Here is a 461,373-nt window from a genome sequence, read left to right as displayed (position 1 = left end):
GCGAGTACTTGAGAATGCCAGAGATTAGAAGGTTGTTGCCAAATGATATTCAATTTACCAAGTTCCTTTGGGAGCGTCCGGCACAAGATGTCGAAATTGTTGATTTGTATGCCTTGAAATCCAATAGGGAAGGTACGCCCAGAATTAGCGGGGATGTAGTCTCCGATGCACAGGATACCTTTGACCAATTCAATAAACCTGCTGTTAGTATGACGATGAACACTCGTGGTGCAAAAGAGTGGGAGGAATTGACGGGAGATGCATACAACAACCAAACAGGTATCGCCATTGTTTTGGATAACAAAGTGTACACTGCACCAGGTGTTTCTTCAGGACCGATTTCTGGAGGACGTTCCGAGATTACAGGTACATTTACTGTAAACGAAACAAAAGATATCGCTAACGTATTGCGTGCTGGTAAACTTCCTGCTTCCGCAGATATTATCCAGTCCGAAGTCGTAGGACCATCCTTGGGACAAGAAGCTATCGACAGTGGGTTTATGTCCTTCGTCATCGCTATGATCTTTGTGCTGGTATGGATGATTTTCTACTATGGTAGAGCAGGAGTATTTGCAGATATCGCATTGGTTTTCAACATTCTTTTGATTTTTGGAGTATTGACCAGCCTTGGAGCTGTTTTGACATTGCCAGGTATCGCAGGTATCGTTTTGACCATTGGTATGTCGGTGGATGCCAACGTACTTATATTTGAAAGGATAAAAGAAGAGTTGGCCCGTGGAAAAGGAAAAGCCCAAGCCATTGCCGATGGTTTTGGAAATGCCTTGTCTTCTATTTTGGATGCCAACATTACTACTGGATTAACGGCAATTATCCTTTTCATCTTTGGGTCTGGACCTATTAAAGGTTTTGCCACTACATTGATGATAGGTATTGTTACCTCCCTGTTCACGGCCATATTTGTGACTAGATTGATGATTGAGGCCTATACCAGTAAGAAGGGTAGACGATTGGATTTCAGTACGGGGATTACCAAGAACCTTTTCACCAAGATGAACATCGATTTTTTGTCCAAGCGTAAGATTGCTTACATTGTTTCTGGAATCTTAGTAGCGGTAAGTGTGTTCTCATTGCTTACCAAAGGGCTAAATCAAGGTGTTGATTTTATAGGAGGACGTTCATACCAAATCCGTTTTGAGAAAGCGGTGAACCCTTCAGAGATTGCTTCTGAACTAAATACGGAATTTGGTAGCGGCACCATGGTGAAGACCTTTGGTGATGCTAATCAAATTAAAGTGACCACGCCATACAAAGTGGATGAAGAAGGTGTGGAAGTGGACACGGAAATTCAGAACAAACTTTACACCACATTACAAAAATACTTACCGGATGGAACTTCTTTTGAAGATTTCACCATTGGTGCGTCCGAAAAATCGATAGGTATCCTACAATCTGTAAAAGTAGGACCCACGATTGCCGATGACATCAAGAAAAATGCCTTTTTGGCCATTATCGGTTCCTTGGCGGTAGTTTTCCTATACATTCTATTGCGATTTAGAAAATGGCAATTCTCATTGGGTGCCGTGGTTGCGGTATTCCACGATGTAATGATCGTGTTGGGTATTTTCTCGCTAACGGGAAGCATCATGCCGTTTAATATGGAAATCGACCAAGCCTTTATTGCTGCCATTCTTACCGTAATCGGGTACTCACTGAACGATACGGTGGTAGTATTCGACCGTATCCGTGAGATTACAGCCCTAAAGGGATTCAATGATGGAGTAAATATTAATGATGCATTGAACAGCACTTTGAGTAGAACGTTGAACACCTCGCTTACCACGTTGATCGTGTTGTTGGCCATCTTCATTTTTGGAGGGGAAAGCCTAAGAGGGTTTATGTTTGCAATGATCGTAGGTGTAATTGTAGGTACATACTCTTCCGTATTTATCGCAACACCTGTAATGTTCGACTCATTAAAGAAGAAAATTGCTGCTGCTACAGGAGCATAGTTTTTCGTTTTTTTTTACATTACACTTTATAATAAAGGCCCTCAACTTGAGGGCCTTTGTTTTTAGGTTTTGTTTGCGGATAATGTTCCCAGCCACGATAATAATTGACTAAAAAGAGTGAAGTTTTGGATGACCCTGAGCTGACCATTAAAACCCCATTTATCCCTTTCTTTAGGATGATTGAGCATATAGGCCAAGGTTTTGGATAAGTTTTCAATGTCGGTTGGATCTGGGTTTATCTTTCCCGTTTTGTTATCAACCACCTGATATTTGAGTCCGGCCGCATTGGATACCAAAACGGGTTTTCTTTTCCACATGGCCTCTGTCGCCGTAAGTCCAAATCCCTCTTGGATGGAATTTTGCACAATAATACTGGAGGAACGCTGAAGCGCATTTACTATCAGTGCATTTTCTTTTGGATTGTCCAATGGTAGCAACAAAATGGCGATATCGTTCTGCATGTTTTTGTCCACCGTTTTATAGGTCTCCGTCAATTCTTTGAGGACCTCTTTACCTTCTGGATCGTCGGAAACAAACGAAGGGTCAGGGCCGCCCAACACCAACAATGTCATTTCAATACGTTTGTACTCCAGACTTTTGGGGTCGCCATTTTTTCGATTGTCCACCTTCATTTTGATAAAGGCTTCCATTAGTTCCTTAAAACCTTTTAGGCGATCCCATCTTGAGATCTCGGTAACTATTGGACGATAAATCAGATCTAGGTTTTTTCCTGCGTCCAACACATCAAAAGAACCATCAGGCATTACCCTTCTCACTAAATGTTTATATCGATGATAAAGAATGGCCTTATGATCGTCCAGTATGCCAGATTGATATAAAATTCCGATGCACTTGTGCAATTGCAGTTCCCGGTTCTTATGACTCAAAGGATCAATAGCAGGTGGAATAATAGAGGTTCTGTTCTTCAAGGGGTTTGGAACGTAGGATGGAAGACTAAAAACAAAATGATCATAATCGTTAGTGTAGGGTTCCAAAAATTTCCAAACTGCATCGGTAACGTCGGTATCATCTTCCAGACCAATATGGCATCTCCAAATGATAGAAACGTTTTTTTTCTTTTTGATCATTGCTGCCAATGGCATGGGCTGGGGATCATGTACCACAACAATATCTCCATCATTGATAAGCTCCAATGCCTTGGATAGATTATTTTGGTTGACTTCCTCATAAATTTTCCGGTCTTCTTCCGTAAAAATGCCATTGCCACTTCCGTGAATGGCGTTGTGTATACGTTTGGTCAAGTCAAAAAAGGCATCCTTTTTTGCTTCTATGACGAGCCATTCAATGGAAACGCCAAGCTCCCGTAAAATTCTCATTTGACTCGGGAGCATTTCGGCGACTCCGCCACCAATGGCAGTGGAATTTATCATCCAGATGGTTCGGCCTTTAAGTGATTCAATAGGTTCTTTGGACTGTTCCGTGAAATCCAGAACAGAGGAGTAGAGGGAGCCGTACGCCTTGTAATCCACAAGTTTGGCACCTGGCTTTACAGTAATCTTTTGCATGTAAGGGAGGGTTAAATGTTGAATTCCCTATAAGATAGCAAAAAAACAGCTGATTTGTTTAAGTGTTTGCTTGTGAGTTAATTAAATGTTTGATGCAACACCTTTTGAACCCTTTTCCGATGGATGAAGCTCGAAAATATATTCAGGATTCAACTGTGGCTCTTTGCGATGTGAGACAAAAACAATAGTGGAATCACTTTCCTTGGCTATTTTGTTTACCAACGCTACAAATAAATTTGCGCTGGAATCATCCAAACCTGCTGTGGGTTCATCCAAAATAAGTAAGGGGGGGTGTTTTACCATCGCGCGTGCCATCATCACCAAGCGTTTGTTGCCAACAGAGAGGTCTCGAAAGTGATCATTCTTTCTATCTTTTAAGTTTAAAAGGTTTAACCATTGGATGGCTAATTGTTTTTCACTGTCGGTCGGTTGCACATATAGCCCTATTGAATCATGGAGCCCCGAGATAATCATATTTTCCAAGGTGTGGTAACCACGAAATTTATTGGTAATTGCTGGCGTGTAGTATCCAATTTTTTGTTTCAGGTCCCAGACACTTTCACCACTTCCTTTTTTTTGTCCAAAAATGGTCAAATCTTCACCGTATCCTTTGTGGCTATCACCGGTAATCATCGATAGAAGTGTAGACTTGCCACTGCCGTTAGGACCAATGAGTTGCCAAAACTCCCCTTTTTTGATAGTCCAATCGATTTCGTCAAGTACTTTGCGTCCATCAAAACTTACCGATACCTTTTTGAAGCTGACCAGTTCCTTTAAGTCAATACTGATAGGGGATAACGGTGGAGGTATTGTTCCATTAAAATTGGTGGATTCAGTTTTATTTTCTTCCCAAAAAGCATCCGTAGACTCATATGGGTGCAGATTATCGCCGTCCAACTTAAAAAAATGGGCCGTATCAGGCAAAATATCATCCAACCTACTTACCAACTGAACCACGATTTTGTTTGAAGCGATATCCTGAAGTTGTTCCTTGAGTTGGGATTGAGTGGCCACGTCCAAATTATCATAAGGATTTACGAGGATGATAAAATCAGGGTCCTGCTGCAATAAAAAGTTGAGCAAGGCTTTTTTCTGTTCACCACTGCTCATGGTTTTTAATGCCTGTTCGCTGTCCTTTGTCAGTATTTTGATATCATGTCGCTCCTCCTCGTCCATATACCTGTTGATTTCGGAACGGGAAAAGAGAAGACCGTCCAGTTGCTGAAACTCGGTCAAACCGGGAACAGCGTGATTGCGGAGCAAATTTTGAACCAATTGGTCAATGTTCGAATTGTTTTGGGTAAGGATGACGTAGCTTTTGGATAGCTTCATGGAGAATAACGTAAGGACTTAAAATTACGATTATCCTCGCTTTACCCGAAAAATATGGACCGGATTATTCTTGTACGTAGTGGTTTTGTCCAAAAACATACCGTTTTTTTGAGCCACTTTTTGGGAAGGTAAATTATCCACATGAATAATGGAAATCAATGAATCCGAGAAACTGTTTTCGAAAGCAAACTGCTTACATTTTTGTGCAGCTTCAAACGCATAGCCTTGTAACCAAAATTTAGGTAGAATGGAGTATCCGATCTCCAGTTCCTCGATATTATCTACCATATGGACAAGTAGGCCACAGATTCCGACCAGCTCACCTGTTTCTTTTGAAATTAGGGCGTTCATGCCGCCCAAGTCATTTTCGTAGCGTTCAAAAACTCTGTCAAATTGAGATGTACAGGCTTCAATAGGGTCGGCAGGAAGACCTTCCCAATATTGGGTGGATTTTGGATTGTGATAAAAGGGCAACCATTCCTCAAAGTCCGATTCTTTCAGCTTACGAAAAATCAGCCTTTCTGAAGTTTGGTTTTCTAAAAGGTATTTCGACATTTAATTGCGGGAAAAGGAAATACTGTCGCCCACTTTCAGTCCCAATTGGTCGGAAAGTCCCGCATTGATTTCCAATACGTACTTTGCCGGAGCTCTGGAAGGTAGGCTACTTTCATCAAGGGGTTTTGCATTTTTTTGAAAGCTAACCACTTTCATTCCGGAGTTGATATAAATAATATCCAGAGGGATTTCGGTATTCTTCATGTAAAAATTTTGCTCAGCCTCTTCAGGTTGAATGAACAACATTCCCCGGTCTTGCTGCATGGATTTTCGGTACATGAGCCCTGTTAGGGTTTCGTACTCCGTTTCTGCAATCTCGATGTCAAAATTCGCTTTTATCGAGTCTGTTTTCGATGATAGTATGTCAAGCTCACCTTCTTTGGTGAAGGAGATATTTTCCGTTTTGATGGATTGTTTAGGCTCCGATTTACACGACACCAAAGTAATGGCAAAGGTCAAAAGCGCTATTTTTCCTGTTCGTAACATGTTGTTATAGTTCTACTGGTTCTGGTTTAACCATAAAATACACCCCGATTAAAATCATGGGGATACTGAGCCATTGCCCTGTGGAGAGCATGCCAAGTGTATCCTCGAACCCACCTTGACTCTTTTTGTAGAACTCTACGAAGAAACGTACCACGAACAACAGCACCATGAACAATCCAAAAAGGAAGCCAGGTTTGTTCTTCCAATCGGTTTTCCAATACAGAAGGTATAGGGCTATAAATACAAATACATAGCAGAAGCCCTCATACAATTGTGCTGGATGACGGAAAGGAATGGATTGTAGCACTTCGGAGAATTCCGGATTGTGCTGAATGGCTTTATAGGCGGCATTGGGGGTTTGTTCCTTGGTCAGGGCCATTGCTTGGTACGCCGGCATATCATCCGAATCACGGATAAATCTTGTTGCTAAAAAATAGGACTTGTCGACTACTTTTCCATTGATTTCGGAATTGAAAAAATTACCGAACCTAACAAATGCAGCGCCTATGGCGGAAGGAATCACCAATCGGTCCAATAGCCAAAGCATTTTAATATCTTTCCATTTTCTGCAATACAATGCAATCCCAATAATCGCTGCAATGGTGGCGCCATGGCTTGCCAAACCTGTAAACCCAGTAAACTCATACCCGTTGATGATGCCAAAAAGATTGCTGTTGGCACTTTCCCTAATGGGTAACAGAATCTCGGCTAAATGGTCTTTATAATAGTCCCAATCATAGAAGAAAACATGGCCCAACCGTGCACCGAGCATGATCGAGACTACTGTGTAAATAAAAAGGGAATCCAATTTTTCCATGGATTTCTTTTCGTTCAGGAAGATTTTCTTCATGATGAACCAGCCCAGAACAAAGGCGGCAATCCACAACAAATTATAATACTTTATCTGTATGAAACCCAATTTAAACAGGGTTCCTTCGGGGTTCCAATCAAATCCGAGAAAATACATTTATCTAAATTTTGGACTAATATAACTACTTTGAATGGTTGCACGGGTTAATTAAAGTGCAATTTTTCAGGGTACAGGGTCGTAACCACTTCCACCCCAAGGATTGCAACTGACAATACGCTTGATGGACAGCCACCCACCTTTGAACAATCCGTGTTTTTTTAGGGCCTCCAAGGTATATTGAGAGCATGTAGGTGAATAGCGGCAGGTTGCGGGAAGCATGGGGGATATAAAGAGTTGGTAAAACCGTACCAACAGTACAAATGGCGCTATCAAAATTTTCTTCATGTAAACCTCAAGTGATGGATAGGGACAAGGTAGCAAAAAGCCCCGACAAAATCGGGGCTTGGATTATACTTCTTCAGCAGATTGAACGGGTTCAAGATGTTCCCGTTCCTCATCCGTGTACATTCGTGATTTGATGACAAAACGGAGTCCCAACGGAATTTCCAGACTAAAACTGGCACCACGCCCTGTGGTTACATCAACTGTAAGCTGTGTGTGTTTCCAATATTCGAACTGGTCCTTGCTCATAAAAAAATCACATCCATGTATGGTGCCCAATTTTATATCGTTCCCATTGAGCATCAACTCGCCTTTGGGGAAGCACATGGGGGAGGAGCCATCACAGCAGCCCCCGCTTTGGTGGAACATAAGTTCGCCGTGGCGCTCCCTTAACTGGTCAATGATTTTTATGGCATTGTCAGATACCAATACGCGTTTTATCAAATTTCCCATCTTAGAAAAATCCCAATTTGTTCTTGTCGTAGGAAATCAGCATGTTTTTGGTCTGCGTGTAATGACTGAGCATCATTTTATGGTTTTCTCTACCGATTCCCGACTTTTTATACCCGCCGAATGGTGCATGTGCAGGGTAGTTGTGGTAGCAATTCACCCAAACCCTACCAGCTTCTATCTGTCGCGATATTTTATAGGCTTGGTGCATATCGCGAGTCCAGACCCCTGCGCCCAATCCGTATAGCGTGTCGTTTGCGATTTCCAAGGCTTCGGCTTCATCTTTAAATGTGGTTACGCAGACCACAGGCCCAAAAATCTCCTCTTGGAACACGCGCATTTTGTTGTTTCCTTTCAAAATGGTGGGTTGAATGTAATATCCACCTTCAAGCCCTTCGTTGTAAGCAGCCTCGCCACCGGCCAACACTTCACATCCTTCTTCTTTACCAATTTGGATGTAGTTCATGATTTTCTCGAACTGATCGTTGGAGGCCTGTGCGCCCATCATGGTTTCCGGGTCTAACGGATGTCCCAGTTTGATGGCTTTGGTGCGCTCCACAACTCGCTCTATGAATTTGTCGTAGATGCTTTCCTGTACCAATATTCTGGATGGACAGGTACATACTTCCCCTTGGTTCAATGCGAACATAACGGCACCTTCCAAACATTTATCGAAGAATTCATCGTCGGCGTCCATAATGCTTTCGAAGAAAACGTTAGGCGATTTACCGCCCAATTCCAAAGTAACGGGTATGATGTTTTTTGATGCATATTGCATGATCAATTGACCCGTTGTGGTCTCTCCTGTAAAGGCGATTTTTTTGATTCGAGAACTCGATGCCAAAGGTTTTCCAGCTTCAATACCAAATCCGTTGATGATGTTTAGTACACCGGCCGGAAGGATGTCCTCTATCAGCTCCATCAGTATTAATATGCCTACTGGTGTTTGTTCCGCTGGTTTTAGAACGACACAGTTTCCTGCGGCCAAGGCGGGAGCCAATTTCCAGGCGGCCATCAAAATAGGGAAGTTCCAAGGTATGATCTGTCCTACCACGCCAAGGGGTTCCATAATGTTCATGGATACGGTATTGCTGTCCAATTCACTTACCGAACCTTCTTCTGCACGGATTACACCCGCAAAGTACCTAAAGTGGTCTACTGCCAATGGCATGTCCGCGGCACGTGTCTCACGTAACGCTTTACCGTTGTCCCATGTTTCTGCGCGTGCCAACACTTCTAAATTTTTCTCCATGACATCCGCAATCTTTAAAAGAAGGTTACTGCGGTATGTTGCGGAGGAATTGTTCCATTCTGGTGCCGCTGCCCAGGCGGCATCAATGGCTTTGTCCACATCCTCTGCTGTGGATCGCGCAATTTTGGTAAATGCATTGCCATCTACTGGGGAAACGTTGTCAAAATATTCTCCTTTTGTCGGCGGGGTCCATTTGCCACCGATGTAATTTTCATATTGATCTTTAAACTTTGGTTTTTCTAAAACACTGCGTTCAGTAGTTTGTACATTGCTCATAATACTTGTTGTTAAAGTTAATTTTATGTTCGTTCACACTTTGCTCAAGTGACTGATTCTAAAAGTATTGATTTTGAACTCTGTACATCTGACGTATTCTATTAATGTCATGACCAATCCTCTTTGTTTTTATGTTTTTAACAAAAAATCATATCATATTTTTTATATTTAATAACTATTTACATAATATGTTAAGGAGTGAGTATTGAATATGCGATTGCCGGATAAATTCTATAAAGAAAGAAAACTGGAGCATTTGGTCGAAAACCAAACTTCCTACACCTTGAACAATGCATCAATGCATGTATTCGAGACGCATCTTCAAGCGGAAAAAGTACTCCTTCAATTTGACCAGCCTGTACTTGCCTCCATGTTGATTGGGAAGAAGGTGATGCATCTTAGAGACAAAAAATCTTTCAATTTTCTACCTGGTGAATCTTTGATACTTCCTTCCAATGAAGTCATGTGTATCGATTTTCCCGAAGCGAACGAAGAGAATCCGACACGTTGTTTGGCCATGGCCATTTCCGATGAAAAAATCAATAAGGTCATCAATTTGATGAACGAATCCATGCCCAAGCACGATGGTTCGGAATGGGCCTTGATGGATTACAATTACCATTTTACTAATGATGCCAGTATTTATGGTATTATCCAACGCTTGCTGTACCTGTTCACGGAAAATCACCCTTCCAAGGATTTTTTTGTGGATAATATGGTCCAAGAGTTGATAATTAGAATCTTGCAGGGGAATACCCGAGAAAAATATGCGCAAAATGCCTCTAAAATAAGTTCCAACAACCGATTGGCCTATGTAATCGAATACATCTCTCAGCACCTGCACGAGCCTTTAACGGTAGGGGAGTTAAGTAAAAAAGCATACATGAGCGAGTCTCACTTCCATAAAACTTTTAAAGACGAACTGGGCGTTACGCCGATTGATTACATCAACAGCGAACGTATTAAAATGGCTATCAATCTCTTAAAGAATCCTGATAGGAAAATAAAGGAAGTTTATATGGAATGTGGGTTTGAGAACCGTTCTTATTTCAATCGACTTTTTAAGCGAAAAATCCATGTTTCGCCAGGTGAATACCAATCAAAATTTGTGAAACACTAGTTTACGCTAAAGGTTGTACCGTCCTTGCCATCTTTAATCTGGATGCCGAGTTCTACCAATTGATCTCTAATCTTATCTGAAGTGGCAAAGTCTTTTTTGGCACGCGCCTCATTCCTAATGTCAATTAACAAGTCCATCACTCCGTTGAGTGTATTGGAATCATCTTTGCCCATGGATTGATTTTCAATACCAAGTACATCGTAAACAAAGGCTTTGAACGAACTTGCCAGAAAATCTTTGTCCTCTTCGGAAATACTTTCCTTGGCTTCCTTGATTAAGTTGATGTGCTTTACGGCCTCGAACAACTGCGCGATTAAAATCGGGGTGTTGAAGTCGTCGTTCATGGCATCGTAGCATTTCTGCTTCCAAGCGGCCACATCAAAATCCGACTTTTCACCGGTTTTTAATTTATCGATGCTATCCAGGGCATCCATCAAACGGCCATATCCTTTTTCGGATGCTTGCAAAGCTTCGTCACTAAGGTCCAAAATACTGGTGTAGTGTGCCTGCATCATAAAAAAGCGAACTACAGCTGGTGAGTAGGGCTTACTCAAAATATTATTGTTCCCACTAAAAATCTCTGAAGGATAAATATTGTTGTCCGTGGATTTGGACATTTTTTTACCGTTCAGGGTCAACATATTGGCATGCATCCAATAATTAACTGGAGATTTTCCGGTGCTGGCCTCTGCCTGTGCAATCTCGCACTCATGATGGGGGAATTTAAGGTCCATTCCTCCGCCGTGAATATCAAAGGTTTCGCCCAAATATTTGGTGCTCATGGCTGTACACTCCAAGTGCCATCCTGGGAAACCATCGCCCCAAGGGGATGGCCAACGCATAATGTGTTGGGGTTCCGCTTTTTTCCAAAGGGCAAAATCCTGAGGGTTTCTTTTTTCGTCCTGGGCGGTAAGTTCACGGGTGTTGGTGATCATGTCCTCCAACTTTCTTCCGCTCAATTTACCGTAGTCATGGTCTTCATTGAATTTGATCACGTCAAAATAAACAGAACCGTTGGCCTCGTATGCCAATCCTTTTTCAAGGATTTCTTTGATAATCTCTATCTGTTCAATGATGTGACCTGTGGCCGTAGGTTCAATGCTCGGGGGCAATAGGTTGAACTGTTGTAGGGTATTGTGGAAATCAACGGTGTAGCGTTGCACGACTTCCATTGGTTCAATCTGCTCCAGTTTTGCCTTTTTTGCAATTTTATCCTCGCCTTCGTCCGCATCGTTTTCCAAGTGGCCCGCGTCCGTAATATTGCGAACATAGCGCACCTTGTACCCCAAGTGTTTGAAGTACCGAAAAATCATATCAAACGACATAAACGTACGGCAGTTGCCCAAATGCACATTGCTGTAAACTGTTGGACCACAAACATACATGCCCACATGGCCTTCGTTTATGGGTTCGAATATGTCTTTCTTTCCAGTAAGTGAATTATGGATTCTTAAGGTTTGGTCTTTATAAAGTTGCATTTAACAGGTTGGTGTTTAAAATTCGGTGTCCAAGTTAATGTAATCCAAAAACTCTCTTCTGGTGGCCTCTTCTTTAAACTTTCCACCGTATTCGGCGGTCACCGTGCTACTGTCAATATCTCGAATTCCCCTAGAGTTTACACAAAGGTGCTTGGCATCGATAACACAAGCTACATCTTCAGTACCCAAAACTTTTTGAAGTTCTTTTACAATTTGGATGTTCATTCGTTCCTGAACCTGAGGGCGTTTGGCATAATAATCCACTACGCGGTTCATTTTGGAAAGCCCAACTACTGTTCCGTTGGAAATATAGGCGATGTGCGCTCGGCCCACAATGGGCAACAAATGGTGCTCGCAAGTAGAGTAAACCACAATGTTTTTCTCCACCAAAATCTCACCGTACTTGTATTTATTGTCAAAAGTTGAAGATTTCGGTTTTCTGTCCGGATGAAGTCCACCAAAAATTTCCTGAACGTACATTTTGGCCACTCGTTTGGGTGTTCCCTTCAAACTGTCATCATCCAAATCAAGACCAAGGGTAAGCATGATCTCTCTTACGCTTTTCTGTATTCTTTCGATTTTTTCTTCGTCGCTCAATACAAAAGCATCATCCCTTAGCGGGGTGTCCGATGAGGAACCTACGTGGTCGTTTCCTCTTTCTTCATATTGTTCTTCCAATGCCTGCTCTAGTTTCATAGCTATTGCTTAAAGACAGCAAAGATATACATTAATGAGGGATTTAACATCTGCTTGCCGAGGTTTGACAACATAAATTATTGTTAACCCTAACGCCACGGTACTTTTATAATGCCCAAACGTACAGTCTTTTATGTTTAAACCCTTTTTTAAGACCTTATTTCTGCTACTGATTTGTCAGGCTGCGAATGCCCAAGTTGCACAAGATTGTGTAGATGCGGTTCCTATTTGTAGTAACACCCCTATTAATGGGGGCACCAATGGTTTTGGTACAGATGATTTTAATGGAGCGGTTTCCAGTGGATGTTTGGAGCAGACCACGACCGGAGCGATTGAATCCAATTCTGCTTGGTATCGATTTAGAACGGCCGAAGCGGGGCAGTTAGGTTTTAATATTGGGCACAGCAGTGATGAGGATTGGGATTTTGCCCTATATCGTGCAACGGATTGCAGCAATCTGGGCGACCCTGTCCGCTGTAATTTTTTTGATAATAGCGAAAACACCAGTTTTATCGGGGTAGGGGAAGATCCTACGGGCGATTTGGATTCTGTTCATTATGAAGATTGGCTCCAAGTTGAAGCTGGCGAGGACTATTACCTCTTTATCAATAACTTCAGTAATGTCAATTCTGGTTTTTCCATTCAGTTTACAGGAAATATTTGGGTGGACCACCCCAATAGTGCATTGGATTGCACCATCATAAACAATTTGCTTGGGCCACCAATCGCTGCTTGTGAAGGTGATAATATTGTGTTGGACGCTACTACTGTGGGAGCCACTAATTACGAGTGGTATAATGATTCTGGAAGCGGATACCAACTGATAGCAGGTGCAAATGCGGCCACTTATGATGTTCAAAGCACAGGACAGTACCGAGTGGTAGTCACTACATCTACCGAAAATATAGTGAGCGATGTTCAGGTGGGATTCAATGAAGTGCCTGTTACAGGTGCGTTAACTGATGAAACCTTTTGCCAAGAAGCTAACATGGCATTTAACTTGAATGATAAAAATTCCGAGGCATTGAATGGCACGGACCCTGATGATTTTGTGGTCAGTTACCATAGTTCGCAAGCAGATGCTGATGCTGGAAATCATCCTTTGGAAAAACAATACATTCCAACTGGAGGTCTCGAAACCATATTTGTTAGGACTACTTCTTTGTCAAACCCAGAATGTTATGATGCTTCCCAAAGCTTTACTTTGAATGCCATTGAAACTCCGATCCTAAGTTTTTCGGACCAAGCTGTAATCTGTGAGTCGGTTGGAAGTCTGGAAATAGGGGAAACAAATTCTAATCCAAATTATACCTATCAATGGAGTACAGGTGAACAAACACCGTCCATATCAGTTTCCGAAAGCGGTCAATATACGTTAACGGTGACCAATCAATCCAACGGAACTCTTTGTGAAACCAGCCGAACCGTGTTCGTGGAAGTTTCTACAATGCCACAAATTTCCAGTGTGGACATCGAGGATTTGAGCGTAAACAATACGGTAACCATCAATACGGAGAACAATGGTATGTACGAATACAGCATAGATGGCGGGGATTTTCAAGTGAGCAATGTGTTCGAGGGCGTGCCTCCCGGTGTTCATACTGTGCGTATGCAAGACCCGTATGGATGCGGCATTGTTGAAGAGGATATTGTTGTGGTTGGGTATTTGGCGATTTTTTCGCCCAATGGAGATGTAATGAACGAGACGTGGCAAATCGAGGGACTCTCTACCTTAAATTCACCCATTGTTACGATTTATGACCGATATGGTAAGCTCATCAAGCAAATGAACGAGTTTGACCCCGGATGGGATGGCAGCTTTCAGGGTAAACCGCTACCATCCACGGATTATTGGTTCAAATTATCCTATGTGGATGACAATGGCAACCGAACTTTCGCCAAGCATATCCAAAGTCATTTCTCCTTGAGACGTTAGCACAGATGTTGTTAGTCGATTAAGAGCAAATTTCTTCGATAAAAAATACTAAAGGTAGGGTTAATGGAGTTATAAGGGTTGTAAGTAGAATAACCATTAGCCCCAAAATTCTATGAGAGCCCTATTTAGCGCTATCTGTTGCTTCTTTCTATTTCAGGCGGTTAGCGCGCAAAACTCACCAGATTGTAGGACAGCCATTCCTGTTTGTGCCGATGAACCCATTTTGGGAACCACTGACGGTAGCGGTGATATCGATGATTTTGACCCGGAGGTAATTACCCAGACAGGCTGTTTGGAGAAGGGGAGTGTGAGCTCTGCCAATATTGAGAACAATACGGCCTGGTACGTTTTTAGGGCGGGTACGGACGGTCAAATCGGTTTTGATATCGAGGCGCTTCCTGTAACGCCCGGTAGCCCGATTACCTCGGAATGGGATTTTGCTTTGTATGGCCCTTTTGATGAAACCATGAACGATAACTTCTGCACCATAGTGGGAGATGGCAGCGCACAGCCCATTCGGTGTAACTATGAATACAACGATACCGGTTTTACAGGAATAGGGGTGAACCCTGTTGATGGGCGAGAGGGTGCTCCCTTTGTAAAGTCAAGTCAGAATACCTACGATGAATGGTTGAATGTGAGACAGGGGGAGGTTTATTACCTGTACATCAATAACTACAATACCAATTTTGATGAAGAGCCAGAGTCTTTTATGTTGACTTTTACAGGTTCTTCCGTGGATGAAGATCAGGACAATGCCTTGGATTGTACTTTGCGAGATGAATTTTTAGGGTTTGATATTGTGGCCTGTGAGGGCGACCCGGATATTACTTTGTCCGCTTTAAATTCTCCGGTAGGACCAAGTATTTCAAATATTATTTGGAAGTTGGATGCTGATGATGACGGTACTTATGAAACCATATTGGCTACAGGTGCCAGTGAAACAGAATTTACGGTTTCCAGTCCAAATTCCGGTCGCTATCGGGTTACAATCGAGTCCACGTTTGGTACCACGATTACCGATGATATCCTAATCACATTTTATGGCACTCCGGAGCTGGAAGAAGTTCGGGTCATTGATGATTTGGTGAACAGTGACCAGACCGACCCGTACAATGTGGAAATTGTTCCGGTGGGGGATGGGAACTATGAATATGCCATAAATGGTGGTGAATTTCAGGATGATCCTATTTTTGAAGATGTTCCTCCGGGCACCAATACCGTTATCATTAACGATAAAAATGGTTGTGGTACCACCCAACCTATCGAGTTTTTGGTGGTTGGTTACCCAAAATTCTTCACCCCTAACAGCGATGGTGCCCACGACAACTGGACCGTTTACGGGGTGGAGCGATTGCAAAACCCTGTGGTGTATATTTTTGACCGCTATGGTAAACTCCTAAAACAAGTGAATGTGAACGTTGGATGGGATGGTACTTTTAACGGTAGGGATATGCCTTCATCCGACTATTGGTTCCGTTTGGAATATGGGCGCGATGAAGATGGTCTTATTGTGGCCAAGTCGGTTCGCAGACATTTTTCATTGGTTCGCTGATATAAAAAAGGCCGGAATTTCTTCCAGCCTTGTACTTTCTATTTTTAGATTTTTAAAATTTTAGTGTGTAGCCTAAAGATATATTGATGTTTATTCTGTTGATAAGCGCTGCGTTGTCGACTCCGCCATCAAACAAATAGGAGTTCACATCTTGTTCGGTCCTGCTGTAGGCCAAATCCAATCGGCTAGCTCCAAAATTGTAACCTATACCGGCAGAAAAACCGTTCAAATCTCCCACAAAATCTGTATCCTCATATGGACTTTGGTCATATCGGTAACCACCCCTAAGGCTAACTTGGTCTATACGGTACTCACCACCTACACGGAAGGAGTTCACGGCACCAAGCGTGTCTGAAATAAAATCATTCTCAGCAGCAAAACTAGGGTCGGAAGTAGGTCTGAGTTGTGCTTTGGACATGTCCTGATAAGAGTAATCAAAGCTGATGAGTCCATCTTGTCCAAATACCAAAGCGACACTACCTGTATATTTTTCAGGGGTTTTTATCCTGTATTCATCGTAAAGGTTTACGATGGTAAAGTTGATGAAATCAATATCCGATACAGCTAAGTTTGAGTTGATTCGCTGTGAGGTATCGTCCGTTAGGGTGTACCATGTTGGCGATTGATAACTGGCTCCAACGCGAACCGTTTGATTTACCTTAGCGATGGCTCCTAGACTAAACGAGAATCCGTAACCTTCGGTATGCAAAAGATTGTCAAAAGAAATGCTCTGAATCGGAGATTCGGCATCATAACCTTCTTCATCCAAATAGGAAACCCTGTCATAGAGTACGTTATGAAAGTTTAAAGATGCACCCAAGTATAGGTCTTCTTTGTATTGGCTTGCAAAGTTCAATGTGAATTTACTATTGTAGCCAGAAGTGTTCCGAACATATCTTTGGTTTACAGTGCCGTATTGCGCATTGGAAAAGTAAGAGGTGTTCTGGTCATCATCTTCAACAGGTTCAATAATACCCGCTTGGAATCCAAGAAATGCCTGTTGGGCGGAGTACCCTAGATTGGCACCGATATCCAAATAAGCATCTTCAATATACTCACCTTGTTGGGTACGTAATGGACCTAGAGGTTCGCCATCGGCAAAATTCAGAAAATAGTTGTCGATTCCTACGGGGCTGGAACCTGTAACGACCAATTGGTTATCAAAATTTTGGACCATATCATAATTGACGGCCAATGCAATTTTTTTCCAAGGGCTATCGGTAGATGAGTTCCATACAAAAACGCCACCGATTTGGTTAAATTCCAATGAATTGTCCGTAGTGTTTCTTGTGGTATTGCCATAAAGGGCATCGTTGTTCCTATGGTAGTTTGATCCTGTAATCGATATCTCGCTAAAATTGAATACTGCGGAACCAGCAGGATTTACGTTCAAGGCCGATAAGTCACCGCCCAAAGCTCCAAATGCACCGCCCATTGCTTGAAACCTTGCGGTTCCCTGTAGGTTTTCTGTGCTGTAGCGCATAACATCATCTATGGTTTGGGCACTTGCAAAAGTGCATGCCAATACCATTATGAAAGTTGAGATTCTTTTCATTTATTCTGATTTAGATTAATCAATATAACTTTGTGAAATTAAGGTCTACCGCCACCTCGACCACCTCTGCTGCCACCTGATGAACGTGACACGCCAGAAGATCTTGAGCCACCACCGGAAGAACGGCTTACACCGGAACTTCTGGAGCTGCTTCCGGAGCTACGATAACTGCCACTAGATCTGCTGCTTCTGGAAGAACCACTACTGCGATAGCTTCTGGAACTAGATCCGGTAGAGGAACGGTTGTAACTTCTGCTCGGTGCCGTGCTTCTGGATTGATAGCTTCTAGAGCTTCGGTTGTAGGTTCCGCTACTTCTAGTAGAAGGGGAAGTGCCATAGGAACGGTATGTTCTGGAACTTCCATTGTAACTAGGGGAAGTACGGGTACTTCTACTTGTTCTATAATTTTGGTTTCTGGAAACTGCATCAGCACTTACGGACCTTCTTACGTTGGACCTATTGCTATAGCCATTGGAACTTCTTCTGTTGGCCAAGCCATTACTTCTGGAAACGTTTCCATTGGAACGTCCACTGTTATTTCTAAATCTTGTCGAGTATCCGTTTGACCTAGATGTAATTGCAGTGCCAGGTATACGGGAAGTATATCCTCTTCGTCCTGACATGTAGGCGTAGTTTCTTCCATAATAGCCACGGTTGTAATATGGACGGCCCCAGTAGTTGCCGTAGTATCCACCCCAGCCGTAATATCCGCCCCAACCAAAGTTGCCGGCCCAGCCCCAACCGTTGTATGGGTGTCCCCAGCCGTAGTATCCGCCCCAGCCCCAACGGTTATACCTCCAAGGATTGTTCCATCCCCAGCCCCAGCCGTAGTATGGAGAGTTCCATCCCCAGCCGGCATTCCATAACCATGGGTCGTTCCAGCCGTAATAGCCGCCCCAGCCCCAACTGTTATCATAAACGTTGATGGAAATGCTGGTAGGATTGTCTCCCCATCCAGGGTTTCCGTTGTAGTTGTTGTTGTATGCGAAATAATCGGTTTGTTCGCCGTAAGGAATTGAGTCGTTTTGTGCTTGACTGGAATAGCTATCTATATCTGTAAAAACTTCGCTATCCAATACTTCGCCAATTTCGTTAGCGCGGTCACCGAAGTATTCACCGTACATATTGCTTTCCTGCTCTTCGATTCTCATACCTTGGGCATTTCTCTTTTCAACACCAACAACGCGGTCGTTGGAGGAATAGATGCCGTCATCATAATAAGAAGCTTGTTGATAGGAACCACAGGAAGACGCAAAGATGGCACTGACCATCAATATGGCGGGGGTTCTAAGATTATTGTGGAGTAAAGACTTTAACATGGCGCAATTTTTATTGTTGAACATACTAAAAATAATTAGTTTTACCCAATCATTTTATTAATAAAGTCGCAAGTTTTGTGCCAAACTACAATTGATGGGTAAAAATTTAACGAGCAGAGCAGAGGATTATTCCAAATGGTATAACGAACTGGTGGTAAAGTCGGATTTGGCTGAGAACTCGGGTGTTAGGGGCTGTATGGTGATAAAGCCGTACGGTTATGCCATATGGGAAAAGATGCAGGCGCAATTGGACAAAATGTTCAAGGAAACGGGTCATGAGAATGCCTATTTTCCATTGTTCATTCCAAAATCATATTTGAGCAAGGAGGCCAGTCATGTTGAAGGGTTTGCCAAGGAGTGCGCTGTGGTTACCCATTACCGTTTGAAAAATGCCGAGGATGGGAGTGGCATAGTGGTGGATGAGAATGCCAAATTGGAAGAAGAGCTCATTGTTCGTCCCACTTCGGAAACCATAATCTGGGATACATATAGAAGATGGATTCAATCCTATCGTGATTTGCCGTTAAAAGTAAACCAATGGGCCAATGTGGTGCGTTGGGAAATGCGGACCCGTCTTTTTCTTAGAACTGCCGAATTTTTATGGCAGGAAGGGCATACCGCACACGCAACCCGAGAGGAGGCAATTGAGGAGGCAGAGCTTATGATGAACGTATATGCCGAATTTGCTGAAAAATATATGGGTGTTCCCGTAATCAAAGGGACCAAAACAGAAAGCGAACGTTTTGCCGGTGCCGAAGAAACGTATTGTATCGAAGCCTTGATGCAGGACGGTAAGGCGCTACAGGCAGGAACATCCCACTTTTTAGGTCAGAATTTTGCAAAAGCGTTCGATGTAAAATTTGCCAACAAAGAAGGCACACAAGATTATGTATGGGCAACATCTTGGGGCGTTTCCACCAGATTGATGGGAGCCTTGGTAATGACCCATAGTGATGATAACGGATTGGTGCTTCCACCTCAACTTGCGCCTATTCAAGTGGTAATCGTACCTATTTATAAAGGATTGGACCAGTTGGATGCCATTTCAGAAAAAGTGGAGCCTTTGGTAAAGGAACTACGCGATAAGGGCATTACCGTAAAATATGATACCCGAGATACCCATAAACCAGGCTTTAAATTCAATGAGTATGAGTTGAAGGGGGTTCCCGTGCGTTTGGCAGTGGGCCAGCGCGATTTGGCTAATGGCACTTTTGAAGTGGCCCGAAGGGATACCCTGTCCAAAGAAATCGTGAAAGCCGATGAGGTAGTGGAAAAAGTGGTTTTGTTAATGGATGAAATCCAAGAGAACATATTTAACAAAGCGTTGGATTATAGAAAGGGGCACATTACGGAAGTGGATTCCTATGATGATTTCAAAAAGGTTATCGAGGAAAAAGGAGGTTTTGTTTCAGCGCATTGGGACGGTTCGGCCGAAACCGAGGATAGGATAAAAGAAGAGACCAAAGCCACTATTCGCTGCATTCCATTGGATGCAAAAGAGGAACAAGGTAAGTGTATGGTAACAGGAAAACCGTCCAATAAAAGGGTGTTGTTTGCAAAGGCATACTAAAGAGGTGGCAAAAAATAAAAAATACTGTTGCAAGACTTAAAAATAGTTGTATTTTTGCATCCGCAATTATGCAACCATATGGCCCGTTCGTCTAGGGGTTAGGACGCCAGGTTTTCATCCTGGTAACAGGGGTTCGATTCCCCTACGGGCTACAAAGAAAAGTTTTAAGCTTTAAAAGCTTTTATTTTTTAACTTTGAAGCTTGAAATTTTTTAGACTGAAATAATGGCCCGTTCGTCTAGGGGTTAGGACGCCAGGTTTTCATCCTGGTAACAGGGGTTCGATTCCCCTACGGGCTACAAAGAAAGGATTTAGAAAGAATTAATTGTAAGCAATGGCAAACCATAAGTCAGCATTAAAGAGAATTAGAAGAAACGAAGCAGTACGTTTGCGTAACAGGTATCAGCACAAAACTGTGCGTAATGCCATCAAAAAATTGCGTAACGAGGAAGACAAAAAGGCTGCTGAAGCTTTGTTGCCTACTGTAGTTGGCATGATCGATAAATTGGCAAAGAAAAACATCATTCACAACAATAAGGCCGCAAACCTTAAAAGTAAATTGATGACTCAGGTTGCAGCAATGTAATCGTGTCCAATCACAATATGTAGAACGCCTCCTTTTAGGGGGCGTTTTTATTTGTGTAAAGTTCTACCTAAAGGCCTTTCTTTTATGTACCATGACCCCAATCATAAAGGTGCCATACATAAACAGGATAAAAATCCAAAGAACACTGCGTAGATTATAGTTGACCCAAATTTTAGGAGCTTCATAACCTATAATTATCAGAAAAGGGAAAATTGAATGGAAAACGGCAAGCCCCAAACTGGTCCAGAACATCAAATTATGTTTTTTGGGGTATGGGTTGAACTCAATTTTCTTCTCTTTGTAGTACAGCCAAATACTGAATAGTAATACCATGGAAGCAACTAGATCTGCATAGTATAGATTTGAATAGAAAGGGTCTTGGAAGAATAAGCTAATGGCATAACTTAATAAACTTATCCCAGTGCCTATTTTTACCCATTTCTTGTGCACTTCTTTATGCAATACCTGCCAATAAACGTAATAAAAAAATAAAAATGTTATCACCGAATAGATGTTGTAAATGATAACATTGTACCAATTGTACTTGTTGTTGCTCACCACTTGGAATTCCTCATGGAACTTTATAAAATATCCCAGCAACTCTGTTAAAAATGTATACATGAGATACATGGGGTAATATTTTAACGGAGTATCAAAATAAGTGCGGTAACAGGCCACGGATACCAACCAAACAATAAGATAGAAAGGGATAATGTAATGTTCCGTGATAAAGGTTAGAATCGCATCCATAATTCTATGGTAACCGTCTAATGGACAGTGCTCTGGTTTCAGTTTGGTTGGACGGTAAAAATAACAAAAAAAGCCTCCTAAAAAGGGAGGCTTATACTTTTGAAGAATTTGCTATCGAAATGCCTTTCGTTTGCCTACTAGTAACCCAATAATTATGAGACTGTACATTAATAGGATTGATGTAAGCAACAATGGTCTAAAATAAACCTGGATACCAATGCCAATATTGAGGTTCAATAGATAAATTATTGAAATCAATGGAAAAATTGAGTAAAAAACCAAAAGCCCACTTCCTATCCAAAAAAGTAAATTGTGTTTTAGCGAATATGGAACTTTCTCCATGTACTTTTCTCTAAAATATATAGCGAGTATGTATAATAATATAAAGGAGCCAATAATATGACCATAGGTGGTCTGATTGTGTAGCGGATTATATATTATTGCATTGACGATGTAAGCGAACAAACAAAAAAAGCTCAAATAACGTATTTGCTTCTTAATGGCGTGTTGTTTTATGACTTTTCTGAAAACCTCAAAAAAGAAGAGAAAAAAAACAATCTGATAGATATTGTATATGATTACATTGTGCCATGAATATCTGCCATCAGAAAAAAATACGAAGTTATTGTTGTATTTTATGATAACCCCCAAAAGCTCTGTAAAAAAAGTGTATATGATCAACATGGGGAAATATTTCAAAGGCGTATCAAAGTAACTGCGATATTTGATTACAGCTACTATCCATGTTAATAGGTATAATGGAACATAAAAATGTTCTGTCAGGTATTTGATGAGCTCTTGAAGCATTTATGCTAAAAGTCTGTGTAGGGAGGTGGCCCCGAGCCCCCATGATTAAGATTTAAGCTCGTGTCTCCACCTTGGAACAGACTGGGAGCAAAACTGGCCTGCGAAGTATTGGGTTCGCTTTCTTCTCCGGTTTCCTTGGTGCCAACAACTGCTCTTATTGGTTTAGCCTTTCCATCTGACCCTATATAAAAACCTTTCTCTTTTCCATCGATCATGGTAGTGGGTACAATAAAAATAGAATTTTGTCTGGGGTGTACTATTTTTTTGCCATCAGGAAAATCTGGCTTATCGGGATAGTTGGCGAAATAGAGTCGTAACGAGGCTACTTTAACACCGGCTTCCTCTGCTTCTTGCTCAACATACTGCATATATTGTTTTATATCGGCATAGGTAAAAGATGTGAACCGCGCTGGGATAAATTTTTCATCAGCGTTCCGTTCGGCCTCAAATGTTCGTATAATGTCTATCCTGTTCTTGGTGTAATTGTCATACAATGATTTGGATTCTTCCAAAGAAATGATGCCCTCGGGTGGAGCAATTTTTTCTTGTCCAGGTTCGGTCGGTTCTTCTTTTTTGGGTGCTTCTTGACAGGCTCCCAGTAGTAATAAAATTGCCCCAAAAGAAGCGATCAGAATGGTTTTGTTGTTTTTCATAGTTAAGTATTTAGTTCAGTTTTGAGGAAACCGGAATAAAGATATGCCTTTTCTGTAAATTGACTCAATAAAAAACCCTTCAAAACTTGAAGGGTCTATTGTTATATTGTAAGAAGTACGGTGTGCTTTTACTCGTTCATGGTGAGTAAAAACTCCTCGTTGTTCTTCGTCTGCTTTATGCGTTGCTCCATAAACTCCATAGCTTCAACAGGGTTCATGTCGGCAAGATACTTTCGCATGATCCACATACGTTGAATGGTGTTTTCGTCCAACAACAAATCGTCTCTTCGTGTAGAGGAAGAAATAAGGTCGATGGCAGGGAAAATCCTTCTGTTGGAAATTCTTCTGTCCAACTGAAGTTCCATGTTGCCGGTACCCTTGAATTCCTCAAAAATAACCTCGTCCATTTTGGAGCCAGTTTCCGTTAAGGCTGTTGCGATAATGGATAAAGAACCTCCATTTTCAATGTTACGTGCCGCACCAAAGAAACGTTTTGGCTTGTGCAGCGCGTTGGCATCCACACCACCACTCAATACCTTGCCGGAAGCGGGTTGTACGGTGTTGTAGGCACGGGCCAAACGGGTAATGGAATCCAATAGGATCACAACATCGTGACCGCATTCCACCAATCTTTTTGCTTTTTCCAATACAATATTGGCAACCCTTACGTGTTCTGTGGCTTCCTTGTCAAAAGTGGAAGCAACAACTTCTCCGCGTACGTTACGCTGCATGTCCGTAACCTCTTCAGGGCGTTCATCGATCAATAGGATGATTTGGTACACCTCAGGGTGGTTGGCCGCAATGGCATTGGCAATATCTTTCAACAACATGGTTTTACCCGTTTTGGGCTGGGAAACGATCATTCCCCTTTGTCCTTTTCCGATAGGAGAGAACAAATCCATGATCCTTGTTGAAATTGTACTTTGCTTTTCCGCCAATTTGAACTTTTCCTTTGGAAACAATGGAGTAAGGTGCTCAAAAGCTACCCTGTCGCGAACCACTTGTGGGTCCAGTCCATTGATTTTGTTCACTTTGATCAATGGGAAATATTTTTCACCTTCTTTTGGGGGTCTAATGTTCCCTAAGATTGTATCACCGGATTTTAGTCCGAATAAACGTATCTGGGATTGCGACACATAAATATCATCTGGGGAAGAAAGATAGTTGTAATCGGATGATCTAAGGAATCCGTAACCATCTTGCATAATGTCCAGGACACCTTCACTCTCGATAATACTGTCGAACTCGAACTCTGGTTCTTTGTACCTGTTTTTCAGGTCCTTGTCAAAGTTGCTGTTCTTTTTGTCGTGATGTGGTTTGTTGTTCTGGTTGTTTCTTCTATTGTTGTTCTGATTCTTTAGAGGACTATTATTGTTGCTATTACTATTGCTCTGTGGCTTATTGTCCTTTTTGGGTTGGGGACTTTGTCCCTTTGAATCGTCTTTTTTGTTTCTGGGCTCCCTTTTTGGAGGGGCTTTATCACCACTTTCATTAGTAGTGCTCTTCTCCTCGGCCTTTTTTGGACGAGGTGTTCTGGCCCTTTGTGGTTTGGATTCAGGTTTTTCTTCGGTAGTCGCTGCTACAGTTTCCTTAACTGCTTTGGGATTGGACGCTTGTAAGTCCAATATTTGGTAGACCAGGTCCAATTTTTTCAATGATTTGAATTTGGGAACATTAAGATCCTTTGCAATTTCTTGCAGCTCAGGAAGCTTTTTAGCTTTTAGATCGGAAATCTCGAACATTAAGTAATGGAATAAGTTAAACTTGTGTGATTCTAAAATTTGAAGTAAAGTTATTTATGAATGCTACTGGAGAAAGAATTCCTAGGTAGGTGCTTGATAATAACGAGACAATATTACAAATAATTTTTCAAGAATAAGGCCTTAATTCTCAAAAAGACGCCTATTTTTGCCATTCCAAAGCAATTTGTACAATGATTCAACGGATACAAACGTTATTTTTGCTCATAGTAGGCCTTATTTCAGGCGTGCTACCGTTCTTTTTGAACTTGTGGGTGGAAATAGGTGGAAAAGAGGTGTTTGCCCAAGACGAAGTGTTGGTGAGCCTAGTTTTTTACACTGTGACCGTTTTGGCAGTTGTATCTATTGTAATGTACAAGAAAAGACAAAATCAATTTGTGGTGAACAGATTGAATATGATATTGAACCTTTTTTTACTAGGATTTTTCGTTTATCGATCGCTAAGCTTATCCGGAGAAACTGTGGTTTCTGAGAAGGGTATTGGGATGCTGATTCCTGTATTTTCTATCGTTTTTCTGGTCCTGGCCAACAGGGCTATCAAAAAGGATGAAGATCTTGTAAAATCTGTTGATCGCTTACGTTGAACCTAACATCTTAGTAGTATTAGTGCGAAAAAACCCTGGCTTTGGCCAGGGTTTTTATGTATTTGGCTATCGCTTGCCCAATTCCACAACTTCTAAATCCGATATTTTTTCTCCATCGATAACAAAACGCAACATAGTGCGTACCTGATGAAAACCATGCTTTCCACATGCCCCTGGATTCATGTGCAACAGCCCCGATTTTTTGTCGTGCATTACCTTTAATATATGGGAATGTCCACAAATAAATAGTTTGGGCGGATTGTTTCTGATTTCATCCCGTACCCGAATATTATAACGGTTCGGATAACCGCCAATGTGCGTAATCCAAACATCGACCCCTTCGCACATAAATCGGTTATTTTCTGGAAATTCTTTTTGGATCACATGGTCATCAATATTTCCGTGCACGCCTCTAACCGGTTTTAGGGCTTCCAGCTCATCGGTAACAGATAGGCTTCCAATGTCGCCTGCATGCCAAACTTCATCAGCTTGCGCTGCATATTTTAAGATAGTTGGGTCCATATGGCCATGCGTGTCGGAAAGCAACAGGATTTTCTTCATTTCGCTAAAAATATGCTAAAAACCAACGGTCGGATTTATGTTGGAAAGGATTCAATTATCTTTACAGGCTTAAAAGTAATCCATTCCATTGAGATATTTCGTCCAATTTTCTTATTTCGGCAAGGCATATCATGGTTGGCAGAACCAGCCCAATGCCATTACCGTGCAAGAGGTTTTGGAAAAAGCACTGTCCACATTGTTGCGTGAAAAGGTTGAGGTGGTAGGTGCTGGAAGAACCGATGCAGGAGTGCATGCCAAGCAGATGTTCTGCCATATGGATGTTGATTCAATATCGGATATTGATGAATTGGTGTACAGGTTGAATGCCTTTTTACCGGATGATATTGCCGTACAGGCCATATTTCCTGTTATCGATACAGCCCATGCCCGTTTTGATGCTATTGAACGCACTTACGAATATTGGCTCGTCAAGGAAAAGAGTCCCTTTCTTTTTGATTATGCCCACTTGGTAAAGCATCCTTTGAACTTGCCATCGATGAACAGGGCGGCGCAATTGATGTTGAATTATACTGATTTTGAATGTTTTTCCAAATCCAATACCGATGTAAAAACGTTCAAATGTGATGTCCGCGAGGCAGTTTGGACAGTAGATAAAGAAAAATGGGTCTTTACCATTACCGCCGACCGTTTTTTACGGAACATGGTCCGAGCCGTGGTAGGTACATTGCTGGATGTGGGGCAGGGTAAAATATCCCCTGAGGATATTCATAAGATTATAGCAAGTAAAGATAGGGGAGAGGCAGGTGTCTCCGTCCCGGCAAAAGGATTATATTTGACCAAGGTTTCATATCCAAAAGAAATTTTTGATGAGCAAAAAGGATGATGTAGGAAAAGCGTTTGATTTTCGATTGTTCAAGCGTGTTTTTTCACGGACCAGGCCCTATCGAGGCATTTTTTGGCTGGTGGCCATAGTGGCCATTTTATCGGCGGCATTTGCTATCGGAATTCCCTTGTTGGTCAAGGAAATCATCAACAAGTCTCTGGAAAGCAAGGATTCTGAGCAATTGCTGAACAATGTTATGCTCATGCTTGCTTTTTTGCTCGGCCAGGTAATTACGCAATTATTGTTCAATTATTATGCGAACCTATTGGGAGAGTCGGTCATCAGGGATATCCGCATCAATCTTTTTGAAAAGATGACCAGCTTTAAAATGACCTACTTCGACAATTCTTCCATTGGGGTTTTGGTGACCAGGGCCGTAGCGGATATGCAACGCATTGGCGAAATATTTAGCCAAGGGTTCTTTATGATAGTGGCCGATGCTCTTAAAATGCTGTCCGCAGCCATTATTATGGTGGTCATTAACTGGAAGTTGGCCTTGATCGTATTTGCTATTCTACCTGTTATTTTGATTGCCACGCGACTCTTCCAACAAGCCATGAAGGTGGCCTTTGTGGAAGTTAGGGCACAGGTATCCAATCTTAATTCATTTGTACAGGAGCGAATAGCTGGAATGAAAATCGTTCAACTCTTCAACCGTGAGGAGATTGAAAAGGAGAAGTTCCGCGTTATCAACGAAAAGCATCAAAATGCTTGGTTGAAAACGGTCTGGTACAACTCCATATTCTTCCCTATCGCTGAAATATCCAACTCCATTGGTATTGGGTTGGTGGTGTATTTTGGTGTGATTCAGAATATAGAAAATGTGGGGATGGACAACAAGGGGGCCATTTTGGCATTCTTTTTCTTGATGGATCTGCTGTTTAGGCCACTACGTCAAATCGCCGATAAGTTCAACACCCTGCAAATGGGAATGGTAGCTGCCAACCGTGTATTCAAGATTTTGGATACCGATAGCCATATTGATGATAATGGAAAAGTTGAGAAAAAGGACGTTAAGGGCGACATAGAATTCAAGGATGTACATTTTGGCTATGTGCCGGATGAAGAAGTACTCCATGGAATTTCGTTTGATGTAAAGGCAGGTGAAACCGTAGCCATTGTCGGTGCCACAGGTGCAGGAAAATCTACAATCATTAATCTGCTCAATCGATTCTACGAGATCAACTCCGGTGAAATTTTGGTCGACAATGTACGTTTGGAGGATTATACGCTGCGTTCGCTCCGTTCACATATCGCTATTGTGCTGCAAGATGTATTCTTGTTTGCAGATACCATTGCGAATAACATTTCACTTCGTGATAAAGATATCACCACGGAACAGATTGAGGCGGCCGCCAAGCAAATTGGCGTACACGAATTTATTTCGAGCCTTCCAGGTGGGTACCAATACAACGTAAAAGAGCGTGGGACCATGTTGTCCAGCGGTCAGCGTCAATTGATTGCCTTTTTGAGGGCCTATGTGAGCAATCCGAGTATTCTTATTTTGGACGAGGCCACATCATCCGTGGATACCTATTCCGAAATACTGATACAAGAAGCCACCGACAAGATTACCGAAGGCAGGACTTCCATTATTATAGCCCACCGTTTGGCAACCATTAAAAAAGCGGATAAAATTATTGTAATGGATGCCGGTAAAATCATTGAGGTCGGAACCCACAAGGAACTGTTGGAAAAAGGCGGCTACTACAACGACCTTTATCAGGCACAGTTTTTGGCAGAGGAAGTGGCTTAACTCTAATTTTGAGGTGGAGGCACAAAATCTTCAATGTTTAACATACCGGTTAACAACATGATAAGCGGTATCAATGTGGCAATCATCATATAAAGAATTACAAAACCCATATTGAAAAATATTAACCTTCCAACCAGTGCCAACCCTTTTGAACTTGATACGCGAATAACTACGAAGCAGGCATATAAAAGCATCATCAATGAGCCAATTAATGAAAATATCATAAAGTTTTCTGGAGCAAATAAGAGAATCAAAACTGATGGGATAAAGATTACGACGCTATAATGTGATAACGTGTACATGAAAATAATGGTGCGCTCTGCAAAATTATATTTCTTTTCATCAAAACACAGCCACCCAGAAATGGCCATCAATGGAATGAAAAGAATAAATACCAAAGATTGATAGTCCATTATGAAACCCATCAATTTTTGTTGAAATTTTATTTGTTCTTCTGTGTCATAGAAATCGAAATCAAGCAAATCGATGGATTTGGACATAAGGAAAATTTGAACTCCTGAAAGCGTTAAGGCTATCCCTAAATAACTGATGGGATTCAAGTATTTTCTACGAAGTCCTTGCAAATAACCCTCGATGACCACCTCCGGTTTTGAGAACAAATGAACAAACGTATTTACGAACGTATTGTCCAAGTTGAAGTATCGCTCTAGAACATCGGTCCAGAGATTCTTAATTGTAATTCTGTTGCGAATTACCTTTCCGCCACAAGCTGGACAATAAAGAAAATCCGTTCGTAGTCTTGTGTCGCAATTCTTGCACGTCATTGCTCCAAGTCCTTTTTAATTCGTTTTGCCAATTCCTCCTTGTTTTTAAAAGGAATAAAATCGCCATTTTTTATGTAGGATATGGAACCTGTTTCCTCACTGACGACAAGACAGAGTGCATCTGTTTTTTCGGTAATGCCCACGGCGGCTCTGTGGCGTAGGCCAAAACGAAGGGGGATATTACGGTCGTTGGAAACGGGCAAAATCACTCTGGTAGCGGTAATGAAGTTTTCTTGGATTACAATGGCGCCATCGTGCAGGGGACTGTTTTTGAAAAAGATACTTTCTAAAATAGGTTGTGTTATTTTTATGTCCATCGTATCTCCGGTAGATTTTACAAAATCCAAGGAGTTGTTCCTTTCTATAACAATGAGTGCACCGGTTTTGGATGAGGCCATGCGTTCGCAGGCATTTATGATGGCATCAACATCTGTGGTGGTAGAGACCGCTTCTTGTTTTAAAAACTTAAAGCGTCTTAAAAAAATTCTTTTGGAGGCAAAATTAGTGGAACCGACCATCAACAGAAACTTTCGAATCTCTTGTTGGAATACAATGATCAGCGCGATCAGTCCAATATTCATGAAACCACCTACCATGCTGCTGATCATTTTCATTTGGAGCAGTTCGGTAAGTTTCCACAGGGCCCAAACGATTACTATCCCGATAAAAATGTTGATGGCCACCGTGCCTTTGACCAATTTATAAATGTAATAGAGGAGCGCGGCGACGAGGACTATGTCGATGATATCCGTAATCTTGAACTCGATAAAATTTAAAAAATCCAACCGCTGCTTTTTTGTAAAATTAGCAAAAATAGGAGAACATCAAATTAGAGGGCGTTCTCTTTTAAGGCCGTTACAAGTTTAACACATTCCACGGCTTCTTTTACATCGTGGGCCCTAATAATATTGGCACCTTTTAAAAGTGCCACGGTATGCAGCGCCGTGGTTCCGTTTAGCGCTTCTTGCGGTGATGATTCCAGCACTTTATAGATCATGGATTTTCTACTCAGACCTATCAAAATGGGCAGACCAAAGGTCTGGAACATGTCCAAATGGTTCAGTAGTGTGTAGTTTTGCCTCGTTGTTTTGGCAAAGCCAAAGCCTGGGTCAATGATGATGTCGTTTATTTTTTTTGATGTAGTTTCTTTTATTTTTTCGGAAAAATAATACCTGAGGTCGTTGATCAGGTTTTCGTAGGTTGCTTCCTTTTGCATGGATTGCGGAGTGCCCTTCATGTGCATCATAATGTACGGAACTTGATGGTTGGCGACTGTATCGAACATTGCTTCATCCAGATTTCCAGCTGATATATCGTTGATCATGGCCGCACCGTGTTCTATACTTTCAGCTGCTACCTTGCTCCGAAAGGTGTCCACCGAAATCAAAATATCGGGAAATTTATTTAGGATAAGATCGATAACAGGAATCATCCGTTTCAGCTCCTCGTCTTCCGGAACATGTTCGGCACCGGGTCTGGAACTGTAGGCGCCCATATCTATAAAAGTTGCACCATGGTTGAGCATATATTCCACTTGATTAAGGATGGATGCTTCGTCTTTGTACTTGCCACCATCAAAAAAGGAATCTGGAGTAAGGTTGAGAATGCCCATGACTTTGGGCGTTTTTAGGTCTACAAGCTCACCTTTACAGTTTATGGTCATAAAAAATATCTGCTTTGTCGGGTTTCATTATCTTTGGCAAAGTGCTCATGGGCACAGATAAGTTGGACGAAATTTACGCAAATTAGCAACAATACATGCAGCAGACTTCCCAACAATACGATGCGGTGATACAAACCTGTCGCGAATTGTTTTCAAAAAAGGCCAAGGATTATGGTACCGCTTGGCGAATCCTTAGGTTGCCCTCATTGACAGACCAGATTTTTATTAAGGCACAACGTATTCGTGGTCTTCAACAGAACGATGTGCGCAAGGTGGACGAAGACGAGCGTTCCGAGTTTATCGGAATCATTAACTATTCCATTATGGCACTCATTCAGATTAAAAAGGGAGTGGTAGAGCAGCCAGATTTGACCGCCGAGGAGGCCATAGCACTTTATGATGAGCAAGTTGCCATTACCAAGAAGCTCATGGAAGATAAAAACCATGATTATGGGGAGGCTTGGCGCGATATGCGAGTAAGCTCCCTTACCGATTTGATCTTGCAAAAGTTGCTGCGTGTAAAACAGATTGAGAACAATCAAGGAGCCACCTTGGTCAGCGAAGGCGTGGATGCCAACTATCAGGATATGGTTAATTATGCAGTTTTTGCATTGATTCATTTAAACGAAGAAGAATGAAATATTTGGTCTGGATATCAAGAATTATAGTAGGAGTGCTGTTCATTATCAGCGGGCTGATAAAGTTGAACGACCCCATGGGGTTTTCCTTCAAACTGGAAGAGTATTTCAGTCCAGGGGTATTGGACCTTCCTTTTTTGACGCCTTTGGCATTGGCCATTTCTATTTTTGTGGTTATTGTTGAGGTGATTTTGGGCATTTTACTATTGATTGGATTTAAACCCAAATTCACGGTTTGGAGCCTACTGCTCATGATCGTGTTCTTCACTTTCTTGACGTTTTATTCCGCATATTTCAATAAAGTGACCGATTGCGGATGTTTTGGAGACGCCATCAAACTAACCCCGTGGGAATCCTTTACTAAAGACGTGATTCTATTGGTATTTATTTTGATTCTGTTTTTTGGCAGAAAATATATTACACCATTGTTCAGTCCCAAAGTCAATTGGATAGTTGGGGGAGTGTCGTTGCTGGCTTGTGCCCTGTTTGCAAATCATGTATTGGCCCATTTGCCATCGGTGGATTTTAGGCCCTATAAAATTGGTGCAAACATTCAAGAAGGAATGTCCGTTCCCGAAGATGCTCCCCAACCGATTTACGAATATGCATGGCGTTTTAAGGTAGATGGAGAAGAAAAAATTTATGTGACCGAAGGTGACTATCCCACGGTAGATGGAGAGTTCATTGACGTGGAAACTACTCAGATACAAGCAGGGTATGAACCGCCAATACACGATTTCACCATTGAGCAGGAAGGGCAGAACTACGCATCTGAACTGCTAGAAGAGGATAAATTGGTAATGGTGATTGCCTATGATATGGCAAAAAGCAACCTTGAGGCCTTTGAGGAAGTTGCCGAGGTAACGGCAAAGGCAAAACAAAATGGTTACAAAGTTATAGGTATGTCAGCTTCGAGCAGCGATATGGCCGAGAAGATTATTGCAACCTACGGATTGGATTTTGAATTCTATTTTACAGATGAAACAACTTTGAAGACTATTGTACGTTCCAATCCAGCTATTTTAGTGCTCAGTAAGGGGACTATTCAGCAAAAGGTCCATTACAACGATTTTGAGGAACTGGAGTTTTAATGTTTGTTGTTTTTCAGTTTAAATGTTTTGATGTAAGATGGGTAGGATAGATAGGTTCGAAGATTTGGAAGTCTGGAAAATTTCCAGGGAACTGTGTCAACTAGTAGAGCACCTTTTTCAAACAACTGAGTTGGGGAACAATTATGCGTTGCGTAACCAAATGGAGCGAAGTTCAGGTTCAATTATGGATAATATAGCAGAAGGCTTTGGAAGAGGTGGGAATAAAGAGTTCCATAATTTTTTGAGTTTTTCAAAAGGTTCGTGTACAGAGTTGAAATCTCAATTTTATCGTTCTTTCGACAAGAAGCTAATCTCTGATGAGGATTACATGAAAGCTCTGGAGATGACAGAACACTGTAACAACAAAATTGGGGCGTTTATGTATTACCTTCGAAACACTAAAATAAGAGGACAAAAATTCAACAATAGGGAAAAAGAATAATTTTTACACCAAACACCAAACACCAAACACCAAACACCAAACAGTATAACATAATAACAGAGAACATGAGAACAAAGATTGTGGCAGGAAACTGGAAAATGAACAAGAACCTTCAGGAAACGGAGGAATTGTTGGCCGAGCTTTCCGCCAAACTACCAGATACCGATGCCGATGTGATAGTTGCGCCTACATTTGTAAACCTTCAAGCCGCAAAACAAGCATTGCAAGATTCCAAAATACAAGTGGCCGCTCAAAATATGCACTTTGCAGAAAGTGGGGCCTATACAGGGGAGATTTCCGCTGATATGTTACTTAGTTTAGATGTAGATGTTGTCATTTTGGGTCACTCAGAAAGACGTGCCTACTTTGGTGAAGACGATGAGTTATTGGCCAAAAAGGTGAAAACTGCCATCGAGAAGGGTCTAAAAGTAATTTTCTGCTTTGGTGAGGAATTGGAGGATAGAAAATCCGACAATCACTTTGCCGTAGTGGAAAGCCAGTTGAAAAACGCCCTGTTTGACCTTGATGCCAGCGCTTGGAGCAAGATAGTACTTGCCTACGAGCCTGTGTGGGCCATTGGTACAGGAGAAACCGCCAGTCCGGAACAAGCACAGGAAATGCACGCGTTCATCAGAAAAACCATTGCGGAAGGATTTAACTCTTCCATTGCCGAAGATGTGTCCATTTTATACGGTGGAAGTGTAAAACCTGCCAACGCTGCCGAAATATTTTCAAAACCAGATGTAGATGGTGGTTTGATCGGAGGAGCTTCATTGAAAGCTGAAGATTTCTCGGATATCATCAAGGCCATTTAAAAGCAAATCCATTGGTCTATCTCGAATACGACTTTAAAATAAGCCCGCTCCAACCCGCAACCGATATTTTGATTGCGGAGTTGGGGGAATTGGGGTTTGAGAGTTTTGTGGAAAATGAAACAGGACTATTGGCTTACATTCTCAAATCAGAATGGAAAGAAGATACCTTGGAAGAACTATTTGTGTTCCAAAATCCAAATTTTGAAATAAGTTGGTCCCATAAGGAAATCGAACAGCAGAATTGGAATGCAGAGTGGGAAAAGAATTTTCATCCCATAATAGTAGGAGATAGGTGTATGGTTCGAGCTCCATTTCATGAGGCTGCCAATGTGGAATACGATATCATTATAGAACCGAAAATGAGTTTTGGTACGGGGCACCACGAAACCACACATATGATGTTGCAACATATTCTGGACAACGATTTCGATGGAAAATCAGTCCTGGATATGGGATGCGGAACAGGTGTGCTGGCCATTTTGGCCAAAAAGCGTGGCGCGGGAGATACCGAGGCTATAGATATTGATGAATGGTGCTTTTTAAATACCCAAGAAAATGTAGAGCGAAACAGTTGTTCCGATATCAAAGCCTTTCAAGGAGACAGTAGTTTGCTAGAGGGCAAAAAATATGATGTGATATTGGCCAATATCAACCGAAATATTCTACTGGAAGATATATCGGTCTACGCTATCTGCCTCAAAAAGAACGGTTCCTTATTTTTAAGTGGCTTCTATTTAGAGGATTTGGATGCAATTTCCTCAAAATGTGGCGCATATGGTTTGGAATTTGAAAAAAATCTGGAGAAGAACAATTGGGTTGCGGCAAAATATGTAAATTAGATAGACATAAACTCCGTTAACAAAATGAGTACTAGAGAAAAAGAGTTGGAAGATGTCCTCTTGGAAGAAGAGACAACAAGTGAGCACGAAATAGTTCTTTTTAACGACGATGTGAATACCTTTGACCACGTTATTACCACCTTGATCAATGTATGTGAGCACACTCCCGAACAGGCGGAACAATGCTCACTGATTGTGCATTACAAAGGGAAATGCACAGTAAAAACAGGTGAATATTCTTTTCTTGAACCCAAATGCAGTAAATTGCTTCAGGCCGGGTTGAGTGCGGAAATCGTTTAGTTTGGCATATCCCACACATTTTATTAGAGAAAACCAAAACCTAACAGCAAAGTTTATGAATTTTTTATCCTGACCTAATTCTACTGATTCCCCATTTCTTTACATTTAGCCTAACGACCAAAACCAACCATAAACCGCCCATTTTTAAAAATGAGTGAATTCTTTAAGGCTGAATTGAAAGACCGTTTTTTGGAATATGCTCTCGAGCGGAGCGACTACTTTCAAATATATACCCTGTACGACGAATTTTTGAGGCCCAATTACAGTTTGGAATATGTCCAGCAACTGGTACGGGAAATCCTAGCTTATGACTCCACTCTTTTAGATGTTATGGGAGGTAACGGATTGGATATGTTTATGTTGGCATCCACTTCGAGCACAGAGGACTTTTTAGAGGAAGGCGGATTTATGAATCTTTATGTAAAAGAGGAAGAAAAGTGGGATACCTTTCTTGGACAACTGTCGGGAATGCCAAAACTGACAAAGGAGGAGAAAAAGCAAATCAAAAAAGCTACACCCGACTTAAAACGTGAAAAACTGATGCTTATGGGATTGATTTTGGCGGTTGCAGTCAGTTTTTTGTTCACCCTCATCAGTATTTTTAATGAAACACTTTTAAAACCTGAGTATGTTCCCGCAGATGAATTTGAACGTAGAATGGAGCAATTGCGTGAACAGTATATATTGGAGAACCAAAAACTTCAAGTCGATTTAAGAGAGGCGCAACACGTGCTGGATTCTTTACAGGAATAGCCCTTAATAACAGTTGTTGGTTTGCAAGTCAGTTTTTTTTGATGTAACGTATTGTTGCTAATTAGGATTGGTCTTCAATGATTTAACGTGTTTCATTTGTCTGGTATTTGAATTTCGTTCAAAAATTTTAGCTAACTGTCAATTTGATTGCTCTAGATTTTCAAAAACAATAATTTTTATGGTGAATATTGGATAGCAGGTAAGAATTTTCAATTTGTTGCTAATTTTTTGTTAAATTTATTTAAGCTAATTCAACAAACCATTGACATTTTTTCTTAGATTTTATTCTTTTCGCAAGAAGGGAAGTCTAGTTGCCATCTTTCTGATGGTACAATTGACGTTCTCTCAAAATTCATCCATTACCATTTCGGGTGATTCTAAAACTTCTTCTCAGTTCTTTCGGGAATTGGAAGACAAATCCGGTTATTCTTTTTTCTACCTCGAGGATTGGATTGAAAATATAGAGGTGACAGAAAACTTTATGGATGCTTCGATTACCGAAATCCTTAATGCTATTTTATCCGATACATCATTGAACTTTTACGTTCTGGAGGAGGAGAATCGAGTATTTCTATTACAGAATACAGTAGTTTATGATGGACTTCCACCTAGTTTTTATAAGCAAAATGATTCAATTGCGGAAAAACTAGGGGCGATTGCCCAAGGAAACCTTCCCCCTCCTATATTCTACAATGATGAAGTGTCGCAAACCTCACAAGACCTTCCAGTGGTCCGAATTGGACGAACGGATGAGCAAAATTTAAGGTCTACATATAGATTATCGGGCCGAGTGATAAATGCTCAAACAGGAGCGCCCATACCTGATTTGGCCTTAAGAGTAAGGGGGGGCAATGGTGTTGAAGTGACTAACGAGCAAGGAGAGTATGAACTTGTTTTGCCTGCAGGTTATAATGTGATAGTCGCCAGTGCTATGGGAATTATGGATTCGGAACGAGAGGTGATCATGTACAACGATGGAACCTTGAACCTTCAATTGCAGGAAAGTCTAGAGCAATTGCAAGAGGTAGTAGTGGAGGCAGATGCCGGGAGCAATGTAGAGGACGCTATATCCGGTAGTGAGGAGATAAGCTCAGAAGAGTCAAAGGATATTCCACTGATTTTGGGAGAACGCAATATTTTGGAGGTGGCCAAAGCACTTCCTGGAATTTCATCGGCAGGTGAAGGTGCAACCGGATTGAATGTGAGAGGGGGGAAAACGGACCAAAACTTGGTTTTGCTGGATGATGCCGTAATCTATAATCCTACTCATTTCTTCGGCATATTTCAAGCATTGAATCCGTTTACCACAGAAAAGGTAAATATTTATAAAGGCGCACCACCGGTAGAGTTTGGAGGGCGACTTTCATCGGTATTGGATATCGAGACCAAGAATGGGGATACAGAAAAGATATCAGGGGAGGGATCCATTGGACCGGTAACAGGTAATTTGGCTTTGGAAATCCCACTAAAAAAAGAAATATCTTCATTAATGATTGGTGGAAGGGGAGCCTATGCTGATTGGATACTTCAATCGTTGGACGAGGAATCCTTGAACAATAGTGAGGCATCATTCTTTGATGGAATTGTAAAGTACCACCATAAATTCAATGAAAATAGTGAGATACGAGGAACCGCATACTACAGTAAGGATAATTTCAGTATAACTTCAGATTCGCTATACAATTACAGTAACCGATTAGGTTCGATTCGCTGGGCGCACAAGCTTAGCGAAAAAACCACGGGAGTCCTTACGGCAAGCAATAGCAATTACAATTTTGGTATTGATTATGATGACGAGGGCAATAGCAATTTCGAATTGGACTATAGTATCAATGAATCGGAACTCCGATATAGGTTGAATACCCGTTTGAGCGATGCGCATACATTCGATTACGGGCTTTCTGCAAAATATTACGCAGTGGAACCCGGAAATGTTGAGCCTAAGGATTCCGATTCCAACGTAGAGCCCATTTCCATCGATCAAGAGCAGGCCTTGGAAGGGGCGCTCTTTATTGGTGATGAGTTTAAGGTGTCCGACAGGTTGCTGTTCAATGTGGGGGCGAGGTACGCTTTTTATGTGGCCATGGGAGAGGCAACACAAAACACCTATCAGGAGGATGCTCCTCGGAGCGAGACCACTGTTCAAGATACCATTGCTTATGGCAGTGGTGAATTCATAAAAACCTATGGAGGGCCGGAGGCAAGGGTGTCGGCCAGATATTTATTTGCCCCGGACTTCTCTATAAAAGCCAGCTTTAACAACTCCTATCAATTTATTCACACACTCTCTAACAATACCACCGTTTCACCCATCGATACTTGGAAACTATCGGACTTGAACATTAAACCTCAAAAGGGATATCAGGCCACCTTTGGGCTTTTTAAAAATTTTAACGGAAACATGTACGAATTGAGTTTGGAGGGATATTATAAAAGGATGGATGATGTTCTCGATTTTAAAACCGGAGCCGACCTATTGCTCAATGAAAATGTGGAGACCGAAGTGCTTCAAGGGGAAGGTAAGGCATACGGTGTTGAATTTCTTTTAAAGAAAAACAGGGGCGACTTAAACGGATGGGTCAGTTACACCTACTCCAGATCTAAATATAGATTTGATGGGGATACTAGTGAGGAACGCATTAATAATGGGGAGTTTTTTCCGTCAAATTTTGATAAGCCCCATGACCTGAGCGTTATTGCCAATTACAAGTTTACAAGACGTTATAGCGTGTCCATGAACTTTGCATACCAAACTGGTAGGCCCATTACATATCCCGTGGGAACTTTTAGGTTCAACAATGCGGATTATGTCACTTTTAGCGATCGCAACAAATTTAGGATACCCGATTATTACCGTTTAGATCTGGGAATCAATATAGAGGGTAATCACAAAAAGAACAAGTTGGCCCATAGTTTTATCACCATCCAAGTGTACAACGTACTTGGAAGAAACAATCCATACTCTGTGTTTTTTGTAACAGAAGAGGGCGAAGTAAAAGCATTGCAAAGCTCCATTTTCGGAGTCCCGATCCCTTCTATAACCTATAATTTCAAGTTTTGATGAGGTCTTATAAGTTTAGATATCGAATTGTTTTGTGCCTACTGCCATTTATGGTTTTATGTGCATGTTTGGATGAGCTCGAGATTGAGACACTAGGAGAAGAGGGACAAACCCCTTCCTTGGTCGTGGAAGCTGGGTTAACTGACGAGGTGATCACGCAAAAAGTGTATTTGAGTCGTAGCAGTCTTCATTTGGACCTTGAGACGGACACAATTTATAATCCCTACATCCCCTTGGGAAGCCGGCCGTTGGATTCGGTGGATATGGAGGGTGGCGCAACAGTAAGGGTTATTGGGGATAATGGTGCTGAATTCAGCTTTACCGAAGACGATGAGGGTATTTACCTTTCCAACCAACAATTTGCCTTGGAAATGGGGGTTTCCTATATCTTGGAAATAGAGACCAGCAGTGGTGTGGAATATGAATCGGACCCATTGATCGTACCGGGAAAGTCTCAATTAACCAATGTGTATGCAGAAAGAGCCATAAGTGACAACGGAGAGGAAGGGATTGCCATTTATGCAGATAGCGAACCACAGCAAGGCAATACACAGTTTTATAAATATGTTTACGAAGAAACCTATAAAATAGTGGCACCGTATTGGCAAAAAGATGATTTTAGGTTAACAAATTATGACCCCTGCGCTTTACCAGTGCCAACTTATACGTTGGAAATTGTGCCCAGGGAGATACAAAATAAGGTGTGCTACAATACAATTTCCTCAACGACAATAGACCAATTAAGTACAGCAGGTCTGCCAGAGAGCAATATTTCAGGAAAATTGGTCCGTTTTATAGGAAAGGATAATTTTGTCATTTCCCATAGATATAGCATTTTGGTGCAACAACAGGTACAATCAGCTGATGCGTATTCTTTCTATGAAACCCTGAATTCGTTTTCCCAGTCGGATAATGTATTTTCCCAAATACAGCCAGGGGCTATCTATGCCAATGTACATAGAAAGGATGGAACCAGTGAGAATGTTTTGGGCTATGTGGAGGCCCTGGGAGTTTCGGATTGGCGGCTATTTTTTAATTTTGATGATTTTTTTCCAGAAGAAGATCTGCCGCAATATGCTTTTGGATTCAACTGTGGATTGTATACATCTCCAGAATCTCATGGATCTTATTGTAGCCCTGACGCAGGGTCAGATGGATGCCCACAGTCTGTTATAGAGCAAGTGAATTTGGGGTTGATCTGCTATTATGAAGATTATTACGAAGGGTTGGTGCCCAATGCGTCCTGTCCTGGTCCGTATATCTTTGTGCCAAGAATATGTGGGGACTGTACACTTTTGGGAAGTAATGTAGAACCAGATTTTTGGGTGGAAGAATGAGTTTTAGGAAATACACATATGGCTGGGTGATTGCTTTATCGATAGTTGGCTGTGTGGAGCCTTTTGAGGCAACTTCGGAAATACTTTCCGATACCAGCATGGTGGGAGCCTTGGTGGTGGAAGCCAATATCACAGATGTGGAAACGGCTCAGAGAATTTTCCTAAGTCGAATGCAGCGAGTGGAAAGTGATAGCACTGTTAATGTGGAAGAAGAAAGGTTGTTCAATACCAATGCTCCTTTTGTAATAGAACGTGGACTTCAACCTGATTTTGAAAGAGGAGCGGAGGTTGAAATTCGTGTGAACAATGGAACGGTTTACCGATTTGAAGAAACTGAGGAAGGTACTTATGAATCCGTTACGTCATTTAGAGCCGTTCCAAATGCTTCCTATCAATTGTTTGTCTCCACTTCCAATGGTGAAGAATATTCCTCGGCCCCCATGCAGCTGCCGGAAACCTCTACCATAGATAATGTTTATGCGGAGCGTATGGTTAGTGATGCTGGTCTTGACGGTGTTGGTATTTTTGTGGACACCTCTTTTGAATCTGACGGAAGTAAGTTGTTTCGTTATGCTTACGAAGAAACCTACAATATTATAGCTCCCTATTGGACACCTTACGAATTTGAGATCATAAGGGAAAACCAAGAGATTATAGAATTTAGCAATGGAGATATTGAGGTTTTGTATCCTGATGTTCAATTGGTGCCCAGAGAAAGAGAGGAGCAGGTTTGTTACCGAACCGATTTTTCTAATGGAGAAGTTTTGTTAAATGGCAACAGACTCAACGGAAATAGGGCAGAACGTACCATGGTTCGGTTCATAGGAATCGATAATCCAATTATATCCCATCGTTACAGTATTTTGGTAAAACAAAGAGGAGTTTCGAGAGAAGCTTTTGATTTTTACGAAAAACTGGTTGCATTTTCCCAAAGTGAGTCGCTTTTTAGCCAAGTACAGCCAGGTAGCTTGGAGGGTAATATGTCCAGTGTTGACGGTAGTGTTCCTGTAATCGGATTTTTTGATGTGAGCACCGAGGTTAGCGAACGCCTATATTTCAATTTCGAGGATTTGTTCCCGGGAGAACCCCTTCCTCCATATTTTGGGACCGTCAATTGTGAAAATCCAATCGCTCCGATTCTTGGTAATCCAGAAAGAGATGGCCCCTCTCTACCTCCTCCGGCAGATTGTGCCAGACCTCTAATTGGTAGTATTAAACTTGGATTGGTGGAATATTACCAAGATAACGCTACTCTACCGGATGAATGTGAAGGTCCTTATTTTGTTGTTCCTACAATCTGTGGAGATTGTAATGTAGTTGGCTCAAATGTAAAACCCGATTTCTGGATAGATTAAAAAACAAAACTTATGAAAAAACATTGGATAGCTTTTCTGATTCTAGTAGCTGTGACCCTACAAGGGCGGGCCCAATATGTAATAAGTAGCGAGGAAGAATTACAAGACCTGAAAAGCTTGCCTCAGGAAAAGGTCTATGTGCACCACACTGGGCCAATTGTATTCACGGGCGAATATCTGTATTACGCCTTTTATTGTTTCAATGCACAGAATAACCGTGCCAGTAATGTGAGCTTTGTTGGATATGTGGCCTTGGTCAATCACCTAGGGGAGTATGTGTTGGAACAAAAAATTCGATTGCAAAAGGGTAGGTCTCAAGGAGACTTTTTTATCAATACCGATGTGCCTTCAGGAAATTACAAACTGCTGGGGTATACCCAATGGATGAAAAACAACGGCATGGAGCAGGTGTTCAAGGATGATTTGGTCATTATCAATCCTTATCAGATAAATCAATCCCAACTCCTATCGGATAATTGGGAAGAAGAAAAAATGGTAACCGAAACAGTAGGTCAACCTGTAGATTCCAGCGTTATACAAATAAAATTGGCCAAAATCGATATCGGGACCAGAGAAAGGGTAACCGTCAGTTTAAAAAACTACAAGTCACAGTTGGGGTATGGGAATTACACGTTAAAAATTCAAAAGAAGGACGAAATGCAAGTGAAGCCACCCGAAAACGCCATTACATATGCCAATACTTATTTTGGGGTCAAGGGAGAATTAGATAAAGCCGTAGGCGATAGTATTTTGTTGCCCGAACAACGGGGCGAACTTTTGTTCGGTAAAGTAACCGATGCAGAAGGTCAACCTTCCGTAGGTACAAAAATGGTGGTTTCCGTTCCAGGGGAAGAGTTTTTGCTCAAATTTGCCATAACTGACGGTGGCGGGAGTTTTTATACCTATTTGCGGAAAGATTATAAGCAGGGCAGGGCCATAATGCAAGTAGCCGAAAATAAGCAAGATGTAAACGTTATTTTAGGTGAAGTACCAAAACTTGACGCTTCCGGGTTGGATTTTAAAAATTTTTTATTACAGCCCGGATATTCCGGGTTCATTAAAAAACGAAGCATTCATAATCAGTTGGAGAATCAATTCTTTTTTGTAAAGCCCGATTCCGTATTATTGGGAACTCCTATCGATCCTTTCGACGGTGGGATGTCACAGACTATAAATTTGGACGATTTTACGCGTTTTCCCACTTTTCAGGAAACACTTGTTGAAGTACTCAATTATGCGGGGTACAGAAATAATCCTGATGGCAGCGATTATATTCGGATAGCCCAAGATTTTGAAACATACAATGAACGGGCCAATGATTTTCCTGCCATTCTGTTGATTGATGGTGTCTATATTCCGGACCATGAAAAGGTGAAGAATTTTGATGCAAAGCAAATTGAATCCATCAGTCTGGTACGCGATCAATTTAGAATGGCAGGAAAGGATTATCAAGGAATGATGTCCGTAAAAACCAAAGATGGAAACTATTTTGAAGATTATGCACCCGAACATGGTATAAATGTTTCTATAAAAAAAGCCTCTCCTCAAAAGAACTATTTTAAACAGCGATACAATGCGGAAGACTTAAAAGGAAAGCGGGTTCCGGATTACCGTAGAATCCTATTATGGGAACCACATATTGAGATTGCCGACGAAGATTTACAATTTGAGTTCTATACTTCGGACTTAACGGGCGAGTTTGAAGTTGTCTTGGATGGATTTACTACCTATGGGAAACCAATTTCTGTTTACAGGACGATTTTGATAGAAGATGGTAGTCAATAAATGTATTTTTAAAGAGCAACTCAAAACAGTATAACATGAAACCATTTCTTTACACCATTATTTTAACAATCCTGACCGTATTTTCCGGTCCTATGCTTGTTGCACAGGAAAAGTTTGATGCAGAAATTGTATCCGACCTACAAAAAACAAAGCAATTTGCTTTTGGTGTCAGTGAAGAGCGGCATTTTAGGGGGGTGTTAAATTTGTATGATAAACTCTTGGCAAGCGGTGTAGAAATCACTGATTATGAAATTGTTGCAAAGGGAAAGTTCGTGAAGAACTTGGTGAAAGGTTCTGAGTTGGAAGACTTGTATGAAGAGTATAAGGGAAAAGTTCGAGTGAGTGTATGCAGTGTGGCCATGAAAAAATTGGGGGTTTCTGAAGACCAGTTAATTTCGGGCATGGAACCTGTTGCCACATGGACTGTGCGGGTACTTCAATTACAAGCGAAGGGCTATAATGTCCTAACGTACTAATTGTTGTAGTGAAAAATATGGATAACAAAAAAAAACGCCAAGCTTTGCTCTGGCGTTTTTTTTTTGTTCGTGACCTCAACGGGACAGAGTTCAAACTTTTTGAAGGAGGATATCGAAACTATTATCGCTAAATCATTTAATATTAGAAATACAAAGGAGGTCACTGAATTTAACGATATCCTACATTTTTAAGGAAGGCTACAAAACAGTATTGTAATAATTGTAGTGGATTTCATTTTAAGAAAAATTTTGAATAATCTGAACCCGGATAGTGTCAATTTAAAAAAATATTCATAAGTTTAATACTACAAATAGAAAGGCATTTTATTGCATTAACCTAAAACTATAATTATGAACAAAAGTGAAGATTTAAAAAACTTCAAAGTCGAAGAACTAGAGCAAAGATTAGAGATGGCAAAGTGGAAAAACGAGAGTAATTATGCTTGTACAAGTGGTGATTGTAGAGGCTATATTGGAGCTAGTTACACTTTCTAAACCTATCAAACTTTTGTCATCCGGATTCATGATAAATGAATCCGGATTTCTTTTGCCCTAATATCCTATATAATTTCTTTATTAATTCGTTGCAATTCAGCTAAATAATTCAAATAGATGTATATTGTTCTAAACGAATTAGTCTTAATATTTACCAAAAGATGCCTGATTTATGAAAAAGATATACTTTATTGTCTTTTTTCTTGGGAGTATTCATCTACATTCTCAAATAGTTTTGGATTCGATGACCAGGGAGCCAATACAGTTTGCCCACATCACTGATGAAAAAGGTCAGGGAACAACCACAAACGAAGTTGGAAAATTTTCAATTGATTATTTTGTCGAATCCAATAATATAGAATTCTCTCATTTAGCTTATCGAAAAAAAAATATCAAAAAAAATAACTTAAGTAAAAAGGATACAATTTGGTTGAGTCCTTATATTATCAGTTTGGAGGAGGTCTTTGTTAGGGGAGAAACCGCAAAGGATATTATAATAAAAGCTATTAAAAGCATCCCACAGAATATAATATCGAATCCATTTAATCTTTATGGCTTTTATCGTGAAAGTGTACAGGAAGATGGAAAAGGCGCTATGTTAACCGAAGTTTCTTTTATGACTTATAATGAAGGAGACAATAATCCCCAAGGCTATCAAGCAGAAATCATTCAGGGTCGTCGAACAGAAAACCACACAAAGCTAAATTTAGATGCCGTTGGGGGCATAGCCACGATTGTTCGGAACGCCGATATGGTACGTTCAAAAAGCAGAATGTTCGATATTGACAATCTTTCAGACTATACTTTCAAATATGTTGGAGAAATCGAATCTAGGGAAAACCCTATTCTCATTATCGGGTTCTCACCATCAAACGACAATATCTATAACAACAATATGGGTAAAATTTATATTGAAAGAGAAACCATGGCAATTGTTCAGATAGAAACGCAAAAAGATCCAGAAAAAATTAAAGCGATTGTGGCATCATCCCTTGAGGGGAAAAAATCAAAAAAGCCTGTATTTATATTAATAGAGGCAAAAGCAACGATAAAATATCGTAAAGTCCATGATAAATATTTCCTTTCTTTTGTTGAAGTGGACAACGTTAGGAACGGCATTTTAGGCCAAGAAAGCTACAGGTACAGTTCAAACGCCAAATATATATTGACGCGTGTAGAACACATATCACCAAAAAAGTTGTCTACTAACTACGATGTTGAAGAAGGATTTAACAAACAAGTTATTGCAATACCAAAGTTGGAAGGCTGGAATGAGAACAATACAATGTTCTTCAGTGAAGAGGAAAGAAAGATATTAAAGGACATAAGGGATTTACGTAATTGATTTTTAAGAAAATTATATAAACAGTGATTGGTTGATAAGTACAAAATATTTTTTTGATTACAGAGATGACAATCTTTTCAAAGAAGCGATTGAAAATGTACAGATATACTTGAATGGGCTTGGCTATCCCAAGGAAGTAATCGATAATATTTGCTACCAAAAGTTTATCCGGAACAACCCTGATTACTATTTATATTACCCATATCTTTTCAATTCAGCTTTCGATTTTTCTGATAAAGAGGTGTTGGATATGTTGTCAATCGCTGGATTTCTTTACTATCGGTCCATTATTTTGATGGACGATATTTTTGACAACAAAAAAGAAACATCGAATTTCAACGTCTTTCTAACAATTAATATCTGCCAAGAGGAAACTGTCAAGATATTATCGACTTTCTTTGAAACTGATTCTGAATTTTGGGAGATATGGGGCAAAAGAAAATTTGAATATGTTAAGGCTTATAAATTGGACAAGCAAAGCCACAATATATCTTCGTTTGCGGAATATGAGGTTTTATGCGATTACAAGTCTTCTTTTGGAAAAATAGCGATAGACGCTCTATTTGTACTTACAGGGAAACATTATCGAAATGAATACCAAAACGTTCTTAAATCGCACAAGGATTTTTATGTTGCTTTTCAAATATTGGATGATGTTTCAGATTATGAGGAAGACTATATTAATCAGCAGTTCAATATTTCAAAAAACCACTTAGAAAAGAGAGTCGATGACATTGAATCATATAGTTTAGGTGATCAAAAAAAGCTTCTTTATCTGGAAGGTGTGGCCGAAGAACTATACTTAAAGGCTTATGAACATATTATAAAGGCCTTTGAATTTGTGAGAGATTATAAAGCGCCCAGATGGAAGGATGAATTGCAGCGGATGCAAAATACAATTACAATAAACAACCTGAATATAAATGGATATATAAGATTTAATAAATACTTGAAATCACAACATATTGATAGATCGAGTAATGGTTCGGGCAAAATAGAAAATTCCGAAGTCTTACATTATTTATTTGAAATTCAAGAAGAAGATGGTAGTTGGACAGATTATTTTAATGATGCAGGGAACAGTAATGTTTGGACTACTTCCTTTGTATGCTATTTTTTATCTCACTGGTACAAGTCCCATTTTGATTTGAGTAAATCAAAGGAGTTTTTACTTTCCAATCGCTATGAAGAAAAGAATTTATGGGGATATAATTCAAACTGGATACCAGACGCAGACTCTACGTCCTTCACAATACTTGCCTTACATAGTCTGGGAACTGATTTCTGTGAAGACGAACTTGAAGAATGGTTCAGTTTTCAAAATGAAGATGGAGGTTTTTGTACCTATAGAAATGAAAAAGAGCTATTGGCTTCACTAAACACCAAGGAAGTTAATAACGTTGAAGGTTGGTTAAATTCACATTTCTGTGTTAGCGCTGTTGCATATTTAGTTTTTTGTCAGCTAGGCATTAATAATGATAAAAAACGAAAATTGGAGTCATTTCTAATTGATAAAATCGAAGATTTAGATGAAGTACCATACTGGTGGACAAGCAGGGATTATGCAATTTCTTTCTTGGTGTTAGCATGTTGTATCAATATGAATAAAAAAATATTCAACCTTTGTTGCAATGAATTAAATAAAAAATCCAATCCTGTCAAGGATGGGGCTCATAATATATTTTATGTTGCCTTGTGCCTTTTGAGCAGAATCAAGTCCAAGCATATTTTTAATTATGATAATCTGCCTGATAAACTTTTGTCGGAAATTTTGTTAAATGCCCAATTAGAAAATGGCTCATGGAGGGGAAACTATTCTATGAGAATACCCTCACCGGATATATTAGATCCTGAAAAACAAATCTATGGATGGAAAAAGGATAATAAAGGAACAAACATTGTCTTGCAAGACTTTAATGGGGTGTTCACTTCTGTTGTCTCTTTTGTTGCATTGGAAAACTATAAGTCGAGCCTAAATGGACGTTAAAAGCAAAATACCTGTTTTATCACCAAACATTGAAATCCTTCCTTTTGATAAGAACGAGTTTATCATAAAACAAACTGAATATGGACATCGCATAAATGTCAATAAGGATACTTTGGATATAATTAAATTAGTGGACGGTAAACGGAATCTTCAAAAGATAAATGAACTTTATGGTATACACAAAGGTGTGTCTGCCAATCTGCTTGACAATTTATTATTTGGTACCTTGGCCACTTACGGGATTATAGAATCAGCAAATGTTGAAATTAAGAAAATAGGAAAGCCCTCTTATTTAAAGCTAAGTTTCACATTGCTAAAGAATAAGACCATATTGCCAATAGTGAGGCTTATGTCCCCATTGTTCTCAGATAAATTATTTTACTTTTTACTGGCTATTTTTTCTTTGGTCGTTTTTGGAACATTAATCGCTCATTTTAACTCCATCAAAATAGGTCTTGAAAATCTCAACTTTGGTCAATGGGCATTATATATTTTATTTGCAGGTACAGTGTTGTTTTTCCATGAAATGGGACATGCTGCCGCCTGTCATCGATTTGGTGCTAAATTTGGGGATATTGGATTCGGTTTTTACCTACTTTCACCAGTGATGTTTGCCGATGTTTCAGATATATGGAAATTAAAACCGAATAAAAGAATCATCGTGAATCTATCTGGAATCTATATCGAATTACTGATTGCCTCCATATTGGTTTTATTTTTTTTTATAACTCGGACAAACAATTATTTAGTATACAGCTCGGCCATATCATTGTCATTGCTGGCTAATTTGAACCCTTTCCTTCGTTATGATGGATATTGGGTATTATCGGATATGATTGGGGTTCCAAACCTAAGAATGGCATCAAATAAAATTTTAAAAAAGGTTTTTCAAAATGAAACATCTATTCGTCACTTGAGAGGCAAAGATTTTTTTTTGGTATTTTATGCACTGACGAGTCAAATATTTATATTAATTGTACTAGGCGGAATATTGCTTTATGATTCGAATGGTATAATAAAATTCCCGGAAAATGTTTTTACTTATTTATCAGAGGTATTTTCAGGACGCTCAAGACCAAAATTCTCGGATTTGTATAGGTTTATATTACCCATCATTTTTTATGTTACTGTATTCAGTTTTCTATTTTCATATATAAAGGAGCGACAAAAAAAATGAAAACCTATAGTAAACATATAATTTTTTTTGCTTTACTCTTCACAATCTCTTTCGGATTTGGTCAAGAGACTCGACTTATGTTAAATGGCACGGTCAAAAGCCTTAACACTGAGGTTGAAGGCGTACACATTCTAAACCTTACTAGCAAGAGAGGGACCATAACCGATTCGTATGGACGTTTTTCTATAGGTGTCATATCAAAGGATACACTATTATTTTCATCTGTTCAACTAAAGCATAAATATCTGGTTGTAACAGAGGATATTTTATCCTCCAACCATTTGAGGATAGATTTAGAGGAGCTTATCAACGAATTGGAAGAAGTGGTTGTAAGACCATATAATCTGACTGGAATCTTGGACAAGGACATTTCAGCATTAAGGTTATCAAAAAATGTTGATGCTTCTTCTTTGGGGCTTCCCAATGCCGATGTGAGGGTCCTTTCCCAATATGAACGAAAACTGTTTGAAGCTGATAATGGAAAGTTTGTTAATTTGTATGGACACTACTTTGGATTGGGAATTAGCATCAATCTGCATAAAATTCTAAATAGAGCATCGGGGAGAACCAAAAAGCTAAAAAAATTGGTAGAACAAAATGAACAAACTATTAAATTAGAGGAGTTTGAGTATTTGTTCAACGATTCCCTTCGATTGCAGGAATTAAAAATCCCCTTTTCAAAAAAAGAACAATTTTTCGTTTATTGTCTCGCTGATTCCAATTTTGTTGATCTCATAGAAGCCGAAGACCACTTGGGAATATTAGAGCTTATTAAGAAGAAAAGCAAAATATTTATATCAGAAAACCGACGCCAACCTTTTTGATTCGGATGCTTTCGCACACTTCGAATCTTTAGCCTGATTCTAGTGTAGCCTTCCCTAAAAATGTAGCCTTCCCTAAAACGGTTTATCGGGACATTGTAGCCTTCCCTAAAAATAGGACAGCTTAAAATTAGAATTTTCTAACTTTAAATTTTAACTGTCACATGAAAAAAAGCAAGTTTACCGAGAGCCAGATCATCAAGGCACTGAAAGAGAACGAACAAGGTCGGAGCGTCGGGGAGATATCCCGGGAGTTGGGGATCGACAAGAGCACTTTCTACTATTGGCGCAAGAAGTACGGGGGCATGGAAGTTGCCCATATGAAGCGCTTGAAGGAGCTTGAGGAGGAGAACCGCAGGCTCATGCAGATGTACGCCGATGCCAGTTTGGACATCCGTATGCTCAAGGACGTACTGTCAAAAAAGTTCTAGGGCCTTCCGACAAGAAGCAGCGCGCCAAATATCTCCAGGAGACGTATTCGGTATGCATATCGCGTTCCTGCGGGGTGCTGGACCTTGCGCGGTCAATGTGGTACTACCATAGCAGAAGGGACGACACCGAGGTGATCGACGCCCTTTCCAAGCTGGCCGAAGAGCTGCCGACAAGGGGATTCGAGGTATATTACAAGCGTTTGCGTCGCGAAGGCCACAACTGGAACAGAAAACGGGTGCTGAGGGTCTACAGGTCCATGAACCTAAAACTCAGGAGGAAGCACAAGAAGAGGCTTCCCGCAAGGACCAAGAACCCATTGGAGGCCCCGATGGAGCTCAACGAGGTCTGGAGCATGGACTTTATGGCCGATGTACTGTCAGATGGGAGGAAGATAAGGGTGTTCAATGTGATGGACGACTGCAACCGGGAGGCCCTGGCCATGGACGTGGGGCTTAACTATCCAGCTATAAGGGTGGTGGAGACCTTATCACAATTGGGGGAAGAAATAGGCCTGCCAAAGACCATACGCTGCGACAACGGCCCTGAGTTCATATCCAAGGCACTATCGCAATGGTGCAAGAGCAGACGGGTGGAGCTGCAGTTCATCCAGCCCGGCAAGCCCATGCAGAACGGATATATGGAACGACTGAACAGGTTTTACAGGGAGGATGTGCTCGATGCCTATTGGTTCAACGACCTGCACCAAGTAAGGACACTGACCCAAAAATGGATGGAGGATTACAATACAAGGCATCCCCATTCATCCATCGGGGATATGCCGCCCAGGGAATACAAGAACCGTTTCGGGGAAGAATTCTTCCCCGAAACAGACAACATTAATGATAATTTTATGAATTTAGCGATGTCCTAAAAGGGGTAAGGCTACATTTGCACTATACACCACGCAAGATAATTGGATTTTAATAGCTTATTGCCAAATGAGAAATGCCTTTCGGGCGTTTAGGCTCGACCGCATTCAAAACCTAGTAGTAACCGATAAAAAATTCAATCCACATAAAATAACCTTGGAAGAATATTTTGAGGAATGCAGAAAAAATTGTCTTTCAACCCCTGACACACCTTTGACATAAGGTCAATCTAACTTTGCATCGAACAATAAAATTTAAAACTATGCAAACGGTAAAAATTGAGCCTTTTAACGTTATTGGAATTAAGGCAAGGACAACAAATGAAAACGGTCAATCAGCAAAAGACATTGGAGAATTATGGGCAAAATTTTTAACTGAAAAAATCGCTGAAAAAATCCCCAATAAAGTTGAGAATTCAATTTTCTCGATTTACACAAATTATCAGGGAGACTTCACACAACCATACGAAACTATTTTAGGTTGCAAGGTAAGTTCATTGCGAAAAATACCCGAAGGAATGGTTGGACAAGAATTTGAAGGCGGAAATTACTTGAAATTTGTTTCTAAAGGTAGTTTGAATGAAGGAATTGTTTATAAAACTTGGGAAGGAATTTGGAAATCAGGGATAAACAGAACTTACTCGGCAGATTTTGAGGTTTACGGAGAGAAATCGCAAAACCGAGAAAATGCGGAAGTGGATATATTTGTCGCGGTTAAAGAATAAATAATGGAACTAAAAACCAATCCGAAAGTAATTGAGAAATTTGAGAATTATCCTGATTTTGTTAGGGATAAGATGCAATATTTGCGGGAATTGGTAATTGAAACGGCAGAAGAAATGCAGGATATAGCCGTTTTGGAAGAAACCTTAAAATGGGGAGAACCCAGTTTTGTAACTAAAAACGGCAGTACTTTGCGAATGGATTGGAAAGAAAGAACACCTGACCAATATGCTATGTACTTTCAATGTACAAGTAGATTAGTCGACACTTTCAGATTGGTCTTCGGCCACAAATTTCAATTTGAGGGAAAACGGGCAATCGTTTTCAAACTCAACCAAAAAATCCCTGAAACAGAATTAAAGGGATGCATAAAAGCATCTTTAAGGTACCATAATGTAAAAGACCAAATAACATTGGGTATTTAAAATGAAAATAATAAAGTCAGTAGTCAACAATGCCGGATTACATTTGGCCGTAGGATAAGGGACATTTTGCAAAGACCGCCGCTACGGCTTACCTACTCGACATATCCGGATGCTCTATGTGATCTGGCAACAAGTTTTATTCGCAACACATTAAAAATCAACATATACGGCCACTATTTGGCCTTATCGACGACCGATGCCGCGGTTCACAAAACCTAGAACACGTCTGATAACTGCACCATCGTTAAAGTGTAGCCTTACCCTTTTTGAAGGCTCCCCCGTTTTCGGACAGCATAAAAATCAACTATTTTTATATCTTGACGTTGTGGTAATTTTTGGATTCGTACTTTTAGTATTTTACAACGGTATTTTCTTTAACAAGACCTTTTTTCTTTTTACTAAATTAAATCTAATTTTTCCATGAAAACATTTTTTGTCCATTTTGTCTTTCTTTTATCAGGTCTTTTTTCCTTCTCACAGGTTGCTGTAGAAATCCTTGAAGAGGAAACAGCTAACCATATGGTGTTCAAGGCAAGGAATACTTTGGATGAACCTGTGGAAATTACCTTTGAACTCAGTGAGGTCACTGGATTGGAACATGATGGGCAACCCATTGTAAAGCTCGTGGAGCCGCAAAAGATCTTATTGGTGGCCGAACTCAAAAAAATCGGGGGACCTATAGGCTATGTCTACGGTTACAACCAGGTCCTTATGCCGGACAGGCTCTACGACCCAGAGGATTACAAAAAGTTTGAAAAGGGGATCGTGGTCTTCAGCAGGGATGGTTGTACGAGATGTGCCTATGCGACGGATTACCTGGTGCAGAACAAAGTGGACTTTACCTTGCTCAATTTCACCCAACATCCCGAATACGGTGCCTATATGTGGGACAAGCTCAGGGAACAAGGGGTCATCGGCAACCAAGTGGGCACCCCCGTAATTATGGTGAACGGCCGGTTGAGCCATTCCCATGAGAACCTGAAACAGTTCGTCAGGACCTTGAAACAAACCCAACAGGGGGACAAATAGACCAGTTGGGATTCCATATTTTTTTCCTTTGGGCCTAAAACTCGATTTGGTGGATGTTCAGGGAACTTTCGTCGCTTCCTATGGGATTGTGGTAAAGGGTATTGAGGACGTTCCAGAAATTGCCATCCACTGCAGGGCCATAGCCAAATCCCTCAAAATGTGCTCCAAGTCCAAGGGCATGCCCTGTCTCGTGCACGACCAAGTCCAGATCGATTTCACTTTCACAGGCCGAAGAGCCAATATGAACATACAGAACTGTATTAATACGGCCCGTTGCATCATAGAAGGGATCTTCGACCACACGGTATTTGATCAGGTAGGCATCCCGATCTTCATGGCTCCCACCGATCCATGCATTTGCACCTATGGCCATTCCATTTGAATCAAACAGGGTCTTATTGTACAGTATGGTACAAATGGCATTCCCGTTGATATCTTTGATCAACTCATCTTCATCTGCCTTCATACCGATCACGGCTCCATTGTCGTCGAAAATAAAGGGTGTGTCCTCCAAGATGTTGCCCACAGCATTACCGGCCTCGTCATAGGCTAGTCCCACCATCTGATTGTCATGGCCTACGATGTTTCCCTCATTGTCATACTCAAAATATATGTTTTCAGAAGAGTATTCCGAGTCCTCTCCCTCATACGGGTAACTGAACGTCCCAACACCCGAAGAAACATGTCCACAATCAGTGGATGGATTGGGCCCGGAAGCGGTCCCATCACTAAAGATCAGTCCCTTAGAAACATTTTCATTGGGAGTGTTGCCTATGCTTGTCCTATCGAACAAGGTCATTCCCAATTTATCCTCGATGGCGTCCAAGGCTTCAGTTGCAAAAGCCACAGTACCGATTTTTACGGGTATCAGACCCTCATTTTCTATATCCCATCTTTTCAGTTTTCCATTGGTCAACTCGGAAAGTCCACACCCTGTTTGGTTGACATCGTCCTGATAAAACCAAGGAAAACCGGATGTATCAAGGTTTGTAGTGTTCAAATTTTCCAAAATACCGGATTCTCCCACGATCTCCGAGTCAAATCCGTTGTCATCATTATTACCGTTTTCGCCTTCTCCACCATTATCGCAAGAATGTAAGCAGAACGTCAATACTGATAGAGTCAAAATAGAAAGGTTGTTTTTCATTGGTTTGGTCTTATTTATGTTCAATAAATTTAAGTAAATCTTCTAATTCTCTGAGCAGGGACTACGAGCAATAGTAGAAGCAATCTCATTTTTGAAGACCACTTAAATACTTTATGTGCAATTTGACAAATTGATAAAAATTCTGTATAATAAATGCTGCCGTTACGGCCAATCTTAGAAAATTTGGAAGTTCAGCACACCTTTGATTGAAGATGTACATGTCAGTTTTGGTCTTATCTCTTTTATTTCAATAGCTCTCATGGACATCTTTGTTTGGCAATAAACTTTTTCCAATAATCCAAATTGTCTCAATTGGTGCTATGGACTTACTACATTGGACCGGATATTGGGATATGAGCCTGTTGACCATAAATAAAAAAGCATAGTCACATCAAAATATTTAAGTTCTACCGCAATGTGTACGATAAGCTTTCATCATATTCTAATTTGCCCACCATCTACAATAATGGTTTGCCCTGTTATCATAGCAGAGTCTTCTGAAACAAGGAATGAAACCGTTGCGGACATATCTTCAGGTTGAAGGTTTTTTGGAATGGCTTGCAGTTGTAGAAAACTTTCAAACGCTTCATCACCCGCCAATTTTCTATTCATTTTTGTATCTGTAAGTCCTGGGGCAATAACATTGACTGTAATACCATTTGCTCCAACCTCACTTGCCAGTCCACGGCTTAAACCAATAATACCACCTTTACTTGCTAGATAGGCAGACCCATGGGTTACGTTCATAAAAAAAGTTGTACTTGCTACATTTACAATGCGGCCGTAGTTGTTTTCAATCATTTGCGGGACAAAGGCCTTACTCATGAGAAACGTGCCATCTAAGTTTATATCCAGTATCTTTTTCCATAATTTGAAATCCAACTCTGAGAACAGCGCATGAGGATAAATTCCCGCATTATTTATTAATGCCGTAACAATACCCATTTCCTCTTTAACCTGTATCGCAAAATCTTTGGTTGCTTCTTCAGAAGTCACATCAACTATTGAAGAAAAGAATTTTTTTCCTTCAGCCTCGACTAATTTTCTTGTTTCATTAGGTTCAACTATGTCCGCCACTGCTATGTCAAATCCATCTTTTGCCAATCTGACTGCATGAGCCTGTCCCAATCCATTTGCTGCGCCTGTGATTACCGCAGTTCCTTTTGTTTTCATATTTTCTTTTTATTATATTTATTCTAAATTATATGCTCCTCTCAATATTGCTGTATTTGGTGGTCAGTTTGCGGAAATGGCTACATATTTTTTGAGTTCCGTGGGATTTTCTGCTTGTCTAACCAAAAAGTCCGCTACATCAGCCCTGTTTATGGAACCTATATCGAAACCTTGGTACAATTGGGTTTCAATTCGATATTTTTCCGTTATCGGACCATCCAGTAATGCACCTGGTCGCACAATTATCCAATTTAGGTTTGAATTGGTAATCATTCCTTCCATTTTTGTTTTATCTGCATAAACATCTTTAAGTGCGGTTTCTATGAATTCTTTGACAGCTTTTGAGGTGTAATCTATACTGTCCCCAGCACCAAAACCTGTAACAAAAATGAAAGGGGCATCAAGCTTGTTTTCGGTTTGAATTTCAATCAGTAACTTGGCAGAATCCGAAAACAAGGTCGTTGCCGCCATACTTGTCCCCGTTCCCAAGGTTACAAGCACCGCATCTGCATTTTCGACTGACCTTAACAGGTCAGTTTTGTTGGTAGCACTGCCCTTTACGGATGTCAACGCATCGTTGCCTACTTCAATTTTTGAACGGGAAAGGGCGGTTACCGTGTGTTTTCGTGCCAATGCTCTTTTAACTGTTTCTAGGCCAATACCAGCGGATGCCCCTATTATGGATATGTTCATTTTTTATTTTTTCTCTGTTAATATCATTTTTAAGATGAATAGACCGTTTTTAAAAAAGTTTTCAGGGTAGTTGGATTTCTGCCCAACAGATTTTTCAAATCGGTACTTGTAACATCCAAATCCCCTTGTTCTTGTGCTACGGAAAACCCGGATAGTACGCCGATGCTTTCCGTTGGAACACCTGCATGCGTAAGAGCTTGTGTAAATTCGTTTATACTTGGCGAAATGTATTGAATGGTTTTACCCGTGATTTCGGAAATTGATTTTGCCATGTCTCCATAGCTATATGCTTCTATATTGGTAAAGTCATAGACTTTATTTTCGTGTCCTTCTGAGATAAGGATATTAGCTGTGGCTTCAGCATATTCAGTACGCAAACCTGCACTTATCTTTCTCTTCCCAGCAGGCAGATAAATGGTTCCGGTTTCCAATACTCTATCACCAATAAAGGATGGAATGTAGTCCATGTACAGGTTGTTTTTAAGAATGGTATGGTTAAGGCCACTTTCTTTTAGCCATTTTTCCGTTAATAAATGCGATTGGGCTAGGAACCCCAATGGAGAAGTTTCAGTTTCGTTTCTGCGCTGAAAACTGGTATAGACCACGTGTTTTACACCTGATTCTTTTGAAGCTTTCACTACATTTTCGTGCTGTGACAATCGTGCAGTTAGGTCTTCTCCCGAAATAAATAGTAATTTTTCCGTGCCTTTGAATGCTGCTACCAGTGAATCATAATCATTATAATCTCCCACCTTTATATTGATATTTACATTTTTTAAGGTTTTTGCCTTTTCTTCACTTCGTGCCAATGCCGAAATCTCGTTGGCTTCAATTCCTTTTTGCAATAGAAAATCAATGACCAAACCACCAAGGAGACCTGTTGCACCTGTTATTAGAATTTTACTCATTCACCTTCTAATTAATGAGGTATTGTTTGTATTACAATAGTATGTAAATTTACTAACCAATAGTAATTACTATACTATTGGTTAGCACTATCTTCATGGTTAGTATAGATTTGAATTATGGAAAAGCGGAATATTGTTAAGTGTCATGCGAGCGGCATTCGAGCTGTAAAGGATGCTATGGATGTTTTGAGTGGAAACTGGAAACTTCCTATTTTGACTTCTCTTTACGAAGGCACAAAACGATTTAAACAAATTTCCCGAGAGGTAGAAGGCATTAGTGATAAGATGCTTTCAAAAGAATTGAAAGAACTGGAAATGAATCAGCTTGTAAAACGAACCGTTCTTGATACTTTTCCCCCTAAGGTGGAATATGAACTTACTGAACATGCGGCAACTTTAGAAAAGTTACTTGATGCCATGCGGGACTGGGGATTGTTACATAGACAAAAAATAGTTGGGAAATAGTATTTGAAATCCATATCCATTCATTAAAAAAGATAGTATGGTTCACTTACTTGCATATTTAAAAATCAATAACATGAAAGTTAAATTAACCAGTGGTTTGAACTCAATTAATCAAAAATGTTACTAAAATTTATTATTTCGCATAGCGAAAGCATATTGAAACGGTTAAAAGTTACCTATTCGGTTACCTTTTTTTGAAAAATAACGTAACATATTGGTTTGTAGTTACATATTGAGAATTTTTTAATCTGTCATTACTATTATAGTGCATAGAAAGGAAATCAACTCTGCCTAGCACTAGGATGATACTTTCTTTATTTAATCAGGAATTGGAAAATAATAAGGAAGAGAAATCAGGACCTCATATACAATGTTGGGTTTTAGGCTGGGATTTGTGGATTTGGTACAGTGGGATACCCCGTGGTTTGCAAAGTTCAGATTGGTTATAAAACAAATAACAAAAGTGGATATGAAGTTATTTTTTATGTCGGTCCATCATTTTTTTTTTGTGATGTTCACCCGTTCTACCTTTATCGCTTTGTTGCAATCGAATATAACAGGTCACTGGAATGGAAATGGACTATGACATGGTTTCTGGGATCTATAGTGAAGGGTGCTAAATGGTCAAACTATTAGCGTATGTTAATTTGTAAAATGCAAAAGGGAATCCCTTATTGTCATTTACATCAAGTTGCTGTACGGGTTTTCTCCAATGAAAGCCCCACCTTCTTGTCAGGAAGAAGTTTGATCTGGGGTGAAAAGAGGTTTAAGTTTACAGTTTTTCATAAAATATATATGAAATTAACCTAGGACTATGGATGGGAACGGGGTTAAAATATGGATGGCCGGATCATTTTTTGCAGTATGGGCAATGATTATTGAGACCATATAAATAAAAAAAACCTGAATAGATAAATTGCTTGAGATTTTTTTTGCATATGGGGAAGCAAAAGTACCGCTGAGCCTATAAGGTTGCAAATAGCTAGGTCATTTGTAAAATAATCTGGAAAACCAAGGTGGTAAAAAGTTATTTTTTATGTTGGGTGAAAGCAAAAAGTCAAATGCACTGAAAGTCATAAACAACAAGAATAATCCCGGCGATAACCAATAAATCAGTGTATATATACGTAGGCCATGTTGTTTTTGTTTAAATGTGAATACAGAATAGGGACACAAGGGGAATAACGGACAACAAACTACAACGATTGTGCCGCCGGGCTTTACTTGTGCCCCTCTTCAAATCTGTTTGATATTATATGATGGTCAATCCTCCGTCAACAACCAGTTCAGATCCAACCATATATGAAGATTCATCGCTTGCCAAGAACAAGGCTGCATTGGCTATTTCCTCGGCTTCACCAAACCGTTTTGCAGGTATTCCTTGTACGGCCTGCTGATATGCATCTACATTATCGACCAAAGCCTGGTTCATCGGCGTCCTAAAAATACCCGGATGTATCGAGTTGACACGTATATTGTGTCCGATCAATTCCGCCGCTGCCTGCATGGTAAGTGCTCTGACACCTCCTTTGGAAGTTGCATATCCTGGGTCTCCACCGGGAAGAGCAACCGTAGCGCCGACTGTGGATGACATGTTAATGATGGAGCCACCCTTTCGTTCAATCATTGCAGGTGCAACAGCCTTGATTCCTAGATATTGGCTATTCAGGTTGACGTCCAATATTTTTTTGAATGTATCATAATCGCTTTCCAAAAAAGAGGAATAACCAGCTATGCCCGCATTATTTATCAGAATATCAATTCCCCCAAATTCGGTGGTGGCTTTTTTTACAACTTTTTGCCAATCATCCGGAGACGTTACATTGAGTGTCGCATATATGGCTGTACCACCATCCTGTATGATTTGTTCCGCAACCTGCTTTAGATTTTCTTCGTTGATATCGGTAAGCATTATTTTTGCACCTTCCTTGGCAAATAATTTGGCATCAGTGGCACCAAAACCACTGGCTGCCCCTGTGATTATGGCAACTTTGTTTTTTAATCGTTTCATTTTATTTGTATTTTAGTGGTTCACATTGGCTCAATCACAAATTCCATCTGTGGAACATGATTGTCCATCTATTATATCCATCTTCTTTTCGATGTTGTTCTCGCTCCATTCCTCAAAGGTCTTGTTCAATGCCTCCAGGAAGGTATCAGCTTCTTTGGCACCGGAAACGGCTAATTTTTTGTTGAAAACGAAATAAGGGACTCCGCTGACACCTGCTAAACGGGCCTGATACAAATCCGTTTGCACTTCGTCCGCATAGTGATTGTTTTCCAGGACTATTCTTATTTCCTTTCCGTCCAGGCCAATGTTCTCTCCCAGTTCAATGAGCGTTTCGATATTGTCGATGTTTTCGCCCTCCATAAAATAGGCGTTAAACAGCTGTTCCTTTGCCTCATTTTGTTTACCCAGTGCTTTTGCATAGTGGGCAAATCGATGCGCTTTGATGGTATTGGCCGGGATTGCCCGGTCGAGATTGTAGTCAAGACCTGTTCCTTTGGCCATTTGACTGACATAGTTGTTCATGGCCCTGGCCTCCTGCAAGCTGATTCCCTTTTCATCGGCTAGAAACCGATCGAGCTTTACGCTGGCATCGGTTTGTAATCCCGGCATCAATTGAAAACTCTTCCATTCTACCTGGATTTTGTCTTTTTGGGGGAACCGTTCCAGTGCTGCTTCGAATTTTCGTTTTCCGATATAACAAAAGGGGCACATTATATCACTCCATATCTCTACTTTCATCATCGTATAAATTTTTTAAGGATCAGTAAGGGGCCATTTTGGGGCCCACGGTAGATTGTTGGTATGGGGCATTATGCGCCCATTTGTTCTTTGCTGAATTATTTTAGGAAATCCATCAGTAATTTCAATAATTCCTCTGGTTTTTCCTCCGCTGGGAAATGTCCGGAGCCTGCAATGATAGCGGATTCCACGTTTTCCGCTAAATTGCGCCATTCGTGCTCCACCAAAGGACCACTACCTAGTTCACCCGCAAAAGTGAGTACAGGCATGGTTAATTTTGAGGATATCATTTCACGGACCTGAGGGATGGTTTGGTCAATACCTCTATAATATTCAAAACTGGCCTTCAAGGTGCCTGGTTTTCTTCGCAATATTTCGATGTAGAAATCACGTGCATATTTTGGTATGGCATCGGGTGTTCCGCTTTTGGACTCAAACTGATACCCAAAATATACATCTTCCTTGCCCTCTACCAGTCTTTCATTGACCTCCAATGCACGGTTGAAATTGAAATGCCAAAGAAAATCACTGGTTCTTCTATCATCGGTTATCAATGGTGGGGAAGGTGAGGCACCCGGAATGATGGCTTCACCAACTACAAGCTTCAGTATTCTTTCGGGATGCAATGAAGCCATGGCATATCCAACCATTACAGCTAGGTCATGCCCGACGAAGTGAAATTTTTCATGCCCAAGGATATCCATCAATCTAAACATGTCATTGGCCAACGATTTAATATCGTATCCTGCATCAGGTCTTCCAGAAAGTCCAAAACCCCTTGGGTCGATTGCAATTATGGTAAAGTGTTCGCTCAATGGCAGCATTAAATCGCGCCAAGCATACCAGTTCTGAGGCCAGCCAGCATGTAGCAATAATGGCTCACCCTTTCCTCCAACAACGGCATGAATGTTTATTTCACCCGTATCCACCATCATACTCTTGAAAACTTGTTGAAAGCCTTCCGGTAATCGGGGAACATTGCTAACCGAGCCATACTCAATTGTGCTCGTTACCTTTTCTGATTGTTCAATATGTCCCATAGTTTTTTATTTAATTATTGCTCAAAATTACGGAAATGGTTACTTTTGTGCAAGTACTGACATATAAGTAGGGTACTAACATAAAAGTAAAAATTAAGTATAGTAATGAATTACAGTCAAAAAAAAATTGATATATCCGATGAAAAATGCCCGGTTAAGGCATCATTATCCATTTTGGGAGGTAAATGGCCCTTGATTATCTTATATCAGATTAACAATCGGATCATACGATATGGAGAGCTAAAAAGATCTATACCAGGTATTTCAGAAAAAATGCTCATACAAACCTTAAATCAACTTGTAGAGCATAAATTGGTACATAAAAAGGCCTATCCGGAAATTCCGCCTCGTGTCGAATATAGTTTGACGAATATAGGTTATAATTCTTTGCCCATTATAGATAAATTAGAAGAGTTTGGTAGGGCCCATCTTTTATGAAGGTACACCGTCAAGGACGATGATAAGGATGGTACATTTGGAAAACATATGTAATGGCTTGGTGTTTTCTAATTAAGCAAGAGCATCGGTGTATCGGTGTTGATGCGAAACCAGGTAGGCATTTCCAGAATTTTGGATTCTTGTTTTGTTTTGAACAGACCTTATCTTTAATATTTTAGCACCCTGTTCTGCCAAACAGGGTGCTGCTCAACTCAAAACATATACAAAATGAAAAAAATGTGTATGTAGCATTATTTTTTTTGATATTCAGCATTGATGTCCAAGTGTACTTCTTCACTTAGCATGGCTTCGGGATATTTTGTGCCTATATTGAAATCAGACCGTTTAATGGTTCCTGACAATTTGATGCCCGCTGTAGTTTTTTGGTTCTGAGGGTTTTCAACTGTGCCCCGATACCACATATCCATGTCAACATTTTTGGTGATATCCTTTACGGTCAATTCGCCAGAGAGTTTAAATTTACCCTCTCCTACACGTTTAACATTCTTACTCTTAAAGGTTATTAGAGGATATCGTTCTACTTCAAAGAAATCGGGACCCTTTAAATGGTCATCCCGGTAGCTGTTGTTCGTGTTGATCGAAGCTACCTGTATGACCGCTTCCACATGGGCATCACTAAAATCCGTTTCGGAACTTTCTATGGTAGCCTCAAAATCATCGAAGGTCCCGGAAATATCCGATATGCCCAAATGCGTAATGCTGAAACCCAATTCAGAATGTGGTCGATCTAGTATCCAAAGTTCCTGCACTGTAAAGGCAGTTAGTGATAAAGCAGCTAAAATTGCAATGAATAATCCGTGTTTTTTCATCATGGTTGTTGTATTAAGGGTTCTACTTTTCAGTTATGGTCTATCTTTTGGATCGTATGGTGTAATAGGTTTTTGTCTTTTTTGGTTCCTCGGCTTGTTTGACTAGGAAATCGGCCACATCCGTCCTGTTAATTTCACCTACTTCAATGCCTTTGTACAGTTGGTCCTCGATAATATATTCTTGGGTCAGTGGGCCGTCCAAAAGTAAACCGGGACGCACAATGATCCAGTTCATCTCGGTTCCTTCGATGATTTCCTCCATTTTAGACTTATCGGCATATACATCCTTCAGGACGGTTTCCATCATTTGTCTTACTGGTTCTGGCACAAAATGGATACTTTCTCCAGCACCAAATCCGGTTACGAGAACAAAAGGGATGTCAAGAGCTTTTTCAGCTTGGATATCGACCAATAATTTTGCAAAGTCCGAAAATAGTGTGGTGGCTTTGGTGCTGGTACCCGTTCCCAAGGTCACGATGACCGCGTCGGCACCTTCCAGGGCGTCAAGCAAATCGGTTCTGTTGGTGGCGCTGCCCGAAATGGATTGGAAATTGGAATGATCAATCGTTATTTCCGATCGGGAAAGGGCGGTTATTTTGTGGTTTCGGTCTAATGCTCTATATACGGTCTCTAAACCGATTCCTGCAGATGCTCCAATTACGGTAATTTTCATTTTTATTTTTTTAGTGATAAATAGTTTCGAGATAAGCTTTTAATGTTGTTGGTTTTCTGCCTAAGAGATTTTCCAAATCGGTGCTGGCAACATCCAGTTCACCTTGTGCCTGAGCCATGGAAAATTGGGTCATCAATCCAATCTCCTCCATCGGAACTCCTGAATTAACCAAAGTTTGAGTGAATTCATCGGCGGTTGGCGCCCGGTATTGCACGTCTTTTCCCGTGATTTCAGAAATGAACGTCGCTATCTCCCTGTAGTCATATGCTTCAACATTGGTAAAATCATAGGCTTTGTTTATGTGTGCAGAAGGGTTGGCCAGTATGCTGGCGGTAGCTTCAGCATACTCTGAACGTAAAGCGGGACTTATTTTACCATTGGCAGCGGGTAGGTATATGTAGCCTGTCTCCAAAAACTTATCCCCTAAAAAAAATGGAATGTAATCCATGTACAGGTTGTTTTTTAAAATGGTATATCTAAGGCCGCTTTCCTTTATCATTTTTTCTGTCTGTAAATGGGAATGTGCCAAAAGCCCCAATGGGGAGGTGTCGGTTTCGTTCCTGCGTTGAAAACTTGTATACACGATATGTTGGATGCCTGCTTTTTTAGCCGCCCTAACGACATTCTCATGTTGTTTGAGGCGGGTGGATATCTCTGTGCCGGAAATAAAGAGAAGGGTTTCCGTTCCCTCAAATGCAGCTACCAATGATTCGTAACCCGAATAATCCCCCAGTTTTATATTAACGCCCTTGTTTCTTAGGTCTTCGGATTTTTCCAAATTCCTGACAAGGGCAGAGATTTGACGGGACTTGATTCCTTTTTGTAAAAGGGAATTTATGGCCGTAGCTCCATAGTGCCCTGTGGCCCCTGTGATTAGTATCATTTTGTTTGAATAACTTTAAATATGGATTATATTTGTTTCTCAAAGTAACTAATAATAGTTCAAATAAGTTACAGTTAAATGGTTGAAGTCGGAAAAATAGTGGTAACAAAAAGGTAACTCTAAATGAAAGCCAATATGGAGTTTTATGATTGCCCGGTAACGGCAACCCTTGAGGTCATTGGCGGAAAATGGAAGCCGATTATTTTATATGTGCTCATGTCCGGAACCAAGCGATTTGGGGCCTTGGCGGTACGTATCCCGAACATTTCAAGAAAAGTACTTACCGAACAGTTAAGGGAATTGGAATCGGATGGACTATTGATCCGAAGAAAATACAAGGAGATTCCCCCTAGGGTCGAATATACTTTGACCCCGGAAGGTAAGAGTCTTTGGGATGTATTCAATGAAATGGCCATCTGGGGGAACAACAATAGGAGAATAGTAAAAAAGTAACTCGCTATGTGTAAAAGGCAGCCCTTTGTATTCAAACAATAGCAGCGTTTTTACTTTGAAAACAACAATGTTCTCTCTAAGTTGCTGTCATTTTTTCTTTATTGGACTTGGTAACATTTTTCCGCTATGGGAGCAACAGGGTGATTTTACTTTTTTGAAAATGATGTCCAGATAATATTTGAAGAATTGAATTGGGCACAACCCCTGATCCAAAATTACATTTGGTTTCCATTGCCTGTTTTCTATTGGTTTTGTTTGGATGTTCTAGGTGTTTTGCCCATATGTTTCCAGCGTTTGTGGGTCCATAGATAGTATTCAGGTGCTTCTTTAATGGATTCCTCAGTCATTTTCAGGAAGGATTCAGTGAGTTCAAACCTTTTCATTTCTTTTGCATGTTCAGTGATCAACTTGAAAGAACCATGATAGTGGCCACGTTTTATTTTATTGACTTTTAAGTAAACAGCGGCCAGATCCAGTTTTCTGCACAATGTTTCAGCTCCTGTGTGCGCCGGAACGGTTATCCCCATAAAGGATGTCCATAACAAGGCCTTTTTCACCATAGGTGATTGATCGCTCAAAATCCCATATGTCCCAAGTATACCCGCACGTTTGTTTTGGTCCACAAGGGCCCAGGTTTCTTTGGTAGTGATCAAGGTGGTATCAAATTTTTGACGGATATTACGTACCAGTTGATCAAAATATTTATTTCCCAATTTCTGGTAGATGGCATATCCCTTGGAACCAATGTGTGTATCCAAAGCGATGACCCATTCCCAGCTGGCATAATGTGGAAACATGAGCATGACACTTCTGTTTCTGGCTTCGAGCCGGTGTAGTAGACCCAAATTATCAAAGGTAAACCGTCTTTGAAGCTCTTCGTTGGAAATTCCCATAGTCTTTATCATCTCCAAAAACATATCGCACATATGACGATAAAACCTTTTTTCAATATGCAGACGTCGTTCTTGGGGCTTTTCAGGGAAAACAAGTGCCAAGTTGTAGCGAACAACCTTTTTGCGATATCCTATTACATAGTACACAAGTAGGAAGAGGCCATCTGAAATAAAGTAGATGATTTTAAAGGGTAATCTGGAAATGAGCCAGAGCCATGGATAAACAAGGATATATACTGTCAGTTGCATCAATGATGATTATTGGCACAAATATAATTGATGCCTTTATTTAAATTGCCAAGTAATTGATATTTGGGTTGGCAAGACTTTTAATACTATAGTGACTCTTTTTAAATGGACATAATCATATCAAGTATGAGGAATAATACTTGTACATGGTTCGATTCATCAGTACTTCATGATAGTATGAAAGTGGCCTTGCCAAGTGGTTTTCGGATACCATAGAAAAACATATCAGGCATCTATTACAAGATTGTGAAGTGGGATTTTTTAAAATGGATCAATTGATTAAATCAAATATTTAATAAATATTTTTTGGCTAAGTTCAGTCCACTTTTGGTTGAAGATTTACAGCCGTAAAAAGAATTAATCCTTGTCAATAGTAATTTTGATTTTTTCTTGGGTGTTGGACAACCAAGTCTTCAAGGTGTTTTTTTTGGCGTTCATTTTATCTCGATACTTCTTTTGTTTTTCGTCCCTCTGATCCCCAAGCACGTCCAATTTGCTTCGGGCATTTTGCTTGGCATCGCCAACGGCGTTTTTGACATTCTCCTTGGCTTCTTCTATTTCCTTATGCTTCGCATCAAGGTCGGCTTCGATGGCCTTGGATATTTCTTCATCTTTATCTACAAGAGAGATTTCTGCCAACGCCCCAATACTCGAATTCAACGGAGTTTCCTATTGCTCAAAAATGTGGGCGACCACCATGACCTTTCCATTGGACAAATCAGTGGATACTTTTTCGAGCAGTTCATTGGTACTCATTGAATTGATTGTATCGGTGTTCAGACCTGCCAATGAACCCAATGTTCCACCAAACCCACTGTAGGTATTTTCCTTGAGGTTGACTTTTCCATTTTCTTCCTTTTTGATAATTATATAATCCGTAAGGTTTATGTCTCCTTTTTCCGTTTAGTTCCTGTAGCGTTTCCAATGCTTAAAACACATCACTTTCGTTGGTTGTCGAAAATTGAATGATTTTTTCTATTTCTTTGTTTTTTCTATGGTTTTTAACTTCTGACCGATTTGATTTCACAGTATTGTTTTCCAGTTGATTATAAATTATCGATATGGCCTTGAACCTAATCCATTAGAATGGTTCAGGGTTGGAAGAAGTGGGCTGGATTTTTAAAATCCAGCCCGTTCCAATGTCTAACATAAAAATACACAGAAAATCAGAACATTCTGTCCTTGTTCCAGTTGCCCACCATTTCAACAAGGTTGTACCCTGTTACAGGTTTTCCTCTAAAAGTTCCGGTAATATTGCATAAGCCTTCGTATTTAGGTAAAATGTCAGAAGGCACTTCCTGTTCTTTTTTGATTGCCCTTACGATCAGTTCAGCCTCCAGTTCGGGTATCTTGATGACCCAATTGGTCGGATAGCGTTGCCCCATTGGGCTTATCCAGAACTCGCTTGCAGATTCGGCAAGAGGTTCGACATTTGCAACAATATGGGAACAATCCGGTTCTGCCATGGTCACCCAACTGGATAGTTTTCCATAAAGATAGATATCCCATAAACCCAATACATCTCCGTTATCGAGTGTAAGGTTCATCCATGTCCAGTACATGTCCTGTTCCTGAAAGGTTCCTTTCATTGGCTTTTCTTTGTTTCCAAAGAAATCATGGCGCCAGAACCATTGCCTGTCATACCATGTTTTGCCAAAAACCTTATGGGTCTCGCCGTTGAAGTTTAAAGTGCCACTGCCCAATCCTTTGGTTACGGAGTATTGTCCTGTGGGAATATTGCCCACAAAATCGAAGACCCCGGTCCCGCCATTGTAGATGACCTCCCCGGGAAACTGCATATCAAGTTCCACCGAGCCCCAGTCGAAATTGGCAGAGGCCTTAATGGCGTGCAAATCCCCACTTATTTTGCTATTCGGCATCTCAATGAACATGCAATCGGTTTCGTATTTTACCTCTTCCTCTGAATGAATAATCTCATCGCTTTTAAATGTCCCATTATCTATATCAAATACATTGAAAATGCTGAGGAATTTTCGAGGTACTCCAGCGGGTGCCGGTACTTCAAGTTGGTGGATGAGAATGTTGAATTTTCTGCCTTCTTCTGTTTCAACATCGGCAATGGCAAAGAAGGAATTGGTGCCCATGTCGGGTTTAAAGGCCAAATCACGTTCTGCGTCTATCAAATGGGGGATACTTAATTTTTTTGAACCTGTTTTCATTTTTACTACTTTTAAAGATTATACCTTAAAAGTAAAAAGCATTTGGGCCACATTTTTTGACATAAGTCAAAAACGGATATTGGCCCTTATCCTGCTCAGTGTTTCTTGGCTGATATTCAAAAGGTTGGCGATATCCTGAAGGCTGACCCTTTGAAGGATATGGGGAAACCTTTCAACTATTATCCTATATTTGTCCGTGGCAGTGTTTTCCGTAAGCCTTATTTTTTCTTCGAGAAAGATGCAATATTCTTCGGCTATTTTTCTTCTGTAAGTTTCCATTTCCGTGTATTTGTTATATAGGGCTACCAAATCTGGATGGTAGACATATTCTATGGTTGAGTCTTCCAGGAACTGGGCACTGTCGATGGAAGGTAGTTCTAAAAATACACTTGAGGTGGATCCAAAAATTAAATTTTCAAAAATGAACATGGTGTTTTTCTCCTTCCCATTTTTATGGTAAAATGTCCTTAAGCATCCTTTTGTTATCAGATAAACACTGTTCGGGAATTGATTTTCACGGTATAAAAAATCCCCCTTTCTTTTATGGAGCACCTTTATCTTGGACAAAAGTTCTTTCTCGATTATAGGGGACATAGCCTTGTACTCCTTAAACTTGTTGATAAAACCGATCATTCGTGGTTACATTTTTTTAGACAAACTGACTTAAATTATTTTCATACAACTGAAAGTTAGGGATTTTCTGAATGTTTAATGGCGTTCTTAAATCATTGAGGAAGGTTTGAGCAGGGAATACACAAAAATGGGAGATTAAAAAGTTGGTTTTTAAGCAAACATTTAAACTTAAATCAGTTCGTGAAATTAAATTTAGAAGAGGCACCGTTCCGCCATTTTTTTTGGAAATCGTTATAGATAACCTTAATGCGAGGGGTGAGTCCGTTGATCAAGTTGGTCTTAATGAAGGCGATGCTGTACGGAGTGACCACTGCCATAGAATTAGATTGTGTTTAAACCACTATTTGGCAAGAATGTTTTTTCTATGCTGAATGCCCCGATCCAACATGGAATTAATGACACTGTCCAGGGTTTTACAATAAAGGGGCAACGAATATTCCACATTTATTGGGCGGGTTTCATTAACTTTTCGTTCTACCAGGTCGTTCATTCTATGCTCTTTCACTTCTTTGGATAGGATTCTAGACATTATCTTTGCCACTTTCGACAATTTTGAACCTTACTGGCCCCTCACGCATAATAGAAATCAATATAAGTTTCCACTTTCCCCCGACCACATCCAAAGTATCCCGTATGGCCATTCCTGCTTTTTTACGATCTTTAATTTTTTCTTCTTTCCTATCCATGTCAGACCTACTATTCTATTGTAGTATACTACTAAAATTAGTCAAATGTTCTTTTTCTTTAATTGTTAAAAAAATAGTACACTTTTAGTTGACGTAGTTACAAGAACAAATTAATTGAAATGAACATTCAAGTGACCTTGGCATGATTTTTTTTAGGTTTTATCGCCATTGGAATGGGGGAATGACTTGAGAGTTTTGAAAAACAGACCATATTAAACCATTTCGGCTGGAATGTTTCTTGAACCCTTATTCCAAGGTTTATTGCATGGTGGTAAGTTGTCATCTTAAAATTAGATGATTCTTCCATGCTTAACAATGTAGAGTGGAAATAGGGATTTAAAGATTGATATAGAGGAAAAATATGTTCGATACGGTGCATTTTCAAAATTTCGGTTAGTCGTTTTTTTTATGCGGAATGAATCAAGCGGATTCTTTATTAATGAAGTAAGGGCCTTGTGAATTTGTGGTCATATTGGAAAATGGAGATTCAAAACATCAGCAATAATTAATTTTGTACTTGACATTAATACAATAATTTTACGGTATGATAGGCAAGAAGGAAATTCTCAGGTGTTCAGTGGAAAGCTTTACAAAATACGGGAGCAAGCATTTTACGATGGATGAAATTGCCCAAACACTTGGAATCTCCAAAAAGACCATTTATAAATACTTCAAGGGCAAAGAGGATCTTGTGATGGCGAGTGTCAAGGTTTTGACCGATGAGTTCGCTTTTGAAGTGGAGCAGATCATCAAAGAGAATCAAGACCCCATTACCAGTATAGTGCTGATCTATGAAAATGGATTTGAACGGTTGAAAAAATTCAGACCCTCTTTTATTTTTGGAATCAAAAAATATTACCCAAGCGCCTACGAGGTTTTTCAGGGTTTTAGATCCCATATCATAAAAACGGTTATTTACGATTTACTTGAAAAGGCAAAGAAAAATGGGTTCATTCTTCATGAGGTCAAATTGGATTTATTTTGCGATTTGTACTTTAATAAATTCGAGGAGATATTGTTCAAGGACAATTATTTCATTGAACGGTATCTCGATACGGACGTCTTCAAACATTTAATCATTTATAATTTAAGGGGCATTACCGTATCCGGTTATGACAACAAATTATTGGGATAATCCAAAGATTATCAATTTTCTTCCTTTTTTAAAAGTAGCGGAGGCCATCTGCGCAAGGTCGACCAACTGTAGGGTACAAACAAAATAGAAATGATGCGATGCACAAGCTACTTGGAGTCTGGTAAGGCGTCTTTTAGTTTCAATGTATTAAATTACTGATAAACAGTGTTTAACAAATTAAAAAAACATTAAGAAAAAATTAACCATAATTAGTTCGGAATGTTGCGAACTAAACGATAATTTTGCGCCGTAAACGAACAAGATGGATTCTACAGAAAAAAGAAAACGTGAGCTGGTTGAGAAGCTGGGTATTTTATTGGAGAAAAAAGAGCATATGGCCCCTGTCGCCGCAAGAATTTTTTCATACATCATTCTAACGGGCAAACAGGGCACCACCTTTGAGGACTTGGTGGAAAACCTTTGTGCGAGCAAAAGCACGATATCAACACACCTTAACCATCTCCAGGATTTAAGGAAATTGGAATACTTCACCAAAACCGGTGATAGGAAAAAATACTTTATCATCAATACCGATTTCAATACCATGGTCCAAAGGATTACCGATATGGTAGAGGATTGGAAAAGGGAAAAGCAAATTCATCTGGAAATTATGGATTATAAAAAGGATGTCAATGTGACATTGGAAGAGCAAAACAGATTTGAACTTGACTTTCATATCGATTATATCAAATTCTTGGATGGAGCGACAAGTTCGATAAACAAGCTGAAAGAAACATTAAAAACAAATAAAACCAATATTCAATAGAAAAATGAGACGAACAATCATAAATCTTTCATTCCTAGCAGGAATCACAGTAATATTATTGGCTAGCTGTAAACAAAATCAACAGGGGCCCCAGCAGCAAGGTCCATTGCCCTTTGAGGTGGCCACTGTGCCGAATAAAAATGTAACTGCGTATACCACTTACCCAACAACCATCGAGGGGATTATAAACAGTGAGGTGCGAGCCAAAGTTTCCGGGTATATCCAAGAGGTGTTGGTGGATGAGGGCCAAAAAGTGAGAAAGGGCCAGCCCTTGTTCAAGTTAGAAACGCAATCCCTGAGCCAGGATGCCGAAGCGGCGAAGTCTCGCATTCGGGTGGCACAGGTCGAGGTTGATAAATTAAAACCTTTGGTTGAAAAGAAAATCATCAGCGAGGTCCAATTGGAAACGGCCCAAGCTAATTTGGCACAGGCCAAAAGCAATTATAACAGCATCGTTGCCAATATAGGATATGCCACCGTGGCAAGTCCAATAGATGGATATGTGGGGGCCATTCCTTTTAGGGAAGGATCCTTGGTCAGTGCCACCAATGCAGTTCCGTTGACCACGGTTACGAGCATCGACAAGGTCTTTGCTTACTTTTCAATGAATGAAAGGGATTATCTGAACTTTCTTCAGCGCGCTGAAGGCAAGACCTTACAGGAAAAAATCAAGAATTTTCCAAGGGTGGCCCTGGTCATGGCCAATGGGCAGACCTATGAGCAACAAGGCACTATCGAAACCGTAACAGGACAGATAAACGCCAATACGGGCACGGTCAGTTTTAGGGCTGTATTCGATAACCCGAACACCTTGTTGACCAATGGGAACAGCGGTACCATAATGATTCCAAAAACATATGAAAACGCAGTTGTGGTTCCACAAGCGGCGACCTATGAACAGCAGGGGCAAACCTATGTATATACCGTTGGAGAGGACAATACTGCAAAATCCACTTTGCTTGGAATTGCCGATGAAAACCGGACATTCTATATTGTCGATTCAGGTTTGAAAGCTGGGGATTTGATTGTAGTGAGCGGAATCGACAAGTTGAGGAACGGTACGCCTATCCAGCCCCAAAAAGTTGCATTTGACAGTATTGCAAAGCCAATAAAACCCCTTTTTCAATAAAATAAGAAAATAGATCATGTTAAAAACATTTATAGAAAGACCGATACTTTCTACCGTAATTTCCATCATTATCGTCATATTGGGGGTTTTGGGATATACAACATTGCCTGTTGAACAATATCCCGATATTGCACCTCCGACCATTCAGGTCAATGCCACCTATCCAGGTGCGAGTGCCGAAACGGTAATGGAAAGTGTCATTATCCCAATAGAAGAGCAAATCAATGGGGTGGAAGGTATGACCTATATAACTTCCACGGCTTCCAATGACGGTTCTGCCAATATTACGGTGTATTTCGATCAAGAAATGGATCCTGACATTGCTTCTGTAAACGTACAGAACCGGGTGGCACGCGCAAATGCGCTCCTGCCCCAAGCAGTGGTACAAACAGGGGTGATAACCCAAAAACAACAGACCTCCGCCCTGATGTTCATGGCGGTCTATACGGAAAACGAGGAAGAGTATGATGCGACCTATGTTCAAAATTACTTAAAAATCAATGTGATCCCCGCTATCCAACGTATCAATGGAGTGGGTAACGTTCAGGTATTTGGAACCGGTGATTACGCCATGCGGATATGGCTCAAGCCTGAAAAGTTGGCGGCCTACGGTTTGGTGCCCGCGGATGTAACGGCGGCTTTGCGGGAACAGAGCCTTGAGGCTTCTGCAGGTTCCCTTGGGCAAAATGATGGACAGTCTTTTACCTATAACATTAAGTATAGTGGACGTTTCAAAACCGAGGAACAATATTCCAATATTGTAATTAAAGCGCTTGATAATGGTGAGTACTTACGCCTAAATGATGTGGCATCCATTGAATTGGACGCACAGGGCTATGATGTGTTTGGTTTTACCGATGGACATCCCAGTGTGAATATGGGTATATTCCAAACGGCAGGTTCCAATGCGCAAGAAATCATAGAGAACATCAAGTCGGAGATGGACCGCCTTTCCCAAGATTTCCCTGAAGGTGTGGATTATTTGATCAACTATGATACCAATGAGTTTTTAACGGCATCGATGAACAAGGTAAGAAGTACACTGATCGAGGCCTTTTTATTGGTGTTCCTCGTAGTGTTTATTTTTCTGCAGGACTTTCGGTCTACCTTGATTCCTGCTATTGCGGTGCCTGTGGCCATCGTGGGTACGTTCTTCTTTTTGAATTTATTTGGTTATTCGGTCAACTTATTGACTTTGTTCGCATTGGTATTGGCCATTGGTATCGTTGTGGATGATGCCATTGTTGTAGTGGAAGCAGTACACGCTAAAATTGATGAAGGAGCCAACGATGCCAAAAAGGCAACATTGGATGCCATGCATGAAATTTCAGGCGCCATTATCTCCATAACCTTGGTCATGGCAGCCGTATTCGTCCCTGTAACCTTTATTCAGGGACCTTCAGGGGTATTTTATGAACAATTTGGTATAACCTTGATCGTTGCTATTTTGATTTCTGCCGTAAATGCCCTTACCTTGAGTCCGGCTTTATGTGCACTGTTCTTAAAAGGCCATGATGATGAGGAGGACCATGAAGGGCAAAAGAAGTCATTTTTACAGCGTTTTTATGACCGTTTTAACAAAGGGTTCAACGCTACGGTAACCCGCTATGGAAACTCCCTACGATTCTTATACCGGAACAAATGGACCACGGTCTTAATACTCTTGTTGTCCGGAGTGGGCATATGGTGGGCGGCAAACAGCACTCCCACCGGTTTTGTACCTGAAGAGGATCGGGGAATCATATTCATGAATGTGGAATTGCCCGCGGGTTCATCGTTGGACCGAACCAGTTTGGTAACTCAGGAAATATACCAAAAGGCCAAACAGATTCCCGGGGTAGATGCCGTAACCTCTATTAGTGGTAGAAGCCTTATAAGTGGATCTGGAAGTAACTATGGCTTAGGCTTTATCAAGCTCAATGACTGGAGCGAACGAGAAAGTGAGACCGAATCATCACAGGCCATTATCGGGCAATTATTTGGAATAGCAGCCACCATTCCGGAGGCCAATATCATTTTCTTTGCGCCACCAAGTATTCCAGGGTTTGGGCTGTCAGGAGGGTTTGAGGTCAATTTGTTGGATAAATCAGGAGGGAACTTTGATGAACTGGATAAGACCACCAAGGAATTTATCGGTAATTTGATGAAACACCCTGAAATACAGTATGGACAAACGTCCTTTAATACCAATTATCCCCAATATGACCTGAAAATCGATGTTCCGTTGGCCAAACGATATGGTGTGTCGGTCAGTAGTATTTTTTCCAATCTACAAGGGTATATAGGTAGTATATATGCTGCTGACTTTGCTAGGTTCGGTAAGCAATATCGTGTGTATGTCCAAGCCAAACCCGAAGATCGGGCCAATGTGGAATCCCTTAATGAAATATATATCAGGACAGGTAGTGGGGAAATGGCCCCGATTACCCAGTTTATCGATTTGGAGCGTATCTATGGGCCACAATCGGTAACCCGATTTAATCTCTATACCTCGGCAAAGGTCAACGGAGCTTCCAACCCTGGATATAGTACCGGTGACGCCATTGCGGTTGTGGAGGAAGAATTGAAAACATTGCCCAGTAATTATGAATTGGCGTATTCAGGGCTTTCCCGTGAAGAGGTCAATGCTGGGAATCAAACGACGATGATATTCCTTCTGGTAATCATTTTCGTGTATTTCCTTCTGGCTGCACAATATGAAAGCTACTTTTTGCCATTGGCTGTGATATTTTCGTTGCCCTTGGGTGTTTTTGGAGCGTTCTTTTCAACGAAAATGTTTGGCTTGGAAAACAACATCTACTTCCAGATAGCTTTGATCATGTTGGTGGGGCTCTTGGCCAAGAATGCCATCCTTATCGTGGAATTTGCCTTGCAAAGAAGACGACGGGGAGAAAACCTGGTAGATGCCGCCATTCATGGTGCCCAGACACGTCTGCGACCCATATTGATGACCTCATTTGCCTTTATTTTAGGATTGATGCCATTGGTGTTGGCCAAAGGTGTGGGGGCCGAAGGAAACAATTCAATTGGTACCGGGGCTGCCGGCGGAATGCTTATAGGAACCATATTGGGAATATTTGTCATTCCAAGTTTGTTCGTTCTTTTCCAATGGCTGCATGAAAAAGCATCCAAAAAAACCATTGTTGAAACCAGAGAAGCATAATTATGAAATTCACCACTAAAAGTATAATCAGCAAGTTCATGGTTTTGGCCGTAATGGCCGCAACCTTACAGAGTTGTTTCGTTGCAAAAAACTATGACCGTCCAGAATTAAAGGAAATAGATCGGTTATATCGCACGGACAATTTGTCTCAGGACAGTATATCCATGGCGGATATATCATGGAGGGACCTGTTCAGTGATGTTCAGTTGAAATCATACATAGAGCAGGGTCTTGAAAACAATATCGATATTAGGATTGCGCTACAAAATGTCGTGGCCGCCGAGGCCTACCTAAAGCAAGGAAAAGCGGGATATTACCCCACACTTTCCGGAACTGCGAGCTTTACCAGGACCAAAAACTCGAGGAATAGCCAGTTCGGTAGCTTTTTTACTAGCGCCCTCGAACAATATGAGCTTTCCGGAGCTCTTTCCTGGGAAGCTGATATTTGGGGCAAGATTCGAAGCAACAAAAGGGCAGCCAGTGCATCATATTTACAGAGTGTTTCGGCGCATCAGGCCATTACAACAGACTTGGTTGCCGGTATAGCCAGTACCTATTATCAATTGTTGGCCTTGGACAAACAGTTGGAGGTTTCCAAGCAAACCTTGGAATCCCGAAGGAACAGTTTGGAGACCACCATTGCCCTTAGGGAAGCAGGACAGCTGACCGAGGTTGCTGTAAAACAGACGGAAGCGCAAGTTCATACCACGGAGATAATTGTCATCGACCTGGAGAACAACATAAAATTGTTGGAGAACGCCTTCAGTATCCTTTTGGGCGAAGCTCCTCAAAAAATTCAACGTGGTAGTCTTGACGATCAAACCATTGACACGGAACTGAGTACGGGAGTGCCCTATTTGCTGCTTACAAACCGCCCGGATGTGGTCCAGGCAGAGTATGGTCTGATCAATGCCTTTGAATTGACCAATGTGGCCAAAAGTAGCCTATATCCATCTTTTAGCCTGTCAGCTGCAGGAGGCTTTCAAAGTTTAGAGCTTGACAACTGGTTGGATGCCAGTTCGCTGTTTTCCAATTTAGCGGCTTCGCTTACCCAGCCTATTTTCAACGGGCGACGTCTTCGTACCCAAATGGAGGTGGCCAAAGCACGTCAAGAGCAAGCGCTATTGGGTTATAGACAGACTTTGCTCACTGCTGGACGGGAAGTCAGTGATGCCCTGTATACTTATGATGCGGAAACGCAGAAAATGGAAGCACGTTCCAAAGAGCTTGAGGCCTATGCGATGGCCGAAGATTATTCAGAGGAGTTATTGGACAATGGCCTGGCCAACTACCTTGAGGTGTTGACCGCCCGTCAAAATGCGTTGAACTCCGAACTTAATTATGTGAATTCCCAATATAACCAATTGACCGCCATCGTAGAGTTGTATCGGGCACTTGGTGGGGGCTGGAAATAAAACACATATCTATGATGGGAACCATATTAGTAGCAACGAATTTTTCGAAGACATCGGATAACGCGGTATTATATGCTGCTCACTTGGCAAAATTGTTTAAAGCTAAGCTTGTGCTCTTTAATGTGTTCAAGCTGCCTGTGCACGCTTCGAACACTTGGTTATCCGCTGAATCCATGGATGCAATGGTAGCGGTCAACAGGAATCGGTTAAAGGAACAGGCCTTGGGGTTATCCGAGGAATTTGGCATAACTGTGGACTATGAATGTAGAATTATGGATTTGGAACGGGAGATAGATTCTTTGATGGAGATCCATAAGGCAAGGTTCCTTGTGATGGGCATGTCGGCCAAATCCATGGAACAGAATTTAATGGGAAACCCGACCACCACATTAATAAGCATGAAAAAGTTTCCTGTACTTGCAGTTCCTGTAAATGCCAAGTTCATGGGGATAGACAAGATTCTTTTTGCATGTGACCTAATGCAGGGAATACCCCTGAGGATATTGGTTCGATTAAAGCAAATTGCACTTGGATTAAAGTCCGAGGTTACCGTTTTTTATGTGGAACAGAAACTCGACGAACTAAAAGAAGACAATGATGTTTTCGAGCATATAGATAGAGGTCTGGAAAATGTTGTCCATTTCTATAAAAAAGTGAACTCCGATAAAGTGATTTGGGAAATTGAAAAAGAGATTATCGATTCAAATTCGAATCTTCTCGTCATGATTCCAAAAAAATACGGGTTCTGGGAATCTCTTATTCATAGAAGTAAAACCAGGGAAATGGCTTCTGGGCTAAATATTCCCATGCTTTCAATTCCAATAGATTAATCACTGCTTGGTGTTTTAAAGATAAATGTTCATGGGGAGGTTCGGATGGCCTCCCCATGTTTCAATGATTGATTGTAATAACAGGGTATTTGGGATTGATGATCGTTAGCCCCTTATCATTCATGGACAATTTCTAAGAATTTAAAAGCGCCAAAAAACAGGGCAGTGCAATGGTCTATAATTTTTTTCTTGAACGTCCGGGGTCCTGCGAAGACATCCAGTAACCGTTTCAGATGAGGTATCGCGAAAGATGAAGATGTGACCGGAAACCGGTCGGCAATACATCAAAACTCATAAAAATAACGATGATGTGTCGAAAATGGAAATGCCCGATATCATATAAGGTTTGAAACGGTCCAATTTCACACAGTTAATTAAACAAATAAAACAAATGAATATTTTGTTTAATTAAGAATTTCACTACCTTTGTTAGGTCGTTTACCGATAATAAAAAAAATCCTTTTGCCAGTTTCGTTTTAATTTTTTGAAGAGGAACCTATTGTTTGTGCCCTTTGCAAAGGAGTAATGATGATTGAAAGCGGGCGTTCTTATCATAAAGTTCGTTAGTGACCAATAGAGAATACTTGAAAATTGGAATAATTATAGAACAAAATTTTTAACAACTATGAAATATTTATATACCGCGACCGTGACCACTATGGGAGGTCGAAATGGACATGTGCAAAGTGATAACAATGTCCTCGATTTTGAAGTTAGAATGCCCACTGGCCTCGGTGGGGCCAATAATGAGTATACCAACCCAGAACAGCTTTTTGCTGCTGGGTATTCCGCATGCTTTGGTAGTGCCCTGGATCTGGCCATATCCAAATCAAAGGTAAAAACCGGGACCACCAGCGTGACATCGAAGGTGAGTTTGGGTCAGACCGAGGAGGGAGGTTATAAATTGGCTGTGGAAATGCTTGTGAACATCCCAGATGTCAGTTTGGAAAAGGCACAGGAATTGGCCGATTTCGCACACCAAATCTGTCCTTACTCCAATGCGACCAGAGGCAATATCGAGGTTGTTATCAAAGCATCAAACAACTAGGATTGTGCACCTTGGGCATATGTATAATCGCCCAAGGAATTTTTTCATGTTTTGATTTGTTGATTTGTTGATTTGTTGCCAGGGGTACGCGATCGTGTGCCCCTGAATTTGAATAAAATACCATCGGGATGATGAAAGATATTTTTGTGTTGGATCTGCTGGATTATCGACCTGTGGAACCAAGTATTCTTTTCGATATAAAAATGGGATTGACCCATGGAACCATTCTGGTCGAAAGGGAATTTAGGTCATTCTTGGCCGGAACGGATTGGGAAGTCTATAGGGACAAGCCTGTTGCGATTCAATGTACTGAAGATGCCGTTGTACCTCAATGGGCCTATATGTCCGTCACGGAAAAATTACAGGGCATAGCCTCTGATATTGCTTTTGCTGAACCAGAGACCATGGATGTGCAACTTTGGAGTGCGTGCATTACATCCGCTGACTTTTCCCGTTTCAAAGGTCAGAAGGTCGTGGTCCGACAAGATCAGTTGATCCCACCGGAATTGTACGTTGTCGCCACATGCAAATTGAAGCCGTTGGTGACCACCTTGATGTACGGAGAGGTCGGATTGCCCAAGGTCATCTTTAAAAGCAAGGAAAAATGAAAGTATTGATATTCAATGGTGCCGTTGAGCGAACCGAAAATTCGACTGCCAAACAGCTCTCGTGTTATTTGGAAACGGTTCTGGTCAAATTGGGAGTTGAAACCTGTGTATTTGATATTTCCGATTATGATATACCGGTATTCGAAGTACCTATGACACCTGTGCCCCAGTCGGTAATCCGAATGAACCAAATTTTCAGGGAGGCAGATGTTCATATATGGCTAAGTCCCCTCTATCATGGAGGTATGACCGGTGCTATGAAAAACTGTTTGGATTGGATGGAATACAGCTCAAAGGAATCTGTTCCCTATTTAAGTGGCAAAGTGGTAGGTTTGGTGTGCTGGGCCCATGGTGTCCAAGCCATCCAAGGTATAACAGCTATGGATGCCGTAGCCAGGGCATTGCGGGCTTGGACAGCGCCCCTCAGTATTCCCATACAGCGTACGGAACTCTATGATGATAGGGGGAATATTTGTCAAAAATATAGAGAACGTTTTGATCTTTTGATCCAATTATTGTTGGGGGGACCCAAAGGTACAGAACATAAGGAATTACAAGATGAAAAATAGAAGTATAGCCGCAATCGGAAAAGCGGAGAAAAAAATGGACAACTATGCATTTAGTGCATCCAATATTTCTTTCCAATCGGTAGGAAAGGAGATCGACCCCATCATTTCCATTGATGACTTCCGCATGAGACAACCCGTTTTTCAGCCACATCCACACGCAGGTTTCGCTGCAATAACCTATTTGTTTGAGGATAGTGAGGGGGATTTTGTTAGCCGCGACAGTTTAGGAGGGAATTTGGAAGCGAAACCCGGCGGAGTGATATGGAATGTTGCCGGGAGGGGACTGCTTCACGATGAGCATCCCAAGGTAGCTGGTCAAATGGCACATGGACTGCAGATATTTGTAAATCTTTCCGCACCAAATAAGCTTTGTGACCCTGAGGTTTTGTTCGTAGACGGTCCCGATATACCACTATTCACCGAAAATGGAACAGAGGTACGTGTGGTGTCCGGTAGTGCGGGGAATGTTGAGGCCAAGATCGATCCCCCTGAGAATATTACCCTGCTGGATATTAAGTTGGAGTCCGATAGCACTTTTGTCAAAACTTTGCCCGTCGGTGAAAATATACTTCTCTATGTAATAAAGGGCTCTATATCCGTGGGCAATGAGGAAACATTGCTGACCAAGTCTCAAACAGCGGTCATGGACTTTGATGGGGATTCGGTCAGGCTGACGGCCAACGAGGATGCCCAGGTAGTTCTACTGGCAGGTAAGCCTCATAGAGAAGAACTGGTTTTCCGTGGTCCGTTCATAATGAATACGGAACAGCAAATAAATGAGGCTATCGATCGTTACCATGCCGGGGACATGGGGGACATCTAGAAGATGTCAATTCAAGTTGGTTTCTGAATTTATTGGGCAACGCTGGTAGTGAACGAGGGTTGTACTCCATATATGGGCAGTATCCAAATTTTCATGGATAATATTAACTTCCTCCTGGGAATTTTGAAAATAAAGGGTGTTGCATGAAGTACGGGAATCTGCCATTGCGCTGACAAAAGTAAAAAAACCGACCATACCCATAAAGGTGGGGTCTGGGGGAAATCCATGCCACCAATATATGCAGATTTCAAGGTAGTGACCCTAGGTGATGTCCATATCCTTTCAATAATAATCATGCAGTATGTCAGATTCACTGGCATGGACCTCATATTTTCAAATCGCGCCTGGGAACCGAAAGTTTTTTATGTAGATCGATGATTTGGTCGGGTAAATAATAAACTTTCCACCGTACCATCGCACCCTTTAATCCAAAGAAATATCTTTTTCTTTTTGGCCAATGTTAGAGGAAAAGGCCTTTTCCTTAAGAAGCTTTTTGATGTTCTCTTGTTTGATAGGTTCCCACTTTTTTTTGGCGTATGGTGTATGAAAGGTATGATGGTTTTGTAAAAGTTCAATATTCTGCTCTGCCCATTCCTGTGAAGTATAGGATACTACGCCCCGTTTGATGAGTTCTTGTCTTAGGTGCTCAGCAATGAGATGATAACCGATTTGACCAAAATGGGAGCAGTCTGCATCGCAAATGATTTTTTCTGAAAAATTCATGGGTACGTGTCCTATTTTTGTCGCTGAGATCAAAGACTCGATTTTTTTTATCCGGTCTTCCGGACATTTCTTCTGTTCCAAAAAATCACGGGCCATGGACATGCCCATGTCCTCATGGTTTTGAGCATCCTTAATATAGCCTATATCATGCAACCATGCTGCCAACAATAAGGTTTCCGAGTCGCTTTGTGAAAGGCCATGGGACTCGGTCAATTCCTCGACCGACTTGACCACTCGAAGGGTATGATCGATATTGTGATATAAAAAGTTAGTGTCCAGAATTTCAAGAAGCAGATGTCTAACATAGTTCTCGACCTCAATCAGTAACTTGGAGTTTGTATTCATTTTATTATAGTGTATAAAGTTCCTTGCTTCAAGTTGTCTTCTTATGTTATATTCCATCATTAAAGGAATTCAGTAGGCCTTTGGTTTCAATATATCCAATATGGCGCGATTCAATAAATTTAAATTGACCTGACCCCTAGGGGAACATTACATTATAGATTATTAACTTGTTTCAGGTATAAATATTGTACGCTAAGAGCGTGTAAAATGGCTCTAAAAAATGGCGAAGTCTATTCGGTTTCCTTTCATTTTTTTAAGTGTCTGTTAATCAGTTTATTTCATGGTTTTTATATGTTATATGCAAGGAAAAGCGATTGTCATAAAGTTGTGTTAATCTAGGTTTTACCTAAATATTCTCATGGTTTTAACGATTTCTATAATATTGATACTATAACCTTAGTAAAATATTTGTGAATCATTCCAACGTGTTGAACCAGCAATTATAAGATAAGAACACCAAGGACTGGAATTGGAACTTTTTGTGATGTCAAAAGTAGTCCTGAAACGCATCAATGCAATCGAAGATTGCAGGTTAATTTTGAAGTAAAGATATCTCCAAACGCCAATTTTAGGGAGGGGTGGTGTTCATGCAGTATTTCTTGTAAATGGTAAATGCATGTTGATTGTTATGTACATAAATTTTTTGATCCTTGAAGGCTTTTGGCTGGATCATAAAATAAGTTTGTGTATGCATTTCCAATAGAATTATCTTTGAATCCTTATTTTTAACAATTGCCTTCAAGAGGTATAAAAATCAAATTTTCACTTTCCATGTCATATAGGACAAAACTTACTAATACTCTGATAATCTGTTGTTTTTGTATCTTCTTGGGCCATGGCCAAATGATAAGTAGGTCGGAATTGAATGATTCCATCCAAAACTTTTCCTATTTTACGATACACAAGGATAATTATTTTATTTCCGGGTTTCCTTTGACCAATGATATCAATAGTAATACTGCGGATGCCAAATACCAGATCAGTTTTAAGCAGATGATTACCCGGGATAGACTTCCTTGGGAAACCTATCTGTTCATTACCTATACGCAAAAGGCCTTTTGGAACATTTATAAGGATTCCTATCCCTTTCGTGACATCAACTTCAACCCAAGCTTGGTGCTGGGGAAAACGGTTTTTGACAAAAACCAGAAATTGGAGGGTATTGCCACAATCGCCTTTGAGCATGAGTCCAATGGACGGGACAGTATTTATTCAAGAAGCTGGAACCGCATCACTGCAAGCTATATTACCAACCTGACCAAAAGAACTGTGGCTGAATTTAAGGCCTGGGTGCCTTTTGGTTACCAAAACGGTAATCCCGAACTATTGGAATATACGGGTTTAGCGGAGATAAATCTTGAACATGAACTGAAAAAGAACCGATTATACCTCAATGTTTTGCTCAGAAAGGGACTGAATTTTAAGGCTAAGGGGGCATTCCGGCCGAGACTCTATTTTGCACCCTTTGGAAAAAATACATCGAATCAATATATCATGGTGGAGTGGTATTGGGGGCACGGGGAAAGCTTATTGGAGTATGAGGAATTCAGGAGTATGATTCGTTTTGGGTATGTGATCAAAAGCAATGAGTTTAACTTTTTTAGAATGAAAAATTAGTCATTTTAAAAGGGCCGGTCAGTTCTTTTAAAGGTGCACAAAAATTATATTTTGATCTGTCTTCGATCCTTTCCGCAAATTGATTTGGATTATTAGGTCTTTCTGACGATATTTTGAGATACGTTGATGGAAATAGGAGGGGACAGTTGTGCACAGTTGCGATGACCATGAAAAAAATGGTGGGGTTTGGCTTGGATTTAATCAAGGTACTGACGTCACTGGAATTGATTTAATCAAGATAAAGCTGTGCTTAAGCCCTGAACTTTTTCTTCCGGATTCAATATAACTTTAATTGATGTATGATACATAAACACGGGATAGATAAAAAGATAAAAAGTCAAAAAATTTCCAGCCTGTTTCCAGGTTGCGGTATATCTTCAGAAGATACAGGTTTAGGGACCATAGGGAAGATTGACCATGCAAGGATCCCTTCCGGGATAACCATAAAAATGCACCCACACATCAACGATGATATCCTGTCTTATTTTAGGACCGGGGTGTCAAAGCACATGGATTCTGAAAATATCTCGGCTGAGATATCACGTAAAAGATTGATGCTGATGCAGGCAGGAAGTATTTTTTACCATGAGGAAAGGATTTTGGAGCCTTTGGAGGGCCTCCAGATTTTTATAAGACCACAGCATAAGGATGATAGCCCGAAGGTCACTTTTTATGACCTTGAAGAAACTGACAGTATGGACCACTGGCGTTTATTGGCTTCACCCACGCCACAAACCCCATTGCGCTTTACCAGTGAAACTTGGATCTATGACCTTAGGGTGAAGGAACAAACCCAGTTGGGACTACCGGCTTTGCCAAAGAAGGGCTTAACGGCGGTACTCTATGTTTTTCAAGGAGAAGTGCTATTGAACGAAACCATCGGACTCATTAAAGAAGAAAGTGTGGTCATGCAGGATGAACCTGTTCAGTTGGAGGCAGAACCGGATACGGAACTGGTGTTGTTCTTTACCGATTCCGATTCCGATTGTTACAAGAACGGAATGTTCAGTGGCAATCAATTTAAGTTGTGAGGTGATGAGATATATTTGATTGAAAAAACAGGCGGTTCTTTTTCGTTTTGAATTTATTCTTGTCCATCAATGTACTGGAATCTTAAGTTTGGACAAGCAAATGAGCTTCAAAAATAGCCTGGGCCTTTGAAGGATCTTGTGTACCGTTCCCAGGCTCGATATGGCTTAATTGATCAAACACGGAAGCAAAGTCTAGGGGCGTTTCCATTTATGGTCAATTAAGGCTTGTATTCCATGACAGCTTTTTCCTTAATTTATATTTTGGCAGTGGGGGGAATGGTTGATTTTTTGGCAAATGGATAACATTTGGCGCTGTCAGATTTTCCTGGAAACCATAGGTGCAGACCCTCATTAGTGCTGGCTTTTACCATTGCGTTATTGAAGTTTCCTTTAATTCATACTTCTAGGGTGATCGAGTATATTATATATCCCGGAACGGAAAGACGGTATCGGAATACAATCATAAATATGGGAGAAAAATCAAGGTTGTAAGAATCATCAAATTTGATTCAACCGGACCATTGGCAAAGAAAACTTCTTGCGCTTCCGACTATCTAAGAGGTAGCGGAATGAACTTGTAAGGGATGTATTTAACTTACCGGGGAAACTATATGTTACTCAATCGTAACTTTTGAATCTCGTTGTCAAGGTAAGTTGTTGACCCGGGCGCCTCATGCTTTTTTTGTGTGGGGTTTGTTCAGCCCTTTAAGGTATCCGACTCCTGAATCAAATAGGCGCAGCGCCTGTCACCTGTTAAAATATGTTTTGTTCTTTTAATCTGGGCCCCTGGTCCCAGGACCGTTTGAAAAATATCGAGTTCCGACGAGCAAAACTTTTGACATAGACTGGCTGCGTCACATATCGGACAATGGTTTTCAATGAGCATGAAATCACCGTCATCCGTTTTTTTGAAGGAGGCCATATATCCTTCCCTTTCCCTTAGTTCAGCCAATTTTCTTACCTTCTCCTCCAGCGTATCGGTTTCTTCGATGGTCTTGCGGTAATGGTTGAGGTTATCCTCAGCGGTCGATGCGATGATCTGGGACAAGGCGTCTTCTCCGTACTCCTTTTTTATTTTATTGATAAGTCGCAAGGTCAACTCGGAATGCCTATTGGGAAATTTGTCATGCCCTTTTTTAGTAAGAGACCAAAATTGTTGAGGACGTCCCCTCCCCATGGCTCTGCTTTCAGACTTTACATACCCCTCATTGGATAATTTCAAAAGCTGGAACCTGGCCCCCTCTGTTGTTATTCCAAGCATCTTGGCCAGATCCTTTAGAGTCTTCTCTCCTTCATTTTTAAGGATGCACATAGCCTTTTCGTTTTCTTCGATCATTTTATCCATAATAAACAAAGTAAATATTTGTTTTAATTTGTAAATATACTATCTTTGGACTGTTTTTTAAAGATATTTATTCAAAACTACATATTATGAGTCACAAGTTACCAGAATTACCGTATAGCTATGATGCCCTTGCACCGTATATCGATGCTGCAACTATGGAGATACACCATACCAAGCATCACCAAGGATATGTAAATAAATTGAACGCTGCACTTGAAGAGGCCAAGTTGGAAGATGCCGATCTTGAAAATCTGTTCGGTAAAATTTCCAAACTCTCTTCTGGAATCAGAAACAATGGAGGGGGACACTACAACCACAGTCTGTTCTGGACTATTTTGACCCCTAACGGATCTGACCTGCCCGAGGGGAAACTTTCGTCTGCCATCGAGAAGACTTTTGGTTCCTTGGAAGAGTTCAAAACGGCCTTTTCCAATGCGGCAGCGACACGTTTCGGTTCTGGATGGGCTTGGTTGATCGTCGATGAAGAAGGGAACCTTAAAGTCACTTCCACGCCAAACCAGGACAATCCATTGATGGATACCACCTTGGATAACGGAACACCCATTCTGGGATTGGATGTCTGGGAGCATGCCTACTATCTGAATTATCAAAATAAAAGGCCGGAGTATATCGATGCTTTTTGGAATGTAGTTAATTGGAAAGAGGTCGAAAAGCGATATTCTGCAATTGTGTAACTAGCACTCTGAGTCCTTTAACCATGCCTGGTTTTATTGATTGTCCGGGCATGGTTATAAATTTTCGTTCATACATTTTGCCTTTGTTTCGGGAGTCTTTTTGAAGGCCCGACAGGGTATGCTATGCTAATTTTAAACCTGTTGATGATGAGAAAAAAACCAATATCATATGTTTTGGCCACTGTACTACTGGTGGCCATTGGTTCATGTGGGAACAAAGAGACCGCACAAGGTGGGCAGGTTCCCGAATACCCTGCTGTTGAAGTGCAACAGGCCAAGACCGTTTTGGAAAAGAAATATCCCGCTACCATAGCGGGAAGGGAGGATATAGAGGTTCGGCCCAAGATAGAGGGTTATTTGGAAAAAATCTATGTGGATGAAGGGGCCACGGTAAAAAAAGGGGACCTTTTGTTCAAGATCAGCGCCCCACAGTACCAACAGACGGTAATCGCAGCGGAATCCGCGGTCAAGAACGCCCAGATCCATGTGGACAAGACCCGCCCTCTTGTCGCGGACACTATCGTAAACCCATATGAATTGGAGATGGCAATCCTCGATCTCCAGGCAAAGAAGGCAGATCTGGTCCAGGCAAGGACCAACTTGGGATACACCCTGATCAAGAGTCCCGTGGATGGGGTTGTTGGAGAAATCATCTTTCGTACAGGGAGCTTGGTTAGTCCCCAGGTACAACAGCCGCTGACCGTAGTTTCCGACATCAATGAGGTGCACGTTTACTTTTCACTGGATGAAAGAGAATTCTTGGACTTGTACAATGCCTATGAAGGCGAGACTCTGGACGAAAAATTAAAGCATTTCCCAAAAGTCCAACTCGTTCTTTCCAATGGAGAGCGGGCGAAGGCGGAAGGGACCATTACTTCGATAGCCGGGCTACTCGATCGAAATACGGGGGCCGCCAGGATAAGGGCAACTTTTCCGAACAGTGATTATATGATCCGTAGTGGGGGTAGTGGTAGCTTGATCATGGAGCAGACCTATCAAAACGCGCTATTGGTCCCTCAGAAATCCACCTTTGAACTCCAGGACAAACGCATGGTATACAAGGTGGTCGATAACCGTGTTGTGAGTACGGAAATACAGGTGATGTCCTTGGCCACCAATGAGAGTTTTGTGGTTACACAAGGACTGGTTCCGGGGGATATCGTGGTATATGAAGGTGCCGGGACACTGCGGGAGGATATGGAAATACATCCCAAAATCATACAGTAAACAAATTTAAAATACGGATATCAAGAAGGTTACATTGATAACCCTGGATATCTATTGTCCATAAAATTCAAGGTTATGTTAAAAAACTTTATCGATAGACCCGTACTTTCCACGGTGATATCCGTCATTATTGTGATTCTGGGGATTCTAGGTCTTTATACGCTTCCGATCTCCCAGTATCCGGACATTGCCCCTCCAACGGTCGAGGTCACGACCTCCTATCAGGGAGCCAATGCCGATGTGGTGCGAAAAAGTGTCTTAATCCCATTGGAAGAGCAGATCAATGGGGTGGAGAACATGCAGTACATGACGTCCACCGCAGGGAACGATGGAAGTGCGGCGATTACGATATATTTTAAGTTGGGGACTGACCCCGACCTGGCCGTTATGAACGTCCAGAACCGTGTAAACAAGGCCAGTAACCTATTGCCCGAAGAGGTTATCCGGTCTGGGGTCTCGACGGGCAAGGTGCAGAGTAGTCTGGTCTATATTTTCAGTATCTACAGTACCAAGGACAGCTATGACCAAAATTTTCTGCAAAACTATGTGAGCTTGAACATATTGCCCAAGCTCAAACGGGTCAACGGTATCGGAGACGCCTTTATTTATGGAGCAAGGGACTATGCGATGCGGATATGGCTCAAACCGGATGCCATGGCCTCGTACGGATTGGTACCGGCCGATGTCATTGGCAAACTGAGACAACAAAATATTGAAGCAGCCCCTGGAAAGTTCGGTGTCAACGGAGATCAGGCATTTCAGTATACCATAAAATACAAAGGTCGATTACAGACTGCCGAAGAATTCGGGGAAATTGTGATCAAGGCGGGTAAGGACGGGGAAATGCTTCGTTTGGACGATGTGGCAAAGGTGGAACTGGGTGCGTTGGACTACAATAGCAGTACCAAGACCTTGGGGTACCCCAGCACGTCCATTGCCATCAGTCAATCGGCGGGGTCAAATGCCTATGAACTTATCAATGAATGTCAACGCATTGTTGAAGAGAGTGCCAAAGACTTTCCATCGGGTATCGATTATGTTCCATTTTTGAACGCCAACGAGTTTCTTAATGCTTCGATAGATAAGGTGATCCACACCTTGATCGAGGCCTTTATTTTGGTGTTTATTGTGGTGTTTATCTTTTTGCAGGATTTTCGCTCAACGTTGATTCCTGCCATATCGGTCCCGGTGGCGATCATTGGTACTTTCTTCTTTTTACAGCTGTTCGGGTTCACCATCAATCTATTGACCTTATTTGCACTGGTATTGGCTATCGGTATCGTTGTGGATGATGCCATTGTCGTAGTGGAAGCGGTCCATGCCAAGTTCGATCAGGGATCAAAAACGGCCAAAAAGGCCACCCTCCATGCGATGAGTGAAATCAGTAAGGCCATTGTTTCCATCACGTTGGTCATGGCGGCCGTTTTTGTGCCGGTTTCCTTTATTGGGGGGTCCACAGGGGTGTTCTATAAACAGTTTGGACTTACATTGGCCATTGCGATTGTTATCTCGGCAATCAATGCACTTACCTTGAGCCCAGCACTTTGTGCGCTGTTCCTAAAGGTCCATGACCATGATGTGGAAGATGCTCCCAAAGGATTTTTGAAGCGATTCTATGCCAAGTTCAATGTAGCCTTTCAGGCCGTAACCTTCAAATATATTAAAGGGGTACAGTTCCTCTTGAGAAGAAAATGGTTGGCCATTGGTCTGATAGTCGGTTTTTCCGCCTTGGCTTGGGGACTGATCAAAAACACGCCCACGGGTTTTGTGCCCTCGGAAGATAGTAGGGCCATTTTTGGGAACATCATACTACCACCATCCTCATCTTTGGAGCGTACCACGGAATTGGCCGATAAGGTAGACAGTATCATCCAGACCGTACCGGAGGTCGAAAGTTTGACCCGAATGGCAGGACGGGACATCATTAGCGGTACAGGTGGATCATACGGGGCCTTTTTTATTCGTTTGAAATCATGGGATGATCGTCAAGGGGAAGGACAGGACATCGAAAGTGTGGTAAATAAATTATTCTATAAAACTTCCGGTATCAAGGGGGCCAATATCATATTTTTTGCAGCTCCCACATTACAGGGTTTTGGAAGTACCAATGGTTTTGAGTTCAATTTACAGGACCGTACCGCCAATGACATGGACAAGTTCAACGGAGTTGTCGGAAACTATATGGGGGCCATCAACCAAAGGCCCGAGATTTTATATGCGACTACCTCTTTTAGTAACAGTTTTCCCCAATATGAACTCGAGGTGGATGTGGCCCAATGTGAGATGGCCGGCATTACACCAGACCAAGTGTTGGCCGTGATGCAGGGTTACTATGGAGGTATCTATGCCTCTGATTTCAATCGCTTCAACAAACAATACCGGGTCATGGTCCAATCCGAGCCAGGACCACGGGCCAAACCCGAGGACCTGCACTCCATTTTGGTAAGGACCGGAAATGGGGAAATGGTGCCAATAACACAGTTTGTGAGTCTAAAAAAGATCTTTGGCCCCGAGTTCATCAAAAGGTTCAATCTTTTTACCTCTGCCAACGTTACAGGGGTACCCGCTCCGGGATACAGTTCAGGGGATGCGGTAAAGGCCATACAAGAAGTGGCCGAGGAAAACCTGACCAAGCAGTATGGTTATGAATTTGCCGGACTGAGCCGGGAAGAGGTCAATAGCGGGAACCAAACGGTGTACATATTCATCCTGTGTCTGGTGTTCGTCTATTTTCTGTTGGCGGCCCAGTACGAGAGCTATATTTTGCCGTTTTCCATTTTACTACCATTGCCCATTGGATTGGCAGGGGCTTACCTTTTTGCCAAACTATTTGGTATCGACAACAATATATTCCTGCAAATCAGTTTGATCATGCTTACGGGGCTCTTGGCCAAAAATTCGATATTGATCGTGGAATTTGCCCTGATGCACCGAAAGAGCGGTCTTAGTTTGGCATCATCGGTAGTCCGTGCTGCAAAGGCAAGGCTCCGACCTATTTTGATGACATCCTTTGCTTTTATTTTTGGTTTACTCCCTTTGATGTTCGCCAGTGGGGCAGGTGCAGTAAGTAACAGATCTATAGGAACGGCTGCCGTTGGGGGAATGCTTGTGGGGACCTTGTGCGGTGTTTTTGTAATCCCGGCACTGTTCGTAATGTTCCAGGCCCTACAGGAAAGATTGAGCTTGCGACTGCATAAAGAAGAAGATCACGATCATGAATAATTTGACCACTATGAAGACATATCGAAATCATATACTCCTATTGCTTATTTCTTTCTTGTTCATGACCTCTTGTGGGATCACCAAGAAATACAAAACGCCAGAAATGGAAACCCAGGGCCTGTACAGAACTGAGGCCGGATATAAGGATAGTTTGAAGGCATTATCGGCTCTTCCAATGGAAACCTTCTTTACGGATTCCCTGTTGAATGGCTACCTTGACGAGGCCATGGCCAAAAACCATGACATGAGGATAGCCTTTGAGCGGATACAGATTGCCGGGGCCATGTTCAAACAGAGCAAAAGGGCATTTCTACCCACATTACAGGGAAATGCATCCGTGGCCCGATCCAAACTTTCGTTCACGCAAGGTTATGGTTTGGTGGACAATGTGACGCAATATGATATTTCCCTGACCACTTCCTGGGAAGCGGACATCTGGGGGAAGCTGGGGAGTGCCAAACGTGCCCGATTGGCCGGCCTTTTGAAGGCAGAGGGAGCCAAACAGGCTGTACAATCTGCCCTGGTGGCCAATGTGGCAACAAAATATTTTCAATTGATCGCTTTGGACCAACAGTTGAAAGTGTTGAGGGAAACCGCTGAAAACCGAAAATCCTATGTGGTCACCATGAATAAATTGAAACAGGCCAACGTGGTGAACGGGGCGGCTGTTGTACAGAGCGAGGCGAACCAATTCCAAGCCGAACTGGTCATCCCCGATGTGGAAAGACAGATTCGGGAAACTGAAAATGGGCTTTCCGTGCTATTGGGAAGAAAACCGGGCAGCATTCCCCGTAGCTCTTATGATAGTATGGCCCAAGAGGTTTCCATGGAGCTGTCCATTGGCGTTCCTTCCCAACTCTTGCTCAATAGACCGGACGTGATCCAAAGTGAACTGGCCTTTCGTGAGGCATTTGAGAACACCAATGTGGCCCAAGCCAGTTTTTACCCTTCGTTTACTATAACAGGGGCCTCTGGTTTTTCCAGTTTTGAATTCGATGATCTTTTTAAGGAGAATGTTGGCCTGTTCGCCAATGTGGCAGGAGGCCTGTTGCAGCCTATTTTCAACCGGGGAACTTTGAAAGCAAACCTGAAAGTCGCCAAATCCGAACAACAGATAGCATATTATACTTTTGAACAAACTCTGCTAACGGCAGGTCAGGAGGTCTCCGACGCCCTTTTTGCCTACCAACAAGCGGATATCAAGTGTGAAAAAAGGATCGGTCAATTGGAAGCGCTGAACAAATCGGTTTCCTACACCAAACGATTATTGGAATACAGTTCACAGACCAACTATACAGATGTACTGACCTCTGAACAGAATTTGTTGTCAGCGGAAATGCAAGGAATCATGGATGTGCTTGAGCGAAAGGTAAGTGTTATCAATTTATATAGGGCCTTGGGCGGAGGATGGCAAACCATGGGGGAGGATGAATGATAAGGTACGGACATATCACAATATTACCATTGTCAATGAGGAGGCATCCTTTCTGATCAGCTCCGATGATTCCATTTTAAAAGCGTCCCTGAAAAAGGAAATACCGTTCTGCTGTGAATGTGGGGGAAGAGCACGTTGTTCGACCTGTCGTATTTTGGTGATCAGCGGCGAGGAACACTTATCCGAGGCAAACACTGCGGAAAAAAATGTGCAACGGTATTTTGGTCTTGCGGACAATGTTAGGTTGGCTTGTCAAACCTATGTGAAAGGGGGGAGTGTGAAAATCAAGCGTATCATGAACGATGAAAGCGACTATCCCCTTTACCTGAGGAACAAGATTATGGGCAACGAAAATATTGGCAAGGAAATGCGACTCTGCCTTTTGTTTATGGACATCAGGAACTTCACCCCTTTTGTGGAACACCATTTGGCCTTTGATGTAATCCATGTGGTCAGAAAATTGTTCTATCATTTCGAGGAGATCATCAAGGAACATGGCGGTAGGATAGTCGAAACGGCAGGGGACGGTCTTTATGCGGCCTTTGGTTTCGATCAAAATGCAAAGGAAAGTGCCAATAATGCAGTGGATGCCGTCAGTGAAATGTTCAAGGCCTTGGAACAATTGAACGAGACATATTTCAAAAAGTATTTTGACCAACAAATTGAGGTAGGGGTAGGGGCCCATCTCGGTAAAGTGGCGGCTGGGGACCTATTGCTCCATGGGAATCCACATCAGTTGGTAATGGGCTATCCTGTCAATGTAGCGGCGCGTATCCAAGATCTCACCAAAAAGCTCAATAATAACTTCATCATATCCGAGGAGGTTTTCATGCAACTTCGGTACAAACCGAACGCTGTGCATACTGTGGAACGATTAAAAGGGGTTGAAGAGCCGTTTACCCTGTATTTGTTGGGTGAGGAATTTTTGTACCAAAACAAGTAAAAGGTTGGTGACCAACAGCGGATAGTAAAAATAGAGTTAGCAGTTCCTTCATGGATGGATATCCGGGAGCTGTTGAATGGGTTTTTGCGTTCAATGGACCATAATTGGAAGATAAATGAATTAAATATGAAATGTTGAATTACAGTGATTTTAGTTCGAATTTAAGCAGGGTGCTTCTGGAGTGCAGCCTTTTTATGAGTTTTGGAACGACCCCTTACACTTTTAGCCAGGTCCAAGGAACCGAAGTGGAGAATAAGTATGGTTTTCAGGAAGATGTGGTAGCCTATTTACCTGTATACCTTTGGAAGGAATACGGTGTCGTTGAACTTGAGGATTTTTTGAGGAACAGCCAAGAGGTGATAAGTATGGATAGGGAAAGTACTGAGCGTTATATCGAATATAGTCTGGACAGGTATCTGGATGATGATCTTTTGGATACATGGAAAATCAAACAGGGAACCATCGCTTTTGGTTATTTAGTGGCTAAATTAAAAACTGCCCAAGAGCTGAGGGTAAGTACTGCGAATCCTATCGAGCTGGAACTTTTGGAAGATGTACTGCCCGGATATGACGAAATGAAATTGTTTGCCGTTGCGATACTCCATTAGGATAAAAGTTTAGAATTATGTGAAGGGACTCTGCCACCCATAGGCCGTAAAGAACCCCGTTCGGTAACAGACCATGTACAGTGTGACAAGCCGGTTTTAAAAGTGATGTCAACACCAGAGGCACTTTTTAAACAGTTCCTAAGTTGTCCATTTGCCTTTCTAGTTGTAAATTACAGATATTAAAACTTCAGCACATGAAAATGATACACCATACGGTCAAAACAACAGACGGGCATCAAATGGTGGATTTGTCTTCCATCGAAACAATCCATCGCCTGCCCTTTTCAATACGCATTTTATTGGAAAATGTCATTCGAAACTTTGATGGGTTTTCCGTCACGGAGGATCACTTTAACATATTGGCCCATTGGGCAGATTCGCCTTCGGACGATGATGTTCCATATAAACCGGGTAGGGTACTGATGCAGGATTTTACTGGGGTTCCAGCCATCGTGGATATTGCATCCCTGCGGTCCGAAATGGTTCGACGGGGTCAGGATGGTGCCTTGGTAAATCCTTCCATCCCCGTAGACCTTATTGTCGATCATTCGGTACAGGTCGATTATTATGGAAGCAAGAGTTCCTATCCCAAAAATGTTGCCAAGGAATACGAACGGAATGAGGAGCGCTATGAAATGCTTAAATGGGCACAGAGCGCTTTCGATAACTTTAGGGTGGTTCCACCGGGAATGGGCATCTGCCATCAGGTCAATTTGGAAAATCTTGCAGAGGGAATCAGTCTTAGGGACAATTGGCTTTTTCCGGATACCTTGGTGGGTACCGACTCCCACACCCCAATGGTGAACGGTATCGGCGTCTTGGGCTGGGGGGTTGGCGGTATCGAGGCAGAAGCGGCCATGCTAGGCCAGCCCATTTATTTTGCCGCGCCGGAGGTAATAGGATTGGAACTCAAAGGGAAACTTCCCGTGGGCACTACCGCAACAGATATGGTTTTGACCATCACAAATCTACTTCGAGAATACGGCGTTGTTGGTAAGTTTGTCGAAGTCTATGGTGAAGGTCTTGATCATCTAAGCGTCCCAGATCGTGCCACTATTGCCAATATGTCCCCGGAATTTGGATGTACCGTTACCTATTTTCCCATTGATGAGCGGACCATTGATTATATGAAGTTTACAGGAAGGCCGGACAGTTTGCTCGATAGGGTAAAATCCTATGCCCAGAAAAATATGCTCTGGCGTACCGGAAAGGAAGATATCAAATATACCGATACCATTGGACTGGATTTGGGATCTATCGTACCCACTATCTCTGGTCCAACACGGCCGCAGGATAAGATTCCTATTGATAGTATTAAAAAAAACCTTCCCCAACTGTTGGAAAAGGTCGGTACGTCCCACAGTAACCTTTCATGGTTGGAAAGGGGAAAAATGGGATTTTATCTAGAAAATGGGGCAGTTGCCATAGCTGCGATCACTAGTTGTACAAATACCTCTAACCCTAGCGTCATGGTGGGAGCCGGGCTCTTGGCGCGAAATGCAAGAAACAAGGGACTCAATGTCAAACCGTGGGTCAAAACCAGTTTGGCCCCAGGAAGTAAGGTGGTCACGGATTACCTTGTCCGTTCAGGTCTACAAAACGATCTGGAAGCACTTAATTTTTATACCGTAGGTTACGGTTGTACCAGCTGTATCGGAAATAGTGGGCCATTGGACCCTGATATTTCGGATGCCATTAATGAAAACAATCTGGGGGTTGCCGCCGTTTTGTCCTCCAACCGAAATTTTGAAGCTAGGATCCATCCTCAGGTCAAGTTGAATTTTTTAGCCTCACCCCTGTTGGTGATTGCCTATGCCATTACTGGTACTGTCAATGTGGACCTGACCAAGGAACCCCTTGGCACTGACCCCGATGGGGCTCCGGTGTACCTCAAGGATATTTGGCCTTCCAACCAAGAAATACAGAAGGTGATTTCCGAATCCATCAAAAAATCGGATTTTGAAAGCGCCTATGATGTCATATTTGACGGAGAGGAACAATGGAAGAATCTGGAGTTCGTGCCTTCTGAGAATTATCAATGGAACGAGGATAGTACCTACATAAAGGAAGCACCGTTCTTTGAAGGGCTTCCCACCGAGGTAGGTCAGCTTGAGGATATACAAGATGCCAGGGTCTTGCTAAAATTAGGGGATTCCATTACCACCGATCATATCTCACCCGCTGGTGCTTTTTCTGAAGCTTCGGAAGCAGGGCGCTATCTCAAGGCCAATGGTGTGGTGAAAAGCTCATTTAATTCCTATGGTTCGCGTCGTGGAAATCACGAAGTGATGATGCGAGGTACCTTTGCCAATGTCCGAATCAAAAATGAATTGGCCGAAAAGGAGGGGGGCTATACCCAATATATCCCTTCCGGTGAGCAAACAACGATATATGAGGCTGCAATGCGCTATAAATCCACAAGGACTGATTTGATCGTATTGGCCGGAAAGGAATATGGTAGTGGTTCATCCAGGGACTGGGCGGCCAAGGGAACTTTCTTGTTAGGGGTAAAGGCGGTCTTGGCGGAAAGTTATGAACGGATCCATCGCAGTAATTTAGTGGGTATGGGCGTTCTCCCCATGGAGTTTTTAAAGGGTGAAAGTGCAAAAAGCCTCGGTCTGGATGGAACGGAATCCTTTTCGATTTCAGGGATATCAAAAGAATTCTACCCTAAGAAGTTATTGGATATAACAGCCTTCAGGGCTGACGGAAGCTCAATTGTTTTTCAGGTAGTGACGCGGTTGGACTCACCAATTGAGGTAGATTATTACAAAAATGGGGGGATCCTACATTATTACCTCCGCGGTAAGCTTAAGGAATAGGGTCCATTAATTCGTATGGATATACTATTATAAGATTAAAAAATAACACATGTCATGACACTCCCTAAGTAATTGTTACTAATGGTATAAAAAAACATACAGGCTATTATGCTAAAGTTTACTGTATGGAAACTGCTAACAAGGTCTTTTCAAAATCCTGTTGGATATCCTTTTAATATTTTAAAAAAAACTTTTGCTCGGCCATGGAACTCAGGGGGTATGAACAAATGGAAAAAAAACGTATGAAAGCTGGGCGATTTTGGAATAGATCAATCTTTTTCGTTGTATTTATTTTATCGTCCCAACATGTTAATTCCCAAATGCAAAAAGAGTCTGATTCCTCGGAGCCGGGCTCATGGGAACTTTTCAAATATGATATGGGGAGTGTCTTTGGAGGAATCGGATATTCCTATTCCCGCCCGATTCATTGGAAAAGTGAGGAATGGACCACCTTTGGGGCGGTTGTTGGGGGTACGGCACTGCTGTATGTTTTTGATGAACAGGTTTCTGAATTTGCTATGAGGCAACGTGGGGGAGTTCCTGATTTTATTGACTATTACGGGGACAGGGTGGGAAGTCCGACCTATAATTACATGCTAACTGGAGGGGTGTATTTGACAGGTTTGCTGACCAAGGATGAAAAATTAAGACGCTTAGGGGTCTTATTATTGGCATCCGCCTCTTCAGCTGGCCTATTGCAACAAGTAAGTAAATCGATTATAGGGAGGGCACGTCCGGAATATGGTAATGGCAAGGATACCTTTGACCCCTTCAACCCCAATAGGAGCTTTCACTCCTTTCCATCCGGCCATACCATATTGGCCTTTTCCAATGCGTATGCAATTGCAAAACAATTTGAAAATCCGTGGGTAAAGACCGGGATATACCTTGTAGGTATGGTGCCCGGTGCTTCGAGACTGTGGGATGGGCAACATTGGCTTTCTGATATTGCCTTTGGAGTTGCAATAAGCATCTTTACGGTGGAATCTATCGATAGATATTTGGATAAAAGGTATCGGAAAAAATACAATGATAAAACAAAAATGGTAAACTGGAATGCCAGCCTTGGCCTCGGACAGATTATCATCAGGGGCAATTTTTGATGATGAATCATTTTGAATATATCGAAAACAATGATCGATCCATATATCAACTTACCCGAACAATTGATGATAGCAAATTGAACAAACTAACGTTGCTGTAACTTGCATATGTATGAAATATGATCTTCCATCTTTTAAATCACAACTTCAAAAGGATTATAGGGAATGAAGGATAAAGTGGTTTCAAAACAAAAGATTGGAATATGCACGTCGTTTAGTGGGTAGAAAAAACTCATCTGAAATTTTTCGAGGATAGGGGATGAAAACCTTTCGAATTTTATTTGCAAATAAATGGCAAAGGATGGAATAATACCATGTCGAGAGTTTATAAGACATGACACTTTAACGCCATTTTTTTTGAAATAAATGGACCGATGTCCAACTTTTACCAATTTTTATCAAAGTAACCATTTCTGTATAATATGAAAATCACAAGCAATATGGTTACCACCAGTATGGCAATGCTGGCATATAACTGTTGCTTTATATTTTTTATGAATTGTTCTTTTGGATTTAGCCCTAACCAAAAAGTAGTGGCACGTTAAATATTCACAATATTAGTAATAAATATTTGGTTAAATAACGGTAATTAGATTTTAATTAGGTAATTTTGAATAGGAAAATGGCTACTGGTTATAGGCTCTAATAGTTACTCGTGGATTTGTAATGTGCAGGAAGTTAAATCCTATTGAGCCTAGTAAAAAGTAGTTCCAATTGGAACCATATTTTGGCGCCTTGTAATTAATGCTTTGAACAGAAATTGTACTTGTTATGGATTCAAAAGTTTTAGTTCCGTACGACTTCTCATTGGAAGCCCGTCATGCATTGAAACTGGGAAGGGAGGTGGCTGCGGTATTGGGTTATAGGTTAAAAGTATTGCATTGTCTTGATTTTCCTCAATACCCTTATTTGGACTTCGACAGTGTGAGGCCTTTGGAAAAGACTTTGATCGATGCCGCAACAAAGACGCTTGTCGACGATCTTGACAGGATGTTTGGGTCTTTGCAGGACTTGGAAATTGATATTGTAAGCGGGTCCGCGTCCTCCAATATTCTTGATGCTACCTTCGATCATGATGTCAATTACACCTTTATGGGATACAAGGACCGGGAGATACCTGAACACCTTGGGTCTACGACAAGGGATATACTAAGGTTTGCCAATGGATCGGTGATGAGTTTAAAAAAAGAAGTTTCCCTGGATTCCATAAATCATATTTTATTGGTAACGGATTTCCAAAATACATCGGTAAGGGCCATGGAAAATTTGAAGCTCATCAAGAAAATAACGAAGGCCGAAATGACTTTACTCTATGTAAATACCCGTGAAAATTGGCTTTCCACTAAAGAGACCAAAAGGGCGATGAAACAGTTTTGCGAAATACATGATATTCAACAGGCAAAACTCGAAATTATAAACGATAGTAATGTAGTATCCGGTACACTGAACGGTTTATTGAACAATCCCTACGATCTGGTCGCTTTAAAATTAAATGCCCTCTCGGACGAAAAGAGATTCAATGACTTACACCTGATGGGGGAAATGTTGCTTGAAAACACGAACACTCCCATATTGACCTATGTCCATAACCATAGCTATTGATAAGGAATATAAACTATATCATCTATTTGTGTGAACGTTACAAATGACTTTTTAATATGAATGCAGCAACATATAGGATAAACGGCAAACCGGATGTTTTCGATTATGAGGAGGTACCCGACCCCTTAATGGGAGAGGATCACGTGCTTATCAATGTTGAAGCTATTTCCATAGAGGGTGGAGATTTGTCCAAACGTCGATCGCAACCTCCAACTGATCCAAGTCATATTTTGGGGTTTGCTGCGGCCGGTGAAATAATAAAAACAGGCATAAAAGCCAACAGATTCAAAATCGGGCAAAAGGTTGTGACCTTTGATTTCGAAGGTTCCCATGCCACATTGAGGGCTGCCCCGGAATCCACGACATTTATGATTCCGGACGGTTTGGATGTTCAGACGGCGATAGCCTCGTTTATAAGTGTGGGTACTGCTGCTTTGGCGATTCATCTAAGCCAGGTTGAAAAAGGGGATAGGGTTTTGGTAACGGGAGCGACTGGCGGTGTGGGCAATGCCGTACTTCAATTGCTCGCCAACAAGGGTATTGAGGTATATGTGGGCGGACGAAACCCCGACACCTTGGTAAAATTGTATGGGTATGGTGCCAAAGGAACAATTTTGATTGGAGCGCGACCTATCCATGAGCAAGTTAAGGATATGCTTGATAATCGGGGTGTGGATGCTTTTATTGATGTTGTTGGTGGAAATATCCTATTGGATGGTATGAAGGCAGTAAAAGCAGGGGGGAAGGTAGTGATGATTTCAGGCAATGCTAATACATCTGATTATATCGACCCTATGTATATCATCTCGCAAAGGCTGCATCTTATCGGCTGTCTTTTGGGAACCGTGATGCATGAGCCATGGGTCAGGGAAATCATTGAAAAGAGCTTACTTTCAGTAGCCGATGGAGCAGTAAGGGTTCCCGTGGATAAGGTGTTTCGACTATCGGAGGTCAAAAAGGCTCATGAAAGGGCTGAACAAAAAGGTAGATTGGGAAGGGTATTGATGGTTCCCTGATTCCTGATGTATAGACCTTGGGTCAGCTGCGGTATGACATTGGGCATAATCTTACTATACTTTCGCACATAAACCAGGGGACAAGTAAAACAATAACAAAAATCAGTTGAAAATTATAATAATATGGAAAGGAAAACATTTGGAAAATCCGAGTTAAGTACGGCCCCCATCATTTTTGGAGGTAACATATTTGGATGGACATTGGATGAAAAAGAATCCTTTAAAATGCTGGATGAACTTTTGGAAATGGGCTACGATACCATAGATACAGCGGATGTGTATTCCCGTTGGGCAGAGGGCAACCGGGGTGGCGAATCTGAAATCATACTCGGTAAGTGGATGAAGGATAGAGGGGTCAGGGAAAATGTTAGTATTCATACAAAAGTAGGTTCCGATATGGGCCAAGGAGGTAAGGATATTTCTAAGCCTTACATTTTAAAGGCCATTGAAGATTCACTAAAAAGGCTTCGAACGGACTACATTGACTTGTATTATACACATTGGGATGATGATAAAACCCCTGTAACAGAAACATTGGAGGCCTATCAGGAGCTAATGGAGCAGGGCAAGGTAAAGCATATTGGGGCTTCCAACCTTACCTCTGACCGACTCAAGGCCTCCCTGAAAGCTTCAAGGACACAAGGTTTGCCAAAATATGAAGTCTATCAGGGACAATATAATTTATTGGAAAGAGACTCCTTTGAAGGTGAAATGCAAGAAATTTGTATGGACAACGGTCTAGGCGTTACCACCTATTTTTCATTGGCGAGTGGGTTCCTAACGGGAAAGTACCGTAAGGAGAGCGATTTTATAGGTAAGGAAAGAAGAGTCTTTGTGGAGAATTATCTAAATGGGCGAGGATTGGCAATCTTGGAAGCCATGGATCCAATTGCGGATGCGCATAATATTTCATTGGCAGGTGTAGCTTTGGCTTGGATCATACAACGACCAGGTGTGACCGCACCGATTGCGAGCGCTACAAAGCCCCATCATTTAAAAGCGTTTAAAGAAGCGATTAGTACCACTTTGACAGAAGAAGAAATGTCAATCTTACATAAGGTGAGCAGTAAATAAAAAGATGGCTTAAACCTGAGAAAGGCGTTGATGTATTTCCCAAAAAAATATGGAGAAAAAATATTTTGTGTTACATATGTATCCTTTGAGGCCTGACTTTGCTCAAACAAGGACTACAGATGAGCAGTCCATTATGAAAAGGCACCTTGCTTATTGGTCAAGCCTAATGAACAAGGGAAAGGTTCTTGTTTTTGGCCCTGTACTTGACCCTAAATCTCCTTATGGGCTTGGTATAATTGAAGTTGACAATGAACAAGAATTGAAAGAATTTATTGAAAATGATCCAGCAAAAAAGTTTCATATGTTTAAGTATTTTCCGATGCAGGCAATAGTGCCGCAAAAGTGACATTCTTCACAAATGGATAATGGTACAAACGTGCAAAAAACATTAATTTGTGACCGTTTAAGTTGGTTTGGAGTTCCTGAATCCTATGAATTGGAAGGTATAAATCAGGTGCTGTAAATAATCAGGAAATCTTGCCCCGGACAACACGATAATATACTGTTGTCAAAAATTGACTGAAGGATCTTAACGATTCGTCGAATCTCTTTCCTTTGGTTTGATTATCATTCTAAAATATTGGTCCTTATAAATGTAATAAACGATCCAATCAAAAAAGGCCCTTACCCTGTTCTTGAAATTTACAAGACTCATAATATGGACAAAAATCCATATGAGCCACGCCAAGAAACCTTTTACAAAATAATTTTGGCCCGGTAGGTCCAAGACCGCCTTATTTCTCCCGATGATAGCCAATGACCCTTTATCTATATATCTGAAAGCCTTCCATTTGCCGTTCGTCCTTTTCAAATTTTCAGATAGGTTCTTTGCTTGTTGCAAAGCTGGTTGAGCCAATTGAGGATGTCCATTTGGATAGGTTTTGTCGCCTAAAACTAGTGCACAATCCCCGAGAGCGTAAATATTATCATAACCCACTACCAAATTATGGGTGTTGGTTTTTAACCGTTTACCTTTTCCAAAGCTCTCAACTTGGAACCCTTCAAATGTTTTTGCGGAGACCCCTGCGGCCCAAATAAGGTTTTTGGTCCTAATTTCAGTTCCATCGGATAACATTACCTTTTCATTGTCAAAGTCCTTTACAAAGGTGTTCAGTTTAATTTCGACCCCATACTTTTTTAGCTTTTTATAAGTATATTCCTGTGATTTCGTTGACATGGCTGTCAATACAGCATCCTGGCCATCGATTAAATAAATTCCGCCAATGTCATCCTGACTCAGTTCGGGATAGTCTTTCTTAAGGATAAAGGAACTCATCTCTGCCATGATACCCGAAAGTTCCACCCCTGTTGGCCCCGCACCTGCGATCACAAAGGATAGCAATCGCCTACGATCCTCCAAATTGGGTAGACGAGTGGCTCGGTCCAATCGTGCCAGTATGGTATTCCTGAGGGAAAGAGCATCACTTATGGTCTTCATTGGAAGACTGTATCGTTCAATATTCTTATTACCAAAAAAATTGCTTTCTGCTCCTGTTGCCATCACTAAGATATCATAGATTAGCTCTCCATTACTCAGGATGATTTTGTTCTCTTCAGGGACAACTCTTTCGAGACTGCCCAATCTAAAACGGACATTTTCCTTTTTCCTGAGTATTCTACGAAATGGATAGCTTATGGCAGAAGGCTCCATAAAGCCTGTGGAAACCTGATAAATCAATGGCGGAAAAAAATTATAATTGTTCACATCAACCAAAATAACTTCATATTTTTTTGAGTTTGCCAATCCTTTGACCAACTCAAGTCCGGCAAACCCACCGCCAACAATGATTACTCTTTGCCTATTTTTCATTGAAATAGCTTTTCATCTAAGTTAAGAATATTCCAAGCATTTCATTTAATGTTGTAACCTAACCTCTTCTTGGGTAACTCATAGATCAATTTTTTTGAAGATGGAATAGGAGACCATCAGTATTAGTGCTAAAAATATTTAGTTACAGCATGCAGGCAAAAATCCCCAATTTGATTACCTTTTTGAAAAAAATAAATTAACAAGTTGTTTTATAGTTAGGAGTTTAATTTTTAACAATATCATTACCCTATTTTATCCTAATTTTAAAATTGTTCATCGGCTTAGAATTGAATTAATGACATGAATCTCTGACTATGCTAAGATTTTTTGTTAATTAAGGATTGCCGGTATTTTAATTTGATTCAACTTTTGTTGTTTCTAAGTAGAAAACTTATTTCATGCGAAAGTATTTACTGGTAGTTGGAACCTTATCGATCCTATCTTCTTGCAATAATGACGAAGATATTTCGGTTGAGGACAGAAACGAGGCTCTTTTTGGCCAATGGGAATATGAGGCTATTGATTCTGATACAGCCGTTGACATCAATGGTGACGGCACTGTTAACATTGACCTATATAACACAAACGAAATCCGCCAGTGTTCAAAGGACAACCTGACCTTTTTTTCCGAAGGTATGACCGGAGAAAAAAATGATTTTTCCATTAATGAAAACGGTTTGTCCTGTGGAGAAGTTCCGGCATATAATAACGTCGAGGATGATAAATATGAATTGATCAACAATGAAATTCTACGCTTCGAGAACAGAAATGATATGCGGATCATTGAGTTTACCAAAAACCGACTCGTACTGGAACAGAATGATTTTTTGCATAATCAGGACGTTGTCATCACCTATACCTATAAACGGAGTTGATTCCCCATATTAAATAATAGGAAATTAGCCCAACCATATTTGTCAAACTCTAATTATCCTCCCTGTAACCCAATCGCTCCATTGGCCATCACTGTCCCTGACCCGTACCTCATAGTTCTGATCTAGGTATTTCAACCTACTTTCACGGGGTTCGGTCTCCATCTCAAAATATCTGTCGACACCACTTCCCTTGGCTTCGCTGTAGTTCAACAATTTAGTATCCCAACGATTGTCCTGTCTGTTGAAAATACGGATTTCGACCTGTTCCAGGCTTGCTCCATTATAGGCCTCCGAACAGTTAATGTTAAAGCAGGTATATATCCTGACCTGATAATCGCACCCGTTAAGACCTCCGCAATTGATGTTATGCTTTTCACCCTTGGCCGCAACGGTCGGCAATTTCAACATTTCGATGGATTCACTCTCGGTCTGTGACTGTCCCGTGGAGTTCTGCACCAAGAAATTGATCACAAAACTTTGATCCGTTTCCGGAAAGAACTGCATGGGTGCACTACCATAATCCAGAGGAACGACCTCCCCTTCATTATAGGTGATTCCCTTATACCTGACAGTGCCGGCACTGGCCCCGGTAAAGGTGAACACCAATGTGTAACCAACACTCTGGTCATGGCCAGACGTGGCATTGGTTATGGCGGTGATATCGAACGGGTCGTTGATGTACTTATCCTGGGCCGATTGACTGATATTGAGCGTGAAAGGTTCTTGGTACACTTCATAATTCGCGTTGACGTTGGCGGTCTTCTCCACATCGGAAGAGGAACGCACCGTAAAGGTCAGATTATGGTTTCCCTCACTGTTCCCGGTATATTTTCCGGAAAAGGAGCCTACCGGTACCGTAAAACTTTCCCCAGCTGAATAGGTATTGCCATTATACCGAAAAGAGCCGTTGTTTCCACTAACGGAGAAGTACATTTCATAGGTATCGCCACCAATGCCTATTTCGGAAATATTGAAATTCACATCGATTTCCTCCCCGGTGTATGCCTGTTGGGCAGTTCCGGAAGCTGTGAAATTATAGTCCTTGGCCGTAACGTCCACGGCAATGTTCACCGATTTTTCTAGCCCTGTATCGTTCTTCGCATAAAAGGTCATGCTTACCGTGCCATCGTCAGTACCCTCAATGCTCCAATTGAAGTTGCCCTTTGGCACTTCATAGAGGTTCCCAGGACTCACCACATTGCCATTACTGTCCTTGATGATGGCATTTCCGTTCATGCTGAAGCGCATGGTATAGTCGGATGATCCCACACTCTCGGAAATATTAAAGTTCAGCGAAGTAATTTCCTCCACGGTAATATCCGAGCTTTGAATGCCCCCAGTAAAGGTGAAATCGACTTGATCGAAAGTAATAGTAGTATTGGACGTACGGGTAACGTCAGAACCTGATTTGACACTCAGTACAATACTGTGCTGACCAGGCTCCAGGCCTGTATAGGTAATGTTGTTCGACCCGGGGCCCATTGGAAAATTCTCCCCTGGTCCATAGGAAACCCCATTGACCAACATGGATCCGTTCTGGCTCGACGAATAAAAGGCGGTATAGGTGTCGTTCGCCCCATTCGGAACTTCATCGATGTTCACAATGATACCAACAGGATTGTTTGAAAATTCGGTTGCCTTCGAAGGGGTCATGACAATACTGAAATCATTGTTGCCCACCACTACAGTGACCTGTTCTTCCAAAAGCTGGCCATTACTGTCGCGCAATAAAAAGGAGATTTCATAGGTCCCTGCCTGCTGCCCTATAAAATCATAGGAGAAACTTCCCGGTGTAACGGTAAAATATTGACTGGGCGTTATCGGGGAATTCCCGTTATAGAGTTGGCCATCCCCACCCGTAATGAAATAGTTGAGCTCATAGGAAACCCCGTCATAATCCCCTTTTTCGATAAGGCTCAGCGAAATGGCCCCTCGTTGGCCCACCAATACCTCACTGTTGTTGGCAGAGGCACTGAAATCGAGCTCCAATTGTTTTGCGTCCAGATCTATTTCGATTGGCCCGACCTCTTGCCCAAAATTGTCGGTCACAAGAAAACTGATCTGATGGCTCCCAAGGCTTTCTGGGGTATAGAAAAGGGAGAAGTTTCCAAGGTCGACAGGGTAGTCCGTATTGTTCTGGATATTGTTCCCGCCCGTCCCCGTAACCTTTCCATTGCCCTCGGTTATGTTGTAGGAAAGGAAATAATCGATATTGGAGGTATTTCCGCTGGATCTGATGTTGAAATTGAGCTGTGTCCTTTGGTTGACAAATACCTGGTTGCTCTCCGCATTGCCACTAAAAGTGAACGGAATATTGGCCACCTCGATCTCCACGCTATCCCTTTTCATCTGGCCGTTGCTGTCGCGAACATCAAAGTAGATCTTTCGTTGGCCGAGCACATTGTCCTTATAGGTGAAATTGTAATTGCCCGGGAGTATGGACCTAAAGGCACCGGCATCCATTACGCCCCCGTTTTGGTCCCTAACGGTTCCGCCACCCTCACTTCCCGGAGAAAAGGAATGTCCGATATCATAGGTGACGTCACTTTCCCCATCCTGTGTCTGGAGGTCGATATTGATGGCGATGTTGGTGTCGAGTTCCACTTGGGTGGAAGCGCCCGTGGCCCGAAAGGTAAAGTTAAGGTTTCCCACATCGAGGACAAGTTCCCTTGTGATGGTAGCACCATCGGGAGCCTTCGCCACCATGGTCAACTTGTGTTTGCCCAAGGTCTCAGGAAGGTATTCGAGGTCGCTGACCCCTTTGGGGAGCGCAAAGACATCCCCGGGATCATAGGCGGCATCACCAAAATAGACCTTGCCGGTCCCGTTTTCCAATTGGTAGGAAACCTCAAATTCCTGGTTTCCGTTGTTTGCGGGATCTTCGGTGTCCCTGTCCCTTAAAAGGGTCACACTTACGGGGTTTTTGCTGTTGATGATAAATTGGTCGGTCCCTTTGCCCAATAAAAAGCCAAAGCTTGCATATGTGGTATTATAGACCAGATCCAGTTCCTTTTCGATCTTGTTGGAGTCCCAGGCAAGGATTTTGACCTTATGTGCACCTGTATCGATGGGCATATAACGGAACGACACATCAAAATCCCCGATGGGAATGGTATCGTTCTGGTATATCGTATCATTCCCTATGGACAGGTAGTATCCCTTGCCGTTCTCGATACGGTACTTCATATAATAGGAGGTCGTGGTGACCACTTTTTCCGGTTCCAGGGAAAAATCCGTCTTGACCGCCTCAAAGACAAAGCCATCATTATTGTGGTCTTCCGTAAGGGTAAAATCAAAGGAATCCTGGACGATGCCGTCAAAATCCTTGCTGCATGACAGAACAAACAAAAAGCTCAACAGGATTATGGAAACAAGGCGTAGTGGAGTAATTTTTTTCATAGTGTCCGGTTATGTTCAGAATAAAAAGTAGCGCAGGCCGATCCCCACATAGGGATAAAAATTGCCGACATCAGAATTGATATGGTAGTACTCATTGGCCTTTATCAATAGCGAAAGGTCGTTCCCCAGGATCATCTCCCATTCGATACCTGCATATATTCCATAGATGAACCTGCTCTTGCCACCTATCACGGCCCCGGTATCCAGGGTATTGTTCCCGTTGTTGATCACTTCATATCCAATGACCCCGCCCCCGCCGACGTTCAGTGCATATCTCCTGAAATTGGGTTGTTCCCATACTTTTAGGAAATAGCCGGGTTGGACCGTGAAAATATTGTAGGGGATATCATAATCCCCCTTGTCCACTGCAATGGCGGCAAATATGCTCAACTGGGCATAGGTGTTCCTGTTCAGGTGGTAATTGTACGTTGCCATGATCCCGAAACCGTCCTCTGCATATCCACCGCTGAGACCCACGGAAGAGGCATAGTTCCCGCCCCGCTGTGCGGAAAGGGATATGGCCATAAACAAGAACGAAAAAAGCACCAATGATCTTCCCATAATCAAAATCGTTTAGGATTGTTTATAATGTCCCTGCCAATGGACATGGACAGGTTACGGTTTCCTCCCTCTTCATCGAGTTCCACCAAAAGTTCCTTTTTGTTGTCCAGGGAGAATTTCTTGAGGACGATGACAAAGTGGTTCTCGGATCCCCCTTTTACGATCTTGGGGACCTTGTACTCGAGCATAAGACCGTTATTTTTATTAATCGGGATTTTCTGTGCAGAAGCATTTCTGTACGAACTTTTGATGAAGAATTTGATAAAGTTGATATCGAGGTCGACCCCTTCCTTATTTTCCAGCCTGAACTGGATATAGAGCTCGTCGTTGTTATAGTAGACCCCTTTGAGCCACAGGAAGACATCGCCTTTCCGTGCAAAATAACGCGGGATCAGGGCCTTGTCGAACTGCATGTAATAACTCCTCAACCGATAGTACTCGTTGGGGTCATGGGCATAAAGGTCCGAGGTGGCCAATTGCAACACCGAGTCCTTCGGTATTTTCTCGATCTCTTGCATGGAGAACGGACCGGATTCCTCCGATTTTGGTAAAGATCCGTTATTGGATCCGGGTTCCAGACCTTGCATGGCCTTTGGTCCCTGATAGGAGACGGCCCTGTCATCAATATTGGTCACCGCCATTTCGGCTTCGATGGTCCAGGTCAATTTTTTGGGACTGGTATTCAATTGCAGGATAAAATCAAAGAGGTTCCCGGATCTGGTGATGACCGTTAGGTTGGTATAGTTTTCCTTTTCCAAGGCCAGATCATCATAATACACCTTTAGGATACGTGGGTTGAACCGGCTCCCGATTTCCTTTGGAAAGTCCACTGCAAAGCCGATATCGCTCCCTATGATGCTTTCGGCGATATCCTCCGGAAAGATCAAAATGGTCTTGAACTTTCTGGAAACCTCGATGGTATCACGGATGCCCTGAGCGGAAAGCCCATGGTTCATCAATAAAAAGAAAAGAAACAATAGTAGTTTTTTACCCATAGAGTGCCGTTTACGTTTTCAGGAATACCTTGTACCCGTTGATCAACAATATTTCGTCGCGGTCCTTCTTTTTTTTATTGGAGAAGAACTTGCCGAATGCCCGTATCGCATTTTCCGTCATGGGAAGGTCCATTCCATTGGATAGCTCCCTTGAGAGGTCCCCCACGGCACCCTCCTCCACATCGGCGTAGAATTCTGTGAGCAGTTTCCCCGCCCTTTCATTGTAGATACCGAGACCGCCGTCCTCTTGGTCATACGCCTTCAGTGTTATCGGAAAGTTCCCTATGTTGGAAATGTCCATCAACAATCTGGACCCTTGGATGTTCACGGTGGCATATATAAAAGTGTTCTTGGGAAAAATCCGATCGGCAACCCTAAGTTCCTCCCGTAGGATAAGAGTCACCCTGCTGCCGGGAACGACAAATTGATCCCGATATACCGAGGCCTTGACCCTTATATTGGCCAAAAGTGCTCCATGCTGTGTAACGCTTTCGTTCGGGGCGGAGAAATCCTGGCTTATGGCTTTACGTTCCTCTCTGGCCCTCAACAGCATCTTTCGGTATTCGATGCGCTTTTCGGTCTCCGAAAGTCCCTTTGTCCCTGGGTCGTCCGTGTTATCCGTGACGGTGTTCCCCAATGGTTCCGTTTCGGGTTTGGACATGGCCTTGCCATCGACCAATGAAAAATTCTCAAGATCGTTCAGTATCTTTTCAAGGGAGTCGTTCTCTTTCTCCCTGTCCACTAGGGTTGCAACCCCGTTTTTCTTTCTTGACCTTTCCAATGAATCCTTGACCGACTCCTTATAGTAGCTGTTGGGATCTTTTATTTCCAGCCCACTGGACTGGTTCGGAAGGGAATCGTTGTAGCCGTTGCCGATTTCCTGTTTTTGGGGCGAACCCCTCAATCCATCAAAACTGGTGGACAAAAAATAGACCAGGAGCAGGATGGCAACGGGAAGGGCGAGGGCGAACCCTTTATGGTTCCTGATCCAATCGTTCAATTTATGGGTGTTCAATGCCATAGTAAAATTTCTTTACCCGATAATCGAGATCTGATCGTACCGTACCGGGTTATGTTGTCAACAAATATCATTTGCGTAGGTCCTTGTTGTCCAATACATCGAAACGGACGATCTTTAGGCCGTTCAGATTATTGGGGGTTGATTTGGTCTCCATCAAATAGCCGGTCGTGACCAGGTTCCGATATTCGGTCTCGCCGTCCCTTTCAATTTTTTGCTTTCCGATGAACCTGAACCTGAACGGATAGGAAGAATAGTCAATGATGATACTGTCCTTCTCCAGTTCAATGGAATAGCCACTTTTGGCGATATCCTCGTAATAGTCCTGGTCCACCAAACGGTTATAGAGCCGTATGCCCGAACGATCGACCATATAAAGCGCCTTTCCCTCGATATTCCTTTTGATGAACCCCAGGTCCGGCTCCAGGCCAAAGAAAAGTTCATGAAAAATCCCCACATGTCCCTCGCACAGTATATCGATGGCCCTTTTGTAGTCCTTGACCCTGACAGTGGCCAATTTCTGGCCGCTGTCCAAAAGGTAAAAGCTGTTCTTTGCACTTTCATTGACCCTATAGACAACATAGGTACAGCACAAAAAACTAAAGAGCATGAAAGTTAAAGATAGGACAACCAAGCGGTTGGATCTTTTCTCTGCCCTTGTAATATCGTTGAAAACCCTATAACCTTCGTTGAATTCCATATTTCTTATTGAATCAAAGTTCTTACACCTTTTGTAGTCCCACCCGTTTTTATATCAATGGCCGTTTGTGCGGCCTTTTTGGCGTAGTGCTTTGTCTTTTCCTTCAATTGCCCGGCATTCACGTTCATCCCCTGTACGATAAAATTGGAAAGAGTGGGGGCCTTGAGGTAGACGAACAGATTCATCAGCATCAGAAGGGCACTGGTCAGGACCAGCCCCAGATTGGCCTCGGTACGCAACAATAGGGAGTCAATGAGCTTTTCCATGATCTTGAGCATAAAATTGTCGATCAGGTGCAACATGGGGATCCAAAGGCAGACGGACATGAATTTCTGCAACCAGGCCTTCCACATTCCCGATAGGGCAGGGATGAACGACAGCCCGATATTGAGCGGGCCGAAAACGATGAGTACGAACAGATAGATCACGGACATGGCCTTAATCCCGATGAAGACCACGGTGGAAACAATGGAGGCGAAGGTGGTGATCCCGGAGGTCATACCGCTCAAGATCAGGGATTCCAATGCCGACCAGTCCATATCGAACAGGCTCCATGAGGAACCGATGTCCTCCATGGCCCTTGTCTGGGCATGATATATCTTCAACTGTAGGATGTCCCATGAGACATCGTTGCCTTTCAACGAGTTTCCGATACCCTCATAGAATTGGAATATCGACCGTGCGAACACCTTGTACTTTAACAGGATGAACGCCAATGGGACCCATTTGAGATAGGCGAAAAAATCGGCCCGGGTCTGTTCGTTCATGAACACCTTCAATGCGATGATGCCTATCCCGATATAGGCGAATTCCTGTCCAATGTCCATTATGGGATCCACCGCGTCAAAGGCGTCCAGGATAAATTGGTCAAAGAGTTCGTTCACCTCTTCCCGGATACCTGCATCGGTCATATTTTGTGTCAAGGCCAGCAAGGTCATCGGTTCAGGTCTATCAATGTTCTTCGTATTTCCCTGCTGGCATCGAGCTGCTTCATTTTTTTGTTGTGGGCGATCAGACCGTCCAATACCCCGTTCAACTTATCGGTAATGTCGTTGATCTTATTGAGCCGTTCCTCGGGGTGCATGAGGGACCTTGTGTTCAGGATGGTCCTGCTCTGCTGGAAAAGGTCCTTTGTCCTCAACAGCGCATCAGTGGCAATGGCCAGGAATTCCTTGGTCTGCTCGGACTCCAAATTCTTAAGGTTCCCGATGGTTTCCTGAGATGTCCTATAGGCTTCCAAGATCTTATCCTTTAATTCTGTGATGTTGGACAGTTCCGTGGATTCCAGCACATAATCCGGAGCGATCTTCATGGCATCGAGTTCCTCTTTTAGGATTTCCCTTGACCTAGTGGTCTGATCGTTGTTTTTCTCCATCAGGTCGATCAACCGGTCCAATTTCCGGTTGGTGGCGGCCACTTGGTTGCCCAATGACCGGAGCTGTATATGGATCTGGGCCAGTTGGTTGTTCGCGATTCCGAGGGAGCCGTTGGTCGCCGCATCGGTGACGGGGATCTGGCCCAGGGCGACCAAGGGGACCAAATTGAATAGGTAGATGAGTTTTTTCATTTTTCCTGTGTTTTATGGGAAGGCACTAGGGAATAATCCTTGGCCGTCAGTTCCCAATTGTTATGGTTCTTTTTATGCAGTTGATTGATCTTGTGCGATTCCATCGGGTTGGTCTCATAAATGCATTTTTCCACCAATGAGGTTTCCACTCCGTAGACCTTCACCCTGTCCTTCCAACAAAAGGCCACCTCACGATATTTTCGTTCGAGCGGCAGATCTCTGTTCAGGGAAAGGATGGATTGTCTCTGTTTTTCACTGAGACCCATCATTTCCTGGATGTTCTCGAATACATTCTCAAAATCCCCCATGTCCAGGAAGACCTTGATATGGGAATTGACCACAATGGCATTCTTGATGACCTCGGAGGCGATAAAGTCATCCACTTTTTGGGAGATGAAGATGGGCTGGCCACCATACTTTCTGGCCATTCTGGACTGGCTGTTGAAATAACCCTCGAACTCCTTTCTGGAAAGGGCCTTCCATGCCTCATCGACCACCATCATCTTGTTGATGGCCAGTTTGTCCCTATCGAGGAGTTTTTTGTCAAAAATTTCCATGACCATCAGGGCGGTAATGGGGAACAACAGTTCATTGTCGATGAGTTTCCCCAATTTGAAATAGACCAACCTTTCCTCGCCCAGACGGGCAATCCTTTCATCTTCCCGGTTCAGCAACTTTTCCCTTGGTCCGCCCTTATAGTATTTCTCCAAAAGGAACAGAAAGACATCGGGGTCGAACACTTCCTTGGAAATCCTTTTTGCATTGATAAGGACCTTGAGATGTCCTTGGCAGTATTCATAAAAGGTATCGAACCGGAAATCGGTGTTCCCGGTCTCCCACATATGGGAATAATATCCGGGCAAAAGGTTTTCAAGAACGGTATTCTTGACCTCGTGGGATATTGTATCCCTAGAAACGCCACGGTCGTCACCCGTTATCAATTTCAATAGGGTGATCAGGTTGATGACCTTGGCCTCGCTCAATGCCCTGGATTCATCGTTCTTTTCAATGGTGTCATATTCGTCCAACTTGAAGGGGTTGAAGGTAAAGGGCTGCTTGTCGTCATGTTCGATGATGGTCCCGCCAAACACCCTTGTGATCCGTTCATAGGAATTGCCGTCCTCCATGATGATGGCCTCCGCCCCTTGACGGAGTTCCGAGGCAATGTAATGGTTGGCCACATAGGACTTGCCACCGCCGGATCCAGAGGCGATCAACATGCCGCGATTGAATATCCAATGGTTTCTCTCGGGTTCCCGGTAGACACTTACGGACAGGGGCCGTCCACTGATCCGGTCGATCAACCGCAGCCCATCGACCGTTTGGGAGCTGTCCCTATACCCGCCCTCGAAATATAACAAGGAGGCCGCCATATCGCTGGACATGGGCATGTACATATCCGATGGGAGGCCCACGGCATTACCGGGGACTCCGGCAAAGAGAAGGTTCTTTCGGTCAATGTTGTTTTCCTTGGCATTGATCTTGAGCTTTTTGAAGCCGTCCGCCACGGCACTGCATATTTTTCCATGGTTCACATCTGCGTTGTTGAACCCCAGGACGTTCAAATGGTAAAAGACGATCTCCTTATGGTTCTCTAGGATGTCGGTATTGAACTCCCGGATCTGGTCGGCATAGATCCCGTTGCTGTCGTCTTTTTTTCCATTGCCGAACTGGTCGAAACGCTTGGCCTTTTTTCGCAATCCCTTAAGGGCCCTTTCCTGCTCCGGGATATAGATGTACTGGTTGATGATGTGTTCATGGGGTATCTTGAACCCGATTGAAAACAGATTGCCAACAGGGAACCGGTTGTGCCGTGTTGTGAATTTTCCGTACAGTTCATAGGGCCCCAGATATTCCTTGGTGAACTGGTCCAGGTTCTCCACGGTAAAGAACCGGGCCTGTTTCTCCCCGATCTTGATGGAATTGTTGGAAAAGTCGATATCTGGCAGGTTTTTGTTGGATGCGGAAAGGCTGAAATATTTTGTGTATAGCCCTTCATCGTCAAATAACCCATCATATCCCATTATCTCCGACCGGATAAGGCCCGACCCGTTCAATAGGTTCGAGACACTTTCCACCTTCGTCTCAAAATCCAACAAGAGATCCCGGTCAAGGAATTCTTTGGAAATTGTCCTGTCCAAAAAGAAATCCCTTTTTTTTGAGAGAAAGGAATTGACCCTGGTGGGGCCATAGTTGAAGTATCCCGTCGGTACCAAGCTGATAAATAGGTAATGCTCGGCCCTTAGAAAAGGACGCTCCTCAAAATACCGCTCATTGCCGATCTCCATGAAATCACCGTTCAACCGTTGCGGGATGGGGCCGTATCGTTCCTCAAAGAAATAGTCCTGTCGGTGCAGGATCATGTTGGGCCCCAATATGTCGATGATATTGAAGAAGAGTCCGTTCAAGGTATTGTAATCCCTTTGGTCCAAAGTGAACACCTCTGGGAGCTCCAATTTTAAGGGAATGGTCAAACAGCCCTTTTCCTTTGAAATGAGGGATTTCCTTTCATGTCCATAAATGGGGAACACGTCCATCATATCGGCTATCCTTTCCATAGGGGCATATTTTTGTACGGTCGAGAGATCTTGATCTTGTCCGGTCTGGAGGCATCGGCCATCTTTTTGATGAACCCCCTGGCCCCGTAGGTCCTGGAATGGAACAAGAGGATGGCGAACATGGACAATAGGGTACAGGCCGTCACCAATAGGGCCATGAACGTAGGGATGACCATGGATAAAATGAACCCTAGGGAGAGTATGCCAAGGCCTATATAAATACAATGATTGATATACCTGGCCTTGAGGCCGAGGAACAGGACCTCCTTCTGGAGTCCTTTCCGTATAAGGATAAACTTGTCTTCCATGAGGGCCTTTTTTAAGAACGCATGCTGTCCCCCACGGACAATAGGATCCAGAAAATGGCAAGGCCAAGTATGACCTGTCCCACCTTTTTGGTCAGGTCGCTCTGTTGGTCCCTTAAGTAAAGGAATACCAATCCACCCAAAATGGTGGATGTCCCGGCAATGGTCTTGACGGCACTGATGACGATGTCAGCGATCCTGGAGAGGTCACGTTCCCCTTGTTGGAGTTCTTGGGTCAGTTCGTTCAATTGCCCAAAGGAATCATGTGGCAGGCAAAGGCCCAACCCGATAAGGAGCAAGAGTTTAAGTTTCCGGGTCGGGACCCTTTTTGTCCGTAACATCCCTGTTACGGATGATCTTGAATTTTTCATTTTCTGTGCGAGTTAAGGAATTGTTCAATGCTTCACTTGAAGAGCCTTTGTTTTTGAAAGCCTCCAGGAGTTTGGAGTTGTTCTCGACTTCATCCACCTGGCTGAGTATGGTTTCCAAATCGGCTTGTTCTTCTTGTGAATTATTTACAAATTTATTATTTAAATACAAATAATCATCATTTTCTTTGATTTTTTTGCTGTCCCTTTTCTTTTTTACCAACAGGACCCAGGCCACGTATACGTAATACATGGCCGTAATGCCCAATGTTATTTTCCAGAAAAGGTTCAAATACAGTTTATTATAGTTTTTCTATCAGTTTCTCCAATTTGGTCCCGTTCTTATGGACAAATTCTTCCAGGACCTTCCTCAAGATCTCGTTCCGGTTGATCTTTTTTCCCATTTTATAGCCCAATCCAAGGGCCAATCTTTCATAACCGTCGAGGCATTCCCCGCTCAGGGACATCTGGAACACATCTTTTTTGTCCCTATAAAACTCAGATTCAATGGTTTTATTGAATTCCTGCCAAATTCTTTCCTCGGATTTCGTCATTTTTTTACCCTTGCTGGGACGGTTCACGTTTTCCATGGGCCGCACCACGGTTCCATCCTTTGGGGTTTCAGAACCATCCGGATCTTTGTCCAACGGTACTTTTTTCTCAGGAGTTCCCGTTATGGCATTGTTGGTAAGATCGGCCGTTTCCCCAGTTTGATCGGTCTCCATTCCGGAGGATCTTTCCTTTTTTAACCTGTCCAACATGCCATCCGTTTTGTCCATGTCCATCGTTATGGCCTTTATCAGTTGCCCAGTATCTTTACTTTTTTTCATTTGTTCACTGCTTTATTTTTGGTCCTTGTCTTTTGTAGCCGTATTTGGCCCGTCCTAAAAAAATCCCTCATTGAGGGTTTCATGGCCATATCAATTACTGGATAATTTAAGGACTTCCTCAAAAAAGTTCCTGATATCCCGTGGTCCCGTCTCCATTTGTTCCGGGATGGGATGGAGGGTGCTCCTGTACTGTTCCCGGTATATGGTCTTCTCCTTGACCACATGCTGCATAAAGGGAAGGCCTGCCGTCAGGACATCGCCCTTTAAGTTCGCGAACTTGTTCTTTTGGACCTCCCGATATTTGTTGAAGAAAAGATGGACCGATCGCAGTACCCTGTCCTCATTGTCCAGAAAGTTTTTCTTCAATGTCCTGTAGAAATTAAAGGTACTGTCGATTTCCAGCTCATCATGGTCGAAGGGTATGAAGATATGTTCGACGAACATAAGGCCCTGTACCATTTCGAGGCTCAGGCTTCCCGGAAAGTCGATTATGATGTAGTCCACTTTTCCATAATGCTGCAGGATTTTGTCCTTAATGGTCCTTACCGTTACCCGGATTATGGGATATATGGGGAGGCTGTCCTCTTCGTTTTCGCCGATAAGGTCCAGTTCGCGCTGTCTTTTTTTGAAAATGGAGAACTGGGGGTCGTCCACATCTAAAAGGACGACCTTTTTTCCATAGGTATGGAACAGGTTGGTGGCCAGCATGATGTTAAGGGTCGTTTTGCCCACGCCGCCTTTTTCCCCGGCGACCGAAATGATCTTTGTTTTCATATTGATATGTATTTAAGTGAGTAAAGGAATATTTGTATATAGGGTCAATTACATAGGCATTTGTTCAATGGTTTGGATATTTGTTGATATGGATATCTGTATGTCCATACAGTTGGATGATCGCTCATTTGGTGAAATGTTTATTTGAATAAATGAATAAATGAATAAATGAATAAATGAATAAATGAATAAATGAATAAATGAATAAATGAATATTTCAATATAGATGTCCAATGACGGTCCGTGTCAGTTTTCCATCGTTGCTTAAATTTTTGATTTGAACCCCGAAAGGGCTTCCAGGATATTGGATTCCAAGGTCTTGAAACTTTCTTGGATACCTTCCTGATAGACGAGGTTTTCCCCGATATTGCGCTTCGGGATGAACTCATTGTCCGTGGCGATGATCCACATGGGATTGTAGCCCAAGGAATAATAGTACAGGATCAGTTTAAAGGTGGTAGGCGATATCGTACCGCGTTCCACATTGGTCAAGGTCGAATAATCGACGCCCAATCGTTCACAAACATTTTTTCTGGAATAATGGGAATTGCGCTTGTCCGTGGTATCGTCCGCTTCGACCAGATCGTCCCGGATCTCCCTGAGCCTTTTTCCGATATAATAAAAATCCTCCGCTTTCGCGTTTTTGAGTTCGTCGATGTCCTTCATGTCTATAAATTTTGAACGGGGTAGGAGGAATAAGGTTCTTCCTCGAAAAAGTCGGCCCCATCCCATAGGGTGGCCAGACTTTCCCCTTTGCTATTATCTTCCTTAAAAGTAGGTCTTTCCTGTGACCCGTCCATATCCTCGAACAGGTCGGGGCCGGACACTTGGTTGAAATCCTCCAAAAATTCCAGGGCGATTTCCCTGTTTGCGTCCAGGGAAGACCCAATTTCATCCGTTATCTTATCGGGATCGAAGATCGAGGACTTGGGATGTTCCCCCTTGATCTTGAAATATTCGTCCTTGACCAGATCATCAATGTCCCCTAGTACCTTGTGGAAGGCCTCGTCCAGGACCCGTTCCATTTCCCGGTCCAAAAACATCCTTCCGACAAGGTTTTCCATGAAGGCCCTTATCTGGGAGCCATTGGCTTCCTTATTGTCGACCAATTGCTCCAGTTCCTTTAAATGATCGTATATTTTTAGGTCACGGACCAAGGAGGTGAACTGCATCCGCTGCATGGGCCCATCACAGTTTTCTTTGGTGAAGGTTTCCAGATAAACATTATAGAATTCGATGTAATCGTTTTGGGCGAGATCAAGTCGGGCCACCTTGTCAAAAAAGCCGATATCCTCCATCAATTCCAGGCGTTCCCTTACTTTTTTGTCATGGTCCGGGGTTCTAAAGTCCCTTGTTACCGGAAGGGGGAATTTGTCCTGGTGTTTCTTTGCCTCCATGTTCGGTCTCAAAAGGCCAAAGCACAGTTTTTGCTTGATGGGATGTTCAAAGGTATCGGCCACGATACCGCCAAAATATCCGGTTGACATCCCGGTTATCTTGCTCTTGGGCATCAGTTCCATCATTTGGGTGCCCATACTGGTGGTCGTATCGTTCCGTGAGACCGTCCTGGACAGTTTTTCCTGGTGGATTTTCCCAAAAATGTCACTGATGCGCCGGGCCGTTTCCCCTTTGGCCGCACCGCTGAAGACGTTTGCACAGTTGTCAAAGATCACATCGGCCAGTTCCTTGCCGTAATCGGCGATGAGCTGGGAGACGCTTTGGATACCAAGGACAGTGGCCACCAAATGGGACCTCCCCGTATCGATGATCTTTCTAAGGCCCATGATGAAAATCGTGGGTACCTCGTCAAGGATCACGCCCATAGGTCTGCCCCCGGGCCTGTTGACCACCTGTAAAGCCTTGTTGATGATAAGACCGATGGGTGCTGCATAGATCTCCGATCGGTCCGGATTGTTCTGCACGCACACGATCTTGGGCCTGGAAGTGCTGTTGATGTCCAATTGGAAATCATTGCCGGTCATGACATAGAATATCTCCTTGGTGGCGAGCATGGACAATGATATCTGGGCACTCGCCGTTTGACCGGCCAATTGTTGTCCCGCTTCCCGCTCCAGGGCATCCTTGAAGGGGATCATCAGGTTGCGGACTTCCATGTCCCTCAGGATGATGTCCAAGAGCACCTGTATGTTGACCGTTGAAAGAATGATGACATGGGGGAGGGTACAGATGTTGGTCCCGGTCTCCTCCGCTTTCTTCTTCAGGTACCAGATGAGCCCCGAAACAAAACTGATGGCACTCCTTGAAAAGAAATCGTTCTGTTTGATCCATTCCTTATTGAGGTTCTTCATGATAATGGTGGCCGCATCCGAGGCATCGATCTGTGACTTCATCAAGTAGGGGCTAATGGGATTGTTCCGGTGGGTCCTTTCCGGATCATCGAAGGAAATGGTGTAAAACCCAGGCAGGGAACCCAACTGTTCCGGATCATCAGTGCCGAGTTGTTCCTTCTTCTTCAGCCAATGGTTATAGGCGATACGGGAGAGTGTATCGAACTTGAAGTCATAAATGAGCAAAGTGAACATCTTGCCGATAAGCTGCTCGATGATCTCCTCAAAAAGGGCAAACGATTTCCCACTTCCCGGTGTACCGATGATCAACAGGGCCCTGAAGAGGTTGACGAAGTTGACCCAGCCTTTTCTGATCTTTCCCTTGAAACGGTAATCATAGGGAATGTTCACCGAATAGGGGGTATCGATCTTTTGTTCCATCTGTTGGAACGTCTCGTTCCCGTCATTGAAAGGGTCTTCTTTGGAGAGGTCGGTAAAGGACAGCACCTGAAAGAGATGGACACTGCCCGATAGGGAAAACAGGAACCCCAGGAAATAGCACGGCACCGAAGACCAATACAAAACAATATTGGGAACCTTAAGGACATCACTGGCACCAAAGAATATAATTCCAAGGGTCAGATAGGACACTCCCTTGGTATAGGTCTTTCCCGCTACCTTTTTGGGGTGGTACAACATGACCGCCGCCACAATGGCCATGAGCAATAACAGTTTGCCCAAGTACTTTTGGTGCAACGGCCCGAACTTCATGAAAAATCCATAGATCCATCGGAGTATCGGGCCATCGATCCCATGGTAGGCCAATAGCGCATAATGATCGATATAGCCGATCGCCGCAAAAAGTGCCACGGAGAGGAACATGGCCGAATGTGCCAACCTTTTATCTTGCATGGAAGGGAAGAATATTGTCCATTAAGGAATCAACCAAAGGTCCTTTCCCTCCATCCCTCCAAAGCGATGTCGGATGCCTCCTGAAAGGAAATCCCCTTCTCCCGTACCAATTCGATGGTAGTGTCCATCAGGACCTTGGATTGGTCCCGGATGAACTGGGTATATCCATCCCCCATTTGGAGGCGGTTCTTGAGTTCCATATCATTCTCTTCGATAATTGCATCCAGCAGTTCATAGTAATATTGGTGGTCCTTCAACCCTTCCGATAGCTCTTCCATTATTTTCATTTGTTTAAATTTAAGTCAATACATTGATATTTGTTTATTCCCCCTTTCTATGGATATTGGTGTTTGATATGTCCCAAAAAATCCCTCCGTGAGGGTTTTATATTTTTAATTGTGCGATGTTCTCCTTTGATGTCTTTTTGTGCCTAAGGTGCGCCGCAATGGCCCGAAAGGGGACCATATAGGAATACCGGAGCCCAAAATCGGCCAAGACCCCAGTGGTGCGTATTTCCTCCACGATGCCCTCGTTGGGGGCACCCTCCGGTCCGCTGTTGGTCTTGAGGACGATCTTGTCCCCTGGGCGTATCCTATCCAGATCCATGGTCCCAAGTTGTTCGTACCTTTCCTTCTTGCTGCTTTTCAGGTCGTCGTTCCAATCCTTTCCCATCGATTTCATGATCTTGGCCCTTACAGGAAGGTACAGCCCGCCCAAGGTGGTCAAAAATGCCCGTAGTGCCTTGGCCATCTGTGGATCCAAGATGGTTGTGGATCTGGATTCCGAGATGGAAAATTCAAGGGCCAACTTGTCCGAAAAAAGGAGGGTCTTGAACCCTTGGCCCTTTGGGAACGCATTACCGACCGAGTCTTCGATCGTACGGGCATCATGGGCCATTTGACCACGACGGTCCATATGGTAGTGGATGTTCATCGATACCCTCTCCCGGTTGATCCTGTTCTCGATATAGACCCCCTTTGCCATTGCATTGATGAGCTTGGTAAAAACCTGGATGTCAAATCGGTGTCCCGTGGCATCGTTGTCGAAAATGGAAACGAGCTGGATTCCTTTTCTTGAAAGAATGGGGGTGATGAGCTCATAAAAGAAATCCAGTTTTTCGGTATAGACGTTCCCTCCAAAGGAAATATAAAGGTCACCCTTTTTTCCCTCAAGTTCATGGAAGGATAGCAGGTCCACCCCGCTTTCCCCAAAAACGATCCGTTGGGCCCCTTCCTTTGGGGGATTGGAACTGAACAGAAAATGGTCCTTTCCGTTGAGCACCAGGCGGAATTTTTTGGATTCCCCCGTATGCCTGTCCCTATAGGGCCTGTTGTACAGGATATAGTTCCTGGGGGTTCCCCCGATATCGAATTTTGGAAAGGCCACATTGGCGATCTTGCCTCCATTGTCGTTATGGTGGAAGGCATTGAAGATCCTGCCCCTAAAGGGATCGGATGCAAGGGTTTCCATCGCAATGCCCCTTTCCTTGGTAAGGTATATGGGATTGCGCATTGGTACTATGTTGTAATTTTCCTCCAAGGATCTCGTTCTGCCCCTTTTTTGGGGGACCTTTGCGTTTTGTGCAACATGTTCGTGGGCACTGTCAATGATTTCCAGGCCCTGTTCGACGGCCCTGTAAAAGTTCTTCTCTCTATTCCTGAGGAACGAAAAGAAAAGTCCCTTGTCCTCCGAGTCATTGCGGTTGAAATAGGAGATGGGGTCCCTTGAGGTCATCAGGACGATCCGGTCGCCCTCCTTGGCGAATTCCATTGATCCTGCACTTTTTTTGAGCAGTACGTGGCCCGTGCGCAATAGATGGCCCTCAAAGTCCACTTCCCCGTTGATCTTACCGATCAACCGCTTGTAATGTTCAGGGTCTTCTTTGTAACTTATAGTGTTCTTCATTGCCGATAGGATTGAAAAAAGCCGATATATCTGAATATGTCGGCTTTTGTTCATCAAATGGACCTTTTGGCCCCTATTTGCTCATGACATTATGCCGTTTCTTTTTTTTTTCGTCCCCGACCACAACGGCACCCTTGGTTTCCAGATCCTTTACATTGGCCTTTTCCGGGGATTTTGTAATGAACCTTTCTGCCCTGGGGCTATAGGTGACGCTATAGGTCTTCCTGCCCTTCTTGGTGGCGATGGAGATTTCCACGGCCTCTCCCTTGTTCATGGCATCGGCCTGTTGTTTGGTCAACTGCTGCCCATAGAAATAGGTGTTCTCCGAAAGGGCGGTCTTCGTCCTGATGTCATTGAGCTTTGGCTCGTAATAGGCCAGCTTCGGGAACATTTCCCCATCCTTGGTCACCCCATTGAAGACGATGGATCTACCGTCATTGACCATGGCCTCGAACTCTTCCTTGGAGAACTGGTGGTTATAGGCGGTGGCCTGGGCAAGGGTCACGGGCCGGTTCCTTTTGATCTGGACGTCCAATTTGGACCCGCTCTGGGAACTGTACATCAATTGGACGGCCTTGACACTTTCCTTGAGTTCCCCTTCGTTGACATAGGTGGAGCGATGGATATGCTCCTCTCCCTTGACAAGGGCATCCTGTACGTTCTCGGGAAGCTTGTCAAAACTGATATAGGCACCCTCCAATTTTTCCTTGGCCTCCCCATAGGCGAACCGTTGGGCGGGTGACCGCATTTTCTCCACATAGGGACTGGTCTCGTCAATGTTGAATTCCAGGCCTCCCTGGGTCTTGATCTTTAGGATGCTTTCCTCTTTGGAGAGGATTTCCCCTTTTTGCCAAATTTGGTTCACTTTTACGAAAACCCTTTCTACTTGTTTTTCCATTTTACTGAGTATTTAATTGTTAAGGAATATTGATTTTCGTACCTTTGCGGTACTTGTTGATATTCATTTATCGATGAGTTAAGGAATATTTCGGAAAGAGGGCGGGAGCGCTCTTTTTCCATTTTATAAAGCTATCCGGTAATCCTCCATCTGCACCTCCTTCCCCTTTAATGTGATACTTTGGCCTGATTCCCATTCCAAATGCCAATTGGCCATTTTGGGTTTGAGGATATCCAATGTTTTGCCCAGATAGTTCTTATGATAGGACCAGACAAAATATTTGATGGCACCGACCTCAAGGGGCACCCTTACCGAAATACCGTCCCCTTCCTTTCCGACCACAATACTGTGGCGGTTGATGCGGAATTGGTCCAATGCCTTGTTATACTTTAAAAAACTTTTTGCCAATCCCTGGTTGAAGGCCTTTATGGAATTATAAAAGCGCAGAAAGGATTTTTCGTCCCCTACCTGGAACTTGACCCTTAGGTCCCCTTCACCAAGTTTCAACATGAAATTGGTGTCATCGATGAAGGAAATGAAACTGAGGTCCCGTAGATACCCTTCTATCTTTTTGCTACCGGTGAACGAGAGGATGATCTTCTTTACCTTGGTCAATTTGCGGATCTCGAACAAGATCTTGGTGGTCTCATAATTGATCTCCCCAAGGGCCATATAGACGGCATTGTCGAGCTGGAACTTCCTGTGAAAGGCTATGGCCTCCCTGGGATCCTTGAACACGACCAACCATTCGATCATTTTGGGGATATTGGAATACCAAAGGGAATGTTTGGCATCGGATTCCCCATAGGGCCGGACCCCCTTGTCACTGTCCAGGAAATATCCGGTGGTCTCGTTCTGGATATTGTAGAGGGGGAACAATGGCTCCCCGGTAGGAGCCTCGAAGATACGGTCCTTGAAGACATCCGTTCCGGCAACATCGGAATAAACCCCCTCCGACCTTCCCTTGAACGGCACCGCATAGGAATGGAAGTGGTTAAATTCCGTAGTAACCCTTTCAAGGCCGACATCCTTGGACGAATCCAACATCAATTCCTTGGCCGCTGTCACCTGATGGTACCTTTGATCGACCTTGTCCCAAAGGGTTTCGCTCTTTTTCCCCTCTGTCCTGGAGACTTCTTCCAAGACAAGGTCCGAAGCGGACAGTTTGTTCTGGGGGCTCTCCACGTGGTAATATAGGAATCCCTTTTCGGTATGGATGACCACGCTGTAACGGCCGTTCCTTTTGAACAGGACATGGGAGGGTTCCCTTTTTACAGGTTCATATCCGAAATGCCCGAACAGGGCGGGGAGGTCTATCAAATGGTCTTTGTCCAACCAACGGTCCAACATATGATTAAATATTGTTTATTTGTAAATAATTAATAAGTTTGTAACTGACACCACAAATATATAAAACTTTTTCAAATGGCAATGGTTTTGAAAAAAAAAGGTCTGAAACGGATATTGGGACATCTGATGTCCCTCGGCAAGAAGGAGGTCCGGTACCTCATATTCCTTATCGTTGCCCTAACGGTGCTTCTATTGGGCAAGGCCTTTTCCATGATGGAGGAGGATATCGGGGAACAGATGGTGGCCATGGACCGTTATGATACCTCACTCAGGGCCAGCTCGGGGAATGCCCCAATGGACAGTATGGTCTCGGACAGGGAAAGGGAGCGGTTGCTCTTTGAAATAGAGGAAAGGATCGTAAAGTATCTTTTTCAGATCCCGGACTATACCTATATGTCCTCATTGGAAACCTATTTTAGATATAGCCCGGGACTGTTGGACGAAATTCCCTCATGTACGCCCTTGGAAAAAGGGGACTATAGGTTGAGCAGTGCCTTTGGGTATCGTGTACATCCCATTTCCGGAAAAAGGAAAAAACACATGGGATTGGATTTTGCGGCACCCAGGGACAAACAGGTATATGCCACTGCATCGGGCACGGTGGTTTCCATCGTCCGTTCCAAAACGGGATATGGGACCCACATCATCATCCGGCACCGTTTCGGCTTCAGGACCCTTTATGGGCATCTGACAAAGATCTTGGTGGGCAAAGGGCAATTTGTACAGCAGCACGAATTGATCGGGACGGTGGGCAGTTCAGGGGATTCCACTGGGTACCATCTGCATTATGAGGTCAGCAAGAACGGCGAAAAGATCGATCCCATACCCTCATTGGACCTGAAGCGTAAGATCATACTTGAACTCATCGAACAATAATTATGGAGCCATTACAGGAAAGCGGACGACCAGACCCATGGCAAAGGGCAAGAAAGCTCATGGCCAGATTATGGAACCTTAAGGAAAGATTGTTGAACAGGGACTTTAGGGACTTTGCCACGTTGGAATATGAAAGGGTCCGCCCGGAGGACATCCAGGACATCCAAAGGCTCAAGTACCTCAGGAACCTGGATATGGCCAAATCGGGGCATTCGGATGCTTCGTTGAACAGCCTGATTTCCTATCATCGGAAAAAAGAAGGGTTGGTGAAACTCGACCAAGGAGTGGTTGCCATGGGAACCATCAAGGTCAGGGAAAATGACGACCTCCTGGCCTCGATCCGGTTCGGGTACGATAGGCATCGGAAGGCCCCCGTTATGGCCCTGAGGGACCATGATAACATTCCCATGTGGAAACCATTGGGTTGGCCGGAACTTTTGGGAAGATTGTCCAGCCTCCATCCAAAGGCAACTGACGGACTTGAGTTCGGACATTCCTTTTTTGCAAGGGACATCCAAAGGACCGTTCCATCCGATTTCGAATCCCTCGGTAAAATGTATGACCTCATTATCGAAAAGTCCTTTAGGTCCAATAAGTACTTTGGGAAGGGGGTATTGCCATTGGATGCAGGGGTATTGGAGCATCCCTTGGAGCATCTGCACAGACCGATCCTGATCCCAGCATCGATAAAAGGCCATGAGATCCTAAGGTTGACGGAGGCCAATGCACATTATCTTGTCTTTCAACCTTTTCTCAAGACCTCTACGGATTTGCTGCACCTAACCCGTGAAGAGATCCAAGAAATGCTCCGGAACGAACGGGTCGATCGGATTGCCAAGCTCAGGTTCGGACTTGTCCTCGGCATCAAGGAGGGGCAGTTGTACATTGGCAAAACGAACGTCGAAAAGACCCAGGGGATGGACTGGACAACTTTCAGGGAGGCCATGGAATCCCCTGTCCATAGTGCCAAGGTCAAGTACTATCTGGCCAAAGAGATCGTAAAGGAAAAGGACTTTGTGATCGAAAAGGGTGCGATCCGATTGGAAAGCGGTGGACGGACCGCTTATCTAAAAAGACATTATATGGATGGCCAATGGTACTTTGCCGAAACTGGTCGAAATGATGAAGAACTACATTTCAGGCCTGTCAATGGGCCGGTCATCCAACACCTACGGACCCATTATTCGGATTCAGAAAATCTACAGATGGCACTGGATGCGATCAAAGAACAGAAACTGGACATAAGGAAAATCGAAAACACGCTAAATATATGAACCATGAAAACAAGAACAATCACCAGAACGGACCGGTATGACCATTGGCAAAGGGAGATCGTAAGGGATGGATCGGGGACCCATTATGTACTTGTGGAGGGGGTGCCCCATCATACCACGAAAACGGGGGAACCTTCTTTTCCGTTACGGGACTTTGTGTTCCAAGACCTAGGAAAACCACGCACATTTGATGGCAATGATTACCCCTATGGATTCGATCCAATGCTATATGGTCTGGAAAAGGAGCAGATCAAGAAACCCAAAGAACAGAACATGCTAAAACTATAGGTCATGAGATCCATCCTTGGCATTAACGGCCCGGACAGCAGAACAGTTGTTTCGGCCAGGATCCAATTGGACAGGGCCAAAGAACCTGAACGTGGTAACAATCTCCATTGACCTTGATGCGTCGGCATTAACATTTAAAAGAACATAACACTATGGCATTATAACCTTAAAGCAGGGGAACAATCCCTGCAGGGCCGGCCTTAATGGACGGTCCGGAAAATTCCTTAACTCACGATCTATGAAATACTCAAAAAAGAAATATCTGGACTTTATGGTCCGGACCATCGACGCATTGCGAAATTCGGACACCCTCGGGCATACCTTCATCAACAATCCAGGGTTCGGCAATATCTTCGACATCCTCAAAAATGAAAAATACCGGGAACGGTTTTTAGGTGCATTGAACCAGTATGTGGGCGATACGTATACAGATACCCTTGTGGACAGCCTGAAAAAGGGTTCCCTGAACTCGTTTTATACCCCAGTGCCCGTAATCCGGGCCATGATGGATTTTTTGGCCGGGATACCCGACTTTACCCCTAGGACCATTTTGGAGCCAAGTGCAGGGAACGGGCTTATCATCAGGGAACTGTTGCGCCGATATCCCAAGGCCAACGTCACGGCCTTTGAAAAGGAGATCCTGACCGCAAGGATCTTGGAACATAATTTCAAGCACAGTGACAATGTCCGGGTTTTCGGCATCCCATTTGAGGGTATCGGCCAGAGCGATGCTGCCAAAAGTTATGATCTGGTCATCAGCAACATTCCCTTTGGGGCCAATAAGGTCTTCGACCCCGATCTGGCGGGCCACCCGTTAAGGGACGGGCTTACCAGCAATGTCCATAGCTACTTTGTCCATAAAAGTCTGGAATTGGCCAAACCGGGGGGAATGGTGGTATTGATATGTACCAAGAATTTCCTCGATAAGGCAAAATATGGGCAGATCCGTGAAAATATCATTAAGGACAATGATTTTTTGGGCGGGGTCAGGTTACCGGACAATGCCTTTGAGCAGGAAAACACCTCGGTGATCGGCGATATCCTGGTCTTCCAAAAAAGCCGTGCCAAGAACCCATCCTTGGAACAGAAAGAAAGGAACCGACTTTTCATGGGAACGGCAAAGGTCAATCTTGAAGACAACGAAATCCAAATGAATGCCTATTTTGATGCCCATCCCGAAAATATCATGGGTACGATGGAACCGGGAGGACTTTATGACCATTCCGATTATACCGTAAAGAACCCCAACAATATTGCCACGATCGAACCCGCCATAAGGGAGGCCTTGATAACCTTTAGACCATCGAGCATAAAATCCAGAATCATAACGGAGAAAAAAACGGATAAGGCCGCTGTGCCTAGAAACCCTCAGCAGTCATATGAAGGCCCATTAAGACCGGGCAACCTGATCGTGGCGGAACAAAAAATTGCAAAGATCACCGATTCAGGACAGTATTACTACCTGAAGACCAACCCGGCCGAATTCGATAAACTGACCAAGATCATCTCCCTACGGGACACCTATTTGAAACTCTTGGAACCCAAGGTCGTAGATGGGCAGAAAATCTGGGAGGACCTGAACTATCAATACGACGTGTTCCTTTTTCAATATGGGAACCTGAACGACAAGGCCAATTACCATTTAGTGACCCTAGATGTCCAGGGACCTTTGGTATTGGCATTGGAAAGCCCTGAACAAGGGACTTTTGCCAAGGGCCAATTTCTTTTGACCCCTTGGGCCCCACAAGTGGAAGAAAGCCCCGAACTGTTGACCCTACAGGATGCCATTTATTTTTCCCTGAACCGGTACAATAGGATCGATATCGCTGCCATTGCCGGGCGTACTGATATGTCCAAGGAAACGGTGATCGGGGAATCCCTTTCCAAGGGCCTGTTGTTCATCGACCCGACCGAAGATGGGTGTAGGCTTGTCCCAAAATATCTGTTTGTGTCCGGTGTCATCCATAAAAAGATACAATGGTACCGGAACAACGACTTTGGGGAGTTCCGTTCCTTTGTGGACAGGGACATCCTCTCCCGGTCCATTTTGGAACTGGAAAAGGTCAACCCGCCGATCACCCCGTTCGAGGATCTCGATGTCAAGATCCATGAGCCCTGGTTTCCCATTGAGGTAACCCAATCCTTTATTTTTGACACCTATGGGACATTGGCACACATAAGTTACAATGAGACCACGTCAAAATACATGGTCAAGATCGAAAAATACGACTATGCGAGCGTCAAAAAGTTTTACGTCAGTTCCGAACACCGATACTACGGTTTCAAGGACATTCTGGAAGGAGCCCTGAATTCCACCATACCCTATATATCGAAGGGGTCCGGGGATTTTAAAAGGACCGACAAGACCAAGATGCAGGAGGTGAACATAAAGTTCGAGATCATGTACAGGGAATTCAACGAATATGTAATCGGGAACAGCGAACTCAAAAAGTCGTTGGAGTTCCAATTTTACTCCATCTATGATGCCAAGATCATGCCCAAGTACGATGGGAGCTATCTGGAGTTCCAGGGATTGAGGCATTTTGAACCTTACCTTAGCCAAAAGGACACCGTGGCCGGGATCATCATCAACCAAGGACTGTTGGTCAATAAGGAGGTCGGTTTCGGAAAGACCCTGGATATGGCACTTTCCACCGAAAAGCTCCGTGAACTCGGCCTGTCCAAAAGGACGGTGATCATCGGCCTGAGATCGACCGTGGTACAGTTGGAAAAGGAGTTCCGCAATGCCTTTCCCCAAATGAAACTGTTGGTGGCCAACGACAGGGAGGTCGGTGGAATCCAAAAGCGGAACGCCTTTTTTGCGAAGGTCGTCTCCCAACGTCCCGATGTGGTATTGATGAGCCACGATACCTTCAAGTTCATACCGCAGTCCCCCGAGATCATCAAGGAAATCATCCAAGAGGAACTGGACAATCTGGAAAAGGACCTGGGAGTGATCTATGAGAACAAGTACGATATCAACAAAAGGGTGCTGAAGGGGCTGGAGATCAGAAAGGAAAACCTGGAGGCACAGCTCCAGAACGTTTACCACCAGATCGAAAAAGGGAAGGACAGGATATTGACCTTCGACCAATTGGGATTTGAGCATATCATGGTCGACGAATCCCATAAGTTCAAGAACCTGATGTACACCACCAGGCATTCCAGGGTGGCAGGCCTGAACACCAGTACCGGATCTGAAAGGAGCAAAAACCTGTACACGGCGATCAGGACCCTCCAAAGGTCCAGGGGCAAGGACTTTCAAGCCACTTTTCTATCGGGCACGCCTATTTCCAATTCCATAACCGAGGTGTACGTTCTGTTCAAGTACCTCATTCCGGAAAGGCTCAAGGAAATGAACATAGCTTCCTTTGACCAGTGGGCCCAGGTTTTCGCCAATAAATCCTATGAGTTCGAGCCCACGGTCTCCGGAGATTACAAGGTCCGTGAGCGGTTCCGCTCCTTCAAGAAAATGAAATTGCTGTCCACCCTGTACAATGAAATATCCATCATCGTCAATGCACGGACCCACCATATCGATCGGCCCAAAGCGGTGATGGATGTACATACCATCAAACCCACCGAGGGCCAGTTGGCCTATTTTGAACAAATAAAGACCTTTCTTGGGACCGGTAACAGTGATTATCTGTATGGCAACAAGACCTATACCGAGGATCAAAAGGGGGCAATGTCCTTGATTGCGCTGCACCATATGCGCCATGCCTCCATCGATCCCAGATTGCTCAACCCCGATCTGGAGGATCCCGGGGAGGCAAAACTGCGGATCATCGCCCGTGAGGTCTATCGGACCTATACCGAGAGCAACAATTTTAAGGGGACCCAAGCGATTTTTTCCGATCTGGGCACCCCAAAGGACACCTTTAACGTTTATTCGGAGATCAAGCGGATCCTGACCGAGGAATACGATGTCCCGTCCGAAGAGGTGGTGTTCATCCACGATTTCAAGACCGATGGCAAAAGGCTCCAATGCTTTGATGACCTGAACTCCGGCAAGTACCGTATCATTATAGGCTCCACGGAAAAATTGGGAACCGGGACCAATATCCAACGTAGGATGGTCAGGATCCACCATGTCGATATTCCCCACCGACCCACGGACGTGGACCAGCGTAACGGAAGGGGGGCAAGGAAAGGGAATGAAATGGCCAAAAAATATTGGGAAAATAAGGTCATTATCTCCTTTTATATCGTCGAGAACTCCACCGATGCCCTGATGCTCAACAATGTCAATACCAAAAAGAACTTTATCGAACAGATTACCAACGGAACCATCCAGTTCAACAGACTGGATATGGGCCCAGTGGACGACAACGGTTCCATCGATTACAAGACCCTGTTGGCCGTGGCCAAGAACGACCCGCTCTTCCTGGAAAAGGAACAACTGGGCAAGAGGTTGGAAGAGCTGCAACTGGAACGGTCCATTTTCAAACGGAACAGGCTTGAAGCGGAGAACAACATCCGGTTCCATTCCAGGGAGAGGGAAAAGGTGTCCAAGAACATTGAAAAGCTCGAAAGGGACCTACCGTTATGGCAATTGATGGAAAGCAAGGAAACCTATTACGGTATTATCAGAAATGCGATGGGGCTTCCGTCCAACACCCAGGATACGGATATTGGACAGGCCATTATCGATTTTTTTGAAAAGCGCAAGGGCATGGTTTCGGAACATCAGGTCCTAAAGATGGATGGGGCAAGCCTCTGCATCAGGATAGAGGATATGGAGACCCATTCCCTATTTGTCCGCACGGACAATGCGACCTATGGACATGGGGCCAGACGGATCGTTGTGAACCCCAAGAGCGTGGCCGATTACATGTACAATGCCCTTTCCAAGATTCCCCGGTCGATCAAGGACCAAAAGGAACTGGCCCTTGACCATGGACACCACATTACCGCCAACCAAAAAATATTGGACCTTGATTTTGATAAATTGGACGACCTCAAGGAGATGGAAACGAGAATGGAACAGATCAACGATGAACTGGACAAAAAGTTCGATGTGGATATTACTGATAAGGAAAAAGAACCGGAAAAATCGGTGATGTCCCATTCGGAGTCCTTGGATGTAGGGACGGGCCGATCATTATGAACTGTTGCCAAGGCCATGGTTCCAATTTTATACCCTCGGGTACAATACCAAATGGTAAAAAAGCTTTCATGGAAAAATTATTGTAACAAATATTTGCTAAATTTGTTACAAAATAAACCAGTGGAGAGTATCGAATCCAAAATAAAAAAAAGTATTTCCAGGAAGAAACGGGGAGAGCTATTGTTCCCTGATGACTTTCGGGGACTGGGTTCATCCGAAGCGGTTCGTTTGGCCCTCCATAGATTGGAAAAGGAAGGTTATGTACAAAGGGTGGCCCAGGGAATCTATGTGCGTCCCAAAATAAGCAAATATGCAGGGGAGGTATTGCCAACGGCAGAGGAAATCGCAATGGCCATAGCCAAAAGGGACAAGATAAGGTTGGTGCCCACCGGGGCATATGCCCTAAGTGCGCTGGGGCTCAGTACACAAGTGCCCATGAAACTTGTCTTCCTTACCGATGGAGCCCCCAGGGAAATAAAACTGGGCAAACGAAGCATAAAACTGAAAAAGACCACCCCCAAGAATCTATCGGCCAAGGGCGGGATAAGCAGATTGGTGATACAGGCCCTCCGTGAAATTGGAAAGGACAGATTAACGGAAGAGGAGAAAGCAAAAATCATGGCCCTTTTGAAAAAAGAAGACCAAAAGGACCTGCTCCATGATATAGAACTGGCACCGGTATGGATACAGAAAATTATGGAAAAGAGCTTGGACAATGGATAAAACCACATTTTACAACATCCCCAAAGAGGATAAACTGGCCATCTGTCAAAATGTAGGGAACAGAACGGGAGTGCCCGATTTTGCAGTTGAAAAGGACTGGTGGGTCGTCCATACATTGAGGACGATCTTTGAAATGGGAATAGGTGAACATTTGGTGTTCAAGGGCGGGACATCCTTGAGCAAGGCATGGAAACTGATAGAACGGTTCAGCGAGGATATTGACCTCGCCGTTGACCGTAGTTTTTTTGGGTATTCCGGGGAACTATCAAAAAAACAGCTCACGAAACTCAGGAAAGAAACAAGTTCCTACATTTCAGGGGAATTCTACCCTGAACTGCAAAGACGGTTCACGGAGAACGGATTCAATGATGTCGGTTTCAATATCGTTCCCGCCGAATCAAGCGACCAAGATCCACGTATCATAGAAATCTACTATCCCCATATCACCAAATCCCCCGGATACATACAGCCAAGGGTCCAGGTCGAGATCGGTTGCCGTTCCCTAAGGGAACCTTTTAGCCCCAAACCGATAAGTTCCTTTGTGGATGAACAATATCCCGATGACGAATTCATAGAGCCTCCGGTGATGGTCCCATCCGTAACGCCCGAAAGGACTTTTTTGGAAAAACTGTTCCTTTTGCACGAGGAATTCCAACGTCCCAAGGAAAAGATAAGGGTGGATAGGCTTAGCCGCCACCTTTATGATATCTATCAATTGGCGAAAACGGAATTTGCGACCAATGCCATCCATGACAAAGGATTATATGAAACCATTGTCAGCCACAGATATGTGTTCACAAGACTTGGCGGAGTGGATTATAACCTGCACCAACCCCAGACTATACGGCCCATCCCACCTTCGGATCTTGAAGAAGCTTGGCAGGCCGATTATAGGACAATGCAGGAACAGATGATTTATGGGGATTCCCCGACGTACAAAGATCTGATACAAGGAATCCAAGTTTTTTTGGAAAAGTTGAATGCCTTGGATTGGAAAATGAAAATGGAATTTCCCCCTCCCAAAAAATAAGAACAGAATGGGCAGGATTACCATAATGAAGTATATTTTACGCTGTCATCCCTGTTCCTGCGGAAGTTGAAGACCCTTCCCTTCGGTCAGGGCGTTCAACCCCCTCGGAACCGCGCATAAGCAAGCGGGCGAAAAAACGCCCACTTGCATTTATCTTCCCGCCGCTCGGATCATTCTTTTCCCTACCCATAAAATGGGACTACGACCCCTATCGACCCATGGATGCTGTCATGGGACATGGCACCCTGACGGGTGCTTTTTTTGTGGAAAGGGAGGAAGAAGAAAATGGTGGATATTTCCTCGGATTACCCTGCCCTGCCCACCCCCTGATCGTATATTTACAATAGTTAATCAATTGTAAAACAGTTAAATACATCGTTTATGAACCAATTTTTTTCATCCCTTGAAAAAACGGGGATACGACAGTTGGGGCTGAGCATCACCTTTTCCGATGGAGAGGTATCGGTGTCCGTTCTGCCCAAGAGCCATGCCGATGACAAGGGACTGAAATCCCTAAGACCATTGAGCCTACGGGCAAGTGTCGAGGAAATGGACAACAAGTTCTTCGAGGCCGTCCAAAGACCATTGGAGCGCACAAAGACCATGTTCGACAGCGTGGAGGCCTATGAAGCATCACTAAAGGTTTCAGAGGGCAGGACGGCAAAGGCCAAGAAACAGAAAGAATCCGTGGGCAAGAAGGCCACCGCCTTGCAGAGCCTGATCAAGGATAAGGACTTCAACCCGATGAAAGACCATGAGAGGGCGATCAAAGCCGCCAAGGAGATCTTGGCACTAGACCCCGATAACAAAGAGGCCAAAAAGGTCTTGGAGCAGATGTCCCAATATGAATCACCAAACCTTTTCCAAGATGCAGATCGCTAACATAACACGAAAGTACCTTTTCCTGAACGGTAACAGGGAAAAGATCGAACTGGAGGACATTGACCCCGAAATGGGGCATGAACGGATCATGGAGCATTATTCCGCACTATATCCCGAACTGACCAATGCCAATGTCGTGGACAAGGGCATCAATGATGGGTTACATGAGATACACTTCCAATCATTGGCAGGAACCAAAGGTTGATGATATGAACGTGGATGAATTTTTAAACAAGGGAAAATGTACAACACCATCAAAGACCATCACCTCACGGGAACTCACGGAGTTCCACAACGACCTTTTCAGGGCGTTCCAACAGGAAAGCCACACCATAGGGACAAGGCGGATGAAGGCATTGTTAAGAAGGACAGACTGTTTCCTAACGTGAACGTATGGCCCATTGCCCTGAACGATTTATCGGAAAAGTATTCAGGTGACGGACTTCGCCAATTGGCAAGGTTGATGGTGGAGGTTACCCGAAAGTTCACGGGGAGCATCGATTCTTGGAGGTTCGATAACGGGGACAGCTTGCAAGGCCTTATCCTTAGATGTGCGAACAGGCTCAGGGACAGGGCAAGGGTCGATCTGATCGATGTGTACCACAATTGTGACGGGGAATTGGAACTAGACCTGAAACGGTACATTGGGAACAAGGGCAATATCTACTGTATCAACCTAATGCCGTTGTACGGGATGAAGCGCAAGAACAGAAACTTGTTCGAGATACTCCTATCCTTCATCAAGGGACTTCCCTTTGATTCGATCTTCGATACGTGTGAGGACAGGATCGACTGGATATGGACTTTTTTGATCGAGGAAATGGCATATTGTAGGGAAGCCCACAATGAGGATTATGGAGAGCGTTTGAAAGGTTCAGTTGATTTTCTGAGTCGCTACGAAAGGAAATACAACGACTTTCAAATTATGGACTGGAAATCCCGATTGGAAAGCTACCGACCCCAAAAGGATGTATATAGGAAGCTAAAAGAACTCCTTTTGACTTCGGAAAAGTTGGATTTTCAGGTGGTACAACGGATATCCGTCCGTGATGGATATGAGAGCATGGTCGATTTTTACCATACGTTCTTGATAACCGATGATGGCGAGAGCGAGTTTACCCGATCGTACATCAACATGCTCAATGATTGCTCCAATGAGTACGATCTGCTCTCCACGTATTCCCATGCAACCGTGAGCAACAATGGGATGGAGACCTTTGAGGAAGGATTGGAGGAAAAACTAAAGGAAGTGGAAAACTTTATTTGTGAACTGAACGAACTGATGGAACGGATTTGATATGGAAAAGATCATGGAATTGGACATGGACGATCATTTGGCGCCAAAATTTGCATTGATAGGCTATGCCAGTACACCGAGTTATTATAATACGGAGCACTATTTTGCCTACCATAGGATAGTCGGGGAATGTCTTACAGCGGGGATGCCCCTGACCAAGGACACTGCAAGGAACCTGTTCAGGTGCTTGGAAGGGGAATTGATAAAATTCTCCTTTAAGGGACTGTTGCCCAAGAACCTTATCCACTTCGGTTTTAAGGGCGATTTGCATTTGGTGTGGATCATCCACCCTAAACGGCACACCCTGTATTTCGATGAAAGGATGGGCATCCCGATAGGGCAGTACCCCCTCCCCAAACTGGTATTTTCGTTGAAGGGGAACACTCTGAATGTATTCGCCCTAAAACGGAGCGATGTCCTTGACGGGGATGCTTTACTGTACCATGCCCCCTTGCCCAATGTCAATGCACGGGGCAGGGTCTGCATGGGCAATGTTTCCATGGACTATGACGGATTCGAGCATTATGAGGACATCATGGGGTTTATGGAAAAACAGTTCTTTTCCTCGGTGTTCACGGAAACCCACCATAACGACCTGATCAAGGGAAACCTTGTGGAAATGATGAAACGTCTCCATGGAAAGCAGCGTTTCGACGATAACCTACTTATTACGAACAACATGACCATAAAACAATTCTATGAAAGATAGGATACATATCGCCCCCAATTATTTCTTCAATCCCACACACCCGATCACAATATCGTTGATAGGGGTAGGTGGAAATGGCTCCCTTATGCTCGCAAGGTTGGCGAGGTTGGATCATGCCCTTCGCCAAACGGGACATCCCGGACTGCACGTCAGGGCATTTGACGGGGATGTTGTCGAACCCATGAACATCGGTAGGCAATTGTTCACCCCCCATGACCTTGGACAAAACAAGGTGGTCAATGCCTTGACCAAGATCAACCGTGCCTTTGGGCTGCAATGGGAAGGAATACCGATGAATGCCATGGCCTTTGGCGATGACATCAGATCGAACATCATCGTGACCTGTGTGGACAATGCCAAATATAGGAAGGCACTTTCTTTGGCCTTGCAGCATCCACATAGGGGTTCTGAACATAGGACAATGTTCTACTGGCTCGACATCGGCAACAGTAGGGACACGGGGCAGTTCGTTCTCGGAAGCCTGTTCGAGGAAGATAGAAAATTGGACGATGGTTCTTTGGAGTGCATAAGCAGACTGAAGAAGATAACCGACCTTTTCCCGAATTTGGAAGACCATGATACTGAATCCCAACAGGGAAGGGGATGTGCCTATGCCGATCGGTTGATGGAACAGTCCCTTTATATCAACGATGTCTTGGTGGCTCACGCATCGGACTGCCTGTTCAGGTTGTTGTCGCATAGACAATTATCCGTCCACGGGGGATTTGTGAACCTCAAAAGCGGAATGGTCAACCCCATAAAAGTCTAGGGAACTATGGAGGACAATAAAAAAGTGTTCATAAAGGCATCCAATTATTGGGCGATCCATGATGTCGCCCTGTTGGGAAACTGGAGCAGGGTACAGGGAACAAAACTACAGGCACTTTACCATCTTGTACAGCGCAGGGGCAAGGTCTTGGAGGGCCCTCATGACATTAAATATAAAGGGATAAAGGTACTGGAATATGGGGATGGGTGTTACATCGGCTTTATCCGTATCGCTTACAAAGCAGGAACTTTTTTTCCTTGCAAACTCCATGTGGTAAGCCTACAGGAACTGGTGAAAAAATGAACGAAAAAAGAATAGGTATCGAAGTTGTCCTATCGGTCATTTATAGGGTTTTGCGAGTCGTTTTTTCACATAACAGAAATCGAACTTAAAATCAAAGATTATGACATTTTCGGAACTATACAATGAACTTCCCTTGGTGGGTTTTCTATGGGTGGTTCTTTATACTTATTTGGGAATCCTGCGAATCAAGAGATTGTTGAGGTTGCCATTCTTATTGGTAATCATCCTTATCGGGCTTATCCCAGGTATCTGGTTTGTTCTTCCCATATTTGCCATTTTTGAACTAACCATGCAGATCATGAGAATACTTATTAGGTCGGGTTGGGTTTGATCCAAGAATTGGACAAAGTTTCTCGTATGTTCCTTAAAATCCCAAGCCCAGTATGTACTTGACCTCAGAGGGTAAATTCACTCAATTGATAATTTGTCACATTTTTATGAATGTCCTTTAGAATACTTAAAATCATCTATGATTCATTTGATGATCAATAAATATGGTTGTCTTGTATGGTAAGAAATTAACACGAAACTTGAAAGCTACCCTAAACCGAAAATCACAAAACTTAGGCATAGCCGACCAGATTGGCAGTATATGCCCAACAAAGTTTAGAATATAAATAAGTTGGGAACAATGCCTGCGGCACGTGTTTGCGGCACCCCGTGCCACCTGCAAACACTAAATGTTCCCAACGCCACGCGGTACGACCGCACATTCGCCAAAACACCGGAACAAGACCGATCACTTATTTTCACTAAATTGCCTTTGCCACTGTTACCCAACTTCGGATACAGCGAATATGCGTCCAATGGCTACCATAGCTTTTGCGAGCTTGCTCGCAACGCAACTCGCCATATCCGCGTGGTGTTAGCTGCAAGTAAATACGCCGAAAACTGAAGTAAAAAACATCTTGAAAAGCAAAGACATCGACATAAACCAATTTGAAAAAATTGAAGACTTATATGCTTTTGTAGACCAAAATGCTTTTGAATTAGAAAGAAATTGGTACATAACTGACCTTTGGGTAGCGTATCGAAATAAATCATCTGATGAAGGAGAAAAACAAAAAGCCCAATGGGAAATTGACTTTTCCCTGTTTGATGTCAAAGGAGATAAGTTATTCTCACAAGTATATTCAAGTACTGAGACCAGTGAACGGGTCAAGAGCTACCCCAACTTGAATGAACTACAATCTGAAGTCATCCACTACTTAACAATAAGATCTGAGGAATCTTCAAATCCCATACTGAAAGCAAAGTACAATCACTTATTGTGGAAATGCCCCAATTCAATTAAACACAATAAGTATGCAGAAAGAGCCATTGAAAACTATATTGAATCAATAGAATCATATTTAGATCAATTTGAAGAAGGTCATCGAAAAGAAACACCCTACCAAGTAGGTCGATTATATGAAACATTACTTGCGGTAGCGAATAGCACTAAAACCGAGCTATCTCCGATTAAAATTCTTACTAAAAAGCTACTTTTTAAATCCGATTTTGAATTCTACACTAAACATGGAATTTTAAATGATATGCTTGACTATCCGAAGCTTTTCAAGTCCGATGACTTCAAGCAAACGCTATCCATTTTTGAAAATGAACTAAAAAATGACAGAAAGAAAACTGATGATTTTTCGTTGGTAAACTACCATATCCCAACGGCTCTAAAAATTGCAATTAAAACAAAATCTGATGTAAGGAAATGGCACAATGAATGTGGACTAGCATACTTGAGGATTGCTGAAGGAGAAACTGAAGAAGATAGATTTTGGCTAAAACTAGATAATTATGCGAGCGCCATTAAAGCCTTCACCTCAGCAGGAAATCTTGAAAAGGTAAAAGACGCGGAAACCCTATACTCTGAGTTAAAACCTAAAGTTAAGTTACCTACTACAAGAATTGACTTTGATGAAGAAACTCAAAAACAACTGCAAGAATTTCAAGACTATATCAAAAAATTAGCTGAAGACATAACTAAACAAGATCCAGAAGACATATACAGAACTATTTCAAATGGTTTCTTTTTTCCAAAATACAGCGATGTAATCAAGGCATCTGAGAATAATAAGAATGCCTTTCTGAATTTTGTGACAACTATCCAATTTGACAAAAACAAAAACATATCAAGTAAGGGAACGGATGCAGAGAAAGACAAGAAACTTTTTGACACTTATAGCTATCAAATGAAAATGAGTGTTCTCCCTTATTTACACTACATTTTGGTTCCAGGTATTAAATCAGGGAAATTAACTTTTGAGAATTTCATCGAGTTCATAGCAACTCAATCATGGATCGGGAAACCGCATCTAAAATATGATTTGGGAGGCGAAGGAAAGGCAGTCAATTGGATTGGATTATTAAGTCCATCAATAATTGAATTTTTCATTCAAATCCAAGGATGGGTAAGTACTAAGTACTATAGACCAAGTTTTGTTCTTGCTGTTGACAGTCTGACTATTAAGTTTGAAGGACTTCTTAGGGATTTTTGTGAAAGGATGAAAATTCCAACGAGTCATATTAGAAAGAAAGGCATGCAAGAAGTGTATATCCATAATGTGTTGGATAATGATATCATCAAAAAATTCTTCAATGACGATGACCTTTTGCTCTTCAATTATTTGTTTTCATCTGAGAGCGGATTAAATCTGCGAAACAATGTAGCTCATTGCTTTTTAGACTATGAAGAGTATAATCCAGATCAAATGTTCCTACTGATTGCCGCATTACTCAGATTAGCAAAATATGATTATAAAATAAAAACCAGCAGCTAACAACACCTATACGCAATGCCCTTAGGGACACTGCTCATAGTCAAACCGTTGGCAGAAATGTAAAACTAAAAATGAGACTAGATAACAAGGAACTTTTTGACTTCTTCAAATCATTGGAGATTGAAGTGCTCTATCACGCGAACACGACACAAACATCCATTACTTACCTAAATCAAAATGGACTATTATCACGTGGAGCCGTAGAAAGCCTTGGACTAAACCAAACAGCTCAAAGCTCTGATGATATTGATAAGGTTCTAGACGTTTGGAATGATGTATTTTTAGATACAACGGATTTACATACTTATTTCAGCAGGCAGAATTATTATGGTCCTATTTTATTTGAATTTGATGTAAGCTTAATTGAGAATACCGAATATGAGATTTGGATAACAAAAAATAATCCTATCTATTGGAAAAAAGAAACTCCAATGGAAGACAGATATTTTCAGAGCGTTGCAGAACTGCGTGATAATTGGAAATATTACTCTAGGCAAAAAATGATGGTAACAATACGAAAGAATTCTAGTCCTATATTGTTCGAATCAGTCAGACGAGTGTTAGTAGACGATCCTCGTGTCACGCTTACAAATGAGAATATTCATTTGTTTAATGAGACTGTAAAACTCATTAAAGAAAATGTGCCAGACGGTCACATCCTTAAAGGGAAATTTAAAACTAGAGAATGCGGATATTGTTGGTGTAGGGACAATTATCTTAATCAAGTAGGTGTCCCTGATTTAAAAAGACTATTTTTAAGCTAAATGATAGTAAGATGGAAGAATTAATTAAATGCGAAAACTGTCAAACAACCGTTGTAATCGTTGAAGACAATCTGTTTTATTCCGATGAAAAGTCAGAAGTCCAACTTTCATGTCCTGTCTGTAATGATAAATTAGAGACTAGATCTACCGATGGATGGTTTTTTGTCCAAACTGAAATAGAATTCAAAAAGGAAAAAGAAATTGAAAGCAAAAAAGAAAGACTCCCATATCCAATGATGTAAAACACTTCTGCTAACAATAGGTATAGAACATAGAGCAGACAGTGATTTACTCAAGTTTTAGCTTTTAATCAAGTTCGTTTCTGGCGGACAGTTTTAATTGCCATGAAATGCCCAACGTTTCATACCCGAGACCGCTATATGCAATTATCGAACTCCATTATGACAGATAAAGAAAAAACAAACAAAATAGATGCTTTGGAAGAAATCCAAACAAGGATAGGTGGAGCATTTGGAACGGCAGATTTAATTTTTGCCGGGCATCCTTTAGACGAAGGAAGAGCTAAAGAACTCCGAACATTGGCATTCGCTAATAACATTACCCTTAACGAAATTCAAAACATTAGCTTGGGCTATCTATATAGGAAAAATTGTTCCCATGTTCACACAAAAGAACAACTGAAGAAAGTAACGAAATTCTTTGGAAAGAAGCTAAAATGAGATGAACAAGTCAACAGAAAACACTAATGGAGTAACGGGCATAGTTTCAGAAGCAAGAATTTTAAATCCAGAAATTGGCAACTATGAAGAACATTTTATCAACGAGAGGTTTAGGTATATTGTAAGGCTTTCGAATGGAAGATTGGAAATGTCTCGTGAGATTGTTCAAGATTATGAAATTCAGCCAAATAGCATTTCAAAAGAAAGAATTCAGAGAGTAGCTGATTCCTTTAGCAATAGTTAATACTCCCCTAACTAATGACAATATCTCATGGATAGGGAATAGCTTGATAAAATATTGAAAGAAATGCAGGATTTTCTGAACGCAGATCAGGACTACTCTAAGCTTTAGAGTAAAGCTATAGCTGAAGGTTTGACAAATGATGAACTTGAAGTCTTTGTAAGAGCATTTGACGAAATGAAATGGCGAATAAAGAGAATCGAAGAAATGACTAACAGGTTAAAAGGCATGTAACCAATGCTATGAGCGGCCCCGATTCTCTGTTTATGACCAGTACTTAATATAGAAGGAGGTCACATTTTTGGCATTACCATGAAGCACAGGTATGTAAATCAAATCAGAAAATAAAGCATATGGATGAGGTTGTTTACGATTTATTGAATTTTGAGAGTCAGATAGAGAATAAGAGGTTTCATGATACTATAAAAGAAATTGTCCAACAGGAAACCAATATTTCAAAGGTAAAACTCTCAACAGATCAATTGAACTCGCTGATTGCTATCCTATTTTCTTATGGGCTCCATTATGATGAATTGGTAGAGGAAAAACGTTACCGTTTTTTAAATGCCCTCATAGAGGAAAAGCTCCCGTTGTTTCAGGTGTCCCAAACATTTGCAGGACACTTGTTGAACAACTTGGACCAAGGAGCCAAAGAAGAGTTTCAGCTTCTCCTCCAAATGGAACACAACATTGAAGAAATTCTTTCCAATGAAAGGTTATTGGATTTTGTGGAAATGGAACTGTTGGACCCGACCACCTCTTTCCGAAAATGGGAATATGGACGTTACGTCATGGCTTATGTGGGCCAAACGGTTTTTGGTCATATCAAGTGGGATAATGTCTTGGACAAAAAAAGTTGCCTTCAAAAATTAGGAGAGCAATTGGACATTCAGGATGGAAAGATGGATTCTCAAGAAAAACTGTTCCTGCAAATGATGGCCAAGGGAATGTTAGAGCCTCAAAAGATCAATATAGCAGAATTTCTGCTCGTTGGGTCATACGTTCAGGAAAATATGATGAGGCTTTCGGCTAGGACAACGGATATGTCCAAGATACTGGGAAGTTTCATCCAAAAAGAAGTATCAAGACAAAAAGGCAAGGAAGGGCCAAGTCTATGATCGATTCGGATGTGTTGCTCAGACATCTTCAAAAATTGGGAGATGAGGAGAACCCCTTGATAGGGAGCAATAAATACACCCAATCCCAGATCAGGATGGCCGAAAGAATTGTCCAAGACCTACGAGATGACTTGGAAAAGGCTTCAATAAAACCCAAACTCTCCCGTAGAAGGGCATTCATTGTCATATTGGAAGAAATCTACTATGATGTACCTGAATATCCAAGTGAACTTACCCTTGGGAATATTCATAAAAGAGCTTCACTACGGTTTGAGTATATGAACCGCAATATCAAAGTATTTAGGACACCGACAGAGGTACATCCCAAAGATCCATGCACTTATTATGAAGACAATGCCCATGGAAAGGCAAGGTATAGGGTTGCTTTGGAACATTTGGTAAATGGATTTGATAGGTATTTTAAAGAACCCAATGCCGAATTTACGCTCAAGACCAAATTCAATGATATAAAACTTTGTTGACAGTATTTATTTAAGGGTTTATAGGGTTGAGGAATTGAGTCCTTATTGAATCAAAATAAATAGGAGTGAAAAGGTATATGGCTAAATTTAAAGTTCCAATTCAAATAATTCTTTAAGGTCGCTATGGGTATAAGTGCTTGATATGGTCTTTTTTCCAATATTATCTCCAATATTGATATCATTGTCCAGAATTTGTTGGGCCAGAGCTAAAAATTCCTCGGAATCCAATTGGTACATGGCCCCCCTTGCTCCATCAAACAAACAGTTTACGGCACCGAAGGATTGTCCCATTTGGAGGGCATCTTCAATTTGCCCTTGGGTTTGATTTTGCAATGGGCCATTGGATGAAATTATTTTGATGATACCGGCAGAACACCAATCTCCCGCACCTGCGGTATCAACAATATCATGGATGGTCTTTGGTTCCAAATCGACCCAAGCATCTGAGTTCAACCTGAAACTAAGGCCTTGAGATCCTTTGGTCTCTATTTCCAAAAGAGCATTGGAGTTGGGATAGAGTTTGCGGTAGTTGGATAACCGTTGATTGGAAAATTTTATAATATCGGCAATTTCGACACTTTCCCTAAAGTGCTTAGGATCGCCATAACCTGAAGGTTCAAAGAACACAAAGGCTCCTCGGTCTTTTGCTATTTTGGCCAATTCAATGGAACCTCTATTGGCTCTGTCAAAATAATAAACATCGGACTTTGGGATCAAATTTTCAATGACACTCACTTTATCCGATCGGAAAGGGCGATAGCTGGGAAGTCGTTTACCAGTGGTTGGATTTCTAAATTCGAATCGGTGTATGGGTTCTCCATGGGAGTTTTTGAGAATGCGATGTATAATTACCGGAGTGCTGGCCTTTTCATCCTTAAAAATCAAGCGGGTATTGACGTTCCAGTGGGTTATGTCCTCAAGAAGTAGATCCGTGAATTTGTTATCTGCCAACCTAGATATTGGATAAGTTTGGAAATCTAGGTACGAAAGAATGGTAAGGACGTTCCCGAACGACCCGCCAGCTTGGAGTTTTGGTGGGGTTTCGGTACTACCGTTGACAATAATATCCAATGCGAGAAAACCTGTTCCTATGATACTGTTCAAAGCGTCTAATTAGAGTTTTTTGGTGATTGTTGATGGTATGGACTTCCAGTGAGCCAAGTTACAAAAAGTTCGCTTTCTTGCTTCAAGTTTTTTATTTCGGATTCATCCAGAATTTGATATCCCCCGGAATTTATATTCAAAATCCCAACAAATTCCGGATTTTCATAGGCAACCAACAAAGTCCCGATGGAAATCAATTTACTTGAAAAAGTGGACAGGGCAAATTTGCAACCGTTCAGCACTTTCAGGGATTCTCGATAATTGGCTACGGCATCGCTCAATTGAATATAGGTTTGAAAAGGGTCTCGTTCGGTCGTGTACATTATGTTCTGGGGTTCGATATCCAAAGAATCAAATAATAAATTATGGTACTCAATTAAAAGAGCATCGGAACGGCGTGGATCCTTGGAAGGAAAGGGCAACACGGGACAGATTTCATGCAATCGGGTCTTATCCTCCATGATCTTGTCCGCACCTTTTTTGATATGAGCACTTTTATCCTCTCCCAAAATGGGGAACCAAATCAAGGGTTGTTCCTTTTCAGCTTCAAGTTCGATTTGCCCTCCAAAACCATACAGATAGGTGAGGTCTTCTTCGAGATCGGTTTCCTGAATTTGAGAATCGATTTTGACATTTTCAGCTACGGTCAAAAATAGGTTTTGTTGGTTTTGCTGGTTCTGGTCAATAAGTTTTAGAATCTTACCTGTTAAGGAGAAGTAAATCCCCCGGGGCAAGGAGCTGATGTCCACGATTATATCCGTAAAACTCTCTATTTCAGAATGGCTCTTTATCAAATCGGCAGCATTCCTATCCCCAACAATGCGTCCCCTTTTACCAGACTTATTCTTCATTTTTATTTTTTTGACCTGAATAGGTCTACTTTCCATGATCTTTTCAAACTCTTCCATATTTTCTGTCACCAAAGGATTGTAATCCAAGGAGGAAGAGGTTTTTCCTTCGTCGAATTCAATCAGGATGCATTCCAAATTGATGTCTGGCCGGGCATTCAGCAATCTGGATAGTGCAAAGTTCATTCGAACATCAAAACCCTTGCCAAGTACAAATAATAGCTTACGCCCTTCTTCAGCAAAGTGTTCCTTCCAAAAAGAATCAACGGCATTATCCTTGATCAATATATTGGGGCTCCATCTTAATTGGTTCATTTTTTAATCCATTTTATTAGTTGGTCTGGAGTTTGGTGCCTCCACCCTCCATAGGATAAGGGCAACCCAAAATAAACACACAACCAACGGTTCATATAATAAACCGTATGACTTTGGCCCTTTTGTCCTTGAAGGACGGAGTGCCTTTCCAAAAGATTATAGGCCACGCAAGTGGAGACAACATTGACCAAAGGTTGGTAAATCGAATTATTGATCCACTGTTCTTCAGTATACAGTTTGTTCTCGCCATTACTTTTTATTGCAAAGCCATTGACCCCTGGGGCATAAGGAGCATTTGGTTTGAATGTCTGTGCCCGGGAATATTCTCCCAAACCTGTCAAAAACCGGCGTATATTTTGTCCAAAGGGAATCTCAATCCTCAATTTTTTCCAATTATGATTGGCAACCTTTAGGATGATATCATGTTGTTTCCTGTCGGATAAGATAATTTCATTCCCCTTGATTTTATTGGAAATCATGGCCTCGAACATTTCGGAACTGAAGGATAGGAACTGTTCAATATTGAATGACGACAACCTGACCAAATCCTCAAAACCAAAATAATAAGGAATATCATGACTATTTGAAAGAAAAAGTTTCGCGGCCTTATTGACCTCACTGCCGGTTTTTTTATCTAACTCCTCGACAGGCATTGGAAAATCAAAGCTCAATTGGTTTTTGCCCAAATTCCGGTGAATCAATATTTCAATCTCTTTCAACCTTATGGCCCTGTTTAAAAGAGTTTCATTTTCAAGCTCATCTATAGCACCAATCCAATCATCAAACCTATTGGTGGCTTTTGATATTTCTTGGATTTTGTCAGAGATTTGAAGTGCTGCCTGTGCTAAATTATCGTTCGCATTAGTTTCTGAGAGATTTTCACTTAAATACTCCTGAAAGGAAGTGACCTCCTCAGAGGACAGTGCAGCCCGTTTATCGGAAATGTTTCGAAGGACTTTCTTCAGCTTGCTAGGATTCTTATTCCAAAAATTCTCCAAGTTCAACTCTTCAAAATCCCTTCCTTCGAACGATTTGAGTTGCTCATCGGGAGAGAGAGCTTCAAGTCGCTCCGAAATCCAAACATTGGCTCCGCTCCTTTTCTCAAGAATATATTGCTTAAAGAGTGATCTTTGTGGGTCAGATAACTTATGGGCATCATCGAACATAAATAGTATTCTTGAACACAAAGACTTTCCTTGGTAATATAGGTTTTGGGGAGTAAGTACCAACAGTGAAATCAGCTCGTCATGGCCCTCAACCACAACATCGACCTCCGGAATGAAACTGTCGATGGTTTTGTAGATGTTCCTTTCGATATTTGATGCCCATGCAAACAATTGTTTTCCATTGCAAGGAACCTCTAGGGATTTAAAGAAATTATCACTATTATCATATCTTAACTCGATATCTTCAAGGCCTTCGGGGAATTTACGGTTTTTCAATCTACATGCAGCTCGCAAAGTTGAAAGAATGACTCTGGAATTAAGCAGGGAGAAAAAAAGGCGTTTTTTCTGTGCTTCGGAAATATTAAGTTCCTCAAGAACTTGATAATTTCTGGTGCAGGGTAGGGAAACTCCCAAAAGTTTTACTTCGGATTTGTTGATTACGTCAATCCCTTTTAGGGTATTGAAAAGATCTCGATAATCGGAAGCGGACTTGCTGTTCCATAAAGTAGTGAGGGAACCTGGTTCAAATGCACGCAACAAAGATGTTTTACCTCCTCCGGGAGAACTGTGGATCAAAAGTACATTTCCCCAGAGGACACCTAATTTATGCTTTTGTACCAAAGCTTCCAATGCCAGCGGACTGAAAAGGCGAAGGAAACCTATTTCCTTGTCAATTTTCTCGGAATTTCTTAGTTTGAATGGATTACGGTAGGCATCGCTCATCTTAACTGTGTCTTGTAATTCTTGGGAATAAACCAACAAAATCATTGTCCTTTGAACTCCACCAAATCAAAGGAAGTGAATTATTTGGCGTATTGTGGGCCAGTACTATAGGTAAAGCACATTCATTATATCCTAAATAGTGTTTTCCATGTTTTGCTTTTTTCCAGTGGTCGTCGACAATTGAATCATTTACGTATTTTTCGGATAATTCAATAAAAGCTTTTTGATTTTGAAGGATATCTTCCTTAAGAGAAGAATTTATCTTTTGAAGAGCATGGATTGTAAAGTTTAAGTTTTTGTACTTTTCCTGTTTTGAAATCAAAGATTCAATATTTGATATTTTGTCAATGGCTTCTTCGGTGGCAATATAAAAGACCAAATGAATACTAATTTGTTTACTCGCATCCACAAGTTGGAAAAGGGGTTCCTTTGTATCAAAAAATCTGTCAATTGTTTTGAATATTTTTCCTTTTAAAGCACTGCCTTCAGTCCGGAAATAACTGGTCCCACTTGCCGTGAAGTCATCCACCAAAAATATTGTATCAAATTTTTTAGTTTCTCCAGAATCGGACAATTCCTTTAGCATATCATCTACTTTGGCCCTGCCCACCTCGTATGTTGGAATAACCTGCTCATTGTTCAAATGGCTGCTTCGACGAAGTTGGTCGATGCGGGCACCATCACTAAGTCCAATATATAATGCCCTTCTAGAAACGCTTTGGTAGGTAGGACTATTGATAATTGAAGAAATCTGATATTTTCCAGTATTAAGTATGGTAGAAGTTTTCTCAATGAGAATAGGTTGTATTACTGTATTAAAGGTGGTATTCACCAAATGAAGAATCTGGTTGTTGGAAAAGAAAATCAATTGATTTTTGATAAACTCATAAGCAATTTTCCGCTCCTTACTACCATCAAAATTATTGAGCCATTTGACCAAGCTTTCCATAAATAAGGTCCCAATCGAGAATTGTTGATACTCATTGTATTTGAAATTGGAGAGCGCCTGTAGCAGGGGTCTTTCATTACCTACCTCTTCAGTGGACCACTCCATTATTTCAGCCAGTAATGTTTCCGCAAGCGCTCTTCTCATTTAGATATTTTAAAACGTATTCCATTTTCTGAAAAGATTAAGCAATCAAGATATTCCATGGTTGCTGAAGAGTTCCTGTTGGAAAGTGAGGCAATGTTCCAACAGGCATCCAATTTTGAGGATACTTCATCCACACTTAACCCAAACTCATTATCCAATAGCATGAAATCATTTCCGGACCATTGGCCCTTATCGCCAATGTACAAAATTTGTTGCGGTAGGTTTCTTTCCTTCAACTTTTCTTTGGCCGAGGGAACCATATCTACTTTGGATATCGAATTTGGGATAATATCCATGGAATGACTGGATTCAAGAATCTGTATTTCGTTCAGGCCACTGGTCTTTATGGTCTGGATGACTAGATTTCGGATAAAGCCCCATCTTTTGTTACCCTCTATTTCTATAGTCAATTGATTGGGTCGTTTGGTAACCTTGATGCCATACAGGGTTTCAATTTCTGATAATAGGGGGATGATCGGTTGGAGGGATGGATGAAGTTCTTGGCCTTTATCCGGTAAGGAATCATCGGAAAGAGTGCCAAATTCGGAACCGTTGTAATACCCTACCAATACCTGTTCCCAATATTTTTTGGGGATGATTTTCTGCAAGTCATTTCTGACCGATTTGCCCCTACCGGTAACGACCCCGAACATAAAGCCTTTTTCTAAGATTGAAAGAAGTTTTTCTGTCATTTCGTTCGATGGGCCTGTAAATCTTTCCTTGGAAGAGCAAATGGTACCATCATAGTCAAAAAGTACCATTCCGAAGGAGGTCCGCAAAAGATTGCCCATGAACTTTGAATAGGACTTTCTCCAAACTTCCAACTCTTTTTTATCGATGGATTGAAGGTCATCCATGTTCAGTTTTCTTTTTATGGAGAGCTCAGCCCGTTTGGTAAGGGTGGTTTTTTTTGAAGGTTTTATAAGATTTGAATAAGGCAAATGGTATAATTTTCTCCCATACCCGGGCACCCCGGGTCTGCCTGGATCAATGCCCACTTTTTGTCCCAAATATTTTATGAGTTCAAAGGATTGAATCAAAATGTCCAGGGCACTATCAGGATTCTCAGATGCTGATTCCAAAATTAGCTTAGGGATACTATTGGGAAGAGTTTTCAATGTTTTATGACAAAGACCTGTTTCTGTTCTGTTGGCAAGGGCGATAATCGCTGAATTGGGATTTTTATCAAACCAATGGTGTCTCCCATGACCGAAATTCCTGTAGTCTGCAATCAAGGTTGTGGTCAAACCAGCCTCGGTACACTTGGATTCGATGTCTACAGCAACCGCTTTGTTCCAGCTCCCATGCAATATCACTAGAGTACAATCATTGGAAATTTCATTCAAGAATTTAGAAATTCTAACATTCAAATCTTTCGAGGTGTTCTGAACCTTATAGCCTGGAATCCCTAAGGTTTTGTTCAGGATGGAAAAAAATGCAATCAAGGAGTTAGTCGCGAGAAATCCATCTTTACCGGAAGGAATAGTAAAATCAAATGTTTCGGCAATACCGTGTTTTTGGGTGAGTAAGGACAAGGGATTGTTCTCCTTCATAGTTATTGCCCCGATAGCTTTTGGTTCATATTCAAGGGCCCTTTTAAAGGAGAACTTAATGTCATAATTTTTACCGCTGGCCGTGATAAAGAGAATGGAGGAATTTCGGATGGTCTTTTCGGAAAAGAACAATTCCAAGGGGGTAACCGCTCTTGCAAATTTCCCATGGTCATTGAAAAGGGAAACGGCATAATGGCATGCGCTCAATGATCCGCCCGAGCCTACAATATAAATTGGGGACGGAAGTTTTTCCAGATAGATTTTGAGATGATTTAAATCTAGTTTGTTGGTCCAATCGACCGTTTTCTTAAGTAAACTTAATTCATCTCCAAAAGGTTTTCCCATAAAAAAATAATTCAATCATGATTACTTGTTTCTGAAAACAGAATATTAAAAATATGTAAAAAATACAAGTCCCCACTCTTCTTACTTGTCAAAACCTACAAACTTGGTAATTCATAAAAACAACAATCCTAATTTCAATTTCATAGCGTCTTCTTTCAAAAGGCTAAGCCTCTTTTTAACAGCCTATTATGTGAGTTCATGAAACATGCTAATCCAAAGATGTACGGTTTCTAATATATAAGCCCTTCTATTTTACCGTACAAAATACCATGTACGGCAAAGCCCTTGCAAGCAACCCATAGACTTTAGGTTTGCCATATAGTTAATCGGAGGTCACGAAGCAAGTTGTGTTTTTGTAAACAAAAACTGCGCACTTCGTTTACAAGTGACCTTTTGAACAATACCAAATTCATGGAAAATGGCAAGACCTAAAATGGACATATCAAAACAAAGAACGATTGTCATCGCCTTTAGAGTTACACAAAGCGAATACTTGATCATTACCAACAATGCGAAGACAATTGGATTGTCCACAGCCGAATATATCCGAAGAAAATGTACAGGAAAATCCCTGCCAAAGAAAAAGGTAGATCCGTTGGACCGCAAACTTTTTGTCGAGCTGAGCAGGATGGGAAACAACCTGAACCAACTCGCCAGGACCTCGAACTCAGGTATCCGTGACCCTTTCAGCATTCATATACAATTGGAGGAGGTGAAAATGCTATTGAAACAGCTCAAATCAAATATCTCGAACAATGATAGGTAAGATAACAATAGGGAAAGATTTCTATGGTGTTCTGGTCTACAATGAAAAAAAGGTAAACGAAGGAGTAGGATATGTCATCGATTCCAATATAGAGAATTCCACAGCGGTAAACATGACACAGGAATTCAATTTGATCAGGCAATTGCGTCCGGGACTTGGGAATGCGGTATTCCATGTTTCCTTGAACCTGCCGTACTCTGACCAATTGGACGATAAAGAATTTGCTTCATTGGGATGCGACTATCTGATGAAAATGGGTTTCGATAACAACCAGTTCATCATGTACCGCCATACCGACACGGAACACGAACATATCCATATAGTGGCCAACAGGGTAAGGTATTCGGGCAGGATAACAAATGATAGTAACATTAAAAGAAGAAGCCGGAAAGTGCTCAATGATCTGGAAAGGAATTATGGACTGACCCAAATTTCAATAAAAGCCTGTGCAAAAAAATCACTTGACCATAAGGAAATAGAGAAAACCCTGAGAACAGGCGGTTTACCTATCAAACTTATCTTACAGGAGCGGATTGGTTTGGCAATCTCAAGGGCAACGGATACAACTGAATTTGTCAAATTACTGCAAGAGCTAAGTATATCGCCAAGATTCAACATTAGCAAAACCACAGGAAGGGTCTCGGGCATATCGTTCAACTATCAAGGCATAGTATATAAAGGCAGTACCCTTGGTAAAAATTTTTCATGGAACAGTATCGTAAAACAAATCGATTATGAGCAAACAAGAGACCGTTCAGTTATACTCTCAACTAATGGAAAGGAACGAGGAACTGATAAAATTGGCGAAGGAAACCATAATGGAACAGTCAAGGTTGAACCAAGAAATAATAGGACTGCAAAAGGCACTGAAAATTCTGCTCAACAATCAAAAAGTTATGTGGGAGAAATTAAGGGAAATGGAGTAGTCGAGCCTCTATTGGATGAAGCGGAGTGGAATCCTTTCAAACTGGAACTCAAAGATGATATTAATAAGAAGAAGTCCAAAAGAAAGAAGAAAAGGAAAGGGCTGGGCCTCTAGAACTTGAACTTATGGAAAATAACAATAAGCAAAAACCTTCAGGAATGACCCCCTCCGAGATCCAGGTATTGGAGATGATACGCAGTAAAAGGTTCCTGTCCATCAAAGTGATCATCAAGAACGGGGAGGTCGATGCCATTGAAGGTCTGGAACGATTGGACACAGGGGAGCGTATCATCGATATGTTGAAACAACATGATTTTCAGAACCTGGAAATCAAACAAAGCAATGGTAAGATTGTTTGTGTAAACAGGATATTCAGAAAAAAAGTCTCCCCTCTGGCAAAAACAAAAAGAAGTTAACCAACCATTAATATTCAATGGATAAAATTGTCATCCGATACTGGATTTAAATAGTTTAAAAAGGTAAATTAAAGCCTGCTTATACAAATACGGTAGTGACCATACAAGATAAAGGAGCTACCGCTATTTAATGGAAATGTCCAACACAATCATTGAACAAAGGCAGAAAAACAGAACATTCAACAGCACATGGCTCAAGACATTTAAAGGGTTTGAGGATTATTCGGAGAAAGAAGCGGAAAAAATCTTGGAGCAACTCAGGGAACTCGCCAACATAGTTTGCCGCCATGTCCAAAAAGGGAACATATGAACTTAGAGGTATTCAGTCAATTTGCCAAAAGGGAAAAGGGAAGGATTATAGGGAAAAATAATACGGCCGTTATCTACACCCGTGTTTCCAGTAAAGAGCAATTTGACAAAAATGCCAGTCTCAGCACACAACTTAAATATTGCCAGGAGTATGCACTTCGAAAGGAATTGGAAGTTCTGGAATATTTCGGGGGAACCTATGAATCTGCAAAGAGCGATGAACGTAGGGAATTTCAAAGGATGTTGAAATATGTCAAAAGGAGAAAGAACATTGGCTATATCATTGTCTATTCCTACGATAGGTTTTCACGTACGGGCGCGAACGGTGCCTATATCAGCGAGCAGTTAAAAAAGCAGGGAGTGGCCGTTATTTCGGCCACCCAGGAAATCGATGTAACCACGAGTGCTGGGACCTTTCAAGAAAACCTATACCATATGTTCTCCCACTTTGACAATCAGGTCCGTAGGGACAAATCCATTACGGGAATGCGGGAGAAGCTGCGAAGGGGGCATTGGACGGGAGCCTACCCATTTGGATATACCAATACAAATCCTGGGAAAGGAAAGGTCCCGAATTTCGTAATTACCGAAGAAGGAAAATTGTTGAAGCAAGCTTTTTTATGGAAGGCCAATGCCAATATGTCCCATGTCGAGATTGCAAAACGGCTCAAAGAAAAGGGCCTGGACATACATGCAAAAAAATTGACCGATCTTTTTAGAAATCCATTCTATTGTGGACTTATTGTCAATAGCCTAATTCCTGGAGAAGTGATTCAGGGAAAACACGAGGCCCTGATATCGAAAGAAATCTTTTTAAAGATCCATAATTTACTTCACGAGGGAGATACACCCAAGAAATATTCGTACGACGATGAAAATCTGCCATTAAAACAGTTTGTCAGATCTTCGGTTTGTGGGACACCTTATACTGGGTTTATTGTGAAGAAAAAGGGGCTATATTATTACAAGAACAGACGTAAGGGAAGCAGGGAAAGCAGAAGTGCAAAAAAGCTCCATGAAGAGTTTATCAATGTTTTGAACAGGTATACCATAGCCGATAAAAAGTATATCGAACCTTTGACCGATATCATACACGATACCTTGTTGGCCAACAATCAAGAAGCACTTAACGACCAAAAACGATTGACCAAAGAACTTGCTCAAATCGGAGAGCAGATAAATACATTGGAAAGAAGATTCGTTTTGCTGAACGAAATCACAAAGTCCCAATATGATCTTTTTATGCCTGAACTAAAAGCTAAACAAAGGGAATTGGAGATGAAATTGGAGAATGGCGGGATAAATAGTTCAAACCTCAAAAAATCAGTAATAATGGCACTCGATTACGCTTGTAACTTACCGTATTTATGGAAGTTAGGGGATTTGGAAACAAAAAGGGCCATACAATATATGGTGTTCCCCGACGGGATTGAGTATGACTTCAAAAACAAAGCAGTTCAAACTTTTCGGGTCAATGAAATTTTTGGCGTAATCAGTTCGTTTTCAGGTAATTTGAAGGTAATAAAAAACGGGAATTTCCACTCGATTTGTGAAAAATCCCGTTTAGTGACCGCGGCAGGATTCAAACCTGTTACCGCATGCCCCATATTTAAAGGATTTTTAGACCTTACAATAACTGTTGACCGAATTACTGTCTTTTAATTTAGCTGTAATTCTCGATGATTCAACTTTCGATTTAAAGATAACAATTTCAAATGTTTTAAATCACTTTAAACAAGAACTATCAATTTTTGAGTTCCAAATCCTTACCCGCAACTTTTGCACCTGGTTCCTGTTTCAATTTTATAGTGTTCGGGAAGATAAGCGTGAAGTAAAATTGGAATAGGGTGCAATGACCTATTTACTATATCTTCAGACATTATTCGAACAACTCCTTAACTATAGCTATTCAGGTTTTCTTTGCCCTGCAAAGAAAAAATGAGTAGCAAGAGGATAGCGTGCTGGCGCAGCGCTATTGATTTATTTTCCTTCGGAAAGGCCTATATAATAAGGGGTTTGGCAAAATATCAGTTCTTCATGTTTAGTTCATTTTTAGCTTAAAAATTGAATTTTGGCCCTTTGAACCAAAGTGTCTTCAATTCTTGATATATCATTGTATTGACTATAGCGGTAATTGGTTTTTTCACTAAAAAAGGGGATTCATCCCAGTAAAATCAAGGTATTTTTCACAAAAAAATGACCAATAAGAACACGTGTTGGTCAAAATTTGCCTCGCTCAGTAGTATTAGTTTTTGTAAGATTTGGGGCTTGCAGCACTCCACTTCGTTACGTTCGCTTATGGTTGAATTTCAAGTTTCATTCTCTTTGCTGTATAAAATCAATTTTTAATTGGAACATTTCTGCCATTTTTGTGGCTCTGAACTTAGCTTCTTCCGCTTTGTTTCCTGAGAAGTTTTCGTCAACAGTTTCAAAGAACAAATGTTTCCATCTATCAAAGTGTTTGGCATTCACAGGAAGCTTTGCATGGGGAGCAAAAGGACTACCTTGATAGGTGTGTTCTTTCAAAAGTACCGTTTGCCAAAAACGATACATCTTTTCCAAATGAGCAGGCCAATTAGCTTTTATGACCCTATTGAATATATCGGCCAATAATGGATCCTTTCTAACCTTTTCATAGAATTGGTCGACCAACTGTTTTATCTCTTCCAGGCTTAAGATTTCTTTTTTTTGCACAATTTTTTTAAGTTTTTGCTATTATATAATGTGGGCAATAATGACCAACGAACTGAAAATAACACTTAATATCAAAAGATTGAATGTATACAACGGTTTTAATTGAGCCAATACTGCTCCGTTAAAGGCCATGCAAATAATGGTGATGAAAAAGAGAAGTGCCATTTTCAAGATCATATCTAGGGCTCCCATCAACAAAAACATGGCTGCTGCAGAACCAAGGCAACTTTGTGCGATAATGGCAATGGTAGAATAACCAAGTTGCTTATTTTTAAATTCACGGAATGCCAGCTTGTATATCTTATTCCATCCTTTTGCTTTATGTTCAGACCTCGAATGTCTCATTGAAATTGTTGTTGAATTTTCCATGATTCTAGTTTATATAGCTTTCTATTTACTTTTTAAAGGGCATTAAATAACCCAATGGTCATCCTGCTTTATTAAAATCAGTTGGTTAACACTTTGGTTTCCAATATTTCCGACTTCGGGAAAAGGATATTGTTTTCCAAATGAATATGTCGATGGAGGTCATCTTCAAATTCCTGAAGTAGCGAAAAGGTTACTCTATAGGTATTGCAGGCATCGGAGGGTGGTGTGTAGTCATTGCTCAATTGGGCGATTTTTCTAAATCGCTCTCCTTCATTGTCATGTTCGTCCAACATCATTTTTATAGGATTCTTTACGGTTCCAAAATGGGGAGGCTCAACCGTTGAATCGTTTAAAGTTTCACTTGACATTTTACGAATCCAAGGGAATAGGACCAATTCTTCCTTTTTCATGTGCATTGACAATTCTCCCGCAGAAGCATTAAAATGTTCCAAAATATCAAGTAATTCAGGATGCCGCTCTCCATGAACCCTGCAAAGTTTGTTCAGGTACTGTTTTAGAATCGGAATTTGTTGCTCTACATATCGATGGTGCTTCTTTTCGATATAATCAATTAATAGATCTAATGGCCACGATTTGAAATTGGGTTGGTCACACTGGTCTTGATTTTGCACCGAATCAAGTTCTTGGGTCAGGGTTTCCAAATCCAGACCCTTTTTATCGGCAACTTCCTGAAGCGTGCGATTGCCTTTACAACAAAAATCAATTTTATGATTTTTAAAGACTTGGGCAGTACGATAGTCTTGTGCTACCATTTGTCCGATTGTTTTCTCGATGATATGATTCATAATATTTCGATTTTTAATATTGATCCATTAAAAAAGGATAAAATTGTCCTTTATTAATATAAATTTTTTTTAACGTTTTAAAAAGGTCATTCCAATCTCTAGTCCAGTAGCGAGCTCAAAAAGACTGGTACTTTTAAGCATACGGCTTAGGTCAGTTCTAATGTCTACGAATTTGTCGTGTAAAGGACAGGGTTTTTGTGCATCACATTCTTTTAGTCCAAGCCCGCAGCCCTTATAGATTTTATCCCCATCGATTGCCTTGACGATCATGTTCAATTTTACATTGTCCATTTCCTCTCTATCAATTTCAAAACCGCCAGTGGGTCCTTTTACCGAATTCACAATATTGTTCCTGGTTAGTTGCTGCAGGATTTTGGCCGTAAAGGCAATGGGGGAATCAATTTCCTCAGCGATTTCGGTAACACTTACACGTCTTCCATCCAAGGATTGCAGCGCAATATAAACAGCAGCACGTATACCATATTCGCAAGCTTTAGAAAACATCATTAGTACCTAATCTTAATACAAAGATAATCTTTTTATTGAAATAGGATAAAATTGTCTTTTATTATTTTTATTGGGGAGAAACCTACCAATCTAAGATAAATTCTCACCTCAATTTCATGCGGAATCATTATGTAATGGCCAAGATTTCCTCCAATTTTGAACCAGCATAAAGGATAGCCCCACGATAATTAAAAGACTGAAAACAGCCAATGCTATTGTTTGCCCTTTAATTAGGCTCCAATGCTGCCAAGCAGCCAAACCCTTGTAGAATATTAGAATTTCTGTTAAGATAAATCCTAACATATACCACAGATATGATTTTTGGGAAATTCGAAACAACTTTAAATAATCCATAAGAAAGAATAGGCCTATGCTAATAACTCCCAAAAAGGTCAAGTGCAAATAACCAATGGTCAAATCAAGAATGGTGGCCGCCATATTGGAGAAATAGGGGAGTACGGTCAATAGCTGTAGAACTATTTTTATTGACACCAATATGATCACCGACATCAATAGCGAGGATTGCATTTTTGACATGGATAATTCAGAGAGTCGATGCTTTATTATTCGCCATAAACAAGCAAATGCATATAGTTGTGCAATTGCTCCGATGCCAGCAAGAGTGTAATACCAAATAGATGGATTTGTCCATAAAGTTGATAAGAAAAAGGTGAAGGTAATGCCCACGTTGAGGCTCAAGAAAAGGCGGACGAAGGTTTTTTTGGAAATTTTCAACCCATATTGTTCCCAAACAAAAAGGAATAACCCTAGCAGGGCAAGGATCATCCACCCATTGTACTGAAAATGCAGGTAAAAATAAATGGCCAGTCGATACCAGATGGAGTTAGGCCCTATGCTGTTCATAATAGCTCCCAAGGCCCAAGGCCCCAAACTGGAAATCACCATATAGATTAGAGCGGCTTTTACACATTTCAGCCCCTTGCTATGATTGTATTTTGGGTCGATGTTTTTCCAAAAATGATGAACGTATACATAAGATACAATCAAGAACAGCGTAGAAAAAACAATGGAAAATAGGGCATACCCTTGAAATGGGAAGCTAAACAGCATACCGACCAATGTGGCTTGGGTGCACCAAAAAATACGTTTGTAGGTTCGGTTGGATTTCTTTTTTTCCAAAAAGCAAAAATGTAACAAAGTGGTCAAAGCAACATATACCCAACCCAATAGGGCTATGTGCGAATGCCCATGGACAACAAACTTATAATTGAAATTGAAGCCAAGAATAGGGTAGAAGCGCAGCAATAAACCAAGAATGGCTGCCACGAGAAAATATACCATGGCAATTTGAAGTTGCGATCGATATGATTTATCCTTCACTTTAAATAATTTAAAAAAATGTCTTAATCAAGATTAAAAATCTTTTTTGCCAGCCTTGTAACGTAACCCTAATATAGGCAGTATGGTCCACAATAAAAGAATGGCCAATGAAATTAGAAAACCTAGATTGGTACCAAAGAACTTTTTGAAAATGGCTCCTGTGTAACCCAATAGTGCAGAAATATCCAATTTTAGCAATATCAATATTCTGGAAAGATCAATTGGGTTGAGTATAGTGGCCACCAAGGAGAATTTGTCCAAAGGATATTCTTCAAAAACAATGAGCGACATCAAGAAAAGCCCATCGTAGATAACGGCCAAAAAGAGCCAGAGTAAAACAGCATAGCCAAAGCCTTTTATCTTGTTTTCGTTAGATATGGCGATTACAAAGGACAATCCCACAAAAATAAAGGTCAAAAATGCCCCGGTGACCAGTAATAGGGAAAAATCAAAAATGGCATTGCTCTGCATAAGCCCGTACAATACAAATGGAATCCCCAACCCCAAAACCAAGCTTAGGGTCAGTGAACCGGCCACGCCAAAATACTGTCCCATAAAAATGGAACTACGCTTTATGGGCTGTGCCAACAAGAGTTCAGTAAATTCCCGGGAATTGTAATAGTACATTACTCCGAATATGGTTCCGATTAAGGGAATCAGTACAATGATTACGTTCATTAGGGTAATCACAGCCTTGGATACATCGTTGTTCAAGAACAACAATACAAAACCCAGGGCGAGGTAGAACAAAAAGTAAACATAGCTCCAACGGCTTCGTATAAGATCATAAAAACTGTACTTCAATATTTTAAGCATGGCTACCTGTTGTTATGGCCGCAATGGCGTGTTCAAAATTGGCTTGTTCGGTCTGTTCCAATAGTTTTTCAATGCTTCCTTTAAAATAAATTTCTCCTTCCAGTAGGTATACGATCTCATCCGCCACTTCTTCCACAAACTGCATTATGTGCGAAGTGATCAAAACGGTTTTTCCATTGGTTTTTTCTTTTTGGATCAATTCCTTTAAACTAATCAATGCCTTGGGATCCAAACCTGTGGTAGGTTCATCCAAAATAATCAATGGACTATCAAACATAAAGGTCAATACAATGTTCACTTTTTGTTTGGTACCACCAGATAGAGTGGATAGTTTTTTGTTCAAAAACGGTTCTAGGCCAAAGAGGTCGATGAGTTCTTCTTCTTCACTTGAGCTATTTCTCAGATCTTTGATCATGCCAATCAATTCCTTGACCTTAATATTGGGCGGAAAATTGGCAATTTGGGGTAGGTAATCGATTTTTTTGCGATACTTCCAGTTTTTTTTGATGGATTCGTTCAGTACTGATATTTTGCCTTTATCGGGAATTACCATGCCTAAAATACTCTTGATCAAAGTGGTTTTACCAGAACCGTTCGGGCCAAGGACGGCATAAATGTTACCCTTTTCAATGGTGAGGTCGACCCCTTTCAAAACTTGGTTTTTACCAAACTGCTTATGAAGATTGTTTATTTCAATGGTCATGATCGTACTTTCATTAAAGGTTGGGCATCTTTTAAATTATCGGGCGTAAAAACTGGGGACACCCTTTCGGAAAAATCAATAATATCCATGAACAGACTCCGCAATAGCACAATGGTCTCCGGGGTACGGTTGACAACATAAGAAAATAGTTTTACTGGACGATATGGGACATCCCCGATGCCGTCCTTATCCAGATCATAGCCCGTATAACTACTCCAAAAATTACCCTCAAAGACATTATCGTTGAGTTTACTGTTGTAGGAGATATCAAAGGAATTGTACAAGAAATTATTGCCTTTGAAGCTATTGGTATAGCAAGCCCCGATGACACGTATGGCCCAACCATTACCAATAAAATCGTTGTCGGTGTACTTGATTCGGTTGGATCCTTCTATGTTGATACCGATGGTGTTCTCCTCAAAAATGTTTCCTTTGATCTCTGCATCGTTGATTTCCTTTAGAAGCATCCCATAGGCAGCTGTACCCCAATTCTTCCGAAAAGTATTATTCTTCATGGTAATGAACTTGGAGAACATTACGGCCACCCCCGCGCCATTGTTTTCAAAAGTGTTGTTCGTGTAAATATCGTTGTTCGAAAACATAAAATGGAGGCCATATCGGAGGTTGTCCATACTTACATTCTCACTAATGGTAACCCGGTCTGAAAACTCCAAATAGATACCGTCACGAGTGCCCTGTACATGGTTTTTTAATACTTCTATGTCCGAAGAATACCAAAGTTGTATTCCATTACCCGAATTATATTCGTCCACGGCCTCTCCAATAATTCTATTGTGGTACACTTTGCCATGGGAGGATTTCTCCAAATAGATGCCAAAGAACAATTGCTCCAACACCATGTTCTTAATCTGAAAATTTTTGCTCTGTATCACGCGTATCGCCGCATTGTCCTTGGTATAACTTACCCCTACATTGACGATGAAAAGTCCATCTAAAGTGACATGGTCCGATGTAACCCTAAAAATCTCCCCTTTTTTTTCACCATCCACGATAGGATAACCAATTCCTCTTATAACTAAGGGTTTATCCACCAATATTTCAAATTCTCGATACCTGCCCTTTTGAACCAAAAGGGTATCGTACGCATGGGCTCGTGCAATTGTTTCTTTAATAGAACTGTTTTCACAGGTATTGCAGACCTTCCATATACTTGCCCGCATAGGTACCCCCATTAAGAACAAGAGGAACCATAAAATGTATTTGCTATTTGGATGGAATAGAAACATAAGTGTTTGAAATTCAAAGGGTCTTTACTTCCCTAATTTGCGTTTAAATCATGAACTGACTTTCCTGTGATTAGGGTCACTGCAATACGATATACCACAGGCATTTCCACTTCTTGCAACCTTCCGGAAAAATGACTTAAAAAATGAGGACGCTCCGCATTTTTATGGTCTATGGTTCGCTGCACGCCTTCTGCAAATTGTTTTAGATATTGCTTGGCAGAATCTCCCGTAAGCTCTTCGAATCTTCCATGTACTTGTACCGACTCCCAATGACGAAAAGACTCGATTCTATCGACTTGAAATGTGACTTTGTCGTGTTTTCTTAGGGAATTGATCCGATGTCCATTGGAGGCAAAACATAGAATACTCCTTTCCTCCTTAAGAAAATAGTAGGTCGATGGAACCACATACGGTTCGTTTTCGGCGATATAGGCCAAGCGACCGACATAATTGTCAATCAAGAGATGTTCGCATTTTAAGGGCTCCAAATCTATCATTGTACTCGTGTTAAAATTTAAACCTTTTTTTAATTTCCGACCATGTGTAAACCTTCCCGCCATTTTCATTCAAAACATGTTGGGCAGCTTGCTCTTCGGAGAAGGCACTAAGGAAAGCTCCCATAGGGCTTGGAATGTTTTCACTGATCAAATAGGTGGCCTTGGTACCATCAATAAGAGTGCCGGGCTGGTCAAAATCGTTGACCATGAACATTGCCATGGTAGATTTGTCTTCATCCTCTAATTGGTTCATCATACATTCAATGGCATCAAAATTAAAGACCTTACCTTTCTTGGTAACCAATTGTGCGGCATGTTGCTTGTCAACAATCGTCATACTGCAGTAATGGCAACCCACATGACCGTAATCAATGGGTTTTGGACTAACGGAGCAACCTATGTTACCCGCTAGGATTACAAGAAAAAGGATAATAGATGGTTTCATAATAAAGGGATTATTGTTTTATAGCGTTTTTCCAACCCAAAATGCCCGCTGTCAGGGTAAGCATCATGCCTAAGAACATTAACCAGGCTCCAATGGAAGGCAAGGAAGTCACATCAAAATTCAACATTTTTACATGTCCTAATAATGGTGGTTTATATGTCATAGGAGTTCCATCGAGGTTGGTCAATTTCATTATGGCGTTGGGATCTAAGTTGGTACCATAATCCACCAACCATTCGTTGAAATCGTACATGCCCAAAACACCCATTATGGACATCAATGCAAACCAACCGATAAACCATTTATAACTTACTTTGTCAAAGTATCCCAAAATACCTATTGATACGCCTATGGCCACCATGATTCCTATAATTAGGGGAAAGGTGCCGAACTCCCACATGTCCTCAGGTTTGGGCAATGTTTGCATTCCAATATAATGGTTCAAGCCATCAATATTTTGAATATCAAATTCATTGGCACCCTGTAGCCCACTTATATGAATATGTAAACCCAAGGGATCTGGATATTGCGGTGCGCCCAACATAATATTCCAAAGTGGGAAAACATATAATCCCAACAAGAAGAGCGGGCCAATGATCATAAGTAAACTAGCCTTTTTCATTTTTTTCTATTTAGAGGTTACAAATTGAGTGCGGTTTTTTGGTCGATGGTTGTATTTCAATTTGTAAAAAAAAGCAGGCAGGTCTTAGACACAGCCCGCTTTGTTCATTGGTGAATCAATCCGAACTACTCACCAAGTGACCATTTCAATTCTATATTTGAATTGGCGGGGGAAACCCTTACATATCCTTGCATTTCTTGGTGCAAAGCAGAACAAAAATCGGTACAATAGAATGGCCATACCCCAACTTGCTTAGGCTCCCAAACAGAGGTTTTGGTTTGTCCGGGCATAATAAGAAGCTCTGAAGTGTTCTGACCAATTATGGCAAAACCGTGCGGCACATCGAAATCCTGTTCGTGATTGGTAATGTGAAAGAATACCTTGTCACCAACTTTGATTCCCTCAATGTTGTCTGGGGTAAAGTGACTCCTGATAGTGGACATATAAATATGAACCTCGTTCCCGTCCCTAACTACTTTGGCATCTGTTGGAGTTTTTACGGCATAAGGATGTTCGTTTTCATCCAATCTGTATATTTTCTGAGACTTAGGAGCCAAAATATCAGCGGGTATTCCAGCTGCATAATGAGGTTCACCATGCGTAGGGAAATCATATATCAGTTCCATTTTATCTCCTGAGATATCATAAATCTGAGCAGAGTGTTCCATTTCAGGACCAGTGGGCAAATATCGGTCCTTGGTAATCTTGTTCATGGCCACTACATATTTGCCAAATGGTTTTCTGGAGTTGCCTCCGGGAATCATTAAGTGCCCTACGGAGTAATAGGTTGGTTTTCTGTCGATGACCTCCCATGTACCCAACTTCCATTTTACCACTTCAGATGAGATGAAAAAGGTGGTATATGCATTACCATTTCCATCAAATTCGGTATGCAATGGGCCGAGTCCACCACTTTTTACTTGTCCGGCCAATACATCCTCAAACTTAAGGATTGGAATTCCATAGGCTTCTCCATCAAATTTTTCACCCTCAATGGCAGCGATCATTTTATCAAAAGAGTGTACGGTCAAGTCGGCGGAAAGTTTACCATTTCCAATGATGTATTGACCAGTAGGGTCTACATCACATCCATGAGGTGATTTTGGTGTAGGTAAAAAGTATACAGCTCCTGGAACTTTTAATGGATCTACTGTTAATACTTCCTTATTCATAGTGGTTGTAGCCGTATGTGTGCCTTCATCATACACATTGTGTGCATAATTGGCAGGCATTTTTGTGCCACCTCCATTGTTAACATATTCTTCAATTTTCTTCCAATTGACAGCGGCAATAAAGTCCTTGTCGTTTTGCGAAGCATTGACTTCTTGGAGCGTGTAGGCCTCCTCTGTATTGTAGGTAGTAAAAAAGAACCAGCCATGGGATTTACCTCTACCGGGATGTGATAAATCATAGTTGAATCCAGGCATCAACAATTGGAATTTTAAATCCATGTGACCATGCTCTGGATCCACGCTAATGAAGGACAAGGATCCCTTAAAGTTGCTCTTGTATTCATTTATGGGCATGTCCCTTTGGGGAATTGGAACAGAGAAACGTGTGCCGGCAACGACATATTCCGTGTTTTCCGTAATAAAGGAAGAACTGTGGTTACCTGCACTGTTGGGTACCTCTATAATTTCTTCAGTTTCAAAAGTGCTTAAATTAATACGTGCAATTCTTGGTGTATTGTTTCCGTTGATGAATATCCAACGACCATCCAACTCCCCATTGGTTTGGGATATGTCTGGGTGGTGGGCATCGTCCCAGGGCACAAATCCATGGGATGTATTGAGCATAGGTTTGGTTTCTTCTGAATAACCATAACCCGAAGTTGGGAATTGGGAGAATACAGGAATCTCTTTGAACATTCTACCTGATGGCAATCCATATACGGTTAGGTTTCCACTGTATCCCCCGGACAAAAAAGCGTAAAACTCATCTTGTTCCCCTGGAGCGACATATACTTTTTCGGCGGCACTGGAAGACAGGGCCCCGTTTGAGCTTTGATTCTGCTGACCGCAGGAAACCAGCATTAAGAAGGCCCCAAAGGTCGTTAGTAAATGGTTGTTAATTTTCATTGTGTTAGGATTTATCTGTTTTTTTTGTTGTGTTTATTGGCTAGGGGGTAGGATTACTTTATCCACGATGTGGACGATACCATTTCCTGCCGATATGCTGCCGATAATTTTGGCACCCCCGACATAGACATCATCATCCTTGACTTCAACAAAGACATCTTGGTTGTTGGCCTGCCCCAATTTTTTAAAATTCTTCAAAAAGTCCTTTGAGTAGTTACCAGGAGTTACATGATACTTGAGAATATTGGACAAAGCATCTTTGTTTTCTGCTTTTAAAAGGTCGTTCAGGGTTTCCTCGGGAAGCGCATCAAAAGCCGTATTTGTTGGTGCGAAAACCATTAGAGGTCCTGCGTTGACCAAAACATTTTCCAATTGTGCAGCTTGTACAGCGGCAACCAGTGTAGTGTGGTCTTCGGATTTCAAAGCTATCTGTAAAACGTTGGGTGTGGACCCATCATCTTCGATAAAGGCTTGGCCTTTGGTGTATTCTGAGGTAATAGTGGATTCCTTTTGACCTAAGTCCTTCGTTTCGTTTTGAGGCCCATTTTTACAGCTACTAAATATTGTCAGTAGTGAAAACAGCCTTATTATACTAAGTTTAATGGTTGATTTCATAGGGTTTATTTTAAGGTTCTAAAGTATTCAACAATAGCCCGGGCCTGTTCTTCGGTAAGTCCTTGGTTGGACATGGGTGATCCATTGAATTCCTGAAGCAAGTCTTTGGCCAAAGGGTCTTGTTGCACCATTTCCTGAGGATTTAGAATCATGTTCATTACCCACTCAGGAGTTCTTCTGTCAAGTACACCGTTTGGGGCAGGTCCAATAAATTTTTTACCAACCCTGTGACAGGCCAAACACATTTGTTCATAAACCTCTTTACCCTTTGCCGCCATGGCTTGATCAATTTCGGCAGGAATTTCAATGGATTTTATTGGACCGATTCCTTTTGTGGTCAAATCAATACGTTCAGATGCTTTTACTTCATTGGCAGCATTGGTTGCAACGGGCCGTTCGGTTTCAGCTTTTTTTCGTTGTACACTAAAACCATCCTCTCTTTTTTCTTTGTCTTTTCCTCCACAGCTTAACATGATAAGGGAAATGAGCAGTATTGTTCCTTTTAGTATTGTTTTCATAGGATTAAACTTTAGAATTTCGAACCAAAAGTATATAGGCTATGTAACCTATAACATGATATATGTCATAAAAAGGATAAAAATATCTTTTAATCTTTGTTATACATTTTATGTCATGCTTTCCAATTCTTCCAAATATGCCATCAAAGGGGTACTTTATTTAGCATTGAACTCCAATGCTGACCATAAGGTCTTGGTGAGAGATATTTATGATACCATTCATGTGCCAGAGGCTTACTTGGCCAAGCTATTACAAGAACTCTCAAGGCATGGTATTATCTCTTCAACTAGAGGACCAAAAGGAGGATTTTATTTGAGTGATGAAGATAGAAAGCACACGTTATTGGAAATTGTAAAGGTTATAGATGGAGAGAATAGACTGAATTCATGCGTTATGGGTATCCGCAATTGTGATATGGACAATCCTTGTGTTCTACATAAACTTATAGGAGGGAATAAGTCTAAGTTCATTAATGTACTTGAAAGCACAACGATATTGGATTTAGTTGATGGCAAAAAAGGGGTCGAAGAATTTTTTCCAATGTAAGTTCTAATCTAGGAATTTATTTACCCGCCTTCTTTGTATGGATCAATTAAATACGAAGAAGTTAATTCTTGAGTTCAAGCTTTTTTTGCAAGGCTATCATATCTTCAGATAGCTTTTTATCTAACACACGAGCATAAATTTGAGTTGTGGCCAATTTGGTATGGCCCAGCATTTTTGAAACAGTTTCTATTGGTACTCCATTTGATAAAGTAACTGTTGTCGCGAATGTGTGGCGAGCCATATGAAAGGTTAAATTCTTATTTATACCTACTGCATCTGCAATCTCCTTTAAATATAAATTGGTTTTTTCATTGGTGATTTTTGGTAGTAGTGTTTTAGAGCAAATAGTGACAGGATGATTTTTATATTTATCCAATATTCTCTTAGCAGGTACCAACAAGGGTACTCGAACAGAAGTTTTGGTCTTGAGTCTTTTTGTTGCGATCCAAATATTATCATCGGGGCCAACTATTAGATTGTTATTTGTCAATTCCATAATGTCAGAATAACTGATACCAGTATAACGGCTGAAGACGAAAAGGTCCCTAACCCAATCTAATCGATCAATTAAAAACTTGTAGGTTTCTAAATTGCTTAGTTCGTTCGCGCTTAAGAATTCTCTTTGTTTTTGCTCAAATTTAGGTTTCCAACGTAAAAATGGATCTCTTTCAATCCATTCCAATTGATAAGCGAGATTTATGATTTTTCTAAGCCTTTGCAGATGCTTCATAACGGTGTTATGGCTCATTGCCCTTGGATGACCCTTCGGATAATAATTAACCAAAAACATTTCAAGATCTGAAATGAACTTGTAATTAAGCTGACGTAGATAAATATCAGTTGTTTTTAGATTGTTTTTCAGAAACCGGTTAATGTAATTCTCAGTGATTCCAAAATTTCTAATAGTACCAGGAGCTAAGGTGTTTTCGATTTTTCTATTGTGGTATTTCAGTAAATCCAATAGAGTTTTGGAGTTGATATTTTCTCCGTTGTAAAGTGATTTGACCAATTGGGGAGTTATTAGGTCGCCCTTATATTTTAAATCTTGGTAAATATTCAATAATCTGGCTTGAACAAGATCTAAGTACCGATTGATATCTTGAGACTCTTTTGTTTTTCCTTTGACTTTTTTATTAAGGTTGTCCCATAGATCAATATTGATCTTTCTCTTAATACCAATATTGGCTCTTTTTCCATTAACGGTTATTCTTACAAAGATTTCCGCTTTATTATTAATAGCTCGTGATTTGTTAATCCAGAATAGGATTGAAAAGGTGTGTGATGTTTTCATAGTTGTCATCTTAGGTTTAAATGTTAAGATGAAAGTCAAATCAACTATGTGTCAGTGCTTTAGGGGAGTATTCGGTCAACACTGTTGACGATTGGATTTTGTTGACCGATTTGTTACCGATTGATATGAAATCAAAACAAATTAAATGTACCCCTAAAAACGCTGAAAACCTTACAGTTATAAGTTCTGTAAGGTTTTCCATTATTTTGGTATTGCTACCTAGTGACCGCGGCAGGATTCAAACCTGCAACCTTCTGAGCCGTAATCAGATGCGCTATTCAGTTGCGCCACGCGGCCTTATTTAAGGGCTGCAAATATATTTCTTTTTAACTTTACCACAAAACCCTAGCATACAAAAAATGGATTTTGCACCCTACATTCGAGATATTGAGGATTTCCCCAAGCCAGGAGTCGTTTTTAAGGATATTACCCCACTATTGAAAAACCCGTTTGCATTCCAAAAAGCAGGGGATGCCTTGTTGGGTCTTACACGCAATATGAAAATTGATAAAGTGGTCGGAGTGGATAGCCGGGGGTTTATTTTTGCACCAATGTTAGCTGAAAAACTGGGAGCAGGTTTTGTAACCGTTCGTAAGTCCGGAAAGCTTCCCTACAAAACGATTTCGGAGTCCTACGATTTGGAATATGGCACAGGAACACTCGAAATGCATTCGGATGCTATTGAAAAAGGAGAAAAGGTATTGGTGCACGATGATGTTTTGGCAACAGGAGGAACAGCAGAAGCAGTCTGTAAACTAGTAGAAAGACTTGGTGGGGAAGTGGTGCAGTGTAATTTTTTGATTGAACTTACTTTTTTGAAAGGCGCCGACAAAATTAAAAACTATCCCAAGGCCGCTTTGCTGCAATATTAGTCCAATGCATTTTTGGTAACGTAATAGCGCCATCCAATTATGGCCAGTTGTAGTTTGGAAGCCTTGGCCAGATCCAGACCTTTTTTGGTGTAGGAGGGGAGTATTGCCTTGTTGATTTTTGCCAATATCTTGTAAAACATATCGCTAGATTGCTTCTTACAAATATAGGGAAAGCTGTTCACAAGCTATCAGGTTCAATAGCAATGTGGCAACCCTTAACGGTTTTAGATAAATATAAGCGTTAAGAGTTGCACTAGAAGTGTGATGAAAAACTTTACAATTGCTATCATTTTTTGATTGATTTTAGGTTTGAAAAAACAGTTATTTTATTGTTGTTTCTTCGAATATATAATGATAGATATCATGATTCCAAGTGATTAGGCAATAAATAATGTAATTGAATACGAGATTGTATCCTTAAAAACGACTTGCTTCTTCAACTGAAATATCTTTCCTTGAAAAAAGTTTTAAATTGTAAGGTTAAAATGATTTTTATATTTGAAAATGTTAGATTTACAGGGGCTTTTTTGTCTTCTTTTTGAAAACCTAGGGGACTTTCGTTTATAAATGAGCCTATTTTAAGGTTTTCGTTTGTCATAATAAAAAAAGAACCGCCTTACTAAGACGGTTCTACTGACAATTCAAAATATGATCCTAATGTAATTATTTGCTTTTTTTGGTAGTTATCTCAACAACTCCATCTTTGGCCTTCTTGCCATATTTTTCAACCGCTTTATCACCTTTTAATACGTTCATACGCTCAATGTCTTCGGGGTCAATTTTTTTGATATCCTCTGATTTGGCCTTTTTGCCATCCACATAATATAGTGGCTCCCCTTTACCGTCATTGTCTATAAAAAAGAAGCTGGAGTCATCGTCCCCACTTATTACTTCAATGTCCTCATCGTCATCAGAATCCCTGATGACCATAACATGGTTCCCTTTTCCGTTTTTTTCGACTTTACGGATTTTAATATGCTTATTATCCGAGTCGGAGTCTTCATCAATCACGTGTACCGACGAACCGCTGCCAATACGAATCTCCTTAACCTCTTCATCACTCAATTGTTCACCGTCTACGATTACTATTTTTTTATCGCTCGCTTTCCTAATTACGATTTGGGTGCTGTCATCGGTCTTGATAGTGCCTGTGCCCTTAATTTTATGGATTCTTACGTTTTTCTTTCTTGCATTCCAAAAAGAAACTGCGTTGCTCTCATCATCAAACAATACCGTTATGGGGTCGATAGCGTCATCGGAATTGCTACTATAATTGCCGCTAAACGTTTTCCCCTTGGAGTTTTTACCGCTCATTTGTAGGGAAATATCAATAATTTCCTTGTTATCGTTTCTAACGGTCGTGTAGCTAAAATCGATACCGTCTTTGGCTAGATCCTTTTTGATTTTTTCCAGTTCGGTATCAGTTGTGCTTTTGTCGATTGTCAACTCCACCGTTTTATCTTTTGGGGCCGTTTCGTTGCCGATAACACTATCTATGCTGTCCAGGTCTTTATAGAGGAACTTTTCCTCAATATTGAAGCTTACCAACAGCAAGCCTAATAATGGAGCGACCATTAAAGTTTTAAGAACATTCACTTTTTTTGATTGATTTTGATTTAACATAACTATTCGTTTTTTGATTAATGAATTATAAAATGAATTGGCTAAAGTATATTCCTGAATTTCTACCGCTTGTTTTAGCATCAGATACTGGTAGGATTTTTTGTCGCCTGCGTTTGCAATGGCAAAGTGATCGGCCAAATACTCTAGGTTTTGTTTTACGGCACTCTTGTAAAACCACAACACAGGATTGAACCAGAAAAATATTTTTAAAACCTCCAATAATAATATGTCGAGGGTATGAAACTGACGGGCATGCACTTTTTCGTGTTCAAGGACTGAGTGCAGCTCATTGGGTTCAAAAAGACTTGGATTATAAAAAATGTAATTAAAAAAGGAGAAGGGGGAGATTTTCTTTTCCGTTTCCATGTGCAAAAACGGTCTTTCTCTTCTTCGATATGCATTTTGGGCCAGTTTTTTTAGTGAAGCCAGCTTCAAAATAAATCTTACCATTAAGAATATACAGACTCCTATATATAAGGTAAGAAGAATATTTTCTGGAGAGTACCAAACACTTTCAGAAGCTGTTTGAGCCACTTGGGATAACTGCTCTCCGGTTTCAGTGAACATAGGTCGGTCAACCACAATGTTTCTCTTGATTTTTATCAGAGGAAACAAAAAGGTCAATACCAAACCCGATAAAAGAAACAATCTATTCTCTTTGAAAAGGGTTTCACGTTTTAAGAAAATATGATAAACCGCCAAAAAACCTCCAGAGATAAGGATGGACTGTAAAAGGTACATGAATATCGGTTCCATTATTTCTTCTTTTCTATTAAGTCAATAATTTCTTTGAGTTCCGAAATGGAAATTTTCTCTTCCTGTGCAAAGTGGGAGACCAAACTTTTAAAAGAGTCGTTGTAATAATCAGCAATGGCAGCATTTACATATTTTTTTCTATACTCTTCCTTGCTTACGATAGGAAAATATCTATGGGTATTACCGAACGCCTCGTAGTCAACAAATCCTTTTTCCTGTAAATTCCGAACAATGGTAGATAGCGTATTGTAATGCGGTTTTTCACCTTGAATCTCCTCTAGAATTTCCTTAACAAAAGCCTTTTTGAGTTCCCAGAGGATTTTCATGATTTCCTCTTCCTTATTCGTCAATTTTTGCATGATTCTGTACTTATATGGTTCAAACCTAATACTAATAATTTAGTTAAACAACTATTTTTATAGTTTATTAACTATTTTTGTAGTTTTTATTTTTTAGATAACCTTCTTGGTTGCGGGTTTCTTCCCTTATCTTTGACCGAAAAATTACTTTTTGGGAAATTTACTTTTTATTGTTTTGGGGTTGGTACTGTTGATTGCAGGCGGAAATTGGTTGTTAAAATCGGCAGTGGCATTATCCCTTAGAATGAATATTCCCAAGATTGTCGTCGGCATGACGGTGGTCTCCTTTGCCACCTCAGCCCCGGAATTGATAGTTAGTGTAAAAGCGGCCCTTGATGGTTTTCCCGACTTGGCACTAGGTAATGTGGTCGGTTCCAATATAGCTAATTTAGGTTTGGTTCTGGCCATTACCGTTATATTGGGAAGTATAGATGTACGAAAGAGCTTCTATACTACAGATTGGCCCGTTATGATGTTTGCTTCTTTGCTCTTTGGTGGTTTTATATATTTTGATGGAGAGCTTCAGCAATACGAAGGGATTATTTTGGTGTCCTTTCTATTTGTGTTCTTGGTGTACCTTTTAAGATTTCAGAAAACAGCTGTTGTGGATGAAATGCCAGAGGATGATGTGCCTTTGCCTCTGTATAAGATCGTTCTGTATTTGGGAATAGGGGGAACGGCGCTTTGGGGAGGTTCGGAATTATTGATAGATGGCTCCGTAGGATTGGCATCCTCCTTTGGGGTAAGCGATCGTATAATTGGAATCACAATAGTCTCGGTAGGCACAAGCATTCCGGAATTGGCAGCATCGGTAATCGCGGTACTAAAAAAGGAAAAAGCAATATCTCTTGGGAACTTGATTGGTTCCAATATTTTTAACCTGTTGGCCGTACTGGGTATAACATCAATTATTACTCCTATTACGGTAATGGACCAAGGTTTATTGTCCAGTGATATTTTTTGGATGTTGGGAATATCCTTTCTTGTTCTTCCTTTGGTTTTCTTTCCCAAGGGATTGCGTTTGGGCTGGAGAGACGGATTGATTCTCTTGGCTTTTTATGTCACCTTTGTTTATTTTACCATAAAATAAAAACCGCCCCAAAAAGCGGGACGGTTTTCATCTATAATCAACAACTAATTTATATACGTGTTTATTATACTTTTGCGGATTTAACCGTTTTTACGATAACGGCCGCAACTTTGTAAGGATCGGCATTGGAAGCAGGTCTTCTATCTTCCAACCATCCTTTCCAACCTCTTTCAACGGTCATAATAGGGATTCTGATGGAAGCGCCCCTATCGGAAACACCGTAACTGAAATCGCTAATGGAAGCAGTTTCGTGCTTACCGGTCAATCGCTCATCATTGTACTCACCATAAACGGCAATGTGCTCTTTGGTCACCGGACGGAAAGCTTCGCATACTTTTTCATAAACTTCTTTAGAACCACAAGTTCTCAACAGGTTGTTGGAGAAGTTGGCGTGCATACCGGAACCGTTCCAATCACCTTTGATAGGTTTTGGGTGGTACTCAATATAGTAACCGTAGCTCTCGGTCAATCTTTGTAGCATATAGCGTGCAACCCAAATTTCATCACCGGCTTTTTTGGCGCCTTTGGCGAACAATTGGAATTCCCACTGTCCAGCGGCAACTTCTTGGTTGATACCTTCAAACTGAAGACCAGCGTCCAAACAAAGGTCGGCGTGCTCCTCAACAAGGTCCCTGCCCCAAGTGTTTCTTCCACCAACGGAACAGTAGTATAAACCTTGTGGTCCTGGATAACCTCCAACAGGAAAGCCCAATGGCAACTGAGTTGCAGTGTCCATAATAAAGTATTCCTGCTCAAATCCAAACCAGAAGTCATCATCCTCATCATCGATAGTAGCTCTGGAGTTGCTCGCGTGTGGAGTTCCATCAGGGTTCAACACCTCGGTCATTACCAAATAACCATTTCTTCTTGCTGGATCAGGGTAAATCGCAACAGGCTTCAACAGGCAGTCAGAGGAACCACCTTCGGCTTGTTTGGTAGAAGAACCATCGAAGGACCACGTAGGGCAGTCTTCCAATTTACCGCTAAAATCTTCCTCAATTCTAGTCTTGCTTCTAATGTTGGCTGTTGGCTCATAACCATCCAACCATAGATACTCTAATTTAGATTTGCTCATAATTCTGGTAGTTAATCGTTCTCAATTTTATGATTAACAAAAATAGTTTTTTCATTTAATTATCAATGTTTTAAGGGGGTAAAATCACAAACTTCCCTTTATTATTTATATTACCCCTGTTTTTGAAAGGGATCAATGAAAAAAAAGTAATTTTTGAAGTTTAAATTATTAAATTCTTAATTGTAGATTTGAAAATTAAAAATTATTGAATATGCCGAAAACAAGATTTCAAGCTTTGGTCGAAAGCCGCAATAGGGAACATATCAATATTGATGAAACGGGCAAAAGATCGGACCTATTTGCGAAAAATGTTTTCAATGAAGATAAGATGCTTCAATTTCTTACCGGTGAAGCATTCGAAAAAGTAAAATCAGCTATTTTCCAAGGCACAAAAATAGATAGAAAGATTGCGGACCAAGTAGCCGAGGGCATGAAGGCCTGGGCACTTTCCATGGGAGCTACGCACTATACGCATTGGTTTCAGCCCTTGACAGGTGCAACGGCAGAGAAGCACGATGCATTTTTTGATATTCTGCCCAACGGCAAGGCAATGGAAAAGTTTGGAGGAGCACAATTGGTACAGCAGGAACCAGATGCTTCCAGTTTTCCGAGCGGTGGAATCCGAAATACTTTCGAGGCGCGCGGATATACCGCATGGGATCCAACCTCACCGGCATTTGTCTATAAGACAACACTTTGTATACCCACCATATTTGTGGCCTATACAGGCGAGGCTTTGGATAACAAAGCTCCTTTGCTACGAGCTTTGCAAGCAGTTGACCAAGCTGCGACAGGAGTGGCGCAATATTTTGATAAAAATGTAAGAAAAGTCCATGCCACATTAGGATGGGAGCAGGAATATTTTTTGATAGACAAAGCACTGGCCAATTCCCGATTGGACCTCTCCGTAACCGGCCGTACCCTGGTGGGAAGTTTTTCCGCTAAGGGTCAACAGCTGGATGACCACTATTTTGGGGTGATACCGGCCAGGGTGCTTGGTTTTATGAGCGAATTGGAAAAAGAATGTACCAAACTTGGCATTCCGGTAAAAACACGTCATAATGAGGTGGCACCTAACCAGTTCGAACTGGCCCCGGTTTTTGAAGAGGCCAACCTGTCCGTAGACCATAACCTTTTACTTATGGATGTGATGGAAGAGATTGCCGATAAATACAATTTCTCGGTGCTGTTCCATGAAAAACCATTTGCTGGGATCAATGGCTCTGGCAAACACAATAACTGGTCCTTGGCAACCGATACGGGAGTGAACCTGTTGAGTCCCGGTTCAACACCCATGAAAAATCTGCAGTTCTTGACGTTTTTTGTGAATACCATCAAAGCGGTGGACACGTATGAAGAATTGTTGAGGGCATCCATTGCCTCTGCAAGTAACGATCATAGGTTGGGTGCCAATGAAGCACCGCCGCCGATTATATCCATATTTATCGGAAAACAGCTGAGCGATGTGCTGGACGAATTGGAAGGTGTTTCCAAAGGAAAGCTATCGCCCCAGGAAAAAACAGAGCTTAAGCTTAACGTGGTGGGTAAGATTCCTGAAATTTTATTGGACAACACCGATAGAAACAGAACATCACCGTTCGCCTTTACGGGCAACAAGTTTGAAATGCGGGGCGTGGGCTCCAAGTTGAACTGTGCCAAGCCCATGACCATGCTCAACACGATCATGGCCAAACAGCTGACCGACTTTAAAAAGGAGGTTGATGTATTGATAGACAAAAAAAACCTGAAAAAGGACGAAGCCGTTTTCAATGTGCTTCGTGAATATATCAAAACCTCCAAGCGTATTCGTTTTGAAGGTGATGGTTACGGAACAGAATGGCAGGAAGAGGCAAGAAGACGAAAACTGAGCTTCAATAAAAATACACCAGAGGCACTTCAGGTAATCACATCAAAGGAGAGTCTTGACCTTTTCAAGCAGATGGATGTGATGAGCGAGGTAGAACTCAAGGCCCACAAAGAAGTGGAGTTGGGGGCATATATTTTCCATATCCAGATTGAAGGCCGTGTGTTGGGGGAAATGGTCTATAATCATATCATTCCAGCAGCGGTGAAGTATCAAAATATGCTGTTGGAAAACATCAGTGGTCTCAAAGAAGTATATGGGGCTGCACATAAGAAAACCGCAGAAGTCCAATTGAATATTTTAGAGCAAATCGGAGAGCACATTGTGGAAATCAAAAGATTGACCGATGAAATGGCCGATGCCCGTAAAAGGGCCAACGGAATGTCCGTGGTGGATAAAAAGGCCCAGGCATACTGTAACAATGTAAGGCCATATTTTGAGAAGATACGGGAGCATTCGGATGCCTTGGAGAAATTGATTGCCGATGAATTCTGGCCGTTTACCAAGTATCGCGAAATGCTGTTTTCCAAATAGAACAAACAGTAAAAATTGAAAACACGGAAAGCATGTCAATAATTTGATGGCTTTCTGTTATTTTTGCCCAAACCTTTCATATGTCATCGGATACCAGTAAAAGATATGCGCAAAGGGGTGTTTCAGCCTCCAAAGAAGATGTGCACAACGCCATCAAGAATATTGATAAGGGACTTTTTCCCAAGGCGTTCTGTAAAATTGTACCCGATTATTTAACAGGTAGCGACGACCATTGTTTGGTGATGCACGCCGATGGTGCAGGTACCAAATCGTCTTTGGCGTATATGTATTGGAAAGAAACAGGTGATGTTTCGGTATGGAAGGGAATCGCCCAAGATGCACTTATTATGAACGTGGATGACTTGATTTGCGTGGGCGCCACCGATAATATTATGCTGTCCTCCACAATTGGACGGAACAAAAACTTGATTCCAGGTGAAGTAATTTCGGCCATTATCAATGGGACCGAGGAATTGATTTCCGATTTGGACAAACATGGCATTACCATCCGTTCCACGGGAGGTGAGACTGCAGATGTTGGCGATTTGGTGCGTACTATAATAGTTGATTCTACCGTAACGGCCAGAATGGAACGAAAAAATGTCATTGATAACGCCAATATCAAGGCTGGAGATGTAATTGTTGGGTTGGCCTCCTTTGGAAAGGCGAGCTACGAAACCGAATATAACGGCGGAATGGGCAGTAATGGACTGACTTCTGCACGGCATGATGTGTTTTCTAAATATTTGGCGGAAAAATACCCAGAAAGTTTTGATGCATCTGTTCCTGATGAATTGGTGTATTCGGGCAATACAAAACTAACTGATGAGGTGCCCGGTTCGCCCCTTGATGCAGGGAAATTGGTTTTGTCGCCTACGCGAACATACGCACCCATCATCAAAAAAATATTGGAGCAATATTCTTCCGATGAAATCCATGGGATGGTGCATTGCAGTGGCGGAGCCCAGACCAAGATTCTTCATTTTGTGGACAATCTGCACATAGTCAAAAATAACCTGTTCCCGATTCCACCTCTGTTCAAATTGATTCAAGAACAATCTGGAACCGACTGGAAAGAGATGTATCAAGTCTTTAACTGTGGTCATCGAATGGAACTGTATGTAGATGAGCAGGTTGCGGAAAATATCATTGCCATTTCTCAAAGTTTTGATGTAGATGCGCAGATTATTGGACGGGTAGAACCATCCGAAACCAAAAAATTGACCATCCAAAGCGAGTACGGTAAGTTTTACTACTAGCATACGATTTCTCTGGAAATAGCGTTTTAATATATAAACCTTAATGCTATGGAAAGAAAAGAGTTTCTCCGAAGTTTGGGAGCTGGCGCCGCATTTGCCCTCACATTTCCCTGTTTACAAGGGTGTTCCAAGGATGAAATTGATGGTAACCTGGTCGAGGAACCTACAGGAATCGACTTTACCATTGACCTTACTTCAGCTGAAGCATCGAATCTTTCCGAAAACGGAGGTTTTATTTTAAAGAACTTAGTGGTCGTTGCCAGAAACCTACAAGGGGAATATGTGGCGGCAAGCCAAGTTTGTAGTCATCAATCTTATGATCAGGTGCGTTTTGTGGACCAGAGCGGAGGTATTTTTTATTGCGACGTGCATGGTTCAAGGTTTGGTCAGGATGGAACCCCGTTAAATCAGGTGGATGGAACCCCGGCCAGAGCACTGACAGTTTACAATACGGAACTCGATGGCTCCATTTTGCGGGTTTATGAATAGGTTTTTTGAATCCCAAATCGAATGAAAAAATTAATCTACATTCTACTATTCACTTGCTGTGGTGTGCTTCAGGCTCAACAGTGGCAAGAAAGTTTTGATGATGCACTTACCAAAGCGTCTGCGGAGGACAAACCGATTGTTCTGGTTTTCTCAGGGTCGGATTGGTGCGCTCCTTGCATCCGTCTAAAGAAACATATTTTTGATAGTGATGAGTTCAAGGCTTACGCTTTGGAGCATTATGTAATGTACGATGCAGATTTTCCCAGGAAAAAGCAAAATCAACTTCCAGAGGCCAAAATGAACCAGAATAAGGCCTTGGCCGAAAAATACAATACCAAAGGATACTTTCCATTGGTGGTGGTTATGGATAAGGACCAACATGTATTGGGTACCACAGGTTTCGTGGCCCGGACCAGTCCCGAAAAATATATTAATACCCTCAATAAATTCTTAAAATGAAAACCCTCGTAGCCTTAGCTTGCAGTCTATCTTACCTGCTGTCGTTCGGGCAGTTGGGGCAAACAGATGTCACCGTGAAAAAGACCCTAAAATTAATGGGTACTCGGTTCGAGATAACCGTGGTGGCACCAAACGAGGAAATTGGTTACATCAACATAGATGAAGCCGTATCCGAAATTGAGCGGATAGAACGGATTATTTCATCGTGGGACGACAACTCCGAAACTTCCCTCATCAACAAAAATGCAGGTATAAAACCCATTAAAGTAAGTCAAGAGCTTTTTGGATTGATTGAGCGGGCCATCAAAATATCTGAAATTACAGACGGTGCTTTTGATATCACTTATGCTTCCATGGACAATATCTGGAAGTTTGATGGTACCATGGATAAGATTCCAAGTGAGGCGGAAATCAGAAATTCTGTGTCAAAAGTGGGATTTAAAAAAATCAAATTGGAAGCGGAAAACCAGACTGTGTATCTCCCTGAAAAAGGAATGAGAATCGGATTTGGGGCCATTGGTAAGGGGTATGCTGCCGACAAAGCGAAAGATTTGCTTGTGTCCAAGGATGTGAAAGGAGGCATCATAAACGCTTCTGGCGACCTAACTACATGGGGAACCAAGGTAACCGGGGAAAAATGGTTGGTAGGAATTGCCAACCCATTGAGCAAGGGCAAAGTTTTCAGTTGGTTGCCTGTAGTGGAGTCCTCGGTCGCCACTTCGGGGAATTACGAAAAATACATCACGCTCAACGGTGAAAAATACTCCCATATTATCGACCCAAGAACGGGATATCCTACGCGGGGAATCAACAGTGTTTCCATTTTTGCCAAACAAGCCGAGCTGTGCGATGCTTTGGCAACGGCAGTTTTTACAATGGGACGCGATGTTGGTTTGCACATGATTAATCAGATTGATGGGGTAGAGGCCGTTGTGGTAGATTCTGAGAACAAAGTTCATCGAAGTTCAGGGATTATGTTCGATACGAATTAGTACATTTATGGTATGGGAAAACTTATTGCTCTATTGTTCCTTTTAATCTTAGCGAGCTCTTGCGTTGTAGTGCGAGAGTATGATAAAGTCTATGTGAACGCTGAAGAAATGCAGTTGAGTGCCAGGCCTTGCGAACGGTTCGAGACCAATTTCCATATTTATAGAGAGGCGTCCTCCGGTGCCAATGGCGGCAAAACAGGGGGCGGATGCGGATGTAATTAGATGCTAGCTTAATCAACCTAAAACCTCATGACGCAGTTGTCCAGATCAGTAAAATCCGTTTTCGTAATCCTTTTCTTTTTGATAACATTCATCGGCTGGTCGCAACAAGCGGACACTTCGTACAAGAGAAGGGTTTTGGAGACAAGTGAAATCGACTTATTGTTCAGTTATTATAATCAGGATGGGCAAAATGCAGCAGTAACTGGTGGGGAAGGTACCGAAGAGTTAACGGATGCCACTTCGAGCATAGTTCTTAGAATGCCCATGAACGAAGACGATATTTTAACGGTGGATGTTGGTCTGTCCGCCTATACCTCTGCCTCTTCCAGTAACGTGAATCCTTTGGACGGTGGACTCAATGTTACTCCTTTTGACGCTTCTTCGGGAGAATCACGAAAGGATATGTTGGTCTATATCAACCCATCATACCAACATAGTTCAGATGACCGAAACACCATTTGGAGTGCCAACGCCTATTTTTCATCGGAATACGATTATTCTTCGATAGGGTTTGGTGGCAGCTTCACTAAATTGTTCAACGAAAAAAATACAGAAATTACCCTGAGCGGTCGCGTGTTTTTGGATAAATGGAATTCACAGTATCCCATAGAACTACGCGAAGGTTTTTTTGATGACCGTATCTCGGGGAACGGGACTTACAGCCCTATTTTTACGGAATTTGATGATGAGAACAGGAACTCCTATTCACTTTCCCTGAGCTTTTCTCAGATATTGAGCCAAAAATTGCAGGGAGCCCTTTTTATGGATGTGGTTTCCCAGAACGGATTGTTGAGCACGCCATTTCAACGGGTCTACTTCTCGGATTTCGAGGATTTTTATATTGATGAGTTCCAATTGGCGGACAATGTGGAGCAATTGCCAGATAGTCGTTTTAAACTACCTGTTGGTGGTCGTTTGAATTATTATTTGAACGATTTGGTCATCCTGCGTTCCTATTACCGTTTTTATTGGGATGATTGGGGCATCAGTTCGCACACGGCCAGTCTGGAAGCTCCATTTAAACTTACGGATAAGTTCACTTTGTTTCCCACATATCGCTACTATACCCAAACAGCGGCGGATTATTTTTATCCCAAGGAGCAAGCATTGTCTACCTATGACTTTTATACTTCGGACTATGATCTGTCAAATTACGATGCCCACCAATATGGGATAGGGGTACAGTACAAGGATATTTTTACAAGTGCTAGTGTACTCAACTTTGGATTAAAGACCATTAACCTAAGATTTAGCCAGTACGACAGGAGCGATGGGCTCAGCGCCTTTATAGTGACCCTTGGAACTACCTTTGTTGGGAATTAACAGGCAAATACCCCTCATTTTCGAGATCTGTAATATTGTGAATCAATTTTGAGCATCCATTTTTAAGGAAGTATAAGTCATTACTCAAGGAAATAATTTCTTCGTACAAATGATCGGTAATCAATATGATTTTATTGGTTTTGTTAGTCTGGATAATGTTTTTGATCTTGGAAATGTAGATTGGTGACAGGTTGGAGAACGGTTCATCAAGGAGAATTATGCTTTTTTTGCTGTTTAATATCAAATAGGTTTCCAATAACCTGAGTTCGCCTCCGGAAAGTTTGGACGTATAATGGTTTTTAAAGATTTTGAAGTGTTCAAAACATTCAATAAAATTCTCCCAATCCACATTGAACAATCTTAGACTTCTGTACACTGTCATATTTTTTGTAAGAAGTCTGTGTTGAGGTAGAAAAGCGATTTGATTTTTTTGGAACAAAGGTGCTTTAATGAATTTTCCATCAATTCGGATAGATTTGTATTTTGGTTCCAAACTTCCGAACAAAATGTTCAGCAAGGAGGTTTTTCCAGAACCATTTCTCCCCAAAATACCCGTGACTTTACCACTTTACGCCTTCAAATACACACCTCTCAAAATGGTTTTGTTGTCAAAGGAAAGTTCTATGTTGTCGATTTCAAGAATCAATGGAAAAAGATGATGTAAATGATTATGGATATTAGTAAGTCAAACACAAAAGCGAGTGACAACAAGCAAAACTTTGAAATTCCAAAGTTTTGATATAAAACCAAATCTTTGGAATATCCTGGATTTGAAAACCTAAGGATAAACAATCCAATGAAAACCAATTTTAAAGCGATTATTGAAGAAAATGGTGCTTTAAAAAACATGAGTAGAACCGTAATCAAGGTGGATGCCAAGAGAATGGTTTTGTAGAACATAAAAACCAGTAGGTACGTTTTAAAACGGAATAATGGAGCCATGGTATTTACTAAATGTACAAATTAATCGTAAATTCGCATTCCACTAGGAGGATTGATTTATGCTAGACAAACTCAATATTGTAAAACAACGTTTTGATGAGGTATCGGACCTGATCATACAGCCCGATATTATTGCGGACCAAAAAAGGTACGTAAAACTCAACAAGGAGTACAAAGACCTTAAGTTGCTCAGCGACAAACGAGACGAATACATAACCCTTACCAACAATATAGAAGAGGCAGAGGAGATTATTTCGGATGGTAGTGATGCCGAAATGGTTGAAATGGCCAAAATGCAGTTGGACGAGGCTAAAAGTGCCTTACCCAAATTGGAAGAGGAAATTAAATTTCTTTTGATTCCTAAAGATCCTGAGGATGCCAAAAATGTGGTCATGGAAATCCGTGCAGGTACAGGAGGTGACGAGGCCAGTATTTTTGCGGGCGACCTGTTCCGTATGTACACAAAATATTGTGAATCCAAAGGTTGGAAGACCAACGTGATCGATTTGAGCGAAGGAACCAGTGGAGGATACAAGGAAATCCATTTTGAAGTAAATGGCGAGGACGTTTACGGAACGCTAAAGTTCGAGGCAGGGGTGCACCGTGTACAACGTGTACCACAGACCGAGACCCAAGGTAGGGTGCACACCAGTGCTGCTACCGTAATGGTGATCCCTGAAGCCGAGGAGTTCGATGTGCAGATTGATCCCAAGGATGTCCGAATCGATTATTTCTGTTCATCCGGACCTGGAGGACAGTCGGTGAACACCACATATTCTGCGGTACGCTTAACGCACGAACCTACTGGAATCGTAGCGCAGTGTCAGGATGAGAAGTCACAACACAAGAACAAGGACAAGGCGTTCAAGGTGCTTCGTGCCCGATTGTACGATATGGAATTGGCCAAAAAACAGGCCGAGGACGCTGCTAAACGTAACTCCCAAGTAAGTAGTGGTGACCGTTCGGCGAAAATCCGTACCTATAATTATCCGCAAGGAAGGGTGACCGATCACCGAATTGGTCTTACACTTTACGATTTGCAGAATATTATAAACGGAGATGTGCAAAAAATCATCGATGAGTTGATGTTGGTGGAAAATACCGAGAAACTCAAAGAAGCTTCAGAAATATTTTAATCTTTTGAAACCAAGTTCCAGCCGGGTCGAGAAACCATCAAAATGAAGATAGAAGATTTAATTGCCCAGATACGTCAAAAAAAATCGTTCCTATGCGTTGGTCTCGACACTGATTTGGATAAAATCCCTGATCACCTTCTAAAAGAAGAAGACCCCATTTTTGCCTTCAATAAGGCTATTATAGACGCTACACATCCTTTTTGTGTGTCCTATAAACCCAATATCGCTTTTTATGAAGCCTATGGCCTGCAAGGATGGAAGTCTTTGGAGCGAACCATGGAGTATCTAAATGCGAATCACCCAGAAATGTTCACCATAGCAGATGCCAAACGCGGGGATATTGGAAATACATCTACCCGATATGCAAAGGCTTTTTTTGAGACCATGGATTTTGATTCCATTACCATCGCACCCTACATGGGCAAAGATTCGGTGGAGCCTTTTCTGGAATTTAAAGACAGGCATACTATTTTATTGGCATTGACTTCTAATCAAGGTGCTTTTGATTTTCAGACCAAAAATTTGGATGGGCAGGAATTGTACAAAGAAGTATTGTCGGTTTCCAAAACGTACAAAGGTTCACAAAGATTAATGTATGTGGTCGGTGCCACAAAGGCCTCTTATTTGGAGGATATTCGAAAGATTGTACCGGAGAGCTTTTTATTGGTGCCCGGTGTGGGGGCACAAGGAGGTAGTTTGCAAGAAGTATGCAAGTATGGAATCACCAAAAATGTAGGTTTATTGGTGAATTCTTCCAGGGGAATTATTTACGCATCAACAGGCAATGACTTTGCCGAAGTCGCTGCGAAAAAGGCATACAAAATCCAGCAAGAAATGCAAATTGAACTGAGTAAAATCAAATAGGCCATATCAATGCCGATTATAGGCTTTCTAAAATCTTTTTGATACTCTGGGCCTTTCTTTTGAAAAACTCGTCCAATTGATTCTCTTTTGCGGCAACACTTGCTGCTTTTTCCATAAAATTTTGGTGCATCACCTCCAATATGGAAGCTGCTTGGCTTAAACCTGTAATCGGTGTTACAGCCCCTACTTTACAATTTTGATTATTCATAGCTCTCAAGACTTGTTAATAACAAAGATACGTTCAAATCGTACTGGTGGACTACGCTAGAAAGGGTATACGTCTATAAATCAGGTAATTTATCTAAAATTTAACGTATGCCGCTATTTTTCGTGATTTCGCTAACAATAGTTTTGGATTATATTAACGTATCCTTGTGATGACTGCAATTTGGTTTAAAATGTAGTGACACGATGATTTTATCGGTTTAACTCTTGACTCAAAAGCAGGGGCCAAAATAGTGGTCGATGGTCATGGGTTTGAAAAATGCAAAAGGGTAGTTTCGGATTTTTACGCTCAAGCAATTATTAGGGGTAGCTGGAAAAGAAAAAAACCGGTGAGGAACACCGGTTTTTAAACTAACTAACTCAAAAAAATGCTAACTCAGATAACTTGTACAAAATTCAAGTTTAACCTCTAGATCAAGGTTAATTTAACTTTAGGAATTTGTTATAATTATACTTAATTATTGAGTTTATAACGTCTTCTTTTTTGAGTTATTGCGTTTTTATCAAAAAATTATGATTAATCCTGAAGAGCGAATACCTTTTTTAACAATTCTGTTGTTCTTGACGAAACTTTTGTCCTAATTTCTTTTTCTTCTACGGCTATCATGGTATAAACACCTTCTAGGGCTTCGTTGGTGGTATAGTCGGTCAAGTCCGGGTTTACATCATTGGTCAAGGGCAAGCTGTTGTATTTGGTGATGATGTTGCTCCAAATTTTGTCCGCACCTACTTTTTGAAAAGAATTTTTGATAATCGGATTGAACTTGTTGTACAACTGGGTCTTCGTGGCACGCTGTAAATATTGTGTTGCGGCGTTATCGTTCCCCAAAAGTATTTGTCTGGCATCGTTAAAAGTAATTCCCTTTACCGCATCCACAAAAATAGGGGTGGCTTCGCCAACGGCATCTTCCGCAGCCCGATTGATAATCCTGAGTCCCTCGTCCGCCAGACTGGATAAACCGATATCCCGCAAAGTTTTGTCCACCTTCTGAAGCTCTTCGGGCAGTAGAATTTTAACAAGTTCGTTCCTGTAGAATCCATTTTCACTGGTCAGCTTGTTTACTTGTTTTTCTATGCCCATGTTCAGGGCCTCGCGCAGTCCTTGGGCTATTTGATCATTTCCGATTCCTGTACCTTGGGGTAATTGGTTGACCACTTGTTGCAGTTCGGCACAGCCCACCAGTTGGAAAACCAAAACGCATAGCAATAATCTTTTCATGGTTAAATTTTTAAGTTCATATGAAAATAGCTCGAATCACCTTAAAACTGATTGATTTTATCAATTTTTAGCTGAAATCACCTCGATCCAAAAATTATTTCGTTCTTTTCTTTGATGGATTAAGCGGATAATGTGATTGGTTTTTCGTTGACAACGATTTCTAGGGGTTCGCCACTGTCAATCTCAAAATCAGCACTATTTTGGCTCACCGTCACTTTTATAATTCTTTCCCTAAAATTGATTTTGAAGGAATACATTTCCCATTGCTCTGGGATTTTAGGCGCAAAGCAAAGCTTGCCGTCTCTTATCCTCATACCGCCAAAACCTTCTACAATGCTCATCCAAGTTCCCGCCATGGAGGTAATGTGCAATCCTTCTTCCACTTCCTTGTTGTAATCGTCCAAATCCAGTCTGGATGTGCGCAAATAAAAAGTATAGGCCTGCTCCATCCGGTCCAGTTTTGCAGCTTGAACAGAGTGCACGCAAGGTGACAGGGAAGATTCATGAACGGTAAACGGCTCATAAAAGTCAAAATGTTTTTCCAGTTCCTCTGTGGTAAAATGGTCCTCGAAGAAATAAAAACCTTGCAGCGTGTCCGCCTGTTTGATGTACGGTGAACGCAGGATTCTATCCCAGCTCCAATGCTGATTGATGGGGCGTTCTTTTTTGTCCAAGTCGGCCACCCTGACCAAATCTTTGTCCAAGAACCCGTCCTGTTGTAGGTAAACGCCATGTTCTTCGGACAAGGGGAGGTACATATGTGCCGCTACTTTTTTCCAAAGTCCGGTTTCGTCATTGGTCAATTGCGTTTTTTCCAGTATCCGCTTATAATCGGTAGTATATTGTTGCCGCACATGCTCCAATTGTTCAAGGGCATATTCCAAGCACCATTTGGCCAAGTAATTGGTATACCAATTGTTGTTGACATTGTTTTCGTACTCGTTGGGGCCTGTTACGCCGAGCATAACGTATTTGTTGCGATTTTCGGACCAGTTGATGCGCTGTTGCCAAAAACGTGCTATACCGATCAGAACCTCCAATCCCATTTCTGGAATATAGCTGTAATCTTCAGTATATCGGGTGTAGTTAAAAATGGCGTAGGCAATTGCACCGTTTCTATGGATTTCCTCAAAAGTGATTTCCCACTCGTTATGGCACTCTTCACCATTCATGGTGACCATCGGATAAAGTGCGGCACCGTTTTTAAAACCAAGCTTTTCGGCATTTTCAATGGCTTTTTCCAAATGATTGTACCGGTATTTGAGTAATTTCCGAGCTACTTCTTGATTTTTCGTGGCCATATAAAATGGAAGACAGTACGCTTCGGTATCCCAATAAGTGCTGCCGCCATATTTTTCGCCCGTAAAGCCTTTAGGGCCAATATTCAATCGGGAATCCGTTCCCGTGTAGGTCTGATTCAATTGAAAAATATTGAAGCGAATACCTTGCTGGGCTTTTATGTCGCCTTCAATCGTAATGTCGCTCATGTCCCAAATCTGGGCCCAAGCTTTTTTCTGTTCTTCTAAAAGTCCATCAAACCCGAGAGAGGAAACTTCGTTGAGTACAGTATCAGCTGCCTCAATCAACTTATCGGCTGGATGGTTTCTGTCTACTGTGTAACCTCCATATTTAACTAGTGTAACTTCTTGCCCCTTTTTGACATCGACCACATAAGAATGGCCAACGGAAAGTTCATCTTTTTTTGATGTTGGTTTTATTTCTGATTTGTTTCCATCCAAAAAAAGTTCCGAATGCATGAAAGTACATACCTTAAAATTGGTCTTCATGGTATGCGATTCAATAAAGGCTCTATTTTTTTCGGATGTTATTTTTGTCGTGTTCCAGAATTTATCGTCCCAGTTGCTGTCCTTATTTTTTATGCCACTATCCAGATATGGGAGAAAAATCACCTCGGCATCAACATTCAATAACCTTATTTGATATTGGATAGCGCCAGTTTCATCGGTATCTAAGCAAAGAAAACGGGTAGCTTCAATAGCAACTTCTACGTCATTTGGCATAATGGCGACAAAACTTCTTTTATACCAACCTTCCTTCATATGCAGTTCGCGACGGAAATCAACCACTTTTTTACAAGTGTTCAAATCCAGCTGCTCTCCATCGACCCATAAATCGATTCCAATCCAATTGGGAGCGTTCAAAACCTTGGCAAAGTATTCAGGATATCCATTTTTCCACCATCCCACCCGGGTTTTGTCGGGATAGTACACTCCTCCGATATAGCTGCCTTGAAAAGTGGCCCCAGAGTAATGTTCTTCAAAATTGGCGCGTTGCCCCATGGCACCATTGCCTATACTGAAAAGGCTTTCGGAAGATTTTATCCGATCTTTATCGAAACCTTCCTCAATAATACTCCATGGGTTCGGTTGTATATAATCTTGATGCATTTTAGGCTATTGATTGAATTGTTTGTTTATTACTCGTTGATTATAAGATACTTAATCTTTGATTATGAAAAAATCACGGTCTTGTTATTATAGACCATCGTTTTACGCGCTACGTGAAGTTGAACCGCCCGCGAAAGTACAATACGCTCCAAATCCCTCCCCTTGGCTATAAAATCCTTAACCGAATGGGTATGCGAAACGGTAGTAACATCTTGTTCAATGATAGGCCCTGCATCCAAGTCTTCTGTTACGTAGTGGCTGGTGGCACCAATGATTTTCACGCCTCTTTCAAAAGCAGCATGGTAGGGTTTAGCACCTGCAAAGGCAGGTAAGAACGAATGGTGGATATTGATAATTTTCTGTGGGAATACATCTATCACCTTTGGTGATACGATCTGCATATACCTCGCCAAAACAATAAAATCCACCCCATATTGCTCCAAAAGTTCCAACTGTTTGTCCTCGGCCTCGTCCTTGGTCGCTTTGGTCACGGGAATATGAAAATAAGGGATGTTGAACTGCTCCGCAACATATTTCAAATCCGTGTGATTGCTCAATATAAATGGTATGTCTACCAATAGTTCCCCAGAATTGTAACGGCTCAGCAAATCGTAGAGGCAGTGATTGTATTTGGAAACGAAAATGGCCATTTTGGGTTTGTAATCGTCGGTGTATGCATCCCATTCCATGTTGAACTCATTGGCCAACTCTTTTTCAAAATCCGTTTTGAAGGAGGATAGGTCAATCTCCTGTTCAAACTCGCTTTTAAGGCGCATAAAAAACACACCGGCCTGTTTGTCCACGTGTTGGTCCAGATATACCACGTTTCCCTTTTGCTGGTGGACAAAAGTGGTAACGGAACGAATGATTCCTGATTGGTCAGGGCAGTTGATAAGAATGGTCAGTTTCATGGGACACATTTGAGCGGATAAAATTATGGTATTCAAAAAAGGAAGCCCAAACTTATATTATTTTTTATACAATCTTAATCAAAACCAATTTTCAATTGCATTTTCTGTAAATTGCAGTGCAAAATCAGACCTTTTATTGCAGATGGAACAAATAAAACCCTACAACCCTAAAAATAAAATCAGAATTGTTACCGCGGCCTCGCTTTTTGATGGTCATGATGCGGCCATCAATATTATGAGAAGAATAATCCAAGCCACTGGGGTAGAGGTGATTCATTTGGGGCACGATAGGAGTGTTGCCGAAGTGGTGGATTGTGCCATTCAGGAGGATGCCAATGCCATTGCCATGACATCTTACCAAGGCGGGCACAACGAATACTTTAGGTATATGTTCGATTTGTTGAAGGAAAGGGGGGCAGGTCACATCAAAATATTTGGCGGCGGCGGCGGTGTTATCCTTCCAGAAGAGATAAAAGAGCTGATGGATTACGGTATAGAACGTATTTATTCCCCTGATGATGGCAGGGAAATGGGTCTCCAGGGGATGATCAATGATTTGGTGGAACGATGTGATACAGTCGTTCCCGATTTACATCTTCCCAAAGGGAAAACTTTGGAGAACCAGTTGGAAGAGAAGCATCCGAACACTTTGGCACGTTTGATTTCTTTGGCAGAGAACCGTCATGAGGAATTTGAGAAGTATCAAACCACTATTGAAAAATCAGAAAACAGCGTTCCCGTTTTGGGAATCACAGGAACGGGGGGTGCAGGTAAATCCAGTTTGGTGGATGAATTGGTACGTCGATTTTTGATGGATTTTCCCGATAAACACATCGGAATTGTTTCCGTAGACCCATCCAAGCGTAAAACAGGCGGTGCTCTTTTGGGCGATAGAATCCGTATGAATGCCATCAACAGCGATAGGGTGTATATGCGCTCCTTGGCTACGCGACAGTCCAATTTGGCACTGTCCAAACATGTTTCGGAAGCCGTTCAAGTGCTGAAAGCGGCCAATTACGACCTGATTGTTCTGGAAACCTCTGGAATCGGACAATCCGATACCGAAATACTGGAGCACAGCGATGTATCGCTTTATGTGATGACCCCAGAATTTGGTGCGGCTACACAGTTGGAAAAAATCGATATGTTGGATTTTGCGGATATCGTAGCCATCAATAAGTTTGATAAGCGAGGCGCTTTAGACGCCCTTCGCGATGTAAAGAAACAATATGCCCGTAACCACGGATTATGGCATACCAATGAAGACGAGCTTCCCATTTTCGGTACCATTGCTTCGCAGTTCAATGACCCTGGGATGAACAGTCTCTATAAAAAGGTGATGGATACCTTGATGGAGAAAGCAGGTTCCACTCTGAATTCCACTATTGAGATTACCCAGGAAATGGCGGAGAAAATTTATGTGATTCCGCCAGCAAGAACCCGATATCTTTCGGAAATAGCCGAAAACAATAGGAGTTATGATACCAAGGCGAAGGAAGAATCCAAAGTGGCCCAAAAGCTGTACGGTATCTTTTTGACTTTGGCATCGACCTTGGAAATAGAGCAAGAACAGGCCGAGGAATTGTTTTTGGGTAAATCGGGCTTGGACGAGGAGGAAATCGGGAAGCACATCAAAAATGAAGAATCGAGAGCATTGGCGCAACTGCTCATCAAGGAATTTGATCGGGTCAAAATGCATTTGAATCCCCTCAACTGGGAGGCTATTTTAAAATGGAATGAAAAAGTTGCCCGTTACAAATCGGAAATCTATTCCTTTAAAGTAAGGGACAATGAAGTCAATATAAAAACACATACCGAATCCTTGTCGCACAGTCAGATTCCAAAAGTTTCTTTGCCCAAATACAAGGCATGGGGCGATATTTTGCAATGGATCTTGCAAGAGAACGTACCAGGGGAATTTCCTTATACGGCAGGACTTTACCCTTTTAAAAGGGAAGGGGAGGACCCGACCCGAATGTTCGCGGGCGAAGGTGGCCCTGAGCGTACCAATCGAAGGTTTCATTATGTGAGTATGGATATGCCTGCCAAGCGATTGTCCACCGCTTTTGATTCGGTCACCTTGTATGGGAACAATCCCGACCACCGACCAGATATCTATGGGAAAATCGGAAATGCAGGGGTGTCCATCTGCTGTTTGGATGATGCTAAAAAATTATATTCTGGGTTTGACCTGAGCAGCCCAATGACTTCGGTGAGTATGACCATTAATGGTCCAGCACCAATGCTCTTGGCCTTTTTTATGAACGCAGCAATTGACCAAAACTGTGAGAAATACATCAAAGAGGATGGGCTGGAGAAAGAGGTCAAGAACAAAATTGAAAGCATTTTTAAAAGGAAAGGAATAGCGCAACCCACCTATTATGGCGAACTTCCCGAAGGGAACAATGGCCTTGGTTTAATGCTTTTGGGCGTAACTGGGGACCAAGTACTTCCCGAAAATATATACCAAGAAATAAAAGCTAAGACCTTGAACCAAGTTCGCGGTACGGTACAGGCTGATATTTTAAAAGAGGACCAAGCACAGAATACCTGTATTTTCTCCACAGAGTTTGCATTACGATTGATGGGCGATGTGCAAGAATATTTTATTGAGCAACAGGTACGTAATTTTTACTCGGTTTCCATATCGGGCTATCATATTGCCGAGGCGGGAGCTAATCCCATCACACAGTTGGCCTTTACGCTTTCCAATGGTTTTACCTACGTGGAATATTACTTGAGCCGCGGAATGGACATCAATAAGTTCGGTCCTAACCTATCGTTCTTCTTTTCCAATGGAGTCGACCCGGAATATGCTGTCATCGGTCGCGTAGCAAGGCGCATTTGGTCCAAGGCGCTTAAAGAAAAGTATGGCGCCAATTCAAGGGCACAAATGCTCAAATATCACATCCAAACCTCGGGAAGAAGTTTGCACGCGCAGGAAATTGATTTCAACGATATCCGCACCACGCTTCAGGCCTTGTATGCAATTTATGATAACTGTAACTCGCTGCATACCAATGCGTATGATGAAGCAATTACTACCCCAACCGAAGAATCCGTCCGTAGGGCCATGGCGATACAATTGATTATCAACAAAGAATTGGGCTTGGCTAAAAATGAAAACCCTATACAGGGGTCGTTCATTATTGAAGAGTTAACGGATTTGGTAGAGGAAGCTGTGTTAATGGAATTTGACAGAATTACGGAACGGGGTGGTGTGCTGGGAGCTATGGAAACCATGTACCAACGTTCCAAAATCCAAGAGGAAAGCCTCCATTATGAAACTTTGAAGCACTCTGGCGAATATCCAATCATTGGGGTGAATACATTTTTGAGCTCCAAAGGTTCACCGACCATTTTACCTGCTGAGGTCATCCGCGCTACGGAAAAGGAAAAGGAAAATCAGATAAAGACCTTGCAAAACCTTCACAAAAGGGAAGAGGACGAAGCCACCAAACAGTTGAATGAATTGCAGGAGGTTGCCATCAACAATGAAAATATTTTTGAAAAATTGATGGAAGCCGCCAAATATTGTTCATTGGGCCAAATTACCGAGGCGTTGTTCCAAGTAGGGGGGCAGTACCGAAGAAATATGTAGGAATCAGTCGTTCTTGTTGATCAAGGACTTTCTCCACTTTTTAAAGGAAACTCGAAAGATTCGAATCTCTTTTCTAAGCAAGTTCAGGTATTCCTTCTCTTTGACACCATCGCGTTCAAGCCCATTGCAATAGGCCAAAATATTGCGGGTCATGATATTCACGTAAGAAAGGCTTCTCATGCGCACGGATGGACAATTGCTCAATGCGGCCTGTTCCAATTCCTTGGTAATCAGGTCGGCATCTACCAAAAGGGATTTAGAAATATCGTCTCGAAAAGAATCGATTTTGCGAAGTGACAAAATCTCTCGGTTTTGGGTAAAATAAGCAGCTACCGCCTCGCTCATGTCGCGAAGGGCCAAAGATCTACGGTATACACCAAGGGAGTTAAGAGAATTCCTCTCCATGTTTTTCTAGCAATTTTGAATTATAAAATTACGCACGAATCAAATTTTTTTACTTTTGTTACGAAAGCTATAATTCGATTTTACTTTCGAAAACAAAAAAATAGCAGTAAATTTCTTTCTATATGAAGATAGATGACTTGAATTGGCAAATATTGAATCATTTGCAGCAAAATGCACGGGAATCTTTTGCGAATATTGGAAGAAAGATTGGCCTGACCCCACCTGCGGTTGCGGAACGCGTAAAGAAAATGGAGGACCTTGGCATCATTGAAAGTTACCGTGCCAACATTTCCTATGTAGAGGCGGGATACCAGCTGAAGGCGATAATCATGTTGCGTGCATTCATGGGTAAGTTGAAGCCTTTTCTGGATAAGGTAAAAACATTTCAGGAGGTGGAAAATTGCTATCGTATCACCGGTAATGAGAACATCATTATGGAAGTGGTGCTCCGAGATCAATCCCATTTGGAAAAGTTCATTGATGAACTCATAGTTTACGGTGAATGTAGAACACACATTGTATTGTCCAACGTAGTAGCCAATTCTCCCATTAAAAAAAGTAAAGTCGGTAAATAGTTTCTTGTTAAATTGATGTTTTAGAAACAGACTTTGGCTAGATTTTTGTTAAAATAGAGTTATGAAAAAAACATATTTGCTATCACTTTTGACCAGTTTTTGTGCACTATCCGTCTTCTCACAACAATTGGTCTTAAAAAAAGGGGAGATTGTTGAAAATCTTTCAATCAACGATTCCACAGAAAATACCTACTCCATTTACATACCCAAGACCTTTTCCATGGAGAAAAAATGGCCGTTGATGGTGGTGTTGGATACGGAGGGAAATGAGACCAAGGCACTTTCCATGTTTGTGGTTGCAGCAGAAAATGAGGGGTATGTTCTGGCTGCTCCAAAACTGTTGGACAGTGTTTCTTTGACAAAGAATATGGTAGTGGTAAGTCAATCTATTCAGAAGGTTACAAGCATGTTGCCCATACACGGTGATAGGATTTATGCGGCAGGTAATGAGTCCGGAGGGCAGTTTGCCAGTTTGGTTCCGGTTTTGATCACAGGTGTTAATGGGGCAATGTCCATTGGAGCTTCTTTGGCCAATCGTGAACTGATAAATACCAAAAACCCTTTCCATTTTGTAGGGATTGTTAATAAAGAGAATTTTAATTACCCATTTATGTTGACGGATGCCAAGTTGTTGGACAGGTATAAGTTCCGCAACCAAGTATTGTTGTATGATGGTAACGGTGAATGGCCCGGGGTTTCGTATTTGGAAAAAGGAATGCAGCTTTTTACATTGGATGCCATGGGAAGAAAATGGATTCCAAACGACCCTACCTATGTAGAAAAGGCCTATCAAGAAGATTTGGACAAATTAGAGCAGTTGAAAAGCATTGGTGATTTATTGTGGGCGGAACAATACATGACCGAAATGGTGTCCATGTACGGGGCATTAAAAAATATGGATTCCCTCAGGTCGGTGCAGAAGGATATCAGGAAGGACAGGGGCTTTAAAGCGATGAAAAGAGCAGAAAACGCTGCCTTTTTAAAGGAATCTTTGCTCAAGGAGGATTACCAATATTATATGGAGGAAGATGTGTACACCCATAACTTCAACAATCTGGGATGGTGGAACCATCAAATGGGGGAGATTAGCAAATTTATTTCAGGTTCCAAACCCTATGAAAGACAGATGGGCCATAGGCTTAAGGGTTTTGTAAATGCCTTGGCGGAAGATAACATTCGGATAATAGCTTCCGAAGAAGTGGTGGATGAAGATGCTCTGACATTTTTGTACATGCTAAAAACCATTCTGGAGCCCGAGAATCATGAATATTACCTCAAGACCATTTCCCTCAGTTCCAAAAATGATGATTTTGGAACATCGCTCTTCTATTTGGAAGAACTTTTGAAAAAGGGTTTCAAGGATAAGGAAAAGCTCTACAATCTGGAACATACAGCCTTGTTCCGTATTACCCCGGAGTTCAACGAAATGGTATCCAAGTATCTGGACGATGCACGTTATGACATCAAACTCGATGAAAATAGACGGTAGACAAAGGCCTCAGTTCTTCCAAGTTTAAGCTGTATTTTTGTAAAAACAGCTTCAGGATGAAATATGCAATTGTATTATCGGTCGTTTTTTTGATGGCCTGCGGCCAAGGTAAAAAATACCATGACGAAGGGAAATCCGTTACCCCAAAATCGGATTTGGTCGCGGATATTTTAGACTATCAAAAGAAACAGAACGAGAGTTTCAGAGACCCTGATTCATCCCCTTTGCCCGATAAATACCGTAAGGATTTCGAGGGGCTCGATTTTTTTGAGCCCGATACCAACTATATAGTAAAGGCGCATTTTGTGCGTACTCCAGATGCAGAACCTTTTTTAATGCCGACCACGACCGATAGACAGACCCAAGAAGTTGTTTATGGAATTGCCCATTTTAACTTAAATGGTGAAGAGCATCAATTGGAAGTCTACCAAAGTTTGGGCCTAATGGATGATGAGGAATACGAAGAATATCTGTTTTTGCCTTTTCTGGACAATACAAATGGTGAAGAAACGTATGGAGGAGGAAGATATATTGATTTGACAATTCCCGAAGGTGATACTTTAATCATCGATTTTAACAAGGCATACAACCCCTATTGTGTGTATAACAAAAAGTACTCCTGCCCTCTAGTGCCAAGGCAAAATTATTTGAGAACTAAGGTGAGAGCAGGAGTGAAAAATTTTAACAAGGACTAAAAAAGCCTTAATCCTATTGGAGTAAGGCTTTTTTTCGTGTCATATCAATTATATTGTTAGAAGGAGTAAATCGCAGCGAACAATACAGAAGCTAAGCTTCCTGTTGGTGCTAAGTCGTTATCAATAAAAGCATCTTCAGAAGCGCTGTCCAATCTAATTTCTGGCTTAAGAATTAAGTTGCCTATAGTGGCGCTTCCAGTTAAAGTGACAGCAAATACATCCAAATCTCCTGTTAGTGAATCTGTTTGGTCAATAGCACCCACATTTGTTTCTGTAAAGTATTCACCTCTAAGTCCTAAACTAAAAGTTTCGGAGACAGCATATTGTGGGTAAAGTGCAACACCGGCAAAATCCACATCTGCATCACTATTATCATAATAAGCAGCGTTGATTCCCAAGAAGAATTCCTCGGAAAGGTCAAAACCACCGGTGTAATCAACTTCGAAACCACCTTGGCTGTACAAGAAATTCAAGAACTGGCCAGAGTAGCCCAATTGAGCACCTACGGCATAATCACCTGTTGGATTAAATTCGGTCAAATCAGTAGGGTTCATCACAGCGACCATGGCAGACCACTCGTTACCCAAATCAAAATCAGCCTTTAAACCTGTATGGCTAAAAGGACCGTAGGAGAATAAGTAAGATGTACTATAGTTAAAGTTAGCTACTGGTGAAATTACTTCGTACCCTAAAAAGGTGTTGAAATTACCAAAAGTAAGGGTAACGGCATCACTTACATTCCAGTACACATATAATTGGTTTACAATATCACCGGTTGCGGAATACATTGGAGAAGCAAAGATGGCATCTGTACCCCGTGGTCCAAAAACCAAATCGGCAACAAACCCTACTTTTTCACCTTCGTAAGCGGCTATAAGGTTGGCCATACCCAAAGAGAATCCTGGAAGTTGAGCAAATGAAGACCCTGGAGCAATGGCTTCCTCATCATTTGGAGCAGTGATATTCGCTCTATAATAAGCATCTACAGAACCGCTGAAACTAAACTTTGGAGTTGTTTCTTCTTCCTGTGCGGAGGCTGAAAATGTTACCATTGAAATAATGGCGATAGCCAAAATTTTTCCGAAATTTGTATTTATAATCGTTTTCATATCATAATCGTTTAGTTGTCCTTTATTGAAGGACAGTTAGTTGTAATAATTGTGAGTTTGATTGAAAAGGTTATCAGACGGAGCGTTTGGCAGAACGCTCCGTTCCTTTTTTTACAATCTTGTTGTGAGTTTGAAAGACTTTCTTATTTGTCTTGAGAAATATGTTCAGGATATGCTTCTACACCATGTTCGTGTAGATCAAGACCTTCAACTTCCTCTTTTTCAGAAACTCTAAGTCCAATAGTTTTCTTCAAGATGAAAAGTACTATGAAGGATGCAAGGGCTGCCCAAAGAATGTAGGACAACGATCCGTAGGTCTGTACCCATAGTAGTTTGGCTCCACCGCCGTACAACAATCCGCCGTCTAGTGCAAATAGGCCGATAAGTACAGTTCCAATGAAACCACATACTCCGTGAACGGAGATAGCTCCTACTGGGTCATCAATCTTAAGTTTTTTATCGATAAATTCAATGGAGACTACCACTATAATACCACATATCAAACCAATGGCAAGGGCTCCCCAAGCGCTAACGGCCCCACATCCGGCAGTAATACCTACCAAACCGGCCAAAGCGCCGTTTAGGGTCATGGAAATATCGGCTTTACCATATCTGGCCCATGTAAAGAATAGGGCTCCAATAGCTCCAATGGCAGCAGCAAGGTTTGTGTTTATGATAACGCTTGTGGCGGCAATAGTATCGTCGCCTCCCCAAGCTAATTGGGAACCTCCGTTGAATCCGAACCATCCCAACCAAAGAATAAATACACCAAGTGCTCCAAAGGCCATGTTGTGACCAGGGATCGCCTGTGCTTTTCCATCTACATACTTCCCGATTCTAGGTCCTACCAAAATTGCGGCAACCAATGCAGCTGCACCACCAACGGCGTGTACCACGGAAGAACCGGCAAAATCAACAAAGCCAGCCGTGTTCAACCAAGCATCGTCATCAAATGGCCAGTACCAGCTACCTGAAATTGGATAGATAATAGTGGTTAGGATAGCGGAGAAAATCAAATAGGTCGAAAATTTGGTCCTACCTGCAATTGCTCCCGATACAATAGTAGCTGCTGTGGCACAGAATACTGTTTGGAAGAACAGGTTGTACCAATCATCAGCACTAAAAAAGAAATATCCTTGGTCGGAGGGACTGGACCTAAAGAATCCTCCACCTACAAGGTCGCTACCATACATGATACCGTAACCTAATGCCCAGAACATGACCGAACCAACGGCCAAGTCCATTACGTTTTTCATGATAATGTTACCAGTGTTCTTGCTACGGGTAAAACCTATTTCCAACAGGGTGAAACCTGCCTGCATAAAAAACACCAATATAGCCGCAAGGGTGATCCAAAGAGCCCCCATGTCGCCAGTAATGGCTTCAACGGCTTTGTCTATCGCTTCTTGTTCTTGTACAATCATAATCTAAGTTTTTAAAGTGTTTTGGCTATTAATGTTAGTTGATTCCTGCGCTTCCGCTTTCCTTGGTCCTAATTCTGTAAGCCTCGATAACATCGGAGACGAAAATTTTTCCATCGCCTACGTTGCCAGTGCTCGCAGTGTCCAATAAAACGTTTACGGTTCTTTCCAGGAAGTCATCGCTAACCACGATAACCAAATACCTTCGTTGAATATCGCTAGTGCTGTACGATATGCCACGATAGACATGTCCTTGTTTTTCATTTCCAACTCCCGTTACATCCCAGTAACTAAAGAAGTTGACCTCAATTTGATGGAGGGCTTTTTTCACCTCATCAAATTTGGATTTTCTAATAATTGCCTCGACTTTTTTCATAATTAAGTAGTTAATTGATGTCTCAAATATATAGGATAAAAGTAAAGACCATATAAAAGTATGGGGGGTGTTGGTTATTTTTATGGGTATAAAAAAAATACCCCCAAAATTTTAGGGGTATTTAATTTTATGTTAATGTTTGTTGGGTATTTATTGATTTTAAGTTAACATTTAATGTGTTTGAGCTCAATTTTCACAAGATTGAGCGCCTAAAAAGCGATAATTGTTCGTTTTTTAACAAATTTTAACTTGAAAAATGCAATTTATAACTATTAAATGTGTTTGGCGATCCATAATCCCAGAACAACGGCCAAAACGCCGATGCCAATACTGGAAATCATGTAGATAGAAAAATTAAGAAGGTCGCCGTCCTTTAATAAAGAGTGTTTTTCAAAAGCGAAAGCGGAGAAGGTAGTAAAGCCACCGCAGAATCCAGTGGCAAGAAATAAGGTATTGTTGTAGTTCGGTATATTGCCTTTAGCTGACAACCCTAGAAAAAGACCTATCAATAAACACCCAATGATATTTACCAAGAATGTTCCTAGAAAAAAATTATGGAAAAGAGGGTTAAGCGGTTTTGAAATCAGATAGCGTAAAACACTTCCTAATCCCCCGCCCAAAAAGACAAGTAAGGCTTGTTTCATGCCCTAAAGGTACAAACTAAACCGCTTCTTTGTACTCGGTTTCAACAGTCTCTCGGGGGAAGAGTTTGGTGGTTGAGATGTCGGAAATCCGTTGAATTGGTTTTGTAAACCTTTTTTTGGTTCCATTCACGCTGAAAATCAATAAAATTGCATTAACAGCAAGCAAAACAAACAGGATGCTAAAAAATACAGTCATTATAGGTTAGGTGCTTAATTAATGGTAAGACAAAAGTACGACTTTTCTTATCGGAAGGAAATCTAATGCTTGTTATTGTTGTGAAATCCACAATTTTTGTGGCAACTGCAAATAAATTGTTAATTTTTAAGGAAGTACTTAATTAGAAAGAGGATGATTATGAAAGATATAAAGGAAACGAGTATCCAAATAACACCTCTGTAATTTTTTTTGTGCAGTTTTTTGTCCTTTCGGTACGATAAAGCGATAATCACGACAAAGACAATAAAGAATAGGGCTGCAAAAATTACCTGTCCTGTGCTGAACATATTTTATATTTTTATGCAAAGCTAAATCAAAATTAAGTAATGGAAAGTAAAATTAAGGCAGTGGAGCTCTTCCACAATTCGTTTGGTCTGGGAGTGTCGCAAAAACCCAAAGCGGATTTAGGAGCAGAAAAGAACAAACTCAGGTTTAATTTGATGGACGAGGAAAACCGTGAATATTTGGAAGCCGCCAACAACAATGATTTGGTTGAGGTGGCCGACGCGCTTGCGGATATGCTCTATATATTATGCGGAACCATATTGGAGCACGGCATGCAATATAAGATTGAAGAAGTGTTCGAGGAGATTCAGCGGAGTAATATGAGCAAGCTCGGTGCCGATGGAAAGCCTATTTATCGTGAAGATGGGAAGGTGCTAAAAGGGCCAAATTACTTTAAACCGGACATTCAAACTATTATAGATAAATAAAAAAGGCGCCGATCGGCGCCTTTTTGGTTTGGTCTAGATGACTTCGTGTCGCCATCCAAATTTATCTTCTGCTCGGTTGTACTGAATATCTGTCATTCTTTTTTTCAATAAAGAAGCATAGCTTTCTTCCAACTCTGGCAAATCATAATCCTTTCCATGATATCCAAAACCTGAAATCGGAGAAACTACAGCTGCTGTTCCTGCCCCGAACATTTCTTTTAATGAGCCGTTTTCCGCAGCTTCCACCAATTCATGAACGGATATTTTGCGAACTTCGGTTTTAATACCTTCATCCTTGGCAATGTCCAAAATACTCTTTCTTGTAATTCCGTCTAAAATACGATCGCTGGTAGGAGCGGTCATTAATGTATCGTTGATTCGGACAAAAACATTCATGGCTCCTGCCTCCTCAATAAATTCGTGGGTATTGTCGTCCGTCCAGATTACTTGTTGGTAACCCTTGTCAGCGGCCAACTTTGTTGGGTAAAATTGCCCGGCGTAGTTACCACCTGCTTTGGCGTAACCTACACCTCCGTTGGCTGCACGGGAATAGGTTTCTTCTATCAAAACTTTCACCTTTCCAGAAAAATAGGATCCAGATGGAGCACAGGCAATTATAAATTTATACTCGTTTGCTGGGGAAGCATGGAATCCGTTTCCTGATGCAAAAACGAATGGTCTAATATAAAGGGAGCTCCCCGGGTTTTGGGGAATCCAATCACTTTCCACTTGGATAAGGGCATTGAGCCCTTCCATAAAATAAGCTTCGGGGATTTGCGGAATGGCAAGTCGCTCTGCAGATTTGTTCAACCGTTTGCAGTTTTCTTCGGGCCTAAAAAGCCACACTTTGCCATTCTCGTCCTTGTAGGCTTTCATTCCTTCAAAAATGGATTGTCCATAGTGGAAAATCTTTGCAGAGGGATCCAGGGTAATAGGCTGATAAGGGACCACTTTAGGAGCGGACCACTCACCATTCTTATAATCACAGACCAACATATGGTCGGAATAAACACTTCCAAAGGAAAGATTGTCAAAATCCACATCATGGATTTTTGAGCTTTTGGCTCTTTCTATAGCTATTTTATTCGCTAATGTTTCCATATCACTTACATTTACAGGGATAAAATTAGCTATTTATTGTTAGTTTTGGACGTTTATCAAATCTAAATATTGGACTTGACCCACAATTATTTAAATGTTATCAAAAATGAGGATTTTTAACACTTTTGCTACTATTATTTTACTGGGTATGGTACTGGTTTCGTGTAAGCAAGAAACCATACAGGGTGATTACTTTGGAGAGGAATTCAAAATTTCCGGGGAGGCTTCCAAAACATCGGCTCCATTTGATGGAATTTCTGGAAAAGATTCCTTACAGACCCAAATAGTTGGTGAGATCAAGGAAGTTTGCCAAGCTAAAGGATGCTGGATGAAGGTGGCACTGGAGTCCAATGATGAGGTTTTTGTCCGCTTTAAGGATTACGGTTTCTTTATCCCAAAGGATGCCGCAGGAAAAAAAGTGGTGATGAACGGTGCAGTTTTTTTTGAAGAAATGTCCGTTGAAGACCAAAGGCATTACGCTGAGGATGAAGGTGCTTCTGAAGATGAACTGGCCCAAATTACCACCCCCAAGAAAACGCTTAGGTTTGAAGCTGATGGTGTATTGATTGCCAGCGAACCTTGAAACGAAAAATAATCACCACGGGCGATGGTTCCAAGACCATCCAAATAGAAGATTGGGACGAACAGTACCACTCCAAACATGGTGCGGTTCAAGAAGCCTATCATGTTTTTATTGAGCATGGTCTAAGGTTATTTCAGAATCGAAAAGTCAATCTGCTGGAAATAGGCTTCGGAACAGGACTGAATGCCCTCATTACCCTTCACGAAGCAGTGGGACAAAACCTGCAAATCGATTATGTTGGTGTGGAAGCGTTTCCCGTATCCATGGAAGAAGTGAATCAGTTGGACTATTGCGAGCAATTAGGTTTTGAAGGATTGGAGCAGTCATTTCAAAAAATGCATAGTTGTCCATGGGGAGAAGTCATTTCGATTACAACCGATTTTTCTCTTTTGAAACAAAAAAAAGATTTTAAGCAAATCGACCTGCAAGATTTGTTCAACCTTATCTATTTTGATGCATTTGGTGCCCGGGTACAGCCAGAACTCTGGACAGAGGAAATCTTTTTAAAAATGTACCAAGCACTTGCAATCGATGGCGTTTTGGTCACGTATGCTGCCAAAGGTAGTGTGCGAAGGGCTATGCAGGCCGTAGGCTTTACCGTGGAGCGATTGCCCGGACCGCCTGGCAAAAGAGAAATGCTCAGAGCCATAAAAACCTCATAACTGCCAATAAGCTGTTAAGTTTTATCCTTTTAGTGTCAGAAATAGATCTAAAGTTTAAACAAATATGTTAAACCTAAATTAAGGTCTCATAAACAGTCAATTAAACCTATAACTTTGTACAAAAGGATGATATATGAAGGTGTTGATAACAGGAGCTACTGGACTGGTGGGGCAAGCCATAGTAAAGGTGTTGCACCGAAAGGGTATTCCAGTAAATTATTTGACTACAAGCAAAGATAAGATAGATTCTTCCGAAGATTTCCAAGGATTTTATTGGAATCCGAACAAAGGAGAGATTGATTTGGAATGTTTTCGCGATGTACAGGCCATCATTAATTTGGCTGGTGCAAGTATTGCCAAACGTTGGACCCCACAACATAAAAAGAGAGTGCTTTCCAGTAGAATAAATAGTCTTCAAACGTTGAGAAAGGGTTTGGAAAGGTCTGGCAATAAGGAGTTGGAATGCCTCGTTTCTGCATCCGCGATAGGTATTTACCCGGACTCTCTTTGTGAGTATTTTGATGAGGATACCAAAAAGGTAGACGATGGTTTTCTGGGAGATGTCGTCACAAAATGGGAAGCAGAGGCCGATACTTTTATGGCGCTTGGAATCGATGTCACCAAAATAAGAATAGGCCTTGTTCTTTCTTCAGAAGGGGGCGCATTGCCAAAAATGGCCATTCCCGTAAAAAACTTTGTTGGAGCACCGATAGGTACTGGAGATCAATGGCAATCTTGGGTTCATATCGAAGATTTGGCACAAATGTTTGTGTTTGCCGTTGAGAACAATCTTACCGGTGTTTACAATGCTGTGGCGCCAAATCCGGTAACAAACACTAAGCTGACCAAGGAATTGGCAAGAATTTTAGATCGTCCCCTGTGGTTGCCAAATGTGCCCGCTTTCATTCTAAAAGTATTGTTGGGCGACATGTCCACTTTATTATTGGCCAGCCAAAGGGTAAGTGGAAAAAAAATTGAAGAGGAAGGTTTTGCTTTTCAATATGCCAATATCTGTCAGGCACTTAAAAATTTATATGCTTCACAAGAGGAAGGAATTCCTGCATCCGTTGAAGCTTAGTACGTTTAAATTTCAACATATTTAAATATAGAAAGACCGCTTAGGCGGCTTTTTTTATGTTTTGCGGTGACATTTTGACATTTTTATACAATTGGCAGTACTTTTGCCACTTCAAATCAGAATAAAACAATACAACATGAGCAATAAAAGTAAGGTTGAGGAAATGGAAGATGAGCCTAAAAAAGGGCAAACCGAAGAGAGTACTGAGCTGAACGAAGAGCATATAGAGGCAGAAAACGCGGAACAAAACGAGGAGGAGCTTTCGGAAGAGGAAAAATTGCGCGAAGATTTGGCCAAAGAAAAAGAGAAATTCTTGAGGCTTTTTGCGGAATTTGAAAATTACAAGCGAAGAACCTCCAAGGAGCGTATGGATTTGTTCAAGACTGCCGGACAAGAAGTCATAGTGGCCATGCTCCCCATTTTGGACGATTTTGACCGTGCCTTAAAAGAACTTTCCAAATCTGAGGACAAAGAGATGTTCAAAGGTGTGGAACTCATCAGTAATAAATTTAGGGAAACCCTTAAGAACAAAGGTCTTGAGCAGGTTGAGGTAGAACCAGGGGATATATTTGATGCAGAAGTGCACGATGCCATCACCCAGATACCTGCACCTGACAAGAAAATGAAAGGGAAGATCATAGATGTAGTGGAAAAAGGGTTTAAACTGGGAGACCGAATCATTAGACATCCTAAAGTTGTTGTTGGAAACTAAAGTTGTATGAAGGAAGATTATTACGAAATATTAGGAGTCTCCAAAGGAGCCTCGGCCGCAGAAATTAAGAAAGCCTACCGGAAAAAGGCCATTGAGTACCACCCGGATAAAAATCCAGGAGATACCAAGGCGGAGGAAATGTTCAAGAAATCTGCCGAGGCATATGAGGTGTTGGGCAACCCTGACAAAAGGGCAAAGTATGACCAATTTGGCCATGCCGCCTTCGATGGTAGTGGAGGATTTGGTGGCGGAGGTATGAATATGGACGATATCTTCAGTCAGTTCGGTGATATTTTTGGAGGAGCTTTTGGCGGCGGATTCAGCGGATTCGGTGGATTCGGCGGTGGACAGCGTAGAGCCAAGGGCAGTAACTTGCGTATTCGCGTAAAGTTGACCTTGGAAGAACTTGCCAATGGCGTCGAGAAAAAGGTGAAGGTACGTAGAAAGCTCCAAGCGGATGGCGTAACCTATAAAACCTGTCCAACCTGTAATGGTACGGGACAGATTACAAAAATTACCAACACCATCCTGGGTAGAATGCAAACAGCGACTACCTGTACCACTTGTGGTGGAGCCGGTCAGTCAATAGATAAAAAGCCTTCCGATGCCGATGCACAGGGACTCAAGGTGGTGGAAGAAACCGTATCCATCAAAATTCCACCAGGTGTTGAGGATGGTATGCAGCTAAAAGTTACCGGAAAAGGAAACGATGCCCCGGGGAACGGTATCGCAGGAGATTTGCTGGTGGCCATAGAAACCGTGGAACATGATACTCTAAAGCGCGAAGGAGACAATTTACATTACGACTTATATATAAGCATTCCAGAAGCGGTTCTGGGTAGCTCCAAGGAAATTGACGCCATAGGAGGAAAAGTCCGTATAAAATTGGAGCCAGGTCTGCAATCCGGAAAAATTTTAAGACTTCGAGGAAAGGGTATCAACAGTCTAAACGGTTATGGTGCCGGAGATTTGCTGGTTCATGTGAATGTATGGACGCCAAAGAGCATAAACAAAGAGCAAAAGGAGTTTTTCGAGCGTATGCAGGATGATGAAAACTTTGCCCCAAAACCTGAAAAATCGGACAAATCCTTTTTTGAGAAAGTGAAAGATATGTTCTCTTAAAAGAAAAAAAATCTTCTGTTTAAATAAAAAACGTATATTTGGAACTGATGTTGGGTAACCGATATCTAATTTTCTTTTTCATAGCAATTTTTTTCCCATCCTTGATTTTGTTAAGGGTGGGTTTTTGTTTTTATGGGAAAACAAGTAGCTAGCAATTACATATCTTTGAAAAAATAGATTACATGGATCATATCCTTGTTGCCAAAAATGTGACCAAAACATATGGTAATCACACTGCGTTGAGCAACATTTCACTTCAAATCCCGAAGAATTGCATTTACGGACTTTTGGGGCCCAATGGGGCGGGTAAAACCTCTTTTATCAGAATAATCAATCAAATTACGCATCAGGACTCAGGTGAGATTTTGCTTAATGGGGAGCCCTTGGCCCCAAAACATATTGCATCCATAGGATACTTGCCCGAGGAGAGAGGACTGTACAAAAGCATGAAGGTGGGTGAGCAGGCATTGTATCTGGCACAGTTAAAGGGGTTGTCCAAAAGTGAAGCAAAAACAAGGCTCAAATACTGGTTCGACCGGTTGGATATTGGTGATTGGTGGGACAAGAAGATTCAAGAGCTTTCAAAAGGGATGGCCCAGAAAATCCAGTTTATCGTTACCGTACTCCATGAACCCAAGTTGTTGATTTTTGATGAACCCTTCAGTGGTTTTGACCCCATAAATGCCAACATCATCAAAGATGAGATTCTTCAATTAAAGGAAAACGGAACCTCTATAATTTTTTCCACGCACCGGATGGAATCCGTGGAAGAGCTTTGTGAGTACATTGCCCTGATTCATAAGTCCGAAAAAATCTTGGATGGGAAATTGTCGGACATCAAAAAAGCATATAAAAACAACATTTTCAACGTCGGCGTTCAGATGCAAAAGGACCCTAGGGACTTTTTGAAATCCTTGGAGGAAAAGTTCAATATCCTTTCTTCAGAAATAGACCCCATTGAAAACCAATTGAATTTTAAAGTACAGTTGGCATCAAGGCACACAGGCGATATTTTAACGGAACTATCCAAAGTAGCGAACATCAACAGATTTGAAGAGACCATTCCATCTGCTAACGACATATTCATTCAAACCGTAAACAACAAGGACAATGGCAAGTAAACTTGGATTGATCATAAAAAGAGAATATTTGGCCAAGGTGCGCAACCGTTCCTTTATTGTTATGACTGTTTTGAGCCCACTTTTAATGGTGGGGATGATTGTGCTGATTGCTTTTTTGGCCAAAGTAAATGATGACGAAACCAGAGTAGTCAGTGTTTTGAACAAAAGTTCTTTTTTCCAGAGCGAATTCTATCCTTCCAAAAATATTTCCTACGTGCATATGGATAATTTGACCTTGGAGCAGGCAAAGGATTCAACCAACGCATTGGAATATTACGGACTGCTATACATTCCCGAAGGGAAAACGGTGGAAGAAGTATCCCGTTCAGCCTACCTTTTTACTAAGGACAATCCCAATACATCCGTAACCAAGGAGCTTGAGGATGTTTTTCAAAATCAGTTAAGACAAGACCGGTTACAAAAACTAGGAGTCACGTCCGAACAGTTTTCTACTGTGGAGAAACCTTTCGAAATCAATCTTTCCACGTTTGATGGCGAAAAAAGTATGCGGGGAATCAACGAGATCAAAGCTTTTATCGGGGGCGGATTCGGCTATGCGATCATGATGTTCATTATTATTTATGGTGGGTTTGTGATGCGCAGCGTTATCGAGGAAAAAACGAGCAGAATCATTGAAGTGATAATTTCTTCAGTGAAACCGTTCCAACTGATGCTCGGTAAGATTATCGGAAATTCCTTGGCAGGAATCACCCAGTTTTCCATTTGGATCATCTCAGCTTCGGCATTGTTGTTTATGGCTGTGCTGATTTTTGGCATTGACCTTAGCGCGCTTTCAAACGATGGCGTTATGACCCCGGGAGCGGCGGGAATGTCTCAATTTGGCGGAATGGACAGCGATATGATGATGTACGCGAAGGAAATTTATGATATTCCTTGGGCCTTGCTAATCGTATCGTTCTTTATCTATTTTGTACTTGGTTACCTTATTTATAGTTCCATTTACGCAGCCATTGGAGCGGCCGTGGATAATGAAACGGATACACAACAATTTATCTTTCCTATTATATTACCTTTAATGTTGGCTATTTATGTGGGATTCTTTTCTGTGTTCAGTAATCCGCACGGTCCCATAGCAGTTGGGTTTTCGTTGTTTCCTTTAACATCGCCCATTGTTATGCTGATGCGTTTGCCGGGAGGAATAGGTGAAGGAGGAGTACCTTTGTGGCAGTTTTTGTTGTCCGTTTTTCTATTGATCGTTACCTTTTTGGGTATCGTATCCCTAGCGGCAAAAATCTACAGAACAGGTATCTTAATGTATGGAAAAAAGCCGACCTATAAAGAGTTGATAAAATGGTTGAGATATTAAAATAGTATGCAAGACGGCGCAGAAGAAATAAAAGAAATCATTACGAAGGATCTCTGGGGGTCCATTAAGGATTTTTTGGATCTTGGGGTTCATATAGGTCAAGGTGAAAAGTCCATAGACCTTACCATTGGGCTTTTGTTGTTGTTAACGGTTACCATTGTGGTAACAAAGTTCTTATTAAAGTGGTTGCGCTTGATATTTACGCGCAAAATGGAGCAAGAGGACAAGCATAAGTTTACCAGTGTCTTTAAGTTCATCAACTATGTGATTTACCTTATTGCCGTTTTGGTGACCCTAAGTGCGGCAGGGGTGGACATTACCTTGGTAATTACGGCATCCGCAGCACTATTTGTTGGTTTGGGTCTTGCCTTACAGGAATTGTTCAAGGATATTCTTGGAGGTATTTTTATTATAGTTGATAAGTCCCTACAGGTTGGTGATGTAGTAGAGGTCGATGGTAAAGTGGGCAAGGTGTTCGAGATTAAGCTCCGTACCACAAGGGCAATAACCCGGGACGATAAAGTGTTGATTCTTCCCAACCATAAGTTTATCAGCGATATCGTTTACAACTATACCCAAAACCATAGAACCACCCGAGAGAAAGTAACTGTTGGTGTTGCCTATGGTAGTGATGTTGACCTGGTGACCAAAATCTTGGAAGAGGTGGCCAATACACAAAAGCAAGTACTAAAAAACCCAAAACCCTTTGTTCTGTTCGAGGATTTTGGGGATTCCGCACTGGTTTTCTCCATTTATTTTTTTACGAATGATACCTTTAGGGACCCGCGCATAAAAAGTGAGATGCGCTATAAAATAAATACCAAATTCAAGGAAAACAACGTTAGTATACCATTCCCGCAACGAGATATACATATTATTCAGCCCAAACAATAGAAGACATAAAAAAATCAAGTCACCATACTACAATTTGGAAGTGGTTCGCTTTCGTTGTAATACTCTGTAGCCAAGGTCTATTGGCGCAAAGCACGGATATTTTAAGACTGGAATACCTCAATATACCAGAAAATGAAAGCGGAGTAAAGACCCAACGGTACAAAGCCCTCCTCAATGTTCCCATAAAACTCAACGAAAAGGATGAATATTTGGCCATAGGTGGTGAATATAACCGTTTTGATATGGGATATACCGCAGATCTTCCTTTTGATAAAAAGGAGATGATCAGGTTCCATATCATTGATTTCAATCTGGGGTTGATAAAAAAATGGAACGAAGATTGGAACTTGGTGACAATTTTGACCCCGCGGATTGCATCCAATTTATTGGATGGGATAATCAAAGAGGATTTTTTTATGAATGCCTCCGCGGCCTTTTGGAAAGAGAAACCGAAGGCGGATAAGCCTTTTAGGATTGTTTTGGGATTAACCTATAATAGCACGGCAGGAGTTCCTGTGCCATTGCCCCTTATACACTATTACAGAAGGTTTCATCCAGATTGGTCGTTTGTACTGGGAGTGCCAAAATCCAACCTAAAATATCATCTGGATAAAAGGCACAGTTTTGAGTTGGCATCGTTCTTGGATGGTTATTTTATGAACCTGCAAAACGATATTGTTTTGGATAATGGATCGGTAGCATCACGGATATCGTTTAATACGTTGGTCGGGAGTTTGGGATATCAGTATAATGTTACGGAAAGTATTTCCTTTTTTGCAATAGCAGGGACTACCCTGATACAAGAAGGAAAATTACGGAACAAAGAAAGAGGAGAAGTATTTTTGTTCAATAAAGACCCAAATTTTTATATTAGGACAGGCTTCAAGATCGGAATATTTTAAAAAAGCAGCATATGTCAAAAATTTTGGTAATAGAAGATGAATCGGCAATTAGAAGAGTATTGGTTAAAATACTGGCCGAAGAGAACGATAGCTACAATGTGGTCGAAGCAGAGGATGGCCTAGCAGGGATAGATGTTATCAAAAAAGAAGATTTTGACCTTGTGCTCTGTGATATCAAAATGCCAAAAATGGATGGGGTAGAAGTTCTTGAAGCTGCAAAAAAAATAAAGCCAGAGATACCTTTTATCATGATATCGGGCCATGGTGACCTGGATACGGCAGTGAATACCATGAGGTTGGGGGCCTATGATTACATCTCCAAACCGCCAGATTTGAACCGATTGCTTACCACCGTAAGGAATGCTTTGGACAGAAAGGAATTGGCAGTTGAGAACAAGGTGCTCAAGAAAAAGATTTCCAAGAATTACGAAATGATCGGAGAGAGCAAGGAAATCGAAGCGATAAAAGAAATGATCGAAAAGGTGGCGCCTACCGATGCACGTGTTTTGATTACAGGTTCCAACGGAACAGGTAAGGAGCTGGTGGCACATTGGATCCACGAAAAAAGCCCACGTTCATCATCCCCTTTTGTAGAAGTAAACTGCGCAGCAATTCCTTCTGAATTGATAGAGAGTGAATTGTTCGGTCACGTGAAAGGGGCATTTACTTCAGCCGTTAAAGATCGTGCAGGCAAATTTGAGGCCGCCAATAAAGGAACCATCTTTTTGGACGAGATCGGGGATATGAGCCTTTCCGCGCAGGCCAAGGTGCTAAGGGCATTGCAGGAGAACAAGATTTCGCGTGTGGGTTCCGATAAGGATATTAAAGTAGATGTTCGTGTATTGGCCGCGACCAACAAAGATCTAAAGAAGGAAATAGAAGAGGGAAAGTTCCGAGAAGACCTATACCACCGTTTAGCGGTAATTTTGATAAAGGTCCCGGCCTTGAACGAAAGGCGTAATGACATTCCTTTGCTCATAGAACATTTTTCTACAAAAATTGCGGCCGAACAGGGCACCGGACAAAAGAGTTTTTCCAAAAAAGCAGTGGAATTGCTCAAAAGTTATGATTGGACCGGTAACGTTCGTGAACTTCGTAACGTAGTGGAGCGATTGATCATATTGGGCGGAAAGGAAGTGTCGGAAGAAGATGTAAAGCTGTTCGCCAGTAAATAATCAATTACAGTTTCCAAGGCTATCCAATGCCTCTTTTGCCAAAGTTTTTACCCTTTGGTGGTATTCCTTTTTGTGTTGGGATAAATTGGTGTTCAACAACGTCAGCCGTGCTTCTTCATAAATGTTGGTAACGAACCTACGTGCATCTTTACAATCCACATCAGAAACTACTTTGTCCAAGGAAGATTGAAAACTCAATAAGCACTGGTGAACTTGTTTTTTTATGGATGCACCTTGGGTGAGCATCATACCATGGTTAAAATCAAGTACATCTGTAGTGTTCATGACCAATACATTGCTTCCGTAATCGCTGGATGTTTCCTGTTCGAACTCTTTAAGGACATTGATGCCAATAATAGTGCGTTCCAAGGCTTTGTGCAAAACCAATTTCGATTTGGCCAGGACATTAGCTTTAGTAGCTGTTTTTAAATAATCTTGCGTCAATTCCAGACTTTCTATAGCTCCCCCGCAACCGCAGTCCAAAAAATTGTCCTTGGTTTTTTCAATGCCGTTCAGGGCTTTGTAAGCATGATATTTGGCCATGTTTAAATCGTCGGCCATCACCGCATCCTCAATCTTGTTTTTAATGTATTCTATGTTGGAACTTGCATATTCACAAGCATTTGCAGGGATGGTAAAGGAGGCCATAAGCCATAGAATAAGCAAGCCGATGACAAGGACTACAAGTAGGATAATCTTATTGTTTTTCATAACGCTTTAGGATTTGGGACTTTGCGTATTGATTTCCATAAAGTTACATTTTCATGGTTTTGAAGGGCAAATAGATCGATTAAATAACCATCTTAAGGTATAAGAGGTAAAAGTATCGATGAATTACATCTTTAAGATATGCATGGGTTGAATGAGTAGTCAAAATGAATTATATTCAATCCTATGAAAGAAATCAATACAGAGGATTATAGAGTGACCGGCACAGAAAAGTTGTCCGAAATAGATACCTACGAGGACTTTAACGAATCCGAGAAGAAGCTTAAAAAGGAGTTGAAAAATATCAGAAAAGACCTTGGGGATTTTCAAGATACACTCTATGCCCATGGAAAATATGGGGTCCTCGTCTGCTTGCAGGGAATGGATACTGCGGGCAAGGATAGCTTGATTAGGGAAGTGTTCAAAGATTTTAATGTTAGGGGAGTGGTAGTGCATAGCTTCAAAGTGCCATCAACTAAAGAGAAAAAGCACGATTATCTTTGGCGACACTACATTGCTTTGCCCGAAAGAGGAAAATTCTCCGTATTTAACCGAACACACTATGAGAATGTTTTGGTCACCAAGGTGCATCCTGAATATATTTTGGGCGAGAACATTCCAAAGATTGATTCGGTAGAGGATATTGATGATGAGTTTTGGGAAAAACGTTACAATCAAATCAATAATTTTGAAAAGCATATCTCTGAGAATGGCACCATTATATTTAAATTTTTCCTTCACTTATCCAAAGAAGAACAACGACAGCGTCTTTTACGAAGAATCGAATTAAAACAAAAGAATTGGAAATTTTCACCAGGTGACCTTGAGGAACGAAAACTTTGGGATAAATATCAGGCTTGCTATGAGGAAGCCCTGAACAAAACTTCAAAGGAACATGCGCCATGGTTCGTAATTCCTGCGGACAATAAAAATGCAGCTCGTTTAATTGTGGCCTCCATAATGATGGAAGCGTTAAAAAAGTACAAAGATATAGAGGAACCTGAGCTGGACGATGAAATAAAGGCTAATTTAGAAACCTTTAAACAAGAACTGGAAAAAGAAACTACATGAGAACTGTTCTGATTTTGGCCTTTTTGTTGGTCAGCACACCCTTTTTTTCTCAAACTGAAGACGAAAAGCAATTAAAAGCAATTTATGATGAAGCATTGACCAATGGTAAGGCCTACGATTGGCTCAACTATTTGTCCAATCAAATTGGTGGGCGGCTTTCCGGGTCCGTGCAGGCGCAGCAGGCGGTCGACTATACAAAGGCTCAATTGGACTCTCTGGGGCTGGACAAGGTTTGGTTACAGCCGGTAATGGTTCCTAAATGGGTCAGGGGAGTTCCTGAGTTTGCATATATCGAAAACAAGCCAGGATTAACCACCAATGTGCCCATTTGCGCACTTGGAGGTTCTGTGGCAACACCCTCCGGGGGATTAAAAGCTAGTGTAATCGAGGTAAAAGGAATTGAAGACCTTGAGAAACTTGGAAGAGACAAAATCGCAGGAAAAATAGTTTTCTACAATCGCCCAATGGATCCTACCATGATCAACACTTTTTCTGCCTATTCAGGATGTGTGGACCAACGTTATTCAGGTGCGGCTGAGGCTGGAAAATATGGTGCCCTTGGTGTAATTGTTCGCTCCATGAATCTTCGTTTGGACGATTATCCGCACACCGGCTCCATGGGATATGGTGATACTCCGGTAGATAAGCGTATACCGGCGGCGGCAATCAGTACCAATGGTGCAGACTTGTTGAGTGCGACCATTAAGTTGAATCCGAATGCCAAGTTTTACTTTAAACAAAACTGTAAGCAGCTTGAAGATGTACAGTCGTACAATGTTATCGGAGAAATTACAGGCAGTGAATATCCCAAAGAGATTATGGTTGTAGGAGGTCACTTAGATTCATGGGATTTGGGTGACGGTTCGCACGATGATGGTGCAGGCTGTGTTCAAAGCATGGATGTTCTAAGACTGTTAAAAGAAACAGGCTATAAACCAAAACGTACTTTGCGCGTGGTGCTGTTCATGAACGAGGAAAATGGTATGCGAGGCGGAAATAAGTATGCCGAGGTGGCTCGAAATAAAGGGGAAGATCACATCTTTGCTTTAGAAAGTGATTCAGGAGGGTTTACTCCGAGAGGTTTTTCCATAGATGCTTCCGAAGAAAACCTAAAGCAAATCCAAGGATGGCGAGACTTGTTCGAGCCGTATTTGATTCATATGTTTTATGAAGGCGGCAGTGGTGCCGACATAGGGCCATTAAAGGAGGAAGGAATGGTATTGGCCGGACTTAGACCTGATAGCCAACGCTATTTTGATCATCACCATGCGGAAAATGATACTTTTGAGCACGTGAACAAGCGCGAATTGGAACTTGGTGCCGCTACCATGGCCAGCCTTGTTTATCTTATCGATAAATACGGAACGGTTCCTGTGAAAAAAATCAAAGGATAAAAGATAAAACTAAAATTAAGCTGTTCAATCACTATGTTTGAACGGTTTTCTTTTTGGTAAGAATTACGCTTTGTTGGCTTTTCTCATTCGTTTTGGTCCGTACCAAAGCCAAAAACCAGTGACGGTAAAAATAAATAGGGAAACGCCCATTACAGTTGTATAAACCAATTTAACATACCCATCGGTGCCTAGATAATCGTCCACAATAGAGCCATCGTGAACGTTTTCCAAAAAATCAGACCGTCTTTTTCCGATGGAGAGTACATTGCCATTAGCACCATCCAACTGGATTTCATAAAAGGAGTCGACAAAAATAAATTTTACAGAGCCCTTTTCCTTTCTAATATCAATACGATCAACTTCTAAAGTTCTGTCCCTAAACTCATTTTGAATTGTAGTGATGGCTATGGTATGAAGACTATCAACGGGCAGCCATTTTTTTAGGTCGGCAGTTGTACCTTTTTGTGTCTTGGGGAGAATATATCCGTTGGAGTTCTTTTTCCATCCCAAGATGAGTCCGGATATGGATATAAAAAAGAAAAAAATGAATAATAATGCTCCTGTGGTTCGGTGTACTTTTCTAAATATGCGTAATACTTTGGCTTGCTTCTTCCTTTTGCCCATTCGTCCTATTAAAAATCCTAAAGATCATTAAAATTTATGGAAGGATAATACGTGTCACAGCCCGATTTTGGTGAACAAGTCCGTATTTAACATAAATTTTTGAATGTAATGATGCTAAGCTGGAAGAACCTTTTAAAAATACTAACTGACGGCAAATGGTATGCTGAATACACCTATGGCTAATTTGGCCTATACATCAAGAAAGAGCAGTACAAGCTACTTTCCTGTAATTTTTCAAAATTTCCACACTTTTCCTTTTTCAAGCAGTTTTTTTGCTTCTGACCAATTGGGAAGCGCCTCGGCATCAATGGTAATGGTGCGTATTTCCTTGGCAATCTCTCCACTGTTTTTCATGGCTTCAAGGTGTGCGCCGCTATGGGCAAACTCCCTCAATTCTTCTTCTGTGTTCCAGAGCGTCATGGTGTAGTGTGTGGTCCAAACTCCTTTTTTCTTGAAATCCTTATAGTTTGTAGCCCTTAATTGTTTAAGGATTTTTAGGGAGGTTGCTGAGAGGGCAAAGAATTTGAACGGTCCCCTTAGTTCAATGGACGTAATGGTCGCTTTCATCAATAGATGTGTTACTTGATTAGTGTTAAGGGGTCGCTGCAACAGTTGTAAAGATACGTTTTGTTTGAAAAATAGCGGGGCACTAATTATGGGCAATCGTTATAGCGTCAGAATAAAAACTCGGAAATAAATATTGGATAGATTGATTTATATCAATTTTTCGAGTTTCATTTCACCGATTACTATTATTGAGGCGAACATGGTCCATAGAATCACGGGAATAGTTAAAAGTGCGGAAACCTTGTTTATAGGAAAAAGTTTGTATACAACCAAAATGGCAAATATGATAACGACTAAATTTCCGATTAGTCCGAACCAGAGCGCAGAAACATGGGTTATTTTTGCCAATCCCAGCGTGTAGTATGCGTAAGTAGCGCACAATAAAGCAAGGCCGTACAGCCACCATTGGTGGTTTGTTGATGTCTGAATCAGGTAATATCTGCCAATTCCCAGAAGGGTGAACAGTACAAACCAGACAATGGGAATAACAAATCCGGGCGGTGCATACCATAATTTTGGTGCTTCCCCGTTTTCAAAATTGAGTCCAAGGAAGGGAGCTGGAATGTTCACCACAATGAGTATTCCATAAAATGATAAAATGCTGAAAAATAAAGACCACACCATCGTTTTGTTTTAAGGAAAGTTCAATTAAAAAAGTAGTTCAAAAAACAGATTTCAAGTATTCAAGTAGTTGATGGTCAACCTTGAAAGCAAGATGTTAAGGGAAGAAAGGATAAAACTCCAAAAACCATTTTAAACCGTTCGATGTATGCAAATGCTTATCAATAATCCGAATAGCACAATATCATAAACCGTATAGGGTTTTTGATTTGTTGTAAGAACTTTTCGTCCGTTAGCTGGCTCATATACAGCTCTTAAAAAATTATTATTGGTCTTTAGAGCTGACCATGAATTTACGTAATTTTTCGAAGCAAAAACACGTTAAGCTTTAGCTTTAATAATTTTATTGGTTGTAGTTGTTATCTATTTCCCGATACAATATGTACTTTTCCTTATTTTATGGGGGTCCCAGAGTTTGAGGTGTAATAGGGGTGTAAATAAGTTAAGAAAATCAAACCTTGTTGATATCTTTTAAGTTGATTAAAACCGTTTGTCAATAGTTGTAATTGATTTGTTATTCTATCATATGGTACAGTTATCGTTTATTCGAACATTTATGAATATAGGAATTTTCTATAAAAAAATAATTTGGTCTGGTTGCTATGGAGCGTAAGGAAGTCAGCTATGTTTATGGTATAAATAAATTCACCTGATTTTTGGTGCAACTACAGGATTGAACTAAGTCTAATTCCTATTGGGAGGTTTATCGGGCTTGCCTAAACTTGTCTATGTGCCCCTGAATATCCTCCTTTATGAAGGCCCAAATTTTTCCTTTTAGACAAATGGGATCAAAGTCATCGTCTGCCCTTTCAAAGTTGGTGAAATTATCCAGCAATAATTCACGATTATGGCCATAGGGATATCTCTTCTCATGTAATTTGAGCATATCATCAATACGGTAACTTGACAGCAATTCGTGAATATCCCAAAAGTCTTTTTTCCTACCCTCATTTTGAATCACCTCCAGCTTCATCGCTATGATTTCTTCGATGGATGCCAAACGAATACCATCTACTACCTTTGTTGGATTAATAAATTCATCGGTATGGAACACATCCAATTTTATGGCATTGTTTCTATCCTGGCCAATAAGATATGACTTGCCCATACCGGGGAAAAGGTCTCGAATATAATCAACATAAGGAAACTGGTTTTCCAAATAGGCATCAATACTATTAAAATCAAGAGTTCCATAAGGGGTATCGGTAAAAAGGTCGATATCAACGGACTCCCTGTGGCCGATTTGAAGACTCAATGAAGTACCTCCCACCAAACGTAAGTCATCAAACTCATCAGCTTTCATAAATAGGAAAAGGGATTCTTTCAAAAGCGGATTGACGGTATGGTAATGAAGCACTTAAGTGTTTTTAATATTTTTCAATTCTATTCAAAGATCTGATTACGGAAGTAACTTTATCGACCCCATAAAAACGAATAAGTTCTTTTTGCTCAGCCTTGTTCCCTCGTTCAAAAACACGGCGAATGACCGCCTTATAATGTCTGTCCCAATTAAGGTTATCGATATCCGTATCCCAAAATAGGGATTTACGTAGGATGGAGAAATCAGGAGTTTGAGAAGGTTTTCCCTTCTTCTCTCTTTGGATATCATAAAAGGTCTGCAACATTGCCAGACTGCCCTCTTCGAGTCCCAATTCCTCTTCTATCTTTAGTGCCATTGCAATTGGAAGGTCCCTTCTTCCCTTGACAATGGCGTTAATGGTTTGCGGATGTTCATTTATGGACAAGGCGAATGGACGTTGCTTTAACGATTTTTTCTTCAATTCCCTTTCTAGAATCAATCCTGGGTGTATTCCTTTATATTTTTCCGCATAACTTATCATACCACAAATATAAACAATTTTGTTTACATTTCAGGGTAAATCCATTTCAAGACCTTTCCAACATCAAAGGTAAATTGTCTTCAGTTTGATAAAGCCGAGTTTTGATGAGTAGGATGGTCGGGATCATTAAAATCGGAAAGTTTGAGCCATGTAATATTTGGCCGTAGTGATTTGAATGTTAGGTTTGTGTGTTGAGTCTAGGAGTGCTCAATATTATCCGACCAGAGTGGTATACAATGTCGGGCGTTTCCACAATGTCATCATGCTCAATGGTAGACCAGGATTTCAGGACTACCAGTTGATAATCCAGTTGGTATTCATTAAAAATGTTTTGTATATGTTCTGAAATTGTATGCCTTTTCTAATAGTTGGCTTATTTGTGCCTTTATTAGGCAAACGGTATCTTACACAATTAGAATGATAAATTGAATGGTACCATCATTGCCAGATAAACCTTTATTCGGTTATTCTAATTTTCAAATCCATTTGTCCGTGTAAAATTCTCGTAATTTCTATGGGGAAATCATTTCGTTTCCTGTGAAAAATTATATGTCTACTAGTTTTAAGTCCGAATAAGTCATTTGTGATTCCGTCATAATTTTTCCCTAATTCGGGATTATCTGCAATATCCTGACAACTGTCCAATAGTAAATTATAATATCTATCAGCTTGTTGTTCCGACCATTTTTCAATTGTGTATTCCCAAATTCCAGTCAAATCCTCAACCGCTTTATTGGTCAGTTCATATTTAGACATTCTTTTTGCGTCTAGCTTTTAATTCCTGAAGATGCTTGTTTGGGTCAAAATCGTGCGCAATTCCGCTGTCAATTCCTTCTTGAATAGCGTTTCTCAACGCAATAACTTTACTTTCCTCGTTTTCCAAAAGTCGAAGTCCAGCTCTAATTACCTCACTTACGTTTTTATAACGTCCAGCAGAAACTTGGTTACTGACAAACTGGTCAAAGTAATTTCCAAGTGATATTGATGTGTTCTTGCTCATAATTTCTATTTCTACTTCAAAAATACCAATTTTTGGTATTTTTTGCAAATTACACCTTGAGACTTGCATCTTATAATAATCAGGACTCGTTTTCCACAGGAAGCTCAATAAAAAGCCAGATTAATTAATTTTCGAAATAGTGCGAAAACGATGGATTGTAATCTACTCTCCATTTGAAATACCTATTTTGAAACTAACCGATTAGAGACTTAAATTCTGTTATGTCACCATCAAATTTTAAGGGGTTATAATAAAAGAAGCCCTAGTTTGTTTTCCGGGGCATCGGAAAACAGGGCAGTGCCTGGGAACTTCCAATCAGGACACAATGACTTCACTCGCTCAACTTCCCGTTCGCTCACTTGCCACTGGGTCAGATGGAATTCCCAGGGCCCTTGTAGAACCTCTCAAGGCCAGGCCCTGTTTTGCCAGCAAATAGGGTATCCATTTCCTTGAAAACCCTAGGGTTTTACTACGTCATATACCCTCCCGATTTCCTGTCAAAAGCCTTGACAGAACCCCCTTCTTTCATTGTGCCGTGCACGAAGGAAACCAAACGAACGCCCCTTAAAATTTGAATAAAATAAACTGAGGGGGCAATCATTAACCTTTTAAACCTTTTTAACATGGGAAATTTACGGAACAAAGTACAGTTGATCGGCAACGTGGGGCAGGACCCTGTGATTACCGATTTTGAGAACGGAAAGCGCATGGCCCGGGTGAACCTGGCCACCAACGAACACTACAGGAACGGTAAAGGGGAGCAGGTGACCAATACTGAATGGCACACCCTGATCGCATGGGGAAAGCTTGTCGACATCATCGAGGGATTTGTATCCAAGGGCAAGAAAATTGCTGTCGAGGGAAAACTAACCCATAGGTCCTACGAGGACAAGGAAGGGAACAAACGCTATGTTTCCGAGGTAGTGGTGAACGAGATCTTATTGTTGGGAGGAACCACCAATGAGGAGTAGAAACCATCGGGCGCTCCATGGTTCGGGGCGCTTTTTCTTTCAACTTCTAAGGTCTAAAACATGGAACACAAAGTCAATGAAATACAGATAAGTTACCGGGAAAAGCTGGGGACCCTGAAATCGCTCTCGATCACAAATTCCAAAGAAGTGGCAGAACTCCTGTTCGCGAACTGGGACCGTGATACGATCGCACTGCACGAGACCTTTAAGATCGTGTTGTTGAACCGCTCCAACAAGGTCAAGGGTATCTATCCGCTTTCCCATGGGGGCATCACGGGCACCTTGGTGGACATGCGCATCCTTTTTGCCATTGTACTCAAGACGCTTTCCGTGGGTATCATCCTGGCCCATTATGTCAAATTTTACATAAGGCCCATAACCACCCATCGGGACAGTTGAAGGCCAGTGAAATGGACAAACAATTGACCCAAAAGATCCAACTGGCGGCGCAATTGTTCGATGTCAAGGTGCTCGATCATATCATTTTGGCACCGGAAGGTAGTTATTACAGTTTTGCCGATAATGAATTGATGTGATATCCAACAATCCAAGCAAAGGGGAATTATGATAAATGGAACCGATCAAGCCCAATCATTATGATTGGGTTTTTTGTGCAACAAAACTTAATTTTATAATGAACCAATGATGGTACGGGGCAATGATCCGATTTGACTTTCCCAAAGTCCGTACAATTTATCGAAACATATAATAAGCCCGTCTTTTTTCAGTGGCATGGCGATGCGTTTTTGTCCCTATGGGACGAAAAGGAAGAGCAAGAGGGTAACAGGCTAGCGCCATGTTATACATCTGTTTTTTTATCAAAACACTGATATATAGTTGATTATATAATTTTTGAAAATGATTTGAGGGGAGATATTTGAAATTTTTCACGGAAAAATACCGCCAGCCCAATAAAATCAACAAATTTTTCACGGAAAAACGGAAAAACGGAAAAACGATACGAAAAAGAGAAATTCAGGAATATGGCCATAAAGAAATTAGTGGCCTTGAAGTTCAGAAGGTTTTCCAAGAAGTTTGGCAGGTCCCAGGTCCATGACCTTATTGGCCATGCTGGATTTTTTTGAACGTCATGGTATCTCCCCGGATCAGGAAATGGGGGAGACCGTCGCCAGTCTCAAATATCTTATCAAACGTAGGTTCAATGCCATTGTGGCCATTATGCGTAACATCGAAAAGGAACAGACCTTGCCCACCTTTGAAATGATGTAGGTACTTTTTAACCAAGAACTTGAATCCGATGATGAGGAATGGGAGGGGGACTTCGATTTTTTCGAGCAGCAATTGACTGAGAAGAAAACACCCTCCCATCCAGAACTATTGGATACCGAGGTTACCGTTCCGAAGATCAGGTACAAACATCTGGAGGAGCAAATGAAGGAATTGAAAAGTGACTTTGGGTATGCTCAGGACCATGCGGTAGAGAGCAGAAACCGAATTGGCAAGAAACATTTGGTCATGGACCTGAACCCTGAAGCGATTGAAAAATATAAAAGAAAGCTTAATAATTTAAGGGATGATATTGTTTAAGCTTACTTCCTTTTAATTTTCATCATAGGGTCAGATTGGAGTTTTTCATTAAGGTCCTTGAACCCATGGAACAGTTTTCTTTCATCCCAGACATTATCGTGTTGTTGCAATAAAGTTTGGGTCGTTTTATCCCCCGCAGCATCATTGTCCAAGAGTAGCTTACATTGATTGCAACCATCAATGATTTCTCCCAATTGATTGGCAAAAGCCAGGGAGTTCAACACCAATATGTTAGAATCCTTTAACCATGACGGAGCTATGGTTATTAGTGATAGAAAATCGAACATTCCCTCGACAATGGCCAAGTTTTCCTTTCCCTCGTTGAAATGGCTTATGGCCTTAGGGGAAGAGCACAGTTTTTGGAAGCGGTTCCTGAGCTCCCATCCTCCCTTGGTGTTCTTGAGGCCGATAGCAAAATAATTCTGGTTTCCCATTTCAAAATGGACCTCCTTTGTATGGGAACGTGCAATGGCCATTGGGATGCACCTGACCTCCAGATATTGCAATAGGGCCAAATGGGATATGTCCATTACCTCTCCCACGATTATTCCTTTTTTGGTACTGGCCGGAGCTTTGGTCGGGGCAGGGGCCGGTGATATGGAGTACATACCTCCATCCAATAATTCCAATACCTCGGGTACGGAAGAACCGGTGATCCTCATCATGAGGTCTATCAGGTTTCCACCAATGCCCTCACCATGGTCATACCACCTGTTTAGGACTTTGGAGACCTTGAAAGATGCTTGGGTCTCCTTTCTCAAAGGACTGAGGAACCATGCTTCATTTTTGGATTCCCTGGTTGGGAAATGTCCCATATCCGCCAGTGCAGACATGATGCAAAGATTGCGTGCCGTTTCACAGTTCATTCTTTTTTCTTTCATGGTTTTGTTGTTGGGTGATTTTTGATGATTTGATGACAAATCTTTGGGGAGTCCTATTAACACTGATAGTTCCCAAGTCATCGTTTTATCATCGGCTCATCGTTTTATTTTTTTTCTTCATGGGCCCTGTCATCATTTTTTATTTTGATGACAAAATGATGATAAGGTGATGATAGCCTAAACCCTTATAAACATTGGGATTTTCTCAATCTGTCATCAAATCATCAAAATTTTGGACTAAAAATTCCTTTTTAATGGTAAAGTACCTCCCTTTGGCATCTTCGGCATTGATCTCACCGTTGTTCCAGATGGTTATTTTTTGGTACTTGTTGGAGTTCGGCTGGTTGTCCAGTTTCCAATCTTTCTTCAACAGCCGCCTCAGCTGGGTCAGGTCGGTCTTCACCCTTGTCCGGTTGAGCAGGTGTAGGGCATCGATGGGACAGAGGTCTACTGAATCCACATCAAATTTTTCCATTGCACTGACCAATAGACTAGCCAGTTCCTTTTCTACACGATTACGGTTATTGTAAACCAGTTTTTTCAATGCTGGAGTATATACTTCCTTTGGGGAGAACCACATCCGTGATCGTTGCAGGGAATGGAGTTTTCTTTTTGTCAAGTGATGTAAAAAGATAGGGATTTCTTTTGTTAATTGTTCTAAATACTCTGTATCTTCTTTTTTTAATGGGGGTATTTTTCGTACCCAGAACCTGGTCTCATGGGCATCGATCTTTATAAAGTTATCCTCGTTGTTGCTACAAAGGATGAACTTGCCAAAAAATTCCACTTCTCTTTTGTCCTTGCCCTTGGCTTCCAATTTGTTTCGGTTGGTGGTACTCAGGTACTTGATGCGCTCGGTGAGTTCCTCTTTGTTGAACAACACCTCGTCAATACAAATCAATAGTTTGTTGGCCCAATCCGAGTTGAACTGACTTCCGAAACTGTCATTGGTCAGATAGGTCAGGTTATTCCCGAAAATTTCCTTAAGCCATTTGAGAAAGGTACTTTTTCCGGTGTTCCTTTCCTTGGAAACCAGGCACAGAATGGGAAGTATCTGTACCGGTTTTTGGTACAACAACTGCAGATAGTCCAGTCCCAGTTCCAATTGTTGTCCAAAAATATGGTTCAAAAAGGACAAGGTATGCGGAAAGTCCCCTGCTTTGGGCTCGTGCTCCAAAGGTGAGTAGGTATTGTAAAATCCATGATGTTCTTTTTTGAAATCAATATGGCTGGGAATACAGGCAAACCCATCGTATTTTGGGACATTGCTTAAATAATCCTTTCCATGGTCCTGTTTGATGATATGTTCGTTCCATGGCATCAGTAGCTCATTGAAATGTCCTGATATGGTGGGTATTCTGACCAACTTGTAAAAAGTGGTCCCGACCCTGATGTAGGGAATACTTTTCATATGTAATGATTTTTTGGCTATATGGAGAAATAGCATGAGGTGTTAATATGAAAACAGGGCTATCCCTTTCTCAGGATATATTCAACCGCTTGGTCGTTTGTCTCGTAAGTGGATTTTCTATCATTTCTCAACAACCATTTGTTGAGACGATCGATATCAAAATAAATCAATTTTCCGTTAGGCTTGCTATGGGGTATTTTACCTGCAGCGGTCAGTTTGTATAGATAGCTTCTGGATATCCCGGTATAGTCACAGGCCTCGTCAAAAGTGAGTACCTTTTTTGCTCCCAACAAAAGACGTTCGATGTTGTTGAGTTTCTCGTTTAATTCAATGTTGTTCATTTTATCGGATTTAAAGGTTCAAAATGAACAAAGCGCTTTGTTTCCTATGGTAGAATTCTGTAGATAAAAGTAGGTAGAAAAGCCAGTTTAAGCTATGGATGAAACAGTAATAATATTCACAAAATGCAGATATACAATAAGTTGTATTGAATTGTTGTCGTTTAATTTTAAATGATTTCAATGACCAACAAAAATAATCATGGGTTGTACCGAAAAATGTGAGTTATCAACAACGTGATTTTATGGTCACATATATTTTTTAGGGTATACGAGTTTTGGTTTAAGGACATAAAGACAGAATTTGGGAATTTAAGTTAGGGTAATTCCATGGTTTCCAGATTCAACTTTGGCAGCATATCCGCTGCTTGTTTCATCTTTTCATCAATTATCTTGGCATAGATTTGTGTGGTTCGGACTTCCCTGTGGCCCAATCGCTTGGATACCGTATATATGTCCGCACCGTTTTCTAAGAGTAGGACTGCATTTGTGTGTCTGGCGGAGTGGAAAGTAATATGTTTTGTAATTCCGGCGTGCATGCACCATTTTAATAACTGAATGTTCATATGGGCACTGTAGCTGAGCCCTTTGAATACACTGTCCTCGGGTTTCTGGCGCTCCCCCAATAAGTCCCTTGCCTGATTCGATATATAAAGGTATTCAACTCCATCAGTCTTTTTTTGTTTGAAAACAATTCGATACAGTTGTTTTCCCAAATGATTGTTTCCCTCGTCCCGCACCTCTTTCCATTTGAGCTTGTTGATATCCGACCATCTGATGCCGGTAAGGGCGGAGAATAGGAATGCGCGTTTAAGCTTTGGAAACCTGCATTCTGTTCTTGCCAGGTTCTGAAGCTCTTGGGAAGTGAGGTATTCCCTGGTAGATTCGGCCATGGTAAATCCTTTGACCTTTTTTACCAAATTCTCTTTTAGGAATCCCTCATCGAATGCTGCCCTGAGACAAGCCTTGAACTTATTGAAATAGGTATGCTTGGTATTCTGGGATAATTTTTTCTCACTTTTGGTGACCGCTACAGTGTCCAGGTACTTTCTAAAGCCTTTTATGAAATCCACATCGACATCATTGAATGTGATGTGTTCAGGACAGTACTTTTCCAAATGCTTTTGAGCGGCATCCCAGTTGTCATAATTGCCCTTGGACTCATAGCGTTCCTCTTTTTTAAGTTCATAATAGGAAAGAAATGTTGTTTTACCCTTGAAGTTGTTCTGTATTTTGAATTTTCCTTGATAGACTTCAGCTTTTCGGATCGCCAGGATTTTCTTGGCCAATTCTAGTTGTTCCTTATTGGTCCTTTTATCTTGAGCCGTTTGGGGGTCATTTATTAAATAAAGATCTAGATATTCAAATTCTCGAAAATGTTTAATTTTATTCTTGGAGGTGCTTTTATGACCTTTATAATATTCAATATAAAGGCTCTTTTTTCCACTTTTGAGTTTTTTCTTTCTGAGGTGTATTTTCATTTGAGGTGTAAATTTTTACACCTCGGGTTTGAAAATCGGTTTCGAGGTGTAAATGAGGTGTAAAAATTACTTAAAAAAGGGGTAAGTAAGGAAGATGTTGGCAAAAAAGTTATAATGTAAAGTGTTGATGACTAATAGTATAGCATCAAATCGAATCAAATTAAATCAAAAAAAATTGGCGCCTATTTGCCGATACAGAAATTGGAAAAAATATTGCCCAATAAGTCGTCCGTTGTAACACTTCCTGTAATTTCACCCAAATGATAGAGTGCTTGACGGATATCGATGGCCATTAAATCGCTCGATAACTCCATATCCAGACCTTCTTTTACTTTTTGGATTTCTTCCAAGGCTTTGAGCAAGGCATCATAATGCCGGCTATTGGTCACAATGGTGGTGTCGCCGCTCAATGCTCCTGAATCAACTAGGGAGAGAAGCCTGGTTTCCAATTCGGAAATACCCTCCTTAAGTTTAGCAGAAAGGAAAAGTACATCGGGTATCTCAGATGCTATCTTTTCTTTTTGATTTGGATTTAAGAGATCCATTTTGTTACAGATGGGCAACAACCGTTTGTTGGGATAGCGTTGCTGTATTTGCTTCAACTCGGTTTTGTCAAACTCCATTCCATCAAAAAGATAAATAATGAGCCGAGCCTTTTCAATTTTTTCAAAGGTACGCTCAATGCCTATTTTCTCGACCACATCCACCGTTTCACGGATTCCAGCGGTATCAATAAACCTAAAACCGATGCCTTTTATGCAGATATGGTCTTCGACCGTATCCCGGGTAGTACCTGCAATCTCGCTGACAATGGCACGTTCTTCGTTGAGCAGCACATTGAGCAAAGTGGATTTTCCCACATTGGGCTGACCCACAATGGCCACGGGGATTCCGTTTTTGATGACGTTGCCAAGGGCAAAGGAATCAATCAATTTTTTAAGCACCGTACTGATGCGGGTAAGCAGTTCATTGAACTGGGTTCTATCGGCAAACTCCACATCTTCTTGGGAGAAGTCAAGTTCCAGTTCAATCAATGATGCAAAATTCAACAACTCTTGTCGCAATTCCTGAATTTCGTTGCTGAATCCGCCACGCATTTGCTGCATGGCAATATCGTGGGCAGCTTCACTGTCGCTGGCAATAAGGTCGGCCACAGCTTCGGCCTGGCTTAAATCCATCTTACCGTTCAGGAACGCCCTTAAGGTAAACTCCCCGGCCGATGCGGCACGGCAGCCATTCCTTAACAACAATTGAATGATTTGTTGCTGAATAAAAGGGGAACCATGGCAGGAAATCTCCACTACATTTTCACCTGTGTAGGAATGTGGACCTTTAAAAATGGAAACCAAGGCCTCATCCAATATTTTATCATCATCAACAATATTGCCTAAGTGAATGGTGTGGCTTTTTTGTTGGGCCAATGCTTTGCCTTTGATGGACTTGAACAATTTGTCCACCAGGATGATTGCTTCCGGCCCAGAAACCCGAATTACTGCAATGGCCCCGGTTCCCGAGGGAGTGGCCAAGGCTACGATGTTATCTGTATGCGACATGGGCACAAAAGTACGAATTCATAGCTGTCTGTAACATTTTTACGTTTTTGACTACTAATATTATGAATCATCAAAATCAATCAAAAATGGAAGTTATTAATCAAAAAGCAGTTAGAACGGACAACACTTTGTTGGCTGTAACGCATCTTACCCAACTATTATCTTACGTAACGGGCTTTGGTAGCTTGATAGTTCCCTTAATCATTTGGTTGTCTTCTAAAGATAAGGTCGAGGGGATGAACGAACATGGTAAGGCCATCATCAATTTTCAGATTAGCCTTATCCTTTATATCATAATCAGCATTCCTGCCATTCTACTTTTGGGATTGGGAATTTTGGGGTTAATCGCTACCGGTATTTTAGGTTTTATCCTGCCTATCGTTAATGCAGTGAAGGCGTCGAATGGCGAATCACCTTCATATTTTATGACGATTAGGTTTATATCGTAAAATAAAAAAGAGAGTGTCTAAAAAATAAGACGATGTCATATTGAGCTTGTCGAAATATTTTTACCTTATGGATAATCAATATCGGTTTCGACAGGCTCAACTTGACAAATCAAGTTATGAAGACTTTTTAGACACCAATCTTCTCAATTATGGTTGTGTAGTTAAATTAGTTTAATTGTTCAACATCACGGGCATTACCAACATGGTCACATGTTCGCCTTCATCCAAGCCATCGATTGGGGTAAGGATGCCTGCTCTGTTCGGTAAGCTCATTTCCAAGGAAACTTCGTCCGAAGACAAATTATTCAACATTTCCAGAAGGAATCTAGAGTTGAATCCAATCTGCATATCGTCCCCTTGATAGGAACAGGACAATCTTTCTTCCGCTTTGTTGCTGTAATCCACATCTTCTGCAGAAATATTGAGTTCAGCTCCTGCAATCTTCAAACGGATTTGATGCGTGGTCTTGTTGGAGAAAATGGAAACCCTTCTCACCGAGCTAAGGAATTGATTTCTAGCAATCGTCAATTTGTTCGGGTTTTCCTTTGGAATTACCGCTTCGTAGTTTGGATATTTTCCATCTATCAAACGGCAAACTAGTTCTGTATTGTCAAAATAGAACTTGGCATTGCTATCGTTGTATTCGATGGTCACTTCGGATTCGGAACCTGCCAAAATACCTTTCAATAATGTCAAAGGCTTTTTCGGCATAATGAATTCCGCTACTTGAGAAGCTGTTACATCTTGTCGTTGGTATTTCACCAATTTGTGGGCATCGGTGGCCACAAAGGTTAAATTCTCTGGAGAGAATTGGAAGAACACACCGCTCATTACGGGGCGAAGATCATCATTTCCTGCAGCGAATATGGTCTTGTTGATAGCCGTTGCCAAAATATCTCCCAATAGGGTAGTGGAGCTCGGGTTGGAGACTTCCACCGCTTTCGGGAATTCTGCTCCATCGGCATAGGCCAAGGCATATTTACCGTGGTTGGAACTGATTTCTACCGTGTTGTTGTCCTCAACAACAAAGGTCAACGGTTGTTCAGGGAATGTTTTTAGGGTATCCAAAAGCAAACGAGCAGGAACTGCTATGGTTCCTTCGGAATCGGAATCCACTTCCAAAACCGTACTCATGGTAGTTTCCAAATCGGATGCGGAAACCGTTAACTTACTTTCTTTAAGATCGAACAAAAAATTGTCAAGAATGGGCAAGGTGTTGCTATTGTTGATAACTCCTCCCAAAACCTGAAGCTGCTTCAATAAATATGTACTGGATACGATAAATTTCATCAACGAAATACTTTAGTATAGTTGCTTTTTGTGCAATTAATTCGTGTTTTACGGCCTGTAAAATCAATAAAAACAAATATATCCCAAATGGATTTAGCAGAGAAACAAATTTATCAACACTTAAGCGGTAAACTTGCGTTTTCTGTAATAGCCAAAGAAGAGGCCGAACAGTAGGGTCAAAACTACTGGGAGTCCAATGTTTACAAGCTGCCACTTGGTTTTTTGTGCTGCTATTTTTTTAACATCCAAAAGAGGGATGGATACTTTCTTGTTTCGAATGTTAATAAGCCCCGTGTTGTCCAAAAGGTAATTTGTGCTGTTCACCAAGAATTCCTTGTTTCCGTAGAAGCTATTCGTCCATTTATCGTACCCCAATTCCAGCGGTCTGCCGTTGCGCAATTGGTTTTTGATGACGTCCCCATCCGAGATTACGATCATTTTGTTTTCGGGTCCTTCCTCCAAGGTATTTTGAAGCTTTAACGGTTTAACCCTGTTCTTGTACATCGAGGTAAAACTACCCTCAATCAAGACGGCCAATGGAAGATTGCCATTGTTGTAAGTTTCCTGATCAGGTTGTTGGTTGATCATGTCGAGACTGACCACTCTCGGAATTCCGTCCGTTTTAGAAAGCGGTGAACTCTGTAATAAGATGGTCTTCTCATAATCGTTTTCCAAGACGTCCATGGGACTGGTAAACTGTAATCGTACCGCCTCAATATTGGTGTTGATGGGATGATTGTTCTGCGAAAAAACCATGGGGTAATAAAACCAAGGCAGGGGATTGTATTGTGAATCGTTCCCTTCACCCGAGGCCAGTACTATTTGGGTAAAATATAGGTCATTGACCAAAACAGGATTGATGCGGATCCCATATTTGAAGAACAAATCTTTCAGGTTCAAATCTCGGGGAACGGCAATCGCCTCTCCGCCACCTGCATAAATGCTGTCCATTTCCATGTTGACCTGGTCTATCATCCAAATGGACTTGCCTCCTTGAACCATATATTGGTCCATCACATATTTTTCTTGATCGGTAAATGCTTCGGTAGGTTTGGCAATCAGCGCAAGGTCAAAGTTTTTTAGCTGATTTAATACATTTTGCGGATTGCTGGCCACTGAATCCAAGGTTATGGCGCCAATGTTGTAGTAGTCGCGAATGGTAGTGAGGTAATCCGCAATATAAATATCATCCAGTTCGCCATTTCCTTTGATTACGGCGATACTCTTTTTTTCTTCAATGCTCAATTTGGTGAAGGCATCAGCAAAGGCGTATTCCAATTGTTGTACCGAATTATTGATGCGATCTTCTGCTGAAGAACCCAATTTATTCTTGAGCAATGGCACTTTTACCGTCTGGTCGTTGTAGTTGACCATGGCCCATGGAAATACCAGCTCGTTGGAAACCTTTCCGTTTTCCTCTACGGTAACATTAGCGGGCTGCAGACCCAAGCTCTGCAATTGGGCAACGGTTTCCTGCGGATTTTCGCTATCCTCCAAAGGGTCCACCAAATTGTATTTGATGTTGCTATTTTTAGACCCGAAGGATTCCAAGAGTTGTATAGTCTCTGTTTTTAGTTTGGCAAACTCTGCTGGAATGTTGCCATCCAACAATACGTCCACAATTACGGGTGTCTCAAATTTTTGTGCTACCGCTACGGCGGGTTCCGAAAGGGTATATCTTTTATCTTCGGTAAGGTCGAAACGGGTGTACACAAAACGGGCCAATAGGTTGATGACCACAACCAACACAATTACTTTTACTATGGATACAAAAAACTTTCCCATTATCGCGGTAATTGTTTTAAACGTTGAAAAGTGAGGTACAGAAACAATAGGGTCAATGAGATAAAATAGATTAAATCCCTAGTGTCTATCACGCCCCTGGCAATACTATCAAAATGTGCCTTTGCTCCGAGTGATTGTATGGTCTGTTGTGTTTCTCCGTTGGAAAACAGTGAAGATGCAGCATCAAACCCGTTAAAAATCAGAAAACAGACCAAAATCCCAACCAAAAATGCAATGATTTGATTATCCGAAAGCGTAGAGGCAAATATCCCGATGGATGTATAACAGGCCATTAAAAACAATAATCCAAAGTAAGAGCCGAATACCACACCGAGGTCGTAATTGCCTTCCACCATGCCCAATCCTGAGATGGCAAAAACATATACGATTGTTGGAATTACTGCAATGACGCATAATAGAAATGCGCCCCAGAATTTACCGAGCACCAATTTCCAAATGGAGATGGGTTTGATGAGCAACAATTCGAGCGTTCCCATTTTCCGTTCTTCGGAAAAGCTTTTCATGGTGATGGCGGGTACCAAAAAGATGAAAATCCAAGGAGCCAGTAAAAAGAAGTTGCTCAAATCGGCAAAGCCGTAATCGAAAATGTTGTATTCTCCTTTGAAGACCCAAAGAAAAAGCCCGTTAAGCAGTAAAAATGAACCCACAATTAAATAACCGATGGGCGATGTAAAAAAGGACCGTACCTCTCTCTTAAAAATTGCGAACATTAAGATGGGTTTGTTGATTGAACTTTATGAACACTCCAAGCTTCAGGCTTGTCGGAAAACAATTTTTTGGTATTGCCCCAAACCTCTTTGAAGAAATCGGAATTCCTGTATTGGTTCAGGTGCGATTCCGTGTCCCAAAAACTATAGGTGAAAAAGATGTTGGAATTAGCGATGTCCTGATACAATTCTACCATGTTGCAGCCTTCAAAAGCCAAAATACCGTTTTTACTTTCTTCAAAGATTCGCTCAAAACTAGCAATATTTTCGGGTTTAAAAGTCAGTTTTACGATGCGTATCAACATTTACAGGAAATTTATGGTTACCGTGTCCCTATAATTGAGTCCAAGAAGGGAAGAGGCTCCTCCAACGGAATTCAGGTCACTTTTATAAATGGCAAGTTCAATATAACCAGCAGAATTGAAAAGGGCCAAGGCATCCCCAGGACCTTTGCGCTGGTTGCGTTCCAAATTATAGTTGATGATGCCGTTGTAGCTCTGGTGCACTTGCCGTATTTTGGTGGTCCTTGCAATAATTTCAAAATCACGACCGCTACGATAGGCCTCAAAAAGACTTTTCTGGATATTGGTGACCACATTCCCGTAGTTATCAATATAAATAACATTGCCCGTGATGGATTTGCCTTCGTTGGTAATCCGTGGTTCAAAATCACGTAACTCTTTCAAGTTTTCGAAAGGTCGGCCTATAACCTCCAGTTTCCCACCTCTCGCAATATGGCAGGCTACCTGAACAAAAATATGGAGCACGGGAAAAGCGCCAGCTTCCGCATTGGGCAGATTGATTTCCACCACTTTTTCGGGTTGAACCTCGGAAGTTATCAAGGAAATAACCCCGCTGTTGGCACTAACAAAATATTGCCCGTCCACTTGAACAACAATATGTTCATTCTCTGGTGAAATTTCCGAATCCACTCCAACAATATGAACCGTTCCCTTTGGGAACGAACGATAGGCATTCCTAAGGATATAGGCACATTCCTGAATGTTGAAAGGACTAATGGCGTGCGAAATATCAACAATGCTAATATCAGGGAGGTTGCTCAGTATTGCCCCTTTAACAGCACCCACAAAGTGGTCCTTGTATCCAAAATCGGTAGTTAGGGTTATGATTGGCATACAATACTGTTGATATGTTTTTCCGCGTTCAAATTGATTTTTAGTTAAGTTTGTTTGTAAAATTAGTCAAAAAAGAAAGAATTAAATTCTTCAAAAACAACTGTAACACCTCACAATTTTTGAACGAACTAATAATTGAACTTACGGATATTAGCCCCCAGGAATTTTTTGGACAACAAAATTCCAATATCGAGTTGCTTAAAAAGTATTTTCCAAAGCTAAAAATTGTAGCTCGGGGCAACAAAATCAAGGTATTTGGTGATGAAGAACTATTGGAAGAGTTCGACAAGCGCTTTGACGAGCTTACCAGCCAATTTGCTAAGTACAACAAACTCGATGAAAATATGATCGAGCGAGTACTTACTAGCAGCAGTAAGGAGGAGTATACATCTTCCAAAAGCAGTGGTGATGTTTTGGTACACGGAGTAAGTGGCAGGTTGATCAAAGCACAGACCGCCAACCAGCGAAGATTGGTGGATGCCTGTAAAAAGGACGACATGGTTTTTGCCATTGGTCCTGCGGGTACCGGTAAAACCTATACAGGTGTTGCCTTGGCCGTAAAAGCTTTGAAAGAAAAACAAGTGAGGCGTATTATTCTTACACGACCTGCTGTGGAAGCAGGGGAGAACCTTGGTTTTCTTCCAGGTGACCTCAAGGAAAAATTAGATCCGTATATGCAGCCTTTGTATGATGCACTTCGAGACATGATTCCGTCTGAAAAATTGGAAAAGTATATCGAGGACGGTACCATTCAGATTGCACCAATGGCCTTTATGCGCGGTCGTACTTTGGATAACGCCTTTGTAATCTTGGACGAGGCGCAGAATACCACCCACGCCCAAATGAAAATGTTCCTCACACGTATGGGTAAAAATGCCAAGTTCCTTTTAACGGGAGACCCGGGCCAGATTGATTTACCGAGACGTGTGATATCCGGTCTAAAGGAAGCTTTGCTGATTTTGAAAGATGTTGAGGGAATCAGTATCATTTATCTGGATGATAAGGATGTGATACGACACAAATTGGTGAAAAAGGTGATTGATGCCTATAAAAATATAGAGCACCAAAATCAATATTAAAAAATTATGGGGATGAATACGCTGATGTCCACGGATTTTAACTTTCCTGGGCAAAAATCTATTTACAAAGGTAAAGTAAGGGAAGTTTATACGTTGGACAACGATATTTTGGTGATGGTGGCCACAGACCGCCTATCTGCATTTGATGTGGTGATGCCCAAGGGAATCCCGTACAAAGGGCAGATTCTAAATCAAATAGCCACCAAAATGATGAAGGATACCGAGGATATTGTTCCCAATTGGCTCATGGCCACTCCAGATCCCAATGTAGCTATCGGAAAAGCTTGTAAACCTTTTAAAGTGGAAATGGTGATCAGGGGCTATATGTCCGGCCATGCCGCTCGCGAGTATAAAGCTGGTAAAAGATTGCTTTGCGGTGTACCTATGCCCGAAGGGATGAAAGAGAACGATAAGTTTCCGGAACCTATCATCACGCCGGCTACCAAAGCGGAAAAGGGAGACCACGACGAGGATATTTCCAAAGAAGATATTTTAAAACGAGGTATTGTATCCAAAGAAGATTACGAGGTCTTGGAAAAATATACCCGTGCTCTTTTTCAAAGAGGAACCGAAATCGCGGCCAAACGAGGATTGATTTTAGTGGATACTAAATATGAATTCGGTAAGACCAAAGATGGTGAAATTGTGTTGATTGATGAGATACACACTCCGGATTCATCTCGTTATTTTTATGCAGAGGGTTACGAGGAACGTCAAGATAAAGGAGAAGCTCAAAAACAATTGTCCAAAGAATTTGTTAGACAATGGTTGATTTCCAGTGGATTCCAAGGACTGAAGGGGCAATCGGTTCCCGAAATGTCGGATGAATATATTGAATCGGTTTCCAATCGGTATATCGAACTATATGAAAATATTACGGGAGAGAAATTCGTGAAAAGTGATATTTCCAATCTCCAAAAGCGTATAGAAAATAATGTTATTACGTATTTGTCACAATAACCGATTCAACCTTGTTATGTACCCGAGAAATGAAAGGGAATTCTGTGAATTCCCTTTTTTTATTGCTTGAATGCAGACAAATCTTAAAACTAATTTGATATATTGACATGGTACAATGGAAACAACTAAACAAACCAACCTATGTCAGAAAAACAAAAAAAAGCCACGGCCTATTGGAAGGAGAACCTAAGATATTTGGTCATATTATTGGTCATTTGGTTCTTGGTCTCCTATGGGGCGGGAATTCTTTTCAAGGATGCTTTGAACAATATTAAACTGGGCGGATTCAAACTAGGATTCTGGTTTGCCCAGCAAGGTTCCATATATGTTTTTGTCATTCTCATATTTGTCTATGTCCGCCTTATGAACAAGTTGGACAAAAAATATGGTTACAACGAAGAATAATCAACACAAAAACCTAAAAAATGAGTGATGTACAAATTTGGACCTATGTGTTGGTGGCACTATCCTTTGGTCTGTATATAGGAATTGCAATTTGGTCTCGGGCCGGTTCCACAAAAGAATTCTACGTGGCCGGTGGAGGAGTGTCCCCTTTGGCCAACGGAATGGCAACCGCAGCCGATTGGATGTCGGCGGCCTCCTTTATCTCCATGGCAGGAATCATATCCTTTGCAGGGTATGACGGAGCCGTGTATTTAATGGGGTGGACTGGAGGTTACGTGCTTTTGGCCCTTTTATTGGCACCATACCTAAGAAAGTTCGGAAAGTTTACCGTGCCCGATTTTATTGGGGAACGTTACTATTCCAAAACGGCACGTGTTGTTGCTGTTATCTGTGCGCTCATTGTTTCTTTTACCTATGTTGCAGGGCAAATGCGAGGAGTTGGAATCGTATTTTCTAGATACCTCGAGGTTGATATCAACACAGGCGTTGTTATCGGAATGGTCATTGTATTGTTCTATGCTGTTCTTGGAGGAATGAAGGGAATTACCTATACGCAGGTAGCGCAATATTGTGTTTTGATATTCGCTTTTATGGTGCCCGCTATTTTTATTTCCATCCAAATGACTGGGAATCCAATCCCACAACTTGGCTTTGGCGGTACCTTGTCCGATGGTTCCGGAACTTATCTTTTGGATAAGTTGGACGGTCTTTCCACCGAACTTGGCTTTGCGGAATATACCGATGGCTCCAAAAGCATGATCGATGTTTTCGCCATTACCCTCGCCTTGATGGTGGGTACTGCCGGGTTGCCCCACGTAATCGTTAGATTTTTTACCGTTAAACGCGTGCGGGACGCTAGAAAGTCGGCAGGACTGGCCTTATTGTTTATCGCAATTCTATATACCACGGCACCAGCAGTGGCCGTTTTTGCCAGAACCAACCTCATAGAAACGGTTAGCGGGAAAGAGTACGATCAAATGCCAGAATGGTTCAGTAGATGGGAAAAAACAGGGTTGATAGCGCACGAGGATAAAAACGGTGACGGAAAAATACAGTACGTGGCATCTCCAGAGGTAAACGAACTTACGGTAGATCGCGATATTATGGTATTGGCCAACCCAGAAATCGCCAATCTTCCTGCTTGGGTAATCGGTTTAATAGCTGCTGGCGGACTTGCGGCTGCTTTGTCAACGGCAGCAGGATTGCTGTTGGTTATTTCTTCTTCCGTATCCCACGATTTGATAAAAAATGTCCTTAAACCCGATCTTTCCGAAAAAGCGGAATTATGGACGGCACGTCTTTCTGCTGCTGTCGCTGTGGTAGTGGCAGGATATTTCGGAATCAATCCACCCGGCTTTGTGGCTGCTGTGGTCGCCCTTGCGTTCGGTCTTGCGGCCGCATCGTTTTTCCCTGCCATTATCCTAGGTATTTTCTATAAAAAGATGAACCGTGAAGGAGCTATTTCCGGAATGATAGTAGGGCTTTGCCTCATGCTTTTCTATATGTTGAAATTTAAGTTTGGCATTTTTGATGGAGGAAAGGACGCGGTTGCCGGACTTCAGGAAAGCTGGTGGTTCGGGGTATCTCCCGAAGGGTTCGGAACCATAGCCATGCTTGTTAATTTTATAGTTGCCATCGCGGTGAACAAATTCACTCCGCAACCACCGGAAGAAGTACAGGAAATCGTTGAAAATATTCGTATTCCCAACGGAGCGGGAAAGGCAAGTGAACATTGAAATAACTGTGATATTGGCCTGTTTTTCCTTAATTTTAAGGCAGCATAAAATTTAATAAACATAATGAGTAACTACCACATCAAACACTTGGAGGAATATTTTCAGGTGTATCGAAAATCCGTAAGAAACCCCGAAGGATTTTGGGAAGAAGTAGCCGAAGAACATTTTCAATGGCGAAAAAAATGGGATACCGTTTTGGAATGGGACTTTACCAAGCCTGAAATTACTTGGTTCAAAGGTGCCAAATTGAACATAACCGAAAACTGTATCGACCGCCACCTTCGTATTCGTGGGGATAAAACGGCAATACTTTTTGAACCCAACGACCCTAATGAAGAAGCAGAGCATATTACATACCATCAATTACATGAGCGTGTCTGTAAATATGCCAATGTATTAAAAGAGCAAGGGGTAGAGAAAGGGGATAGGGTAGTGATCTATTTGCCGATGATTCCTGATTTGGCTATCTCTCTTTTGGCCTGTGCTCGTATTGGGGCCATTCATTCTGTAGTTTTTGCAGGGTTTTCATCAACCGCATTGGCTACTAGGATTAATGATTGTGGCGCTAAAATGGTACTTACTTCAGATGGTTCTTACCGAGGAAAAAAGGTTATTGATCTAAAAGCAATCGTGGACGAAGCTTTGGAAAGTTGTCCTGATGTGAAAACTGTGTTGGTTTCTAAACGAACCGGAGGGGAAGTAAACATGAAAGACGGTAGGGATGTTTGGGTTCAACCCCTATTGGATAAAGCATATTCCGATTGCGACCCGGAAATAATGGATGCCGAGGATCCCTTGTTTATTCTATACACTTCAGGCTCTACTGGTCGGCCCAAGGGAATGGTCCACACTACCGGGGGCTACATGGTATATACAGCGTATACCTTTAAAAATGTATTCCAGTACCGTGAAGAGGACATATATTGGTGTACCGCCGATATTGGCTGGATTACTGGGCATTCCTATATCGTTTACGGACCATTGGCCAATGGAGCAACCACGATAATGTTCGAAGGTGTTCCGTCTTACCCGGACTTTGGACGCTTTTGGGATGTAGTACAAAAACACAAAGTAACGCAGTTCTACACGGCACCTACGGCAATACGGGCATTGGCCAAGGAGAATCTGGATTTTGTGACCAATCACGATCTTTCCACCCTTAAAGTTCTGGGTACTGTGGGAGAGCCGATCAATGAAGAAGCATGGCATTGGTACAATGATCACGTAGGTGATAAAAAATGCCCCATTGTGGATACCTGGTGGCAAACAGAAACGGGCGGAATCCTTATTTCACCAATACCTTTCTCCACACCAACGAAGCCAACATATGCAACTTTGCCCATGCCAGGTATTCAACCGGCACTTATGGACGAAAATGGACAGGAAATCAAGGGGAACCAAGTGGATGGACGATTGTGCATCAAATACCCATGGCCATCCATAGCAAGAACCATTTGGGGAAACCATCAACGCTATAAGGATACTTATTTCTCTGCCTTTGAAGGTAAATATTTCACAGGTGATGGAGCACTTCGGGATGAGGTGGGCTACTATCGAATCACCGGTAGGGTTGATGATGTTATCATCGTGTCCGGTCATAATTTAGGTACGGCACCGATTGAAGATGCGATCAATGAACATCCAGCGGTGGCCGAATCCGCCATTGTTGGTTTCCCACACGATATCAAAGGAAATGCGTTGTACGGTTATATCATTCTGAAGGAAACAGGGGAAGATCGTAATCGTGATAACCTCAAAAAGGAAATCAACCAATTGATTACCGAACATATTGGACCCATTGCCAAGCTGGATAAAATCCAGTTTGTGGAAGGATTGCCAAAAACACGAAGCGGTAAGATCATGAGACGTATCCTAAGAAAGATAGCCTCAAAGGACACCAGCAATCTGGGAGACACTTCAACCTTGCTGAACCCGGAGATAGTGGAATCCATCATAAAGGAGAGTCTTTAAAAAGGCTTGTTCAATAAAATGAAGAGGGACCTCTTTATCTTAGGAGGTCCTTTATTTTTTGAGGTTTTAGTTTTTCAATGGTTCTCAAAAAAGCTATAGCTGTAATAAAGGCGTCGCCTAAAGCTGTATGTCTATCTTTTCTGGAGATACTGAATTTTTTGGCAAGGTCGTCCAAGGAGTATCTTTCCTTTTTTTGGACCACAGAAGAAATCAAAAGGGTTCTAATGTATAGGGATTCAGTGTCCAATGTCTTGTTTTTGAGTTTGGGCAATCCGTTCCTTTTGAGTGCGGCATTGATCATATTGACATCGAACATCACATGGTGTCCCACCAGTATATGACTTTTGGCATATACCAAAAATTGCTTCAGGGCTTCAAGTTCGGAAATAGTGTTCTTCTTACTTTTCTTGAGGATTCCATGGATTTCGGCGCTTTCTGAATCATAGTGCTCCTGTTGTATATAGACTTCAAAGCTCTCTTTTGTCACAATAGTGTTATTCAGCAGTTTCAAGGCACCAATACACAGCATCCGGTCTCTTGTTAAACTAAAACCAGTGGTCTCCGTATCCAACACTACAAAAATATTTTCATGGATATTCTCTGGAAGCTTTTCTTTGAAATGCTCCTCATAGGCCCACCAGAAATCCGGTAGTTCCAGCGCTTTCTTTTTGGAGAACGGCCACATTAGCGTAAAAGGTTTTTTACTTGGAACCTAACCTCTATCAAGGATTGAATTTCCTTGACAGTCTTGAAGGTTCTCTTCAGTTTGATTTTTTCTTCCTTGTTCAATTTATCCAAAGCAATATATCGGCCCGAATCGTTGTGCAAAAGCCCCTGTCTCGTTCTAAATTTCAACAATGCTTTACTGGCATAGGAGCAGGCTAGATAAAGCTCTTTATTATTGGGTTCCAATTCTGCGAGTTTTTCATAACGTTCGGCTGTATTGTTGATAGATTTGATGGAGTGGGATAAAATCAATACCCGTGCAGCATCTATAATGGGCATTAGGGCGCGAAGTTTTAAATCGAAAAAATCCTTGTGCTCGCCATCTTGCTCTACAAGAAAATCTCGGAAAAATCCTGACGGCGAAGGGTTTTGCAGCGCACCGCTTGCCAAATGGGTGAAGAATAATGGATATCCCTGTACACTGTCAAAAATACTTTGTGAGAGTTCATCGGCCAATGCCTTTTCTCCAAAAGTAACATTGTAATCAAAAAATATGGATGATAAAAGTATTTCATCTGGCCCAGGGTTATGTATCCAATGTCTTGTTACATCCTTCCACTCACTAAGGCTATGGCACCACGAACGGTTGGAAGCCATCATATCCGCTGGACAATATTCAAAACCAATGGTATTTAGCATTTTGGAAATCCGTTCGCCCAATTTTAGGAAATAGGCCCGGGTCACTTCTAAATTCTCCTTTGGTACATCTTCAAAAATGATGGCGTTGTCTTGGTCGGTGTTCAATAATTGTTCGCCACGACCCTGGCTGCCCATGCTCAACCAAGTGAACTTTACCGGGGGTTCTTTTTCCATTTTCGATAATGCGATTTTTACCACCTGCTTCGTGGAGGCATCATTGAGTTCGGAAATAATTTTGGAAATCAGTCCCAACGGAATGTTCTGTTCCAAATAACCTTGAAGCAGATTCATGATTCCATGTCGAATGCCCCGTAATCTTTTTGCTTTGGAAGCCCTTTTTATGGCGCGTAAAAGTACTGCGGGGTTGTTCCCGACAGCTACCATTATATCATGTTTGGATAATATTCCTGCCACTTTTGTGTCGGTCGTGCCGTCCTCGGTGAGCACTAAATGACTGATATCGCTCTTCATCATGGCCATTTGCGATTGCGCCAAAGTAAGTCCTTTGGGGTAGGTGATGATGGGGGATGACATTATAGATTGGGCGGATGCAGTAATGGGATATAATCCTGTTGCCACTTTTTTCCGGATATCCTTGTCCGTTATGATTCCCACGGGAAGGTCTTCCCGAACCACCAGCATACAACCTACATTGTGCTTGGTCATTTTGTTGGCAATCGTCTTTACTTGTGTGCCCTCCTTGCAAGTGATGAGCTTGGTGGAATATTTAATGGGCTGCAAATCCAGTATTTTGTCGCTGGAATATTGATTTGAATCGATGTTGTCCCCATAGAGCTTGCCACGATGTTTAATGGAATAGGGGTTTCCCGTATTGGAAGCAAAGCTTTCTATCAAAAAATTCCCGATACGTTTGTTTTCCAGCGCAAGAGGTTTAAAATCTTTTATGGGAATGGCGTAGAGGATGGTTTCTTCATAGGCCTTAGCTTCCAATTTATAGCTTTCGTTGGCCAATAGCGGTCGTAACCCGAATACATCTCCTTCATCACAAATATCCAATATCTGGCTCGAACCTGATTTGGAAAGTGCCACGGCACCTTTGTTCACCACATAAAAATTGTCGTGCGGGCTTTCACCTTGGGAGAAAACCACCGTGTTGGTCTCTTTGTGGATTATGGTGACCTCAATGGACAACTGCTCCAGCTGTTTGGGTTCCATGGCATTGAAGGGGGGATAGTTTTTTAGAAAATCGGCAATACGCTCGGATATGGTGTTTTTCATACTACTAATTTAAGCCTTGGTTTCATTTTCTAGAAATTATTGCTCCATAACCTTTTAATGGATGATTGTCTCATGTATACTGTATTTCTCAAAGTAATTACCGACTTTTTACCTTGCCCATAAACACCTATCTTTGCCCATCGGAAAAACAAGAATCCAATTTTCTAATAATCTATTAATCATATACAATGCAAGACGGAATCTACGCAAAGTTCAATACTTCCAAAGGTGAAATATTGGTGAAGCTTACGCATGATAAAACACCTGGAACGGTTGGCAACTTTGTTGCACTGGCAGAAGGGAATATGGAGAACAGTGCTAAGCCACAAGGAAAACCGTATTATGATGGACTAAAGTTCCACAGGGTAATTGCCGATTTTATGGTGCAGGGCGGATGTCCTTCCGGAACTGGAACCGGAGACCCAGGATACAAGTTCGATGATGAATTCCATCCAGATTTGGTGCATGATGGACCTGGAGTGCTATCCATGGCCAACGCAGGGCCCGGTACCAATGGGAGCCAATTTTTTATCACTCACGTAGCCACCCCATGGTTGGACAACAAGCATACAGTGTTCGGTCGTGTTGAAGAAGGCCAGGATGTTGTGGATGCCATTTCTCAAGGAGATTCGATTGAAACCTTGGAAATTGTAAGGGTAGGCGAAGAGGCCCAAAAATGGAACGCTATTGAGGCTTTCCGTACATTTGAAGGTGCAAGGGAAAAGCGTATTGCAGAGCAAAAGGCTGCCGCTGAGGCTGAAATGGAAAAGTTGGCCGCCGGTTTTGATAAGACCGATAGTGGGCTTCGTTATAAGATTATTCAAAAAGGTAGCGGTGCCAAAGCAGAAAAAGGTAAAACCGTATCCGTGCATTATGAAGGTGCTTTGACGAATGGTCAAGTATTCGATTCATCCTATAAAAGAAAGCAACCTATAGATTTTTCATTGGGCATTGGACAAGTAATTCCCGGTTGGGATGAAGGTATCAGTTTGCTAAAAGTTGGGGACAAGGCACGTTTTGTGATTCCTTCTCATTTGGCATATGGAAGTACAGGAGCTGGCGGAGTTATTCCACCTAACGCAACATTGATTTTTGATGTTGAATTGATGAATGTGAAATAAGAAATTTCACATCAAAATATAGAAAGCCTTCAGTAATGGAGGCTTTTTTTATTTGGCCCGGTTTACGCTCAAAAACAATAAACAGGCGTTAAGTGCAAGTAGTGCAACAAGAATGCTTAAAAAAGTTGTCATGGTTGTAACGTGTTTATTAGGTAACAGTTCAACGGTAAAAAACCCTACCTATTGCCCTAATCTACTTTTTTGTTACTTTTTTGAACCATTGACGCTCCATACCAATAGCAGGGCATTGACAATCAATAAAAACGAAAGTACTCCGAAAAAGGTATTCATTTATTGTTAGGTTTATATGGTTATGGGGAACAGTGTTTGTTTATTTCTTAGATAGTAAACTTTGGAATGGTTGCGTAGAATTTGAAAAAAAAGCAAAAAAAAAGCCTGGGCAGAAGCCCAGGCTTGTCTAGAAAAAAAGTTTATTATAACCTAATCCGCAACTTGTACGTTAACGGCGTTCAATCCTTTTTTACCTTGTTGTAGTTCGAATTCTACAACGTCACCTTCTCTGATTTCATCGATTAAACCTGAAATGTGTACGAAGTGATCTGTGTTTGAACCATCTTCAGTGATAAATCCGTAACCTTTAGAATCATTGAAGAATTTTACTGTTCCTTTACTCATAATATAAATTGAAAAAATTAAATTGGCTCCAAAGGTACGTTTAATTTATTGGCAATCAGTTTTTTTCTTCAAATAAAATAAATTAAGCTGTTGGATCAGGCGTCAAACGTAGGTATGGTTTTACTTCTTCTACCCCTTTTGTAAAAATATTTTTCGCTTCTTCTGTAGGTATGGCAGGGCTAACTACCACTTTTTCACCGTTTTTCCAGTTGGCTGGAGTAGCTACTTTATGGTTTGCTGTTAGCTGTAATGAATCCACAACTCTGAGCAATTCGTAAAAATTACGTCCGGTAGAGGCGGGATAGGTGAGCGTAAGTTTGATTTTTTTATCTGGATCGATAATGAATACCGAACGAACGGTCAATGTATTGTCTGCGTTAGGGTGGATCATATCATAAAGATCGGACACCTTTCGCTCTACGTCTGCAACTATCGGAAAATTCACCTCAGTGTTTTGGGTTTCATTGATATCTTTGATCCATTCCAAGTGTGAAGCGGCCCCATCGACACTCAAAGCCATCATTTTTACATTTCTTTTGTCAAACTCATCCTTGAATTTGGCCGCGGTGCCCAATTCAGTTGTGCAAACGGGCGTGAAATCAGCAGGGTGGGAGAACAAAATTCCCCAGCTATCCCCAAGATATTCATAAAAATTCAATGTTCCTTCCGAAGTAACCGCAGTAAAATCTGGAGCGGTATCTCCCAATCTTAAAGTTGCCATATATTTTTATTTTTAGGTTTATAAATTAGTACTCTACAAAATTACTAGATTATTTGGTTGTCTGGTTGTAAATCAGTTAAAAGTGTATTAAAATACGGCTTTTTTGATGAAGTGTATTATTGTCGAAAAGTTATTATTTTTAGTATATGGAAAATGAAACCTTGGAACAACTGCGCTATCCGATCGGGAAATTTGAAACTCCCGAAACCATTACAAGTGATGATCTCGAAAAATGGATCACTGATTTGGAAACACTCCCTCAAAGGTTAAGTGATTTGGTTGCCCCGCTTTCGGAGCAACAACTCGAAACCCCTTATCGTCCCGGAGGTTGGACGGTACGGCAGTTGGTCCATCATATTTCTGACAGTCACCATAACAGCTATATACGTTTTAAGTGGGCGTTGACAGAGGATACTCCGACCATAAAGGCCTACAATGAAAAGGCTTGGGCGGAGTTGTTCGACACCCGGACAGCTCCAATACTCATGTCGTTGTACCATTTGAGTGCCATACATGCCAAGTTGGTGTATTTGTTGAAGGGACTTTCAGAAGAGGATTTGCAACGGAGTTTTATCCATCCCGATGGAAACCAAAAAACCAATTTAAAGGAGAACATTGGGCGTTATGCATGGCATGGCAATCACCATTACTCGCATATCTTAAATTTGGTTGAACGCAAAGGGTGGTAGGCTAAAGTTCTTTGGTCAAAATATACATGGGCTTCTCTTCTGGTTTTACACGGGGAAGTGTTACTTCGCTCTCCCTTTTAATGATAAAGCCATTTTTTTGATAAAACTGTACTGGTTTGCCTTTTTGCATGGCATCCAGCCAAATGACTTTTTTGTTCAGTGCCCTGGCCGTTTCTTCAATAAACTGAATCAATTGTTTACCAATGCCTTTGCCTGAATGCTCTTTTAAAAGATAGATTTTTTCGGCTTTTAATGCCTCGGTATCCAATATTTCATCAATGCCACGGTCTTTCAGCAATTTAAGGACGCCAACCGTTTCATCTCCCAAGTTGACCAGAAAATTCAAAGCATTGGGGTCTTGTAGTTCACGTTCTACAACCTCAGACGTAAAACCATTTGAAATGTATGGTGTTGGGTCTTCATTCTCCCATAAATGGAGGTAATTCTCGCGATAGGATTTAATGCCAATGGTCAAGTAGATTGTAAGGTTGTCGTGGTTGACAGGGACCAATGTTACGGTATTGTCCAAAACAGCACAGTTCATTTATAGTTAGGTGTTTTTCCATTTGATATTACATCCCAAACTCGGTTTTTGGTCTTGGTCAACCTCTTTTCCTTCCAGAATAGCGTCTATTGCTTTTTTAAGATCGAATCCTGTTAGGGGAACATCGTTTTCAGGTCTGGAGCCATCAAGTTGCCCTCTATAAACCAAGGTTAGTTGGGAATCAAAAAGATAAATATCCGGTGTACAAGCTGCATCGTAGGCTTTGGCGACCTCTTGGGTTTCATCATACAAATATGGAAATGTATACCCCTCTTCTTTTGCTTTTTGTTTCATAAGATCTGGGGAGTCCTGGGGGTAGTTTTCCACATCGTTACTCGATATAGCGACAAACGCAATACCTTTTTCTTGATATTTCTTGGCCAATTCAATAATCATTGGGTTTACATGGATCACAAAAGGGCAGTGGTTGCAAATGAACATGACCACCGTGCCTTTTTCACCTTTTGCACTGTTCAACGATACGGATGTGCCGGAAATGGTATCGAAAAGTTTAAAATTCGGAGCCTTGGTGCCCAAGGGAAGCATGTTGCTGGGTGTCCTAGCCATGGTTCTTAGTTTTTTGTTGTGGTAACGCTATGGTAAAAATAAAAAAACGACCTGCAAAATACAGGTCGTTTTAAATTATTGAAGGAATTGTTTTTTAAATATCGTCAAAACTCACATCGGTAAAATTGCTACCGGTAGCAGTTCCATTCTCACTGAAAGTTTCTTCTTCATCCTCCTTTTTAAAATCTTTTTGGTGGCGTTCGGAGATGACTTCGCTTCCTTTTTCGTCAATGATGTAGTCCATCATCTCTTCCATAATCTCACGGAAAGCGCTAAAATCCTCTTTGTACAAATAAATTTTGTGCTTTTTGTAGTGGAAAGAACCATCATCGTGAGTAAACTTTTTACTCTCTGTTATGGTAAGGTAATAGTCTCCGGCCTTGGTGCTTCTGACGTCGAAAAAGTAGGTTCTTCTTCCTGCTCTTAAGACTTTCGAATAAATCTCTTCCTGATCCATTGTATCTTTCTGGCCCATATGGTATAGTGTATTTAGTACTATGTTGAATTACGTTACCAAAAATGTAAAAAAAAAGCTAATTCAGCAACTTTTTTATGATTCTTTGCCCGAAAGCTGATTAATGTAAAGGTCTTTATAATACCCATCAGTATTATTCAGTTCTTCATGTGTGCCTTCTTGGATGATGCTTCCGTTGTCCAAGACTATAATCTTATCCGCGTTTTTGGCAGATGATACCCTATGGCTCACAATCAATGTGGTCTTGCTTTTTGAAACTTTTTTCAAATTATTGAGAATTTCTTCCTCTGTTTCGGTATCCACTGCAGAAAGGGAATCGTCGAACAAATAGATTTTTGGGTCTTTGAGCAACGCCCTGGCTATGGAAACACGTTGTTTTTGACCACCGCTCAAGGTAATGCCACGTTCGCCTAAAATGGTGTTGTATTTTTTGGCAAAGCCTTCGATGTTTTTATGGACGACCGCTTTTTTTGCGACCTCTACAATTTCATCATGTGTGGCGTTCTCATTACCAAAACGGATATTGTTCTCAATAGTGTCCGAGAATAGGAAAGCATCTTGCGGTACGGCTCCGATTGAACTTCGTAAACTGTCCAGATTTAGGTTTTGAACGGGTATTCCATCAATCAATACTTCGCCTGAAGAGGTGTCGTACAAACGTGCCACCAAATCCAATATGGTCGATTTTCCGGAGCCTGTTTTCCCTAAAATAGCTACGGTCTGTCCTGCTTTTATCGAAAACGAAACATTTTTTAGGGCAGTGATATTGGTATCCTCGTAGGTGAAAGTCACATTCTTGAATTCGATATCGCCTTTGATCGGGGTAGGCTCCTTTACCATGTTTTGGATGGAGGGTTCCTCTTTCAGAAATTCGTTGATTCTTTTTTGTGAAGCTTCCGCCCGTTGTACAATGGATGTAAGCCATCCTACAATGGCCACGGGCCATGTGAGCATATTCACATATAATATAAATTCTGCAATGATTCCAATGGTTTCAATTTCCCCATTGATGTATTGGCGCCCTCCAATATATATAACGAACAGGTTGCTCACCCCGATCAGTAGTATCATCAAAGGAAAGAACCATGCATTTACTTTGGCCAAGGCCATACTGGTATCTTTTCCCTCTTGGGCCAAATCGCGTAACTCATTATTGATACGTGGCTCAATACTATACGCTTTGATCACCGATATTCCTGAAAAAGATTCTTGGGTAAACGTGGAAAGGGTGGATAGAAATTCCTGCACCTTGGTGCTCCTATTGTGGATTATCTTACTGATTTGATATATCAAAACCGATAAGATGGGTAACGGGAGCAGTGTATAGGCCGCAAGAGTGGGAGCTTTTATAAACATGAGCGGAATCAAGCAGGCAAAAAGCGTCAAGGTCTGTATACCGTACATAATGGCAGGTCCACCGTACAAACGCACTTGGTTGATGTCCTCACTGATTCGGTTCATTAGATCCCCGATTCTGTTTTTTTTGTAAAAATTGAGGCTAAGGAGCTGGTAATGGTCAAACACCTCATTTTTAAGGTCGTATTCAATATATCTGGAAACATTGATGATGGTCTGGCGCATCAAAAAAGTAAATAGCCCTGAAAGAATGGCCGCTCCAACGATAATCAGAATGTATTGAAGCAAAAGTCCCTTGGCATCCGATAACGTAATCACATCCGACATGAAATCCTCCACCGCTTGGATGGATTTGTTCACGTAAGAGGGCATTACAAGGGAAAAAATCCGTGCAATTATGGTAATCAATATACCCAATAGCAGTTTAAGCCAATATTTCTTAAAATATTTATTTAAGTGCTTCAGTTCTTTCATAAGAGGGAGAAAGGTGGTTTTTTAGCTTCGATATAAGCAGACAATCCCGCAAATATATACCATACCTCACAAAGTAAATGTTATAAAACTGATAAGAAAGTAACTTTGGTAGGTAAGAATCAAATATAAGATTACTTTTGCGGTGTGAAAGCCAAATAATGACTTTAAAAGTTCTTTAAACATGTTAACCAGAAGGCACATTAGGGTAAAAGTGATGCAATGTATTTATGCATTGGTGCAATCCAAGGACGATTCGCTTCAAAAGCAGGAAAAGTTCCTAAGAGTGAGTATAGAAAATATGTACGTTCTATATCTTTTGATTTTAAGCCTTTTGGCAGAACTGCACCGTTTGGCCGAAAAACATGTAAGCCACGCTTCCAAAAAATATGTGGCCACCGAAGAGGATAAATATCCCAATCCAGAAAAATTTGTAAAAAACCGATTGCTTTTGCAACTGGTCAACAACGAGGCGTTGAAGAATGAACTCTCCAAGCGCAAACTGGACAATTGGTACCTGAACGATGAATATGTGAAAATCATCTACAAAGAAATTATGGCCAGCGAAATATATAAGCAATATATGCTGAACGGAGCCGATGATTATACTGATGACCGTGATGTGGTGCTACAATTGTTCAAAGAGATTATAGCTCCCAACGAAAAAATATACGATTACTTTGAGGACGATAAGCTTACTTGGGTAGATGATTTCCCCATTGTAAATACTTTTTTGGTAAAACGGCTTAAAAAGGCCAAGCCAGATTCTGGAGATCGTTTCTTTTTGCCTGCATTGCTCAAGGATCAGCAGGATATGGACTTTGCCAACGACCTTTTGACCAAGACACTTCTTAACGATGGTAAATGGGAGAAGGAGATTGAGGGAAAAACCCCGAATTGGGACAACGACCGTATTGCGGAGATCGACTCCATTATCCTTAAAATGGCAATATGCGAGTTACTTAACTTTCCGTCCATTCCAGAAAAAGTGACCCTGAACGAGTATTTGGAGATTGCCAAAGAGTATTCTACACCCAAGAGTAGCATATTTATAAATGGGGTGTTGGATAAGTTGGCAAAAGAGTACAAATCGGATGGAAGGCTGCAAAAAATAGGTAGGGGTCTACAATAAACAATAATTCCTTAATTTTGGGAAAACAAATTTTAATCATGAAAAGAATAACAACAATTTTTAGTTTGATAGCAGTGGTTGCCCTAACCAGTGTATCATGCAAGGACAAAGCATCGCAAAAGATAGTTGCTGACAATGTTGAAAGTGCTGTAAGCAGAGATGAGGCCGATAAAAAAGTTCCTGTAATGACCTTTGAGAAAACCGAGCACGATTTCGGTACCATCCAAAGAGGAACACCTCAAGAAACCGTATTTACCTTTACCAACACAGGTAATGCTCCATTGATCATTACAGATGCTAAAAGTAGCTGTGGTTGTACAGTGCCAAACCCTCCAAAAGAGCCTATCGCTCCAGGTGAAAAAGGAGAATTGTTGGTGAAATTCAACGGTTCTGGTCAAAACCAGGTGACCAAAACCATTACGGTAACAGCAAACACCGCCAAAGGTTCTGAAATCGTAAGAATCAAAGCATTTGTACAAGCACCAGAAGCCACACCAGCTGGTCCTGTAAAATAAATTAAAAGACCTAAATGGAAAACTTACAACAGTTTTTACCACTGATATTGATTTTTGCAGTGGCATATTTTTTTATGATTCGCCCGCAGATCAAACGTCAGAAGGATGAGAAAAAATTCGCTTCCGAATTAAAAAAAGGAGACAAGATTATTACCAAGAGTGGTTTACACGGTAAGATTGTGGAATTGAACGACAAGGATTTTTCCTGTGTCATCGAGACCATGGCTGGCCGTTTAAAGTTTGATCGCTCTGCCATTTCCATGGAAATGAGCAAAAAATTAAATACTCCCGACGAAAAGAAGTAAGCGAAAACAGTATATTACATCAAGAACGTCCCTTAGGAATTACATTTCGAGGGACGTTTTTTTTGTATCTTATTCCAAATTTTGAAAAAATATGGGAACCAGAAGACAGTTTGTAAAGCAAAGTAGTTTGGGAGCTGCGGCCATGGGAGCATCAATGGTATTGCCAACAGAGTTGCTGGCATCAATTAGAAAAACCATCAGTCCAAATGATAAAATTCAGGTTGGCCTTATTGGTTGTAAAGGAATGGGCTTTTCCGATTTGAGTTCTATGTTACAGAACAGCGAGGTCGAAGTTGTAGCCCTTTGCGATGTGGACGAAAATGTGCTTCGAGAAAAAACGGCCGAGCTGGAAAAAGGAGGAATCAAAAAGCCTAAATGGTATTCCGATTACCGAAAACTGTTAGAAGATAAGGATATTCATATCGCCATTATTGGAACGCCGGACCACTGGCATTGCCTACAACTTACCGATGCCATTGATGCTGGTAAGGATGTATATTGTGAAAAGCCCATAGCCAATTTCGTGGCCGAGAGCGATGCCATGTTGGCCAAGGTAAATGCAAGTGATAGAATGGTGCAGATAGGCCAATGGCAACGCAGCGAGCCCCATTTTGTAGATGCAATTAATTATGTGCATTCCGGTAAGCTGGGACAGATAAGGCTAGTAAAAACATGGGCGTACCAAGGGTGGATGTCATCCGTTCCCGTGGAGCCCAATGGCCCTGTACCTGCTGGCGTAGATTATGATATGTGGTTGGGACCAGCGGAGAACAGGCCCTTCAATCCAAACAGGTTCCACTTTAATTTCAGATGGTTTTGGGACTATGCAGGAGGATTAATGACGGATTGGGGCGTTCATTTGATTGATTACGCTCTTTTCGGAATGAAGGCGTCTACGCCCAAATCTGTGATGGCCATGGGCGGTAAGTTTGCCTACCCCAACGATGCGGCCGAAACACCTGATACGTTGCAGACTGTTTACGATTTTGGAGACTTTTCCCTTTTGTGGGAACATGCCACTGGAATTGACGGCGGCAATTACGGACGAAACCACGGGGTTGCCTTTATTGGCAACAATGGGACTTTGGTACTCGATCGTGGTGGTTGGGAGGTAATCCCGGAACACGATCGGCCACATTGGAGTCAAGATTTAGGACCTAAAATTGAAGCGGTTCCACTGCAAAAAGGCGTTGGCCAAGGTTTGGGATTGCATACACAAAACTTTTTGGAAGCAGTAAAGTCGAGGGATAAATCAATCTTGAAGGCCCCGATTAAAATCGGTTATGATGCCGCGGTGGTGAGCCATATGGGGAATATTGCCTACAAAACAGGCGAACGCTTATTCTGGGATGCGGAAAACCATAAGTTTAACCATTCGGAAGCCGATGCTCTAATATCCAAGCAGTACCATAATGGATGGAAGTTCCCGAAGATAGGGTAGTTTTTGATTAAAATTAGGGGTGAGGTTGGGAATTGTATTTAATCTACCGTTAGGTGAGGGGGCTATTTCTGTAATATCCATTCGACAGCTTCTATTTTTGGACGATAAGATATTATATCTGGGCTTATTTGGTTTCCATATAGTTTTTTGTTTCTGTCGGCCATAATAGATGTTGTAAGCACAAGTTTTGCGCCGTCACTTAAATCATAAACTACATTGCCAGTAGATAATCCGGCAGTAGTTTCTCCGAATGATTTAACAGTTGGAAGACCTTTGAATGCAATAACAATTGCTTCTCCAGAACTTGCCGTTCTTTTTCCTGTAATTATTGCGATTTTGGAGGCTTCTTTTTTTAGAACGTATGATTTTCAAGTTTCAATTTAATCTTGCTTCCGTTGTAAACTGCATTTTCTTTAAAGCCCCATTCCGAATTGTTGTTTTCCCAATCAAAAAAATAACCTGAAATTCCCTCTCCAATCAAAGGGGCAAGTCCCAAATACATTGGCCACATGTTTCCACCGGAATTCTCGGAAAGGTCAATTACCCATCCTTTAGTTTCAGATCTATCCAAGGCTTTTATTTTTTTTTGAATATTGGATGCATATTCTAGGGCGGCATCGCCACTTTGGTTAAAAGCGGGGACTTTTAAATAGGCTACATTTTTGTTAAAGAGTTTTGCTTCAATTTCGGGTATAGTTTGAATAGTTGCTATACTTTTTAGTTTAGGTTGTTTTCTTATGAAAAAGCTGTGGTTGTCATTGAGCTCTACTATAAGCTCATCAATTATCGGATAAATTTCTTCAATAGTTTCTTTTCCCTCTGCTTTTTTAAGTGTAGAGCTTTTTAGGCTCTTCCAATCAATATTTTTTGTGTTTATTGAGTTATCCTTCATAATGTCCATTACATTGCTCAAATAAACTTCTGGTTCACTTTTGCACGAAGCTAAAAGAATGATTAAAGATATTATGAGGACTTTTTTAGTATACAGCATAATTGCCATTTAATTATTGTTTCACCAATTTTCAATCTAGGATATCGATAACCAGTTCGGTGGCGGTAAGTGAATTTAGTGTTCTTAGGATCAAATATCCGTTAGAGATTGACCAATGCCCTGTTTCAGTTGCCCCACTCGACTTACCGTTCAGCGTCTGTGGCAACTGTTATTTTTCCATGCTGCCACCCTTTGGGTAGGTGTAGGTTCATTCCAGTTTTATTTTCAACATCGATTAAATCATTCCTAAGGGAAATACTCCGTAATCCGATAACATTTCTATTGTTATTTGTTGTTTCCAAAGCTGCATCATTCGGAATGACTCCAAGAAATCCATAGGATGTTGATTCATGATTATTTAAAGCTGCAGTTCGCCAATCTTCTATTTGGGCTAATTCATACGGTGATATTTCACCCTGTTTCAGTGCATTTAATAATTTTGGCCTTAAATAAGCGTAGATGGTGTCTTTCGAATTGTAATTTACGGATATTGAATTATGATGACTTAAAATCACGGAGCCCCATAAATTATTCCCTATAAGTCGTTCACCTGGATAACCATAATTTTTTAAAATTTGCTCCAGTTGTTCTAACTGCTGCTCGCTATGAGGGGCAAATTTTTTTTCAGAATATCTCCGTTTGGCTTTTTGTCCAATTCTGAACAATGCCCCAAGTGCTTTTTTCTGGTCCTTTTTGAACATTTCATGAACTTGTTCCTTTAGTGGCAAGTTTAGCCCTGTTATATAGGTTTTATGGAGTGAATCATATTCGGATAAAAGCTTTGACCATTCCGAAGATTCTTTTAATGACTGTAAATTGTCATTTTTTTTGATGCTCTTCAGTGTCCAACCAGCTTTGATTCCCAGTCTCGTGAACTGTAATCCTGATTGATGATCATTTTGATATGCACTGAGTTCAGTTGCAACTTTGATGTCTCTAAGAAACGAGAAATCAAACTGTTTAAATAGAGAATCAAATGTATCAATTGCAGAAGTGTATTTTCCTTCAGCAATTAGCTGTTCACATTCAAGTACTTTGGAATGGTAGTTCAGGTAGTTTTCTTGGGCTTTACTTTTGACAGAAAACAAAAGACAGCCAATAAAAATAAGGGTCAGTGAAAATTTAGTCATAAAACAAAAGAATGCATTTTGACTGTAAATAGCTGTGAATGAATAGTTAAATATCGTTTCACGAATGTTTTGGATTACAATAGGGAGGTCAGGGGTTGCCAATCAATGGACTTTATTTAAAATCATACAAAACAGCAAAAGTATCCTCTGTCAAGGCAATTCGCTTTACTTCTTCAGCCTGTTGGTCAAATACCTCCATAAAAGATTCCACGGTAAGTTTGGAAGGATATTCCAAAATGTTGGCGACCACAAACCATGCTTCATCAAGATCCATGTTGTCCAGCTTGGCAGTCAATTCTTCCGGGGTGGTTTCTGAATGCATAATATAGTAATCATCAAAACCATTTTTCGGAGCATAATAGTCAATTTGTAGATAAGCCCTTGGATGCACTAAAATTTGTTGTTCTGGTTGAAGTTCCTTTTTAATTTCTACCAAAAGCTTTTCGGTAGGGTCAAAATCGTTAGGAAGGCCGAGCAGACCCAAGGTTGCCATCAAAAAACTGGGCAAAGCCAGAATAATGGCAATACTGTAGACCAGCCATTTTTTTATAAAAGGGACTTTTTCCCTTAGAAAGGCCAGTCCGTACATGGCGAAAATAATGAACACCCAGAAGGTGGCTGGTCCGTACCTAGAGGTCAACGGAAGAATGTAAAGTAGTGCCAACGAAAAATTCATGGCAATAAAAAGCGCTAACAAAACGCCCCGTTTTAAGTCTTTTTTTAGCAAGGCATAAATTCCCAATAGACCCAATATCAAAAGCAAGGTCGAAATAATGTTGATAAAAGGTATGGGAAAGGTGATTGCCAAAAAGTAGAACATAACTTCATAAAAGCTGCTCCAAACCCACAATGGGAACTCGGCAATACTGCTTGGAGGAAAACCATAGGCATGAGTGTCGCCCATAGCATCCTTTACAGTAGGGTCCAGCGCCATTAAGGTGTAGAGAACGGTGAGCACACCTCCCAAAATCCAAAGACTGCTTGTTAAAACTAGGTTGAGCTTTTTGTTTTCCTTGGATGCGGTCCAAAACAGATAAGGTACGGCCCCCGCCAAAAATGCGGTGCAGATTAGGGAAGAAAATGTTCCAAATCCACCGATTAAACCGACCAACAAATATTGCCACTTTTTTAAAGGGCCTTCCTGCATCCTAAGCAATGAAAGCGTAATAAAAACAATATACATCAGTTCTACAGCATAGGGCTTTGCCGAGGTGCCGTAAAACCAAGAACCCAGAGCGGTACAAATTAGGGCCATTGTTATTACCAAGTATAAGCCTTTAAGGTATCGGGCGGTTATTTTGTAAAGCAGGAACAGTGCAGTGATGGAGCATATTACCTGGTACAAACGCAATAACAGCTCGCTGGACTGGCCCACGAGCAATAATAATCCCTTTTGCACTAGATAATAACCCGGTGCCACTACTTGATTGTACTCGGGCTGTGTTGTTAAGAGTTCGCTCATCGACATGTTTTCCAGATTGACAACATTGAACAATTCGTCCATCCAATACGATATACCTCCCAAGTACTGCACAACTCGAATCAATATGCCAATAATAAATACAACAATCAGTGAGATTCTGGTCCATTTTCCTAGAGCGGAAAAAGAGACATGCTCTGGTTTTAGAGTTTCCATAAATTGAGGTTAGTGTGTAACTGACTAAAAATCAGAATAAAAAATGAAAAAAGCAATAGATGTCCAGAAATTTGGAGAAGGAACTGCTCGGGTTTTAATCTTTTGTGTGCCGGGTAATTGAAGATTTTAATGAAAAGAAAAACCTGTTTCTGTAATGAAGAAATGTTTGCTCTTAACGATACCCATCATTCAGCCCCAAACCATCTTGAATCATGGGAAGTATTTTTTCCAGCCTACGCAATTTGGTTTTCTCTTGTTTGGCCTCGGCAATGTACTCGCAGAACTCTTTTTGTTTGTAGGGCGTAAATTTTTCAAAGGAGGATTTTAAAACGGAATCACTGTCAAGTTTGGATTGGAGCAATTCAGGAACCTCTACCTCTTTGGTTTTCTCGGCTTTTATTTCCAATCCTTTTTTCTGGTTGTCCAGTGCCTCCTTCATATAGCCAAGTACTATTTTCTCGTCCACTTCATCCAAGCTCTGGAACTTCCAATGTCGCATCCCCTTGGTCTTGCCATCCTGTGCATTCTCCAAAACCTTTTTTGGATCCTTTAAAAATACACCGTTAAAGAACCAGACCCCAAAGTGGTTTTTGAACTTGCAAATACCAAAGACATTCTTGTTGTTCAGCGTGTATACCGGAATACTCCATTTAAAATGCTCCTCGGCCTCGGTTTTCAGGGCAATTTCCCTCAAAAAGTTAATCCCTTCCCTAAACGGATGTGCCTTGGTATAATATGCTTCCAGTTTTTCGCCCCTATCCATAGTTATCTGATTTGACTTGCAGTAAGTTCGCAAATTTTTACGATAACCATCACTGCTTTTTGCATGCTTTCCAAAGGAACGTACTCGTATTTTCCATGAAAATTGTGTCCTCCTGCAAAAATATTGGGGCAGGGTAGTCCCATAAAACTGAGCTGAGAACCATCTGTTCCACCACGAATCGGTTTGATAATTGGTTCTATTTGGAGAGATTTCATCGCCTCTTCCGCGATCTCCACAATATGATACATTGGTTCTACCTTTTCCCGCATGTTTTTGTACTGGTCCTCAATGGTAAGATTCACATAATCCCCATATTTTTTGTTGAGCTTTTCCTTGATGTCGTTCAAAAGGTCTTTTCTTGCCTGAAAATGCACTGCATCGTGATCACGGATGATAAGTTCTATTTCTGCCTTTTCAATTTCCCCTTTGATTTTGTGTACATGGAAGAAGCCTTCCCGCCCAGTAGTGTGCTCAGGAACCTCACTTGGAGGCAAATGGGTTAAATAGTCGTTGGCAATCCCAATGGCGTTTACCATTTTATTCTTTGCATATCCGGGATGCACACTTTTTCCCGTTATGGTAATTTTGGCCTTTGCGGCATTGAAGTTTTCATATTCCAGTTCGCCCACCTGACTGCCATCCATGGTGTAGGCCCATACGGCGCCGAATTTTTCCAAATCAAATTTGTGTGCACCGCGTCCAATTTCTTCATCGGGAGTGAATGCAATCCTAATTTTGCCATGTTTGATCTCGGGATGTTGAATCAGGTATTCCATTGCCGTGATAATTTCAGCAATACCTGCTTTGTCATCAGCGCCCAAGAGAGTAGTACCATCGGTGGTAATCAAGGTTTGTCCTTCGTAAGCCTTTAAATCTTCAAAATAATCGGGAGATAGGACAATGTTGTTCAACTTGTTCAGTACAATATCCTTTCCATCATAATTTTCAATGATCTGAGGTTTTACATTTCTGCCCGAGAAATCCGGGGAGGTATCAAAATGTGAGACAAAACCAATAGTCGGCACCCTTTTTTCAATATTGCTGGGCAGGGTTGCCATAATGTAGGCGTTCTCGTCAATGGAGACCTCTTGCATACCGATTTGGTGCAGTTCCATCACCAATTTTTTGGCAAGGTCCCATTGTTTTTCAGTACTTGGAGTAGTTTGCGAATACGGGTCACTTTGGGTATCAGTGGTCACGTAATCTAAAAATCGGGACAATAATTTTTCCATGGTCGGGTGTCGAGTTTCATCAAAAATAATGCTTATTCAAATGTAATTTTGCAAATCAAGGGCATTAATAAGTATCTTTCACGAACCATTAAAATCAACTTCACTTGAAACCGCTAGTATATTTTCTTTTTTTGATATCTGGATTTTACGGAACGGCCCAGATGGATTGTATTTTAGGTGTTGGCGGTAGGGATAACGAGACCATTACCAAAGTTTTTGAGCTGACGGAAGAGCAGCGGGAGAACTTAAAAAATTGGAGCGCCGAACTAAAAATCAGGAACGATATTTTTAAGGAACGGGCAGAGTACCTAATGAAACAAAACGAGGACAGCTCGCCCGAAGTTCTGATTGAAGTGTCCAGAAAGTACCAATCCTTTATTGATAGCATGGCAAAAAACGTCCACATGATGGATAAAAGACTGTTGGAGAGTTTTACCCAAACACAATATGATAGGTATTTGAAGCTATGCAACCAAATGACCCTGCGCCCCATCTACGTAAATAGGTCTGTTGACGAAAATTGACCGAAATGTTAAGAACTGTTTTAAGAGTTTTTATTTTTGTCCAAAATCCATTCTGAATGTACAAAATCCTTATTCGTCCGGTACTTTTTTTATTTGACCCAGAAGCCGTGCACCACTTTACTTTTAGGGCTATAAAATTTTTTTCAAGATTGGGTTTGGGCGGTATTTTTCGAAAGATTTTTGTTGTTGATAACCCGAGATTGGAACGGGAAGTATTTGGTGTGAGATTTAAGAATCCAGTTGGTTTGGCCGCTGGTTTTGATAAGGATGCCAAATTGTACAACGAGTTTTCGGATTTTGGGTTTGGATTTGTGGAAATTGGAACTGTAACCCCGAAACCACAGCCGGGGAACCCTAAAAAAAGATTATTCAGATTAAAGGATGATAAGGCCATTATCAATAGGATGGGGTTCAACAACAAAGGGGTCTTTGAGGCTGTTGAGCAGTTGAAGAAAAGGCACCGTGTAATTGTTGGAGGTAATATTGGAAAGAACAAAGTAACAGCTAACGAGGACGCATTGAAAGATTATCTCATCTGTTTTGAAGCTTTGTTTGATCATGTGGACTATTTTGTGGTAAATGTGAGTTCGCCCAATACGCCAGGCCTAAGAGAGTTACAGGATAGGGAACCGTTGACCAAGTTGCTGAAAAAGCTAAAAAGTCAGAATAAAAAACTGGCCAAGAGCACGTCCAAGATAGAAAAACCGATATTATTGAAGATTGCCCCTGATTTAACTGACGACCAACTGTTGGACATCATCGAAATTGTTGCCGATACAAAAATTGATGGTGTAATTGCCACAAACACTACTATTGCGCGAAACGATTTAAAATCACACCTTACCTTATCTGAAGAAACTGGAGGATTAAGCGGTAAACCCTTAACTGATAGGAGTACAGAGGTAATCCGATTTTTGGCCGATAACAGTAGAAAAGCATTTCCGATTATTGGGGTGGGAGGTATTCATTCAGAAGCCGATGCATTGGAAAAATTGGAGGCAGGCGCGGATTTGGTACAGCTTTATACTGGTTTTATTTACGAGGGCCCTGCACTTATCAAAAAAATCAACAAAGCCATTTTGGAGAAAATGGATTAAGAAAATATGTACGGTTTGCTAATATTTCTGGAAACCATCAATACCCCTATATTGATTGGCTTTTTAGTCTCATCTTTGGTACTCGCCATTTCGCCGGGACCTGATAATATTTTTGTACTTACCCAAAGTATCAGCAACGGCACAAAATCTGGTTTGGCCACTGTTTTGGGATTGGTTTCGGGCTGTTTGGTGCATACCACACTGTTGGCTTTTGGGGTGTCTGAAATCATTAAACAAAGCGATACCTTGTTTTTTGTCATCAAATTGTTTGGTGCCATATATTTATTGTATTTGGCCTATCAAGTTTATCGTAGCGATGATTCAATTCTTCTGGACGACAAAAACAAAACTGTCAAATCACCCCGAAAACTTTTTTGGACTGGGTTCACCATGAATGTGCTCAACCCCAAGGTCACTATCTTTTTTTTGGCATTTTTTCCTGGTTTTTTGTTCAGTGACAGTCTCAGTACCGTTGTTCAATTTTATATTTTGGGATTGCTTTTTATGCTTTCTGCCCTTATTGTTTTCGGTACAATTGCAGTTTTGGCGGGTAAAATCACCAAGTATCTTTCGCGTCATCAAAAAACAGGATTCTATTTAAAATGGGTTCAGATAGTTGTTTTTGTGGGGATTGCCGTTTATCTATTTTTATCGGATAAATAAGTGCTATTTTTACGAAAGCCTATGTCAAAAGTTAAACTCATAGAATGTCCACGGGACGCCATGCAGGGTATCAAAACCTTTATCCCAACGGATGAAAAGGTAAAGTATATACAATCCTTGCTGGGATGCGGTTTTGATACGATTGACTTTGGAAGTTTTGTATCCCCCAAGGCTATACCGCAGATGCAGGATACAGCAGAGGTTTTGGCAAAGTTGGATTTATCGCGCACCAAAAGCAAGCTTTTGGCCATTGTGGCCAATGTTCGTGGGGCGCAGGACGCATGCGAACATAAAGCCATAGACTATTTAGGTTTTCCTTTTTCCATTTCCGAGAACTTTCAGATGCGGAACACACATAAGACGATAGATCAATCGGTGGAAACGTTAAAGGGAATCTTGGAACTGGCAGATGCAAACAATAAAGAGGTGGTCACCTATATTTCCATGGGGTTTGGGAATCCCTACGGAGATCCTTGGAACGTGGAGATTGTAGGGGAGTGGACCGAAAAGCTGGCCGAAATGGGAACCAGAATACTATCGTTGTCGGATACCATTGGCAGTTCTACACCCGAGGTCATAGATTATTTGTTTTCCAACTTGATTCCCAAATATCCAGATATTGAATTCGGGGCCCATTTGCACACTACGCCCACAAAATGGCACGAAAAGGTGGATGCGGCTTACAAAGCTGGTTGTCGCCGTTTTGATGGTGCCGTTCAAGGATTTGGCGGCTGTCCCATGGCCAAGGACGAATTGACGGGCAATATGCCCACGGAAAAAATGCTCTCCTATTTTACAGCCGAGAAAGCTGATTCGGGTGTCAATTGGATGGTTTTTGAAGCTGCCTATAATAAGGCAACGGAATTGTTCTCCGTGTATCATTAAATCTTTTCAGAACACATAAAATCAACCTTCATTTATTTAGATTGAGTCTAAATTGATATATTTGATGCTTCCAACGATTCATCATTATGAAGTACAACGGTCTATTGCCCAATTTACCCAAAGAATTGCGTGTTTTTATTGCAACTTTCGTGATTGTTCTCTCCGTGGGATACTTCACTGGATTGCTTTTTATCCAAGAAACCGAGTCGACAACCCCAGTTGGGATTGAAGAAAATTACTTGGGCAACGAGGATGATGAGGATGCCGAAGTGATGAAGTTTAAAAAAGGAGAGCGTGAAATGTTGACGGTGGTTCACACACACGTGCTATCCATGTCCCTTATATTTTTTCTATTGGGTGGATTGGTTTGGCTTACAAAGGCTCCGAGAAAACTAAAGCTATTTTTGACCCTTGAACCATTTCTTTCTATTATTCTGACCTTCGGTGGTATCTATGTGATGTGGTCCGGAGTCAGCTGGTTTAGGTACATCGTTGTTTTTTCTGGAATGTTGATGACCTTTACCTATACGGGCTCGGCAATTTTGGTCCTTTGGCAATGTCTGTTTCCGAACAAATTCAAAATATCGAGTATTAGTTCTCAATGAATTGATAGTCGATTTCATCGTGACTTAATAACTCTACCCCTTGCTTTTCAAAGCACAATAAGCTTAATAGTTCGTTGACCTCTTCCTTGTTTACCAAGATGATGAAGTGCTTTTTGCCCACGGAGATTGGAATTTTACGTTGATGGCCCCAATTTTTCAAGTGTTTTTCCCAATAGGGAATATCTAGCTGTTCAATGTATTCTCGTAAAGCGTCTAGCTCCCATTCATACAACTCAAAACAGAGGTTGTTGTATAGTAATTGAAATAATTTGGTGTGGTCACAGAAAGTCAACACCCCATTTTTCGACCGGCTCATCACATTCAAAAATCTGCACATAAAAAAAGATTTGAACCCTAAAGGTAATAATTATATAGAATGATTCTAAATAATCGAACAAATTTCTAGGAGCCGAAAAAATGTAATACGGGCACAGCGAGGTAATCCAATAAATTAGTGGTATATTTGCACGCAATTAATCCGTAATTGCAATGGAAGCTCACCAGAACAAAATTGTTGGAGAAGGACTTACGTACGACGACGTTCTTCTTGTGCCGGCATACTCCGAAGTACTTCCCAGAGAAGTAAATATTCAATCAAAATTTACAAAGAACATCACCATAAATGTCCCCATTGTTTCCGCAGCGATGGATACAGTGACCGAATCCCGTATGGCCATAGCCATGGCAAGGGAGGGCGGTATTGGTGTGCTTCATAAAAATATGACCATAGAGCAACAAGCACTTAAGGTCAGAAAAGTAAAGCGGGCAGAGAGTGGAATGATCATGGATCCTGTTACTCTACCATTGGAATCCTTGGTGCGCGATGCCAAAGCAAGTATGAGAGAGCATAGTATCGGTGGAATTCCCATTGTGGACAGCAACAAAAAGCTGATCGGTATTGTGACCAATCGTGATCTTCGTTTTGAGAAAAATGACGATAGGCCCATTGCGGATGTAATGACGTCCGAAAATTTGGTGACTGTCGCCGAGGGTACTTCACTTCAACAGGCAGAAGTGATCCTGCAAGAGAACAAAATTGAAAAACTTCCGGTAATAAATGACAATGACGAGCTTATAGGCCTCATTACCTTTAGGGATATTACGAAACTTACCCAAAAACCCATAGCCAATAAGGACCAGTACGGACGATTGCGCGTAGCTGCGGCAATTGGCGTCACAGGAGATGCGGTAGATCGTGCAGCAGCCTTGGTCAAGGCTGGCGTAGACGCCGTAATCATAGATACGGCTCACGGGCACACCAAAGGTGTGGTAAGTATTTTAAAGGCGGTAAAGAAATCGTTCCCGGAACTGGAAGTGGTCGTCGGAAACATAGCGACTGCTGAAGCCGCAAAATACTTGGTAGAGGCCGGTGCCGATGCCGTAAAGGTTGGAATCGGGCCAGGTTCCATTTGCACCACGCGTGTTGTGGCGGGGGTTGGATTTCCCCAGTTTTCCGCTGTTTTGGAAGTTGCCGCCGCATTAAAGGGGACTGGTATTCCTGTTATCGCGGATGGAGGAATCCGATATACCGGTGATATCCCAAAAGCATTGGCGGCCGGGGCGGACACCGTAATGTTGGGGTCCTTGCTTGCGGGCACCAAAGAATCTCCGGGAGAAACCATAATCTACGAAGGAAGAAAGTTTAAATCTTACCGCGGAATGGGCTCTGTAGAAGCCATGAAGCAAGGTAGTAAAGACAGATACTTTCAGGACGTTGAGGACGATATCAAAAAGTTGGTTCCAGAAGGTATAGTTGGCCGTGTGCCTTACAAAGGGGAATTAATGGAAAGCATGCACCAGTTTATTGGTGGGCTGCGGGCAGGTATGGGCTATTGCGGTGCCAAGGATATCGAAACCCTTAAAAACAACGCTCGATTTGTAAAGATTACATCAAGCGGAATTCACGAGAGTCACCCACATAATGTTACGATTACAAAAGAAAGTCCGAACTATAGCAGATAAGAAATAAGGTCAAAGCGGCTGGGGAATTTTATTTCCCAGCGTAGCTTTGCCAATCTTTGTCCTTATAAATGTTGTCGCCAAAGTATTTGGCAATCTGCATAAAAGGTTCCACCTGTTGATAACCGGGAACGGGAGATAACATATTTAGAGATTCATCCAAGAAAACAACCGTAGGATAGCTCATTTTTCCCTGTAATAGTGCAGCTGCAAGCTCATGGTAGCCTCTTCTTCCCGAGGGAACATACTTGAAGGTCTTACCTTGATATACGATAGGGTCTTTACCTTCAGCATCCATTTTTACCATATAGAAGTTGTCCTGCATATATTTGGATACTTCGGGGTTTTGAAAAGTGTTTTGGTCCATTTTTTTGCACCATCCGCACCAGTCCGTATAAACATCCACAAAGATTTTTTTGGGTTTGGCATCCGTTTTGGAAAGTTCAACGGCCTCTTCCCATGATATCCAGTTAATATCTTGAGCTTGAATACTAAAGCTAGTGAATACTAGAAAAAGTAAGCTGATTTGGGTAAAAATTGAGCGCATAGTCTTGGTTTTTTGACGTAATCGTCGTCGTATCAATACAAAACTAACGAAAATTGTGCCAAAAAAGTATTGCCTTTAACAGTCTAATAATGCTTTGTGCTTACTTTACGGTTTGCTTTTTTGATGGTTCAAAAAGTTCCTTAACGTCAACTTGATTATTCAAGATATCATCAAAGGTTTCCCTTTTTCTAATCAAATGTGCTTTGCCTTGATACCAAAGTACTTCCGCGGGCCTGTATCTGGAGTTGTAATTGCTTGCCATGGTAAAACAGTAAGCACCGGCATTTTTAAAGCATAGGATGTCCCCTTCGGATATTTCGTTGATTCTGCGGTTGCTTCCAAAGGTATCTGTCTCACAAATGTACCCCACTACGGAGTAATAACGCTCCCTGCCTTTTGGATTGGAAATATTTATAATTTGATGGTTGGACCCATACAGCATAGGTCTTATCAAGTGATTAAAACCTGAATCGATACTGGCAAAAACGGTAGAGGTGGTTTGTTTTACCACATTTACTTTTGCCAAAAAGAAGCCAGCTTCGCTTACCAAGAATTTACCCGGCTCAAAAGCAAGGGTAAGCTCTCTACCATATTCTTTGCAAAACTCATTGAACCTTTTGGTCAATTTTTTGCCCAACTCATCCACATTGGTCTGTATATCACCTTCTTTATAAGGAACTTTAAACCCGCTACCAAAGTCGATAAACTCTAGATCCTTGAAGTTTTTCGCGGTTTCAAAAAGTATTTCCGAAGCATAAAGAAAAACATCAATATCCAAAATATCGCTACCTGTGTGCATGTGAATACCGTTGATGTTCATGTTGGTCAACTCCACAATACGCAATAGGTGTGGAATCTGATGTACGCTGATTCCAAATTTAGAATCGATATGTCCCACGGAGATGTTGGAATTTCCTCCCGCCATCACATGAGGGTTGATACGGATACAAACGGGAATATCAGGGTGCTTGCTTCCAAACTGTTCCAAAATGGAAAGGTTGTCTATATTCACCTGAACCCCTAGTGCTGCGGCTTCCTCAATCTCTTCCAAAGAAACCCCGTTAGGGGTGAAAATGATGGATTCCGGTTTAAACCCGGCCAGAAGGCCTAATTTTACTTCTTGTATGGATACCGTATCCAGACCACTCCCAAGACTGTTCAGCAATCGTAGGATGCTAACATTCGACAAAGCTTTGGCCGCATAGTTCAGCTTTAGATTGGGTACGCCCTTAAAAGCATTGGTGAGCTTTTTGTATTGTGATGTGATCTTATCGGCATCATAAACATATAGCGGTGCGCCAAATTGCTCGGTTAGCTGAAGTAAGTCCTTAGAATTCATATTGTACGGTATTTTGAGCAAAACTATATTTTGTTGTTTATACACGCAAGAAATAAAACATTTTTATCAAAATATAACAAGTTGTTTTATTTAAAACAACTATGGTTTTTTTGGAGTTGCGGATTTAGGTTTTCATCTGTATTTTTAGGCAAATCGCAACAATGAAACTACCCTTATTCCCATTACAGTCGGTATTTTATCCGGGAGAAACGGTGCCGCTACATATTTTTGAAGACCGTTACAAACAATTGATAAACGATTGTAGAAGAGAGGCCATGACCTTTGGTGTTCCGGTTTATATCAACAATTCTATTTCCTATGGCACCGAGGTGCAATTGGTAGAAGTCGTGAACACATATGATACCGGTGAGATGGATGTCGTTTGCGTGGCGCGTCAAGTTTTTAAGGTGCTGAGCTTTGAAAAGCAGATGGAGGGAAAACTTTACGGAGGGGGAGAAATCGAGTTTTTATATCACGAGAACGATGCGGATGAAAGTTTAAGGGAAGAAGTGCTTCAAAAAGTGGAGGAACTATACGATATTATGGATGTGCCATTTGCAAAAACATCGCCAAAACAATTCAACAGTTATTCGTTGGCCCACAAAATGGGTCTCTCCTTTGAGCAAGAATATGAATTATTACTGATGACCAAAGAAACGGACCGCTTGAATTTTATCAAGGCCCATTTAGAAACAACGACCCATGTTCTCAATAAGGTGAATCGAACCAAAGAGGTGATTGAAATGAACGGACATTTCAAAAACTTTGATCCTTTGGACTTTCAAGATTTTAAGTTATAGTTATTCCCTTTGACAAAAGATGCAATTTATAGGTGCTTATCTTTAATTAATCATTTAACATCTTCAATTTGTCAGCGGTGTTTTCTATTTTTGTCTTCAAACAAAAGTAAATTCACAGATGAATCTTCACGAATATCAAGGAAAAGAGATTTTAGCGAGTTTTGGAGTTAGAATCCAGAGAGGGATAGTTGCCCACAACGCCAAGGAAGCGGTAGATGCCGCAAAACAACTTACTGAAGAAACCGGAACCGGATGGCACGTAATCAAAGCGCAAGTACATGCTGGTGGCCGTGGTAAGGGTGGTGGTGTAAAACTCGCCAAAAACTTGAAGGAAGTTGAAGAGTTGGCGGGTAACATTATAGGAATGAACTTGGTTACCCCACAAACATCTGCCGAAGGTAAAAAAGTACATCAAGTTTTGGTGGCCGAGGATGTTTACTATCCAGGTGACAGCGAAACCAGCGAATTTTATATGTCAGTTCTTCTAAATAGAGGCACGGGAAGAAACATGATTATGTATTCTACCGAAGGAGGAATGGATATTGAAGAAGTGGCGGAAAAAACTCCACATTTGATCTTTACTGAAGAGGTGGACCCGGGATTGGGACTGTTGCCTTTCCAAGCAAGAAGAATCGCTTTCAATCTTGGACTTTCCGGAACTGCATTCAAAGAAATGGTAAAATTTGTGATGTCTTTGTACAAAGCGTATGTTGAGAGTGATTCCAGTCTTTTTGAAATCAACCCAGTCTTGAAGACTTCCGATGATAAAATTATGGCAGTTGATGCCAAGGTGACCATTGACGATAATGCACTTTACAGAAGAAAGGCTTATGCGGAAATGCGTGACCTTCGTGAAGAAAATCCAATCGAGGTTGAAGCTCGTGAAGTTGGACTGAACTATGTTGATTTGGATGGAAACGTAGGGTGTATGGTGAACGGTGCCGGTTTGGCGATGGCCACTATGGACTTGATAAAAATGGCAGGTGGTGAACCAGCTAATTTCTTGGACGTAGGAGGTACTGCTGATGCCAAAAGGGTAGAAGAGGCCTTCCGTATTATCCTTAAAGATCCAAACGTAAAAGCAATCCTTATCAATATCTTCGGAGGAATCGTTCGTTGCGATCGTGTTGCCCAAGGTGTTGTGGATGCCTATAAAAACATGGGAGATGCCATTCAGGTTCCAATTATTGTAAGGTTGCAAGGAACCAATGCCGAGTTGGCGAAGGAAATTATCGATAACTCTGGCTTGGCGGTACATTCAGCTGTACAATTTAAAGAAGCTGCAGATAAGGTAGAGGAAGTGTTGAGCTAGTTCTACCACTTAAAAATAGAAAAGGGCAACGTTTTATTAACGTTGCCCTTTTTTTATTTCACAATGTATCCGTCATAAATTTTAGTGCTTTTCTATACTGTTAACAATATTCCCTACGTATTCAATAAGTTCTTTCTAATCCTTTGAATTCTTTACAAAGAAAGGGGCTCATTTAGTGATATTGTTGCAGAGGTAACTACATTAAACATTTGTTAAATCGTTAAAGAGTGTAACAATTATGTTTTTTTATCGTCTTATTTTTGAGGTGTCATTAAAAAGGGAGTTTAATCAACTCTAAATATTGACATATTGTTAATCATCAATTTTAATCAAAAAACAAAAAATCATGAGAAAATTTAAAACGATTACGGTAGCATTGGCATTTTTTGCAACTATGAGTGCTTTTGCAACAAAAGGAAAGAAAGCTACAAACGACAACAACCTTTCCGGTCAGATTTATGAAATGTTGAAGGACAATCAATTTAATGCCGACCAGAATGAGTTGACAGCAGAAGTGAAGTTCATCGTTAACGAAAAAGGTGAATTGATCGTACTTTCTGTAGAGACCAAAGATGAAGTTTTAGAAGGTTTCGTAAAAAGCCGTTTAAACTATAAAAAGGTGCAATTGGACAATGTCGCACCGGGTAGGGTTTACGAAATCCCAGTACGTATTACCGCTTAAAAACGGGAATTGTTTGAGTTAGTTAGAAAAAGCCCTGAATTTCAGGGCTTTTTTGTGTACTAAAATGAGCTGTTTTGGAGTTATCTATTTAAGATTGCTAACAAAAACCTTAATTTATGGGTAGTTACGAGGAAAAACTGAGCATTCTCTCCGAGATGATCGCCTTTGCCAGAGTAGATCATTCCCTGAAACAATCGGAATATGATTTTTTACTGAAAGTAGCCCATAGTCTGGAGATAGATAAAGATGTTCTCGATGGTCTCCTCAAACAAAAATCTCCCAAAATTCGATTAAAAACCCAAGCAGAACGGATTGTACAGTTCCATAGACTTATGCTTTTGATGAACATAGATCAGGAACAACATAAAAAGGAGATTGATACACTTTATAATATTGGCTTGAAAATGGGTTTGCCTCCATCTGCTATAACTCAGGTGTTGGAGGTGATGCACCGCTACCCAGACAACATTGTTCCGCCCGATGTGCTTATAAATATCTTCAAGGCACACTATAATTAATGTCAAATTGACGCCTTTCCTGTTTTATTTCATGCCAAATAGACATGTATTTTCTGTTGGTATAAGTTTTGTCTTATACATGGTGATTTGAATGTTTAACTAAAAATTGAATCGCCATGAGTATAGTAAAAAGAAATAACCTGTTTTTTCCATCCTTGATGAACGATTTTGTAAGTCCTGATTGGTTCGGCGGAACTGAAAAGTGGAATACATCGGTTCCCGCAGTAAACATAAAGGACAATACGGAAGGATATGAATTGGAACTTGCCGTTCCAGGTATGAAAAAAGATGATTTCAAAGTTGAGATCGACAATGATGTCTTGACCATTTCCAGTGAAATGAAAACTGAGAATGAAGAAAGCAATGATAATTATACAAGAAAGGAATTCTCATATTCCTCATTTAAAAGAGCCTTTACATTGCCTGAGACCGTAGACGGTTCCAAAATCGACGCTAAGTACGAGGATGGAGTGTTGAAATTGACATTGCCCAAAAAACAAGAGGCTTTGCCAAAACCAAAAAGATTGATAGAGATTGCATAAGACATTAGAACACCAACTATAGGTGTTTCATGATGGTTGGATTAGTTGGTTAGTTGAGAAGCGCTCCTGCATATGCGGGGGCGCTTTTTTTATTCCTTTTCCTGAAGCATTTTTATCTCGTCCCTTAGTTTGGCCGCTTGCATAAAATCGAGCTCTTTGGCCGCTTTTTCCATAGCTTTTCGCTTCTCCCTGATCAATTTTTCCTTTTGATCTTCAGTGATATATTTTAGATCAGGTTCGGCAGCTCTCAATTCTTCCTTTTGAAAGTGGTAGGTGGATACGGAATTTTTGGCCAATGCGCTATCTAGGTTTTTCTTTAATGCTGTAGGAGTGATGTTATTCTCCTTGTTGTACGTCATCTGCTTGTCCCGACGATAATTGGTTTCGTCAATGGTCTTTTGCATGCTTTCGGTGATTTTGTCCGCATACATTATGGCCTTTCCGTTTAAGTTACGCGCAGCTCGGCCCACGGTCTGTGTCAGAGAGCGGTTACTACGTAAAAAACCTTCCTTATCCGCATCCAAAATGGCCACCAGGGATACTTCTGGTAAATCCAAACCTTCACGTAAGAGGTTTACACCTATCAGCACATCAAAAAGCCCTTTTCGTAAATCCTGCATAATTTCCACTCGCTCCAGTGTATCCACATCACTATGGATATAGCGACAACGGACATCGATTCTGGTTAGATATTTAGTGAGCTCCTCTGCCATGCGTTTGGTCAGGGTGGTGACCAATGTGCGCTCGTCCAGTTCTACCCGTTGTTGAATCTCTTCTATCAAATCATCAATTTGATTTTCACTGGGCCTAACTTCGATTACGGGATCCAATAATCCTGTTGGGCGGATAATCTGTTCCACATAAACCCCTTCGCTCAATTCCAATTCGTAATCGGCAGGGGTCGCACTCACGTAGAGTACTTGATTTTGAAGGGTTTCAAACTCTTCAAACTTTAACGGACGGTTATCCATGGCCGCTGGCAAACGGAATCCATATTCCACCAAGTTCTCTTTTCTCGATCGGTCACCACCGTACATGGCGTGCACTTGGGGTATGGTCACGTGGCTTTCATCTATGACCATCAAATAGTCATCCGGAAAATAATCCAACAAACAGAAGGGGCGCGTTCCGGGTTTTCTCCCGTCCAAATACCTTGAGTAATTCTCGATTCCGGAACAATATCCCAGTTCGCGAATCATCTCAAGGTCAAAATTGGTGCGCTCCTCCAAGCGTTTGGCCTCCAGAGGCCGACCGATTTCCTTGAAATAATCTATTTGCTTCACAAGGTCATCCTGTATCTCCTTTATGGCATTCTGAAGCACATCTGGAGAAGTAACGAACATATTCGCCGGGTAAATGTTCAGTGTATCGTATATTTCAATGACATTGTTGTTATATGGGTCCAATGCTTCGATTTCCTCAATTTCATCACCAAAAAAATGAATGCGGAAGGCGTGGTCCGCATAGCCGGGGAATACATCCACTACATCTCCCTTTACCCTAAAGTTCCCGTTTTTGAAATCTGCCGTGGTACGAGCATACAGGCTTTGTACCAGTTGCTTCAACAACTTGGTTCTGGAGATGACCTGATCTCTGTGAATGGTGATAACGTTCTTTTGAAATTCTACAGGGTTTCCGATACCGTACAGACAGGAAACGGAAGCGACGACAAGGACATCACGTCTTCCGGATAGGAGAGAGGAGGTGGTACTCAATCGTAATTTCTCGATATCCTCGTTAATGGAAAGGTCCTTTTCAATATAAAGTCCGCTCGTGGGGATATAGGCCTCTGGCTGATAATAATCGTAGTAGGATACAAAATATTCCACCGCATTGTTGGGAAAAAATTGCTTGAACTCCGAATACAATTGTGCCGCCAGGGTCTTGTTATGGGCCAATACCAAGGTAGGTTTCTGAACAGATTCCACCACATTGGCAACGGTAAATGTTTTTCCGGACCCGGTAACCCCGAGCAAGGTTTGATGTTGGGCCTTGGACTTAATGCCCTCTACCAATTGTCGTATGGCCTCGGGCTGATCGCCCGTTGGCTTAAAGTCGGAAACTACCTGAAATTTCATAAAGTAAAAATACTAAAGGCAGTCGCTAAATAGAAGCAAAGCTCTAATATTCTTGCACGATGTTGTTACAAATCGCGTTTCTTCAACAAGGCGTAGGATAAATAGATGAAAATGGCCGTCCAGATAATGACTATGAAGAACTCATACCAATATACATGGTAGTCGAACTTCATATCCTCTCCAATCTGTTGTCCAATATTTTGTACCGCAGAGAGTCTTGTAAAGGGTTCTTTGATCAAATTGGACATGGATTCCAACGGGAAGAAGCGTTTTACTGCTTTAGCGGCTTCCCAACTCATTACTTTCCAGCCCAATAAACCAAATACCACTTGCTCAAATATGGTCCATAGGATGAGGAAACCGAGGGCAAAGGCAGAGCGTTTCACTAAAATCCCCAAGAAAAGACAGAATGAGAAGAATCCGACCAACTTGATAAAGAAAGCGGGCAAAAACTCCAAATCAGAGAATATAATGGACATTTCGTTGTAGTCCGAATATGCCAAACCAAGAATCATGGAGACCACGAAAACAAATAAGGTGGATATCAGTGCAAAGGATATTACCGTAAGAACTTTGGAAGTAATGAATTCCTTTTTGGATAATCCGTCTATCAAATTTTGTTTTATGGTCTTGTTGCTGTATTCGTTGGACATCATGGAAACGATAACAATGGCCAAAAACAGTTTAAACAATGCAGTTACAAAGGTGTTGAAGTGCCAAATGTAGGGGAAGTTGAATATGCCTTGGTCGGCAAGATGGAACTCTACCGGGCCAATATCAAATTTAATGGCGGCGATAAGTGCGATGGAAGTCAAGAGCACAAAATAGGAGATGATCAGCACCTTGCTGGCCCTATTGTTCCACAGTTTTATGAATTCTATTTGTAGGAGACGTAACATTCGTTTTTTGATTATTGGTTCTTGGTCAGGGTTAAAAATTGTTCCTCAAGGCTTTCTTTTCGCTTCACAAGATGAGAAAGCGTAATCCCTTTTTCGAACAACATTTTGTTCAAGCTTTCGGCATCCATTTCCTCTTTTAAATAGGCAGTTAGCGTTCCATTGAAGTTTTCTATTTTGCCGAAACTGGCACTTTTTTCCAATAGCGTTCGCAATTGGTCCAAGTCGGTGGATCTTAATTCAAAAAAACCATGACTTGCCAGCATACTGTCCACAGGACCGGAGTAAAGGTTTTCTCCTTTTCTAAGGATGATAACATGGGAGCATACCTTTTCCACCTCGTCCAATAAGTGCGATGCCAATAGAATCGTGGTACCCTGATTCGCAATGGTTTTGATGATTTCCCTAATTTGATGGATTCCCTGAGGGTCTAACCCATTGGTGGGTTCATCTAGAATCAATATTTCCGGGTCGTTAAGTAGGGCAGAGGCAATCGCCATACGTTGTTTCATGCCCAATGAATATGTCTTGAACTTACTGTTACGACGGTCCCAAAGCCCGACCAATTCCAGTTTTTCCTGGATCTTGGTTTCCGGTACATCTTTTATTTTGCATACCAACCTTAAGTTTTGAATAGCATTCATGTAAGGATAAAAATTGGGGCGCTCAATAATGGCCCCCACTTTTTTTAGGGCATCATGGGTAGTTGTTGAGCCGTCGAACCAACTAAATTCTCCAGAAGTACGGTTTACAACGTTCAAAATAATCCCCAATGTGGTCGATTTACCACTTCCATTGGGTCCCAAAATGCCATAAACGTTCCCCTTTTCTATAGTAAAGGAGAGGTCGTTGACTGCGGTGAGATAACCAAATTTTTTGGTAAGATGGTTTACGGTAAGTATTGTTTCCAAAAGATGCTATCGTTTTTTGAATGGTTTATACTAACTTGACGAAGTATATTACAATTTGTTACAAATAATCGAATACAATGTCGGAAGAAAAGTTGATGTCGAAAAAGAAACCTGCTTACCCCATAAGCAAGGAACTTGATGAATATTTGGAATATTATAACCGAAAAATAGAAATCCCAATCCATTATGATGACCTTCTCAGGTTCTCGGGAAGTGTTTCGGTGTATGACGCCAATGACGAGGATACGCTTTGGGTACGAGTGTTTTATCCAGAGTTTGACAGGGATGAGATAGACCTGGCGCTAAAGCGGGTTTACTCCAATTTTGTTTCGGATGGTAGTGATAAGATTTTCCAATATCTGAACGTGGATTACGTGGACTACTGCACGTTTGGTAACTCAAAGCCCTTTAGGATCAAAGTGCGTAACATTTTGAACGACAACTATACCCTATTCTATGTAAAAAAGACCGATGCCTCGCGGGTTTATGGATTGGAGTTGGAGCATATGTTGTCGCCGTACAACCTCAATTTTGTCATTTATCAAAATACATTGATCGAGGAGCATATTGTAGGTATTCCTGGTGATGTGTTCTTCAAAAAAAATCTGCCCGAATGCTCAGAATTTGATAAAGCGCAGATTGCCAAGGAATTCGTAAAGTTCAATGAGCGTTGTATGATTCGGTTGTTGGGCGATATGCGCTCGTACAACTATGTTATTGTGCCCACGCACGATTTTGATAGTGTGAACTACAAAATCAGGGCCATCGATTTTGATCAACAATGTTATGAAGGAAAAATAAAAGTCTATCGTCCCCAATTTTTTAAGGAGAACAAGGTAATGGTCGATTTGGTGCAGAGCAAATTGACGGTCGACTCTGTGAATCAATATATTGTGGAAGAACGCTCCATTATCGCCAAAAGGATATTGAGTTGGGGCAGAAGGCTCAAGCGACTGTTGGATGTATGCGAAGTAGACACCATTGCCCCGCCAGAAAATATAGAAATGCTCAAAACGCAGTTATTGGACCTTACGGGAGATATCAATTTTCGTGATAGCAAAACAATGGGCGAAGTGCTTATACACGCCTTGGATTTTGTAAAACGAAACTACGAAGATGTAAGTATGAAACAGATTATAGATAAAAAGTTCTAGCTTTTCTGTTCTTTGTTGAAATACACGAGGTAGTAGTACATCTGCCTTTCTTCATCCCAACCTTTTTCCACAAATTTTTCTGCGGATTCCGGGTTGATGAAATCCATTTTTATCTGAATGTTGGTGTCTAGATTAATGACATTCTTGATTTTTTTACGGGCATCGCTCACCGCTTTGTTAGCAATATCAAAATTGGAAACATCCTCAATGCTATATTTTGGACCTTTCTCAACCTTGTAGTGCTTGAATTCCGGTATCAGTTCAGGGTTTTCCATCACCTCGTTCAAGAATGAGGTCTCCTCAAAATTATCGTTTTTGGCAAAGTGGTTCACCGCACGGTTCATGAACATGACCTCTTGCTGTTTGTCCTCGGCCGGTAATACCACATCCTTTGCGAAGTTTTGGCAGAACTTCAGGTAATTCTTTGTGTAGAAGTTGTCATCGGTCAATGGCAGCACTCCCAAAAAGTTTTCCAGCCAGTATTTAGCATCATAACGGTTGCTATCTACGGAAAGAACTTTAAATCCTTCTTCTTTGTTGATGTTGAAAACGATGCACCCCTTGTCAAGCTTATTGATGTTGATGCCTTGTCGAATCATAATCTCCAAGTTGTGCTCATTTTCTTCAAATTGAAGGAAATCGTGCTTCAACTCACTTTTAAAAATACCAACGGCATCCGTTTTTTGGTTGTCTATCACCATATCCGAAAAATGGACCACGTATACCTCGCCGCTTTTTATATGCGGGTGGTTGGATTGTTCAAAAAGATAAGTAGTAATCTTTTTGGAAAGCCTGTGGTTGTCAGATGGATTTTCAAAAATACCAGTTACCGCCGCATGCACCTCATTGAACTCCAAATCTACCTCATGACCAAACTTGTAGTAATTTTCCTCCTTTTCCCTAAACGGTTTAAAAAAGTATTCCTTTAAAAGTCCTGCCATTTCATCGTTCAGCGAAAAAGGTTCTGCGGATAAAAAGGCAGACTCATTTTTACTTTTGTTGCCAACACGATGAAGTGAAATACTTTCAATTTGGGCGTTATATAGGTTTAGCATGTTAAGATTAAATGTTAATGGTTAAAGCTTGGTCAAGAGTTAGGTTAGTTCCAGTTTTCATCAAAGTCCATGTCGTCGTAGCTGTCCAAAAGGTCGTCATAGTTTCCGTCTTCCTCCTCATTGGAGTCTGCTTCGAACTGTTTTTCCGGTGGGGCATCGGGGAGTTCACCAAAGGTGAACAATACATTTGGGTATATTCTGCCATCTTCTTTTTCAACAATATCGGCAAGTTCCACAAAAAACGTCCACATGCTAAAAAAGTCGTAAACATAAATCAACTTCGGATTATTTTCGGTCATCACATCATCCAAAGTAGTTTCGTTCATCAACCGGATATCGGAACCGTTCTCGCTCATATCAAAAAGAGCAATTTCCTCATCTTGGTTCCATTCCTCGTCACACGTATAAAAAGAGGCCATTTCACTTCCCTCAAAACCAAAAGCTTGGGTTATGGCATTGTGAAAATCCTCCAAGGTATTTTGGTCTTCAATTTCGATATCTCGAAAGATATCTTCCTCAGCATCAAGTATTATCCTGATTTTATAAATCATCCATCAAATTTTAGAGTGGGCACAAAGGTACAATAAATAGGGCTTATTTAGAGAACCTGTGCAGGGTAAAAGTCATGGCTGCCAAAAGGAAAAATGCACCTATTTGATGCGCGATTCCCAGCCACAGGGGCACGGCGTAAACCAAAGTGAGCACACCCAATACAAATTGCACAAAAACCAATGCCAGCAATGCTTGTAATCCTTTTTCTTGAAGCGTAGTCCTCTGAATTTTACGGGTTCTGTACCAAATCAAAGCTATAAACCCTACTACGATGTACGCTAAATATCGGTGTACAAACTGAACCCCGCTCTTGCCTTCGTAAAAGTTTTTTATCAGGGGTTGCTGCTCAATATAAACGGTTTCGTGAATCAACTTGCCATCGCTCATCAAGGGCCAATAGTTGTGAATAAAACCGGCATCCAAACCGGCAACAAAGGCTCCCCAAATGATTTGGAGCAGCAAAACCACAAGCCCAGCTCTTACTAAGTTCCTGATTTTCTTGTTGATTTCTTTTTTCTCTGGATAGATTAAATCCAGGGCTACCCATAAACTGTAGGCAAAGGTTAGAAAAGCGGTGGTCAAATGTGCGGCCAATCTAAAGTGACTCACATCGGGACGGTCCACAAGCCCACTTTTTACCATGTACCAACCCAAAAAACCTTGGAATCCACCTAAAAAGAGCAGGACCAGACATTTTTTTACGGTCGGACTGTCCAATTTCTTCTTGAATAAAAAATACAGGAACGGAATGATGAACACAATCCCTATAAACCTTCCAATAACCCTGTGAAGCCACTCCCAAAAATAGATGTCCTTGAATTCCTCAATTCCAAAATGATAGTTGAGCTTTTGGTACTCAGGATATTGTTTGTACAGGTCAAAGGCTTCCTGCCATTCTTGCTCGTTCATTGGGGGAATGGTACCGTGAATCAATTTATAGTCGGATATGGAAAGCCCGGAATGGGTAAGGCGTGTAATACCGCCTACCAGAACCATCACAAAAATTAGAAAACACCCAGTGAGCAACCAATACACTACATATTTGTTCTTTTTCATTCGGAGTGGACTTTTAGGTTCATTTTTCTGCCTTTCTCCAACATAAAGTTATAGGCAGCTTCATATTCGTTAGGGATTTCCCCTTCCAAAATTGCCTCTTTGATGGCGTCTTTGATGATGCCGATTTCTTTGGAAGGTTTCAGGTTGAAGGTCTTCATAATCTCTTCGCCTGTAACCGGTGGTTGAAAGTTCCGAACGTGGTCACGCTCTTCTACTTCCACTATTTTTTGGCGTACAATCTTAAAATTGTTCTTGTATTTTTCCTGTTTGCGAGGATTCTTTGTTGTGATGTCCGCCTCACAAAGTGTCATGAGGTCTTCCACAAAATCACCGGCATCAAAAACCAATCGTCGTACCGCGGAATCGGTCACGTGGTCTTCTGATAAAATGATGGGCCTTGAACTCATCAATACCATTTTCTGTACAAACTTCATTTTCTCGTTCAGTGGAAGACGAAGTCTTTTGAAAAGTTTGTAGACCATTTTGGCGCCTACGAATTCGTGGGCGTGAAAGGTCCAGCCGATTTTTTTGTGGAATTTTTTGGTGGGTGCCTTCCCGATATCGTGTAGCAATGCGGCCCAGCGCAACCATAGGTTGTCCGTGGTTTCCGAAATGTTGTCTACCACTTCCAAGGTGTGCCAAAAATTATCTTTATGGCGTTGGCCTTCTATTTCTTCAATGCCTTGCAAAGCAGTAAGCTCTGGCAATAGTATAGATAGAAGCTCAGTTTTGTGCATCAACGAAAATCCTATGGACGGTTTTGAACTCATCAATATTTTGTTGAGTTCGTCCACGATACGTTCCTTGGAAACAATTTTGATACGGTCTTTGTTCTCCGTAATGGCCTGAAGCGATTGTAGCTCAATGGTAAAATGCAGTTGTGTTGCAAACCGAATGGCACGCATCATCCGTAGTGGGTCGTCGGAATAGGTAATGCCAGGCTCCAAAGGGGTTCGAATGATTTGCCTATCCAAATCCGCTAAACCATCAAACGGGTCTAAAAGTTCTCCAAAATTAGATTTGTTCAATGCCAAAGCCATGGCATTTATGGTGAAATCGCGGCGGTTTTGGTCGTCTTCCAAAGTGCCGTCTTCCACAATGGGCTTTCGACTGTCCCGATTATAGCTTTCTTTGCGGGCACCCACAAATTCAAGCTCTAAATCCTTGTGCTTGATCATGGCCGTACCGAAATTCTTGAATACCGAAATCTCTGGTTTCCCCTTTAGTTTGGAGGCTACTTTTTTGGCAAGGTCTATTCCACTGCCAATGGCAACGATATCAATATCTTTGGGTGTACCTCTTTTTAAAAAGTAATCACGTACAAAACCACCGATGACGTAAGCATCTACGCCCAACTCATCTGAAGCTTCACCAATAAGTTTAAAAATAGGATGTTGTATTGCCTTTGTATGGAATTCCTTCGCCATTCTTATTCCCGAATAACCTTCACCTGTCCGTCGTTACTCAATTTAATGATAGAGGAGGGGGAAGGGTTTATATTTTCCTCGGGCAAATTTACCACATAGTCCACTCCTTTTAAAATTTCTTCCTCAATATCCTTGAATTGTTTTGGGGTTGGATTGCCCGAAATATTGGCGGAAGTTGACACTATCGGTTTCCTGAATTTATTGATGAGGTATTGACAGAATTTATCGGAAGCCACACGAATCGCCAGTGTATTGTCCTCGGCCACCAGATTGCTTGCGATTCCAATAGGTTCATCAAATACAATGGTGGTAGGTTTGGTTGCCAAGTCCATAATGTCGTAGGCCACTTCGGGTACTTCTTTAACATGCCGTTCCAACATGGCCTGGTTGGCCACCAAACAAATGAGCGCCTTGGTGTCTTCGCGCTTTTTGAGTGCATATACTTTTTTTACGGCTTCAGGATTGGTCGCATCGCAGCCAATGCCCCAGACCGTATCGGTAGGGTAGAGGATAAGCCCGCCTTCTTGCAGTACTTTATTGCAGTTGTTGATTTCTTCGATCAATGTTTTAGAATTTTAGTTGAAAATGTTCGGTCAAAGACTCCCATTGTATTCTGTTTTTATCCATCCCGATATTCCCTTTTTTTAACGAGACTTTTTGTGATCCCCAAATGGGAATCGGCTCTTTTCCACTATTGGTAGCTTGAATTGAATTTGTCCCCTTTAACAGCCCCATAATTTTGAACCATAAATCGTCTGCATTGGGGGCAAGCCTTAAAAACAACTCCCTGTCAAAAACTTGTGTATCCATGGTGTTTGGAGGATAGAGAGTGCCTCCCGCACCGATGGGCAGTATAAGTTTTTTGTTTTTGCATTCTGCTAGATCGGAATTCCATTGTTTGTACGGTAGTAGCTCTCCCGATTTATTGTAGGTTATGCAGCGGGTTTGGTTTGCGATGATTTTATCAGGGTTCTTTTGATGGGCTTCATAAAGGTTTGACAACCAGTTTTTGCGATACATCATATCATCATCACAAGTAACAATAATTTTTTCAGGGTATATTTTTAGCGGTTCTACCAACTTTCTATGTGAACTATAGTAATCTGTAAACTCTATACTGAAGATATTTCCAACTAGGTCATTAAGTTTTTTTGGAACTTTATTCTTTAGGTCTTCATGCAGCCACAGTAAAATTTTTTTGGGCAGCACATCTTGATTCAATAAACTGCGGATAGTAAGGTGGACTATGTCCAGTCTGGATGGAATCGATGCCAGCGAAACAATAACTGGAACGCATTTTTTATGAGAAATCAGCCTTTCTTTGGATTGCCTGGTTAGATTGGCCTGATAAAAAAGTGAAACAGGAATTTCCTTGACCTTCATTCTAGGAGTTTAGAATCACAAAATTAAGCATATGAGATAACATTTAATATTTCTATTTTTGCCCAGATGAACCTAAACGAAACAGAATCACCAAAAATATCAGTAATCATAAGCACCTATAATGCCGAAGAGTGGCTGAAAAAGGTGTTGTGGGGGTTCAATTGCCAGCTCTTCAAGGATTTTGAAGTGGTTATTGCAGATGATGGTTCTGGTCCCAAGACCAAAGAATTATTGGAGGAAATGTCCAAGAAGGTGTTTTATAACATCATTCATGTGTGGCAAGAGGATGATGGCTTCCAGAAATCTAGGATTTTAAATAAAGCGGTCGAAGCCTGTAATGCGGATTACATCATTATGACAGATGGTGACTGCATTCCAAGAGAGGATTTTGTAGAGGTGCATTACATTAACAAGGAGCAGGGGTATTTTATTTCAGGGGGGTATTATATGCTTCCTATGAACATTTCCAAAATGATTACTTTGGAGGATATCGAAAAGCAGAAATGTTTCAATATTAATTGGCTTAAGGAAAAAGGTATTCCGAAGACTTTCAAGAACAACAAGCTTACCGCTAGTGGAATAATATCTAAGTTATTGAACACGGTTACTCCGACCAATGCCAGTTGGAACGGTCATAATTCCTCAGGTTGGAAAAAGGATATATTAAATGTAAACGGTTTTGACGAACGTATGCAATATGGCGGACAGGACCGTGAGTTGGGCGAGCGCTTGTTCAATTTTGGAATTAAATCCAAACAATTGCGCTATAGTGCGGTCTGTGTGCATTTAGACCATAAAAGGGGGTACAAAACACCTGAATCCATTGCCAAAAACCAAGCTATTCGTAAAGAGACAAGATTAAAAAAAGTAGTTTGGACGCACTATGGCATCACCAAATAATAGGCAAGCTCATTTTTCTTCTCCAAACGTTTTAACTCTCTGAATCTTTCCAAAACGCCAAGGGCGTTCAAGTAACAAATGGTCCATCCTTTTTTGCCATCCAAAATCCCTACACGGAGGATGTAGTGGTTGAAGAATTTCCAAATGGGTTTCACCGTCATCAATACATAGTTAAAATGCTTTTCTTTGTAGAAATCCTCTTTGGCCTTTAATTGGCCATACTTGAGCATTTTCCCTTTGTAGTCTTCATAGTTTTTATAGCAAAAATGGGTCAACTTTTCTTTTAGGATTCCAGATTTACCATCCACTACCAAAGTTTCATGAACAATTTTTTGATCCGTAAAATGAGCTTTGCTCTTTCGGAAAAGTCTATAGTTTTTGTCCGTTTGCCAACCACTGAAGTTCAAAGGTTCGTTTTGGAACATAAACTTTCGGTAGAACCAATAAGCTTCGTGGGCATCTGGATTATTAATGGTTGCTAAGATTTCCTTTTGAAGACTTTCTGTGACCACTTCATCGGCATCCAAGAACAAAACCCAATCGTTGGCTGCTTGTTTGAGCGTAAACGACTTTTGAGCGGTGAAGTTTTCAAAAGGATTTTGAATCACCTTCACTTTTGGATGGTTCAAAAGATACTCGTAGGTGCCGTCGGTACTATAGGAATCAACGACCAATATTTCATCAGCGAAAGAAACGGAATCAATACATTTTTCAATGTAACCCATTTCATTATAGGTAATCACAAGTGCTGATATTTTTTGCTTTGGGGTGCGTAATTCAGCCATAATTTATTGGTGTAGTGTTTAATATTTTACAAATCTATAACAAAAAAGTAGCGTAAAAATTGTTTAGGCGTTTCTTTTTCTTACAAACAATCAACTCTTCGATTTCCCTACCCCCTCTTCTGTTAAAACTCTAATTAAAGTCTATTTATATAGTTAGACGGTAATATGGACCTAGAGTTGCGTGTCGGATTAAGATTTTTCGATGAACAACCTCTTTGTCTTACTCAAAGCCGCCCCAATGACCTGATGCATATCGTAGTATTTATACTCGGCAAGTCTTCCCCCAAATATTGTGGTCTCCTTTTCGGCCATATCTTGATAGGCCTTGAAAAGAGTAGTGTTCTTTGCATCGTTGATGGGATAATACGGCTCTTTTTCTGATGAAGCTTCCAATGGGTATTCCTTTGTGATTACAGTGGTTTTTTGTTTCCCAAATTCAAAATGCTTGTGCTCAATAATCCTAGTGTAAGGAATTTTGGATTCCGTATAGTTTACCACGGCATTGCCTTGATAATTGGGTATGTCCAGCACTTCATGTTTAAAATCCAAGCTTCGATATTCCAGTTTACCGTGGCAATAATCAAAGTATTCATCAATTTTTCCTGTGAAAACTATTTGTTTCGCCAAACCGGTCAAAGCTTTTTTTTCTTTGAAAAAGTCAATATTTGTTCTGCACTCTACATTTTTTAACAATCCCTCGGTAAGTTTGTTGTAGCCTCCAATGGGTATGCCTTGGTAAGCATCGTTAAAGTAGTTGTTGTCAAAGGTGAACCTGAGCGGCAATCTTTTTATAATGAAGGCCGGAAGTTCATTGGCTTTTCGTCCCCATTGTTTCTCTGTATATCCCTTGATCAATTTATGGTAGATATCGTCTCCAACGAGTTTTAATGCCTGTTCTTCAAGGTTTTTGGGATTGATTTTCTGGTATTTGTTTGTCTGCCGGTCAAGAACAGCTTTTGCCTCTTCAGGTGTTTTTGTCCCCCAGAGCTGGTAAAATGTATTCATGTTGAAAGGCAGGTTGTAAAGGGTGCCTTCAAAATTTGCCAAGGGCGAATTAGTGTACCTGTTGAATGGAACAAAGCTGTTCACATAGTCCCAGATGGTTTTATCGTTCGTGTGAAAAATATGGGCACCGTATTTATGTACATTGATGCCGTTGATTTCCTCACAATAGGTATTTCCCCCAAGATGCTCTCGTTTGTCGATTACCAAACATTTTTTTTGGTGCTTGGTTGCTTCGTGGGCGAAAACCGCTCCGTATAGGCCTGCACCCACAATCAGGTAATCATATTTGGGGCTGTTTTTCATTAGGTCAGTGTTTATGATTTTTTAAATGGTGTTGTGCAATTTATGGATTAGCTGCCAAAAAAGGATATTTTTGATAATCAAACACATGAATAATGCAAAACACTAACCAGTTCTACATTTCCAGAAATTATAAATTCTCCAAGAATGCAGCTTCAAAACCTAAAATGGATTGCGAAAATGTCTTGTCCAAACTAGGTTTTGAAAATTTAGGGTTTAAGCAGAGCAATCATCCCAGTTCTGCCGTTGGTGCCATCATTAGTTTTTTGGGGATAACCAAAGGTTTGATTTTATTGCCCTTTTCTTCAACACTGTGCATGCAATATCCGCTCAGCAAGTTTTTCAGCTATAAAGTTCGAGTGGCCAAGCTTAAAAGATGTAAAATTGTTTTGATTGTCCATGATGTAAAAACCTTGATGGGCAAAAACAAAAATGTGGAAAAGGAAATGAAACGCTTCAACAAAGCTGATGTCCTTGTGCTGCACAACGAAGTGATGATTGAATGGTTTGCAGAAAATGGATATAAAGGAAAAATGGTGCCATTATATTTATTCGATTACTTGCTCGCTCACAATCAGGAATTGCCCGAAGCGCCGAAAGAAGCTGGGAGGGAGATTGTTTTTGCTGGAGGATTGGGCATGGAAAAAAGCGCCTTCCTGTACAAGGTGGACGAGTTGGAACAAAAAGATTTTACCCTAAAGCTCTATGGAAATGGGTATCAAAAGGAAAAAGTAGATGAAAAATCAATTTTGGACTATCAGGGAGTTTTTGCCCCCGATGAGGTGTTGGATAAAATGAAAGGCAATTTTGGCTTGGTGTGGAACGGAAATGCCATCAAAGAGTGCGATGGTGCATTTGGGAAATATATTAAGTACAATAATCCGCACAAAACCTCTTTGTATTTGTTGGCAGGTCTACCGGTGATCGTTTGGGATAAAGCTGCAGTAGCAAAAATAATTGAGGAGGAACGGGTAGGCTTTGCGATTGGGTCTTTAGATGAACTATCAGAAAAGTTGGATAATATTAATGAGGAGAGCTATTATCAAATGGTCTCAAATGTAAAAGCAATAAGAAATAAAATCACGAACGGCCACTTTTTACAAGCGGCCGTCAATAATGCTTTACATTAATCAAACAAGTGGCTACACGGCAACATTGTGCTCGCGAAGCGCATTGTTCAGCGATGTTTTCTTGTCCGTACTTTCCTTTCTTTTACCAATGATCAAGGCACAAGGCACTTGATATTCGCCGGCAGGGAATTTTTTGGTATAACTGCCTGGGATTACAACTGATCTTGCGGGTACTCTACCTTTTAATTCCACAGGTTCATCACCTGTCACGTCAATAATTTTGGTTGAGGCCGTCAACACTACATTAGCGCCCAAAACGGCTTCTTTTTCCACCCGAACACCTTCTACAACAATACATCTGGAACCGATAAAGGCATTGTCCTCTATAATTACGGGAGCAGCTTGCAATGGTTCCAAAACACCACCAATACCAACACCACCACTTAAGTGGACGTTTTTACCGATTTGTGCACAACTTCCCACAGTTGCCCAGGTATCCACCATCGTTCCTTCATCTACATAGGCGCCAATATTCACATAACTAGGCATCAGAATGGTACCTTTGGAAATGTAGGCTCCGTGTCGCGCGACTGCATGAGGAACCACGCGAACACCTTTTTCTTTATAGCCTTTCTTCAATGGAATTTTATCGTGATATTCAAAAATGCCAGCTTCCAGCACTTCCATTTTTTGGATGGGAAAGTACAAAACCACCCCTTTTTTCACCCATTCGTTTATCTGCCAGCCGTCCGCTGTGGGTTCAGCACACCGCAGCTCTCCTGAATCAATAAGCTTTATCACTTCGCGTATGGCGTCTTGAGTCTTTTCTTCCTCCAGCAACTCCCTGTTGTCCCACGCTTTTTCAATGAGCGTTCTTAATTCTGTCATTTTTCTTAAAGTTTTGACAAAGATAAGCCCCATAGTAGAATTATGGTTGCCATTTTTAAGCGCATAACATTTTTAAGGTTATTTTTGCCAAAAAATTATTTTGGCTAGAATTTTGGCTTTGGATTTTGGAAAGGTGCGGACTGGAATAGCAGTTACTGATGAACTCCAGTTGATTGCTTCTGGATTGACTACCGTAGAGACCAAAGACTTGTTGTCCTTTTTAAAGGATTACACCCAAAAGGAATCAGTGGAGCGTTTTGTAGTAGGATTGCCGAAGCAAATGGACAATACCGCTTCCGAGTCCGAGGTACTTATCCAGGATTTCTTGAATAAGCTGAAAGCCAAGTTTCCTAACATTCCCGTGGAGCGCCAAGATGAGCGATTTACCTCTAAAATGGCAGTTCAATCCATGTTGGACAGCGGAATGAAAAAGAAAAAGAGAAGGGACAAGGCCCTAGTCGACGAAATAAGTGCCACGCTGATATTGCAGGCCTATTTAAACAGATTTTGATTTTATGATTTTACCCATAGTAGCTTACGGAGATCCCGTTTTGCGAAAAAAGGCGAAGGATATCACATCAGAATATCCAAAACTTGAAGAATTGATCACTAATATGTGGGAGACCATGTACAATGCCCATGGCGTTGGTCTGGCCGCTCCCCAAGTGGGACTCCCCATCCGAGTGTTTATGGTGGATACCACCCCATTTGCCGATGATGATGAATTGACCGAAGCTGAGCAAAAACAGCTCGATGGATTCAAAAAAGTATTCATCAATGCGAAGATTGAAGAGGAAAGCGGCAAAGAATGGGACTTTAACGAAGGTTGTTTGAGCATACCCGATATCCGTGAAGATGTAAAACGAAAGCCAGAAATCACCATAAGTTATTTGGATGAGGACTTTAAGCCCCACACGGAAACCTACGATGGGCTATTGGCCAGGGTGATTCAGCACGAATACGACCATATCGAAGGTGTTTTGTTCACCGATAAGCTTTCAACCCTAAAGAAACGACTGATAAAAAACCGATTGGACAAAATTTCCAAAGGAAAAATCAGTGTGGATTACCGAATGAGGTTTCCCAACATCAAAAAAGGACGTTAAAAAAATCGCTATTTGCGATAAAAACATATTTTTGCGCCCATAAAATTATTATTTGAATGGCATTAGACAAGATTTTATCTATTGGAGGTAAACCAGGACTTTACAAATTATTGACCCAAACCCGAGGTGGCTTTGTTGGCGAATCCCTTTTGGATGGCAAACGTGTAACGGTTGGTTTAAGAAGCAATGTAAGCGTGCTGTCCGAAATAGCCATTTATACCTTGGAAGAAGAAGTTCCTTTAAAGGAAGTTTTCCAGAAAATCAAAGAAAAGGAGGGAGGTGAAAAAACTTCCATCAGTCACAAAGCTGAAAAAATTGAGTTGGAAGAGTATTTCTTCGAAGTACTACCCAATTACGATGAGGACCGCGTGTATGCTAGCGACATCAAAAAAATCATACAGTGGTACAACATCCTTCTCGACAACAATATCACTGATTTTGTTGAAGAAGAAAAGGATGCCGAGGAACCTACTGTATCTGCTTCCGAAGAAGAGGAAGAATAAACACTATTCTTTTTTCCAGTCCACCAACTTTGTTGGGTAATAGTTGATCTGCATGGCTTCCAGATAAGGAACCTGTGCGGCGAGACGTTCTTTGTAGTCGTCCCAATTTAGGTGTTCGCTGGGGGACCATCCCAATTCGGCATATCCAATCAATCTTGGGAACGCCAAATATTCCAATTCGGTTCCATTGCTGATGGTTTCCGACCATAACGGAGCTTCAATGCCGAGAATGTTTTCTTTGGCAAGTCCTTCGGCGTAGGTTTCCGGGTCCCATTGGTACCCCACATCAACAGGGATATAGCCTGCCCAGTTCAATCCATATTCCGAAATGGAATCATATTTCATGTCCAAATAGGCCTTCTTTGCAGGTGAAATAATGATTTTGGAACCATTTTCAGCAGCCTTCAATGCATTTTCGGGCTCGTTCCACAATTGCGCAATCGAGCTAGAGTCAATATCCGCTTGGGCTATTTCGTCCCAGCCAATCATTCTTTTATTATGCTTTTGAACAATTTCTTCCACTTTTTCCACAAATAGAATGTAATCGTCTTTTTTGGTCACATGGCTTTCATCACCCCCAATATGAAAATAGGGGCTGGGGCTCATGGCGGCAATTTCGCCGATAACATCATCCAAAAAACTATAGACCGTGTCTTTTCTGGCATCAAAAGAACTATAGCCCACCTTCATATCGGTTCTAACGCGAGGTGTCTCCGCCCCGGCATAGTGCAAAAACGGATAACTCAAAGATGCCGCATTGGTATGTCCGGGCATATCAATCTCAGGAACAATGGCAATATGTCTGTCCGCAGCATAGGCCACAAGGTCTTTGTATTCTTCTTGCGTGTAAAACCCACCTTCGCCACCACCCACTTCGCTGGTACCGCCAACATCGGTGAGTTTCGGCCAGGATTTAATTTCAATACGCCACCCTTGATCGTCCGATAAGTGCAAGTGCAATGTGTTGAACTTGTAGTAAGCTAAAGCATCAATATATTTTTTGACTTCCTCTACAGTAAAAAAGTGACGGGCCACATCCAACATGGAGCTACGGTATGCATATTTTGGCGCATCCATGATTTTACCCGAAGGAATTACCCACAACGGATGGTCCGTCAACGTATCATTGCTTTGTTCTGGAATGAGTTGGCGAAGCGTTTGGATACCCCTGAAAGCACCTGCGGCAGTTTTGGCGTTCAGTAAAATGGAATCTTTTTTAATGTAAAGTTGATAGGCTTCGGGATTTTCCAAATCCACACTATCGAATTGGTTGATGTAGATCAATCGCTCCAACTTATCTTCGGATGAAGCATTCACAGCAAGATCAAGCCCTGTTTTGGATTTAATGCTTTCGGATAAAAACAGGCCCACTTTCTCAAACTCTGGGTTCGTGGTAGAGGTATAAATGGCAGTTCCTGCATCCAGCCCAAAAGCACTTCCAGTGGGAATGGTTTTGATGGGTTTTGGAATTAACGGAGCATTGGCTAAGTCTGTTTTTGGAAAATTGATTTCCTCTTTTTTGGTTTGGCAAGCTGCCATGCAGATAACTGCAACGAACAGCAAAATTGATCTGTAAATCACGTTTGTTTAGTTTTAGTCAATATAGTTTTTGATCACATCGTACCAGATGTCATACCCTTTGGAGTTCATATGGAGCCCATCTTCAATAAAAATGTCCTGTTTTACCTTTCTTTTGTCAAGCATGGGGTACCAAACATCCACAAAATCGATCCCATCGGTCTTCGATGCCAATCGGTACAGTTTGCGGTTCAATCTTCGGTACCTGCCCCTATATTTCCAACGGGAAATACTCGGTTTGGCAGAAATCAGAACAATTTCCATGTCGGGGTTTCTCTGTTGAAGGATGCCAAGAATATATTCGGCCCTTTGCAATATTTTTCGGGGTCTCTTCTTGGCAAAAATATCGTTGTCGCCTTCATAAATGAAAACTTTTGAGGGCTTGTAGTTTAAAATCAACTCATCCAGATATAGTTCAAGGTCGGAAAATTGCGAGCCTCCGAACCCAGTGTTCAATACTTGGTGCTCTGGAAAGCGTTCCTGGACATCATCCCAAAAACGAATACTCGAACTTCCCGTAAAAACAATGGTCGGTCGGGACGAATCCCAAAGGGAATCGTTCTTTTGCTGGATTGCCCTAACTTCATTTTCAAAGGGATTATCGGTTTGCCCCATGGCGATCACAGGAATCATGAGCAACGCAATAATAAGATGTTTCATTCTACTGGTTTTGCCTAAAATGAGGTTCAAGATAGTGATATTTTCTCGTAAATGGGCTTTGTTGAAAAATACCAAAATACTTTTCATAAGTAAATTTTGATGATGGAATCTCAACCAATCGGACTTCGTATTTTTGGACAAAATCCAAAGCCATGAACACAAGATCGGAACAGTTGGCCGCCTTTGACCGCCTTTTGACCATTATGGATGAATTGCGCGAACAATGTCCGTGGGACAGAAAACAGACCATGCAGACCCTACGCCATTTGACCATTGAGGAAACCTACGAACTGGGCGATGCCATTCTGGACAACGATTTGGAAGAAGTGAAAAAGGAATTGGGCGATATTTTGCTGCACATCGTTTTTTACGCCAAAATCGGTTCGGAAACCCAAGATTTTGATATTGCGGATGTGGCCCATGGTATTTGTGATAAACTCATCAACAGGCACCCGCACATTTATGGGGATGTAAAGGTGGAGAATGAAGAGCAGGTAAAACAGAATTGGGAAAACATCAAACTAAAAGAAGGCAAAAAGAGCGTGCTCGAAGGGGTTCCCAACGGATTGCCTTCCTTGGTGAAAGCCAACCGAATCCAAGATAAAGTGGCTGGTGTCGGATTTGATTGGGAAAAACCTGAACAGGTTTTTGAAAAATTGAAAGAGGAGCTTGGAGAGCTTCAAGAAGAGGTGGAGGCCAATGATGCCGACAAAATGGAATCTGAATTCGGCGATGTCCTTTTTTCCATGGTGAACTATGCCCGTTTTCTAAAAATCAACCCAGAGAATGCATTGGAACGCACCAATAAAAAGTTCATCAAGCGGTTTCAGTATTTGGAACAAAAAGCCAAAGAGGCTGGAAAAACGATGAGCGATATGACCCTGGCCGAAATGGACGTGTTCTGGGAAGAGGCGAAGCAACTTTAAATTTGTCCGTAAGCTAACGTAAAGTTTGGAGACAAATGTCATCAATCTGGCTATATTTGCCATCCTTTTTAAGTATCCGTTGTGTTTCAAAACTACACCAAAGAATTTGCCTATAATCTTAAATTGTCCTACCCCGTAATCTTGGGGATGCTGGGTCATACCTTTGTGGCCTTTGCGGACAATATTATGGTGGGGCAGTTGGGAACCGCCGAACTGGCAGCCGTTTCTTTGGGGAACAGTTTCGTTTTTATCGCCATGTCCCTTGGTATTGGTTTCTCCACGGCCATTACGCCTTTGGTCGCCGAAGCGGATGGAGCAAAAGACCAAGCGGCGGGCAAAAGTGCCCTAAAACACGGTTTGGTGCTGTGTACCTTATTGGGATTGTCCCTATTTGGACTCATTCAAGTTTCCAAACCTTTGATGCACCATATGGAGCAGCCTCCTGAGGTTGTGGAACTTGCTTTGCCCTATTTGGATTTGGTGGCTTTTTCCCTGGTGCCTTTGATCATATTCCAGGCTTTTAAACAGTTTTCTGATGGATTGTCGCAGACCAAATACCCGATGTACACGACAATCGTGGCCAATGTGGTCAACATCACCTTAAACTACCTTCTCATTTTTGGTTCCTTCGGATTTCCCAAAATGGGGATTGTAGGGGCAGCCGTTGGCACCTTGATTTCACGTGTGATCATGGTCGCATTTATTTGGTATCTGCTCCAACGAAAAAAGAAGTTTGAATTCTACGTGACCCATTTCAACTTTAGAAGTATTGAAAAGAAAGTGATGAAAAAAATCATCAACCTTGGTTTTCCATCAGCATTACAGATGTTTTTTGAAGTCGCCATTTTTACCGCGGCCATTTGGTTGAGCGGGGTTTTGGGAAAAAATGCGCAGGCTGCCAATCAGATTGCCTTGAACTTGAGCAGTATGACGTTTATGGTAGGAACTGGACTAAGTGTTGCAGCAATGGTCAGGGTCGGGAACCAAAAAGGACTTCAAAACCATAAAGAACTCAAGCGCATCGCCGAATCGGTATTTTTCTTGACCTTGCTTGTGGAAATAGCCTTCGCGGCCATTTTCTTGATCGGAAGACATTGGTTCCCCACCATTTATTTGGATGTGGACGATATCGCAAATCAGGCCGATAATACCGAAGTGATATTTATTGCTGCCAAATTGTTGTTGGTTTCGGCATTTTTTCAGATTTCCGATGGGCTTCAAGTGGTGGTTTTGGGAGCGTTGCGCGGTCTGCAAGATGTGAAGATACCGACTCTCATTACCTTCATCGCTTATTGGTTGATCGGTTTCCCGATTTGTTTTTATTTGGGATTGCGCACTAATTTGGAAAGCACTGGAATTTGGATCGGATTGTTATCGGGCCTTACCGCATCGGCCGTAATGTTGTATCTTCGATTCAACTATTTGACCAAGAAATTGATATTAAAATAGTTTCGTCACACTGAGCTTGTCTCAGGGTCTCATCAAAAAAATAATCTAGATGAGATGTTGAAACAAGTTCAACATGACGTGATAAAAAAATAGATATTAGATTCCACGATTGGAATCAAAATTAGAACACATGGAACTACCTAAATTTTTATTGGCCGATAATACGGATTTTCCCGAGGCCATTTTTATTGTTCATACGGAATACCCACGATTCATCATCAATCTGGAAAATGATGAAGTAGAATGGATGGAAGAATTCTCCAAAGAAGATGAAGCTGATTTAATGGACGAAACAGAAAACCTGATCGAGGCCGCCACTGCTTTTTATGATCGAGAAGTCTCCAGATACGACGATTGATGATCGAACAACTGCTGCAATATGATAAAGAACTGTTTTTGTTCCTTAACGGATTGGGAACCGAAACGTGGGACGGCTTCTGGATGTTCATCACGACCACTAGAAACTCTGCGCCGCTTTATCTGCTGTTACTCTATTTATCTTACCGAACCTTTGGTTGGAAGGGAACAGGAATTATTTTGGTCTCCATCGCTTTGCTGATTACCTGTACCGATCAACTGTCCAACTTTTTTAAGTATGGCATCGGCCGCTTGCGTCCCTGCCACGAACCCGAAGTAAGCAGTGCAATGCGATTGGTAAAAAGCTACTGCGGTGGACAATTTGGGTATTTTTCTGCGCACGCAGCCAACTCATTTGGCCCAGCGATTTTCTTTACGGTGTTGTTCGGAAAAAAGGTGAAATATATTTCTTGGGTTTTGCTGCTTTGGGCCTGTATTGTGGCCTATAGCCGTATTTATATTGGCGTGCACTATCCGTTGGATGTGCTGACAGGCGCCTTGATAGGTTCACTTTTCGGTTGGTTGTGGGCCAAGTTGGCTATATTTGCTTTCCAAAAAATAGGGGTATGATCTCGACCGCCAGATACTGGTTTTATATTGGATTGATTGTCTTGGTGTACATCATTGGGATGTTCGTGACCCTGTTCGAGAACGATTCCGCGCAATTTGCGGTCATGGCCATGCGAATGGTACAGGAAAATGATTTTTTGAGCCTTTTTAAAGGTCCCGAAGAGTATCTGGACAAACCACACATGCATTATTGGTTGGCCGCACTTTCCTATAAAATTTTTGGTATTCACGATTGGGCCTATCGCATTCCAGGTATTTTGTCCACTTTGTTGGGGGCTTATAGTTGCTACGGACTCGGAAAGCTACTGTATAACAAAGATGTAGGGCGTTTTGCCTCATTGATTTTTATGACGGCCCAAACCATGGTCTTGGCCAATATCGATGTCCGTACCGATGCTGTCCTTACTGGATTCACCATTTTTTCCATCTGGCAATTGGCCACTTATATTGAAAAAGGAACGCTGAAAAGTATTGCCTTGGGGGCCTTTGGAGCGGGAATAGCTTTTTCCACCAAAGGGCAGATTGCCTTGGTCGTGATAGGTATTTCCATTCTGTGTCATTTGGTCTACACCCGAAAATGGGAAAGATTGCTCAATTGGAAATTACTGGTTGCCTTGGTTGTTTTTGGTTTGACCATAGCTCCGATGTTATATGCGTATTACCATCAATTTGATTTGCATCCAGAGAAAGTGATCCGTGGAAAAGACAACCGTAGCGGTATCTTCTTTATTTTTTGGGAGCAGAGTTTTGAAAGGATGAGCGGTGAGGGCGTTGGGAAGAACAGTAGCGACTTTTTCTTTTTCTTCCATACCTTTTTATGGGTGTTCCTGCCTTGGACGGTTCTGGCGTTGATTGGGTATTGGACAAAAATAAAAGCCTTCTGGGAAGCCAAGTTTGCTTACAGGCCCAATTTGGAATTTCTTACCGTGGGCGGGATTTCCATTTTGTTCCTGCTTATCAGTTTTGCGCAGTTTAAATTGCCGCACTACATGAATATTCTGATGCCTCTGTATTCAATTTTATCCGCAGCTTTTCTATTTGCTCTGTATCAGAATCATAAATTGAAGATGGCCAAGGTAATTTTGGGTGTCCAATATTTTATATTGGGATTGGTGGTAGTCTTCGCGCTGTTGGTGAGCTTCTACGTCTTCAAATTGGAGCATTGGTACAGCTATTTGTTATTGTTGATAGCGCTCGGATTGGTTTCATATTTAATCATTCAAAAAGAAACTCCCTACACAAAAATTGTAACGGTAGGCATTTTGAGTTCAGTGCTGTTGAACGGTTTAATGAATGCCCATTTTTACCCCAAACTGCTCGATTATCAAGGTGGTTCCAATATGGCAGAAAAGATACAGGAGAAGAACATTCCCGTGGACAACATTTACAAGGTTTCAGAGAGATATTCTTGGTCGTTGGATTTTTACAATAAAAACCCTGTGAATATTGTTTCTGTCACTGAGCTAAAAAACTTTAAAGATGTCTGGGTCTACGCTACCGACGAAGAATTGAATCAATTAAAGAAAAATGGAATTGCTTGGGACAATCAAATTACCGTGGATCAGTTCCGCATTACCCGACTGCAGGCTAAGTTTTTGAATCCGAATACTCGTGAAGATAAATTGAACAAAATGCATTTGGTGCATCTGGATTAATCTACCGATTCCAACTTTGGCTTATTGAAGTGGTAGATGATACCGAAGAGCGAAGTAAGTGCCGTAATCAAAAAGAAGGTAAAGCTGATACCTATGGATGTGCTCTCATCCAACCCAAGCCATTTGGCTCCATATAAAAACGTAACCTCCCTACTGCCAATCCCTCCAATGGTCAAAGGAATCACGGAGACAATCGAAGAGATCAAAAACACAAAAAGGTATTCAACGGTGTCCAAGCTGATGGACAAAGACTTCAAAATAAAAAGTATGCTGACCAACTGTGATAACTGTACCAGGGCCGAAAACCCTACAGCTTTCCAAAATATGGGTAGGGTATAGGGAAAAAAGGTCTTGTTCACCAACCAAAATACAACAACGCTCAAAGGAATAGCCGTTGTAATCAACCAATAAAAACTTTGAAAAAACTCATTTTTGGACAGTAGGGCAAGTACACAGGCATACACAAAAAGCAGCAACATTCCATTTAAACGATCTAACAAGATGCTGGAAACCACTTTTTTTGTCCCTGGCTGATATTCTTTTTGGATGAGATAGCCTTTGTAAGCATCACCACCCACCCCTCCAGGCAAAAAGAGATTGTAGAACATTCCCAACAAAGACAACTTTAAATTACTCCATTGGGTAAGCTTGGCGCCAATTTGATGGAAAAACAAGTTGGTTCTAAAAGCCGACAATATTTTGGATAACACAAAAAACAGAACTGCCAGAAATATATAGAGCGGGTCGCTCTTTTTCAGGGTCTGGACTACATCCTTCAACTCTATTTTTGTGAAAATAAAGTAAATAAGGACCGCACTAACAATGATTTTTAGGGCGGTAATGCCCCTTTTACGCAGCTTTTCCGTCACCTATGCTTATTTTTTTGATGCGATATGGTCGTTTTTGCTGTGATTCGTAATAAGTACGGATCAAGAGTTCCATCACAATGCCAATAGTAAACAATTGGATGCCCCCAACAATGAACATCATACCAAAAATGAGTAAGGGTCGGGTTCCGATGTCCTGTCCAAATCCAAGTTTCACGATCAACAAATACACATTGATCAAGATGCCAAGGATGACCAGCAACACTCCAAAAATCCCGAACAAATGGATGGGGCGTTGGAAGTATTTTCTAATGAAAAGCAACAGCATCATATCGGCCACTACCTTAAAAACACGTTCGAGTCCGTATTTGGAAACCCCAGCATGTCTGGCATGGTGCTTTACGGGAACTTGTTTGATTTGCGCACCTTCCAAATGGGCCAAAAGTGTGATAAAACGGTGCATTTCACCGTACAGGTTCAAGCTTTTGGCAATGTCCTTGGTAAAAACCTTTAGTGCACACCCGTTGTCCTTAATATCTAGTTTAGTTACCCTGCGCACCAAAAAGTTAGCGATTTTGGACGGTATTTTTTTGACTTGGGAGTCCTTTCGTTTCTGACGGATGCCTGTCACCAGATCATATTCTTCTGTAATGGCGTATTCCAACATATTTGGAATGTCGGAAGGGTCGTTCTGGAGGTCGCCATCCATCGTGATAATGTATTCGCCTTCGGCATAGTCAATTCCTGCCGCCAGGGCCAAACTTTGGCCGTAGTTCTTTTTCAGCTCGATCAAATGAACCCTTTTGTCGTCCATTTCCTTGACCCTGATTCGGGTTTTATCAGTGGAAAAATCATCCACGTACACAATTTGGTAATTGTACCCCTCAAGGCTTTCGTTGATTTTTTGGGTCAATAGAACCACATTGTCCTCCTCGTTGTACAAAGGAACCACTATGGATAAAAGGGAATCGGTGACGGTGCTCATTCGGTATAAAATCTGTGCAAATTTATTGCTTTTATTTAAAGTTCCTTGGTAATCTTGTCCAATAGGATTTTGGCGGCGTAGAACGGTGAAATTTTGTGCTCTTCGATTTCCGTCAACAACTTGGCCTGTTCTGTTTTAAAGGTTTCTTTTTGATGGAAAAATTGTTTGATGTACTCGTCCACGGTCTGCAAGAACCAGTTTTTGTTCTGTTGTTGTCTGTTCTTTTCAAAAAAGCCGTTTTCCTTATTGTGCACAACGAATTGCTGCACCATTTCCCAGATGTCTTCAATCCCTGTTTTCTCCATAGCGGAACACTTCATCACTTTTGGGGTCCAGCCGTTGGCTTTTGGCGGGTAGAGGTGCAATGCCCTGGAGAATTCGGTTACGGCCAACTGGGCATGTTCCAGATTGCTGCCGTCCGCTTTGTTGATGGCAATGGCGTCGGCCATTTCCATAATGCCCCTTTTTATGCCTTGGAGTTCGTCTCCAGCTCCTGATAACTTCAACAGAAGGAAAAAATCAACCATACTGTGCACAGCTATTTCACTTTGACCAACGCCAACCGTTTCCACTAAGATGACATTGTATCCTGCGGCTTCGCACAGCATGATGCTTTCCCGTGTTTTTTGGGCCACTCCGCCCAGAGAGGTTCCAGAAGGGGAGGGTCGGATAAAGGCATTAGGGTCCTTGGCCAGGGTCTCCATTCGGGTCTTGTCTCCTAAAATGCTTCCCTTGCTCAGAGAACTGGTGGGGTCCACGGCCAAAACGGCCACTTTGTTGCCTTGGTCGGTCAGGGTTTTGCCCAAGGTTTCTATAAACGAACTTTTACCCACACCTGGAACCCCCGTAATTCCCAAACGAATACTGTTCGTAGGTCGGGTCAAACACTTTTCAATAACGGCATTGGCTTTTTCAAAATGGGCCGTCTTTGTGCTTTCCAGCAGCGTTATGGCTTTGGCAAGCATAGCTTTGTTGCCATCAAAAATACCTTGTGCCAAGGCATCGGCAGAAAGCTCTTGTTTTCTGAGTGCCTTGATTTTGGAAATGGTGTCCGAAGGTATTTTATTATTGTCTGCCAAGCGTACGGTTCATCAGTTTATACGAATTTATGAAGATTTTACGGGTTTGTCAGTTCTTTGGTCGGTTTGAAGGCGGATTTCCAATCTATCCATTTCACAAAAATTTAATATCTATTTGAGCTGACATCTGCTAGCAAATTGGTACCTTATTCGTTTAATGATCGGCAACTGCAAAGCTGTCGATTTTTATGAACCTATAAACATTTAAAAGATGAAGACTATTTTTGAGGCCCAGGCCACCAATACAGGAGGAAGATCAGGACACGTAAAGAGCGAGGACGGTGTTTTGGACTTTCCTATAAGCATGCCGAATTCTAAGGGAAAGCCTGATCCAAAATCCACCAATCCCGAGGAACTTTTTGCTGCAGCTTACTCCACTTGCTACGCAGGTGCGGTAGAGGCCGTTGCCAAAAACCATGATATTGATGACCTAGGAGATTTCAATGTTACTGCAATAGTGGCATTCAATAAGGAGGAGGAAGGATTTTTCTTGGAAGTTACCTTGGACACCTATTTGCCCACTGTTGATAAAAAAACGGGCGAGACCATTATCAAGGAGGCCCATGAAATGTGCCCTTACAGCAAGGCCACACGCGATAATATTACCGTTCATCTGAATTTGTTGTTGGACGAATAATCGGATTAACTTCTTAATAATGAGCCCTGTTGATTTTTCAACGGGGCTTTTTTTGTTAAAAATGCGCCAAAAACGCACTAATTTGCAACGTTGCTTTTTTTGCATCGTCCTTAATACAGAACAACTAAAAAACCAGACATAGAACCGAGTGTGCTCCATATAGAGCTTGTAGAAAAGTGCAAGGTGAACGACCGCCAGGCACAAATGCAACTGTACCGTCAGTATTGCGATGGTATGTTTTGTGTGGCCATGAGGTTTTTGAAAAATTCTGATGATGCCGAGGATGTACTCCAAGATTCCTTTATAAAAGCGTTTCAGCGGATAGGACAGTTTAAAGGCGATGTGACTTTCGGGGCCTGGTTGAAAAGAATTGTTGTGAACGGCAGTATCGATTTTTTAAAGTCGAAGCACCAACGAACAGTGGAACTCAATGAGAGCTATTTGCAAGTGGCAGAGGAAGATGATTGGTCGGTGGAGGAAGGAATCTCCATTGACCAGGTAAAGAAAGCGATTGAAGAGTTGCCCCAAAAATATAGGTATGTTGTGCAATTGTTCTTAGTGGAAGGGTACGACCACTCGGAAATTTCTGAAATACTTGGAATAACCGAAACCGCATCGCGCACCCGATTGCTTAGAGGAAAGACACAATTAAAGGAAAAATTAAAAGATTTAGCTTATGGCACGTGATCTTAGAGAATTGTTTGAAAAGGAAAGGGAGCAAAAAGGCTTCAAAATGAGGGAAGGACATGAGGACCGCTTTTTTGCGAAGCTAGATGAGGAGTTGCCCAATAATCCTCCCAAGAAAAAGGTCATTTCCCTTTGGATGCAGATTGCCGCTTCTGTTGTGGTTGCTGTAGGGTTGTCCGTTTATTATTTCAATAACAATGGGGGATCGGTGGACCCGGATGAAAATATTACCGTAGTGGACAGGGGGACCCAGAGTATAGAGGATCAAGGTATTTCATTGGGCGATCTTTCCCCTGATCTTAGGAAAATCGAAACGTATTATACCACTAATATCAATCTGCAACTAGCTGAATTGGCCGATGACCCTGGAAACAAGGAGCTTGTGGATAGCTATATGGATCGCTTGGCGGAACTGAACAAGGAATATCAGAGACTTAATCAGGAGTTGAACGAATTGGGCCCTAATGATCAAACCATCAATGCCTTGATCAACAACCTACAGCTACGGTTGCAGTTGTTGCAAAAATTAAAATCAAAGTTGAATCAATTAAAATCATCAAAAAATGAACAGGAATCATCAAATATTGTTTAGCGGATTGCTTCTTGCCTTGGTCGGATTTACCGGCCAAGCGCAGGAGAAGTCCAAAACCTACAAGGAAACCTTCGATGTCGATAACGACACGGAACTGAACATCAATACCAGTTATGCGGATATCCAATTTGAGACTTGGGACAAAGACCAGGTGGAAATTACGGCAGTAATCGAACTGGAAGGAGTGGAGAAGGAGGAAGCCGATTCTTATTTTAAAAAGGATTTGGTCAAAATTATGGGCAACAGCAAGGAAATAGAGGTCAGTACCGAAGGGGCCGGGCCTAGCTATGCCTTCGATTTTAACACGGTGAACATCGATATTCCCGAAATGCCCTCGGTTGCCGAGATCATGGCCAGTGTGGAGATACCGGAAATGCCAGAGATTGATTTTGCTGAAATAGCGGTAATGACATCAATGCCACCCTTGCCCCCAATACCTAATATAAATTTTGATTACGACGCCTATAAAAAAGACGGTGATAAATATATGAAGGAATGGAAGAAGGAGTTTGATAAAAACTTTGACAAGGAGTACAAGGAGCGTTTTGCGAAATGGGGCGAAGAGATGGAAAAATTGGCCGAGGAGCGCGAGGCCCGGAGACAAGAGTTGAGGGGCGAACGTGAGAAAGTTAGGGAAGAGCGCGAAAAAGTACGTGAAGAAATGCATGAGAGGATTCAGGAACAACGTGAAGAGATTCGTGCCCACCAAGCAGAAATTAGAGCTGAGCAGGCGGAGTTCAGACAGAAACTACGTGAAGAGGTAAGGGTACACGGAAGCCCAAATGTGTTCTATTTTTCATCTGACGGGAAACATAAAGAGTATAAGGTCAAAAAACGAATCATCATCAAAATGCCGAAGTACATTAAGGTAAAAATGAATGTGCGCCACGGTGAGGTAAAATTGGCAGAGAATGCCAAAAACATCAACGCAAGCTTGTCCTACGCAAGCTTGCTTGCCTCTACCATTGATGGGGCCAATACCGATATTCGAGTGTCCTATTCCCCTGTTGTGGTGCAAAATTGGAACTATGGCAGCCTGAAGACGGATTACTCCGATAAGGTGAATTTGAAAGAGGTAAAGGATTTGAAACTGAACTCGGTATCATCCAACGTAGTAATCGGGAGGGTGGTGAACAATGCATTGGTGACCAATAATTTTGGTGCCTTGAGCATTGATGAGGTAGCCAGTGGTTTCAATACCATCAACATTTCCATGGAAAACGGTGAACTTGACTGTAAACTTCCGGAAGCTTCCTACGTTATCTCTGTAAATGAAACAACCTCTGGTTTTACGTACCCAAAAACATTAAAGTTGACCTCTGTGAAGAATCATGGGTCCAATCTGCATACAGGTTATAACATCAGCAAGAATGGTGGCAAGACCATCAAAATCAATTCCAAATACAGCGAGGTGGTTCTTAAGAACTAGCTTGTTTTGCCCGTCCCAAGGAACCACCTCGAATATTGGTCGATATAACTCTTCAACGACCAGCACCTACCACATCACTTATCAATGAGCATCTTCTTTTAGGTAGGACTTAAAGTTCTCTTTGAAACGATTCAACCTAGGAATCGAAACATTTCTGATATAACTGTTGTTCGGATTACGTTTTTCGTAGTCCTGATGATATGCTTCAGCTTTATAAAATTTTTCAAAAGGAGTCACCTCTGTTACTATAGCGCGGTCACCATATACATTTTCAACCCTAAGTTTATCCATGTAATCCAAAATGATCTTTTTTTCCTTGTCGTTTTTATAAAAGGCAATGGAACGATATTGGGCACCGCGGTCGGGCCCTTGACGGTTTAGGGTCGTGGGGTCGTGGGAACCAAAAAATACTTGGACCAATTGGGTAAAGGATATCACATCGGGGTCATAGAATACCTCTACCGCTTCTGCATGATGAGTCCTGCCATAGGAAACTTCTTCGTAGGTGGGGTTCTTTTCTGTACCCCCCGAGTATCCGGAATATACTTCTTTAACGCCTTTTACGCTTTCAAAAATGGCTTCCACGCACCAAAAGCATCCGCTGGCAAAATAAGCTGTCTCATATTCTTGGAGTTGCTCTGCACTCAATTTAGTTGCTATGTGGGTGTCCGATTCTTCTGTTTGGGCAACTTCCTGCTTGTCGGATTTGTTTTTGGGTTGGCAACTTATAGATGCCATTAGGAGTAGAATTAAAAATGGAGTTCTCACGATTTTCATTTTAGTTTCTTGTTTAGTTGTAATAAGATACCAACAATTACTTGGATGGCCGTTAAAAAATGTTAATCATCCTTCTTAAAGATGAAATACCTCCATCCTAGGTTTCAAATTGATAAATGTCAATTTTAGTCATTTTTTCTTACGTAGACCTGAAAAAATTAATCTTTTTCTTACAAACAAATTATTGCTGTTCAGTAGGTTACAGATGAACTGCAAAGCGGATTATCGATGAAATGCACATGCCTTCGTTATGCTGTTTTTGGACCTAAAAACGTTCGTCGTCGATAAAAAACACTTCAACCGATAAAAATTTATTCACCGAAAGAAAGGTGTCATTGAGCGAGGGAAATCGATTTGACCTTGTTCGTGAAAGTAATTTTACATCGTTAAACAAACAGAACAAATGAAGACAATTTTCACCATTATCGCAGTAACTTTTTTCGGAACCATGGCTTTTGCCCAAAATGCTCCCAAAGAAACTAAAGTTGATACCCTTACTGTTGGTGTTGAGTTGAAAATCGAAATCAACCATACAATCAGAAAGGATAGAAAAACAGCTAGATTGTACAAGTTTAAAAACTCCAAAATCAAAAAAGAGCTTACTTTTAAAACAAAGAACGATAAGTCAAAATTGGCTTAATTATGGTGTTGGATATGTTGATACCCTTTGTGTTGTCGTTAAGTATCGCCTTTGTTTTGGCAAGTATAGCCTTCTCTTTCAGGGAAAGAAAACTATAGAAGTTTAAGTTTATATTGGAAATAGGTAGGAATGGTCGGTGTAAGCCGACCTTTTCATTTCTGCCAAATCTTACTTGTTCTACTGATCCACAGAGTTGAACTGTTCTATCACTTCTTCAAACTCTATAGTGTAGTGGGTTCCTTTTTTGGCATAGTCCCTGGTAATAGAGCCTCTTAGTTGTCGTGCAAGGTTGTAGATGAGTTTTAATCCAAGTGAGTTGGATGTTTTTGGATTTATTTCCTCGGAATAACCAATTCCGTTATCCCCAAGGTGCATTCTGTACCGATTGTCATCAATTTTTTCTACAGAAACATGGATTTCACCATTTTGGACTTCTGCAATTCCATACTTTAGTGCGTTGGTAATAGTTTCGTTGATGATCAGGCCCAAGGGAATCACCGTGTCAATGCTCAACTTGTAATTGTTGATATCCAGATTGACCTTTACATCGTTCACGCTGCCTTTTACGGACCTAACCAAATAGTCGCACAACTCCTGAACGTATGGTTTCAACTCTATTTTGGATAGATAATCATCACGCTTGTAGAGCATTTCGTGTACCATGGCCATTGATACCACCCTATTTTGGCTACTTTTGATGATGTTACTGATTTTACTATCGTCAATAGATCGCGATTGTAGGCTCAGTAAGCTCGAAACTGTCTGTAAGTTATTTTTCACGCGATGGTGTACCTCTTTCAGAAGTATCTCTTTTTCATCGATACGCTCCTGAATTTCGTTACGGGATTTGTACAACCTATGGTGGGCACTTAAAAGGTTTTTACCAAATACCCCTCCCAACAAGTATACAGCGAACATGGCACTCAAATAAGCAAACCAATCGCGCGATTCTAAAGGTATTGTATTTTCAGATATCTTAAAATCACCTGTATCGTATAGGAAAAGCAAGGTGAGAACGGCCAAATTTAGTATGAGGTACAATTGGCCAAATACTTTTGTGGTCACATAACCGGCAAACACTATTATCGCCAAAACAAAAACGAACGGGCTGTCTATACCGCCGCTGTAGAGGGTAATCACAATTGCGCCCAACATAGACAAAATAGAGGTCAGGTTATAGGTGAGCACCAATTTTTCATGTTGCTTGTACAGCAATGTATTTATCAGATTTATGGTTGCATAGCCCCAAAAGGTATATGGAACAATGCCATCTATGCCCAAAAAGAAGTAGCATACCAATCCAAAGATGGCAGCAAAGAAGGAAGAATTGTAATTTACCTTTAGTATCAAAGTAATCTTATCTTGTATCCTATATGTATCCTTACCAGGACTTTTCATATGCTGCGCGTGAATATCCCTCTATCATAAAAAGGTTGAATCGGTATAATAGAGTAGCTTTATGGGGTGTTTTACGATGTAAATCTAACTATGTTTTTGATATAAAAAAAGTGGCAGCTTTAATAACTACCACTTTATACTTGTTATAAGGTTTGGATTAGTCGTTCACCAAAACCCACTCTCCTTTGTCTATAAGGGGTTCGGCCTGTTTAAACTTGACTGTTTTGCTCTCACCGGACATTACATTTTTAATGGTAACCCTTTCGTTTCTGCCAATTTTCGGTTTTTCCCGAACAATGGTTTCTGTTACTTGAGGTCGCTGTCCCTGGGTTTGGCCTGCAGCTCTGTTCTGTGCGGCCAACTCATCACTGTTCGGTATTTCCTCTTTAGAAGTCTGAATATTCTCCTTTGGTCTGCGAACGTTCCTGGCCTCTTGGATTTGAGAAGTGTTTTCGGAAGGTAATTCTCCTTTGAACAAGAACGATATTACTTCGCGGTTTACCTTGTCGATCATTTCTTTGAAAAGCTCAAAAGCTTCGAACTTATAGATCAATAATGGGTCTTTTTGCTCGTGAACGGCCAACTGTACGGACTGTTTCAATTCGTCCATTTTGCGCAAGTGCGTTTTCCATGAGTCATCGATAATGGCCAGCGTGATATTTTTTTCAAAATCGGTAATCAATTGCTTTCCATTCGTATTGTATGCCTTTTCCAAGTTGGTGACAACGTTCAAGGATTTGATGCCATCCGTAAAGGGGACTACGATGCGCTCAAACTTGTTGGTCTGATCTTCATAAACCTTTTTGATGACTTGGAAGGCAACCGTGGCACTACGTTCCATTTTTTCTTTGTAGTACTTGTAAGCCTCGTCGTTGACTTTATTGGCAATCTGTTGAAAGCTCATTTTCTTGAATTCTTCTTCATCAATAGGTGAGGTGATGGAGAAATATTTGATGAGCTCGAACTCAAAGTTCTTGAAATCATCGGCCATTTTATTGGTCTCCGCAATGGCTTCAGAAGTATCATAGATCATATTGGCGATGTCCACTTTTAGGCGTTCACCTTCCAATGCGTGTCTTCTTCTTTTGTAGATTACCTCCCGTTGGGCATTCATAACATCATCATACTCCAATAAACGCTTACGGATACCGAAGTTGTTTTCCTCTACTTTTTTCTGAGCGCGTTCAATGGATTTGGTCATCATGGAGTGCTGTATCACTTCACCATCTTCCAAGCCCATACGGTCCATCATTTTGGCAACTCGGTCGGATCCGAACAATCGCATCAGGTTGTCTTCCAAAGAAACATAGAACTGGGAGCTTCCAGGGTCTCCCTGACGTCCGGAACGACCTCTCAACTGTCTGTCCACACGTCGGGAATCGTGGCGCTCAGTACCAATAATGGCTAAACCACCTGCTTCTTTTACCTCAGGGGATAATTTAATATCGGTACCCCTACCGGCCATGTTGGTAGCAATGGTAACAATACCGCCTTTACCGGCTTCGGCAACAATATCTGCCTCTTTTTTATGAAGCTTCGCGTTCAAAACATTGTGAGGAACCTTGCGGACACTCAACAATTTGGATAATAATTCCGAAATTTCAACGGAAGTGGTACCAATCAGTACAGGTCTGCCCGATTGAGATAGTTTCGTAACCTCGTCGATGATGGCATTGTATTTTTCCCGCTTGGTCTTGTAGATCAAATCTTGCCTGTCGTCACGAGCAATGGGTCTATTGGTTGGAATTTCCATCACATCCAACTCGTAGATTTCCCAAAATTCACCTGCTTCCGTTACCGCTGTACCCGTCATTCCGGACAGCTTGCTGTACATTCTAAAGTAGTTCTGCAGGGTAACTGTCGCAAAAGTCTGGGTCATGGCCTCGATTTTTACGTTCTCCTTGGCCTCAATAGCTTGGTGAAGACCATCCGAGTACCTACGACCGTCCATGATACGACCTGTTTGCTCGTCCACGATCATTACCTTGTTGTTCATCACCACATACTCCACATCCTTTTCGAATAGGGTATAGGCCTTCAACAACTGGGTCATGGTGTGTATGCGCTCGCTTTTAACGGCGAAATCCTTGAAGAGTTCTTCCTTGAGCTCCGCTTCTTTTTCAATCTCGAGGTTTTGGTTCTCGATTTTGGCAATTTCACTACCGATGTCGGGCATCACAAAAAATTCTTTGTCCTGATCGGTGGAAATGTATTCCACTCCTTTATCGGTAAGCTCTATTTGATTGTTTTTTTCATCGATTACGAACAATAGGTCTTCGTCCACTTTTGGCATTTCCCTATTATTGTCCTGCATATAGAAGTTTTCGGTCTTTTGAAGCAATTGCTTGACCCCTTCTTCACTCAAAAACTTGATGAGTGCCTTATTTTTTGGAAGTCCACGGTGTACTCGTAGCAACAAGAAACCACCTTCTTTGGTATTTCCTTCTTTTATGAGTTTTTTGGCTTCGGCCAAGACTCCTGTCAGGTGCTGACGTTGTTGTTGAACAATATTGGACACCTGTGGCTTTAATTCATTGAATTCGTGGCGGTCTCCTTCGGGAACCGGACCAGAAATGATCAATGGTGTACGGGCATCATCGATCAATACCGAATCCACCTCATCGACAATGGCATAGTGGTGTGGACGTTGTACCAAATCGTCTGGGGTGTGCGCCATGTTGTCACGGAGATAATCAAAACCAAATTCGTTGTTGGTTCCGTATGTGATATCGGCGTTGTAGGCTGCTCTTCTTCCGTCTGAATTGGGTCTGTGCTTGTCGATACAATCCACGGAAAGCCCATGGAATTCAAAAATGGGAGCCATCCAAGCGCTATCCCTTTTGGCAAGGTAGTCGTTTACCGTTACCAAGTGGGCCCCTTTACCAGCCAATGCATTAAGATAGAGCGGGAGGGTTGCTACCAAAGTTTTACCTTCACCTGTCTGCATCTCGGCAATCTTACCTTGATGTAGTGCAATACCTCCGATAAGCTGCACATCGTAGTGCACCATATCCCAAGTTACTTCTTTTCCTGCGGCATCCCATGAGTTTTGCCAAACCGCTTTGTCACCTTCCAAGGAAACATAATCCTTGTCGCTGGAAAGTGCTCTGTCAAATTCGCTGGCAGTTACCGTTAAGGTTTCGTTGGCCGCAAATCGTTTTGCAGTTTCCTTTACAACGGCAAAGGCCTCGGGAAGGATATCTTCCAAAGTTTTTTCGGAAATTTTATAGGCTTCTTCGTTGAGCTTGTCGATTTCGGAGTAGATTTCTTCGTTACGATCAATGTCGTTCGAATTTTCCACTTCTTCTTTCAGCTCGGCGATTTTATCGTTGATTTCTTTACAGTCTTCAGCAATTCTTGCTTTAAAAGACGCTGTTTTTTGTCTCAGTTCATCATGTGACAATCCTTCAAGTTGTTGCTCAAAGGATTTTATCTCTTTTACCAAAGGTTGTAGGGACTTTACATCCTTCTCCGATTTATCTCCTACGAAAACCTTAAGTACGGAATTAATAAAACTCATGAAATGTTTTTTCTTTTGATTGTCAAAAGCCGTTCCATTGATGGGATTAGGATGGAATTCTTCGGCTAGGCTGTCAAAATTACATAAAAAAAAGCCTCAAATGAGACTTTTTAACGTGGTTTGTGCTTTCGGATCTAATATTCATCCTCGTTCCAGAGATAGTCCTCCTCGGTGGGATAATCGGGCCAAATTTCTTCGATTGACTCGTATATCTCGCCTCCTTCTTCCTCCATCGATTGTAAATTTTCTACAACTTCCAACGGCGCTCCTGTTCGAATGGCGTAATCTATCAGTTCGTCTTTGGTTGCTGGCCAAGGCGCATCACTTAAATATGAAGCTAGTTCTAAAGTCCAGTACATAGTAACGGTTTGATTTTAAATTTTTTGCAAAAATAATTTTTAAACCCAATCTGCCAAGTAAAAACACCATTATTTAAAAATTATTTTATTGTTGACAAAACATTTAGGTTAAAAAAGTGATTTTGTCAGTCTAACTTCTCAGGAATCCACTTGACCTCTTCGGCATTTAAATCTTTGGACAATTTGCGTGCCAGAACAAACAAATAATCGGAAAGTCGGTTGATGTAGGATAAAATGTTCTCTGGCACCGGTTCATTCTCATGTAAATAGGAAATCATGCGCTCACCACGACGGCAAACCGTTCTGGCAATATGACAGTATGACACGGTGGTATGCCCTCCCGGGAGTATAAAATGTGTCATTTCCGGAAGCTCCTCGTTCATTCGGTCCATTTCCTGTTCCAAAAATTCAATATCCTCGGAACTTATACGCGGAATTTTAAGTCTTTTGTCCTTTTTCGGCTCTGTTGCCAATATGGAACCGACGGTAAAAAGCTTTTCTTGGACAAGGCTAAGCGTTTTTTTGGAATGTTCATCCATATCCTGATCCCTCAAAAGTCCTAAGTGGGAGTTGAGTTCATCTATGGTGCCGTAACTTTCAATACGAACGTGGTGTTTAGGGACGCGTGTGCCCGTAAATAAGGAAGTGGTGCCCTTGTCCCCAGTTTTGGTATATATCTTCATGGTGTTAGTTATCAATGTGCAATAATCAATGAACAATTAGAAGTAAAAGTTTGAATGGTTATTGTTCATTGTTCTTGTCGTGTTGGCGTTTTCCCTCCATAAACTTGCGGGATTTTCTACGCTTTGTCGCTTTCTTGTTTCTGAACAAAATAATCAGATAGATAAGTCCCAAAACGGCCAGTATGAACCAAATGGAGTTATCCGTTGCTAGATTTTCCATAACCTAAAATTACCTTTTTAAATTCGAATGGTAAAATGTTCCTTGACTTGCTCTCTTCTGATGGAAATAAGTCCGCAATGGTACATATCAATACTTACGGTGATTTCCGGCAAGAGAATTAAACGGTTCCACTTGTCTAAATTCTCCTTGTTGTCATAAATGGAATTTACCAAAATAAGGCTGTTGTTGTGCAATTTTCCTTCAGAATGTATTTTTTGAAAGGATGGAATGTCCATTTCATCAACAAAAATAAGGTCGACGGGATTTTCATTGAATTGGATATTGGGAAAGTTCTGTTTTACCAATTCTTTGAACTCAGTATTTTTTTTGATGCTGACCTTTTCAAAACCAAAATAATCAATAGTCTTTAGCAGTGTGTTAATGTTTTTCTTGTAATGAAGCTTTTTTTTGGAGTAGAGGCATTGCGTCACATATTGGAACACAAAAGGGGAATGTACTCCATGTTGGTTGGTGGATTTGAGAATAAATTTTATGTATGAAAGTATTTTGAACATCATTGTGATTATACCCCTAAAATCTCATCAAGGGGACAATTTAACTCTCTAGAATGGAAGAAAGCTCGAACCAGCGTTCCGTTTTCTTCTCAATGGCATCGGTTACTTCTTTGAGTTCGATGGATAGGTTGGCGATTTCGTCCCCATCCAGTTCAGGGTCGGTGAACTTGTTCTGAAGCTTTGTTTTCTTTTCTTCCAGCTTTTGGATGTCCTTCTCCAATTGTTTGTATTCCTTTTGCTCGGAATAGGACAATTTGCCACCACTGGTATCCCTCCAGTTGTTCTCCATTTTTTCTGAAGAAGTGGTCTTGTTTTCGCGTTCTTCTATTATTTTACTGCTCTCGTAGGTACGATAATCTGAGTAGTTGCCAGGAAAATCTTCAATAACACCTTCTCCGCGGAACACAAATAAGTGATCTACGATTTTGTCCATAAAGTAACGGTCGTGCGAGACCACGATCAAGCAGCCGGGAAAATCCAGCAAAAAGCTTTCCAGTACGTTCAGGGTAACAATATCCAAGTCGTTTGTGGGCTCATCCAGAATCAAGAAGTTGGGATTTTGAATCAGCACGGTACACAAATAGAGACGTTTCCGTTCCCCGCCGCTTAATTTTTCAACAAAATCGTATTGCTTTTTACGGTCAAAAAGGAAACGCTCCAATAATTGCTGTGCGGATATTTGGCGTCCTTTCTTCAAAGGAATAAAATCACCAAATTCCCGAATGACATCGATTACTTTTTGCCCTTCTTTAACATGGATTCCTTTTTGTGTATAGTACCCGAACTTTACGGTATCACCGACCACTACTTTACCGCCCTCGACACTCTCTTGTTGGGTTATGATGTTCAAAAAGGTGGATTTTCCCGTACCGTTTTTACCGATAATGCCAACACGTTCACCTTTGGTGAAGTTGTAGTCAAATTTGTTCAGGATGGTCTTATCGCCATAGGATTTGGAAATATTGTGAAGCTCCAAGATCTTGCTTCCCATCCGTTCCATGTTCAGTTCTAATTGTACCTCGTGCTCTTGGCGCCTTTGATGGGCCCGCTGTTTGATTTCGGCAAAATCATCGATCCGTGATTTGGATTTTGTGGTACGGGCCTTGGGCTGTCTGCGCATCCAGTCCAATTCTTTTTTGTACAGCATTTTGGTTTTTTGCTGCTCCACGGCCTCACGTTCCATCCGGGCCTCTTTTTCACTCAGGTAATAGGAGTAATTGCCCTTGTAGGTATAAAGTTGGTTGTTGTCCAGTTCCAATATCTCATTACAAACCCTATCCAAAAAATAGCGGTCGTGCGTAACCATAAACAGGGTGATGCTTTCCTTGGCGAAGTATGCCTCCAACCATTCGATCATTTCAAGGTCCAAGTGGTTGGTAGGCTCATCCAAGATCATCAGGTCTGGTTTGTTGAGGAGGGCGTTGGCCAAGGCCAAACGTTTCTTTTGTCCGCCAGATAGGGTGCTCACTTTGGCATCGAGCTTGGAGAGCTGTAATTGAAAAAGTATTTGTTTGTATTGTGTTTCAAAATCCCAAGCGTTGAGTCGCTCCATGGCCTCAAAGGCTTTTTGGTATTGTGCCTGATCATCGGGGTTTTCCACGGCCTTCTCGTAGGATGCAATGACCCGCAGAATTTCGTTGTCCGTTGCAAAGATCGTCTCTTCAATGGTCAAATTGGGGTTCAGGTCGGGTTCTTGCTCCAAAAATGATATTTTGATACCCTTTCGCGTGGTCACTTGACCCGTTTCTGAGGTATCTTTTCCTGACATGATATTGAGAATGGATGTTTTGCCACTTCCATTTTTGGCAATGAGGGCTATCTTTTGGTCTTTGTTGATTCCAAAGGAAATATCGGAGAAGAGCATCAGCTCCCCATACGATTTTGATATGTTTTCGACCGTTAGTAAGTTCATGGGTATTGTTTGTGGGCCGGTCTATAATTTGGAATACCTGATGATGTACAGGTATCGAATGGCCATCGTCAAAAGTAAAGGAATAAGGACAGGAGAAAAAATCTGGATCTTAATTATCCAAAGCAAAAGCGTAATGACAATTAAGCCAAGAGCTCCCCATAAATAGTTAGGAGTCCATTGCGGAACCTTATCTTGCAACACTAAGGCAAAAGCGACAATCGCGTTGGGTGGAAATGCCCATAAAATATTAAAATTATAAGGGGTAGAAGTGTGGTCTGCTGCTACCCAGAGTAAGAATAGAAAGGTTCCTACCAATCCTGTAATGAATAGTAGCGAAAAATCCAGCCAGCGGCTACGTGTCTTGTGTTTGTAATCAAAATAGGTGATGACGGCCGTAAAAGCCAAGAGCATCAAAAACCAAAATAGGGGAGAGAGCGGAAAAAAACTTTTTTGGGTATGCTCGCTATAGTCTAAAATGGTACGCTCCCTCTTTACCAAAGGTTTTCCGTTCAAGGTGGTGTGCCGTAGTTGCTCCATAGCGTAATAAGGCAAAAACATATGTTCCTGAACCGTGGCCTTTCTGTCCACAGGTGAGCCAAAAGCGAGGTCAATACCAAACATGGACCATGTGTTTACATCCATAAACTGCCTTACCAGCTGGCGAAAAGTATATTGTTTCTCGAGATATGAACCATCAAAAACAATGGCTTCACCAAATTGTTCTTTTAAGATATCTCCCGTGATGCTGGAACAGTTGTTCAACAGCGGGTCATATAGGTAATCTCTGTTTTCGGGCAGATAGTTTTCTTCAAAAAAAGCGAGGAGTTGGTTGCGTTGTTGTATGCTTAGGTCTAAAATTTGCTCTTTTACCCATCTTTTTTCCAATTCGTATTCGTAAAGGAATGCTTCAAAACTTCTACGAGAAAGGGAATAGATCATTCTACCCTTGGTGAAATTTAGGTAAAAGTTTGGTTGATTGAAATCAAATGTCCCGTAATTATAGACTACATCGATTCCCAAAGAAGAATCTTGTACCCGGAAAGCACTGTGGCCAAAAGCGTAATAGAGTTCGTCGCCAGCGGCACAGGTGAGCAAGCTTACTTTAGAGTTTTCAGTGAGCTGCGGGGTTTGGGAAAATAGAAAGTTCCCAATGGCAAAGCAAAAAAATAATAAGTGCAGCTTTCTTTTCATTATGTATTTTATCAGAACAAATATCATAATAAAAACGACTCGGTCTACTATCCGTTGTACACAGTTTAATTTTTCCTTTATTTTTACGGAAATCTAATTTCATGAAGTCCTATATTCCCAATTTTTTAACCTTGCTCAATGTATTAAGTGGTTGTGTTGCCACGGTGTTCGCGGTGCTCAATCATTTAGAGTGGGCCGCGCTTTTTGTGTTTATCGGGATTTTCTTTGACTTTTTTGATGGTCTTGCTGCACGACTGCTTGGTGTACAGAGCGAAATAGGTGTGCAATTGGACTCCTTGGCCGATGTGATTACCAGTGGGCTGGTACCGGGTGTGGTCATGTTCCAATTGTTGAGCATGGCCGAACGAGGCGGTTGGAACCTTGGTTTCATTGGGCACGATGCGGAAATTACCCTGCTGCCCTTTGTCGGTTTTGCCATAACATTGGCTTCGGCATACAGATTGGCCAAGTTTAATGTGGATGAGAACCAAGTTTCTTCTTTTGTAGGATTGCCAACGCCAGCAAACGCACTTTTGATTCTTTCGTTGCCCATGATTCTCCTGTATCATAACAACGAGGTATTGAGTAACATTATCCTAAATCCTTGGTTTTTGGTGGTTTTAACGGTTTTGAGTTCGTATTTGTTGAATTCCCCGATAAAACTATTTGCATTAAAGTTTAAGAATTGGGGTTTTAAGGATAATGGGATTCGTTACCTTTTCATTATTGGAAGCCTGGTGTTGCTATTGACCTTACGGTTTTTAGCGATACCGGTAATAATTCTTTTTTATGTATTGGCTTCATTGCTGATGCCTTCGGAGAAGTAGGTTCAGAAATCCAATTTCTTTTTACGAAGCTCAAAGTTTTGGCCCAAGTAGACCTTTCTTACCATTTCATCCATGGCCAGTTCTTCGGGAACACCAGCTTTTAGGATACCACCTTCGAACATCAAATAGGAGCGCTCGGTAATGGCCAAGGTTTCCTGAACGTTGTGGTCGGTAATCAAAATACCGATGTTTTTGTTCTTCAACTGGGCCACGATTCGCTGAATGTCCTCAACCGCTACGGGGTCCACACCGGCAAAGGGTTCATCCAAAAGGATAAATTTTGGGTCTGTGGCCAAGGCACGGGCAATCTCGGTTCTACGGCGTTCCCCCCCTGAGAGCAGGTCACCACGGTTTTTGCGGATATGTCCAAGACCGAACTCATCGATCAAGGACTCCATTTTCATGTGCTGTTCTTTTTTGCTCAATTTTGTGAGCTGTAGCACACTCAGGATGTTTTTTTCAATGCTCAATTTTCGGAAAACCGATGCTTCCTGCGCTAAATAACCAATTCCGTTCTGCGCCCTTTTGTACATGGGGAAACTGGTAATGTTCATGTCATCCAGATAGATGTTCCCGCCATTTGGTTTTATCAAACCAACAATCATGTAGAAAGATGTGGTCTTTCCAGCTCCGTTTGGACCCAGCAGCCCAACAATTTCGCCTTGGTTTACTTCTAGGGAAATTCCCTTAACAACTTTTCGGCCCCGGTAGGCCTTCATTATATTTTCTGCGCGTAGCTTCATAGGAATTTGCCAAAACTAAACATATTCTTTGTCTACCGAATGGTCTTTTGGATTTTTTTAAGCTTCGGTTTCCTCTAGGTCTTCCCAATATTCGTAGGCACGTCGCAAATGTGGAACTACAATAGTACCGCCCACCAAAGTGGCGATACCAAGAGTTTCCATTACCTCCTCCTTATTGGCGCCGGCTTTTTTAGAGCTTTCCAAGTGATACTTTACACAATCGTCGCAACGGAGAACTGCGGAGGCTACCAGGCCTAGTAGTTCTTTGGTCTTTACGTCCAAAGCACCGGCCATATAAGCGTTGGTGTCCAAGTTGAAAATCCGTTTGATGAGTTTGTTGTTCTCGGCAAGCAGCTTATCGTTCATCTTGGCACGATAGGCATTGAACTCTTCTACTTTATTTGGCATTTTTTCTAGCTTTCTCTTTTTTGGCTTCTTGTTTGACTACCATTCTGGAAATAAAAATACTTACCTGATACAATATAAGTACAGGTATACATACTATGATTTGACTTGTTACATCCGGTGGTGTAATGATCGCGGATAGTATCAAAATGATTACTAGGGCTATTTTTCTGTACTTCTTGAGTATTTCTGGAGTTACCAACCCAACCTTGGTCAAAAAGAAAATGACGATGGGCAGTTCAAACATGATTCCACAAGCAATTACAGAAGCCCTTACCGTTCCAATGTAGGAGGCAAGGTCGATTTCGTTCAATACCTCTTTACTTACTTGGTACGACCCCAAAAAGTTGATGGACAATGGTGCAACGATGTAATAACCGAAGAGTACGCCAAGGAAGAACAACCCTGAGGCCGTAATTATGAATCCTCTGGAATGCTTTCTTTCGTTTTCGTAAAGTCCTGGACTGATGAATTTCCATAATTCCCATAAAATATAAGGGAAGCCCAGAATAACCCCTGCCCAAATAGAGGTCCATATGTGTGCGGAGAACTGCCCGGCCATCAACCTACTCTGAATGGTGAACGGGATGGTGTCTCCACAGAATTCGGAATCTACCCCGAAGAACTTTCCGATATTACAGAAAAACTGATAGGTCGGGAAATCCATGTTCTTGGGCCCGAACAATATTGTATCAAAAATAAAGCCCCTGAATACAAAGGCTACACAGGCAATGATCACAACTGCCAAAGTGGAACGTACCAGATGCCAACGTAATTCTTCCAAATGGTCCAAAAAGGACATTTCATCTGGACTTTTTCTCTCTTTTTTAGCCATTATAGGATTCCCTCGTTTATAAGGTTATGAATGTGGACCACGCCGGCATATTTGTCACCATCAAAGGCCAACAATTGCGATATGCTCTTTTCCTGTAACAGTTTCAACGCTTTCACTGCCAAAGTGTCCACGTCTATCGTCTTAGGGTTCGAGGTCATAATGTCCTTTGCAGTAAGTCCACTTATATTATCGTATTTGCTCAACATTCTTCGTACATCGCCATCAGTTACTATGCCCACAACCTTTTCTTGGTCCAATACTGCCGTAACGCCGAGCATTTTTTCGGATATTTCCACAATTACATCTTTTACCTTGGCATTGATATCGACCTGTGGTTTTTGATTTTTGGCCACAATGTCGGCAACGCGCAAATATAACTTCTTTCCCAAAGCACCACCGGGGTGATATTTGGCAAAATCGGAACTGCTGAATCCCTTGAGTTCCAAAAGGCAAATGGCAAGGGCATCACCCATGGACATTTGTGCCGAGGTGCTGGTGGTAGGCGCCAAATTGTTGGGGCACGCTTCTTTCTCCACATAGGTGTTCAGTACAAAATCAGCCTGTTTGGCCAGTACGGATTCCATATTTCCTGTAATGCCGATGAGCTTATTTTTCCCAACTTTGATCAAGGGGAGCAATGCTTTTATCTCAGGGGTATTGCCGCTCTGAGATAGGCAGATGACCACATCGTTTTCTTGAATGGTTCCCAAATCACCATGAATGGCATCCGCCGCGTGCATAAAAATGGCTGGCGTTCCTGTGGAGTTCAATGTTGCTACAATTTTGGAGGCAACTATGGCACTTTTGCCGACCCCTGATACGATAACTCTTCCGTTGCACTGTAAAATGTGCTGTACGGCATGCGCAAACTGGTCGTCCAAAAGGCTAATCAAATTTGCTACGGCTTTGCTCTCGATTTCGAGGGTGCGTTTTGCTATGGATAAAATTGACTTAATGTCGCTCAAAGTATAATAATGTAATAAACCGATTAACTGATTGCATTCCTAAAAGAATGTCTTATATTTAAGATTACAAAACTAATCAAACTATCTTTTACAGACTATTATGGAAGTGAGAATAGATCCATCTGTAATTGAATGGTAAATATTAAAAGCTTCAACTGCCGTTTAGGTTGCTTGTAATAAATTGAAAAATGCGGAAATGAGCCTAATGAATACTGATTTACATTCCTCGCTCAAAAAATATTTTGGTTTCTCGAAGTTCAAAGGATTACAGGAAGGTGTAATCCAGAATATCCTTAGTGATAACGATACGTTTGTGATTATGCCCACGGGAGGTGGGAAATCCCTGTGCTATCAACTGCCAGCGATAATGAAAGAGGGTACCGCTATTGTGGTGTCTCCTTTGATTGCGTTGATGAAAAACCAAGTGGACGCCATTCGTGGCATATCCGAGCAGCATGGTATTGCCCATGTGTTGAACTCCTCATTGACGAAAACCGAGGTGAAGCAGGTAAAGGAAGATATTACTAACGGAGTGACCAAGTTACTTTATGTGGCACCCGAATCCTTGACGAAGGAGGAAAATGTTGAGTTTCTAAAAAAAGTAAAACTTTCCTTTGTTGCTGTGGATGAAGCCCACTGTATTTCGGAATGGGGGCACGATTTTAGGCCCGAATACCGAAATCTCCGAGGTATTATCAATCGTTTAGGAGACAATATTCCTATTATTGGCCTTACAGCAACTGCTACGCCGAAGGTGCAGGAAGACATTATCAAAAACTTGGGAATGACGGATGCCAAGGTGTTCAAGGCGTCGTTCAATAGGCCTAATTTGTTTTATGAGGTGCGTCCGAAAACCAAAGATGTAGATGCGGATATCATCCGTTTTGTGAAGCAAAATCAAGGAAAATCGGGAATCATCTATTGCTTGAGCCGCAAAAGAGTGGAAGAATTGGCCCAAGTGCTCCAAGTAAATGGGGTGAGTGCCGTTCCGTATCATGCAGGTTTTGATGCAAAGACCCGCTCCAAATATCAGGATATGTTCTTGATGGAGGAGGTAGATGTGGTGGTGGCCACCATTGCTTTTGGTATGGGGATAGACAAGCCGGATGTACGTTTTGTTATCCACCACGATATTCCCAAGAGTATTGAAAGTTATTATCAAGAAACTGGCCGTGCAGGGCGAGATGGCGGAGAAGGGCATTGCTTGGCCTATTACGCATACAAGGATGTGGAGAAGTTGGAGAAATTCATGTCTGGAAAACCCGTTGCGGAGCAAGAAATTGGTAATGCGCTCTTACAGGAAATTGTAGCCTATGCCGAAACATCCATATCCCGTAGAAAATTTATACTGCACTATTTCGGTGAGGATTTTGATGAAGAGAACGGAGAAGGGGCAGATATGGACGATAATTCCAGAAACCCCAAACCTAAGGAAGAGGCCAAGGACGATGTCGTAAAGCTTTTGACGGTGGTACGAGATACCAAGGAAAAGTTCAAGACCAAGGAAATTGTAAGGGTGTTGGTCGGCAAGACCAATGCCATGATTTCTTCGCATAAGACCGATGAGAAAAGTTTTTTTGGAATAGGTAAGGATAAGGACAAAGAATTTTGGATGGCGTTGACCAGACAGGTTTTGGTGGCCGGACTCCTAAAAAAAGAAATTGAACGATATGGTATTTTGAACCTTACCGAATCAGGTAAGGAATATCTCAAGAACCCAGAGTCCTTTATGATGACAAAGGACCATGTGTACTCCAAGGACGATACCGGAAACATTGTCACCGCCGAAAAATCGAATGGAGCGGTTGCGGACGAACATTTATTGAAATTGCTTCGTGACCTTCGCAAAAGAGAGGCACAAAAACATGAAGTGCCACCATTTGTAGTCTTTCAAGACCCGTCGTTGGAAGATATGTCCTTAAAGTATCCAATTACCATGAACGAACTTCTCAATATTCAAGGGGTAGGGGAAGGAAAGGCGAAAAAATATGGGAAGGCCTTTGTGGAGCTTATCTCTAAATATGTAGAGGAAAACGATATTGTAAGGCCAGATGATCTTGTGGTGAAAAGTACCGGTGCCAATTCCGCTTTAAAACTTTACGTGATCCAAAGTGTGGATAGAAAGTTGCCCTTGGATGATATTGCATCTGCCAAAGGATTGGAATTACCGGAACTTATCAAGGAAATGGAGCAAATTGTTTTCAGCGGAACCAAATTGAACATTGGTTACTGGATAGATGAAATATTGGATGAGGACCAACAAGAAGAAATCCACGATTACTTTTTGGAGGCCGATACCGATTCCATATCCGCTGCCATTGATGAATTTGATGGCGACTACGAAGATGAAGAACTCCGTTTGTACCGTCTTAAATTTATAAGTGAAGTGGCGAATTAAAATTCGCCACTCAACTCACCTGTAGTTATTGCCGCTACAATCAATCCAAAATAAAGGATTGTGAGCACCAAATAAACAAGCGCCAAAGCCAATCCTACATAAGAGAGGATTTTGCCTGTTTTTACATTGCTGTAATCAGTGTAATTCTCTGGGCTTTGTTCGTATAATTGGGTCGCGGTCTTAGCTTTTACCAATCCAATGATGCTAAAAATAGCACCAAATGGCCCGCAGCATACCAAAGTGAGGACAATGGAGAGTATCCCCATTGTCAACACTGTACTGGCCCCGGGTAAGGGTTGTTGGTTCATAAAATTATCTTATTGATATTGTTCAAGGATTTCTTGCATTCTCTGTGGATCTTGTAGGGTTTCCCATCCAAAGAAAGAAAGGGCCCAAATATAGTAGGCGAGAGCCAAAACATTTAAAACGATACCAATAATGGCAAGGATTCTTCCTGTTTTTACGTTTTGTACACCTTCGTACATTTCTGGGTTTTCAGCATAAAGTTTTAGAGCCTTGTTGGCCAAGATTAAACCGATTACACCAAAAATAAGTCCGATTATACCATAGCAACAGCAGGTCACTATAGAGATAATTCCGAAGACCAATATCAAGGTCGCGTTTGGAAGTTTTTGTTGTTCCATAATTTCAAATTTTTAATTAAAGAGATTATTCATTTTTAGTATGTAACTTATTATGACGGTACCTACGGTAAGCAATGTTAAAATCATTTTAATCTGATTTGAACGTTGAAACTTTACAAAACTACTGGTGACCAGAAAAGCCAATAATGCCAATATTGGATAAATGGCCGGATACATCTGAAATGCAGCTATGAATTCTCCATGCAGTAAGAGGTTGACCGAACGTTGCAGGCCACATCCAGGGCAATCTATGCCCGTGAGATGCTTGTTCAGGCAAGGGAGCATATAATCTTCAAGATTAAAGGCGATTATGGTCGGTGTTAGGTACATCATTGTCTGTAGAGCCCGAAAATACTATTATTTTTGTATTCAAGTTTAATTTTCAGACCATTTTTGTAGTTAGAAATTAAGTATGGGTAAATTTTCGATAGGTGATAGGGCAGAGGTGTTGGATGAGGCCATTTCGGGTATCATTCAAAAAGTTGATGGCAATCTGGTGACATTGATTACCGACGATGGTTTTCCCATGCATTTTGCCAGTAGTGATCTTGTTAAGATTGGTGGCGATATATCGGTTTCCAATCATGAAGTGGCCAAAATCAAAAAAGAAAAAGAAATCCCCAAAAGAAGAAAAGCTCCTATCATTAAGCCCAAAGAAAGGAGTGCCCCAAAAATGGAAGTTGACCTACACATCTATCAACTGGTGAAGTCAAGCAAGGGCATGAGCAACTACGATATGCTCAACATTCAATTGGATACCGCCAAAAGACAATTGGATTTTGCCATTAACAAGCGAATTCAAAAGGTGGTGTTTATCCACGGTGTGGGAGAAGGTGTTTTAAAAGAGGAACTGCACTATCTCTTCAATCGGTACGACAATGTAAAGTTTTACGACGCCGATTATCAAAAATATGGGTTGGGCGCTACCGAGGTCTATATTTACCAAAACACCTAGTCCGGTACTACGGTGAATACTTCTCCAAATTCATTTATGGCCAAATTCGTAATGCGTTCCCCATTTCCGGTGACAAAAGATATGCCGCTAAGACTTATATTGTGTTCAAAACGTGTGGTGTCGTTTTCTACCGGCATAGTCTCAATGATCACCATACCTCCTTCGGCAACGACTTCGTCAATAACTTTAGGGTCCACCGTGGGGATATCGCTACAAAAGTAATCCTTGTTAACAGCGTCCGAGAAAACTCTGTACGTTACTTGGGATTGTCCTGGGACCGTACTTTCGGTTATTACCGTATCTCCGGCAACCCCGCGGTTCAATGCCCCGCTTTGAAGTTCTAATATGAGGGCTTCGCTATCATTTATTTTGAACATCAAATTTTTGGCGTCGGCAACAGGATTGGCACAATATTGTATCGAGGCACTGTCAAAGTCAATGGTCTCGATTTGAAGATCCCCATCGCTACAGGAAAGGATTGTGATGCAACCAAGAATTGAAAAGATAAATTTTCTCATGCATCAAATTTAAAGCAATTCCATTTTAAAACACTAATCCTTAGCATCACTTTAAAAGAAATTAACTTTATTTCCTGTACTTTTGCTCCTGTTAAAAAGTGAACCGAATCATGCAAAAAGTCTATCTGGACAACGCTGCGACCACGCAGGTAAGGAAAGAGGTAATTGAACGGATGCAAGAAGCTCTTGCGCAGCAATATGGCAACCCATCATCTACCCATAGTTTTGGTAGATCGGCAAAAACCGCTGTGGAGCAAGCAAGAAAAACCATCGCGAAAACCTTGAATGCCCAACCTTCGGAAATCATTTTTACTTCGGGCGGTACCGAGGCGGATAATATGATCTTGCGTTGTGCTGTGAGGGATTTGGGTGTAGAAACCATCATTACTTCCAAAATAGAGCACCATGCAGTGCTTCATACTGTGGAAGAACTGGAAAAGGAGTATCGCATCAATGTTTGGTATGTGGATTTGGATGAATTCGGAAGTCCGGACATGGAGCATTTGGAAGAATTGCTCAAAAAGGATGACACCAAAAAGTTGGTCAGCTTGATGCATGTGAACAATGAAATCGGCAATATCACTGATATCAACGCTGTAGGAGAGCTTTGCAAGGCCAATAATGCACTTTTTCATTCGGATACCGTACAATCGATTGGTCATTATCCGTGGGATGTGCAGGAGGTTCATGTTGATTTTATGACGGCGGCTGCCCATAAATTTCATGGCCCAAAGGGTGTTGGTTTCGCCTTTATCCGAAAAAACTCGGGTTTAAAGCCATTGATCGTAGGGGGCTCACAAGAACGTGGGTTCAGGGCAGGTACAGAACCGTTCCATAATATTGTTGGTCTAGAAGAAGCGTTTGTGAAAGCTTACGAACATTTGGATGAAGAGACAGCAGCTGTAAAGGAGCTGAAAAAGTATTTTGTGGATAAGGTCTTAAAGGAGGTTCCTGGTGCGCAGTGCAATGGTCTTTCCGCAGATTTGGAAAAAAGTACCTATACCTTGGCCAATATTCGGTTGCCTTTTGATAAGCAGAAAGGCTTAATGCTATTGTTCCACTTGGATATGAAAGGAATCGCCTGTTCCAAAGGAAGTGCATGCCAATCGGGAAGCAATCAGGGTTCGCACGTACTGAATGAGATTTTGGAAGGGGCCGAGTTGGATAAACCCAGTCTACGCTTTTCTTTTTCCATGTATAACACGAAGGAAGAACTGGATTACACCGTTGAGATCCTAAAAGAATTTGCGAATAGCTGATTAATTTCGATTCCTTCTTTTTTCCCTGTCGTAAGGAAATTTTCTGGAAGCGGTTTTCATCATTTTATCGATAAGCTCGTTGGTGTTTTTTCCAGTTTTTTTGGAAATTTCGTTCTCATATTTCCAAAGTAACTTTCCCGTATCACCATCACTTATCTTGACCCCGATTCGTCCGTAGTTGGCATTTCCGCTGAAATAATCCAAAATACTGAAATCGGTCGGGACCCCTTCGGAAAGTAAAATATTGAGGTTAAGGTTGCCACTTATAATGCCGTCCACATCCAATATTTTGCACAATTCCTGTGTGGTATAGGTGTCAATGTTGTTGTAGTTGATGTTGTTTTGGGCCAAAATAGCGTTAGTGTTCATAATGTTCTGGAAATCCACATTGAACTTTTTGCGCTTTTTCCGTTTGGAAAAATAAGTTTCCAAAGCATTTTGTACCGCATACCCTTCTTTTTCGGCCAGTACATTGAGCTCATCGTTGTCTACGGCTTTTTTAAGTTCCAAGTGGGCAATAAAGGGGACGATCGCTAAAATTTCATGGTCCTCGGTATATTCATCAAACCTTATGCTCTCATAAATGTTCTTTTGGGCCATTGCTAGCACACTGGAGAAAAGAACAAAAACAAAGACAATTTTTTTCATTCATCAAATTTTAATTCAACAATCTTGATCTTTGGATGAGGTCGCTTTTGGATAGGTTGATTATTAGAGCTCTAAAAAAGGACATTTACTTGACTAGCCTGCTTTTCGTGTGTAAAAGTAATGCTATTTCCTGAAAAAAGTGCCAGTATATGTAGTGGAGTTGCCCACATTGTCCGTAACGGTTACTTTTAGTTCACATTCCGTTTCGTTGACGATCTTATCATCAAAATTATAGGTGATGGTATTGGTTTTTGGTTCGTATTCCATCAAAATCCATTTTCCATTGAGTGTGGCAGAATAGGAATCAATGCCACTGAGGTCGTCCGTAATGGTAAGGCTTAGGTAGCTATAATTGCTCAACCATTGCTTTTCTTTAAAGTTTTTTGGTCTTACTTGAGGGGCTACGCTATCCCTAACAAGTGTGTATGTGCCCAAAGTTCGGGTGCGTGTGGTAAAGGCACCGTCCCGTTTGTAAGTTTTGGAATAGGATGGTCGCATTCTGCTGTCCAAATGCGCAATAAACATCTGGTTCCTATCTTCCATTGCATATTTTGAAGGGTCGAAACTGATTGTAAAGTTCCGGTGAGCGGCAACGCTGTTATCGTGAATGGTGATGGTATCGTTCCCTTTTTCCAAATTGATGAAGAAATCTTCATAAAATGTACTGGCAGGGAAATATACTTTAGCGGCACCTAGATCAAAGTTGTTCGGTTTGTCCGCAATCAAATAATTCTCCGTGGTTTTGTCCTCTTTTGCTATTTTCTCCTCTTCTTTTTTGCCTTCAATCGGGATAACAAGTTTTGTGGTGTTTCCTGCCAAATCCGAAATGAGCAGTTCAACGTTGTAGGACATACCCTCTTCAATAGTTATTTTACCGTCGTTGTACAGTGATTTGTAAATGCTAAGGTGATTGTAGGGCTCCTTAAAACATTTTTGTATGCGCTGTCGATGGTCATAATAGTGGGCATAATCAATAAGTGTGTTGATGTATCTAGTCTCGGCAAAGGAGAAGGTTTCAAAATCAAACTCAGAATGAACCCGGCCATTCACCGTTTGTTTTACCGCGTAAACTCCATTCTGATTGGCGGCCATGTCCAAGCGGTCAAAAGTATTGATTCCAAATCCAATCGTGCCGCTGGCCGTTACTTTGTCAGCCAAAAAGGAACCATCGGATTGTCTTGTATAATTCAATTGGATTTTTTCTGCACTTTTGTTTATCAATGCTCCGTCTGAAATCGGGTAACCGTACAATCCCAATAAAGTTGGGTCGGTAGCATCCCTGACCTCATAACCGTAAAGTAATGGATTGGTAGGTTTGCCGCTAACGCTGCTGCGGATTTCAAAATGAAGGTGGGGTCCGGCCGATCCTCCCGTATTGCCCGAATACGCGATTATACTGCCATTGGTCACCTTGAGTTCGCCATAATCAGGGAACATTTCCCCCTCGTAAGACTGCTTTTCGTATTGAACTTTTTTAACGTATTCCTCTATTTCCGGCCCAAACTTTTTAAGATGCGCATACACCGAGGTGTAGCCATTGGGATGTGCCACATAAAGAGCCTTTCCGTACCCCCAATGCGAAACTACGATACGCGTCACCGTACCGTCGGCGATGGCATATACCGGAAGACCTTCCCGCTGTTGTGTTTTGATGTCCATCCCCGAATGGAAATGATTGGAACGTAGCTCGCCAAAAGTGCCGGCCAAAACCAAGGGAATGTCCAAGGGAGAACCAAATACATCTTGAGGATATTCTTTTTGGGCGGATAGATGCAGGGCAATAAAAAAGTAGATAAAAAAAAGATAGAGGCGCATATAAAAACAATAATTCCTTACGAAAGTAACCAATGTTTTGATTTGATAAAAAGTTTTGCGGAAAACGACTTTTTACTTGAAGCAAAGCTTTAAGAATAAATCTTAAAAGTATTGCGAGGTTGTGGCAGGATCGTTAACTTTGTGTAATACGTATTGTTGTTTGCATATATGAGCGAACTTGTTGAGATTGTTGATTCTTTGGAGAACAAGGTGAGCAAATTGCTTCACAAAATGGAGCTGTTGCACCAACTCAATGCCAAGTTGAAACAGGAATTGGAACTTCAAAAAGAAGAAAATGGACTTCAACAGAAGGAGCTCAACGAATGGGAGGAAAAATATGATTCCCTAAAAATGGCAAACACAATGCTGGGTAGTAATACTAGTAAAACAGAAGCTAAGCTCAAAATAAATACATTGATTCGTGAACTTGATGTTTGCATTGCAAAGTTGGCGGATTAACTGGTACCGAGAATATGGACGAGAAGCTCAAAATAAAGCTTTCCATTGCTGATAGGGTGTATCCTTTAACGATTGACCCCAAGCAAGAGGAAGGGTTGCGAAAAGCAGCCAAGAACATAGAAAATCTGGCAAAAAAGTTTGAGCAAAACTATGCCGTTCGGGACAAGCAGGATGTTTTGGCCATGTGTGCCTTGCAATTTGCATCTAAAATTGAGCAAAGCGGAATAGACCGTTCGGAAAATGCAGAGGCAGCCATGCAGCGTCTCAGGGCCTTGGACGAACTGGTACATTCTAAATTGGGGGAATAAGTTCTTTTAAATAAAATATTGTTACTGCCCACATTGGTAATTTATTTTTGACAAACTCAACACTAATATAATTAGAAAGGGTGAGTTTAAGCTGTAAAAGCAGGCCCTACTCGCATAGGGATCCTTGATCAGTTTGTTAGCCCTAAACCTGTATTTTGGAGTTTGTACAAAGCTTCTTCCGATGTGGGCTTTTTTTTTAAACTAAACACAATCAAACATGGATAATATCATATTAATCGTTGTCGCAGCTGTTGTAGGGCTGGCAATAGGGTTTGCAATAGCCAAGATGATGGAGAAAGGCAAAGCGTCCAAGACCATTGCCAACGCAAAGAAGGAAGCTGCCAACATTATTAAAGAAGCAAATAAAGAAGGGGAGAGCATCAAAAAAGATAAAATTTTCCAAGCGAAGGAAAAGTTTTTGGAGTTGAAGGCCGAGCATGAGAAAGTTATTATCAACAAGGATAAAAAAATAGCCGAGGCCGAAAAGCGTACCAGGGATAAAGAATCCCAAGTAAGCAGCGAATTGGCCAAGAACAAAAAACTCAATGATCAATATCAACAAAAGATAAAAGAGGTTGAGTATAAGAGTGATATTCTGGACAAGAAGCAGTCCGAAGTAGATAAGCTCCACAAAAGTCAAGTACAACAGTTGGAAGTGATTTCTGGACTTTCCGCAGAGGACGCCAAGGCACAGTTGCTGGAATCTTTGAAAGAAACGGCAAAAAGTGATGCCATGGCCTATTTGCAAAACACTTTGGAAGAAGCCAAGCTTACCGCACAGCAAGAAGCCCGAAAAATTGTCGTCAATACCATTCAACGCATCGGTACCGAAGAAGCAGTGGAAAATTGTGTTTCCGTATTCAATTTGGAGTCTGATGACGTAAAGGGACGCATTATTGGCCGTGAAGGTCGAAATATACGGGCTATCGAGGCCGCTACAGGGGTCGAGATTATTGTTGATGATACTCCAGAAGCCATTATCTTATCATGTTTTGATTCTGTACGAAGAGAAGTGGCCCGACTGTCCCTACACCGATTGGTGACCGATGGCCGTATTCACCCTGCCCGTATTGAAGAGGTGGTGAAAAAGACCGAAAAGCAAATCAACGAAGAGATAGCGGAAATTGGAAAGCGTACCGTAATCGATTTGGGAATCCATGGATTGCATCCGGAATTGATCAAAGCGGTAGGTCGAATGAAGTATCGTTCCTCTTACGGACAAAACTTATTGCAGCATTCCAGGGAAGTTGCCAAACTATGTGGGGTAATGGCGGCAGAGCTTGGACTAAACCCAAAATTGGCCAAAAGGGCCGGATTGCTTCACGATATAGGAAAAGTGCCAATGGCCGAGGTAGAGGTGGAAACACCGCACGCTATCTTGGGTATGCAGTGGGCCCAGAAGTTTGGTGAAAAGGATGAAGTCTGTAACGCGATAGGTGCCCACCACGATGAAATAGAGATGACTACACTATTGTCTCCAATAGTTCAAGTCTGTGATGCCATTAGTGGTGCAAGACCGGGGGCCAGAAGACAGGTGTTGGACTCTTATATCCAACGTTTGAAGGACTTGGAGGATATAGCCTTTGGCTTTAACGGAGTGCAGAAAGCCTATGCCATTCAGGCTGGTAGGGAGCTGCGTGTAATCGTTGAAAGTGAAAAGGTAAACGATGACAAAGCTGCCGAGCTGTCTTTTGAGATTTCACAGAAAATCCAAACGGACATGACCTATCCTGGGCAGGTAAAAGTAACCGTAATCCGAGAAACTAGATCGGTAAACGTAGCCAAGTAACCTTGCGCTAGTTCGCAATAACGTTTCTTAATATCCAATCAATAGGGACATCCCTATATTGTGTGCTGGATCTGTTTGTGGTATTCGTTTCATTTTTGGACATCACCAAAAGCCACATGCCATCTCCATAGGATATTGTTGTAATGGAATAGCCTTTATCGGCTCGTTCTTTTATCCAGTCAAATGGATATGTGGTTTCCGTTTTCCATGTCTGTGCGCCAAGTTTTGAGCCTTGGGTCATGGTTATTGCCCAAACACCGTTACCATAGGTAGCTGATGTAATCGCGTAGCCTTCGTTCCAATTGTCAATAATCCAATCTCTTGGAATCTCGTAACTGGTTTTCCATCTTTGGGTAATATATCCCGTATTCTTGTTCATGGCAAGGTACCAGTTCCCGTTTCCGTACGTCATTGAGGTGATTTGGTAATCATTGTTCCATTTTTCGGTGACCCAGTCCTTGGGAAAAGTATCCGATTTTTTCCATGATTGTGGCTGTAGTCCATTCCCCTTGCTCATAAGAACGGTAAATTGATTTTTATATTCATCGTAATCGAAAGCCGATATGTTTAGTCCATTGTCCCATTCCTGTTTAATCCAGTCGCTTGGGAATTCGTTCGATGTTTTAATTTTCTGTTCGGTGTATGAAACTTTGCTCGTTTTCTCCATGGCTGCAGCCCAGACCGATTCGCCATCAAAACCATTGGCCAGAACTGTTACAGCATTTGTTTTGACAGGAAAAGAAACTTCACCTTTGTTTAAATAGACAAGCAATCGGAATACATCTTCATCTTCATTAAAGTAATCGTCCAAGTATTCTTTGGTAAGCGCTTCAGGGTTTAACTTCACCCAGTACAACATAGGTTTCATTGTCTGCGTGAAATCTCCACCATCAAAGGCGTTGTCATCTGCAGTATAAGCCGAGAATGAGCCTTCATTTTCTTTTACATAAAAATTGTCCGCACTATAACCAGAGTTTGATGGTCCACGAACAATAAAGGCATCATTCCCGTCTAAATATCTGTCCGCTGTACCATCGGACTTTGTAAAATTTTTATAGCTGCAGATATAGTTGGTCAGTTTGTCCGAACCATTGGCATAATATTTTACGCGGACCAGAGCTTCATTTTCCTCGTAAAAAATGACCAAGGCGGTGTACTTTACTTCACCGCTTACCCAGCTGGTTTCATAATAGTTTTGGGAATATCCGGAAATCGAATAAAAGAAAATCAAAAGGGGAACAAAAAAATATTTCATGATGGTTGATTGGTTTAACTGTTTAAAAATGCTTCAAACGTGACAACAAAAGCAAAAAAATGAGGTGTATGGCCAAAAAAAGAATACCAAAGAGAGATTTCAGTATAATTTTTTTGACCTGTCATGTTGTTGAAAGCTCAATCAACAGTGATATTTGTCATACTTTTCCAACGGAGATAGGACTAACTTCATTCAAGGAATCCATAAATACATGAATGATGAAAAATAGTGTGCCTGTTTCAAAAATAATGACCAAAAAATTGGTGACACTTAACACCAATGACGATTTGGTGACCGCCGAAAGACTTTTTAAAAAGCATCACATTCGACATATCCCCGTTGTTGAAGGCAAGGCTATCAAAGGGATGTTGAGCTATACGGATTTATTACGAATCAGTTTTGCCGATGCGGTCGATGAACATGAGGAATATGTGGATACCATTGTGTACAATATGTTCACCATACCCCAAGTGATGGTCAGTGATGTTATAACGGTGGAATCCAAAACATCGATAAGGGATGTGGCGCGTTTTCTTTCAAAAAAGGAATTTCATGCACTACCCGTGGTGGATGGTGGTAAAATCGTGGGGATAGTTACCACTACCGATTTGATTAATTATTTACTGGAATGCATTGACGGATGATAGGCAACAAAAAGGCCGCTATTGCGGCCCTTTGATTTTGTTTGCATAGTGGATTTTACTCCTCTTCGTTGCCTTCGCTTTCCTCTTCTTCGGATTCCTTGTTGAGCTTGTGCTCCAAGATATTGAGGTTTTTCATTTTTTCCTTCCAAGTCTGAAGCGCCTCTTTCTGTTTGTTCAGATTGTTGATTACTTCCTTTACCAAAGGATTGTCCTCGGAATCGTTCGAGAAGAACTGTAGGTTGTTCTCCAATTGACGGATTTCTGATTTTACTTCATCAATTTTACGCTTTACAAATACACGCTCGTTGCCAATGGCATAGTTATCCTCTGTTTTGGCCAACTCCTGAACCTTGTTTCCGTATTTGAGCAGTTCGGATTGTTGTTTGCCAACTCCCAATTTCTTTAGCAGGGCGTCTACAATTTTATTGAACTTGCTATTGATGTGTTTTTTGTTGTAAGGAATGCGCCCATATTTTTTCCATTCGGCCAAAAAGGCTTTAATATCCTCTATATCTTTTTTCTTGTCGCCACTTAGTTGGAATTCTTTTAGACGGTCAAGACACTCGCTCTTCTTCTTAAAGTTTTCAAACTCTTCTTCATGGGCCTCGTTCTTGTCCGAATGCAAACGGTCAAAATAATGGTTGCAGGCATCCTTGAACTCTTTCCAGATTTTGTCCGAGTATTTACGGGGCACATGACCTATTTTTTTCCAGTCGCTTTGTATGCGCTTCATTTGAGGTGTTACCTCGGCCCACTCATCACTATCTTTTAAAGAGATGGCCAACTCCAACAGTTCTTTTTTCTTTTCCAGATTTTCCTGTTGTTCCTTCTTTTGGTTTTTGTAGAAGGCATTTTTGGTTCTGTTGAACTTACGGACGCTCTGTTTAAACTGGTCCCACGTCTCCTCGTTTACTCTTTGCGGAACTTTACCTGCTTTAAAAAATGAATCCCTAAGCGCTTCAACTTCTTTTATCTGCTGTTGGATACCTCGGTGGTTGTTCGCAACATTCTCCGAAATCGAAGATATAGCAGCAATGATTTCCTGTTTTTTCTCGTAATTTTTTTCGTAGACCTTTTCCAGTTCTTGAAAGTGTTCCTGCCTACGCTGGTGCATGGCCTTCGTGGCATTGCTGAACTTTTCCCAGATTTCCTCGCGATGCTCCTTGGCAACAGGCCCAATATCCTCTTTCCATATCTTGTGCAGTGTCTGCAACTCGCGAAAGGCCTTGTTTAAATCCGGTTCGTTGGCCAATGCCTCGGCACGTTCCACCAATTTTTGTTTTTCTTCCAGATTGTGTTTAAAATCTAAATCACGCAATTCACGGTTCAAGTGAAGGAAATCGTAAAAGATTTCCATGTGGTGGTGATAGGTGCGCCAAACATCGTTGTAATTGGTACGTGGAATGGGACCGGCATTTTTCCACCGGTGCTGTAAATCTTTAAAGTTACTGTAGGTCGTGTTGATGTCTTCTTCAATATCAATAAGCCCTTTCAACTCTTCAATGATTTCCAATCTATTTTGAAGGTTGCTCTTTAGGGATTGATCTAGTTGCTTGTAATATTGGTCCCGTTTTTCACGGAAGTCGGAATATACTTCGTTGAACTGCCTTTTGGCGACAGAGTTGTATCGAAAATCAATCTCGTTACCACCTTTGGATACAAACTCCTCCTTCTTTTCATCTAAAAAATCCTGAAATTTTTGGTCGAACTCGTATTTAATGGTACTTACGTGCTTGTTGATGGCTTGGACCTTTTCATTTTTGACCAATCTTTGTAATTCTCCTACCAGATTTTCCATGGACATGGAGTGGTAATCCAGCATGGGAATGGTATGTCTCTTTTCATTTTCGGTATCTTCCGCATCCTCTGCATTGGATTCATCTATTTCGTCCAAATGATCATTGGATTCATCGTTTTTGGCACTCGTCTCCTCGTTCTTGGTTTCGGAAGAAGTTTCCTTTTCAGGTTGCTTTTCCTCTTCATTTTTAGGTACAGTCTGCTCTGACACTTTTGCTTCGGCCTGTTCGGTCTCTTCCAAATGTGTTTTTGTGCTCTCTGTTATTTCCTCTTTGCCACCTTCAGCTTGCTGAAGTTTACGATCATTTTCCTGCATTCGTTGCTTGTTTACCTAATTGATTGATGAAAGTTATAGCCAATTTAACAACTTAATTGTCTAATAGCAAAAGTATTGATTCTTCTTTTGCTTTAATATGATGGTTGTACACGTTGGTGGAATCGCTATATCAATAGCCGATTTTATACATTATTCCAGATTTCCCAAGCCTTTTCAGCTTGTCCTTCCAACATTTTCAGCCCATTGCAAATAGAAGCTCCCTTGGATTCCCCTATCGATAGAAAACTGGTTTTTTCGGGGTTATAGATCAGATCGTACAACAAGTGCTGTGTTCCGATGTGATCATAGGGGATTGCAGGTTTATCCTCGATATTCGGGAAAGTTCCCAGTGGCGTACAATTGATGATCAAGGTAGTTTCTTTAATGATATCTTGGTCAAGTTCATCATAGGTGTATTGGCCGTTTTTCTTGCTACGGGAGACATAGGTGCTTTTGATTCCAAGTTCGTTGAGCACATATTGAACCGCCTTCGACGCCCCGCCGGTTCCCAATATCAATGCTTGGGCATGATGTGGCTTTAAATACGGTTCCAAAGATTTTTGAAAACCGTATGCATCGGTATTGAAGCCGATTAAACCTTCCTTTGAAAACTGAATGGTGTTTACGGCCCCTATTTGTTTTGCCTTTGGGTCGAGTTCATCTAAAAAAGGGATGATTTCTTGTTTGTAAGGAATGGTGACGTTTAGCCCTCGTATATCCCCTTGATTGAGCACATTCTTTACCTCTTCTATTTTTTGAAGGTCAAAGTTTTCGTAGCTGTGGTTCATCAATCCCAAATCGTTGAATTTTTGGGTAAAATAACCTTGCGAAAAGGAGTAGGAGATGTTTTTACCGAGAAGGCCGTATCTGTTCATTCTTTTTTCTGTTGTTGCCATACCAATCCAAAATTAATAATACCAAAATCCCCATTAAAATAAAAAGTATGGCCCACCATGTTTCAGCCTTCGCCATATCGGGGAAATAGCGTGTATAGTTTAGGATTATTTTATTTCCATTGGTATCCAAAATTGGATTATTGGCCGGATCCAACTTGAATATGGTTTTTTTCCAAGGCCATAAAACACCTAAGGAACCGGTAATGAAACCTAGTAAAACAGCTGTAGTGGTGGATTTGTAATGTTTTAATAAATAGCTCAATAAATGTGAAAATGTGACCAAGCCAGTAATTGATCCTAAGGTAAAAACTGCCAGAATTTTTAGGGTTCTGAGGCGTTCGGCATTGTTCAAAAAAGTGAAATCACCTGAGAACAGCTCTGAAAATGTATCGTACAGGGCATTGACGGAATCTACTAAAAGCAGCACGTAATTCCCCATCAATATCAAAATAAAGGAACCGGAAAGACCTGGAAGCGTCATTCCGGATACGCTCACGATACCACAAAAAAAGATGAATAAAAGATTGTCGTTTTCTTTTGCAGGGTTTAAAAAACTGATGGAAATACCAATAATAAGTCCAATAAGCCCGGCAGGAATGGTGCGTTTGTTCCATGGGGAAAAGTCTTTTCCAATATGATAAATGGATCCGATGACCATTCCAAAAAACGTGGCCCAAACAAATAGTTCATTGTGCTTTAAAAAGTAGTCCAGAATTCTAGAGACGCTAAAGTAGCTGACCAGCATTCCAAATATCAATAATCCTAGAAATTTGGCATTGATATACCGGAAAAAACTTCTAAATCTACCATTGAACAATAGCTTAAGTGCCTTTGAGTTCAATTTTTGAAGGGAATAGATGAACTCTTCATAAAAACCGGCAACAAAAGCTACAATACCGCCCGAAACACCCGGCACTTTATTGGCTGCCCCCATGCAGAGGCCTTTAATGACCAAAAAGAAGTTGTCCAGAATTGTTCTAGGTTGCTGCATGTGCCAAAAATGGGTTTTCCTTATTTTTTGGAAGCTAATCTTTCCAGGATAAAAATAAGTGAAAAACCTAGGATGGCTAATACAATGGCCAGCATTAATTTACTATCTCCCTCAAAAGCGCCGGGGAGTACGTTCATATCGTCCACAACAACGATTTTTTCACCAAAAGTCTTTGTCTCGAGAACCTTTTTCCACGGCCAAATTTTGTTCAATGATCCTAAGATGAACCCAGTCAACAAAGCCAACGTGATGTTTTTATAATGGTTGAACATCCATTTTAGGAGTCGGGCAAAGCTCAACAGGCCGAAAATTGCACCCAGTCCTACGGTCAAGATAATTTTGATGTCGCGTTCGTGAACGGCGTCCAAAATAGTTTTATAAGACCCCAACAGCACCAAGATGAAAGCTCCGGAAATACCGGGAAGAATCATGGCGCAAATGGCCAAAGCGCCTGATAGGAACAGATAGGGAAGATTGTCGGTATTGTCACTTGCGGGCAACTCCGTAATGAAAAACGCGAGCGCGGCACCCAAAATCAAAACAACTATGGAGCCTACTGTCCACTTTGTAATTTCCTTACCGACTAAAAATATCGATGCCACGACCAATCCAAAGAAAAAGGACCAAAGTAAAATGGGTTCGTTCTCCAAAAGCCAGCTCAGAAACTTTGCCAAAGAAAGCACGCTGATGAAAATTCCTAGGAACAGGGCCAATAAAAAGTTGCCGTTTACCTTGTTCCAAACAGCTTTTATCCCTTCTTTTCTTAAAACCGGAATGAGGGAAAGGTTGATGTTATTGATAGAGGTGATAAGCTCTTCATAAATCCCAGAAATAAAGGCGATGGTTCCTCCAGAGACCCCGGGGACCACATCGGCAGCACCCATGGCCATTCCTTTAAGGGTGATAAAAACGTAGTCCAGTATACGACGTGCTTGCATGAATTTGGATAAAATGTACCGGCTACTTGGCTGTTTTCCTAATTTTTGAAACCAGCGCTTTCACCCAATCGACTTCAGTGAATTCGGGGAATTCTTTTTCAAACTGTCGCAATTTACCAATATCCAGTTTCATGGCCTTGGATAAAATCTGTTTTGATTCGGCCAAGTCATCATTTTTTAAATGTAAGCCCGCCAATTTATAGGTGAGTTCACAATTGTCGGGGTAAAACTCCAATCCTTGGATCAGCACTTGGATGGCGGAATTGTAATCCCCGATTTTGTTAAGGACTTCGGCCCAGTTTTTCCATGTGGAGAGTTCGTAGTTCCCTAGGTCCACAGCTTGCTTATAGGCAAAATCGGCTTCGTCCCAGTTTTTAAGTGCGGCGTATATTTTACCGGATTTTTTCCAATACTTTGGGTTTTCACCATCAATATTTATTGCCTTGTTGATATAGTACAGCGCTTTCTCGTAGTTCTTTTGTCCAAAATGGAAATCGGTGATGGCCAACCATCCTTTATCCAACAAAGGGTCTTCGTGAACAGTATGATAGTAGTAGTATTTGGCCAAATCAAAGTTTCCCAGTTTTTCATGGCACTTGCCCAGTCGCAGAAATGCGTAGGATGTTGGGTCTTCGATGGATATGGTTGACTCATAATTTTCAATGGCCTCATTGTACCTTCCCAATTTTTCCAACACCTTGCCTTTTTCAAAATAAGCTCCGATAAAGGAATCGTCCGAAATCACGGCAAAGTCAAAAGCAGTCAATGCTTCGATATATAGCTTTTTGGCAAGGTACATTTTGCCCAATTGGTGCCATGCGACCTCGCAATAGGGGTTTCTGTCCAAATAATCGTTCAGGTAATAGATACTGCCATCAAAATCTTCCAAAAACTCAAAACAATACACCACGTTGTAAAGCGATGAATAATCTTCGTCATCAATTTCAACGCAGCGCATAAAGCTCAGTTTGGCTTGCTCGTAGTTGTCCATGAAAAGATATTCCATACCTAAAAGGGAATGGATGTCAAAGGAGTGGTCGGTGATATCCAAAGCTTCCAATAATAGATTTATGGCTTCTTGATGCTTGTCCTGTTTGGAACGGATATTGGCCCGTTGGATAAATACTTCCTCGTTTGCAGCATTGATGTTCTGAATCTCGTCCAGAAGTGTTTCCGCTGCTTCAAATTTGTCTTCGAAAGCCAAAACCTCTACTTGTAAAAGCTTAAGTTCCATGGAATTTGGATGTTGTTCCAAGCCAATCTGGATGGCCTTTTTCCCCAAAGAGATTTTGCCATTGTTCAAGTAGTGGTGAATGATTTCCTCAAAGTCCTCCGCATCAAAGAAATAGACGTCATCCGTCTTGAGCATGGACTCAAACTTACTAATGGATCTGTCTGGATATTCGTTAGATTCTAACGCCATAGGAACGTTTTTGGTTGAACTATGGACTTAAAATTAACCCTTTGAGCTACTCTTAAAGTCCATTTTAGGGGTATGTTATCAACAAATTAGTTAACAGTATCGGATTTATAGTTGTTTAAAATCCCAAGTATTTGGTCGCATCCTTCCTCAATTTCTTTCATGGAAATGGTTAGGGGAGGGGAGATTCTCACAGCTTTTGGCTCAAATAACAGCCAGAAAAGGATGAGTCCTTTTTTTGAGGCCTCGAGGACCAAATAGTCAGCTATTTCCTTGCTCTCCATAATCGGGGCAAGCATCAAACCTTTACCGCGTATTTCTTTTATTAGTGGATGTTGCAATAGATTTCGGAACAGTTTTTCCTTTTCCAGGGTTTGTGGGATAAGGTCTGTTTCGGTGATTTCTTTTAGGGTCGCCAAGCTTGCGGCTGCAATTACAGGATTGCCACCAAAAGTTGTGATGTGCCCAAATTTCGGTTTTTCTTTTAAATCGGCCATTAAATCGTGGGATGCCACAAAAGCTCCAACGGGAAGACCCGATGCCATGCCTTTTCCAATGACCAAGATGTCGGGCGGACAGTTAAAATGTTCAAAGGCGAACAATTTGCCTGTACGCCCAAAGCCTGGCTGTATTTCGTCAAGAATCAACAATGCGCCCATTTCGTTGCAGCGTTTCCGCACTTTTTCCAGATAACCGTTTTCCGGTAAAATAAAACCGGCCCCACCCTGAATGGTTTCCAAGACCACGGCGGCTGTTTTTTGGGTAATGTTTTTGATTTCTTCTTCCGTATTGAACTGAATGGAACGGATATCTGGAATCAATGGACGGAAGGCACTTTTACGCTCTTCCAGTCCCATTAGGCTCAAACTCCCCATGGTGTTGCCATGATAGGCATTTTTTGCGGCGATTACCTGTGAACGTCCGGTATGCCTACGTGCCAATTTAATGGCTCCTTCCATAGCTTCCGTACCTGAATTGACCAAATAGGTGGTATTTAAGTTTTCGGGAAGATGGGAGGCCAAGAGTTTGGAAAATTCCACGGCAGGCCTTTGAACATACTCCCCGTAGACCATAACGTGCATGTATTGGTCCACCTGTGTTTTGATGGCATCCACTACTTTGGGATGACTGTGTCCCAAACTGCAAGCCGATACACCTGCCACAAAATCCAAATGGGCATTGCCATCTTGATCATAGATGTAGCTCCCCTTGGCATGAGAAACCTCCAAGGCCAATGGATGTGGGGAGGTTTGGGCTTGGTATGTGAAAAAATCTTTTTTGGACATTATGGTGTCTGCGCTTTCTTTTGAACAGCGGTCTTTTTGGGTTTTACCGCCTTGTTGTTGGGTGCGTTGATGGGATCGTTCTGGTTGTTTTGTCGCTCGTTTTCCTCGGCATCAATATCTATAGGGTTGTCTATGCCCCTAATTTTTACCAGTTCGATAGTGTTGTCGTCTTCATCAAAAATTTCTTCTTTCGACCTTATCCGTTCATCGCCCCGCCAAACAAATCCTTTTAGTTTTCTGCTCTCTACGGGCAAATCGGTCTCGGGAAAGATATCCCCATCCGGATTTACAAAAAAGGTGATGTCCTCAATGTCGTTGTTGGCCATTAACAAACGTATTTTGCTACAAATGGTCTTGTCGATGCCAATCAGCTCTTCGTCATCATTGTATACATAGTAAATCACCTCGGTGTTCTGCACCAGGTCAATAATCTTCAATTCATTTTCTATGAACTTGCCAAAGAGGTTTTTTCCCTTTGCTTGATTGTAACCAGTTTTACTGATGGTATCCAAAGAAATAATGAAGGCATTTTCTATCACTTTGAGGGAGTCCAGTTTATCGGTCTCCATGTCGGATATCAAATGGATGCTATCTCCGGTAATCTGGTTGTCCACGTTCCATAAAATAGGGTTGGTGATCAGTTGGGTGATTCCTGTTCTTTCCTCAAAATGGATGGAATCGCACTTACCGCTTAAATCAGTTTTGTAAAACTTGGCGTTTCTGAAGGCTCTTAGAACTCGTTCTTCTTCCTTACCGGTGACCATTAAGGTGTCTCCATGCATGTATAGGGAATCTTTTTCTACCAAACTGATGGAAACCGCTCTTTTGGTCGCAAAAACGGAATCCTTGGCCTTGTGCACCTCTGCATAGTGAGCACGAATAACCCCATTATTGATGGTGTCCGTAATCTGAATATTGTTCGTGGCCGAAGCAAATTCCGAAGCTTTGTCGAAATAAAGGCTGTCTCCCTCGATTATTTTATTGTCGTAATCGATACGGGTGTTCTTAATGCCATATCCTTGTTCGATAGTAGTGTCATAAAAACCCCGCTCACAATAGATTTTGTATTCCTCTCCGGTAATGGTGGAAGGGCCGTACATATAGGCGTTCTTAGAGGTGGTGTAATAGTCCAACTGCTCCGAATCAATAATATAATCGGGATTGTCGATATGTACGTTACGCTGGAATTGATATTTTTTCGGGGTTATAAAGTAAGTACCCACTTTGCTAGTGAGCACATTAGCGGAGTCCACCACCTTTCCGCCCGAATTGTAATAGGCCAGTTGTTTCTCTCTATCAAAATAAAGGGTATCGGTGGTCAAGCGCATTTGCCCGTTGGTCAGGTCTACGTTCTCCCAAGCCTTGGCCAAACTGGTATTGCCGTCCCAATCCAGTTTTGCACTGTTCATTTCAATGGAGTCCCCTTGCTGCAAGCGAATGTTGCCAATGGCCTTTAAGCGGTTCTCTTCGGCATAAAAAATAGCAATATCACACCAAAGGTCTGCACCTTGATGTTCAAACTGTACCTGTCGCTCATCGTCCTTGCTAAAAATTGACGCACCTGGGAACTGGGCCTCATCTTTGGTGAAATTCGCCCCGTATACAATGTTGATCTGTCGACCACCTTGTTGAGGTTGTTGGTCCTGGGCAAAAACGCTAAATGCGAAAAGTGATAGAATGAGAAATGAAATGCTTTTCAAGTCCATAAAATTTTGCCCAAAAGTAGGGTTTTTAACGGAAGTGGCATACATCGTTTAGAAAGCTTTGGGATTTCTCTGCCAAATGGTTAGCCCCTTGTTTTTTATTTTCCGCGTTTAAGCGTTAAGGTAATTTGTCCGCAATGGTAAGTTGTGTGATATAAGATATGCCCTAATAGCCTGACTCTGGAAATAGTTCCGAAAAAAGGGGTGTCCAAGGTTTCCTTCCATTCCTTTTCCGATAGGTTTTCAACAAGGCCGTACAATACTTGGTAGCCGTCATCGATAAGTTTTTGACTTTCTTGCTTGTCGTAGACTTTTCCCGTGTCTTTTTGGCCCATGGTGGTATTTTCCACATCTGTTGGGAAACCTAGAAATTGGGCAAGCAGGTGCATAATCTCACCAATATGACGATAAATGAACCCGACGGATGCGGTGTCATCGTTCAACTTTAGAGCACTGTTTTCCTGTGTGATTTCGTTAAAGGTAAAATCACATGTTTTTTGGTTCTGTGCGATTAGGTCATTTAGAATGTCCTTGGTCATAGTACTTGACTTTTGGTCAATTTTCGTTTAAAACATATTAAAAATGAAACAACCAATCAGCCTTAAAAAGTATAAACTTACCTATGAATGGTCTGAAGTCTATCCGGTCCTACCGATACAATCTTTATGGGTACGTTTAACTGCTCTTCCAAAAAGGCAATGTAATCATTTAAGGTTGCAGGCAAATCCTCCGCTTTGGATAGTTTTGTAAGATTCTCGGACCAGCCCTTCATTTCAGTATAAACAGGGGTTACATATTCTTCCTCTATACTGTAAGGTAAATGCTGGATCTTCTCTCCTTTATATTGGTATGCAGTACAGACCTTTATGGTGTCAAAACCGCTAAGAACGTCGGCTTTCATCATCATCAGTTCTGTTACACCGTTAATTTGAACGGCATATTTCAAGGCAACCAAATCCAACCAACCGCAACGTCGGGGTCTTCCTGTTGTAGCACCAAATTCGTTGCCGACCTTGGCCATTGTGGCACCGTCTTCATCAAATAATTCGGTAGGGAAGGGGCCGCTTCCCACTCTGGTGGTATAGGCCTTGAAAATTCCCAACACATTTTTGATATTGTTGGGAGCAACACCCAAACCGGTACAGGCACCGGCAGCGGTAGTGTTTGACGATGTTACGAATGGATAGGTTCCAAAATCAATGTCCAACAGAGAGCCTTGTGCTCCCTCTGCCAATATTTTTTTGCCTTCGGTCTGAGCTTTAAAGATGTATTCTTCACTATCGATGAAGGTTAATTTTTTCAATCTTTCCACACCTTCGCAGAACTCGGCTTCCAATTCATCAAGGTTGTATTGGATGTCCACATTGTAAAAATCGATCATGGCTTCGTGCTTGTCGGCCAAAGCCCTATATTTAGTTTTCCAATCGTCGAACTCCAAATCGCCTACGCGCATACCGTTTCGGCCGGTTTTGTCCATGTATGTCGGTCCAATACCTTTTAAGGTGGAACCGATTTTTGCCTTCCCTTTGGAAGCCTCGGAAGCGGCATCCAACAACCGGTGGGTGGGCAATATTAAATGTGCTTTTCTTGATATAAAGAGCTTGGTTTCGATGTCTATATTGAATTTCTCCAAATTATCGAGCTCCTTTTTAAATATCACAGGGTCGATTACGACTCCGTTGCCTACCACATTGATGGCATTTTTATGAAATATTCCGGACGGAATGGTGTGCAAAACGTGTTTTATACCATCAAATTCCAAAGTGTGCCCTGCATTTGGACCTCCTTGAAATCTGGCGATAATATCGTATTCCTTGGTCAGTACATCAACAATTTTTCCTTTTCCTTCGTCTCCCCATTGGAGTCCAAGCAATAAATCTACCATGTAATATGTGGGTTATTCAGTTAGGTTTTTTTCTTTGTTTCGGGTTCCGTAGAAGTATAATGAGTGGTTACTGATCTTTATGTCAAAGACCTCCTCAATGGTTTTTTTGATGGATTGAATGCGCGGGTCACAAAACTCTACAACCTCGCCGGTATCGGTCAGTATCACGTGATCGTGCTGGCGGTCAAAATAGGACTTTTCGTACTGGGCCTGATTTTTTCCAAATTGGTGCTTTCGAACCAACTTACATTCCAATAAAAGTTCGATGGTATTGTAAAGTGTTGCACGACTCACCCTATAATTCTTGGTTTTCATTTTAATGTAAAGGGATTCTACATCAAAATGATCGTCGCTTTCATAAATTTCCTGTAAAATGGCGTAGCGTTCAGGGGTCTTGCGGTGTCCTTTTTCCTCAAGATAGGCCGTGAACACGTTTTTTACAATTTCCTGATTTTTATTGTTTCCCATGGCTTTCTACCTATGCTAATGCACAAAGGTACAGTTAAAAATTAAATTCTGGTCACTTTATCTATACCTTCGACCTGCTTTAAATTGTTCATCAGCCGTTGTAGGATATTATTGTTTTTTACCACGAGCGTAATTTTCCCCTTAAAGGTTCCGCCGTCCGCACTAAAATTGAGGTTCCTCATATTTACGTGCATATTTTCCGAAATAATTTTGGTGATATCCTTTACCAGCCCCATGTTGTCGATGCCCGTGATTTGGATGTCGACGGAAAATTCTTCTTGAGAGGAATCTATCCATTTGGCACTAATGATGCGGTAGGCATAGTTGGATTGAAGTGAAATAGCATTGGGACAGTTCTTTTTATGGACCTTGATACCATCGTTTACACTTACGAAGCCAAATACTTCGTCCCCAGGTATGGGGTTGCAACATTGGGACAATTTATAGTTGAGCCTTTCTTCCTCTTTACCAAAAACAAGCAGATCGTATTTGGTGGTAATCTCATTTCTATCAACATCTTTTGGAGCAGGACTTTTACGTATCCTGTTTTTGAAGAAATTGATAAATGCGTTGTGATAGGACGAAGAGAAATCTTTCAACTTGTCGTTGTCGATAACCCCGATACCAACCCGATAGAAAAGGTCCAAACTGGTTTTTAGTTTGAAAAAGGTCACCAATTTGTTCACGGTATCCTCGTTCAGGTTAATTTTCTGTGCCTTGAGTTTACGGCGTAGAATTTCCTTCCCTTCTTCGGCGACTTCTTTTTTCTCCTCGCTCAAGGATGATTTTATCTTGGAGCGGGCGCGGGCCGTTTCTGCATAATCCAACCATGTCTGGGTGGGTTTGGCACTTTCGGAGGTGATGATCTCAACCTGATCGCCACTTCTTAGTTTTGTTCCCAGTGGTACCAGTTTTCCATTGACCTTGGCCCCTCGGGTCTTCATCCCAATTTCCGTATGGATGTTGAAAGCGAAATCCAACGCTGTCGCACCCTTCGGCATCGATTTTAAATCTCCTTTTGGAGTGAATACGAATATTTCTTTGGAGTATAGGTTGAGCTTAAATTCCTCCACAAAATCAACTGCGTTGCCATTGGCGCTTTCCAATGCCTCCTGTAATTTGTTTAGCCACTCCTCGATACCTTGCTCTTTTTGCGCTCCGTGCTTGTATTTAAAGTGGGCGGCATATCCTTTTTCGGCAATCTCGTGCATGCGCTCACTTCGAATCTGAACCTCTACCCATTTGCCCTTGGGGCCCATAACGGTAATGTGGAGCGCTTCGTAACCCGTAGATTTTGGCGAGGTAATCCAGTCGCGTAAACGGATAGGGTTGGGAGTAAAGTGGTCGGTAACAATGGAATATATTTTCCAGGCAAGGAATTTTTCGTTTTTCTTGTCGGATTTATAGATAATTCGGATGGCGAACTTGTCGTAGACTTCATCAAAAGAGACATTTTGTGCCTTCATTTTTCTACGAATAGAAAAAATGGACTTCATCCTGCCCTTGATAAAATAATTAAGGCCTTCTTTGTCCAACGATGTCCTGATCACATTGGAAAAATCCTCGATATAGGCAAGGCTCTCCTCTTCCGTATCCTCGATTTTGGCGTAAATGTCGTTGTAGACCTCTGGCTCCGTATACTTTAGGGAAAGGTCCTCCAAATGGGTTTTGATGTTGTACAGCCCAATTCTGTGAGCCAACGGCGCATAGATGTAGAGGGTTTCCGAAGCAATCTTCACCTGTTTGTGCTCAGGCATGGAATCCATGGTGAGCATATTGTGGTAACGGTCGGCTATCTTGATGATGATTACCCGGACATCATCATGTAGGGTCAGCAGCATTTTTCTGAAATTCTCTGCTTGCTGACTTATATCTTTATCTTTCTTGAGATGCGCAATCTTGGTCAACCCATCCACAATTCGGGCAACTGTCTCCCCGAACATCCGTTCAATATCGGCCAAGGTATAAACAGTGTCCTCAACGACATCGTGGAGCAGGGCAGATGCAATGGAAACGGCATCGAGACCAATTTCCGAAGCTACGATCTTAGCTACGGCAATGGGATGGAAGATATAGGCTTCCCCGGATTTCCTTCGTTGGTCCTTATGGGCGTCCACGGCCACATCAAATGCGGAACGAATCAACTTCTTGTCCTCGTCCGTCAATGTTTGGTAGCTTATGCGAAGTAATTCCTTGTACTGCTTCGCAATCTCCTTGTTCTCTTTTTCAATAGCAGCCTCTGTCATAGTATATTAAATTTACTATAATCTTATTATCTAAACAACAAAAACTATGCCTTTAGGTTTCGGATACGTTCCACTAAAGGGGGGTGTGAATAATGTACGAATACGTAAGCTGGGTGAGGTGTTAAATTGCTCAAACTCTTTTTGGACAACTTTTTTAAGGAAGAGACCAAAGGGGTTGCCGCAAAAGTATTTTTCGCAAAGTCATCCGCCTGAAATTCGAATTTTCGGGATAAATAGTTCATAATCAATCCAGTGACTTCGGATATTGGACTGTATAACAATGCAAACCCGACCAGGGCAGCATGGAAACTTGGGGTGGAGACCCCAATGGCCAAGGATATTTCTGGATGGTTGATGAACAATGAAAGAACGAACAACGTCAAACCTGTGGTCAATAGCGAAACTACAAGATTTACAATGATATGGTTACGTTTGTAATGACCTACTTCGTGAGCCAATACAGCCACAATTTCATCTTCGCTAAGGTCGTTGATCAAGGTGTCGAACAAAGTGATTCTTTTCTCTTTCCCGAAACCTGAAAAATAGGCATTTGCCTTGGTGGACCTTTTAGAACCATCGATCACAAATATATTTTGAAGCTCGAAACCTACCTTTTGCGCATAGTTTTCAATCGAACTTTTTAAGCTTCCATCCTCAAGCGGTGTTTGTTTGTTGAACAATGGCACGATCAAGCGGCTATAGAATAAGTTGATGAACAAAATGAAGATTCCAACGGCAATCCACGCATAGATCCAAAAATTGGCCCCTGTAGATTGGTAGAACAACATGAACAATGTCAAAATACCTCCTCCAAGAACAACGGTTAGGATGCTGCCCTTTATTTTATCGGAGAAAAAGGTGGATTTTGTGGTTTTGTTGAAACCATATTCTTCTTCAATCACAAAAGTGCGGTAATAGGAAAAGGGGAGTCCCAAAATAGCGCTTCCCAACATAATGATTCCGAAGAAAATCAATGCCATAGGAATACTGTCCTGCGTGATGGAACGCGTAAGTTGGTCTACCCATTCAAAACCTCCAAAAGCAAGAAAGCAGATGGTCAGAATCAGTGAAAAGCCATCTGAAATGACTCCAAATTTATAATTGATTTTCTTGTATTGTTGCGATTTTTGATATTCCTGTTCATCAAACACATCGGCAAGCTCAGGTGGCAATGTAGATTTGAAACGCTTGGCATTCAGGTATTCCAAGTACTGGTGAACCAAGTATTGGACCACAAGAATGGCCAGAATGACATAAAAAAGGATGTTTTTTTCCATAGCTTAAAATCCGCGCTGGCGCTTCGCCTCAAATATAAGTATTGCAGCGGATACCGAAACATTCATGGAATCTATTTCTCCTTGCATCGGTATAATTATGTTTTGGTCGGAATTTTGAAGCCATTTTTCTGTTAATCCGGTGGCCTCCGTACCCATTACAAGGGCGGAAGCGGCTTTAAAATCGCAATCCACATAATTTTTGGAAGCGGTAAGTGCAGCACAGTAAATTTTGATTTGGTTGGTTTGTAAAAAATCAATGATTTCGTCCGTGGTTCCCACGCCAATCTGGTTGGTAAAAAGACAACCGACGCTGGAACGGATAATGTTTGGACTATATAGGTCTGATTTGGGATTTGCTATTAAAACGGCATCTACGGATGCGGCGTCGGCAGTACGCAACAATGCACCGATATTACCTGGTTTTTCTGGGGCTTCGGCCACCAGCACCAAAGGTGTTTTGTCTTTGAAAACGATGTTTGCCAGCGCATGGTCTTTGGAACGCATCAAACCCATGATGCCTTCGGTGGTACCCCGATGTGCAATTTTACCGTAAACACTTTCGGAAACTTGGATAATTTCTTGGTCGGAAGTCTTGGTAAAAGCATTAACGGAGCTGGAACCCATCAGTTCTGGACAATAGAGAAGCGTTTGCAAAGCATAGCCTCCCTTTTGCGCCAATTCCAGCTCCCGTTGTCCTTCCACAACAAAAAGGCCCGTTTTTTTTCGTTCACGGGACTTTTCTTTGAGTTGCAGAATCTTTTTTACCAAGGGATTCTGGGCACTGCTGATGAATTTAGCTTCCATACTGGGTAAAAATAGCCATTCCTGTAATTATAAAAAGGGCTTTTCGACCAACTGGTAAAATTTAATCCATGAACAAATTAACCATCCTATTACTTTTTATTGGCCTAACCGCCTGTAAACAAAATCCCAAAACAGAAAAAAATGAAACGCCAGTTCAGCAGGAAATGGTGGTTGACGAAGCTGTTTATCCTGATGCCTTGACGAAAGTTTTTGATGCACATGGAGGTTTGAAAAAATGGAAATCACAACGAACAGTATCCTTTGTGCTGCCAAAACCAAACCAATCCGAAACCCATACCATTGATTTATGGACCCGAAAGGACAGAATTGACACGGAACAATTTTCGATGGGTTTCGACGGGGAACAAGCTTGGTTATTAGATGAAGCGGGCAATTACGAGGGCGACGCTGGCTTTTATCATAATTTGATGTTTTATTTCTTCGCTATGCCCTTTGTGTTGTCCGATGATGGCATCCTATATTCTGCTACCGAAGATTTGGAATATGAAGGCAAAAAATACCCCGGTCTGCAAATAGCCTATGAATCAGGTGTTGGTGCTTCATCCAAAGATGAATATTTCATCCATTTTGATGCAGATACCCACCAGATGGCTTGGTTGGGTTATACCGTAACCTACCGTTCCGGGGAAAGTTCGGACAATGTAAAATGGATTCGCTATGATGACTGGCAAGAAGTGAACGGATTAGCACTTCCAAAATCCATCACATGGCATAATTATGAGGGAAGAAAGATATTGGAACCGGCAAGCACGGTCAATTTTGAAGAAGTTATGCTGAGTGGCGATGCCAAACCTGAAACATTTTACGAAAAACCAGAAAATGGGGAGTACGTTCCCATTAAAATGAATTAATTCGCGAAAACAAAAACGGCGCTCATTAGAGCGCCGTTTTTTATTTGGAAAAATCTATTGTCCTTCTTTTTCTCTTTCGTATTTGCCCATGTACCGTTTCCAAAGTTCGGTCTGGTGGGTTTCCAATGAAACGTCCCTGCCATCGATGTAGGCTTTGGTAAGTTTGTTGGTCCTCATGTCCAAGGCATCACCTTCGGAGATAAACAATGTGGCACTTTTACCTTCTTCCAAAGTTCCGTACATGTCATCAATTCCAAGAATTTTGGCCGTATTTCCGGTTATTAATTGGAGTGCGGTTTCTTTGTCCAATCCCTGAGCTACGGTTTGTCCTGCATAAAAAGCAAGGTTGCGTACCTGGAAATTGGCAGCGTCCTCATTTTGCAATCCGACCAAAAGGCCAGCATCGACCAATAATTTTGGCAATTTATAAGTAATGTCGTAATCATCGTCTTCAAAACTTGGCAATGCATGTGTGCGTTCTACCAATACGGGAATATTGTGTTCTTTAAGTAGGTCCACAATTTTATTGGCTCTATATCCACCAACGATTACTACGTTTTTAACACCCATTTCCTTGGCCATTGTCACGGCATCGGTCATTTCTTTTTCACCGTCTGCATGGATGTACAAGCGCTGGGAACCATCGAACAAGCCTTGCATGGCGGCAAATGGCAAGTTTTTTTCATCTTCACTGGCTTTTCCGTAGGCAATGGAATTTTGGAAGAACATTTCAATGTCCGCCATTTCCTTGCCGTACTCTTTGTTTGGAATAAATCCTCTTTCTTCGCCAGCCCACCAACGGCCTCTTCTGAAAAAGTTCGGCCAGTTCATATGGATGCCATCATCTGTTTTGACTGCTGCATCTTCCCAGTTCCAAGCATCGAACTGAACAATGCTGGAAGTTCCCGATATGGTTCCTCCAACAGGGGTTACCTGTCCGATAAGTACACCATTTGGGCGCATGCTTTCCACTACTTTGGACTCTGCATTGTAAGCGATCAAACTGCGAACGTGTGGAATCATTTCGCCGATTTCGTCCTGGTCGTCACTGGCCCTAACGGCATCTACCTCTACCAAACCAAGGGATTTGGACGGAGCGATAAAACCTGGATACACGTGTTTTCCTTCGGCATTGATCATGGTCCCAACTGTCGGGGCCATCAAACCTGCACCGATAGCGGTAATTTTACCATCCTTAAAAATGATGGTACAGTTCTCTATCACCTCTCCATTGCCGATATGGGCCGTGGCACCGATTATGGCTATTTGTTCGGATTGAGGCGGGGCAGGGGTCTGCTGTGCGTTCAATGAAACCCCAAAAACAATTGCTATGATTAAAAATATTTTCTTCATGATCTATTTTTTAAAGGGTGTCACAATTAAATTCTTCTTTCTTGCTTTGGACAGGGGTCTTGGATTTTCCACCCTTTTTGTTATCGTTCAGCATCATTCCAATCAACTGGTTACGTTCCTTTTTGATGGATTCCCTGAGCATTTTGTCTTTTTCGAGATCAAAATATACTTTTCCTTCGATCAAGGTTTTTTCAGCTTTTGCGTAAACGGATAGCGGATGATCGCTCCATAGCACAATATCGGCATCCTTTCCTTCTTCAATACTTCCAACGCGGTCGTCCAAGTGAAGTAGTTTGGCCGGGTTCAGCGTGACCATTTTCCAAGCTTCAATTTCTGACATGCCTCCGTATTTGACGGTCTTGCCCGCTTCTTGGTTCAATCTTCTGGACATTTCGGCATCATCACTGTTGATGGCAACCGTCACACCTTGACTGCTCATGATGGCAGCATTGTAGGGAATAGCGTCGTTCACTTCGTATTTGTAGGCCCACCAGTCACTAAATGTACCGCCACCAACACCGTGTTCGGCCATTTTATCGGCAACTTTATAGCCTTCCAAAATATGGGTAAATGTATTGACACGGAAGCCGAATTTTTCGGCGACCTTCATCATCATATTGATTTCGCTCTGCACATAAGAGTGGCATGAGATAAAACGTTCTCCGTTCAAGATTTCGGCCAATGTCTCCATTTCCTCATCATGGCGGTATGGTTCGCCGCTCTTTTTCTTTTCATCATATTCCTTGGCACGCTGGAAGTAGTCGGTATACACCTGTTCAACTCCCATTCTTGTCTGTGGGAAACGTGAGTAGCTGCCCCAGTTGGACTGCTTTACATTCTCTCCCAAAGCAAACTTGATGAACTTGGGTGAGTTGTCAAATACCATATCTTCGGCACTTTCTCCCCATTTCATTCGTATAATGGCGGATTGCCCGCCAATCGGGTTGGCTGAACCGTGCAACAACTGGGCAGTGGTAACACCTCCCGCCAAATCTCGGTAAATGGCAACGTCTTTTGGGTCGATCACATCTTCCATACGCACTTCGGCAGATGAATTGTGCCCCCCTTCGTTAATGGCCAATGCTGCAATGTGGGTGTGCTCGTCAATAATTCCAGCCGTTAAGTGTTTGCCGGTGGCATCAACAACTGTTGCTCCTCCGGCTCTTAGGTCTTTTCCAATTTTGGAAATTTCCCCGTTTTTGATCAGTACATCTGTATTCTCCAAAATGCTCTCACCGGTCCAGACCGTTGCGTTTTTGAACAAAATACTTTCCTGTTTGGGTTTTTCTTTAAAACCGTAACCTACATTTGGATAGGTAACGGCCATAAGCTGTGGCTTTTCCGCGGTTTCATCTTCTTCGGCTTTTTCTTCGAAGGGAGATGTCTTGGTCATTGTAGCCGTAGTTTCATCTCCATTGGGAAGAACTGCAGTGCCTTTTATGCTATTGGCACCCGGCATAACCTGTGCTACCCATCGGTAAGAACCGATATTGTCCTCACTAAAAGAAATATTGAGCCAGTCAGCCGAATAATCGATTTTGGAATCAACCTTCTCTTCTCCTTTTTTGATTTCGGCCTTTGGTTTATCAGCATCGCCGGTCAAGGAAACTTTATAAGTAGTTCCATTGACGGCAAGGTCGTAATCACCTCTAATATCGATTACGTCCATGCTCTCCACAATATTCTTGGTTCCTTGTACCCAGTTCTCATAAAGAGTAGTCCCTTTGTCGAAGATATCGCCTGAGGTAATCAGGAAATTGGCTTGGCTACCAGGTTGCAATGACCCTATTTCATTGGATTTACCCAATATTGAAGCAGGGATTGTGGTAAGGGCCTCTAGTGCTTTGGTTTCAGGAAGACCATAAGTAATAGCCTTCATTATTTTGTCTTTTAGGTCTTTTGGAGACTTGAGTCCGTGGAGGGTGATGGAAAACTCGACACCGTTGTCCGCCAACACTTTTGGGTTGGAGGGCGCCAAGTTCCAATGTCTCATATCTTTTAAAGCAATATATTTTGCTTGATAAGGATTAGATACATCAAACGCATCCGGGAAATTAACGGGTAGGATCAATTTGGCATTGGTAGCTTTGATTTCATCTATACGCTCATACTCATCTCCACCACCTAAAATGGTGTACTGTATTCCAAAAAGGTCACCGATTTTATCGGCTCTCAATACGTTGCCATTATCACCGGCAACATAAATCTGGGTTAGTCCTTTATTGGCAATAAGTGCTTCCAAAGAACGATCTTTGGTGTTCACATTACCCTTGCTGTACCAATCCATATCATAATATACCTGTCTCATCAGGGCCATGGCCCCCATCAAGGAACCTGGGTAAGATTGTCTGGATGCTTGGCTTTTCTCAAAAGAAAAGTATTGGGCCGATTTATCGGAAAGGATACGTTGGGCCTCGGAAGCTTCGTCGTTTAAAGCGACCAAAACTCCTGTTCCTCTGGCGATACCATCCTCAATATGGGCATTGATGGTTCCAAAACCGGCATTTCTCAACTCCTCGGCCTGTTTTTTATCATACTCAAAACTGCTGATGGCGTCGTTTTCCGGCATAATGTGGTCGTTCCAATAAAACCCTTCCCTGGATGGACCATATTGTGCAGACCTTCCTCCGCCACTGGCTTCTTTAGGAAGTTTTACCCCAAAACCGGATAGCACATCGATAAACGAGGGGTAAATGGATTTACCGCTCATATCCTCGACAATTGCATTTTTTGGGATGTTTACGGATTTACCAACTTGTACTACTTTACCGTTCTGAATCAGCAAAGTACCCTTGTTGATAATTTGGGTCGGGGTTACATAGATCTTGGCATTGGTAAATGCCGTGTAATTGTTGTTTTTCTTTGCCTTTACACCGTCATTGATTGGAAAGTAATCCTGTGCAAACAAAGAAACGCTGCCTACAAAGAACAGCAGCGCTAAAAGTTTAAGTTTCATAAGGTTTGAATTGAATTAGTCGGTTTAAATATAACGTAACTCAAAGGACTCCACAAGTCTTATTGGATAGCCATTTGCTGTTTTCTGTAGTTGATCATAAGACCTACGACCGCATTGTAACTTTTGATGCCTTCTTTTTGGTTGTTCGCCTTTAAAAAAGTGTTGAACACGGATTTAAATATAGGTTCCATAGGATTCTCATATTTTTCCCAAAAATCTCTTAATTCATTAAAATTTTCTTTTACCCCCATGTTGATGGTGCCCACAATCTCATTATACTTTTCTTCATCCTTATGAAAAAGGTCGGTAAGGCAGTATCCTAGGGCATGGTTGTAGGCAGAGTATTTGAAGTAAGGATCATTACTTTCTGATGTGACCAAATAGCCAATAAAATTAGTGGCCCCCTCAGCAGAGTAACCTAACTGATGGCCTACTTCGTGACAGCTTACGGTGGGCAATCTGAATTTTGGGGTAACGCCATTCACTTGTGCCTCGTTGGTAAAAGGGTTCAGGTAGCCGCCATATCCCATAAAAGTTAAGGGTATGCTATAAATGGATGATTTTAGACTGAGATGTTGATATCCGAAATCGGGATATTGCTCTGCAAAGTTGGCATAGGCTTCTTCGGTTTTGGCGAAGATTTCTTTTTTGGAGTAGGGGATATGGACAGGAGAGATGGTATCTCCAGTAAGTTCCATTTGATATTGATTCGTTTGTTTCACGATGAACCGTGTCAGTTCAACCAATTCGTCGACCGTATATTCATGCTCAATGTTGAGCTTCCAAGTGATGGGTTGGCGGTGGTAGTTCATGCCCCAAAGCAGATGAAAAAGAAAGAATACTACGGAAAGTGACACTGCAATATCCTTTAGGAAAAAAAGAGGTTTCTGCTTGATGCTTCTCCAGTTTTTATAGATATACCAGATGGCCAACAGTACAATTAGGGTATAGAGTATGTCCCCAAATGAAAATGGAATCCAACCAAACAGTATTCTTAAAAAACTTGAAATGTAAGGATATATGCCATTACTGTAATACGCTTCAACAAGGTTGGGATAACTACCTATCCATTTGACCAAAATGATTTGAACCGGGAGTGCAATCGCAATAATTGTCTTGGTTTTTTGTCTCATCGAAGGTTGAGCAATTTGTTTTTATGGAAAATAAAAAAAGCCGCACGGAAAAGTACGGCTTTTTTTAAGTTATGCTTTTGGAATTTTATTATTGGATTCCAACTATTTCAACATCAAAAACCAAGGTCGAACCACCAGGTATTGGACCATAATCGTTATCGCCATACCCTAAATGTGGAGGGATGAACAAACGTACTTTATCACCAACTTTCATAGTCAACAATCCTTCACGGAAACCAGCGGCCAATTGTGCATCTGGGCTGTAGGACATTGGGAAGGGAGTGTACCCGCCCTGATCTCTTCTACCTGGGTTCAATTGGTTGAATTGTTCGGCAATTTCCTGGATGTTACTATCGAACAAATCTGCGTTGAACAACCACCCTGCATAGTTTACCAAAACTTTTTGACCCACTTTTGGCTGCTCACCTTCACCTTCCTTCAGCGTTAAAATACGCAATCCACTTTCGGTTTCTTCGGCTTGTTCGATCTGCTCAGCAAATTGAGCGGCAAGATCTTCCTTCATTTTTTTGAATGCGGCTTCCGCTAGTTTTGCTTCTTCAAAGTAGTCGCTCATAATCTTAATGGCATCAAACTGACGTGCTTCCTTGCCGTTTCTAACAATCTCTACATGGTTCATGGCAATTTCAGAAACAGGTCTGTCACCGGCGCCGGTCTTTACATTGGCAATAGTGTCCACAACATCCATGCCTGCCACCACTTCACCAAAAACGGTGTGCTTGTCGTCCAACCAAGGCGTGGCCTTGTGCGTAATAAAAAATTGGCTGCTATTAGTTTTTGGTCCTCTGTTGGCCATGGAGAGAATCCCTTTTTTGGAGTGCCGCAATGAATCGTTGAATTCATCTTTAAAGGTATAGCCGATGTTTCCGCTTCCACTTCCGGTCGGGTCTCCTCCTTGAATCATAAAATCTTTAATGACCCTGTGAAAAACAATTCCATCATAGAATTTTTTATCCTTATACTCTTCGTTTACAAATGGATTTTTTCCTTCTGCCAAGGATACAAAGTTGGCCACGGTAACAGGTGTCTTCTTGTATTCCAATTGGATGATGATGTCTCCTTTAGTAGTTTGTATGTCGGCAAAGATACCATCTCCCAAATCGGCATATTTACTGGATTTGCACCCCATGATCACTAGGAGAAATACAGGTATGCTGTAAAATAATTTCTTCATTGTTTATGAATTTAATTTAAACTGTCGTTGTCTATTATGATTGTGTGTAATTCTACGGATGATTTAAGAGGTGTTTTTGGGCCTATTGATTTATTGTCACCTTGATAGCCGAAAGCTAGGGGAGATGGGAACAAAAATGTAGCCTTCTCGTTTATTTTTAACAGCTTCACGGCATTTTGAAGCCCGGGAAACAATTGTTGTTTGTCAATGACATGCGATTGCGGCCCAATTTCCTCTGCGGTATAAATGGTGTCACCTTCCAAGTTCATCAAATTATAGGAAAACAAAATCTGGTCGCCCGATTTTAATTGATAGGTGGCAGTATCGTTCTTGGTCTCGTAATAATACCAAAACCCATTAGGGTTCGACATATACTCGTGGACCGTATCCTTGGAAATGATTTCCTGAATGGCCTTTTCCTCCTCGGCCAACAATTTTTTGGTGCGTTCTATGGATTCCTTGAAGAAACTGCCCGATTTAACCTCTATGGGCCTTCTCGGTTCCGGACCCCCACAACTTGTAACAGATACAACCAACAGAACAGCTAGAAAAAATCTCATGGGTTCAATTTGTCTTTATACGTTTTTAAAATATCATTGAATCTGGAAATGGTCTCCTCCATACTGGTTTCGCTTCTTCCCCCGGCCGCATTGGTGTGTCCGCCACCATTAAAATGAGCTCGTGCAAATTCGTTCACAGAAAAATCCCCTATCGACCGCAAAGAAATTTTAATAATTCCCTCTTCCCGGTTTTCGATAAAAATAAGAGCGAAAATAATCCCTTCCAAAGTTAGGCCGTAATTTACAAAACCTTCTGTATCACCTTTTTTAAAGTCGTACTGGTCCAGCTCGTCTTGGGTTAGGGTAATGTAAGCGGTTCTGTATTCGGGCAGAATCACCATATTGCTCAGCGCAACACCTAGCAAATGTAGGCGAGAAGGAGAATTCGTGTCAAAAACCTCTTGGTGAATGGCCATGTTGTCCGCGCCCTTGTCTATAAGTTCCGCGACAACCCTGTGGGTCTTGCTCGAGGTGGAACGGTACTTAAAGGAACCTGTGTCCGTCATAATGCCTGTGTACAGGTTTGTGGCCATATCGGCATCAATTTGATCGGTTTCACCTAAAAAATCAATAAAGTTGAACACCATCTCGCAGGTAGAGCTCATGGTCACATCGGAATAGGTCACCATTGCATAATCGCTCGGTTGTTGGTGGTGGTCTATCATTATAAAATCGGCGCTCGCCTCTTTCAAGACCTGTTCCATTTGCCCAACACGGGAAAGGTCGTTAAAATCCAAGGTAAAAATTACAGAAGCCTTATTGATAACTTCTTTTGCCTTTGGATTTTCCCTCTCAAAATTGATAACGGTATCGTTCTCCGGCATCCATTTAAGGAATTTTGGATAGTCATTTGGAGCGACCACATGTACGGTATGCCCCTTTTTCTTTAAAAATCCATATAGTGCCAAGCAGGACCCCATGGCATCTCCGTCAGGATTTCTGTGGGGTATGATCGCTATCTTTTGAGGTTGGGAAAGAATCGACTTTACTGTCGTGATATCCGCTGAATTCATGCGGCCAAATATACAATAATATAATATAGAGGTAACTTGGTTTATCCGTATTTTTGGTTCTGTAAAATCATATCATGAAGCAATCATACCTAATTTTAGCGGCATTGGTTTTGTTTATTTCCTGTAAAAAGAAGGCGGAGCAAACAACTGAGTCCCAAGAGCAGCCTGCGCCTGATTTTGTTGTGGCCTTTGGCTCCTGCAATATGTCACAAGAACCTAATCCATTTTGGGACGATATTTTGGCTGAAAATCCAGATGTTTGGATTTGGGGTGGGGACATCGTTTACGCGGACACGGATGATGTTGAGCGATTACGCACTATCTATGCGATGCAGGATACCGTGGCAGGATATGCGAAGTTGAGAAACGAAGTTCCGATTATCGGTACTTGGGACGATCACGATTTTGGTGTGAATGACGGAGGGTCCGATTTTGCGATAAAGGCAGAAAGCCAGCAGGTATTTTTGGATTTTATGGGAGTGCCAGAGGATAGTGAGCGAAGAAACCAAGAAGGTGTTTATACCTCCCATGATTACGAAGTGCCAGCGGGCAAGGTAAAAGTGATTGTACTGGATACGCGCTATTTTAGAAGTGAGCTGATTAAAGATGAAGATTCAAATAGGAGATACAAACCAACAATGGATTCTACAGCTACAATACTTGGGAATGCTCAATGGGAATGGTTGGGGAAAGAACTTAAAGAATCGGATGCCGATTTCAACCTGATTATGTCCAGCATTCAAGTGCTTTCGGGCGAACATGGTTTTGAAACTTGGGGCAACTTTCCCTTGGAAGTGGAGAAACTTGAAAATGTAATTGTGCAATCAGGAGCAAAGGGAGTGATTATTTTATCGGGTGACCGTCATATTTCTGAATTCTCCAGAGCTGATGTTGACGGCCTATCCTATCCATTGGTGGACTTTACCAGTAGTGGGCTGACCCATTCGTATTTCAGCTTTAGCGGAGAGCCTAATCAACACCGCGTAGGGGAGGTGGTTTCCGATAAAAGCTATGGAATCATCAACCTGAATATTGAAGAGAAAAGAGCCGAATTTAAAATTATGGGGGACAATGGTACTGTTCTTCAAGAGTTAAAACAAAGCTATTGAGCCTTGTACCTTGGTCGAAAAAGCTTAAGTTTGCGCAAAATTTAAAAAATGACTGGAAATAGAACGTTTACCATGATTAAGCCTGATGCCGTTGAAAATGGGTACATCGGGGCAATTTTGGATAAAATTACGGCTGCTGGATTTAAGATTGTGGCCATGAAGTACACACAATTGAGCACTAGGGATGCCGAAATATTCTATGCCATCCACAAAGAGCGTCCATTTTTTGGCGAATTGGTGGAGTTTATGACAAGGGGCCCAATCGTTGCTGCCATTTTGGAAAAGGACAATGCCGTGGATGATTTCCGTGCTTTGATCGGGGCTACAAACCCAGAAGAAGCTGCTGAAGGAACCATTAGAAAACTGTATGCTGCCAGTATTGGTGAAAATGCGGTTCACGGTTCCGATAGTGATGAAAATGCTGCTATCGAAGGTGCTTTCCACTTTTCAGGAAGGGAAATCTACTAATCGATTTACAAGATAATTTTAGTAAAGCCACCTTTTCGGGTGGCTTTTTTTATTTATTCCGTGCTTGACACGGAATCTCATAAACAAGGAATAGGATTTAAGTTAGATTTCTCTTCGCTTCGCTCTGTCGAAATGACATTAGATTATACTTGTCATTTCGAAACGAAATACAAAGTATCGATTGAGAAATCTCCAGACCAGAGTGACCACTTATGCAACGATCCAATAGCTGCCAATCAAACAAGCGAATAACCAACTGTACCATTTGACAACCCCTTCGAATGCTGTCGAAATGACATTCCGATTACCTTAAAACCAATTTTTTCACCAGTTCCTTGCCCAATTCCTCATTGAGCATTTTAATGATCTTGGTTTTTCCCAAACTCAATTCCTCCCGCAATACAGAAGAGGTGAGCGATATGTAGAGTGTATCGTTTTTCAGTTCAACAGCTGTTGTGTAGTTGTTTACCCCATTGCCCATTAATGTTGCCCAGGCCTCCCTGGCATCCACTTTGTCCATGCCCTTTTGGAGCTTGTTTTCTTGGATGAACTCGCTAAGCGCTTCGCTCAATGGAATATGGGAACTATGTCTTTTGGCCATTACTGGGGGATTTTTATGGGTTCAAAACGTTTGTACTTATAAGTTATACCTTCTTGGTTGATGACCGAAAATGAAACCGAATCCAACTCCACCAGTTTTTCTTCCCATTCACTGAACTCATTTTTATAACGAAGGGTAAAGGTTTCGTTGATGTCCGATACTTCAAAATTTTCCACATCTTTTGAGGTGTCGTAGGTGCCATCAAACTGGGGTTTCATCTTTTTTCTATACCCTTTTTCTTCTTTCAACTGAATAAAATCGATGCTGGTGTTCATTCCATATTCCTTGATAGATCCGTCAGGAAACTCGACTTCCGAAATTTCCCAATAACCGTTCAGGTAATGTAAATCTTCTTTATTTATGGATGAATCATTACAGCTCCAGAACAGTAAAATCAATAAAAAGGGAAGTATGTGTTTCATGATGCTACAAGGTAAATATTTTATAACTCTGATGAATGTTCTTTACCACATTTTCGGTACGGTCGGCGTGTGTGTCACTTATAAAAATCTGGCCAAAATTATCATCCTTGACCAGTCCGACAATGTGTGATACCCTGTTTTCGTCCAATTTGTCAAAAATATCATCCAATAAAAGAATCGGTGTAGTGTCTGCTAATTGTTTAATAAAGTGAAACTGTGCCAGCTTCAATGCAATCAAAAATGATTTTTGTTGGCCTTGGCTCCCGAATTTTTTAATGGGGTGACCGGCAATGGTAAAACTAAGGTCGTCCTTGTGTGTGCCTACCGAGGTATATTGTAAGGCCCTGTCTTTATCAATATTTTGTTTTAAAAGCTCCAATAGACTTTCATCGCTCAACTGGCTTTCGTAGGAGAGGTCGATTTGCTCATCTTTTTCGGAGATGTTATGGTACTGCTCTTTGAAAATGGGGAGAAAAGACTCAATAAATTCCACTCTTTTTTGATGAATCGCTGTGCCCAAGGTGTTCATCTGTTCGTTGTAAATGCTCAAGGTGTCTTTGTCGAACGTACGGTTCGCGGCAAAATACTTGAGCAACGAATTGCGCTGTGCCACCACCTTGTTGTATTTGATGAGGTTTTGAAGATATACCTTGTCCGATTGGGAAATTACCCCGTCCATAAATTTTCTCCGGGTTTCGCTGCCTTCCAAAATCAGGTCACGATCAGATGGGGAAATAATCACTAATGGCAAAAAACCAATGTGCTCGGAAAACTTTTCGTAGGGTTTTCCATTGCGTTTTATCACCTTCTTGGTACCTTTTTTAAAAGAGCAGAGTATTTTTTCGGTTCTTTCGTTTTTCTCAAATTCACCTTCAACAACAAAAAAATCGGTGCCATGTTTTATATTTTGTGTGGACACGGGGTTAAAGTAGCTTTTGCCAAAGCACAAGTGGTAAATGGAATCCAAAACATTGGTCTTTCCTACCCCATTATCGCCCACCAAACAGTTGATGACAGGGTCGAATTCCAAGGTCTTGGAATCAAAGTTTTTGTAATTGACTAAAGATAAATGTCTTAAAAACATAAAAATCAGAGAAACGGTTTGGAATAAAAAGGCAGCCCTTTAAAAAAGGGAATCCAAAAATAACGAATAAATTACCTTTTGGTTTTGGATAAAAACTTTATTTTTGCGCGACCAATTAAATGACGGATGGCAACATACAAGAAGAGAGGCTTTAAGCCAAAAAATAAAGAGGAAGAAGCTCAGATAGAGGAACACGACAGCACAACGGCTGAAGTTTTCAATACTTTGGACGAAGGTGCCTCCAAGACCGAAGCATGGGTTCAGAAGAACCAAAATTATATTTTGGGCGTAATCGGTGTGATTGCCGTTGGTGTTTTAGCTTACTTGGGCTATCACCAATTCATCCAGAATCCAAAAGAGGCAACAGCCGCAAACGAACTTTTCTACCCGCAACAATACTTTGACCAAGCGTTGGCAAGTGAAACCGAAAAGGATTCTTTGTTTACCTTGGCTTTGAACGGCGCTCAAGGCAAGTATGGTTTCTTGGATATTATCGAGGAATACAGTGGTACCAAAGCAGCCAATTTGGCAAAATATTCCGCTGGTATGACGTACTTGAACCTTAAGCAATATGATCAGGCCATCGAGTATTTGGAAGGTTTTTCTTCCGATGACGATATTATGGGCGCTATGGCAAAAGGAGGAATCGGTGATGCTTTTTCTCAATTGAACCAGAATGATGATGCCTTGGATTATTATGAAAAGGCAATTTCTCATAGCGATAACGAATTTACAGCTCCTCGTTTTTTACATAAGGCCGGTGTTGTAGCATTGGAATTGGATGAAAAAAGCAAAGCTTTGGGATATTTTGAAAGAATCAAGGAAGAATATCCGAACTCTCAAGAAGCCAATGGTGTTGACGCTTTAATCGGACTGGCGCAAAATTAAAAGATGGCCACAGAGAACAAAAACCTATCCGTTTACGATAAAAATAAAATCCCAAATGCGAAAAATCTTCGGTTTGGGATTGTTGTTTCTGACTGGAACGATGAGATTACCGAGGCCTTGTACGAGGGCGCTCAAGAAGCGTTATTGGATTGTGGGACTTTATCGGAAAATATTCTACGCTGGGATGTACCTGGCAGTTTTGAACTTACTTTCGGTTGCAAGAAGATGATTCAGACCCAAAAAGTGGATGCCATTATAGCTATCGGCAGCGTTATTCGAGGGGAGACCAGCCACTTTGATTTTGTTTGTAGTGCAACGGCCCAAGGCATCAAGGACTTGAACGTCGCATACGATGTTCCTGTGATTTTTTGTGTGCTAACTGATGATAACATTGAGCAGTCCAGAGCAAGGAGCGGAGGCAAGCACGGCAACAAGGGAACTGAAGCCGCTATTGCCGCCATTCAAATGGCTATGTTGGGCAAGTAAGTTCTATTACTTCCAATAATCCAAACATCTAGGGACTGTTAACATTTTTTGGGACGATCGTCCAACCCCTTTTTTGTATTTTAAGTACCTTTGAGGTTACAGCGATAAGGATACTATGCGAAACCCTTTAAAACTTAGGAAAAATAAGAGCTTCGATTACTCCCCCAGATATTACAAGGGAGAGGGGAATCCTTATAAAATTGAGCACAAGCTTGATAAATTCAGAACCACGGCACATTCCACCAGGGGACTTAAAAACAAAGTCACCTCTGCAATGGACGATTTACAGACCGAAGGGGATAAAAATTTAAAACTTCGTTTTTGGATCATTGTTGCCGTTCTGGTCTTGCTGTTTCTGTTTATCATCGATTTTGACTTATCAATATTCCTGAATCCATAATGGCGGACATCATTAAACTTTTACCGGACCATGTCGCTAACCAAATAGCAGCAGGGGAGGTGGTACAACGACCCGCTTCCGTAGTAAAGGAACTTATGGAGAACGCCATTGATGCGGGGGCCACGTGTATAAAGTTGATTGTTAAGGACGGGGGAAAAACGCTTATCCAGGTAGTGGACGACGGATCGGGTATGAGCGAGACCGATGCCCGTTTGTCCTTTGAACGCCACGCTACTTCCAAGATATCTTCCGCACAAGATCTTTTTAATTTGGCCACCAAAGGCTTTAGAGGGGAAGCACTGGCATCCATCGCGGCTATAGCACATGTGGATATGCAAACGCGTACCGCAGCCAATGAGGTTGGCACGCACCTTAAAATTGAGGGGAGCAAAATTGTGTCCCAAGAGGTAATCGCAACCCCAGAAGGAACTTCCATATCCGTAAAGAACCTATTTTTCAATATCCCGGCAAGACGAAATTTTTTGAAATCGACACAAGTGGAGCTTCGACATATTACCGACGAGTTCCATCGGGTAGCTTTGGTCCATCCTAATATCGAATTTCATTTCTACAATAATGGGTCGGAGATTTTTAACCTTCCCATCGGAAAGCATCGTCAACGCATCGTGCACATTTTCGGTAGTAAAATGGATAACCGTTTGGTTCCCGTTTCCGAGGAGACCGAAGTGGTAAAGGTGTCCGGATTTATTTGTAAACCAGAATTCGCCAAAAAGAGTAGGGGAGAGCAGTTCTTTTTTGCCAACAACCGTTATATCAAAAGCCCTTATTTACATCATGCCGTGGTTGCAGCTTTTGAGGGTTTGATAAAATCAGACACCCATCCCGGATATTTCTTGTTTTTGGAGGTAGACCCATCCTCTATCGATATCAATATACATCCAACAAAGACCGAGGTAAAGTTCGATGATGAAAACACCCTGTATGCGATTTTACGATCAACGATCAAACATAGTTTGGGGCAATTCAACGTGGCCCCTGTTTTGGATTTTGACCATGACCCTAACCTGGATACACCTTATTCATACAAAGAAAAAGGAGCAGTGATCCCAAAAGTTACTGTAGATGCCAGTTTTAATCCATTTCAAGAGAAAGGCGGGTCCGGAGGCAGTTTTCGTAAACAAAGCACTAAAGGCTGGGAGGACTTGTACGAAGGACTCGGTCATCAGAACGACCACAATGAGTTCAGTAGTGTGGTCATTGAGTCTGAAAGTGAGGAGCAAGGAACGTTGTATTCGGGTGAAGGTGTCGAGGAACATTTGGCCAGTACCTTTCAATTGCGGAGAGAATATGTGGTCAGCACAGTAAAATCGGGAATGCTGGTCATCCATCAGAATAGGGCCCACGAACGGATTCTTTTCGAAAAGTTTTTGGGTGAGATTACGGTGAAAGAAGGGGTAAGCCAACAATTATTGTTTCCTTTGGAACTGAGCTTTAACAAGCAGGAATTGGCCGTAGTCAAAGAAATCCATGAAAGCCTGACAAACATAGGTTTTGTATTTGATAGCTTGGAAAAGGAGACTGTAAAAGTGACAGGTGTACCTATGATGGTTCCTGAAAGTGGGATTGGCACGGTATTGGATCGCTTGATTGCTGATTATATGGAGGGTTACTCCGATGGTTCCATTTCGCAGGCCGAAATGTTGGCCAAAGCGCTTAGCAGGAACCTAGCGGTACGCACTGGGGATGTGTTGGATTCTGAATCGCAATTAATGTTGGTGAACAATCTTTTTGCATGCAAGGAGCCTAATTTGAGCCCTTTTCAAAAAATAACATATACCATTATCTCCGAAGGGGATATTGATAAAAAATTCAACTAGATGGGTAGAATGACCGAGGCAGTAAAGCACATTTTGATCATTAACGTGATCTTGTTTTTTGCCACTCAATTATATGGAGATCAAATGTATCAATGGTTGGCACTTTGGTTTCCCAAAAATGAAAATTTCCAAATTTGGCAAATAATCACCCATATGTTCATGCATGGGGGTTTTATGCATATAGCGTTCAATATGTTCGCTCTTTGGATGTTTGGAACACCTGTTGAGCGAGTACTGGGAAAGAATAGGTTTCTATTTGTTTACTTTTCTGCGGGATTGGGTGCGGTGTTGTTTCAGTTAGGGTTTTACTACTTTAATTTTTTACCTGCCCAATCGGAATTGTTGAGCACGGGGCTCTCCAATCAGCAAATATTGGATATGTTGGCTTCAAACCGACTCCAAGAAGGGTTGTCCGAAATTCAGATTTCCACCCTAAGGGCGGTAATGCCAGAGTATGCTCAAATATACAATGCCAGTATGGTAGGTGCCTCTGGCTGTATTATGGGAATTTTGGCAGCGTTTGGAATGATGAACCCAGAAGCACGGCTTATGTTGATATTTTTGCCCATACCCATAAAGGCCAAATATTTTATTCCAGGTATAATCTTGTTGGATGTGATTTCCGCAATTACGGGACAGTCCTTTTTCAGCCCTAGCAATACGGCCTATATGGCCCACGTTGGGGGAGCATTGACCGGATTTATAATCATGTGGTACTGGAAAAGAAATCAGTTCAACAAAAATAGGTGGGATTAATTTATGATGACCGGTGGATTACGATATCAATTTGCAAGGCTTAGTATAGCCGAAAAGCTCATTGCCATCAATGTGCTTATATTTTTATTGGACGGACTCTCGGGGGCTTTATTGGGCCATTCGTTTTCACGTTGGTTTCATTTGCCAAAGGACTTTTTTGAATTTTTGACCCAACCTTGGTCCTTGGTGACCTATTCCTTTTTTCATGCAGGTTTTGGACATATTTTTTGGAACATGATCGTGCTTTATTTTGCGAGTCGGATTTTCCTGAACCTATTTGATTCACAGCGGTTCATCAATGTGTATTTTTTGGGATTGATGTTAGGCGGCTTGGTGTTTCTACTAAGTTATAATGTATTTCCGACCCTCGTCAACTCCAATACTGCATTGATAGGAGCATCTGCAGGAGTAAATGCAGTGCTTATTTTTGTATGTGCCTATATTCCAAATCAAGAGGTACGCGTAATTTTCTTCAATATAAAATTATGGTATATCGGCCTTGCTTTGGTGATAAAGGATTTGGTCTTGATTGGAATGGGGGATAACATTGGTGGTGGTATGGCCCATTTGGGAGGAGCCTTTTTAGGATATATGTACGCTCGGCAATTGTTCAAGGGAAATGATATAGGTTCCGGTTTCACTAAATTTAGAGATGCAATCCTAAACATATTTAAGCCAAAGGAGAAAAAGGCACCCTTAAAGACGGTTTACAGGAAAAAAGCAGCCGCTAACAACAAAGAGGATTACAACAAACAGGCCAAGCAAAAAAGGATTGATTCGATTTTGGATAAAATCAGTAAATCTGGCTATGAAAGCTTGTCCAAGGAGGAGAAGGACTTTTTGTTTAAGGCAGGTAAGGAAGACTAAACAGTGAAAAAATCTACCTCAATATGGGATAGGGTGGTGTTTGCAATCAATATTTTGATTGCATTTCTATTGCTGTTTACTGGATTCATCTCTTATGTGCCATTACGGTTTTTCTCTGCCATCTCGGTACTGAGTTTGGTGGTACCTTTTCTATTTGCACTTAACATAATGTTTCTACTGTACTGGGCTGCAAAAATGAAACGAAAGTTTTTGCTTTCGTTCACGGCTATCGTTCTTGGTTATCTTATGTTCGGACCTTTTTATGGTTTTGGAGGCAATAATGTTCCTCAAGAAGGAGTGTCATCGGATATAAAAATCATGTCCTTCAATGCATGGGGATTTAATAAGAATGGTTGGATGAAACAACCAGGGGTAGGAGATAGTATAGTGAAATTTGTGAAAGATCAGGACCCTACCATTCTCTGCGTCCAAGAACATAGTAGGGATCGTTATAGGCAGCTAAATCAATATAAATATAGGAGTGAAACACCTAACGCCGTACCAAGGACAACTCAGGCCATATTTTCCAAACACCCTATTGTTGGGGAAGGGTCGTTGGATTTACCGGGTACAATCAATAACATCATTTATGCTGATATTACCGTTGGAAAGGATACTCTGCGGGTTTACAATGTACATCTGCAATCTTTTAAGATTATACCGAGTACGGATAACTTTTCTGATGGCGAAAAATCGGAAAGAACTTATAAGATATTGGTCGATACCTTTTCAAAACAATTAGAGCAAGCTGAAATTCTCAGAAGTCATTTAGAGGAGAGTCCTTATGCAAATATTGTTTGCGGAGATTTTAATAATACTCAATTTTCCAACGTTTATAAAATTGCAAAAGGTGATTTACAAGATACTTTTTTAGAAGAGGGAGGTGGTTTTGGTCGTACATACGATTTGTGGAAGCTACCGCTTCGGATAGATTACATTTTGACAGATCAAAATTTTGAAGTGATTTCCCATCAGAATTTTGATAAACGCCTTTCCGATCATTATCCGGTAATGGCGACTGTACGTTTAAATTCACATCAATAAACAATCCACGGAATCTGCTATAATGTGTATGACCAATGCCAAACCGATTAGTCGGGTAGGTTTAAAGAACAGCAGCAAAATATAGAGTATAATGGCCCAATAGGTATGAAAGATATGAAATCCCACACTGCAACGGTCGGGATCATACAAAGGAATTGCCCAGAGGTGATCTATATCTATTAGGATTCCGGCCAGAAGTATCAAAATAACCCTAAAACTATCTCCTTTGAAGAACCAAAGGCCAATTAAAATGGGAACCAAAAAATGTATACCGTAGTGGATGAGATGCCTAGTCATTTGTAAAACCTAAAGATAGATTTTTTAAGTAGCTAAGTGTATTGGTGCCCTCATTGAACAAGAGGTCCAAGATGCTCAAATTGGGTATAAAACCATGGCGCTCCTCAAAAACCTGTGTATAAGGTTCTATGTTCCAATCTTTTTCTTTTTTGGCCTCTACCAAAAATCGGGCATCAAAATAGGTGGTTGGTTCAATCTGGTACGTTTCGGTTTTAGCTGTTGGAATTTTTATTCCAACACAATCAGCAATGGCTTCAATGGTTTTTAAGTTCAGATTGTAGAGCGAGTCTTCGTTTCCTTCGTAGATAGGTCTAATATCGTCTTCATAAAATTCGAAGAAGGGCGAGGTTCTGTAAGCCGTTTCCAAAGTGCGCCAATGCTCTTTTTTCCAATTGTAACTATTTTCGGTGCTTACATCAATATACTTTTGACGTCCCTCATTGCCACCAACGTGTTTTATAGGAATATTGAGCATATGTTTGCCCTTGTCCGTAGAAATATAACAACGGTTCCGGTAGGTCTGTTTCTGAAAATTATCATGCACCTCCCAAATTACCTCATGCTGGACGATAGCAGCAAAGGTTGCAATGCTGGGAAAATAGGAAGGATGGATAAGAATTTTCAAAGAACAGATGAGTTTAAATTACCTATGCATTCTTTTTCTTTCGCTTGCGGAAGAAATCAAAAATAAACCAAGCGGCCAATAGGGCTATGAAATACCAGAAGTAGGATACCGGTTCCCCGCTACCACCAACGGTTGTGAAAACTCGGTCCCAACGAACCCTCCAATTGGCGATTCCCTGTCTAAAGTTGTCAAAGCTCATCCAAAGGAAAACTGGTTTTCCCACAATATGATCGGCAGGTACATACCCCCAGGTCCTACTATCTTCAGAATTGTCGCGGTTATCGCCCATCATCCAGTAGTAATCTTGCTTAAAGGTGTAGGAATTGGCTTCGCTGCCATTAATAAGTACTTTTCCACCTGTTACTTCCACATCGTTGTGCTCGTAGTCCCTTATTATTTTTTTATAAAAAGGAATTGTCTTGGAGTTGATCTCTACCGTTGCACCTTCCTTGGGAATGTAGATAGGCCCAAAATTGTCGTTGTTCCACGGGTACAAATTAGGCTTTTGTGGAAATATGTTTCCGCCATACATTCCTTTGGGTTCAATTGTTTTTACCACTGAATCAATACCTGGATTTTGTTTCAAGGCAGCGACCATCTCATCGGTTAGATTAGCTGTTCTTGAACGAGGTTTTTCTTCGGATAACGAAAGTCTTAATTGACGGATTACATCTGTAGGTATTCCATCTTCCCGAGTATATAGTTCAATTTTTCCATCTTCTGTAGGTCGTCCACCAGAAATATAGGGAACGACCGCATTATATTGGGCTTCGCTGATATTGCTGGCAATGTACTTTCTAACATAATCCGAAGCGTCAACATCTTCTAAATACTTGCTCGACACTCCATTGTTGGAATAGATGTCATATATATACATGGGCTTGGCCCGGTCGGATAATTTAAGCTGTTCGCCGTTGATATATACAAAACCATCAATAACTGCCAGGGAATCCCCAGGGGTTCCCACGCAGCGTTTTACGTAGTTGGATTTTTTATCGATAGGCTTTATGACCGCTTTTTGTGCCTTAAAAAATTGATAGAGCGTATCCGAAGGTAGACTGAAAACGACAATGTCATTTTTTTCAACTTTCTCAAACCCGGGCAAACGCATATAGGGCAACTGCAATTTGTTGATCCATGAGGTTTTATGGGTCTCCGGATTTACATCGGCCAAGTAAGACCGTGTTTTTAGCACAGGTAGCGTATCATGGACCATAGGGGCGGCCAAGGTTGTCATGGGGACCCTAGCGCCATAATGAAACTTGCTCACAAACAAGAAGTCACCGACACGTAGCGTGCGTTCCAGTGACCCCGTTGGGATTACATAAGGCTGTATAAAATACGTGTGTACAAAAGTCGCGGCAACAATGGCAAATACGATGGAACTTACCCATTCTCCCAAACCTGTGGTCGGTTTTAGGCTGCGGTCTTCGATATATTTTACGTCCTCTGCGTAGTTGATGTAATAGATATAAAAACCAAGGGTAAGGATGACCAACCATGTATCTACAAGGGACTTTTTTCCAAAACTGCGGATGGTTTCCACCCAAACTACGGGGAACATCAACAAATTGATGATGGGAATAAACAATAAAAGTACCCACCAGGCAGGTCTATTGATGATTTTCATCAAAACGATACCGTTGTATACCGGTATGGCGGCTTCCCATGCTTTTCTGCCTGCTTTAACGTAGAGCTTCCAAGTTCCCAAGAAATGGATGACCTGAATGATCAGAATAAAAATGATCCATTGTATACCGTCCATATAAAAAAGTTTCTTTGTTAGACTCTGGGTCTATGTTCCTGTTACGTTTTTTAGCTTAGGTTTAACACGTCTTTCATAGAGAAAACACCTGTTTTTCCTTGTATCCACTCCGAAGCTATTACCGCCCCAAGAGCAAACCCTTCCCTGTTGTGCGCTTCGTGTTTTATCTCGATAGTGTCCACGGAACTTGCGTAAGCAATACTGTGTGTTCCGGGCACCATACCTTCCCTTATGGATTTTATCGAAACTGTTTTATCGCTCGATTCATCCAATTTCCAGTTTTCGTATGCGGTGTTTTCAATAATTCCTTCGGCCAAAGTAATGGCAGTTCCGCTTGGGGCATCCAACTTTTGTGTGTGATGTATCTCCTCCATGCCAACCTTGTATTGGTTCAATCCGGCCATCATTTTGGCTAGCTGTTTATTGAGCTCAAAAAAGATATTTACTCCCAAACTAAAGTTGGAGGCATATATAAACGCACTCTTGTTGTCTTCACAAATTTTGATGGCGTCGGAATACTTGTCCAACCATCCGGTAGTTCCACTGATGACGGGCACATTGTTTTTAAAGCAATTGGTGATATTGTCAAAAGCAGCTTCGGGCGTACTGAAATCAATGGCAACGTCCATTGAGGAATAATCCACATCCTGCGAAGGGTCATCAATCTTTGCTACGATGGTATGGCCTCTATCCTGAGCAATCTGCTCGATCATCTTTCCCATTTTGCCATATCCAAAAAGACCAATCTTCATACATTAAAATTTTATCACCATAGCCATACCGTAGTTTGGCTTGTTGGTAAACGGATTTATATCTAAATAAGGGTTAAAGTCAACTGCTAGGTCGTCGCTCACATTGTATTGCTTCAAGTGGGAGTCCACATTGGCATCAATAATATTAAGGGCATAGAGTGCAATGGTAATGACCAGGGCAAGATCTCGGTCCCGTTGGGTGTTTTCTTGAGCTTCTTGCAGTGCTTCGGATGTTAGGTCCGGACCATTGCCATCTCCGTTCAAATCCCAGAACTCATCATCCTCAAAACCTGCAAGTCGCCGTTTAAAAGCATTCCTTGCTCTCCGATATTCGGTGTTGTTGAAGGAATAGACATAAATTCCTGTTCCTATGGCGCCCCAAACTATGGGTGCCTTCCAATAGCGTTTGTTGTAGATTTGTCCTAGACCCGGAAGAACGGCTGAATAAAACGCAGCTTTACTGGGAGCAAGGGGATTGATGCTCTTTTGCTTTGTTACCTCTTCAAAAGTAACACCTTCTCCTTCCATGGTTTGGGTAATAGAGTCTACCTCTTTGGTTTGCTGAGGCTGTTCCTTTTCTTTGTTTTCCTCTTCTTCTTGGGAAAAACCTGAATGAAACAACAAAAAGGCAAAGAGCAATAAAAGGAGGTTTTTATTCACCTGTCAACAATTTTTTGATACGCTTAAAATCTTCCTCTGAATGGAAGGGTATCACAATTTTTCCTTTTCCGTTTTTTGAAGTGGTAATGTCCACTTTGGTCGCTAGTCGCTCTTTGATGGAGTCCAAACTGCTGGAAACAAATTCAGGAACATCCGAAGTGCTCTTTTTCTTTTCGGAACCTGAACTTTTGGGTTCTTTATGGTCTTTCACCAATTGTTCGGTAGCTCTAACGGATAGGCCATCGGAAACCACCTTTTCATAAATGGCGATTTGGTCTTTTTTCTTGTCAATGTTGATAAGTGCCCTACCATGACCCATACTGATGAATCCATCCCGCATTCCGGTTTGGATAATCGGGTCCAATTTCAACAACCTAAGGTAATTGGTGATGGTGGAACGTTTTTTTCCAACGCGGTCACTCAATTTCTCTTGGGTAATCTCGATTTCATCAATCAAGCGTTGATAAGAGAGAGCAATTTCGATGGGGTCAAGATCTTGCCTTTGAATATTCTCCACCAAGGCCATTTCCAAGGATTCTTGGTCGTTGGCAATGCGGATATAAGCTGGAATGGTTTCCAATCCGACCAATTTGGATGCGCGGAACCTACGTTCCCCGGAAACCAACTGGAATTTGTTAAAATCCAGTTTCCTAACCGTTATAGGTTGTATAATGCCAAGTTCTCGAATGGAACTGGCCAGTTCTTCAAGGGTTTCGTCGTTAAAATTGGAACGTGGCTGGAATGGGTTTACTTCAATGGAATTGATATCCAGTTCTACTACATTACCTATAACCTTGTCCGCATTCTTGTCCGAAACTGATTTAATATCATTCTCAGGATCATTCAAAAGAGCGGACAGGCCTCTTCCCAACGCCTGTTTTTTTGTTGCTTTCGCCATCTAAACTTTCTCCTTGTTTTTCTTCAAAATTTCGTTGGCTAAGTTAAGATAATTGGAGGCACCTTTACTGCTTGCATCGTATTTTATGATGCTCTCGCCATAACTTGGTGCTTCGCTCAGCCTAACGTTTCTCTGGATGATGGTATCAAAAACCATATCCGCAAAGTGTTTTTTCACTTCTTCAACAACTTGGTTGGAAAGCCGTAACCTGGAATCGTACATGGTCAATAACATTCCTTCGATATCCAAATCGTTGTTGTGTATTTTCTGGACACTTTTTACGGTGTTCAATAATTTGCCAAGACCCTCCAATGCAAAATACTCACATTGAATCGGAATCATTACGGAGTCTGCCGCTGTTAGGGCGTTCAACGTCAACAATCCCAATGATGGGGCACAATCTATCAGTACAAAATCGTATTTGTCCCCAAGATTTTTTAGAGCTTCTTTTAGCATGTACTCCCTATTGTCCTTGTCAACCAATTCAATCTCGATGGCGACTAAGTCAATATGAGCCGGTACCAAATCTACGTTCGGGGAATCGGTGGAGATGGTGACTTCTTCAACGCTCATGGTATGTTCCAAAAGCTGGTAGGTCCCGTTTTCCACGGAATCAACATCAATTCCCAAACCGGATGTTGCATTGGCCTGGGGGTCGGCATCAATCAACAACACCTTTTTTTCCAATACACCTAAGGAGGCTGCAAGGTTTACCGTAGTGGTAGTTTTTCCTACTCCGCCCTTTTGGTTTGCTATAGCAATAATCTTGCCCATTTCATAGTAAGTTAGGTGCTAAAAATACGATTATTTAGGATGCGATAAAATGTAATTTGTTAACAGGGGGTGAATAAACCTGCTATTTAGCGTTAAATAAAGTTAAACTGATATTTATTAGACCGTTATAGGAATCAATCTAAAAGAATGTTCAGGATTTGAGTTGCGGCATTTGCTATTTTAGTGCCCGGACCGAACACGGCCACGGCCCCATTGTCCAACAAATGCTTGTAATCTTGTTTTGGTATCACGCCTCCTACGATGACCATAATGTCTTCGCGACCGTATTTTTTGAGTTCTTGGACTACCTCTGGAACCAAGGTTTTGTGGCCTCCCGCTAACGAAGATATCCCCAACACATGCACATCGTTTTCAACCGCTTGCTTGGCTACTTCGGCAGGGGTCTGGAACAAGGGTCCAATATCCACATCAAAACCAAGGTCTGCATATCCTGTGGCGACCACTTTGGCACCGCGGTCGTGCCCATCCTGACCCATTTTGGCCACCATAATACGTGGTCTGCGTCCTTCTTGCTCCGCAAAGGCATCTGCCAATTTGCGGGCATTTTCAAAGCTTTCGTCGTTTTTGATTTCTTTGGAATACACTCCGGTAAAGGATTGAATTTTTGCTCTGTAGCGTCCGAACGCACTTTCCATGGCATCGCTAATTTCACCTAAGGTAGCTCGCTCTTTTGCTGCTTCTACTGCTAAAGCTAATAAATTTCCGCGGTCGGAATTATTTTCCATGGCCTTTTTGGCCGCGATGCGGATAGCTTCGAGTGCTTTTTCCACTTTTTGGGAATCCCTACCGTTTCGGATTTGGTCCAAACGGGTCATTTGTTGTTTTCGAACCTTTGCATTGTCGACTTCCAAAATTTGAAGGTCGTCCTCGTTCTCCAGTCGGTATTTGTTCACCCCGACAATAATATCCTGTGCGCTATCGATGCGCGCTTGTTTTTTTGCTGCGGCTTCTTCAATCCGCATTTTTGGGATGCCTTTTTCGATGGCCTTCGTCATTCCGCCCAACTTTTCCACTTCTTGAATCAGCTCCCAGGCATTTTCTGCAATTTCTTGGGTCAGTTGTTCCACTTTGTGGCTACCTGCCCATGGATCTACCGTTTTGGTGATATGGGTTTCCTGTTGCAGATAGATTTGTGTGTTTCTCGCAATACGCGCAGAGAAATCCGTTGGCAATGCAATGGCCTCGTCCAAAGCATTGGTGTGAAGGCTTTGTGTGCCCCCAAAAACCGCCGCCATGGCTTCGATAGTTGTTCTGGCCACGTTGTTGAAAGGGTCTTGTTCTGTTAAGCTCCATCCACTGGTCTGACTGTGGGTACGGAGCATGGAGGATTTTGGGTTCGAAGGGTTGAATTGCTCTACCAGTTTTGCCCATAGCATTCGGCCTGCTCGCATTTTGGCAATCTCGGCAAAATGATTCATGCCAATACCCCAGAAAAAGGATAGCCGTGGAGCAAATTCATCAATTTTAAGCCCTGCCTTAATTCCTGTTCGGATATACTCAATGCCATCGGCCAAGGTATAAGCCAGTTCCATGGATGCAGGGGCTCCAGCTTCGTGCATGTGGTAACCGGAAATACTGATGCTGTTGAATTTCGGCATGTTTTTACTGGTGAACTCAAAAATATCGGCCACGAGCTGCATGGACGGAGTGGGTGGGTAGATGTAGGTGTTCCGAACCATGAACTCTTTCAAAATATCGTTCTGGATGGTCCCCGAAAGTTGCTCCATGGAAACACCTTGCTCCAGACCTGCCACAATGTAAAAGGCCATAATGGGAATCACGGCCCCGTTCATGGTCATGGAAACGGACATTTTGTCCAAAGGAATGCCGTTGAACAAAATCTTCATGTCCTCAATGGAATCTATAGCAACCCCTGCTTTTCCAACGTCTCCAACCACACGGTCATTGTCCGAATCGTAACCACGGTGGGTGGGTAGGTCAAAGGCCACGGAGAGTCCTTTTTGGCCAGCTTCTAAATTTCTTCTATAAAATGCATTACTTTCTTCAGCAGTTGAAAAACCTGCATATTGGCGAATGGTCCAAGGCCTGCGAACATACATGGTGGAGTAGGGGCCACGAAGGAAAGGGGAAATGCCGGCGGCAAAATTCTCGTGCTCGTAATTGAGGGTCTCGACTGTGCTCGACCCGACAGACAATTCCAGATGTTGAAGGTCCTTTCTACTCATCGTTCAATCTTTTTTGTTCGGATGCTTCGGCCAGTCTTTTTTCTATGATGGGTTCAATGATGGTTTTTCGCGCCTTGGTCTTTACAAACGGATAAAGTTCTAAGTTCTCCTTCATCCGGTCTTGTGGATTTTGATACTTGTTGGTACCGAGTGAAACTATCTTGCCTTCATCAAAAAGATGCTGTTCCTTTTCGGCGCTCTCCTTGATTTTCTGTTGGATGGTACCTTTTTTCAAAACATCCAAGAACCCGCCAGTTTTTTCTATTTGTTTGAATAGCGATAATGCTTTCTCAGCCAGCTGATTGGTGAGTGATTCAATATAATACGCTCCTTCCGCCATTTCAGATGCTTCGGAGAAATATCCTTCCTCTTTTAAAAGTAATAGTTGATTGCGTGCGATTCGCTCCCCAAACTCATTGTCCTTGTGGTAAATCGCATCGTAGGCAAGATTGGATGCGGTATCCGCTCCACCCAATACTGCCGACATGCATTCTGATGTGGTGCGGAGCATGTTCACATTGTAATCGTAAAGCGTTTTGTTGCGTTTGGACGGAATGGCCAAGATGTTGCACTCGCTTTGTATTCCATATGCTGATGCCAGACTTTTCCAAAGCCACCGCAATGCTCGTATTTTTGCAATTTCAAAGAAATAATTGCTTCCCACGGCCACCTTAAAGGTAACAGGAAAAGACTTCTCGACTGCGCTCGAAGTGACAATATGGTTTAGATACTCGTTGGCGTGAGCTAAACTGTATGCCAATTGCTGTACCATATTGGCACCGGCATTTTGGTAGAGCGAAGCATCGACCCCAACAATTGAGATATCCGATGTTCCGAGCGAGACTAAATCGGTAAGTAATTTGTGGTCTTTTTCTAGATTGTGATACCAATTGCCCTCTTTGGTCAAGTGTCCGATAATATCAATATTCAAATGGGCTTTTGCCTTTTTGTCGCTAAGAAGACCTACCAATTTTTTGATGGGCTCCAAGCTCAAAAATTCAAAATAAAAATAGAGTTCAATTTTCTCCATGTCCAAGTCCGAAAGCAGGACTTCAAAATCCGTGGTTTCATTGGGAATGGTAAAAATTAAACTTTCGACGCCTTTTTCAAGTATTGTGAGGGCTTTGGTGTTCGATTTTTTTTCGTCACCCACATAAATGACTTGGGCCACGGACCAATCATGGTTTTTGGGCAAGGAAAAAGTTGGGATGCTTTTTAAATCATCTTGATTGTAAAATGGTTTAACATTGATGCCCTCCAAAGATTCCCAGACCAAGGTGTTGTTATAGTCCGCACCTTTAAGATCCACTTGGATTTTTTGTTTCCATTGTTTGGTGGATACTTCTGGGAATTCACTAAATAGGCCAGTGTCACTCATCTTGCTTGTTTTTTAGACTATCTTCATATTCAATAAGGAATATTTCTTCGTTGTCCTTTTTCATGTAGTATTTCTCGCGGGCAAGCTTCTCAAGTTCTTTTTCATCGGACATCTTTTTCAAGATTTCCTTATCCTTGGCAATTTCGCTTTTCAAGAAATCCTTTTCTTTTTCCAACTTATCGATTTCGTTCTCGAGCTCCAAATGAATCATAAGGGAATTGGTGTCGAAAAAAGCCATCCATATCACAAAAATGGTCAGCACCAGAATGTAGGTGTTGGTCATAATCTTGAACCATTTCTTTTTTCTCAATTCCTTTAGGCCCATGTTACGCAAGTTTGTTGTTAATAATGGTCCTTACGATATCTACCGCAACTGTATTGTAATGATTGTTTGGGATGATGATGTCCGCAAACTCTTTCGACGGTTCTATAAATTGAAGGTGCATTGGTTTTACGGCCGTTTGATATCGGGTAAGCACTTTTTTTAGGTCATGTCCCCGTTCTTGGGTGTCGCGTTGCAGCCTTCGTATCAAGCGTTCGTCCGAATCGGCGTGTACAAATATCTTAATATCGAACAGTTCTCTTAATTTAGGATTGCTCAATACCAAAATTCCTTCAACGATCATTACTTTTCGGGGCGGAGTAGGAACGGTCTCCTTCATACGTGTTTCCTCCACAAAGGAGTAAATGGGCGTATCCACTGTTTTGCCCTCCCGTAATAGTTTAATATGTTCGATCAACAGGTCAAAATCTATCGAATTGGGATGGTCAAAATTAATATGGGTCCTTTCCTCCCTGCTTAAATGTGAAAGGTCGTTGTAGTAGGAGTCTTGAGATATGACCCCTACTTCATCCGTCGGCAATTGTTCCACTATTTGGTTCACCACCGTAGTTTTTCCGCACCCTGTACCGCCAGCAATCCCTAAGATCAGCATAGTTTGAATTTTGGCATCAAAAATACACAAATGATAACATCTCTTGTCTATCTGAGATACAACATAATTAATGATTAATAATACAGAAATTAATGATCATTGTCATGATTAATCCTTCGGGTGGCTCATAACTTTGTATGATTTTTAATGTATTACCCGTATATTTATCAACCTAACCCATGGAAAATTCTAATATGGATGACTCTTATTCCGTCAAGGTTGGAGAAGACTTTGACTTTAAACTTTCCAAGGACACTATTTCTTCGTTGGATTTGATCAAAACAGGTGAAAATACCTTCCATTTATTAAAGAATGGGGTTTCTTATCACCTAAAAATTATGGCTTCTGATTTTAACAGAGGCATATATAATGTCAGCATTAACGGTACCGAATTCGAGACCTCAATACAAACACCATTGGATGAGCTCATCAAAAAAATGGGATTTGCAGTAAATGCAGGAAAAAACATTGATTCCATTTCGGCCCCTATGCCCGGTTTAATTCTGGATATTTTGGTGGAAGAAGGCCAAGAGGTAAACGAAGAAGACCAATTATTGATTTTGGAAGCCATGAAAATGGAAAACATCATCACCTCTCCCAGAAGCGGAGTGATCAAAACAGTTAGTGTATCAAAAGGTGAGGCTGTGGACAAAAAGCAATTGTTGATTGAATTTCAATAAAGGATCATGAAAAAAATATTGATCGCCAATAGGGGCGAAATCGCGGTCAGGGTGATGAAGACCGTCAAAAAAATGGGCATCAAGACCGTTGCCGTATTCTCGGAGGCGGATAGGAACGCTCCACATGTCTTGCTGGCGGATGAAGCCGTTTGCATCGGAGAGGCGCCGTCCAATAAATCATATCTGAGAGGTGACAAAATCATTAAAGTAGCTAAATCATTGCAGGTTGACGGCATTCATCCAGGCTATGGATTCTTGAGCGAGAATGCTGATTTTGCCGAAGCTGTTGAAAATAGCGGGATTACCTTTATAGGCCCAAAATCCAAGGCCATTAAGATTATGGGCAGCAAGTTAGCCGCCAAGGAAACTGTGAAGGAATACGACATCCCAATGGTTCCCGGTATTGATGAGGCCATAACCGATGTGGACAAGGCCAAAGAGATTGCAAGAGAGGTAGGCTATCCTATTTTGATCAAGGCTTCTGCCGGTGGTGGGGGAAAGGGAATGCGCATAGTTGAGAAAGAAGAAGATTTGGAATCCGGTATGAAACGGGCCATAAGCGAGGCTACATCAGCCTTTGGCGATGGTTCTGTTTTTGTGGAAAAATACGTAAAGTCGCCACGACATATTGAGGTGCAGGTGATGGCAGATACCCATGGCAATGTGCTGCACTTTTTTGAACGAGAGTGTAGTGTCCAGCGCCGCCACCAAAAGGTGGTGGAAGAAGCACCATCATCCATTTTAACTCCTGAATTGCGAAAAAAAATGGGCGAGGCGGCCTGTAAAGTGGCCAAATCCTGTTATTATGTTGGAGCAGGGACCGTTGAGTTTTTGATGGATGCCGACCATAGTTTCTACTTTTTGGAAATGAATACTCGTTTACAGGTGGAGCACCCGGTGACCGAATTGATTACTGGGGTTGACTTGGTAGAGCTACAGATAAAAGTAGCACGGGGAGAAGCACTTCCCATGAAACAGGAAGACTTGACCATTACTGGGCATGCTGTGGAACTTCGAGTATATGCTGAAGACCCATTGAACGACTTTTTGCCAAGCGTGGGCAACCTGGAGACCTATCAATTGCCATCGGGTGAAGGAGTTCGGGTGGACAACGGATTTCGGGAAGGAATGGATATCCCAATCTATTATGACCCCATGTTGTCCAAATTGATTACTTATGGAAAAACGCGTGAAGAGGCCATAGAACTCATGCTGGAAGCCATTCAGAATTACAAAATAAAAGGAGTGCAGACCACCCTGCCATTCGGAAGTTTTGTATTTGCCCACGAAGCTTTCCGGTCAGGAAATTTTGATACGCATTTTGTAAAAACGCATTATTCTCCGGAAAAAATCAAGGAGCAAACAGCAGCTGAAGCCGAAGTTGCGGCCATGATAGCTCTCTATCAATATCTGGAGGACAAAAAAATAGTAAGATTACCATCAAATTGAATCCTATGGATCCCAAGATAAAAGCACTACAGGAAAAAATTGCCGAAGCCCATTTGGGCGGAGGTGTCAAACGAATCGAAAAGCAACATCAGAAAAAAAAGCTGACCGCCCGTGAAAGGGTACTGTACTTTTTGGATGATGGTTCTTTTGAGGAAATGGGCATTTTGGTGACCCACCGTACCACCGATTTTGGTATGGAAAAAGAAATGTACTATGGCGATGGTGTGGTAACGGGTTATGGAACGGTGAACGGAAGGTTGGTGTATGTGTATGCACAGGATTTTACAGTGTTCGGAGGTGCCCTTTCAGAAACTCATGCGGAGAAGATTTGTAAAGTGATGGATTTGGCGATGAAGGTCGGTGCCCCAATAATTGGACTTAATGATTCCGGTGGAGCACGTATACAAGAGGGCGTACGTTCACTCGGTGGTTACGCCGATATTTTTTATCGTAACGTGCAAGCTTCGGGAGTGATACCACAGATTTCTGCCATCATGGGCCCTTGTGCGGGGGGTGCTGTTTATTCGCCGGCTATGACCGATTTTATAGTAATGGTCGAAGAGACCAGCTATATGTTCGTAACGGGTCCCAATGTGGTAAAAACAGTGACCAACGAAAATGTGACCGCCGAGGAACTGGGAGGTGCAAGTACACATGCCGTTAAGTCTGGGGTCGCGCACAAAACATCCGCCAACGATGCAACCTGTTTGAACGATATCCGAAAGTTATTGGACTACCTTCCTCAGAACAATAAAGAAGTCACACCCAAAATTCCATACGAGCTTAAGGATGAGATTAGGGAAGAACTATCGGGAATAGTGCCGGACAATGCCAATAAACCATACGATATGCACGATGTGATTTCGGGTATTATAGACAGTGATTCGTTTTATGAGATCCATAAGGATTATGCAGAGAACATCATTACTGGTTTTGCTCGCTTGGGTGGAAGAAGTATCGGTATTATTGCGAACCAGCCTATGTTTCTGGCAGGAGTTTTGGATGTAAATAGTTCCACCAAAGCGGCCCGATTCACCCGTTTCTGTGACTCTTTCAATATCCCGTTGCTTGTTTTGGTCGATGTACCAGGGTTTTTGCCCGGAACGGACCAAGAGTGGAGCGGCATTATCATGCACGGGGCAAAATTACTCTATGCCTTGAGTGAAGCTACGGTACCAAGGGTAACCGTGATAACACGTAAGGCCTACGGTGGCGCCTACGATGTGATGAACTCCAAGCATATTGGCGCGGATTTCAACTTTGCTTGGCCCAGCGCCGAGATTGCTGTAATGGGAGCCAAGGGTGCCAGTGAAATCATTTTTAGACGTGAAATTGCTGCAGCCGATGACCCCGAAGCCAAATTAAAGGAGAAGGAAACTGAGTATGCCGATAAGTTCGCCAACCCTTACCGTGCCGCCAAACGTGGTTTTATTGATGAGGTGATCATGCCAAAGGATACAAGACGTAAATTATTGAAGACGTTTGCCATGCTAGAGAACAAAGAAGTTCAGACCCCTTGGAAGAAGCATGGGAATATTCCGTTGTAAGGTTGATGGTTAAAGGGTAAACGGTCAATGAATTGTCACTCTGCCTACAACATTACAGTTTTTCCCGTTTTAACTGATTCATCCGCGGCGAGTACAATTTTTAAGCTGTTGACAGCGTCGTTTAAGTGATCAGTGAGGTCACGGTCGTTATGAATGGCATCCAACAGATATTCTTGTTCCAACAAACAAAGTCCATCGTGGTCAGGCTCATCGGCTGTGTCAATGATATCATCTTTTTTGGCGAAGTGCCCTTTTGCATCAAGTTTGCTGTGGTGCAACTTTAAGCTACCTGTTTTGGAATGCCCATCAACATCGTCCGAGGCACCTTTGTCTTGATCGCTTATGGATACACATCCTTTTGGACCGATTACATCTTTGATAAAAAAAGCGGTTTCGCTCATCATGGGGCCCCAACCGGCCTCATACCAACCTACAGAGCCATCTTCAAAGCGGACCTGTAATTGACCGTAGTTGTACATGTCGGAAGCGATTTCGTCCGATAAATTTGCCCCGATAGCCGAAACACTGATGGGTTTGGAGCGAGTCATCGAACACATCACATCCACATAATGTACACCACAATCCACAATAGGCGACATGGAATTCATCAATTGTTTGTGGGTGTGCCAATGGTCTCCAGAGCTTTGCTGGTTAAGGTTCATGCGCATCACCAGAGGTTTGCCCAGTTCTTGGGCCATTTCCGTGAATTTGGCCCATGTGGGGTGAACTCTCAGGATATAGCCCACCACCATTTTACGCTGCAGCTTTTGAGCTAGATCAACCAATGTTTGGGCTTCCTCTACCGTCAAGGCCAAGGGTTTTTCTACAAAAACATGGGCTCCTGCTTCCAAAGCCATTCTGGCATAGTTAAAATGAGTATCGGGATAGGTGTTGATGGAGACTACATCTGGTTTCGAGATTGCAAGGGCTTCAGCATAATCTGAAAACATAGGGGTACCGCCCAATTCGTTTGAAAGTCGTTCCCTGCTTTTTGACCCTCTACTGACCAATCCAACGATTTCAAACCCATCTAATTTGTGGTATGCACGAGCATGCGACGTACCCATATTCCCGCATCCGACTACCAACACTTTTAAACTTGCCATGACGATAAAAATTTGATTTAAATATAAGGTTCTCTAAGCGATTTACCTGCTCCAATCAAGTTTAGATAAAGACAAATGCTCCTATGTCCTGCAACAATTTTCAACTACAACGTTGGATATGTTTCTTTATCATTAAACCTTTCTTAAATGCTTTACCGATCCATTGGGTATGACTAATTTTGCCTGATGGAAAAGTTAAATCAAAAACCCAACTTTGAATTTGTGGCCATGATGGCCGCATTGATGTCGATCGTAGCCTTGGCGATTGATGCAATACTGCCCGCAATTTCCAACATAGGGGCGGCAATCAACAGTACCGATTCTACAGACCATCAGTTATTGGTTACCATGATCTTCTTGGGATTGGGCGTTGGGCAGCTTTTCTTTGGACCCATTTCCGATAGTTTTGGGAGAAAACCAGTAGTTTACATGGGTTTTTCCATCTTTTTGGTGGCCAGTGTTATATGTTTGATGGCGCCTTCATTGGAGGTTATGGTGGTGGGAAGGATTTTACAGGGAATTGGACTGTCCGCGCCAAGAACCATTTCAATTTCCATTATTCGAGATACTTATGAAGGTGATTACATGGCCAAGATCATGTCTTTTGTAACCGCGTTTTTTATTTTGGTGCCCGTGGTGGCTCCTGCAATCGGAAAATTGATTTTGGACGCAACTGGATGGCAGGGCATTTTTTATGTGCAAATGTTCTTTGTGTTGGTCGTTGCTTTCTGGTTCTGGAAACGTCAGCAGGAAACGTTGCATCCTGAATATAAGATTCCGTTTACCAGACACGTATTTATTGATGGTGTAAAGGAATTTGTAAAGTATAGAGAGACGGTAGCCTTTACGTTGATTTCCGGATTGGTGACCGGTGCTTTTTTAGTGTATTTGAGCTCAGCACAACACATTTTTGAAGATCAATATGCGCTTAAGGAAGTGTTTCCATACATCTTTGCAGGTTTGGCCGTATCTATTGGATTATCAACCTTCATGAATGGTACTTTGGTGATGCGCTTTGGAATGAGAAGGTTGTCGTTGATGGCCACAATCGTATTCTGTATGGTGGCCTTGACCTATTCTTTTTTGTTTTTGAATTCGCCAAACCCAAGCATATATGTGTTGGTCGGATTTTTGTCAGTACAATTTTTCTGCCTTGGTTTTATGTGGGGTAATTTCCGTTCCATTGCCATGGAGCCCATTGGTCATATTGCTGGAATTGGAGCTGCCATAAATGGGTTTGTATCAACCGTACTTTCTATTCCGATTGCTACGTTTATCGGTGATTTTGTAAAGGATAGTGTATGGCCCCTTTTTGCAGGTTTGGCTATCTGCGGTATGGTTGCTCTGGCACTGTTTCTATTGACACATTTGCCCAAACGGAAACGTATAGCCGCATCCTAAATTAGTTGCTCGGAAAAAACACTTCGCCACTACAAGAATCTGAAGTCGCGCCGGTAACTGATTTGAGCACATTGGTTTCCCCTTCCAACCGAAGTACGCCCATTAAGGCAAAAACCAACGCTTCTTTGTATGCAATAAGCGTTTTGGTGGGTACCATGACCTCAATACTGCTCCCGAGTTTATTTTGAAGCGTATCCATAAAGAATTGGTTTAGCGCCCCACCACCGGTCGTTAGAAGTTTACTTTTGGATTTTCCATTGTTCTTGTGCTTCAGTGCTGCAAATGCAATCTGTTCACAATTATGATGAATGAACGTGTGCAATAAGTCTTCATTTGAAAGCTTGGAATCCTCTATCAAAGGCATGATTTCAGAAGAGAACCATTCGTATCCAGTGGATTTTGGATAGGGCAGGGTGTAATACGGTAGACTGTTCAGCTTTTGGAGCAGTCCGCGGTCCAATTTCCCAGATCTTGCAATCTTTCCATTTTCATCATAGGCCAATCCCATTTTATGGGTGATGTAATTAAGGGGCATGTTCGCTAAACCGATATCGTAGGCAATCCGTTCACCATTTTTATCAAAAGAAATATTGCTTATACCGCCTAGGTTTAGGCAAAAATCATATTCATGAAACAGTAATTTATCCCCAATAGGCACCAACGGAGCACCTTGTCCCTTTAGGGACACATCCTTAGATCTAAAATCACAGACCACCTGTTTTCCTGAAGTGTTTGCCAAAAGTTGCCCATCTCCCAATTGAAATGTAATGCCCTCATCGGGTCTATGGTGGGAGGTATGGCCGTGACTGGCTATAAAATCAACTTCTTCTCCCAATTCGCCTATAAATGCTTTGGACTGTTGCCCCAACCAAATGCCGTAATCCTTATTCAATTGACTATGGTCTTTTTCGGACAGATGAATCGCATTTTTGAGATATTCCCGCATCTCATCGGAATAATCGATTTCTGCCGTTTTTTTTATGGAAAAGTTCCATTTTCCATCTTCCTCCCAAATATGGCAATAGGCAATGTCCAATCCGTCCAAAGAGGTTCCCGACATCAGTCCCATAACTTTATAAGTCCTCATATTTTGTTGATTTTTATGATCAGGGAAATCGGTTTATCATCATCGTTCAAGACTTCCTTGATATTGAATTCAATATGTTCAATTTGATTGAGTTCTTGGATCCAATCTTCCATGGTCCGGGCGTACCACGAGTGTCCGTCCGTAAAATTGCCCGGCAGCCCTTTCCAGGAATCAGACAGCCACTGACTTTTATAAGGTAAACTGTTTTGTAAAAGAAAAAAGGGGTGAAGTGTCTGAATGATTAAGCTTCCCTTTGGGGTGAGTTGCATCAATGTGTTTGACAACAATTCGGTCAAGCCGTTTTTCAAATACAGACAGAAATTGAAGATGGCAGCATCAAAAGGTGGGTTGGGCATCTTTTCCCCTTTGATGATATCTTCAAAAGTGAACACTTCAAAGGTTTGATTGCTTCTTTTGAGCGCTTCTTTGATTAAATCTTCGGTGGCATCCAACCCCGTGGCTTTCCAACCAAATTTTTCCATTTCGCGGGTCAACCAGCCTTCACCGCAACCGATGTCCACTATCGTGTTTCCTTTCAATTCTTTGATTTCCTCTAAAATGGCAGGATTGGTAAATTTTCTTGAAGGAATTCTATTGTTTTGGATGATTTTCACCCATTCCTCAGCATTTTTGTTCCAAGATGATTTTATCTCATCGCTCATTGCCGAAAGTTTTCAGTTGAATAGGTAGCTTTCCTTTTCCTTGATTTTCTCCCAAAAAATGTTTGAAAGCAATGTCTTGAAAAGTAGGGAATTCTTGATAGACCAATACCACATTGGAATTGGGTTTGAGCTGTAAAATGTCCAAAACATACGGACTCCCGAACAAGTAAATCAGGGGGTCGTGTTTTTCGATAACTTCCTGCAACCTTGCCAAGGTTTCGTTATCAAAGCCGAATTGGTTCTTTGGTTTTACGGCAGGGGGGAAGATGCTCAATACAATTTGTTCCTTATTGTCGCTGGATAGGTTCTCTAAATCTATAACCTCTGACCCAAAGTGCGATCGGATATTTTGTGCAAAGGAATTGGTCTTGCCAGCACTCACTGAAATATTTAGGAAACTGGATGATTTTATTTTATTGACCTCAGAAGGATTTCCATATAATTCTGTGATTACACGTTCAGCAATCTCTCGATTTAATTCGTACGGTGAGCTTGGGTTTTTTGCTTCAGTGTCTTGGTCAAAAGATTTCTTTTTTAGGTGCCAAACCCTCTCAAAACTTTCGTTGATTCGCTCTTCGGAGGCATTCTTCATGATTTCATCAATACCTTCAACCACATGCTCGCTAAAGCAAAGCACATCCATTCCTGCCATGAATGCAGCATTTTCCAGCCTTCCTTTTTCAGGATATTTTTTGGACACAGCGTGCATATTAAGTGCATCAGAAATAACCACACCATCAAAACCCAATTGCTTTCTCAATAAATCAGAAATTATTTTTGATGATGTCGTGGAGGGGTGTTCTACATCTAACTGTGGCAATAGCAAATGGCCTACCATTACCGAATCAATACCGGATTCAATCAACTTTTTGAAAGGGTATAGTTCATTCTCCATGAGTTCTTCCATGGATTTATCAATAACCGGTAATCCCAAATGGGAGTCGGTTGCCGTATCGCCATGGCCAGGAAAATGTTTAATGGAATTCAGTGTTCCGCTCGAGGCCATCCCTTGAATAAGAGCTGCTGCTTTTGTATGAACGCTGTTTTTATCATCCCCAAAGGAACGGTAGCCTATTACAGGATTTTCCGGGTTGTTGTTTATGTCCACTACGGGAGCCAAGTTCCATTGTACCCCAGCTGCCTTACAATCATTTCCTATGGCTTCGCCAACTTTTTGAATAAGATCATAATTATTGATCAAAGCACCCAAGGTGATGGCATAGGGATATTGCGGGGTGTTTTCAATACGCATTGCCAGACCCCATTCGGCATCTATTGCAATCAATAAAGGTACGGTTGCCGCTTTTTGATAACGGTGGATAAGTTCCAATAAACGGTCGTAGCTCTTTTCGTTGTGCACAATCTTCTTCTTGCCTTCAAAATTGGTCGCAGCACTGGCCTTGCTATGAAAAAAGCATACGGAACCCACATGGTGCTCCTTTATGAGCTTTTCCATTTTCTGAACCTCTTCTTCGGTGTCGTTGATGAAAACCGCTGGCATAAACAATTGACCTACTTTTTGAGATAAGGTCAATGGTGTGGTCGGAAGTGTATATTTTGCTTGCGTTTTAGTCATTGGTTTCTGCCGTTTTTTTACCGTAATCCTCGGGATATTTTAAATAACGTAAGACAAAAAATGCGGGAAGGGCGGCAATGACCACCCAGATAAAAAAGCCATCGTACCCTAGCCATTCCTGAATATAACCGCTGAGCATACCGGGCAACATCATTCCCAGAGCCATAAAACCGGTGGCAATGGCATAATGTGAAGTTTTGGAAGCTCCTTCGGCTACATAGATCAAATACATCATAAATGCGGCAAAACCGAATCCGTATCCAAATTGTTCTATCACAACGGTGCCTACTACCGCATATAGACTTGTGGTCTGTGTTATGGCCAAAATCGCATAAAGTGCGTTGGGCAAATTAAGTGACAATAACATAGGAAGCATCCATTTTTTAAGACCATCACGCGAAATCAAGATGCCACCAAGGATACCGCCAAGCGATAACATGATGACACCGACCGTGCCGTAAATGGTACCAACAGCCTCCGTAGAGTAGGCCAGTCCGCCTACTCCCAAATCATCCAGTAAAAAAGGTGATGCCATTTTCACTAATTGTGACTCACCCAATCTATACGTCAAAACAAATAAAAGGGCCACTCCGATTTGATGTTTTTTAAAAAATGTAGCGAATACTTCAAAGAATCCTGCTGGTTTTTCTGTAGGTTCGGTTGTGGTTTCTTCAAATTTTGGTGCCGTAAAAAAATTGGAAATGGTAAGAACTATCATTAATACCGCTGCACTTATCATGGTAACGGACCAGGCTTTGGTATTGTCTCCGTATTGATTCTCCAAAAAACCCGCAAATATTACCAAAAGTCCCTGTCCGGTTACCATGGCTAATCGGTAAAAGGTACTGCGCAGTCCTATAAAAAAGGATTGCTTTTTCTGCGTGAGGCCAATCATATAGTAGCCGTCCGATGCAATATCATTGGTGGCAGAGGCGAAGGCCGCCATCCAAAAGAATGCCAATGTGATGATAAAGAAAGAATTCGATGGTAGAAAAAGTCCAATGCCCAAGAATGCCATTGAAATGAGTAATTGCATTCCTAAAAACCATTTCCTTTTGGTTCCATTTAAATCTACGATCGGGCTCCATAGTGGTTTTATCACCCAAGGTAAATACAGCCAACTAGTGTACAGCCCAATTTCGGCATTGCCAATTCCCAACCGTTTGTACATAATCACGGAAACCGTTACAACAAGAATGTACGGGATACCTTGCGTAAAGTATAAAAAGGGAATCCACAGCCATGCGTTCTTATCTTTTGGAGCTACACTCATTTGGGTTGTTTTAAAAGGTTTTGATAAATGCTTTTTTCAGATTTATCGATGATTTTTGCATCTACTATTTGTTCGTAGTAGGAAACGGGTCCAACTCCGCCGATAATGGCATAGGCATATCCCATTTCTTTTAGTGCCATCAATGATTTTACCAAAAGGACTTTACCTATATTTTTTCCTCTTTCCTTGTTGAGAACCCCCGTGGGGCCGAAAAAGTTTTTTGCGGTACTTTCAAAACAGGCAAAACCAAGAATCTCCTGTTCTCGCTGGGCTATATAGCAGTTTACGGGGAGTGATGAAAATGCAGCTTCAGCCTCATCTGCCCAATTTTTGCTGAAATGCTTGCCGACCCAGTCCACCACAATACTCCTTTCTGGTGTAATGGGTCTTTTAAAGACAATGCCTTCCATCTCGAAAAGATTTTTTTCCTCTTCTGAAATATCCGGTAGGTCCAAAAGTCGCACGAGCATATCCTGCATAAGGGTCTAATTTACGTTTAATGGTAGCATAGCACTTTCGTTGCCATAAGCATCGCTAACATTGATTTGTATATCGTTTCGTAACTGCTTTTTGGTCAGTTGAAATTGATAGCATCCTTCCATATCACTTTCTGAAATATATTGTTTTCCAACGAGTTGGTGTTTTTCTTTTTTAGATGTGTAAAGATTTAGAAATCGGGGGATTTCATCTGTATGGTTGACGCAGATATTCAAAATTTGTTCGTTCAACTGAACGGATTTGATGGCCGGTAATTGAACTTCTCGAACAACTTTGTTGAGTGGTCCGGGGTTTTCGGCAGGCAAACGATAATACTTCTTTTGAAGCTTCTCATTTACTTTTTTATGCTGACCTATCAATGATTTTGCACTAAAGAATATATTTCCATCGATGTGGTCCAATTCCCGGGCAAAGTTCAACTGTTTTGGAATCTCATTATTTTTGTCCCAAGCCTTGTCGGCGTTGTTCTTTATTTTGTAGGTGCCATTTCCGATGTATAGATTGGTGTTGGGTGTGTGCTGGTCCCACCAAGATGTTATGATCTTATGGGATGCCACCGGATAGTCCATGCTCCAATAAACTTGTGGGGCCAAATAATCCAGCCAGCCTTCTTGGACCCAAAGTACGGGGTCGGCAAATAGATCTTCATAGGTGGTTTGTCCCGCTTTGGTATCGGAACCCATGGGGTCGGTACTCTTATTTTTCCAGACTCCAAAAGGGCTTATCCCGAATTGAACCCATGGCTTGTGCTTTTTTATGGTCCGATGCACATTTTGAACTAGCGAGTCCACATTGCTTCGTCGCCAATCTTCCAAGGATTGACTCGGTAATCCATATTTTGCATAGGTTGCTGCATCATCAAAAGTGTCCCCCTCTACTTTGTAGGGGTAGAAGTAGTCATCAAAATGTATGGCATCCACCTCATAAGTGGTGACCAACTCTTCTATAATTTTATTGAACTTTTCCCTAACTGCGGGTAGTCCTGGGTTGTAATAATTCTTTTTCCCGTATTGAATGATCCAATCGGGGTGTTGGTAATAATCGTGCTTTTGGGAAAGTAAAGAAGTATCCAAGCTAACTGTTGCTCTATATGGGTTCAGCCAAGCATGGAATTCCATCCCGCGTTTATGGGTTTCGTTGATCATCCATTTGAGCGGCTCCTCAAAACCAGAGGGGGCTTTACCTTCCGTACCGGTCAAATATCTGGACCAAGGTGCCAAATTGGTAGGGTAGAGGGCGTCTCCCGCGGTGCGTACCTGTACTATTGCCGCATTGAAATTCATTTTTTGGTAGAAATCTAGGATTTCGATGAAATCCTTTTTTTTCTTGGAAACATCGTCATTTGGATGTTTGGGCCAATCAATATTGGCCACTGTGGCAATCCATACGCCCCTAAACTCTTTTTTAGGTGCCTTTACGGTTGCGCAAGCGCATGTAAAAAGTATGGGCAATATGTATAAAAACCGACGCATATATATGATAAAAAAAGGCCTACGTATGCACTAAATGTAGGCCTTTTCAAGATTAATTAAACAACTAACAACTTAAAAACATTAACCTTTTAAATGGCTGGGTCAGCCGGTGTGTTTGTATTGTTATCTCTTTCAGTGTTAGGATAAGGATAGAAGTTTCTGTTTCGTTCTTCCTCAAAGTTTTGGACAGATGGAGTCGGTTCCGGCCTTCCAAATCTTCTACTGTCCTCCAAGCTTGCACCTGTCAAGAACAATTCTATTCTCCTATTTTTATAAACTTCGTTCAATAATGCGTCTACTGAAGTGTCTCCAGCATATTCAGGTAAACTGGCATTTACTCCGAACACATCATCTGTGTCGGTCAACACTAAATTTAAGGCTGTAATGGCGGCACCAGTATCAGGGGAGGCTTTCCTAAGGTTGGCCTCTGCAATGATCAAGTTCATTTCATCTGGTAGATATAAAGGAATTGACTCCGATCCATTCTCTTCATCAAAAAAACCGGCTAGATCCTCGATAGGAAGTTGGTTAAGATTTAATGTGTCCAATGGAATTAAGTAGAACTCGGTCCTACCATCATTTTCGTCGATATCAAATGAATCTGGTAGTCCAAAATTATCTCTTGGTTTAAAGTTTGGAGTCCCATTTTGATATACCCTTGCCCAAATAGGATTTAGGTTTTGTGAATCGTAGCTGAACACAGAAGTTGATGATTGGTCTACTTCTGCTGCCGCAGCAATGGCAGCATCATAATTGCCAGCGTACAGGTTAAACCTTGCCAACATAGCATCCAAAGTGTTTTCCAAGTCGATTTGCCCTCTCAATATCTCTTCTTCAAATTCTGAAGAAACAGGAGTGGCGGCCAACGTATTTTTAGCCTCGTTCAACAAAGTAATAGCAGTGTTAAAGCCCTCTATGCGAGAAACAAAAGGAGGGTTATCTTCTGATGTTGCCACAATAACTTGCTCATAATTTTGAGCCATGGCGCCAATACTCATTGCATGGTATAGGTTTGCATAGGCAATCAATCCACTTTGAGTTCCTGGATCAATGTCTATGGTTGCAGCATTTGTTGAAATATCTTCGGCAATACCTATTACTCTGAGCATGGTGGTCCAGAGTCCAATTACATTTGAGTTAGTGTTTGGAATATCCCCTCCATCCTCTAGATCAATCATATTTTGAAAAGTGGTGGTGATACCTGCCTCTCTTGTTGTTATGGCAGGGGTTTCTATAATGTATCGCAAACCTGTTGTGGAATACAGTTCCTGCATTCCCGTGGTTGCGGCCAAGATACCTTCTCTCGATGAGAACACCTGATCGCTGGTTGCTGAATTTGGATTGTCAAAATCGGTTTCGCAAGATGTAAATGCCAATACAGTTGTTAGCAGAAACATCAGCTTATATGTGTTATATCTGTAAAATTTCATTGTCAATTTTTTTAAGATTAGAAGCTTACGTTAACGCCTAACTGATATGTTCTTGGAATCGGCACCGTTGCAAAATCGAATCCACGTACACCGTTGCTTTGTCCCGCGGCACTAACTTCTGGATCCCATCCTGAGTAATCGTCCCAAGAGAATAGGTTTCTACCCACCAAGCTAAATTTGATGTTGTCGATATATTCCCAGCTCGGTTTAAGATTGTAGCTCAATGCTACCTCACGTAGTTTTACGAAGGATCCATCTTCTACGAATTCTTCAAAAATGTTTGCCTGTGCACTTCCGTAACCTTTAGGACGGTTGCCCAACAATTCTTGTCCAACATTGTATCCACCTCCGAACACTACGTTGTCCAATAATCTTCTGTTCCAGTTGAAAACATCGTAACCTTGTACGGCATCGAACTGTACTCTAAGTCCAAAATCCTTGTAGGTGAACTCATTGATCAAGGAGCCGAACCAATCTGGGTTTGGATCTCCGATTACCTTAGAGGACTCTCCGTCTTCCGTTGTACCTCTGTAAGGATAGCCGTCTTCGTCCAATGCAATAGATCCATCCTCATTTCTTGCGTAGAATTGACGATAGAACACACCAAGTGGTTCACCTTCTATAACATAGTTGGTGGAAAAACTTCCGGCCAATGTTAATCGGCCTCCTCCAGCTACACTGGTCACCTCGTTTTTGTTAGTGGAAAATGTGGCGGTAACATCCCAACTAAAATCGGGTGTTCTTATCGGGGCACCTCTTAAAAGAACCTCAACACCTGTATTTTCCAAGTTGCCAACATTTTCAAACCTGGAGCCAAATCCACTGGATGGCGCCAATACCCTTGGCAAAAGAAGATCCGTTACTTTTTGTTTATAATAAGAGAATTCGATACCTAATCTATTGTCGAACAATCCTGCATCAAAACCTAGTTCAATTTCATCTTGTCTTTCTGGTTTCAAATCTTCGTTACCTTGGGCAGTGGAAGGAATCAAACTTACCGAACCTGTTAAAGCAGATGGATTGTAGATAGAGAATCTGTCAAAGGCTCCCAATGCGGTCAAGTTCCCAGCTTGACCCCAAGATGCCCTAAGTTTTAGTAGGTTGAACGTACCACCTAGTGATTCCTGCCAAAAATCTTCATCGGAAATTACATAGGATCCACTGGCTTTAAAATACAGCTGGTTACGCTCGTCCTCGCCAAAGGTCGATGCTCCGTCCATACGCACGGCGCCATTCACGTAGATTTTATCGTTAAAAGAGAAGGATTGCTGTAAAAAAGCACCCCAGTAAGAAATTTGAGACCTTGTTTCACCTTGTTCCAATATACTACCTCCTGTGGCAGTCTGAACAACGGGTGGAAGACCAGTGGCATTAATTCCTACACGATCACGCTCTTCATACTGCCATGACCCGCCTAACGTAGAAGTTGATGTAATGGCATCCGTTAAATCCGTGTCGTATGTCACATTAAGGTCAGAGTTGTATTGAAAATTGTTCAAATCAGCCCTTCTTGCATATCCATCAGGGTTGGGGGATGTGTTTCCAATTGGGATGTAAGCTGTCGCAGACTGATTGTAGTAATCCATACCCAAAGTATATTTCGCACTCAAATGCTCATTAAAGTTGGCATCCAAAGCAATACTTGTGATAAAACGATTGGTTTTTTGGCCAAAATCAAATCGGGCCACGGCCTCGGCAGGATTTGTTCTTGGAACTGCAGGAGAAGTTATAGGATAAACTCCGGATTCATCTGGTGAAGGATCTATTGAGTTATCGCTGAAAACAAAGCCTGTAATTGCACCATATGCATTGTTGATACCACCATTTGGCACATCTTTGCTTACACTTCTTATAAAGTTGAAACCACCTGTAATATCTAGCCAATCAAATGCTTTTTGAGTCAAGTTGGCTTTTAAACCATATCTCTTGAAGTTAGTGTTTTCGACAATACCTTCATTGTCCAAGTGAGAAGCGGACAGGTAATAAGATGTTTTTTCTGAACCACCTGTCATAGATAAGTAGTTTTCTATTCCGAAACCTGTATCAAAGAAAGAATCTTGAAGGTTGTAGCGCTCTACTTCGTAAGTAGCTAAGTTGGTTCTGTCACCGGGAACCTCCCATGCCAATGGTACGGTATTGTAGTCAATCTCTTTTCTTAGTTCGTTTACCCTAACATTGGTCATAAAAGAGAATTTTGGTTCGCCGCTTCTTCCTTGTTTTGTAAAGATCTGTACCACACCATTACTTGCCCGGGAACCATATATTGCCGCTGCAGCTGCACCTTTTATCACCTCGATTTTCTCGATGTCGTTGGGGTTTATGTCCGCCAAACGGTTTTGGGCATTACCACCAAGGTCTACAAGTTCGTTACTGCTGTTACTGATAATGATTCCATCCACAATATAAAGTGGGTCGGAGTTACCGGCTATGGTACTTGGCCCCCTTAAACGGATACTGATACCACCGGCAGGGTCACCCGAGTTCTGTTGAACCAAGGCACCCGTGATTTTACCGGCAATGGCTTGGTCAATTTGCGTGGCACCATTGTCGGTAAGCTCTTCGGCTTTGACCGATGAAATAGCGTTACCCAATGCCCTTTTGTTGGCTCCGGATCCCGTACCTGTAACGACTACTTCATCAAGACTCAAAAGGTCTTCTGCAAGTGCTATGTCATTGGTTATTGTGGTGCTTCCGCCAGCATTAACGGATACCTTCTGTGTGGTAAAACCTAGCGAACTGAATACTAAGTTGTAAGAACCAGAGTCCAAAGTAGCTGTAAAGCTGTAGTTACCATCAAAATCGGTCACTGTACCGAAAGTTGTGTTTTCAACAAAAACCGATGCGCCTGCCAGTGGCAGATTTGTGCCGGTTTCAGTAATGGTTCCCGTAAAGGTGTATTGGCTCTGGCCAAACGCAGATAGCGTTGATGCCACAAGAGCGAACAAAACCAATCGGAACCTCAATCCTAGAAAATCCTGAAGTTTTCGCATAAAAATGAGTAGTTTAATTTAATTGAGTTTAGTTTGAAAAAGAGTAAATTTTGCGAGTTTAAAAATGATAGCGTACAAAGCCTTCCATGGCTTCATACTCTGCCATACCGAGCGAGTTATATCGGTTGGCTGTTTCCTTATTTCTTTGTTCTGCACGTTGCCAGAACTCCCTTTCATCGTTTCCAGGGAACATGGCGCTGTCCTTTTGTGACTGATGTTTGAAGATGGCGTTGATTTTTCTGGCCATATCTTTTGGTCCAATTGGCACGGCCATTTCCATATCAGCAATGTCCCATTCTTGCCAAGCTCCACGGTACAGCCATACGTAGCAGTTTCTGATCCATTCCACTCTATCTTCTTTTAATTTTTCCAACGCCTTGAATATGATTTGAAGACATACTCGGTGCGTTCCATGTGGATCGGATAAATCACCAGCAGCAAATATTTGATGTGGTTTTAATTTGTTCAGCAAGTCGTAGGTTATCTGAACATCTTCATCAGAAAGTGGTTTTTTTCTAACTGCACCGGTCTCATAGAACGGTAAGTTCTGAAAGTGGGCATTTTCCTCAGGAACATTACAGTACCTACAAGCGGCCAAGGCTTCGCCTTTTCGGATAAGTCCTTTGAATTGTTGTACTTCTGGACTGTCCAATTCCCCTGGTTTTTTATTGGCCAAAAATTCGCGTACTTGCTTAAATTTCTTTCTAAGTTCTTTATTGTCTTTTTGGATGTCCGTAGCAAAATCCAAGAATCGGATAACTTCGTCATCAAACACTGCAATGTTTCCCGAGGTTTGATAGGCTACGTGGACATCATGTCCTTGGTCTACCAGTCTTAGTAAAGTTCCTCCCATGGAAATGACGTCATCATCGGGGTGAGGACTAAAAATCAATGAGGTTTTCGGGTGGGGCTGAGCTCTTTCAGGTCTTTGACTATCATCTGCATTAGGTTTACCTCCTGGCCAACCTGTTATTGTGTGTTGTAATTGATTGAAAACCTGAAGGTTGATTTGTTCGGCCGAACCTATTTCAGCGATCAAATTACCCATGCCGTATTCATTGTAATCCTCGTTGGTCAATTTAAGGATTGCTTTGTTCAGTTTTTCCGATAACCAAATGGTGGCGGTCTTGATAAGCTTTTCATTCCAATCACATTCCGTTGCCAACCAAGGTGTTTTGATTCTTGTCAGTGAAGAAGCGGCGGCTTCATCCAAAACAAAATCACAGTTTTCATGATGTTGAAGGAATGTTGCGGGTACTGATTCTTTGATTTCTCCTTCAACTGCTTGCTGGATAATATTGGACTTACCTTCGCCCCAGGCCATCAAAATGATTTTGCGGGCATTCATAATAGTGCCTACTCCCATGGTGATAGCTCTCTTGGGAACGTTCTCTTCGCCAAAAAAGTCGCTTGCGGCATCCAATCGTGTCACCCTGTCCAAACGAATCAAACGAGTTTTGCTACTCAAGGTGGAACCCGGTTCGTTAAAGCCAATGTGCCCGGTCCTACCGATACCCAACACCTGAATATCGATGCCACCAACATTCTTGATTTTTTCTTCGTAGTCCTCACAGTACTTTCTCACTTCCTCCATGGAAAGGTTTCCATCGGGAATATGGATGTTGTGTGGCTCTATGTCAATATGATCAAACAAGTGTTCGTTCATAAATCGTACATAACTGTGGATGGAGTCGGGTTCCATTGGAAAGTACTCGTCCAAGTTGAAAGTGATCACATTTTTGAAGCTCAGTCTTCCTTCTTTATGGAACTGGACCAAGTAATCATAAACCTTTACAGGCGTGGAGCCTGTTGCCAAACCTAAAACAGCTTTGGTTCCCTGTTCTTGTTTTTGCTTGATCAAGCTTGCAATTTCGTTGGCAACTGACAACGAAGCTTCATCTGAATCCCCATGAATAATAGTGTGGATTTTTTCAAATCTTAATTCTTCCTGATAAGGCTGGTACATAAGAAAATTTATAATGTTCTAGCAAAATGCTGAAAAGTTAATTCCAAATATATGCAAAAAACTGCAAATAATGCAATTAAATGCTTTTTTTGATGAATCATCCTTGAATTCTGCAATTTTTTGCAGTATTTTGCTGTTCTTGTTCGGAGCTTTAATATTTATTTAACTTTAACCCACCATATGTTAAAGGAAGAAAGGCAACAGTTTATACTCAACGAGGTGGGAATCCATAATAGGGTTCTTTTGACCGACATAGCTGATCAGCTCAATGTTTCGGTCGATACCATACGTAGGGACATCAAAGAATTGCATAGTGCCAAGCAGTTGAAAAAGGTACATGGCGGTGCGGTCTCATTGGGATTTAATAATTATAACCCCACGGGCAAGAAAATTTATTCTTTGGATAAAAAGTCTCAGATTGCAGAGAAGGCCCTAAGTTTGATAAAGGACGGACAAGTGATTCTGTTGAGTGGAGGCACTACCAATTTGGAATTGGCCAGAAAATTGCCGCCAAAAATGAAGCTGACCTGTTTTACTCCAAGCCTGCCCATTGCGGTGCAGTTATTGGGCAAAAGCAATATAGAGGTTATTTTTATTGGAGGTCGTTTATCTAAGGATTCCCAGATAACAATTGGAGGTAGTGCCATTAATATGCTGTCTGAAATAAAGGTTGATATTTGTTTTTTAGGGACCAACTCCATTCATCCTACGGAAGGTTTAACGGAATTTGATTGGGAGATAGTCCAAATGAAAAAAGCGATGATCCATAGTTCCAGAAAAGTGGTTTCTCCATGTATTTCAGAAAAAATAGGCTCCCTGCAGCGTTATAAAATATGTGGGGTGGAGGAGGTTGATGTAATGATTACAGAGCTGGAACCTTGGGACGCAAAATTAGAAGCATTCAAAAATTTGAACATACAAATACTATAAAGTAGTGGTAGAAAAACACATCAAGATTACCGAGGAACCATCCAATTATGATCGTTTGGATGAAATGGATACTTTGGATATCGTGACCAATATCAACAATGAAGACAAAAAAGTTGCCGATGCAGTAGAGTTGGTATTGCCACAAGTAGCCAAAGTGGTTGATGAAATGGCCCAACGTTTTGAAAAAGGGGGCAGGCTATTTTATATTGGTGCAGGTACCAGCGGAAGACTGGGGATACTTGATGCTTCAGAAATTCCCCCGACTTTCGGGATGCCTTACGATAGGGTAGTTGGGCTCATAGCAGGTGGGGACCAAGCTATTCGCAAGGCAGTGGAGAATGCCGAGGATGATACATTGCAAGCTTGGAAGGATCTTAAAGAGTATGATATAAATTGTAACGACATGTTGGTCGGAATTGCAGCTTCGGGAACAACGCCATATGTGCTGGGAGGCATTTCGGATGCAAAGGCCCATGGTATTTTGACAGTGGGAATCACCAATAACCCAGGTTCACCGCTTGCCCAATCCGCCGATATTCCCATTGAAGTCAATGTGGGGCCCGAGTTTTTGACCGGAAGTACCCGTATGAAGAGCGGCACTAGTCAAAAATTGGTTCTGAATATGATTTCTACCGCCCTCATGATCCGTGTAGGCCGCGTAAAAGGAAATAAAATGGTGAACATGCAGTTGAGCAATACCAAATTAGTTGACAGGGGTACACGCTATATTATGGAAGAACTTGGCCTTGATTATGAAGAAGCTGAAAAAGCCCTCAAAAAATATGGTTCGGTCAAGTTGGCCATTGACGCGCTTAAAAAGTAAAAGTTTTATTTGGGAACTAACCGGTAGATGCCCTGCCCCTCAACGCTTACATAGATAAACCCATCAGGGGCTTGCCGTACATTCCGGACCCTTCCTATGCCGTCCAGTAGCTTTTCCCGGTATACTACTTTATCGTTCTTTAGTTCCAATCGTTCTAAATATTGAAATGACAAAGAGCCGACCAATAAGCTACCTTTCCATTTGGGGTATTTATCAGAAGTAACGAAGGTCATTCCCGAGGGTGCAATGGAAGGCGTCCATTGGTAAAGTGGCTGTTCCATTCCGGGTTTGGAGGTTTCATCGGTAATTTGGGTGCCGCTGTAATTAATGCCATAGGTGACAACGGGCCAACCGTAGTTTTTTCCTTTTTTAATTATATTGATTTCATCTCCGCCCCTTGGTCCATGTTCGTGTTCCCACAGCGCTTCTGTTTCTGGATGAAGGGCCAGACCTTGGGGATTTCGATGTCCATAGCTCCAGATGGCCTGTTTTGAACCTTTTTCATTAATGAATGGATTGTCTTCAGGAATACTGCCATCATCCTTTAGCCGGTATATTTTGCCACCATCCCGGGTTATGTCTTGGGGATTAACATCTCTGTTTCCTCTTTCGCCAATGGAAAAAAATAGGTAGCCATTTTTATCAAACTCTATTCTAGACCCAAAATGTTGTCCACGAGTGGAGTTAGGAGTTGCTTTATAGAGAACTTCCTTGTTAATAAGCTTGTTTTGGGATAATTTGGCTCTCATGATTGCCGTGTTTCCTCCTTTTTCTTCCCCTTCGGTAGATGCATAGGAGAAATATATCCAACCATTTTCATTGTAGTTTGGATGCAGTTCAATATCCATTAAACCGCCTTGTCCTCTATTGTAAACTTTTGGAGGATTTTCAATTTCCACGGTTTTGCCAGATTTATATAAAAGTAGCCGTCCGGATTTGTCGGATGTTAAAATAGCACCATCGGGCAAGAAAACCATGCCCCACCCGTTCTGAATACCATCAACTACCAATTCCTCAGTAAAATCAAGGGTTTTTGGCGTATTGATGTCTTTATCACGGGTTTGTGCGCACGATGTACCTAGCAGTACAACGAAAAAAATAGGAAACAAGAGACTATTTTGCATAATTTTACGTTGAAATAACAGGTTTTATGGATAAACTGCATTTATTGTTGATCCATTCAAGATAAAGAGAAATTTTATAAGAACAGAAAATTACTATTAAAGAGTGTTGAGATCCCAAATCTGAATATTCTTCTTAACAAGACTTAACCTATGCTCCCACAAAAAACAAGGCATTTATTATATGCCGTGTTGTTGGTGTTCATTTCAATCTTCGGTTCTACGGTATTAGCTAAGACTCATGTTGCTCGGATTCTTGTCAATATGGTTTCCAAAGAAACAGAGTCCGATACCAAAGAAAAGAATCTAGATGCAACCTCAAAAAATGCGTCCAACGAAGAAAGAGAGCTGTTCGCAACGACCGCGATGTTTGCTACCATTATCAATGGTGCCAATCAAGAGGTTACGTGTCCCAATGATGGGAGTACGGTGGCCAAATTCTTTTTGTGCGGTACCAGCGATACCAGAACGCTTACGCTCAGTCAATCTGGGAGTTCTTACCAATGGCAGCAATTAGATCCAAATAGTTGTGCACCTACTGTGGTGGAAGATTGTCCTACCATTAACAATGCTTGTACTTGGAATACGGTCGGTACAGGAGCTACCTTTAACTTGGCCACTGCAGGGGAATTTCGAGTACGAGTAAATTCTGGTCAATATTATTACTTCAAATCAACACTTAACCCGTTGAATCCTCAACTTATCAAAGAAGATATTGTTTGTGGGAATCCAGGAAGGGTTGAAGTTACAAATGTTCCAGCTGGTTACGAATATAGTTTGAACAGTACCGCAGGTCCTTACCAAGATGCCCCATTTTTTGATATTACGGCCCCTGGGGATTATCGTGTTTATGTTCGATTGAAAAATGTTTCCGAAACAGCCTGTGTCTTTCCATCAAATATGTTGAGGGTTGAAGATTTGGATATCAATGTAGATGTTACTACGCATGATATTTTATGTAGCGGAGAATTGGGGAGCATAGACGTGGCCGTGTCGGGAGTTCCTGGTTTTTATACTTATAGATTGGTGAAAAACGGTGTTACCGTGGACACTTTTGGCCCCAACGGTTCAGATACTTATACTTTTGCGAATGTAAGTCCGGGTACATATAACATCCGCGTAGAAACTAATAATTGTTCGGAAACGGTAACCACCGATATTGATGGCGACCCAATCGTAATAGGAGGTGGGATAAGTCCATTGGCAGTTTCTGCAACAGCTTCCGATAGTTTTGGCTGTGGTGCAACATCCGTCAATGTAAACGTGGCCACTAGCGGGGGTACCGCGCCATATAGATTTAGCGTGGATGGAGGGCCCTTTGGTTCAACCTATCCCAGTACATCAAGCTTTTCCGTTTCAACTGCTGGAACCTACAATATTTTGGTTGAAGATGCGAACGGATGTCAACGGACTGCTGCTGTAGATGTTGAAAATATTCCGCCGCCAGTATTCAATTTTACGGAAGAAGATGCCAATTGTGGTGGCGCCAACGACGGTAGGGTAACCGTAAACGTAACCAGCGGATTCGGTTATGAAATTACGTACAGCATTAATAATGGAAGTAGTTTTCAGATAAGCAATGTGTTTTCAAACTTGGCACCGGGTACCTACGATTTGGTACTGAGGTATGAGCAAGATTCTTTTACCTGTACAACTGCACCTCAAACAGTAACTATAGGAACGCCATCTACCATATTGGCATCGGCTGCACCAGATAGTTTCCCAGATTGTGCCGATGAAAATGGAGGACAAATAACCATCTCTGGAGTTTCCGGGGGAACGGCACCATATGAATATAGTATTGGAGCCGGTTTTGGAAGCAACAATGTGTTCCCAAACTTGGGAGTGGGAACTTATACCCCCATGGTTCGAGATGCAAACGGATGTGTGCAAACCTTACCAGATATTCCTTTTAACACCTTGAACAAACCAACAGATATTGATTTCAGTATCTCCAGCTTGGATTGTATCACCACTACAGCCTCTTTGGATTTGAGCGTAACAGGTGGTTCGGGCACTTATACCTATGAAATTGTATCTCCATCAGCTAGTGCCGTAAACAATGGGAACAATAATACGTTTGCAGGTTTGGGATTAGGAACTTATACTTTTAGGGTGACCGATGATGAGGGGTGTTCTTATGAAGAAAACTATGCCATTACCGATATCAGCTCTATAGGAGTGCAAGGGCAACAGACCCGAGTGGTTACCTGCGTTGGCGATTCCGACGGAGAGGGAAGGTTTCTGGTAGATGGATTCAACTCTACTTATAGTTATAGCATTGATGGCGGACCGGTTTCCACAAGTCAAACCAATAGCATTATCGCATTGACAGGGTTGGCTGCCGGAAGCTACGTGATTTCGGTGACCGATGAAGAAACCAATTGTACCGATACGGCCACGTTGGTGATAGAAGAACCATCCACAGCTTTCAGTATCTCCGGTTTGGATGTTACCGCAATGAGCTGCCAAAATGGAAATACAGGTGCTGTAAGGGTTAATACCGTTGGGGGATGGGGAGGTAATCGATATACGTTGACCCAGCCCGATGGTTCCACAAGAGGACCTAAGAACGGGAGTACCTTCTCCAATCTTTCACAAGAAGGAACCTATCAAGTTAGTGTGACCGATGCTAACGGATGTACGATTACCGATAGTTTTACATTGACTCGTTTGGATGCTCCGACCCTTACATTGGATATGGGAGCTTCCGATTTTTGTTATGACAACTTTACAGCAGCTACCCTTGTGGTAAATGCTTCGGGCGGATTGGCACCTTACCAATATCGAATCAACAATGGAGTATTGGGGGCAAGCAATAGTTTTGCGGGCCTTACACCAGGAACCTATACCATTGAGGTGGTGGACGCCAACGATTGTAGGGATACTATAACCGCGACTATCGAACCTCAATTAATGGCGAATGCCACAACTATTCAAGAGCTGGATTGTGCAGGGCCTCCTGGTCAAATACAGGTAAACATTAGCAATGGATACACCTCATCAGGCGATTATGGTACTTATGAAGTGAGCATCAACGGTACTCCATATACTACGGATAATAACAACATCACAGGAAATTCCTTTGTGTACAGTATTCCGAATGATGGTTCTATTATTTCTGATACTACCTTTCAGTTTACTATTACCGATGCACGAGGCTGTACCACGGAAACCAATACCGTGACAATTTCGCCACCTGAGACCATTGCAGGTAGTGTGGTGGGAACAGACACACAATGTGGGGATGATACAAGTGGTATTGTGGAATTGATTCCGGATACCACCCAAGGAATCCCTCCTTATGAATACAGTAATGATGGAGGAACAACTTTTGGCAGCCAGAACATATTTTCAGGATATGGAGCGGGAACACATACCGGTTTTGTAATTCGCGATAGCAGAGGATGTATCAGCCCGATATACGATGTAACCATAGGTTCCAGTGCCCCATTGGAAGTAACTGCCACGCCTACGGATGCCGTTTGCTCATCAATTTTTGATCAGGTTTATGGATCTATTGAAGCGAATATAGTTTCTGGTGGTGTTGCACTTTATGACTATGTTTTGGTAGATGAATTTGGAGGCACCGTATCTTCATCTACAGGAACCACAAGTACATCGGTGAACTTCCCTAACTTGCCTCTTGGCAACTATACTGTGGTCGTAACGGATGCCCTAGGGTGCGAGGATCGTGTTCAGGTGGTCATAGACCAAAACGAATTGGATTTGACACCTATTGATGCAGAACCAACCGTATGTTCTGATACTTCATTCCCATATCATGTTCAGGCTAGTGGGGGGACCGAACCTTATGAATTTAGACTTGTGGGAGACCCGACATGGACACTCGGAGAGGGGCCCAACAACGATATTTTTGATGTAACCGGTCAAGTCGTTCCCGGTGTCACTTACTTTGTCGAAGTAAGGGATGCTAACGGCTGTACCTATATTGAAGAAATTGACTCCATCGGTCCAACTAACCCTGTTGCGGTTAGCGCAACATCCTTGGCGGCTTCGTGTAACGTAGCGGGCAGCGGTTCCATTGACTATGAGGTCTCTGGAATTTCGGCACCGGGCAATTTTACCGTAACCGTCGAGAATACGGATACTGGGGCAACCGTTTCAACCGATACATTTACTGGCGAAACCATACCGTACAATGGAACAGTTACAGGATTGGCGCCTGGAAACTATCAGATAATCGTTACGGACGATAGTACAGGTTGTAGTGGAAGTACTTTAGCTTTCATCGATATCAGTTCCGTCTCCATAGCCATCGACAATTTTGTGGAAGCTACCTGTAATGCAGGAGCTTTGGTTACGGTAAGAGGCTTTGGAAGCACGGAGCCATACAGTTATGCCTATGTGCCAAATGGAGGTGCAGCACCATCAACATTTACATCGGAAACTACTTTTGAAGTACCAGGGCCCTATCCCGCAGACTACGATTTTTACGTACAGGATGCCAATGGTTGTACCGCCATGACCACACTGACGGTGACCCAAGAGGCGGGGATTCCGGACCCGGAAATAGATGTGGTAAACCAGTGTACGGCTACCAGCGGATATCAAATCAACATAGTTTCTCCACTTTCCACAGGTTCCGGATTGCCAGAAGAAACTTTCCAATATGATCTTGGAAGCGGTTTTCAATCAGGAACGTCATTTGTTGTTCCCAATCCGGGAAGTTATGTAATCACCGTTAGGGACGGAAATGGATGTACCAACACGGTAACCGCTGATGTATTTGATTTCTTCGCGATTTCCGCTGATGCCACATCGTACCCCACCTGTAATGCAGGTGATGGTGTAATTACCGTGAATACAACCGGAGGAAGTGGAAATTTTGAATACCAACTAAGAGATGTGGACAATGGTATGGCCAATGTAGGGCCCCCGCAAATCAATAATAATGTTTTTAATGGTGTTGACCCTGGAAACTACAATATCTTGGTGACGGATTTGGATTCAAACACAAATCCTTTATGTTCCGATGAAGCTGAGGTGATTGTTTCCACTGTGGATACACCTGTTATTACCGCCACACCAAAAAGCGACATTACCTGTTTTGGGGCTGATGATGGAACCATTTCGGTAGAGTTGGACCCTCTAACCGCCACAGATACTCCAATAAACTATGTACTGTATCAAGGTTCTACATCAACAATAGTAGCAGGACCGCAATTGACAAATCTCTTTGATAATTTGCCACAAGGAACCTATCAAGTTGGAGTAGTTTCCAATAGGGGTTGTCCGGCACGGTCAGGGGATATCATAATAGACGAACCTACGCAAGTTCAGATTAATGCGGTCAATACCGAGTTCAGTTGTAATCCATCGAGCAACCAATTTAGTACGGCAACCATCACAATATATACCGATACCAATGGTGATGGAACAGGAGCAGCTACTGGTTCTGGGTCGTTCACGTACAGTATGAATGATGGAACCCCACAATTTGATGGAACCAATTTCCAAACAAGCAACACTTTTGAAGTAATCGATAATGGAACCAATCAGACCATTGTCCTTACCGCAAGGGATCAAAACGGATGTGAAATTACCGATACGGTAAACATCAACACTCCTACAGATATTACTTTCAGCTACAATGTGAACCCTATTACCTGTGACACTTCGGGAACAGGGGTCAGTGCAGGTTCCATTGATATCATAGTAAACGAGGGTCCTGGGGATTATGAAGTGCAGATACTACCTTTGGGCTCCGAACCTGCCCGTAGTTCAGGAGGAAGTGATAGGGTCACTTGGGATATTGCTACGCCCGGCAACTACATTTTTGCGGTTACCGATGTGGGAAGTGGCGGATGTACTTATTTGACGGCTACCGTCAATATGCCAGAGTACAATACTATTGAAGCTGTTATCGCCGAAGTGGAACCGGTAATGTGTTTCAATGGTTCAGATGGCGTCATCAGTTTGGATATCAATAATTATAATGGTCAATATAATTATGAAGTGTTCACCCGGGATAATTCTGGGGTGGAGACTTCTACGGGCATAACCGGTACTTTCGATACCAATTCACCTATCAACACTCCTGAACGTATTGAAAATGTTCCTGCAGGCAACTTGATAGTGCGTATAGAAGCTTTGGATTCACCATATTGTGATACTGTCAGCAATGTTACCACGGTACGTTCTCCGGATAGGGAACTTACCGTTGACTTATTGCAAACTTCCCCGGTTACCTGTAATGTCCCCGGGTTGGGAGAGATTACAGCTTCAGGAGATGGAGGATGGGGAACCTACGAATACCAATTGGTGGCATCCGATGGAACCATATTGGTGGATTATCCGAATGCTAATCCAGTATTCGAAAATCTATCAACCGATACTTACACGGTAAATATTAGAGACTTAGAAGGTTGTGAATCTAGTAGAACTCTGAACCTACCACTACCAATCGATATTACAGCGGATATTCGTATTGTGCGTCCATTGGCCTGTAACAATGATAATGACGCGATTATAGAGGCATACAATGAGGCCGGTGGTCAAGGGCCTGGAAACTATCTATATCAATTGAACAGAATTACGGATGGGACCAATAGCGGTTTACAGACTACGCCACGATTTGGTAATTTGTCCGAAGGAGTCTACAGGATTACCATTTTTGATGGCTGGAACTGTAGCGCCCAAACAGATGAGATAACCATTTTAGACCCGGAAATAGTGGTTGCTGAATTGAGGGAACTTCAACCGCCAGGTTGTGGGGATTTGGGCATCATGGAACTTACGGTGACCAATCCAGAACCGGGAGTCAATTATTCCTACCGAAGAGCGGGAACAAGCGATGCATTTGTTGGTTTTGGAGCTGGTGTGACAAGTGTTCAAATTTCTGTGGATATTAGTGCTGATGCAGGACCTTTTCAATACGAAGTACAAAACGACAATGGATGTCCGTATGAAACATCCAACTTAGTTTCCTTAGATCCTGCTGCACCATTGGTCATCAATCTAGATTTGAACAATGCAACCATCAACTGTGCAGGTGAAGCTACGGGAATTATTCGTTCCGAAGCTTTTGGTGGAATCGGAAACTACACCTATACCTTGGTTAACTCCAACACGCTGCCTGTGACGGCGTCATCCATTGTACGCCCCACCCAGAATTCAGGGATATTCAGGGAACTTAACCCTGGAAGATACTTTGTATATGCTCAGAGTGGTGGATGTGAAGTGATGTCGACCCCGATTGATATTGAACCAAAAGACCCATTGGTGTTGGATTATTTGGAAGCTGTGCCTGTATTGTGTGCCGGGGATATGAACGGACAGATCATTATTGAAGCAAGTGGGGGGACAGGTCAGATAAGATATTCCATCTCCGATACGTTAAGTGAATTCTTCGAAGGTGATGACCCAGCCAATCCAAATAGAAAAACCTTCAATGATTTGGCACCAAGAACCTATGACATCATTATTCAGGATGATTTAGGTTGTACCATTACCAGAACGGTAGAGATTACACAGCCTATGGAACTTTTGGCCGGAGTTGTGGAAACTACCCCGGAAACCTGTATGGGAGATGGAGACGGTAGCATGATTCTTGAAGTTACCGGAGGAACGGGACCCTATTATACAAGTGTAAATTCTGCGGACGATGCAGATTTTGTACAAAACGATAGTCTGTTCTTCGATAACCTCCAAGGAGGTGAATCCTATGTGGTTTTTGTACGTGACGCCAATGGTTGTCAGACCAATGTGATCGCTGAAATTGGAATAGGTGTGGATATTGTTGCCGAACCGGTTGTGGAGTATGGTTGTGAGGGTATATTCCCAAATAGTACAGTCACCATAAATATTGCGGATGGTTCCCAATTGTCAAATCTATTGTTCTCTTTGGATGTGGATGACATACAGATGGCTACCAATCAGCGGATTTTTGGTGATTTACCAGCGGGAGAGCACACCGTTTACATTTATCATGCAAACGGATGTGTAACCTTTGTTGAGCTTGAGGTTGAAGCTTATGAGCCACTGACTTTGGAAGCGACCAAAACAGGTCCAGATGAAGTCACGGCTATTGCAACTGGGGGTTTTGGAGGTTATGAGTACTTCTTCCAAGGAGAATCTTTTGGTGAAGAGAATGTCTTTAATATCATACAAGATTCCAATATCACCATTATGGTACGTGACCAAAATGGCTGTGAGGCTACTCTTGTAATGCCATTTAATTTTGAAGGAATGCCGGAAATGCCCAATTTCTTTACTCCTGACGGTGATAACATGAACGACTATTGGTATCCCGGGAACCGTGAATACTTCCCAAATATAGATGTGATTATTTATGACCGCTATGGTAGGGTGGTTGCACATTTGGACCAGGTGAAAAAATGGGACGGAAACTATGATGGAAAACCTCTTCCAACAGGAGACTACTGGTACGTGGTAAATGCAAACGACACTGAAAAACAACGCTTTGTAGGCCACTTTACACTATATCGGGAGTAAATGGAGTTCCTGTTTTTGAAAAATGACTTCAACAAGGACTAACTTAGTACCAAAAAGTTTTAGTTGTGCTGGGTGATAGTATCACCAAAATTTATATTTTTGCAATCCCTTTTCGGGATGTGGTCCTTCGGCTACGCTCAGGATAGACTCCTTCTGGCACCCAGACTGCTCTGCAGTAGACGGCTAGGGATTTGGGTATTGTTTATTGAAAATTTTTGACCGAAGGTCAAACACGGGATGTGGCGCAGTCTGGTAGCGTACACGCATGGGGTGCGTGTGGTCGCTGGTTCGAATCCAGTCATCCCGACTTGACGGGATTTCTTCTTGAAATCCCGTTTTTTTTTGGTAATACAGAAGATTTAACTCCTTCATTTTTAAAGTGTTATCACTGAGTATTTCGGCCATATAGGTGGTTCGATACGCCCCGTTTTCATAGTACAATTTGCTGTCGAACACCATATTGACCAATTCCCTTTTCTCTAAAGTGTCCAGTCTTTCATACAAACTGTCCAGATTGGTGAGGTATTTCAGGTTCTTATAGAATGCCTTGTATATCCTGCTTTTATCAGTGTTAAGCACTGAGATTGAGGCGTCCAATTTTATAATATCCTTGTTGTAGGTGGCGTACCAACGGTCATAGGTTTCCCTGTCAATGGAATTCTCGATCCATTTCTCTTCCAACGAAATCAATTTTTCCTTGGTCCGATGCAAACTGAGCCTATGTCCCTGGATCTTGTGTTGATTGGCATTGATCTCTGTTTTTATCATTTCTTCGCTTTTCTCCTTTATTTTGAGGATACTATCTTTCTTTAGGCTCATGAGTTTAAAGATCTGTGATAATTGCTCATGGGCCTTTTTTGCACTAATATTATTGTGCTTGGAATGACGGCATTTGTAGTAATAATAATATGTTCCCGCCCTTCCCCTCGAAGGTGCCCCACTTAGAGGATCGCCACAATGACACTTTAGAATTCCCCTCAATGGAATATGGTCATCAATGATAGTTCGTTTCTTATCCGGTTTTTTGAGCTTCTCCTGTACATTGAGCCAGGTCATCCTATCTATGATAGGCTCATGGTTGACCGGAAATAGCCCTCCTGGGTGCTTTTTAAATGGTTTGACACGTTGTAGTGAAGTATAAATCGGATTTTGGAGTATATTATCTATAGTGGAATTTCCCGTCATTTTCATACCTAATTTCCGGGCTTTATTCTTAATCAAATAGGCTGGGGTTCCGTGTAAATATGCATCATAGATATACTTCACTATTTCCGCTTCGGTATCCATTACTTCCAAATGTTTGTTTTTGCCCTCACCAACTTTTTTGTAACCAAAAGGGGCATGGCCATAGATATACCGCCCTTCCTTTACTTTTGCTGTATATATACCTCCATTGACCTTAATACTTCGGTTGATGTTGTCATCTTCGGCCAGAAGGAACTGCAGACCGGCCCGGAAAAAACTGCCAGGGGTCTCATAATCGAATGTGATACCTTCTGAAACCGAAACAATCTGTATGGAATAAATTTTCTGAAGTCGTTTTACCAATACCAATGCTTCCCCGGCCTCCCGGCTGAACCTGTCCATTTGATCTACGAGCAGATAGTCAACTCTTTTGGAATACTTTTGAATGAACATCTTTAGCTTTTTAAAATCGGGACGATCAAAGGTCCTTGCACTTTTTCCCCGGTCAATAAAGGAATCTACAAGTTCGACCCCGTTAAATTCAAGCCAGTTATCCGTTACCATTTCCTGTCTTTCGATTGAACTATGACTTTGACCCAGTCTGCTGAACCGAAGGTACCTGATCGCTGTTTTCATGATTACATTCGTTTATGGTTATTTTTACAATGATCCTTGCCAGAAACTCTATGAGCATATCTTCTTTTTGTTGCTCTAATTCTGCTTTGATTTCTGAGATTTTGATTTCTTTGGAATTCGCTCTTTTCTTCATTTCTCAACTTCATTTCCTGTGAAAAAGCGTAGTATAAAGATAGTTAACAATCTTTTTCCTACAAATACTTTCCCTCGTGTTTTTGAACCTTTGTATAAGCAAAAAGCCCGTTTTGCGGGCTTTTTATTTTAATCCAGGTCAAAAGCGATAGGGGATTATTCTTCCCACGTCCCTTAAACGTGCCAACGACTCGATGGACCTCCTGCCAAAAGGGGAATGACCAAGGGCTACCTGATTACCCTTTTTTGATAAATTCCCTGAGTTCCCTTGCCTAACCTACCATGTACCCTATGTTTTTTATTCCTCTTCGACCGTGCTTTCGTAACTTGGGAGAAAGGTATCTTTCGTCCCTCCCTATAGCAGTCAATGGACCGATGTTGTGGATTTGCCTCAATGGAGAGAAATTCACCTCCTGTAAGTTGAATTTTTATCCGGTCCCCATTGCGCAAAGCCCCCTCTACCATTTTCATCTGTCCGGAGTTTGTCAAGGAATTGATCGGAATTTTAGCCAGTTGGTCCTTTAGGGAATAGTTATAATTGGCGTAGAACCTTTTGACTTTATGGTTACCATCCCGGTCCTTATCGTTGAGGTCCAGTTTTACCCAATGCCGATCCCTTTCCGTACCGATATGTACAGATCGTCCTGAGAGTAGGTTGTATGCCTGCCTAGCAGTAATTTCATCCGTGCCGTCCAAAGGGAACCTTTGGGTACGTTGTGGTTCACCTTCTATGTTCAAAGTGGCCGTATAACCATTAAACTTATAAGCCCCATCCTGTTCCTGGGAAAGATCCCAGTTAAACGTCATCTGTTCATTTTCTCCCACTTGATAGGTGAATGGGGGAATGTCCCTTTCTTGCCTAAGATGTCTTTCGGAAAAGGCATTTTCTGGAAGGCCAAGGCGATGGACAACACTCCTTAATTCCTGCAAATTCGCTTGGTTCTGCCTTTGTTCTTTTTGTGAATTTATTTCATTGCGGATCTTGAGCGTAATTCTAAATGCTAACCTCACTATAGCATTGGGGTACAGTTGTCGTTCTATGGCACCACGATCCTCTTTCATCAGGCGCAATGTTGCGCTTTCTTCCCGTGTCGCCACATTGCCGTATTTGGATTTGATGGTGTCATAGTATTTCAGCTTCTCCTTGAGAAAAGAACGGTTATCGGCCAAGGGCCGAGAGAAGATTTTTTGGAAACGTTGTTCCCGTTTCAACCATTTCTCCAAATCTTCCTGGACCCTATCGGCTTTATTTTTGTTCATTTTTCAATACTTTGGATCAGATACTTTTAGCCCTCCTTTTTCTGGGCTTTTTTTGAGCAGAAGGGGAAGATTCCTCCCCTTCAGGTTTTTGGGTCTGCTTCTGGTTCTTTCCTTCTTTTTTCTCCTGTTTTTCCCTTCTTCTGTGCCCGATGCGCTCCATGTTGGTGTCGTAGAGCGTAACGGATTTGAATTTGGGGTTGGCCACAAGATAAACCTTCTGTTCCTGCCCATCCGGGCCGGTAAGGGTGGCCCTCCCCGGATTGCCTTTTTTCAGGGACTCGACCAGATTGGTCTTGTACATTGGATTTTCCATTTCGGATATGGGGTATTTTTGAAGGGCCACTTCCACATCATAGCCATAACCCTCATTGTATTTCTGCTGTAGGTAGTTGCCGTACTTGTCCGTGTGTTTAAAGTCCAGCTGTATCCATGTATTGTACAGTTCCCCTTCCTTGTTCCTCAATGTTTTGTTCACTGCACGCCCGCACATCAGGTTATAGGCCTCCTTCAGGGTGATGTTACTGCCGTTATAAATGTTGAACTGCTGCTTCATGACGGGCTCCCCTTCCCTGGTAAGCTCCAGTTTGTGGCTATTGAAGAAGTAAAAGTCGCTGTCCTCCCTGTTGGATCGGCTGAAATTCAATTCGGATACGACCTTGTCATTCCCAAAATTTGTTTCGTATTTCAAGTTGAATTCTTCTGGTTGTTCCTTGATCCGTGCTTCCAGTTCCTTGTGAAAGGTATCACCGTAGCCTGCATACATCACCTGCTCTTTTAAATAATCTACATTTTCCTGGTTCATGATTTCTGTTTTTATGATTTATTGACTGTTTTTACAATACCGTTGCTTTCAAGAGCTTTCGGTTCTTTACCTTCATTTGTACATGCCTGCCCCCGTGATCCTCCATCAACTGGACAACCATGTGTTTTTGGTTCGGGATAATCCTTTTTGGCAATGCAATGACAATGTCCTCTTCCGATTGTCCCTCTACAACCTCCGTGTTCTTATAGGTGTACAAAGGTGTAATCTCTTCTTCCTGATAGGTGGTGCGCTTGGTCTTGTTACGGTCCCTGATAAAAAAGCGTAACTGATCGATGTTGTATCGGATATTTGATCCGTTTTCAATATGCAGGCGATAGTACATGATATCCCCCTTGACATAAAGACCTGTCAATTGTAATTTTATATCATATTTTTTCTCTTTGACCCCTTGGAATTTTTTCTTTTTTCCTGCGGCCACTTTCGAGTATTTTTTCAGGACACTTTCATTGATGTTTCCCGGGGAAAAAGCGACTTCCGAGACTTCGCGGTTCCCAAAGGAATAGTTTAGCGTAGTAGGATCGGGATCATATCGGAGCAGAAAGGAATACAATTTTCCGTCCGCAGTAATGACTGTCAGGTTGGTCTCCACCATGTCCCTTGTAGCAGCCTTGACCTGCAATATGTTTTCAACACCCTTGGCCTTTTGGACCAGTGCGTCACGACTTCCTCGGTCTACACTTCGTATGGCATAGGGAAATATGAGATTTGTTGTCTTGTTGGTCGAGATGGACACTGGGAAGGCCTCTATGGTGCGGACCATTTCCAGGTCGGCAGCCATACCTGATTTGCCGATGAACAATACAAGAACGGACAAAATGAGAATACGATAGTTGATTTTTGTTTTCATGATCATATTGATTTAATTGTTTTTTTGGTTCATATCCTTGAGCAATACCCGATCCCCGGCCTTGACCGTGACCTTTATGAGCTTTGCTTTCCTGGACAATAGATTTTTGGTGGCTTCAACACCAGCACTTGCAGCCTGGGCCTGCAATGAATTGTCAAACGTGGTCAAACCGAGTCCCTGCACAGCCTGCCCACTACTTTCCTTGGCCACTTTTCGTGCTATGGAACCAGGAATGTGCAGGCCTTGGTTACCATCTATACTATAGGCTTCCAGATTTACCGGAAACAGTGAATTTTTGTATTGGATGCCATCGATTTTGATATTCAGGCGCTCTCCGGAAATATTGACTGTACCAAAGACAAAATTTCCTTTTGGGATATGTTCCCCGGCTATAAATATGTCCTGGGCCAACCGCAGCTTTATGGTAGCTCCGGTGACCAACGACTGTGTTTCATGGATCACGGCAGGAATAGTATTTAGGGGATTATCGTCCCCCGGAAACGGCTCCAGACCAAAAAATCCGGGTTCTTCAGGTGCAGCATTCATACGGTCCAGCACAGAAATGGGGGTCTCTGTTTGTGCGGTGGAAACCGCATAGACCTGTCCCTTGTTTTTCACGGATAGCTCCTCCAAGCGATCTTGTACCCTTTGGGGATGTTGGATGTCAAGTATGGTTTCCAACATGCTATTGAGCTGTTTCAGCTCTGGGTCTTCACCTTCAGGGGCCGTCATTTGTTCCATCATCAGCTCCAGACGTTCAACATCCGAAGAGGGAAATTCAATGACCGGATCGGTTCGTGCCTGCTGCGGAAATACTTCGGGAGCATTCAATATTTTTTCCAGTTCATCCAGTTTCCGATAGACCATCTCTTCATTGGGATCGGTATAGCTATTATCGGGAGCCACTATTTTGGTGGGTGGTCGTTCATTCTTAAAATCAAGGGAATTTTTCCGCTGGGGCACCTCCTTGGGATTTAGGTCGTAGTAGGGGTCTTTTTTGGTCATTTCCTTCCATTTGGCCGAATCAGACTCCGCCTTATTGTAATAACTCATCTTATTCCTGGGGTCTTCTTTTTCATGGTTGACCGTGGGCAGGTTTAAATTGATACCGGAAGATCCCTTATTGTTCTGGACTGGATTTCCGTGTAGGTACCAATAGACCAATAGCGTGAGGGGGATGACCACAAGGGGAACGATCAGAAGGATTTTTTGTTTCTTGCTTATTTTCATGTTGTACGTTTTAAGGGTTTATTTTTGATCTATAACTAGGGGATCCGCAGGCCTGTTATTAGAAAGAGTGTCGTTCAGCCTGGTTTGGTCGAAAGTCGGATTTTCGTTCTCTTTTGTGTTGGATAGGAATATTTCCTGTTCTTCCCGCTCCATCAGGCTGTCGTATATGAGCCATGAGTTGAATCCGATGGATACGGTAATCAATATGAAGAGCAGGATATACCAAGTTCCGTGAGAAAAATTGCTGGTCTTGCGCTCCATCCAAGAGGCCCACTTTTTCTGTATGTCCGATAAAAGTTGTGTGGCCGATTGTTTGGCCTTTGCCTGGTCAGGGTTTTGTGTCTTTTTGTTCATGATCTTCTCAATTAAGTTATTGGCGATTGCGCACATGGATGTCCTTGTTCTCAAGGATGCGCCACTGTTCGATCAGGAAACCATGTGAATTATGGTCACTCCGGGAAATATTGCGGAGAAATCCCTGTGTAACCAGGCTCCGGGTCACCGTACTGGTCGGGCGGACCAGTTGTTGGGTGGCATAGCAACGGAAAGGGTAAGGGTAGTCACGGAGATTTACTTTGACGCTGTCCACTTGGATCGTCTGGCTGACATTTCCAGCTATGATCTGCGTGAAATATCCCTTCTCCAACATGTTGTCATATTCCCGTTTTGCGGAAAAATCAGCAAGGTACAGGGCCTTGTTGATATTTTCACGGATCACCTTTTCATCAGGTTCCAGGGAGAAGAACGCATGATGGAAGGTCTTTACATGGTCCCTGGCCTCTACTGGGATGTTTTCCTTTCTGGTGGATGCATAGGCCTCCAATGCCTTGTCATTGGCCAATACATAGATCTTGTCCTGCATGCCCGATACCATGGAAAGGCATTGGTATGAAATGGCCATGCACAGCAGTACGCAGCCAATGATGACCAAGATGGCCACCAAACGAACCTGTTTAAAGGCAGTATCGATATTTTTTGCTTTCTGAAACATTTCCTTTGTTATTTAGGGTTCCGTAAGAAGTTCCAAAGCCGGGCCTTATAGGTTTCCACTCAGTTTATCCTTTTGGTAACTACTTTTCTTATCCGGAAAATAGTCCGATGAATGTCCATGGCCGGCCATACTCTGGGACATTCTGGCATAACCGTCGCCCATGGCATCGGCTACCATGGCGGCCCCACCCGTTGTTGTTGAGACGGCTTTTCGCGAAGTGGTATAGAGCAGATTGGTCACTTTCTGGGTAAGGGCACTGCCTCCTCCTGCATGGATGATATAATTGGCCATGCTCGGTACCGTAAAGTACCCGATGATACCAATGATCAGAAATATCATATAGGCCATATCCGTACTGCTGAAATACGTATCCCCATATCCCTGGACCTGGGAGATGTCCAGTTTCAACATTTGCTCCTGGATCTTACCCAACAGACTACCGAATATATTGGCAATGGGAAGCCATAGATACACATTGAGGTATCGGGCAATATATACCGACAGGGTATGTTGAAACCCGTCAAAGACCGCGATCCCGAAAACCAGGGGGCCAAGAATGGCAAGGACAATAAGCTGGAATGTCCTTAGGGTATCGATGCAAAGGGCCGCAGCCTGATAGATCACACTAAGTACCTCACTGAGCCATTCCTTGACGGAATGTCTGAACCTATAGGAGGCCATGTCCATCCCGAACTTGAACTCGTTGCCCAGACTGTCCCAGATACTCTCATCGGAAGGTTCCGCATTGTCATGGGTATATCGGTACCAGCGATCCCGATCTCCTGTGCCATCGTAACCGATGTACATTTTCCATGCCTCTGTACTTTTCATGGCCTGTTCTTTTTGTTCCAGAAGTCCGGCGATGGCCCTGTCCGAATTTTTGACCATATTGGAAGTTGCATCCACCGTTGGCTGCATTACCCCGTTGATCAATCCAATGACCGATGGGAAAAAGGCAATGCAGATACCTATGGCAAAAGGACGGAACAACGGATAAAAGTCAATGGATTCCGCATTGGCCAGGTGGCGCCAAATCCGGGAGGCGATGTACCATAATGCGGCAAATCCTGCTATGCCCTGGGCCACACCGATGAGTTGCCCACATAAAGGCAGCATCTCATTGTAAAGTTCCCTCAACACCCCGTGGAGACTGCTGATCTCCCCGGAGCTCTGTGCCATCCCCAAGGCTGGGACAATGGCCAGTATCAAGGATATTCCGATAGTTTTGTGTACACTTTTCATAATGGTTTCAATTTTTGGGCAGTCCATAGATCAGTTCGAGTGTGGAGATGTCCTTCTTTTCCCGTGCCCTTTGGATGGCCAGTACGGTGGTCTTTTCGTTGAAATGACGGAGAAATTCAAGTTTATCTTCCATATCACTGAAAATGCCGTCGATGTATTCCAAGCGTTGATCGTCCGACATACGGAGTTTGTTTGCGGTCAGTACAGTGATCAGGTCATCAAGGTTTTGCAGGCTTGCCTTGAACAACTTGTTATAGACTCTGTTCAAATAGTCCAATTCCTCCGCCTTGAAATTTCCATCCTTCCGAAACCTGGAATAGGCTGCTTTATATTCCCTGACCAGATACCCTTGGTAGCGGATGATATCGGCCACACGTTTGTAGTCCCTAACGGTAGGGCTTACTTGCATGAGCCCGTCCAGGAATACCTGGTGCAGTGTGAAGTTGCCCTGGGAGAGGTCCTTTACGGCATTGTATCCCGTACTGAGGATCTGGTATCCTTTCTTCATATCACTGAGTATCTGTCTGAACTGTGCCAGTTTTTCAATGTTGAGGGTAAGTTGTACCAGTTCGTTGGATTGGGCGGTCAGCTTTGGTGGAACCAAGAGTCCGACGAGCAGGATCGTAGTATAAATCATTTTTCGTGTCATCATTTCAAGGTTTTAAGTCATATAAATGGCGCGTTTTTTCGATATCGCCCTTCAGCCGGAGTCTGGCCATGGCGAGTTGTTTACTTTCCCTGCGAAACTCCTGATGAAAACTATAGTGTTCCATAGCGCGACCATAGATCAGCTCGATGCGTTCCAACCGGGCATCATCGGTCATTTCCATTGCCCCGGTAGTGCAAATGGCCATAAGGTCGTCCAGGCTGTCCGAAACCAGGTCCAAAGTCCTTTTAAAGACCCCAGTCAGGAATTCCAGTTCCTTTTCTTCAAATGCCCCGCTTTGCCGCAGGCTTACCAGGGACTCGCGTTGCTCGTTGATTATTCGAAACTGTAGGGCCATGATCTCGGCGATGCGGGCATATTGCTTGATGTTGGGATTGACCTGGTCCAGGGATTGGAAATAATCGGAATGCAGGTTGAATTCCCCATGCTTAAACCCTTCCACAAGGTTCAGCCCCTCTTTGGCGATGGTATAGCCTTTCCGTGCAAAATCCATATAGACCTCCAGGGCGGCGATTTGTTGCAAGAGGTATTTCTTTTGGGTCTTCTTCTGTCGGAACCACTCGGAAAAGGTTTGTGACCGTAGCGTTTGTGATCCCATTAGAACTATCAGCAGTATAATCCAAAATGCGCTTTTAGGCTTCATAGGAACTCAGTTTATCCGGGTTATACCATAGAGTTGTCGTACCGCTTCCAATTCTCCCTGGGCTTTTGCCCGTTGTAGGCTTAGCAGGATATTTTGACGGTTAAAGCGTTTCAGGTCCATATAGGTCTGTTCCACCCGGTCAGCGGCATCGTTGATGATCTCCAACCGGCTGGCATCGCTCATTTGCGTGGTAAAGGCCTGTACGATCAAAAAGATCTGGTCTATATTTTTCAGGGAGGCTTCCAGCATCCCGGAATACACTTCTTCCATATAGTCCAGTTCATCCGGGGTGAAACGGTCATCCTGTCGGAGTAGGTTCCATACCCGCCCGTATTCGGCTATCATTTCGGATTGCATTTTGGTAATGTCGCGGATACGTTGATAGTAAGAAATCAAGGCCTTGACCTTGACGAGCTCTTGGTAATAGCCCTGGTACAGTTCCTTTTGCCGCTCAGTCCACTCGGCAATCTCGGTGAGTTTTAGCTTGGACAATACATTTTCCAGGGTCTTCTGTGCATTCTGCAACCAGATGGTCTTGTTCTGTAAACGCTGGATCTTGAGGTCAATGGCACGTAGTACTTTCTTGGCCGCCGTCTTGATGACCACTACCACCGGGACCGGAGCTGGCGGTGGGGCAGAGGTAAAGGCAAAGGTCGGTCCTGGGCTTAGGTATAATGTACATAGTATGACCAGGACAACTTTTCGTAAGATGCTTTTTTTCATGATATATAGATTTAATTCGTTCTTGATTTTTCAGTTTGCATGTCCGAGGCCAGGGCGGCAATGCCTTTGCGGATATTTCCGCCGAACTTTCGGGCATATTCCATCACTTTTACCTTTTCGGATTGCTCAGTGGTATAGGCCAGATATTCCTCTAAAGAAACCTCGGTACGATAGACCTTGGAAAGCATACCCCCAAGGCTGATGAATACCTCTTTATATTTCTTGGTAGGATCATTGGCCTTATTTACCGATAGCACCAGGGCTTTTTCTTTTTCGGTCAGCCCCAACAGTTCCTGAATCTGATCGAACTTGTTCTGGTATTTGGACTGGTCCAGTAGGATCTTGCAGTCTGAATTGTTTATGATGGCCTGTTTGACAATGGGGGAAGAGATAATGTCCTCGACTTCCTGGGTGACCACTATGGCCTCCCCGAAATACTTCCGGACCGTTTTGAACAGGTATTTGATGTATTCGGCCATGCCTTCCCGGGCAATGGCCTTCCAGGCTTCCTCGATCAGGATCATTTTACGCACCCCGTGAAGTTTGCGCATTTTGTTGATGAAGACCTCCATAATGATGATGGTCACCACGGGAAAGAGGATGGGATGGTCCTTGATATTGTCCAGTTCAAAAACAATAAAACGTTGTCCGAGCAGGTCGAGGTTTTCCCGGGCATTGAGTAGATAGTCAAACTCCCCGCCTTTGTAGTATGGCCGAAGGACATAGAGGAAATTGTTCACATCAAAATCCCTGTCCTTGACATTATCGGTTTCAAGCTCCAATATAAAATGGGTTTTGAGGTATTCATAAAACCCGTTAAAACATGGAAACTCACTTGGTGTACGTGATAAATATTCATAATAGCCGGTCAGGGCATTGGAGAGGGCCACGTATTCACTTCGCCTAAAGGTCTCATTATCCTTTTTCCACAACGCCAGCAACAAGGTCTTGATACTCTCTTTTTTCTCGGTGTCGAGAGTATCGCCTTCCCCAATATAAAAAGGATTGAAACGGATGGGATTTTCTTCCGAATAAGTAAAATAATAACCGCCTACCATATCACATAAACCTTTATAGCTATGGCCTACATCAACCAGGACGATATGGGTGCCCTGTTCGTAATAGCTCCTTACCATATGATTGGTAAAAAAGGATTTGCCAGACCCACTGGGACCTAAAATGAATTTGTTCCTGTTGGTACAGATTCCCTTGCGCATCGGCTCATCGGAAATATCCACATGGACAGGTTTCCCTGTCAGCCGATCTCCCAGGCGAAGGCCAATTGGACTGATCGAGGAACGATAGCCCGTTTCGAGGTTGAAAAAGCAAGTGGCTTGCTCCACGAACGTATCGAAAGTGTCATTGATGGGGAAGTCTGCGGCATTTCCGGGAATACCGCTCCAAAAGAGCTGTCCGGCCCCGGCAGTCTCAATCTTGGCCACGGCATCCATTTGGGCCAGGGCAGAGGACACCTTGTTTTTAAGTTCCGGTAATTCCTCTTTTTGATCGGTCCATACCATCACATTAAAATGGGCCTTGACCGGAAGGCGTTGCTCACTGATGGCCTCGTTCAAAAATTGGTTCACCGCATCCCTGGCAATGGCATTTTCCCTGCTGTATGCCGCCAGGGACTGCAATCGCAGACGTTTGCTCTCCAGTGTTTTTAAGGTCCGCTGGGGATTTCCGATAAAAACATATTGGTTCACCATGTGATTGCAGGGAAGTAGCTGGCCCAAGGGAGAGGCAAAACCTACGGAGAACCGGGTCTTGTCCGTACTGTACCTATCGTAATCAATACGGCTTCCGCACAGTGCGGGAAGATCGCTGGCATCACCAAGGCTATAGATCTGTACATACTGGTCCCCAATGCGTAAATTCTCCCCGGAGAGTTCGAGGTCTTTGATCAGCTTTCCGGAGGAATAGGGTTGTAAAAAGCAGTATTGTTCAAGTAGCCCTGTCGTTTCTTTATTGCTCCAGATATCCTTTTCCTTAAGAAGGGAAAGCTGTATAAACCCGCTGTCTTCCAGAATGCGCCTGAACTGCCCGGCGGCATCCATAAAGTCCTGGAATTTCTGTCTGTCCAGAGTATCTTTTGGAACAAGGGTCGGACGGATCAGGTTGGAGAACAGGGATGTTGCAGGCTTACGGCCATCGGGCATTTTGGTCAGAAATATATAGCAGTGATGGTCCAGGTAGGGCCGCTCGTTAAAAAATCGCTCGCTGCTATGGGACAAAAAGCTGATGTCCTCCCTGGTAAAATCCGGTTGATGGGCAGTATCCCAAAACCAGTCCTGTTTGTGGAATACGGTCCGGTGGGGGAGTGTCTTCAGGGCTTTTATCCAGGTCTGGTGGAAGGCCTCATACTCCTGGTCGCTCAGGGTAAAGATCTCCGGTAGTTCCGCCTTGAATACCACGGTGACATCCCCTTTTTTGGAAAGGATAGAGTCATGCTGCACATCCATGATCGGGAACAGGTCCTCCAACATTTTCTCTTTCTTCATCTCTCTGCTTGTTAGTGGTGGGCGTTATATGTTTCGTCTTTTTACTTCTTTTATGATCTGCGACCCAGGTTGGTTTTTGGTTTTTTCTTGTGAAATGTATTGTGGTCTTTAGAGCTCTTCGAGATGGTACCTTGGGTCAATTCTCGCGATTGTTGGTCTTGTCGAAGCAATTGTGTCAAGGTATGTTTTACCGCGACGGCACTGGCCTTGTGGTGTAGGTCAACATCAAGGTTTTCCAGATAAAGTGAGATATCCTCTTGGTGCAGGCGGGCATACCCTACAGGGTCCAATCGCTCCATGGAAGGAAATTCCACTAAAATTATACTGTCGGGTATATCGTAGAGCTCGACAAAATCGACTTCCTCGGGTTCGTGCTTGAGCTTGTTGTACGTAAAAATATAGGTGTCCTGTGTCCAGGAGAAATAGTTTTCCAGGCTGTTAAAACTGATTCTCTTTGAAAAGTAGGGGCCTTTAGGCCGTAAACAGTTTTTTTCCAGGTCCACCCAATAAATGTCCCCTGCAATGTCCAGGGTGGGCAACAGCCCGGCGAAACGTAATGCCAGGTTTTTTTCTTGGTCTTGTGTATTATGATGTTCTTCCATTTCCTATCAGTTTTCGGGTTTAAAAAAAACAGTTCGTGACCGGGAGGTTATAACCTTTGGGATTTGGTGTTGTGCCAGTCTTTTCATCAGGCCGTGCTCTCCGTAGGTCTTGCTCATCCGGTAGATTTTCAGTATCAGGAAGGCGCCCAGACCTAAAGTGATAAGGACACAGACCAGGGCGGGTATCCCGATGAGGTACATGCCTGCAAAAACGATGAGCAGTACGACCACCCCACCGCCCAGGTACCAGATATATTGGGCTTTTAGCCCCTTAAATTCTATACTTTGGTTAATGCCTTTATGGTTTTGATATACACTGTTTGTCATGGTCCATTGTTTTGTTTTTTATTGGATTATAGCGTTCTACCGCTATGATAGTGTCATGGATGGCACCTCCATGGCTAATAATGCCAATATGCTCGGGATGGAACCCCCTGCTTCTTCCCATCACGACGCTGTGATAACCAAAGGTGATGACCTTGCCGCCCCTGTTCAGATGGGGTGGAATGGCATCCTTTAGTTTACGGAACGGACTGCACCGGATGCCCTTATAGAGCTCCATGCTCTTTCGATAGGAATAAGGAGGATCGAGAAGAACCGTATCAAACCTGTATCCCCTCCATTGATGGAGGAATTCCAGGGCATCCAAATGGTAATCGGCAATGGCACCAGGGTCAAGGTCATTGCGAATTTCACTCACCTGTAAAGGAGTGATTCCCGAAAACAGGTTCAGTACCTTACCCTCACATTGCTGTTCTACCCAAATACGAAGCGGCTTGATGCTGAAGGTGTATCGGTGTAGGGGGCATTTGATATGACTGAAGATTGTTGGAGCCATTTTAGGGATCATTTGGTTTGGGTGTTACTTGTATAAGAATTTTATCCGCTACGGTCAACACTACAGTTTAACTTTCGACGATTTCCTGGTTTTATTATTGATAGTCTGGATTTTTAAATCCTCAGGACTGGCCTTGTTATATACAAGCTCTTTCCCAGAAGTTTCCCCGAGCTGTTTACTATGAATCTTAATGGTTATCTTGCGCTCCAGTGAAGCCAACTCATCTTTCATTTTCCGGAGTTCTGTCTCTTTGGCAAAAGGCTTCTTGGTCAGTTCTTCCAGGGCAGCTTGTCGTTTTTCCAGAGACTGCAATTGCTTTTCATACTTCTTTTCAAGGGATTCCATACGTCCCAAGGCTCTTAGAAAATAGCGGGCTGCCGTTTTGGGGTCATCCGTATTGGGAATTCCGTTGTTATAGGTGTAGCGGATACCTTCATGGCTCCGTTGGGCATATAGCCTATGGTGGTAGCGATATTTGAGTAGTCCCTTTTCCTCATAAGGTTCATGCTCCCTGCGTATATAGAGACCAAAACCATATAAAGACCCTATTTGTTGATGATGGATGTCGTCGGAGTCCGGTTTCCAACCATTGAAGAGGTCGGTAATACGTTTTCCCAGGATTTCCGGATCTTTTTCTTTAACCCCGTTAAGCATTATGGGGTTACTTTTTTTTCCGTCCTTATCATACCGTAGTTGCCTTTCAAGATGTTTTCGGTCTTGCCGAAGGTTTCCCAAAATGCTTGAGGTGGATTCCCTTTCAGCAAGTACTTCTTCCCACTTCCGTTTGGATCGGGAGACCTCGCGGAAATGGGCTATGCGTAAGCCTTCTGTTACGTTGACCTTTCTTTCCAGTTTGGATTTCTCCAACAACATGGTATCCCCGGAAAGCACGGCGATGTACTCGGAAAAATTCATTCCGGACTGTTCATCCATGGCTCCCTCGTCTATAGTACGGGTCTGCATTTCGCAATTCTTCATCTGACTGATGAAGGTTTGCTTGTTTTTCAAAAGATTGAACTTGTAGTTGTCAAGGGATTGCTCCACACCATATATGTAGGCCCGGACCTTGTTGTCGTGGTATTTTTTGGCCACCCAGTTTCCCTGACGGCCGCCCCGTCCATGCCGTTGTTCCAATTCGGAGGGTTTCCAGGGTATATCCAGGTCGTGCATGGCCACCACCCGCTGCTGTACATTGTTCCCAGTGCCCGCCTTTTGGGTGCTGCCAATGAGCACCCGTATCTGACCGGAGTTCATTTTCCGGAACAGCTCGGGTTTGCGCTTGTCCGACCAATCGTGGATAAACGAAATTTCCCCCGACGGTATGTCGTGGTCCGTGACCAGTTTCTTTTTCAGGGCATCGTAAATATTGAACTGCCCGGATTTGGGTGTGCCAATGTCCGAAAAGACGAGTTGGGTTCCCCGATATTCCATGGTATCCCGGTATATTTCCGCAACGATGTTTGCACACGCATTGATCTTGTTCCCGGGATGGTCCCCGTATTTTTCGGCATCGATAAGGCGCATGTCCGAGGCCATTTTCTTGGCATAGTTGGTGGCGATCAACATTCTGGCCTTATCCTCTTTGGGACTTAGTGGACGACGACCGATAAGTCGGCCGTCCCCGGTTTTGGCAAACGCTATGAGTGTTTGGATGAATTCCTCCTGGTCCGGGGTCGGAGGGAGATTGACCAATACCTCCGTGGTATCAGGTTTATCCAGACCAATATGCCTAGCCGTTTTGTAATCGGTGATCTCATTATAGAACATGGCCAGTTCCGGTACCTTGATAAAATGCCTGAAACGTTCCTTGGAAATGATCTCGTTGGTCACACTAAATTCAAAGTCCGTGGTCTTACGGGCGAATACCGCGGCCCAGGCATCAAAATTCTGGATCTGTAACCGCTCCATTTCCCGTGGCCTGAGGTATTTGAAGATCAGGAACATCTCGGTAAGGCTATTGGTGATCGGGGTACCGGAAAGAAAGGTGGAGCACAGGTCCGATTGAAAGCGTTCCTGTAGGGTACGAATGGCCATGAGCATGTTCAGGGCCTTTTGGCTGCCCTCCGGATTGCCCAGACCTGCCACATTATTATGGCGGGTGGTAAAGGTCAGGTTCTTGAAATGATGGGACTCGTCGATAAAGAGATGGTCAATGCCCATATTGCCAAAATGGACCCCTTCATCCCTTTGTATGCTGATGGCATCCATTACGGTCTTCAGGTTGTTGGTCAGGTTGTTCTTGCGTATTTCCAAACCCTTTAACATACGCTTGCTCAGTTGACCTCCTTCGTTCTTAAGGGTTTCCAGGTCCAGGTCCAAACAAGAGAGTTCCTCCTCAAGGATCTCCCTTTGTATCTCCAGGGACTGGGGGATTTTGAAAAACTGGTCGTGGGTCATCAGGATGCAGTCCCAATTATTGTTCTTGATCTCGTGGAACAACCTTATCCGTTGATCGGGTGTGAAATCATCTTCGGTCGGAAATAAAATGCGAGCCCGTGGATAGGCCTTTTGATAGGTTTCGGCAATTTGCCTTACATTGGACTTCAGGGCAAGTATAGCTGGTTTACGGACAATACCGAGCCGCCTCATCTCCTGGGCCCCTACGATCATGGTCAGGGTCTTTCCCAATCCGACTTCATGGTCGATAAGGGCCCCGCGGTTCTGTACGTTGCGCCAAACGGCATTTTTCTGGGAGCTGTACAGGTCCTCTATGCCCAGGGCATTTTTATCCAGACCGGGAAAGGTCAAATGGCTGCCATCGTACTCCCGCAGCACATAACAATTGTACAATACATTGTATTGGTTTTCCAAATTGTACTTTTCATCATCCGGGAGTTGTTGTAACCAATCAATGAACCCGCTGCGCATGTCCTCGATTTTCTGGTGTGCCAATTGTATGGCCTCATTGTCCACGACCCTGGTCTTTTTACCGTCCGCTCCTTCGATTTCATAGGAGAAGAACGGTGTGGTATTTTCCAGGGCATGTTCAAAGAGGACATAACCGTACATGGTACGTCCACTCTTGGGGGTAATGGCATACTGCGTGTTGGTCTGTATATTGCGCACCGGGGTATGGACCTTGAAGGTATCCAGGGAGGGGAAATACAAGACCTTAACCTCCTGGTCAAAAAGCCCACTGGCATAGCGTTGGTAATAGGATTCCGGTATCCAGCGTTCCCCAAGGTTGAAGTCCAGCAGATCGAAGGCGATACGCTCGGGTTGTACCTTTTCCAGGGCTTCCAGACTTTGGATGATCTCCGTATCTTCCGGATGTCCCTTTACATACGCCCTGGCCACTTTCAATTTTTCCACCACATTGCCACTGAGGTACTGGTCAGAGGTCTCCCAACCCATGGTTTCCGGATTGCGATAGATATGTCCTTGCAGTACCATGATGACCTCCTGTTCTGTACGGCCTGTGGCGGTGGCCATAAATTCCAGGTCCACCCGTCCTTTATCGTTCAGGGAACGGACCAGGGCATCCATCGGCTTTTGGGTCGTGTAAACCTTTGGTTCGGGTTGTAGAGAAGTCTCCAGGATATCGGCCTTTACATAGCCTTTTTCCGGTGACCTCCGTTCCAGGGATGAGAGCATGGTAAGGCCGAAGGGAGTGTCCCTTTCGATAAGCGTTCTATTGGCATTGTGGTTCAGCTTCCCGAATTGTCCGGTAAATTGTTCATAGAGCTGGTTAAGGGATTGCCTATCCCGCTCCGATATCTCTTCCCCCAGGCTTCCGGTCTCGCTATAGAAGAGGGCCATGTACGCATCACGAAGTGTAGTATAGGCGGAAAAGAAGGCTGCGTTATTCTGTTGTACCGAAGGAAGGAAATGGGCTTCTTTCCGACCCCTATCGATCTGGTGAAGCGTTCCGAGTATCCCTTCATGGACCACTAGGGTGCCCTCCCGGTAAAAGGGTTTCAATCCGGGAAAGGTGATATTTCCGTCGAACCCGAGGGATTGACGGAGGTAGGTATCCCCCTCAAAAAGGTAGGAGTGTCCGTATTTTTCCAGTTCCAAGGAGAGGTTGGAAATTTCGGAGGCCAGTTCCGGTGCCTTTAACCAATTAGGGGAACCTCCCAGTTCCTGGACATTGGTGCGAATGGTATAGACGAACCTATGGGAATTGTTTTCCCGTGCCGTCAGGAACACCACACTCTCATGGTCGGGGAGGTCTGTGGTCCGTAAAGTACCTATAATGCGGGCACTTTTTGTATTGATCACGGCCTCATCCCTAGCCGTCATATAATCCATGCCCCTTGAGATTTCGGTATCCGAATCAAATAAGCTGAACTGCAGTCCAGATTCCTGCTTCTGGGAACTGGACATGGGGAGGTAGGTGAATTTATTCTTGGGGCGCAGGGAGGGGTCGGCCATGGCCATTTCCTGCCCGCGACGGAACAGGTCCCGGTCCAACCGGAGTTGCACGTCCCAGGAGATGTTCGAAAGCAAGGGGGAAGCTATTTCAAGGATATTCCCATCATGCCAAATGGACTGGTTTGCCTGCCCATATTGGTTCTTGCCCGCACTGATACGGTTTCCGATGATGATCTCGGGATGGTGGTGCAGATAACTGTTCAACGCATAGTCCCCGAACGCATTGGTCAGAGGGGTTGTCTCCAGCAATTGGGCCTCTTCTTCGGAGAGACTGGTCTTCCCGGTGTTTTTCTGGACAATCAAAAGATGGCTTGGGGCCAGGGTGTTCCCGGTATCCTGCATCAGGTTGTCGGGCATTGCGGAAAGACTGATAAAGTCGGCCCGGTCAAAGAGATATTCCCGGGCGGGACGATTGGAGGGGTTGTTCAAAAATACATCTGTGGTAATATAGGCCATGAGCCCGCCATCGGCTATTTTCTCCAGGCCCTTGGCGAAAAAGTAATTGTGGATCTTTCCGGTAAGGTCCTTGTCGGGGATGGACTGGTCATACACCGGGAAATTACCGAAAGGAATGTTGCTGACGATGAGGTCAAAACGACCGTTTTCATCCTGGGCGGTGTCTTCGAGCCCGGAGATATGGACCTCGGAGGATACCTCCCAGGAAGTGCCTATTGCATCGATTACCTTGCCCGTCAAATAGTCCTTTTCCACGGCGGTAATATGCTCAAGCTCAGAAAAGGCCTTAAAGGCTTCCGTTACAAAAACACCCGAACCCGCACTGGGTTCGTACATTCGTTTGGGATTAATACCCTGTTCAGTGAGTGCCTTGTACAAGGTCTGTGGAACAACCCCAGGGGTATAGAATGCCGTCAGGACACTATTCTTCAGGGAATCCATGGTTTCCCGGTAGGATGGTACCTCCGGGTGCTTTTCCAGAAGTTCATGGAGTTCCAGCACCTTAGGGTATAATCGCAGATCGGCCTTGGTAGCGCCCAGGTTTTCCCATTCCTCTTTGCCCGCATAGGGATAGAGTATGGCCTTGATCCCCCCGAAACCGGAATAGTTCCGCAATAGGGCAAGCTCCTTTTCACTGAAAGGTTTGCTGCGGTCTTCCAGGGCCAGACGGATAGCTGCGATATTATCCGCTAATTTTTCTTTGGCATTGTATCCCATACCTCATTGTTCACGCTTCATTAATGCCAAGGGTGCAAAATCTTGTCCCCTTTCCTTTACCTACTCTCCAGGTAGGCTGCTATCATGCCCATAACGGCATATCGAAGCCTACGGCTCTCTTTGTTTTCCTCCGAGAAATTTATGGCCTCGAAGGCTTCTTTACTTGTCTCCATTAGGTTCACTACCTCATAGGTGAGAACACCTGCTTCCTTGAACCGTAAAAAGTCGGTCTCGAATTCCGCTTCCAGTATATTGCGGATATAATGGAATTTCGACGGTTTTAGGTCAGCGGTCAACTCCCGCATGGCCATGTCCTCCATAATGTATTCGGGAACCTTGTCCTTTTTCCATTGTTCAAGCTGGGGGAGCAGGGCATTGATCTTACCATTAAGGTATTTCAGGACCGAATAATCTTCCTGTAAACTGAACATCAGGTCCGGATTGTTCTCGGCAATGAATGCCCAAAGCTTTTCTTTCAACGTATCTTCCATGACCGAATCCTTTAAACTCCAAAAAATGATTTGATTACCGTGGTCACGACCACCAGGAATACGCAACTGCCAAACCACGCGGCTGCGACCTTTCCCGTATCGGGATCTCCGGCGTTCCACTTCTGATAGACCTTAACGGCCCCGATAAGGCCCAGGATGGCTCCTATGGCGTACATCAGGTTGGTTCCTGCATCAAAATAGCTGCGCACTTGCTGGTTGGCCTCGTCAATTCCGGCTATGCCGTCCTGTGCGAGGGCATTAAAACCGTAAAACCATAGGATCAGCCCGGCAATGGGGCGTTTGGTTTCCATACTTTTCCTTGTACATTTTTTCATCTCATTTGCTGTATTAAGGTTTGTTTTTGCCCTGTCCAGATGGTTTTGGGATAGGGGTTTCCATAAGTTCGGTGCGTGTATAAAAAGTGGAAAGCTGCTGCCATCACATCCCCTTCAACCTCCCTTTTCGTGACATTCACATCGGGACGGACAGGAACAGCTTTTCCACTAAGGACGGTCGGGCCCGCTCTGCCATAGATCTTTCAACTCATTGTCCCGGAGCCCGACCGGTCCATATTTTTCACATTCCGAAGTGATGAGCTCATGGATGGCCGCTTTAAAAGGAAAGTGGTGCAAGGAGGGATATTGGCGAAGTACGGTTGCCAGACTATCCAGGAGCTCACTTCGGTTGTAATGATTGCCAAAAGCTGTGGCAATGGTCTTCTTTATGGTTTCGGACAATTCCTCGACTTTAAGAAAAGTTTCATCCGGGGTTTCCTCAAAAGGTACCGGGTTGTCCGTGCTTTCGGTTTTTTTAGGCACAGGGAATTGACGGGGCGGGTCTTTGAACCTGTGGTAACTGATCCATATTAGTAACCCGCTATAGTAGATCAATACGATCAGGATCAGTGCTGTGTAAAAAGGGTGCCATTCCGTCATCATCGTTCCGCGTTTTAATTGCTCCTACCCGACAAGCAGGAGGTTTCAATTTCAGGACAAAGGAACAGGGAATGGCCGCGCGGCACAACTACAACTTTTTGTTGTAGCCCAAGTTGTAGCCTTGTAGCCCTCAATAAAATCGGGGCTTAACAGCGATTACTTTTTTTTGGTTTTTTCCAATTTTGGGGAAGTGGGTGGGAACAGATTTCTGTAATTCCCGAAGGAAAGGAAATATGGTTTGCGGATATGAAATATGGGAAACATTAAAAATGCCCCTGACTAAGGTCAATATTTTTTGATTTTTTCGATAAGGCGTTTCAATTCGGAAATCACCACTTCCTTATCTTTTTCTTCCGCTTTATAGGCATTGACCCTCATGGCATCAAAAGATATAACTTTCTTGTGTGGTGTGGAAAGGTAGGGTGCAATATGTTTGAATACACTCCGCATGGACTTGGCCTTGATGATCCTTAGTTCGTCCGCTGCACGTAGGAACAGCGCCGTCTGGTCTGTGGATAGGTTGCACAATATTTTGTCCCTCGCATTGATGCTTACCTTGGCTTTAGGATATCTCCTTAATAGGCTGCCTGACTTGATATAATGGTCAAACCGTTTCTCCAAAAACAAAATAAGTTCCTGTACAGTAACGCTCAACTGCTCAAGAACCTTTTTCAACTCTTCCCGTTGGAAGTGTTCCTCATCCTGTAGGTCTGAAATTAAATCTCTCAGAAATAATAATGAAGTATGGTAGTTGACCACTACAAGACGGATTTGTTTTTCCCTGGTCAGGGCATATATCTGGTGCTTTAGCCTGGACTGGATGCTTGTGGTCTCCTCCTTAATTTTCAACAGTAGATCTTCTGCCTGCTTTTTGGTTATGGATTGAATTCCGGATTTTTTCGGGTTTAGTGTAATACTTACTAAATTATCGAGCCATGCTATGAGATATTCCTGTGCCATGCTTAAACTATTTAGCCCGGTTTTCGGGGTTTTACGGTCATAATCTCTGGCAATACAAAATAACAAGAACATGCCAGCATAGCATATATGCAGGAATTACTCTTTAATAAATGATTGTTTTCGATAGGCCGACGGAGCCATCGAGGTATATTTTTTGAAGAAATAACCGAAGTGTGAGGATGTTTTGAAACCCAAAATGTTCCAAATCCTGTTTATGGGGGCATTTTTCAGCAACATGCTTTTTGCTGCAACGATCAGCCTTTCTTCAATACATTGTTTTGCCGTTTTCCGGGTAATCTTCTTCACCACTTTGGATAGGTGATCCGAACTTACAAGGAGCGTATCAGCGTACCATTTAACGGAATGTTGTAAGGTGAAATGTATTTCTATCAACTGAAGAAACCGGGAAACAAGGATATGGTCTCGATGCCAGCCTCTACCCGGTTTGGGAATGTTCAGAAAATAGATCTCACTCAGTTCCCGAAGGAAAGATTTTAAATTCCAGAAACGGATATTTGGCCTTTCCGGGCCACCGTCGTTAATACTGTTCTTATTTACCAGTAATCTCAACCATTGGGTCAATGTGGCCTGATCTGTCGATTTCAGTGGTATTTTCGTGTACCCCACCGAATTCAGGAAGGCCAGGAAGGTAGAACCTGTTTCCAGATCTTTCCCTTGAAAAATAGGACTTGGATCGAATGCTATAATCCATAGATCTGCCGTATTGTTCTCAATATGGACTGATTTGGAATATATCCCGGTAAGGATGCAAAGCTCGTTGGATTCGAGCGTTGTGCCAATATCATCCAACTCAATGTACAGATAACCCTTGTCCACGATCAAAATGGCAAGTTTGCTGCTTGGCAAGTGCAATTCTGCATTCCTTTCCTGATACCCCTTGTTGTAGGTAATAACAAGGGAATGGGGTAAATCGGATGTCATAGGTGGTTTGGATTTGGGATATTCGGTTTATGGTTATACTACCGGGAAAGCCGGGACATCAGACAAATGAACAATAGCAGGATATTTGCCAGGGTGTTCAGATACAACGGAATGGCCAGCTTTCTTGGGATTTGACTTTTCAGGGAGTTGTCAGGCAGGTACTTAATGATTTCGTGATAACTGTACAGGTCAAAGACAAAATAGAGATTGACCAGATTGAAACATATGATCACAACGAGCAAAATATTGACCACCCTGGTTCCCAGTTTCGAAAAACGTAGCGTGTACATTCGGTCAAAAAAGTCCATGACGGGAGGAATAATATATGGCCAGGCTAATTGCCATCGATGTATTTTCCAAGGCGTTGACAACGGTGGATGATTTGTTCCCCGTTCCTATGTCCCAATCCTCATCATCCCGGTCCCCGTCATCTGCAAAAAGATCAATTTCTTCATCGCTGATGAGGGAAATGGTGGTTAAGATGACCCTCTGGTCTTCATTGGTCCAGGTAGACTGTTGTGCCACTTGAACCCCATAGGCCAGTATATAATCAACGGATGGGGTATTCGTAATTGAATCCAGGAATACCAAAAAACTTTCACTGGCAGGTTCCGAAAGTGTGGACCCGGCCAGAAATGATGCGATATCCCCATCCAAAGGCGGCTCATTGGAGGATACAGAAAGTTCATATCCGTGTTCCGTAAACAAGGACCGAACTTCCAGGTCGATTTCAATAAGGCTCCAGCCAAAAATAGCATCCAAGGGATGAAGGGTAAAAAATTCGTTGTACAATGCTCCGGCCAGTCCGTTAATGTTCGTTGACTTGGCAGAATCGGTAAGGGAAGACTCCATGCGGATGGCATGGAATTCATTGTTTAGTTCAGGGTCGGGGCTACAGGAGAGGGCAAGGCATGCCACTCCCATACAAAAGATTGCCAAAGTTTTCATGGTGTAATTGTGTTATGTCCGATTTTGGTTTCAATCGGTTCATTCCACCCGGGTAAGCTGAACCAGACTCTTGGAATCCTGGGACAAAGCTATAGGGCGGTTTCGGACAACACAAGGCCGGGGTATATCGTTTTCGGAAAATATTATATACATTTTCGGAAAATGATATACCTGATTTTGGGGTAGGGAGATGGTCGTTATTAATGTTAAAACCATCCGATTTCTGAACTGATTTTGCTAAATTTGAGTGAAGCTCAACGATGGATTTATATTTACTATAGACCACGTACGTCGGCCATAATGAATATACTGGCAATAAAATTTCCCGCCTTATATTGCCAGTGACCAACCTTAACATTCCTAATTATGTATGCACCAACCGCTGTGGTACTATGCGTTATTTCTATATTTACCATATTGCCCCAACAACAGACTGAAGGAGGGACGGAACCCCTAATGAATAAAAGCTATGATGTCCTTTTCGATACGATAAGGAACACCAAGATCCCGGTACGTGAACAACTTTATCTACGGGCATTTTTACAAAAGGCCCAAAAAGAAAAGAACTTTGAAGAGATTGTCAATGGGTACAAGAACTACCTGCACCATTCCGATGAAGGGTTAAGACACACCTATGCGGACAGTATGATCTATGCAGCCCGCAAATCCAGGGATTCTTCCTTGATCGGCGCGGCGTACCTCACCAAGGGGTTCGTCTATTATGGGGAGAAGGACCATACCATGGCATTGGACCATTACATCCTGGCCTATGATTATCTAAAGCATTCCGAGGATGCCTACCAGAAATATAAGGTGCAATACATGATAGGCCATATCAAGTATTATCTGGGATATTATGAAGATGCGATCAGGTTGTTCAAAGGTTGTATCAACTATTTTAAGGAAAACCACACCCGAGGTTACCTGAACAGTCTCCATTCCCTTGGGCTTTGCTATAACCGAATGGGCAATTATGGGCTTTCCTCCGAGGTCAATGCGATGGGGCTGGCCGAGGCCGACAGGTTGAAAAACCATAGCATGGATATCTATTTCAAACATTCCGAAGGGATCAATCATTATTTCAGGGAAAACTATAAACTGGCCATTGAAACACTTGAGGTGGTAGTGCCTACTATCGCGGACAAGGGTGATTTTGGCAATGTTTCGGTCGGATACTTTTATATAGGTAGAAGCTATTGGGCCTTAAGGGAGCCCGATCGGGCGATTTCCTTTTTCAAAAAAGTGGACGACATTTTTAACGAACGTGACTATCTGCGGCCAGATCTCCGGGAAGGTTACGAACTCCTGATGGGCCATTATGAAAACTTGGGGAACCAGGAACTCCAATTGTACTACATCAAGCAATTACTAAAAGCGGATAAGGTCTTGGGTAGTACCTACCGATACCTGTCCGGAAAGATCCATAAAGAATATACACACCGTGAACTACTACAAAAGGAAAGTGAGATAGAGGCCCTTTTGGCCGACAATAAGACCAGTGATGCCCGTTGGGGCATGGCCACAGGGGCCTTGGTACTGGTCGCCATGGTCATGGCCTATCGGCGCTACAGGGATAAGCGCAAATTCTCCAATTTAATGCGGGAGATCAATGAGGGCAAACCCAGGCCAGCGAAAGAGTTGGATTTTAAGCCTGATGACCTGGACATTAATCCCGGGGTGGTTCAGGACATACTGAAACAACTGGAAAAATTCGAGATGGGCAAAGACTTTCTAAAGGAGGACCTTAACCTGGTGAAACTTGCCGCTTCCTTTAATGCGAACAACAAGTACCTTTCCAGGATCATTAACCATTATAAGGGTAAAGGGGTTGTTGAATACCTCAATGACCTGAAGGTGGACTATGTCATTTACCTTTTTACCAAACAGAAGATCTATCGGAGCTACAACTATCAGTCCCTGGCCAAAGAGGCAGGGTTTAGCAGTGTCCAGCGTTTTGTAAAGGCCTTCAAACATCGCACGGGTAGATCACCAGCCTATTTTTGCAAGGTCCTGGACGAACAGGAAACATACCCGGACCGAGATAGCAATACCCTGAGCAGGGCCTGACCGTGATTTTGATAGGGTATTGCTCCGCTTTATGCAATGCTTGGTATAAAAAGGGAAAATCACCAGATTTAAACGATGAATAAACTTTCACAGAGTTGTAGGAAAAGTGAATTCTTTCTAAATTGTTATCGGTAGTTTGAAAATTTTTAGCCGCTAACATAAGCCGGAATGGTGGTAGGACTTTCTACAGAAATCCCTTATAAAATGGGGATTTTTCGGTTTAATAACGTAATTACTGATAATGTAAATGTTGGCTTATGGTCATTTTGATTACCCATTTATTTGATTAATATTCATAACTTTGGACCATTCCATACCATATTAATGATTTTGGGCCCCAGGGGTTGAAATCCATCGGAGTCCATGGCCAAAACGTTTTTCCGGTCCGTTTTCGGAGCCGGATGTGTCCCCATCCCAAAGGGAAAAGTGCCAGCAATGGCTACAGTCATGGTCCCGTGTATCTATATAAAGACGCTTCTTGTTTTTGCATTGTGGAGAACTGGGGTATGTGTGATTAACTCCCCATAAAAGTTCCCTTTACAAAAAATGTGATCCGGCAGCAGCACTGCCGTACCATGATGTGCCAACATTGATCGACACCGTTTCGCTACCATCTTATTCCACCTACCGCTGTGTACCAAGGCACACCTGGTCATTCCTGCGTTGAAAGGCGCAGGGAAAAATGCTTGTTTCACCCAATAACAGGATAGCCATGGAAGATATCGTATGGAACAACAGTATGTCCAATGGACAGGAGACCGAAGCGCAACAACCCGATAGTGATGCGACACTATGGTTAGAATTCCAGTCCGGAAACAAAGCGGCCTATGCCCGGATATATGAGGGCAATATAGACATGCTCTATCGCTATGGATGCAAACTGGTGGCCGATGAAGCACTTGTAAAAGATGCCGTTCAGGATCTTTTTATGGAGTTATGGGACAAAAGGGCCAATCTTGGCAGGGTACGATCCATTGCACCCTATCTATATACGGCTCTCCGCAGAAAGGTACTGGACCAGGCCAGGCGTCAAGGGAAATTGTTGTCACTGACGGATTCCAGGGAACTTAAAAATAGTAGTACTTCTTCTCCCGAACACCACATTATCGAAGATGAGGCCTCTGACAATCGAAGGGAAGGACTCCAATATGCCCTTGGTAAACTCACCAAAAGGCAGCAGGAAATGATTCATTTGAAGTTCAACTCCCAATTGACCTATGCCGAAATTGCCACTATTACAGGGATGTCGGTAAAAAAAGTCTATTACCATACGGCCTGTGCATTGGACATTCTTCTTGGGGTCTTGCGGAAGAAGGGAATCCGATAATGGAGCCCATTCAAAGACGGGCCCCAGTGTGCCATAAAAACCCAATTCTCGGCATTTCTCCCATATTTTTGAAGAAAGTTCAACTTTTTTTCGGAAAAAGGGAGATTACCTCTTCTATATAATAAACAAGCAGTCCTTTTATCATAGATTTTAAGAACGTATGGAATACAAGACTTTTAATGAAAAGGATTTTATAGCGGATGAATTTTTTCAGCAATGGGTCTGGCACCCGGATGTGGAAAGCAACTGCTTCTGGGAAGATTTCCTGGAAAATCACCCGGAAATGGAAGCGGTGGTGACCAGTGCCAGGAGTGCCCTGCTCCTTCTTTCGGATGAACAGGGCGCCATGCCTGCCCGGGTGCGGATGGAAATAGTTGATAGCATCCGCGAGCATATGGATGCGGAAACGACCCAAGGGGTGCATAAACTTAAGAAAGATACAGAGCTAAGGCCATTGTATATGGTATCAGGGTTGATAGTTGTCATGGGCCTGGCCGTGCTGTGGATGTACAATTTTGGTGTGTTCACGGACCAAGCAGTGGCAGGCCCGCCCCAAATCACCCTGCAATTACAGGACGGCAGTCTGCAGGTGATCGATGAGGGCGACACCCGCACCATTACCACAACAAAAGGGCAGACACTGGGCAGCCAGGACAAGAACATTCTGAAATATAACAACACACCACACAACGCAGCAACGGAGCTGGTATATAATGAGCTTAAGGTGCCTTATGGGAAAAATTTTGAATTAGTGCTTGCCGACGGTTCTCACATATATTTGAATGCCGGCTCCACGTTGCGTTACCCGGTACAGTTCCTGCCCGAAGGGCCCAGGGACGTGTACCTGATGGGAGAGGCCTTTTTTGAAGTCGCCAGTGACAAGCTCCGCCCTTTTACCGTCCATACGGACCAGATGAACACCCAGGTGTACGGCACCCGGTTCAATGTCACCAGCTATACGAACGAGGTCAATACCTATACGGTGTTGGAAGAGGGTAGTGTAGGGGTGTACCCTCCCGGAGCGGATGTTCCTGCACCTGTAAAAATTGTACCCGGCCAGCGGGCCGTGATGGAAGGCGGTAGCATAGCCGTGGAAGCAGTACGGGTGGAGAAATATGTGGCCTGGACCCGGGGCGAACTCTACTTTAAGAACGATGCCTTTTCTTTGATCCTTAAGAAACTGGAGCGGCACTTTAACGTGACCATAGCAAGTAACTACCCCGAACTGGATGAAAGGGAGTTTACGGCCACCTTCAAGGGTAAGACCCTGGAGCATATCCTTGAAGCCTACCAACAATATACCCCGTTCCGATTTAGCCGGGAAGGGGATACAATTACCATTACCCCGCCCTAAAGCTACATTCAGGAAGACGTAAACCTTTTAGCAGTTACCGGAATTCTTAGATACACCATACCCCCCAAGGGTAGGGCAGTAATCGGGTACCCCAAACCAAACCAGTGCACAGAAGACCAACACACAGATAATCACTGGAGTACAACCATTGTAGAATAGTAAAGCGTATTGTATGAAACACAATAGTTATATCCTGTTTCTGGCCCTATTGTTATCTCTGGGGGCAAGGGCCCAAAATGATGGCCCGGTGGAGTGGAATTTCGCTGCCAAGGCGGTGGATGAGGACACTTACGAGGTGCATTTAACCGCTAATATGGAGCATCCCTGGCATATCTACTCCCAATATATGGAGGACGGTGGCCCCGTGCCTACGGAAATTACCTTTAAGGCCGATCCGGCCATTGTGTTGATGGGGGAAACCAAAGAGGATGGTGTGCCCATCGAAAAGTATGAGGATGTCTTTATGGTGAATACCCGCTATTACGAAGGGACTGTTCATTTTATACAGACCGTAAGACTCAAACCGAATACCGGGACTCCGGTGACCGTGGAGGGCAGCGTGCTGTTTATGGCCTGTTCCGACGAGCAGTGTCTCACCCCACAGGAACGGAAATTCAAAGTGACCTTAGATCCCGAACATCAACGGGGATAACATAAAGTCTGTAAATAAAAAAGACCTGTCTCAGTATGGGCAGGTCTAAAATAAACATTGGGAAATGCGACCACACTTCCCAATGCAACTATTGAATGTGATTTTAGTACTAGCGTAACCAAAACCAAAACAAATTTATGAAAATTTTCACCAAACCTTGGGACGGGCCCTTTCCCGTTCCTAAACCAGACCTGAAGATGAAACTCACGGTATTCCTATTAATCATTTCGTTGTTCCAGCTACAAGCGGGTACGGGCTATGCCCAGAAGACAAAGATTACCCTTAATATGCAGGGGGTGACCGTATTGGAGGTAATCGAAGAGATTGAGACGATTACGGACTTTGACTTTCTGTACAGTGAAAAGGACCTGGACCTGACCCGAAAGGTCAGCATCAATGCTCGGAAAAAGGGGATCGAGGATGTCCTGGCGATTCTGTTCAAGAATAGCGGTGTGGTTTATACCATCAATGAAAAGCTTATTATCCTAAAACCGAAAGGGGAGGTATCTAAGGCACCAACACCTGGGGTAAATCCGAGGGATGACCAACAACAGTTTGAGGTAAACGGCACAATCACCGACCCGGAGGGAAATCCTCTGCCCGGAGTGAACATCATCATAAAGGGTACCAACCAGGGCACCATGTCCGGTCCGGATGGGACATATTCCATTCGTGTCCAAACCAATGACATCCTTACTTTTTCCTATGTGGGGTTTAAAAGGGTTGAACTTCCTGTAAATGGCCCTGATACCATAAACATACAAATGCAAGAGGATGTAATGTCTTTGGAAGGGGTGGAATTGAACGCAGGTTATTATACCGTGAAGGAACGGGAAATGACTGGAAATATTTCCAGGATTACTGCCGAGGATATACAGAAACAACCTGTGGCTAATCCATTACAGGCATTGATTGGTAGGATGCCCGGGGTACAGGTAACCCAACAATCGGGTGTGCCCGGGGGAGGGTTTACGGTTCGTATCCGGGGACAGAATAGTCTTAGAACAGATTTAGGGGTCAATGAACCCTTATATATAGTAGATGGAGTGCCCTATCTCTCAACACCATTGAATCCACAGGGGGTCGGTACTTCTACGCTCCCCAATTCCATGAGCCCGTTCAACAGTATAGAACCTTCCAATATAGCGAGCATAGAGGTATTAAAAGATGCGGATGCGACAGCTATCTATGGTTCCAGGGGGGCCAATGGGGTAGTATTGATCACTACAAAAAAAGGAATGCCTGGAAAATCCCAAGTGAATATAAATGTGTATAGTGGTGCTGGAAAGGTCGCTTCCTCCATAAAGTTGTTGAATACATCTCAATATCTGGAAATGCGGCGGGAAGCCTTTGCCAATGATAATGCCGAAGCGTATTTGGATAACCCGGCCTATGATATATTGTGGCCAGACATTAAACTATGGGATTCCGATCGATATACCAATTGGCAAAATGAACTGATAGGAGGCACGGCATATTATAATAATATGCAGGCATCACTCTCCGGGGGAAACGCCAATACCCAATACTTAGTCGGGGGAAGCTATTTCCGACAGACCACCGTGTATCCAGGAGATAATGCCAACAATAGAATTTCAGGACATTTTAATTTTTCCCATACAACCCCGAACCAAAAATTTAAGACGGTTTTAACCGCCTCTTATACTTCTGACGATATCAATATTTTATCGCAGGACCTTACCAGACAGGCTTTGACCCTTGCACCCAATGCGCCAGCACTTTATGATGATAACGGGGAGCTCAACTGGGAAAATTCTACTTGGGACAATCCCTTGGCATTTTTAAAGCAAGAATACGAGGGGACTACCGATAATTTTATTACCAATGCAACGCTGGATTATGAATTGATCAAAGATTTGCATATTTCTTCTCAATTTGGCTATAACAACATGCAAGTCCGGGAAGTGCGAATACGGCCGATAACTGCTTTAAGACCAAATCAACAAAATCGGGGAGGTCTTTCCCAATTTTCGGATAGCCATAGAAAAACCTGGATTGTAGAACCGAAAGTAACTTATAAAAGAAATATTGGACAAGGTGAGCTCAACTTGTTAATGGGAGCGACATTTCAACAAAATACAAGTGAAGTTCAGCGAATCAGTGCATCAGGATATACCAGTGATGCCTTATTAAAAAATATTCAGGCAGCACCCAATATAACTATTGATCAATCAGATTACTCCAAATATCGTTACAACGCCATTTTTGGTCGTATAAATTATAACTGGAGGGAGAGGTATATTATAAACCTAACCGGGCGTAGGGACGGATCCTCGCGCTTTGGTCCGGGAAAACGGTTCTCGAACTTCGGTGCAGTGGGGGTGGCCTGGATATTTTCCAAAGAACGATTTTTACAGGACAGTTTTATAAGTTTTGGTAAGCTCCGTGGCAGTTATGGTACCACTGGGAGCGATGCCATAGGTGACTATGGATATCTGGACACTTATTCTTCTACTCGATATCCATATTTTGGACAACCTGGTTTGATTCCTACACGTCTGGCCAACCCTGACTATCAATGGGAGACCAATAAAAAGCTGGAAGCAGGGTTGGAACTCGGACTGGTACAAGGCCGTGTGTTCATTTCCGGGAGTTGGTATCGGAACCGTTCTTCCAATCAGTTGGTCGGGTTTCCTCTGCCTGTCATTACAGGACAGTCCACCATCCAGTTTAACCTGCCGGCAACAGTGGAAAACAAAGGTTGGGAGTTTACACTGAACACCATCAATATCCAAAGGGATAAATTCAGTTGGCGCACAGGTTTTAATATTTCCTTCCCGGAGAACAAACTATTGGAATATGAAAATTTGGAGGCATCCCCATATGCTAACCGGTATAGAGCCGGCAAATCCTTGTTCATCGCTTCGGGGTTCCATTATTTGGAGGTGGATTCGGAAACAGGCTATTACACCTTTGAGGATGTTGATGGCAATGGTAAAGGTACGGACCGTTTTGCTGATTATCAATATCGAAAGGAAATAGCCCAACAATACTACGGGGGACTACAAAATACCCTGCGCTATAAACGATTTGAACTGGATTTCTTTATCCAGTTTGTCAAACAAACTGGCCGTAACTATTTTGGTGATGGTACATTTATTTCACCAGGGACGCTATCCAATCAGCCTGTAAAAGTAATGGACCGTTGGCAGCAATTGGGAGACATTACTGATATTCAAGGATTTTCTACAGATCTCAGTGATTTGGGCGAAGCATATACATTTTATCAACAAAGCGATGGTAGTATCGTTGATGCCTCTTATATCCGTCTTTCCAACATATCCTTGTCCTGGAACCTTCCTGAAAGATTGGGACTTGGAGACAATAGTAGATTATATCTGCAAGGACAAAACCTGTTTACCATCACCAACTACCAGGGGTTGGATCCTGAAAGTCTCGTATCACGGAGTCTTCCACCACTAAGGGTACTTACACTGGGATTTCAATTAAGTTTTTAAAAAAGATAATAAAGATGAAAGATCAACAGAAATATGGATTATGGGTCCTCCCTTTGCTACTCATGGTTGTTTTTTTTGCATGCAGTGACTTTGTGGATATAGAACCTCCACGGAATGAAATTATAAGGGAAACCGTCTTTACGGATGATGCTTCTGCAACCTCTGCGGTAATGGGTATTTATAGTGAAATGGCGAATCCGAACAATGGTTTTATAAATGGCACTTCAAGCAGTGTTTATGTGCTGTGCGGTTTTTCGGGCGATGAATTTATACCCAATTCTACAAACGTTTTTTTTAACAATACCATATTGGCAGATAATGCCACGGTCTTAAACTTTTTGTGGAAACCGGCCTATTCTTATATCTATTATTCGAATGCTGTATTGGAGGGCATAAAAGGGTCAACCAGTTTATCAGAAGAAGTGCAACGACAATTGGAGGGTGAGGCAAAGGTTGTGCGTGCATTGTCCTATTTCTATCTTGTGAACTTGTTTGGGGATGTACCTATCATCACTACTACCAATTTTGAAATTAACCGTGTAGCTCCAAAGAATCCGATAGCGCAGGTGTACCAACAGATTATTTCCGATTTACAGGATGCCAAAGAACTATTGGCTGTCGATTATTCCTTCTCCAACGGGGAGCGGGTACGGCCAAACCAGGCAGTTGCCGCAGCTTTACTGGCAAGGGTTTACTTGTTTACCGAAAACTGGGGTGATGTGGAATCCCAGGCTACTTTAGTGATCAATGATGAGAAGTATCATTTATCTTCTGATCTAAGCAAGGTGTTCCTTGCCAATAGTGAAGAAGCTATATGGCAATTGAAACCAGTGAATATAAACAATACCCTGGAAGCACAATACTTTGTGCCTTCAAGTGGGACGAACATTCCTTTTGCTTCATTGACTGAATCTTTGTTAAATGCGTTTGAAGAAGGAGATATGAGGCCAGTGGATTGGGTCGGTGATGTAACACCAAACATGGAAACTTTTTATTTTCCATTTAAATACAAAATAAGGGATACCAGTGTTCCCACCTCCGAGTATTCTATGATATGCCGTTTGGCGGAACAATACCTGATCCGGGCAGAGGCCCGGGCGCGACAGGGGAATTTAACAGGAGCGTTGGAAGATATCAATAGGATAAGAAATCGTGCAGGGTTAGGGGAAAGTTCAGCCAATACGCAAGAGGAGATATTGGATGCTATTATGCAGGAAAGACGGGTGGAGTTATTTTCGGAAGGGGCACACCGCTGGTTGGATCTAAAACGTACCAATAGGATAGATGAAGTGTTAGTACCTATAAAACCGGATTGGCAGCCTACCGATGCATTCTATCCCATTCCACAGAAAGAAAGGGAAGCTAACCCGAGCCTTACCCAAAATGAGGGGTATTGATACCCTAAGCTTTTACATAAAGATAGAAGCTGCCTAAAAAATCCTCTTAACCTTCCTTTTTTAAGCAAAAGGAAGGAGAGATTAATTTATGTCCCTTTAGGATGAGGCAGAGAATATAAGACTTACTACAAAATCATAAATAAGAAGATATGAGAACCCTATCCTTGAAATTAACGATGATTTTTTTATTCAGTATCTGTTTGTCCTGTGCCCAGGCCAACTCTGATAAGGCCATTCGTATCCTAAGTTATGGCGAAAAGGTACCGGATTATCCTTTGGTAAATCTGGTCAACTTTCCTGAAGAGTCAGCCAAAATTTCTGATTTTAAGGGAAAAGCGATTATCCTGGATTATTGGTTTGCCGGTTGTAAACCCTGTATAGCTTCATGGCCTAAATTGGTAAAATTGCAGCAAAAGTATGGGGATAAGATACAGATTGTTTTGGTCAACCACATGCAGGATGAAGCCACCGTACAGCAGTTTATAGACAACTGGGAAAAAAACTCCGGAACTACGTTTACAATACCTTCGGTTACCGGTGATACCACCTTGTATAAAGTTTTTCCTCCTTCGGGTTACCCCAGTATCGTCTGGATAGACCCAAATGGAAGATTTGAAGCTTTTACTGATGGAAGTGGATTAAACGAAGAAAATATTCGGTTCTTTTTAGATGGAAATACCAAGTCCATGACAGGAAAAAAAATGGTTTCTGAATTTCAGAAATTGGATGTTAGCAGATCCCTGCCCGATCTTTTAGGAGTTGATTGGGGAGATGCAAGTCAATTGCAATGTTACTCTACAATATCTTCCTACTCACCAAAATCAAGAGGGATGAGAATTGTTGCGAATGGTACAATTCTGCCCAATATGAGTATTCTGAATTTGATTAGATATGCTTATGCGATTCATGAACCACGTCCAAAAGCCGGGGTGGCTAATTATCCGAGGCTCCCAGCAAACCGTTATATTTTATTAGCAAAAGATACTATGAGATTCCAAGACCGTGTCAATGGGAAAATGTACTTACCAAATCTCTATACCTATCGGTTGATATTTAAAGAGCCCAGGACATTCAAACAAGTCAAAAAGAAGATGCAGGAGGATATCCAAAACTTTTTTAATCTGGATATCCGATGGGAAAAGCAAAAAAGAAAATGTCTAGTGCTTAAGGCTGGAGACACTACTTTAATTACTGATTTTAAGGGAGGTGGCGAAAAGGTCTTTCAATATAATGAAGGTTCTCCAAACGAAACCTACAAAATAGAAAATTTTACACCTACACGTTTTCTTGCTTATTTAGAATCCAAACAACTTTCTTCTCCTTATCCCTTATTAGATAAAACCGGATTTCGAGGTTTGTTGGATATAGAATATCCTTCTTATTTCATTGACAACTATAATAGGTATGATGAGTTAGACGAATATCTGTATAAAAGATACAAAATGCGTTTTGTATTGGAGGAAAGGGAAATTGAAGTGTTGGTTATTCGGAATGCGGAAAATCTTACACCTGAAGAAGGAGACGAATAATTAAAAAAAATAGAAATTATGAATTTATTGAGAAATAGAATAGCCATCGTTTTCTTATACATCTATGGCGTGTGTAGTGCCCAGGCTGGCCTAACCGGAAATATATTAAAAGTTGGAGATTCCGCTCCTTCACTAGACTCTGCTAAATGGCTAAAAGGTGAACCGGTTAACGAATTTAAAAAAGGTCATATTTATGTGGTGGATTTTGGTTTTATCGGTTGTGTACCCTGTATGGAAGGATGGGCTAAAATGTCAAGATTACAGGAGAAATATAAAGACCAGGTTACGTTTGTAGTGGTGATGACTCATAGCAGTTTAAGCCAGGTAGAAAAATATCTTGATAGAACCGGAGATTTAATAAGCGTGCCTGTCGCATTTGATGCCCCAATAATTGACGGGAATATTAAACAGAACCGAATACTGGATAGCTTATGGGTTAAAAGGACTTCCAACGCTTTAGAAAAAAAGCTGGGATATCCAACTTATTACTTTATTGATAAGGAAGGGAGGATTGCTCACATAGGAGATGCAACTACCAATATTGAATATCAATTGGATCTTTTACTGGGCAATAATGAAGCTGCTTTAACTAACGAACAGAAGGAATTCAAGAGGAAGGAGTTATATAATGGTTATTTATACTATGCAAATAATTACTCTCATAGAAAAGACCTCAAATATTCAGATTTTGTAAATGCATTGGACTATATTGAAAAACTAATAAAAATCTTTCCGGAGAACATAGCTTATAAGAGAGATAAGTTTGGACTCCTGCTTGAAATAAATAGTCAAGCTGCATATAATTATGGAAAGGAGGTGTTAGAGAATTATCCGTGGGAGATAATGAACAATGCGTGGGACCTTGCTAAGAGATGGTCTCCACTAATTCGTAGAAAGTTTTTTGAAGGGAGTGATATTGACAACGACTTAGCTATAGCTATGTGTTTAAAATCGGCTACACTTTCAAAAGTTAATGTTTTAGAGGCTTGGTCATATGCTTACGCATCCGAATTTTATTTTATGAAAGGAGATTCTAAAAATGGAGAAGAATTTTTATTGAAAGCGATAAGAACCGCTTCTAGCTCTAGGCGAAAAGAAATCTTTTCCAAAAGATTGGAGGTTTATAAAAATGCAAAGGATTTATTAACAAAAAGAACGCTTTTTTAGATTCTATGAATGGCAAAAATCATATCACGAATCAAAGGCCTTAATAAAAGGAATATGTGAGTCGTGGTATTTGTCTAAAATAAACAGGTAGTAGGGGGAAACCCAAACTACCTGTCCATAAATTAATAAAAACTTACTTTGAAACTATGGTTGTAAGTATAGTGGGTCAATGCAGTTACCCTGTGCATCAATGTTGTCATGGGCATCTCTAGTTTCAGTTAGTTTTTTAACTGTACATGGGGTGTTTGTAACATTCAGATCACAATCTTCTCGATTTTCCTGTAAAGTACCAAGGTCACAGCCGCCGGTAAATTCTCCATATTCATCAACAAAAGCTGGTTCTGTTTTGGCATCAGAAAATGCCAAAGCCAATGTTATGGCAAAAACAAATGCCAGGGACGAAAAAAACAATTTTAAATTTTTCATGGTATTAAGATTTAAATTAAACTTATAAATGCCTACTCTGTTTCACAGGGTTTTCGGTCCTTACCCCTGATTGTTGCAACAATATTTTTTTAAATTGTATGTGAGGTATCCAATTTATAGGTAATGATGTGTTGTTTGTATTTTGCTACTATGAGATTATGATGTACTACGACAAACTCCCGGATTTTTTTACTACTTAAGGCGGGGATATAAAAACTAAATTGGTAGCTACCATTATCCAGTTGATATACATCGATTACGGAAATACTGTCAAAAACATCGATATCTTCATTTCCCGCCAGGATGTTAGAATTTATATACAGAAGGTTTTCATGCACACAGCTTCTCTCGTTAACTTTTAGCGACAACGGTGATATTTTCCATAGATTTTCAGAACTAATTTCTCCGACATTTATTTTTTCTTGACTGATGGTGTCAATGGTGCTTCCAGCTCGGAGTAAGTTAAGATCGGTATCCATAAGAAAAAACTGGTTGCGGTATAAATACACATAGGTTAAAATCTTTGTGTTTTTATCGTAATGCAATTGGCCACTTGTGCTTAAGATTGCCTCATCACCCTGTGCTTTCAAAAGACCCGGAAAAATTTCAGGCTGAGGGTTTTCTTCGGTAACTTTATAAAAGACCTTTTCCATTTCCTTGTTTACACCTATAAGTGCTAAAGCCCCATTCTGCATGGGAACAGCATCCAGGAAATATGGGCTGTTTTTATAGCGTGTTGCAGTCCAATCTGAAATACTTCCCCGATAAATAAAGGGAACAACACCATCCACTACATAGAAATCAGGAGCGGATACCTTTACTTGAATAGACCTGTATTTTAAGTTGTCTTCAGGGATACTTATTTTATGGTGTACAGTATCCTTCAGATTATCTACGTTAGTTTCCACTAAATGGGAGGGAACCTGATTATTTCCGAGAAATAGATGACCATGATCAATACCCGCAATATAGTATGAGCCATATCCTAAATCCAACGTATCCAATGGTACCAAAGTTCCTTCCGGAGCAAACACCCGTTCAAACCCCGCATGCTTGTGGTTTTCCTTTTTGGGTGCGGCGATATGGAGGGCCAGTACGATGAATATCCCAAATAGGAAGGTGATGAGCAATAAGATGGATGGGCGTTTCATGGGGTATTAAATTGCAGGTTTCAAGTTGCATGTTACAAGTTGTGTAGAATCTTTGGCCGTTCAAAAAACAATAGCCAATGCCCTTTTGGGAGGAAGGGAGTTCAATGCGAATATCTTTGTTCCCCGAGTGGTGCCAGGTCATCCCGTTGGTAGTGGGGAGGGGTCAGTAATAGTATGCCTATGGCCGCAAGGGCTATAAAAACGATGTTGAAAATGAGATGCTCGGTCCAGCCCAGTTTTTCCAATACACCGCCGCATGAGCAGGGGATATGCTCGCTAAAACTGAGGATAGCAATGATATAAGCTGTGAACATCACCATAAGGCCAAAGGCCCCGTACAACCCGTAGAGTCGGGACCTTGGCCATGCCAACAAGAGCGATACACCAATTTCAACGATCGGGATAAACCACGCAGTAAAGCCCGCTATGTTGGTGAGTAATGGAGATTGCCCTATCTGCACCGTAAATTTCTGCACGTCGGTGAGCTTGCTCACCGCGGCATACACAAACAATAGAATGAAAAGAAAACAGATGACCTCGATAACGATACCCTTGTGTCGTTTAAAGAAGCTGGGCAATGTCCATCGGATCGGTCTCATCGGTATATTGTTTTAACGGTTATATCCTGTTCATGGATTACAGTATATTTATTGTGTTCCTCTGATATGGTAGTAAAATTCTGTAAACTAATCGGTTAAGTAGTCCTGATAAAAGAATATTTTGTCCACTTTAGAGAATATTTTAGAAGGGGATAGGGGGATTTTGGACAACAATCCTCATTTTTTCTATAGAAAACCGTTCTTCTTTACCTTTCAACGCCTGCAAAATTAGCCTTGATAGTCCTGAAGTGCTCCAAAGGTTTCTACAAAACCGACTTGTTTTCTACATAATCTCCAAATATGTGTCGAGAATCCGATCTTTTTACTTTAAAGTAGAAGAGGGGGTGGGTGCTGATGGACAATTCGAAGATATGTACCTGTATTTTGACGATTAGTGGGATATGCAAAATCTTAATTTTGAGTGATGAAAAATGGCAAGCCTTGATGGAGGGAAATGCACAGGTTTTATATTTCACTACCTTAAAACCCACGTTCAACTGCTCCTGGAGGTATGCCGAACTTCTTTTTAAAAGCTTTATAAAAACTGGACTTGGTTGGATATCCAACAGAGGCCGCAACGTCTTCTATGCCCAAATGGGTAGATTGTAACAGGTTCATGGCCCTTTGCATTTTCTTATTGGTAAAATAGGCATAAGGGGTTTGGTTATAGGTCATTTTAAAATGCTTTACCAGTTTTTTTTCATTAAAGCCAAATCGATGTGCCAGGGATTTCATATCCGGAGTAGGCTCCTCCAGGTGCTCTTCCATAAACTGGAGCAAATTCTGTAGGTTTTCTTTATCCCTATTTTTGTTGGTTTCAGCTTCCGTTATGGTAAACCGGGAATGTTTAAAATTTCCTTTCTGATTTGATAGGCCCATGTCACGCATCATGGCGTTGACGTCCCGGTACTTTTCATTCTTCTGGGAAGTAACTTTAAAAGAACCGTCTGGCTGCCCGGTTATGTAGCAGAAACAGGAGTAGTACAGCCAATGGTTGACCTGAAAATTAAACCGTGTCCCAAATTGTACCGGGGTCGGCATATAAAAGTTGGATTTCAATTTTTTCCATCCTTTCAGGCTTTCCTCCGTAAGGAGATCCCGGAAGGATAGGCCAATGTAGTCGCCAGGGTTTTTCCCTAAGAGCCCAAAGATATTGTGACTGACTTCCCTAATCATAAGGTCTTCTCTCAGATGGATTTCCAGGAAGATCGGAAAATTGGCCTTCTTGTCATGTTTCGCCAATTCTACCAGGTATGGGGTATAGATTTCCCCAATCAAGTTAAGGTATTTAGCCTGAAGGTTATAGTACTCATCACTTTCAGAGAATCGCAATCGGTACCCCAGATTGCCCGTGGATATTTCATGGAGCACGCGACAAATATTCTCGAATTGAATTTTAGTGAATGATACCATAACCGACGGAATATTAAGTATTCCAACCTCTTTGTCCAGGGGATTGTGACCAACTATAATAGCTATTCAAGTGCTATAACCCCAGCTTTCCCATCCATTCAGAAACCGAGTTACATTATCTCCCGGATTCTATCCCAATACCCGATATAAGATTGTTGCCTTTATACCTGTGATTCACAAGCTTGCAGACACTTTTTATATGGGAACCACACTAACACCATACCTGATTCATAGAATAATTATCATTGAAAAACATTGGGGAAGAGAATAAAATCTATTGACCCAATTTAGGGTATGGATATATACAATGGTTTTTCAAAAGTCAACATACTGCTATTTAGCTTCACGAATTAATGGAAAACCATAAAATGCCAATAACAAAAATATACTAAAAAGATTTACAAACAGATTCTTTTTTACGACACAAAAGAAGGATAAATACTACATTATTGATTTTTTTAATGTCATTGTTCCATTTTGGTAGAGTAGGGCAAGTGGCTATTTATTGTGTGGTCAATTTCCCTTTGACATCAGTTTTTTCAGGTACTGGTGATGAAAAATGCAAGGTGTTTTGATATACTCAAAATGTTTAATTTTTAAACAATATGTGTGTGGTTCTGAATTTAATTTTTAATTTAACCCCCTGTTAACTGTTGATTGACAATATTTTAATAAACCCCCGATTTTGGCTTTTTCCCTCAGACGAAAATCATCCATACCAGATAGGGAGCCCCGAGAAATTCCCGGGAAGGGAGAAGCCTTAGGCCAAAATCAATCCGATGCTGCACTTTGGCAGAAGTTCCGGGAAGGCAATGAAACTGCCTTTGCCGCCATATATGATCGCAATTTTAACATCCTGTTCCGGTATGGCCTCAAACAGGTCAGGGACCGGGAACTGGTAGGTGATGCCATCCAGGACCTTTTTGTCGAATTGTGGGAGACCAGGGACCGCCTTGGTGAGGTACGCAATATTACCAATTACCTGTTGACCTGCATCAGAAGAAAAGTGGTGGCCCGTGCCATTAAGGCCGGAAAAAGGAGCCTGGTTCCCGTCAATGAATTGCTGGAGGAAGAACCTGTTCCATCCCTGGAACACCAGTTGGTAGAACGACAGGCCTTTGACCAACGCCGCAAAGAAATCAAACATGCGGTATCCAAGCTGAATATCAGCCAACAGGAAATCATTTTCCTTAAATACTACTGCCAAATTGATTACCCTGAAATAGCAGAGATCATGGATACCGATACCAAGTCTGTGTACAATCTCATGGCCCGAACTATGAAACGGCTACGGGACCATTTTGGGTTTTAAAACCTTTCCAGTTTGTTGTAGCCGGTTCCGGATATTAATGAAATCCCTTTAATTTCATCAGGAAGCTAAGTACTCTTGGCCTTTGACAGCTTTTGACAAATGTTTGACATATTTTTTTTCACGTTTTTGAAGTGATCAAGGAAAAAATCTACTCCACTCTATAGAGGGGGCTTGTTTCCTTTACCCCTTAAAAACAACAATAGTGACCTACAAGGATTACACTTCGGAAGATTTTGCAAACGACCATTATTTCCAGAAATGGGTATTGGAGAAGGATGCCATTACCTCCAATTTCTGGAATAACTGGCTCGCCCAACACCCGGAGAAACAGGAAGTGGTGGAAACGGCCCGGGATATGGTCCGATTGCTTGCCCAAGATGATGACGCCCCGACCCCAAATGAAAAGGACCGGGTATGGATGCAGATTATCGAAAAACGTAATACCAGGGAAAGGGGCAGAATGAACAGTCCAAAATCCCTCTTTAACAATCTTGGCAAGGGATTGATTAAGGTAGCTGCCGTGGCCATTCCATTAGTGGTGTTGAGCTATGGGGCCTATCAACTCGGCCTCTTTACAAAGGAGGGAACATTGCTTGTCGATCCCAACCAGATTACCCTGGAATTACAGGACGGCACCATTAAGGTAATGGACGAAGAGGCCTCTGGAGTAGTCATTACTGAAAAAGGAAAGACACTGGGAAAACAAAATAAAAACATATTGACCTACCAAAGGTCAAAGGACGACGTAACGGAGCTGGTGTACAATGAGCTGACAGTACCCTATGGTAAAAATTTTGAATTAGTCTTATCCGATGGTTCTCATATTTATCTCAACGCCGGCTCCAAGTTGCGTTATCCCGTACAGTTCCCCCATGGTAAGCCCCGTAACGTATTCCTGGACGGCGAAGCGTTCTTTGACGTGGCACAGGACTCCACACGCTCCTTCACTGTAGTGACTGACATGCTGAATACCCAGGTGTACGGTACAAGGTTCAATGTTTCGAGTTACAAGGACGAAAACAACACCTTTACCGTACTGGAAGAAGGGAGCGTGGGGGTTTACCAACCTAATAGTCCCAAAAAGGACGACCCCATAAAGATCGTACCTGGACAGCGTGCGGTCTTCGAGGACGGCAGTATTAATGTCGAAACTGTGGATATTCGTAAATACACAGCATGGATAGATGGCGAGCTCTATTTTCTGGATGACCGTTTTGAATTGATCCTAAAGGAACTGGAACGACGTTTTGATGTGAAGATAGATAACCATTATGAGGAATTGAACGACGTGAAGTTCACAGGGACTTTTAGCCGGGAACCGCTGGACCAGATATTAAAGTTGTTCCAGTACCAAACTGTTTTCGATTATGACATAAAAGAGAAGACCATAACCATCCAAAAACCACAGCCTATGACGCAATAAACCCAGTTAAGATCAAAAAATCGAAGGGTGCTCGCAACACCCTCCGATACTATTGATTACAAGCCAAACATATAACTAATAATCAAACCAAAAGTATGAAAATTATCAGGAATGCCGTAAGGCACCGGGACAGTTCCCGCCTTAAAATCACCCTACGGATGAAACTGCTGCTCTCACTCTTCTTTGCCACCTTGTTACAGATCAATGCAAATCTGGAGGGAAACCGCAGTCAAAATATTACCCTCGACCTGAAATCGGCCACGGTTCTGGATGTCATCCATGAAATAGAGACCACAACCGATTACCGCTTCCTTTACCGCAAGGACCAGCTCGATACCTCCCGGAAAATGGACATCCGCGCCAAGAACGAGAAACTGGAACGGATACTGCAAAAGGTATTTGGAAACAGTGGTATCTCTTATAAAATTGAACAAAAGCAAATTGTGTTGACCCTGAACGATGACATGCCTTCGGGACCTGCTGCCAACCTGACAACTCCAAACCAGGAACAACACACTGTTACTGGAACAGTTACCGATGCACAGGGACCCATGCCTGGTGTAAGCATCTATATAAAAGATAGTGATAGGGGAACCTTTTCAGATGTTAATGGTAATTATCAAATTTCTGCTTCAACAACGGATGTTTTGGTCTTCAGCTATATCGGATATAGAGCGCAGGAACGCGTCGTAGGATACCTAGCCCGTATCAATGTGGAATTACAGGAAGATATAACGGAATTGAACGAAGTGGTGCTCAATGCGGGGTATTATACCACTACCGAAAAAGTCCGAACCGGGAATATAATCAAAGTGACCTCCAAGGAGGTCGAACTCCAGCCCTTGGTCAGTCCCCTTCAAGCGCTTCAGGGGCGTGTGGCAGGAATGGAGGTCACTCCCGGGGGTGACTTGCCCGGTGCTGCACCTACCATCCGTATCCGTGGGCAGAACAGTTTACGGGATGAGGGAAACTACCCCTTATATATTATTGATGGCATGCCCATCAATTCCACGCCAGTTGAAAGTAACAATAGTAAATTAACCTTTACCGGGATAGATCCTTTAAGTACCCTGAACCTTTCCAATATTGAAAGTATTGAGGTCCTAAAAGATGCGGATGCCACGGCTATTTATGGTTCCAGGGGTGCCAACGGCGTGATTTTGATTACGACCAAAAAGGGGATTGCTCAGAAAACAGCATTTCAAGCCCGAATTTACAGTGGTGTATCTACGGTTCCCAACCGACTGGATCTGCTCAATACAAAGCAATACTTACAAATCCGTAATAGGGCATTTGAAAATGATGGCGTAGAACCAACAACAAGAAATGCATATGATTTACTCTTATGGGACCAAAACCGTGAAACGGATTGGCAGGACGTATTTTGGGGTGGCAATGCCTGGGTGACCAACGCCAATCTATCAGCTTCCGGCGGCAATGCCAATACACAATTTCAAATAAATGGAGGGTATCAGGAACAAGGCACGATATATCCGGGAAATTCCAAGTATGAAAAGGCCACGGTAGCCCTTTCCCTTAACCACAGTACCAAGGACCAAAAATTATCCCTTGGTTTGAAGCTGAATTATGGTATGGACATAAACAATTTAGTGGGGTCTTCCGGCTCTCAAATCATTAGCCTTTCCCCAAATGCACCTGCTATTTTTAATGAAGATGGAAGTCTTCACTGGGAGGAATGGGCAGAGGCGAGTATCAATAATCCTTTTCAGGGCTATTTCAATGCCAGCAAAACAGAGGCTAATAACCTGATATCCAATTTAAACTTAAATTACAAAATTCTCAACAACCTTTCTTTTAGTACAAGCCTGGGTTTTACCAATTTAAACAGCAAGGAACTAATCAAGGTGCCAAAAAGATCCTATAATCCTTCATCATGGCAGACCAGGGAACACAGGTCCGACCATTTAATTGGTCACAGGAAGTCCTGGATCATAGAACCCCAATTGAACTATAATACCCACCTCGGCAATCTTCAAATTGATGGTTTGATCGGTACTACCTTTCAGCAAAGCCAAAACAATCAAACTGGGGTTACAGGTTCGGGGTATGTGTCGGAAGCCCTTATCGGGAATCTTGCCGCTGCGGAAACATTGACCCAGGGAGTCAATCAAACTACCGACTATCGCTATCATGCCGTTTTTGGACGCTTAGGGCTTAACTGGAACCAAAAGTACTTTCTGAACCTTACAGGAAGAAGGGATGGTTCCTCCCGTTTTGGTCCGGGAAAACGATGGGCCAATTTTGGGGCCATTGGGGCCGCCTGGATTTTTTCTGAGGAAAATTGGGTACGAGAACATCTGAAATTTTTAAGTTTCGGTAAGTTGCGCGGTAGTTACGGCACCACTGGGAATGACCAGATCGGGGACTATGGTTACCTGGATGCCTATGAGGCTACGGTGGCACCTGGGGGACTTTATCCCACCGCCCTTGCCAATCCGGATTACTCCTGGGAAGTAAATAAAAAACTGGAAACAGGTGTACAATTGGGATTCCTTAAGGACCGGATTAATCTCGGTGCAAGCTGGTACCGAAATCGGTCCTCAAACCAATTGGTAGGTTATCCGTTACCCGGAACCACTGGATTTAGTATGGTACAAGCCAATCTCCCGGCTACAGTACAAAACACGGGATGGGAATTGGAATTTTCATCATCTAATTTTCGTAGCAATGATTTTAACTGGCATACTAGCTTCAACGTAAGCTTCCCCAAAAATAAGCTGGTAAGTTATCCTGGACTTGATGAATCGTCCTATGCCAATACCTATCGGGTAGGCCATCCTTTGAACATAGCCCTGCTATATCAATACGTAGGCGTTGACCCTGAAACTGGATTATATTCTGTAGAGGATGTCAATGTCGATGGAAGGTATGATTTTGAAGATCGGGTAATCATTAAAGACCAAAACAGACAGTTCTTTGGAGGCATCAACAACACCTTAAACTATAAAAAGATTTCCCTCCAATTCCTTTGGCAGTTTGTCAAGCAAGAGGGAAACCTGGCACTATTCGATGTAGGGCGTTATGGTGCTCAAAGAGCTTTCGTTGCGGAGGCTTTGGACGATGGAAGCCCCTTTCAGAACATTTCACAATCCATAGGAGCATTGTTAGCTTATTTGAATGTTCAAAATTCAGACCTGATCTATTCTGATGCCTCATTTATACGATTAAAAACCTTATCCCTGAGTTATACCTTACCAGCTAGCCCCTTGCAAACAATAGGAATTGATGAATGCAAAATATTTGTCAATGGACAAAACCTTTTTACCCTAACTGGTTATGATGGGATGGATGCAGAATTTGCAACTGGTGCAGGTACAGGTTTTGGGAATTTACGCATCATTACTGCTGGACTCCAACTTAATTTCTAAAAAAATGAATATGAAATCTTATAAAGATATAAAGTCAATAATTGCAATTACTTTAGTGCTTTGTGCCCTGTCATGTGATGACTTTGTGGAAGTGGATGTTCCTACCAATAAACTAACAGTTGAAAGTGTATTCGACAGTGATGAAACAGCCCGGAGTGCTATGCAGGGTATCTATAACGAACTGTTCCGGTCTGCATCGTTTTGCAATGGGGGAAGTAATAGTGTGACTGCCTTGGCGGGTTTAAGTGCTGATGAAATATTCACCCTCAATACGGCCACGGATTTGGGTTATTTGGAATTTCAGGAAAATGAAATCCTACCTAATAATACGGCCAATCTTTCCCTTTGGAGCAGTGCTTATAATATTGTCTATATGGCCAATTCGGTATTGGAAGGGGTATCGGCATCTGAGCAAATATCAGTAGAGGTAAGCAATCAACTAGAAGGAGAAGTCAGATTTATCAGGGCTTTTACCTTTTTTCAATTGGTCAACCTATATGGTGAAGTACCCTTGGTATTGACAACGGACTACAGGATCAATGCCGAAATGTCAAGAGCATCAGTTGAAGAGGTCTATAGTCAAATTAGTATTGATCTTCAAGAGGCCGTTACTCTTCTTGATGCCGGGTATCCGGATAGCGAACGTATCAACGTGAATCGATTCGCAGCTGAAGCCCTTTTGGCAAGGGTATATTTATATCGACAGGAATGGGCATTGGCAGAAATACATAGTACTAATGTGATCAATCAATCAGGTTACTATGAACTCTTGAAGGACTTGGACCAGGTATTTCTCAAGAACAGTCAGGAAGCGATTTGGCAAATTTCTCCTGCCGGAAATGGTAATAGTTCCACAAATACAAATGATGGTTATTTATTTGTTTCCCCTATTCCACGATTGGCGTTGACCAATGAATATGCAGCTTTTTTTGAAGACTCGGACATGCGGCGAAGTTATTGGATTGGATATAACCAGGACAAGGAAACCTACTATCCCCATAAATATAAGGATGGGAGAAGTACGAACAATATTACCGAGTATTCCACGGTGCTCCGTTTGGCAGAACAGTATTTGATCCGGGCCGAAGCCCGAGCCCGACAGGGCAATATATCGGGAGGAATCTCCGATGTGGATAAAATCAAAGACCGAGCAGGACTTGGCCTATTATCCGAAACAAACCCCGAGATCAATCAGGAAGATTTGGTTAACGAAATCCTTATCGAACGTAAAAAAGAGTTGTTTACGGAATGGGGGCATCGATGGTTTGATTTGAAACGAGTAGGTAAAGCCTCCGAAACTTTGGGAAGCACTAACCCTTTATGGCAAGATACCGATGTGCTATACCCTATTCCGGAACAGGAACGTATGAAAATCCCTGGATTGGGGCAAAACGATGGCTATTAATTGACAAACCTTTTAGCCACAAGCAAAAATTTATAATTCAAATCATTCAGTCAAGTTATCCATAGATTTCTATGATGGGGAAACTTTCCATGACTTTGCTATTCATTAATTCTAACAACAACCCATGAAATTCAATCATATTTATTTTATTCTAATATTGATAGGTACAACCTTATCAGTCCAATGCCAAAAACAACCAAAAAATGACACCATACCTCTGGATCCAAGCATCCGTTATGGAAAACTTGCCAATGGTTTTACTTATTATATTAGACCTACTTCCTCCTCGTCCGATAAAATAGACATGAGCCTGGTCCTAAAAGGAGGCGCAAGTATCCAGGATATGGATCAGATTGACATAGCCCATTTTTTAGAACATATGGCATTCAAGTCCAGCGAGCATTTCCCATTGGGAATTAAGGCTCCTGACCAGTTGGACAGTTTAAAAATAGGATTTTTTGATATTACCGCTTCTACATCAAAATATTATACAAAGTATAATTTTGAAATTCCTAACAAAAATCCGTATGCGTTGGAAAAGGCGGTATTGTGGTTCAAGGATATTGTTGGCGGTGACCTTAAACTAACCACTGAGGAGATCGATGCGGAAAGGGGAATCTTGAGTCAGGAACGAATTGGTAAGAGCTCTGCTGGTGCCGACCTAAGGGAGACGTCAAGAATTGGACTGCAATCAAAAATAGATCCTGGGGCAAGAAATTGGCGGAATGATTTGAATTATTACATAGAATATCATCGGACTTTCAAGCCGGAAATTTTAAGACGCTACTATAACGACTGGTACAGGCCGGACCTGAGTGCACTAATGGTAGTGGGTAATATAAAGGATGTGGATAGTGTGGAGGCCCTTGTGAAAAAAAGGTTCTCTAAAATCCCAAAACCAACAAATCCAAGGAAATTTATGAATATGGATTCGATGTATTTTATACAAGAACCCCAATTCGCGAAGGTAGCTGTTCCCTTGGGGAATCAGGATAATATTGATAAGCAACAAGTAATATTTCATTTAGGGTATAGGGATCACTATACAAAGGCTAAACTACATGCCCAAGAAGGGTTGAGAAGAGAATTGCTTTGGAACATTCTATCAGGAGTGCTCCTAACTCGTACCCGGCATAACGAAGAACAGTATAATAACGATTTCAGTGGATTTAACAAGTATTTGACCTATAAAAAGGCTTTCGGTATATTCCAAGCTCGCAATATGTTTACAATATTTATTGATAGCAAGAACAATAGTGCAAAAGAAGGTACTGAAAGAACCATTAGACTTTTACGTCAGCTCTATCAACACGGACTGTTGGAAGAAGAATGGAACATGCTGAAAAAAGAAGAGATTCAGCAAATGGATAGGGGTAAAAGCAAAAGTACATCATCTTTGATTGAGGAAATGAGCTCACATTTTATTTACGGGGAAGCCCTGCCAGAAGACAAGAATACCTATTTAAGGGGCTGGTTCAAAGGGTTGTCCTTAACCCAGGTAAATGAGGAAATAAAAGCCTTGATACCTGCTATACCCGATGATATTGGTATTGCAGCCTACGAGGGCAACAGCATTTTATCCTTGAATCAAACCGATATTCGTTCGTGGATAAAAGATGCATGGAATGCTCCGGTGGAAGCATATCGACCACCAGAAGTACCGGAAAGTTTAATGCAGGAAAAGGAAGTACTTGCGTTGACCAAACCAGATTATGCTGGCAAAAGCACTAACCAGGATACCGGAGCACAGGAATTGTTACTGAACAACGGAATCAAAGTTGTCCTGCTGCCACAAAAAGAAGGTGTCGAAGGCATAAAAGTACATGGATTCAGCCCGATAGGAGCCCAGTGTTATAAAGGAGATGATTATTTTTCGGCTATACATTCCTCAGCCATTGTACTTAACTCGGGAATTGCAGATAAAGACAAATTTGATATTAGTCGTTATTTAGCTTCAAGAAGCAACAAGGTAAAGGTACATCCATATATTAATGTTTCTGAAACAGGGATAAAAGGTGAGACAACGTTGGAAAATATGGAAACAATGTTTCAGCTTATATATTTATATATCAGGAAGCCTCGCATAGATCAAAATGCGTTTTCTGACTGGAAGAAAGGTGAATTTGAAAGTTATGTGAAAGGGCATATACTTCGCAATGATATGGACAACACCATGAAATCATTGACTGGAGATTATAACATTAATTATAACAATACCACTGCGATGGTAGAAGGACTGCCCATGGTAACCATGGACAAGGCCTACGAGCACTACAAAGATCTCTTTGGCAGAACAAACGATTTTACTTTTATCATAACAGGGGACTATAATAAGGATGTCGTTATAAATATGGCTCAGAAATATTTAGGCAATTTACCAGATAGGGCATCTCAAAATCAAAGCAGGTCATACAAACAGAAGAGAGTGAAACTGGACAATGGGCCAATATTATTTGAGATTCCTGTACCAAAATATGGAGAGGGGAAAGAAGGGATGGTATATGCTGAAAAATACATTGTCACTAAAAACTTTGATTGGAGAGAAAGAATCAAGGTTAACGTCTTAGTTGCAATGATGAGAAATCACCTTATTACCGTATTGCGAAATCAGGGTTTTTCAGTATATACACCTTTTGTTTTTGGGGGATATAATTTTGAGGCTGCCAGGTACGAAATTATATTAAGAGTAGATTTTAACGCCAAGGGAAATGAAGTTGAGAAAGAGAAACAATTCCGATTGTTGCAGGAAGCAATCCACCAATTGTTGGGGGATATAAAGAAGGGCACAATTAATAAGAATGAGGTAGAACGGGTCTTAAAAGAAATTGATAGCAAGTATTCCACAGGGTTATTTAATAATTCAAAAGTTGACGAGAGATTATATGAATATTATAGGTATGATGCTCCCTGGTTGTCCAAATCGGAAGTAGATATTTATATAAAATCATTAATTGTTGAAGATATCATGAAAACTGCAAAAAAATATCTGGCCAAAGACCACCGTTATGAATTCATAATGGGAAAATAATAACAAAAGGGGGTGCATATCACACCCCCTTTAAATAAAATAAATTAGGGTATTACAGCTTGTACTGTACCATTCCCTTCTTTTGGATCATTTACATCAGGTGTATCATAAATCCGATAGACCAAACCATCCGATTGTGATAAACCAAAACATGCTTGCTCAGTGGGAGTACATGAAGTAACTTCAGGAATCATTTCCCAACCATCCCTTTCAATGTAATCATTATCCGGGTCGGCATTCAAATTGGCGGTCGCAAACGACATACCTGTGGCAAATACCACTGCCAGTACAGGCAATAAAAATTTAGTTTTCATATCAAATTGTTTTTAGTTAATAATTAAGTGCTTACTCTATTACAGGTTTTCAGCTTACTCCTGGCTTTGTTGCGCAACAAAATGGGTTTTATATGTAGAAGTTCTCTTCGTCTTTGTCGGGTATAAGATTATGGTCAGTACAGTGATCACCAGGCACCCCAGGGTCAGGTACAAATGCCCCTGCCAATCCAACATGGAGAAAAATGTGCGACAGGTACAGGGTATGGATTCACTGAAATATATATTGGAAACCAAATAAATGGTAATCGCCAGAAAAAGGCCTAGGTCCATAAATAAGCCCAGTCGTCTGGTTTTGGACCAAAGCAGGGCCATTGCGGTGAGGATCTCCAGGAAGGGAAAAACCCACGAAGTCACAAGGGCCATACTCTCCCCTCCGAATATGGGCGAATCGATGATGTTGTGGTAAAAGAGGTCACCTTCCCAAACCTTTGTAAGGCCAGTGTACATCAAAAACATGGATAGCAATAGTACAATAGTATAGATGACCGAAGTACGGTTATTGGTCAGCCATTTCATGGGGTAGCATTTTATGGTTAACAATGAAAGAATAAAAGGGCATCGGGAACAGGTGGTTCCTTGAAGTGGGTCGGTTGTCTGTAATTACATAAGCTAAATTAAGGGATTGTTATGAAAGGATTGTGTCCTAAATCCGGGATGGAATATCCTGAATCCGACACGATTTTTTTTTATTGTGTCATATGTTCATTTTCGGTTCCAAATGTCACGGAATGTTGGGTTTAGGTTCAAACAACCGGATATGGCTTTGCGGAATTTTACGTATCTTTGTAGTCCCTTTAGTGACTTTCACCGTCGTATCCCATCTGGAATACTTCCCTTGGACAAAACGATGTTTACCTCCCTTTAAAGTTTAATATAGTTTGCTGCCTTTTTGCAAACGGCAAGATGTCCGATTGTGTCACAATCGATTTTTGTGGGCCATTTTACTCGGAACTCGTATGGCCTGCTTTCTATAAGACAGATGGTACTTTTAATGACCAAATGAAGAGGAATATGCAGAGGAAAAATTCAAAACGTACACGCTGGGTGAACGTCCGTTTTACCCCGGAAGAATACCAAAAATTGGAGCAACAGTTCCACAGGACCACCTCCCGGAAACTGAGTCAATATATTCGCGATAGCCTTTTTAATAGACCCGTGGTGACCACCTACCGGAATGCTTCCCTGGACGGTCTTATGGAAGAGATCGGTCAGTTAAGGGACGAGCTCAACCACATAGGGAACAACTATAACCAGGCGGTAAAAAAGCTGTACACCCTTTGGCGGATCGAGGACTTTAAGACCTGGATCGACCGGAATGAAAAGGACAAGGCCCTCCTTTTCCAAAAGATCGATACCTTAGAGGACCACCTTCAAAAAATGGTAGCGGCATGGTTGCAGTGATCAAAACCGGACGTTCGATACACCGCATTTTCAACTACAATGAGAACAAGGTCAAAGAAGGGGTGGCGCGCTGCATCGGCCAGGGGAATTACCCGGTGGAGGCTACCCGAATGAGTGCTGGTATGCGGTTGAACCGCCTGTTGAAACGGGCAGCGCTCAACCCCAACGTGAAACGGAACAGTGTACATATTTCACTGAATTTCGACCCTTCCGAAAAGCTTTCCAATGAGGACATGAACAGCATTGCCCATACCTATATGAAGGGCATAGGCTTTGATAAACAGCCTTATCTCGTGTACCGTCATGAGGATGCCGGACATCCCCATCTGCATATCTGTTCGGTGAACATCCGTGCGGATGGCCGTCGCATTGATATGAACAATATCGGCAGGAACCAGTCGGAACAGGCCCGGAAGACCATTGAAGTGGAATACGGGCTGGTAGTGGCCCAGAGTCGGCATAAGGATACCTATGCCCTGGATCCTGTCGATGTGGAAAAGGCAAGTTATGGTAAACGGACCACCAAAGCGGCCATCCAGACGGTACTGCAGTATGTATTGGACAGATACAGATATGCCAGTTTACCGGAACTGAATGCCGTGCTGAACCTGTATAACGTAGCAGCAGAACGGGGAGGGGAGGACTCTGTGATGTACCGTCATAATGGCCTTCAATTTTGCCTGTTGGATGATAAAGGAAATAGGATAGGGGTACCCCTTAAGGCGAGTCTATTTTATAACAAACCGATCCTGAAAAACCTTCAGGAAAGGTTCCTTAAAAACAAACCTAAAAAGCTTCCCCATAAGCTCAAACTTAAAAATGTCCTGGACAAAGCACTGGCAAACACGGATATTGTTTCCTTGGGAAGTTTAAAACAAGACCTGGAAACACAGGGCATTCATCTACGGCTACGTCAGAGCACTGAAGGGCATCTCTATGGGGTGACCTTTGTGGACCACCGGACCCAATGCGTCTTTAACGGCAGTGAACTGGGCAAGGACTATAGTGCCAAGGCATTGGAAGAACGTCTGGGACCAGGAGCAATCGCCGTGCCGAATCAGCCAGGGCATTCCGCACGGCAACAGGAAGAAGGGTTACAGCCGCAGCCCTCTGCGGCAGAAACCAAGGCCATGTCAAATCCTCCCGCACCTGCACAACCGAAGGAAGAACCTACAATGCTTGATACATTGCTACAGGTGGAAAATGTAGCGGATTACCTGCCGTACCACCTCAGAAAGCAAAATAAGAAAAAGAAGAAACGATAGAGGAGCTTGGTTCAGGTCCTGTTCCGGGGCCGAATTTGCTAAAGCATTCCGCCCGGGAACAACTATGGGGTTACCGCCTTGGCTACTCCGCCGCACCACCCTTCGGCGGGCACAGGCTCCGCACCAAGGCCGTAACCTAAGCCCTGGTTTCTTTGACAACATTATTCAAAACCACGACCCATGCAAACAGGTGAGAACGAACAGGCACTGCGCAAGATTCTGGACATGACAAGGCTTATAGGGGTGTTCCTTTTATGCCTGCACTTTTATTACTACTGTTTCAGCGCCTTTGAACAGTGGAAGTTGACAACTGGATTTACCAACAGATTGCTCCACAATATTTATGAAACAGGCCTTTTTGACCATTTCCAAACCTCCAAGTTGATGGCCCTCGGAATACTGGTCATCTCCCTTATCGGGGCCAGGGGAAAGAAAAAGGAGAAACTAAAGCTCAAAAATGCTATGGCCCATATCGTGCCGGGGTTGCTGCTCTATTTTACAGGGCGTTGGTTGTGGTATTTTCCCATGAACGACATGGCACTGGCCATCTTCTATATGGCCATGACCTCCCTGGGGTTTCTGTGCATCCTGACCGGTGGGACCCTGCTGTCAAGGATTATCCGCACCAGCTTGGACAACAGCGATATTTTCAACAGGCAGAACGAGACCTTCCCCCAGGAAGAACGCTTGCTGGAAAACGAATACTCGGTGAACCTCCCGGCCCGATACCGCCTTAAGGACAAGATAAGGGAGAGCTGGATCAACATCATCAACCCATTCCGGGGATTGATGGTACTGGGGACCCCAGGCTCGGGAAAATCCTATTTTGTGATCCGCCACGTCATTACCCAACATATCCGAAAGGGTTTTTCCATGTTCGTCTATGACTTCAAGTATGACGATCTCTCCCGCATAGCCTATAACACCTGGCTCCAACATAGGGATCGCTACAAAAAGGCGCCCGCTTTCTTTGTCATTGATTTCGATAAGATCATGCACCGCTGTAATCCACTGGAACCTTCCACCATGATCGATATTACCGATGCGGCGGAATCGGCACGGACTATCCTGATGGGGCTTAACCGCGACTGGATCAAAAGACAGGGCGACTTCTTTGTGGAATCGCCCATCAACTTCCTTACTGCCATTATCTGGTACCTGCGCAAGTACCAGGACGGGGAGTTCTGTACGCTCCCCCACGTCATCGAACTCATGCAGGCCGAGTATGACGACCTCTTTACCCTTTTGCGGATGGAACCGGAAATCGAGGTGCTGATCAATCCTTTTGTCAATGCCTATATCAATGATGTGATGGAACAGCTCGAAGGGCAGATCGCTTCGGCAAAGATCGCCATGGCCCGCTTATCGTCTCCCAGCCTGTATTATGTGATGTCCGGGAACGACTTTACCCTGGATATCAATAATCCCGACGAACCTAAAATTGTCTGTATGGGTAACAACCCGCAAAAGATACAGACCTATGGGGCGGTGCTCTCCCTGTACATCACCCGGCTGGTCAAACAGGTCAACCAAAAGGGGAAGCTCAAATCCAGCTTGGTCTTTGATGAGTTTCCCACCATTTATCTTAACAATATGGACAGCCTGATAGCCACTGCCCGTAGCAATAAGGTGGCCACCTGCATGGGCATTCAGGATTTTAGCCAGCTCAGGAAGGATTATGGTAGGGAGCAGGCCGATGTGCTGATCAATATCGTCGGTAATATAGTCTCGGGGCAAGTGACCGGGGACACAGCGAAGAACCTTTCTGAACGTTTTGGAAAGATCATGCAGGACCGCGAAAGTATATCCATCAATTCCGGGGATACGTCCATTAGCAAGAACAAACAATTGGAACTGGCCGTTCCCGCTTCCACCATTTCCTCCCTGAGTTCCGGGGAATTCGTAGGGATGGTCGCGGACAATCCCACGGATAAAATAGACCTGAAAGCCTTTCACTGCGAGATCATCAATGACCATGAAGCACTGAAAAGGGAGGAAGAGACCTATGAACCCATTGCCCCGGTACGGGAGCTCACCCCGGAAATGGTGCAACGTAATTACAGGGAGATCAAACAGGATATCCAGGATATTATCGAAACGGAAATCGACCGTCTTTTGCATAACCCGGCCACAGCGCACATGGTGATCCGAAAGAAAAAAAGGGAATGATAGGGGATTTTTTGTTATCTTATGGTGCCGAACACAAAACCATTAAACGATGTCAAAATTTCAGATTTATAAGGACAAGGGCGGAGAATTCAGGTTCCGCCTAAAGGCCGCCAACGGCCAGAACATCCTTGCCAGCGAGGGGTACAAGGCCAAATCGGGATGTACCAATGGTATCGAGTCCGTCCGAACCAATTCCCAGGATGACGACAGGTACGAACGTTTGGAGTCCTCCAACGGAAGTCCGTATTTCAACTTAAAGGCTACCAATGGCCAGGTCATCGGGACCAGTGAAATGTACTCTTCATTCAGCGCCATGGAAAACGGCATTGCTTCCGTAAAGAACAATGCACCTGGTGCGACTGTGGAAGATCTTACTTAATTTAAAGACCATAGTAAAACAAATGAAGGACTGTCCCCAACAAGGACAGTTTTTTGTTTTTCAGGCTCTCATGAGGCTTGACTTATACCGATAGGATCTAAAATAAAATCGAAAGAGACCTGTTTGGATAATCTTTGTTTGGATTTTGGTCGGGCCAATGGAACTACAGAAAACCAAATTCAAGTTGGTTCATTTTTGTTCGCTTAGTATTGGTTTTAAGAATTAAACATTCTTTAGCAGAGCGAGAAGATAAACAGGAGAAATGTGGGAGGGGTTGTGTCCAAGACTATTTTGACAAAGCGCTTTTCCCGGAGTGCCTGCCTGCCGAAGGTAGGGAGGGCAACGGAAAGCAGGGGAATGGGTTGAGGAATCGGTTATTCAAAGCTATTTCGATAGGTAATGGAGCCGTAAAATCATTTAGATTTTTTTAAGAGTTTTTTATTATCTTGGGACTGTTTTTTTTAACAGCCATATTCTTATTAAATGTAAAATCGGCCTTGCCTTGTGATAAGGCAAAAGTCCCCTCTTCGCCCGGTTTGGATAAGGATTTGTGTTTACAATAATATTTTGATTAGGTAAAACTTATACAATGGTGCCAATAAACCTGTTGTAAATAAGAAATAAATTGGACATCGTTAGAATCCAATGAAAAATAATAATTTAAATAATCACAAAACTTGGGCATAGCCAACCATACTGGGAGTATATGCCTATAAAAGTTCAGCATATAAACAAGTTAGCCACAATTAAAAACAAACGAAATCGAATGTCCAATTTTCCAGTTATAGCATCAATTTTATCAGAAAAAAACTTGGGTGAGTTTGTGAAGGATAAATACAATTTGGATGAAAAATTTCAGTGTAAATTATTCAGAACAGGTGTAAATCACACCTATTTCATTTCTGACAAAAACAATAAGTATGTTATAAGAGTCTATTGTTATGATTGGAGAACCAAGACTGAAATTAAAGAAGAATTAAGGCTTCTTCAACTTTTGAAAGAAAATAGTCTTTCCGTTTCATATCCTATTCCAGATAAAGAAAATAACCTGATACAAGAAATCAATGCACCTGAAGGTCTTCGCTACATTGTGCTATTTTCATATGCTGAAGGTGAAAAAATGAGATTTATGGATAATGAAACTTGTTTTGAAATGGGGCTTCTAATGGCAAAGTTTCACAACATTACTTCAAATAAGAGTATAAATAGAACAAACTATAATTTAGAATTACTTTTAACTAAATCATACGAGCGATTAACGGAATTTTTCTCGGAGGATTTGAGCGAAATGAAATATCTTAAAAAAACAGGAATTGAAATCACCAAAAAATTTCAAGATATAGAACAATCCGAATTCCAAAAAGGAATAGTTCATCTCGATATTTGGTACGATAATGTAACTGTCAAAAACAAAGAAGAAATAACAATTTTTGACTTTGACAATTGCGGTAATGGATTTTTGTTTTTAGACATTGGCTATTTCTTTATCCAATTATTTCACATAGAATCAGACAAAGAAGTATATGAATCAAAAGTTGAAAGTTTTCTTAATGGTTATCGCAATGTAAGAGAACTTACGGAAAAAGAAATTAAGTTAATTCCAGAGGCAGGAGCGTCTATTTTTGCTTTTTATCTTGGCGTTCAAGCACAAAGATTTGATTGGTCGAATATATTCTTGACTGAAAACTATCTGAAAATGTTTGTCGGAAGAATAAAATCTTGGATGGAATATTATAAAAACAAAAAAATAACTGTGGCTAACAATGGCTCCTATGAAAAGCCATAGTCCAGTTTCTCAAAGATAGTCAATATGTTCTTTTTGTCTTAAACCACTTTTTTCTTTTAGTATAACTTGCTCGGCATCCTATATGTGATACACTCTTTTCTGT

434 protein-coding genes, 4 tRNA genes, 1 other RNA gene and 5 pseudogenes (1 of these 444 only partly in view) are annotated in these 461,373 nt (G+C 42.0%); 204 read left to right on the top strand and 240 right to left on the bottom strand.

The window, feature by feature from the left end; genetic code table 11:
- On the top strand, window positions 1-1,970 hold the 3' portion of the coding sequence (gene secDF, locus J0656_RS08025) for a protein translocase subunit SecDF (protein WP_207032752.1). It extends 997 nt beyond the left edge of the window; the window shows 1,970 of its 2,967 coding nt (coding positions 998-2,967); its start codon lies beyond the left edge, outside the window; it ends in the stop codon at window positions 1,968-1,970.
- A gap of 62 nt (window positions 1,971-2,032) precedes the next feature.
- Here the strand turns inward: secDF and J0656_RS08020 are convergent, their stop codons facing one another.
- The 8 genes from J0656_RS08020 to exaC all read right to left on the bottom strand — a co-directional run bounded on the left by J0656_RS08020 (window position 2,033) and on the right by exaC (window position 9,099).
- The gene (locus tag J0656_RS08020) at window positions 2,033-3,496 is read right to left on the bottom strand and encodes a glycosyltransferase (protein ID WP_207032751.1); all 1,464 of its coding nucleotides are present in this window, start codon (window positions 3,494-3,496) and stop codon (window positions 2,033-2,035) included.
- Window positions 3,497-3,577: 81 nt separating this feature from the next.
- On the bottom strand, window positions 3,578-4,828 hold the full coding sequence (locus J0656_RS08015) for an ATP-binding cassette domain-containing protein (RefSeq protein ID WP_207032750.1): 1,251 nt from the start codon (window positions 4,826-4,828) through the stop codon (window positions 3,578-3,580).
- Window positions 4,829-4,858: 30 nt separating this feature from the next.
- Window positions 4,859-5,383, bottom strand: a complete 525-nt coding sequence (locus J0656_RS08010; protein ID WP_207032749.1) for a GNAT family N-acetyltransferase — start codon at window positions 5,381-5,383, stop codon at window positions 4,859-4,861.
- The gene (locus tag J0656_RS08005; protein ID WP_207032748.1) at window positions 5,384-5,869 is read right to left on the bottom strand and encodes a DUF192 domain-containing protein; all 486 of its coding nucleotides are present in this window, start codon (window positions 5,867-5,869) and stop codon (window positions 5,384-5,386) included. It abuts the gene before it with no gap.
- 4 nt (window positions 5,870-5,873) lie between these two features.
- The gene (gene lgt, locus J0656_RS08000) at window positions 5,874-6,836 is read right to left on the bottom strand and encodes a prolipoprotein diacylglyceryl transferase (RefSeq protein WP_207032747.1); all 963 of its coding nucleotides are present in this window, start codon (window positions 6,834-6,836) and stop codon (window positions 5,874-5,876) included.
- 66 nt (window positions 6,837-6,902) lie between these two features.
- Window positions 6,903-7,124, bottom strand: a complete 222-nt coding sequence (gene yidD / locus J0656_RS07995) for a membrane protein insertion efficiency factor YidD (protein ID WP_207032745.1) — start codon at window positions 7,122-7,124, stop codon at window positions 6,903-6,905.
- A gap of 63 nt (window positions 7,125-7,187) precedes the next feature.
- On the bottom strand, window positions 7,188-7,574 hold the full coding sequence (locus J0656_RS07990) for a DUF779 domain-containing protein (protein WP_207032743.1): 387 nt from the start codon (window positions 7,572-7,574) through the stop codon (window positions 7,188-7,190).
- A 1-nt stretch (window position 7,575) separates the two neighbouring features.
- Window positions 7,576-9,099, bottom strand: a complete 1,524-nt coding sequence (gene exaC, locus J0656_RS07985; RefSeq protein WP_207032742.1) for an acetaldehyde dehydrogenase ExaC — start codon at window positions 9,097-9,099, stop codon at window positions 7,576-7,578.
- 211 nt (window positions 9,100-9,310) lie between these two features.
- Here exaC and J0656_RS07980 point away from each other — a divergent pair, with 211 nt between their 5' ends.
- A complete protein-coding gene (locus J0656_RS07980) occupies window positions 9,311-10,219 on the top strand; it encodes an AraC family transcriptional regulator (protein WP_207032741.1) in 909 nt (302 codons plus the stop codon).
- On the opposite strand, the gene cysS is transcribed toward J0656_RS07980, so the two are convergent.
- Both cysS and folE read right to left on the bottom strand, forming a co-directional pair.
- Window positions 10,216-11,697: a cysteine--tRNA ligase gene (gene cysS, locus J0656_RS07975; RefSeq protein WP_207032740.1), complete on the bottom strand. Its 1,482-nt coding sequence runs from the start codon at window positions 11,695-11,697 to the stop codon at window positions 10,216-10,218. The two genes, J0656_RS07980 and cysS, sit on opposite strands and share 4 nt — an antisense overlap.
- 15 nt (window positions 11,698-11,712) lie before the next feature.
- Window positions 11,713-12,393, bottom strand: a complete 681-nt coding sequence (gene folE, locus J0656_RS07970) for a GTP cyclohydrolase I FolE (protein WP_207032739.1) — start codon at window positions 12,391-12,393, stop codon at window positions 11,713-11,715.
- A 133-nt stretch (window positions 12,394-12,526) separates the two neighbouring features.
- Between folE and J0656_RS07965 the strand changes: the two genes are divergently transcribed.
- Complete coding sequence (locus J0656_RS07965) at window positions 12,527-14,329, top strand: T9SS type B sorting domain-containing protein (RefSeq protein ID WP_207032738.1); 1,803 nt, start codon at window positions 12,527-12,529, stop codon at window positions 14,327-14,329.
- A gap of 112 nt (window positions 14,330-14,441) precedes the next feature.
- Window positions 14,442-15,884, top strand: coding sequence for a T9SS type B sorting domain-containing protein (locus J0656_RS07960; protein ID WP_207032737.1), 1,443 nt, complete (start codon window positions 14,442-14,444; stop codon window positions 15,882-15,884).
- A gap of 52 nt (window positions 15,885-15,936) precedes the next feature.
- Here the strand turns inward: J0656_RS07960 and J0656_RS07955 are convergent, their stop codons facing one another.
- Together J0656_RS07955 and J0656_RS07950 are read right to left on the bottom strand one after the other, a co-directional pair.
- Window positions 15,937-17,439 (bottom strand): OmpP1/FadL family transporter, encoded by a 1,503-nt coding sequence (locus J0656_RS07955; protein WP_207032736.1) that lies wholly within the window; start codon window positions 17,437-17,439, stop codon window positions 15,937-15,939.
- 38 nt (window positions 17,440-17,477) lie between these two features.
- Window positions 17,478-18,758 carry a hypothetical protein gene (locus J0656_RS07950; RefSeq protein ID WP_237688879.1) on the bottom strand — a complete coding sequence of 427 codons (1,281 nt, stop codon included), beginning with the start codon at window positions 18,756-18,758 and terminating at the stop codon, window positions 17,478-17,480.
- A 94-nt stretch (window positions 18,759-18,852) separates the two neighbouring features.
- Here J0656_RS07950 and proS point away from each other — a divergent pair, with 94 nt between their 5' ends.
- The 4 genes from proS (at window position 18,853) to rpsT (ending at window position 20,913) form a co-directional block, all read left to right on the top strand.
- Window positions 18,853-20,328, top strand: coding sequence for a proline--tRNA ligase (gene proS / locus J0656_RS07945; protein WP_207032735.1), 1,476 nt, complete (start codon window positions 18,853-18,855; stop codon window positions 20,326-20,328).
- An 80-nt stretch (window positions 20,329-20,408) separates the two neighbouring features.
- Window positions 20,409-20,480, top strand: a tRNA-Glu gene (locus tag J0656_RS07940).
- Between the two features lie 74 nt (window positions 20,481-20,554).
- Window positions 20,555-20,626, top strand: a tRNA-Glu gene (locus J0656_RS07935).
- 35 nt (window positions 20,627-20,661) lie between these two features.
- The gene (gene rpsT / locus J0656_RS07930) at window positions 20,662-20,913 is read left to right on the top strand and encodes a 30S ribosomal protein S20 (RefSeq protein WP_207032733.1); all 252 of its coding nucleotides are present in this window, start codon (window positions 20,662-20,664) and stop codon (window positions 20,911-20,913) included.
- A gap of 63 nt (window positions 20,914-20,976) precedes the next feature.
- Here rpsT and J0656_RS07925 read toward each other — a convergent pair whose 3' ends face one another.
- The 3 genes from J0656_RS07925 to rho all read right to left on the bottom strand — a co-directional run bounded on the left by J0656_RS07925 (window position 20,977) and on the right by rho (window position 24,865).
- Window positions 20,977-21,663 (bottom strand): hypothetical protein, encoded by a 687-nt coding sequence (locus tag J0656_RS07925; protein WP_207032732.1) that lies wholly within the window; start codon window positions 21,661-21,663, stop codon window positions 20,977-20,979.
- Window positions 21,664-22,475: 812 nt separating this feature from the next.
- Window positions 22,476-23,123 (bottom strand): hypothetical protein, encoded by a 648-nt coding sequence (locus J0656_RS07920; protein ID WP_207032731.1) that lies wholly within the window; start codon window positions 23,121-23,123, stop codon window positions 22,476-22,478.
- Between the two features lie 128 nt (window positions 23,124-23,251).
- Window positions 23,252-24,865, bottom strand: coding sequence for a transcription termination factor Rho (gene rho, locus J0656_RS07915; RefSeq protein WP_207032730.1), 1,614 nt, complete (start codon window positions 24,863-24,865; stop codon window positions 23,252-23,254).
- A gap of 191 nt (window positions 24,866-25,056) precedes the next feature.
- Here rho and J0656_RS07910 point away from each other — a divergent pair, with 191 nt between their 5' ends.
- Window positions 25,057-25,467 carry a DUF4293 domain-containing protein gene (locus tag J0656_RS07910; protein WP_207032729.1) on the top strand — a complete coding sequence of 137 codons (411 nt, stop codon included), beginning with the start codon at window positions 25,057-25,059 and terminating at the stop codon, window positions 25,465-25,467.
- Between the two features lie 66 nt (window positions 25,468-25,533).
- Here J0656_RS07910 and J0656_RS07905 read toward each other — a convergent pair whose 3' ends face one another.
- Complete coding sequence (locus J0656_RS07905) at window positions 25,534-26,028, bottom strand: metallophosphoesterase family protein (protein ID WP_207032728.1); 495 nt, start codon at window positions 26,026-26,028, stop codon at window positions 25,534-25,536.
- A gap of 88 nt (window positions 26,029-26,116) precedes the next feature.
- On the opposite strand from J0656_RS07905, the gene truA reads away from it, so the two are divergent.
- Window positions 26,117-26,872 (top strand): tRNA pseudouridine(38-40) synthase TruA, encoded by a 756-nt coding sequence (gene truA / locus J0656_RS07900; RefSeq protein ID WP_207032727.1) that lies wholly within the window; start codon window positions 26,117-26,119, stop codon window positions 26,870-26,872.
- Complete coding sequence (locus J0656_RS07895) at window positions 26,856-28,628, top strand: ABC transporter ATP-binding protein (RefSeq protein WP_207032726.1); 1,773 nt, start codon at window positions 26,856-26,858, stop codon at window positions 28,626-28,628. Before truA ends, J0656_RS07895 begins: the two co-directional genes overlap by 17 nt.
- A gap of 2 nt (window positions 28,629-28,630) precedes the next feature.
- Here J0656_RS07895 and J0656_RS20135 read toward each other — a convergent pair whose 3' ends face one another.
- The 4 genes and pseudogenes from J0656_RS20135 to folP form a co-directional block, all read right to left on the bottom strand.
- Window positions 28,631-29,128: a hypothetical protein gene (locus J0656_RS20135; protein WP_225605897.1), complete on the bottom strand. Its 498-nt coding sequence runs from the start codon at window positions 29,126-29,128 to the stop codon at window positions 28,631-28,633.
- A 30-nt stretch (window positions 29,129-29,158) separates the two neighbouring features.
- Window positions 29,159-29,413, bottom strand: a pseudogene (locus tag J0656_RS20445) (DUF3667 domain-containing protein); the annotation flags it as partial.
- A complete protein-coding gene (gene cdaA, locus J0656_RS07885) occupies window positions 29,410-30,198 on the bottom strand; it encodes a diadenylate cyclase CdaA (protein WP_207032723.1) in 789 nt (262 codons plus the stop codon). The gene cdaA and the pseudogene J0656_RS20445, both read right to left, overlap by 4 nt.
- Before the next feature lie 44 nt (window positions 30,199-30,242).
- Entirely contained in the window at window positions 30,243-31,076 is an 834-nt protein-coding gene (gene folP, locus J0656_RS07880) for a dihydropteroate synthase (RefSeq protein WP_207032721.1), read from the bottom strand.
- Window positions 31,077-31,171: 95 nt separating this feature from the next.
- Here folP and J0656_RS07875 point away from each other — a divergent pair, with 95 nt between their 5' ends.
- The 22 genes and pseudogenes from J0656_RS07875 to J0656_RS07770 all read left to right on the top strand — a co-directional run bounded on the left by J0656_RS07875 (window position 31,172) and on the right by J0656_RS07770 (window position 53,270).
- Entirely contained in the window at window positions 31,172-31,714 is a 543-nt protein-coding gene (locus J0656_RS07875) for a DUF1599 domain-containing protein (RefSeq protein ID WP_207032719.1), read from the top strand.
- Window positions 31,711-32,805 carry a BT_3928 family protein gene (locus tag J0656_RS07870; protein WP_207032718.1) on the top strand — a complete coding sequence of 365 codons (1,095 nt, stop codon included), beginning with the start codon at window positions 31,711-31,713 and terminating at the stop codon, window positions 32,803-32,805. Before J0656_RS07875 ends, J0656_RS07870 begins: the two co-directional genes overlap by 4 nt.
- A gap of 37 nt (window positions 32,806-32,842) precedes the next feature.
- The gene (locus J0656_RS07865; protein WP_207032717.1) at window positions 32,843-33,247 is read left to right on the top strand and encodes a four helix bundle protein; all 405 of its coding nucleotides are present in this window, start codon (window positions 32,843-32,845) and stop codon (window positions 33,245-33,247) included.
- Between the two features lie 65 nt (window positions 33,248-33,312).
- Complete coding sequence (tpiA, locus tag J0656_RS07860) at window positions 33,313-34,062, top strand: triose-phosphate isomerase (protein ID WP_207032716.1); 750 nt, start codon at window positions 33,313-33,315, stop codon at window positions 34,060-34,062.
- A gap of 11 nt (window positions 34,063-34,073) precedes the next feature.
- Window positions 34,074-34,901 (top strand): 50S ribosomal protein L11 methyltransferase, encoded by an 828-nt coding sequence (prmA, locus tag J0656_RS07855; RefSeq protein WP_207032715.1) that lies wholly within the window; start codon window positions 34,074-34,076, stop codon window positions 34,899-34,901.
- Window positions 34,902-34,925: 24 nt separating this feature from the next.
- The gene (locus tag J0656_RS07850; RefSeq protein WP_207032714.1) at window positions 34,926-35,201 is read left to right on the top strand and encodes an ATP-dependent Clp protease adaptor ClpS; all 276 of its coding nucleotides are present in this window, start codon (window positions 34,926-34,928) and stop codon (window positions 35,199-35,201) included.
- A 150-nt stretch (window positions 35,202-35,351) separates the two neighbouring features.
- Entirely contained in the window at window positions 35,352-35,954 is a 603-nt protein-coding gene (locus tag J0656_RS07845) for a hypothetical protein (RefSeq protein WP_207032713.1), read from the top strand.
- A gap of 325 nt (window positions 35,955-36,279) precedes the next feature.
- Window positions 36,280-39,015 (top strand): TonB-dependent receptor, encoded by a 2,736-nt coding sequence (locus J0656_RS07840; RefSeq protein WP_237688878.1) that lies wholly within the window; start codon window positions 36,280-36,282, stop codon window positions 39,013-39,015.
- 50 nt (window positions 39,016-39,065) lie between these two features.
- Window positions 39,066-40,352 carry a DUF4249 domain-containing protein gene (locus tag J0656_RS07835; RefSeq protein ID WP_237688877.1) on the top strand — a complete coding sequence of 429 codons (1,287 nt, stop codon included), beginning with the start codon at window positions 39,066-39,068 and terminating at the stop codon, window positions 40,350-40,352.
- Complete coding sequence (locus J0656_RS07830) at window positions 40,349-41,707, top strand: DUF4249 domain-containing protein (protein ID WP_207032710.1); 1,359 nt, start codon at window positions 40,349-40,351, stop codon at window positions 41,705-41,707. The genes J0656_RS07835 and J0656_RS07830 overlap by 4 nt, the downstream gene beginning before the upstream one ends.
- Before the next feature lie 12 nt (window positions 41,708-41,719).
- Window positions 41,720-43,492, top strand: a complete 1,773-nt coding sequence (locus tag J0656_RS07825) for a hypothetical protein (RefSeq protein WP_207032709.1) — start codon at window positions 41,720-41,722, stop codon at window positions 43,490-43,492.
- Window positions 43,493-43,527: 35 nt separating this feature from the next.
- The gene (locus J0656_RS07820) at window positions 43,528-43,968 is read left to right on the top strand and encodes a DsrE family protein (RefSeq protein ID WP_207032708.1); all 441 of its coding nucleotides are present in this window, start codon (window positions 43,528-43,530) and stop codon (window positions 43,966-43,968) included.
- Between the two features lie 351 nt (window positions 43,969-44,319).
- Window positions 44,320-44,463: a hypothetical protein gene (locus J0656_RS07815; protein WP_158657163.1), complete on the top strand. Its 144-nt coding sequence runs from the start codon at window positions 44,320-44,322 to the stop codon at window positions 44,461-44,463.
- Between the two features lie 172 nt (window positions 44,464-44,635).
- A complete protein-coding gene (locus tag J0656_RS07810; protein ID WP_207032707.1) occupies window positions 44,636-45,808 on the top strand; it encodes a carboxypeptidase-like regulatory domain-containing protein in 1,173 nt (390 codons plus the stop codon).
- A 31-nt stretch (window positions 45,809-45,839) separates the two neighbouring features.
- A complete protein-coding gene (locus J0656_RS07805) occupies window positions 45,840-47,795 on the top strand; it encodes a hypothetical protein (RefSeq protein WP_207032706.1) in 1,956 nt (651 codons plus the stop codon).
- Complete coding sequence (locus J0656_RS07800) at window positions 47,785-48,972, top strand: zinc metalloprotease (protein WP_207032705.1); 1,188 nt, start codon at window positions 47,785-47,787, stop codon at window positions 48,970-48,972. The genes J0656_RS07805 and J0656_RS07800 overlap by 11 nt, the downstream gene beginning before the upstream one ends.
- A gap of 77 nt (window positions 48,973-49,049) precedes the next feature.
- Window positions 49,050-49,796, top strand: a complete 747-nt coding sequence (locus tag J0656_RS07795) for a carboxypeptidase-like regulatory domain-containing protein (protein WP_207032704.1) — start codon at window positions 49,050-49,052, stop codon at window positions 49,794-49,796.
- 161 nt (window positions 49,797-49,957) lie between these two features.
- Window positions 49,958-51,096, top strand: a protein-coding gene (locus tag J0656_RS07790) for an IS3 family transposase (RefSeq protein ID WP_237688876.1) whose coding sequence is annotated in 2 segments (ribosomal slippage) — window positions 49,958-50,219 and window positions 50,219-51,096 — 1,140 coding nt in all. Because the reading frame shifts where the segments join, the coding sequence is not laid out codon by codon here.
- Between the two features lie 31 nt (window positions 51,097-51,127).
- Window positions 51,128-51,316 (top strand): annotated as a pseudogene (locus tag J0656_RS07785) (WYL domain-containing protein); the annotation flags it as partial.
- Window positions 51,317-51,356: 40 nt separating this feature from the next.
- A complete protein-coding gene (locus tag J0656_RS07780) occupies window positions 51,357-51,818 on the top strand; it encodes a GyrI-like domain-containing protein (RefSeq protein WP_207032702.1) in 462 nt (153 codons plus the stop codon).
- 3 nt (window positions 51,819-51,821) lie between these two features.
- Window positions 51,822-52,241, top strand: coding sequence for a DUF1801 domain-containing protein (locus tag J0656_RS07775; protein WP_207032700.1), 420 nt, complete (start codon window positions 51,822-51,824; stop codon window positions 52,239-52,241).
- 420 nt (window positions 52,242-52,661) lie between these two features.
- Window positions 52,662-53,270, top strand: a complete 609-nt coding sequence (locus tag J0656_RS07770; protein WP_207032698.1) for a glutaredoxin domain-containing protein — start codon at window positions 52,662-52,664, stop codon at window positions 53,268-53,270.
- A gap of 34 nt (window positions 53,271-53,304) precedes the next feature.
- Here J0656_RS07770 and J0656_RS07765 read toward each other — a convergent pair whose 3' ends face one another.
- The 4 genes from J0656_RS07765 to J0656_RS07750 all read right to left on the bottom strand — a co-directional run bounded on the left by J0656_RS07765 (window position 53,305) and on the right by J0656_RS07750 (window position 57,191).
- Complete coding sequence (locus J0656_RS07765; protein WP_207032697.1) at window positions 53,305-54,417, bottom strand: hypothetical protein; 1,113 nt, start codon at window positions 54,415-54,417, stop codon at window positions 53,305-53,307.
- Between the two features lie 435 nt (window positions 54,418-54,852).
- On the bottom strand, window positions 54,853-55,590 hold the full coding sequence (locus tag J0656_RS07760; protein ID WP_207032696.1) for an SDR family NAD(P)-dependent oxidoreductase: 738 nt from the start codon (window positions 55,588-55,590) through the stop codon (window positions 54,853-54,855).
- Window positions 55,591-55,653: 63 nt separating this feature from the next.
- Window positions 55,654-56,283: an NAD(P)-dependent oxidoreductase gene (locus tag J0656_RS07755; RefSeq protein WP_207032695.1), complete on the bottom strand. Its 630-nt coding sequence runs from the start codon at window positions 56,281-56,283 to the stop codon at window positions 55,654-55,656.
- Between the two features lie 29 nt (window positions 56,284-56,312).
- Window positions 56,313-57,191: an SDR family oxidoreductase gene (locus J0656_RS07750; protein WP_207032694.1), complete on the bottom strand. Its 879-nt coding sequence runs from the start codon at window positions 57,189-57,191 to the stop codon at window positions 56,313-56,315.
- Window positions 57,192-57,308: 117 nt separating this feature from the next.
- Here J0656_RS07750 and J0656_RS07745 point away from each other — a divergent pair, with 117 nt between their 5' ends.
- Window positions 57,309-57,656, top strand: coding sequence for a winged helix-turn-helix transcriptional regulator (locus J0656_RS07745; RefSeq protein WP_207032693.1), 348 nt, complete (start codon window positions 57,309-57,311; stop codon window positions 57,654-57,656).
- A 1,252-nt stretch (window positions 57,657-58,908) separates the two neighbouring features.
- Here J0656_RS07745 and J0656_RS07740 read toward each other — a convergent pair.
- The 3 genes from J0656_RS07740 to J0656_RS07730 all read right to left on the bottom strand — a co-directional run bounded on the left by J0656_RS07740 (window position 58,909) and on the right by J0656_RS07730 (window position 61,445).
- Window positions 58,909-59,667, bottom strand: coding sequence for an SDR family NAD(P)-dependent oxidoreductase (locus J0656_RS07740; RefSeq protein ID WP_207032692.1), 759 nt, complete (start codon window positions 59,665-59,667; stop codon window positions 58,909-58,911).
- A 30-nt stretch (window positions 59,668-59,697) separates the two neighbouring features.
- The gene (locus tag J0656_RS07735) at window positions 59,698-60,408 is read right to left on the bottom strand and encodes a DsbA family oxidoreductase (protein WP_237688874.1); all 711 of its coding nucleotides are present in this window, start codon (window positions 60,406-60,408) and stop codon (window positions 59,698-59,700) included.
- Between the two features lie 95 nt (window positions 60,409-60,503).
- On the bottom strand, window positions 60,504-61,445 hold the full coding sequence (locus J0656_RS07730; protein ID WP_207032691.1) for an alpha/beta fold hydrolase: 942 nt from the start codon (window positions 61,443-61,445) through the stop codon (window positions 60,504-60,506).
- Between the two features lie 105 nt (window positions 61,446-61,550).
- Here J0656_RS07730 and J0656_RS07725 point away from each other — a divergent pair, with 105 nt between their 5' ends.
- Entirely contained in the window at window positions 61,551-61,883 is a 333-nt protein-coding gene (locus J0656_RS07725) for a winged helix-turn-helix transcriptional regulator (protein WP_207032690.1), read from the top strand.
- Between the two features lie 251 nt (window positions 61,884-62,134).
- Here the strand turns inward: J0656_RS07725 and J0656_RS07720 are convergent, their stop codons facing one another.
- Genes J0656_RS07720 through J0656_RS07710 form a run of 3 tightly spaced genes read right to left on the bottom strand, consistent with a single transcriptional unit; the run spans window position 62,135 to window position 64,269 of the window.
- Complete coding sequence (locus tag J0656_RS07720; protein WP_207032689.1) at window positions 62,135-62,716, bottom strand: YceI family protein; 582 nt, start codon at window positions 62,714-62,716, stop codon at window positions 62,135-62,137.
- Window positions 62,717-62,753: 37 nt separating this feature from the next.
- Window positions 62,754-63,386 carry an NAD(P)-dependent oxidoreductase gene (locus tag J0656_RS07715; protein ID WP_207032687.1) on the bottom strand — a complete coding sequence of 211 codons (633 nt, stop codon included), beginning with the start codon at window positions 63,384-63,386 and terminating at the stop codon, window positions 62,754-62,756.
- Window positions 63,387-63,396: 10 nt separating this feature from the next.
- Window positions 63,397-64,269 (bottom strand): SDR family oxidoreductase, encoded by an 873-nt coding sequence (locus J0656_RS07710; RefSeq protein ID WP_207032686.1) that lies wholly within the window; start codon window positions 64,267-64,269, stop codon window positions 63,397-63,399.
- A gap of 123 nt (window positions 64,270-64,392) precedes the next feature.
- Between J0656_RS07710 and J0656_RS07705 the strand changes: the two genes are divergently transcribed.
- Window positions 64,393-64,722, top strand: a complete 330-nt coding sequence (locus J0656_RS07705) for a winged helix-turn-helix transcriptional regulator (RefSeq protein ID WP_237688873.1) — start codon at window positions 64,393-64,395, stop codon at window positions 64,720-64,722.
- A gap of 242 nt (window positions 64,723-64,964) precedes the next feature.
- Here J0656_RS07705 and J0656_RS07700 read toward each other — a convergent pair whose 3' ends face one another.
- Window positions 64,965-65,864, bottom strand: coding sequence for a lysophospholipid acyltransferase family protein (locus J0656_RS07700; protein ID WP_207032685.1), 900 nt, complete (start codon window positions 65,862-65,864; stop codon window positions 64,965-64,967).
- 357 nt (window positions 65,865-66,221) lie between these two features.
- Window positions 66,222-66,524, bottom strand: coding sequence for a hypothetical protein (locus tag J0656_RS07695; protein WP_207032684.1), 303 nt, complete (start codon window positions 66,522-66,524; stop codon window positions 66,222-66,224).
- A 22-nt stretch (window positions 66,525-66,546) separates the two neighbouring features.
- Here J0656_RS07695 and J0656_RS07690 point away from each other — a divergent pair, with 22 nt between their 5' ends.
- Window positions 66,547-66,684 carry a hypothetical protein gene (locus J0656_RS07690; protein ID WP_207032683.1) on the top strand — a complete coding sequence of 46 codons (138 nt, stop codon included), beginning with the start codon at window positions 66,547-66,549 and terminating at the stop codon, window positions 66,682-66,684.
- 346 nt (window positions 66,685-67,030) lie between these two features.
- Here the strand turns inward: J0656_RS07690 and J0656_RS07685 are convergent, their stop codons facing one another.
- The 4 genes from J0656_RS07685 to J0656_RS07670 all read right to left on the bottom strand — a co-directional run bounded on the left by J0656_RS07685 (window position 67,031) and on the right by J0656_RS07670 (window position 69,363).
- Window positions 67,031-68,044, bottom strand: coding sequence for a lipocalin-like domain-containing protein (locus J0656_RS07685; RefSeq protein ID WP_207032682.1), 1,014 nt, complete (start codon window positions 68,042-68,044; stop codon window positions 67,031-67,033).
- Window positions 68,045-68,110: 66 nt separating this feature from the next.
- Window positions 68,111-68,677, bottom strand: coding sequence for a Crp/Fnr family transcriptional regulator (locus J0656_RS07680; RefSeq protein WP_207032681.1), 567 nt, complete (start codon window positions 68,675-68,677; stop codon window positions 68,111-68,113).
- Between the two features lie 340 nt (window positions 68,678-69,017).
- On the bottom strand, window positions 69,018-69,218 hold the full coding sequence (locus J0656_RS07675; RefSeq protein ID WP_207032680.1) for a winged helix-turn-helix transcriptional regulator: 201 nt from the start codon (window positions 69,216-69,218) through the stop codon (window positions 69,018-69,020).
- Window positions 69,199-69,363: a winged helix-turn-helix transcriptional regulator gene (locus J0656_RS07670; protein WP_207032679.1), complete on the bottom strand. Its 165-nt coding sequence runs from the start codon at window positions 69,361-69,363 to the stop codon at window positions 69,199-69,201. Before J0656_RS07670 ends, J0656_RS07675 begins: the two co-directional genes overlap by 20 nt.
- Before the next feature lie 544 nt (window positions 69,364-69,907).
- Here J0656_RS07670 and J0656_RS07665 point away from each other — a divergent pair.
- From J0656_RS07665 to J0656_RS07620, 10 genes are all read left to right on the top strand, one after another.
- Complete coding sequence (locus tag J0656_RS07665; RefSeq protein WP_207032678.1) at window positions 69,908-70,498, top strand: TetR/AcrR family transcriptional regulator; 591 nt, start codon at window positions 69,908-69,910, stop codon at window positions 70,496-70,498.
- Window positions 70,499-70,760: 262 nt separating this feature from the next.
- A complete protein-coding gene (locus J0656_RS07660) occupies window positions 70,761-71,264 on the top strand; it encodes a GbsR/MarR family transcriptional regulator (protein WP_207032676.1) in 504 nt (167 codons plus the stop codon).
- Between the two features lie 4 nt (window positions 71,265-71,268).
- The gene (locus tag J0656_RS07655) at window positions 71,269-72,393 is read left to right on the top strand and encodes an efflux RND transporter periplasmic adaptor subunit (protein ID WP_207032675.1); all 1,125 of its coding nucleotides are present in this window, start codon (window positions 71,269-71,271) and stop codon (window positions 72,391-72,393) included.
- A gap of 16 nt (window positions 72,394-72,409) precedes the next feature.
- The gene (locus tag J0656_RS07650) at window positions 72,410-75,556 is read left to right on the top strand and encodes an efflux RND transporter permease subunit (RefSeq protein ID WP_207032674.1); all 3,147 of its coding nucleotides are present in this window, start codon (window positions 72,410-72,412) and stop codon (window positions 75,554-75,556) included.
- Between the two features lie 2 nt (window positions 75,557-75,558).
- Window positions 75,559-76,971: an efflux transporter outer membrane subunit gene (locus J0656_RS07645; protein WP_207032673.1), complete on the top strand. Its 1,413-nt coding sequence runs from the start codon at window positions 75,559-75,561 to the stop codon at window positions 76,969-76,971.
- An 11-nt stretch (window positions 76,972-76,982) separates the two neighbouring features.
- Window positions 76,983-77,801: a universal stress protein gene (locus J0656_RS07640; protein WP_207032672.1), complete on the top strand. Its 819-nt coding sequence runs from the start codon at window positions 76,983-76,985 to the stop codon at window positions 77,799-77,801.
- 625 nt (window positions 77,802-78,426) lie between these two features.
- Window positions 78,427-78,849 (top strand): organic hydroperoxide resistance protein, encoded by a 423-nt coding sequence (locus J0656_RS07635; RefSeq protein ID WP_207032671.1) that lies wholly within the window; start codon window positions 78,427-78,429, stop codon window positions 78,847-78,849.
- Window positions 78,850-78,977: 128 nt separating this feature from the next.
- The gene (locus J0656_RS07630) at window positions 78,978-79,457 is read left to right on the top strand and encodes a DUF2480 family protein (protein WP_207032670.1); all 480 of its coding nucleotides are present in this window, start codon (window positions 78,978-78,980) and stop codon (window positions 79,455-79,457) included.
- Entirely contained in the window at window positions 79,454-80,026 is a 573-nt protein-coding gene (locus tag J0656_RS07625) for an NADPH-dependent FMN reductase (protein WP_207032669.1), read from the top strand. The genes J0656_RS07630 and J0656_RS07625 overlap by 4 nt, the downstream gene beginning before the upstream one ends.
- Complete coding sequence (locus J0656_RS07620) at window positions 80,016-80,849, top strand: pirin family protein (protein ID WP_207032668.1); 834 nt, start codon at window positions 80,016-80,018, stop codon at window positions 80,847-80,849. Before J0656_RS07625 ends, J0656_RS07620 begins: the two co-directional genes overlap by 11 nt.
- A gap of 423 nt (window positions 80,850-81,272) precedes the next feature.
- Here J0656_RS07620 and J0656_RS07615 read toward each other — a convergent pair whose 3' ends face one another.
- Entirely contained in the window at window positions 81,273-81,917 is a 645-nt protein-coding gene (locus J0656_RS07615; RefSeq protein ID WP_207032666.1) for an HD domain-containing protein, read from the bottom strand.
- Window positions 81,918-82,760: 843 nt separating this feature from the next.
- Here J0656_RS07615 and J0656_RS07610 point away from each other — a divergent pair.
- Both J0656_RS07610 and J0656_RS07605 read left to right on the top strand, forming a co-directional pair.
- Entirely contained in the window at window positions 82,761-83,534 is a 774-nt protein-coding gene (locus tag J0656_RS07610; RefSeq protein WP_237688872.1) for a phospholipase A, read from the top strand.
- 299 nt (window positions 83,535-83,833) lie between these two features.
- Window positions 83,834-84,565, top strand: a complete 732-nt coding sequence (locus tag J0656_RS07605) for a pirin family protein (protein ID WP_207032662.1) — start codon at window positions 83,834-83,836, stop codon at window positions 84,563-84,565.
- Window positions 84,566-85,262: 697 nt separating this feature from the next.
- On the opposite strand, the gene J0656_RS07600 is transcribed toward J0656_RS07605, so the two are convergent.
- Complete coding sequence (locus tag J0656_RS07600; protein ID WP_207032660.1) at window positions 85,263-85,910, bottom strand: helix-turn-helix transcriptional regulator; 648 nt, start codon at window positions 85,908-85,910, stop codon at window positions 85,263-85,265.
- Between the two features lie 86 nt (window positions 85,911-85,996).
- Here J0656_RS07600 and J0656_RS07595 point away from each other — a divergent pair, with 86 nt between their 5' ends.
- From J0656_RS07595 to J0656_RS07540, 12 genes are all read left to right on the top strand, one after another.
- Entirely contained in the window at window positions 85,997-86,605 is a 609-nt protein-coding gene (locus tag J0656_RS07595; RefSeq protein ID WP_237688871.1) for a superoxide dismutase, read from the top strand.
- 147 nt (window positions 86,606-86,752) lie between these two features.
- The gene (locus tag J0656_RS07590; protein ID WP_207032658.1) at window positions 86,753-87,832 is read left to right on the top strand and encodes an efflux RND transporter periplasmic adaptor subunit; all 1,080 of its coding nucleotides are present in this window, start codon (window positions 86,753-86,755) and stop codon (window positions 87,830-87,832) included.
- Between the two features lie 75 nt (window positions 87,833-87,907).
- Window positions 87,908-91,054, top strand: a complete 3,147-nt coding sequence (locus J0656_RS07585; protein WP_207032656.1) for an efflux RND transporter permease subunit — start codon at window positions 87,908-87,910, stop codon at window positions 91,052-91,054.
- A 10-nt stretch (window positions 91,055-91,064) separates the two neighbouring features.
- Complete coding sequence (locus tag J0656_RS07580; RefSeq protein ID WP_237688870.1) at window positions 91,065-92,489, top strand: efflux transporter outer membrane subunit; 1,425 nt, start codon at window positions 91,065-91,067, stop codon at window positions 92,487-92,489.
- Complete coding sequence (locus tag J0656_RS07575; RefSeq protein ID WP_207032653.1) at window positions 92,482-93,432, top strand: adenylate/guanylate cyclase domain-containing protein; 951 nt, start codon at window positions 92,482-92,484, stop codon at window positions 93,430-93,432. The genes J0656_RS07580 and J0656_RS07575 overlap by 8 nt, the downstream gene beginning before the upstream one ends.
- Before the next feature lie 131 nt (window positions 93,433-93,563).
- A complete protein-coding gene (locus tag J0656_RS07570; RefSeq protein WP_207032652.1) occupies window positions 93,564-94,040 on the top strand; it encodes a hypothetical protein in 477 nt (158 codons plus the stop codon).
- Window positions 94,041-94,240: 200 nt separating this feature from the next.
- The gene (acnA, locus tag J0656_RS07565) at window positions 94,241-96,862 is read left to right on the top strand and encodes an aconitate hydratase AcnA (protein ID WP_207032825.1); all 2,622 of its coding nucleotides are present in this window, start codon (window positions 94,241-94,243) and stop codon (window positions 96,860-96,862) included.
- A 320-nt stretch (window positions 96,863-97,182) separates the two neighbouring features.
- The gene (locus J0656_RS07560; protein ID WP_237688869.1) at window positions 97,183-97,965 is read left to right on the top strand and encodes a phosphatase PAP2 family protein; all 783 of its coding nucleotides are present in this window, start codon (window positions 97,183-97,185) and stop codon (window positions 97,963-97,965) included.
- A 771-nt stretch (window positions 97,966-98,736) separates the two neighbouring features.
- Window positions 98,737-99,567, top strand: a complete 831-nt coding sequence (locus J0656_RS07555; protein ID WP_207032651.1) for a universal stress protein — start codon at window positions 98,737-98,739, stop codon at window positions 99,565-99,567.
- Between the two features lie 56 nt (window positions 99,568-99,623).
- Entirely contained in the window at window positions 99,624-100,583 is a 960-nt protein-coding gene (locus tag J0656_RS07550; protein WP_207032650.1) for a quinone oxidoreductase family protein, read from the top strand.
- A 123-nt stretch (window positions 100,584-100,706) separates the two neighbouring features.
- Window positions 100,707-101,657 (top strand): aldo/keto reductase, encoded by a 951-nt coding sequence (locus J0656_RS07545; RefSeq protein WP_207032649.1) that lies wholly within the window; start codon window positions 100,707-100,709, stop codon window positions 101,655-101,657.
- A gap of 49 nt (window positions 101,658-101,706) precedes the next feature.
- On the top strand, window positions 101,707-102,003 hold the full coding sequence (locus J0656_RS07540) for a YciI family protein (protein WP_207032648.1): 297 nt from the start codon (window positions 101,707-101,709) through the stop codon (window positions 102,001-102,003).
- Window positions 102,004-102,186: 183 nt separating this feature from the next.
- Here J0656_RS07540 and J0656_RS07535 read toward each other — a convergent pair whose 3' ends face one another.
- Window positions 102,187-103,467, bottom strand: a complete 1,281-nt coding sequence (locus J0656_RS07535; RefSeq protein ID WP_207032647.1) for an NAD(P)/FAD-dependent oxidoreductase — start codon at window positions 103,465-103,467, stop codon at window positions 102,187-102,189.
- A gap of 398 nt (window positions 103,468-103,865) precedes the next feature.
- Between J0656_RS07535 and J0656_RS07530 the strand changes: the two genes are divergently transcribed.
- Window positions 103,866-104,342 carry a hypothetical protein gene (locus J0656_RS07530; RefSeq protein WP_207032646.1) on the top strand — a complete coding sequence of 159 codons (477 nt, stop codon included), beginning with the start codon at window positions 103,866-103,868 and terminating at the stop codon, window positions 104,340-104,342.
- Between the two features lie 42 nt (window positions 104,343-104,384).
- Here the strand turns inward: J0656_RS07530 and J0656_RS07525 are convergent, their stop codons facing one another.
- From J0656_RS07525 to J0656_RS07435, 19 genes are all read right to left on the bottom strand, one after another.
- Window positions 104,385-107,741: a TraQ conjugal transfer family protein gene (locus J0656_RS07525; protein ID WP_207032644.1), complete on the bottom strand. Its 3,357-nt coding sequence runs from the start codon at window positions 107,739-107,741 to the stop codon at window positions 104,385-104,387.
- Window positions 107,742-107,756: 15 nt separating this feature from the next.
- Complete coding sequence (locus J0656_RS07520) at window positions 107,757-108,302, bottom strand: conjugal transfer protein TraO (RefSeq protein WP_207032642.1); 546 nt, start codon at window positions 108,300-108,302, stop codon at window positions 107,757-107,759.
- 2 nt (window positions 108,303-108,304) lie between these two features.
- Entirely contained in the window at window positions 108,305-109,297 is a 993-nt protein-coding gene (locus J0656_RS07515) for a DUF4138 domain-containing protein (protein WP_207032641.1), read from the bottom strand.
- Window positions 109,298-109,307: 10 nt separating this feature from the next.
- Complete coding sequence (gene traM / locus J0656_RS07510; protein WP_207032640.1) at window positions 109,308-110,318, bottom strand: conjugative transposon protein TraM; 1,011 nt, start codon at window positions 110,316-110,318, stop codon at window positions 109,308-109,310.
- A gap of 67 nt (window positions 110,319-110,385) precedes the next feature.
- The gene (locus J0656_RS07505; protein WP_207032639.1) at window positions 110,386-111,015 is read right to left on the bottom strand and encodes a hypothetical protein; all 630 of its coding nucleotides are present in this window, start codon (window positions 111,013-111,015) and stop codon (window positions 110,386-110,388) included.
- A gap of 5 nt (window positions 111,016-111,020) precedes the next feature.
- Entirely contained in the window at window positions 111,021-111,947 is a 927-nt protein-coding gene (locus J0656_RS07500; RefSeq protein WP_207032638.1) for a TraJ family protein, read from the bottom strand.
- Window positions 111,948-111,949: 2 nt separating this feature from the next.
- On the bottom strand, window positions 111,950-112,582 hold the full coding sequence (locus J0656_RS07495; protein ID WP_207032637.1) for a hypothetical protein: 633 nt from the start codon (window positions 112,580-112,582) through the stop codon (window positions 111,950-111,952).
- Window positions 112,579-115,140: a TraG family conjugative transposon ATPase gene (locus J0656_RS07490; protein ID WP_207032636.1), complete on the bottom strand. Its 2,562-nt coding sequence runs from the start codon at window positions 115,138-115,140 to the stop codon at window positions 112,579-112,581. The genes J0656_RS07495 and J0656_RS07490 overlap by 4 nt, the downstream gene beginning before the upstream one ends.
- The gene (locus tag J0656_RS07485; RefSeq protein ID WP_207032635.1) at window positions 115,128-115,448 is read right to left on the bottom strand and encodes a DUF4133 domain-containing protein; all 321 of its coding nucleotides are present in this window, start codon (window positions 115,446-115,448) and stop codon (window positions 115,128-115,130) included. Before J0656_RS07485 ends, J0656_RS07490 begins: the two co-directional genes overlap by 13 nt.
- Before the next feature lie 11 nt (window positions 115,449-115,459).
- Window positions 115,460-115,744, bottom strand: a complete 285-nt coding sequence (locus J0656_RS07480; protein ID WP_207032634.1) for a hypothetical protein — start codon at window positions 115,742-115,744, stop codon at window positions 115,460-115,462.
- A 4-nt stretch (window positions 115,745-115,748) separates the two neighbouring features.
- Window positions 115,749-116,105 carry a hypothetical protein gene (locus J0656_RS07475; RefSeq protein WP_207032632.1) on the bottom strand — a complete coding sequence of 119 codons (357 nt, stop codon included), beginning with the start codon at window positions 116,103-116,105 and terminating at the stop codon, window positions 115,749-115,751.
- 10 nt (window positions 116,106-116,115) lie between these two features.
- Window positions 116,116-116,643 carry a hypothetical protein gene (locus J0656_RS07470; protein ID WP_207032631.1) on the bottom strand — a complete coding sequence of 176 codons (528 nt, stop codon included), beginning with the start codon at window positions 116,641-116,643 and terminating at the stop codon, window positions 116,116-116,118.
- Between the two features lie 90 nt (window positions 116,644-116,733).
- Complete coding sequence (locus J0656_RS07465) at window positions 116,734-117,417, bottom strand: ParA family protein (RefSeq protein ID WP_207032630.1); 684 nt, start codon at window positions 117,415-117,417, stop codon at window positions 116,734-116,736.
- A gap of 264 nt (window positions 117,418-117,681) precedes the next feature.
- Entirely contained in the window at window positions 117,682-118,083 is a 402-nt protein-coding gene (locus tag J0656_RS07460) for a helix-turn-helix domain-containing protein (protein ID WP_207032629.1), read from the bottom strand.
- A 2-nt stretch (window positions 118,084-118,085) separates the two neighbouring features.
- On the bottom strand, window positions 118,086-120,617 hold the full coding sequence (locus tag J0656_RS07455; RefSeq protein WP_207032628.1) for a TraM recognition domain-containing protein: 2,532 nt from the start codon (window positions 120,615-120,617) through the stop codon (window positions 118,086-118,088).
- Window positions 120,618-120,646: 29 nt separating this feature from the next.
- Window positions 120,647-120,904: a hypothetical protein gene (locus J0656_RS07450; RefSeq protein ID WP_207032627.1), complete on the bottom strand. Its 258-nt coding sequence runs from the start codon at window positions 120,902-120,904 to the stop codon at window positions 120,647-120,649.
- A 97-nt stretch (window positions 120,905-121,001) separates the two neighbouring features.
- Window positions 121,002-122,522, bottom strand: coding sequence for a toprim domain-containing protein (locus tag J0656_RS07445; protein WP_207032626.1), 1,521 nt, complete (start codon window positions 122,520-122,522; stop codon window positions 121,002-121,004).
- A 73-nt stretch (window positions 122,523-122,595) separates the two neighbouring features.
- Entirely contained in the window at window positions 122,596-123,420 is an 825-nt protein-coding gene (locus J0656_RS07440) for a hypothetical protein (protein ID WP_207032625.1), read from the bottom strand.
- 123 nt (window positions 123,421-123,543) lie between these two features.
- The gene (locus J0656_RS07435; RefSeq protein ID WP_207032624.1) at window positions 123,544-124,770 is read right to left on the bottom strand and encodes a hypothetical protein; all 1,227 of its coding nucleotides are present in this window, start codon (window positions 124,768-124,770) and stop codon (window positions 123,544-123,546) included.
- A gap of 75 nt (window positions 124,771-124,845) precedes the next feature.
- On the opposite strand from J0656_RS07435, the gene J0656_RS07430 reads away from it, so the two are divergent.
- The 20 genes from J0656_RS07430 to J0656_RS07335 all read left to right on the top strand — a co-directional run bounded on the left by J0656_RS07430 (window position 124,846) and on the right by J0656_RS07335 (window position 144,090).
- The gene (locus tag J0656_RS07430) at window positions 124,846-125,646 is read left to right on the top strand and encodes a M23 family metallopeptidase (protein ID WP_207032622.1); all 801 of its coding nucleotides are present in this window, start codon (window positions 124,846-124,848) and stop codon (window positions 125,644-125,646) included.
- Window positions 125,647-125,648: 2 nt separating this feature from the next.
- The gene (locus J0656_RS07425; protein ID WP_207032620.1) at window positions 125,649-126,920 is read left to right on the top strand and encodes a hypothetical protein; all 1,272 of its coding nucleotides are present in this window, start codon (window positions 125,649-125,651) and stop codon (window positions 126,918-126,920) included.
- Window positions 126,921-126,923: 3 nt separating this feature from the next.
- A complete protein-coding gene (locus tag J0656_RS07420; protein ID WP_207032618.1) occupies window positions 126,924-127,208 on the top strand; it encodes a hypothetical protein in 285 nt (94 codons plus the stop codon).
- A 238-nt stretch (window positions 127,209-127,446) separates the two neighbouring features.
- On the top strand, window positions 127,447-132,318 hold the full coding sequence (locus tag J0656_RS07415; RefSeq protein WP_207032616.1) for a helicase-like domain-containing protein: 4,872 nt from the start codon (window positions 127,447-127,449) through the stop codon (window positions 132,316-132,318).
- Between the two features lie 120 nt (window positions 132,319-132,438).
- A complete protein-coding gene (locus tag J0656_RS07410) occupies window positions 132,439-133,041 on the top strand; it encodes a DUF6088 family protein (RefSeq protein WP_207032615.1) in 603 nt (200 codons plus the stop codon).
- Window positions 133,034-134,071 (top strand): nucleotidyl transferase AbiEii/AbiGii toxin family protein, encoded by a 1,038-nt coding sequence (locus tag J0656_RS07405; RefSeq protein ID WP_207032614.1) that lies wholly within the window; start codon window positions 133,034-133,036, stop codon window positions 134,069-134,071. The genes J0656_RS07410 and J0656_RS07405 overlap by 8 nt, the downstream gene beginning before the upstream one ends.
- Window positions 134,072-134,452: 381 nt before the next feature.
- On the top strand, window positions 134,453-134,953 hold the full coding sequence (locus tag J0656_RS07400) for a PRTRC system protein E (RefSeq protein WP_207032613.1): 501 nt from the start codon (window positions 134,453-134,455) through the stop codon (window positions 134,951-134,953).
- Window positions 134,940-135,158, top strand: a complete 219-nt coding sequence (locus J0656_RS07395; protein WP_207032612.1) for a PRTRC system protein C — start codon at window positions 134,940-134,942, stop codon at window positions 135,156-135,158. The genes J0656_RS07400 and J0656_RS07395 overlap by 14 nt, the downstream gene beginning before the upstream one ends.
- Before the next feature lie 36 nt (window positions 135,159-135,194).
- Window positions 135,195-136,250, top strand: a complete 1,056-nt coding sequence (locus J0656_RS07390) for a hypothetical protein (protein WP_207032611.1) — start codon at window positions 135,195-135,197, stop codon at window positions 136,248-136,250.
- 1 nt (window position 136,251) lies between these two features.
- A complete protein-coding gene (locus tag J0656_RS07385; protein WP_207032610.1) occupies window positions 136,252-136,959 on the top strand; it encodes a hypothetical protein in 708 nt (235 codons plus the stop codon).
- Window positions 136,949-137,728, top strand: coding sequence for a PRTRC system ThiF family protein (locus J0656_RS07380; RefSeq protein WP_207032609.1), 780 nt, complete (start codon window positions 136,949-136,951; stop codon window positions 137,726-137,728). Before J0656_RS07385 ends, J0656_RS07380 begins: the two co-directional genes overlap by 11 nt.
- Window positions 137,729-137,734: 6 nt before the next feature.
- The gene (locus J0656_RS07375) at window positions 137,735-138,031 is read left to right on the top strand and encodes a hypothetical protein (protein WP_207032608.1); all 297 of its coding nucleotides are present in this window, start codon (window positions 137,735-137,737) and stop codon (window positions 138,029-138,031) included.
- A 100-nt stretch (window positions 138,032-138,131) separates the two neighbouring features.
- Entirely contained in the window at window positions 138,132-138,362 is a 231-nt protein-coding gene (locus J0656_RS07370; RefSeq protein ID WP_207032606.1) for a hypothetical protein, read from the top strand.
- Between the two features lie 577 nt (window positions 138,363-138,939).
- Window positions 138,940-140,805, top strand: a complete 1,866-nt coding sequence (locus tag J0656_RS07365) for a DUF4209 domain-containing protein (RefSeq protein ID WP_207032604.1) — start codon at window positions 138,940-138,942, stop codon at window positions 140,803-140,805.
- Window positions 140,806-140,876: 71 nt separating this feature from the next.
- Window positions 140,877-141,569 (top strand): hypothetical protein, encoded by a 693-nt coding sequence (locus J0656_RS07360; RefSeq protein ID WP_207032603.1) that lies wholly within the window; start codon window positions 140,877-140,879, stop codon window positions 141,567-141,569.
- 11 nt (window positions 141,570-141,580) lie between these two features.
- Complete coding sequence (locus tag J0656_RS07355) at window positions 141,581-141,811, top strand: hypothetical protein (protein WP_207032602.1); 231 nt, start codon at window positions 141,581-141,583, stop codon at window positions 141,809-141,811.
- Between the two features lie 159 nt (window positions 141,812-141,970).
- A complete protein-coding gene (locus J0656_RS07350; protein ID WP_207032601.1) occupies window positions 141,971-142,249 on the top strand; it encodes a hypothetical protein in 279 nt (92 codons plus the stop codon).
- Between the two features lies 1 nt (window position 142,250).
- Window positions 142,251-142,493 (top strand): hypothetical protein, encoded by a 243-nt coding sequence (locus J0656_RS07345; protein ID WP_072880432.1) that lies wholly within the window; start codon window positions 142,251-142,253, stop codon window positions 142,491-142,493.
- A 350-nt stretch (window positions 142,494-142,843) separates the two neighbouring features.
- Window positions 142,844-143,608, top strand: coding sequence for a hypothetical protein (locus tag J0656_RS07340; protein WP_207032600.1), 765 nt, complete (start codon window positions 142,844-142,846; stop codon window positions 143,606-143,608).
- Entirely contained in the window at window positions 143,605-144,090 is a 486-nt protein-coding gene (locus J0656_RS07335) for a hypothetical protein (protein WP_207032599.1), read from the top strand. The genes J0656_RS07340 and J0656_RS07335 overlap by 4 nt, the downstream gene beginning before the upstream one ends.
- Before the next feature lie 87 nt (window positions 144,091-144,177).
- On the opposite strand, the gene J0656_RS07330 is transcribed toward J0656_RS07335, so the two are convergent.
- Genes J0656_RS07330 through J0656_RS07310 form a run of 5 tightly spaced genes read right to left on the bottom strand, consistent with a single transcriptional unit; the run spans window position 144,178 to window position 151,237 of the window.
- Window positions 144,178-145,194, bottom strand: a complete 1,017-nt coding sequence (locus J0656_RS07330; protein ID WP_207032598.1) for a PfkB family carbohydrate kinase — start codon at window positions 145,192-145,194, stop codon at window positions 144,178-144,180.
- A gap of 5 nt (window positions 145,195-145,199) precedes the next feature.
- Window positions 145,200-146,357 carry a hypothetical protein gene (locus tag J0656_RS07325; protein ID WP_207032597.1) on the bottom strand — a complete coding sequence of 386 codons (1,158 nt, stop codon included), beginning with the start codon at window positions 146,355-146,357 and terminating at the stop codon, window positions 145,200-145,202.
- Window positions 146,354-148,246 (bottom strand): ORC-CDC6 family AAA ATPase, encoded by a 1,893-nt coding sequence (locus J0656_RS07320; protein WP_143070695.1) that lies wholly within the window; start codon window positions 148,244-148,246, stop codon window positions 146,354-146,356. Before J0656_RS07320 ends, J0656_RS07325 begins: the two co-directional genes overlap by 4 nt.
- Before the next feature lies 1 nt (window position 148,247).
- On the bottom strand, window positions 148,248-149,339 hold the full coding sequence (locus J0656_RS07315; RefSeq protein ID WP_207032596.1) for a phosphoribosyltransferase-like protein: 1,092 nt from the start codon (window positions 149,337-149,339) through the stop codon (window positions 148,248-148,250).
- Complete coding sequence (locus J0656_RS07310; RefSeq protein WP_207032594.1) at window positions 149,336-151,237, bottom strand: hypothetical protein; 1,902 nt, start codon at window positions 151,235-151,237, stop codon at window positions 149,336-149,338. Before J0656_RS07310 ends, J0656_RS07315 begins: the two co-directional genes overlap by 4 nt.
- Window positions 151,238-151,655: 418 nt before the next feature.
- Between J0656_RS07310 and J0656_RS07305 the strand changes: the two genes are divergently transcribed.
- The 5 genes from J0656_RS07305 to J0656_RS07285 all read left to right on the top strand — a co-directional run bounded on the left by J0656_RS07305 (window position 151,656) and on the right by J0656_RS07285 (window position 155,315).
- A complete protein-coding gene (locus tag J0656_RS07305; protein WP_072879476.1) occupies window positions 151,656-152,003 on the top strand; it encodes a plasmid mobilization protein in 348 nt (115 codons plus the stop codon).
- Window positions 151,993-153,042 (top strand): relaxase/mobilization nuclease domain-containing protein, encoded by a 1,050-nt coding sequence (locus J0656_RS07300; protein ID WP_072879478.1) that lies wholly within the window; start codon window positions 151,993-151,995, stop codon window positions 153,040-153,042. Before J0656_RS07305 ends, J0656_RS07300 begins: the two co-directional genes overlap by 11 nt.
- Window positions 153,043-153,053: 11 nt before the next feature.
- A complete protein-coding gene (locus J0656_RS07295) occupies window positions 153,054-153,344 on the top strand; it encodes a hypothetical protein (RefSeq protein WP_235855784.1) in 291 nt (96 codons plus the stop codon).
- Window positions 153,345-153,480: 136 nt separating this feature from the next.
- Window positions 153,481-153,654: a hypothetical protein gene (locus J0656_RS07290; protein WP_177190118.1), complete on the top strand. Its 174-nt coding sequence runs from the start codon at window positions 153,481-153,483 to the stop codon at window positions 153,652-153,654.
- Window positions 153,651-155,315, top strand: coding sequence for a recombinase family protein (locus J0656_RS07285; RefSeq protein ID WP_207032592.1), 1,665 nt, complete (start codon window positions 153,651-153,653; stop codon window positions 155,313-155,315). Before J0656_RS07290 ends, J0656_RS07285 begins: the two co-directional genes overlap by 4 nt.
- Window positions 155,316-155,969: 654 nt before the next feature.
- Here J0656_RS07285 and J0656_RS07280 read toward each other — a convergent pair.
- From J0656_RS07280 to J0656_RS07215, 14 genes are all read right to left on the bottom strand, one after another.
- Window positions 155,970-156,350 (bottom strand): group III truncated hemoglobin, encoded by a 381-nt coding sequence (locus J0656_RS07280; RefSeq protein ID WP_207032822.1) that lies wholly within the window; start codon window positions 156,348-156,350, stop codon window positions 155,970-155,972.
- Window positions 156,351-156,368: 18 nt separating this feature from the next.
- Complete coding sequence (locus tag J0656_RS07275; protein ID WP_207032590.1) at window positions 156,369-156,716, bottom strand: hypothetical protein; 348 nt, start codon at window positions 156,714-156,716, stop codon at window positions 156,369-156,371.
- Window positions 156,717-156,793: 77 nt separating this feature from the next.
- Entirely contained in the window at window positions 156,794-157,522 is a 729-nt protein-coding gene (gene ric, locus J0656_RS07270; RefSeq protein WP_207032589.1) for an iron-sulfur cluster repair di-iron protein, read from the bottom strand.
- Window positions 157,523-157,591: 69 nt separating this feature from the next.
- Window positions 157,592-158,026 carry an RrF2 family transcriptional regulator gene (locus J0656_RS07265; protein WP_090294100.1) on the bottom strand — a complete coding sequence of 145 codons (435 nt, stop codon included), beginning with the start codon at window positions 158,024-158,026 and terminating at the stop codon, window positions 157,592-157,594.
- 117 nt (window positions 158,027-158,143) lie between these two features.
- Complete coding sequence (locus tag J0656_RS07260) at window positions 158,144-159,370, bottom strand: hypothetical protein (RefSeq protein WP_207032588.1); 1,227 nt, start codon at window positions 159,368-159,370, stop codon at window positions 158,144-158,146.
- A gap of 33 nt (window positions 159,371-159,403) precedes the next feature.
- Complete coding sequence (locus J0656_RS07255) at window positions 159,404-160,186, bottom strand: ABC transporter permease (protein ID WP_119619099.1); 783 nt, start codon at window positions 160,184-160,186, stop codon at window positions 159,404-159,406.
- Window positions 160,179-160,889 carry an ABC transporter ATP-binding protein gene (locus J0656_RS07250; protein WP_207032587.1) on the bottom strand — a complete coding sequence of 237 codons (711 nt, stop codon included), beginning with the start codon at window positions 160,887-160,889 and terminating at the stop codon, window positions 160,179-160,181. The genes J0656_RS07255 and J0656_RS07250 overlap by 8 nt, the downstream gene beginning before the upstream one ends.
- Window positions 160,886-162,070, bottom strand: a complete 1,185-nt coding sequence (locus J0656_RS07245) for a nitrous oxide reductase family maturation protein NosD (protein WP_090294109.1) — start codon at window positions 162,068-162,070, stop codon at window positions 160,886-160,888. The genes J0656_RS07250 and J0656_RS07245 overlap by 4 nt, the downstream gene beginning before the upstream one ends.
- 98 nt (window positions 162,071-162,168) lie before the next feature.
- A complete protein-coding gene (locus tag J0656_RS07240) occupies window positions 162,169-162,633 on the bottom strand; it encodes a pyridoxamine 5'-phosphate oxidase family protein (RefSeq protein WP_175443739.1) in 465 nt (154 codons plus the stop codon).
- A 10-nt stretch (window positions 162,634-162,643) separates the two neighbouring features.
- On the bottom strand, window positions 162,644-163,078 hold the full coding sequence (locus J0656_RS07235; RefSeq protein WP_090294114.1) for a nitrous oxide reductase accessory protein NosL: 435 nt from the start codon (window positions 163,076-163,078) through the stop codon (window positions 162,644-162,646).
- 10 nt (window positions 163,079-163,088) lie between these two features.
- Window positions 163,089-163,700, bottom strand: a complete 612-nt coding sequence (locus J0656_RS07230) for a hypothetical protein (RefSeq protein WP_090294116.1) — start codon at window positions 163,698-163,700, stop codon at window positions 163,089-163,091.
- Window positions 163,701-163,825: 125 nt separating this feature from the next.
- Window positions 163,826-165,778 carry a Sec-dependent nitrous-oxide reductase gene (gene nosZ / locus J0656_RS07225; RefSeq protein ID WP_207032586.1) on the bottom strand — a complete coding sequence of 651 codons (1,953 nt, stop codon included), beginning with the start codon at window positions 165,776-165,778 and terminating at the stop codon, window positions 163,826-163,828.
- 33 nt (window positions 165,779-165,811) lie between these two features.
- Complete coding sequence (locus tag J0656_RS07220; protein WP_207032585.1) at window positions 165,812-166,393, bottom strand: fasciclin domain-containing protein; 582 nt, start codon at window positions 166,391-166,393, stop codon at window positions 165,812-165,814.
- 5 nt (window positions 166,394-166,398) lie between these two features.
- A complete protein-coding gene (locus J0656_RS07215; protein WP_207032584.1) occupies window positions 166,399-166,911 on the bottom strand; it encodes a c-type cytochrome in 513 nt (170 codons plus the stop codon).
- Between the two features lie 115 nt (window positions 166,912-167,026).
- Between J0656_RS07215 and J0656_RS07210 the strand changes: the two genes are divergently transcribed.
- Window positions 167,027-167,458, top strand: coding sequence for an RrF2 family transcriptional regulator (locus J0656_RS07210; protein ID WP_207032583.1), 432 nt, complete (start codon window positions 167,027-167,029; stop codon window positions 167,456-167,458).
- Window positions 167,459-167,519: 61 nt separating this feature from the next.
- On the opposite strand, the gene J0656_RS07205 is transcribed toward J0656_RS07210, so the two are convergent.
- Window positions 167,520-168,749, bottom strand: a complete 1,230-nt coding sequence (locus tag J0656_RS07205) for a site-specific integrase (protein WP_207032581.1) — start codon at window positions 168,747-168,749, stop codon at window positions 167,520-167,522.
- A gap of 223 nt (window positions 168,750-168,972) precedes the next feature.
- Window positions 168,973-169,046, bottom strand: a tRNA-Arg gene (locus J0656_RS07200).
- A gap of 62 nt (window positions 169,047-169,108) precedes the next feature.
- Here J0656_RS07200 and J0656_RS07195 point away from each other — a divergent pair.
- The gene (locus tag J0656_RS07195) at window positions 169,109-169,621 is read left to right on the top strand and encodes an adenine phosphoribosyltransferase (RefSeq protein ID WP_207032579.1); all 513 of its coding nucleotides are present in this window, start codon (window positions 169,109-169,111) and stop codon (window positions 169,619-169,621) included.
- On the opposite strand, the gene J0656_RS07190 is transcribed toward J0656_RS07195, so the two are convergent.
- From J0656_RS07190 to J0656_RS07180, 3 genes are all read right to left on the bottom strand, one after another.
- Window positions 169,618-169,761 carry an SsrA-binding protein gene (locus tag J0656_RS07190; RefSeq protein ID WP_207032577.1) on the bottom strand — a complete coding sequence of 48 codons (144 nt, stop codon included), beginning with the start codon at window positions 169,759-169,761 and terminating at the stop codon, window positions 169,618-169,620. The two genes, J0656_RS07195 and J0656_RS07190, sit on opposite strands and share 4 nt — an antisense overlap.
- Window positions 169,762-170,284: 523 nt before the next feature.
- Entirely contained in the window at window positions 170,285-172,000 is a 1,716-nt protein-coding gene (locus J0656_RS07185) for a M56 family metallopeptidase (RefSeq protein ID WP_207032575.1), read from the bottom strand.
- Window positions 172,000-172,359 (bottom strand): BlaI/MecI/CopY family transcriptional regulator, encoded by a 360-nt coding sequence (locus J0656_RS07180; protein ID WP_207032574.1) that lies wholly within the window; start codon window positions 172,357-172,359, stop codon window positions 172,000-172,002. The genes J0656_RS07185 and J0656_RS07180 overlap by 1 nt, the downstream gene beginning before the upstream one ends.
- A 151-nt stretch (window positions 172,360-172,510) precedes the next feature.
- Between J0656_RS07180 and J0656_RS07175 the strand changes: the two genes are divergently transcribed.
- Window positions 172,511-173,449, top strand: a complete 939-nt coding sequence (locus J0656_RS07175; protein WP_207032573.1) for a calcium/sodium antiporter — start codon at window positions 172,511-172,513, stop codon at window positions 173,447-173,449.
- Between the two features lie 64 nt (window positions 173,450-173,513).
- Here the strand turns inward: J0656_RS07175 and J0656_RS07170 are convergent, their stop codons facing one another.
- Window positions 173,514-174,524 carry a glutamine synthetase beta-grasp domain-containing protein gene (locus J0656_RS07170; RefSeq protein ID WP_207032569.1) on the bottom strand — a complete coding sequence of 337 codons (1,011 nt, stop codon included), beginning with the start codon at window positions 174,522-174,524 and terminating at the stop codon, window positions 173,514-173,516.
- A 211-nt stretch (window positions 174,525-174,735) separates the two neighbouring features.
- Here J0656_RS07170 and J0656_RS07165 point away from each other — a divergent pair, with 211 nt between their 5' ends.
- The 7 genes from J0656_RS07165 to J0656_RS07135 all read left to right on the top strand — a co-directional run bounded on the left by J0656_RS07165 (window position 174,736) and on the right by J0656_RS07135 (window position 181,666).
- Entirely contained in the window at window positions 174,736-176,922 is a 2,187-nt protein-coding gene (locus J0656_RS07165) for a glutamine synthetase III family protein (protein ID WP_207032567.1), read from the top strand.
- 80 nt (window positions 176,923-177,002) lie between these two features.
- The gene (locus J0656_RS07160; RefSeq protein ID WP_207032564.1) at window positions 177,003-178,181 is read left to right on the top strand and encodes an AIR synthase related protein; all 1,179 of its coding nucleotides are present in this window, start codon (window positions 177,003-177,005) and stop codon (window positions 178,179-178,181) included.
- 48 nt (window positions 178,182-178,229) lie between these two features.
- Entirely contained in the window at window positions 178,230-178,670 is a 441-nt protein-coding gene (locus J0656_RS07155; RefSeq protein ID WP_207032562.1) for a QcrA and Rieske domain-containing protein, read from the top strand.
- 21 nt (window positions 178,671-178,691) lie between these two features.
- Window positions 178,692-179,129, top strand: a complete 438-nt coding sequence (locus J0656_RS07150) for a thioredoxin family protein (RefSeq protein ID WP_207032555.1) — start codon at window positions 178,692-178,694, stop codon at window positions 179,127-179,129.
- Window positions 179,126-180,121 carry an FAD:protein FMN transferase gene (locus tag J0656_RS07145; RefSeq protein WP_207032554.1) on the top strand — a complete coding sequence of 332 codons (996 nt, stop codon included), beginning with the start codon at window positions 179,126-179,128 and terminating at the stop codon, window positions 180,119-180,121. Before J0656_RS07150 ends, J0656_RS07145 begins: the two co-directional genes overlap by 4 nt.
- 12 nt (window positions 180,122-180,133) lie before the next feature.
- On the top strand, window positions 180,134-180,343 hold the full coding sequence (locus J0656_RS07140; protein WP_207032553.1) for a DUF4266 domain-containing protein: 210 nt from the start codon (window positions 180,134-180,136) through the stop codon (window positions 180,341-180,343).
- 27 nt (window positions 180,344-180,370) lie between these two features.
- Entirely contained in the window at window positions 180,371-181,666 is a 1,296-nt protein-coding gene (locus J0656_RS07135; RefSeq protein ID WP_207032552.1) for a DUF3570 domain-containing protein, read from the top strand.
- Here J0656_RS07135 and J0656_RS07130 read toward each other — a convergent pair.
- A pseudogene (locus J0656_RS07130) lies at window positions 181,647-182,219 on the bottom strand (ATP-binding cassette domain-containing protein); the annotation flags it as partial. The gene J0656_RS07135 and the pseudogene J0656_RS07130 overlap by 20 nt on opposite strands.
- Window positions 182,220-182,667: 448 nt before the next feature.
- On the opposite strand from J0656_RS07130, the gene prfA reads away from it, so the two are divergent.
- The gene (prfA, locus tag J0656_RS07125; protein ID WP_108246485.1) at window positions 182,668-183,744 is read left to right on the top strand and encodes a peptide chain release factor 1; all 1,077 of its coding nucleotides are present in this window, start codon (window positions 182,668-182,670) and stop codon (window positions 183,742-183,744) included.
- Window positions 183,745-183,786: 42 nt separating this feature from the next.
- Window positions 183,787-184,608, top strand: coding sequence for an orotidine-5'-phosphate decarboxylase (pyrF, locus tag J0656_RS07120; RefSeq protein WP_207032551.1), 822 nt, complete (start codon window positions 183,787-183,789; stop codon window positions 184,606-184,608).
- A 16-nt stretch (window positions 184,609-184,624) separates the two neighbouring features.
- Here pyrF and J0656_RS07115 read toward each other — a convergent pair whose 3' ends face one another.
- The 4 genes from J0656_RS07115 to purU all read right to left on the bottom strand — a co-directional run bounded on the left by J0656_RS07115 (window position 184,625) and on the right by purU (window position 189,371).
- Entirely contained in the window at window positions 184,625-184,816 is a 192-nt protein-coding gene (locus J0656_RS07115; RefSeq protein WP_108246487.1) for a hypothetical protein, read from the bottom strand.
- 534 nt (window positions 184,817-185,350) lie between these two features.
- Window positions 185,351-186,052 carry a DUF4197 domain-containing protein gene (locus tag J0656_RS07110; protein WP_207032549.1) on the bottom strand — a complete coding sequence of 234 codons (702 nt, stop codon included), beginning with the start codon at window positions 186,050-186,052 and terminating at the stop codon, window positions 185,351-185,353.
- A 119-nt stretch (window positions 186,053-186,171) separates the two neighbouring features.
- A complete protein-coding gene (locus tag J0656_RS07105) occupies window positions 186,172-188,460 on the bottom strand; it encodes a maltose phosphorylase MdxK (RefSeq protein WP_207032548.1) in 2,289 nt (762 codons plus the stop codon).
- 62 nt (window positions 188,461-188,522) lie between these two features.
- Window positions 188,523-189,371, bottom strand: coding sequence for a formyltetrahydrofolate deformylase (gene purU / locus J0656_RS07100; protein WP_207032546.1), 849 nt, complete (start codon window positions 189,369-189,371; stop codon window positions 188,523-188,525).
- Window positions 189,372-189,513: 142 nt separating this feature from the next.
- Here purU and J0656_RS07095 point away from each other — a divergent pair, with 142 nt between their 5' ends.
- Window positions 189,514-192,972: a methylmalonyl-CoA mutase family protein gene (locus J0656_RS07095; RefSeq protein ID WP_207032545.1), complete on the top strand. Its 3,459-nt coding sequence runs from the start codon at window positions 189,514-189,516 to the stop codon at window positions 192,970-192,972.
- Between the two features lie 3 nt (window positions 192,973-192,975).
- On the opposite strand, the gene J0656_RS07090 is transcribed toward J0656_RS07095, so the two are convergent.
- Window positions 192,976-193,377 (bottom strand): hypothetical protein, encoded by a 402-nt coding sequence (locus J0656_RS07090; protein ID WP_207032544.1) that lies wholly within the window; start codon window positions 193,375-193,377, stop codon window positions 192,976-192,978.
- A 122-nt stretch (window positions 193,378-193,499) separates the two neighbouring features.
- On the opposite strand from J0656_RS07090, the gene J0656_RS07085 reads away from it, so the two are divergent.
- From J0656_RS07085 to J0656_RS07075, 3 genes are all read left to right on the top strand, one after another.
- Window positions 193,500-193,952: an Lrp/AsnC family transcriptional regulator gene (locus tag J0656_RS07085; protein ID WP_207032543.1), complete on the top strand. Its 453-nt coding sequence runs from the start codon at window positions 193,500-193,502 to the stop codon at window positions 193,950-193,952.
- Between the two features lie 61 nt (window positions 193,953-194,013).
- On the top strand, window positions 194,014-195,441 hold the full coding sequence (locus tag J0656_RS07080; RefSeq protein ID WP_207032542.1) for an alpha/beta hydrolase family protein: 1,428 nt from the start codon (window positions 194,014-194,016) through the stop codon (window positions 195,439-195,441).
- A 56-nt stretch (window positions 195,442-195,497) separates the two neighbouring features.
- A complete protein-coding gene (locus J0656_RS07075; protein WP_207032541.1) occupies window positions 195,498-196,136 on the top strand; it encodes a DUF1684 domain-containing protein in 639 nt (212 codons plus the stop codon).
- Window positions 196,137-196,192: 56 nt separating this feature from the next.
- Here the strand turns inward: J0656_RS07075 and J0656_RS07070 are convergent, their stop codons facing one another.
- The 4 genes from J0656_RS07070 to crcB form a co-directional block, all read right to left on the bottom strand.
- The gene (locus J0656_RS07070; protein WP_207032540.1) at window positions 196,193-197,245 is read right to left on the bottom strand and encodes an outer membrane beta-barrel protein; all 1,053 of its coding nucleotides are present in this window, start codon (window positions 197,243-197,245) and stop codon (window positions 196,193-196,195) included.
- 143 nt (window positions 197,246-197,388) lie between these two features.
- On the bottom strand, window positions 197,389-198,669 hold the full coding sequence (locus tag J0656_RS07065; RefSeq protein ID WP_207032539.1) for an ammonium transporter: 1,281 nt from the start codon (window positions 198,667-198,669) through the stop codon (window positions 197,389-197,391).
- Between the two features lie 34 nt (window positions 198,670-198,703).
- Complete coding sequence (locus tag J0656_RS07060; RefSeq protein WP_207032538.1) at window positions 198,704-199,042, bottom strand: P-II family nitrogen regulator; 339 nt, start codon at window positions 199,040-199,042, stop codon at window positions 198,704-198,706.
- 272 nt (window positions 199,043-199,314) lie between these two features.
- Window positions 199,315-199,686: a fluoride efflux transporter CrcB gene (gene crcB / locus J0656_RS07055; protein ID WP_207032536.1), complete on the bottom strand. Its 372-nt coding sequence runs from the start codon at window positions 199,684-199,686 to the stop codon at window positions 199,315-199,317.
- 543 nt (window positions 199,687-200,229) lie between these two features.
- Between crcB and J0656_RS07050 the strand changes: the two genes are divergently transcribed.
- Window positions 200,230-200,616 carry a pyrophosphohydrolase domain-containing protein gene (locus J0656_RS07050; RefSeq protein WP_207032534.1) on the top strand — a complete coding sequence of 129 codons (387 nt, stop codon included), beginning with the start codon at window positions 200,230-200,232 and terminating at the stop codon, window positions 200,614-200,616.
- A gap of 33 nt (window positions 200,617-200,649) precedes the next feature.
- On the opposite strand, the gene J0656_RS07045 is transcribed toward J0656_RS07050, so the two are convergent.
- The gene (locus J0656_RS07045; protein WP_207032532.1) at window positions 200,650-201,717 is read right to left on the bottom strand and encodes a branched-chain amino acid aminotransferase; all 1,068 of its coding nucleotides are present in this window, start codon (window positions 201,715-201,717) and stop codon (window positions 200,650-200,652) included.
- A 106-nt stretch (window positions 201,718-201,823) separates the two neighbouring features.
- Here J0656_RS07045 and J0656_RS07040 point away from each other — a divergent pair, with 106 nt between their 5' ends.
- The 10 genes from J0656_RS07040 to J0656_RS06995 all read left to right on the top strand — a co-directional run bounded on the left by J0656_RS07040 (window position 201,824) and on the right by J0656_RS06995 (window position 211,293).
- Window positions 201,824-202,300 carry a DUF4920 domain-containing protein gene (locus J0656_RS07040; protein ID WP_207032531.1) on the top strand — a complete coding sequence of 159 codons (477 nt, stop codon included), beginning with the start codon at window positions 201,824-201,826 and terminating at the stop codon, window positions 202,298-202,300.
- A complete protein-coding gene (gene mnmC2 / locus J0656_RS07035) occupies window positions 202,297-202,962 on the top strand; it encodes a tRNA (5-methylaminomethyl-2-thiouridine)(34)-methyltransferase MnmC2 (protein WP_207032530.1) in 666 nt (221 codons plus the stop codon). Before J0656_RS07040 ends, mnmC2 begins: the two co-directional genes overlap by 4 nt.
- 133 nt (window positions 202,963-203,095) lie before the next feature.
- Window positions 203,096-204,040 carry a TIGR01777 family oxidoreductase gene (locus J0656_RS07030; protein WP_207032529.1) on the top strand — a complete coding sequence of 315 codons (945 nt, stop codon included), beginning with the start codon at window positions 203,096-203,098 and terminating at the stop codon, window positions 204,038-204,040.
- Between the two features lie 136 nt (window positions 204,041-204,176).
- A complete protein-coding gene (locus J0656_RS07025) occupies window positions 204,177-204,752 on the top strand; it encodes a nucleotide exchange factor GrpE (RefSeq protein WP_207032528.1) in 576 nt (191 codons plus the stop codon).
- Between the two features lie 6 nt (window positions 204,753-204,758).
- Window positions 204,759-205,874, top strand: coding sequence for a molecular chaperone DnaJ (gene dnaJ, locus J0656_RS07020; protein ID WP_207032527.1), 1,116 nt, complete (start codon window positions 204,759-204,761; stop codon window positions 205,872-205,874).
- 182 nt (window positions 205,875-206,056) lie between these two features.
- The gene (locus J0656_RS07015) at window positions 206,057-206,995 is read left to right on the top strand and encodes an ABC transporter ATP-binding protein (protein WP_207032526.1); all 939 of its coding nucleotides are present in this window, start codon (window positions 206,057-206,059) and stop codon (window positions 206,993-206,995) included.
- Window positions 206,985-208,322: an ABC transporter permease gene (locus tag J0656_RS07010; protein WP_207032525.1), complete on the top strand. Its 1,338-nt coding sequence runs from the start codon at window positions 206,985-206,987 to the stop codon at window positions 208,320-208,322. The genes J0656_RS07015 and J0656_RS07010 overlap by 11 nt, the downstream gene beginning before the upstream one ends.
- A gap of 6 nt (window positions 208,323-208,328) precedes the next feature.
- The gene (locus J0656_RS07005) at window positions 208,329-209,216 is read left to right on the top strand and encodes a mechanosensitive ion channel family protein (protein WP_207032524.1); all 888 of its coding nucleotides are present in this window, start codon (window positions 208,329-208,331) and stop codon (window positions 209,214-209,216) included.
- An 80-nt stretch (window positions 209,217-209,296) separates the two neighbouring features.
- Window positions 209,297-210,118: a DUF6268 family outer membrane beta-barrel protein gene (locus J0656_RS07000; protein WP_237688867.1), complete on the top strand. Its 822-nt coding sequence runs from the start codon at window positions 209,297-209,299 to the stop codon at window positions 210,116-210,118.
- Window positions 210,119-210,129: 11 nt separating this feature from the next.
- A complete protein-coding gene (locus J0656_RS06995; RefSeq protein WP_207032522.1) occupies window positions 210,130-211,293 on the top strand; it encodes a sigma-54-dependent transcriptional regulator in 1,164 nt (387 codons plus the stop codon).
- Here the strand turns inward: J0656_RS06995 and J0656_RS06990 are convergent, their stop codons facing one another.
- Window positions 211,294-212,004 (bottom strand): hypothetical protein, encoded by a 711-nt coding sequence (locus J0656_RS06990; RefSeq protein ID WP_207032520.1) that lies wholly within the window; start codon window positions 212,002-212,004, stop codon window positions 211,294-211,296.
- Window positions 212,005-212,187: 183 nt separating this feature from the next.
- On the opposite strand from J0656_RS06990, the gene J0656_RS06985 reads away from it, so the two are divergent.
- On the top strand, window positions 212,188-213,072 hold the full coding sequence (locus tag J0656_RS06985; protein WP_207032519.1) for a PPK2 family polyphosphate kinase: 885 nt from the start codon (window positions 212,188-212,190) through the stop codon (window positions 213,070-213,072).
- Window positions 213,069-214,466 carry a M20/M25/M40 family metallo-hydrolase gene (locus tag J0656_RS06980; protein WP_207032517.1) on the top strand — a complete coding sequence of 466 codons (1,398 nt, stop codon included), beginning with the start codon at window positions 213,069-213,071 and terminating at the stop codon, window positions 214,464-214,466. Before J0656_RS06985 ends, J0656_RS06980 begins: the two co-directional genes overlap by 4 nt.
- A 63-nt stretch (window positions 214,467-214,529) precedes the next feature.
- Here the strand turns inward: J0656_RS06980 and J0656_RS06975 are convergent, their stop codons facing one another.
- From J0656_RS06975 to J0656_RS06945, 7 genes are all read right to left on the bottom strand, one after another.
- The gene (locus tag J0656_RS06975; protein WP_207032515.1) at window positions 214,530-215,090 is read right to left on the bottom strand and encodes a PepSY domain-containing protein; all 561 of its coding nucleotides are present in this window, start codon (window positions 215,088-215,090) and stop codon (window positions 214,530-214,532) included.
- Window positions 215,091-215,324: 234 nt separating this feature from the next.
- The gene (locus tag J0656_RS06970) at window positions 215,325-215,657 is read right to left on the bottom strand and encodes a DUF3291 domain-containing protein (RefSeq protein ID WP_207032513.1); all 333 of its coding nucleotides are present in this window, start codon (window positions 215,655-215,657) and stop codon (window positions 215,325-215,327) included.
- Between the two features lie 147 nt (window positions 215,658-215,804).
- Window positions 215,805-216,281: a tryptophan-rich sensory protein gene (locus J0656_RS06965; protein ID WP_207032510.1), complete on the bottom strand. Its 477-nt coding sequence runs from the start codon at window positions 216,279-216,281 to the stop codon at window positions 215,805-215,807.
- A 700-nt stretch (window positions 216,282-216,981) separates the two neighbouring features.
- Entirely contained in the window at window positions 216,982-217,635 is a 654-nt protein-coding gene (locus tag J0656_RS06960; RefSeq protein ID WP_207032508.1) for a nucleotidyl transferase AbiEii/AbiGii toxin family protein, read from the bottom strand.
- A gap of 10 nt (window positions 217,636-217,645) precedes the next feature.
- Window positions 217,646-218,119 carry a helix-turn-helix transcriptional regulator gene (locus tag J0656_RS06955; RefSeq protein ID WP_207032506.1) on the bottom strand — a complete coding sequence of 158 codons (474 nt, stop codon included), beginning with the start codon at window positions 218,117-218,119 and terminating at the stop codon, window positions 217,646-217,648.
- A 456-nt stretch (window positions 218,120-218,575) separates the two neighbouring features.
- Complete coding sequence (locus tag J0656_RS06950) at window positions 218,576-218,875, bottom strand: type II toxin-antitoxin system RelE/ParE family toxin (RefSeq protein ID WP_207032504.1); 300 nt, start codon at window positions 218,873-218,875, stop codon at window positions 218,576-218,578.
- Window positions 218,868-219,119, bottom strand: a complete 252-nt coding sequence (locus J0656_RS06945) for a type II toxin-antitoxin system ParD family antitoxin (RefSeq protein WP_207032503.1) — start codon at window positions 219,117-219,119, stop codon at window positions 218,868-218,870. The genes J0656_RS06950 and J0656_RS06945 overlap by 8 nt, the downstream gene beginning before the upstream one ends.
- Window positions 219,120-219,742: 623 nt before the next feature.
- Here J0656_RS06945 and J0656_RS06940 point away from each other — a divergent pair.
- From J0656_RS06940 to J0656_RS20120, 4 genes and pseudogenes are all read left to right on the top strand, one after another.
- Entirely contained in the window at window positions 219,743-220,090 is a 348-nt protein-coding gene (locus J0656_RS06940; protein ID WP_207032502.1) for a single-stranded DNA-binding protein, read from the top strand.
- A 60-nt stretch (window positions 220,091-220,150) separates the two neighbouring features.
- Window positions 220,151-220,626 (top strand): annotated as a pseudogene (locus tag J0656_RS06935) (JAB domain-containing protein).
- Window positions 220,627-221,125: 499 nt separating this feature from the next.
- Entirely contained in the window at window positions 221,126-221,320 is a 195-nt protein-coding gene (locus tag J0656_RS20125) for a BfmA/BtgA family mobilization protein (RefSeq protein WP_237688866.1), read from the top strand.
- Window positions 221,321-221,392: 72 nt separating this feature from the next.
- Window positions 221,393-221,638: a hypothetical protein gene (locus J0656_RS20120; RefSeq protein ID WP_237688865.1), complete on the top strand. Its 246-nt coding sequence runs from the start codon at window positions 221,393-221,395 to the stop codon at window positions 221,636-221,638.
- Between the two features lie 2 nt (window positions 221,639-221,640).
- Here the strand turns inward: J0656_RS20120 and J0656_RS06925 are convergent, their stop codons facing one another.
- The 5 genes from J0656_RS06925 to mnmE form a co-directional block, all read right to left on the bottom strand.
- A complete protein-coding gene (locus J0656_RS06925; RefSeq protein WP_207032501.1) occupies window positions 221,641-222,519 on the bottom strand; it encodes a DUF8464 domain-containing protein in 879 nt (292 codons plus the stop codon).
- A 205-nt stretch (window positions 222,520-222,724) separates the two neighbouring features.
- Window positions 222,725-223,930 carry a primase-helicase family protein gene (locus tag J0656_RS06920; protein ID WP_207032500.1) on the bottom strand — a complete coding sequence of 402 codons (1,206 nt, stop codon included), beginning with the start codon at window positions 223,928-223,930 and terminating at the stop codon, window positions 222,725-222,727.
- 59 nt (window positions 223,931-223,989) lie between these two features.
- Window positions 223,990-224,271 (bottom strand): helix-turn-helix transcriptional regulator, encoded by a 282-nt coding sequence (locus J0656_RS06915; RefSeq protein ID WP_207032499.1) that lies wholly within the window; start codon window positions 224,269-224,271, stop codon window positions 223,990-223,992.
- A gap of 314 nt (window positions 224,272-224,585) precedes the next feature.
- Window positions 224,586-225,749 (bottom strand): tyrosine-type recombinase/integrase, encoded by a 1,164-nt coding sequence (locus J0656_RS06910; RefSeq protein WP_207032498.1) that lies wholly within the window; start codon window positions 225,747-225,749, stop codon window positions 224,586-224,588.
- A gap of 182 nt (window positions 225,750-225,931) precedes the next feature.
- Window positions 225,932-227,302: a tRNA uridine-5-carboxymethylaminomethyl(34) synthesis GTPase MnmE gene (mnmE, locus tag J0656_RS06905; RefSeq protein WP_207032497.1), complete on the bottom strand. Its 1,371-nt coding sequence runs from the start codon at window positions 227,300-227,302 to the stop codon at window positions 225,932-225,934.
- A gap of 86 nt (window positions 227,303-227,388) precedes the next feature.
- Here mnmE and J0656_RS06900 point away from each other — a divergent pair, with 86 nt between their 5' ends.
- Window positions 227,389-227,751, top strand: a complete 363-nt coding sequence (locus J0656_RS06900) for a DUF4870 domain-containing protein (RefSeq protein ID WP_207032495.1) — start codon at window positions 227,389-227,391, stop codon at window positions 227,749-227,751.
- Window positions 227,752-227,922: 171 nt separating this feature from the next.
- Here the strand turns inward: J0656_RS06900 and dnaN are convergent, their stop codons facing one another.
- The 5 genes from dnaN to J0656_RS06875 all read right to left on the bottom strand — a co-directional run bounded on the left by dnaN (window position 227,923) and on the right by J0656_RS06875 (window position 232,690).
- Window positions 227,923-229,041, bottom strand: a complete 1,119-nt coding sequence (gene dnaN, locus J0656_RS06895) for a DNA polymerase III subunit beta (protein WP_207032494.1) — start codon at window positions 229,039-229,041, stop codon at window positions 227,923-227,925.
- 120 nt (window positions 229,042-229,161) lie between these two features.
- Window positions 229,162-230,826: a gliding motility-associated ABC transporter substrate-binding protein GldG gene (gene gldG, locus J0656_RS06890; protein ID WP_207032493.1), complete on the bottom strand. Its 1,665-nt coding sequence runs from the start codon at window positions 230,824-230,826 to the stop codon at window positions 229,162-229,164.
- Entirely contained in the window at window positions 230,826-231,557 is a 732-nt protein-coding gene (gene gldF / locus J0656_RS06885) for a gliding motility-associated ABC transporter permease subunit GldF (RefSeq protein ID WP_207032492.1), read from the bottom strand. Before gldF ends, gldG begins: the two co-directional genes overlap by 1 nt.
- Window positions 231,557-231,859 carry a putative quinol monooxygenase gene (locus J0656_RS06880; RefSeq protein WP_207032491.1) on the bottom strand — a complete coding sequence of 101 codons (303 nt, stop codon included), beginning with the start codon at window positions 231,857-231,859 and terminating at the stop codon, window positions 231,557-231,559. The genes gldF and J0656_RS06880 overlap by 1 nt, the downstream gene beginning before the upstream one ends.
- Complete coding sequence (locus J0656_RS06875; protein ID WP_207032490.1) at window positions 231,860-232,690, bottom strand: SAM hydrolase/SAM-dependent halogenase family protein; 831 nt, start codon at window positions 232,688-232,690, stop codon at window positions 231,860-231,862.
- A gap of 119 nt (window positions 232,691-232,809) precedes the next feature.
- On the opposite strand from J0656_RS06875, the gene J0656_RS06870 reads away from it, so the two are divergent.
- The 5 genes from J0656_RS06870 to acs all read left to right on the top strand — a co-directional run bounded on the left by J0656_RS06870 (window position 232,810) and on the right by acs (window position 238,841).
- The gene (locus J0656_RS06870; protein ID WP_207032489.1) at window positions 232,810-233,769 is read left to right on the top strand and encodes a PhoH family protein; all 960 of its coding nucleotides are present in this window, start codon (window positions 232,810-232,812) and stop codon (window positions 233,767-233,769) included.
- A 6-nt stretch (window positions 233,770-233,775) separates the two neighbouring features.
- On the top strand, window positions 233,776-234,729 hold the full coding sequence (locus J0656_RS06865) for a phosphoribosylaminoimidazolesuccinocarboxamide synthase (protein WP_417946602.1): 954 nt from the start codon (window positions 233,776-233,778) through the stop codon (window positions 234,727-234,729).
- 141 nt (window positions 234,730-234,870) lie between these two features.
- Window positions 234,871-235,134, top strand: a complete 264-nt coding sequence (locus J0656_RS06860; protein WP_207032487.1) for a DUF4212 domain-containing protein — start codon at window positions 234,871-234,873, stop codon at window positions 235,132-235,134.
- A 20-nt stretch (window positions 235,135-235,154) separates the two neighbouring features.
- Window positions 235,155-236,870, top strand: coding sequence for a sodium:solute symporter family protein (locus J0656_RS06855; RefSeq protein ID WP_207032486.1), 1,716 nt, complete (start codon window positions 235,155-235,157; stop codon window positions 236,868-236,870).
- A gap of 63 nt (window positions 236,871-236,933) precedes the next feature.
- Window positions 236,934-238,841, top strand: coding sequence for an acetate--CoA ligase (gene acs / locus J0656_RS06850; RefSeq protein WP_207032484.1), 1,908 nt, complete (start codon window positions 236,934-236,936; stop codon window positions 238,839-238,841).
- A 34-nt stretch (window positions 238,842-238,875) separates the two neighbouring features.
- On the opposite strand, the gene J0656_RS06845 is transcribed toward acs, so the two are convergent.
- Window positions 238,876-239,526, bottom strand: a complete 651-nt coding sequence (locus J0656_RS06845) for a 3'-5' exonuclease (RefSeq protein ID WP_207032482.1) — start codon at window positions 239,524-239,526, stop codon at window positions 238,876-238,878.
- Window positions 239,526-241,445, bottom strand: coding sequence for a DUF294 nucleotidyltransferase-like domain-containing protein (locus J0656_RS06840; protein WP_207032481.1), 1,920 nt, complete (start codon window positions 241,443-241,445; stop codon window positions 239,526-239,528). The genes J0656_RS06845 and J0656_RS06840 overlap by 1 nt, the downstream gene beginning before the upstream one ends.
- Before the next feature lie 188 nt (window positions 241,446-241,633).
- Here J0656_RS06840 and J0656_RS06835 point away from each other — a divergent pair, with 188 nt between their 5' ends.
- On the top strand, window positions 241,634-242,566 hold the full coding sequence (locus J0656_RS06835; protein ID WP_207032479.1) for a peptidylprolyl isomerase: 933 nt from the start codon (window positions 241,634-241,636) through the stop codon (window positions 242,564-242,566).
- Window positions 242,567-243,007: 441 nt separating this feature from the next.
- Here the strand turns inward: J0656_RS06835 and J0656_RS06830 are convergent, their stop codons facing one another.
- Both J0656_RS06830 and J0656_RS06825 read right to left on the bottom strand, forming a co-directional pair.
- Complete coding sequence (locus tag J0656_RS06830) at window positions 243,008-243,202, bottom strand: cold-shock protein (protein WP_014034358.1); 195 nt, start codon at window positions 243,200-243,202, stop codon at window positions 243,008-243,010.
- An 82-nt stretch (window positions 243,203-243,284) separates the two neighbouring features.
- Window positions 243,285-243,923: a peroxiredoxin gene (locus J0656_RS06825; RefSeq protein ID WP_207032478.1), complete on the bottom strand. Its 639-nt coding sequence runs from the start codon at window positions 243,921-243,923 to the stop codon at window positions 243,285-243,287.
- Between the two features lie 146 nt (window positions 243,924-244,069).
- Between J0656_RS06825 and J0656_RS06820 the strand changes: the two genes are divergently transcribed.
- Window positions 244,070-244,612: a YfiT family bacillithiol transferase gene (locus tag J0656_RS06820; RefSeq protein WP_207032476.1), complete on the top strand. Its 543-nt coding sequence runs from the start codon at window positions 244,070-244,072 to the stop codon at window positions 244,610-244,612.
- A gap of 1 nt (window position 244,613) precedes the next feature.
- On the opposite strand, the gene J0656_RS06815 is transcribed toward J0656_RS06820, so the two are convergent.
- From J0656_RS06815 to J0656_RS06800, 4 genes are all read right to left on the bottom strand, one after another.
- Window positions 244,614-245,156 carry a GNAT family N-acetyltransferase gene (locus J0656_RS06815; protein ID WP_207032474.1) on the bottom strand — a complete coding sequence of 181 codons (543 nt, stop codon included), beginning with the start codon at window positions 245,154-245,156 and terminating at the stop codon, window positions 244,614-244,616.
- Window positions 245,157-245,162: 6 nt separating this feature from the next.
- Window positions 245,163-245,723 carry a thioredoxin family protein gene (locus J0656_RS06810; RefSeq protein ID WP_207032472.1) on the bottom strand — a complete coding sequence of 187 codons (561 nt, stop codon included), beginning with the start codon at window positions 245,721-245,723 and terminating at the stop codon, window positions 245,163-245,165.
- Window positions 245,724-245,817: 94 nt separating this feature from the next.
- Window positions 245,818-246,198 carry a PUR family DNA/RNA-binding protein gene (locus J0656_RS06805; protein WP_108246537.1) on the bottom strand — a complete coding sequence of 127 codons (381 nt, stop codon included), beginning with the start codon at window positions 246,196-246,198 and terminating at the stop codon, window positions 245,818-245,820.
- A gap of 75 nt (window positions 246,199-246,273) precedes the next feature.
- Window positions 246,274-248,028, bottom strand: coding sequence for an ABC transporter ATP-binding protein (locus J0656_RS06800; RefSeq protein WP_207032470.1), 1,755 nt, complete (start codon window positions 248,026-248,028; stop codon window positions 246,274-246,276).
- Window positions 248,029-248,209: 181 nt separating this feature from the next.
- On the opposite strand from J0656_RS06800, the gene nusB reads away from it, so the two are divergent.
- The 4 genes from nusB to J0656_RS06780 all read left to right on the top strand — a co-directional run bounded on the left by nusB (window position 248,210) and on the right by J0656_RS06780 (window position 251,418).
- The gene (nusB, locus tag J0656_RS06795; RefSeq protein ID WP_207032468.1) at window positions 248,210-249,157 is read left to right on the top strand and encodes a transcription antitermination factor NusB; all 948 of its coding nucleotides are present in this window, start codon (window positions 248,210-248,212) and stop codon (window positions 249,155-249,157) included.
- 38 nt (window positions 249,158-249,195) lie between these two features.
- Entirely contained in the window at window positions 249,196-249,672 is a 477-nt protein-coding gene (locus J0656_RS06790; protein WP_207032466.1) for a DUF1573 domain-containing protein, read from the top strand.
- Window positions 249,673-249,686: 14 nt separating this feature from the next.
- Window positions 249,687-249,977 carry a preprotein translocase subunit YajC gene (gene yajC / locus J0656_RS06785; RefSeq protein WP_207032464.1) on the top strand — a complete coding sequence of 97 codons (291 nt, stop codon included), beginning with the start codon at window positions 249,687-249,689 and terminating at the stop codon, window positions 249,975-249,977.
- 91 nt (window positions 249,978-250,068) lie between these two features.
- Window positions 250,069-251,418, top strand: coding sequence for a Gfo/Idh/MocA family protein (locus tag J0656_RS06780; protein WP_207032462.1), 1,350 nt, complete (start codon window positions 250,069-250,071; stop codon window positions 251,416-251,418).
- Between the two features lie 62 nt (window positions 251,419-251,480).
- Here J0656_RS06780 and J0656_RS20440 read toward each other — a convergent pair whose 3' ends face one another.
- The 6 genes from J0656_RS20440 to pepT form a co-directional block, all read right to left on the bottom strand.
- The gene (locus J0656_RS20440) at window positions 251,481-251,753 is read right to left on the bottom strand and encodes a S41 family peptidase (protein WP_207032819.1); all 273 of its coding nucleotides are present in this window, start codon (window positions 251,751-251,753) and stop codon (window positions 251,481-251,483) included.
- Between the two features lie 17 nt (window positions 251,754-251,770).
- A complete protein-coding gene (locus tag J0656_RS20115; RefSeq protein WP_207032460.1) occupies window positions 251,771-252,409 on the bottom strand; it encodes a S41 family peptidase in 639 nt (212 codons plus the stop codon).
- Window positions 252,410-252,552: 143 nt separating this feature from the next.
- A complete protein-coding gene (locus J0656_RS06765; protein ID WP_207032459.1) occupies window positions 252,553-253,641 on the bottom strand; it encodes a hypothetical protein in 1,089 nt (362 codons plus the stop codon).
- Between the two features lie 10 nt (window positions 253,642-253,651).
- Window positions 253,652-255,175 carry a glycosyltransferase family protein gene (locus J0656_RS06760; RefSeq protein WP_207032457.1) on the bottom strand — a complete coding sequence of 508 codons (1,524 nt, stop codon included), beginning with the start codon at window positions 255,173-255,175 and terminating at the stop codon, window positions 253,652-253,654.
- A 172-nt stretch (window positions 255,176-255,347) separates the two neighbouring features.
- Window positions 255,348-255,938, bottom strand: coding sequence for a YdeI/OmpD-associated family protein (locus tag J0656_RS06755; RefSeq protein WP_207032456.1), 591 nt, complete (start codon window positions 255,936-255,938; stop codon window positions 255,348-255,350).
- Between the two features lie 2 nt (window positions 255,939-255,940).
- Complete coding sequence (pepT, locus tag J0656_RS06750; RefSeq protein ID WP_207032455.1) at window positions 255,941-257,170, bottom strand: peptidase T; 1,230 nt, start codon at window positions 257,168-257,170, stop codon at window positions 255,941-255,943.
- Between the two features lie 104 nt (window positions 257,171-257,274).
- On the opposite strand from pepT, the gene J0656_RS06745 reads away from it, so the two are divergent.
- The 5 genes from J0656_RS06745 to J0656_RS06725 all read left to right on the top strand — a co-directional run bounded on the left by J0656_RS06745 (window position 257,275) and on the right by J0656_RS06725 (window position 260,944).
- Complete coding sequence (locus J0656_RS06745) at window positions 257,275-257,694, top strand: hypothetical protein (RefSeq protein ID WP_207032454.1); 420 nt, start codon at window positions 257,275-257,277, stop codon at window positions 257,692-257,694.
- 56 nt (window positions 257,695-257,750) lie between these two features.
- Window positions 257,751-258,791 (top strand): quinone-dependent dihydroorotate dehydrogenase, encoded by a 1,041-nt coding sequence (locus J0656_RS06740; protein ID WP_207032453.1) that lies wholly within the window; start codon window positions 257,751-257,753, stop codon window positions 258,789-258,791.
- A 6-nt stretch (window positions 258,792-258,797) separates the two neighbouring features.
- Window positions 258,798-259,454, top strand: coding sequence for a LysE family translocator (locus tag J0656_RS06735; RefSeq protein ID WP_207032452.1), 657 nt, complete (start codon window positions 258,798-258,800; stop codon window positions 259,452-259,454).
- Window positions 259,455-259,475: 21 nt separating this feature from the next.
- Window positions 259,476-260,339 (top strand): hydroxymethylglutaryl-CoA lyase, encoded by an 864-nt coding sequence (locus J0656_RS06730; protein ID WP_207032451.1) that lies wholly within the window; start codon window positions 259,476-259,478, stop codon window positions 260,337-260,339.
- 86 nt (window positions 260,340-260,425) lie between these two features.
- Entirely contained in the window at window positions 260,426-260,944 is a 519-nt protein-coding gene (locus J0656_RS06725) for an Aq_1264-related membrane protein (RefSeq protein WP_207032450.1), read from the top strand.
- Here J0656_RS06725 and J0656_RS06720 read toward each other — a convergent pair.
- Window positions 260,931-261,281, bottom strand: coding sequence for a DUF6686 family protein (locus tag J0656_RS06720; protein ID WP_207032449.1), 351 nt, complete (start codon window positions 261,279-261,281; stop codon window positions 260,931-260,933). The genes J0656_RS06725 and J0656_RS06720 overlap by 14 nt on opposite strands.
- Before the next feature lie 152 nt (window positions 261,282-261,433).
- Between J0656_RS06720 and guaB the strand changes: the two genes are divergently transcribed.
- Window positions 261,434-262,906 carry an IMP dehydrogenase gene (gene guaB / locus J0656_RS06715; protein WP_176620548.1) on the top strand — a complete coding sequence of 491 codons (1,473 nt, stop codon included), beginning with the start codon at window positions 261,434-261,436 and terminating at the stop codon, window positions 262,904-262,906.
- A gap of 28 nt (window positions 262,907-262,934) precedes the next feature.
- Here guaB and J0656_RS06710 read toward each other — a convergent pair whose 3' ends face one another.
- Together J0656_RS06710 and lysA are read right to left on the bottom strand one after the other, a co-directional pair.
- Entirely contained in the window at window positions 262,935-263,450 is a 516-nt protein-coding gene (locus tag J0656_RS06710) for a thioredoxin family protein (protein ID WP_176620547.1), read from the bottom strand.
- Window positions 263,451-263,550: 100 nt separating this feature from the next.
- On the bottom strand, window positions 263,551-264,789 hold the full coding sequence (gene lysA / locus J0656_RS06705; protein ID WP_176620546.1) for a diaminopimelate decarboxylase: 1,239 nt from the start codon (window positions 264,787-264,789) through the stop codon (window positions 263,551-263,553).
- A 161-nt stretch (window positions 264,790-264,950) separates the two neighbouring features.
- On the opposite strand from lysA, the gene J0656_RS06700 reads away from it, so the two are divergent.
- The 5 genes from J0656_RS06700 (at window position 264,951) to J0656_RS06680 (ending at window position 268,643) form a co-directional block, all read left to right on the top strand.
- The gene (locus J0656_RS06700; protein WP_176620545.1) at window positions 264,951-265,589 is read left to right on the top strand and encodes an LON peptidase substrate-binding domain-containing protein; all 639 of its coding nucleotides are present in this window, start codon (window positions 264,951-264,953) and stop codon (window positions 265,587-265,589) included.
- 118 nt (window positions 265,590-265,707) lie between these two features.
- Complete coding sequence (sucC, locus tag J0656_RS06695; RefSeq protein ID WP_176620544.1) at window positions 265,708-266,901, top strand: ADP-forming succinate--CoA ligase subunit beta; 1,194 nt, start codon at window positions 265,708-265,710, stop codon at window positions 266,899-266,901.
- 346 nt (window positions 266,902-267,247) lie between these two features.
- Window positions 267,248-267,583: a hypothetical protein gene (locus J0656_RS06690; protein ID WP_108246558.1), complete on the top strand. Its 336-nt coding sequence runs from the start codon at window positions 267,248-267,250 to the stop codon at window positions 267,581-267,583.
- Window positions 267,584-267,699: 116 nt separating this feature from the next.
- Window positions 267,700-268,101 carry a TerB family tellurite resistance protein gene (locus J0656_RS06685; RefSeq protein ID WP_176620543.1) on the top strand — a complete coding sequence of 134 codons (402 nt, stop codon included), beginning with the start codon at window positions 267,700-267,702 and terminating at the stop codon, window positions 268,099-268,101.
- A 116-nt stretch (window positions 268,102-268,217) separates the two neighbouring features.
- Complete coding sequence (locus tag J0656_RS06680) at window positions 268,218-268,643, top strand: Hsp20/alpha crystallin family protein (protein ID WP_176620542.1); 426 nt, start codon at window positions 268,218-268,220, stop codon at window positions 268,641-268,643.
- 89 nt (window positions 268,644-268,732) lie between these two features.
- Here J0656_RS06680 and uvrB read toward each other — a convergent pair whose 3' ends face one another.
- The 3 genes from uvrB to J0656_RS06665 all read right to left on the bottom strand — a co-directional run bounded on the left by uvrB (window position 268,733) and on the right by J0656_RS06665 (window position 272,528).
- Window positions 268,733-270,721, bottom strand: coding sequence for an excinuclease ABC subunit UvrB (gene uvrB / locus J0656_RS06675; RefSeq protein ID WP_207032448.1), 1,989 nt, complete (start codon window positions 270,719-270,721; stop codon window positions 268,733-268,735).
- 65 nt (window positions 270,722-270,786) lie between these two features.
- Window positions 270,787-271,620, bottom strand: coding sequence for an ABC transporter permease (locus J0656_RS06670; RefSeq protein WP_207032446.1), 834 nt, complete (start codon window positions 271,618-271,620; stop codon window positions 270,787-270,789).
- A gap of 11 nt (window positions 271,621-271,631) precedes the next feature.
- Window positions 271,632-272,528 (bottom strand): ABC transporter ATP-binding protein, encoded by an 897-nt coding sequence (locus J0656_RS06665; protein WP_207032445.1) that lies wholly within the window; start codon window positions 272,526-272,528, stop codon window positions 271,632-271,634.
- Between the two features lie 77 nt (window positions 272,529-272,605).
- On the opposite strand from J0656_RS06665, the gene J0656_RS06660 reads away from it, so the two are divergent.
- On the top strand, window positions 272,606-273,682 hold the full coding sequence (locus tag J0656_RS06660; protein WP_207032443.1) for a hypothetical protein: 1,077 nt from the start codon (window positions 272,606-272,608) through the stop codon (window positions 273,680-273,682).
- On the opposite strand, the gene J0656_RS06655 is transcribed toward J0656_RS06660, so the two are convergent.
- The 6 genes from J0656_RS06655 to J0656_RS06630 are packed head-to-tail and all read right to left on the bottom strand — an operon-like array spanning window position 273,679 to window position 279,155.
- Complete coding sequence (locus J0656_RS06655) at window positions 273,679-274,737, bottom strand: nucleoid-associated protein (RefSeq protein ID WP_207032441.1); 1,059 nt, start codon at window positions 274,735-274,737, stop codon at window positions 273,679-273,681. The genes J0656_RS06660 and J0656_RS06655 overlap by 4 nt on opposite strands.
- A 44-nt stretch (window positions 274,738-274,781) precedes the next feature.
- Window positions 274,782-275,288 carry an IS1096 element passenger TnpR family protein gene (locus J0656_RS06650; RefSeq protein ID WP_207032440.1) on the bottom strand — a complete coding sequence of 169 codons (507 nt, stop codon included), beginning with the start codon at window positions 275,286-275,288 and terminating at the stop codon, window positions 274,782-274,784.
- Between the two features lie 43 nt (window positions 275,289-275,331).
- Window positions 275,332-276,345 (bottom strand): COX15/CtaA family protein, encoded by a 1,014-nt coding sequence (locus tag J0656_RS06645; RefSeq protein ID WP_207032439.1) that lies wholly within the window; start codon window positions 276,343-276,345, stop codon window positions 275,332-275,334.
- Entirely contained in the window at window positions 276,342-277,772 is a 1,431-nt protein-coding gene (locus J0656_RS06640; RefSeq protein ID WP_207032438.1) for a CCA tRNA nucleotidyltransferase, read from the bottom strand. Before J0656_RS06640 ends, J0656_RS06645 begins: the two co-directional genes overlap by 4 nt.
- 2 nt (window positions 277,773-277,774) lie before the next feature.
- A complete protein-coding gene (locus J0656_RS06635; RefSeq protein ID WP_207032437.1) occupies window positions 277,775-278,335 on the bottom strand; it encodes an L-threonylcarbamoyladenylate synthase in 561 nt (186 codons plus the stop codon).
- Between the two features lie 4 nt (window positions 278,336-278,339).
- Complete coding sequence (locus J0656_RS06630; RefSeq protein WP_207032436.1) at window positions 278,340-279,155, bottom strand: zinc-binding alcohol dehydrogenase; 816 nt, start codon at window positions 279,153-279,155, stop codon at window positions 278,340-278,342.
- A gap of 66 nt (window positions 279,156-279,221) precedes the next feature.
- Between J0656_RS06630 and J0656_RS06625 the strand changes: the two genes are divergently transcribed.
- Window positions 279,222-280,055, top strand: a complete 834-nt coding sequence (locus tag J0656_RS06625; protein ID WP_207032435.1) for a glycosyltransferase family 2 protein — start codon at window positions 279,222-279,224, stop codon at window positions 280,053-280,055.
- Here the strand turns inward: J0656_RS06625 and J0656_RS06620 are convergent.
- The gene (locus J0656_RS06620) at window positions 280,037-280,840 is read right to left on the bottom strand and encodes a glycosyltransferase family 2 protein (protein WP_207032434.1); all 804 of its coding nucleotides are present in this window, start codon (window positions 280,838-280,840) and stop codon (window positions 280,037-280,039) included. The genes J0656_RS06625 and J0656_RS06620 overlap by 19 nt on opposite strands.
- Window positions 280,841-281,029: 189 nt before the next feature.
- On the bottom strand, window positions 281,030-282,148 hold the full coding sequence (glf, locus tag J0656_RS06615; protein ID WP_207032433.1) for a UDP-galactopyranose mutase: 1,119 nt from the start codon (window positions 282,146-282,148) through the stop codon (window positions 281,030-281,032).
- Between the two features lie 92 nt (window positions 282,149-282,240).
- Here glf and J0656_RS06610 point away from each other — a divergent pair, with 92 nt between their 5' ends.
- Entirely contained in the window at window positions 282,241-283,275 is a 1,035-nt protein-coding gene (locus J0656_RS06610) for a glycosyltransferase (protein ID WP_207032432.1), read from the top strand.
- Between the two features lie 12 nt (window positions 283,276-283,287).
- Here J0656_RS06610 and J0656_RS06605 read toward each other — a convergent pair whose 3' ends face one another.
- Entirely contained in the window at window positions 283,288-284,103 is an 816-nt protein-coding gene (locus J0656_RS06605) for a 2,3,4,5-tetrahydropyridine-2,6-dicarboxylate N-succinyltransferase (protein ID WP_207032431.1), read from the bottom strand.
- A gap of 100 nt (window positions 284,104-284,203) precedes the next feature.
- On the opposite strand from J0656_RS06605, the gene ruvX reads away from it, so the two are divergent.
- Genes ruvX through J0656_RS06590 form a run of 3 tightly spaced genes read left to right on the top strand, consistent with a single transcriptional unit; the run spans window position 284,204 to window position 285,712 of the window.
- Window positions 284,204-284,614: a Holliday junction resolvase RuvX gene (gene ruvX / locus J0656_RS06600; protein WP_207032430.1), complete on the top strand. Its 411-nt coding sequence runs from the start codon at window positions 284,204-284,206 to the stop codon at window positions 284,612-284,614.
- A 4-nt stretch (window positions 284,615-284,618) separates the two neighbouring features.
- Window positions 284,619-285,209, top strand: coding sequence for a peptide deformylase (gene def, locus J0656_RS06595; RefSeq protein ID WP_207032429.1), 591 nt, complete (start codon window positions 284,619-284,621; stop codon window positions 285,207-285,209).
- A 56-nt stretch (window positions 285,210-285,265) separates the two neighbouring features.
- Window positions 285,266-285,712: a DUF5606 family protein gene (locus J0656_RS06590; protein WP_207032428.1), complete on the top strand. Its 447-nt coding sequence runs from the start codon at window positions 285,266-285,268 to the stop codon at window positions 285,710-285,712.
- 3 nt (window positions 285,713-285,715) lie between these two features.
- On the opposite strand, the gene J0656_RS06585 is transcribed toward J0656_RS06590, so the two are convergent.
- Entirely contained in the window at window positions 285,716-287,251 is a 1,536-nt protein-coding gene (locus J0656_RS06585; protein WP_207032818.1) for a beta-N-acetylhexosaminidase, read from the bottom strand.
- A gap of 54 nt (window positions 287,252-287,305) precedes the next feature.
- The gene (locus J0656_RS06580; RefSeq protein ID WP_207032427.1) at window positions 287,306-287,950 is read right to left on the bottom strand and encodes a GDSL-type esterase/lipase family protein; all 645 of its coding nucleotides are present in this window, start codon (window positions 287,948-287,950) and stop codon (window positions 287,306-287,308) included.
- A gap of 152 nt (window positions 287,951-288,102) precedes the next feature.
- Between J0656_RS06580 and mazG the strand changes: the two genes are divergently transcribed.
- From mazG to J0656_RS06555, 5 genes are all read left to right on the top strand, one after another.
- Window positions 288,103-288,876, top strand: coding sequence for a nucleoside triphosphate pyrophosphohydrolase (gene mazG, locus J0656_RS06575; protein WP_207032426.1), 774 nt, complete (start codon window positions 288,103-288,105; stop codon window positions 288,874-288,876).
- An 81-nt stretch (window positions 288,877-288,957) separates the two neighbouring features.
- Window positions 288,958-290,325, top strand: coding sequence for an MATE family efflux transporter (locus tag J0656_RS06570; RefSeq protein ID WP_207032425.1), 1,368 nt, complete (start codon window positions 288,958-288,960; stop codon window positions 290,323-290,325).
- A 130-nt stretch (window positions 290,326-290,455) separates the two neighbouring features.
- A complete protein-coding gene (locus J0656_RS06565; RefSeq protein ID WP_207032424.1) occupies window positions 290,456-290,683 on the top strand; it encodes a DUF8828 family protein in 228 nt (75 codons plus the stop codon).
- Window positions 290,683-291,252 (top strand): phosphatase PAP2 family protein, encoded by a 570-nt coding sequence (locus J0656_RS06560; RefSeq protein ID WP_207032423.1) that lies wholly within the window; start codon window positions 290,683-290,685, stop codon window positions 291,250-291,252. Before J0656_RS06565 ends, J0656_RS06560 begins: the two co-directional genes overlap by 1 nt.
- Window positions 291,249-292,907: an ArnT family glycosyltransferase gene (locus J0656_RS06555; RefSeq protein ID WP_207032422.1), complete on the top strand. Its 1,659-nt coding sequence runs from the start codon at window positions 291,249-291,251 to the stop codon at window positions 292,905-292,907. Before J0656_RS06560 ends, J0656_RS06555 begins: the two co-directional genes overlap by 4 nt.
- On the opposite strand, the gene J0656_RS06550 is transcribed toward J0656_RS06555, so the two are convergent.
- The 3 genes from J0656_RS06550 to meaB are packed head-to-tail and all read right to left on the bottom strand — an operon-like array spanning window position 292,904 to window position 295,798.
- Window positions 292,904-293,776, bottom strand: a complete 873-nt coding sequence (locus J0656_RS06550) for a lysylphosphatidylglycerol synthase transmembrane domain-containing protein (RefSeq protein ID WP_207032421.1) — start codon at window positions 293,774-293,776, stop codon at window positions 292,904-292,906. The genes J0656_RS06555 and J0656_RS06550 overlap by 4 nt on opposite strands.
- Window positions 293,757-294,719 carry a glycosyltransferase family 2 protein gene (locus J0656_RS06545; protein ID WP_207032420.1) on the bottom strand — a complete coding sequence of 321 codons (963 nt, stop codon included), beginning with the start codon at window positions 294,717-294,719 and terminating at the stop codon, window positions 293,757-293,759. The genes J0656_RS06550 and J0656_RS06545 overlap by 20 nt, the downstream gene beginning before the upstream one ends.
- Before the next feature lie 35 nt (window positions 294,720-294,754).
- Window positions 294,755-295,798 carry a methylmalonyl Co-A mutase-associated GTPase MeaB gene (gene meaB, locus J0656_RS06540; protein WP_207032419.1) on the bottom strand — a complete coding sequence of 348 codons (1,044 nt, stop codon included), beginning with the start codon at window positions 295,796-295,798 and terminating at the stop codon, window positions 294,755-294,757.
- A gap of 211 nt (window positions 295,799-296,009) precedes the next feature.
- Here meaB and J0656_RS06535 point away from each other — a divergent pair, with 211 nt between their 5' ends.
- From J0656_RS06535 to J0656_RS06520, 4 genes are all read left to right on the top strand, one after another.
- Window positions 296,010-296,435, top strand: coding sequence for an Ohr family peroxiredoxin (locus J0656_RS06535; RefSeq protein WP_207032417.1), 426 nt, complete (start codon window positions 296,010-296,012; stop codon window positions 296,433-296,435).
- A gap of 150 nt (window positions 296,436-296,585) precedes the next feature.
- Window positions 296,586-297,122, top strand: a complete 537-nt coding sequence (locus tag J0656_RS06530; RefSeq protein WP_207032415.1) for an RNA polymerase sigma factor — start codon at window positions 296,586-296,588, stop codon at window positions 297,120-297,122.
- The gene (locus J0656_RS06525; protein ID WP_207032414.1) at window positions 297,112-297,714 is read left to right on the top strand and encodes a hypothetical protein; all 603 of its coding nucleotides are present in this window, start codon (window positions 297,112-297,114) and stop codon (window positions 297,712-297,714) included. The genes J0656_RS06530 and J0656_RS06525 overlap by 11 nt, the downstream gene beginning before the upstream one ends.
- Window positions 297,686-299,143 carry a hypothetical protein gene (locus tag J0656_RS06520; protein WP_207032413.1) on the top strand — a complete coding sequence of 486 codons (1,458 nt, stop codon included), beginning with the start codon at window positions 297,686-297,688 and terminating at the stop codon, window positions 299,141-299,143. The genes J0656_RS06525 and J0656_RS06520 overlap by 29 nt, the downstream gene beginning before the upstream one ends.
- An 81-nt stretch (window positions 299,144-299,224) precedes the next feature.
- On the opposite strand, the gene msrA is transcribed toward J0656_RS06520, so the two are convergent.
- Complete coding sequence (gene msrA / locus J0656_RS06515) at window positions 299,225-299,920, bottom strand: peptide-methionine (S)-S-oxide reductase MsrA (protein ID WP_207032412.1); 696 nt, start codon at window positions 299,918-299,920, stop codon at window positions 299,225-299,227.
- A gap of 403 nt (window positions 299,921-300,323) precedes the next feature.
- Here msrA and J0656_RS06510 point away from each other — a divergent pair, with 403 nt between their 5' ends.
- Window positions 300,324-300,560: a hypothetical protein gene (locus J0656_RS06510; protein ID WP_207032411.1), complete on the top strand. Its 237-nt coding sequence runs from the start codon at window positions 300,324-300,326 to the stop codon at window positions 300,558-300,560.
- A gap of 177 nt (window positions 300,561-300,737) precedes the next feature.
- Here the strand turns inward: J0656_RS06510 and J0656_RS06505 are convergent, their stop codons facing one another.
- The 8 genes from J0656_RS06505 to J0656_RS06470 all read right to left on the bottom strand — a co-directional run bounded on the left by J0656_RS06505 (window position 300,738) and on the right by J0656_RS06470 (window position 310,358).
- Complete coding sequence (locus tag J0656_RS06505; protein ID WP_207032410.1) at window positions 300,738-301,958, bottom strand: sensor histidine kinase; 1,221 nt, start codon at window positions 301,956-301,958, stop codon at window positions 300,738-300,740.
- Between the two features lie 157 nt (window positions 301,959-302,115).
- The gene (gene secA / locus J0656_RS06500; protein WP_207032409.1) at window positions 302,116-305,478 is read right to left on the bottom strand and encodes a preprotein translocase subunit SecA; all 3,363 of its coding nucleotides are present in this window, start codon (window positions 305,476-305,478) and stop codon (window positions 302,116-302,118) included.
- A gap of 134 nt (window positions 305,479-305,612) precedes the next feature.
- Window positions 305,613-305,837 (bottom strand): DUF2795 domain-containing protein, encoded by a 225-nt coding sequence (locus J0656_RS06495; RefSeq protein WP_013551418.1) that lies wholly within the window; start codon window positions 305,835-305,837, stop codon window positions 305,613-305,615.
- A gap of 125 nt (window positions 305,838-305,962) precedes the next feature.
- Complete coding sequence (locus tag J0656_RS06490; RefSeq protein ID WP_207032408.1) at window positions 305,963-306,520, bottom strand: cob(I)yrinic acid a,c-diamide adenosyltransferase; 558 nt, start codon at window positions 306,518-306,520, stop codon at window positions 305,963-305,965.
- 58 nt (window positions 306,521-306,578) lie between these two features.
- A complete protein-coding gene (locus J0656_RS06485) occupies window positions 306,579-306,740 on the bottom strand; it encodes a hypothetical protein (protein WP_207032406.1) in 162 nt (53 codons plus the stop codon).
- Between the two features lie 17 nt (window positions 306,741-306,757).
- Entirely contained in the window at window positions 306,758-307,255 is a 498-nt protein-coding gene (locus J0656_RS06480) for a hypothetical protein (RefSeq protein WP_207032404.1), read from the bottom strand.
- A 40-nt stretch (window positions 307,256-307,295) separates the two neighbouring features.
- On the bottom strand, window positions 307,296-309,167 hold the full coding sequence (locus J0656_RS06475) for an ABC-F family ATP-binding cassette domain-containing protein (protein ID WP_207032402.1): 1,872 nt from the start codon (window positions 309,165-309,167) through the stop codon (window positions 307,296-307,298).
- A gap of 21 nt (window positions 309,168-309,188) precedes the next feature.
- Window positions 309,189-310,358 (bottom strand): lipoprotein N-acyltransferase Lnb domain-containing protein, encoded by a 1,170-nt coding sequence (locus J0656_RS06470; RefSeq protein ID WP_237688864.1) that lies wholly within the window; start codon window positions 310,356-310,358, stop codon window positions 309,189-309,191.
- A 101-nt stretch (window positions 310,359-310,459) separates the two neighbouring features.
- Between J0656_RS06470 and J0656_RS06465 the strand changes: the two genes are divergently transcribed.
- Complete coding sequence (locus tag J0656_RS06465) at window positions 310,460-311,185, top strand: CDP-alcohol phosphatidyltransferase family protein (RefSeq protein ID WP_207032400.1); 726 nt, start codon at window positions 310,460-310,462, stop codon at window positions 311,183-311,185.
- Between the two features lie 2 nt (window positions 311,186-311,187).
- Here the strand turns inward: J0656_RS06465 and lptB are convergent, their stop codons facing one another.
- Genes lptB through J0656_RS06445 form a run of 4 tightly spaced genes read right to left on the bottom strand, consistent with a single transcriptional unit; the run spans window position 311,188 to window position 314,133 of the window.
- Complete coding sequence (gene lptB / locus J0656_RS06460; protein WP_108246602.1) at window positions 311,188-311,928, bottom strand: LPS export ABC transporter ATP-binding protein; 741 nt, start codon at window positions 311,926-311,928, stop codon at window positions 311,188-311,190.
- A gap of 57 nt (window positions 311,929-311,985) precedes the next feature.
- Complete coding sequence (locus J0656_RS06455) at window positions 311,986-312,336, bottom strand: carboxymuconolactone decarboxylase family protein (protein WP_207032398.1); 351 nt, start codon at window positions 312,334-312,336, stop codon at window positions 311,986-311,988.
- Window positions 312,326-313,168 (bottom strand): twin-arginine translocase subunit TatC, encoded by an 843-nt coding sequence (gene tatC / locus J0656_RS06450; RefSeq protein WP_207032397.1) that lies wholly within the window; start codon window positions 313,166-313,168, stop codon window positions 312,326-312,328. The genes J0656_RS06455 and tatC overlap by 11 nt, the downstream gene beginning before the upstream one ends.
- Window positions 313,168-314,133, bottom strand: a complete 966-nt coding sequence (locus J0656_RS06445) for a KpsF/GutQ family sugar-phosphate isomerase (RefSeq protein WP_207032396.1) — start codon at window positions 314,131-314,133, stop codon at window positions 313,168-313,170. The genes tatC and J0656_RS06445 overlap by 1 nt, the downstream gene beginning before the upstream one ends.
- Before the next feature lie 196 nt (window positions 314,134-314,329).
- On the opposite strand from J0656_RS06445, the gene recQ reads away from it, so the two are divergent.
- Window positions 314,330-316,531 (top strand): DNA helicase RecQ, encoded by a 2,202-nt coding sequence (recQ, locus tag J0656_RS06440; RefSeq protein ID WP_207032395.1) that lies wholly within the window; start codon window positions 314,330-314,332, stop codon window positions 316,529-316,531.
- Here the strand turns inward: recQ and J0656_RS06435 are convergent.
- Genes J0656_RS06435 through J0656_RS06425 form a run of 3 tightly spaced genes read right to left on the bottom strand, consistent with a single transcriptional unit; the run spans window position 316,528 to window position 317,508 of the window.
- A complete protein-coding gene (locus tag J0656_RS06435; protein ID WP_207032394.1) occupies window positions 316,528-316,839 on the bottom strand; it encodes a CCC motif membrane protein in 312 nt (103 codons plus the stop codon). The two genes, recQ and J0656_RS06435, sit on opposite strands and share 4 nt — an antisense overlap.
- 9 nt (window positions 316,840-316,848) lie before the next feature.
- Window positions 316,849-317,175: a CCC motif membrane protein gene (locus tag J0656_RS06430; protein WP_207032393.1), complete on the bottom strand. Its 327-nt coding sequence runs from the start codon at window positions 317,173-317,175 to the stop codon at window positions 316,849-316,851.
- A 12-nt stretch (window positions 317,176-317,187) separates the two neighbouring features.
- Window positions 317,188-317,508 carry a DUF2752 domain-containing protein gene (locus J0656_RS06425; protein WP_225605008.1) on the bottom strand — a complete coding sequence of 107 codons (321 nt, stop codon included), beginning with the start codon at window positions 317,506-317,508 and terminating at the stop codon, window positions 317,188-317,190.
- A 79-nt stretch (window positions 317,509-317,587) separates the two neighbouring features.
- Here J0656_RS06425 and J0656_RS06420 point away from each other — a divergent pair, with 79 nt between their 5' ends.
- Window positions 317,588-318,130, top strand: coding sequence for a DUF8465 domain-containing protein (locus J0656_RS06420; protein WP_207032392.1), 543 nt, complete (start codon window positions 317,588-317,590; stop codon window positions 318,128-318,130).
- Here the strand turns inward: J0656_RS06420 and J0656_RS06415 are convergent.
- Window positions 318,127-318,648, bottom strand: a complete 522-nt coding sequence (locus tag J0656_RS06415) for a hypothetical protein (RefSeq protein WP_207032391.1) — start codon at window positions 318,646-318,648, stop codon at window positions 318,127-318,129. The genes J0656_RS06420 and J0656_RS06415 overlap by 4 nt on opposite strands.
- Before the next feature lie 110 nt (window positions 318,649-318,758).
- Here J0656_RS06415 and J0656_RS06410 point away from each other — a divergent pair, with 110 nt between their 5' ends.
- Complete coding sequence (locus J0656_RS06410) at window positions 318,759-319,907, top strand: cysteine desulfurase family protein (RefSeq protein WP_207032389.1); 1,149 nt, start codon at window positions 318,759-318,761, stop codon at window positions 319,905-319,907.
- On the opposite strand, the gene J0656_RS06405 is transcribed toward J0656_RS06410, so the two are convergent.
- Both J0656_RS06405 and J0656_RS06400 read right to left on the bottom strand, forming a co-directional pair.
- Window positions 319,908-320,555, bottom strand: coding sequence for a hypothetical protein (locus tag J0656_RS06405; RefSeq protein ID WP_207032387.1), 648 nt, complete (start codon window positions 320,553-320,555; stop codon window positions 319,908-319,910).
- Window positions 320,556-320,678: 123 nt separating this feature from the next.
- A complete protein-coding gene (locus tag J0656_RS06400) occupies window positions 320,679-322,370 on the bottom strand; it encodes a M23 family metallopeptidase (protein ID WP_207032385.1) in 1,692 nt (563 codons plus the stop codon).
- A gap of 168 nt (window positions 322,371-322,538) precedes the next feature.
- Between J0656_RS06400 and J0656_RS06395 the strand changes: the two genes are divergently transcribed.
- The 4 genes from J0656_RS06395 (at window position 322,539) to rny (ending at window position 324,926) form a co-directional block, all read left to right on the top strand.
- Complete coding sequence (locus tag J0656_RS06395) at window positions 322,539-322,829, top strand: coiled-coil domain-containing protein (RefSeq protein ID WP_207032383.1); 291 nt, start codon at window positions 322,539-322,541, stop codon at window positions 322,827-322,829.
- A 14-nt stretch (window positions 322,830-322,843) separates the two neighbouring features.
- Window positions 322,844-323,137: a cell division protein ZapA gene (locus J0656_RS06390; RefSeq protein WP_108246612.1), complete on the top strand. Its 294-nt coding sequence runs from the start codon at window positions 322,844-322,846 to the stop codon at window positions 323,135-323,137.
- A 54-nt stretch (window positions 323,138-323,191) separates the two neighbouring features.
- Window positions 323,192-323,301: non-coding RNA, 6S RNA (ssrS, locus tag J0656_RS06385), on the top strand.
- Between the two features lie 53 nt (window positions 323,302-323,354).
- Entirely contained in the window at window positions 323,355-324,926 is a 1,572-nt protein-coding gene (gene rny, locus J0656_RS06380) for a ribonuclease Y (RefSeq protein ID WP_207032382.1), read from the top strand.
- A gap of 7 nt (window positions 324,927-324,933) precedes the next feature.
- Here the strand turns inward: rny and J0656_RS06375 are convergent, their stop codons facing one another.
- The gene (locus tag J0656_RS06375) at window positions 324,934-326,181 is read right to left on the bottom strand and encodes a DUF7477 domain-containing protein (protein WP_207032381.1); all 1,248 of its coding nucleotides are present in this window, start codon (window positions 326,179-326,181) and stop codon (window positions 324,934-324,936) included.
- Window positions 326,182-326,399: 218 nt separating this feature from the next.
- On the opposite strand from J0656_RS06375, the gene J0656_RS06370 reads away from it, so the two are divergent.
- A complete protein-coding gene (locus J0656_RS06370; protein WP_207032815.1) occupies window positions 326,400-326,825 on the top strand; it encodes a CBS domain-containing protein in 426 nt (141 codons plus the stop codon).
- Window positions 326,826-326,880: 55 nt separating this feature from the next.
- On the opposite strand, the gene J0656_RS06365 is transcribed toward J0656_RS06370, so the two are convergent.
- The 13 genes from J0656_RS06365 to J0656_RS06305 form a co-directional block, all read right to left on the bottom strand.
- Window positions 326,881-328,938 carry a DUF349 domain-containing protein gene (locus tag J0656_RS06365; protein WP_207032380.1) on the bottom strand — a complete coding sequence of 686 codons (2,058 nt, stop codon included), beginning with the start codon at window positions 328,936-328,938 and terminating at the stop codon, window positions 326,881-326,883.
- 143 nt (window positions 328,939-329,081) lie between these two features.
- Window positions 329,082-329,834 carry a shikimate dehydrogenase family protein gene (locus J0656_RS06360; protein ID WP_207032379.1) on the bottom strand — a complete coding sequence of 251 codons (753 nt, stop codon included), beginning with the start codon at window positions 329,832-329,834 and terminating at the stop codon, window positions 329,082-329,084.
- Window positions 329,788-330,825, bottom strand: a complete 1,038-nt coding sequence (locus J0656_RS06355) for a DUF368 domain-containing protein (protein ID WP_207032378.1) — start codon at window positions 330,823-330,825, stop codon at window positions 329,788-329,790. The genes J0656_RS06360 and J0656_RS06355 overlap by 47 nt, the downstream gene beginning before the upstream one ends.
- Window positions 330,826-330,845: 20 nt before the next feature.
- Window positions 330,846-331,763: a polyprenyl-phosphate transporter gene (locus tag J0656_RS06350; protein WP_207032376.1), complete on the bottom strand. Its 918-nt coding sequence runs from the start codon at window positions 331,761-331,763 to the stop codon at window positions 330,846-330,848.
- 22 nt (window positions 331,764-331,785) lie between these two features.
- Window positions 331,786-333,186, bottom strand: a complete 1,401-nt coding sequence (locus J0656_RS06345; RefSeq protein ID WP_207032375.1) for a tetratricopeptide repeat protein — start codon at window positions 333,184-333,186, stop codon at window positions 331,786-331,788.
- A gap of 86 nt (window positions 333,187-333,272) precedes the next feature.
- Window positions 333,273-334,469: an aspartate aminotransferase family protein gene (locus J0656_RS06340; RefSeq protein WP_207032373.1), complete on the bottom strand. Its 1,197-nt coding sequence runs from the start codon at window positions 334,467-334,469 to the stop codon at window positions 333,273-333,275.
- Complete coding sequence (locus tag J0656_RS06335) at window positions 334,469-336,175, bottom strand: OstA-like protein (RefSeq protein WP_207032372.1); 1,707 nt, start codon at window positions 336,173-336,175, stop codon at window positions 334,469-334,471. Before J0656_RS06335 ends, J0656_RS06340 begins: the two co-directional genes overlap by 1 nt.
- Window positions 336,176-336,270: 95 nt before the next feature.
- The gene (locus J0656_RS06330) at window positions 336,271-336,711 is read right to left on the bottom strand and encodes a DinB family protein (RefSeq protein WP_207032371.1); all 441 of its coding nucleotides are present in this window, start codon (window positions 336,709-336,711) and stop codon (window positions 336,271-336,273) included.
- Between the two features lie 77 nt (window positions 336,712-336,788).
- The gene (locus J0656_RS06325) at window positions 336,789-338,057 is read right to left on the bottom strand and encodes an adenylosuccinate synthase (protein WP_207032370.1); all 1,269 of its coding nucleotides are present in this window, start codon (window positions 338,055-338,057) and stop codon (window positions 336,789-336,791) included.
- Between the two features lie 12 nt (window positions 338,058-338,069).
- Window positions 338,070-338,525, bottom strand: coding sequence for a Fur family transcriptional regulator (locus tag J0656_RS06320; protein WP_207032369.1), 456 nt, complete (start codon window positions 338,523-338,525; stop codon window positions 338,070-338,072).
- Between the two features lie 41 nt (window positions 338,526-338,566).
- Window positions 338,567-340,771 (bottom strand): RelA/SpoT family protein, encoded by a 2,205-nt coding sequence (locus tag J0656_RS06315; protein WP_207032368.1) that lies wholly within the window; start codon window positions 340,769-340,771, stop codon window positions 338,567-338,569.
- A 44-nt stretch (window positions 340,772-340,815) separates the two neighbouring features.
- On the bottom strand, window positions 340,816-342,048 hold the full coding sequence (locus J0656_RS06310; protein ID WP_207032367.1) for a M48 family metallopeptidase: 1,233 nt from the start codon (window positions 342,046-342,048) through the stop codon (window positions 340,816-340,818).
- Between the two features lie 3 nt (window positions 342,049-342,051).
- Window positions 342,052-342,852, bottom strand: a complete 801-nt coding sequence (locus tag J0656_RS06305; RefSeq protein WP_207032365.1) for a TrmH family RNA methyltransferase — start codon at window positions 342,850-342,852, stop codon at window positions 342,052-342,054.
- 68 nt (window positions 342,853-342,920) lie between these two features.
- Here J0656_RS06305 and J0656_RS06300 point away from each other — a divergent pair, with 68 nt between their 5' ends.
- Window positions 342,921-343,724: a DUF6503 family protein gene (locus J0656_RS06300; RefSeq protein WP_207032362.1), complete on the top strand. Its 804-nt coding sequence runs from the start codon at window positions 342,921-342,923 to the stop codon at window positions 343,722-343,724.
- A 54-nt stretch (window positions 343,725-343,778) separates the two neighbouring features.
- Here J0656_RS06300 and J0656_RS06295 read toward each other — a convergent pair whose 3' ends face one another.
- The 6 genes from J0656_RS06295 to J0656_RS06270 all read right to left on the bottom strand — a co-directional run bounded on the left by J0656_RS06295 (window position 343,779) and on the right by J0656_RS06270 (window position 351,931).
- Window positions 343,779-345,077, bottom strand: a complete 1,299-nt coding sequence (locus J0656_RS06295) for an amidohydrolase family protein (RefSeq protein ID WP_207032361.1) — start codon at window positions 345,075-345,077, stop codon at window positions 343,779-343,781.
- Window positions 345,078-345,087: 10 nt separating this feature from the next.
- On the bottom strand, window positions 345,088-348,033 hold the full coding sequence (locus tag J0656_RS06290; protein ID WP_207032360.1) for an amidohydrolase family protein: 2,946 nt from the start codon (window positions 348,031-348,033) through the stop codon (window positions 345,088-345,090).
- A 59-nt stretch (window positions 348,034-348,092) separates the two neighbouring features.
- Window positions 348,093-349,166, bottom strand: a complete 1,074-nt coding sequence (locus J0656_RS06285) for a DUF3810 domain-containing protein (RefSeq protein ID WP_207032359.1) — start codon at window positions 349,164-349,166, stop codon at window positions 348,093-348,095.
- 88 nt (window positions 349,167-349,254) lie between these two features.
- Window positions 349,255-350,358, bottom strand: a complete 1,104-nt coding sequence (locus J0656_RS06280; RefSeq protein ID WP_207032358.1) for a peptidylprolyl isomerase — start codon at window positions 350,356-350,358, stop codon at window positions 349,255-349,257.
- Between the two features lie 11 nt (window positions 350,359-350,369).
- Window positions 350,370-350,918 carry a gliding motility-associated peptidyl-prolyl isomerase GldI gene (gldI, locus tag J0656_RS06275; RefSeq protein WP_207032357.1) on the bottom strand — a complete coding sequence of 183 codons (549 nt, stop codon included), beginning with the start codon at window positions 350,916-350,918 and terminating at the stop codon, window positions 350,370-350,372.
- Entirely contained in the window at window positions 350,915-351,931 is a 1,017-nt protein-coding gene (locus tag J0656_RS06270; protein WP_207032356.1) for a DHH family phosphoesterase, read from the bottom strand. Before J0656_RS06270 ends, gldI begins: the two co-directional genes overlap by 4 nt.
- 74 nt (window positions 351,932-352,005) lie before the next feature.
- Here J0656_RS06270 and J0656_RS06265 point away from each other — a divergent pair, with 74 nt between their 5' ends.
- Window positions 352,006-353,040: an alkaline phosphatase D family protein gene (locus J0656_RS06265; protein WP_207032355.1), complete on the top strand. Its 1,035-nt coding sequence runs from the start codon at window positions 352,006-352,008 to the stop codon at window positions 353,038-353,040.
- Between the two features lie 48 nt (window positions 353,041-353,088).
- Entirely contained in the window at window positions 353,089-353,508 is a 420-nt protein-coding gene (locus J0656_RS06260) for a nucleoside-diphosphate kinase (RefSeq protein ID WP_207032352.1), read from the top strand.
- A gap of 304 nt (window positions 353,509-353,812) precedes the next feature.
- Here J0656_RS06260 and J0656_RS06255 read toward each other — a convergent pair whose 3' ends face one another.
- The 3 genes from J0656_RS06255 to recF are packed head-to-tail and all read right to left on the bottom strand — an operon-like array spanning window position 353,813 to window position 355,615.
- Window positions 353,813-354,109: a DciA family protein gene (locus J0656_RS06255; protein WP_207032350.1), complete on the bottom strand. Its 297-nt coding sequence runs from the start codon at window positions 354,107-354,109 to the stop codon at window positions 353,813-353,815.
- Entirely contained in the window at window positions 354,109-354,531 is a 423-nt protein-coding gene (locus J0656_RS06250) for a hypothetical protein (protein ID WP_207032348.1), read from the bottom strand. The genes J0656_RS06255 and J0656_RS06250 overlap by 1 nt, the downstream gene beginning before the upstream one ends.
- Window positions 354,532-354,535: 4 nt before the next feature.
- Window positions 354,536-355,615, bottom strand: coding sequence for a DNA replication/repair protein RecF (gene recF / locus J0656_RS06245; RefSeq protein ID WP_207032346.1), 1,080 nt, complete (start codon window positions 355,613-355,615; stop codon window positions 354,536-354,538).
- 126 nt (window positions 355,616-355,741) lie between these two features.
- On the opposite strand from recF, the gene J0656_RS06240 reads away from it, so the two are divergent.
- From J0656_RS06240 to J0656_RS06210, 7 genes are all read left to right on the top strand, one after another.
- Window positions 355,742-356,503 carry a tetratricopeptide repeat protein gene (locus J0656_RS06240; RefSeq protein WP_207032344.1) on the top strand — a complete coding sequence of 254 codons (762 nt, stop codon included), beginning with the start codon at window positions 355,742-355,744 and terminating at the stop codon, window positions 356,501-356,503.
- 3 nt (window positions 356,504-356,506) lie between these two features.
- Window positions 356,507-356,989, top strand: a complete 483-nt coding sequence (gene ribH / locus J0656_RS06235; RefSeq protein ID WP_207032343.1) for a 6,7-dimethyl-8-ribityllumazine synthase — start codon at window positions 356,507-356,509, stop codon at window positions 356,987-356,989.
- A gap of 115 nt (window positions 356,990-357,104) precedes the next feature.
- Window positions 357,105-357,389 (top strand): riboflavin synthase subunit beta, encoded by a 285-nt coding sequence (locus tag J0656_RS06230; RefSeq protein ID WP_108246641.1) that lies wholly within the window; start codon window positions 357,105-357,107, stop codon window positions 357,387-357,389.
- Window positions 357,389-359,227 (top strand): DNA mismatch repair endonuclease MutL, encoded by a 1,839-nt coding sequence (gene mutL, locus J0656_RS06225; RefSeq protein ID WP_207032342.1) that lies wholly within the window; start codon window positions 357,389-357,391, stop codon window positions 359,225-359,227. The genes J0656_RS06230 and mutL overlap by 1 nt, the downstream gene beginning before the upstream one ends.
- Complete coding sequence (locus J0656_RS06220; RefSeq protein WP_207032341.1) at window positions 359,228-359,983, top strand: rhomboid family intramembrane serine protease; 756 nt, start codon at window positions 359,228-359,230, stop codon at window positions 359,981-359,983.
- A gap of 3 nt (window positions 359,984-359,986) precedes the next feature.
- Window positions 359,987-360,850, top strand: coding sequence for a rhomboid family intramembrane serine protease (locus J0656_RS06215; protein ID WP_207032340.1), 864 nt, complete (start codon window positions 359,987-359,989; stop codon window positions 360,848-360,850).
- 3 nt (window positions 360,851-360,853) lie between these two features.
- The gene (locus J0656_RS06210) at window positions 360,854-361,894 is read left to right on the top strand and encodes an endonuclease/exonuclease/phosphatase family protein (RefSeq protein ID WP_207032339.1); all 1,041 of its coding nucleotides are present in this window, start codon (window positions 360,854-360,856) and stop codon (window positions 361,892-361,894) included.
- Here the strand turns inward: J0656_RS06210 and J0656_RS06205 are convergent.
- The 11 genes from J0656_RS06205 to udk form a co-directional block, all read right to left on the bottom strand.
- Window positions 361,883-362,191, bottom strand: a complete 309-nt coding sequence (locus J0656_RS06205) for a DUF6122 family protein (protein ID WP_207032338.1) — start codon at window positions 362,189-362,191, stop codon at window positions 361,883-361,885. The two genes, J0656_RS06210 and J0656_RS06205, sit on opposite strands and share 12 nt — an antisense overlap.
- Window positions 362,184-362,816 carry a WbqC family protein gene (locus J0656_RS06200; protein ID WP_207032337.1) on the bottom strand — a complete coding sequence of 211 codons (633 nt, stop codon included), beginning with the start codon at window positions 362,814-362,816 and terminating at the stop codon, window positions 362,184-362,186. Before J0656_RS06200 ends, J0656_RS06205 begins: the two co-directional genes overlap by 8 nt.
- Before the next feature lie 22 nt (window positions 362,817-362,838).
- Window positions 362,839-364,581, bottom strand: coding sequence for a signal peptidase I (lepB, locus tag J0656_RS06195; RefSeq protein ID WP_207032336.1), 1,743 nt, complete (start codon window positions 364,579-364,581; stop codon window positions 362,839-362,841).
- A 50-nt stretch (window positions 364,582-364,631) separates the two neighbouring features.
- Window positions 364,632-365,333 (bottom strand): 4-hydroxy-tetrahydrodipicolinate reductase, encoded by a 702-nt coding sequence (gene dapB, locus J0656_RS06190; RefSeq protein WP_207032334.1) that lies wholly within the window; start codon window positions 365,331-365,333, stop codon window positions 364,632-364,634.
- Window positions 365,334-365,336: 3 nt separating this feature from the next.
- Window positions 365,337-365,993: a DUF5683 domain-containing protein gene (locus J0656_RS06185; RefSeq protein ID WP_225604984.1), complete on the bottom strand. Its 657-nt coding sequence runs from the start codon at window positions 365,991-365,993 to the stop codon at window positions 365,337-365,339.
- Window positions 365,986-366,891: a ParB/RepB/Spo0J family partition protein gene (locus J0656_RS06180; RefSeq protein ID WP_207032333.1), complete on the bottom strand. Its 906-nt coding sequence runs from the start codon at window positions 366,889-366,891 to the stop codon at window positions 365,986-365,988. The genes J0656_RS06185 and J0656_RS06180 overlap by 8 nt, the downstream gene beginning before the upstream one ends.
- Entirely contained in the window at window positions 366,892-367,665 is a 774-nt protein-coding gene (locus J0656_RS06175; protein ID WP_176620466.1) for a ParA family protein, read from the bottom strand.
- A 134-nt stretch (window positions 367,666-367,799) separates the two neighbouring features.
- Entirely contained in the window at window positions 367,800-369,872 is a 2,073-nt protein-coding gene (gene scpA, locus J0656_RS06170) for a methylmalonyl-CoA mutase (protein WP_207032331.1), read from the bottom strand.
- The gene (locus J0656_RS06165) at window positions 369,865-371,250 is read right to left on the bottom strand and encodes a methylmalonyl-CoA mutase subunit beta (RefSeq protein WP_207032330.1); all 1,386 of its coding nucleotides are present in this window, start codon (window positions 371,248-371,250) and stop codon (window positions 369,865-369,867) included. Before J0656_RS06165 ends, scpA begins: the two co-directional genes overlap by 8 nt.
- Window positions 371,243-371,575, bottom strand: coding sequence for an FtsB family cell division protein (locus tag J0656_RS06160; protein ID WP_176620463.1), 333 nt, complete (start codon window positions 371,573-371,575; stop codon window positions 371,243-371,245). The genes J0656_RS06165 and J0656_RS06160 overlap by 8 nt, the downstream gene beginning before the upstream one ends.
- Before the next feature lies 1 nt (window position 371,576).
- Complete coding sequence (udk, locus tag J0656_RS06155) at window positions 371,577-372,185, bottom strand: uridine kinase (protein ID WP_176620462.1); 609 nt, start codon at window positions 372,183-372,185, stop codon at window positions 371,577-371,579.
- 179 nt (window positions 372,186-372,364) lie between these two features.
- Between udk and J0656_RS06150 the strand changes: the two genes are divergently transcribed.
- The 3 genes from J0656_RS06150 to J0656_RS06140 are packed head-to-tail and all read left to right on the top strand — an operon-like array spanning window position 372,365 to window position 375,861.
- A complete protein-coding gene (locus J0656_RS06150; RefSeq protein WP_207032329.1) occupies window positions 372,365-372,865 on the top strand; it encodes an acyl-CoA carboxylase biotin carboxyl carrier protein subunit in 501 nt (166 codons plus the stop codon).
- Window positions 372,866-372,871: 6 nt separating this feature from the next.
- Entirely contained in the window at window positions 372,872-374,314 is a 1,443-nt protein-coding gene (gene accC / locus J0656_RS06145; protein ID WP_207032328.1) for an acetyl-CoA carboxylase biotin carboxylase subunit, read from the top strand.
- 5 nt (window positions 374,315-374,319) lie between these two features.
- Window positions 374,320-375,861, top strand: coding sequence for an acyl-CoA carboxylase subunit beta (locus J0656_RS06140; protein WP_207032327.1), 1,542 nt, complete (start codon window positions 374,320-374,322; stop codon window positions 375,859-375,861).
- Window positions 375,862-375,905: 44 nt separating this feature from the next.
- Here J0656_RS06140 and J0656_RS06135 read toward each other — a convergent pair whose 3' ends face one another.
- Window positions 375,906-376,967, bottom strand: a complete 1,062-nt coding sequence (locus J0656_RS06135; protein ID WP_207032326.1) for a Gfo/Idh/MocA family protein — start codon at window positions 376,965-376,967, stop codon at window positions 375,906-375,908.
- Between the two features lie 186 nt (window positions 376,968-377,153).
- Between J0656_RS06135 and J0656_RS06130 the strand changes: the two genes are divergently transcribed.
- Window positions 377,154-378,368 (top strand): multidrug effflux MFS transporter, encoded by a 1,215-nt coding sequence (locus tag J0656_RS06130; protein WP_207032325.1) that lies wholly within the window; start codon window positions 377,154-377,156, stop codon window positions 378,366-378,368.
- A 1-nt stretch (window position 378,369) separates the two neighbouring features.
- On the opposite strand, the gene J0656_RS06125 is transcribed toward J0656_RS06130, so the two are convergent.
- From J0656_RS06125 to nagB, 9 genes are all read right to left on the bottom strand, one after another.
- Complete coding sequence (locus tag J0656_RS06125; protein ID WP_207032324.1) at window positions 378,370-379,455, bottom strand: anhydro-N-acetylmuramic acid kinase; 1,086 nt, start codon at window positions 379,453-379,455, stop codon at window positions 378,370-378,372.
- Window positions 379,452-380,117: a class I SAM-dependent methyltransferase gene (locus J0656_RS06120; RefSeq protein WP_207032322.1), complete on the bottom strand. Its 666-nt coding sequence runs from the start codon at window positions 380,115-380,117 to the stop codon at window positions 379,452-379,454. The genes J0656_RS06125 and J0656_RS06120 overlap by 4 nt, the downstream gene beginning before the upstream one ends.
- Complete coding sequence (locus J0656_RS06115; RefSeq protein WP_207032320.1) at window positions 380,107-381,693, bottom strand: glycoside hydrolase family 3 protein; 1,587 nt, start codon at window positions 381,691-381,693, stop codon at window positions 380,107-380,109. Before J0656_RS06115 ends, J0656_RS06120 begins: the two co-directional genes overlap by 11 nt.
- On the bottom strand, window positions 381,686-382,966 hold the full coding sequence (locus tag J0656_RS06110; RefSeq protein ID WP_207032318.1) for an MFS transporter: 1,281 nt from the start codon (window positions 382,964-382,966) through the stop codon (window positions 381,686-381,688). Before J0656_RS06110 ends, J0656_RS06115 begins: the two co-directional genes overlap by 8 nt.
- Entirely contained in the window at window positions 382,963-383,445 is a 483-nt protein-coding gene (locus J0656_RS06105) for a GNAT family N-acetyltransferase (RefSeq protein ID WP_207032316.1), read from the bottom strand. Before J0656_RS06105 ends, J0656_RS06110 begins: the two co-directional genes overlap by 4 nt.
- 6 nt (window positions 383,446-383,451) lie before the next feature.
- On the bottom strand, window positions 383,452-384,936 hold the full coding sequence (locus tag J0656_RS06100) for a glycoside hydrolase family 10-like protein (protein WP_207032315.1): 1,485 nt from the start codon (window positions 384,934-384,936) through the stop codon (window positions 383,452-383,454).
- An 89-nt stretch (window positions 384,937-385,025) separates the two neighbouring features.
- The gene (locus tag J0656_RS06095) at window positions 385,026-386,366 is read right to left on the bottom strand and encodes a RagB/SusD family nutrient uptake outer membrane protein (protein WP_207032313.1); all 1,341 of its coding nucleotides are present in this window, start codon (window positions 386,364-386,366) and stop codon (window positions 385,026-385,028) included.
- A gap of 17 nt (window positions 386,367-386,383) precedes the next feature.
- The gene (locus tag J0656_RS06090) at window positions 386,384-389,356 is read right to left on the bottom strand and encodes a SusC/RagA family TonB-linked outer membrane protein (protein WP_207032312.1); all 2,973 of its coding nucleotides are present in this window, start codon (window positions 389,354-389,356) and stop codon (window positions 386,384-386,386) included.
- A 58-nt stretch (window positions 389,357-389,414) separates the two neighbouring features.
- Entirely contained in the window at window positions 389,415-391,322 is a 1,908-nt protein-coding gene (nagB, locus tag J0656_RS06085) for a glucosamine-6-phosphate deaminase (protein WP_207032310.1), read from the bottom strand.
- Between the two features lie 180 nt (window positions 391,323-391,502).
- On the opposite strand from nagB, the gene J0656_RS06080 reads away from it, so the two are divergent.
- Together J0656_RS06080 and murQ are read left to right on the top strand one after the other, a co-directional pair.
- Window positions 391,503-392,252, top strand: a complete 750-nt coding sequence (locus tag J0656_RS06080; protein ID WP_207032308.1) for a DeoR/GlpR family DNA-binding transcription regulator — start codon at window positions 391,503-391,505, stop codon at window positions 392,250-392,252.
- A gap of 4 nt (window positions 392,253-392,256) precedes the next feature.
- The gene (gene murQ / locus J0656_RS06075; protein ID WP_207032307.1) at window positions 392,257-393,075 is read left to right on the top strand and encodes an N-acetylmuramic acid 6-phosphate etherase; all 819 of its coding nucleotides are present in this window, start codon (window positions 392,257-392,259) and stop codon (window positions 393,073-393,075) included.
- Between the two features lie 5 nt (window positions 393,076-393,080).
- Here the strand turns inward: murQ and J0656_RS06070 are convergent, their stop codons facing one another.
- A complete protein-coding gene (locus J0656_RS06070) occupies window positions 393,081-394,199 on the bottom strand; it encodes a PQQ-dependent sugar dehydrogenase (protein WP_207032306.1) in 1,119 nt (372 codons plus the stop codon).
- A 150-nt stretch (window positions 394,200-394,349) separates the two neighbouring features.
- On the opposite strand from J0656_RS06070, the gene J0656_RS06065 reads away from it, so the two are divergent.
- Complete coding sequence (locus J0656_RS06065; RefSeq protein ID WP_207032305.1) at window positions 394,350-402,674, top strand: T9SS type B sorting domain-containing protein; 8,325 nt, start codon at window positions 394,350-394,352, stop codon at window positions 402,672-402,674.
- A gap of 233 nt (window positions 402,675-402,907) precedes the next feature.
- A tRNA-Pro gene (locus tag J0656_RS06060) sits at window positions 402,908-402,981 on the top strand.
- A gap of 725 nt (window positions 402,982-403,706) precedes the next feature.
- On the opposite strand, the pseudogene J0656_RS20435 reads toward J0656_RS06060, so the two are convergent.
- The 24 genes and pseudogenes from J0656_RS20435 to J0656_RS05935 form a co-directional block, all read right to left on the bottom strand.
- Window positions 403,707-404,495 (bottom strand): annotated as a pseudogene (locus J0656_RS20435) (recombinase family protein); the annotation flags it as partial.
- On the bottom strand, window positions 404,443-404,628 hold the full coding sequence (locus tag J0656_RS06045) for a hypothetical protein (protein WP_207032304.1): 186 nt from the start codon (window positions 404,626-404,628) through the stop codon (window positions 404,443-404,445). The gene J0656_RS06045 and the pseudogene J0656_RS20435, both read right to left, overlap by 53 nt.
- A gap of 227 nt (window positions 404,629-404,855) precedes the next feature.
- On the bottom strand, window positions 404,856-405,887 hold the full coding sequence (locus tag J0656_RS06040) for a hypothetical protein (RefSeq protein ID WP_207032303.1): 1,032 nt from the start codon (window positions 405,885-405,887) through the stop codon (window positions 404,856-404,858).
- A 16-nt stretch (window positions 405,888-405,903) separates the two neighbouring features.
- Window positions 405,904-406,689 carry a hypothetical protein gene (locus tag J0656_RS06035; RefSeq protein ID WP_207032302.1) on the bottom strand — a complete coding sequence of 262 codons (786 nt, stop codon included), beginning with the start codon at window positions 406,687-406,689 and terminating at the stop codon, window positions 405,904-405,906.
- A gap of 31 nt (window positions 406,690-406,720) precedes the next feature.
- Window positions 406,721-407,557, bottom strand: a complete 837-nt coding sequence (traN, locus tag J0656_RS06030; RefSeq protein ID WP_207032301.1) for a conjugative transposon protein TraN — start codon at window positions 407,555-407,557, stop codon at window positions 406,721-406,723.
- A gap of 12 nt (window positions 407,558-407,569) precedes the next feature.
- On the bottom strand, window positions 407,570-408,787 hold the full coding sequence (gene traM / locus J0656_RS06025; RefSeq protein ID WP_207032300.1) for a conjugative transposon protein TraM: 1,218 nt from the start codon (window positions 408,785-408,787) through the stop codon (window positions 407,570-407,572).
- An 18-nt stretch (window positions 408,788-408,805) separates the two neighbouring features.
- Window positions 408,806-409,141 (bottom strand): hypothetical protein, encoded by a 336-nt coding sequence (locus J0656_RS06020; protein ID WP_207032299.1) that lies wholly within the window; start codon window positions 409,139-409,141, stop codon window positions 408,806-408,808.
- 16 nt (window positions 409,142-409,157) lie between these two features.
- Complete coding sequence (gene traK / locus J0656_RS06015; protein WP_207032297.1) at window positions 409,158-409,778, bottom strand: conjugative transposon protein TraK; 621 nt, start codon at window positions 409,776-409,778, stop codon at window positions 409,158-409,160.
- A 45-nt stretch (window positions 409,779-409,823) separates the two neighbouring features.
- Window positions 409,824-411,020, bottom strand: a complete 1,197-nt coding sequence (traJ, locus tag J0656_RS06010; RefSeq protein WP_207032295.1) for a conjugative transposon protein TraJ — start codon at window positions 411,018-411,020, stop codon at window positions 409,824-409,826.
- A 7-nt stretch (window positions 411,021-411,027) separates the two neighbouring features.
- Window positions 411,028-411,669 carry a TerB family tellurite resistance protein gene (locus J0656_RS06005; protein ID WP_207032811.1) on the bottom strand — a complete coding sequence of 214 codons (642 nt, stop codon included), beginning with the start codon at window positions 411,667-411,669 and terminating at the stop codon, window positions 411,028-411,030.
- 4 nt (window positions 411,670-411,673) lie between these two features.
- Window positions 411,674-412,330 (bottom strand): hypothetical protein, encoded by a 657-nt coding sequence (locus tag J0656_RS06000; protein ID WP_207032294.1) that lies wholly within the window; start codon window positions 412,328-412,330, stop codon window positions 411,674-411,676.
- Window positions 412,331-412,336: 6 nt separating this feature from the next.
- Window positions 412,337-413,053 carry a conjugal transfer protein TraI gene (locus J0656_RS05995; protein WP_207032293.1) on the bottom strand — a complete coding sequence of 239 codons (717 nt, stop codon included), beginning with the start codon at window positions 413,051-413,053 and terminating at the stop codon, window positions 412,337-412,339.
- An 11-nt stretch (window positions 413,054-413,064) separates the two neighbouring features.
- Complete coding sequence (locus J0656_RS05990) at window positions 413,065-415,554, bottom strand: TraG family conjugative transposon ATPase (protein WP_207032292.1); 2,490 nt, start codon at window positions 415,552-415,554, stop codon at window positions 413,065-413,067.
- 50 nt (window positions 415,555-415,604) lie between these two features.
- On the bottom strand, window positions 415,605-416,156 hold the full coding sequence (locus J0656_RS05985; protein ID WP_207032291.1) for a hypothetical protein: 552 nt from the start codon (window positions 416,154-416,156) through the stop codon (window positions 415,605-415,607).
- Between the two features lie 6 nt (window positions 416,157-416,162).
- Entirely contained in the window at window positions 416,163-416,483 is a 321-nt protein-coding gene (locus J0656_RS05980; RefSeq protein ID WP_207032290.1) for a DUF4133 domain-containing protein, read from the bottom strand.
- Complete coding sequence (locus tag J0656_RS05975; protein ID WP_207032289.1) at window positions 416,455-416,994, bottom strand: alpha/beta hydrolase family protein; 540 nt, start codon at window positions 416,992-416,994, stop codon at window positions 416,455-416,457. The genes J0656_RS05980 and J0656_RS05975 overlap by 29 nt, the downstream gene beginning before the upstream one ends.
- Before the next feature lie 60 nt (window positions 416,995-417,054).
- A complete protein-coding gene (locus J0656_RS05970; protein ID WP_207032288.1) occupies window positions 417,055-422,541 on the bottom strand; it encodes a helicase-like domain-containing protein in 5,487 nt (1,828 codons plus the stop codon).
- A gap of 56 nt (window positions 422,542-422,597) precedes the next feature.
- Window positions 422,598-423,032, bottom strand: coding sequence for a DUF1896 family protein (locus tag J0656_RS05965; protein WP_207032287.1), 435 nt, complete (start codon window positions 423,030-423,032; stop codon window positions 422,598-422,600).
- A gap of 11 nt (window positions 423,033-423,043) precedes the next feature.
- Window positions 423,044-423,343 (bottom strand): DUF4134 domain-containing protein, encoded by a 300-nt coding sequence (locus tag J0656_RS05960; RefSeq protein WP_207032286.1) that lies wholly within the window; start codon window positions 423,341-423,343, stop codon window positions 423,044-423,046.
- Window positions 423,344-423,535: 192 nt separating this feature from the next.
- Window positions 423,536-423,970 carry a hypothetical protein gene (locus tag J0656_RS05955; protein ID WP_207032284.1) on the bottom strand — a complete coding sequence of 145 codons (435 nt, stop codon included), beginning with the start codon at window positions 423,968-423,970 and terminating at the stop codon, window positions 423,536-423,538.
- Between the two features lie 282 nt (window positions 423,971-424,252).
- Entirely contained in the window at window positions 424,253-424,927 is a 675-nt protein-coding gene (locus tag J0656_RS05950; protein WP_207032283.1) for a hypothetical protein, read from the bottom strand.
- Between the two features lie 96 nt (window positions 424,928-425,023).
- Window positions 425,024-425,869 (bottom strand): helix-turn-helix domain-containing protein, encoded by an 846-nt coding sequence (locus tag J0656_RS05945; protein ID WP_207032281.1) that lies wholly within the window; start codon window positions 425,867-425,869, stop codon window positions 425,024-425,026.
- A gap of 38 nt (window positions 425,870-425,907) precedes the next feature.
- The gene (locus J0656_RS05940; protein WP_207032279.1) at window positions 425,908-426,177 is read right to left on the bottom strand and encodes a hypothetical protein; all 270 of its coding nucleotides are present in this window, start codon (window positions 426,175-426,177) and stop codon (window positions 425,908-425,910) included.
- A complete protein-coding gene (locus J0656_RS05935; RefSeq protein WP_207032277.1) occupies window positions 426,164-426,817 on the bottom strand; it encodes a hypothetical protein in 654 nt (217 codons plus the stop codon). Before J0656_RS05935 ends, J0656_RS05940 begins: the two co-directional genes overlap by 14 nt.
- A 366-nt stretch (window positions 426,818-427,183) precedes the next feature.
- Between J0656_RS05935 and J0656_RS05930 the strand changes: the two genes are divergently transcribed.
- The 8 genes from J0656_RS05930 (at window position 427,184) to J0656_RS05895 (ending at window position 439,789) form a co-directional block, all read left to right on the top strand.
- Window positions 427,184-428,884 (top strand): helix-turn-helix domain-containing protein, encoded by a 1,701-nt coding sequence (locus J0656_RS05930; RefSeq protein ID WP_207032275.1) that lies wholly within the window; start codon window positions 427,184-427,186, stop codon window positions 428,882-428,884.
- Between the two features lie 712 nt (window positions 428,885-429,596).
- Window positions 429,597-430,211, top strand: coding sequence for an RNA polymerase sigma factor (locus J0656_RS05925; RefSeq protein ID WP_207032273.1), 615 nt, complete (start codon window positions 429,597-429,599; stop codon window positions 430,209-430,211).
- Window positions 430,212-430,371: 160 nt separating this feature from the next.
- Complete coding sequence (locus J0656_RS05920) at window positions 430,372-431,565, top strand: FecR family protein (RefSeq protein WP_207032271.1); 1,194 nt, start codon at window positions 430,372-430,374, stop codon at window positions 431,563-431,565.
- Window positions 431,566-431,737: 172 nt separating this feature from the next.
- Window positions 431,738-432,217, top strand: a complete 480-nt coding sequence (locus J0656_RS05915) for a protein-disulfide reductase DsbD domain-containing protein (RefSeq protein ID WP_207032269.1) — start codon at window positions 431,738-431,740, stop codon at window positions 432,215-432,217.
- Window positions 432,218-432,354: 137 nt separating this feature from the next.
- Window positions 432,355-435,696: a SusC/RagA family TonB-linked outer membrane protein gene (locus tag J0656_RS05910; protein WP_207032267.1), complete on the top strand. Its 3,342-nt coding sequence runs from the start codon at window positions 432,355-432,357 to the stop codon at window positions 435,694-435,696.
- 14 nt (window positions 435,697-435,710) lie between these two features.
- Window positions 435,711-437,093 carry a RagB/SusD family nutrient uptake outer membrane protein gene (locus J0656_RS05905; RefSeq protein ID WP_207032265.1) on the top strand — a complete coding sequence of 461 codons (1,383 nt, stop codon included), beginning with the start codon at window positions 435,711-435,713 and terminating at the stop codon, window positions 437,091-437,093.
- Window positions 437,094-437,242: 149 nt separating this feature from the next.
- The gene (locus tag J0656_RS05900; RefSeq protein WP_313790185.1) at window positions 437,243-438,622 is read left to right on the top strand and encodes a TlpA family protein disulfide reductase; all 1,380 of its coding nucleotides are present in this window, start codon (window positions 437,243-437,245) and stop codon (window positions 438,620-438,622) included.
- A gap of 18 nt (window positions 438,623-438,640) precedes the next feature.
- Window positions 438,641-439,789 (top strand): TlpA family protein disulfide reductase, encoded by a 1,149-nt coding sequence (locus tag J0656_RS05895; protein WP_207032262.1) that lies wholly within the window; start codon window positions 438,641-438,643, stop codon window positions 439,787-439,789.
- 144 nt (window positions 439,790-439,933) lie between these two features.
- Here the strand turns inward: J0656_RS05895 and J0656_RS05890 are convergent, their stop codons facing one another.
- The 4 genes from J0656_RS05890 to J0656_RS05875 all read right to left on the bottom strand — a co-directional run bounded on the left by J0656_RS05890 (window position 439,934) and on the right by J0656_RS05875 (window position 443,378).
- Window positions 439,934-440,215 carry a DUF6520 family protein gene (locus J0656_RS05890; RefSeq protein ID WP_207032261.1) on the bottom strand — a complete coding sequence of 94 codons (282 nt, stop codon included), beginning with the start codon at window positions 440,213-440,215 and terminating at the stop codon, window positions 439,934-439,936.
- A gap of 89 nt (window positions 440,216-440,304) precedes the next feature.
- The gene (locus J0656_RS05885) at window positions 440,305-441,366 is read right to left on the bottom strand and encodes a hypothetical protein (protein ID WP_207032260.1); all 1,062 of its coding nucleotides are present in this window, start codon (window positions 441,364-441,366) and stop codon (window positions 440,305-440,307) included.
- Window positions 441,367-441,467: 101 nt separating this feature from the next.
- Window positions 441,468-441,965 (bottom strand): MauE/DoxX family redox-associated membrane protein, encoded by a 498-nt coding sequence (locus tag J0656_RS05880; protein WP_207032259.1) that lies wholly within the window; start codon window positions 441,963-441,965, stop codon window positions 441,468-441,470.
- A 480-nt stretch (window positions 441,966-442,445) separates the two neighbouring features.
- Complete coding sequence (locus J0656_RS05875; RefSeq protein WP_207032258.1) at window positions 442,446-443,378, bottom strand: helix-turn-helix domain-containing protein; 933 nt, start codon at window positions 443,376-443,378, stop codon at window positions 442,446-442,448.
- 685 nt (window positions 443,379-444,063) lie between these two features.
- Between J0656_RS05875 and J0656_RS05870 the strand changes: the two genes are divergently transcribed.
- From J0656_RS05870 to J0656_RS05850, 5 genes are all read left to right on the top strand, one after another.
- Window positions 444,064-444,690 carry an RNA polymerase sigma factor gene (locus J0656_RS05870; protein ID WP_207032257.1) on the top strand — a complete coding sequence of 209 codons (627 nt, stop codon included), beginning with the start codon at window positions 444,064-444,066 and terminating at the stop codon, window positions 444,688-444,690.
- Between the two features lie 202 nt (window positions 444,691-444,892).
- A complete protein-coding gene (locus tag J0656_RS20345) occupies window positions 444,893-446,113 on the top strand; it encodes a FecR family protein (RefSeq protein WP_207032255.1) in 1,221 nt (406 codons plus the stop codon).
- Window positions 446,114-446,208: 95 nt separating this feature from the next.
- Window positions 446,209-449,502 carry a SusC/RagA family TonB-linked outer membrane protein gene (locus J0656_RS05860; protein WP_237688862.1) on the top strand — a complete coding sequence of 1,098 codons (3,294 nt, stop codon included), beginning with the start codon at window positions 446,209-446,211 and terminating at the stop codon, window positions 449,500-449,502.
- Window positions 449,503-449,512: 10 nt separating this feature from the next.
- Window positions 449,513-450,907 carry a RagB/SusD family nutrient uptake outer membrane protein gene (locus J0656_RS05855; RefSeq protein ID WP_207032253.1) on the top strand — a complete coding sequence of 465 codons (1,395 nt, stop codon included), beginning with the start codon at window positions 449,513-449,515 and terminating at the stop codon, window positions 450,905-450,907.
- 124 nt (window positions 450,908-451,031) lie between these two features.
- A complete protein-coding gene (locus tag J0656_RS05850) occupies window positions 451,032-453,935 on the top strand; it encodes a M16 family metallopeptidase (protein WP_207032251.1) in 2,904 nt (967 codons plus the stop codon).
- A gap of 44 nt (window positions 453,936-453,979) precedes the next feature.
- On the opposite strand, the gene J0656_RS05845 is transcribed toward J0656_RS05850, so the two are convergent.
- Both J0656_RS05845 and J0656_RS05840 read right to left on the bottom strand, forming a co-directional pair.
- A complete protein-coding gene (locus J0656_RS05845; protein WP_207032249.1) occupies window positions 453,980-454,249 on the bottom strand; it encodes a DUF6520 family protein in 270 nt (89 codons plus the stop codon).
- A 54-nt stretch (window positions 454,250-454,303) separates the two neighbouring features.
- Entirely contained in the window at window positions 454,304-454,786 is a 483-nt protein-coding gene (locus J0656_RS05840; protein ID WP_207032247.1) for a MauE/DoxX family redox-associated membrane protein, read from the bottom strand.
- Between the two features lie 495 nt (window positions 454,787-455,281).
- Here J0656_RS05840 and J0656_RS05835 point away from each other — a divergent pair, with 495 nt between their 5' ends.
- From J0656_RS05835 to J0656_RS05815, 5 genes are all read left to right on the top strand, one after another.
- A complete protein-coding gene (locus tag J0656_RS05835) occupies window positions 455,282-455,671 on the top strand; it encodes a plasmid mobilization protein (protein ID WP_207032245.1) in 390 nt (129 codons plus the stop codon).
- The gene (locus J0656_RS05830) at window positions 455,659-456,936 is read left to right on the top strand and encodes a relaxase/mobilization nuclease domain-containing protein (protein WP_207032244.1); all 1,278 of its coding nucleotides are present in this window, start codon (window positions 455,659-455,661) and stop codon (window positions 456,934-456,936) included. The genes J0656_RS05835 and J0656_RS05830 overlap by 13 nt, the downstream gene beginning before the upstream one ends.
- A 180-nt stretch (window positions 456,937-457,116) precedes the next feature.
- A complete protein-coding gene (gene mobC / locus J0656_RS05825) occupies window positions 457,117-459,105 on the top strand; it encodes a conjugal transfer protein MobC (RefSeq protein WP_207032243.1) in 1,989 nt (662 codons plus the stop codon).
- Between the two features lie 49 nt (window positions 459,106-459,154).
- Complete coding sequence (locus J0656_RS05820) at window positions 459,155-459,484, top strand: YegP family protein (protein WP_207032242.1); 330 nt, start codon at window positions 459,155-459,157, stop codon at window positions 459,482-459,484.
- Window positions 459,485-460,250: 766 nt separating this feature from the next.
- The gene (locus J0656_RS05815) at window positions 460,251-461,270 is read left to right on the top strand and encodes a phosphotransferase (RefSeq protein ID WP_207032241.1); all 1,020 of its coding nucleotides are present in this window, start codon (window positions 460,251-460,253) and stop codon (window positions 461,268-461,270) included.
- Window positions 461,271-461,373 lie beyond the last annotated feature (103 nt).

The sequence above is a fragment of the Flagellimonas aurea genome, from assembly GCF_017313785.1.
GTDB lineage: Bacteria > Bacteroidota > Bacteroidia > Flavobacteriales > Flavobacteriaceae > Flagellimonas > Flagellimonas aurea.
Note: the sequence above shows the minus strand (reverse complement) of the source record. Positions and strands in the feature narration are given on the sequence as shown.

Coding starts and splice junctions, on each gene's coding strand:
- lysA (WP_176620546.1), bottom strand. CDS start 264,789: ATGAATTCTAAGGACTTACTTCAGCTAACCGAGCAATTTGGCGCACCG.
- J0656_RS07530 (WP_207032646.1), top strand. CDS start 103,866: ATGCGAAAGTATTTACTGGTAGTTGGAACCTTATCGATCCTATCTTCT.
- J0656_RS07625 (WP_207032669.1), top strand. CDS start 79,454: ATGAAAGTATTGATATTCAATGGTGCCGTTGAGCGAACCGAAAATTCG.
- dnaJ (WP_207032527.1), top strand. CDS start 204,759: ATGAAGGAAGATTATTACGAAATATTAGGAGTCTCCAAAGGAGCCTCG.
- J0656_RS07560 (WP_237688869.1), top strand. CDS start 97,183: ATGCAAAAAGAGTCTGATTCCTCGGAGCCGGGCTCATGGGAACTTTTC.
- pyrF (WP_207032551.1), top strand. CDS start 183,787: ATGAAGATAGAAGATTTAATTGCCCAGATACGTCAAAAAAAATCGTTC.
- J0656_RS07705 (WP_237688873.1), top strand. CDS start 64,393: ATGAAAGCCAATATGGAGTTTTATGATTGCCCGGTAACGGCAACCCTT.
- J0656_RS06565 (WP_207032424.1), top strand. CDS start 290,456: ATGGAACTACCTAAATTTTTATTGGCCGATAATACGGATTTTCCCGAG.
- J0656_RS07355 (WP_207032602.1), top strand. CDS start 141,581: ATGGAAGAATTAATTAAATGCGAAAACTGTCAAACAACCGTTGTAATC.
- J0656_RS07725 (WP_207032690.1), top strand. CDS start 61,551: ATGAATTACAGTCAAAAAAAAATTGATATATCCGATGAAAAATGCCCG.
- J0656_RS08010 (WP_207032749.1), bottom strand. CDS start 5,383: ATGTCGAAATACCTTTTAGAAAACCAAACTTCAGAAAGGCTGATTTTT.
- rny (WP_207032382.1), top strand. CDS start 323,355: ATGGATAATATCATATTAATCGTTGTCGCAGCTGTTGTAGGGCTGGCA.
- J0656_RS07015 (WP_207032526.1), top strand. CDS start 206,057: ATGGATCATATCCTTGTTGCCAAAAATGTGACCAAAACATATGGTAAT.
- J0656_RS07555 (WP_207032651.1), top strand. CDS start 98,737: ATGGATTCAAAAGTTTTAGTTCCGTACGACTTCTCATTGGAAGCCCGT.
- J0656_RS07045 (WP_207032532.1), bottom strand. CDS start 201,717: ATGGAAACATTAGCGAATAAAATAGCTATAGAAAGAGCCAAAAGCTCA.
- J0656_RS06350 (WP_207032376.1), bottom strand. CDS start 331,763: ATGCAAGCACGTCGTATACTGGACTACGTTTTTATCACCCTTAAAGGA.
- J0656_RS07250 (WP_207032587.1), bottom strand. CDS start 160,889: ATGACCATTGAAATAAACAATCTTCATAAGCAGTTTGGTAAAAACCAA.
- J0656_RS07895 (WP_207032726.1), top strand. CDS start 26,856: ATGAGCAAAAAGGATGATGTAGGAAAAGCGTTTGATTTTCGATTGTTC.
- J0656_RS05960 (WP_207032286.1), bottom strand. CDS start 423,343: ATGGAAACCAAACGCCCCATTGCCGGGCTGATCCTATGGTTTTACGGT.
- J0656_RS06100 (WP_207032315.1), bottom strand. CDS start 384,936: ATGCGTCGGTTTTTATACATATTGCCCATACTTTTTACATGCGCTTGC.
- J0656_RS06910 (WP_207032498.1), bottom strand. CDS start 225,749: ATGAAAATACACCTCAGAAAGAAAAAACTCAAAAGTGGAAAAAAGAGC.
- J0656_RS07285 (WP_207032592.1), top strand. CDS start 153,651: ATGAACTTAGAGGTATTCAGTCAATTTGCCAAAAGGGAAAAGGGAAGG.
- J0656_RS05820 (WP_207032242.1), top strand. CDS start 459,155: ATGTCAAAATTTCAGATTTATAAGGACAAGGGCGGAGAATTCAGGTTC.
- J0656_RS05965 (WP_207032287.1), bottom strand. CDS start 423,032: ATGGAAGATACGTTGAAAGAAAAGCTTTGGGCATTCATTGCCGAGAAC.
- J0656_RS07400 (WP_207032613.1), top strand. CDS start 134,453: ATGAACCAATTTTTTTCATCCCTTGAAAAAACGGGGATACGACAGTTG.
- J0656_RS07490 (WP_207032636.1), bottom strand. CDS start 115,140: ATGGAAAGGATAGCCGATATGATGGACGTGTTCCCCATTTATGGACAT.
- J0656_RS06520 (WP_207032413.1), top strand. CDS start 297,686: ATGAACAGGAATCATCAAATATTGTTTAGCGGATTGCTTCTTGCCTTG.
- J0656_RS07115 (WP_108246487.1), bottom strand. CDS start 184,816: ATGAATAATCAAAATTGTAAAGTAGGGGCTGTAACACCGATTACAGGT.
- J0656_RS07380 (WP_207032609.1), top strand. CDS start 136,949: ATGAAAGATAGGATACATATCGCCCCCAATTATTTCTTCAATCCCACA.
- J0656_RS06490 (WP_207032408.1), bottom strand. CDS start 306,520: ATGAAGATATATACCAAAACTGGGGACAAGGGCACCACTTCCTTATTT.
- J0656_RS07965 (WP_207032738.1), top strand. CDS start 12,527: ATGTTTAAACCCTTTTTTAAGACCTTATTTCTGCTACTGATTTGTCAG.
- J0656_RS06605 (WP_207032431.1), bottom strand. CDS start 284,103: ATGACAGAATTAAGAACGCTCATTGAAAAAGCGTGGGACAACAGGGAG.
- recQ (WP_207032395.1), top strand. CDS start 314,330: ATGAGCCTAATGAATACTGATTTACATTCCTCGCTCAAAAAATATTTT.
- recF (WP_207032346.1), bottom strand. CDS start 355,615: ATGTTTTTAAGACATTTATCTTTAGTCAATTACAAAAACTTTGATTCC.
- traJ (WP_207032295.1), bottom strand. CDS start 411,020: ATGAAAAGTGTACACAAAACTATCGGAATATCCTTGATACTGGCCATT.
- mnmE (WP_207032497.1), bottom strand. CDS start 227,302: ATGTCGCATACAGATAACATCGTAGCCTTGGCCACTCCCTCGGGAACC.
- J0656_RS05930 (WP_207032275.1), top strand. CDS start 427,184: ATGTATGCACCAACCGCTGTGGTACTATGCGTTATTTCTATATTTACC.
- J0656_RS06660 (WP_207032443.1), top strand. CDS start 272,606: ATGTCGGAAGAAAAGTTGATGTCGAAAAAGAAACCTGCTTACCCCATA.
- J0656_RS07990 (WP_207032743.1), bottom strand. CDS start 7,574: ATGGGAAATTTGATAAAACGCGTATTGGTATCTGACAATGCCATAAAA.
- J0656_RS06355 (WP_207032378.1), bottom strand. CDS start 330,825: ATGCAGCAACCTAGAACAATTCTGGACAACTTCTTTTTGGTCATTAAA.
- J0656_RS06435 (WP_207032394.1), bottom strand. CDS start 316,839: ATGAACCAACAACCCTTACCCGGGGCCAGTACAGTGTTGACAATGGGG.
- J0656_RS05910 (WP_207032267.1), top strand. CDS start 432,355: ATGAAAATTTTCACCAAACCTTGGGACGGGCCCTTTCCCGTTCCTAAA.
- J0656_RS07815 (WP_158657163.1), top strand. CDS start 44,320: ATGAACAAAAGTGAAGATTTAAAAAACTTCAAAGTCGAAGAACTAGAG.
- J0656_RS07620 (WP_207032668.1), top strand. CDS start 80,016: ATGAAAAATAGAAGTATAGCCGCAATCGGAAAAGCGGAGAAAAAAATG.
- J0656_RS07800 (WP_207032705.1), top strand. CDS start 47,785: ATGGACGTTAAAAGCAAAATACCTGTTTTATCACCAAACATTGAAATC.
- J0656_RS06805 (WP_108246537.1), bottom strand. CDS start 246,198: ATGGGCCAGAAAGATACAATGGATCAGGAAGAGATTTATTCGAAAGTC.
- yajC (WP_207032464.1), top strand. CDS start 249,687: ATGGAAAACTTACAACAGTTTTTACCACTGATATTGATTTTTGCAGTG.
- J0656_RS07345 (WP_072880432.1), top strand. CDS start 142,251: ATGAACAAGTCAACAGAAAACACTAATGGAGTAACGGGCATAGTTTCA.
- J0656_RS20135 (WP_225605897.1), bottom strand. CDS start 29,128: ATGTCCAAATCCATCGATTTGCTTGATTTCGATTTCTATGACACAGAA.
- lgt (WP_207032747.1), bottom strand. CDS start 6,836: ATGTATTTTCTCGGATTTGATTGGAACCCCGAAGGAACCCTGTTTAAA.
- pepT (WP_207032455.1), bottom strand. CDS start 257,170: ATGGAAAAATTATTGTCCCGATTTTTAGATTACGTGACCACTGATACC.
- J0656_RS06395 (WP_207032383.1), top strand. CDS start 322,539: ATGAGCGAACTTGTTGAGATTGTTGATTCTTTGGAGAACAAGGTGAGC.
- J0656_RS06240 (WP_207032344.1), top strand. CDS start 355,742: ATGGCAACATACAAGAAGAGAGGCTTTAAGCCAAAAAATAAAGAGGAA.
- J0656_RS07690 (WP_207032683.1), top strand. CDS start 66,547: ATGTGGGCGACCACCATGACCTTTCCATTGGACAAATCAGTGGATACT.
- J0656_RS06630 (WP_207032436.1), bottom strand. CDS start 279,155: ATGAAGGTCAAGGAAATTCCTGTTTCACTTTTTTATCAGGCCAATCTA.
- J0656_RS07610 (WP_237688872.1), top strand. CDS start 82,761: ATGATAAGTAGGTCGGAATTGAATGATTCCATCCAAAACTTTTCCTAT.
- J0656_RS07825 (WP_207032709.1), top strand. CDS start 41,720: ATGAAAAAACATTGGATAGCTTTTCTGATTCTAGTAGCTGTGACCCTA.
- J0656_RS06525 (WP_207032414.1), top strand. CDS start 297,112: ATGGCACGTGATCTTAGAGAATTGTTTGAAAAGGAAAGGGAGCAAAAA.
- J0656_RS06510 (WP_207032411.1), top strand. CDS start 300,324: ATGAAGACAATTTTCACCATTATCGCAGTAACTTTTTTCGGAACCATG.
- J0656_RS06875 (WP_207032490.1), bottom strand. CDS start 232,690: ATGCCAATCATAACCCTAACTACCGATTTTGGATACAAGGACCACTTT.
- J0656_RS06230 (WP_108246641.1), top strand. CDS start 357,105: ATGCGAAACCCTTTAAAACTTAGGAAAAATAAGAGCTTCGATTACTCC.
- J0656_RS06855 (WP_207032486.1), top strand. CDS start 235,155: ATGAGTGATGTACAAATTTGGACCTATGTGTTGGTGGCACTATCCTTT.
- J0656_RS05970 (WP_207032288.1), bottom strand. CDS start 422,541: ATGGGATACAATGCCAAAGAAAAATTAGCGGATAATATCGCAGCTATC.
- acs (WP_207032484.1), top strand. CDS start 236,934: ATGAGTAACTACCACATCAAACACTTGGAGGAATATTTTCAGGTGTAT.
- J0656_RS06970 (WP_207032513.1), bottom strand. CDS start 215,657: ATGAAAGCGACCATTACGTCCATTGAACTAAGGGGACCGTTCAAATTC.
- J0656_RS05855 (WP_207032253.1), top strand. CDS start 449,513: ATGAAATCTTATAAAGATATAAAGTCAATAATTGCAATTACTTTAGTG.
- J0656_RS07535 (WP_207032647.1), bottom strand. CDS start 103,467: ATGAAAAATAGGCAAAGAGTAATCATTGTTGGCGGTGGGTTTGCCGGA.
- J0656_RS05905 (WP_207032265.1), top strand. CDS start 435,711: ATGAAAGATCAACAGAAATATGGATTATGGGTCCTCCCTTTGCTACTC.
- J0656_RS07360 (WP_207032603.1), top strand. CDS start 140,877: ATGAGACTAGATAACAAGGAACTTTTTGACTTCTTCAAATCATTGGAG.
- gldG (WP_207032493.1), bottom strand. CDS start 230,826: ATGGGAAAGTTTTTTGTATCCATAGTAAAAGTAATTGTGTTGGTTGTG.
- J0656_RS07150 (WP_207032555.1), top strand. CDS start 178,692: ATGAAAAAATTAATCTACATTCTACTATTCACTTGCTGTGGTGTGCTT.
- mobC (WP_207032243.1), top strand. CDS start 457,117: ATGCAAACAGGTGAGAACGAACAGGCACTGCGCAAGATTCTGGACATG.
- J0656_RS07470 (WP_207032631.1), bottom strand. CDS start 116,643: ATGAAAAAAAGTAAAGATACTGGGCAACTGATAAAGGCCATAACGATG.
- J0656_RS06110 (WP_207032318.1), bottom strand. CDS start 382,966: ATGAGTGTAGCTCCAAAAGATAAGAACGCATGGCTGTGGATTCCCTTT.
- J0656_RS06760 (WP_207032457.1), bottom strand. CDS start 255,175: ATGGAAACTCTAAAACCAGAGCATGTCTCTTTTTCCGCTCTAGGAAAA.
- proS (WP_207032735.1), top strand. CDS start 18,853: ATGGGTAAAAATTTAACGAGCAGAGCAGAGGATTATTCCAAATGGTAT.
- yidD (WP_207032745.1), bottom strand. CDS start 7,124: ATGAAGAAAATTTTGATAGCGCCATTTGTACTGTTGGTACGGTTTTAC.
- J0656_RS06835 (WP_207032479.1), top strand. CDS start 241,634: ATGCAAGACGGAATCTACGCAAAGTTCAATACTTCCAAAGGTGAAATA.
- J0656_RS05955 (WP_207032284.1), bottom strand. CDS start 423,970: ATGATGACGGAATGGCACCCTTTTTACACAGCACTGATCCTGATCGTA.
- J0656_RS06640 (WP_207032438.1), bottom strand. CDS start 277,772: ATGGCGAAGGAATTCCATACAAAGGCAATACAACATCCTATTTTTAAA.
- J0656_RS06105 (WP_207032316.1), bottom strand. CDS start 383,445: ATGCAGGATATGCTCGTGCGACTTTTGGACCTACCGGATATTTCAGAA.
- J0656_RS05985 (WP_207032291.1), bottom strand. CDS start 416,156: ATGGAAGAACATCATAATACACAAGACCAAGAAAAAAACCTGGCATTA.
- J0656_RS07980 (WP_207032741.1), top strand. CDS start 9,311: ATGCGATTGCCGGATAAATTCTATAAAGAAAGAAAACTGGAGCATTTG.
- J0656_RS07845 (WP_207032713.1), top strand. CDS start 35,352: ATGAGTGAATTCTTTAAGGCTGAATTGAAAGACCGTTTTTTGGAATAT.
- J0656_RS05925 (WP_207032273.1), top strand. CDS start 429,597: ATGGAAGATATCGTATGGAACAACAGTATGTCCAATGGACAGGAGACC.
- J0656_RS06625 (WP_207032435.1), top strand. CDS start 279,222: ATGAACCTAAACGAAACAGAATCACCAAAAATATCAGTAATCATAAGC.
- J0656_RS07320 (WP_143070695.1), bottom strand. CDS start 148,246: ATGAGCGATGCCTACCGTAATCCATTCAAACTAAGAAATTCCGAGAAA.
- J0656_RS07240 (WP_175443739.1), bottom strand. CDS start 162,633: ATGATAGATTTGGAGCCCTTAAAATGCGAACATCTCTTGATTGACAAT.
- J0656_RS05920 (WP_207032271.1), top strand. CDS start 430,372: ATGGAATACAAGACTTTTAATGAAAAGGATTTTATAGCGGATGAATTT.
- J0656_RS07300 (WP_072879478.1), top strand. CDS start 151,993: ATGATAGGTAAGATAACAATAGGGAAAGATTTCTATGGTGTTCTGGTC.
- J0656_RS07630 (WP_207032670.1), top strand. CDS start 78,978: ATGATGAAAGATATTTTTGTGTTGGATCTGCTGGATTATCGACCTGTG.
- J0656_RS07635 (WP_207032671.1), top strand. CDS start 78,427: ATGAAATATTTATATACCGCGACCGTGACCACTATGGGAGGTCGAAAT.
- lepB (WP_207032336.1), bottom strand. CDS start 364,581: ATGGACGGTATACAATGGATCATTTTTATTCTGATCATTCAGGTCATC.
- J0656_RS07775 (WP_207032700.1), top strand. CDS start 51,822: ATGGAACTAAAAACCAATCCGAAAGTAATTGAGAAATTTGAGAATTAT.
- J0656_RS06070 (WP_207032306.1), bottom strand. CDS start 394,199: ATGCAAAATAGTCTCTTGTTTCCTATTTTTTTCGTTGTACTGCTAGGT.
- J0656_RS07655 (WP_207032675.1), top strand. CDS start 71,269: ATGAGACGAACAATCATAAATCTTTCATTCCTAGCAGGAATCACAGTA.
- J0656_RS06035 (WP_207032302.1), bottom strand. CDS start 406,689: ATGAACCAGGAAAATGTAGATTATTTAAAAGAGCAGGTGATGTATGCA.
- J0656_RS07040 (WP_207032531.1), top strand. CDS start 201,824: ATGAGGATTTTTAACACTTTTGCTACTATTATTTTACTGGGTATGGTA.
- J0656_RS07525 (WP_207032644.1), bottom strand. CDS start 107,741: ATGAAAAAAATTACTCCACTACGCCTTGTTTCCATAATCCTGTTGAGC.
- J0656_RS06095 (WP_207032313.1), bottom strand. CDS start 386,366: ATGAAATTTTACAGATATAACACATATAAGCTGATGTTTCTGCTAACA.
- guaB (WP_176620548.1), top strand. CDS start 261,434: ATGGAAGCTCACCAGAACAAAATTGTTGGAGAAGGACTTACGTACGAC.
- J0656_RS07735 (WP_237688874.1), bottom strand. CDS start 60,408: ATGATGAAAGTAGAGATATGGAGTGATATAATGTGCCCCTTTTGTTAT.
- J0656_RS08005 (WP_207032748.1), bottom strand. CDS start 5,869: ATGTTACGAACAGGAAAAATAGCGCTTTTGACCTTTGCCATTACTTTG.
- J0656_RS06735 (WP_207032452.1), top strand. CDS start 258,798: ATGTACGGTTTGCTAATATTTCTGGAAACCATCAATACCCCTATATTG.
- J0656_RS07540 (WP_207032648.1), top strand. CDS start 101,707: ATGGAGAAAAAATATTTTGTGTTACATATGTATCCTTTGAGGCCTGAC.
- J0656_RS07220 (WP_207032585.1), bottom strand. CDS start 166,393: ATGAAATCAACCATTAAACTTAGTATAATAAGGCTGTTTTCACTACTG.
- J0656_RS07960 (WP_207032737.1), top strand. CDS start 14,442: ATGAGAGCCCTATTTAGCGCTATCTGTTGCTTCTTTCTATTTCAGGCG.
- J0656_RS06205 (WP_207032338.1), bottom strand. CDS start 362,191: ATGACTAGGCATCTCATCCACTACGGTATACATTTTTTGGTTCCCATT.
- J0656_RS20115 (WP_207032460.1), bottom strand. CDS start 252,409: ATGCTGTATACTAAAAAAGTCCTCATAATATCTTTAATCATTCTTTTA.
- J0656_RS07710 (WP_207032686.1), bottom strand. CDS start 64,269: ATGATACTAATCACAGGGGCCACAGGGCACTATGGAGCTACGGCCATA.
- J0656_RS07090 (WP_207032544.1), bottom strand. CDS start 193,377: ATGGAGAGGAATTCTCTTAACTCCCTTGGTGTATACCGTAGATCTTTG.
- J0656_RS06780 (WP_207032462.1), top strand. CDS start 250,069: ATGGGAACCAGAAGACAGTTTGTAAAGCAAAGTAGTTTGGGAGCTGCG.
- J0656_RS06830 (WP_014034358.1), bottom strand. CDS start 243,202: ATGAGTAAAGGAACAGTAAAATTCTTCAATGATTCTAAAGGTTACGGA.
- J0656_RS06160 (WP_176620463.1), bottom strand. CDS start 371,575: ATGGGCCTAAAGGAATTGAGAAAAAAGAAATGGTTCAAGATTATGACC.
- J0656_RS07155 (WP_207032562.1), top strand. CDS start 178,230: ATGGAAAGAAAAGAGTTTCTCCGAAGTTTGGGAGCTGGCGCCGCATTT.
- J0656_RS07685 (WP_207032682.1), bottom strand. CDS start 68,044: ATGAAAACAGGTTCAAAAAAATTAAGTATCCCCCATTTGATAGACGCA.
- J0656_RS07135 (WP_207032552.1), top strand. CDS start 180,371: ATGACGCAGTTGTCCAGATCAGTAAAATCCGTTTTCGTAATCCTTTTC.
- J0656_RS07070 (WP_207032540.1), bottom strand. CDS start 197,245: ATGAAAACGATTATAAATACAAATTTCGGAAAAATTTTGGCTATCGCC.
- J0656_RS06990 (WP_207032520.1), bottom strand. CDS start 212,004: ATGAAAAACAATAAGATTATCCTACTTGTAGTCCTTGTCATCGGCTTG.
- J0656_RS05995 (WP_207032293.1), bottom strand. CDS start 413,053: ATGAAAAAAAGCATCTTACGAAAAGTTGTCCTGGTCATACTATGTACA.
- dapB (WP_207032334.1), bottom strand. CDS start 365,333: ATGAAGATTGGTCTTTTTGGATATGGCAAAATGGGAAAGATGATCGAG.
- J0656_RS07515 (WP_207032641.1), bottom strand. CDS start 109,297: ATGGGTAAAAAACTACTATTGTTTCTTTTCTTTTTATTGATGAACCAT.
- J0656_RS07145 (WP_207032554.1), top strand. CDS start 179,126: ATGAAAACCCTCGTAGCCTTAGCTTGCAGTCTATCTTACCTGCTGTCG.
- J0656_RS07665 (WP_207032678.1), top strand. CDS start 69,908: ATGATAGGCAAGAAGGAAATTCTCAGGTGTTCAGTGGAAAGCTTTACA.
- J0656_RS06825 (WP_207032478.1), bottom strand. CDS start 243,923: ATGGCAACTTTAAGATTGGGAGATACCGCTCCAGATTTTACTGCGGTT.
- J0656_RS06955 (WP_207032506.1), bottom strand. CDS start 218,119: ATGATAAGTTATGCGGAAAAATATAAAGGAATACACCCAGGATTGATT.
- J0656_RS07310 (WP_207032594.1), bottom strand. CDS start 151,237: ATGGGAAAACCTTTTGGAGATGAATTAAGTTTACTTAAGAAAACGGTC.
- J0656_RS07170 (WP_207032569.1), bottom strand. CDS start 174,524: ATGAGCAAATCTAAATTAGAGTATCTATGGTTGGATGGTTATGAGCCA.
- J0656_RS06925 (WP_207032501.1), bottom strand. CDS start 222,519: ATGAAAGAAAAAAGAATGAACTGTGAAACGGCACGCAATCTTTGCATC.
- J0656_RS07750 (WP_207032694.1), bottom strand. CDS start 57,191: ATGAGTAAAATTCTAATAACAGGTGCAACAGGTCTCCTTGGTGGTTTG.
- J0656_RS06700 (WP_176620545.1), top strand. CDS start 264,951: ATGAAACTACCCTTATTCCCATTACAGTCGGTATTTTATCCGGGAGAA.
- nosZ (WP_207032586.1), bottom strand. CDS start 165,778: ATGAAAATTAACAACCATTTACTAACGACCTTTGGGGCCTTCTTAATG.
- J0656_RS07835 (WP_237688877.1), top strand. CDS start 39,066: ATGGTTTTATGTGCATGTTTGGATGAGCTCGAGATTGAGACACTAGGA.
- J0656_RS06650 (WP_207032440.1), bottom strand. CDS start 275,288: ATGATTTATAAAATCAGGATAATACTTGATGCTGAGGAAGATATCTTT.
- J0656_RS06755 (WP_207032456.1), bottom strand. CDS start 255,938: ATGGATAGGGGCGAAAAACTGGAAGCATATTATACCAAGGCACATCCG.
- J0656_RS07460 (WP_207032629.1), bottom strand. CDS start 118,083: ATGAAGGACATCGACGAACTCAAAAACGCGAAAGCGGAGGATTTTTAT.
- J0656_RS06495 (WP_013551418.1), bottom strand. CDS start 305,837: ATGTACTGGACTTTAGAACTAGCTTCATATTTAAGTGATGCGCCTTGG.
- J0656_RS07205 (WP_207032581.1), bottom strand. CDS start 168,749: ATGAAAACATCACACACCTTTTCAATCCTATTCTGGATTAACAAATCA.
- J0656_RS06425 (WP_225605008.1), bottom strand. CDS start 317,508: ATGATGTACCTAACACCGACCATAATCGCCTTTAATCTTGAAGATTAT.
- J0656_RS07760 (WP_207032696.1), bottom strand. CDS start 55,590: ATGAAAACAAAAGGAACTGCGGTAATCACAGGCGCAGCAAATGGATTG.
- gldI (WP_207032357.1), bottom strand. CDS start 350,918: ATGAGATTTTTTCTAGCTGTTCTGTTGGTTGTATCTGTTACAAGTTGT.
- J0656_RS07010 (WP_207032525.1), top strand. CDS start 206,985: ATGGCAAGTAAACTTGGATTGATCATAAAAAGAGAATATTTGGCCAAG.
- J0656_RS07230 (WP_090294116.1), bottom strand. CDS start 163,700: ATGAAAAAGGCTAGTTTACTTATGATCATTGGCCCGCTCTTCTTGTTG.
- J0656_RS06845 (WP_207032482.1), bottom strand. CDS start 239,526: ATGTGGCCGTTCTCCAAAAAGAAAGCGCTGGAACTACCGGATTTCTGG.
- dnaN (WP_207032494.1), bottom strand. CDS start 229,041: ATGAAATTTATCGTATCCAGTACATATTTATTGAAGCAGCTTCAGGTT.
- J0656_RS05950 (WP_207032283.1), bottom strand. CDS start 424,927: ATGGCACAGGAATATCTCATAGCATGGCTCGATAATTTAGTAAGTATT.
- J0656_RS07830 (WP_207032710.1), top strand. CDS start 40,349: ATGAGTTTTAGGAAATACACATATGGCTGGGTGATTGCTTTATCGATA.
- J0656_RS07375 (WP_207032608.1), top strand. CDS start 137,735: ATGGAGGACAATAAAAAAGTGTTCATAAAGGCATCCAATTATTGGGCG.
- J0656_RS06335 (WP_207032372.1), bottom strand. CDS start 336,175: ATGGACTTGAAAAGCATTTCATTTCTCATTCTATCACTTTTCGCATTT.
- J0656_RS06405 (WP_207032387.1), bottom strand. CDS start 320,555: ATGAAAAAAATTGTCTTTGTTTTTGTTCTTTTCTCCAGTGTGCTAGCA.
- J0656_RS07395 (WP_207032612.1), top strand. CDS start 134,940: ATGCAGATCGCTAACATAACACGAAAGTACCTTTTCCTGAACGGTAAC.
- J0656_RS06645 (WP_207032439.1), bottom strand. CDS start 276,345: ATGAAAAAGAACAAATATGTAGTGTATTGGTTGCTCACTGGGTGTTTT.
- J0656_RS07680 (WP_207032681.1), bottom strand. CDS start 68,677: ATGATCGGTTTTATCAACAAGTTTAAGGAGTACAAGGCTATGTCCCCT.
- J0656_RS06685 (WP_176620543.1), top strand. CDS start 267,700: ATGGGTAGTTACGAGGAAAAACTGAGCATTCTCTCCGAGATGATCGCC.
- J0656_RS07195 (WP_207032579.1), top strand. CDS start 169,109: ATGGATTTTGCACCCTACATTCGAGATATTGAGGATTTCCCCAAGCCA.
- J0656_RS06995 (WP_207032522.1), top strand. CDS start 210,130: ATGTCAAAAATTTTGGTAATAGAAGATGAATCGGCAATTAGAAGAGTA.
- nusB (WP_207032468.1), top strand. CDS start 248,210: ATGTTAACCAGAAGGCACATTAGGGTAAAAGTGATGCAATGTATTTAT.
- J0656_RS07335 (WP_207032599.1), top strand. CDS start 143,605: ATGATCGATTCGGATGTGTTGCTCAGACATCTTCAAAAATTGGGAGAT.
- J0656_RS06340 (WP_207032373.1), bottom strand. CDS start 334,469: ATGTCCAAAAAAGATTTTTTCACATACCAAGCCCAAACCTCCCCACAT.
- J0656_RS05835 (WP_207032245.1), top strand. CDS start 455,282: ATGCAGAGGAAAAATTCAAAACGTACACGCTGGGTGAACGTCCGTTTT.
- J0656_RS06820 (WP_207032476.1), top strand. CDS start 244,070: ATGGAAAATGAAACCTTGGAACAACTGCGCTATCCGATCGGGAAATTT.
- J0656_RS06290 (WP_207032360.1), bottom strand. CDS start 348,033: ATGAAACTTAAACTTTTAGCGCTGCTGTTCTTTGTAGGCAGCGTTTCT.
- J0656_RS06690 (WP_108246558.1), top strand. CDS start 267,248: ATGAGAAAATTTAAAACGATTACGGTAGCATTGGCATTTTTTGCAACT.
- J0656_RS07640 (WP_207032672.1), top strand. CDS start 76,983: ATGATGGGAACCATATTAGTAGCAACGAATTTTTCGAAGACATCGGAT.
- J0656_RS06790 (WP_207032466.1), top strand. CDS start 249,196: ATGAAAAGAATAACAACAATTTTTAGTTTGATAGCAGTGGTTGCCCTA.
- crcB (WP_207032536.1), bottom strand. CDS start 199,686: ATGAAACAAGCCTTACTTGTCTTTTTGGGCGGGGGATTAGGAAGTGTT.
- J0656_RS07415 (WP_207032616.1), top strand. CDS start 127,447: ATGAAATACTCAAAAAAGAAATATCTGGACTTTATGGTCCGGACCATC.
- J0656_RS07075 (WP_207032541.1), top strand. CDS start 195,498: ATGAAATATGCAATTGTATTATCGGTCGTTTTTTTGATGGCCTGCGGC.
- J0656_RS07385 (WP_207032610.1), top strand. CDS start 136,252: ATGGAAAAGATCATGGAATTGGACATGGACGATCATTTGGCGCCAAAA.
- J0656_RS06265 (WP_207032355.1), top strand. CDS start 352,006: ATGAAGCAATCATACCTAATTTTAGCGGCATTGGTTTTGTTTATTTCC.
- J0656_RS06975 (WP_207032515.1), bottom strand. CDS start 215,090: ATGGGCAAAAGGAAGAAGCAAGCCAAAGTATTACGCATATTTAGAAAA.
- J0656_RS06740 (WP_207032453.1), top strand. CDS start 257,751: ATGTACAAAATCCTTATTCGTCCGGTACTTTTTTTATTTGACCCAGAA.
- J0656_RS06280 (WP_207032358.1), bottom strand. CDS start 350,358: ATGAAGAAATTATTTTACAGCATACCTGTATTTCTCCTAGTGATCATG.
- J0656_RS06620 (WP_207032434.1), bottom strand. CDS start 280,840: ATGGCTGAATTACGCACCCCAAAGCAAAAAATATCAGCACTTGTGATT.
- J0656_RS07085 (WP_207032543.1), top strand. CDS start 193,500: ATGAAGATAGATGACTTGAATTGGCAAATATTGAATCATTTGCAGCAA.
- purU (WP_207032546.1), bottom strand. CDS start 189,371: ATGAAACTGACCATTCTTATCAACTGCCCTGACCAATCAGGAATCATT.
- J0656_RS07185 (WP_207032575.1), bottom strand. CDS start 172,000: ATGGAACCGATATTCATGTACCTTTTACAGTCCATCCTTATCTCTGGA.
- J0656_RS07235 (WP_090294114.1), bottom strand. CDS start 163,078: ATGAAACCATCTATTATCCTTTTTCTTGTAATCCTAGCGGGTAACATA.
- rho (WP_207032730.1), bottom strand. CDS start 24,865: ATGTTCGAGATTTCCGATCTAAAAGCTAAAAAGCTTCCTGAGCTGCAA.
- J0656_RS06865 (WP_417946602.1), top strand. CDS start 233,776: ATGGGGATGAATACGCTGATGTCCACGGATTTTAACTTTCCTGGGCAA.
- J0656_RS06940 (WP_207032502.1), top strand. CDS start 219,743: ATGGGAAATTTACGGAACAAAGTACAGTTGATCGGCAACGTGGGGCAG.
- J0656_RS07060 (WP_207032538.1), bottom strand. CDS start 199,042: ATGAAAAAAGTCGAGGCAATTATTAGAAAATCCAAATTTGATGAGGTG.
- J0656_RS06250 (WP_207032348.1), bottom strand. CDS start 354,531: ATGAAACACATACTTCCCTTTTTATTGATTTTACTGTTCTGGAGCTGT.
- J0656_RS06040 (WP_207032303.1), bottom strand. CDS start 405,887: ATGAACAAAAATAAAGCCGATAGGGTCCAGGAAGATTTGGAGAAATGG.
- gldF (WP_207032492.1), bottom strand. CDS start 231,557: ATGTTCGCAATTTTTAAGAGAGAGGTACGGTCCTTTTTTACATCGCCC.
- traM (WP_207032300.1), bottom strand. CDS start 408,787: ATGAAAATAAGCAAGAAACAAAAAATCCTTCTGATCGTTCCCCTTGTG.
- J0656_RS06140 (WP_207032327.1), top strand. CDS start 374,320: ATGGATCCCAAGATAAAAGCACTACAGGAAAAAATTGCCGAAGCCCAT.
- J0656_RS07810 (WP_207032707.1), top strand. CDS start 44,636: ATGAAAAAGATATACTTTATTGTCTTTTTTCTTGGGAGTATTCATCTA.
- J0656_RS06360 (WP_207032379.1), bottom strand. CDS start 329,834: ATGGCAACAACAGAAAAAAGAATGAACAGATACGGCCTTCTCGGTAAA.
- J0656_RS07425 (WP_207032620.1), top strand. CDS start 125,649: ATGGAGCCATTACAGGAAAGCGGACGACCAGACCCATGGCAAAGGGCA.
- J0656_RS06730 (WP_207032451.1), top strand. CDS start 259,476: ATGTCAAAAGTTAAACTCATAGAATGTCCACGGGACGCCATGCAGGGT.
- J0656_RS07165 (WP_207032567.1), top strand. CDS start 174,736: ATGCCGAAAACAAGATTTCAAGCTTTGGTCGAAAGCCGCAATAGGGAA.
- J0656_RS07065 (WP_207032539.1), bottom strand. CDS start 198,669: ATGATTGTACAAGAACAAGAAGCGATAGACAAAGCCGTTGAAGCCATT.
- J0656_RS07245 (WP_090294109.1), bottom strand. CDS start 162,070: ATGCGGGCAAGTATATGGAAGGTCTGCAATACCTGTGAAAACAGTTCT.
- J0656_RS05915 (WP_207032269.1), top strand. CDS start 431,738: ATGAAACACAATAGTTATATCCTGTTTCTGGCCCTATTGTTATCTCTG.
- J0656_RS07920 (WP_207032731.1), bottom strand. CDS start 23,123: ATGAAAAACAACAAAACCATTCTGATCGCTTCTTTTGGGGCAATTTTA.
- J0656_RS05840 (WP_207032247.1), bottom strand. CDS start 454,786: ATGAAATGGCTGACCAATAACCGTACTTCGGTCATCTATACTATTGTA.
- J0656_RS07600 (WP_207032660.1), bottom strand. CDS start 85,910: ATGGATAAAATGATCGAAGAAAACGAAAAGGCTATGTGCATCCTTAAA.
- J0656_RS05940 (WP_207032279.1), bottom strand. CDS start 426,177: ATGGACTTTTTTGACCGAATGTACACGCTACGTTTTTCGAAACTGGGA.
- J0656_RS05980 (WP_207032290.1), bottom strand. CDS start 416,483: ATGACAAACAGTGTATATCAAAACCATAAAGGCATTAACCAAAGTATA.
- J0656_RS07615 (WP_207032666.1), bottom strand. CDS start 81,917: ATGAATACAAACTCCAAGTTACTGATTGAGGTCGAGAACTATGTTAGA.
- J0656_RS06810 (WP_207032472.1), bottom strand. CDS start 245,723: ATGGCTAGGACACCCAGCAACATGCTTCCCTTGGGCACCAAGGCTCCG.
- J0656_RS07570 (WP_207032652.1), top strand. CDS start 93,564: ATGTTGAATTACAGTGATTTTAGTTCGAATTTAAGCAGGGTGCTTCTG.
- J0656_RS07455 (WP_207032628.1), bottom strand. CDS start 120,617: ATGCAAGATAAAAGGTTGGCACATTCGGCCATGTTCCTCTCCGTGGCA.
- J0656_RS07780 (WP_207032702.1), top strand. CDS start 51,357: ATGCAAACGGTAAAAATTGAGCCTTTTAACGTTATTGGAATTAAGGCA.
- J0656_RS06320 (WP_207032369.1), bottom strand. CDS start 338,525: ATGGGAAACAATAAAAATCAGGAAATTGTAAAAAACGTGTTCACGGCC.
- J0656_RS07290 (WP_177190118.1), top strand. CDS start 153,481: ATGTCCAACACAATCATTGAACAAAGGCAGAAAAACAGAACATTCAAC.
- J0656_RS07545 (WP_207032649.1), top strand. CDS start 100,707: ATGGAAAGGAAAACATTTGGAAAATCCGAGTTAAGTACGGCCCCCATC.
- J0656_RS06470 (WP_237688864.1), bottom strand. CDS start 310,358: ATGAAAAGAAAGCTGCACTTATTATTTTTTTGCTTTGCCATTGGGAAC.
- J0656_RS07660 (WP_207032676.1), top strand. CDS start 70,761: ATGGATTCTACAGAAAAAAGAAAACGTGAGCTGGTTGAGAAGCTGGGT.
- J0656_RS06480 (WP_207032404.1), bottom strand. CDS start 307,255: ATGTTCAAAATACTTTCATACATAAAATTTATTCTCAAATCCACCAAC.
- J0656_RS07670 (WP_207032679.1), bottom strand. CDS start 69,363: ATGGATAGGAAAGAAGAAAAAATTAAAGATCGTAAAAAAGCAGGAATG.
- J0656_RS05935 (WP_207032277.1), bottom strand. CDS start 426,817: ATGAAAACTTTGGCAATCTTTTGTATGGGAGTGGCATGCCTTGCCCTC.
- J0656_RS06455 (WP_207032398.1), bottom strand. CDS start 312,336: ATGCCAAATAAAGTAGAAGAGTTCAATGCCTATCGTGCCAAGATGAAC.
- mazG (WP_207032426.1), top strand. CDS start 288,103: ATGAACACAAGATCGGAACAGTTGGCCGCCTTTGACCGCCTTTTGACC.
- J0656_RS05890 (WP_207032261.1), bottom strand. CDS start 440,215: ATGAAAAATTTAAAATTGTTTTTTTCGTCCCTGGCATTTGTTTTTGCC.
- J0656_RS07870 (WP_207032718.1), top strand. CDS start 31,711: ATGAAATATTTGGTCTGGATATCAAGAATTATAGTAGGAGTGCTGTTC.
- J0656_RS07590 (WP_207032658.1), top strand. CDS start 86,753: ATGAGAAAAAAACCAATATCATATGTTTTGGCCACTGTACTACTGGTG.
- J0656_RS07700 (WP_207032685.1), bottom strand. CDS start 65,864: ATGCAACTGACAGTATATATCCTTGTTTATCCATGGCTCTGGCTCATT.
- J0656_RS07910 (WP_207032729.1), top strand. CDS start 25,057: ATGATTCAACGGATACAAACGTTATTTTTGCTCATAGTAGGCCTTATT.
- J0656_RS07605 (WP_207032662.1), top strand. CDS start 83,834: ATGATACATAAACACGGGATAGATAAAAAGATAAAAAGTCAAAAAATT.
- J0656_RS06860 (WP_207032487.1), top strand. CDS start 234,871: ATGTCAGAAAAACAAAAAAAAGCCACGGCCTATTGGAAGGAGAACCTA.
- J0656_RS07865 (WP_207032717.1), top strand. CDS start 32,843: ATGGGTAGGATAGATAGGTTCGAAGATTTGGAAGTCTGGAAAATTTCC.
- nagB (WP_207032310.1), bottom strand. CDS start 391,322: ATGTACCAGCCTTATCAGGAAGAATTAAGATTTGAAAAAATCCACACT.
- J0656_RS07215 (WP_207032584.1), bottom strand. CDS start 166,911: ATGAAAACAATACTAAAAGGAACAATACTGCTCATTTCCCTTATCATG.
- scpA (WP_207032331.1), bottom strand. CDS start 369,872: ATGAGTAGAAAGGACCTTCAACATCTGGAATTGTCTGTCGGGTCGAGC.
- tatC (WP_207032397.1), bottom strand. CDS start 313,168: ATGGCTAAAAAAGAGAGAAAAAGTCCAGATGAAATGTCCTTTTTGGAC.
- traK (WP_207032297.1), bottom strand. CDS start 409,778: ATGTTTCAGAAAGCAAAAAATATCGATACTGCCTTTAAACAGGTTCGT.
- J0656_RS07050 (WP_207032534.1), top strand. CDS start 200,230: ATGGAAAGTAAAATTAAGGCAGTGGAGCTCTTCCACAATTCGTTTGGT.
- J0656_RS06180 (WP_207032333.1), bottom strand. CDS start 366,891: ATGGCGAAAGCAACAAAAAAACAGGCGTTGGGAAGAGGCCTGTCCGCT.
- J0656_RS07465 (WP_207032630.1), bottom strand. CDS start 117,417: ATGAAAACAAAGATCATTTCGGTCGCCGGGGAAAAAGGCGGCGTGGGC.
- J0656_RS06390 (WP_108246612.1), top strand. CDS start 322,844: ATGGACGAGAAGCTCAAAATAAAGCTTTCCATTGCTGATAGGGTGTAT.
- J0656_RS07720 (WP_207032689.1), bottom strand. CDS start 62,716: ATGATGAAAAAACACGGATTATTCATTGCAATTTTAGCTGCTTTATCA.
- J0656_RS06005 (WP_207032811.1), bottom strand. CDS start 411,669: ATGACACGAAAAATGATTTATACTACGATCCTGCTCGTCGGACTCTTG.
- J0656_RS07905 (WP_207032728.1), bottom strand. CDS start 26,028: ATGAAGAAAATCCTGTTGCTTTCCGACACGCATGGCCATATGGACCCA.
- folE (WP_207032739.1), bottom strand. CDS start 12,393: ATGAAACTAGAGCAGGCATTGGAAGAACAATATGAAGAAAGAGGAAAC.
- J0656_RS05895 (WP_207032262.1), top strand. CDS start 438,641: ATGAATTTATTGAGAAATAGAATAGCCATCGTTTTCTTATACATCTAT.
- J0656_RS06485 (WP_207032406.1), bottom strand. CDS start 306,740: ATGGAAAATCTAGCAACGGATAACTCCATTTGGTTCATACTGGCCGTT.
- J0656_RS06400 (WP_207032385.1), bottom strand. CDS start 322,370: ATGCGCCTCTATCTTTTTTTTATCTACTTTTTTATTGCCCTGCATCTA.
- J0656_RS07840 (WP_237688878.1), top strand. CDS start 36,280: ATGGTACAATTGACGTTCTCTCAAAATTCATCCATTACCATTTCGGGT.
- J0656_RS05850 (WP_207032251.1), top strand. CDS start 451,032: ATGAAATTCAATCATATTTATTTTATTCTAATATTGATAGGTACAACC.
- J0656_RS06020 (WP_207032299.1), bottom strand. CDS start 409,141: ATGAACAAAAAGACACAAAACCCTGACCAGGCAAAGGCCAAACAATCG.
- J0656_RS06505 (WP_207032410.1), bottom strand. CDS start 301,958: ATGAAAAGTCCTGGTAAGGATACATATAGGATACAAGATAAGATTACT.
- J0656_RS07495 (WP_207032637.1), bottom strand. CDS start 112,582: ATGAAAAAACTCATCTACCTATTCAATTTGGTCCCCTTGGTCGCCCTG.
- J0656_RS06315 (WP_207032368.1), bottom strand. CDS start 340,771: ATGACAGAGGCTGCTATTGAAAAAGAGAACAAGGAGATTGCGAAGCAG.
- J0656_RS07445 (WP_207032626.1), bottom strand. CDS start 122,522: ATGAAGAACACTATAAGTTACAAAGAAGACCCTGAACATTACAAGCGG.
- J0656_RS06255 (WP_207032350.1), bottom strand. CDS start 354,109: ATGGCCAAAAGACATAGTTCCCATATTCCATTGAGCGAAGCGCTTAGC.
- J0656_RS06175 (WP_176620466.1), bottom strand. CDS start 367,665: ATGGGCAAGATTATTGCTATAGCAAACCAAAAGGGCGGAGTAGGAAAA.
- J0656_RS05830 (WP_207032244.1), top strand. CDS start 455,659: ATGGTTGCAGTGATCAAAACCGGACGTTCGATACACCGCATTTTCAAC.
- J0656_RS06840 (WP_207032481.1), bottom strand. CDS start 241,445: ATGAAAAACACCATATCCGAGCGTATTGCCGATTTTCTAAAAAACTAT.
- J0656_RS06300 (WP_207032362.1), top strand. CDS start 342,921: ATGAACAAATTAACCATCCTATTACTTTTTATTGGCCTAACCGCCTGT.
- J0656_RS07180 (WP_207032574.1), bottom strand. CDS start 172,359: ATGCAAAAATTGACGAATAAGGAAGAGGAAATCATGAAAATCCTCTGG.
- ribH (WP_207032343.1), top strand. CDS start 356,507: ATGGCCACAGAGAACAAAAACCTATCCGTTTACGATAAAAATAAAATC.
- J0656_RS07255 (WP_119619099.1), bottom strand. CDS start 160,186: ATGCTTAAAATATTGAAGTACAGTTTTTATGATCTTATACGAAGCCGT.
- J0656_RS06585 (WP_207032818.1), bottom strand. CDS start 287,251: ATGGCAGCTTGCCAAACCAAAAAAGAGGAAATCAATTTTCCAAAAACA.
- mutL (WP_207032342.1), top strand. CDS start 357,389: ATGGCGGACATCATTAAACTTTTACCGGACCATGTCGCTAACCAAATA.
- J0656_RS07325 (WP_207032597.1), bottom strand. CDS start 146,357: ATGAACCAATTAAGATGGAGCCCCAATATATTGATCAAGGATAATGCC.
- J0656_RS06065 (WP_207032305.1), top strand. CDS start 394,350: ATGCTCCCACAAAAAACAAGGCATTTATTATATGCCGTGTTGTTGGTG.
- J0656_RS06120 (WP_207032322.1), bottom strand. CDS start 380,117: ATGAGCGATGAGATAAAATCATCTTGGAACAAAAATGCTGAGGAATGG.
- folP (WP_207032721.1), bottom strand. CDS start 31,076: ATGACCATAAACTGTAAAGGTGAGCTTGTAGACCTAAAAACGCCCAAA.
- J0656_RS06590 (WP_207032428.1), top strand. CDS start 285,266: ATGGCATTAGACAAGATTTTATCTATTGGAGGTAAACCAGGACTTTAC.
- J0656_RS06880 (WP_207032491.1), bottom strand. CDS start 231,859: ATGTTGATACGCATCGTAAAACTGACTTTTAAACCCGAAAATATTGCT.
- J0656_RS07210 (WP_207032583.1), top strand. CDS start 167,027: ATGCTTTCCAATTCTTCCAAATATGCCATCAAAGGGGTACTTTATTTA.
- J0656_RS06985 (WP_207032519.1), top strand. CDS start 212,188: ATGAAAGAAATCAATACAGAGGATTATAGAGTGACCGGCACAGAAAAG.
- J0656_RS07440 (WP_207032625.1), bottom strand. CDS start 123,420: ATGGAAAAACAAGTAGAAAGGGTTTTCGTAAAAGTGAACCAAATTTGG.
- J0656_RS06815 (WP_207032474.1), bottom strand. CDS start 245,156: ATGAACTGTGCTGTTTTGGACAATACCGTAACATTGGTCCCTGTCAAC.
- J0656_RS06655 (WP_207032441.1), bottom strand. CDS start 274,737: ATGCTAAACCTATATAACGCCCAAATTGAAAGTATTTCACTTCATCGT.
- J0656_RS06365 (WP_207032380.1), bottom strand. CDS start 328,938: ATGCAGGAAAATGATCGTAAACTTCAGCAAGCTGAAGGTGGCAAAGAG.
- J0656_RS05845 (WP_207032249.1), bottom strand. CDS start 454,249: ATGAAAACTAAATTTTTATTGCCTGTACTGGCAGTGGTATTTGCCACA.
- J0656_RS07730 (WP_207032691.1), bottom strand. CDS start 61,445: ATGGGACATATTGAACAATCAGAAAAGGTAACGAGCACAATTGAGTAT.
- J0656_RS07160 (WP_207032564.1), top strand. CDS start 177,003: ATGTCATCGGATACCAGTAAAAGATATGCGCAAAGGGGTGTTTCAGCC.
- J0656_RS06945 (WP_207032503.1), bottom strand. CDS start 219,119: ATGAGCAAGAACACATCAATATCACTTGGAAATTACTTTGACCAGTTT.
- J0656_RS06330 (WP_207032371.1), bottom strand. CDS start 336,711: ATGACCAAGGACATTCTAAATGACCTAATCGCACAGAACCAAAAAACA.
- J0656_RS06045 (WP_207032304.1), bottom strand. CDS start 404,628: ATGAAGAAAAGAGCGAATTCCAAAGAAATCAAAATCTCAGAAATCAAA.
- J0656_RS06305 (WP_207032365.1), bottom strand. CDS start 342,852: ATGGAAGCTAAATTCATCAGCAGTGCCCAGAATCCCTTGGTAAAAAAG.
- J0656_RS06295 (WP_207032361.1), bottom strand. CDS start 345,077: ATGAAGAAAATATTTTTAATCATAGCAATTGTTTTTGGGGTTTCATTG.
- J0656_RS07715 (WP_207032687.1), bottom strand. CDS start 63,386: ATGAAAATTACCGTAATTGGAGCATCTGCAGGAATCGGTTTAGAGACC.
- J0656_RS06080 (WP_207032308.1), top strand. CDS start 391,503: ATGTTAAAGGAAGAAAGGCAACAGTTTATACTCAACGAGGTGGGAATC.
- J0656_RS06980 (WP_207032517.1), top strand. CDS start 213,069: ATGAGAACTGTTCTGATTTTGGCCTTTTTGTTGGTCAGCACACCCTTT.
- rpsT (WP_207032733.1), top strand. CDS start 20,662: ATGGCAAACCATAAGTCAGCATTAAAGAGAATTAGAAGAAACGAAGCA.
- def (WP_207032429.1), top strand. CDS start 284,619: ATGATTTTACCCATAGTAGCTTACGGAGATCCCGTTTTGCGAAAAAAG.
- J0656_RS07370 (WP_207032606.1), top strand. CDS start 138,132: ATGACATTTTCGGAACTATACAATGAACTTCCCTTGGTGGGTTTTCTA.
- J0656_RS07390 (WP_207032611.1), top strand. CDS start 135,195: ATGTACAACACCATCAAAGACCATCACCTCACGGGAACTCACGGAGTT.
- J0656_RS06555 (WP_207032422.1), top strand. CDS start 291,249: ATGATCTCGACCGCCAGATACTGGTTTTATATTGGATTGATTGTCTTG.
- J0656_RS05975 (WP_207032289.1), bottom strand. CDS start 416,994: ATGGCTCCAACAATCTTCAGTCATATCAAATGCCCCCTACACCGATAC.
- J0656_RS07770 (WP_207032698.1), top strand. CDS start 52,662: ATGAAAACATTTTTTGTCCATTTTGTCTTTCTTTTATCAGGTCTTTTT.
- J0656_RS07305 (WP_072879476.1), top strand. CDS start 151,656: ATGGCAAGACCTAAAATGGACATATCAAAACAAAGAACGATTGTCATC.
- J0656_RS07190 (WP_207032577.1), bottom strand. CDS start 169,761: ATGTTTTACAAGATATTGGCAAAAATCAACAAGGCAATACTCCCCTCC.
- J0656_RS08015 (WP_207032750.1), bottom strand. CDS start 4,828: ATGAAGCTATCCAAAAGCTACGTCATCCTTACCCAAAACAATTCGAAC.
- J0656_RS07420 (WP_207032618.1), top strand. CDS start 126,924: ATGAAAACAAGAACAATCACCAGAACGGACCGGTATGACCATTGGCAA.
- J0656_RS08020 (WP_207032751.1), bottom strand. CDS start 3,496: ATGCAAAAGATTACTGTAAAGCCAGGTGCCAAACTTGTGGATTACAAG.
- J0656_RS06165 (WP_207032330.1), bottom strand. CDS start 371,250: ATGAGTGACACTGGCCTATTTAGTGAATTCCCAGAAGTATCCACCAAA.
- J0656_RS07315 (WP_207032596.1), bottom strand. CDS start 149,339: ATGAGAAGAGCGCTTGCGGAAACATTACTGGCTGAAATAATGGAGTGG.
- J0656_RS06915 (WP_207032499.1), bottom strand. CDS start 224,271: ATGAACAACATTGAATTAAACGAGAAACTCAACAACATCGAACGTCTT.
- J0656_RS06475 (WP_207032402.1), bottom strand. CDS start 309,167: ATGAACTTACTAACGGTCGAAAACATATCAAAATCGTATGGGGAGCTG.
- traN (WP_207032301.1), bottom strand. CDS start 407,557: ATGAAAACAAAAATCAACTATCGTATTCTCATTTTGTCCGTTCTTGTA.
- J0656_RS06090 (WP_207032312.1), bottom strand. CDS start 389,356: ATGCGAAAACTTCAGGATTTTCTAGGATTGAGGTTCCGATTGGTTTTG.
- J0656_RS07140 (WP_207032553.1), top strand. CDS start 180,134: ATGGGAAAACTTATTGCTCTATTGTTCCTTTTAATCTTAGCGAGCTCT.
- J0656_RS06000 (WP_207032294.1), bottom strand. CDS start 412,330: ATGAAGCCTAAAAGCGCATTTTGGATTATACTGCTGATAGTTCTAATG.
- J0656_RS06115 (WP_207032320.1), bottom strand. CDS start 381,693: ATGACTAAAACGCAAGCAAAATATACACTTCCGACCACACCATTGACC.
- J0656_RS06965 (WP_207032510.1), bottom strand. CDS start 216,281: ATGGTGTGGTCTTTATTTTTCAGCATTTTATCATTTTATGGAATACTC.
- J0656_RS06580 (WP_207032427.1), bottom strand. CDS start 287,950: ATGAAACATCTTATTATTGCGTTGCTCATGATTCCTGTGATCGCCATG.
- J0656_RS07550 (WP_207032650.1), top strand. CDS start 99,624: ATGAATGCAGCAACATATAGGATAAACGGCAAACCGGATGTTTTCGAT.
- J0656_RS05900 (WP_313790185.1), top strand. CDS start 437,243: ATGAGAACCCTATCCTTGAAATTAACGATGATTTTTTTATTCAGTATC.
- J0656_RS06135 (WP_207032326.1), bottom strand. CDS start 376,967: ATGGCAAGTTTAAAAGTGTTGGTAGTCGGATGCGGGAATATGGGTACG.
- J0656_RS07485 (WP_207032635.1), bottom strand. CDS start 115,448: ATGGAAGACAAGTTTATCCTTATACGGAAAGGACTCCAGAAGGAGGTC.
- J0656_RS06215 (WP_207032340.1), top strand. CDS start 359,987: ATGATGACCGGTGGATTACGATATCAATTTGCAAGGCTTAGTATAGCC.
- tpiA (WP_207032716.1), top strand. CDS start 33,313: ATGAGAACAAAGATTGTGGCAGGAAACTGGAAAATGAACAAGAACCTT.
- J0656_RS06720 (WP_207032449.1), bottom strand. CDS start 261,281: ATGTGCAGATTTTTGAATGTGATGAGCCGGTCGAAAAATGGGGTGTTG.
- J0656_RS06220 (WP_207032341.1), top strand. CDS start 359,228: ATGGGTAGAATGACCGAGGCAGTAAAGCACATTTTGATCATTAACGTG.
- J0656_RS05880 (WP_207032259.1), bottom strand. CDS start 441,965: ATGAGACCGATCCGATGGACATTGCCCAGCTTCTTTAAACGACACAAG.
- acnA (WP_207032825.1), top strand. CDS start 94,241: ATGATACACCATACGGTCAAAACAACAGACGGGCATCAAATGGTGGAT.
- J0656_RS06465 (WP_207032400.1), top strand. CDS start 310,460: ATGAAGTCCTATATTCCCAATTTTTTAACCTTGCTCAATGTATTAAGT.
- J0656_RS07340 (WP_207032600.1), top strand. CDS start 142,844: ATGGATGAGGTTGTTTACGATTTATTGAATTTTGAGAGTCAGATAGAG.
- J0656_RS07435 (WP_207032624.1), bottom strand. CDS start 124,770: ATGTTGGACCGTTGGTTGGACAAAGACCATTTGATAGACCTCCCCGCC.
- J0656_RS06800 (WP_207032470.1), bottom strand. CDS start 248,028: ATGAAAGAACTGAAGCACTTAAATAAATATTTTAAGAAATATTGGCTT.
- J0656_RS07430 (WP_207032622.1), top strand. CDS start 124,846: ATGGCAATGGTTTTGAAAAAAAAAGGTCTGAAACGGATATTGGGACAT.
- J0656_RS06345 (WP_207032375.1), bottom strand. CDS start 333,186: ATGGCGTTAGAATCTAACGAATATCCAGACAGATCCATTAGTAAGTTT.
- J0656_RS06130 (WP_207032325.1), top strand. CDS start 377,154: ATGGAAAAGTTAAATCAAAAACCCAACTTTGAATTTGTGGCCATGATG.
- prfA (WP_108246485.1), top strand. CDS start 182,668: ATGCTAGACAAACTCAATATTGTAAAACAACGTTTTGATGAGGTATCG.
- J0656_RS07875 (WP_207032719.1), top strand. CDS start 31,172: ATGCAGCAGACTTCCCAACAATACGATGCGGTGATACAAACCTGTCGC.
- J0656_RS06125 (WP_207032324.1), bottom strand. CDS start 379,455: ATGAGGACTTATAAAGTTATGGGACTGATGTCGGGAACCTCTTTGGAC.
- J0656_RS06270 (WP_207032356.1), bottom strand. CDS start 351,931: ATGAATTCAGCGGATATCACGACAGTAAAGTCGATTCTTTCCCAACCT.
- J0656_RS05990 (WP_207032292.1), bottom strand. CDS start 415,554: ATGAAGAAAGAGAAAATGTTGGAGGACCTGTTCCCGATCATGGATGTG.
- J0656_RS07005 (WP_207032524.1), top strand. CDS start 208,329: ATGCAAGACGGCGCAGAAGAAATAAAAGAAATCATTACGAAGGATCTC.
- J0656_RS07030 (WP_207032529.1), top strand. CDS start 203,096: ATGAAGGTGTTGATAACAGGAGCTACTGGACTGGTGGGGCAAGCCATA.
- accC (WP_207032328.1), top strand. CDS start 372,872: ATGAAAAAAATATTGATCGCCAATAGGGGCGAAATCGCGGTCAGGGTG.
- J0656_RS06325 (WP_207032370.1), bottom strand. CDS start 338,057: ATGGTAGATTTATTGCTTGGACTCCAATGGGGAGACGAAGGAAAAGGA.
- J0656_RS07575 (WP_207032653.1), top strand. CDS start 92,482: ATGAATGATAAGGTACGGACATATCACAATATTACCATTGTCAATGAG.
- J0656_RS07950 (WP_237688879.1), bottom strand. CDS start 18,758: ATGTTAAAGTCTTTACTCCACAATAATCTTAGAACCCCCGCCATATTG.
- J0656_RS05860 (WP_237688862.1), top strand. CDS start 446,209: ATGAAAATTATCAGGAATGCCGTAAGGCACCGGGACAGTTCCCGCCTT.
- J0656_RS06420 (WP_207032392.1), top strand. CDS start 317,588: ATGGGTAAATTTTCGATAGGTGATAGGGCAGAGGTGTTGGATGAGGCC.
- J0656_RS06410 (WP_207032389.1), top strand. CDS start 318,759: ATGCAAAAAGTCTATCTGGACAACGCTGCGACCACGCAGGTAAGGAAA.
- J0656_RS06285 (WP_207032359.1), bottom strand. CDS start 349,166: ATGAGACAAAAAACCAAGACAATTATTGCGATTGCACTCCCGGTTCAA.
- J0656_RS05875 (WP_207032258.1), bottom strand. CDS start 443,378: ATGGTATCATTCACTAAAATTCAATTCGAGAATATTTGTCGCGTGCTC.
- J0656_RS06560 (WP_207032423.1), top strand. CDS start 290,683: ATGATCGAACAACTGCTGCAATATGATAAAGAACTGTTTTTGTTCCTT.
- J0656_RS07745 (WP_207032693.1), top strand. CDS start 57,309: ATGGAAAAGCGGAATATTGTTAAGTGTCATGCGAGCGGCATTCGAGCT.
- J0656_RS07025 (WP_207032528.1), top strand. CDS start 204,177: ATGAGCAATAAAAGTAAGGTTGAGGAAATGGAAGATGAGCCTAAAAAA.
- J0656_RS06670 (WP_207032446.1), bottom strand. CDS start 271,620: ATGTTACGTCTCCTACAAATAGAATTCATAAAACTGTGGAACAATAGG.
- J0656_RS07095 (WP_207032545.1), top strand. CDS start 189,514: ATGGAACAAATAAAACCCTACAACCCTAAAAATAAAATCAGAATTGTT.
- J0656_RS06710 (WP_176620547.1), bottom strand. CDS start 263,450: ATGCGCTCAATTTTTACCCAAATCAGCTTACTTTTTCTAGTATTCACT.
- exaC (WP_207032742.1), bottom strand. CDS start 9,099: ATGAGCAATGTACAAACTACTGAACGCAGTGTTTTAGAAAAACCAAAG.
- J0656_RS07275 (WP_207032590.1), bottom strand. CDS start 156,716: ATGGAAAATTCAACAACAATTTCAATGAGACATTCGAGGTCTGAACAT.
- J0656_RS06375 (WP_207032381.1), bottom strand. CDS start 326,181: ATGAAATATTTTTTTGTTCCCCTTTTGATTTTCTTTTATTCGATTTCC.
- J0656_RS06920 (WP_207032500.1), bottom strand. CDS start 223,930: ATGAAAAGTATTCCCTACATCAGGGTCGGGACCACTTTTTACAAGTTG.
- J0656_RS06310 (WP_207032367.1), bottom strand. CDS start 342,048: ATGGAAAAAAACATCCTTTTTTATGTCATTCTGGCCATTCTTGTGGTC.
- J0656_RS06545 (WP_207032420.1), bottom strand. CDS start 294,719: ATGAGCACCGTCACCGATTCCCTTTTATCCATAGTGGTTCCTTTGTAC.
- J0656_RS07740 (WP_207032692.1), bottom strand. CDS start 59,667: ATGAAACGATTAAAAAACAAAGTTGCCATAATCACAGGGGCAGCCAGT.
- sucC (WP_176620544.1), top strand. CDS start 265,708: ATGAATCTTCACGAATATCAAGGAAAAGAGATTTTAGCGAGTTTTGGA.
- J0656_RS06260 (WP_207032352.1), top strand. CDS start 353,089: ATGACTGGAAATAGAACGTTTACCATGATTAAGCCTGATGCCGTTGAA.
- udk (WP_176620462.1), bottom strand. CDS start 372,185: ATGCTGATCTTAGGGATTGCTGGCGGTACAGGGTGCGGAAAAACTACG.
- traM (WP_207032640.1), bottom strand. CDS start 110,318: ATGGCATTGAACACCCATAAATTGAACGATTGGATCAGGAACCATAAA.
- lptB (WP_108246602.1), bottom strand. CDS start 311,928: ATGAAGCTACGCGCAGAAAATATAATGAAGGCCTACCGGGGCCGAAAA.
- J0656_RS07265 (WP_090294100.1), bottom strand. CDS start 158,026: ATGTTTTCTAAAGCTTGCGAATATGGTATACGTGCTGCTGTTTATATT.
- J0656_RS07955 (WP_207032736.1), bottom strand. CDS start 17,439: ATGAAAAGAATCTCAACTTTCATAATGGTATTGGCATGCACTTTTGCA.
- J0656_RS05815 (WP_207032241.1), top strand. CDS start 460,251: ATGTCCAATTTTCCAGTTATAGCATCAATTTTATCAGAAAAAAACTTG.
- J0656_RS07645 (WP_207032673.1), top strand. CDS start 75,559: ATGAAATTCACCACTAAAAGTATAATCAGCAAGTTCATGGTTTTGGCC.
- glf (WP_207032433.1), bottom strand. CDS start 282,148: ATGAAAAACAGCCCCAAATATGATTACCTGATTGTGGGTGCAGGCCTA.
- J0656_RS06610 (WP_207032432.1), top strand. CDS start 282,241: ATGCAAAACACTAACCAGTTCTACATTTCCAGAAATTATAAATTCTCC.
- J0656_RS07295 (WP_235855784.1), top strand. CDS start 153,054: ATGGAAAATAACAATAAGCAAAAACCTTCAGGAATGACCCCCTCCGAG.
- ric (WP_207032589.1), bottom strand. CDS start 157,522: ATGAATCATATCATCGAGAAAACAATCGGACAAATGGTAGCACAAGAC.
- J0656_RS06950 (WP_207032504.1), bottom strand. CDS start 218,875: ATGTCTAAATATGAACTGACCAATAAAGCGGTTGAGGATTTGACTGGA.
- J0656_RS06415 (WP_207032391.1), bottom strand. CDS start 318,648: ATGAGAAAATTTATCTTTTCAATTCTTGGTTGCATCACAATCCTTTCC.
- J0656_RS07765 (WP_207032697.1), bottom strand. CDS start 54,417: ATGAAAAACAACCTTTCTATTTTGACTCTATCAGTATTGACGTTCTGC.
- J0656_RS07350 (WP_207032601.1), top strand. CDS start 141,971: ATGACAGATAAAGAAAAAACAAACAAAATAGATGCTTTGGAAGAAATC.
- J0656_RS07850 (WP_207032714.1), top strand. CDS start 34,926: ATGAGTACTAGAGAAAAAGAGTTGGAAGATGTCCTCTTGGAAGAAGAG.
- J0656_RS07080 (WP_207032542.1), top strand. CDS start 194,014: ATGAAAAAAACATATTTGCTATCACTTTTGACCAGTTTTTGTGCACTA.
- J0656_RS07585 (WP_207032656.1), top strand. CDS start 87,908: ATGTTAAAAAACTTTATCGATAGACCCGTACTTTCCACGGTGATATCC.
- secA (WP_207032409.1), bottom strand. CDS start 305,478: ATGAGTTTTATTAATTCCGTACTTAAGGTTTTCGTAGGAGATAAATCG.
- J0656_RS06535 (WP_207032417.1), top strand. CDS start 296,010: ATGAAGACTATTTTTGAGGCCCAGGCCACCAATACAGGAGGAAGATCA.
- J0656_RS07650 (WP_207032674.1), top strand. CDS start 72,410: ATGTTAAAAACATTTATAGAAAGACCGATACTTTCTACCGTAATTTCC.
- J0656_RS07595 (WP_237688871.1), top strand. CDS start 85,997: ATGAGTCACAAGTTACCAGAATTACCGTATAGCTATGATGCCCTTGCA.
- J0656_RS07580 (WP_237688870.1), top strand. CDS start 91,065: ATGAAGACATATCGAAATCATATACTCCTATTGCTTATTTCTTTCTTG.
- J0656_RS06150 (WP_207032329.1), top strand. CDS start 372,365: ATGGAAAATTCTAATATGGATGACTCTTATTCCGTCAAGGTTGGAGAA.
- J0656_RS07505 (WP_207032639.1), bottom strand. CDS start 111,015: ATGGAATTCAACGAAGGTTATAGGGTTTTCAACGATATTACAAGGGCA.
- msrA (WP_207032412.1), bottom strand. CDS start 299,920: ATGAAAATCGTGAGAACTCCATTTTTAATTCTACTCCTAATGGCATCT.
- J0656_RS06725 (WP_207032450.1), top strand. CDS start 260,426: ATGAAGTACAACGGTCTATTGCCCAATTTACCCAAAGAATTGCGTGTT.
- J0656_RS07795 (WP_207032704.1), top strand. CDS start 49,050: ATGTTAAATGGCACGGTCAAAAGCCTTAACACTGAGGTTGAAGGCGTA.
- J0656_RS07925 (WP_207032732.1), bottom strand. CDS start 21,663: ATGGATGCGATTCTAACCTTTATCACGGAACATTACATTATCCCTTTC.
- J0656_RS05945 (WP_207032281.1), bottom strand. CDS start 425,869: ATGACATCCGATTTACCCCATTCCCTTGTTATTACCTACAACAAGGGG.
- J0656_RS05885 (WP_207032260.1), bottom strand. CDS start 441,366: ATGAAACGCCCATCCATCTTATTGCTCATCACCTTCCTATTTGGGATA.
- J0656_RS06430 (WP_207032393.1), bottom strand. CDS start 317,175: ATGGAACAACAAAAACTTCCAAACGCGACCTTGATATTGGTCTTCGGA.
- J0656_RS07110 (WP_207032549.1), bottom strand. CDS start 186,052: ATGAAAAGATTATTGCTATGCGTTTTGGTTTTCCAACTGGTGGGCTGT.
- J0656_RS07405 (WP_207032614.1), top strand. CDS start 133,034: ATGGATAAAACCACATTTTACAACATCCCCAAAGAGGATAAACTGGCC.
- J0656_RS06900 (WP_207032495.1), top strand. CDS start 227,389: ATGGAAGTTATTAATCAAAAAGCAGTTAGAACGGACAACACTTTGTTG.
- J0656_RS07105 (WP_207032548.1), bottom strand. CDS start 188,460: ATGCATCAAGATTATATACAACCGAACCCATGGAGTATTATTGAGGAA.
- J0656_RS06680 (WP_176620542.1), top strand. CDS start 268,218: ATGAGTATAGTAAAAAGAAATAACCTGTTTTTTCCATCCTTGATGAAC.
- J0656_RS07755 (WP_207032695.1), bottom strand. CDS start 56,283: ATGAACATATCCATAATAGGGGCATCCGCTGGTATTGGCCTAGAAACA.
- cysS (WP_207032740.1), bottom strand. CDS start 11,697: ATGCAACTTTATAAAGACCAAACCTTAAGAATCCATAATTCACTTACT.
- J0656_RS07820 (WP_207032708.1), top strand. CDS start 43,528: ATGAAACCATTTCTTTACACCATTATTTTAACAATCCTGACCGTATTT.
- J0656_RS06370 (WP_207032815.1), top strand. CDS start 326,400: ATGAAAAATAGTGTGCCTGTTTCAAAAATAATGACCAAAAAATTGGTG.
- J0656_RS07520 (WP_207032642.1), bottom strand. CDS start 108,302: ATGGGAAGATCATTGGTGCTTTTTTCGTTCTTGTTTATGGCCATATCC.
- uvrB (WP_207032448.1), bottom strand. CDS start 270,721: ATGAAATTTCAGGTAGTTTCCGACTTTAAGCCAACGGGCGATCAGCCC.
- J0656_RS07450 (WP_207032627.1), bottom strand. CDS start 120,904: ATGAAAATAATGGAAGAGCTATCGGAAGGGTTGAAGGACCACCAATAT.